This window comes from Enterobacter sp. CPE_E890 (genome assembly GCF_046521475.1).
In the GTDB taxonomy this organism is placed as follows: domain Bacteria; phylum Pseudomonadota; class Gammaproteobacteria; order Enterobacterales; family Enterobacteriaceae; genus Enterobacter; species Enterobacter adelaidei.
On the sequence record NZ_JBKFZW010000001.1, the window covers coordinates 2759694 to 3221066 of the forward strand.

Here is a 461373-nt window from a genome sequence, read left to right on the forward strand (position 1 = left end):
GCGATATCACCAGCGTAATTGACGGCATTGCCTTCCAGACCAATATTCTGGCGTTGAACGCCTCGGTGGAAGCAGCACGAGCCGGGGAACAAGGGCGTGGGTTTGCCGTGGTGGCAGGAGAGGTGCGTAACCTGGCAAGCCGTAGCGCTCAGGCGGCGAAAGAGATCAAATCGCTTATCGATTCCACCACTGACAGCGTGGCAACGGGCTCCCGTTACGTGCATCTGGCTGGGGAAAGCATGAATGAAATCCGCGCCAGCATCGGCAGCGTCTCGGGCATCATGCGTGAAATCTCCATCGCCACCAGCGAGCAAATGAAAGGTATCCATGAGATCAACCATGCGGTAACCCATCTCGACAGAATGGTACAGCAGAACGCCGAGCTGGTTGTGCAATCCGCCGCCGCCGCGGGCGCCCTGCAGAGCCAGGCGGGTGACCTTGCTGAAACCGCCGGACATTTCCGCATTTAATTTTATCCCGGCGCGCGTTTAGCGGGTAAAACGCGCGCCAGCTGAAATTTTTAGGGATTTTGTCATTTTTGTTTAATCGTTATGCCATTTTTTGATCAAAATCAGCATCCCGGCCCCTCCCCTTTGGTGTTATGCAATGAGTGAATTGTGAACAATATCACGCTCGGATATGGCAGCAGGGAGAGCGTTGTTTAAGACTACGGGGTAAAAAATGGCACTGGTAAAAACAAGTTTGAAACTGTTTGGCGGGGATACGGTAGTGGTTCGTTGTTCAGAGCGCTGCCGTATTCATCTGATGAGTTCAAAAGCACAAAAACAATCGCAGGCAGATATTCTGACCGTGCAGGATGATAAAGCCTGGCTTACGGTGCCCTATACCGGCACATGGGATGTCCTGATCGACAGCCACAGTCAGTCACTGGAGCATTCTGTCAGCTACGTAGCAGCATAACATTAAACGCCCGGCGAGCCGGGCGTATTCTCAGGCAAAACCCGGTCGCAGCGAGTTGTTGAGCGGGTTCCCTTCCAGAAGTGCCTTCACCTTCACCACCAGTTCGTTCAGACAGTCGTCCTTCATACCGAGGCGTGTCAGCTCGTCATCAAGAGAGAAGAGATACTGCGCGTTAGTACCCAGCGGGCCACTGGCGGCAGCAATCAGCGGGGCAATTACCTGCGTACGGGTATCCGCTTCATACAGCGGATGGCGAGGATCCATAATAAAGACCAGCGCATTAACGGTACGTCCGTCGTCCAGTTCCAGCTTGCACCAGCTAGGCATATAGCAGCCGGTAATCATCTCGCGCTTCCAGAGCAGCGTGAGCTCCTCTTCCAGCGTGGCGTCCGGGAGGCGATATGCCACGCCCGTGGTGCGTCCGCCCTCTTTCAGTGCAAGCATGCGCCCAGGTTGACACGCACTGCCACGCCCGGCCGTCAGACGCAGGCAAAATGCGCGGTGCCAGCCCGGCAGCGTTCCCGTTGCCGATTCGACAAATTCCAGAGCCGGGTTCCACATCAGAGAGCCGTAGCCAAAAATCCATACCGGGCCATCATCCGGGCGGCAGGCAAGCGTGGCAGCGAGTGACGCCGCACGTTGTTCAGCCGACCAGAGAAGCGATTCCTCAATAGCACCAAATGCCGTCTTACAATCTGCCTTCATTAAGAAATCACGCGTTAACACTTTACACCTCCGCCACTGCATGCTTCCTTGCGACATCTGTAATTCGCCTTCCCGGCATTATGTGCTGGTCATTTTGCCAGCAGTCAAATAACGATAAGCAATTAGCGGACCAGTTGCAATACAACGGAAGTTCAACCGCCTGAAAAGTCAAAATGAAGGCAGCGAATAATTTCACGGCTATTTCTTTTTATGCCATTTATCGTCGCCTCCTTTCTCATATTCATGTTTTACTGCGGCCCAGGCGACTTTGTGCGCCGTCTCTTCACGGCTCGCATCATCCCGGCGATCTTCTTTATCTTTGTATTGTTCCCAGGCGCTATTAAACGCTTCTTTGTAGATATCCTGTGCATGCGCGGGCAGCACGTTTTGCACGTTATCAGGTAATTCGCGTTTCGTTTTATAGGGCATCACTGACCTCTCTTTTGGCTAAAGAGATAAGTGTGGACGACGATATGGCATGGTGCCACCCGGCAATAATTTATGAGGACATTATATTTTTAATACATTGTTATTTAATGACTAATAAACAAAGACTCTGCATTTTAGCCATCAAGAAACAAAATTATGACAAAGGGTAAAATTAAGTAAAAAATAAAGGGTATTTAACAGAGATCTGTTAGTTTAATGACCTCAAAAATCTATCTATAATTACAAGCACCTGCATTGATGGAGAAGCACATGACAGCAACACACGAGGCGGTAAAGACCCGCCACAAGGAGACGTCACTCATTTTCCCGGTTCTGGCACTGGCTGTGCTGCTCTTCTGGGGAAGCAGTCAGTCACTGCCAGTGGTGGTTGGTATCAATATTCTTGCTCTGGTTGGTATTTTAACCAGCGCCTTTAGCGTCGTTCGCCATGCCGACGTATTAGCCCACCGTCTGGGCGAGCCGTACGGTTCGTTAATTCTTAGTCTTTCCGTTGTTATCCTCGAAGTTAGCCTGATCTCTGCGCTGATGGCGACCGGTGATGCCGCACCGACGCTGATGCGCGATACGCTCTACTCAATCATTATGATTGTGACAGGCGGTCTGGTGGGCTTCTCGCTGTTATTGGGTGGTCGTAAATTCGCGACCCAGTATATGAACCTGTTCGGCATTAAACAGTATCTGATTGCCCTCTTCCCGCTGGCGATTATCGTGCTGGTGTTCCCGATGGCGCTGCCGGGCGCGAACTTCTCCACCGGTCAGGCATTGCTGGTTGCGCTGATTTCTGCGGCCATGTACGGCGTATTCCTGCTGATTCAGACCAAAACGCACCAGAGTCTGTTTGTGTATGAGCATGAAGACGACAGCGACGATGACGACCCGCATCACGGTAAACCGTCGGCCCACAGCAGCGCGTGGCACACGGTTTGGCTGATCGTGCATCTGATTGCGGTTATCGCGGTCACCAAGATGAACGCCAATCCGCTGGAGACGCTGTTAACCGAGTTGAACGCGCCGGTGGCCTTTACCGGCTTCCTGGTAGCGCTGTTGATTCTGTCCCCTGAAGGACTGGGCGCGCTGAAAGCGGTACTGAATAATCAGGTGCAACGCGCAATGAACCTGTTCTTCGGCTCCGTGCTGGCGACGATTTCGCTTACCGTACCAGTGGTGACGCTGATTGCCTTTATGACCGGTAATGAGCTGCAGTTTGCGCTGGGTGCGCCAGAGATGATCGTGATGGTGGCATCACTGTTGTTGTGTCAGATTTCGTTCTCGACGGGACGCACCAACGTGCTGAACGGTGCGGCGCATATGGCCTTGTTTATTGCGTATCTGATGACGATATTTGCGTAGTCTTTTTGCCCTGCAAGCGAAGCGCCACCCGGCAATATGCCCCATAAAAAAACCCGCCGAAGCGGGTTTTTTATTAGTTGCTGGTATCCAGCTCTTCGAAGCTCTTCACCAGATCGTCAATCGCTTTGATCTGTTTCAGGAACGGCTCCAGTTTATCCAGCGGCAGCGCGGATGGACCATCGCATTTCGCGTTAGCCGGATCCGGGTGCGCTTCGATAAACAGACCCGCCAGGCCGGTTGCCATACCGGCACGCGCCAGCTCGGTAACCTGGGCACGGCGTCCGCCGGAGGCAGCACCAAACGGATCGCGGCACTGCAGTGCGTGCGTCACGTCGAAGATCACCGGAGACTGATTAGAGACGTTCTTCATCACGCTGAAGCCCAGCATATCCACAACCAGGTTGTCGTAACCGAAGTTTGAACCACGATCGCACAGAATAACTTTGTCGTTGCCACCTTCGATAAACTTATCGACGATGTTGCCCATCTGACCCGGGCTCACGAATTGTGGTTTCTTCACGTTGATCACCGCACCGGTTTTCGCCATCGCGGCAACCAGGTCAGTCTGGCGAGCCAGGAACGCCGGCAGTTGGATAACATCTACCACATCGGCCACAGGCTGCGCCTGAGCGGCTTCATGCACGTCGGTGATCACTTTCACGCCAAAGGTCTGTTTCAGCTCCTGGAAAATTTTCATTCCCTCTTCCAGGCCCGGGCCACGGTAAGAGTTGATGGAGGAGCGGTTGGCTTTGTCAAAAGAGGCTTTAAACACGTACGGGATACCCAGTTTCTGGGTCACAGTCACGTAGTGTTCGCAGATACGCATAGCGAGATCGCGGGATTCCAGCACGTTCATACCGCCAAACAGCACGAACGGCAGGTCGTTTGCCACGTTGATATCACCAATGCTAACCACTTTTTGTTTCATAGGATCGCCTTATTCAGGTGTGAATCGGAATTAAGATTAATGCAGTGTAATTTGTTTGTGCGAGATCGCGTTGATCTGCGCGCGAATCATTTCGCTAATCGGATCTTCCGGACATTGTTCCACGAAATAACTCAAATCATTCAGCGCGACGTGTTCACAATCGAGCTGAGCATAAATAAGCCCACGGTCGCGAATTTCATACGGATCTTCCGGATTAAACTGCAGCAGCACTTCACTGGCACGCAAAGCCAGTTCCATCTGACGCTCTTCCATCAGCGCTGATTTCAGTGTATCCAGCAGCTTGCGGATCACTTCTGAGTTATCCGCCTCGTCGAGATCTTCGTTAAAAAGCTCGGCCACCGGGCTGATATTGCCTTTCAGCCAGACGTCCAGCGTATGCTCATCCAGCGTGTCGCCGTTAAACGGATTAATGAGCCACATCTCACCATCCAGCCACTCGGCACGCAGGATCATCTGCGTCGGGAAAATGACCGGCACCAGTGGAATATCCAGACGGTGTGCGACCCACAGCAAAATAGAGCCCAGCGCAACGGCGCTGCCCTGACGATTTTTTAAGACCTGATCCAGCCATAATGCGTCAGACAGGCGATACACGCCACGCGTGTCGCAGAAACCCCATTCGCCGTAGAAAAGTTCCAGAAGCTTCTCTAATTGCCAGTCCTGCGGACGCGCCTGATTAATCTCTTCACGCGCCAGGCTGACCAGATTTTCCAGCTCATCGTAGACATACTGCGACGTAAAATCGTCACGGATCATCTCCGAAATCAGGATCATGCCATCGCAAAGCGGCACTTTATTAAATTCGAAATCGGCTAAGGACTTCATGACTTACCCCAGTAACGGTATTCTTGTGGTGGCGAGTTTAATGATGATGTACAGCACCACCAGACCCAGCAGAAAGGCAATAAATCCCGCCTGCTGGCTGCGCGGACGACGACGCCCAAGCGCGATAAAACCCAAAACGATATAGATGATAACGCCAAACAGCTTTTCAGTCAGCCATGCGCCTTTATCAGTAAATGGCAGATAGCCGGTCTTCCACATGAGTCCGGCGCCAGTCAGGAACAGAACCGTATCGATACAGTGCGGTGCGACACGCACCCAGCGGGCATCCATCAGCGGATTGTTGCTGTAACGCCACCAGTAGCGCACGATGAAAAAACCGATGGTCAGCGCAACGGAAATCAGGTGAGCGGAAATAAGCACAGTAAACAGGCTCATCGCCACTGCCCCAGCGTCAGACGTTCGTTGCCGCCGTAGTCGCGGCAGGTTTCCACTGCGGTGTAGCCTGCTTGCGTAAACAGCGCCCGCACGGCTTCTCCCTGCGTCCAGCCGTGCTCCACCAGCAGCCAGCCGCCGCGAACTAAATGCTTCCGTGACGTTGTCACAATGTGATCAAGATCGGCCAGTCCCTCGTTAGCGGCGACCAGGGCCGTCAGCGGTTCGAAACGGACATCTCCCTGCGCAAGATGCGGATCATGTTCGTCGATGTAAGGAGGGTTGCTGACAATCATCCCGAACGTGTAATTTTCCAGCGCGCTAAACCAGCTGCTGTGCAGTACGGTGACATTAGTCAGGCCGAGCCTGTCCACGTTACGCTTTGCCAGCGCTACCGCGTCTGGCATCACATCCACTGCCGTCACATCACAGTCCGGGCGTTCACTGGCGAGCGCCAGCGCAATGGCGCCCGTCCCAGTGCCTAGATCGAGGATTCGACTGGCGCTAGCCGGTAAACGCGCCAGCGCCTGCTCGACCAGACACTCGGTGTCCGGACGTGGGATCAGGGTCGCTGCCGAAACGTACAAAGGTAACGACCAGAATTCCCGCTCTCCAACCAGATGCGCCACCGGCTCACCAGCCTTACGACGGGCAAGCAGTATGGCGAGTTGCACCTCCTGCTCAGAAGCCAGCTGTGTTTCCCCGAAAGCCAGCAGATATGTGCGCGGCTTCCCCGTCACATGCTCAAGCAAGATTTCGGCGTCGCGTTTTGGACTCTCACTTTCTGAAAGCTCACCGACGGCCTGGCGTAACCAGCGCTGGAAATCCATTATTCCTGCTCGGACAGCGCCGCCAGCTGATCGGCCTGGTATTCCTGCACAATAGGCTCAATCAGCATATCCAGCTTGCCTTCCATCACTTCGTCCAGACGGTAAAGCGTCAGGTTGATGCGGTGGTCGGTCACGCGCCCCTGCGGGAAGTTGTAGGTACGGTTACGGTCGCTGCGGTCGCCGCTGCCCAGCAGGTTACGGCGGGTAGACGCTTCTGCCTGCTGGCGTTTTGCCATTTCTGCCGCGTGGATACGCGCACCGAGCACGGAAAGCGCTTTGGCTTTGTTTTTATGCTGCGAACGTTCGTCCTGACATTCAACGACAATACCGGTCGGCAGGTGGGTAATACGGATGGCGGAGTCGGTGGTGTTAACGTGCTGACCACCCGCACCGGAGGAACGGAAGGTATCAATACGCAGGTCCGCCGGGTTGATGTCCGGCAGTTCCGCTCCCGGCAGCTCCGGCATGACCGCAACGGTACAGGCTGACGTATGAATACGCCCCTGCGATTCGGTGGCAGGTACGCGCTGTACACGATGACCGCCAGATTCAAACTTGAGACGACCGTATACGCCGTCGCCGCTGATCTTCGCGATCACTTCTTTAAAACCACCATGCTCGCCTTCGTTGGCGCTCATGATCTCCACACGCCAGCGGCGCGATTCAGCGTAGCGGCTGTACATGCGGAACAGATCCCCGGCAAACAGGGCCGCTTCATCACCGCCAGTACCGGCGCGGACTTCCACAAACGCGTTACGTTCATCGTCCGGATCTTTCGGTAGCAGCAGCACCTGAAGCTGCTGTTCCATCTCTTCTGAACGCGCTTTCGCATCCTGCAACTCTTCCTGCGCCATTTCACGCATTTCAGGGTCATCAAGCATCATCTGCGCAGTTTCGATATCTTCCTGAACCTGTCGCCAGTCAGTAAAGCATTTAGAAACATCACTTAACTGCGCGTATTCACGGGAGAGCGCGCGAAAACGTTCCTGGTCCGCAATGGTCCCGGCATCACCGAGCAGCGCCTGTACTTCCTCATGGCGCTCGTGCAGAGCTTCCAGTTTAGCGACGATAGAAGGCTTCATAGGCGTAAGTGCACCTTGTCTTAGAAAATGGGTATAGGGCGCTATTCCAGCCCGAGGCTGTTGCGCAGAATAGTCAGGCGTTCATCATCCCCGTCACGGGCAGCCTGCTGAAGAGATTTGGTTGGGGCATGGATCAGGCGGTTGGTCAGTTTCCACGCCAGATCTTGCATAATCGCATTTGCATCGCCACCCTGTTCCAGGGCCGCTAACGCTTTGGCAGTCAGGTCATCACGCACCTGCTCCGCCTGCCCGCGGTACTCGCGGATGGTCTCGCTGACGCTTTGCGCGCGCAGCCAGGCCATAAACTCACTGGTTTCCTGCTCAACAATGGTTTCCGCCTGCACTGCCGCCGCTTTACGCTGGGCAAGGTTGTGCGAAATGATACTTTGCAGGTCATCCACGCTGTAAAGATAGGCGTTAGCCAGTTTACCGACTTCTGGCTCAACATCGCGCGGGACGGCGATATCCACCAGCAGCATCGGCTGATTACGACGGGATTTCAGCGCACGCTCCACCATCCCTTTACCGATGATCGGCAGTGGGCTGGCGGTAGAGCTGATAATAATGTCCGCCTCTTTCAGGCGTTCATCAATGTCGCTTAACGCCACCACCTCTGCGCCCACTTCGTCCGCCAGCACCTGAGCACGTTCGCGGGTACGGTTGGCGATAATCATCTTTTTCACTTTATGTTCGCGCAGATGGCGCGCGACAAGTTCGATGGTTTCGCCCGCACCCACCAGCATCACGGTAACGGTCGACAGGGATTCAAAGATTTGGCGTGCAAGGGTGCAGGCCGCGAAAGCAACAGAAACCGCACTGGCACCAATGTCGGTTTCGGTTCGCACACGCTTAGCTACGGAGAATGACTTCTGGAACATACGTTCCAGCTCACTGGCCTTCAGATGCCCTTTTTGCGAATCCGCAAACGCTTTTTTCACCTGCCCCAGAATTTGCGGTTCGCCGAGAACCAGCGAATCCAGCCCGCTGGCCACGCGCATCAGATGGCTGACGGCATCATTGTCCTGATGCCAGTACAGGCTATTGCGCAGTTCGTCTTCGTTGAGATTGTGGTAGTCGCATAGCCAGCGGATCAGCGCCTCGTGCAGGTTATCCTGCTCTTCCACACTCAAATAAAGCTCGGTACGGTTGCACGTCGAGAGCACCACGCCACCCTGCACCATAGGTTGTGCAAGCAAGCTGTCCAGCGCCAGGTCAAGCGTGTCTGGCGAAAACGTTACGCGTTCTCGCAGCGAAACCGGGGCTGTTTTGTGGTTAATGCCGAGTGCTAATAAGGTCATGTTGAGCGGGAGTAGTACCAGCGTTAATAAGGTTAGCAGAACGCATCATACAGGATGCGCGAGATCAATAAAAGAGACTGCACCCTTTCGGAGTAATAGGTTACATCGCGCTTTGAGATAATTTGAACGTAGACGGTGGGGCCCTTCAACGCTAGCATTAACAGTTATAACTGCAACGTATCTCAAGGATTTGTCCTCATTATGACCCGACTGATTCGCCTGCTGCCGCTGGCCGCACTGGTTCTGACCGCCTGTACTGTCACCCAACCAAAAGGCCCAGGCAAAAGCCCTGATTCTCCGCAGTGGCGTCAACACCAGCAGGACGTCCGTAATTTGAGCCAGTATCAGACTCGCGGCGCTTTCGCGTATCTCTCTGACGAACAAAAGGTTTATGCGCGTTTCTTCTGGCAGCAAACAGGCCAGGACAACTACCGTCTGCTGCTGCTGAACCCGCTGGGCAGCACCGAACTGGAGCTTATCGCGAAAACGGGCGAAGCGCAGATCACCGATAACAAAGGCCAGCATTACACCGCGACAGATGCCGAAGAGATGATTGGTAAGCTGACGGGAATGCCTATTCCGCTCAACAGCCTGCGCCAGTGGATCCTTGGCCTGCCGGGGGATGCCACCGACTACCAGCTTGACGATCAGTACCGTCTAAGCCAGGTGAATTACGCGCAGAATGGCAAAACCTGGAAAGTGGTGTACAGCGCCTATGACAGCAACAGTAAACCTTCTCTGCCATCGAATATGGAACTGACCCAGGGCAGCCAGCGTATCAAGCTGAAAATGGACAACTGGATCGTTAAATGATGACCCACTGGCCCTCTCCGGCAAAACTAAACCTGTTTTTATACATCACCGGCCAGCGTGCTGATGGCTATCACACCCTGCAGACGCTGTTTCAGTTTATTGACTATGGTGACACGATCTCGATTGAGCTGCGTCAGGACGGGCAGGTTTGCCTGCTGACGCCTGTCGAAGGTGTTGCGCATGAGGATAACCTGATTGTCCGCGCGGCGCGCCTGCTGATGAAAGCGGCAACTGACTCCGGACGACTACCGACAGGAAGCGGCGCAAATATCCGCATTGAGAAACGTCTGCCAATGGGTGGCGGTCTCGGTGGGGGCTCATCCAATGCCGCAACCGTGCTGGTTGCTCTGAACCATCTCTGGGGTTGTGGGCTGTCGACGGACGAACTGGCAGCCTTAGGATTGACGCTGGGCGCGGATGTACCGGTATTTATTCGTGGTCATGCGGCATTTGCCGAAGGTGTAGGTGAGATCCTCTCTCCGGTCGAGCCGCCGGAAAAATGGTATCTCGTTGCCCATCCCGGCGTGAGCATTCCGACCCCGGTCATCTTTAAAGATCCTGACCTGAAAAGAGATACTCCGGTTCGGTCAATAGAAACGTTATTAAATTGTGAATTCAGCAACGATTGCGAGGATATCGCAAGAAAACGTTTTCGCGAGGTTGATGCGGTGCTTTCCTGGCTGTTAGAATACGCGCCGTCGCGCCTGACTGGTACAGGGGCCTGTGTCTTTGCTGAATTTGACACCGAATCCGCCGCTCGTCAGGTGCTTGAGCAAGCGCCGGTTTGGCTGCATGGTTTTGTAGCGCGTGGGATGAACACCTCTCCCCTACAGCAGGCCATTCTGGCGCAGACTGAGTTTCGGTGACAACGTCACCCTGTTCCAGACGTTGCATCGCGCTCTTTAATACACCGCCTGGGTAGTATTCGCCTGGCCCGCACAGTTTGCGGCGAACGCTATCCACCACTGGACGCATGCCTGAGGTTCTTCTCGTGCCTGATATGAAGCTTTTTGCTGGTAACGCCACCCCGGAACTAGCACAACGTATTGCCAACCGCCTGTACACTTCCCTCGGCGACGCCGCCGTAGGTCGCTTTAGCGACGGCGAAGTCAGCGTACAAATTAACGAAAATGTACGCGGTGGTGATATTTTCATCATCCAGTCCACCTGTGCTCCAACAAATGACAACCTGATGGAACTGGTTGTTATGGTCGACGCGCTGCGTCGCGCTTCAGCAGGCCGTATCACTGCTGTAATCCCTTACTTCGGCTATGCCCGTCAGGACCGTCGTGTTCGTTCTGCACGTGTACCTATCACCGCCAAAGTTGTTGCTGACTTCCTGTCCAGCGTCGGCGTTGACCGCGTACTGACCGTTGACCTGCACGCAGAGCAGATCCAGGGCTTCTTCGACGTCCCGGTAGATAACGTATTCGGCAGCCCAATTCTGCTGGAAGACATGCTGCAACTGAACCTGGACAACCCAATTGTGGTTTCTCCGGACATCGGTGGCGTGGTACGTGCTCGTGCTATCGCGAAGCTGTTGAACGATACCGATATGGCGATCATCGACAAACGTCGTCCGCGCGCTAACGTTTCTCAGGTGATGCATATCATCGGTGACGTAGCTGGCCGTGACTGCGTGTTGGTTGACGACATGATCGATACCGGCGGTACGCTGTGTAAAGCTGCAGAAGCACTGAAAGAACGTGGTGCCAAGCGCGTATTCGCTTACGCAACTCACCCGATCTTCTCCGGTAACGCGGTAAACAACCTCCGTAACTCCGTCATTGACGAAGTTGTGGTGTGCGATACCATCCCACTGAGTGACGAAATCAAAGCGCTGCCAAACGTGCGTACTTTGACCCTGTCCGGGATGCTGGCCGAAGCGATTCGTCGTATCAGCAACGAAGAATCCATCTCAGCTATGTTCGAACACTAATCGAGCACGGCCAAAAAACCCGCTGCGGCGGGTTTTTTTGTCTTTAATATTTATTTGTATGATCAATGCCTCCTTCACCTGCCATTCACATGACAGATGATGCGCATCTGGAAGATAGATAATTGTGAAAAACGTAACCTCCTCACATGTTCTGCCCTTTCGCGCCCTCATCGACGCTTGCTGGAAAGAGAAATACACCTCGTCACGATTTATACGTGACCTGATAGCCGGGATCACCGTCGGCATTATCGCCATTCCGCTGGCAATGGCGCTGGCGATTGGCAGCGGCGTTGCACCGCAGTATGGCCTTTATACTTCGGCCGTTGCCGGGATCGTTATTGCCCTGACCGGTGGTTCACGCTTTAGCGTCTCTGGACCGACCGCTGCCTTTGTGGTGATCCTCTACCCGGTTTCCCAGCAGTTTGGCCTGGCAGGCCTGCTGGTTGCCACCCTGATGTCCGGCGTCTTTTTGATTTTGTTTGGTCTGGCTCGTTTTGGCAGGTTGATTGAATACATCCCTCTTTCCGTGACGCTGGGGTTCACCTCCGGGATTGGTATCACCATCGGAACCATGCAGATCAAGGACTTCCTGGGTCTGCAGATGGCTCACGTACCTGAACACTATCTGCAAAAAGTCGGTGCGCTATTTATGGCGCTGCCGACCGCCAACCTGGGCGACGCCGCCATCGGGATTGTGACGCTGGGTACGCTGATTGTGTGGCCTCGTCTGGGCATTCGTCTCCCTGGCCATCTGCCCGCACTGCTGCTGGGCTGCGCGGTAATGGCCATCGTCAATATGTTCGGTGGCCATGTCGCTACTATCGGCTCGCAGTTCCACTATGTTCTGGCGGACGGTTCACAGGGAAGCGGTATTCCGCAGCTGTTACCGCAGCTGGTGTTGCCGTGGGATATGCCCGGTTCCAGCTTCACGCTAAGCTGGGATTCCCTGCGCGCCCTCCTTCCCGCGGCCTTCTCAATGGCAATGCTGGGGGCCATTGAATCTCTGCTCTGTGCGGTGGTACTGGACGGCATGACGGGAACGAAGCATAAAGCCAACAGCGAGCTGGTTGGTCAGGGTCTGGGTAACCTTATCGCACCGTTCTTTGGCGGCATTACTGCAACGGCAGCCATCGCACGCTCCGCGGCAAACGTGCGTGCCGGGGCAACATCCCCCATTTCGGCAGTGATCCACTCCGTGCTGGTGATCCTCGCCCTGCTTATCCTTGCTCCGTTGCTCTCCTGGCTACCGCTTTCAGCCATGGCAGCTCTGCTGCTGATGGTAGCCTGGAACATGAGTGAGGCGCATAAGGTGGTGAACCTGCTCCGCCGTGCCCCGAAAGACGACATTATCGTGATGCTGCTTTGTATGTCGCTGACCGTGCTGTTTGATATGGTCATTGCCATCAGCGTCGGGATTGTGCTGGCGTCCCTGCTGTTTATGCGTCGTATTGCGCAGATGACGCGTCTTTCCCCGGTGAACGTCGAAGTGCCTGACGATGTGCTGGTTCTGCGCGTGATTGGCCCGCTGTTCTTTGCCGCCGCGGAGGGGCTGTTCAGCGATCTCGAATCCCGCATCGCGGGGAAACGGATTGTGGTGCTGAAATGGGATGCCGTTCCAGTGCTGGATGCCGGTGGCCTGGATGCCTTCCAGCGCTTTGTGAAACGTCTGCCGGAAGGCTGTGAGCTGCGCGTGAGTAACCTGGAATTCCAGCCTCTACGCACCATGGCGCGCGCGGGCGTGCAGCCAATCCCTGGCCGACTCTCCTTCTACCCTAACCGTGAAGCCGCATTAGCGGATCTGTGAGTGGCCTGATGCAGAATAACGTCTCTGCATCATCACCCGGGTGGCCTGCTGGAGCGATGCAAGCACGGCAGGCACCATCCATATTCCCTTCATCATATGCGGTTCCTGCTTCTTGGCCGTGCAAAAAAAACGACTCCCTCGGGAGCCGTTTCGGTGTTCTTTATCGTCGCACTAACTGTGCTTGTGCTGGTCGCGACGACAGCGCTTGTCGTAGTGGCGCACCCACCAGTATTTGTCACACACTTCCTCACGACCGCTCATGCGAGCCCCTGCCAGCCACAATACCGCACCAATGAAGATGCTCAATATAGCGCCATGCGCGAAGTATTGCGGGAGATCAAGCTGCGGCAGTTGGTTTAAAATTGAATAACCCACGCCGGCTACCATCACGAACAGTCCCAACCCCATCAGCACGTTACCGAATAACGAAGCGTTTTTGCGTTTCATGTGTCACCTCCGGAACTTTGGGTTGTCAGGGGAAAAGCCCCTAATCCTTGTGTGTAAAGTATAGACAACGCCCCTTTTATGAGTTGCGTGAATGATCACAATTACCGATAACGTCCAAACAAAAGTTTACAAATAAGACGTTGAACAGCTTGAAATTCTAATTGTTCAAATAAGAAATTATTCGTATTCCGCTGTGAAGATCGCAGAATTTTGTCAAGCGGCTCGTCAGACAGTAAACTACGCGCCAGATCTGGAACCCATTAGGAATTGAATCGTGACGATTAAACTGATTGTCGGCCTCGCCAACCCAGGCGCAGAGTATGCGGCAACACGCCATAATGCCGGGGCATGGTACGTCGATCTCCTGGCCGAGCGGTTACGTGCTCCTCTGCGTGAAGAACCTAAATTCTTTGGCTATACCTCACGTATCAACCTTGCTGGCGCTGATGTTCGTCTGCTGGTGCCAACCACCTTTATGAACCTGAGCGGTAAAGCCGTGGCGGCGATGGCAACGTTTTATCGTATCAACCCGGATGAAATTCTGGTGGCGCACGATGAGCTGGATCTCCCGCCTGGTGTGGCAAAATTCAAACTGGGCGGCGGGCATGGCGGCCACAACGGTCTAAAAGATATTATCAGCAAGCTGGGCAATAACCCTAATTTCCACCGTTTGCGCGTGGGAATCGGTCATCCGGGCGATAAAAACAAAGTTGTTGGTTTCGTACTCGGTAAACCCCCGGTTTCTGAGCAGAAACTGATTGACGAGGCGGTAGACGAAGCGGCTCGCTGCACTGAAATCTGGCTGAAAGATGGGTTAACCAAAGCGACAAACCGCTTACACGCTTTCAAAGCGCAATAATCCGCCCGATCCGGCTTTTTTACCGCGCGTCATGCGGGTTACGTGTATAATAGGCGTAGTTATTTACTTTTCATCAATCGGTTATCGTTAACGGATTGATTATCAAGATATTAAGGTGATTTAGAAATGGGATTCAAATGCGGTATCGTCGGTCTGCCAAACGTGGGCAAATCCACCCTGTTTAACGCGCTTACCAAAGCGGGTATCGAAGCGGCGAACTTCCCGTTCTGTACCATCGAACCTAACACCGGTGTTGTACCAATGCCGGACCCGCGTCTGGACCAGCTCGCGGAAATCGTGAAGCCGCAGCGCATTCTGCCAACCACCATGGAATTCGTGGATATCGCGGGTCTGGTAAAAGGCGCATCCAAAGGTGAAGGTCTGGGTAACCAGTTCCTGACCAATATTCGTGAAACCGAAGCGATCGGTCACGTTGTGCGCTGCTTCGAGAACGACAACATTATCCACGTAAACAACAAAGTAGATCCGGCTGACGACATCGACGTTATCAACACCGAGCTGGCGCTCTCTGATCTCGACACCTGCGAACGCGCAATTCACCGCGTGCAGAAGAAAGCCAAAGGCGGCGACAAGGACGCGAAAGCGGAACTGGCTGCGCTGGAAAAATGTCTGCCACAGCTGGAAAACGCGGGCATGCTGCGCGCGCTGAAAAACCTGACTGAAGAAGACAAAGCGGCAATCAAATACCTGAGCTTCCTGACCCTGAAGCCAACCATGTATATCGCCAACGTTAACGAAGACGGTTTCGAGAACAACCCGTACCTCGACAAAGTGCGTGAAATCGCAGCGGCTGAAGGTTCTGTGGTTGTGGCGGTGTGCGCTGCCGTTGAATCCGACATCGCCGAGCTGGACGACGCCGACCGTGAAGAGTTCATGGCCGAGCTGGGTCTCGAAGAGCCGGGCCTGAACCGCGTGATCCGCGCAGGCTATGAGCTGCTGAACCTGCAGACCTACTTCACCGCTGGCGTGAAAGAAGTGCGAGCGTGGACGATCCCTGTGGGTGCGACTGCGCCTCAAGCGGCCGGTAAGATCCACACCGACTTTGAGAAAGGCTTTATTCGTGCGCAGACAATCGCGTTTGAAGACTTCATCACCTACAAGGGTGAGCAAGGCGCGAAAGAAGCGGGCAAGATGCGTGCGGAAGGGAAAGATTATATCGTTAAAGATGGCGATGTGATGAACTTCCTGTTTAACGTCTGATTTGCTTTGAATGAAAAAAATCCACGCTTTGGCGTGGATTTTTTTATTGCGGGGTCAAAACACACTGTCTAAGAGTTCTGTTTTCATGCTGGGTTCAAAAGGAATGATTTCAGCAGTCGCAAGCTTTAAGACCTGAAAAGGATCCTCACGTAAGCGCTCCTCAAGAGAGGCAAAACTCTCACATTTCGCGAGAATGACCCCACCGTTTCTTGGGATCCGTCTACCCGATGCCAGAAATATCCCCTCAGAATACCCCTTTTTTAGCCACTCAACATGAGCAGGTATCGCTGCGTCAATCTCTTCCAGTGGTTTGATATAGGTTAAAATGACAATGTAAACCGTGCTCATCCTTTGCCTCTCAGCTCTGTTTTAAACCGCTTGTTGAAACTGCTTATGCAGCCCTCTTTTGCCACCGGTTATTGTTATCATTTTTTGGCGCTTTTGATGTTAATACGCGGGGCCCAATAGAGACAACGCGTTACGCTTCATATCCCAGGAATAAAACCAATCATGCCAGCCATTTTGCTTTTCCGCATAGCTGCAGACCACAACCACTTCCTTTGACAGGTTGAAAGTTAAGTAATAGAAAGCTGCGCCTTCAGGAGGCGCAGACCAAAATAGTTTTTCACCCTGCGCATTGAAGATGGTCAAAACGGTTGGTAGTGGCTTTGACTCGCTTAACGCAAAGACTAACTGGCGTGTCGAGTCGACCATTGCATAGTCTAAAAATGGCATACTAACCAGTATGTTACTTTCACCACATGCCCATTGAAGCAGGTCATTTTCTTTAATACAAATGAGATTTTCAATCATAGTCAAACCTCAAATTACTTGATAACTATAAACCTGCGGGTTAACATTGAGTGTTACAAAGAAATTAACTCTATAACAATAGTTACCGCACTAAATAAAACGATAACTTTTTTCAAATATTAAAATCTAGAAAAGTTTCAAGTTTAAATGAAAGAGCATTATTTAATATTAAATTAATTAACTTCCCACGCACTATAATAATATATTATTCTTATGAAAAGAAAGGCTTGTTTTTTCCTTCTCTAGTCTGAGTGGCTATAATAACCTCATAAGCATCATTTTCACTTTTCTGTGCTTTCAATGCCTCTTCCGGAGTAATTTTTGACTCCTTTTCAATCATAGCAATAGTTCCGGTATCATATCGGACAAAATATTCACCATCTCTTTTGATTATGTCATCACCAAAACCTGTAAAAATAACTTCATTCATTTTTCATAGTTCTATTTATAATTGGTGTAATCAAAGCATCACCGACAGGTGTTTGATCTATTACGGTATCAGGGATACTTCCCGACGTCTTACCACCAGGAAACCAAAAATCTTTGCCGATTGTTGATTTAATATTTTATTGCCATACATTGAACAACTGCTTCCATACCTCCAGTTCCTCAATAGTAGGGACTCTATAATCCTGAGTCTTTCGTCTATATTCCATAAAACATGAGTCTATAGCTCGCATAGCCACCATTTTTTCTTTTCGACAACCATCTAAAATAGATTGCATATCCTGTAGACAATTAGAATCAAGAATATATTTTTGAAAAAACAGATCCAGGAAATCTAATACTTCATTATAAGATTGTAAATTTATCATGGTTCTTCGGGTAGAAGATCAATCTTGTCGAAATTAATAACTCTATTTTCAGCATGAAACTGTTGAACATTACTTGGGCCATATTCAGGGTATGCCTTAGTAAACGGTTCAAGTGGCGCTCCTGGTCTATCGCCGAACATTCTCGGAGTACGCACTTGCTGAACACCATTTTCATATAATTGAAGCGTATCAAACTCAGCCCTAAGACGCCCATCACTCCATGATTTATCAAAAGGATCATGTGGATTCAATTTATCTGCTCCTTTGATTTAGAATGCCTCCCTGACTGCGCGTCCGGAGTCTAATTTATCAAAGCCCAAATAAGTGACTGGTGCGGATTTGGATTCAATTGTTTTTGGCACCCATTCGTTAATCGAACCGTCATCTTCGAGAAACCTCATTTAGAATGGCAACTGTTTAATTTATATTGAAATGCTATGACATAACCATATAAGCGACTTCAATTGAATCATATGATTTTACCAGTTCTCCACTTACAACTCATGATGGTCTAAGCAATAGTGACAGACAATTGTTCCAGTTAGGTTGTGAGGGTCATAAGCAGCATCAACATGTCCCCACTCCCTTGATACAGGAAGAACAATAGCCGATTTAGCTTTGAACCATTCCCTTAAACATCGGGTGACTTTCCCTTCGGGTTTATTCTGTTTTCCCATCAATAATTTTTCTGGGGCGAAGCGCCAACTGCGAATTAATGAATTTGGGTCATTAGTAACCAAGAAATCAATTATGAGATATATATCTCCGAACTCATGGTCGCCTTTAAGGATAGTTCTGTATGAGACTGTTTTATTGTCTTTTTTTTCAGGCCACCCCTCCCACCCTACATTTGTATTATAAAACAACTCTGCCTTAGTAACTCTTGGTCCTAATAGCACCCTTTTATTAAATTGAAGAACACCAGTTACTGCATCAAAATTCATTTTCATATCCCAATATCAAATGGAAGACCAATAGGTTCCAGAACTTTTTTGTAATTCGAAAGGAAGAATTGGGTACCGCCACCGCTTCCAAACATTCCAGTATCTTGTGACAAAGCTTGTCCCGTACCTGCAATAGCATCTCGTTTGACTCTATACATCTGAATCTTACTTCTAAACCCAAATTTTTCATGAGGTAGGACTTGTAAGCTTTCCCATAATTTTTGTCGACTACCATTAGCAGCATCTAGAGTGGCTTTGTCGAAATAAAATCCTGACTGCCCAGGCGCTCCACCATAAACAATATCGCCTTCTTTAAGCATTGTGTTTGACCAGGAATCACGGCCTTTATAAATTCCTCTTCCTTGCCACTGCCTACCAAATGCCGCCTGGTTATGGTCGTTTGCTCGAGTCGGTGCACACTTCGCTTTCAATCCTAATGGATCAACCCAATTCAGCGGATTAATGGCGTAAACGTAAGTATTTATACCGCCACTTAAACCTATCGGGTCCTGCTGCGTAAACCTTCCGCAGTCCGGGTCGTAATACCGGAACAGATTGTAGTGCAGCCCTGTCTCACGGTCCAGGTATTGCCCCTGCATCCGCAGGTTCTGAGAATATCCTGATCGCTGCGTCTCGCTTTCCCGCAGCAGCTTGCCCCAGGCGCTGTTCACCCCTTCCCAGCGCACCTGCCCCTCGATATCCGTCATCCGCTCCGGCGTACCGTTGGGCTGGCAGTGGAACCAGAAAATCTCCGGCGCATCCACGCCGTCAATACGTGCCAGCGGGTCGTAGCTGTCCTGGTCGCTGTAGACGTAGGTCAGCGGCACATCCCCGTGCACTTCCTGCAGCAGGCGGAACCCTTCCCAGACAAACCGGGTGGTGACCGGCTTGCCGACTGGCTGTCCGCCCAGCATCTGGCGGCGCGTTTTGCTGTTGCGGCGTCCGAGCGGGTCGTAGCGGAAGCTCACCTGCGTCTGCGGTTTATTGCGGTCCCGCGGCTGGCTGATAACCTCCGTCAGGCGATGTTCACCGTCGTAGCGATAGTGCCAGCGGGTCTGGCCGTTATCCTTCTCCACGGTGCGGCCGTGAATGTCATAGCGCCAGCGAATGCCGTTCAGCTGCGTCAGGCGGTTGTGCGTGACCTTCTCAGCAGAGCCTTCGAGCGGGTTACCGGCAGCATCCCAGCGCCACTGCTCCTGTCCGGGCAGCGTACCGTCCTGAACGAGCAGACGTCCGGCGCTGTCGTACTGCCAGCGGTACCAGCTGAACGGGTTATCGTCCCGCTCTTCCCGCACCAGGTTATTGCGGTAGTCGTAATCCCAGCGGCGGGACCAGCGACGCGGCGACGGGCGCTGAGCGTTGCCGGTGAAGACGTCCCGGCGATGCAGGCGGCCGAGGCGGTCGTACTCGCTGCGGGTGGTCAGCAACCCCTGGGTGCGGCTGGTCTCCCGGTGAAGTTCGTCGCGGGTAAAGTCGGAGACCGACAGCTTATCGAGAGCAAGGCGCGAAAAAAGCAAGCAAGATGCGTGCAGAAGGAAAAAAGAATAATGTTAAAAATGGCTACGTGGTGAACTAATTATTTAACATTTTTTTGGATGAAAAAATCCACGCCAGGGCGTGGATTTTCATTCAGAGATAAACTCCCTCTTCTAATGAGTTTTCAGTACACGTTGCTTTTGCAAAGGAAATTAGAACGTCTGAACCATGCTTTTTATATTTAACATTGTAACTATCAGGTTTTAAAGTAATAAACTCACCTGATATAACATCTGAGTCATCAGGCTCAAGATCTCCGCCCGTGACATCTTCTCCCGCCCCAATGAAAACCTTTCCAGAAGGTACGTTTAAAAATAGTGACCCGGTATATTTATCAACATCATTTTTAATATGAACTTTATAGACACCATCATCTCCAAGATTTAGAAATAATACATTCCCTTTATTTATTTCTTCAACTTCATCTTCTGGAAGACTCCACCAATCTGCATCATCATTAATTCTATGCTTTAATGACATCAAATCATAAATAACTAATGTGGCAGTATCTGTTTGTATGCTTATGATTTTTATCATGGCGTAAGCAAAAGACCGGAAATATCTCCCCGGCCTAGTCTATTAGTTAATAAAGCTTTCTATAGATTTTATAACGCTTTTATAGAATTGAATCGACTCTTCACCGATTGGTATATTCTCAGTCGGTGAGTCAATTGCCACTCCATGCTGATCATATATTTTATTTCTGACAGGATTTTTAAAATAATGTTGTGGTAAGATATCCACTTCGCTCGTTTCGATAGTTTTAAATGTTACGAAGCAACCGTTTTTCCAGCATGAATTATCAGTAATAATTGGCGGCAATAGCAAATTATCTCTTGCCAATACAGCATCTTCTTGAAGCGAAGATGTAAAATAGTTATATATATATATAACTATAGCATTTTTGAATGGGCCGACATCTATTTTACCCAAGGAGACCATACCATAGCCTAATCGGCCATCATTTAACTGAAAGTAAAAAACATCGCCTTCTTTAGGCCACTTTTTTTGCTTTTCATTTCCTGACACTACTGTAAGTTTGTCGGCCATTTTACATTAATCCCATTCTTTTTAAGCCAATTTTCACCCCACGAAACAGCATCCGAGTATAACTTTCTTGTCGGACTTATGCTATTGATAGAATTCTCAAAATGGGGATTATTATGAATAACTGCTTGTTCTATGCTCCGTGCATGACCGCGATTTAACGGTTCTTCAGTGATTCTAACTAATTTGTCGAATCTTTCACCATGCTGTACAGCACGAATATCTACATCCTTACTGATACCTACATAGACAGGTTTACCATCTCTATATCCTAAATACACATGGGTATTATTCCCACCTTTTGCCTTTCTTTTAATCCAGTCAGCAAAAGACATGTTTCTCACTGACCGTTTAGGGCTCCCATTTTTGCAAGCGGTTAAACCTATAGGATCCACCCACCCCAGCGCATTCGGCGCATACTGGTAAAGGTTTATCCCCCCCGCCAGCCCTATCGGGTCCTGCTGCGTAAACCTTCCGCAGTCCGGGTCGTAATACCGGAACAGATTGTAGTGCAGCCCTGTCTCACGGTCCAGGTATTGCCCCTGCATCCGCAGGTTCTGAGAATATCCTGATCGCTGCGTCTCGCTTTCCCGCAGCAACTTGCCCCAGGCGCTGTTCACCCCTTCCCAGCGCACCTGCCCCTCGATATCCGTCATCCGCTCCGGCGTACCGTTGGGCTGGCAGTGGAACCAGAAAATCTCCGGCGCATCCACGCCGTCAATACGTGCCAGCGGGTCGTAGCTGTCCTGGTCGCTGTAGACGTAGGTCAGCGGCACATCCCCGTGCACTTCCTGCAGCAGGCGGAACCCTTCCCAGACAAACCGGGTTGTGACCGGCTTGCCGGTTGGCTGACCGCCCAGCATCTGGCGTCGCGTTTTGCTGATGCGGCGTCCGAGCGGGTCGTAGCGGAAGCTCACCTGCGTCTGCGGTTTATTGCGGTCCCGCGGCTGGCTGATAACCTCCGTCAGGCGATGTTCACCGTCGTAGCGGTAGTGCCAGCGGGTCTGGCCGTTATCCTTCTCCACGGTGCGGCCGTGAATGTCATACCGCCAGCGAATGCCGTTCAGCTGCGTCAGGCGGTTGTGCGTGACCTTCTCAGCAGATCCTTCGAGCGGGTTACCGGCAGCGTCCCAGCGCCACTGCTCCTGTCCGGGCAGCGTACCGTCCTGAACGAGCAGACGTCCGGCGCTGTCGTACTGCCAGCGGTACCAGCTGAACGGGTTATCGTCCCGCTCTTCCCGCACCAGGTTATTGCGGTAGTCATAATCCCAGCGGCGGGACCAGCGACGCGGCGACGGGCGCTGAGCGTTGCCGGTAAAGACATCCCGGCGATGCAGTCGGCCAAGACGATCGTATTCGCTGCGGGTGGTCAGCAGCCCCTGTGTGCGGCTGGTCTCCCGGTGAAGTTCGTCGCGGGTAAAGTCGGAGACCGACAGTTTATCGAGGGCAATGCTGAGCAGATGCCCGCTGCCGTAGTAGAACTGCTTCAGCTCGCGGCCATCCGGCAGCGTGATGGACGTGCGGTTGCCCAGCGCGTCGTACTCCCACGCCAGCTCGCCGTGCTCGCCCGCCTCGCGCGTGACGCGACCGAGCGCGTCATATTCAAAGGCAAGCTCCTGCTCTGCCTCGGTGGTCCAGGCATCCGCTGAAAGCGCAGGGTGCAGGCCAATCCGGCTTAACAGCCCGGACGGGGTGTAATGGTAGCGGGTCTGCCCTTCCGGCGTGGTGCGGGCGACCAACTGGCCGCTCGCGCTCCAGGCAAAGGCGTGAGTAATGGCTTCGGGATGACCGGCGGCAAAGGTACGCGCTATCGTGCGCCCGCAGGCGTCGTAGCGATACTGCGAGGCCACCCCATCGAGCCCCACCTCTTCCAGCAGCAGCGAGTCTGCGCCCCAGCGGAACTGATACGCTTCGCCGTTTTCGTTTTCCAGAGCAATCAGACGCCCGCGGCTGTCCCAGCGGCGGCGAACCTCTTCGCCCCGGGTATTGCGGGTGGCGGTTAAGCGCCCTGCCTCATCGTATCTGAACTCACTTTCTTTCCCGTCTGCGCCAGCATGCTTCACAGGCAGGCCACGTTCGTTCCATTTGAGCGACTCTGTCCAGCCCTCAGGGCGATCAAGCTGCACCGGACGCCCTGCCGCGTCGTAGCGGTAATGGGTCTCTTCACCGTCAGCGCTTATCTCAGCCGTCAGCCAGCCCAGCGGATGATAACGATAGCGGGTCGTGCGGCCAGAGCAATCCGTCGCACGCACGACTTGTCCAGCCTCGTTGTACTCCTGGTAGCGGCTGTTCCCGGCGGCGTCCACCTCTTCAACCACCTGACCGAACTCATCCCGTCGCAGCTGCGTGGTCTGCCCCATCGGGTCCACCACGCGTTTCAGGCCGTGGTGTTCGTCGTACCAGAACCGGGTGGCACTGCCGTCTGCTTCGATAATCGCCGCGGGAAGCGCACGGTGCTCCAGCCAGGTCGTGGTACGGGCATTGCCGTCGGCGTCGATCTCCTGCACCCGATTGCCCATGTCGTCGTAGACGAAGGTGACGACGTTCCCGAGCGGATCGATGCGTTGCGTGAGGAGCTCATTGTCATCCCACGCGTAGCGCCAGTTCTCGCCGCGCTCGTCAACGTAGCGGACGATCAGATTTTGCGCGTTCCAGTAGTGCTGACGTTTTTGACCATCGTAGTGTTCAACGCTGGTCAGCCCGGCGTCCAGATCGTAGGTGAAGCGGCAGCCATCCCCGGTGCTGGTGCGGTTTTCCACTACGCGCCAGTGGTCAAATTTTTTCCAGCGGTATTCACTTTCCAGACCGCCCGGCAGGCGATGCCAGACCATCAGGCCGTGGTCGTTATAGCGGTATTCACGCGTCACCACGCCGGAAGCATCCGTCGCGCTCGCCAGCTGTCCGCGCGCATCGTAGCGCCACTGCATCAGCGGCCATGTCTGGTTACCGTCAAAATGGCTGGCAGCGGTAACTCGCTGCGGGAAACGTTCATCTTCATAGCGCAGGGTGACATCTATCGCCCGCAACTCATCGTGCAGACCGACCAGCCTGCCGTGCTCATCCCACTCCGTCAGCAGCGCGTTGCCGTATTCGTCGCTGAGAGAGGCCAGACGCAGGATAGATGGCTCCGCCCGGGTTGGTTTATACAGACGCCACACCGCGCCATCATCGTCGGCAATCGCCACGTCGCCGCTCTCATTACGGCGGATAATGATGCCTTCGCTGATGCTGTAAAACGCGCGGTCAACCGACGGCAGCTCAAAAGTCAGCTCTCGTCCGGTTTCATCGAACCAGGTGGCGTTGTTCTCTTCCAGCGTCAGATAACTGTCAAAGGTAGTTGCCCAGCCCAGACCGAACAGCCCTTCGCGGGTGGTCAGGCTGTTATAGCTGCGCTGCCAGCGAAGCGGGAAACGCCCCGGCAGCGAGAAGTCGAGCTCGTCGTCGTCATTCAACACCTTCACGCCGGTGGCGGCGTGAACCGGATGCGAGGAGCCAAACACGGCATTGACGGCCATATCGGCCAGCATCCCGCCTCCGGCTGCCGCCAGCGCACAGGGCATGTTTTTCAGGATCTTGCCCGGACGCCCGCGCAGCAAGGATAGTGCAATCATCCCCAGCGCCAGCCCAGGCGTTTTGCCGCTTTTGATATCGCGGACCGTCAGCGTTTCGCCGCCGATGATCACGTTCGGGGAGACATCGTCGGAAACGGTGCCTTCGCAGGTGGTGCGATCTTTCGCACGCACAGCGGGTTGTCCGTTGATGAAGACGCTTTTGGAGCCTTCTGCCAGATACTGCGGCCCGGAGTGTTTTTCGCACGCCACCTTGTCTTCTTCCAGCGGCGAAGTCCCCGCAGCAGCAGATGCCACACTCGGCTGCCACATTTCACTGCCGAACTGTCCGGCGGCGGAAAGCAGCATACCCGCGTAATCGGCAAAGCTTCCCGGAGACTGTGGTTCGGGTGAAGGGGTATCCGCGGGCGTCAGCGTGCCCGCCGCGCGTGCAGCAGGGATCGCATTCGTCAGAACATTATTCGAGCCAGTGGTGATTTTACCCGCAGGCGACGGCGGGAAAAGTGCATTACCCAATCCCTCCGCAGCGTTGCTGATATCGTCGGTGATGCCCGCCACGTTTGCCAGCACACCGCCAATGATGCCGCTCAGCAAGCAGCTGGAACCAATCGCCGCCACGCCTGCGGCAGCAGCCCCCGCCCCCAGCAATGGTGCAGCCACGGTGGCTGCCGCGCCCACCGCCGCACCGATCACCGCATAGGCGGCACCTTCCGCCACAATGCTGGTGATGTCAGCAAAAATGCTGGAGTGAATAATCTCGTCGCCCTTACGGGCCGCGTTGTTATCGCTCATGCCTTACACATTCCGGTTGTCGTTTAGCGTCAGACTCTGCTTAAGCGCGCTCCAGCGCACCTCGTCCTCTTTGGTGAAGGCTCTGAGTGCCGAGAGGGTAAAAATCATCAATACCGGTTTGCCCGGCGTCTGCACGGCCAGCTGTTTTTGCCACAGGCGCTGGCCATTACGGTCAAAGGTGGTCTCGACTTCCAGCCCGTTAATTTTTCCGTCAGGACCCGCTTTTACGTTGCGGAATTCGCTCTGGGCAATCTCACCCATCTGAGGACGCAGCGCATCCCACTGGCGGTGGAACTCTTGTTCGTAGTCGCTGCCATCCGGGATAACGCCGCGGCTGACCACCACGGACAACCCACTTTCGTCATCACGAATAATGTTCATGCTGTTATCCTGCCAGGCAGCAGGGAATAGGGAAAATGAGCCTTCCTGAAGGATGTATTTCATAAGTGAACTCGGGATGATGACTATTGAGAGAGGAATGGCCAATCCACGCTGGCCTGTTGGCTGGCTATTTTACTTTGTAAGCCAATGACCTGACTGGTCGACTAAAATATGGCTGCCTTTGCTGACAATAAATTTTACGGTGCATAATCTTGATTAGTTCATCGTTGCGAAATGCATCGTATTAAATCTGGCGGCCCATTGCTGAATATCGGCATGAATATCCGGACTATTATCAGATGACCGATATTGTATAACGTCCGACTCCGGAACCACCCAGGCCGCAAAGATTTTGCCGTCAGGATTGATGACCAGAGCTGATGCGTTCTCCTGATAAAGATCTTTTAGCCAGCCTTCAACAAACAATCCGCCACCTGGGGTGGTATGCGGTTCACCAAAGACATCAAAGTTATCAATAAACGTCTCATAATCTCGGCCCAGCGCCTTCCTGAGATTGTCTGTCACTGCACTGTCGTCAACGATGCGACTTACCGTATCGAGGTTATTGTATTGCGATAATTCAAGCGCAAATGACGGTTCAACAGTGCCAGTCAATAAAGCTGCGAGCAAGGCAGCTGCCAAATATTTTCTGGTCATAATCACTCTGAAGTACCATTATCGTAATTCATTGTTATTTTTGCGATCTTGCTGTCTTTAATCTCAAAAGAGAGCAATTTCTTACCCAATTCATAGGAAACCCACCGTTCCCCGGAATCATTTTCGACCAGACCGTCACCGTATGCTTTATTCAGTTCCGTCGTCGTTGAACCCACATGGATACCACGCGGCGTTTTGATATCCGCTACCGTCAGCGTAATCTGCGACACGATATAATCATCAACGCGTCTTTCCGCTTTATCCCACCAGAGATTGGAACTGAATATTTCTAACCCAGCCCTTTGATGCTGGTAGAATTTATAATTGGTTCCGTCAAAAGGAACCTCACCAACAAAATTCCCTTCAACCGGCACCTCGATTTTACGCGCAACGTCATGAGTCCACCTGTCGCCCAATGCGACAGTATGGTCTTTTACCTGCACAGAAAAATCCTGTTTTACTAAAACCTGTTGAGCCAATACCTCATAACTGCTCAGACAGGTCAACATCAGGGCACAGCAGAGATATGTCGGGATGCACTTTTTCACGTTATTTGTCATTTAAGGAATGTGTATTGCGTTTCTAACCACTGGAGAAAAATGAAGACTAAAGCAAGAGAGTCAGGTTTTTTCATGGTGAAACCGAATCGGTGCAGCACTCAGATTCATAACGGATAACGTTTTAAGTGAGCGGCAAGCACCGCTCCTGCCTTACTCACCTTTGGTCGTAAATTTCTCCTGCACCGCCGCATCAATATCCCCTTTATGTCCCGCTCCCGGTGCCGTGGTACCTGGATTTGTACCGGAGGTATTCAGATGCAGCTTACCGCCTGTGGTGATATAACCATCGCCCTCAACAAAGAAGTTAAACTCTTTGCCGATCAGGTTAATCTTGCCGTTAGCATTCAGCTCAATAGCGCTTTCACCTGAGACCAGCCGCAGCTTCGTCCCGGAAGCAATGACATACTGCTCTACCGCCGCATCCAGCTTGCCTTTACCCGTCAGGATTTCGGTTCCGCCTTTTACGGCCTGGATTTGGTTTGCTTCCACCCGATGCAATTCATTTTTCTTAACATAATGGCTGCGCTCCCCGCCGACGCTGTGCGTTTCATCGTTTTTAACGCTGGTATCCATATTGCGCTCGGCCTGGATCCACACCTGCTCTGCACCTGCTTTGTCCTCAAAGCGCAGAGCGTTTGCGTTGTCGACGGAACCGTCTTTCGTGCGGCTCATAAAGCCCATCTGCGTCGCTGCCGCGGGCAGCGCCCACGGCGGCATGCTCGCGTCGTTATACACACGGCCGGTAATAATCGGACGGTCCGGGTCGCCGTTGATAAAGTCCACCACCACCTCATCGCCGACGCGCGGGATTTGTACCCCGCCGTAGCCCTGGCCCGCCCACGCGCTCGACACGCGTACCCAGCAGGAGCTGGTGTCATCGCCCTTCGCCAGACGGTCCCAGTGGAATTTCACCTTCACGCGGCCATATTTATCCGTCCAGATACTTTCCCCCTGCGGTCCCACCACTTTCGCGGTCTGCGGCCCGTAGGTGCGTGGCCATGCCGTGGACTGCGCCGGACGGTAGACCACCGCCGACGGGATGACCGTGAAATCGGTACGGTGAATGGTTTCCCCCTCGCCGCTGGCATAGCGGTTCTCTTCGAGGTGGTAACCTGCGGCCGTCACCAGATACTCACCGTTATCGCTGAAGAACGGCGCGTTGGTTAACGTGAAGGTGTGGCCTGGCGCAATTCCTGCCGCCGTCGCGGTGGCCTGAATCTGCTGATGCTCCACCTGCCAGCGCTCCTGGCGTATACGGGCATAGAACTCCGCATGCCCTGTCTCTACAAAGCGACCCGGCCAGTCGTAAACGTCGATGCTGCCCGGTTTCGGTGACGCCGGGTTCTGCTGAGCCTGGAACAACCACGCATTCGGCTTGCGGAAGTCATAATCGTCGAGGCTGTAAATCCCCGGCGTGACGCTGTCTTCCAGCGCCCACTGGCTGATGCCCTCTTCGTCCGTACTACCGCCGGACGGTGTCTGGTGGTAAGGAATGACCTCATAGCCACTGAACGGCTGATGCTGCGTCGCGGCGTCGGTCAGCACCAGCGTATGTTTGTCCGCTTCGTGATTAAAGTGATACGCAATCCCTTCCAGCTCCATCAGACGGCTGATGAAGTCCAGACTGGACTCCTGATACTGCACGCAGTAATCCCACACCCGGTAGCTGCCGGTGAGTTTATCCTCAACGTTGACCTGATGCTCACCCAGCAGGGTTTTCACAATCTGTGGCACCGTCTGGCCCTGGAAGATTCGCAGGTTACGGTCACGTTTCATCGGCCACAAATCTGGCTCTACCGTCAACTGATAGACCGCATAGCGGGTGCCCGTCAGTTCCACGGCGCTGACCCCCACACGTGTGACTTTGCCGTTGATGTAGCGGGAAGTGAGCAGATTCTGCGTCGGAATGGTGACCGTGACCGGCTGCCCCAGCAGTTTACTGCGGTCAATGCGCGCATCCGTGCCGAGCAGCGTCAGCGTCAGGGCGAACGATTCGGACATCGCCTCTCGGCCAGAAAGTTTCCAGAAAAGAAGCCCCTCGACCGGGAGCTGAACGGTAATTCGGTTGAGCATAATCGTTAATCCATATGGCTTATGCGATGTAGATAATTACGGCAATAAACGTACGATGATAATGGCTATTCTTAATCAGACTTGATATTCACAGAACAATATTTTTTCATTACAAATATGAGCGAACCAATTTTCACTATTTCAGAAAAAACAAACAGCGTGATATTGAGAGGGATAACACTCATTCCCAGACCGACTATAATCATTGGGAACAAGGTCACCGAACAACTCATGGTGAGCAGGCGCAGTACTTCCTGCGCCAGAGCAAACCGGACGGCATATCGGTGCGTTGTGAAAAAAAACCAGGCAGAGAAGCATAATGAAACCGGCCACAGAAGGTAAACGAGGTAAAAAAGCCCCGCCAATAAACCGTTTACCCCTCCTGCTATCAGCATAAAGATAATAACACCAAAGTTTCCGCCTGTAGAATCCCACCATGACTGAAGCAAGTGGTATGGGCCAATTGAATAAAACACAATACCAATGACATCCATAATGCCCCAGAAATAGAATATTTTATTTTTCGCGGTTATATTCACTCAATCCCTCTTTTGACCGGCTCTGGTGGCCACTTACCACCATGTCGAATAAGTGATTCTTTAATAGCAATAAGGTCTTTATACTCGTCGCTGTCTTTTTTTGCTTTTCTCAGAAAACGCTGCAACTGATTTCCTAATGTCCAACCATTATCAGCACGAATGTCAGGATCAGCCCCACGCTCCAGTAAAAGGAAAACATGATCGTAGGAATGAAAATCGAAAGCATCAATGAGCATCGTATTACCAAGTGAATCCGTAATGTTGATATTACCGCCCCGGTCAAGCATCACTTTCAGCGTCTCGGTGTTTTTTTCTTCAATTGATTGAAAAATAATGGGTTTATCAAAAACGTAATCTTTTGCATTCGGGGATAAACCACCATCCAGCATCGCCTTTATCCACTCCCCACTGTCTGCCATAAGAACAAATTCTGCCGGGCTACTTTTTCCATCAGGCCTTGGTTGAAGCGGGTCGGCTCCAGCCCTTATCAGTTCCGTCACAATCTGTAGGCGCGGTTGCGTTTTCTTATCATAGAGCGTATTCATCAGCGCCCAAAAGAGCAGCGTCATGTCCTCTTTACCAGGTTTGTTGAGTTCAGTTGTTGCCACAAGTTTTTTTACATGACTCGTATCGCCACGCTCAATTGCCTCAGTCAGAAAAAACTGTGAACCACCGAAATAATCCCGGGGCCTATCTCTACATCCTAATTGCAACCTGGCAAAAGGATTACTATTACTAACACGAAAAAATTTCGAAGAATCATTCGCCCCTCAGTGCTTGATAAAAGCACTATTTTACGCAGAAACTCCCTTCTGCACATATTTATAATATTTTAGGGAGTACAATTTTAGCGTTTCGGAGATTATGAATAAAATAAGATTAACCCAAACATTCGAGATACCAGTAACGCCCACCAGCAACGGGAATAATGAAACGGAACAACGGAATGATATCAATCGAAAAACTTCTTGAAACAGAGCAAACTTAACTGCCCAGTGCTTCCGTTTAAAGAAAAGAATTGCTGAGACAACAAAAGAAAGCAGAAGTCCTAGATCCAGGATAAAAAGGACCATTACGAATATGCCAGGCACTACAGCGTTGTGTGCATACCATAGATCAATAAATGATTGGGTATCCGAAATGACAGGTATTCTTCCCATTCGTACTGAGTTCACACAATAGAGTATGATGGCAAGAATATCCATACCACCCCAGAAAAAGAAAACCTTATCTTTTCCAGTCATGTCCTGCTTATCTCTTATTTTGCTGGGACTGGTGGCCATTTACCGCCATGTTGAATAAGCGCCTCTTTAATTTCGTTAAGCTTCTTGTATAACTCGCTGCACTCTTGCGCTCTCTCCAGTTCGAGCTGCAATTGATTTCCCATTGACCAGCCACTTTCAGCTTTTATCTCAGGGTTTGCTCCACGCTGCAGCAAAAGAAGTACATGATCGTAGGCTCCGTAATCAAGGGCATCAATCAGCAACGTTTTACCTAATGAATCAGCAACATCAATATTGCTTCCTTTATCAAGCATCACTTCCAACGTTCTGGTATTTTTGGCTTTAATGGTTTCGAAGATAATGGGTTCATCAAATATTTTATCTTTCGCATTCGGGGATAACCCACCATCCAGCATTGCCTTTATCCACTCCCCACTGTCCGCCATAAGAACAAATTCTGCCGGGCTACTTTTTCCATTAGGCCTTGGTTGAAGCGGGTCGGCTCCAGCCCTTATCAGCTCCGTGACAATCTGTAGGCGCGGTTGCGTTTTCTTATCATTGAGCGTATTCATCAGCGCCCAAAAGAGCAGCGTCATATCATGCTGACCGGGCCTGTTGAGATCGGTTCCCGTTAGACGCTTTTTAACTTCATCTATCTTGCCGCTTTCAATAGCCTGAGCCAGAACGAGTTGCTGGCCGCTGAAGTAGTCTTGCGGATTTTGATCTGTATTCTGTCTACATCCCTGTATCAGAAAGATAAAAACTACTATCAGGCTAGTAATTAACCGTGCTTTCACGTCAACTCCATGTAATATCTCGAAATTATTCCCTATTACAGAAAGAGAATTATTTCATGTTACATGCTACTTATCACTGACTTACTGGTGCAGGTGGCCATTTACCGCCATGTTGAATAAAAAGTTCTTTTATTTCGTTAAGCTTTTTATACTCATCACTACCTTCTTTAGCTCTTTCAAGATAGCGCTGCAGTTGATTGCCCATCGCCCAGCCATTTTTGGCTCTAATTTCTGTATCAGCACCACGTTTAAGCAGTAGTATTACGTGATCATAAGCATGATAATTTAAAGCTTCAAACAATAATGAACTGTTTAGTGAATCGGTGATATTAATGTTTGCCCCCCGATCCAACATAGCCTCAAGCGTGTTCGTATTTTTTGCTTTAATAGCTTCAAAAATTATAGGCTCATGAAACGTTTTATCTTTAGCGTTAGGCGATAGTCCCCCGTCAAGTAAAGCATTGATCCAATCTGCACTGTCCGCATTCAATACAAACTCAGCGGGGCTGTTTTTACCCTGAGGCCTCGGCTGGAGAGGGTCTGCACCAGACTTAACCAATAAGGTGATGATTTTTAATCGAGAAGGTGTTTTATTTTCATTGATGCTATTTCCAAGTGCCCAAAAAAGAAGCGTCATATCTTGCTTTCCGGGTTTGTTAAGATCATTTTGCGGTATAAGTTTCTCGACACCGTCAATATCGCCACGCTGGATATTTTCAGCCAAAGCTAGCTGCTGACCGCTGAAATAATCTTGCGGATTTAGATCCATATTTTGTTTACACCCCTGAATCAGCAATGAAAATAGAATTACGAAAAAGGATACAAAAAGCTTATTCACAAACGACTCCTGATTATCGAAATATCTTCGTCTTTTTGCTGTTCTATACAATTAATGGCTTGTCCAATCCCGTGTTTGTCGAATGCTCCACCAACACCACCAGACAGATCATGAGAAATACCTGCGGCATCAGGTGCAAGTGCTGACAATTCTTCTTTAGCGATTAAGGATGGGATATGCCCTTTCACCATTTTGAAGTCCTCAGCAAGATCGACTTCCTGAATTTTAGTCAGCAGTTCTCCTTTGACGCGGTAGGCCTGAATGTTTTCAGATCTTCCCAACAAACGCCCGCCATATTTTTCTACTGTCCCGCTATTTAGCCCTGAGGCATTAAATGTCCAGGCCGCTTTTCCACTCGCTATAGACGTTGCCGAGGCCAATCCTCCACCTAAAGAATGTCCCGCAATATCAATAGGCTGGGAAGACATTGCTAATTTTTCACCAAGTTGCACTGCACTGCGGTAATAAGGTGCATCAAACCCAATTCCTTGCTTAAAGTTATTCGCCCAATCGGCACCATTTTTTATTGAGGCGAGTCCATTTTTATTTCGCAGTGAATCCAGATGCTCTGCGAGCGATGGTAAACCCGGCTCCCTTGACCCTCTGAAAACCAGCGTCGAATTCATGTCTTTACCGAATACACCCGGATCAGGCTGATATACGCGTGACAGAAAATCTGGTGAGTCAGCTTTATCGAAAAGATCTTTGCTTTTAAGGCCAAACTTTTCCAAAGCACCCGCATCATTACTAATATCCTTCCACCCCTCAGGCACCCCAGGCGTGGTTTCCAGCGGGTTCACGGTCTTATACACATTCTCCGCGAGTTTCGCTTTTTCTACCGCGATATTATTCGCCGCCAGGCGTTTAGCCGCAATCTGCACGTCGGGATACACGCTATTGCTTCCCTTCGCAATCAGATCCTTACGTGCCTGCCAACGCTCTGCCTTGGTCATCTCCTGCAGTTGCGCCGCGTAGGTTTTACCGTCTTTGCCCGGTGTCGGCTTATCCGGCATCTGTGCCGTTTTGGATTTCACAACCTGCTTCGGCAGCACTGTTGGCGCAGGGCGAGAACCATAGGTTCGCACCATCGTTTCGTAACGATCGACAATGGTACTTACCGGGTACCAGCCCAGACCGTTCAACGAGGCGGCCTGCAGACGGCCATCGGCATTGATATAAAACATCTCCGTCACCGACGACCAGTTGCGATAGCTCTCGTCAATAGCAACGACCCTGCCCATATCGAGATCCTGCACAATCAGCTTACGGGTATCACGCCCTGACTGATAAGGATTCGCGCCAGTGATGGCGTGCAGCAAATCGTAGCGCGTGAACAGGGAGCGCAGCGAATTGTCAGGAACCGACATAATCCACTGCCCGGCAACGGACGGGCGGATAATTTTCGCAAAAAGCGCTGGCGAGACATTCTCGTTGAAAAGATAGACAAACTTAATGTTATACATTCGCTCCGTCCTGTTACCTGTCCCTGTCTACCTTACTTATGGATTCACCAGCCAGGTGCCAGGCTTCGCAATATCCAGCGTCTGGCTACGCGTTCTTCCGTTGCCCTGCAATTCAATCTTCACTTCACCAGCGGGCAGCTTGAGCGACGCATAGCCGTTGGTTGCCGGACGCAGCGCTTTTGTCTCGCCGTTTACTCTCAGCGTTTCGCCGTCGAGAATACGGATATAGACCAGGGCAACCGGGCTGGCGTCAACAGGTGGTGGCACCTGCTGCGCCGTCGCCTGTTCATTAACCTTCGCCGTTTCTGGCTTCACGTCTGACGTGTTCGCGGCGGTTTCTGTCGGACGTGTTTCTGCCGGTGCCTGTGCAGCCTGCTCAGGCGCATCATGGCCGCCGCTAAACAGCATCGCTCCGGCGACAACACCTACCAGCACACCTGCGGCAACCATCCCAGGGATCTTGTAGCGACGCCAGTCGAGTACAGAAGCCGGTTTTTCCTCTTCCACCGGAACCAGCATCGTGCCAGGTTTTTTCGCCGTCAGCACGTCGTTGATACCGGCGACCGGCATCTCAATCAGCGCGGCAAACTCGTCGATTGACTGCGGACGGTCTTCCATGTGCAGCGCCAGCGCGCGGTCAATGGCCTGCAGCAGCGGAATGGAATAGCCCTGCGGCATGATTTCCACCAGCGGTTTGCAGGTGTCCTGAATCGAACGCACCACGCTGACCGGCGGCGGCGATCCCACGATTAGCGTACGCAACACCGCGCCGAGGGCGTAAATATCTGTCCACGGGCCCTGCTCGCTTTCGTTGTCGTCGGTGTACTGCTCAATCGGCGCAAAGCCAGGGCGCAACATGGTTTCCGTTTCGTCAGAAAGGTTACCAATAGTGCGACGTGCGGAGCCGAAATCGAGCAGTACCGGCAGACCGTTCTCCTGAATTTGAATGTTATCCAGGGAGATGTCGCGGTGCAGATAACCCTCGTCATGGATGGTCTTAATCGCGCCAAACAGCATCGGCAGCGTACGACGGATCCAGGCCTCGTTAATCAGCTCCGGCTTTTCTTCACGCAGGCGAGAAAGCGTGGTACCGCTGTAAAACAGCGTCCCCATATAGGCCGTGTCGTTTTGTACCCAAAAACGCAGCACATGCAGCAGGTTCGGGTGGTTAAAACGCGCCAGCAGACGGGCCTCCTGAATAAAGCTGTTCAGGCCTGCGGAAAAGGCTTTGCCAAAGCGCTCACTGCGCAGCACGAGGGTCATGTCATCGCCACGCACGGCGAGCGAAGAAGGCATAAATTCTTTGATAGCGATAGTGCGTTCGAGCTGATGATCCCACGCGCGATAGACGATGCCGAATCCGCCGCCGCCGATCACCTCTTTGATTTCAAACTCGTTGAAGCGATACCCGACCGGGAGCGCGTTTGGAACAGTCCGATTGTTATCATTATCCGTCATCTTTTACAGTTCTCTTGATGATTATTACGCGGCAAACTGACAGTGAAACTCGCCCTGCTCGCAGGTGACATGCAGACGTCGGTACTGCTCGTCGCTGCGGCTGGCGGTAAGTAAGATCTGGCTCATCTGAGGCAGCAGGGTATTGGTCAGGATAGCGTCCACCATGCGACCACCAGACTCCACCTCGGTACAGCGCTGAACAATTTGTTCCACCACGCTGTCGTCAAACTCAGAAATAATGCTGTGATTCTCTTCCAGACGACGCTGAATGCGCTTGAGCTGCAGGCGAACAATCAGCCCCAGCATCTCGTCACTGAGCGGGTAGTACGGCACCACCAGCAGGCGGCCCAGCAGCGCTGGCGGGAATACTTCCAGCAGTGGCTGGCGAAGCGCGCCGCTCAGGGCGTCTGGCTCCGGCATCAGATCCGGATCGGCACACATGGCGCTGATCAGATCGGTGCCAACGTTAGACGTCAGAATAATTATGGTGTTACGGAAATCAATGTGGCGACCCTCGCCGTCTTCCATCCAGCCTTTATCGAAGACCTGGAAGAAAATCTCGTGTACGTCCGGGTGCGCTTTTTCAATTTCATCCAGCAACACCACGCTGTACGGACGACGGCGGACCGCCTCGGTTAACACCCCGCCTTCACCATACCCGACGTACCCCGGAGGCGCACCTTTTAAGGTGGAAACGGTGTGTGCTTCCTGGAACTCACTCATGTTGATAGTGATAACGTTCTGTTCACCGCCGTACAGCGATTCGGCGAGCGCCAGCGCGGTTTCGGTTTTACCGACGCCAGACGGGCCACACAGCATAAAGACCCCGACCGGTTTGTTCGGGTCGTCGAGTTTCGCCCGTGAGGTTTTGACGCGACGGGCAATGAGCTCCAGACCGTGACGCTGGCCTATAACGCGCTGGTTGAGCGTGTCGGCGAGGTTCAGCACCGCGTCGATCTCGTTTTTCACCATCCTGCCCAGCGGGATGCCGGTCCAGTCGGAGACCACTGCAGCGACCACGTTTTCATCCACCGCCGCGAACAGCAGCGGTTCATCACCCTGCAAGGCATTCAGCGCCTGCTGCTGTTCCGCCAGTTGGCGGCGAAGCTCAGCGTTATCGTCGTCGCCTGCTGCAAACAGCGCGGCACGCAGGCTGATAATCTCCTGCACCAGGCTGCGTTCCTCTTCCCAACGCTGGGCCAGGGCTTCGCGTTTTGTTTCATACGCGTCGCGATCTGCAAGTAATGCCGTCACGCGATCGACGTCACCTGCCCCCACGCGGGCTTCGCGTTCCGCTATCTCAATTTCCACGTCCAGCGCGGCAAGGTGGCGCAGGCAGTCTTCCAGCTGCGCAGGTGGCGCGCTTTGGCTGACCGCGACGCGGGCACAGGCAGTGTCGAGTAGCGCAACGGCTTTGTCCGGCAGCTGACGCGCCGGAATGTAGCGATGCGACAGCTTCACCGCCGCGCTGACCGCTTCGTCGAGCAGCAGCACCTGGTGATGGGTCTCCAGCGGCGAGACGGTGCTGCGCAGCATCAGAATGGCTTTGGCTTCATCCGGCTCGTGAACCTGTACCGTCTGGAAACGACGGGTCAGCGCCGGATCTTTCTCAATGTATTTTTTGTACTCTGCCCAGGTCGTGGCCCCAATGGTACGCAGTTGCCCGCGAGCGAGGGCAGGCTTCAGCAGGTTTGCCGCATCACCGGTCCCCTGCTGGCCACCTGCGCCAATCAGAGTGTGGATCTCATCAATGAACAGAATGATCGGCGTGGCGCTGGACTGCACTTCATTGATTAACGCCTGCAGACGTGCTTCGAACTCGCCTTTCATGCCTGCACCGGCCTGTAGCATGCCGATATCCAGCAGCCAGAGTTGAATATTTTGCAGCGGTTCCGGCACGTCGCCGTCGGCGATACGCAACGCCAGTCCTTCCACTACCGCCGTTTTCCCGACCCCGGCTTCTCCGGTCAGCAGCGGGTTGTTCTGGCGGCGGCGCATCAGAATGTCGACCATCTGGCGGATCTCTTCATCACGCCCGACCACCGGGTCAATTTTCCCTTCACGGGCACGCGCAGTCAGGTCCTGACCATACTGGGCCAGCGTGCCCTGTGCAGCCGGTACTGCACCGGCTGGCACATCCGCTGCGGCAGCAGCCTGCTGCGTCTCTTTGCTGTTGGCGCAAATAGCGTCGAACTGCTCAATCAGCACCTCGACGTTAAGGCGAGTAAACTGTGCAGAGATGCTTTTCAGCACGTTAGCCAGATTCCAGGTTTTCAGTATGCCGATCAGCAAATGCCCGCCACGAATACGGCTGACACCAAACTTCAGCGAGCCGAATACCCAGGCGCGTTCCACAGCGCTGTCAATATGTTCAGAGAGATCGGAAACGGAACTCGCGCCGCGCGGAAGTGCGTCCAGCGCGGCCACGATATCACGCGTCAGTTTCTGTTCGTCGAGACCAAAGTGGCGGATGACCTGCTGCAGATCACCGTCCTGCTGCTGCATCAACTGATGCAGCCAGTGCACCAGCTCAACATAGGGGTTGCCGCGCAGCTTGCAGAACGCAGTGGCGCTTTCCAGAGAGGTAAATAACAACGTATCCAGTTTGCCGAAAAGCACGGCACGGCTAATTTCTGACATGTTAGTTTCCATTAACAATAATTCGGTATACGGAAGGATTACCGCTCTGCGCGATACACCAGGTCGCCACGCGGGACAGGCTGCGGCTGAAGTCCCAGCCAGGTGTTATAGCCTAATCGCCCGGCGCTGCCGAGCGTGGTGCCCTGTACCGCATCTTCACGCAGGATCACCCGTGTTTCCCATTCAAACTCCACCCCAAGATACTGGCGCACCCAGTCACGCAGCTCGGTGACCCACGCTTCGCCCGGCAGAAAACGGTTGTACTCCTCCGCACTCAACGGGCCAATGTCGATGCGAAACTTGTGCTGCACGTCGCGGACGGCAACGCCGAGAAACGCAGATTCGCCCAGACGAGGCAAACGGCGTCCTTCACCCAACTGCGCCTGCTCACGCGTGGAAAGCGGCATCCACTGCGGTACGTTGCTTACCAGTTTGACCGGCGCTTTAAAATAGTTGCGCAGGATCTTCTCCAGCCCCTCGGGATCCCGCCCGTGACGGGTCAGGTGCCCGGCGTGGGTAAAGCGGGCATGCGAGCTCAGGCTGCCATTTTCCATCTGGCCCGGCTGCCCCATGCCAATCAGCGACGCCAGATACCCCTCAAAGCGCTTGTTATCGGCACGGTCCAGAGAGACCGCAGGCTGCGCATCCGCCCACGCGCGATAAAACAGCAGCGTCAGACGATGATGGAACAGATCGGCAAACGCACTCAGGCTGGTGTCCTGGTGATGATGAATACGCTCGCGGGCGTACTCGGTCATGTGTACCGGCAGCGGGCCATTAGGGCCAAACAGACCGAAGCTGAGGATAGACACCTCATGCAGCCCGCTTTCCTCCCGCAGGCCGACTTGTGCCACCGTCGACGGCGCAAAACTCATCGACGGCTGCTGACCGATGCGTAACGGCTCAAACTTTGGCAGTGGCGCGCGTCCCAGCGGGTAGCGCTCGCCGCCCTGAGCATCAATACGCCTTAAGAGCTGGAACAGATCGTAGCGCCACGGGGTCTCGCGAACGCCATGCCAGAACGTATCCGGCAACGGTGTCAGGCGCTGGACGCGCAGCGGTGCGACAGCAACGTCACTCATAGCAGCGCCCTTTTACCCATCCGCGGTGCCCAGTAGCCGATCTCGCCGCGCTGCTGACTTTGCAGGGTGAACTCAGTGAAGCTGTTGATCGACACCAGCCGGGCAAACAGGCGCTCCAGCACGCTGCCAAAAAGCCAGGGGCTGGCACCGGAAAACGCCCGCTCATCCACCGTCAGGGTAATACCGATCCCACGGGCGAAAACGACCGGACCGGGTTCAGGAACACGACGGTGAACGGGTTCCAGCACGCAGTGGCGAACCCCTTCGACCTGACGGGCAACGGGCGTTTCTGCCAGGTTAGCATACAGCCCTAACAGCTGACGCAGCGCCGCCGCGCCCTCTTCATTTTCGCTGTCCATCAGGCTGAGGTAGTTCATCTGCAACTGGCTTATAAGCCGCCAGGTACTGAACCCTTCGGCTAGCGCCGGACGCGGTGGCGTTGGGCCTTTACGCAAGGTCAGGGATTTCACCGGCATGGAGTCAGCCATAATGAATTGCCCGAGCTCCTGCTGCAGCATCAGCGGCAGATCGCGGCTGGTGCATAACACCTCTGCAGAGATGTAGCGCAGGTTTTCCTGCCAGGGTGCATGCTGTTCATCCACCAGCGAAACAAAGACCTCCGAACCGATATAACCGGTACGGGTGCCGTATCGCAGAGCATGTTCTGAGAGTACGCGCTGTTCCCGGCGCTGAGAAAAATAGGCACCGTAATTGCCTGCATCGCCGCTCCAGGTACTCCAGAAAGGACGAAACGTCTGGTCGTCACGCTGGCCGTCGGCGCTGCCGAAGATTTTATTCACGGCGTAAATTTCATAATCCAGCGGACGGATGTTATCCACCACCAGATGGTATTCATGCTGACCGTCGTTGAGCTTTTGTCGCGCCGCCACTTTCGGAAACAGATTGATCACCGGCGTGCAGTGCAACGCCAGATGACTGGCATCAACGACGCGCTCCAGTTGCTCATCCGACTTATCCAGCAGGATGAAAATATCAAAGGCTTTTTCGTCTTCGCAGCGCTGAATAAGCCTGCTCAGACCGCTCAGGCTGATGAAGCGGAAACGTGCCGGAAAAGCAAAATACTCCTGCAACAGGCGATAACCGTCAAAGTTACGCAGATCGTCCGGGAGCAGCGCCTGATCCGATTCAAAGCCCTCCTGACGCAAAGCGTCAGACGCCAGCAGTTGTCGCTGCGGTTGCGGGCTGACCGTCTGGCAGACGATCCCGGCGTGGTGCTCCATCACCAGCTCCAGCAGCTTCAGCGCTTCAATGTCAGGACCGCCGAGGAAAAATTCCAGACGGTCGAAATCCAGGTGTCCGAGGTTTTGCGGGCCGTCGCAGGCGATGCGGATCCGCAAAGCGCTGTTGATCCCCCGTTGGCTCAGGCCCAGCTGCGCCAGCGGCAGGTCAGCAGGCACCCCGCCCAGTTCGACTTTCTCGATTTTCAGCGGCAGCAGGTTGACCTCGTGCGCAGTGGTATAGCTGCAGGTCACGCCGGTTTTTTTCAGCGCCAGGCTGTCCATCATAGTGCCGCGCGGCACGATAAAGCCTTTGCTCAGATCGCCCCGGCTACTGTCTGGCTGGATTTCAGCAATCGCCATTGAGGGGGTCGGGGCGAGATAGTTCGGTGCAATCATCTCCAGCAGGCGCTGAGAGAAACGCGGAAACTCCGCATCCATTTTCATCTGCACGCGGGACGTCAGGAAGGCAAAGCCCTCCATCAGACGTTCGGTATACGGGTCCGCAACCTCGATGCCACGCATGCCCAGCCGTCCGGCGACTTTAGGGTAGCGTTCTGCAAATTCAGCCCCCATTTCGCGCAGGTAGGCCAGTTCACGGTTGTAGTATTCGAGCAGTTTACTTTCCATGATTACCCCGCATCTTTCAGTTCAAAATGGCCGTTTTCCAGATCGACATCGGTGCGAAACAGAAACTCCAGCGGGTATGGCACACACCACAAACGCCCTTTGATTTCGATGGACAGCACGTTGTGCAGATCCAGCGATGAGGTATCCGATACGCAGCGAACCTGCAGCCCTTGCGGCAAAATACGTGGTTCAAAATTGATGATGGCCTCAGTGAGCTTGCGCTGAATGTCGTGCCATTCGATATCCGACATGCGCTTCCCGGCCAGCGGCGCAACACCAAAGTTGATCACCGAGCGGTTGACGTGTGGCAACGCACTCAAATCACCGGACGCATCATGGTTAATGGTGTTAAACAGCCACTGCAGATCCCGCAGGACATTGCGACGCAGCGCAGCGTGAGTGATCAGATTGCTGTTGGCCGACTCGCGTTTTTTTTCCGGGTCGTTATCGGTGAGGCGATCCAGCAGTGAGGGCTGCATTTTATCGCGCGCCCCCACCTTCTCCTGCTTGCTGCGGGCTTGCCAGCCGCTGCGCAGCAGATCGCCTTCGCCAGCGGGATTACTCATCGGCTCCATCCGTCGCAAACGTCACGAGGCTTAGCGTCAGCAGCGGGCTTTCGCTTTGTTCGCTCAGCCAGGCTTTCTGCCCCATCCCTTCGTAAAGGGTGGCGTCCTCGTCGAGCGGACGCCACTCGGTGGTGCGTCCCAGCTTGACCGCATCGGAGGCATCGGCCGCAAAAGGATAGCGCGCCGGGATCTGACACACCTGTTCCGTACCGTCGGTCAGACGTACCAGCGCATGGCGCCAGACGAGATCGGTGACGCTGGCCGGGGCCTGGAAGCGGATTTCTGCGATGGCGCTAAACGGCAGCCAGAAATAGCGACCGTTCACAATGGTTTCACACACCGGACCGAGACGGGCATCGCCATCCATCAGCCAGTCAAACGTCTGTGTTTCCCCGTTTTCGAGGGTGAGGTGTCCCGGGTTTGCCTGCGCCTGTTCAAGGGCGTCCAGACGCAGTACTGCTGCTTGTTCGCCTTCTTCGCTCAGCGCCGCAGCAAGCGTGGTCAACCACGGCCACTGGGTTTCAGGCATGGCCGGACGCGCTTGTCCCGCCATTACCTGCGCACGTTGCAACTCGCCCTGGATTGACTGCTCCAGCAGCGTAACCGTTGGCTTTGCCTGAGGCTTCAGCGCCAGCCAGCTTTTCAGTTGAGTCAGCGCACGCGTCCAGTTGCCGCTGAGGGTTAAAAACTGTACGAACGCGGCGCGGAGATCGGCATCTGCCGGACGGGCTTTGATTTCGGCTTCAAGACGTGCCAGCGCGTCGCTGAGCGACTCACCCGCCAGGTGTTGATAAAGCGTATTCATAGCCATTCCTTAATTCGCCGCGCGCCACGCACCGACTGCCGGGTCGCGCAGTTGAGGACGCAGGGTATCAATCAGAACGATATTCACCGGGGTGCCGGGTGCAACCCAGGCGCTCCAGGTTTTTTTCACTGCCGCAATACGCGCCTGCAGTTTTGCATCGTCGCTGGCGGTTTCACGGGAAATCTCCACCGCTACGGTGCCGTTACTCTTCCAGCTATTGAGGGTGTCGTCGTAAGGCAGGATCATCCAGCTCTGGTCGCTGTTTGGGGTGCTGAATACCATGCGCTCTTTGTTGACGGAGGTGATCAGCGCGTTTTCAGGGTTGGCGCTTTGATTCAGCCCCGTTACCGGGAAGCCATGAATGTACGTCACTGCCATCTCTTTCTGCCCGCCGTTACGGGACTGCGAGATGACGGCGTGTCCGCTCAGCCAGCTCCCGTTACCGCAACGGGTGGTGTCAGTATCCGGAATAAACAGCGCCGGTGCTGAGGAGCCCCCTTCCCAGAAGGTGCGCAGGTGGCAACCATCCTGAAGGGTAAATTCCTGCCACGGCGTGCGGTCGGCGGCAGCAGTTTGGGCGGCGACATTCTGGTCCGGCGGCACTAACGCACCGCTGGCAGGGGTTGCGGTTACGGTCGCTGCTGGGGCGGACTGCTCCTGTTTCACCACCAACGCCCAATCCTGTGCTTTACCTGCTGTGCCCTGTGCCAGCGTCGTGCCCGCCGGATCGTTAAGCGTCCAGTTGAGCTTATTCACTTTGCTGCACTGGTGTTCCAGCAGAGAACCAAGACGTGGCACAAAGTTCTCCAGAACGGAAACGTCTTTCTTGCCGTTCGCCACAATACGCAGGGCCACCTCTGGCTTACACCAGCTCTGCGGCGTGTTGTCTTTGATGTTGTCGATCCAGATATCCAGCTTCTGCGCAGGTGACTGCACAATGCGGAAATTCTCAGCCTGCGCGGTGGAAGCCACCGTCAGAAGTGCCAAACCCGATAGCCAAAGTTTCATATCGTTCCTTGTGTGTCTAATCAGTTCCGCAGGGAAGAAATTGTGCTGCGTCAGAGAGTGTGTGCAGCAATGTGGTGTCCTGAGGGTTGCCCATCCATACCGCCAGGGCGGTATAGTTATCCTGCGCATTCCCCTCCTGCTCGGCATTCTTTTGAATAATTTGGTTCATTAAGGTCAGCCACTCTTGCGGCGTGTTGACCATGTGTAGCGATTGTTTCATCTGCTCTTCGCTGACGCCATGCCAGAAACCGTCTGTGCAGAGTAAAAAGGCATCGCCGTCTTCAACCTGAACCACGTCGCTATAGCTCGCTTCCGGTCCACCGTTTTCAATCCCCAGCGCCAGATACAGCAGGTTGCTGTTCAGGTTGTCAGTCTGGTGTCCTGCGTCTTTCATCTGTTGCACCAGGCTGTGGTCGGTGGTGACATGCCACAACCAGCCCCGACGAAACAGATACAGACGGCTGTCTCCGGCGTGCGCCCAGTACGCCAGACCGTAATCCCTGTCAATAAACAGGCTGACCAGCGTCGTGCCCATCCGGCGATAGTCCTGTACCGCCTGCTGTTCAGTGAGAATGGTGCGGTTCGCCGTTTTCACGTAGTCGCGTATATGCTGCGCGTTAAGGTGCTTGTCGCCATCGAAGCGGGAGATAATGCTGTTGCGGGCCAGTTCAGCGGCGACGTCACCACCCGGCAGGCCCGCGATGCCGTCACAGACGACAAAGCAGGCTGAACGTTCCCCAATGGTTTCTCCCGTCTGATCCTGGTTGCTGGCGCGCGTCCCCTGGCGGGAGAGAGAAGCCGTTGCGATATTCATTTGTCTTCCGATCCGCTCTGTGAGTCTTTGTACTGATTCACCTCCATGTCATACGCATGAAGGAAGGCTTCGCCGAACAGGGTATGGAAGTCATCCTCAATCTCGCCGGCCGTCTCGCCATAGCTACGGACAAAATAGTCCCACAGGGCGGCTTTGCGGCTGCCCGGTAGCGCCAGACGGGAGGTCATGCCGTTCTGCTTCGCCTGCTCTTCCAGCTGTTCCGGGTTAAAGGACTGCAGCATCGCGGCAATAATGGCGCGGATACCGGAGATCATACCCAGCTGATGCGCCTGCAAATCGATCAGCGCGTCGCGCACGGATTTTGTTGGCGGCATAAACCCCGGCATCGGGGTGCCGAACATCTGGATCAAGACGGTTTTGCCGGTCGGCAACAGCTTGAACGGGTTGTTGGCATCGTCCAGCACCATGGTCATATCGGCTTTCACGCCGCGCTTGAGGATGGAGCGCGAGGAGAGCAGCGCCACGGTTCCCTGAGAGAACATACCCAGAATCTGCCCCAGCTGACGCATATTTTCACGGTCAAACTGCGGCACCGGCTGCATTTCACTCAGGCCCATACCTTCCAGCAGCGCCTCCAGCAGTTCACCCTGCAACACATCGCCCTTCTCGCCATTGTTTACCGTGGCGGTTGAGGTGGCAGTGTTATTGACCGGATCGATACGCAGACGGCCCTTAGGGGCCTGAGCGCTACTGCGCGTCACAGCCTGCGGCGTAGGCATCGTGAAGCCTGCATAATCTGGTCGCGCGGGCGCTTCTTCTGCACGCGGTGCTTCCTGCGGCTCAGGGGCAAACAGCGGAGAATCAGCCAGCACGTTGTCTTCCTGCTCAGGTTCAGGCACTGGCTTATTGTCGATGATCTCATCCGGATGGGTTAACGGTGTGCCGCCCATCAGCCCGAGTGGGTCATCATTACGCGCAGCTGGCGCGCTGGCCTTGCCACCAAACAGGGCCAGCGGATCGAGTTCATCCGTCGCCTCTTCTTCTGGTGCGGGTTTACTCTCTACCGGCGGCACCAGTGTTGACGGGGTGACGTCATCGAAGATGCTCTCTTTTTTGAACAACGCTTCATCGCTGAACAGCGTGTCCGGATCGACATTCTTACGCTCAAGCTTAGGATCGCTGTCGTTGAACATCGCCAGCGGATCTTCAGCGTTACGCTCCGGGGCCGCAGGCTGGGAGAAGGGATCGTGCGAAGCTGCAGGCTGCGGTTTTGTGCGGTTGCTGGAGATACTGTCGGAGATAGAGAACTCCTGCATCAGGTTATCCCAGATTTCCGTTGGCACGGCTGTCGGCTCTGCTTTCGCTCGTGGCGCTGCACTCACAGGCTTCGGTTGCGGAGCGGGTGCGACAGTCGGACGTGCCTGCTGCTGCATGCTCGCCGCCATACGGCTCACGGGCTGCGTGTCGTGGATCAGCTCGGTCACTTCGAGGCGGTAGTCATCAATACCAAGAATGTCGCCATCCTGCAGTTCAACCTGACGCCCCCGCTCCAGCGGAATGTCATTTAATACCACGCGGGTGACGCTGCCACGGTTGGTCACGCGGCATTCACCCTGGGCGTCAACGTGAACAATGGCCTGCAGACGAGAGATAGTGCGGTCATTATCCGGCAATACCAGATTGTTATCCGTACCGCGCCCAATGGTGCCGCCCGGGGCGTAAAAATCACAGCTGCTTTGTGGCGGCTGATGACCGGGTTTCGTAGAAATAATCGTGAATCGCATGGCGTATTCCTGCTGGTATGATTAGCGCTCAAACGCTGCCGCTCTCGGAGCGAGAACGGCGGCGTTTGGGGGTTAACACATTCTATTCAGTTTGCGTAAGCTTAAACTGGCCTGAAGGACCTTCTTGTAAGGTGAAACGGGCAGCATAACGAATAGAATCGTTTTTCCCTGACACTTTCAGAGCAACATCATATTCTCCCGCTTGCCACGCAATCCCCTTCCACAGGTGACACTGTTGGGTCGTTAACGTCACCTCAGGGCTAAACGTTGACGGCGGCGATATCGCTTTCCATTCATTTCCCGCGCGTTTCATTATGGTGGGCGAATGGCTGGTGACAGGCGCTTCTAACCCGGAGTTAGCGGGAATAGCAAAGCAGGGTTCGTTGTTCTTTAGCGTAACCGTAAGCGACTGATATTGTGCAGGATGAGAGACACAGGCACTCACCGTTAATGCGATTGCTACAACACTGAGTAACTGTTTCATAACCATACCCGCCGGTCTTTAGGATTTTGAATAAACAACGATAATACCTGCAGATATTTATCCTTCAGGTCTGGTCCGATAATTCCCTCGAAACCTGCAATGTTTCGGAAATCACCCAGGCCGTAATTTATCAGATAATAAAAATCTGAAATGATAGAAGCCTGCTGCTCCATACCAAAGTCCGATAGTTTTTTATCGGGGGGAAGAGAATAATTATAACTTGCTGCCCAACTGAACGCGCCTCGGGTTCGAACATTCATTCCAACCTGATGCTGCAGTACATGCACCATTTCGTGAATGAACCAGTGCTTATATCGCGGAACCTCGATTGAAAAGTCATCCCGATAATGCGGCTCGCGAAAATAGAGCTCACCATTGGGAGTCATCGCGACATCTGTCGACTGCATATTAAACGGCAAATAGCTTTTATTATGGACTTTAACTTCTGAGTACTTTATTGCGTCACCAAAAACCGAGCGCGCCAGTGCTATTTCGCCAATAGTGAGAGGACGGGCGCCTCCTTCCTGCAAGCTTGCCATACTATCTTCCTTCCCGGTTGATAATGACCGGGGAAAACTCCCCGGCCACATACGCAATTACGCTTCTTTGTTCTCTTTGATGTTCCAGCCAGCGCTGCTTTCAGCACCTTTACCACCAGACGTGGTCTGCTCCCAGTACTGCTGTTTCACTTTCGCAGCCTGGAATGCGTAGGTCACACCAACGGTATCGCCGTTATCTGCACCGGTGTACTGAACAGACGTTACCAGCACGTCTTCCAGCGTGATGCGGGTGTACTCCACCTGCTGGCCGCCCGCTTTACAGACGGACAGCTCAACTTTGGTCAGGTGTTTACCGCTGGCGCAGTGTTTCAGGATAGCGGTGGTGGATTTGTCGATCAGCGCGTTTACGTGCAGGTCGTTAAAGTTAACTTTACCGGCACCGCCGCCACCGCCAACGCTCATATTACCTGGCTGGGAAGCGCCCCAGGAGAAGGAGGTAATATCAGTCCAGCCGGTGTGGTTAGAATCTTTAGATTCGCCCGTAACACCCTCGACCTTCAGAAACATATCAATAGCCATAATATCTACTCTTCGTGGATGAACAATATTGCTTTCGAAAAAGCACTTATATGGCAAACAGGAAAGCATGGGGCTGAATAAAACCGTCCATATTTTACCTCTGCCTCACATCAAATGACCCGTGTCATTTGACAGTCTTACACTCCCCCCTGAATGAACGGAAAGAATGTGAAGTCTTTTACTACTCTGGGTTATCCTGGATCCAGCTACGGTCAGGATCGCCAATGATGACTTGCGGAACCAGTTTGTTCAGTTTGTCGCTATGATAAAGACGTAGACAGTTTAAGGTTACGCCTTTGACATCGGGTTTTCGCTCTGAATGAAAACCATTAATTTGATTTTTATATTTTTCGATGAGGGCATTCACTTTATCCGTGCCATTTTCAGCATCAAAAGGTATCCACTCAATAAATGCGCTCGCACTTCGGGCCGCATCAGCAGAAAACTGACTGCCTTTATCTGCCACCTGAGCAAGACAGCGCGCCAGAACTAAATCTTTTAAAACCTGCCGGTATGTTTGCTGCTGATAAAAATCAGGATAGTTATTTCCAGCACACACATAAAAAGTCATAAACGCGAGGAAAAAACAGAAATGTTTCACCTTATATCCTTTGCCATATGCTCAGTAGCGCATCTGCCAGCGAGAGGCACTAACTTCTCTCTTTCCATTTCTCTGCGACAACGTATATCCCTATCGCTAATGCATTAAGTCCAGCACATAAGAACCCATGCATTGCGATTCGCGGAACATCATCCGGCCAGTCAAAGATAAACAGATAGTAGCCGGATACCGTCACAAACAGCATGAATGAAATTATTAGCAACGTATAAATGGCTAAATAGCTGATGAATTTTCGTATTAACGCTTTCACAGTCAAATTCATTAGCTATCTCGTATTAACCGAAAAGTTGCCGGCCCAATGGGCCGGCTACATTCATCACGCGTCTTTCGTCTTCAGCGACGGCAGTTTTGAAACCAGACGCAGGGAAACGGTCAGGCCTTCCAGCTGGTAGTGTGGACGCAGGAAGAACTTCGCGGCGTAGTAGCCCGGGTTGTCTTCAATCTCCTGCACCTGCACTTCCGCAGCCGCCAGCGGTTTGCGGGATTTGGTCTCCTGAGAGGAGTTGGCCGGGTCACCGTCTACGTAGTTCATTACCCAGTCGTTCAGCCAGCGTTCCATCTCTTCACGCTCGCGGAAGGAGCCGATTTTGTCGCGCACAATGCACTTCAGGTAGTGCGCAAAGCGGCAGCAGGCGAACAGGTACGGCAGACGAGAGGCCAGACGCGCGTTGGCGGTGGCATCCGGGTCGTGGTATTCGGCCGGTTTCTGCAGAGACTGCGCGCCAATGAAGGCCGCAAAATCGGAGTTTTTGCGGTGAACCAGCGGCATAAAGCCGTTTTTCGCCAGCTCGGCTTCACGACGATCGCTGATGGCGATCTCAGTCGGACATTTCATGTCCACACCGCCGTCATCGCTCGGGAAAGTGTGGCATGGCAGGTTTTCTACCGCCCCGCCGGACTCCACGCCGCGAATCGAGGTGCACCAGCCGTACTCTTTGAAAGAACGGTTGATGTTGGCAGCCATCGCATACGCCGCGTTCGCCCAGGAGTAACTGTTGTGGTTCGCGCCGTCGGTCTGCTCTTCAAAGTCAAAGCTGTCGACCGGATTAGTACGAATGCCGTACGGCAGACGTGACAGGAAGCGTGGCATCACCAGACCCAGATAGCGGGCATCTTCGGATTCACGCAGTGAACGCCAGGCGGCGTATTCGGTGTTCTGGAAGATCTTGGTCAGGTCGCGCGGGTTAGCCAGTTCCTGCCAGGATTCCATCTGCATCACGCCCGGTGCGGTACCGGTGATAAACGGACAGTGCGCCGCTGAGCCGATGCGCGCCATTTCACCCAGCAGCTCAACGTCCTGCGGGCTGTGGTCGAAGTAGTAGTCACCCACGATGCAGCCAAACGGCTCACCACCAAACTGGCCGTACTCCTGCTCGTAGATTTTCTTGAAGATCGGGCTCTGGTCCCAGCCCACGCCTTTATAGCGTTTCAGGGTGCGGCCCAGCTCCTGCTTGGAGATGCTCATAAAGCGGATCTTCAGCATCTCGTCGGTTTCAGTGTTGTTCACCAGGTAGCTCAGACCGCGCCAGGCGCTTTCCAGCTTTTGAAACTCGTCGTGGTGAATGATCTGGTTCACCTGCTGAGACAGCTGTTCGTCGATACCGGCAATCAGGTTTTGAATGGTGCGGTAGGTGTCGTTGGAGAAAGTGACGGTATTTTCCAGCGCCTGCTGCGCCAGAGTTTTGACCGCGCTTTCTACAGCGGAACGCGCCTGATCGGTTTTCGGGCGGAACTCTTTGTTCAGCAGCGCGCTGAATTCATCCTGGCTGAACGCCTGACCCGCCTGCTGCTCATGTTGTTGAGTCTGGTTGCTCATCGATTATTCCTCGCTACCTTTCGCACTTTCGTCATTTTTCGGCAACTGGCTCAGGGATTTGAGCAGCGTCGGATCCTGGAGAATTTTCGCGATCAGCTCTTCCGCACCGTTTTTGCCGTCCATGTAGGTCAGCAGGTTGGAGAGCTGAGTACGCGCTTCCAGCAGCTTGTTCAGAGGTTCAACCTTGCGGGCCACCGCATCCGGCAGGAAGTCGTCCATGCTGTCGAAGGTCAGATCGACATTGAGCTTACCTTCGCCGGTCAGGGTGTTATCCACCTGGAACGCCACACGCGGCTTAAGTGCCTTCATGCGTTCATCAAAGTTGTCGATGTCGATTTCGAGGAATTTACGCTCGTCGACGGCCGGCAGGTTTTCAACCGGTTTGCCGACCAGATCGGCCATGACGCCCATCACAAACGGCAGCTGAATTTTACGTTCTGCACCGTAGATCTCTACGTCGTACTCAATCTGCACGCGGGGGGCACGGTTACGTGCGATGAATTTCTGCCCACTGTTACTCATTGCCATGATGTTCTCCATCAAAGATGCGCGGTGAAGTTGAAACGGCAGGCTCCATGCCTGTCGTCATAATGCCTGGACGCGTTATTCGCGGCGTCCAAAGATGTTTTCCAGTTGGTTAACGCCGTCCGGCGCCAGGTCGCGAATAATGTCCATAAAGTTGAGTTCTGACAGCCGCTGTACCCGTTCAATCATCAGCGGCGCAGGGTGGCTCGGTTCGTACTGCGCAAAATACTGCTTCGCTTTTTCCAGCATCAGCTGCGCGTCGGCGCGGCTGGTGACCTGCACACTGCGCCAGTCGGTGACCTGCTGAACGGGCTGTGCTGCTACCTGTTGCTGCTCAGCATGTTGTTCAGCCTGCGCTTCACGGTTTGGCAGCAGCTTGCTGATGTCGGTCACCTGACACGCGCTGGCGACCAGCCCCACGGTTTTCAGCAGCTGCTCCATTTCGGGTACGCCGCTTTCACCGAGATACCCGGTGAGGAGATCGCGAATGACCTGCAGCCGTTCGTGAATGACGATAACCGCGGCGGTACCCGGCTGGTCGCCGCGAGCCAGTTCGTCAATCAGCCGTGGACGACCGCCCGGATAATCCGGACATTCGGTCTTGCTGCCATCCAGCAGCGCCTGGGCATCCCGGAGCGAAATTTCATCGCCGTTTGAACGCAGCAGCGAAGCATTACGCACGGCGACGGTGAGGTCAGATTTATCGCTCAGCCCTGCCAGAGCGTTAATGCGATAGAACGGATCGGTTTCGCCATACTCTTCCAGCAGCGGATAAAGCGGCTCCCAGTAACGGCTGATGGCCTCCTGCACCAGTAATAGTCCGTCTGCGTAACCTGCCAGGCCGCGACGGCGGGTCCAGGCATGCGTGAGTGCCAGCAGTACGCGAAGATCTTTGGTGCGGGTCAGCAGGCTGGTGGCGTATTTTTCAACCGTGTTCCAGTCAGCAGGTTCCGCCGGGATAATGGTGTCGCCAAACTGCTGTTCTGCTTTCCCAAGACTTGCCTGATTCATAATCTGGAAGTCGGCGTCGTACTCCAGGTTTTCGCCGCAGGGCTTGTCGGGGCTTATTGGCGCGAGAAATTCTTCGATATTCATGAGATCCCTGCTTATTCAAACATGGGCGGATAGAGACCGTGACGGCCCGGGCGGGCGCCCCCTGCAGGGTCGAACAGCAGAGTGAAAAGCTGCCCGGTAAAGTTACCGCTGTGCACATGGGTGTACAGCGGATAACCATCGCAGCGGTTAGTCCACCAGTAGCTGGTCTGGCGCAGCGGATCAAAGCACTCCGCGGCCTGGGGCCATCCCAGCGTGTTCTGACCGTCCTCGTCATAACCAATCACATCAAGGATGTCAGAACGCTTTTGCGGCTCAACGGGCTGCGGCGCCGGAATGGTCATCAGCATCTCATCCAGCTGTGAGGCGGAAAAACTATTGCGCACCGCGTGCAAACCCAGGCGCCCAATCTGCTGATACCAGCTTTCAGCCTGGCTGAGCAGGCTCGTCGACCACTCTGTCGGGACGAAGCTCAGCTGAAGGCAAACCGGGTATTGTCGACCAACGCTGTCGCGGCCGGGCAGCAGACAGCCCATCTGGATCATCTGGCTACCCAGCATCGGGGGGACAACAAAATTCCAGACCGGCGCTTTGTAAAACTGGCGCTCGCCGCTGCGCTGCTCTTCCTGCTGCCAGGCCAGCAGGCCAACCTGGAACCAGTGTGACCACTGGCGCTGTAAAGTGTCAGGAAAGCGACGCTGCAAAAAATCTCCGGCGCTGGGTAACTTGCCATACCAGCTGTAGCGGTTCATCGCAGGGGTATTCGTCATACGGCTGTCCTTGCGGTTATGGGCATGAGAAACGAGGAAGCTGGAACGGGTTGCGAATGCTGTTTGGCGCAAACTCCAGCGTGACCTGATGTCCGTCGACGTTGAACGTGGCCTGGCGGCTCAGGCTACCTGCCCCCGGGCTGGTGCTCGCTTTATCGAAAAAGCGGTTTAGCGCCCAGGCACCGTTGGTCACCAGCGTCGCCGTGCTGCCATTCGCCAGCCCCAGCTGCATACGAACCTGATTGGTACCACCTGGTCCTGGCCAGTTCATGATCTGCACGGCCTGCGGGCCATGGCTGTAGCGCAGTTGCTGGCCATCAACGTCCAGCGTCAGGTTCAGAATGGTGTTATCCATTCGCACGGTGCGGACCGTCACTTTGAAAGACGGGGTCGTGGCGCCATTAGCAAAGAAAGCGTCGCGAATGGACTGGGCCTGCTGGAACGGTCTCAGCAGCCCTTCGCTTCCCGGCAGCGTTTTGCCGTCAATGCCCGGCATAAAGCGCCAGTTTGCCTGCGTGGTATCCACTTTATTGGTCAGATTGTCGCGGAAGAAGGCGTCCATCAGCCCGGTTCCCGGCGCAAACATACGCGCGAGATCGTCAGGAGTGACCTCGGTGCTGGCGCTGCGTACCAGCGGGTAGCGACCGGCAATCGCCTGACGACAGAATCCGCCCACTTCGACATTGATCCGCTTACGCACATTGTCCAGATCGCGGCGCTGGGTATCACTGCTGGCCCCCACCGCCATGTTGCTGAACATGGTTTGCAGCCCGCCCGGCAGGCGACCGGCGCTGGCCTGCAGACGGCTGATCGCCTCGCCGCCCGGTGCCGGCATGCCGCTGTTGGCGGCGTCCTGGACGGCGGTCAGGTAACGGTAAAGCTCGTCCACCTGCTTAAGAAAGTCATCAAAGACGATAGTCTTACCGCCCTTCTCCAGCGGTTGCGCCAGCTCAATCAGCGGGGCGTAGTGATCGGTAACCAATTGTTCCGGTGACTGAGCGACAACGGCAGCTTGTGACGGAGCAGAGTTGTTATTGCTGAACAGCGTTTCCAGCGTGCGGGTAGCGCGATTGCTTTGATCTTGTGCTTTACCGGCATTGTCTGCTGCTGGTTCATCACGAGATAGCGTCAGTACCTGACTCAGGCTCAGCACCAGACGGCGCAGCGGCGAGTTTGTGCCAGAAAGCAGGCGTGCGGTATTGATACGCTGAGAAAGGTCGGCACTGTTGTTAAGCTGAATGTCGGCGAGCCAGGGATCCCAGTTTGCGATAAAGTCTCGCATGTAGAGCTGGCGCACGGCGTTATCGATCTGCTTTTTATCTTCCTGCGCCGTGGCGGCTCCCAGAACCCAGGCATCGTCTTCATGCAGGGCGGTGGTGACGCTGTCAATCTGGCCGTTAAAGCTTTTCCAGTAGCCGTCCGGGGTATAAAGCCCCGGCACACCCTCACTCACCGGCTTGCCGCTTTTACGTGAAAACACCAGTTCGCTCTGCGGTCCTCCCAGGTCGGTAAGAGAAACCGGCTTCAGATTTTCATCATGTTCCAGCAGACGCTTCAGACGACCATATACGCGGGTGGAGAGCGGCTGCTGGTTGATCAGCGCTCTTTCGCGGGTAACCAGGGATTCGTCCTGGGCATACGGGGAGGCCTGAATTTTCGGTTCCAGCAGCTGCGTCAGATGCCATTCAAGCTGTTGCAGTTGCGCCTTCGTGACGTTCTGCGGCAGGTTGCGCTGCAGATTGAGCATCACCCACGAATGCAGGAATTTGCCGTCGTAGTGCTTTGGCTGATACAGCATTTGATAGGCTTTTAGCGCTTCGTAGCTGTATTCCACATCGCTGCCGTTGTCGTTACGAAGCCAGGTGGTGATGTGCATGGCGACGGCAGGCAGCAGCATCTGATCCAGCGCTTTCTGGTACAGAGACTGCGATGCATCACTGACGTCATCCCCACGATAAAGACCCATACGGCGGGATACTGGCGGATCGTTTACATCAAACGCGTCACTCTTCGGCAGGTCCACCAGACCATTGAGCAGCGGCAGCAGATCAAACAGATCACGCTGAGGCTGGTTCTGTAAGGCTTTACTCTGCTGATCAAGCAGCGGCACCTTCGCATCGACCTCTTCCAGATACGCCTTGTTTTTGGCGTAGCTGGTCAGCCACAGCCCACCGAGGATCACCAGCAGAGACAGCAGTGCTGCATAGCCGGACCAGATCACCGCCCGGTTGCGCAGTTCCCACCAGCGGTTTTCTCCGGCAATACCGGCCTCCTGGAAAATGACGTTTTGCAGCAGATTCTTGATGAAAAAGCTCTGGCCTTTCGCTCCTGGAATGGGTGCCTCTTTGCTGACTGCATCCCAGCTATCGCCCTCGGCACCTTCAGGTAAAGAGAGCGCGCGGTTCAATTCACCCATCACGCGGTCGAACGGCATGCCCTCCTGCGTCCCGCTGGCGAAGTAGATCCCGCGCGGAGAAAACTCGGTTTCGAAATTCGAACGGGCGAAGACCGTGCTCAGGTAGTCCGCCAGCAGCGGACGCAGCGCGGCAAACTCCTGTGGGAAGAGATAGGCTTCGGCGCGGGTTTTCGCGTCATGCTCTTTCAGCATGGTTTCCGGCAGCCCGGCGTCCAGACGCTGCTGCAGCAGAGAAAACTCCTGCTGGAAGTTGCCCATCAGGTCGTAATCGGCGTGTCTGGTTTGCTCCCACGGCAGCGTAAAGCCCCAGATCTGATCGCGCTGGGCTTTGTCGTAGTCGGCAAACCATGCACGGAAGCCTTTAAGCAGGTCAGCCTTGGTTACCATCACGTACACCGGGAAGCGAATGCCCAGTTGTTCATGCAGTTCAGACAGACGCTGACGCAGATTCACCGCCTGCTGGCGGGACGCCTCGGCAGACTGGGTGAGCAGGTCAGAAATGCTGATAGTGATGATGACACCGTTGATCGGCTGGCGGCGGCGATACTTACGCAGTAACCCCATGAATTCCAGCCATTCTCCGGCATCCTGTACCTGCTCGCTCTCCTGAGTGGTATAGCGACCCGCCGTATCCAGCAGCACCGCCTCGTTAGTGAACCACCAGTCGCAGTTACGCGTCCCCCCAATACCGCGCAATGCGGTCTTACCGAAACGATCGGCCAGTGGGAACTGCAGCCCGGAATTGACCAGCGCCGTGGTTTTACCGGAGCCCGGTGCGCCAATAATGACGTACCACGGCAGTTGATACAGATATTGCGTGCTGAAGCGCTGCGTCCACTGGGCACTCTGCCCCGCTTTGCTGAAGTGCGCTTTTTTCAGCATCTGCGCGGCTTCATCAAAACGGCTGGCGAGGATCTGCTCCTCGCTGTTCAGTCGTTTCTGCGGATCCGCGGCTTCCGGTTTGCTCGTGTTCTCATTGAGCTTGTCCATCAGCTTGCGGTTCAGCCAGGCATTGTACAACCGCGGCAGGATATGGCCTTGTGCCCAGAGCAGATAGACCACAGCGATGCTGATAATGCGGTTTTGTTCAGACTCAAGCGGTCGGGTGTCCACGATGGACAACAGGGGACCGATCATCCAGATCACCGCCGCAAGCGCCGTTACGCCGAGGAAGCTCCACAGAATGCGGTTGGTCAAAATGGAAAGAAGTGTAGTCAGCATCCTTAGTTTCCTTGCGGCAATCCGTTCAGCTCAGCCTGTGTATTTTCAGGCGACACCAGCAGAGTAATTTCCACACGGCGGTTACGGGCGCGATTTTCAGGCGTCGTGTTCGGCGCCACCGGGTTAATCTCGCCCCGCCCTTCCGCTTTCACACGATCGGGCCGGGAGAGGCTTCCCTGCAGCATTTTTTGTACCGAGCGGGCACGTTCCAGAGACAATTCATAGTTAGAGGCAAAGCGCGCGCTGCGGATCGGTACGTTGTCGCTGTAGCCCACCACCAGAATTTTGCCGCTGACGTTATTCATCGCCTGCGCAATACGGTTAATCACCGGTTCATAGCGGTCACGCACAACGGTGGAGGCAGAGGCAAACAGCCCGTCACCTTTCAGGATAACAACGCTGCGGTCCGCTTCGTCTTTCACCGCGACCAGGCCCGCCTCGATTTCAGGCTTCAGGAAGCCGCGCAGGTTTAACACCGCAGGTAGTTGGCGAGCTGGCTGCTGGATGGTGGTTTCCGGCAGCTGGGACTGGTAAATCTTCGCCAGCACCGGGCTGGTGTTGTCGCCAAGACGCCAGTTAAGGACGATGTAGAACAGGCAGGCGATAAACCCGGCCAGCGCGACACAAGCCCAGAGCGGCACCATCGGACGCCACAGTTTGCGCAGCACCGGGCGATCTTCCGGATGGGGAGAAAGCGGTGGCGGATAGCTTCCACGCACGCCGCGGATCATCTGCCAGAGTCGCTGCTTGATCGTCTCGAGCTGGGTGCGCCCATTATCCAGCACCCGATAGCGCCCTTCGAAGCCAAGCAGCAGGCAGTAATTGATCATCTCCAGCAGCAGAATATGTTCACGCGGGTTCTGCGACAGGCGCGCCAGCAGCTGGAAGAATTTCTCGCCGCCCCAGGTTTCGTTATGAAACGTCACCAGCAGACCGTTGCTTGACCAGACGCCGCTGCTTCCCCAGGGGGTCAGCGCAGCCGCTTCATCCAGGGCCGTACACAGGCAGTAACGTGCCCCGACGATCACCTCATAGGCGAGACCAGCCTGCTGACAGCGGACTTCGAAACGGCGAATTTCATCGATCAGACGCTGGCGTAATGCCACCTGATCGTCATGAGACACCGAATGACGGATCTGCGGAATCGCATTGAGCAGCGGATTAGCGGCCGCCACCAGCGGATTGTTACTACTGGCTCCGGTAATCGCGGCATCACTGCCGGTATCCTGTCGTTCCTGCATATTTAGCGCTCGCTATATTATTCTGTCGGGCTACGGATGGCCCAAAACTCCATATCCAGTCCCGGGAATTCCCCTGCAAGATGCAGGGCAAATGCACCGGACTTATCCATCTCGTGCCACAGCTCACTGCCTTTCTCCAGCTCAAAGTAGCTGTAGCCCGCATGCCATGGGATCTGCGGTGGCGCAACCGGCATGGCGCGCAGCATAATGCCAGGCAGTTGCAACTGGACCAGATCGCGGATTTTCGATACCGGCGCTATCTTCATCTGGGCAGGGAAATAGGTTTGCAGGTGTTCGCCTGGCACACTGGCTTTTACCGCCAGTACGAAACCAAACTCGCGCACCATGCTGGTTTCAGGCACCGTAGCGATGTTCAGACCGTGAGAGCGTTCGTTAAGCGGCAGCTGAATCGCGTGATCTTCCATCACCAGCGACAGCCCCTGACGCAGCATCAGCATCAACTTACTGAAGCAGTTCGCGAGATCGTCATGATCGTAAATCGGTAGTACGTTTTCGGCGTGACGTTGCGAGGTCCAGGTGGCGAGTTCGGTGGCAAACGGCAGCCAGCTGCGCCAGAGCGTTTCCGGGTGCAGCAGCGGCAGCGTTTTTAAGTGAGAAACCTCGCCCAGATGGCGGTTCACCAGCGACAACAGCGTAAATTCGATCAGTTCAGAGGTGTTAAAGCGGCCAGGCTGACGCAGACGACCGCCAATCTGCTGACTGCGCTGCACCAGTAAGCCGTGCAGATCGTTGATCATGCTGTAGATCTGCGGGCTGTTATTGGCGTTCAGCATTGGCGGAATGTAGCTGTTATCGAGTCGCACGAGGTTATCGTTACGTTTCTCGGTCACTGCCGCCACGCCGATGGCGGTCCATTCTGCTGTCAGATCTTTTTCCAGCATCAGGGTCAGACGAAGACGGCCAAACTGGACGGTGGCATCCCCCACCGACATGGCGTTATCGTCTTCTACCTCTTGCTCAAAAGCGATGAAGCGCGCCAGAGAGGCCTGCTCTTCGCTAAAAATCACCTCTTCTCTCTCGCCACGGCGAACCGGCAGCGCGAGCACCACCTTTTCATTGGTGAGGTTGTCGGGGATTTTCAGCGGTGCAGGCCCGTTGCGCCCGTTACGCACCTGGAAAAAGGTGCCGTCCGGCAGCAACCCGCTGCAGTAGCTCAGGGCAATGCATCCCTGACGCAGCAAGGCTTCATCGAGTTCAACGTCCAGAAAGCCCCAAAGATAGGACCGCTGTAGCGCACCCCATTCACGAACATGGTTGAGCAGATAGCTTTCAGCCCGCTGAAAATGGTGTGGACGCAGGAACATGCCTTCGGTCCAGACGACCTTTTCTGCTTTCGTCATGATGTGTTTCCTGTTTTAACGCGCGTTACTGACTGATGACACGAATGCCATTCACGTCGAGAAAAACGTTGGCCTGGAGTTCATCCGCGGACCATTTCCAGAACTGATAGAGATGATTTTCGCCTGGCACAGGCAGAGGGATTGAAACGCGCCATTTTTTGCCATCCAGCATCTGATATTCCGCCATCACACCGATATAGCGGGCCTCCGGAGAGCTTTGTCCGCTGAGGGTTTTCGACAGCTGTCCTGGCATCAGGAAGAACACATCGCTGTTCAGCAGATTCGCGCCAAGCGTTGCTGACGCGTTGTTCTGCAGGGAATAGAAGTCGCTGGACATGAAATCCGCATCGGATTTCAACAACAGTACCCGGACTTTAAGCGGCGCAGATTCATTGATTTGTGGATGAGCCTGAAACTGCAGATTGTAGCGGGAAGGGTCGCTGTGTGAAGACGACGTACAACCACTGACAAGGGTGAAAACCACCGCGTAAAAGACCAACCACAGCCGATGAAAATTTTTATTATTCATAAAAACACGCTCATAAAAGCCGTTTAGTTCAGGATCCAGGTACCGTTAGCGCTGTCTTTGCAGGCTTTGCTGTTGCCATCAACATCGACACAGGTTGCTTTTTTACGTGACTTAGGACGAATGGCCTGTTTACGCACGGCCGCGTCGTACTGATCGGCCTTGATAACGGCGCGCATCGGCACGTAACCAATCAGCTGGTCTTGTCCTTCATCGGCAAGCGCCATCCAGTAGTGTTCAACCTGCCCCAGCACCACGTAGGTTTTTCCGGTTTCCAGCGTGCGGATAACCTTTCCGCCAAAGTCAGGACGGCTCATCACGGATGCCGGATACATGGCACGATACGGCTCATTGAGTTGGGTGAATTCTGCTGGGGGGGTAACGGCGTGACGGTGGGTTAAGGTGACGCCGTTGACCTGGCTGGTCACGATCGTATCGTCGTTGATCACAGGTTTCTGCGGCGCTTTACAGCCCGCCACCGCCATTACAAACAGAAGTGAAAACAGTACGCGCATTTTCATATGCTTTTCCGTAGCGATATTTCGATGATGAAGATGAGGGAATGAAGTTTGTTTTAAGTACAAAAGTTAAAACATGCAGGATATTTTCGGGGCGTGACTATTTTACGGGCATAGCTACCGCACGAGCCCCTCAGAATAAGGCCCAGTGTCTTCCTGACATATTTTGACAAACAGCAAGCAAGTTTACATGAGCTTCGCATCAATTCAATATTTAACGCCCCGCAAGTGATGGTTAATGAAGCACCTGGCGCATTATAGGATTAATCTGACAAACAAAGTGGCGCAGTCTCAATGAGCTAATTATCAGGCAAACAACTAACACAACCACCTGTTTTCACAAAAGAAAAAACCAAAAGAGAACCAGTTGCATTAACGCAACAAACCTATTTTCACCACTACCATAATTAGTAGAATTTCGTTTATTTTCGGTTTGCACAGAATATATTCATTATGAATTATTTGTTGCATCGATAGAGTATGTTTATTTTTTCCAGCAGGGCACCTTAAATGAGATTAATTCGGTCATTGGCAGGCGGTTAATTTCACACCCCAAAATAAGTTTGTATTTTGTATGGTGATAACTGTCTATTCAGACATCAAATGAATGAATTAACAATTAAGCATGAGTAAACTTTTATGCTGCCAGAATGTTCAGATTTTTCTCTAAACCAACTTACGCTGAGGTTTACCGCTAGCTCACCCTTCCCGCCTTTCATATGAAGTTTTACCGCTACTACATCATTTTTTCTTCCTGCGTCATCTATCCCACCGAATGTGTGATAGATAAGATTTATTATCAAAATGATAAAATTTCGTTATAATTTCTTTAAATATTTAGATTACATCGTTGATAACTCACTGTAATAAAGAGGTATTTAAGATAAAGCGCTTTGCAACACCGTGTGCATTGATACACGTGCTGATCATTGCTTGCGCTTATTGCCTCCCACAGTGGTTTTACTGGTCCGACGGTGTATGAGTTAACGAGTCAGGAGTTGGTATGAACAAGAAAAGACGCTCAGTTCCCGGAATCAGGCACTATGACGGTCCTGCCGGAGGCTGGGGGGCGTTAAAAGCCACCGCCATTGCGGTACGTACCCAAATGGATACCTTTGATGCCCCCGCGACGCTGCTGCGTACCAACCAGCCTGACGGCTTTGACTGTCCGGGCTGTGCATGGCCTGATAAAGAACACAAATCGACCTTCCAGTTTTGTGAGAACGGCGCGAAAGCGGTGACCTGGGAAGCGACCAGCAAACGCGTCACCCCGGCGTTTCTGGCCGAAAACACAGTTACCTCACTGCTGGCTAAGTCTGACTTTGAACTGGAAGGATATGGCCGTCTGACACATCCCCTGCGCTATGACCGGGCAAGCGATACTTTCAGGCCTGTTGAATGGGACGAGGCGTTTCAACGCATCGGTGAGGTCCTGCGCGAGCTCGATCCGGATCAGGTTGAGTTCTATACCTCCGGGCGCGCCTCCAACGAAGCGGCCTACCTGTTCCAGCTCTTTGCACGTGAATACGGTACCAATAACTTCCCCGACTGTTCGAATATGTGTCACGAAGCCACCAGCGTCGGATTGCCACGCTCGATTGGTATCGGGAAAGGTACCGTCTCACTGGATGATTTTGATAAAACAGAGCTGGTGATCTCCATCGGTCACAACCCCGGGACTAACCACCCACGGATGATGGGTACCCTTCATGAGCTTGCACGTCGCAACGTGCCGATTATCGTCTTTAACCCGCTACGCGAACGCGCTCTGGAACGTTTTGCTGACCCGCAAAGCGTCATTGAAATGGCGACCTACAGCTCGACAGATATCGCGTCGACTTACTTCCAGGTGAAGGCCGGAGGCGATGCCGCCGCGTTAAAAGGTATTGCTAAACACCTTCTGCACATGGAGGCCGAACGCGGTAACGTGCTCGACCACGCGTTTATTGCCGAGCACACCCAGGGTTTTGAGGACTTTGCTGCCGATATTGCCCATACGCAGTGGGACGAGATCGAGCGAGAGTCAGGGTTAAGCAAGGCGGCCCTTAAAAGCGTGGCCGACGCCTATGCGAAATCCAGTGCCACTATCATTACCTACGGGATGGGGATTACCCAGCACAATAAAGGCACGGCTAACGTCCGGCTGATTGCTGACCTGCTGCTGATGCGCGGCAATATTGGCAAGCCCGGCGCGGGGATCTGCCCTCTGCGCGGTCATTCAAACGTGCAGGGGAACCGCACCGTCGGGATTAGCGAGAAGCCGACACCGGCATTTCTGCAACGTCTGAAAGACGTTTTTGGGTTTGAGCCCCCTTCCCACCACGGCCATGATGCGGTGCAGGCAACGCAAGCCATGATCGACGGCCGCGCGAAAGCGCTCATCTGCCTCGGCGGTAATTTTGCCGTCGCGATGCCCGATCACGAGCGCGGTTTTCCGGCGATGGGGTCACTTGAACTGAGTGTGCATGTCGGGACCAAGCTTAACCGTACCCATCTGCTGGTCGGTAAAGAGACGATTATTTTACCGTGTCTTGGTCGTACAGAACTGGATGTCCAGGCCACCGGGCGTCAGTCCATTACCGTCGAAGATTCCATGTCGATGGTGCATGCCTCTTCAGGCAAGCTGAAGCCTGCTTCTCCACTGTTGCGGGCTGAACCGGCCATTGTCGCCGGCATGGCGAAAGCTACTCTGCAGGCAACCCGCGTGGACTGGATGACGTTGATTGAGGATTACGACCGCATCCGCGATCTCATCGAGCAAACCATTCCGGGGTTCGAGAACTACAATGCGCGGATCCGCGTTCCCGGCGGCTTCCGCATGCCGCTACCGCCAACGAAACGTATCTGGCCAACCGCAACGGGCAAAGCGATGTTCTCAATATTCGACGGCGTGCATGAAAATGCCAGTGGTGAAGGAGAGCATGTTCTGCGTCTGATCACGCTGCGCAGCCACGATCAGTACAACACCACCATTTACGCCCTGGACGATCGCTACCGTGGCGTTTTTGGCCGCCGGGATGTGCTGTTTATGAATGAAGATGATATGGCACAGGCCGGGCTGGAACACGGCGATCGCGTGGATATCGAAACCGCCCTCCCCGGCAGTGTTCAGCGTCTGGAAGATATTACCGTTGTGGCATACAGCATCGCACAGGGATCTGTCGGGGCGTACTACCCGGAAGCCAACGTGCTGGTTCCACTCGATTATCTGGATAAGGACAGCGGTACGCCGTCCTATAAATCGGTTCCGGTTCGCATCACCCTGCGCTCGAAAGAGATCCGCATGCTGTAAGGCTGTTCGCGCCGAGTAAACGATGGATATAAAACAGCTAAAATATTTGATCGCGCTCGATCAGACCCGCCACTTTGGTAAGGCGGCCTCGCAGTGCAACATCACCCAGCCGACGCTCTCCATGCGCATCCGCAGCCTGGAGGAGGAGCTTGGGCTGGTGCTGATTGTGCGCGGGCAGCGCTTTGAAGGCTTTACACCGGAAGGTGAACGCATTCTGGCATGGGCGCATGCCTTGCTTGCTGCCCACGACGGGTTACAGGCCGAAGCCGCGCTGTGCAAAGGCCAGGTGGTGGGTGAGTTACGCCTGGGAATGGTCCCGCTGGCGAGCGTGGACCCGATGACCTTTATCCGCCTGTTGACGCAAAAATACCCGGAGCTGACTTACAGCCTTTATTCCATGTCCTCGGCACAGATCGCCGATGGCGTCAGCCGCAATCAGCTTGAGCTGGGCATATGCTACCTCAACAGCATCGACACCAGCCTGTTTGACATTATCCAGCTGCCAAAGACGAAGATGGGCCTGCTGCACGATACACGTCATTTTCAGTTGGATCAGGACACGCTGACCTGGCGCGACCTGATGGATTTTTCTCTGGGGTTCCTGACCAAAGGGATGCACTACCGGGCGCATATGGAGGCCAGCTTTAACGCCGCAGGGATCGAACCCAAATCTGTTTTTGAAAGCGACTCCACGTTCCAGATCATTCAGGCGGTGCAGAGCGGCGTGTGCTGCGCCGTGATGCCGCTGAACAACGGGCTGGAAGACCTGAACAGCAATTTCAGGATAGTCCCCATCACCGATGCAAACATTGAGGCGCCCGTCGGCCTGATTATGCGCAGACAGAAGCCCGTCTCCTCGCTGGCGCTGCGCTGTTTTACTGACGCTCAGGAGATTTTTCAGGCAGACAATGAAGCGTAAGTCTGGCGTGTCACCGCGCTAAAACCGCCGATCAACACCGCGTTGCAAACGTCCCGATTTTCCGGTGATTCCACCAGCGCGCGGAGCGCATCGCGAATGGCGTTAAGCGTTTCAGGCGAGGTGTTATGCGAGGTGATCAGCGGCAGCCCCGGCGTCAAAGGGGTACGGTCAATGACTGCGAGCCCCGTAAGCCGTTCCGGCTCGTGACGCTGGAGCAGCGCCCAGGTCACACAGTCGATGGCCGCGATATCACCTTCTCCGCGTTTGACATCAATCAGCGACTGGCGATGGCTGCCGCTGAATGTTGTTTGTGAGAAAAAATTGTCGTCAGCCACTTTTTTTCGCAGCGCACGGTAGCCGGACTGCGAGTCCGCGGAATTACAGACCGCGCGACGACCGCGAAAATCAGCCAGCGTGAGATGCCGATCTTCCGCACGCACTACCAGAAAACTGCGGTACTGGATCCCCTCGCAGCCCGAAGCGGTGTAGTGAAAACAGCCGACCACCTGCACGTCCGGTAGCAACGTCACCAACGGATAACCACAGGTCTGGCTGAGGATAAGCTCAGGCTGTTGCCAGTGGGTCAGCAGATTTGATTCCGGCCAGCCGGGGACACGGTCAACGGACACACCACGTGCGACCAGCAACCTCTTTACCGTTAGCCAAAGCGCGCGGGTATTGGCTTGATCCACGGCATACATGGGAAATGCCAGCAGGTTACTCATCATTTGTCCTTTGTTGGCTCCCCGGATGAACGGTAACGTTAACGGGTCTGCTCCAGAACTGGCGGAACCATTCGCCATAGCCCATAACGAGAAAACCACGATTTCGCAGCCGATACGCATCCTGGTTTTGCTGGTAGATCGTCTTCAGTCCATACCAGGGCACGCCCGGTAAATCATGATGTACTGAATGGTAGTTGAGATTCAAAAACAGTACCCGCCAGAACAGCCCGGCCTCGTTAATGACGGAACGTGCGAGCGGGTCATCCGCCGCGCGATGTTCGAAAAACGATCGAACCTTGGTCAGTGCCAGCGCCGGATAACTGACCGCCAGTACAAACCAGACGGGTGAAAAGCCGGTCTGCGTCATCCAGGCGAAGAGAGCCACCAGCAGCAAAACGTGAACCAGCCACATTGATATTGCCCGCAGTTGAAGATGACGAAATGCCGCCACGGCGCTGCCCAGTGTTTGAACGATATCCAGCAGCGGCGCTAGCACTATCCGCCCGGTAAAGGTATTCCGCGCCTGGATCACGCGCTTCTGCCAGGGGGAGAAGCGCGCCCAGCTCTCCGGCGTAAAATAGTACGATTCAGGGTCATCCACCGGATGGGTCAGGCTATGGTGCCGATGATGGGCAAGATGGGAGTCCCGGTACAGGCCGTACGGATACCAGACCGCCAGCGGGAGGGTGCCAAACAGCTGGTTAAGCCAGGCAAAACGCGTGGGATGCCCGTGGATCAGCTCATGCTGCAGGGACATGTACCAGGCGGTAAACCCGATGAGCAGCAGCGTGGCGGGCAGCAGGCCGAGCGTTTGCCAGAACGTCAGCGTGGCAAACCAGCCTGCATAAATAGTGACGATCAATAGCCACGTGGGCAATTCGCTTCGCCATATAAAACCCGATGCGAGATGGCGGATTTGTTCGCGTTGTTGCGGATGTAAATAGAGGGAGTTTCGTTTACCCATTCCTTCAGACGCCGTTTCGCCAGAGACAGTGCCCTGACGATCGGGGATAACGTCTGAAATAACAAAGAACTTAAATCGCATTGCTTTGCCAGAAACGTGGGCAGGCTTCGCCGCTTGACTTATTCTGCAATAAAGGTACTTTTCAGGACATGAAGAAAATACTGATTATCGTTCCTGACGGCGGCATGCTGTTTGAAGCCGCCGGTATCGCTGACATTCTGATGCAGGCTAATCGACTGCATCCGGAAGGTATTTCGCGTCCCCGCTATCGCATTATCATCGCCACGACCCAGCCCCATCAGGTGATCCACGGTCAGTCTGGCCTGAACCTGCTGGCAGACTACCGTCTGCCGGAGCTGGACCCGCGTGAACCGCTGGATACCATTATCATTACCGGACGCGGTATGAACGAGCAGGAGAGCACAGCCGTAGTAGACTGGCTGCACCTTGCTGCGCCGCATGCGCGGCGGATAGCGTCAATTTGTGGCGGTGCGATGCTGCTGGCCCAGACGGGATTGCTCGATGGTCGTCGCGCGACCACCCACTGGCGGCTGCTGGAGACAATGCAAACCCAGTATCCGGCTATCAGGGTCGAAAGTGGTCCGCTGTATGTTCAGGATGGTCCTGTCTGGACCTCTGGCGGCGTAAGTTCCGGGTTCGATCTGACTCTGGCACTGGTGGAAGATGACTATGGCTTTACCCTCGCCCGCGACGTGGCGCAGGATATGGTGATGTATCTGCGCCGCCCCGGTGGGCAACTGCAGTTCAGCCGTTATAGCCTTCAGCAACCCGGCGATTCTGGCCCGCTCAGTGCGTTGCAAACCTGGATCCTGCAAAACCTCACGGAAGACCTGTGCGTGGAAAATCTGGCCGGGAAAGCGGCGATGAGCCCGCGCAATTTCACCCGCGTATTTACCCGTGAAACCGGGGTTTCTCCGGCCCGCTACGTCACTGAAGCGCGTCTGGCTGCCGCCCGACAGATGCTGGAGCAGACCCGAGATCCCCTTGAGCTTATTGCTGAGCGAACCGGCTTTGGCAGCAGTATTAATTTGCGACGCGTGTTTGAGAAACAGCTCCACCTCACACCGGGTGAGTATCGCCAGCGTTTTCATTGCCGGAAAATGGCGTAATCTGATCCTTTTTTGTCGTTTACGCCATTCGACCTGACGCCTACAGTGACTCCAGACAACACAGATAAGGAGTGCACCATGGTTAAGGTCGGTATTAACGGTTTCGGCCGTATTGGACGTAATTTCCTGCGCGCGGCGCTGGGCAACGCGGATCTGCAGATCGTGGCCATTAACGATTTGACGGACAGCAAAACCCTCGCCCATCTGCTCAAACACGATTCCCTTCTCGGTACCCTGCCGGTTCCCGTTGAAGCAGTTGACGGCGCGTTGCAGGTGGATGGTCAGCGAATTACCGTATATAGCGAACGCGACCCGGCGAATATTCCGTGGCGTGATGCCGGTGTTGACGTGGTAATTGAGGCCACCGGCTTCTTTACTGAACGGGAAAAAGCGGCTGTGCATATCACCCACGGTGGCGCTAAGCGCGTTATCATCTCCGCTCCCGGAAAAAACGATGATCTGACGATAGTGATGGGGGTCTGACCTGCCCCCACGATTAGATACAACACTCAGTTAGTAACGTCGGAATCTTCATTCTCAGAATGACCCTTTCTCCAGCCCGCTGCAAATTCAGACGGTGTCTGATAATTCAGCGTGGAGTGCGGGCGGCATTCGTTATAATCCTGCCGCCAGTCATTAATAATTTTCCTGGCATGAACGATATCGCTGAACCAGTGCTCATTCAAACATTCATCGCGAAATCGTCCGTTAAAGCTCTCAATAAATCCGTTCTGCGTTGGCTTGCCCGGCTGGATTAAGCGCAACTCAACACCATGCTCAAAGGCCCATTGATCCAGTGCACGGCAAGTGAACTCCGGCCCCTGGTCAGTTCTTATCGTCGCCGGATAGCCTCGAAACAGTGCAATGCTGTCCAGAATACGCGTGACCTGAACGCCTGAAATCCCAAAGGCAACAGTGACCGTCAGGCATTCCTTTGTGAAATCATCGACGCAGGTAAGACACTTGATCCTGCGACCGGTGGAAAGTGCGTCCATGACGAAATCCATCGACCAGGTCAGATTGGGCGCCGCCGGACGGAGCAGCGGCAGACGTTCTGTTGCCAGCCCTTTACGACGTCTTCTGCGTTTTACGCCCAGGCCACTGAGGTGATAAAGCCGGTACACGCGCTTATGATTAACATGAAGCCCTTCACGGCGCAGCAACTGCCAAATACGACGGTAGCCAAAACGCCTGCGCTCCAGTGCCAGCTCAGTGATGCGCCCTGATAAATGCGCATCAGCAGCCGGACGGTGAGCCTCATAGCGGCAGGTCGACAGGGATAAACCTGTAAGCCTGCAGGCACGACGTTGCGACAGACCGGTCGCATCACACATCAACATCACGGCTTCCCGCTTCTGGTCTGTCGTCAGTACTTTCGCCCAAGAGCCACCTGAAGCGCCTCTTTATCCAGCATGGCTTCGGCAAGCAGCTTCTTGAGTCTGGCGTTCTCTTCCTCAAGCGACTTCAGGCGCTTAACTTCAGGCACCTCCATACCGCCATACTTCTTACGCCAGGTGTAAAACGTGGCATCGGAAATGGCATGCTTGCGGCAGAGTTCACGGGCGGGTACCCCAGCTTCGGCTTCGCGGAGAATACTGATGATCTGTTCGTCGGAAAAACGCTTCTTCATGGGGATGTCCTCATGTGGCTTATGAAGACATTACTAACATCGGGGTGTACTAATCAACGGGGAGCAGGTCAGGTCAATCACGAGCAGTACGATCCTGCCCGGCATGTTGTCGTAAGCAACGGGAGTTGTACCACTAACGGCCTGGCTCCGGCTGCGCAAGTGCTACATCAACAGTTCGGGATTCAACATGGTCTGATGAACACGACCCATGCTTATACCAACAGTCAGGCGCTGCACGATCAGCCTGAAAAAGATCTGCGCGGGGCACGTGCTGCAGCCCTGTCAATCGTTCCGTACTCCAGCGGTGCGGCAAAAGCGCTGGGGAAAGTCATCCCTTCCCTGGACGGTAAACTGACAGGCTACTCCCTGCGCGTGCCGGTTCCGGTGGTGTCGATTGTGGATTTAACAGTAACGCTAAGTCGTAACGTGACTGTTGAAGAGGTGAATGACGCGTTTCGTCACGCTGCCGCCAGCGGGCCACTGAAAGGCATTCTGGGATATAGCGATGAACCGCTGGTCTCCAGCGATTACCAGGGCGACCCACGCTCCTCAATTATCGACGGGCTTTCCACGCTGGTGATTGGCGGGAATATGGTGAAGATCCTGGCGTGGTATGACAACGAGTGGGGATTCTCAAACCGCCTGGTAGATCTGGCTTTGTGGATGGATAAGAAAGGGTTGTAACTCTGAAGCCGGGTAGCGATAACGCTTACCCGGCAAATTTATTACTCCGCCTTCACTCTCACACCCATAAACACAATCACCATCGCCGTCACCAGCAGGAAACCACTTCCGGCAAATACGCCGCTGGCACCGTTGAGGTCAAATACCGCCCCGCCCCCGGCCGCACCCGCACTGATTGCCAGCTGAATTGAGGCCACCAGCAACCCCCCTGCACTTTCGGCTTCATCCGGAACGGTGGTAGCAAGCCAGGTTGACCAGCCCACCGGAACCAGACCAAACGCAAAGCCCCACAACGCAACCAGGAACCCGTCCAGCATCGCCAGATGACCAAACGCCACCATCGTGAGGGCGAGTACGCCCATCGCAAACGGTACCAGCGCCAGCGTCAGGCGCAGATTACGTGCCAGCAGGTGCCCGGCGACAGAGGTGCCCACAAAATTGGCGAGTCCAAAACCCAGCAGGATCAGTGAAATACTCTCAACGCTTACCTGACCTACTGTTTCCAGGAACGGACGCAGGTAGGTAAAGAAAGCAAAGTGGCCGCTAAAGATCAGAATGGTCGCCAGCATGCCGCCGATCATCCCCGGACGACGCAGCACGCGGAACAGCGTACTCAGGCTACCGCTGCTCTCCGGTTTCATGGAAGGCAGCACCCAGAGCTGCCACAGCAGCGCCAGCATACTTGGCAGAATGCAGAGAATAAAGACGTTACGCCAGCCGATCAGGCTACCCAGATAGCTTCCCAGTGGGGCAGCAACTACGGTGGCAATTGATACACTGGAGAAGATCACCGCCAGCGCTTTCGGCACTTTATCCGCAGGAACCAGACGCATCGTCGTGGCCGTCGACATCGCCCAGAATCCGCCGATGGCAACCCCCAGCAGCAAGCGCCCCATCAACAGGACGTGCAGGTTGGGCGCAAAAGCCACCAGCAGGCTGGAGATGATTTGCAGCACGGAGAAAAACATCAATACCCAGCGGCGGTCGATGTTCTTGGTGGCCGGCGTGATCAGCAATCCCGTGACCAGCGCCACCAGTGCGGTGGCGGTTACGGCCTGACCGGCCATCCCCTCACTTACCCCCAGGCTCGCAGCCATCGGCGTCAGCAAACTGGCGGGCAGAAATTCTGCCGTAATCAACCCAAACACTCCCAGCCCCAGTGAATAGACCGCTCGCCAGGCGGGTTTTGCAGGCGCGATGGCCTCTCTCGCCGCGACACATGAATTCATCTGTTGTTCTCCCGTTATGAAAATGTGACAACTGTCGCAAAAGCATAGAAGGTTCACCCTGGACGATCTATGACATATAATCTCCACTTATTGATTATTCGTCCGGAGTTGCGCCATGACCGTACAGTCACCCGATCTGATCAGCGAACTTTTACGCGGCATGCGCCTGTCAGGTGTGAAATACCGGCGCATCCAGGCCAGTGCACCGTTTGGCGTCGCGTTCCATCAGGCACCCGGTAGGGCGCAGTTTCATTTTGTAAGCCACGGTAGCGCCCTGCTGCGAATGGAGAGCGGTACAACGTTCGAACTGAGCAGTGGTGACGCCCTTTTTATTCCTGCCGGCAATTCCCATGCCCTGCTCTCAGACGAGCAGGCGACCATTACGCCCATTAACGCCTTTCCCAGCGAGCCCATCTGCAGCTCGGTGTGTGCCATCACCTGCGAGCCCTGCCCGGAAAGCGAGAACACCATCATCTTTAGCGGGTGCATGGATTTTGAGCTGGGCGGGATGCAACCGCTGATCAAGGCGATGCCGGAAGTGATGATGGTCAGCCGGTTGATGTCCACCTGGCCGGAGATCCATCCGTTGCTGGCGGCGATGGAGCGGGAATCCGTGGCGCGTCAGGCCGGGTACGCAGGGATCCTTGCGCGGCTGGCCGACGTGGTGGCAGCGTTAATCGTACGTGGCTGGGTTGAAGGCGGCTGTGGCAAAGCCACCGGCTGGGTGCAGGTACTGCGTGACCCACGCCTGAGCCGCGCCATTTACGCCATGCACCAGCAGCCTGGCCTGAACTGGAGCGTGGCAGACCTGGCAAAAGAAGCGGGGACTTCCCGTTCTGTATTCGCAGAACGGTTTCTGGCGGCGACGGGAACTACGCCGGCAAAATATCTCAGCGAGCTGAGGATGAGGCTGGCCATTCAGTACATTCGACACGAAAATCAGCCGATTGAAACCGTCGCGCTGCGGCTGGGATACGGCTCTCTGGCGGCATTTAGCCGGGCATTTAAGCGCATTATTGGACATGCGCCGGGCACGCTGCGGGAAACCAGCCAGACGCCGGAAGAGGCCTGACCGAACAGCAATATTTAACGCGAAGCAGGCAATATTCGTCTAAGGTTTTCAGGTGATTGACAACAGCGGTCACGCTGTTTAGTGAAGACAGGAGACGAACTAATGATAAGACCTCGTACACTACGCCCTGCGTTCTTGCCCCTTGCGTTAGGCGGCGCGCTGCTCGGCGTAACGACATTGGGTTATGCCGACGATAGCCCCGCGACCCAGACAACCTCACCTGATATCTTGCTGGGCCCTCTTTTCAATGATGTGCAAAGTGCCAAACTGTTTCCCGATCAGAAAACCTTCGCTGATGCCATCCCTAAAAGCGACCCGCTAATGATTCTGGCGGATTATCGGATGCAGCACACGCAGTCCAGCTTTGACTTACGCCACTTTGTCGAGATGAACTTCACGCTCCCTGCGGAAGGGGAAAAATATGTTCCGCCTGCTGGACAAAGTTTACGTGAGCACATTGACGATCTCTGGCCCGTACTGACGCGCACCACGGATAAAGCCAGCAACAAATGGGATTCCCTTCTGCCGTTACCCAAACCTTACGTGGTGCCCGGCGGGCGTTTCCGTGAGGTCTACTACTGGGACAGCTATTTCACCATGCTGGGCCTGGCGGAAAGCAATCACTGGGACAAAATCAGCGACATGGTGGATAACTTTGCGTATGAGATTGACACCTTCGGCCACATTCCCAACGGCAACCGTAGCTACTACCTGAGCCGCTCCCAGCCACCGTTTTTCTCAATGATGGTTGAGCTGCTGGCGACCCACGACAGCGATGCGCTGAAGAAATATCGTCCGCAGATGGAGAAAGAGTACGCTTACTGGATGGATGGCGTAGATGCCCTTCAGCCGGGGCAAGCCAGTAAACGGGTGGTGAAACTGGATGATGGCACCATTCTCAACCGCTACTGGGATGACCGCGATACCCCGCGCCCGGAGTCCTGGCTTGACGATGTGAATACCGCCAAAAGTAACCCTAACCGTCCCGCGACGGAGATCTACCGTGATTTACGTTCCGCTGCGGCTTCGGGCTGGGATTTTAGCTCCCGCTGGATGGACGATCCGCAAAAGCTCGGCACGATCCGGACCACCAGCATTGTGCCCGTCGATCTGAATGCCCTGATGTTTAAGATGGAAAAACTGCTGGCGCGGGCAAGCCAGGAAAGTGACGATGCCGCCAGCGCGAGCAAATACGAAACGCTGGCAACCGCGCGTCAGAAAGCCATCGAGAGCCATCTGTGGAATGATAAAGAGGGCTGGTACGCCGATTACGATCTCAAGAGCAAAAAGGTGCGTAATCAACTCACGGCGGCAGCCCTGTTCCCACTTTACGTGAAGGCGGCGGCGCAGGATCGGGCCGACAAAGTGGCAGCGGCAACCTCGTCTCGCTTGTTGAAACCAGGCGGAATTACCACCACCACTATCAGTAGCGGCCAGCAATGGGACGCGCCAAACGGCTGGGCTCCGCTGCAGTGGGTGGCCGCGGAAGGTCTGCAAAATTACGGGCAAGAGAAGGTCTCGATGGAGGTAACCTGGCGCTTCCTGAAGAACGTTCAGCATACTTACGACCGCGAAAAGAAACTGGTCGAGAAATATGACGTGTCGACAACCGGGACCGGTGGCGGCGGAGGCGAGTATCCGCTGCAGGACGGCTTCGGCTGGAGTAACGGCGTAACGCTGAAGATGCTGGATCGGGTGTGTCCGAAAGCGAAACCGTGTGACAGCGTGCCGGAAAATCAGCCTGCGGCAAATGATGAGGTGGCACCGGTGAAAGCGACGGCGCAGTAAGTGAGTATTGCCGGGTGGCGGCTACGCCTTACCCGGCCTACGTTTTGTACTCACCGGGCTTTGCTTAGAAACTGTAACTCGCCCCTAGCTGATACGTCCTGTCACGCCCAATCCAGCAGTTGGTCGCGTCGTAGCAGGTTAGCGTCTCTTTGTTGGTGATGTTCTGTGCGCTGGCCTTAAGCGTCAGCCCTGCCAGCGAAGGCATAATTTCCCCCATCCGGTACGAAGCCGCCAGATCGTACTGCGTTGCACCACCCAGTTTACCCGCATCGTTAGCCGGAGAGATTTCCATCGGCCCGGTGTAGCGTGCGCCCGCACCCAGCATCAACCCTTTCAACGCCGTGTTCTCAAAGGTGTAATCCCCCCAGAGATTAAAGGCGTTTTCCGGCACCTGCGTTGGACGTTTCCCTTTGTACTTGTCATCTTCCGTATTGATCGCGTGGGTGTAGGCATAGTTAGCAATCAGCGTCAGGTTATCCATCGGACGGCTGATGGCGGACAGTTCTGCCCCTTTTGATTCCACTTCCCCGGTCTGACGATAGTTCAGGAATCCCGGATCGGAGGTGACGACGTTTTTCTGACGGATGTTAAACACCGAGGCGGTAAAGGTGGTGGCATAGTCGGCCAGCAGATATTTTACCCCGCCTTCCACCTGCTTGCTGGTGGTCGGTTTGACGTCTTTCGCCACGAGCGTTCCCTGCGGTGACACCGGCGCAAAACCTTCTGAGTAGCTGATAAATGGCGAAATCCCGTTGTCGAAGGCGTAAAGCGCCCCCAGGCGTTTGGTAAAGCGGTCCTGCGATACCCAGGCTTTATCGCCGTTTTGCAGATAATTGGTGGTGACGGAGCGGTAATCGTCGTAGCGCAAGCTGCCCAGCAGGTTGAGGCCGCCAAATTCCACCTGATCCTGCAGGTAATAACCGTTCTGTTGGTAGCTGAGACGGTTTTTCTGGGCGGTGTAGAGCCCCAGCGCGCTTTCCTGGATCTGCGAATAGTCAGGATGACGCATATCCATACCCGGCGTGGCCGACGCGTAGCGATAGTGGAAATGGGAGTTCAGCTTCTGATAGTCAAACCCGGCCAGCAGATGGTGTTTCCAGTCACCCAGCGTAACGGTTTTGGTCACCTGGTTATCGATGTTAAAGCTCTTAAGGTCTTCATCGGTGGTGTAGGCAAAGCGGTTGAGCTGGTATACCTCGCTTCCTGTCCCTGTCGCGTAGGCGCTGCGCTGGTGGGTATCAACGTCGAAATAGCGCGCTTTCTGATTAAAGCCCCAACCGCTGTCAAATTCGTGTTCGAAGCTGTAGCCCAGCATCCACTGACGCTGCTTAAATCCATTCCACTCATCTCCGGCGTAATCGCGTTTGCCCGCGTATTTCGAGCGCAGGTAAGCGAGCGGCAACGGATTAGACGGCGTCAGGCTCGGGGTATTTTGCGCCAGGGCATCCAGGGTGAGGCGGGTTTTACTGTCCGGTTGCCAGGTGACAGATGGGGCAATCAGGTAGTTTTCATACCGGGTAGTGTGCGGCTGATCGTCATTTTCCGTCGCTTTACCCAGCAGACGATAACTCCAGTCGCTGCCGGCAATTTGTCCGGTTGAGTCGAGATAGCCCTCTTTCAGATTACGGTTCCCGGTGTTAAAACCGACCTCAGTTCGGGCTTCTCGCTGCGGCTTTTTACTTTGGATATTCACCAGCCCGCCCGGCGAACCGCCGCCGTAAAGGACCGATGAGGGACCTTTCAGGATATCAACGCTGTCTATTAACAGCGGATCGATGCGCGCCTTGGTGTTTCCGGTGACGTTATAGGGTAATTGCAGCCCGTTGTAGAACTCCTGGTCAACGGTAAAGCCACGAATTTTATATTCGCTCATATAGGAGGTATTCCCCCGTACCTCGGTTGAGACGCCCGGGGCATAGCGCAGGATTTCATTCACCGAATTCGCGTGACGCTTTTCTATTTCCGGCGCAGAGAGGGTCGTTATGACCTGCGGCGTTTTACTTTCAGCAACGGCCGATTTCGTGGCGCTGTTCGTCCAGGCCGGTAGCGCGCTGCCCTGCTCTGAGCCCGTAACAACGATGGTGGATTCTTCGGCAAAGGCCTGGGCCTGCAATGCCAGCGTGACGGCACCTGCTAGGGCGCACAGCGCAAAACGTGAGGTATTCATAATGTCGTCTTGTTGTTAGATACAATTAGGAACGACAATTATTATCATTTAGATTAGCAAATCAATACTCCGGCAAAAAAACGGCCCTCCGCAGAGAGCCGTTTATGTCAATTTATGCTCGTCGCAGTAACCTGAATATGCCCAGCACCACAATGGCACCCACGACAGCGACCAGAAAACTGTGCAGGTCGAAACCACTTATGTTGCCTCCAAAGCCAAACATCGTCGCCAGCCAGCCGCCCACAACCGCACCAACGACCCCGAGTACACAGGTCAAAATAAAACCGCCACCATCACGCCCCGGCATGATCAGTTTGGCAATAGCGCCGGCAATTAGACCAAAGATAATCCAGGCGATGATACCCATAGCGATGCCCTCTTGCAGGTTTAACGCGTGCGCAGAAAACCTTCTGCACAGCTAACTTAAGTATAGGTCATCGCCGGAAAACCATTTTCATCTCACCGACTTATCTTTGCTTAAACAGGCAAAAAAAACTCACCGGTTTGTATTAAGTTTCATTGTTGATTGCCGATAACGCTAAGACAGTCTGTCATCTTTCAAGGAGCCATCCGGCGTGAGTCATTACAGTGAGCAGTTCCTCAAGCAAAATCCGCTGGCTGTATTAGGGGTATTACGCGACCTGCAAAAAGGCGAAGTGCCGCTGCGCATCAGTTGGTCGAATAATCAGTTCATCAGCAAGATCCTTGATGCCTCGCAGGAGCGGCTGGTTATCGACCTGGGCAGTCAGGAGTATGAAAACCGTGCCGCACTGAAAGCGGAAAATATCGCAGTGATGGCCGAAACGCAGGGTGCGAAAGTGGAGTTTGTGCTGCCACGACTGGAACTGAGTGAATACCAGGGGCTTCCTGCTTTTGTTACGCCTCTTCCCACCAATCTCTGGTTTGTCCAGCGTCGTGAGTATTTCCGCATCAGCGCTCCGCTTCAGCCAGCCTATTTTTGTAAGGCCAAAATGCCTGACAAAAAAGAGATCCGTTTCCGCCTCTTCGATCTGTCTCTGGGCGGTATGGGCGCGCTGATGGATACCGCGACTCCTGAGGGATTGGTTGAAGGCATGCGCTTTACCCAGATAGAACTGGATATGGGAGGCTGGGGTCGCTTTTATTTTGATGCACAGCTGATTGCCATCAGCGATCGCAAAGTCGTAGACAGCAAAAACGAGACTATCACTACGCCACGCCTGAGCTTCCGTTTCCTTAACGTGGGGCCCGGCGCAGAGCGCGAGCTTCAGCGTATTATCTATTCACTGGAGCGGGAAGCGCGGCAACGCGCCAATAAAGTTCTGTGAGAAAAGTCGGGCAGCATAACCGCCGCCCGTCTACGGCATTACATAGCATCCATCGCTTTCTGAACTTTCCAGATATAACGAGGTGCCTGTGGTGCCGGGTGATTCTTAGCTACATGCTCAAAGAACTCATCTTTATCCATGCCATTAATTTCTGCTATCGCCTCTTTCCGGTCAGAGGAGAAGGTTCTGAGCAACGCGCCGGCACCGTTTACATAAGACACCACCAGCGCATACTGCATCACTTCCGGGTCCTGAATCCCCTTCAGCACCCCATGCTCCATAATGCTCAGGTAGGCGGTCCCCATCGAAATGTTGCGTTCCGGGTTCTTCAGCTCACTGGTCGACGGCTGACCACTCCAGCCCATGTAACGGTAGACCTCTTTTCCCGCCGTTGACGCTTTAAGCTGCATCAGCCCCACCGCGTTGGATTTGCTGACGAGCGTTGGATTACCGCCGGACTCCACCGCAATAATCGCCGTGATCAGTCGTGGACTGACGCCCCAGGCCTTTCCGGCTTGTTCACTGATCGGCATCCACTGCATGGCCCGTTTTACGGGCACTTCCGGGTTCCAGGGCGGGTTTTGATAATCATGTTTTGAACTACAGCCAGCAAGCAACACAATCAAAAAAGCAAACCATCTCAATTTCACGTCATCTATCCTTATAGCCGGTCATCGCGGTGCGCCGCCTCTTGAAGCAGGCGGCGTATAAGCGGCATGATATAGACAATTAGTTTCTCATTCAGCAAGGAATTGCCATGTCTCAGTTTCATCTCATCGCGCCGTCGGGCTACTGCATTAACCAGGACGCGGCACAACGGGGCGTTCAGCGCTTGCTGGAATCCGGCCATCAGGTAGAAAATCAGACGATTATCCCCCGCCGTCTTCAGCGTTTTGCCGGAACGGAAGCGCAGAGGCTGAATGATATTAATAACCTGGTGAACCTGAAGGGCGAAAACCAGATTGTGCTCGCGGTGCGCGGGGGATACGGTGCGAGCCGCTTACTGGAGAGTATCGACTGGCAAGGGCTGGCACAGCGTCAACAACAGGATCCGCTGCTGATCTGCGGACACAGCGATTTCACGGCGATCCAGATTGGGCTGCTGGCCTTGCATAACGTCATCACCTTCAGCGGCCCGATGCTGGCCGGTAACTTCGGTGCGCCGGAACTGGATACCTTCACCCAGGAGCATTTCTGGCGCGCGCTGCGTAATCCCACCTACAGCGTGGAGTGGCAAGGCAATGGGCCGCACTGGGAATGTGAAGGCCAGCTCTGGGGCGGCAACCTGGCGATGCTGGTCTCGCTGATTGGTACGCCGTGGCTGCCGCAAATTGAGGACGGCATTCTGGTGCTGGAAGATATCAACGAACATCCGTTCCGCGTTGAGCGTATGTTATTGCAGCTTTATCACGCCGGGATCCTCGAACGTCAGTCCGCGATTGTACTGGGCAGTTTTAGCGGCTCGGCACCGAATGATTATGACGCAGGTTATTCTCTTGAGACTATGGTCGATTTCATTCGCTCGCGGCTGGATATCCCGGTTATTACGGGGCTGGATTTTGGCCATGAGCAGCAGACTGTGACCCTGGCGCTGGGCGCGCACGCCGCACTGATTCATGATGATTCAGGCAGTCGACTAAGTATCAGCGGCCATCCTGTCATAAAGGCATAAAAAAACCGTTTAACCCCCTTAATAAAACGCTGTTGCCACCGTTAATATGTTAGGGTTTTAGTAACAGCGTTAACATTGAGGTGGGAGAAAGACAACATTGGATGCCGCAGCGATAATCAGCCTTTTCATTCTGGGTTCTGTGCTTGTAACCAGCAGTATTTTATTAAGTTCATTTTCATCGCGTCTCGGCATACCTATTCTTGTTATTTTCCTTGCCATCGGCATGCTGGCTGGCATTGATGGCATCGGCGGTATCCCATTCGATAACTACCCTTTCGCTTACATGGTGAGTAACCTCGCGCTGGCGGTGATCCTGCTGGACGGCGGGATGCGCACCCAGGCGAGTTCATTCCGCGTGGCCTTAGGGCCTGCACTGTCGCTCGCCACGGTCGGTGTGTTGATTACCTCTGGACTGACCGGGATGATGGCCGCGTGGCTTTTCCATCTCAATATCATGGAAGGTTTGCTGATTGGCGCTATCGTTGGCTCAACCGATGCCGCAGCCGTGTTTTCCCTGCTCGGCGGAAAAGGGCTTAACGAACGTGTCGGTTCCACGCTTGAGATTGAATCCGGCAGTAACGATCCGATGGCGGTGTTTCTCACCATCACGTTAATCGAGATGATTCAGCAGCACGAAAACGGGCTGAGCTGGATGTTTGCCTGGCATATTCTGCAGCAGTTCGGTCTGGGTATTTTCATCGGTCTGGCGGGAGGTTATCTGTTACAGCAGATGATCAACCGTATCTCGCTTCCTCTGGGGCTTTACCCTCTGCTGGCGCTGAGCGGCGGCATTCTGATTTTTGCCGTTACCACGGCGCTGGACGGCAGCGGCATTCTGGCGGTTTATCTCTGCGGATTCCTGATGGGCAACCGTCCGATTCGCAACCGTCACGCCATTTTGCAGAATTTCGACGGTCTGGCATGGCTGGCGCAAATCGGCATGTTCCTGGTGCTGGGTCTGCTGGTTACTCCGTCAGACCTGTTGCCGATTGCCGTTCCGGCGCTGTTGCTTTCAGCATGGATGATCTTCTTCGCCCGTCCGCTGTCGGTGTTTGCGGGCCTGCTGCCGTTTCGCGGTTTCAATCTACGTGAACGGGTTTTTATCAGTTGGGTGGGGCTGCGAGGTGCGGTGCCGATTATTCTTGCCGTCTTCCCGATGATGGCCGGTCTGGATAATGCGCGGTTGTTCTTTAACGTGGCGTTCTTTGTGGTACTGATTTCCCTACTGTTCCAGGGAACCTCACTCGGGTGGGCAGCGAAAAAAGCCAAAGTGGTGGTCCCTCCTGTCGGCTGGCCGGTTTCCCGCGTGGGGCTGGACATTCACCCTGAGAACCCATGGGAACAGTTCGTCTATCAACTGAGCGCCGACAAATGGTGTGTGGGAGCATCGCTGCGCGATTTACATATGCCGGCCGAAACGCGTATTGCCGCCTTGTTCCGTGATAATGCCCTGCTGCACCCTACCGGCAGTACTCGTCTGCGCGAAGGCGATATCCTGTGTGTCATTGGCCGCGAACGCGATCTGCCTGCGCTGGGCAAGCTGTTCAGTCAGTCACCACCGGTGGCGCTGGATCAGCGCTTCTTTGGTGATTTTATTCTGGAAGCGAGTGCCAAGTTTGCCGATGTGGCGCTGATTTACGGTCTGGATGAAGGACTGGAGTACCGTGATAAACAGCAAACGCTGGGTGAAATCATTCAACAACTGCTGGGTGCAGCCCCCGTCGTTGGTGACCAGGTGGAGTTTGCCGGGATGATCTGGACGGTGGCCGAGAAAGAAGATAACGAGGTCAGGAAAGTTGGCGTGAGGCCAATGGACGAGGAAGCGGAGTAGTAGTTTTTTTGCCGGGTAAGCGCTCGCGCTACCCGGCGAATATATGTTACACCGTCACAACCGGCACTCTTGGTGCCAGCGCGCACATTAATTCGTACCCCACCGTTCCCGCCGCGGCAGCCACATCATCAATTTTGATTTCGTTACCCCACAGCTCAACCGGTGAACCGATCCCCGCCTGCGGGCATGGCGTCAAATCAACGGCCAGCATATCCATAGAGATGGTACCCACCGTACCGGTGCGCACACCATCTACCAGGACTGGCGTACCGGTCGGGGCGATGCGCGGGTAGCCGTCGGCATAGCCGCCCGCCACAATACCAATCCGTTGCTCGCCCTTCGCCCGGTAACGGCTGCCGTAGCCCACCGTGTCACCGGCCTTCAGCGTCTGCACGCCAATAATTTCACTGCGCAGGGTCATGACCGGCTTCAGGCCGCTGTTGGCGATATCCTGCCACTGACCTGACGGAGATGCGCCGTACAAGACAATCCCCGGTCGTACCCAGTTATAGTGGGCTTCAGGATGCCATAGCGTGGCGGCTGAGTTTGACAGCGAGCGCGGACAATCCAGCCCTTCAGCCGCCTGCTCAATACGCACCATGGCATCGGCAATGCCATCAGGTTTTTCCGCATCGGCAAAGTGCGCCATCAACGTCATTTCACCCACATTCTTCAGCGCACGCAGCTGTTGCCAGACGGTGTGCACCCGCTCAGGCTGGAAGCCCAGGCGGTTCATACCGCTGTTGACCTTGAGGTAAATATCCAGCGGCGCATGCAGTTTTGCATCCTGCAGGGCTTTAATTTGCCAGTTGCTGTGAACGCTGGTGGTCAGACGGTACTTATCAAGTAACGGCAGGTCGTCGGCGTGGAAGAAACCCTCAAGCAACAGGATGGGCCCTTTCCAGCCGCGTTCACGCAGCAGAATGGCCTCTTCCAGATTCAGTAACGCAAAACCGTCGGTCGCGCTGAGGGCGCTCCAGATACGGTCAATACCGTGGCCGTAGGCATTCGCTTTGACCACCGACCAGACGCGTGAACCAGGTGCTGCCCGGCGAACAATTTGCAGGTTATCCTTCAGGGCCTGCAGATCCAGCTGAGCCAGAACAGGACGGGACATGACGACTCCTTAGTTATGCGCGCCGTGCAGGTGCTGTGGACGTGACGGCGTAAACCCTGATTGATAGCGTGCGGCGCTTAAATCGTCAAACGGAATGGCCGGCGTGCGCCCGGAAATCAGGTCGCTCAGCAGTTGACCAGACCCGCAGGCCATCGTCCAGCCAAGCGTGCCGTGTCCGGTATTGGTCCACAGATTTTTAAACGGCGTGCGCCCAACTATCGGTGTGCCGTCGGGAGTCATTGGACGCAGGCCGGTCCAGAACGTTGCCTGCTCAACAAAACCCCCGCGCGGGAAGAGATCCCCCACCACCATCTCCAGCGTTTCACGACGCGGCTTCAGCAGCTCGGTGTTGAAGCCGACAATCTCCGCCATGCCGCCGACGCGGATGCGGTTATCGAAGCGCGTAATCGCAATCTTGTAGGTTTCATCCAGGATGGTCGACACAGGCGCGCCGCTCTCCTCTTTCACCGGAATGGTCAGCGAGTAGCCCTTGAGCGGATAGACCGGAATATCGAGAATGCCTTTCAGCATGGCAGTGGAGTACGAGCCAAACGCCATGACGTAAGCATCAGCTTTGATCACTTCGTCGCCACACTTCACGCCGTAAATCTTTTCCCCTTCCGACAGCAGCTTATCGACAGAGGTGTTAAAGCGGAATTTCACCCCCGCCTGCTCGCACATTTGTGCCAGACGTTGCGTAAAGAGCTGGCAGTCACCGGTTTCGTCATTAGGCAGACGCAGACCACCCGTCAGTTTGTGCGCCACTTCCGCCAGGGCTGGTTCAACCTGACCAAGCTGGCTCGCTTCCAGCAGCTGGTACGGTACGCCGGCATCTTCCAGCACGGCGATATCGCGGGTCGCATTTTCGTACTGTTGCTCTGTACGGAACAGCTGTAGCGTCCCGCCCTGGCGACCTTCGTACTCAATGCCGGTCGACGCGCGCAAGGCTTTCAGGCAATCACGACTGTACTCCGCCAGACGCACCATGCGCCCTTTGTTTTCCATGTAGTGGCGGGTGTCGCAGTTGCGCAGCATCTGCCACATCCACTTCAGCTGAAACTGGGTGCCGTCGAGGCTGATGGCCAGCGGCGCATGGCGCTGGAACATCCATTTAATCGCCTTCAGCGGAACACCGGGTGCCGCCCACGGCGCCGCATAGCCCGGAGAGATTTGCCCGGCGTTTGCCGCGCTGGTTTCAAGCGCTGGACCGGATTCACGATCGATAACGGTTACGTCATGTCCCGCCTGACTTAAATACCAGGCGCTGGTTACGCCAACGACACCACTTCCCAGTATGACAACACGCATAGCCACTCCATTATGTGCAAAAGAACAATCTTCTAATTACAGATTGATAACCTAGTTGAAAATATTATTCAACATATGACTTTTTTATGGTGACTTACCTCACACATCCCCCAGCATCAGGGGATAGTGCTAATTTGGGATCTCCTGCTGCGCGTTATTTTTAACCAGCATAATATGCTGCGAGACACCGTTTATTTGCCGTATCAAAAACGCGAAATCGCAAAGAAAAAATTTCTGCTCCAGCACGCTTTTTAACACGTTGATCTATGCTTGAAAGGAGGCTCTCCAGACAGAGAGAGCACCCACAATGAGGGCGCGCTAATGGCTACTATTGATTCCCTGAACAAGGACAACACACGTCTGAGCGATGGACCCGACTGGACCTTCGAGCTGCTGGATGTCTACCTCGCCGAAATCGACCGGGTAGCAAAACTGTATCGCCTGGATACTTATCCGCATCAGATTGAAGTCATTACGTCCGAACAGATGATGGACGCCTACTCCAGCGTCGGGATGCCGATTAATTATCCTCACTGGTCGTTTGGTAAAAAATTTATTGAAACGGAACGGTTGTATAAGCACGGGCAGCAGGGGCTGGCGTATGAGATTGTCATCAACTCCAACCCGTGTATTGCTTATTTGATGGAAGAGAACACCATTACCATGCAGGCGCTGGTCATGGCGCATGCCTGCTACGGACACAACTCCTTTTTCAAGAACAATTACCTGTTCCGCAGCTGGACGGATGCCAGTTCTATTGTCGATTACCTTATCTTCGCCCGTAAGTACATTACCGACTGCGAAGAGCGTTATGGCGTGGATGAAGTGGAAAAACTGCTCGACTCCTGCCATGCGCTGATGAACTACGGCGTGGATCGTTACAAACGTCCGCAGAAAATCTCCCTGCAGGAGGAGAAAGCCCGGCAGAAAAGCCGCGAAGAGTATCTGCAAAGCCAGGTGAATATGTTGTGGCGTACCCTGCCGAAGCGTGAGGAAGAGAAAGCGGTGGCAGAAGCGCGTCGCTATCCGTCCGAGCCACAAGAAAACCTGCTCTATTTTATGGAGAAGAATGCTCCGCTGCTGGAACCATGGCAGCGTGAAATCCTGCGCATTGTGCGCAAGGTAAGCCAGTATTTCTACCCGCAAAAACAGACCCAGGTGATGAACGAGGGCTGGGCGACATTCTGGCACTACACCATTCTCAACCATCTGTATGACGAAGGAAAAGTCACCGAGCGGTTTATGATGGAATTCCTGCACAGCCATACCAATGTGGTGTTCCAGCCGCCGTACAACAGCCCGTGGTACAGCGGGATTAACCCGTACGCGCTTGGCTTTGCCATGTTCCAGGACATTAAACGTATCTGTCAGTCACCGACAGAAGAAGACAAGTACTGGTTCCCGGATATCGCCGGTTCTGACTGGCTGGAAACGCTGCATTTCGCCATGCGCGACTTTAAGGATGAGAGCTTTATCAGCCAGTTTATGTCGCCGAAGATCATGCGTGATTTCCGCTTCTTTACCGTTCTGGACGATGATCGGAATAATTATCTGGAGATTTCAGCGATCCATAACGAAGAGGGGTACCGTGAGATCCGCTCTCGCCTCTCTTCTCAGTACAACCTGAGCAATCTTGAACCCAATATTCAGGTATGGAACGTTGATTTACGCGGTGACCGCTCTCTGACGTTGCGGTATATCCCGCACAACCGCGCGCCGCTGGATAAAGGGCGTAAAGAAGTGCTGAAGCATGTGCATCGCCTGTGGGGCTTTGACGTGCAACTTGAGCAGCAGAATGAAGATGGTAGCGTGGAGTTACTTGAGCGTTGTCCGGCGCGGTTGAATACGCTGTAGTACAGCTTTTTTTTGCCCGGTGGCGCTACGCTTACCGGGCCTACAAAACCCGTAGGTCGGGTAAGGCGCAGCCGCCACCCGACGAAAAAAAAACCTCTCATATGAGAGGTTTTTTATTTAACGACTTTGAATCGCTAAATCACCCGGTAGCGTTTTCTGCATACGGTGCCAGATTTCACCGGAGTCGTGGCCGTAGCGACGCACGGTTTCATAGACCTGATCGTGCAGGCCTTCAGAACAGAGCTTGCTTAGCTTATGGTAGAAACCCAGTGCCAGGCTGCGGGCTTCCGGATTAGCAAAATAGTGGCGACCAATGCGGGTATACAGCCCTTTCATACCGTTCAGAATAAGGCCGTAGATTGGGTTACCAGAGGCAAACGCCAGCCCACGGAAGACGTTGTAATCGAGGGTTGCAAACGCATCGGCGTGATCTTCAACTTCGTTCGCACTGGCCAGCACGGCAAGCGCATCTTCCGGATGCTGACGAAAAGCGGTGCGAATAAAGATCGTCGCAATGTTGGTACGCACGGAAAGCAGATTATCGATCAGCTGCGGCACGCTTTCATGGTCGAGGCGCGCCAGCGTTTCAAGAATGTTCAGCCCGGAAGTTTCCCAGAAGTTGTTCACTTTCGTTGGTTTGCCGTGCTGAATCGTCAACCACCCATCACGTGCCAGTCGCTGGAGCACTTCACGCAGCGTGGTGCGAGTGACGCCAATCAGTTCAGAGAGTTCGCGTTCAGCCGGAAGAATGGATCCCGCAGGAAAACGATTATTCCAGATGCTTTCAATGATGTACTCTTCCGCGAAACCCGCCGGGCTCTGCGCCTTAATGACCATAGTGAGATTTCCATTACACAGCTTTAGCAAATTGGACTCATCATACCAGAGGCACGCTGTAGCAGATAGCGCGGCAAAGAGAGAAAAGAGGGATCGCGGTTTCATTTTTGTGAAATTTACAATACTGACTTATCCACCTCCAGGCCGCGATTTTTGCGTATACTCATGTTTTGTCTGAGTTGACGGGGAAGGACGTCTGTCGTGGAAATTTCTTTTGGGCGCGCAGTGTGGCGCAATTTTTTAGGCCAGTCACCCGACTGGTACAAACTGTTATTGCTGGTGTTCCTGGTCGTTAATCCCATCATTTTTATTGTGAGCCCGTTTATTGCCGGCTGGTTGCTGGTGGCCGAGTTTATCTTTACCCTGGCAATGGCGCTGAAATGTTATCCCCTGCTGCCGGGCGGATTGCTGGCGTTTGAAGCGGTCGTTATCGGTATGACCAGCGCAGAGCATGTGAAAGCAGAACTGGCCTCTAATCTGGAAGTGCTTCTGCTGCTGATATTTATGGTGGCCGGTATCTACTTCATGAAACAGCTACTGCTGTTTATCTTTACCCGCCTGCTGCTCAGCATTCCGTCGAAAACACTTCTGTCGCTGGCCTTCTGCGTGGCTGCCGCGTTTCTTTCGGCCTTCCTGGATGCCCTGACGGTCGTTGCGGTGGTGATAAGCGTTGCCGTTGGATTTTACGGCATTTACCACCGGGTGGCCTCTTCGCGCCCCGGTGACGATCTGCTGGATGACAGCCAGGTTGATACTTACCACCGGGAAGTGCTGGAACAATTTCGCGCCTTCCTGCGAAGCCTGATGATGCATGCCGGCGTTGGCACCGCCCTGGGTGGCGTGATGACAATGGTGGGTGAACCCCAAAACCTGATCATTGCCAAAGCGGCAGGCTGGCATTTTGGTGATTTCTTCCTGAGAATGGCACCGGTGAGTATACCGGTTCTGATCTGCGGTCTGTTGACCTGCATGCTGGTGGAGAAGTTTCGTCTCTTTGGCTATGGCGCACAACTCCCGGACCCGGTGCGTCAGGAACTGCATAAATTCGATCTGCAAAGCCGTAGCCAGCGGACACGCCAGGAGACACTGCGTCTTATTGCGCAGGGGATCATCGGTGTCTGGCTTATTGCCGCGCTGGCGTTTCATCTTGCTGAAGTGGGGTTGATTGGTCTCTCGGTTATTATCCTCGCCGCCACGTTTACTGGCGTAACGGATGAACATGCTATCGGCAAAGCGTTTACCGAAGCCTTGCCGTTTACCGCGCTGTTAGCTGTATTTTTTGCCGTTGTGGCGGTAATTATTGACCAACACCTCTTCGCGCCAATTATTGCCTTTGTTTTACAGGCTGCACCGGATGCTCAGCTCTCGCTGTTTTATCTGTTTAACGGCCTGCTTTCGTCGATATCCGATAACGTCTTTGTCGGGACGGTCTACATCAACGAAGCTAAAGCAGCCATGGAGCAAGGCGTCATCAGTCCGGGGCAGTTTGAGCTGCTGGCTGTGGCGATCAACACCGGCACTAACCTGCCATCGGTTGCGACCCCTAACGGGCAAGCCGCTTTCCTCTTTCTGTTGACCTCCGCGCTGGCGCCACTCATACGACTTTCTTATGGCAAGATGGTCTGGATGGCCCTGCCCTATACGCTGGTGCTCACGATTGTGGGTTTGCTTTGCGTCAAAATTACCCTCATTCCCTGTACGCAATGGTTGATACAAGCGGGTATACTTGCGGCGCAATAAAGTATGCATCTCGGGCAGTTCGCTGCCCGTTTGCCTTTTCGCACGATAAACATCCAATTACGTTTTATTTCGTCAGGTACAGGTGGCGCGAAAAACGAATTCGTTTACACTGCGCTTTCTAAGCATGTTCCAGGGAAATGATTATGTTGAGATTTTTAAACCAGTGCTCCCGCGGTCGCGGAGCGTGGTTGTTAATGGCCCTGACCGCCTTTGCGCTGGAAATGGTCGCGCTGTGGTTCCAGCATGTAATGGGACTCAAGCCTTGCGTGCTTTGTATTTACGAACGCTGCGCATTGTTTGGCATTATGGGGGCGGGTCTGGTGGGCGCGATTGCCCCGAAATCACCGCTGCGCTATGCCGCAATCGCTATCTGGTTGTACAGCGCCTGGAAAGGGATTGAACTCTCCTGGCAGCACACCATGATGCAGCTGCATCCGTCACCATTTATGACCTGTGATTTCGCCGCCCGCTTCCCGAGCTGGCTACCGCTGGATAAATGGCTGCCGCAGGTGTTTGTTGCTTCCGGCGACTGCTCCGTTCGTCAGTGGGAATTCCTGACCCTGGAGATGCCGCAGTGGCTGGTGGGTATTTTTGTGGCCTACTTCGTCGTGGCACTGCTGGTGCTGATTGCTCAGCCATTCAAACCGAAGAAACGCGATTTGTTTGGAAGGTAAACGCAGCGCTACCCGACATACAGCAAACAATAAAAAACCCGCCTCGGCGGGTTTTTTATTTCAACTCAACGGTTGGGATGATTCATGATGTGATCTTCCCAGTCCCGAACCTCAGACTCTTTCACCGCAATGTGGCGCACTGAAATGCGCTCACCGTGCATCGCCGCTTTCGAGCCCGTCAGCAATGGGTGCCAGTTCGGTAAATCCTTCCCTTCCGCCAGCAGGCGGTACGCGCAGGTATGCGGCAGCCATTCGAAGGTTGGCAGATTATCGCGGGTTAATTTGATGCAGTCCGGCTCAAACTCGAACCGACGCTCATAGTTACGGCACTGGCAGGTTTTGATGTTCAACTGCTTGCAGGCAACGTTGGTGAAGTAGATTTCGTCAGAATCTTCATCCATCAGCTTGTGCAGGCAGCACTGCCCGCATCCGTCGCACAATGATTCCCATTCCGCGTCAGTCATGTCATCAAGAGTTTTGCTTTGCCAGAAAGGGATGTCGTTCATCAGGATGTCCACACGTCAAAAGAAAGCGCACCTTATAACGAGTCTGGCACGTTGTTGCAAGTTTTGCCGCCCTCTTCAGGCGGCAAGATGCAGTTACAGCACGCGGGTTTTCAGCGACAGGCCGTTAAAACCAACCTCAAGCTCATCCCCGCTGAGTAGCGGGCCAACACCTTCCGGTGTACCTGTCAGGATCACATCACCCGGTTTCAGGGTAAAGAAGCGGCTCATATAGGCAATCAGCGGTAGGATCTTGTGGATCATATCGGCGGTGGTTCCCTGCTGGCGGAATTCACCATTAACCTTCAGGGAAAGCGGCGTATCCTGCGGGTCAGCAGTGAACTCGCCCACTGGCACAAAACCGGAGATTGGGCAGGAATTATCAAACCCTTTGGCTTTTTCCCACGGCTGCCCGGCTTTTTTCATTTTGCCCTGAACATCACGCAACGTGAGGTCCAGCGCAACGCCGTAGCCAGCAATCGCTTTTTGCACGTGCTCTTCAGAGGCCTGACGCAGCGTCGCGCCGATCAGCACGGCGAGTTCGACTTCGTGGTGGACTGAACCCAACCCCTGCGGCAACGCCAGCGGTTGACGGATATCACAAAGCGCCGTTTCTGGCTTAATGAACAGAACCGGTTCTTCTGGCGTCGCGCTGCCCATCTCCTGAATATGTTTTGCATAGTTGCTGCCCACGCAGACCACTTTGCTGACGGGATAATCCAGTAATGCACCTTGCCAGTTATGATGTTGATACATGGTCGACCCCTAAACGGTTGATGTGTTGAGTCCAAAAACAGTTGAGACTATTTTTTTCCGTTCGCCTCAAGATGCTGTTTTAATAAATTCTCAGGCGGCGGCGGAAGCTGTAAATAATAGCCCTGCTCGGTTAATGCCGTTTTCACTTTTTCCAGATCGGCATTCACCAACGTCTTACGACCATCCAGCGGCAACAGCATCGCCAGCTGCGGTCGGCCAAAGCTTTTCATTAATTCTTCAGGCACGCGGGAAAAATCGTCTTTCTTTTCGACATAAAGATAGGTCTGGTCACGACTTGTACTTCTGTAGATCACACAAAACATGTTTTTACTCTGAATTAATGGGTGGTTGCTTGCCTCAATATACTCCTGACTATAACATGCCTGATACTCTTCGGAATATCGCAGCGAGTGGTTGCGGTTAATAGCAAATTGAGTAAGGCCAGGATGTCAAACACGCCCATCGAGCTTAAAGGCAGTAGCTTCACCTTATCAGTGGTACATTTGCATGATGCAAAACCCGAGGTTATTCGTCAGGCGTTAGAAGACAAAATCGCCCAGGCTCCCGCTTTTCTGAAACATGCCCCTGTTGTTATCAATGTCAGCGCGCTTGAAGCATCGGTTAACTGGAAACTTCTCCAGCAAGCCGTCTCCTCGACCGGTCTGCGTATTGTGGGCATCAGCGGCTGCAAAGATGCTGAGTTGAAAGCGGAAATTGACCGTGCGGGGCTGCCGCTTCTGACCGAGGGCAAAGAAAAAGCCTCACGTACAGCACCTGTTGCCGTCCAGACGCCCCCTCCCGTGGTGCAAAACGTTACCCCCGTCACAAAAACGCGAATGATTGATGTACCGGTTCGTTCCGGTCAGCGCATTTATGCACCAAACTGTGATCTGATTGTTACAAGCCACGTCAGTGCTGGCGCAGAGCTGATTGCAGATGGCAATATTCACGTTTACGGTATGATGCGTGGACGTGCGCTCGCGGGAGCAAGTGGCGATCGGGATGCGCAAATATTTTGTACTCACCTGACGGCGGAACTGGTGTCCATCGCAGGTGAATATTGGCTGAGCGACAAGATCCCAGCCGAATTTTATGGCAAAGCGGCTCGCCTGCTTCTGGCAGACGACGCGTTGACCGTTCAACCGTTGAATTGATCCCTTTTTAACAAGGAATTTCTATGGCACGCATTATTGTTGTTACTTCGGGTAAAGGAGGCGTTGGCAAGACCACCTCCAGCGCGGCCATCGCTACTGGTTTGGCCCAGAAGGGAAAGAAAACCATCGTTATCGACTTCGATATCGGTCTGCGTAACCTCGACCTGATCATGGGATGTGAGCGTCGCGTCGTGTATGACTTCGTGAACGTCATTCAGGGCGATGCCACGCTGAACCAGGCGATGATTAAAGACAAGCGCACCGAGAACCTCTACATTCTTCCGGCCTCTCAGACGCGTGACAAAGACGCGCTGACCCGTGAAGGGGTGGAAAAGGTGCTCGACGATCTGAAAAAAATGGATTTCGACTTCATTGTCTGCGACTCCCCTGCCGGCATCGAAACCGGTGCCCTGATGGCGCTCTACTTCGCTGATGAAGCGATCATCACCACCAACCCTGAAGTTTCATCCGTGCGTGACTCAGACCGCATTCTGGGGATCCTCGCCTCTAAATCCCGTCGTGCGGAAAATGGCGAAGACCCGATTAAAGAACACCTGCTGCTCACCCGCTACAACCCTGGCCGCGTGAACAAAGGTGACATGCTGAGCATGGAAGACGTGCTGGAGATCCTGCGCATCAAACTGGTAGGCGTTATCCCGGAAGATCAGTCCGTGTTACGCGCTTCTAACCAGGGCGAGCCAGTGATCCTTGATACAATGGCAGATGCAGGTAAAGCGTATGCTGATACTGTTGACCGTCTGCTGGGAGAAGAACGTCCTTTCCGCTTCATTGAAGAAGAGAAGAAAGGTTTCCTCAAACGCCTGTTCGGAGGATAAGTTATGGCATTACTGGACTTTTTTCTCTCGCGGAAAAAGAACACCGCCAACATCGCTAAAGAACGTCTGCAAATTATCGTGGCGGAGCGCCGTCGTAGCGACGCCGAGCCTCATTACCTGCCGCAGCTGCGTAAGGATATCCTGGAAGTGATCTGTAAGTATGTGCAGATTGACCCGGAGATGGTCACCGTACAGCTGGAGCAGAAAGACGGGGATATTTCGATTCTGGAGCTGAACGTTACGCTTCCGGAAGCGGAAGAGTCACGTCCGTAGGTTTGTGATTTTGTAGCCCGGTAAGCGCAGCGCCGCCGGGGGAATATGCCGGGTATTTCACCCGGCATATTTATTAGCGCGGATACCCTTCCAACAGCGTATTCAGGCGATCGGCCATCAATTCTCCGCGCCATCCTGCCACCATTTCCGGCAAACCATTTTGCGGTTTCAGCTTCCAGTGCCAGTTCAGCAGCTGGTTAATCTGTCGGCGTGAGGCGAGCAGTTCCGCACTCAGTTTGCTTTCCGTTGCGACGACCTGCACCAGCGCTTTGATATCCTTAAACGCTTTACGGTAGCCCGGCATATCCATCAGATTCAGCAGCGGTTCCGGCAACGCATCTTCCGGCAGCTCCTGCGCTTTTGCGACCAGCGCCAACAGGGTTTTGCCGTGGAAACGGATTTCGCTGCCCGAAAGCCCAATGCTGTCCAGCTCGCCCATGCTGCCAGGCATATAGCGCGCGACCGCCCAGAGATGTTCTTCGCGAACTACAAAGTTAACGGCAAGATCGCGCTCGCGGGCTTTGCGCAGACGCCAGTCCGCTAACAGCTGCAGACACGCCAGCTGACGCGTACGCAACTGCCAGGCATTACTGATATCGCGCCAGGCGTCTTTCGGGTCAACCACTTCCTGACGACGTTGCTGCGCCATACGACACTCATCCAGGGCTGCAGCCAGCCAGCCTGAAGCTTCAGCCTCTTTCATCAGCTGTCCGGCAATAGGCAGCAGATAAAACACGTCTGCCGCCGCGTATTCCAGCTGACGCTCAGTCAGAGGGCGCGCCAGCCAGTCAGTACGGGATTCGCTTTTGTCCAGCGTCAGGCCCGTATACTCCTCTACCATAGCAGCAAAGCCCCATGAGAGCGGACGATTGCTGAATGCCGCCAGGATCTGCGTATCAATCAACGGCTGTGGCATGATGCCAAACGTGTTGAGAAATACCTCCAGATCTTCACTGCCTGCGTGCAGGTATTTCGTCACGGCAGTATCGAGCAGCAGGTCACGCATCGGCGTCCAGTCGGTAATACCGAGAGGATCGATCAGCGACACATGTTTACCGTCGAACATCTGAATCAAACCCAGCTGCGGATAGTACGTCCGGGTACGAACAAACTCGGTATCCAGGGCAATGGCAGGAAAGTCGCGCGTCACTTCGCACAGCGAAGCCAGCTCGTCATTGGTCGTGATCATCTGGTAATTCAAAACGGGTTCTCTTTTGTTTGCGCCCATAAAAAACGCCGGCTTAACCGGCGTCTGGGCGATTAGCGTGAAGCTCAGGCCTTATTGTCTACTTTGCCACGGGCTTCGTCACGTAATTCTCGTCGTAATATCTTTCCGACGTTGGATTTAGGCAACTCATCGCGGAATTCAACCAGCTTCGGTACCTTGTAGCCCGTCAGTTGGCGACGACAGAACGTTACCAGCTCCTCCTCGGTGAGAGAGGGATCCTTCTTGACCACAAAAATTTTGACCGCTTCACCGCTGCTGCCGGAAGGAACCCCTACCGCCGCCACTTCGAGCACGCCGCTGTGCTGCATGACGACATCTTCGATCTCGTTCGGATAGACGTTGAACCCGGACACCAGGATCATATCTTTCTTACGGTCAACGATGCGCAGGAAGCCCTCGTCATCCATCACTGCGATGTCACCCGTGTGCAGCCAGCCGTCTTTGATGATTTCGTCTGTCGCATCAGGACGCTGCCAGTAACCCAACATCACCTGCGGCCCTTTGACACACAGTTCTCCCGGCTCACCCGGTGCAACTTCGTTATCGTCATCATCGACCAGTTTGGCCTCGGTGGAAGGAACCGGCAGACCAATGCTACCGCTGTGGTAGTCGATATCATGTGGATTGACGCTAACCAGCGGCGCACACTCCGTCAGGCCATAGCCTTCCAGCAAATACTGACCGGTGAGCTTCACCCAGCGCTCGGCGACCGCCTGCTGAACCGGCATGCCGCCGCCCGCAGAGAGATGCAGCGTGGAGAAATCCAGCTGCTGGAACTCTTTGTTATTAAGCAGCGCGTTAAACAGGGTATTCACCCCGGTCATGGCGGTGAACGGATATTTTGCCAGTTCTTTGACCAGCCCAGGAATATCGCGCGGGTTGGTAATCAATACGTTTTGACCGCCCAGTTCAATGAACAGCAGACAGTTCATAGTGAGCGCAAAAATGTGATACAGCGGTAATGCTGTAATGACCAGCTCTTTTCCAGGATGCAGCAGTGGGCCATACGTAGCATTCACCTGCTCAAGGTTAGCCAGCATGTTACGGTGGGTCAGCATCGCGCCTTTCGCCACGCCGGTTGTGCCGCCAGTGTATTGCAGGAAGGCCAGGTCTTCTGACACCACTTCCGGCTTGACGTATTGCATACGATAGCCCGCATGGAGCGCACGGCGGAAGGAGATAGCATCCGGCAGATGGTATTTTGGCACCAGGCGTTTGACGTATTTAACGACAAAGTTAACCAGCGTGCCTTTGGCGGTGGAGAGTTGATCCCCCATACGCGTCAGGATGACATGCTTAACCTGGGTTTTGTCGACCACTTTTTCCAGCGTGTGGGCAAAGTTAGAGACAATCACTATCGCCGCCGCGCCGCTGTCGTTCAGCTGGTGTTCCAGCTCACGCGGCGTGTACAACGGGTTAACGTTGACGACAATCATCCCGGCTCGCAGGATACCGAACAACGCCACCGGGTATTGCAGCAGGTTCGGCATCATCAGCGCGACGCGGTCCCCTTTTTGCAGCCCCAGCCCTTCCTGCAGATACGCCGCAAACGCCCGGCTACGCTCCTCAAGTTTACGGAACGTCATCACCTCGCCCATGTTCACGAAAGCGGGTTGATCGGCATAACGCCTTACCGAGTGTTCAAATAATTCAACCAGGGATTGATAACGGTCAGGATTGATCTCGGCAGGAACATCTGCGGGATAACGGTTAAGCCAAACCTTCTTCAATGCATCACCTCTGAAATGAGTGTTCGTCGTCATCACAACCCCGATAATAAACAGTTTGTTAACATTATATTAACTCAGCGTACCAGTTTATTAATTGTTCAGATTTAAGGTTGCGAAGCGCGTCACTCTTTTTTTTCGTCTTGTCCGTAAAAAAACAGAGACAGCGGCTGAGCCGCTGTCTCTTTTCCAACAATAACAGTAAGTTACTCAGTAACGATAGTCTGTACCTGTGCAGGTCCTGGGTTATACCAACCCCAACCCGGGTAGCCATAACGATAAGGATGCGGCCCCCACATCCACGGGTCGATCGGCTGAGGCGGCATAATCACCTGCTGCGTCAGCCGCCAGCGTTTATACCCGTTAACCTGCATGGTCATGAATTTGTACGGCGTGTTGCCGATTTTGCCCTGCACGGCACCGGTAATTGGCCCGACGACGGTCACCAGCTGCCCGCGAAAATCGACCGGGTCAAGGAAACCACTGACGTCCGCATAAATACGTCCGCGAGAGGCTTCACCCAGAACAGGCCGTGCACCGCTGTCCAGCGGGACGGTCGCGATCTCCAGACGGGTTTTCCCCTGCTGATTTTGCACGTCGATCACCTTGCCGCCAAAGCGGGCTTCCTGGCCGACGTACAGCTCAGGCGCATTCATCACCCGAACCAGATCCTGCTGTGGCGTTGGGCTGCTGCCCTTAATCGCATCAGGAACGGAAACGCATCCGCTCAGTGCTATGGCAACTGCGCCTGCCATAATAAGGCGTACTACTTTGGTCTGAACCGCCATGATGCGACTCCTTTTTCTCAGTTCCTGTTACTGAGATTCACTCGCGGCCCGGAAGTTTCTTCCACGCGACGGTGTTTCGCAAATAAACCGGCTCCGCGTGTTCAACGGCAACGGTTTTTCCTTCTGCGAGCAGCTGGCAGGCAATCGGAAGCATATCTTCCGCAGCCGGCAGCAGCATGTTGCCGTCTACCAGCGTCACCCCGGTATCGTTCGCCATCTCGGGCCACGCAGGCCAGCCGGTGCCAACGGTCGCCCATTCACCGGACAACTGTTGCAGCCTTTCAGTGACCGCTTCCGGCTTAAGCACGGCTTCCGTCTCTTCACCGTGCCACACGCCGTTTTCATCGCGCGTATATTCGGCCCAGTAGACTTCACCCATGCGGGCATCAATCGCGGCCAGCACGCGCGTTGCTCCGGTCATGCGCCATGCACCCTGCGCCATGGTGGCGAGAGTAGAGACGCCGATCATCGGCAGCGCAGCGCCCAACGCCAGCCCCTGCGCAATGCCAATCCCGATGCGTACGCCCGTAAAGCTGCCAGGGCCACGGCCAAAGGCCAGCGCATCGAGGTCGGTTAAGGAGGTGTTGCCCTGGGTTAAAATCGCTTTTACCAGGGGCAGAATGCGTTGGGTGTGTTCCCGTGGGCACTCTTCGAAATGGGCAGAGATAGTACCGTCGTTCCACAGGGCAACGGAACAGGCCTCTGTAGCGGTATCAATAGCCAGAATTCGCATCAGTTGTCGCGCTCTCGCAAGGGTCAGTCACAAAATGGCGCGCATCTTAGCACACTCCGGGGCAAATTACTCCGCCGTTGGGTTTGCGAGGAAACGCACCGCGCGTTTTATGTCCCGCGTACGTGGCGCGGGCGGCAGACTTGCAAGGAAAGTGGCACCATACGGGCGCATCACCAGCCGGTTATCGCAAATGACCAGCACACCGCGGTCGGTCACGTCCCGGATCAATCGCCCTACCCCTTGCTTGAGGGTGATAACCGCATCCGGCAGCTGGACTTCATCAAACGGATCGCCTCCGCGCAGGCGGCAATCTTCCATGCGCGCTTTCAGCAGCGGATCGTCCGGAGAGGTAAACGGCAGTTTATCAATAATCACCAGCGAGAGCGTGTCCCCGCGCACATCCACCCCTTCCCAGAAGCTGCTGGTGGCCACAAGGAGGGCATTACCGGCACTGACAAACTGCTGCAGCAGTTGCCCTTTGCTGGTTTCACCCTGCAACAGCACTGGCAAGGTCATAGTGGCACGGAACTGCTCAGCCAGGTCTCTCATCATGGCGTGAGAAGTGCAGAGCATAAAGCAGCGGCCATTGTTGGCCTCAATCATCGGTTTTAACATCGCCGCCAGGTGGCGGGCGGCACCGGGCTGATTCGGTAGCGGCAAATTGCGCGGCACACAGAGCAGCGCCTGTTTTTCGTAATCGAACGGGCTTGGCAGCAGCAGCGACTCCGCCTGCTCGATACCCAGACGCTCGGTAAAGTGATGCAAATCGTCATTCACCGAAAGCGTCGCCGAGGTGAAGATCCAGCTTCCCGGTTTTTGCGCCATCACCTCTTTGAATTTATCCGCTACGGTAAGCGGTGTCAGGGCGAGGGTGAAATGCCGCGAGGTACACTCATACCAGTAGCTGAAACCCGGCTGGTTAATCTCTTTCAGCCGTTTAAGCCGCCCGCGATAGAGCGTGGCGCGCTCGAAGGCGGCATCCAGCAACGCGGAGCGTCCGAGCGACAGTTTTGCCACGTCGTAACAGAGCTCAAGGGCATCATCCAGCAGCAGCAGTGCGCGCTGGATATTTTTGTCAGCCAGCAATTCACGCAGGTTGCCACGATAGCCCGGCTCGCCAAGCTGTAAGCGAAAATCCTGCGCGCTTTGCGCCAGACGGTCGGCACATTTCTGTAGCTGCTGGGTATCTTTTAATTCAGTACGGTAAGCAATGGTGAAATCTTTGGCCAGATCCAGTAGCTGACGGCTGGAGAGCGACTGACCGAAATACTGGCTGGCGATATCCGGTAACTGGTGGGCTTCATCGAAGATCATGACGTCCGCCTCGGGGATCAGCTCGCCGAAACCGCTGTCTTTGACCACCATATCGGCGAGAAACAGATGGTGGTTAACCACCACCACGTCGGCATCCATCGCCGTTTTGCGCGCTTTCACCACAAAGCAGTCTTTATACAGCGGGCAGTCGCTGCCAAGACAGTTATCGTTAGTACTGGTCACCAGTGGCCAGGCAGGAGAGTCTTCAGGCACGCTCGCGCAGGTGCTGATATCTCCTTCTTCGGTCTGGTTCGCCCAGGCGCGAAGAATAATGACGTCGCTCAGGGTTTGCACCGGCAGATCGCCGCCCGCCAGCGCCTGCTGCTCAAGACGTTCCAGACAGAGATAGTTGGAGCGCCCCTTCAGCAAGGCCAGACGACCTTTGTATTTCAACGCCTTTGCCACGGTGGGTAAATCGCGGCTGTAGAGCTGATCCTGCAGCGCTTTCGATCCAGTGGAAATGATCACCTTCTTTTTCGCGCGCAGCGCCGGAGCGAGATACGCGTAGGTTTTCCCCGTGCCGGTTCCGGCTTCCACCACCAGCGGTTGCGCCTTGTCGATGGCGCGTGCAACGGCGTGTGCCATCTGCCGCTGTGGTTCACGCGGTTTGAAACCAGGGATGGCCTGTGCTAATTGACCTTCAGGGGAAAAATCGTCTGCCACGTTGTTCTCTCACTGTATTTTTGCACAGGGATTATGTCAGCCCCTTCTCTCCAGTGCCACCCCAAATAGTGACGACAGCGGAACAATATGGCAGTCTTGCCGCCTGATGACGAAAAATAACGAGGAAACGTTTATGACAATTGTGCGCATTGATGCCGAAGCCCGCTGGTCTGATGTGGTGATCCATAACCAGACGCTCTACTACACCGGCGTACCGGCTAACCTGGACGCAGATGCATTCGAGCAGACGGCAAATACCCTGGCGCAGATTGACGCGGTGCTGGAAAAACAGGGCAGTGACAAATCCCGCATTCTGGATGCGACCATTTTCCTGGCAAACAAAGACGATTTTGCGGCGATGAACAAAGCCTGGGATGCGTGGGTTGTGGCGGGTCACGCGCCTGTACGCTGCACCGTACAGGCCACGCTGATGAAACCGGAATACAAGGTTGAGATTAAGATTATCGCGGCAGTGTAAGCCGGTTATTCTTTATCTTCATCCTCAAAACGCGCCACGATCCGCTCGCCGGTATGGGTGGCGCGCAGTTCCTCCGCCACCTGGGCAATCGCCTGCCCGCTGCTCATCCCCTGGGACATCAGTTCCTGAATTCGCTCAACCGCTTTCTGCTGCTGTTCATGGCTCAGAGAAGGTAAACCTGCAAACATCGTCAACTCCTGCTAAATTATTGGCGCTAATTATTTCACGCTGCCCGGTAGTATGCCACACATGAACATGCGCTTCCCCACTGTTATTACCCTGCCCTGGCGAACGGACGCCGCTGAATTCTGGTTTGCTCGTTTGAGCCATCTTCCGTTTGCGATGCTGCTGCACTCCGGCTATGCGGACCACCCGTACAGCCGCTTCGATATTCTGGTCGCCGATCCCGTCAGGACGCTGACAACCGATGACATGTCGTTAACCGACGATCCGCTGATGCTGCTTCAGCAAGAAATTGACGCGCTGGGCTTATCTGCCACACCGAACCCGGACCTCCCTTTTCAGGGTGGCGCGCTGGGCCTGTTTGGCTACGATCTGGGTCGTCGTTACGAAACGCTGCCTGAGCATGCGCAAGCTGATATTCCCCTGCCCGACATGGCCGTGGGGCTGTATGACTGGGCGTTAATTGTTGATCACCAGAAAAAAACGGTTTCCCTGCTGAGCCATCGTGACGTGCAGGCGCGTCTGGACTGGCTAGAGGCGCAACAGGCTGCACCGGCACAGATGTTCACACTGACCTCCGGGTGGCGCTCAAATATGAGCGCCGCGGATTATGCCGAAAAATTCTCGCGCGTTCAGGCGTATCTGCAAAGCGGTGACTGCTACCAGGTTAACCTTGCCCAGCGTTTCCAGGCGACTTATGAAGGCGACGAATGGCAGGCATTTACCCGCCTCAATGCTACTAACCGGGCGCCGTTCAGCGCGTTTATTCGCCTGAAACAGGGGGCAATACTCAGCTTGTCGCCTGAGCGCTTTATTCATCTGGCAGAGGGTACGATCCAAACCCGTCCGATTAAAGGCACATTGCCGCGCCTTACCGATCCCGACGCCGATCGTCAGCAGGCAGAAAAACTCGCTGCCTCGCCAAAAGACCGCGCCGAAAACCTGATGATTGTCGATCTCATGCGTAACGATATAGGCCGGGTGGCCGTTCCGGGCAGCGTGCGCGTGCCGGAACTGTTTGTCGTCGAACCTTTCCCGGCGGTGCATCATCTGGTCAGTACCATTACCGCGCGTCTGCCCACTTCTCGCACCGCCTGCGATCTGCTCCGCGCCGCGTTTCCTGGCGGATCCATCACAGGCGCGCCAAAAATTCGCGCCATGGAAATCATCGACGAACTGGAACCGCATCGCCGCAACGCCTGGTGCGGTAGCATTGGCTATATCAGCCTCTGTGGCACGCTGGATACCAGCATCACGATCCGTACGCTGACGGCCTGCAACGGAAATCTTTACTGTTCGGCCGGAGGCGGCATTGTTGCCGATAGCCAGGTCGATGCGGAATATCAGGAAACCTTTGATAAAGTTAACCGTATCCTGAAACAACTGGAGTAATCACGGGTGGAAAAAGAGAACCTGACGCTGGATGACTTTTTATCACGTTTTCAGCTATTACGACCGCAGGTCAACCGCGAAGCGCTTAATCAGCGTCAGGCAGCCGTACTGATCCCGGTCGTGCGTCGCGCGCAGCCGGGCCTGCTGCTCACCCAGCGTTCTCCCCATTTACGTAAGCACGCGGGTCAGGTCGCCTTTCCAGGAGGCGCAGTCGACAGTTCCGACGCCTCGCTGATTGCCGCCGCGCTGCGGGAGGCGCAGGAAGAGGTTGCCATTCCGCCAGAGGCGGTGGAGGTTATCGGCGTGCTGCCGCCCGTCGACAGTGTCACCGGGTTTCAGGTCACGCCAGTGGTTGGCATTATCCCGCCGGGCCTGCGGTATCACGCCAGCGTTGATGAAGTTTCCGCGGTGTTTGAAATGCCGCTGGATGAAGCCCTTCGACTGAGTCGTTATCACCCGCTGGATATTCAGCGTCGCGGACATGACCATCGGGTCTGGTTGTCCTGGTATCAGCATTATTTTGTCTGGGGCATGACGGCGGGGATTATTCGTGAGCTGGCGTTGCAAATCGGCCTGAAGCCTTGACTATACTTTACATTCCACCCTCTTCTGCCAGGTTTGCGATCTGCGTCGCGCTATTAGCAAAACCCATCGTTAACCATTAGTTTAATTCATGTGAATAGTTAAGCCGAGGTCGGTGTTCCCTCTTACACTATGCGCAGTTATAACATCGTTACTGGAACCCCGGTAACCCTGTCAGGAGTGTGAAAGTGATTAGTATATTCGACATGTTCAAAGTGGGAATTGGCCCTTCGTCTTCCCATACTGTTGGCCCGATGAAGGCCGGTAAACAGTTCGTCGATGATCTGGTCGAAAAAGGATTACTGGAAAGCGTTACCCGTGTCGCCGTGGATGTTTACGGCTCACTGTCATTAACGGGTAAAGGCCACCACACCGATATCGCCATTATTATGGGTCTGGCAGGCAATATGCCAGATACCGTTGATATTGATGCCATCCCGGCATTCATTCGCGACGTGGAAACACGTGGCCGCCTGCTGCTGGCAAACGGCCAGCAGGAAGTCGATTTCCCGCAGGATGATGGCATGCGTTTTCGTAGCGACAACCTGCCGCTGCATGAAAACGGCATGACCATTCACGCTTATAGCGGTGAAAAAGAGATTTACAGCAAAACCTACTACTCCATCGGCGGTGGCTTTATCGTCGATGAAGAGCATTTTGGTAAAGACAGCGTCGGCGACGTCAACGTACCGTACCCGTTCAAATCGGCTACCGAAATGCTGGGTTACTGCAAAGAGACCGGTCTTTCACTGTCCGGTATGGTGATGCAGAACGAACTGGCACTGCACAGCAAAAAAGAGATTGAAGACTATTTTGCGAACGTGTGGCAAACCATGCGCGCCTGTATCGATCGCGGGATGAACACCGAAGGCGTTCTGCCGGGTCCGCTCCGCGTACCGCGTCGTGCCTCCGCCCTGCGCCGTATGCTGGTGACCACGGACAAGTTCTCCAACGACCCGATGAACGTGGTCGACTGGGTAAACATGTTTGCCCTGGCGGTTAACGAAGAAAACGCCGCAGGGGGTCGCGTCGTGACTGCGCCAACCAACGGCGCGTGTGGCATCGTTCCGGCGGTGCTGGCCTACTACGATCACTTTATTGAGCCCGTGACCCCGGACATCTACATCCGTTATTTCCTGGCGGCAGGTGCCATCGGTGCGCTGTACAAAATGAACGCCTCAATTTCTGGCGCTGAAGTCGGTTGTCAGGGTGAAGTGGGTGTGGCCTGTTCGATGGCGGCAGCCGGTCTGGCAGAGCTGTTGGGAGCAAGCCCTGAGCAGGTCTGTGTGGCGGCTGAAATCGGTATGGAGCATAACCTCGGTCTGACCTGTGACCCGGTCGCAGGCCAGGTGCAGGTGCCGTGCATCGAGCGTAACGCGATTGCCTCGGTGAAAGCCATCAACGCCTCGCGCATGGCGATGCGCCGTACCAGCGAACCTCGCGTATCGCTGGATAAGGTGATTGAAACCATGTACGAAACGGGTAAAGACATGAACGCGAAATACCGTGAAACGTCCCGTGGTGGCCTGGCTATTAAGGTGCAGTGCGACTAATACTCTCTTTCGCCCATCTGCAACGGATGGGCGAATTTCCCTCCTGTTTCTCGTCTCCTTCTGCTTTCACCACTACACTTTGTACTGTTGCGTCCGGCTTTTGTGGCTGGTGGCTTATCAGGCGACCGTTCATGCAAACAGCACAAACGATCATTAAAAACTATCGCCGAAAACGCGTTATCGTCTGTGTGACGGTCGCGCTCCTCACGCTCATCCTGACATTAGGTATTCGCTTTATTTCGCAGCGGAACGTCAACCAACAGCGGATCCTCGATTTTACCAGCCATACCGTTCGCTCCCTTGATAACATACTGCTTTCATTAGAAAACCGTCGCAAGGTGCTGCAGTCCCTCGTGGGTCAACCCTGCCCTCAGGTGCACCTTGCTCTGCGAAAGCAGGCAGCCATTTTGCAGACCGTGCGCTCCATTGCCCTGATTAAAGACGGTATTCTCTATTGCTCCAGTATTTTCGGTAGCCGCGATGTGCCGGTTCGTGATTTCCTGAAAGAATTACCCGCCAATACGACGAAGTTGATTTTATCGACCGACCAGTGGCTGCTTAAGGGCAGTCCGATTTTGATCCAGTGGTACCCTGTTTCCGGTGACGGTGAAGATGGCGTTATTGAAATCATCAATATTGATCTGATCACCAAAATGATACTGGAACCCCAGCGTCCGCTGATCGATGACGTGGCGCTGACCGTGGGCGATCGCTTCCTGCGTTATGGTCAACGCGTCACTGATAGCCTGACATTTGATGAAGATGGCGCTATTTTCCAGCAGTCATCAATCCGTAATCCTTTCTCCATTACAGTAAGCGGGCCGGGTCCTGGACAACTCGCCTTAAAGAGCCTGCCAGCCCAACTGCCGCTGGGGTTAATGCTGAGCCTGTTGCTGGGATATCTCGCCTGGCTCGCTACGGCAAACCGGATGAGCTTCACATGGGAGATTGATATGGGGATTGCGGCGCGGGAATTTGAGCTTTTCTGTCAGCCGCTGGTGAATGCCCGTACTCAGGAGTGCTCCGGCGTTGAGATCCTGCTGCGCTGGAATAACCCTCGTCAGGGGTGGATCTCCCCGGAAGTGTTTATTCCTCTGGCAGAAGAACACAACCTGATTGTTCCCCTGACCCGTTACGTCATCGCCGAAACGGTGCGCCAGATAGGTTATTTTCCTTCCAGCGCAGGTTTCCACATTGGGATTAACGTCGCCGCCAGCCATTTCCGTCGCGCTGTGTTGATACAGGATCTGAACCACTTCTGGTTCAGCGCACACCCGCGCCAGCAACTGGTGATTGAATTAACGGAACGAGATGCGTTGCTGGATGCGGATTATCGCACTGTGCGTGAGCTCCATCGTAAGGGGGTGAAACTCGCTATCGACGATTTTGGCACCGGGAACAGTTCCCTCTCCTGGCTTGAAAAACTGCACCCGGACGTTCTGAAAATTGATCGGTCGTTTACCACTGCAATTGGAACTGATGCAGTAAATTCAACGGTGACAGACATCATTATTGCTCTGGGTCAGCGGCTGAATATCGAACTGGTTGCTGAAGGAGTCGAGACAGAGGAGCAGGCGCGGTATTTACGCCGTCATGGGGTACCTGTCCTGCAGGGGTTTTTCTATGCGCGGCCTATGCCACTGCGAGATTTTCCGCAATGGCTGGCGGGAAGCGCCCCCCCGCCAGCACACCATAACGGACACATCGTGCCTTTAATGCCGTTACGTTAAGCAGACTTACTCATCTTCATCGTGGACAGAGTGTTCTTTAACAATACGAACCATATCAACGCGATAGTCGTTGGCTTCAACGATGGAAATGTGCAACGGCGGCAGTTCGATAACATCCCCCACTCGTGGAATTTGCCCGTTAACCGCGATGACCAGACCCGCCACGGTGGCAATGTCTTCTTCATCGTTGACCACGTTTTCCAGCCCCAGGGTGTGCGAGAGCGCATGCAGATCGGTTGTACCTTTAACCAGCCAGCCTTCGCCGTCAGCCACGATCTCAGGTGTTTCGTCTGCATCCGGGAACTCACCGGCGATCGCTTCAAGCACGTCCAGCGGCGTCACCAGCCCCTGTACTACGCCAAATTCGTTAGTGACGATCACAAAGCTACCGCGAGCACGGCGTAGCACGCCCAGCAGGTTGATTGGATCTAACGTTTCCGGCACCACAATCGCAGGTGAAGCAGCAGCGATGGCTTCGACGTTGACACCCTCTTCCAGAGCCACCAGCATCTCTTTCGCACGGACGACACCGATGATCTCATCCAGCTCACCACGGCAAACCGGGAACAGGCTGTGTGGTGACGAGAGCAACTGCCGACGAATTTCATCCACGCTCAGGTTGGCATCAACCCAGCTGATTTCACCGCGCGGGGTCATGATCCCACGCAGTGAACGCGAGGCCAGGGAGAGTACGCCGTTAATCATGTAGCGCTCTTCTTCCACAAACGCCCCTTCAGGGACCGGAACCGGATGACGGTTTTCGGAGTCAGACTGGACGTTGACCTGTCGACGCCCCCCCATCAGACGCAGAATGGCGTCTGCAGTACGGGCGCGAAGCGGCTGATTCGACTGCTGTTTAATAAAGTTACGGCGTGCAATCTGGTTAAACAGCTCAATCAGAATTGAGAAGCCAATGGCTGCGTACAGGTAGCCTTTCGGAATATGGAAACCGAAGCCTTCCGCCACCAGGCTCAGACCAATCATCAGCAGGAAGCTCAGACACAGTACCACTACCGTCGGATGCTGATTCACGAAACGCGTCAGCGGTTTCGAGGCCAGTAGCATAACCGCCATCGCAATAACAACAGCCGCCATCATCACCGGGAGATGGTTCACCATACCGACGGCCGTGATCACCGCATCCAGCGAGAAGACCGCATCAAGCACCACGATCTGCATCACGACAACCCAGAAGCTGGCATAGCCTTTACCGTGTCCATCATCGTGCTGACGGTTTTCCAGCCGCTCATGCAGCTCTGTCGTCGCTTTAAACAGCAGGAATATCCCCCCCAATAGCATGATCAAATCACGGCCGGAGAAGGTGAAATCCATGACGGAAAAGAGCGGTTTTGTCAGCGTTACCATCCACGAGATGACGGACAGCAGTGCCAGGCGCATGACCAGCGCCAGCGACAAACCAATCAGACGCGCTTTATCACGTTGTTTTGGCGGCAGTTTGTCCGCAAGGATGGCGATAAACACCAGGTTATCAATGCCGAGAACAATCTCCAGCACCACCAGCGTGAGCAATCCCACCCAGATTGACGGGTCCATTAAGAATTCCATGACAAGCTCCTGCTAAAGGAATGACGAAACGGTGCCCCACTCAATGTGGGCAAAACAGAGGCAAACAGAGTCGATACGTGGCGAGGATCGCCGGTGAAATAGGCGCGAAATGGCCTGGTAGATGTCTGACGTCGGTGACGGTCCATATAGTGGGCTGTAGCCCTATACTCCTGAACAATTAAACGGAGGCTAAACATATCAGAGACAATATCTGTTTAGCAAAGATTTACGTTCCTTTGCAAAAATTCGATAAGACTTAATTCTTGACGAGTAATTTCTCGATTGCGAAAGCTAAATTACGGATCTTCATCACATAAATTATTTTTTCACTATCTAAAATAATTCGCGGAAGTCTTAGTTTTTTGAACTCTAACCCTTATCTGAATCGATTCGGTTCGCCAATACGATTCTCAGTACGACTGCCTGGCAGGCGTATTAATGATAATAAAAGGAGGTAGCAAGTGACCATTGCTATTGTCATAGGCACACATGGTTGGGCTGCTGAGCAGCTACTCAAAACAGCAGAGATGCTGTTGGGCGAGCAGGAAAACGTCGGCTGGATCGATTTCGTTCCCGGTGAAAATGCCGAGACGCTGATTGAGAAGTACAACGCCCAACTCGCGAAGCTGGATACCAGCAAAGGCGTGCTGTTTCTCGTTGATACATGGGGAGGCAGTCCGTTCAATGCTGCCAGCCGCATTGTCGTCGATAAAGAGCACTACGAAGTTGTCGCCGGGGTGAATATCCCGATGCTGGTGGAAACCTTCATGGCGCGCGACGACAATCCCTCTTTCGATGAGTTGGTTGCACTCGCTGTGGAAACCGGCCGCGAAGGCGTGAAAGCGCTGAAAGCACAACCGGTCGAGAAACCCGCACCGGCTGTCGCAGCGCCAAAAGCTGCTGCACCGGCAAAACCGATGGGCCCGAACGATTACATGGTTATTGGCCTTGCACGTATTGATGACCGCTTAATCCACGGTCAGGTCGCTACGCGCTGGACCAAAGAGACCAACGTCCGACGCATTATCGTCGTCAGTGACGAAGTTGCCGCCGATACTGTACGTAAAACCCTTCTGACTCAGGTTGCTCCTCCTGGCGTTACCGCGCACGTGGTGGATGTCGCCAAGATGATCCGCGTTTATAACAACCCGAAATATGCGGGTGAACGCGTGATGCTACTGTTCACTAACCCGACAGACGTTGAGCGCATTGTTGAAGGCGGCGTGAAAATCACCTCCGTGAACATCGGGGGTATGGCATTCCGTCAGGGCAAAACGCAGGTCAACAACGCCATTTCGGTTGATGCGAAAGATATCGAGGCATTTAACAAACTGAATGCCCGCGGTATTGAGCTGGAAGCCCGTAAGGTTTCCACGGATCAGAAACTGAAAATGATGGATTTGATCGGTAAAGTTGGGAAATAAGCCCGCGCCGGTTTTCACATAACGCTTATGTAATAGGAGAAGTGCAATGGAGATTACCACTCTTCAGATTGTGCTGGTGTTCGTCGTCGCATGTATTGCGGGTATGGAATCCGTACTTGATGAATTTCAGTTCCACCGTCCTCTGGTGGCCTGTACGCTGATTGGTGCCGTTCTGGGTGACATGAAAACCGGTATCATCATCGGTGGTACCCTTGAAATGATCGCCCTGGGCTGGATGAACATCGGTGCGGCGGTTGCGCCTGATGCCGCGTTGGCTTCCATCATTTCTACCGTTCTGGTTATTGCCGGTCACCAGAGTATTGGTGCGGGTATCGCCCTGGCGATCCCGCTGGCAGCAGCAGGCCAGGTACTGACCATCATCGTTCGTACCATCACGGTTGCTTTCCAGCACGCAGCGGATAAGGCGGCCGAAAATGGCAACCTCACGGCGCTGTCCTGGATCCACGTTTCATCGCTGTTCCTGCAGGCGATGCGTATCGCTATTCCGGCGGTCATCGTCGCGATTTCTGTCGGTACCAGTGAAGTGCAGAGCATGCTGAACGCCATTCCAGAAGTGGTCACCGGCGGCCTGAACATCGCGGGCGGTATGATCGTGGTAGTCGGTTACGCAATGGTCATCAACATGATGCGCGCAGGCTACCTGATGCCGTTCTTCTACCTCGGCTTCGTGACCGCTGCCTTCACCAACTTCAACCTGGTTGCGCTGGGTGTAATTGGTGCAGTGATGGCGATTCTCTACATCCAGCTGAGCCCGAAATATAACCGCGTTGCGGGTGCCCCAGTGCAGGCTGCTGGTAATAACGATCTCGATAACGAACTGGACTAGCAGGTGAGCGAAATGGTTGATATGACAAAAACTACCACCGAGAAAAAACTCACTCCGGGTGATATTCGTGGCGTGTTCATCCGTTCTAACCTGTTTCAGGGTTCATGGAACTTCGAACGTATGCAGGCGCTGGGCTTCTGTTTCTCCATGGTGCCGGCAATCAAACGCCTGTATCCGGAAAACAACGAAGCGCGCCGTCAGGCGATTAAGCGTCACCTGGAATTCTTTAACACCCATCCATATGTGGCGGCTCCCGTTCTGGGCGTAACGCTGGCGATGGAAGAGCAGCGTGCGAACGGCGCAGAGATTGACGATGGTGCCATCAACGGTATTAAAGTCGGTCTGATGGGTCCGTTAGCAGGTGTCGGTGACCCTATCTTCTGGGGTACCGTTCGTCCGGTCTTCGCGGCACTAGGGGCCGGTATCGCGATGAGCGGCAGCCTGCTTGGCCCGCTGCTGTTCTTCATCCTGTTCAACGCCGTGCGTCTGCTGACCCGCTACTACGGTGTGGCATACGGTTACCGTAAAGGGGTGGACATCGTTAAGGACATGGGTGGCGGCTTCCTGCAAAAACTGACTGAGGGGGCGTCTATCCTCGGCCTGTTTGTGATGGGGGCATTGGTTAATAAGTGGACACATGTGAACATTCCGCTGGTGGTCTCCACCATCACCGGGCAGGATGGTCAGACCCGTGTCACCACCGTGCAGACTATCCTGGATCAGCTTATGCCTGGCCTGGTGCCGCTGCTGTTAACCTTCGCCTGCATGTGGTTGCTGCGTAAGAAAGTTAACCCACTGTGGATCATCGTTGGCTTCTTTATCATCGGTATCGCGGGTTACGCTGTCGGCCTGCTGGGCCTGTAAAGCAATAACGTTAGACGCCGGGGGCTTGCCCCCGGTTTTTTTATCTGTTCTTCGGAGGATGAATGACTGTCACGGACATCGTATTGGTTTTATTTATTGCAGCCCTTCTGGCTTACGCGATCTATGACGAGTTCATCATGCCTCGCCGCCACGGCGAGACGCTGCTTTCCCTTCCTCTTCTGCGACGCGGACGCGTAGATGCGTTTATCTTCACGGGTCTCATCGTTATCCTTATTTACAACAACATCACCAGCCATGGTGCAATATTAACCACATGGTTATTATGTGCGCTGGCATTAATGGCGATTTATCTGTTCTGGATCCGCACGCCAAAAATCATTTTTAAATCCCGTGGATTTTTCTTTGCCAATGTCTGGATAGAATATAACCGTATTAAAGAGATGAATTTATCGGAAGATGGTGTACTGGTCATGCAATTAGAGCAACGCCGCCTGCTTATTCGTGTTAAAAATATTGACGATTTGGAAAAAATATACAAATTACTCGTTAAAACTCAATGAGTTAGATATATAGCATCGGCTATATTTTGTGTGCATTTTACGCAATAAACATAGCCGAAGCTATATTACTCTTTTTCTTTCTACCTATATTTCTTAACGATACATTCACCCTTAAATAAAAATGAAAATCGTTATCAACAAGAATTTGAAATAATGCCTCTCCATTGTTGTTTTATATTCTCAAAATATGTTAAGGTTGCGCCCGTCGTTGGGGAGTAGCCGATTTCCTGTTCTCAGGAAATGTACGTGTCAACATACTCGTTGAAAAACGTGGCGCGTACGGATCGCTTTCTGCACATCTTATGTGCGTTGTGATCAGGCGAGACCATAGATACATCAACTGCTGTTTACTGGGGGCAGTGATGTGTCATATGGATATCTCCCGGTCTGGACGCTGTTATGAATATCTCCGCTACCATCCTTCTTGCTTTCGGCATGTCCATGGACGCGTTTGCCGCCTCCATTGGTAAAGGTGCCACGCTCCACAAACCAAAATTCTCTGAAGCATTACGCACCGGTCTTATCTTTGGCGCGATTGAAACGCTGACACCGCTTATCGGCTGGGGTCTTGGCATGCTCGCCAGCCAGTTTGTGCTGGAATGGAACCACTGGATTGCGTTCGTGCTTCTGGTGTTTCTTGGCGGCCGAATGGTCATTGAAGGTTTTCGCGGCAATGACGATGAAGATGAGGAGCCTCAACACCGCCACGGTTTCTGGTTACTGGTAACCACAGCCATTGCTACCAGCCTTGATGCGATGGCTGTCGGTGTCGGGCTGGCATTTTTGCAGGTCAATATTATCGCTACCGCGCTGGCTATTGGCTGCGCAACGCTGATTATGTCCACGCTGGGAATGATGGTCGGTCGGTTTATCGGCCCGCTACTGGGTAAACGCGCCGAGATTCTGGGGGGGATTGTGTTGATTGGCATCGGAGCCCAGATACTCTGGGCACACTTCGCCGGTTAATCTTCGCGCTGCCAGACGTGGATACTGAAATCCGTCTGGCAGCGAAATGTTGAGTGTGCAGCTAGCGCTTCCCATACTTCCGGTTTTGCCCGCCACGCGAACGGAGTCATCTGCAACAACGCAACGGCCTCTTCTCCTTTAAGCTTCATTTCATACGCCACGCTTTGCTCCTGCTTCAGGCTAAAACCGGCCAGCTGTTCAGAATGAGGGGCATGGAGACGCACTTCGTCGTAGATCAGCCCTTTCAGCTCCATCAGATGACGCGGGCCCGGCGTCACGGTGACTACCCATCCGCCCGGCTTCACCACGCGAGCCAGCTCTTCCGCCTTGCAGGGCGCGTAAATGCGGATAACAGCGTCCATGCTGGCATCGTCAAACGGCAGACGGTGGCTGGATGCCACGCAGAACGTCACGTCGGTGTAACGTTTTGCTGCTGCGCGAATCGCCACTTTCGACACGTCCAGACCGAATGTCAGCGCGCCCTTCTCACGGGCAATCTCGGCAAACCGTGCGGTGTAGTACCCTTCCCCGCAGCCGATATCGAGTATGGCGGTGGCAGAATCAGGCAGAATGTCATTCAGCCTCTGCGCGACGGTCTCCCGCAGCGGCAGATAGTGCCCGGCATTCAGAAACGCGCGACGCGCCTGCATCATCTCTGCACTGTCGCCGGGATCGCGGGAGCGCTTATGCTGCACCGGCAGAAGATTCACGTAGCCTTCTTTTGCCATATCAAACTGATGCCCCTGCGGACAGGTATAACTTTTATCTGAGTGTGTCAGGGGGGCGTGGCAAAGGGGGCAGCTGAAGGACATGGTGACTCCGGAGCATATTCAAAGGGCGAAGTGTACCGCTATTCGCCCTGGTTATAAACGCCCGGTTAACGCATAACGATAAGGTGATCTGAACCCGCCGGTAAACCATCGGGTTTCACATTCTCCAGACGCAGCACGTTTCCCATAATCTCGCTGAAAACGGGCGCGGAGACGGCACCGCCGTAGTATGCCCCGTTTTGAGGATCGTTAATCACGACTACGAGCGCAAAACGTGGGTCGCTAGCGGGTGCAACACCTGCAGTGTAGGCGACGTATTTATCGACATACTTCCCGCTATCATCAATTTTCTTCGCCGTACCGGTTTTCACCGCCACGCGGTAGTCACGCACGGCTGCCTTAACGCCTCCCCCACCAGGCAGTGCCACACTCTCCATCATGTGCTCCACTTCATGAGCGATTTCCTCTGGCATGACGCGTTGTCCAATTACGGGTGGATCGATACGCGTGATTGAGAGAGGACGCTCAAGCCCGTAGCCGCCAATGGTGGCGTAAACATGTGCCAGCTGGAGCGGTGTCACCATCAGCCCGTAGCCAAAGGCAAACGTCGCCCTGTCGAGCTGGCTCCAGAATTTACGCTGTGGCAGTAGTCCCGCACTCTCCCCCGTTAAGCCAAGCCCCGTATTCGTACCAAAACCAAAGTTCCGGTAGGTATCAATAAGATGCTGAACCGGCATCGCCAGCGAGAGGCGGGATACGCCTGTATCGCTCGATTTTTGCAGGATCCCAGTCATGGTCAGTTCAGGGTAGTAACCCACATCGCGGATACGATGCCCGTCGAGAGTATACGGATGGGTGTCAATCACGCTGTCCGGCTGGACCAGCCCCTGCTGCAATGCAGTCATCAGCACCAGCGGTTTGACGGTAGAACCAGGTTCAAACGTATCGCTGATCGCACGGTTACGAAAATCGTTTATTGTTGCGCCTTCGCGATTATTGGGGTTGAAATCCGGATAGCTCGCCATGGCGAGTATTTCCCCGGTTGGGATATTAATTAACACCGATGCCCCGGATTCGGCCTTATTCCAGGCCACGGCATTATCAAGCGCATCTTCGGTAATGGTTTGCAGCCGCTCGTCGATGCTCAACTGGATGTTATGAGCCGGTGCAGGAGCAACTTCTGTCAGGTTTTCTACCACACGCCCGTAGCGATCCTCTCTAACCTGCCGGACCCCGGCCTTCCCCGTTAACTGAGCGTTGAAGCTTTTTTCCACACCTTCAATACCCTGCCCGTCAATATTGGTGAAACCAATCAGATTTGCCGCCACATGCCCGGCGGGATAAAAACGACGAGACTCATCACGTAAATTGATACCCGGCAAATTCAGTTTATCGATCCACTTTGCCTGTGCCGGGTCGACCTGGCGGGCAAGGTAAATGAAACGTCCCTGTGGATTCGCGTTGATGCGTGTCGAGAGCGTAGCCAAAGAGAGATGTAGCGCATTCGCCAGCGCTTGCCAGCGCTGATCAAAGCCGACTCCCCCTTTCGCCAGTACCGTTTTTGGATCGGCCCATACGGCCCTGACTGGCACACTGACCGCCAGTGGTCTTCCTTCACGATCCTTGATCATGCCGCGTGGAGCATCAATCGGCAGTTCCCGGAGTGACCGCATATCCTCTTGCTTCACCAGATTGTCTGGCTTGATGATTTGCAGCCACGCAACACGACCCAGTAAAAAAGCCAGACTACAAAAAATGGCAAAACAGAGCAGCGCAAAACGCGCCGGAGTGAAATTTCCGGCTGTCGTAAGTATCTTCTTCACCTGAACCCCAGGACAATTTAACAACGCCCTGATTTAACGGGAAAAGCCGGGCAGAAGGAGCCGAAACAGTGCTACTAACCTCGCAGCTTTGCAACAAGTTACTAACAAGTACGGGGATGGTAATATTTTGAAAGATAAAGGGCATAAAAAAGCCCCGCGTTATGCGAGGCTTTATGTCTGAGAGTGAAGTGCTAAGCGCTTCAGTCAGCAGTGGTTCGATCAGATAGCAGTTACGTTAACTGCAGCTGGGCCTTTCTGGCCGTCCTGAATTTCGAACTCAACGTTCTGGCCTTCAGCCAGAGTTTTGAAGCCGTTACCCTGGATTGCAGAGAAGTGTACGAACACGTCTTTGCTGCCGTCAGCAGGAGTAATGAAACCAAAACCTTTAGACTCGTTGAACCACTTAACTTGACCTTTAATCTTTGCCATTTGCAAAATTCCTTAGAGTGTTTTCTTAGCCCGCAGGCATTAACTGAGATAAAACTGAGACATTACTGCATGAGGCACTAATATAAGGTTCGGCAGAGAAGCGGTATTCAACGACAACGTGTTTACTCAGGACTTCTTTACTGAAAATGCCACACATAAACAGAACTGTACCTCGTTTGACCCAAAACGTGTTATCACACACAATGTTTAATATGGCAAGCCATTTTTAAACATGTCTCGATCCGCCGCACAAATTCGAACACTGCCTGTCAGGTTTTGCACAATTATGCGCATAACATACAGGCAATTCTACTTCGTTACAGAGACTCAACGTTGCTTTCGCAGTCGCTGTAATCTAAGACTTTTTTAACATAGCTCAATCATTCCAGTGCGTCCAGCAGCCGGGAAAAGAAATCTTCAAAATTGATTGAGTTAGAACAATTTGTGAAAACTTATGCTTAAATCATTGTAACGACACGGCATTGTTTCGCAGAAAATACAATGTTAATAACCTGCAGTTGACTGTATTAAAATTCATCAGCTAATAAGCCGTGTTATGCACCAAAATAATGAAATTTTTATGACTCTGCATCAAAACAAGGCAAGCAAAACGTTTCGATAAAAATAAAATATTCATTATCGCGTTCACATACAGAATATATGCAACAATTTATCGCTTCGTTTATAAGGATAAATATTCACCAATTTTCAGTATCCTTAAAGAACTATCAACTGGTGCTAAATTATCTAGTGCAACCGTTAACTCCCTCACTGGGTCATCCAGCGCATCATCTGCCAGTTCAAACACGCCCCAGTGAATAGGAAACGCCAGAGGGCAGCCCAACTGTTGCCATAACGCAACGGCAGATTGAGGGTCCATATGATGTACAGCCATGAACCATCGTGGGGCATAAGCTCCGATAGGTAATGCAGCAGCGTCAATTCTCCCCAAACGCTCCGGTATCAATAGCAACTCAGGCGAATAACCTGTATCACCGCTGAACCAGAAACGGTGATGCCGCCCCTCAAAGACCCAGCCGCACCACAAGGTGCGATTTCGATTCCAGGGTGTTCGCATACTCCAGTGCTGTGCCGGAACAGCACTCAAGGTCATCCCTTGCCAGGTGAAACTCTGCCACCAGTCGAGCTCAACCACACGTCTTGCTCCCCGGCGGCGAAACCAGTCGGCCAGACCTAAAGGTACAAACAGACTCACGTCAGGGAAGCGTTTAAGGATCCGACGGATAGTTGCGTCATCAAGGTGATCGTAATGATTATGGGAGATAACGACGGCATCAAGCTGATGAAGTTGATCGACAGAAAGTACCGGAGGGGTTTTACGTTGTGGTCCCAGAAATGAGAGCGGAGAGGCACGCTGTGAGAAAACCGGGTCAGTGAGGAGAATATTGCCGTCTATCTGCAGCAGCACACTCGCGTGTCCCAGCCACCATACCCCATCCTCATGAGGTTGCATAAGATCAACCGGTTGCCACCACTGACGTATAAAATCCTCATAACCGAGTGCGGGCGGTCTGGGCAAACCGGCTTCTTTACGCGCTTTTCGCCAGCGCTCAAGGTCACCGGGCTGATGCCCGACAGGACGGGTATTACGGAAACCACTCGGCGTGTGATGTTTCAGGGAGGGGTCATACCAGGGATTTTTCCAGACCACAGCCACCTCCCAGGACAAAAAGATTAACGTTCAGCCACCAGGCGGATAAAGTCGTCTTCGTCTTTGTCGTCTTCAGCGACAGCGTCTTTCGGCGCGTCTTTCTCTTCCGGTTCGTTAGCCTCACACAGACGGCGTAACAACGCATTTTGACGTTTTTGCTGATCGAGCAGCGCTTCCAGCAGTTCGATCTGCTCGTTAGTACGTGAACTGGCCCGGTTAACGAAAAACCAAATGACCAGCCCCACAAGCAGAACGACCAAAGAAATCATCAAGGATGCCACATTCAGCAGCCCTGAATTCAGTAACTCACCCATTTCACCACCTCAATAAAAACGTCTATTTTACCACTGGCGCGAAGGAAGGAAATCACCTTGAGAAAAAATGCGTGTTACCACGGAATAAACTTATTTATTGCGCAAACGCCGCTAAAGAACTGTACATCCTGATCGCACATCACATTGATGGTCTGCGTCCATAGCACCACGCACGCTACCAGCACGATAATCAGAATTACCCAGCGTATTTTTTTCACTCCACACTCCGTCAAAAGACCTGATGTAACCAGGTTATCACGGTTATCTTAAACAAGGGCTAACTGTACCGACATCAAGCCTTTTTCAGAATCATGCACTTGTTTCATTACGTAAACCGTTTACGCTTGCTTAATGATAACAACGATAAAGAGGCATTGATGCGCTTAATCATTCGAACAATTGTTGTACTGGCCATCATCTGGATTGGCCTTCTGTTAACCGGTTATGGTGTGCTGGTGGGAAGCACTGAAAACGCAGCAGGATTAGGCATTCAGTGTAAATATTTAACAGCACAAGGAGTAAGCACCGCGCAGTATCTGCATACTGACAGCGGAATCATTGGCCTGACTAATTGCCCGGTACTGCGTAAAACATCCGTCGTGATCGATAATGGCTAATCAGCCAGGTTAACAGCAAAATCGCCGCAATACTCGCGGCGTTTTTTATGCTAACGAGGATTAAAACGGATAGTCGTGATACCCCATCTGCTCGGAAATCTTACGTGCTGCGGTGTGCAGAATAGCCACATACTCGTGCAGTCGCTCCTCAGAGAAGCGCAACGTCGGGAAGGAAATACTGAGCCCCGCAATCACGACGCCAAAGCGGTCAAATACCGGAACACCAATACAGCGCAGCCCCTCTTCCTGCTCTTCGTTATCTTCGCCATAGCCTTGCTCACGCACCTTGTCGAGCACGGTTAACAGCGCATCCGTGCTGGTAATGGTTCGTGCCGTACTGCGTTTGTACTCCACGCCATCAAGGATCTGTTTCACTTCTTCACGATCGCGCCACGCCAGCAAAACCTTACCAATGGCAGTACTATAGAGTGGGTTACGGCGGCCAATGCGTGAATACATGCGCAGGTTGTACATGGAGTCGATTTTATGGATGTAAACAATACTGTCTTCATCCAGTGCTCCCAGGTGGATGGTCTCTTTGGTCAGACGGGAGATTTCACGCATCTGAATATCCGCGCTGCGGATCAGGTCAACATTTTGCAGCGCACGGGCACCCAGTTCGAAGAGTTTCAGCGTCAGAGAGTATTTTTCAGACTCGCCTTCCTGCGCAACGTAGCCCAGTGACTTCATGGTTTGCAAAAAACGATAAACGGTGCTTTTCGACATCATCACACGCTGCGACAACTCTGTAATACCAATTTCACGCTCTTCCCCAAGCGCCTGTAAGATGCCAAACACCTTCAGCACGGAAGAAACAGAATCTGGCTGTTTATCCAAATCCGCAATTGCCATTTACCACCTCATAGAGAGTGTTTTATAAAAATCAGAATCGGTTTTTATTATAAGTTCCCGTCATGTCACCTGCAATCAATCCGCGTTTACTTCGTTACAAATCTGCGACATATCGCGGCTGTAACAATGCTAAAATAGTTACCCTGAGAATAATTTCACGCTGAGCTTTTTTAATCCTAATGGAAAAGACCTTTTCCGATGGCCTGCCTTTACCCCAGCGGTATGGCGCTATAGCGACCATCATTATCGGTATCTCAATGGCCGTCCTTGACGGCGCAATTGCGAATGTGGCCCTGCCAACCATCGCCAGCGACCTGCATGCCTCCCCTGCCAGTTCGATATGGATAGTTAACGCCTATCAGATTGCAATTGTTATTTCCCTGCTCTCGTTCTCTTTTCTGGGCGATATGTTTGGCTACCGTCGGGTTTATCAATGCGGTCTGGTGGTTTTCACCTTCACCTCATTGTTATGTGCCCTTTCTGATTCGCTACATACCCTGACACTTGCACGTATTGCACAAGGTTTTGGCGGTGCAGCGCTCATGAGTGTTAACACAGCGTTGATCCGCTTAATTTATCCGCAGCGTCATCTGGGACGCGGCATGGGGATAAACTCGTTTATTGTTGCGGTCTCTTCTGCCGCCGGGCCAACCATTGCAGCAGCCATTCTTTCCGTCGCGTCCTGGCAATGGCTGTTCGCCATAAACGTGCCGCTGGGCATCGTGGCTATCTTCTTTGCCCTACGCTTTCTTCCCGCTAACGGCCCCAAAAGTACAATGCCGCGCTTCGACGTCGTGAGCGCGATAATGAATGCCCTCACCTTTGGTCTGCTGATTACTGCCCTGAGCGGTTTTGCACAGGGACAATCCCTGATGCTTACCGGCGCGGAACTCATCGTCTTGCTGGTGACAGGTTTCTTCTTTGTTCGCCGTCAGCTCACGCTTCCTGTGCCGTTACTGCCAGTTGACCTGCTGCGCATTCCCCTCTTTTCGCTCTCCATTTGCACATCTGTCTGCTCATTCTGCGCCCAGATGCTGGCCCTGGTCTCTCTGCCTTTCTTCCTGCAAAGCGTAGTGGGACGCTCTGAAGTGGAGACCGGGCTGTTGTTAACCCCATGGCCGCTGGCTACGATGGTAATGGCACCGCTGGCGGGTTACTTGATTGAACGCGTCCATGCCGGTTTATTAGGTGCTCTGGGGCTGGCTGTGATGGCAACAGGCCTTTTCGCGCTGGCACTACTGCCGTCATCGCCTTCCGATCTCGACATCATCTGGCGCATGATCCTGTGCGGAGCCGGGTTTGGCCTGTTCCAGTCGCCTAACAATCACACCATTATTACCTCAGCGCCGCGTCATCGCAGTGGAGGGGCCAGCGGTATGTTAGGCACCGCGCGTCTGTTAGGGCAAAGCAGCGGTGCTGCTCTGGTCGCTCTGATGTTTAACCTTGCCGGGCAAAACGGTAATCACATTGCGCTCCTTAGCGCAGGAGCCCTTGCTACCCTCGCGGCTATCGTCAGCGGTCTGCGCATTACCCAGCCCAGAGCCCAGGCATAAAAAAAGCCGGGCGGAGTCTTCTCCTGCCCGGCTTATTGCGGTTCTTCGCGTTACTTCATGTATTCCCCACTACGCAGCGCTTCGATACGTTTATCCAGCGGCGGGTGAGACATAAACATTTCACTCAGTGAGTTCGATTTACCGTTAATACAGAAGGCCATCATGCTGTTCGCTTCCTGCGGCTCGTAACTGGTTTTCAGACGCTGCAGCGCAGCAATCATTTTCTCACGCCCAACCAGTTTTGCGGAGCCGGCATCCGCGTGGAATTCGCGGTGACGGGAGAACCACATGGTGATAATGCTTGCCAGAATACCGAACACCAGCTCCAGTACCATGGAAACTGCGAAGTAGATCAGCGGATTACCGTTGCTCTCTTCACCTTCGTCGCGGTTGCCACCCATAAAGCCTGCAGCAATCTGCGCCAGAATACGGGAGATAAAGATAACGAAAGTGTTCACCACGCCCTGAATCAGGGTCATGGTCACCATGTCACCATTTGCGATATGGCTGATTTCGTGAGCGATAACCGCTTCGGCTTCATCACGGCTCATGTTCTGTAACAACCCGGTGCTGACGGCAACCAGGGATGCATCACGACGAGCACCCGTAGCGAACGCATTAATGTCCGGCGCGTGATAAATAGCGACCTGCGGCATGGCAATCCCAGCCTGACGGGATTGCTGAGCAACCGTATTCATCAGCCACTGTTCCATATCGTTACGCGGCTGTTCAATAACCTCACCACCTACCGATTTCAGTGCCATCCACTTCGACATCAACAGTGAAATGAAAGAGCCACCAAAACCAAACAGCAGCGCCATAATCAACAGACCCTGAACGCTGCTCGACTGAATTCCTGTCAGGCTTAGCACGAGCCCGAAAACCACCATGACCGCAAGGTTGGTGAGCAGGAAGAGCGCGATTCGCATCATAATTTTCTTTTAACCTCAGTTTAACAAAACGCACTATGCGATTACCCACATCGTATGGGTATTGTGGCTATTTTCAAGCATCAGGCGGGCGTAAGTCACCAGAAAGACACAACTTTACACAATTGGAAACCAGCCTGACGGAAGGATGCAGAACAAAAAGAAACAGGCACAATTTCTTGTGCCTGTTGGGAGATTATTTTGCCGGAGCAGGTTGTAAGGCAGGTTTCTCTTTTTCAAGATTCGCAAGGTCGAGTGCAATATGCACCGTCTCATCCAGATAAGGATCTGGCTCCTTGTAATCTTTTGGCAGATCGTCCAGTTTCTTGAGCAGAGGCTTGCCTTCCCGTTTGAAGCGATCGTTGATACGCGCCAGACGCGTTGCATCGTCTTCATTGTTCTCTTTTTCACGCTGAGCGTAGTTCAGAGAAACAATATTCCGTTTATCTTTCAGAGCATTGAAACGTGCAATGTCCTTCATGATGTACTGGAATTCCGCATCTTTCGCAATACGGTCATTATGCGCTTTCAGCAGTTCAGGACCAAACTGCGTCATATCACCCGCTTTCACGTAGGTCGCAGCGTTGATGCTGTCCCACGGTAACGCGTTATCTTCAAACTTCTCGCCGGTTTCCGTCTCTTCCGTGCCTGTCGGCATCATGATATCCGGCGTCACGCCTTTACGCTGCGTACTGCCACCGTTCACGCGGTAGAACTTCTGAATAGTGTACTGAACCGAACCCAGCGCAGGCCATTCAGGGCGCAGCATCTGATCGTAAATACGATTCAGAGAGCGATACTGTTGAACGGTGCCTTTACCGAACGTCGGTTCACCCACGATCAACGCACGGCCATAGTCCTGCATTGCGGCAGCAAAGATCTCAGACGCTGAAGCACTGAAGCGGTCCACTAAGACCACCAGCGGGCCTTTGTAGTAAACCACACCATCGTTGTCGGCATCTTCACGGACTTTACCGTTGTTATCGCGCACCTGAACCACAGGACCAGATGGAATAAACAGGCCAGAGAGCGAAACCGCTTCCGTCAGCGCACCGCCGCCGTTACTGCGCAGGTCGATGATAATGCTGCTAACGTTCTGCTTCTCAAGCTTCTGCAGCTGCACTTTCACATCGTCGGTCAGCCCTACGTAGAAGCCCGGGATATCCAGGACACCCACCTTCTCTTTACCCACGGTTTTCACCGACATTTTCACCGCGCGGTCTTCCAGACGGATACGCTCACGGGTCAGGGTAACAATACGGGTTTTAGTGCCTTTTCCTGCAGGCAGCACTTCCAGACGAACCTTGCTGCCTTTCGGGCCTTTAATCAGCGCCACCACATCATCAAGACGCCAGCCGATCACATCAACCATGTTCTGACCGGTTTGTCCCACACCCACAATGCGATCGCCTACGCTTATCGCTTTGCTTTTGGATGCCGGGCCACCTGCGACCATCGAATTGATCACGGTATAATCATCATCCATCTGCAGCACCGCACCGATACCTTCGAGAGACAGGCTCATTTCAGTATTGAACTGCTCGGTGTTACGCGGGGAGAGATAGTTGGTATGCGGATCGATTTCGTGAGCAAAGGCAGTCATTGCCAGTGAGAAGACATCCTCACTGTTGGTCTGCGCCAGACGACGAATAGCAAATTTGTAACGACGCGTCAGCGTGTCACGGATCTCTTTTTCATCTTTGCCGGTGAGCTTAAGGCTCAGTTCGTCATATTTAACTTTTCCGTCCCACAGCGCATTCAACTCGGCTTCATCTTTCGGCCAGGGTGCTTTACTGCGATCCAGATTAAAGGTGTCATTGCCGGTGAAGTCCATCGGACGTTCCAGCACTTTCAGCGCGTACTGATAACGTTCAAAGCGGCGCTTTTGCGACAGGTTATAGAGATCGTAGAACAGATCCAGCTTGCCTGAACGCAACTCGTCACCCACCTCAGATTTACGCTTAGCGAACTGCTCGACATCGCTGGCGAGCAAAACGTTATGGCTGTAATCCAGCAAGTTCAGATAGCGGTCAAAGATTTTGGCCGAAAAGGCCTGATCGAGATCGAACTGACGATAGTGCGAACGGGTGAAACGTGAGGTTACGCGCTCACTCACCGTTGCGTGCTGGGTCTCTTCCTTAAGAACCGGAATTTGATCAACACGCGTGATATCGTCCACTGCGAAAGCGTGACCTGTTATGGCAAACAGGCCCGCCAGCGCGGTGAGCTTAAAAAAAGTGTTCATGCCAGGCTTGGCCTCCGTTTCAGAACAACAAGTGTTCTGCGCGTACAATCATTGACATACCAGAAGTCAGCTGTACACGAACGCCATCTTTGGTGATTTCCAGTACAGTGGCGTCCATAGCATTGTTACCCGCTTTTACCTTCAGCGCCTGACCAACGCTCAGGGCGTTAATGTCTGAAACCGGGGTATGACGCGGCTCTTCACGAGGGGCGCGCGGGGCTTTCGCTGCAGGTTTGTCAGCACGCGGTTTGCGATCGTTATTATCATTACGACGCGGTGCAGGGCGTGGTTTACGCTCACGACGAGGCGCTTCTTCCTGGCCGTTTGCCGCTGTGGCTTCGCGTTTTTTCGCTTGCTGTTCAGCACGTTGTGCCTGAACGCGTGCTTTGGCTTCTTCCAGCTGTTTACGCGCGTGTTCAACGTGCTGCTCATCCAGCTCACCACAAGGGTTGCCATCGAGATCCACGCGAGTCGCGCCCGGTTTGATACCGTACAGGTAACGCCAGCTCGAAGTATAAAGACGTAAGGCGGAACGCAGCTGAGTTTTGCTGAGGTTCATTTCCCCCTCAACACGTGCCACCAGATCCTGAAAAATACCGACTTTCAGGGGACGAGCTTCACCTTCAGCACTGAAGCACTGTGGGAAACGCTCGGCCAGAAATGCGATAACTTCTTTACTGCTATTCAACTTAGGTTGATTTTCCATGAAATTTCCTGATTACAACGGACGTTGCCAACAAGCGCAGGCATGAACAGGCGTCATTATAATGACGCTATCAGTAAATGCTACGTTATCCGTTGATTATCCTGCGACGCTCGCAAAGAATTTTTGATAATCGGTTGCAGCGAGAACGTTTTCCAGGTTTGCCACCAGCTCGCGCAGTCCCTGTTCGTCCTCGGCTGTAAAGCGACTGAAGACCGTACTGTCGATATCCAGAACGCCAATAATCTGATTTTTTACCACCAGTGGCAGAACGATTTCAGAATTACTTGCAGCGTCGCAGGCAATATGTCCGTCAAACGCATGAACGTCTTCCACACGCTGTACCTGATTCTCGGCGACCGCGGTACCACACACACCGCGCCCTACCGGGATACGTACGCAGGCCAGCTTGCCCTGGAATGGCCCCAGCACCAGTGTTTCACCTTCCAGAAGGTAAAATCCAGCCCAGTTAACGTCACTGAGACGTTCAAACAGCAATGCGCTAGTATTTGCCAGAGTGGCTAAGAAGCTGGTCTCGCCCGCCATCAATGCCTTAAAATCGCGGTTCAGATCCGCGTAGAATTCTGTTTTGTTCATTATTCAATCACTTAGTTGTCTTACAAAATTACCGCATAGCCTATTAAAATAAGCATTAAATGCGCTCATGCTCAAGATGAATCAGTTCATGAGTTATTATAACTTTCAACAATACTTATTTGTGCGCAGCTGATGGCCTTAAAAACAACCAAAATTACGCCGACAAAAAAGATAACTGTCCATACGGTAAGCGAAGCTTTGCCTCGTGCACATTATCAGCGTTGCCCCCAGTGCGATACGCTTTTTATGTTGCCGAAGATGAAATCGCACCAAAGTGCCTTTTGCCCCCGCTGCGATGCCAAAATTCGTGACGGCCGCGACTGGTCTTTGACCCGCCTCGCCGCCATGGCCGTCACGATGCTGCTTCTGATGCCTTTCGCGTGGAGCGAGCCGCTCCTTAAACTCTATCTGCTTGGTGTACGCATTGATGCCAACGTTCTACAGGGTATCTGGCAGATGACCCGGCAGGGTGATCCGGTAACTGCAGCTATGGTGCTTTTTTGCACCGTTGGCGCGCCGCTGGTCCTGGTCGCGGCGATTGCGTATTTGTGGCTCGGCAACATTCTGGGTATGAACCTGCGACCGGTGTTGCTGATGCTGGATAAACTCAAAGAGTGGGTCATGCTGGATATCTATCTTGTGGGTGTTGGCGTGGCGTCAATTAAAGTGCAGGACTACGCGTTTCTGCAGCCAGGCGTCGGACTCTTTGCTTTTATCTGTCTGGTATTGCTCAGTATCCTGACGCTCATCCACCTGAACGTCGAACAGCTTTGGGAGCGTTTTTATCCTCAGCGCCCAGCCACACGCCCGGATGAGAACCTCCGTGTCTGTCTGGGTTGCCACTACACCGGGCTGCCCGACGCGCGTGGCCGCTGTCCACGCTGCCATATTCCTTTGAGACTGCGGCGCAACAACAGCCTGCAAAAATGCTGGGCGGCGCTGATTGCCTCCCTGGTGTTTCTGATCCCGGCCAATATGCTGCCGATTTCCATTATTTACGTGAATGGTGCACGCCAGGAAGATACCATCCTCTCCGGTATTATTTCCCTTGCGCACAGCAATGTGGGGGTGGCTGCCATCGTCTTTATTGCCAGTATCCTGGTGCCGTTTACCAAAGTGGTGGTGATGTTTACGTTACTTATCAGCATTCACTTTAAATGTGAGCAGGGGTTACGTACCCGTATCCTGCTTTTGCGGTTCGTCACCTGGATTGGTCGCTGGTCGATGTTGGATCTGTTCGTGATTTCATTGATGATGTCGCTGATTAATCGTGACCAGTTACTTGCTTTTACAATGGGACCCGCGGCTTTTTATTTCGGCTCAGCGGTGATATTGACTATTCTTGCTGTGGAATGGCTGGATAGCCGCTTACTTTGGGATGCACATGAGTCAGGAAACCCCCGCTTCGCCGACTGAAGCGAGAATTAAAACAAAACGCCGCATTTCGCCATTCTGGTTGCTGCCTGTCATCGCCCTGATGATTGCGGGCTGGCTTATCTGGACGAGCTATCAAGATCGCGGGAGTACGGTCACCATTGATTTCCAGACCGCCGACGGTATCGTCGCCGGGCGAACACCCGTTCGCTTCCAGGGCGTTGAAGTAGGTACGGTTCAGGACATCTCCCTTGGAAAAGGGCTGAACAAGATTCAGGTGCGGGTCAGTATTAAATCAGACATGCAGGATGCCCTGCGCAGCGAAACGCAATTCTGGCTGGTTACGCCGAAGGCCTCTCTGGCGGGTGTTTCCGGTCTGGATGCGCTGGTGGGCGGTAACTATATCGGTATGATGCCAGGTAAAGGTGAACCGCAGGATCACTTTGTTGCCCTGGATACACAGCCCAAGTACCGCCTTAACAACGGCGATTTGATGATCCATCTGCAGGCGCCGGATCTCGGTTCTCTGAACAGTGGCTCACTGGTTTATTTCCGTAAAATACCGGTGGGTCGCGTTTACGATTACGCCATCAACCCGAATAAACAGGGTGTCACCATTGATGTGCTGATCGAGCGCCGCTTTACCAATCTGGTTAAAAAGGGCAGCCGCTTCTGGAACGTATCCGGCGTGGATGCCGATCTCAGCCTGAGCGGTGCAAAGGTGAAACTGGAGAGTTTGGCTGCGCTGGTTAATGGCGCCATTGCCTTTGATTCCCCTGAAAACTCAAGCCCTGCCACCGCTGATGACTCGTTCGGATTGTACGCTGACCTGGCGCACAGCCAGCGCGGCGTGATTATCAAACTCGTCCTGCCCGATGCGAAGGGGCTTAAAGCCGGTTCAACACCGCTGATGTATCAAGGGTTGCAGGTCGGTCAGCTTACCAAAATGACGCTCAACCCGGGCGGCTCGGTCACCGGCGAAATGACTGTTGATCCGAGCGTGGTCGATCTTCTGCGCGAGAAGACGCGTATTGAAATGCGCAGTCCAAAGCTATCACTCAACGATGCCAGTATCAGTAGTCTGCTGACGGGAAATACGTTTGAGCTGGTGCCCGGTGAAGGTCAGCCCAGCAATAGCTTTGTGATTGCCCCGGCCGACAAAGCCTTGTTGCAAAAGCCGGGTGTCGTGACGGTCACGCTGAATGCGCCAGAAAGCTACGGTATTGAAGCCGGCCAGCCGTTGATTTTGCACGGTGTTCAGGTAGGACAAGTTCTTGAGCGTACGCTTACCGAGAACGGCGTGAGCTTCTCGGTCGCCATTGACCCGCAATACAGCAACCTGGTCCATGGCGACAGTAAGTTTGTGGTTAACAGTCGTGTCGACGTGAAAGTAGGTCTGGACGGGGTGGAGTTCCTTGGCGCCAGCGCCAGCGAATGGGTCAACGGCGGGATCCGCATTCTGCCGGGCGATAAAGGCCCTGTGCGTGACAGCTACCCGCTGTATGCCAACCTGGATAAAGCGATTGAAAACAGCCTGAGCGATCTTCCTACCACTACGCTGACATTAAGCGCCGAAACATTGCCGGACGTTCAGGCAGGCTCCGTTGTGCTGTATCGCAAATTTGAGGTCGGGGAAGTGATCACCGTTCGCCCTCGCGCGGACGCATTTGATATCGAGCTGCATATCAAGCCGGAGTATCGCAAGCTGTTGACGCCAAACAGCGTCTTCTGGGCTGAAGGCGGTGCAAAAGTTCAGCTCAACGGTAACGGGCTGACGGTGCAGGCCTCCCCGCTTTCACGCGCGCTGCGTGGGGCAATTAGCTTCGATAACCTCAGCGGTGCAGGTGCGAATCTGCGCAAAGGGGATAAGCGTATTCTCTTCCCGTCCGAAACCGCAGCACGTGCCGTTGGCGGGCAGATTACCCTGCACGCTTTTGATGCGGGAAAACTGGCTGAAGGGATGCCAATCCGTTACCTGGGTATTGATATCGGGCAGATCCAGAAGCTGACGCTGATCACCTCGCGTAACGAGGTGCAGGCCACCGCCGTGCTCTACCCGGAATATGTACAGACGTTCGCCCGCACCGGTTCGCGCTTCTCGGTGGTGACGCCGCAAATCTCGGCCGCAGGCGTTGAGCACCTCGACACCATCCTGCAGCCGTATATCAACGTCGAGCCTGGCCAGGGCAATGCCCGTCGTGATTTTGAGCTGCAGGAAGCCACAATCACTGATTCGCGCTATCTTGATGGTCTGAGCATTGTGGTGGAGGTACCAGAAGCTGGTTCGCTCAGCATCGGCACGCCAGTACTGTTCCGCGGTATTGAGGTGGGCACAGTGACCGGTCTGACGCTCGGGACACTCTCCGACCGCGTGATGGTGGCGTTACGGATAAGCGAACGTTACCAGCATCTGGTGCGAAATAACTCGGTATTCTGGCTGGCTTCCGGCTATTCGCTGGACTTTGGCCTGACGGGGGGGGTCGTGAAAACTGGTACCTTCAACCAGTTTATTCGCGGTGGGATTGCGTTTGCCACACCACCGGGCACACCGCTGGCACCGAAAGCGCAACCGGGTAAACACTTCCTGCTGCTCGAAAGTGAACCGAAAGAGTGGCGTGAATGGGGAACTGCCCTGCCGCGTTAATCTCAGGGCTCCGGTGTCAACGCGCCGGAGCCTTTATGCTACACTGCGCACCTGAACTTTTCCCTGTGGTGTACCCGTGGCTCAAAACTCCGTATTTCTTCCTGAACAATTCCTCGCGCAAATGCGTGAGGCGCTTCCTTCTCACCTGTCGTTAGACGATTTTATCGCCGCCTGTCAGCGTCCGTTGCGCCGAAGTATTCGCGTCAATACGCTAAAAATCAGCGTCGGGGATTTTCTCGCGCTGGTATCCCCGTACAACTGGCAACTGACGCCAGTACCATGGTGTGCTGAAGGGTTCTGGATCGAGCGTGATGACGAAGATGCCGTGCCGCTGGGAAGTACCGCCGAGCATCTGAGCGGGCTGTTTTATATTCAGGAAGCCAGTTCAATGCTGCCAGTTGCCGCGTTGTTCGCCGATGACAACGCGCCTGAGCGGGTGATGGATGTGGCCGCGGCACCCGGGTCGAAAACCACACAGATTGCCGCCCGGATGGGTAACCAGGGGGCAATTCTTGCCAATGAGTATTCCGCCAGCCGCGTCAAAGTGTTGCATGCCAACATCAGCCGCTGCGGTATTCATAATGTTGCCCTGACACACTTCGACGGGCGCGTGTTCGGTGCTGCCCTGCCGGAAGCCTTTGATGCTATTCTGCTGGATGCTCCCTGCTCCGGGGAAGGTGTGGTACGTAAAGATCCTGATGCGTTAAAGAACTGGTCTGTTGAAAGCAACCTTGAGATCGCTGCTACCCAGCGTGAGCTGATCGACAGCGCATTTCATGCACTGCGGCCAGGCGGCACGTTGATCTACTCCACCTGCACACTGAACCGGGATGAAAACGAAGACGTCTGTCTGTGGCTGAAGGCGCAATATCCCGATGCCGTCGAGTTTCTGCCGCTCAACGATCTGTTCCCCACGGCAAAAGAGGCCATCACGCCTGAAGGATTCCTGCATGTTTTCCCGCAGATCTATGACTGTGAAGGTTTTTTTGTTGCCCGACTGCGTAAAGCTGTCGCCGTTGATCCCCTGCCCGCTCCAACGTTTAAGGTCGGCAATTTCCCGTTCACACCGCTGAAAGGCCGAGAGGCCGAGCAGGTCACCCTCGCCGCCAGAAAAGCCGGGCTTTCCTGGGATGAAACGCACCATCTCTGGTTACGTGAGAAAGAGATTTGGCTTTTCCCGGCCAGTATTGAACCGCTTATTGGCAAAGTACGTTTTTCCCGTATCGGGATCCGTCTGGCGGAAGTTCATAATAAAGGCTATCGCTGGCAGCATGAGGCTGTTATCGCCCTCGCCGGACACGAGAATACGTTTGCCCTGACACATCAGGAAGCCGAAGAGTGGTACCGTGGTCGCGATGTTTATCCTGCCAGTACGCCATCGAATGATGAAGTTGTGGTTACGTATCAGGGATACCCGTTGGGGCTGGCTAAAAAAGTGGGCTCACGACTGAAGAACAGCTATCCGCGTGAACTGGTGCGAGATGGTCGGCTGTTTACCGGTAACGATCGCACCGCCTGAAAAAAAGCGCATTTTTTTACTGGCGATTTCGCTCTCCTTGTCTACGATCAAAAATGGATGACCGTACTGGTCATACCAGATTTTGACAATCGACCCGGAGAGCAATATGACGAAAACCAGCGTGCGTATTGGCGCTTTTGAGATTGACGACGCAGAACTGCGCGGCGAAATACAAGGCGATCGAACGTTAAGTATTCCCTGCAAATCCGACCCGGATTTGTGTATGCAACTCGATGCCTGGGATGCGGACATCAGCGTCCCGGCAATTCTTGATGGCGAACACTCTGTCCTTTACCGTGAGCATTACGATAGCAAAACTGATGCCTGGGTCATGCGCCTTGCCTGACCTAAAGAGAACCCGCCCGAAGGCGGGTTATTTATTACTGCAGTTGTGCCAGCGTAAAGTAACCGTCAAAAACAGCCCCCGTGTCGATATAGTGTAAATTATCAAAATCATACCTTCGGTCGACAGGCGTATGTCCGAACCAGAAATGATCCGCTCCGCGAATTCCCTGCCCTTTACCCACCATAAACCCCATCAACCGATCGCGATCCCATAATACGCGCTGGGCGCTTACCGGTTTTTGCCAGCGGTATTCCTCCGCAGGATAATCAGCATGGGCGATCACATTCAGGCCATTGGCACAGGTGATCTCGATAATATGCGGCAAACTGCGACAGGCATTGAGCAGCGATAGCGCCAGCTGTTGCTGCTCACGTTCAAGGCGTGCAAACCACATTCCGCCATTCATCGTCCAGAGCGCAAAATCATTATTATCCAGGCTGTCGATTGCCATTTGCTCATGGTTGCCGCGCACCGCGCGAAACCATTTTTCATTGATTAGCGCCAGGCATTTAACGCTGTCAGGACCACGATCAATCAAATCCCCGACGGAGATCAGTAAATCCTCATATGGATTAAAATGACGACGTTTCAGTTCATCCATCAGCCACTGATAACAACCATGAATGTCGCTAACAACCCAGACGTGACGCCACCTCCCACCTTCTAATCGCTGATACATAACACCTCCTGTAGCGAGTATAGTTGCACCAGACTTATCCGGAGAGACGCAATCCAGCAGTGCTTTCCACAAAGCTAAACAAACAGTAAACTAAGGATAAATAAATATTTCACCAGTATTAATCCAGTTTTGCATGCCCCCTAAAATATGCAATGCATAAAATTTGAGGTTTTCCCGTGTCAAATACGCGCCTGCAAGACGATGCAGCACATTCGCATCGTACCCATATCATTTCCGAACTGGTGAAAGGTCAACTCGTCCCAGGCCCTATCTGGCAAAAACGCGAGTATCGACTTAAATTTCTGTTACGTTCGCTGCTTTTCTGGTCTTCAACGCACCGAATGCTCGATGCGCTGGCCCGCCGCGACGATTTTGACCAACTTCTGGCCTCGCAAATCACGCTGCCAAGTAAAACCCATCGTCAGTATCTGATGCGTGGCATGAATGCCAACGCGCGTGCCGACGCTATCATTAGTCATTATCAGTGGATTGACTCTCTGAAAGATGCCGGGCTGGTCAACGCTTTAACTGGCCCCCAGGAGCAATCTATTGTTGAGTTTCATGCAAAAGATGGCGTGAGCTATAACGTCAATGCCATGAACGCCAGTAAAGCGGAGCGCGAAGGCGAGTGTACGCTGTGGCTGCGAGACAATGAAAATACCCTGCTTGCGAGCGTGACCTTTTGCGTCGCCCGGGAAAACGGGGAATATGTGCTGGTGATTGGCGGTCTTCAGGGACCTCGCCGCAGCGTGTCTCGTGATGTGATCAAGCAGGCAACACGAGCCTGCCACGGCCTTTTCCCTAAGCGAGTATTAATGGAGGTGCTTTTCCAGCTGGCAACACTCTCCGGTATCAAAGCGATTTATGCCGTCAGCGATGAAGGGCATATCTTCCGTGCTCTGCGTTATCGCCTGAGTAAAGGCCGTCATTTCCACGCCAGTTACGATGAGTTTTGGGCCTCTATCGACGGTCAAAAGCGCTCAACATTCAGCTGGCAGCTGCCCTTGCAGATGGAACGCAAATCCCTTGAGGAGATTGCCAGTAAAAAACGTGCCGAATATCGCCGTCGCTTTGAACTCCTTGATGAAATTGAGGCATCTGTTAAATCGCGCTTCTAAGCACTGCATAGGCTTTCGCTGACTGCGCACAAAAATTTAACAAAACAGGCAAAAAGGGCTGGACTTCCGCATGCTGTGTTGTGTTATGTTTTAGCAAGACACACACAGTGTGCACGCTGTAAAAGAAAGAAGGCGTTGGATTTATTCGTTTACTTTCATACAGATAAAAAGAGACCGAATACGATTCCTGTATTCGGTCCAGGGAAATGGCTCTTGGGAGAGAGCCGTGCGCTAAAAGTTGGCATTAATGCAGGCTAAGTCGCCTTGCCTTTTAAGAATAGATGACGACGCCGAGTTTTCCAGTCCACAGCTAAAGCGGCCTGAAAAAAAGCGTAAGTGCATCATAAAAAGTAAAAAACCGCAGTGCTTTCGCAAGCATCTGCGGTTTTTTATTGGAAACCTGAGCATTAGCAGAGCTTGTCGGCACGCTCGATAAACGGTGCCAGACTCATCTTCTGTCCCGGATGAGCCGGGTCATCAATCTGAATAACACTGATAGGCTGGCCGCTGCTCTTACCGCTAGCCACCTGCTGCTCTGCGGTCTCATTTAACGGGTATTGCACCAGCGTACTTGGGTTAATCGCATATAATGCATGACCCGGACGGCAAGTCAGCATTACCTCTTCGCGATTGAAAGCCCATTTGTCTTTACCCACCTCAAAACGGCTGACGGTAATCACCTGCGGTGCAGCCAGAGCACTCCCCGTGCAGGCCAGTAATAAGAGAGAAAGTACTGTCTTTTTCATATGCTATTTAACCTTATCAGAAGGGTTCCCAGGTAGCGAACAGACTGACCGTTGCCAGCACCAGCGTTCCCAGCACCACCTCTGCCTGTGTCATCCTGATAAAAATCTGTTGCGCTTGTCCGATCTCCGGACGAAACCGTGGCACCAGAAAATACCGATTTGCCAGCGCAATTGCTACCATCAACGCCACCAGCGCACATTTGAACAACAAAAACCGCACGTAGTCAGCCTGCCATGGGATCTGGATGCCAGTGATAAACAGCGTGTTGATAATGCCAGTGAGCAGCACACCCGCAACGGCATAATGGCCGACACGCGAGAAACGCATCATGGTGTAGATAGCGGCATTTTGCCAGCGCCCTTTCGCCAGACGCATGCAGAACAGCAGCGGAAGTAATCCGCCAAGCCAGGTTGCGGCACACAGCAGGTGAAAAGCATGATTAAGACGCTGCAAAGCCCCTGTCGGACCGTCACTCATCGCCGCGTGCCCTACCCCTGCCAGCAGGATAAGCTGCCCCATTGCGAGCAGTAACAGCCGTGAACCTTTCAGGGGAGCGAGCCATGCAGCTCCGACAGTAATGGCAGCAAGAATCATTTGCCACAGCCAGACGCTGCCAAACTGCGTCGCCAGCACGCTACGCCAGATCTCCGGGGAAAAGACATCTCCCCAGCCACTGCCCATCAATCCCCCCTGAAACATAAACATCAGGAGTGCAGCACCCAGGCTGATTAAAGACGCCACTTTCTGCTGTAACTGGAAACGCCGGGACATCAGGCGGTGGAGTGAGGAAGGCGCAAACCAGACGCTGTAAAGCGCATTGCCAAAAATGAGCATCAGCGCCCCGAAATGGATAAATCGCAACCCGACATAAAACAGGGCCAGCATGCTATTTCACGCTAAAGTGGTAGCTGCCTTTGGTTTTATGGCCGTCTACGGAGACCACATGCCAGTCGACCTGATAGGTCCCGGGCGTCAGCGGTTGTTCCAGCGGAACCGTCAGCTGAGTGTTGTTCTTTTCGTCTCGTTTAACCGTACCTGTTTTCATAACCTGCTTTTGTGCATCCGTGACTACGACTCCACTAAAACCAGGTTCGATACCTTCCGAAAAAATCAGCGTAAGGACCTTTGGTGGTGTCACCTGGCTGTCTGCCGCCGGGGTTTGCTGTTTAAGATGAGCATGCGCCAGCACAGAAGGCGTCATGACCGATGATGCCAGAAAGGCAAGCGCGCATACCACGCGGGAAGTGGTTAGTCCCATCGCAATCATTCCTTTTTGTTATGTCTGTATGCTAAAGAATAACGCTGTATAATAAACGAGTCGAGGATCATCCCGCCTCCGCTTGTCATCATCGTGCAATCGCGGTAACGTTGCCGCCGCATAATAAGGAGAAGGAAATGAAGATCAATCTGGCCACCCTTCCTCAGGACGAGATGGATAAAGTGAATGTCGATCTCGCTGCCGCAGGCGTCGCGTTTAAAGAGCGTTACAACATGCCCATCGTGGCTGAGGTTGTTGAACGTGAACAACCGGCTCATCTGCGCGACTGGTTTCGCGAAAGATTAATTGCCCACCGTCTCGCATCGGTCAACCTCTCTCGTTTGCCCTACGAGCCTAAAGTTAAATAAGCTTAAAAAGTCGTTACACTTCCTTACGCGGAATATGCCAGGATAAGAAAACCCTGATTAATCTAGGTGTATTCTTAAAATCCCTGCGACTCAGTGTATAAGGAAGTCACGATGTCACAATGGAATATTGCCGCAGCCCAGTATACCGGGCAGCATCACAGTGTAGATGACCATGTTGCGCGCCACCTCTGCTTCATCGCCGAAGCAGCACGCCAGCAATGCGATTTGCTGGTATTTCCTGAACTTTCATTAACGGGATCGGGCACAACGGTATTACCTCCTCCCCCCAGTGATGCGCAGCTTGAACCCCTGCTTGACGCCGCACATTTTTACCAAATTACCCTCATTGCCGGGCTCCCTCTTGAACGGAATGGTCAGCGCCAGAAAGGACTCGCGCTGTTTATGCCTTCCAGCCAGGATATTCTGCGCTACCCGCAGGGGAGCGGTGCAAGTCTGGTTCCGGGAGATAAACAACTTAGCATCATTGATGCGCATACCGATTCACCCAATCTCGATTCACAGGCGGCGCTGTTTACCAGCTGTCAGTCTGTTGTTGATTATCGCTGGCGGCAGTCCATCAGCACCCTGCAGCGCTTCGCACATAAATATGCGATTGCCGTGTTAATGGCTAATGCGTGTGGCGGCAGCGCGTTATGGGATGAAAGAGGTCAGTTGATTGTCCGCGCGGATAAAGGCGAGCTATTGCTGACCGGCACGCTCGGCAGACAGGGTTGGCAAGGCGATATCATTCCTTTAGGCTAAGCGTTTTAAGCTCAGGAGTTTTCAATGCTGCGCGTCATCGATACCGAAACTTGCGATCTTCAGGGCGGAATTGTGGAAGTGGCCTCTGTCGATGTGGTAGACGGTAAAATCGTCAACCCAATGAGCCATCTGGTGCGCCCTGATCGCCCCATTAGCCCGCAGGCTATGGCAATCCATCGCATTACCGAATCAATGGTGGCGGATAAGCCGTGGATAGAAGAAATTATTCCACACTATTACGGTAGCCCGTGGTACGTCGCGCATAACGCCAGCTTTGACCGCCGGGTGTTGCCCGAAATGCCAGGGGAATGGATTTGTACTATGAAGCTGGCGCGTCGCCTCTGGCCGGGGATCAAATACAGTAATATGGCGCTGTATAAGTCCCGCAAGCTTAGCGTCCGTACACCTGAGGGGCTTCACCATCACCGCGCGTTGTACGACTGCTATATTACCGCCGCGTTACTCATTGATATTATGAATATCTCTGGCTGGACGCCGGATGATATGGCAACGATCACCGGTCGTCCTGCGCTTCTCACCACCTTTACCTTTGGCAAATATCGCGGTAGAGCGGTGTCTGATATTGCGGATAAAGATCCGGGCTATCTGCGCTGGCTTTACAATAACCTCGACAAAATGAGCCCGGAACTGCGCTTAACGCTGAAACACTACCTGGGCGAAGCTTAAGGCTCTTCACCGCCTGGCAGCGTTCCCTGCGCCAGGCCAATCAGGAAGGCATATTCCAGGGCGACGCCTTCATAGGTCTTGAACCGCCCTGATTTTCCTCCATGCCCGGAATCCATATCGGTACAGAGCAGCAACAGATTATCATCGGTTTTTAGCTCCCGCAGTTTTGCCACCCATTTTGCCGGCTCCCAGTACTGCACCTGAGAATCATGCAACCCGGTGGTGACCAGCATGTGCGGATAGGCTTTTGCCTCCACGTTATCGTACGGGCTGTACTCTTTCATATAGCGATAGTAGATCGCATCCTGAGGATTCCCCCACTCTTCGAACTCCCCCGTCGTCAGGGGAATGGATTCATCAAGCATGGTCGTGACCACATCGACAAACGGAACCTGCGCGACAATCCCTTTGAAGCGATCGGGACGCTGGTTGATCACCGCCCCCATCAACATGCCGCCCGCGCTGCCCCCCATACCAAAGCAGAGATGCGGATCCCCGTAGCCTTGCTCAATCAGCGCATCACAGACATCGAGATAGTCATTGAAGGTGTTTTTCTTTTTCAGGAATTTCCCGTCTTCATACCAGTGCTGCCCCAGCTCACCGCCGCCGCGAACATGGGCGATAGCGAAAACAAAACCACGATCGAGCAGACTTAACCTACTGCTGCTGAAATCGGCATCCATGCTTGAGCCATAGGAACCATAGCCGTAAACCAGCAGTGGGTTTTTACCTTTCCGGAAATGCGCCTGGTGGTAAACAAGTGAGACCGGGACCTCCACGCCATCGCGGACAGTGACCCACAGATGCTCGCTGCGGTAGTTCTCAGACTCAAACCCTTTGACCTCGGACTGCTTAATCACCTGACGCTGCCCGGTATCCATATCCAGCTCAAACAACGTGTCCGGCGTGGTCATTGAGGAGTAACCGTAGCGCAACCGAGACGACTCGGGCTCAGGATTGAAACCAATCCACGTTACATACGCTGGGTCGTCGAACGCAATCCCCACCACTTCCCGGGTTTTACGGTTGATTTGCCGGATACTGGTCAGCCCGCGCTGACGCTCTTCCACCACCAGCCAGTCGGTAAACAGAGTGAACCCTTCCAGCATCACTTGCTCCCGCGCGGGAATAAGCACCTCCCACTTACGCTCATCGCGCACTTTGGTTTTATAGAGACCAAAGTTTTTGCCCTCGCGATTTGAGCGCAAATAAAAACTGTGCTGGAAGTGATCCAGACTGTACTCATGATCCTTGCGACGCGGCAGAAAACAGAGCGGCTGGGCATCAGGTAGTTCGGCGTCCAGCAGCAAAACCTCAGACGTCGTCGCGCTGGCGAGGAAAATAATCACATAGTGGCGTGAGGAGGTTTTATGCAGGCTGACATAAAACGTTTCGTCTTTCTCTTCATAGACCAGTTCGTCATCGGCAGAACCCGTCCCTACGGTATGTCGCCACACCTGATAAGGCAGTAGCGTGGACGCATGCTTTTTGACGTAGTAGACGGTCTCGGAATCATTCGCCCAGACAAAATCCGGGGAGACGTTTTCCAGCATTTCAGGATACCAGTTCCCGGTGTCCAGATTGCGAAAACGCAGGCCATACTGACGGCGGGAGAGGTAGTCCTCAGCCAGCGCCATAATAGTGTTGTCAGGTGAAATGGACATGCCGCCCAGCGTATAAAATTCGCTGTGGGCGGCGCGCTGGTTGGCATCCAGTAAAATCTCCCACTCATCCCATTCGGCACTTAACACGGGTTGTCGTTGGTAGATGGGATACTCGTTGCCGGGCTCGTAGATATGACGATAGCGATAGCCATTTTTGGTCCAGGGCGCGGAGATATCATGCTGAGGAATGCGCTGCACCATTTCATTCAGCAGTTGATCCTGAAGTGCCTGCTGGCTGGACATGACCTTGCGGCCATAGTCGTTTTCCTCGTGCAGGTAGTCGAGCACCTCTGGCCGGGAGCGAGAATCGTCCCGTAGCCAGTAATAGTTGTCTATACGCGTATCGCCATGCGTGGTTATCGCATAAGGAGTACGTCGGGCTTTCGGTGGCATATCATCATTCTTTTAAGTTTTACACCCTATAAGGTTGGCAAAACCCACGCATGATGCAAGCGAAACAGTGTCGCAGCCGCGACGCTATCCCTGTAACGCTTTTTTTTGTTCCCGGATATCCTGCTCAATACCCTCGCGTACATCCTGCGGGATCTTCAACGCATCGCCGAGGGCATTGAGGTAGCTACGTTCCATAAAGTGGTCGATATCAATGGCGGCACAGCTGAGAAAATAGAGTTCAAGCGCCTCTTCCTCATTCTTCACACTCTGCGCAAGACGCTGTGGATCGAGCGGCTGTTCAATCGCCTGCGCCACCAGGGCTCTGCCCTTCTCTTCAACACCGGCTTCGCGAAGCTGCTGCTCAATCGCCGATCGTTCTTTATCGTCAATATGCCCGTCACTCTTCGCGGCAAAGACCAGCGCAAGGATCAATCGTTCGGTACGCAGATCCAGCGGCGAGGTGTGCTCGCTATAATGCGGTTCATCGCAGTGTGCAGCCCGTATCCTGTCTTTGTATTTATTCCATAGTACGGTGCCTGCGATGGCCCCGCCACCGGCCAGCAACGCGCCAGTTCCATATTTTGCCAGCAGCTTACGTGAGGATTTATTCGCGACTAAAAGGCCTGCCAGCCCGCCAAGTGCGCCGGGAACCAATAGTTTACTGAGCCCCTGCTCGCCAGACGACGATGCTTTCTGTCCTAACAGCGATTGCAACTGATTTAACCAACCAGACATGGTTTCCCTCACTTAACGGTGAACATATTTCACAGCGTAAGCGAGCAGGCGTCAGGAAATGTCTGGATGGGCTAAAGATGCGCAAATTTCTTCCCCCTCCCTTAGCCCTGCACAAGACACACGCAAACGTTTTCGTTTATACTGCGCGCATCTTTTTCAGGGGGAATGTTATGACTCGTTTAGGCACTGCGCTGCGACCTGCAGCGACGCGTGTGATGCTGTTGGGATCGGGCGAACTGGGTAAAGAGGTCGCCATTGAATGTCAGCGTTTAGGTGTGGAAGTGATTGCCGTAGACCGTTACGCCGATGCTCCTGCCATGCACGTCGCCCATCGTTCTTATGTGATTAACATGCTGGATGGCGATGCCCTACGGGCACTGATTACGCAGGAGAAACCCGATTTCGTGGTCCCGGAAATTGAAGCCATCGCCACCGATACGCTGATCGCTCTTGAACAGGAAGGCCAGCGCGTGGTGCCCTGTGCCAAAGCGGCAAAACTGACCATGAACCGGGAAGGTATTCGTCGTCTGGCAGCGGAAGAGCTGGGGCTCCCCACGTCGAGCTATCGGTTTGCGGGCGATAAGGCCGCATTCCTGAAAGCCGTCGAGGAGATTGGCTACCCGTGCATCGCTAAGCCGGTGATGAGCTCCTCCGGAAAAGGACAGAGCTTTATTCGCGACAGCAGCACGCTGGATAAGGCATGGGATTATGCCCAGCAGGGTGGCCGTGCCGGAGCGGGTCGCGTGATTGTCGAAGGCGTCGTGAAGTTTGATTTCGAGATCACTCTGTTGACCGTCAGCGCCATTGATGGCGTCCATTTCTGTGACCCAATTGGCCACCGTCAGGAAGATGGCGATTACCGTGAATCCTGGCAGCCGCAGCAGATGAGTGCCCTGGCACTGGAACGTGCGCAGGCGATCGCCCGTAAAACCGTACTCGCGCTGGGCGGCTATGGCCTGTTTGGCGTAGAGCTTTTCGTCTGCGGAGATGAGGTTATTTTCAGCGAAGTCTCACCTCGCCCGCATGACACCGGCATGGTGACGCTGATTTCGCAGGATCTCTCTGAGTTCGCCCTGCACGTACGCGCGTTCCTCGGATTGCCTGTTGGTGGCATCCGTCAGTACGGCCCGGCCGCTTCCGCAGTGATCCTGCCGCAATTAACCAGCCAGAATGTCACGTTTGATAACGTCGACGGCGCAGTAGGTGCAGGGTTACAGGTGCGTTTATTCGGTAAACCGGAGATCGACGGCACGCGTCGTCTTGGCGTAGCATTATCCACCGGGGATAACGTAGAAGACGCCGTGGCGAGAGCGAAAACAGCCTCCGCAGCTGTTAGCGTAAGAGGATAAAAAAACGGGCCGAATGGCCCGTTTTTCATGCTGCGTATAACTTACTGCTGCGCACCTTCAACCGCTTCACGAGCCAGTTTAGTAATGCGATCCCAGTCGCCCGCTTCCAGCGCATCCGCCGGAACCAGCCATGAACCACCGATGCACAGCACGCTTTTCAGTGCCAGGTAGTCACGGTAGTTAGCAGGAGAGATGCCACCCGTCGGGCAGAAACGAACCTGAGCGAATGGACCCGCAATCGCCTGCAGCGCTTTGGTGCCGCCGTTCGCTTCTGCCGGGAAGAATTTGAACTCTTTCAGACCGTAGTCCATACCCAGCATCAGTTCAGATACGGTGCTAATGCCAGGGATCAGCGGAATGGTGCCTTCGGTTGCCGCTTTCAGCAGAGACTCCGTCAGGCCCGGGCTGATAGCAAACTGTGCGCCCGCTTCAGTCACTTCCGCCAGTTGCTGTGCATTCAGAACGGTACCCGCACCGACGATGGCGTCCGGCACTTCTTTAGCGATTGCGCGAATGGCATCCATCGCGCAGGCGGTGCGCAGGGTGACTTCCAGAACACGAACGCCACCGGCAACCAGCGCTTTCGCCATCGGTACCGCATGCTCCAGTTTATTTACCACGATAACCGGCACGACAGGGCCAGTGGTCATGATTGCTTCTGCACTTGTTTTCCAGTTTTTCATCAGTGTCTTCTCTCGCCAGATCGTTAAAATCAAGTCGTCTTAAAACGTAATACAGGTTGCGCCCTGCTCAGCACCAGAGAGTTTCTCACGCAGCGCACCAAACATTTCGCGCCCTGTCCCCACGCGCGATGCGCTCAGGTCAGGAATATGTGGCTTACGTGCCGCCAGCTCTGCGTCATCCACCAGCAGGGTTAACTCACCTGTCTGACCGTTTACGCGGATCATGTCGCCGTCACGCACTTTCGCCAGCAAACCACCGTCGTAAGCTTCAGGTGTCACGTGGATGGCTGAAGGCACTTTACCGGATGCGCCAGAGAGGCGTCCATCCGTCACCAGAGCAATTTTGAAACGGCGGTCCAATAATACACCAAGTGGCGGCATAAGTTTATGTAATTCTGGCATCCCGTTGGCCTTTGGCCCCTGATGGCGAACGACCACCACGCAGTCTTTATCCAGAAGACCGGCGTCAAAGGCAGGTAATACGTCGTGCTGGCTTTCGAACACTACCGCCGGTGCTTCGATAATCTGATTCTCTTCCGGTACGGCAGACGTCTTCATCACCGCGCGTCCGAGGTTGCCGCTGAGCACTTTGGTACCGCCATGAGGAGAGAACGGTTTGTCGATGGTGGCGATAACCTGTGCATCAAGAGAGGCATTCGCCCCTTCGCGCCAGTCCAGCTCGCCGTTATTCAGCCACGGCTCCTGGGTGTAGCGTTGCAGACCAAAGCCCGCCACGGTATTTACATCTTCATGCAGCAGACCGCCTTTCAGCAGCTCGCGCATCAGCAGCGGCACACCACCTGCGGCCTGGAAGTGGTTAATGTCAGCCGGGCCGTTCGGGTACAGGCGCGCCATCAGCGGCACCACAGAAGAGATCTCGGAGAAATCATCCCAGTTAATCAGAATGCCCGCCGCACGCGCCATGGCCACCAGGTGCATGGTGTGATTGGTTGACCCCCCCGTTGCCAGTAACGCGACGATACCGTTAACGATGACTTTCTCGTCAACCATTTTGCCCATTGGCATCCATTCGTTGCCATTACCGGTCAAACGCGTCACCTGACGGGCAGCAGCTTCGGTCAGCGCCTGGCGCAGTGGTGCATCCGGCTGGATAAAGGACGAGCCCGGAAGCTGCATCCCCATGAACTCTACGACCATCTGGTTAGTGTTAGCCGTACCGTAGAAAGTACAGGTTCCCGGCGCATGGTAGGACGCGGCTTCTGCCTCCAGCAGCGCCTGACGGTCTGCTTTCCCTTCTGCGTACAGCTGACGGATACGCACTTTCTCTTTGTTTGGCAGGCCGCTTGCCATCGGGCCGGATGGCACGAAGATCGCAGGCAGATGACCAAACGACAGCGCAGCCATTACCAGGCCCGGGACAATCTTGTCGCACACGCCGAGATACAACGCGCCATCGAACATGTTGTGTGACAAGCCAACCGCTGCAGACATCGCAATCACTTCGCGGCTCAGCAGGGAAAGCTCCATTCCGTCCTGCCCCTGCGTCACGCCGTCGCACATCGCCGGAACACCACCCGCCACCTGGCCCACGGCATTCACGCTGTGCAGCGCTTTACGGATGATATTGGGATATACCTCATACGGCTGGTGCGCGGAAAGCATATCGTTATAGGAAGTAATGATGGCGATGTTGTTACGCAACATGCTTTTCAGCGAGGCTTTATCATCGGGTTGGCAGGCGGCGAAACCGTGTGCCAGGTTACCGCATGCCAGCTGAGAGCGGTGGACGGTGTTACTTTTAGCTTGTTCAATCCGGGCGAGGTAGGCCGAACGGGTCTCTTTCGAGCGTTCAATAATGCGTTGTGTTACGCGTAACAATGTCGGATTCATAAATGCTCCTCTAATTTATCTGTCCGTGCTCAGGAGTTTACAAAGTCGCTGGCAGTTGTTAACAACGCTGAAACGCTTGCTGTCCGGAGCTCAGGGGCAAAATCACTTCCGGCAGTGTAATAAAAAAAGCTCCGCGGGTGAATCCACACGGAGCTTAAAAGTTTAAAAATTGTGCCACTAGCTGTGTTAGATCATGTTACCGGTAAAATAACACTTTCGAGCTAGAGGATGATCTTACTCAAATTCGTTCCAGGAGCGGCCATCGCGGGTGATCATCGCCACGGACGCGACTGGCCCCCAGGTGCCTGCCTGATACGGTTTAGGCGCATCCTGATCGGCTGCCCAGGCTTCGGTAATGGAGTCAACCCATTTCCAGGCCTCCTCGACTTCGTCGCGACGTACAAACAGCGCCTGGATACCGCGCATGGTTTCCAGCAGCAGGCGCTCATACGCGTCTGCAAGATGCGTCTGGTTGAAGGTTTCGGAGTAACTCAGATCCAGCTTGGTGGTCTGCAGGTTGTGTTTGTGGTCAAGGCCCGGCACTTTGTTCAGGATCTGAATATCAACCCCTTCGTCCGGCTGCAGGCGAATGGTCAGTTTGTTCTGAGGCAGTTCCTGCCAGGACTCTTTGAACAGGTTCAGTTCCGGGTTTTTGAAGTAGACAACCACTTCGGAGCATTTGGCTGGCAGACGTTTACCGGTACGCAGATAGAACGGAACCCCCGCCCAGCGCCAGTCGTCGATATCCACGCGGATCGCCACAAACGTCTCGGTATTGCTGGACTTGTTCGCGCCCTCTTCCTCCAGGTACCCAGGCACTTTTTTGCCTTGCGCAAACCCGGCGGTGTACTGACCACGAACGGTCTTCTCACGTACGTTAGAGCGGTCGATACGGCGCAGTGACTTCAGTACTTTCACTTTTGCGTCACGGATGCTGTCAGCCGTCAGGTCAGACGGTGGAGACATAGCAATCATGCACAGAATTTGCAGCAGGTGGTTCTGGATCATGTCGCGCATCTGACCGGCCTGGTCAAAGTAACCCCAGCGCCCTTCAATCCCCACCTCTTCCGCCACGGTGATTTCCACGTGGTCGATAGTGCGGTTGTCCCAGTTGTTCACAAACAGGGAGTTAGCAAAACGCAGCGCCAGCAGGTTCAGGACCGTCTCTTTACCAAGATAGTGGTCAATACGGTAAACCTGGCACTCTTCGAAGAACTCGCCTACCTGATCGTTAATTTCGCGGGAGGTTGCCAGCGATGTACCCAGCGGCTTCTCCATCACCACGCGCGCCGGCTTGGCGTTCAGTTTGGCTTCACCCAGACCTTTGCAGATGGCACCAAAGGTGCTTGGCGGCATGGCGAAATAGTTAATGGTGACACGATTTTTCTGATCCAGCATGTCGCCCAGGCGGGAAAACGCACTGATGTCGTTCACGTCCAGGTTACAGAAATCAAGGCGTCCGCTCAGCGTATCCCACAAACTTTCATCGATTTTCTCTTTCATGAACGTTTCGAGCGCTTCACGAACGACTTTGGTATAAGCGTCCTTGTCCCATTCGGCGCGCCCTACACCCAGGATACGGGTATCTGGATGAAGTTGGCCTGCTTTTTCCAGTTGATACAGGGAAGGCAGCAATTTCCGGCGTGCAAGATCGCCTTTCGCGCCGAAAATGACCAGGTCACATGCCTGGGCTGTTTGCGTTACCGCCATGTCATTCTCCTCAGTTGGATCACCTGGTACTTCTGCCAGGTATCGTTGTAATTTTATTACAATGCACTGTACTGCTTTTACGTCATTCCCGAAACCATTAGCGCTTATCGCCACGTGCTTTACCGCGATTTTTCGCCATTCCGGTGCTTTCGGAGGTGCAATGACGCAACAACCGTCGATTCTTTGCGCAACAAGGGCCCGGCAAAACCCGACGCCGATCAAGTAATGAAAAAAAACAACAACATTATCTTGTCGACTGTTACCCTTTATGGAAGCCACAGGGGTAATATCGGCTAAATCGAATCACGATTTCACCCATTTATGAAATCGTTTACACCCATGAGCGTCATGTTAACAATGAACATGCTGGAAAAAATCCAGTTTCAACTGGAACACCTTAGCAAATCCGAGCGAAAAGTGGCCGAAGTTATTCTCGCGTCTCCCGCTCAGGCGATTCATTCAAGCATCGCCGCTCTGGCGCAGGAAGCGAGTGTCAGCGAGCCAACGGTAAATCGCTTCTGCCGTAGCCTGGAAACGCGCGGCTTTCCTGATTTTAAACTGCATCTGGCACAAAGTCTGGCTAACGGCACACCTTATGTTAATCGTAATGTGGATGAAGACGACAGCGTTGATGCCTACACAGCGAAAATATTTGAGTCAGCCATGGCCACACTTGACCACGTCCGCCAGAGTCTGGATATGAGTTCGGTGAATCGAGCGGTGGATTTACTCACCCAGGCCAAGCGGATTGCATTCTTTGGTCTTGGCTCATCGGCAGCTGTGGCGCACGATGCCATGAACAAATTCTTCCGCTTCAACGTACCTGTTATTTATTCAGATGACATTGTGTTGCAACGCATGAGCTGTATGAATTGCAGTGAAGATGATGTCGTGGTACTGATTTCGCACACCGGACGCACCAAAAGCCAGGTGGAACTGGCCCAGCTGGCGCGTGAAAACGATGCCATGGTGATCGCTCTTACGACGGCGGGTACACCTCTGGCCCGTGAAGCGACGCTGGCTATTACCCTCGACGTACCGGAAGACACCGATATCTATATGCCGATGGTCTCCCGTCTGGCGCAGCTCACGGTGATTGACGTGCTGGCGACCGGTTTTACCTTACGAAGGGGCGCAAAATTCAGAGATAACTTGAAGCGTGTCAAGGAAGCGCTTAAGGAATCGCGTTTTGATAAAGAATTGCTTATAAAGAGCGATGTTCCCTGATAGTTGATAACAAGACGTAACGAATAATTACGATGTAACGATTTACGGCATTCGGTCCACTCTCTGCCGCCTTGCGGCAAATGAAGGCCGATTCAATGTTCACGCAACACCAAAGTTGTTTCAGTCAACGGAGTAATACATGTCCAGAAGGCTTCGCAGAACCAAGATCGTAACCACCTTAGGCCCGGCCACCGATCGCGATAATAATCTCGAAAAGATTATCGCCGCAGGTGCCAACGTGGTGCGTATGAACTTCTCTCACGGTACGCCAGAAGACCATAAATTACGTGCCGATAAAGTGCGTGAAATCGCAGCAAAACTGGGGCGCCATGTTGCCATCCTCGGCGATCTGCAAGGTCCTAAAATTCGTGTATCGACCTTTAAAGAGGGAAAAGTTTTCCTCAATATCGGCGACAAATTCCTGCTTGATGCCAATCTCGGCAAAGGTGAAGGCGATAAAGAGAAAGTCGGGATTGACTATAAAGGCCTGCCGGCTGACGTGGTACCTGGCGATATCCTGCTGCTCGACGACGGTCGCGTACAGCTGAAAGTGCTGGAAGTTCAGGGCATGAAAGTGTTCACCGAAGTCACCGTCGGCGGCCCGCTCTCCAACAACAAAGGTATTAACAAACTGGGCGGCGGCCTCTCTGCAGAAGCGCTTACCGATAAAGACAAAGCGGATATCGTTACCGCTGCGCTGATCGGCGTTGACTACCTGGCCGTCTCCTTCCCACGCTGCGGTGAAGACCTGAACTATGCGCGCCGACTGGCACGTGATGCTGGTTGCGATGCCAAAATCGTCGCTAAAGTTGAACGCGCGGAAGCCGTTTGCGATCAGGACGCCATGGACGACGTGATTCTCGCCTCTGACGTGGTGATGGTTGCCCGTGGCGACCTGGGTGTGGAAATCGGCGACCCTGAGCTGGTGGGTATCCAGAAAGCGCTGATTCGCCGGGCACGTCAGCTGAACCGCGCGGTGATCACCGCCACTCAGATGATGGAATCCATGATCACCAACCCAATGCCAACCCGTGCGGAAGTCATGGACGTGGCCAACGCCGTGCTGGACGGTACCGATGCGGTTATGCTTTCAGCGGAAACCGCAGCAGGCCAGTATCCTGCAGAAACCGTGGCCGCCATGGCGCGCGTTTGTCTGGGTGCTGAGAAGATCCCAAGCATTAACGTCTCTAAACACCGTCTGGACGTTCAGTTCGACAATGTGGAAGAAGCGATTGCGATGTCCGCCATGTACGCTGCCAACCACCTGAAGGGCGTTACCGCAATCATCACCATGACCGAATCTGGCCGTACCGCGCTGATGACCTCCCGTATCAGTTCCGGCTTACCTATCTTCGCCATGTCCCGTCACGAGCGTACGCTGAACCTGACGGCGCTGTATCGCGGTGTTACCCCTGTTCACTTCGATAGCACCAATGACGGCGTGGCTGCGGCACACGACGCCGTAAACCTTCTGCGTGACAAAGGCTATCTGGTATCCGGTGATATCGTCATCGTGACCCAGGGTGATGTGATGAGCACCATCGGCTCAACCAACACCACTCGCGTTATGACAGTCGAGTAAGTCAGTCTCTGTTAAAAAGCCCTCTCCTTTCAGAGAGGGCTTTTTTTATTTCGTTGGAAAAAGCTCTTTGCGTTTATACGGCTCTTTTTCGCCTGGCTTACGCGTTTTAAGCAGTTTCAGTATCCACGTGTACTGCTCCGCATGCGGTCCCACCAGTATTTCCACCTCTTCGTTCATTCGACGCGCAATGGTGTTATCGTCTGCAGTGAGCAGATCATCCATCGGCGGACGAACTTCAATGCTCAGACGATGGGTATTACCGTCGTAGACCGGGAAAAGCGGAATAACACGGGCACGGCACACCTTCATCAGACGGCCAATCGCAGGTAGTGTCGCTTTGTAAGTCGCGAAGAAATCCACAAACTCACTGTGTTCCGGGCCGTGATCCTGATCTGGCAAATAGTAGCCCCAGTAGCCCTGACGTACGGACTGAATAAACGGCTTGATACCATCATTACGCGCATGAAGGCGACCACCAAAACGGCGACGTACCGTATTCCACACGTAATCAAAGATCTTGTTGCCCTGATTATGGAACATGGCCGCCATTTTTTGTCCCTGCGACGCCATCAGCATAGCTGGAATATCAACGCCCCAGCCGTGCGGAACGAGAAAAATGACCTTCTCGTTGTTGCGACGCATCTCATCAATGATTTCCAGACCTTTCCAGTCAACGCGATCCATGACTTTCTCCGGCCCTTTCAGCGCCAGTTCAGCCATCATCGCCATCGCTTGTGGCGCAGTGGTATACATGGCATCAATAATGGCCTCCCGCTCTGCGTCGCTCTTTTCCGGGAAACAGTAGTAAAGATTAATCTGCGCGCGGCGACGGGCACTTTTACCTAAGCGTCCGGCCAGGCGACCTATTTTGCCCAGCACAGGATCGCGTACAGAAGCTGGTAACATCGCAATACCCGCAAATGCATAAACGCCAAGCCAGGCACCCCAGTTACGCGGGTGACGGAAAGATTTTTCAAACTCGGGAATGTATTCAATATTGTTTTTTTGGGTTTCCATGCTGGATCCAGGGTCTGATGACGCAAAATTTTATTCAGATAGTGTAGCGAGGCAGTCGCCCACGCACAAAAGAAAAAGCCGGCGCACACTGACACCGGCTTTTTAAACAACACAGAAGGCTTAGTCTAAGCTCAGCTGCGGTACCACCTCTTTCACCTGCGCCAGGTAATCAGAACGATCTTTACCCGTCAGGCCTTCGGTGCGCGGCAGTTTCGCCGTCAGCGGGTTCACGGCTTGCTGGTTGATCCATACTTCATAGTGCAGGTGCGGGCCGGTAGAACGTCCGGTATTGCCTGACAGCGCGATACGGTCACCACGTTTCACTTTCTGACCCGGTTTGACCAACAACTTGCGCAGGTGCATATAGCGAGTCGTGTAAGTACGACCATGACGCACCGCAACATAGTATCCGGCTGCTCCGCTGCGTTTGGCCATGACCACTTCACCATCACCCACAGCCAGTACCGGTGTACCCTGCGGCATAGCGAAATCAACGCCACGATGCGGTGCAACACGCCCGGTGACAGGGTTCAGACGGCGCGGATTGAAGTTAGAGGAAACGCGGAACTGTTTCGCCGTCGGGAAGCGCATGAAGCCTTTCGCAAGACCTGTACCGCTGCGATCATAGAACTTGCCGTCTTCAGCACGAATCGCGTAGTAATCTTTGCCCTCTGAGCGCAAACGCACGCCCAGCAGTTGGCTCTGCTCGCGCTTACCCTCCAGCATTTCGCGGGACATCAGAACTGAAAACTCATCACCTTTCTTCAGCTTGCGGAAATCCATCTGCCACTGCATGGCTTTGATGACAGAACTGATTTCAGCGCTGGTCAACCCTGCATCTCGGGCACTGGAAACAAAGCTTGCGCCCACAGTCCCTTTCATAACGCTATTGACCCAGTCGCCCTTCTGCATTTCGCTGGTCATTTTGAAACCGTTTGCAGTGCGTTCGTAGGTGCGGGTTTCGCGGCGAGACATTTCCCAGGTCAGACTCTGCAGATCGCCATCTGCCGTTAATGTCCATGAGAGCTGTTGCCCTATTTTCAAATTACGGAGATCTTTATCTGCAGCCGCCAGCTGGCTGATATTGCCCATGTCGATGCCGTACTGGTTCAGTACGCTACTCAGCGTATCACCGGTAGAAACAACGTATTCGTGGGTCCCTGCGTCGCTCTCGGTTTTATCGTCCAGTTCATCCTGTGGGATAGCTTCATCTTCCTGAGCCGCCTGATCGATAGGCTCACTGGCTTCAGGCAGCAAAGAACGGATTTCGCTCTTTTCGAGCTCGATGGTTTTGATGATAGGGGCAGAACTCGGGTGGTAAACATAGGGCCGCCAGACGGCGACCGCTAAAGTGAGAACTGTAAGCGACCCCAGCATAACGCGATGGGGTCGAGGCAGATTGTTAAATGCCAGGGCGACAGAGCGGGCTATCTGTTGCACGTATTCACTTCCTCGTTAATCTCCTTTCAGGCAGCTCGCATACTGGTTCGCCAGTTGGCTGAGAAACTGCGAATAGCTCGCTTTGCTCAACTGGATATTCGTTCCTAGCGGGTCAAGGGTCCCCATGCGCACGGATGTCCCCCTGGCCACGGCTTCTACGACCGCTGGCCTGAACTGTGGCTCAGCAAAAACGCATGTCGCTTTTTGCTCAACCAACTGTGTTCTGATTTCATGTAAACGCTGCGCACCAGGTTGAATTTCAGGGTTGACGGTAAAATGACCCAGCGGGGTCAGGCCGTAGTGTTTTTCGTAATAGCCATAGGCGTCATGAAAAACGAAATACCCTTTTCCTTTCAACGGTGCGAGCTCAGTACCTACCTGCTTATCGGTTGCGGCTAATTGTGCCTCAAAATCCTTCAGGTTGGCGTCTAGTTTGGCTCGACTTTGCGGCATAAGTTCCACTAATTTGTCATGGATTGCAACCGCTGAAAGCCGCGCTATCTCTGGGGATAACCAAAGATGCATGTTGTACTCGCCGTGATGGTGATCTCCATCACCTTTTTCGCCGTCTGCAGCATGATGGTCATGTTCGTCGCCGTCGTCATCCGACCCTTTCATGAGCAACGGTTTCACGCCAGGGAGTTCGGCAATCGCGACCTGTTTTTCGTCAACAATCTGTTTCGCTGACTTCTGCATAAACGCTTCCATTTCCGGACCAATCCAGACGACTAAGTCCGCGTTTTGTAAGCGCTTTACATCTGACGGGCGCAGGGAATAGTCATGCTCGGATGCACCATCAGGGAGCAGAACCTGGGTTTCCGTTACCCCGTCTGCAATGGCAGATGCGATGAATCCAAGCGGTTTAAGCGAAGCGACAACCGCAGCGTTAACATCTTGTGCGGTTGTACCCCAAAGGGCAGCGGATAATGCTGCGAAAAGAAGCGTATTTTTATGTAACATAATGCGACTAATCATCGTAGTGAATGCGTGGAATGTGATATTATAACATTCGTTGACTTCTTCAAGCTTAAAATGACATGACGACATTGGTTTCTCTTGAAAATATTTCGGTCTCATTCGGGCAGCGCCGCGTCCTCTCTGACGTGTCGCTCGATCTGAAGCCCGGCAAAATTCTGACGCTGCTCGGTCCCAATGGCGCCGGAAAATCTACCCTGGTGCGCGTGGTGCTGGGTCTGGTCGCACCCGATGAAGGCGTAATCAAGCGCGAGGAAAAATTGCGTATTGGCTATGTGCCGCAAAAACTTCACCTCGACGCCACGCTGCCGCTGACGGTCAGCCGTTTCCTGCGTCTGCGCCCCGGCACCCGTAAAGCCGATATTCTCCCGGCACTGAAACGCGTGCAGGCGGGCCATCTTGTCGATGCGCCTCTGCAAAAACTGTCCGGCGGTGAAACGCAGCGAGTTTTACTCGCCCGCGCGCTGCTGAGCAGCCCGCAGCTGCTGGTACTGGATGAGCCGACTCAGGGTGTGGATGTGAATGGTCAGGTTGCGCTTTATGATTTGATCGACCAGCTACGTCGAGAGCTTGATTGCGCAGTGCTGATGGTGTCCCATGACCTGCATCTGGTCATGGCAAAAACTGACGAAGTGCTGTGTCTCAACCACCATATTTGCTGCTCCGGCACGCCTGAAGTGGTGTCAATGCATCCGGAGTTTATCTCCATGTTTGGCCCTCGCGGTGCTGAGCAACTGGGCATTTATCGCCATCATCATAATCATCGCCATGATTTACAGGGACGAATTGTCCTGCGCCGGGGAAATGGACACTCATGATTGAACTGTTACTGCCCGGCTGGTTAGCCGGGATTATGCTTGCCTGCGCCGCGGGCCCACTCGGCTCGTTTGTTGTCTGGCGCAGAATGTCCTATTTTGGCGATACCCTGGCGCATGCCTCTCTGCTGGGCGTCGCTTTTGGTCTGTTACTGAACGTCAACCCTTTCTATGCGGTGATTGTGGTCACGCTGCTCCTTGCCGGGGGGCTGGTCTGGCTGGAAAAACGCCCACACCTGGCCATTGATACACTGCTTGGTATCATGGCGCACAGTGCCCTGTCGCTGGGGCTGGTCGTCGTGAGCCTGATGTCGAACATCCGCGTCGACCTGATGGCCTACCTGTTCGGCGACCTGCTGGCCGTGACGCCAGAAGATCTGATCTCTATCGCCATTGGTGTCGTCGTGGTGCTCGGCATTCTGCTCTGGCAGTGGCGTAATTTGCTGGCGATGACCGTAAGTCCGGATCTGGCGTTTGTCGACGGCGTGAAGCTGCAGCGCGTAAAACTGCTGCTGATGCTGGTAACAGCGTTGACCATTGGTGTGGCGATGAAGTTTGTTGGAGCGCTGATTATTACCTCCCTGCTGATCATTCCTGCAGCAACAGCGCGCCGCTTTGCCCGCACGCCAGAACAGATGGCCGGTGTGGCCGTTCTCATTGGGATGGTTGCGGTAACAGGTGGGTTAACCTTCTCGGCGTTTTATGACACGCCTGCAGGGCCGTCTGTGGTGCTGTGCGCAGCGGTGCTGTTTATTTTCAGTATGATGAAGAAGACGGCAAGTTGACATCGAGGGCGCTGATGCCCTCGCCCTGCCCCTCTCCTACAGGGAGAGGGAACAATGCATTACGGCATTGCCGGTGGGGTAATCCCGAAGTGATTCCACGCCCGCACCGTGGCCATGCGTCCACGCGGAGTACGTTGCAGGAAGCCCTGCTGGATCAAATACGGTTCGAGCACATCTTCAATTGTCTCGCGCTCTTCCCCAATTGCCGCCGCCAGGTTATCCAGCCCCACTGGCCCGCCAAAGAATTTGTCCAGCACCGCCAGTAGCAGCTTGCGGTCCATGTAGTCAAAACCTTCCGCATCGACATTCAGCATATCCAGCGCCTGAGCAGCAATCTCGGCGGAAATGGAACCATCATGCTTCACTTCGGCAAAGTCACGCACGCGGCGCAGCAGACGGTTGGCAATACGCGGCGTACCGCGAGACCGCTTCGCCACTTCAAACGCGCCCTCTTCGCTCATTTCCAGTCCCATATAGCGGGCGCTACGGCCAACGATGTGCTGGAGGTCCGCCACCTGGTAAAACTCAAGACGCTGTACGATGCCGAAACGGTCGCGCAGAGGAGAGGTCAACGACCCGGCGCGGGTTGTTGCGCCAATCAGGGTAAACGGTGGCAGATCGATCTTGATAGAGCGCGCTGCCGGGCCTTCACCGATCATGATATCCAGCTGGTAATCTTCCATCGCCGGATAGAGCACCTCTTCCACCACCGGAGACAGGCGGTGAATCTCATCAATAAACAGCACGTCATGGGGTTCAAGGTTGGTCAGCATCGCCGCCAGATCGCCTGCTTTCTCCAGCACCGGGCCGGAGGTAGTACGCAGGTTGACCCCCATTTCATTGGCGACGATATTCGCCAGCGTGGTTTTCCCCAGTCCCGGAGGACCAAAAATCAGCAGGTGATCGAGTGCATCGCCGCGCAGTTTTGCCGCCTGGATGAAAATCTCCATCTGGGAACGTACCTGCGGCTGGCCAATGTACTCATCAAGCAGCTTCGGGCGGATCGCACGATCCACCACGTCTTCTGCCTGAAGGGAGCCTGCCGATACCAGGCGATCTGCTTCAATCATCCTTTACCTCACAATGCAGCGCGCAGCGCTTCACGAATCAGAGTTTCACTGCTGGCATCCGGTTTGGCGATTTTACTCACCATACGGCTGGCCTCCTGAGGTTTATAGCCCAGTGCCACCAGCGCAGCAACGGCTTCCTGCTCGGCGTCATCATCCGTCGCTGGCGCGCCAGGCGAGGTCAGCACCAGATCGGTCGCAGGGGTAAAGAGATCGCCATGCAGCCCTTTGAAGCGATCTTTCATTTCGACAATCAGACGCTCGGCGGTTTTCTTGCCGATCCCCGGAAGCTTAATCAGCGCTGCGGGATCTTCGCGCTCAACGGCATTCACAAACTGTGGAGCTGACATACCGGAGAGAATCGCCAGCGCCAGCTTCGGCCCGACACCATTGGTCTTAATCAGCTCGCGGAACAGGGTACGTTCCTGTTTGTTGTTGAAGCCGTACAGCAGTTGAGCATCTTCACGCACCACAAACTGAGTAAAGACAATCGCCTCTTTACCCGCGTCCGGCAGCTCGTAGAAGCAGGTCATCGGCATATAGACTTCATAGCCCACGCCACCCACTTCCAGCAGCACTAACGGGGGTTGTTTTTCAATGATGATGCCTCTGAGTCTGCCTATCACGTGACGCTCCTGCGTTCTGGAAAAATTAACTGCCGACATAATAAAAAAAGGCTGGATAAACATCCAGCCTGATTTTTCATTATCGTAACCTGCCTCGCGCCAGATTGAGCCGCGACTCGCTCATTTGCATCGCGTTCTGGCTGACGTGACAGTGGGTAATCGCGATAGCCAGCGCATCCGCGGCGTCCGCCTGGGGGTTCGCGGGGAGCTTCAACAAGGTGCGCACCATATGTTGTACCTGGCTTTTCTCCGCGCTGCCAATCCCCACCACCGTCTGCTTGACCTGCCTTGCCGCATATTCGAACACCGGTAAATCCTGGTTTACGGCAGCAACAATGGCCACACCGCGCGCCTGACCGAGTTTTAATGCCGAATCAGCGTTTTTGGCCATAAAGACCTGTTCGATGGCGAAATAGTCTGGCTGGAACTGGGTGATAATTTCTGTCACACCTGCGTAGATCAGTTTCAGGCGTGACGGCAGATCGTCCACTTTGGTGCGAATACACCCGCTGCCGAGGTAGGTTAGCTGGCGTCCCACCTGACGGATAACGCCATAGCCGGTGACGCGTGAGCCGGGGTCAATCCCAAGGATAATCGACATCACGCGTCTCCCGTTAACGGTTTACACGCTCTCATCAGAGAGTCGCTGCAACCTCATCAGAGATTTCACCGTTGTGATACACTTCCTGCACGTCGTCGCAGTCTTCGAGCATATCGATCAGGCGCAGCAGTTTCGGTGCAGTTTCCGCATCCATGTCCGCTTTGGTTGATGGGATCATAGACACTTCAGCGTTGTCTGCTTTCAGACCCGCCGCTTCCAGCGCGTCACGTACCGCACCCATCTCTTCCCACGCGGTGTAGACGTCGATTGCGCCATCATCGAAGGTCACAACGTCTTCTGCACCGGCTTCCAGTGCTGCTTCCATGATCACATCTTCGTCGCCTTTCTCGAAGGAGATCACGCCTTTCTTGCTGAACAGATAAGAAACGGAACCATCAGTTCCCAGGTTACCACCGGTTTTGGTAAACGCGTGACGCACTTCGGCTACGGTACGGTTACGGTTGTCGGACAGACACTCAACCATGACCGCAGTACCGCCAGGGCCGTAACCTTCATAAATGATGGTTTCCATGTTCGCGTCTTCATCACCGCCCACGCCACGTGCGATTGCACGGTTCAGGGTGTCACGCGTCATGTTATTAGACAGCGCTTTATCAACCGCCGCGCGCAGACGCGGGTTAGAAGCCGGATCGCCGCCGCCCAGACGTGCCGCTGTTACCAGCTCACGAATGATTTTGGTAAAGATTTTACCGCGTTTGGCATCCTGTGCCGCTTTACGGTGTTTGGTGTTGGCCCACTTACTATGACCTGCCATAAAAAGTTCTCCAAAAATCGCGCCTTCTCAGGCTGCGTTAATTACAAATTCTTCAATCGCCTGCCGGTTGCTCCACGACTTGGTCAGAGCGGCGGCATCCGCCGCACTTACCCAGCGGTAGGTCAGGTGTTCGGTAAACACAACCTCACGTTCGTGGGGGAGTGCAAGACAGAACCACGATTCCGTATTCCGCTCGGTACCCGGCGCATAGCGATGACGTAAATGGCTAAAAATTTCAAACTCCACCGTGCGCTGACAGTCCTTCAGGGTCAGTTGCTCGCGGGCAACATCAATGGTGACCTCTTCCTTTACTTCACGCGCGGCGGCCTGCAGCGCGGTCTCCCCCTCTTCCAGACTGCCAGTTACCGACTGCCAGAAATCAGGGTCATCGCGCCGCTGCAACATCAGCACCCGCTTCGTGTCTTCTGCATAGATGACCACCAGGACCGAAACGGGCAGCTTATATGTCATATCAGTTTTTCTCTTCCTTCTTCACCACTTCAATGCCCAGCTCGGCCAGAGAGGCCGGGTTAGCAAAACTTGGTGCTTCGGTCATCAGACACGCCGCGGCAGTGGTTTTCGGGAAGGCAATAACATCACGAATGTTATCGGTACCGGTCAGCAGCATGGTCAGACGGTCAAGACCGAAGGCCAGACCCGCGTGCGGAGGCGTACCGTATTTCAGGGCGTCCAGCAGGAAGCCGAATTTCTCGCGCTGCTCCTGCTCATTGATGCCCAGAATGCCGAACACGGTCTGCTGCATGTCACCGCTGTGAATACGCACGGAACCACCGCCCACTTCGTAGCCGTTGATGACCATATCGTAGGCGTTCGCCACCGCGTCTTCCGGTGCGGCTTTCAACTCTGCGGCAGTCATGTCTTTCGGCGAGGTGAACGGGTGGTGCATTGCGGTCAGACCACCTTCACCGTCGTCTTCAAACATTGGGAAGTCGATAACCCACAGCGGTGCCCATTTGTTCTCGTCGGTCAGGTTCAGGTCTTTACCGAGTTTCAGACGCAGGGCGCCCATCGCATCGGCAACTACTTTCTTGTTGTCTGCGCCGAAGAAAATCATGTCGCCGTCCTGCGCGCCAGTGCGCTCAAGGATCGCTTCCACGATGTCCGCATTCAGGAATTTCGCGACCGGGCTGGTGATACCTTCCAGACCTTTTGCACGTTCGGTGACTTTAATATAGGCCAGGCCTTTCGCGCCGTAGATCTTGATGAAGTTACCGTAGTCGTCAATCTGCTTACGGCTCAGTGCCGCACCGCCTGGTACACGCAGCGCAGCTACGCGGCCTTTAGCATCGTTAGCCGGGCCAGCAAATACCGCAAACTCAACGGATTTAACCAGATCAGCAACGTCCACCAGCTCCATCGGGTTACGCAGATCTGGTTTGTCAGAACCGTAGCGACGCTCAGCTTCAGCGAAGGTCATGATTGGGAAATCGCCCAGTTCAACGCCTTTCACGTCGTTCCACAGGCTACGCACCAGAGCTTCCATCACTTCACGCACCTGCTCAGCGGTCATGAAGGAGGTTTCCACATCGATCTGGGTAAATTCTGGCTGGCGATCAGCACGCAGGTCTTCGTCACGGAAGCATTTTACGATCTGATAGTAGCGATCGAAACCAGACATCATCAGCAACTGTTTGAACAGCTGTGGAGACTGTGGCAGCGCGTAGAATTTACCTTTATGCACGCGGGATGGAACCAGGTAATCGCGCGCGCCCTCCGGCGTGGCTTTGGTCAGCATCGGGGTTTCGATATCCAGGAAACCGTGGTCATCCATAAAGCGACGCACCAGACTGGTGATTTTCGCGCGGGTTTTCAGGCGCTGAGCCATTTCCGGGCGACGCAGATCCAGGTAGCGGTACTTCAGACGTGCTTCTTCAGTGTTGACGTGGTTAGAGTCCAGCGGCAGCGCTTCAGCACGGTTGATAATCACCAGATCGGACGCCAGCACTTCAATTGCGCCAGTCGCCATGTCTGCGTTGACGTTTTTCTCGTCACGCGCACGAACGGTGCCGGTGACCTGAATGCAGAACTCATTACGCAGCTCAGAAGCCAGTTTCAACGCATCTGCGCGATCCGGATCGAAGAACACCTGAACGATACCTTCGCGGTCACGCATATCAATGAAGATAAGGCTACCAAGATCACGACGGCGGTTGACCCAACCACACAGGGTTACCTGCTGTCCAACGTGGGACTGACGCAGCTGCCCGCAATATTCTGTACGCATGAGATATCCCTTAATTAGCCGCAGGCTAAATGTCGCCTGGTATGCAGGCTACTATGTCGCAGCTTTCTGTATGTCACAACTGGATGAAAAAAGGCGGCTATTATACTGGAAATTCCGCCGGACGATAAGAGCGAACCACGGCCTGACGGTCGTTTGCTGCACTCTTATTGCGCATTCTCACAAAAATTAACAAAATTATCCGACCGGTAACAGGCCATCACGTCGTATGGTGTAGCGGAAGTGATTAATTTAACTGGAGTGACTATGTTAACACTCGATACCAGCAAAACCGCGCTTGTCGTCATTGATTTACAGGAAGGTATCCTGCCTTTTGCCGGAGGCCCGCACACCGCAAATGATGTGGTCAGCCGCGCCGCTCGCCTGGCGGAAAAATGCCGCACAAGCGGAGCGCCTGTTGTCATGGTGCGCGTCGGCTGGTCCGCCGATTTTGCCGAAGCCTTAAAACAGCCCGTCGATGCGCAGATTGCGGCGCATTCGCTACCGGAAAACTGGTGGACGTATCCGGTCTCACTCGGCAAGCGTGACAGTGATATCGAAGTGACTAAACGCCAGTGGGGCGCGTTTTACGGTACCGATCTAGAGCTGCAGCTGCGCCGTCGTGGAATCGACACCATCATTCTTTGTGGCATTTCCACCAACATCGGCGTGGAATCTACCGCCCGCAACGCGTGGGAGCTGGGCTTTAACCTTGTGATTGCAGAAGATGCCTGCAGTGCGGCCTCCGCGGAACAGCACCTGGGCAGTATGACTCACATCTTCCCGCGCATCGGTCGTGTCCGCAGCACTGACGAGATTTTAAACGCGTTATGATGTATGTGGGCCTGCCCCAATGGTCGCACCCGAAATGGGTGCGCCTTGGCATCACCAGCCTTGAGGAATATGCCCGACACTTCAATTGCGTCGAGGGTAACACCACGCTGTATGCACTACCCAAAGCAGAGATTGTTGAACGCTGGCGCGAACAAACAACCGATGATTTCCGCTTCTGCTTTAAGTTTCCGGCAACCATCTCCCATAACGCGGCCCTGCGTCACTGCGACGATTTGACCGTCGAGTTCTTGAACAGAATGTCGCCGCTGGCAAACCGCATTGGTCAGTACTGGCTGCAGCTTCCCGCCGTCTTTGGCCCACGCGATCTGCCCGCGCTCTGGGAGTTTCTGGATACACTTCCCGGGGAATTTACCTATGGTGTAGAAGTCAGGCATCCTGCATTTTTTGCCAAAGGTGAAGAAGAGAAAGCGCTAAATCGCGGTCTGCTTGAGCGCTCAGTCAACCGTGTGATCCTCGACAGCCGTCCGGTGCATAGCGCCATTCCGCATAGCGAAGCCATCATTGATGCGCAACGCAAAAAGCCCAAAGTGCCTGTTCATGCCATCGTGACGGCTCATCACCCTATGGTCAGGTTTATCGGCAGCGATAACATGCAGCAAAATCAGGAGATGTTCGCCGTCTGGCTGCAAAAATTAGCGACGTGGGAACAGACCACCACGCCATATCTCTTCCTGCACACCCCGGATATCGCGCAGGCACCTGAACTGGTCGATGCTCTCTGGCAGGCCTTGCAGGCTGCGGTACCGTCCGTGGGCAGCGCCCCCGTCATCCCACAACAATCTTCTCTTTTCTGATATCACCCCCTATCATAGTAAAGTGCCATCTGCCAAAAAACAGGGAGTTTGTATGGTCAGCGCGCTGTATGCGGTATTAGGTGCATTGCTACTGATTAAGTTTTCATTTGATGTTGTGCGCCTGAGAATGCAGTACCGCGTTTCTTACGGTGACGGCGGATTTTCCGAGCTACAAAGCGCTATCCGCGTTCACGGCAATGCGGTCGAATACATCCCGGTGGCGTTAATTTTGCTGCTGTTTATGGAGATGAATGGCGCAGAAACCTGGATGGTGCACATCTGTGGCCTGCTTCTGCTTGCCGGCCGACTAATGCATTATTACGGTTTTCACCACCGCCTGTTTCGCTGGCGTCGTTCCGGCATGAGTGCGACGTGGTGTTCACTTTTGCTGATGGTGCTGGCTAACCTTTGGTATATGCCGTGGGAGTTGGTTTTCTCCTTCCATTAGCGCACAATACGCCACTTTATTTTTCCCGGATTTTTTACGTTATGTCAGATCGCGACACGCTTTTTTCCGCGCCTATCGCCAGCCTGGGCGACTGGACCTTCGATGAACGGGTAGCCGAAGTCTTCCCGGATATGATCCAGCGCTCTGTTCCCGGTTATTCCAATATTGTCTCAATGATCGGCATGCTGGCTGAGCGCTTCGTTCAACCCGGCACGAAGGTCTATGACCTGGGCTGTTCGCTTGGCGCGGCAACGCTGTCGGTACGTCGTAACGTTCACCACGAAGGCTGCCGGATCATTGCCGTGGATAATTCCCCGGCAATGGTTGAACGCTGCCGTCGCCATATTGATGCTTACAAAGCCCCTACCCCGGTGGACGTCGTAGAAGGTGATATCCGTGAGATTGAGATCAATAACGCGTCGATGGTGGTGCTGAATTTTACCCTGCAGTTCCTGGTGCCTGAAGACCGTCAGCTGCTGCTGGACAAAATTTATAAAGGGCTGAATCCTGGCGGCGCGCTGGTCCTTTCCGAAAAATTCAGCTTTGAAGACGCCGAGGTTGGCGAACTGCTGTTCAATATGCACCACGATTTCAAGCGTGCGAACGGTTACAGCGAGCTGGAGATCAGTCAGAAGCGTAGCATGCTCGAAAACGTGATGCTCACGGACTCCGTGGAGACCCATAAAGCGCGTCTGCGTCAGGCAGGATTTGAGCATAGCGAACTGTGGTTCCAGTGTTTCAACTTTGGCTCCCTGGTGGCACTGAAAGCGGGGGTTCCTGCATGATTGAGTTCGGCAACTTCTATCAGCTGATTGCGAAAAACCACCTTTCCCACTGGCTGGAAACCCTGCCGGCGCAGATTGCTACCTGGCAGCGCGATCAGCAGCACGGCCTGTTAAAGCAGTGGTCAAATGCAGTGGAGTTTCTGCCTGAACTGACACCTCACCGTCTGGATCTGCTGCATAGCGTGACCGCAGAAAGCGCAGAGCCTCTTTCCGCCGGGCAGACTAACCGCATCGAAACGTTGATGCGAAACCTGATGCCATGGCGCAAAGGACCGTTTTCACTTTACGGTGTGAACATCAATACCGAATGGCGCTCAGACTGGAAATGGGATCGCGTTTTGCCGCATCTGTCCGATCTGACCGGACGTACCATTCTGGATGTCGGCTGCGGCAGTGGTTACCACATGTGGCGCATGATTGGCGCAGGTGCGCATCTGGCAGTGGGCATTGATCCGATGCAGCTGTTCCTGTGCCAGTTTGAGGCAGTGCGTAAATTGCTGGGTAACGACCAGCGCGCACACCTGCTGCCGCTGGGTATTGAGCAACTGCCAGCCCTTAAAGCCTTTGATACCGTGTTTTCCATGGGCGTGCTGTACCACCGCCGTTCCCCGCTGGAGCATCTATGGCAGCTTAAAGATCAGCTGGTCAGCGGTGGCGAACTGGTGCTGGAAACGCTGGTTATCGAAGGTGATGAGAATGCGGTTCTGGTGCCGGGTGACCGTTACGCGCAAATGCGAAATGTCTACTTCATCCCTTCCGCGCTGGCACTGAAAAACTGGCTTGAGAAGTGCGGGTTTGTGGATGTACGCATTGCAGATGTCTGCGTGACGTCAATCGAAGAACAGCGCCGCACCGACTGGATGATTACCGAATCGCTGGAGCAATTCCTTGACCCGGCCGATCACAGCAAAACCGTTGAAGGCTATCCTGCGCCGATGCGTGCGGTGTTGATTGCCACGAAGCCGTAGCCTTTTAGCCGTTGGTGGCCAACGCAGCTGCGGCTTGAAATATGAAGGATAAAAAAAGGCCCCTGTTGAAATTGCAGGGGCCTGGTACAAGCAAGCATCATATTGGGCGACATGATGCGCGGTAAAAATCGGTACGTTGCTACACGTGATGACGCTCAATCAGCGACTTCATTTCCGCAACCGACTCTCCCTCTACACCGTAGCGTGAATACTCATCCGCTTCAGCATCTGTCGACATTGACAACCCTGTATTGCGATAACGCATGGGAGACGGCATCCACTTGCCTGCCGAGCTGTGAAGCTCCTCTACCCCGGCGTTTAAAAACCGTTCCAGATTGCTGGCACGGACACCCGCACCCGCCATTATTATTGGAACACCAGAATGGGCTTTTAGTTCCGTAATTAATTGCAGACCTTTTTCCGCAGAGGACTGCTGCCCCGATGTCAGAATGCGTGCCACGCCCAGTTCAGCAAGCGAATCAAATGCTTGCAGGGGGTCTTTGCACATATCAAATGCGCGATGGAAAGTCACTGCCATCCCTTTCGCGGCATCCATGACCTGGCGCATACGTGGCATATCGACCTGACCGTCTTCATCAAGCAACCCGATAACCAACCCGGGAAATCCCAGTTCACGAACCAGAGTGATATCTTCAAGCATGGCACTGAACTCGCCCGACGTGTAACAAAAATCACCGCCGCGAGGACGAATAATCGGGTGAACGGGAATGGTGACGGCCTGACGGGCAGACTTCAACATACCGTAGGATGGCGTCAGCCCACCCTCTTTGGGTGACGCGCACAGTTCGATGCGATCAGCACCGTGTTTTTGCGCAGTCACGGCACACTCCACGCTGTAACAACAAATCTCCAGCAGTGCCATTTAATCCTCCTGAAATCCCACTAAACAAATTATCATGACACGCCGCCCGTTTTTAGTCCCGGCGTTGACTCACAACTCTCACGCTTCACTGGCAACAATCTGCTCAATGGTCCACGGGTGAAACTTCACGGTGACCTGTCCGTCCGTGACGGCCAGCGTCGGGTTAGGTAAACGCTCGCGTTCGCCTTTGGGTGAACTCGTTTTGACAAAAATCCCCGGTTTGCTTAAGCCTTCATCAGATAACAAGGCCAGTGCACGCGCGTTCAGTGTTTCTGGCTCACCCGGCAGAACAATTTCAATATGCTCCCAGCCTTCGTGCGGATAACGTTTTTCCCCCGGCCACGGCAGTTCGACAACGGTGAATTGCCAGTGCGCTACCTTCACGGGTTCATGCAGTTTAAACAGGCATATTGGGCGACCGTTAATAATGTTCTCAGAGAGCAGCTCACCGCACTGTTCAAAACCTCGACGCCAGCGCTCGGCGGTCGCATTTTGATGACAGCGCAAAGAGATGTGATCCGCTTCAAGCGGTGCGATATCCAGACCAAGGCGGGTGGCAAGTTCTGTGAACGCCTGGGTGAAGCGCGGTAAATCTGCGGAAATATCATGCAGTTCGTCAATGGAATACCAGTTCGCCATAAGTCAGTCTCTTTTCATGTCGCAAAGCCGCTAATTTACTCTGTTGCCCAGTTTTGACCAACCGCAGAATACGGCTTTTTATGACTGCATGATTATGCACGCCTTCTTAGCCTGGATTCTGAACAATCTTCGGCCCGCGCAATGCTGACGCCAGAGGGCATTTGCAGTATACTCCCGCCCTAAATTCTATAACTGGCGCGGGTGGTTGTGAGCCCGCATCAAAAAAGTAAGGTATCCAGGTGAATATTCAGGCTCTTCTCTCCGAAAAAGTCAGTCAGGCACTGATTGCCGCAGGTGCGCCTGCGGATTGCGAACCGCAGGTTCGTCAGTCAGCAAAAGTACAGTTTGGCGACTATCAGGCTAATGGCGTGATGGCAGTGGCTAAAAAACTGGGCATGCCGCCGCGACAACTCGCTGAGCAGGTACTGACGCATCTGGATCTCACCGGTATCGCCAGCAAAACCGAAATCGCCGGTCCGGGCTTTATCAACATCTTCCTGGAACCTGCTTTCCTGGCAAGCCACGTTGACGCGGCGCTGAAATCTGACCGTCTGGGTGTCTCCCAGCCGGAAGCGCAGACCGTTGTGATCGACTACTCTGCCCCGAACGTGGCGAAAGAGATGCACGTGGGTCACCTGCGCTCCACCATCATTGGTGATGCTGCCGTGCGTACCCTCGAATTCCTCGGTCACAAGGTGATCCGCGCAAACCACGTGGGCGATTGGGGTACTCAATTCGGTATGCTGATTGCTTACCTGGAAAAACAGCAGCAGGAAAACGCGGGTGAAATGGCGCTGGCCGATCTCGAAGGGTTCTACCGCGAAGCCAAAAAACACTACGATGAAGACGAAGCCTTTGCCGAGCGCGCGCGCAGCTACGTAGTAAAACTGCAGGGCGGCGACCAGTACTTCCTCGAGATGTGGCGCAAGCTGGTTGACATTACGATGTCTCAGAACCAACTCACCTATAACCGTCTGAACGTCACCCTCACCCGTGACGATGTGATGGGTGAAAGCCTCTATAACCCAATGCTGCCGGGCATTGTGGCTGACCTGAAGGCCAAAAATCTGGCAGTTGAGAGCGAAGGCGCAACGGTCGTGTTCCTTGATGAGTATAAAAACAAGGAAGGTGAACCGATGGGCGTGATCATCCAGAAAAAGGATGGCGGCTATCTCTACACCACTACCGATATCGCCTGTGCAAAATACCGTTACGAAACGCTGCATGCCGACCGCGTGCTGTACTACATCGACTCCCGTCAGCACCAGCACCTGATGCAGGCGTGGACCATCGTGCGTAAAGCCGGTTACGTGCCGGATTGCGTGCCGCTGGAACACCATATGTTCGGCATGATGCTGGGTAAAGACGGCAAGCCGTTCAAAACCCGTGCGGGCGGTACCGTGAAGCTGTCCGACCTGCTGGACGAAGCGCTGGAACGCGCCCGTCGCCTGGTGGCGGAGAAGAACCCGGATATGCCTGTCGATGAACTGGAAAAACTGGCGAATGCCGTGGGTATCGGTGCGGTTAAATACGCGGATCTTTCCAAGAACCGTACCACCGACTATATCTTCGACTGGGATAACATGCTGGCGTTTGAAGGCAACACGGCGCCGTACATGCAGTATGCCTACACCCGTGTGCTCTCTGTATTCCGTAAAGCCAATATCGACGAAAGCGTACTGGCGAATGCTGCCGTGACCATCACTGAAGATCGCGAAGCGCAGCTGGCAGCGCGTCTGCTGCAGTTTGAAGAGACACTGACGGTTGTGGCGCGAGACGGAACACCGCACGTGATGTGTGCTTACCTGTACGATTTGGCAGGCCTGTTCTCCGGCTTCTACGAGCACTGCCCTATCCTGTCTGCGGAAAGCGACGCGGTACGTAACAGCCGCCTGAAGCTGGCGCAGCTCACGGCGAAGACCCTGAAGCTGGGTCTGGATACCCTGGGTATCGAAACCGTAGAACGCATGTAATACAAAAAACCCGGCAAGCGCCGGGTTTCTTTTTTCACACCGTTAACGATAGTTAACGATGACAGCGTTACTCTGAACTTTCAGCGCCGGAATCAAACGCCCTCCACCCGGTACTTCCCAGATAAAACGCAAAGGTTCGATGGCCGGCACGCCATTAAATGCCTGTGTGGTGCCGTTCTCTCCGTCAATTTCCGTGCAGCGAGTCTGAGAGCAGAGACGTACCCGCAACCCTGCTGGCGTTGGGCCAATCAGCCTGTAGTTCCACACCACAAGCCCCATCTGGCCGGAAACCGGCTCAGAGGGCGATAACGGGTTTGATGACATGGCAACCCCGCGATTGCTGAGGGTCACGCCCATGCTGCTCGCCTGCCAGGTCCCTTCCCCGGCAGCCTGCGCCACCAGCGGGAAGAATAAGATCCATAACCACTTACGCATTATTTTCCTCCAATCGTCGCGGTCATGCGGATATGACGGTTATCCGACAACTCCATATTTGACAGCACGACCAGTTGGTTCAGGCTACGACGCAGGAAGCGCGACAGCAGCGGACGCAGCGCATGGTTAACCAGCAGCACCGGCGGTGCTCCCAGCATCTCCTGACGCGCCAGCGCCTCCTGCGTTTGCGCCAGCAGGCGGTCCGCCAGACCCGGTTCCAGCCCGCCGCCACCCTGCAAGGCCTGCAGCAGCAGACGTTCAAGCGGCGTATCGAGACCAATAACCTGCACTTCTCCGGTTCCAGGGAACCACTGCTGGGTAATCGCGCGCCCCAGCGCCACGCGCACCACCGCGGTGAGCTCATGCGGATCGTTTTGTAACGGCGCATGTTCGGCAAGGGTTTCCAGAATGGTACGCATATCGCGGATCGGTACTTTCTCGTCGAGCAGGTTTTGCAACACTTTGTGCAGGGTAGTCAACGTCAGCACGCCCGGCACCAGATCTTCCGTCAGCTTCGGCATCTCCTGCGTGACGCGGTCAAGGAGCTGCTGCGCTTCCTGACGCCCAAACAGCTCTGCCGAGAATTGGCCAATCAGGTGATTAAGATGGGTTGCCACCACGGTACTGGCTTCGACTACCGTATACCCCTGAATTTGCGCCTGCTCTTTTAGCGCACTTTCAATCCAGATCGCGGCCAGACCAAAAGCCGGATCGATGGTTTGCTCGCCTGGCAATGTGCCTGCGGCGGTGCCGGGGTTAATCGCCAGCCAGCGTCCCGGATAGGCATCGCCGCTGCCGATTTCAACGCCTTTCATCAGGATGCGATAGCGCGCGGGCGGCAGGTCCATATTGTCGCGGATGTGTACCACCGGCGGCAGGAAGCCCATGTCCTGGGCGAATTTTTTACGGATACTGCGGATGCGGCCAAGCAGTTCGCCATCCTGCTGGAAATCGACCATCGGGATCAGGCGATACCCAACCTCCATACCCAGCGAATCTTCCAGTTGAACGTCGTTCCAGGTCGCTTCGACAGCCTGGGTGTTCTCCGGCATTTTAACCGCAACAGGCTCGGCTGCCGGTTGGGTTTCACGCCCTCGCATCCACCAGGCAAGACCCAGCAGTGCCGCAGTGAACAGCAGGAACACGAGGTTTGGCATACCTGGGACCAGACCGAGTAACCCCAGTACCGCAGCGGCCAATAGCATGACGCGCGGGTTACTGAAGAGCTGGCCGACCATCTGCTCGCCAACGTCCTGATCGGTACTCACGCGGGTCACAATCACACCCGCCGCCGTGGAGATAACCAGCGCCGGGATCTGCGCGACCAGACCGTCACCGATGGTCAGCAGCGTATAACTTTCTGCCGCGTGGCCCATGTCCATGCCATGTTGCAGAACACCGACCAGCAGGCCACCCACCACGTTGATCACCATGATCAGAATGCCCGCGATGGCGTCACCGCGCACAAACTTACTCGCACCGTCCATGGAGCCGTAGAAGTCCGCTTCCTGCGTCACTTCCGCACGGCGTTTTTTCGCTTCATCTTCCGCGATAAGACCGGCGTTCAGGTCGGCATCAATCGCCATCTGCTTGCCTGGCATCCCGTCCAGCACAAAGCGCGCGCCCACTTCGGCGATACGCCCTGCACCCTTGGTGATAACCATAAAGTTGATGATTACGAGGATCACAAACACCACGATACCGATGGCGAAATTACCGCCTACCAGGAAGTGGCCGAAGGCCTCAACCACTTTACCCGCCGCAGCCGCACCCGTATGACCTTCCATCAGAATGATACGCGTGGAGGCCACGTTCAGCGCCAGTCGCAGCAAGGTGGTAAACAGCAGAATGGTCGGGAACGCCGCGAACTCAAGGGTACGCTGGGTGAACATCGCCACCAGCAGCACCATGATGGACAACGCAATGTTGAATGTGAAAAGCAAATCGAGGATGAATGCCGGGAGCGGCAGTACCATCATCGACAGAATTAGCAGGATGAGAATCGGCCCGGCAAGGATCTGCCATTGGGTCGATTTCAGGTTGCCGGGCAGGCGCAACATTGCCACCAGATTAGCCATCAGTGTCCTTCTCGTTCAAAAAATCCAGCGCTTCAGGCACCGGAAGGTTCTCAGGTTTCACAGGTCGTTGTCCGCCAGCCAGACGCCAGCGCTTCAACTGCCATACCCAGGCCAACACTTCCGCCACGGCGGCGTAGAGTTGTCCGGGGATCTGTTGTCCAATTTCCGCATGGCGGTATAAGGCACGCGCCAGCGGAGGGGCTTCCAGGATAGGTACACGGTGTTCAGTACCAATCTCACGAATGCGAAGTGCTATCAGACCCGCCCCTTTCGCCACCACTTTCGGCGCGCTCATTTTGTTTTCGTCATAGCGCAGCGCAACGGAATAGTGTGTCGGGTTGGTGACGATCACGTCAGCTTTTGGCACGTCTTCCATCATGCGTCGACGGGCAGCGGCGCGCTGCATCTGGCGGATACGCCCTTTGACGTGCGGGTCACCTTCCATCTGTTTGTATTCGTCACGGATATCCTGGCGTGACATGCGCAGTTTCTTGAAGTGGGTATAAAGCTGGAAGATCACGTCAAAACCCACCATCGGAATAATGCTGAGCACCACCAGCAGCGCGCAGAGTCCGACCAGGTTCAGCGCATTGCTCATTGCGGTGAGGGGGGATTCACTGATAAGACGCATCATTTCCGGCCAGTGGTACCAGAGGTAAAACCCCGCTGAACTCCCCATCAGTACCGATTTGAGAATGGCTTTGAGCAACTCCGCCCCGGTCTGCGCAGAGAACATTTTCGCAATGCCCGGCAGCGGGTTCAGTTTGGAAAATTTCGGCTGCAGCGATTTGGCACTAAAGACCAGACCACCCAGCATCACCGGCGAAACCAGCGCGACCAGCACAACCCCTGTAATCAGCGGCAGCAGTGCAACCATCGCCCCTTTTATTAGCTGGATAATCTGGCTGAGGATCAGATTCGGGTCATTGACCATGCTGTGGTCAAAACGTAAGCCAGTAGACAACATTCCCGCCAGTTTGCGGGCGAGCGACTCCCCACCCCACCAGATAATGCACACCCCTACGATAAGGATCAGCAGGGAAGTCAGTTCTCGGGATCGGGGGATCTGCCCTTCCTCACGCGCCTTTTCTAGTCGGTGGGGTGTGGGGGCTTCCGTTTTGTCGTCGTTCTCTTCTGCCACAGTGCATGCCCAACCTATTAAGTCACGGGTATCATGCCAGTGCAGCGAAAATCCAATGGCGGGAAAAGCCCGTTTATTCGGGCTCTTTTCAGTGATTTTGTCGTAAACCGCCTCAGACGGTGTTAACCCTCTGAGGCGGAATGGACAATCAGAAGCCGAGGCTGTCGAGCAGATCGTCCACCTGGTCCTGGCTTGCTACCACGCCCGCTTTGCTGGCGTCGAGCTGTGGACCATTGAGCAGGCTTTCGTTCTCGCGTTTTGGGCGGGCTGCAGGCTCTGGAATATTCTCCAGCAGCACCATCAGCAACTGACGTTCAATCTCCTGGATAACATCCATCATGCGCTTGATAACCTGACCGGTCAGGTCCTGGAAATCCTGCGCCATCATGATGTCCAGCAGTTGTGCGTTGGTGAAGCTGGTATGGCCAGGAACATCCCCCAGGAACTGACGGGTATCGGTAACCAGTTCACGGGCGTCCGCCAGTTCGATCGGATTCTCAAACCACTCATCCCAGCGTTTTGTCAGCGCTTTCGCGCCCTTTTCCATCGCGTCCTGGTGCGGTTGTGACGCTTCAACGCTGTTCAGCGCACGTTCAGCCGCCTGAGCAGTCATCTGCACGACATAGTCCAGGCGATCGCGCGCATCAGGAATGGCTTCCGCCGCTTCGGCAATCGCCTGATCCAGCCCCAGTTCACGCAGGCTGTCACGCAGCATGCGCGTCAGGCTGCCGATGCGTACGATGATATCGCTCGGCGAGTGTTCTTCAACGGGTTTCATAGCAGGTTGCATCATAACCAACACCTCACATGCCGAGTTTCTCGAAGATCTTGCCGAGCTTCTCTTCCAGGGTCGCAGCAGTGAATGGCTTCACCACGTAGCCGCTTGCGCCCGCCTGTGCAGCGGCAATGATGTTCTCTTTTTTCGCTTCTGCGGTGACCATCAGAACCGGCAGAGACGCCATGCCCGCATCTGCACGAATGGTTTTCAGCAGTTCCAGACCATCCATGTTTGGCATGTTCCAGTCGGAGATAACAAAACCAAACCCACCCGCCTGCAGTTTGTTCAGCGCATCAACACCATCTTCTGCTTCTTCAACGTTGTTGAAGCCCAGCTCCTTCAGCAGGTTGCGTACAATGCGACGCATGGTGGAAAAGTCATCCACAACCAAAAACTTAAGCTCTTTATCCGCCATCTAATTCTACTCCTGAGTCAAATACGTATTGCCTGTCCGGCACTGATTTTCGCCAACATCTGCTGGCTTACCTGGCTAAGATCGACCACTTCGCTCACGCCACCCATATTGATGGCCTCGCGCGGCATGCCGAACACCACACAACTTGCTTCATTCTGCGCAATCGTCCAGGCGCCAGCCTGGTGCATTGCAAGCATTCCGGCGGCACCATCGTTGCCCATCCCCGTCAGGATCACCCCAACGGCGTTGCGCCCCGCATGTTTCGCCACCGAATGAAACAGCACATCCACCGACGGACGGTGCCGGTTGACCGGCGGCCCGTCATGAATTTTGATTTGATAGTTAGCGCCGCTGCGCGCCAGCTCCATATGTTTGTCACCCGGCGCAATATACGCATGCCCCGGGAGCACGCGTTCGCCGTCTTCCGCCTCTTTCACGCTGATCTGACACAGCTTGTTCAGACGTTCAGCGAACGAGCGGGTAAAGCCAGGCGGCATATGCTGAGTGATCAGAATACCCGGACTTGAAAGCGGCAATGGCTGGAGTACATGACGAATTGCCTCTGTTCCCCCGGTTGACGCCCCAATCACCAGCAGTTTTTCCGAGCTGAGCAATGGACCCGCCTTCAACGTTGTAGGTGCAACCATCGGTTTGTGAGCGGCGAGTTTCGCTCGCGATGCGGTACGGATCTTCTCAGCGATCATCTCGCTGTAGGCCAGCATTCCTTCACGAATGCCGAGCTGCGGTTTGGTGACAAAATCCACCGCCCCTAACTCCAGCGCGCGCAGCGTGATTTCCGATCCTTTTCCCGTCAGGGAGGAGACCATCACCACCGGCATCGGGCGCAGTCGCATTAATTTTTCCAGGAAATCTATGCCATCCATGCGCGGCATCTCGACATCCAGCGTTAGCACATCGGGGTTATATTTTTTAATTAAATCCCGCGCTACCAGCGGATCCGGCGCTGTTGCCACCATCTCCATGTCGCTGTGGCTATTGATGATTTCAGTCATGATCTGGCGCATCAGCGCCGAATCATCGACAGACAATACCCTGATTTTACTCATGCTTTTTCCTTACTCAGCGCATATACCGTTTGCCCACGCAGGCTAAACTCACGCACGAGGTTGCTGAAGTTTTCCGAGTGCCCGGCAAACAGTAAACCGTCAGGCTTGAGCAACGGAACAAACCGACGCAGAATGTCCTGTTGCGTCGTTTTATCAAAATAGATCATGACGTTACGGCAAAAAATAGCGTCAAAAGGTCCCGGCACGTTGTACTGCTTATCCAGCAGGTTAACGGGCGCAAATTCGACGCAGTTCGCCAGTTCCTGGCGTACGCGTACCAGGCCTTCATGTGGACCGGTTCCACGCATGAAATAACGCTGTAGCTGTTGCGGTGACAGCGTTTTCAACTCATCCTGGCGATAAACACCGTTACGCGCCTTCTCCAGTACCTCGGTGTCGATATCGCTGGCGTAGACTTTCCAGCGTCCGGGTGCCATGCCCAGGGTATCGGCAAGGGTGATTGCCAGCGAGTACGGCTCTTCACCCGTCGAGGCTGCCGCGCTCCAGACGCGATACTCCCCGGTTCGGCGACGCGCGTGCTCTGCCAGGACCGGGAAGTGGTGCGCTTCACGGAAAAACGCCGTCAGGTTCGTGGTTAATGAGTTAATAAAAGCCTGCCACTCGGCGCTGTTCTGGTTCGCTTCGAGCATGCTCAGATAGCGACCAAAGTCATCCAGCCCCAGCGTACGCAAGCGCCGCACCAGACGGTTGTAAACCATGTCTCGCTTATGATCCGCAAGCACGATCCCCGCACGCTGGTAGATTAACTGACATATCCGACGGAAATGCGCGTCGGACAGCGCGAGGCGCTGTGTCATCTGCAACAATAATGACGTTTGCCCGGAGGGCATTGGTGATGTCATAGCGCCTTCTTAATTACATTCAGGATACAACTGGCACGGCCTGCGACCGCCCGACTTCTGTTACTGCTTCAACGTGCTCTTTCACATTAAATACCGCGACCAGTCCGGTGAGATGATCCGCCTGGCTGGCCAGCTGATCGGTTGCCGCTGCCGCTTCCTCAACTAACGAGGCGTTCTGTTGCGTGACCTGATCCATCTGACTGACTGCCTGAGCAACCTGCTCAATCCCGCGACGCTGTTCGTCCGACGCCGAGGCAATTTCGCCCATGATGTCGTTCACCCGCGTGACAGAGGTGACGATCTCGTGCATGGTTTGTGCCGCCGTATCGACCAGCGTAGAGCCCTGCTGGACGCGTGAAACCGACTCTTCTATCAGCACCTTAATCTCTTTCGCCGCGTTGGCACTGCGGCTCGCCAGGTTACGCACTTCACCCGCCACCACCGCAAAACCACGACCCTGTTCACCGGCGCGCGCCGCTTCGACAGCGGCATTGAGCGCCAGAATGTTGGTCTGGAACGCGATACCGTCAATCACGCTGATGATGTCACCAATTTTCTGCGAACTGGTGGCAATCTCCTGCATGGTGCTCGCAACATGAGACGCCTGATCCCCACCCTTTTTCGCCGTCATTGCTGCCTGTTTCGACAGGTCAGACGCCTGACGCGCGTTATCGGCGTTCTGACTTACCGTCGCAGTCAGTTGCTCCATACTGGCTGCCGTCTGCGCCAGCGAGGCCGCCTGCTGCTCGGTGCGGGACGAGAGATCGTTATTGCCTGCCGCAATCTCTGAAATCCCGGTGTGCATGGCATAACTGCCCTGACGCACATCGGATACCGTTTCCCGCAGCGATCCCTGCATCGCCTTCAGGCTGGCAAAGATCGCCGAAATTTCGTTCTTGCCATAAACCGCCACCGGACGCGCCAGATTCCCCTTCGCAATACTGTCGAAGTGGCTGCTGATAATCGCCAGCGGCTGCACAATCATTTTGCGCGACCAGATCAGTGCCCCGCCGGTCAGCAGCGCCGCCAGAATCACCACCACGGCAAAAATCACGCCGGACATGTGGTAGCTCATTCGACTGTCTTCCCCAGCGCGTTGAACAAACTGGTTAATATCCTGCTGCCACGCGTTGAAGCTGCCATCAAACGCCGCCTGAGACGCCTGAACCGGTGCGGTCATAAAATCTGACAGCTGGTTGTTCTCAAGCCAGGTTGCCTGGTGGTCCAGATCGCTGTACCACTGTTCAAAGTTCTTTTTCATGGCAGCCTTTAGCGTTTTCTCTTTCTCGCTAACGGCTTCCTGCGCCGTAAAGGCTTTAAACTGCCCGTCTGCCTGTTTCAGGCTGTCACGCGCGGTCGCCATCAGCGCTTTGATGTCATCCGGCGGATAACTCAGCGCGGTTAAGGTTCCCGCCTTATTCAGCGCAGTGCTTGCCTGCAACAGCACGGCACGCGTTTGTGCCAGTGTGGAGCGCTGCTGATTACTCGCCTCAACTTCCTGCAAATTCTGATAGCCATCGCGAAACGCCCAAAAAGACAACCCGTTACTGCCAACCTGCAACACACCGCAAAGGATCAGAATCAAAAACAGTGTGGTCGAGATACGAATACGATTTAACATCCACGCTCCCATCAAGCGGCAAGCAGCCGCGGTTTAATTGTCAGTCAAAATGTTTCCCAGTTTTCATCTTGTCCGGTCGTCGCAGCACGGGTACGGGTTGCCGCTGATTCTGCAGCGGGCACACGATAGGTGGCTTGCGGGGTGACCGTGTTTCCAGCGAGTGAAGCGAGACGAAACGCCGAGACGGCCATCTTCAGACGGCTCGCCTGGTCTTCCAGGGCAGCGGCCGCCGCAGCGGACTCCTGCACCAGCGCGGCGTTTTGTTGTGTCACGCGATCCATTTCCGATACCGCCAGAGCAACCTGGTCGATACCACGACTCTGCTCGTCAGATGCAGAGGCGATTTCACCCATGATGTCCGTTACGCGAGTAACAGCATTCACGATGTCATTCATGGTTTCCCCGGCACTTTCTACCAGCACGGAGCCGGTATCCACGCGGGAAACGGAATCTTCAATCAACGCTTTGATCTCTTTCGCCGCATTGGCACTGCGACTGGCGAGGTTACGCACTTCACCCGCGACCACGGCAAACCCACGCCCCTGCTCGCCCGCACGTGCCGCTTCCACGGCGGCGTTCAGCGCAAGGATGTTGGTCTGGAAAGCAATGCCATCGATGACGCTAATGATGTCGGCGATTTTCTTCGAGCTGTCGGCGATTTCGTGCATGGTTTTCACCACGCCATCCACCACGCGACCACCACGTTGCGCCGTCTCAGAGGCACTTTCAGCCAGTTGAGAAGCCTGACGGGCGTTATCGGCGTTCTGCTTCACGGTCGCGGTAAGTTGTTCCATGCTGGCGGCCGTCTCTTCCAGGGCGGATGCCTGCTCTTCAGTACGGGAAGAGAGATCGTTATTCCCCAGCGCAATTTCGCTGGTGCCGGTATAGATAGCCTCCGACCCGTTTCGCACGTTGGCGACGGTTTCAATTAATGAACGCTGCATATGGTCAACGCTGTTGGCCAGTTCGGTGATCTCATTGCGCCCGGAAACGGTCAGCGTTTTGGTCAGGTCGCCTCCGGCAATTTCACGAATGTGGGCAATGACGCGACCGAGAGGGTTCAGCAGGATATGGCGAATGCCGTACCAGACCGCGACCAACACAATAACCAGCGCCAGCGCCATCACGGCCATCTGCCATTTCGCAAAGCGATAGTCATTCTGGCTTTCGGTAAAGGCCGAGTGATACAGATCGCTACTGACCTTCGCATATTCCCCCAGCGCCGCGCCAAGTGCGTTTTGCATCCCTTGCGTTGGCTGTGCGAAATAGGCGTCCATGTTGCCGCTTTCCAGGAACTGAATCAGCTCCGTCAGACCGGCATTGTAGGCGTTGTATTTTTCGTCAATATTCTGGCTCACCTGCTCCATGGCAGGCTGCGGGGTGATCTTTTTGAAGGCGTCGTAATGTTTTGCGGCGTCAGCGAGAGTAGCACGGGCATTTTTCAACAGATCGGTTTTCGCGCTGCTCTGCTGATTATTCGGATCCATCATCATGCGCGCGGACGAGCGGCTCAGATTGATACGCGTTTGCAGCATCAGATCCCACGTCGACGTGAGTTCACTCTGCTGCAGGCGGAGATCGTTCGAGGCCGCGAAACTGTCCTGGTTCTGTTTTAATGACGAGAAAAAAAGCCCGCCGGAGATGAGCTGAAGAAGTGCGAAAATGACCAGCACCATCATGAGCATTGTGACAACGCGGATACGGTTCAACATACAACACCTTCTCATAGATTTATTAACGGTGTTATCGGCACTGCCCACAGGAACTTTACATTTGAGAAAGGGAAAAGCGCGGGGTTAAAACGCCACGTCGACAATCAGCGTATCGGTGTAGGTTCCGGCGGGGGGCGTGGCCTGATTGGTCAGGACTTTCGCGGTGTAGTTGTAGGTGCGCAGTAAACCATCAGTACTGACCTGCGACGATACCGCGCTGGACCAGCGCTCGCTGCCGCTCCCCCCCCAACGGTTACTGGTGGCTTCTTTATAGATGTCGTAGCTCATAAAGTTGCTACCATTCACCATACGCCGCACGTTGTTCAGCGCGTTGGCACCGTTATTGATGCCGATGGTATACGAACTTCCTTTGGTACAGGTGACGGCAATCGCCTGTGAGACGGTGGGGAAACTTTGTACCAGCGGCGCGCTGTTGAAGCTCACGTCCGGCGTGGTCATCGCGCTGCAGTCATTGGTGACGGTCATATCTAACAGGATGGTGGTTGTCGAGGTTCCCGTCTGATTGATTGTGCAAATGCCGAGCGCGCCCACGGAGCACACGCTGTAGTTAATGCTGAAGGTTAACTGCACCTGATATGGCCCGGCAGTGACGTTTTGCCCGGCGACGGTGCGAAAATAGAGCGGAATGTTGTACTGCTTTGACCCCAGTAGCCCCAGCAAGGTATTCCCACTCCAGGTATACGATTTACTTATCTGTACCTCGCTGCTGCTTGCGCACCCCGATAGACCGCACAATCGCGTGGGGATCACGTCCGTAATGGCCGCATTATCCGTCCGTTTCATGGTGGCCCGACTGCTGCCCGAGACCGATGCCGAGCTATAGGTCAGCGTCACGGAGTCGCTGGTCAACAGATTCAGTATGGCATCGCACGCCACCACCAGCGTGCCCGTGGTTTCGACCTCTCCGCTTCCGCCGAGTGCGAACGAGGTAACGCTACCAAACGACGCATTGACCGTGCTGATGTTACACGCCGCCCAGCCGCTGCCAGAGAACAGCAACAACATCAACAGCAGCATGCGTTTCACTGTTCCTCCCGACAAACCAGAGGACCGTAGGTTTGCAGTTTGTGTTGCGGATTGGCACTCACCGTCATCGTGACCGAGCAGTGCTTTCCGTCAGGGGTGATAACGTCGAGCGGGTTCACATCACTGAGATTTTCCAGCCAGGCGATACCGTCATACCCTACCACCGCATTGCTACGCGATGCGCGTCGGACCTGGCTTCCCACCGGAATAGCCTGTCCCTGCGCATCATGCAGAATAACGCTCGCCACCCGCTCCTGTTCCATCGGGAAATCGACCAGGTAGCCGCTATGGCGGCGGATCGCAATCCGGCGTTCGGTCTCTTTCAGCCGGGTATCCGCAGGCAAATTCAGCGTATCAATCCGGTAACTGGCCGGATAATACGCCGACACCCCGCTCACCAGCAGATAACCGTTGTTATTGGTTTTACCGACGGGCTGGTTCTCGTAGCTGACCGGGACATCCGGGTGACCATCGGTACTGATGACCACAAAGGCATCGTTGATCTTGTTGGCCGCAAACAGCTCGCCGTCCATCAGAACAATCGCCCCCATCGCCTCGCCCCACCAGGTCATGTTGTCCTTTTCACCATAACCGCCTCCCTGTAGCTCAATGTTGTTATTGCGCCAGCCCAGCGTTCCCTGCTGATAGTCACTGGCTTTCGACTGGTTAGCCCATGCCATGTTCCAGCTAAACCCGCCGTCGGAAGGCATCGAGTGGTTATAGTTGATGCGCTGCGTGCTGCCCGCATCCGGGGTGTTTTCGAAAGTGACGGCGGCGCTGTCACGCGCCCCCAGCGGCACCTGCAGCGACAACGCCACCGTCCAGTCTCCCCGCTGCTGGTCCCGGCTTGCCGCCAGATAAATACTGCTCGCACCCCACAGATTACGGCTCCAGGAGAGATTCAGCAGCTCGGTTTTTTGACTGTCGAAGCTCTCTACGCCGATCCAGGCTGCGCCAATATTGCCGTACTGCCCCAGATTAAAGGTGAGAGAATACTGATCCGTATTGCGACTAAAACTGGCGATGGGTTTGTCATTTTCGTCATAGACCGTCGGCTGGTCGTAGAGAGCCAGATTGCCAAAGCCGCGATCGCGCCGCGTGTGCTGGGTTGCCACGCTAAACTCGCTGGTGCTGTACTGGTAACCCCAGTTGATTTGCCCGCCTGCATCACCGCGCATGCGGCTTTGCGAGTAAGAGGTATTCACCACGCCAAACTGTCCGAGTTTAACCACAGTGCCAGCGCCCCCCAACGCCAGCTCTTGTGCCCCTTCCGCATGCCCCTCCAGCGTGAGCCAGTCCGTCAAACCATAACGATATGAGCCGCTGCCTGCCGCAGGGCCGTAGTCAAAATTCCTGATGCCATAATTACGCCGCAGGCTTCCGAGCGTCACGGCCCCGTCGCTCAGGCCTTGTTTTAACAAATCACTGGTGACATAAAACGGTAGCGTGGTACTTACCTGACGACCCAATGCATCGGTGGTGACCAGTACCGCATCCCCAGCACCGTTGATATAGGGCAGATTAGTCAGCGTAAATGGCCCCGGCTGGAGCTGAGTTGAGCCGGACCGATAGCCATTAATAAAGAGATCAACCGAGGTGGGTACCGCGGCTTCTCCCGAAAATTCGGGTAGCGGCCATGTGACCAGGTCCGGACGCAGGGAGAAATCCCGTCCGTAACTTATCCCGCCCATACGCACGCTGGTACTCCAGCTCAGGGCGTCGCTGATCACATCCCCGGCACTCCAGGAAATCGCCTCATCCTCATTTGTGAATAGCAGAGTGGTGTCATAGCGGACATATCCTTCCTGCTGACCATTATTCCCGGTGAAATTTTCCCGGGCGTAGCCGGTAGAGGAAAACGAGCCGTTCTCGTTAAAGTAGCGGAATTCGTGCCAGAGCGACGCCTGACCACCAAGATGTTCCGTGTGGTTGGTGTAGAGATCATAATTCAGCAATGCCCCGCGTCCAAAGTGCGGTTTGCTCTGCGCCGTTTGTGTGCTGAACGGCGTAACGCGGGTCGTGACCCAGTCGCGGGGAACGGTCAGCAATAACCGTTGCGCAGCGCTGTCATACTCCACCCTAACCTGAGAAAGCGAAGAGAGATTAACGTCCCCGGTTGGTACATGCTCAGGGGGAAGCCCTGCGCGTAACAAATCTGCGCTGGAGATATAGAAAGCGCCTTTACGTTGCGTCACAGGCACCACCAGACCGGTATCGTAGTGGTTCAGCACGAGGGCGAGCTGGAAGACCGCCTCATCATTGATCGCCTGAGCCTGGGGGGGCGGCGGTAAACTGTCGTCGCCGGTTTCAGCCCAGGAAGTGGTACTGACGCAAAGCAGTATCATCATCGCCGGTTTCAGTTGACGGGCGTCGACTGCCATTGTGCGTCCCTGGCATTAATTTGCGCACTCATCCGGTCTGGCTGGCGAACCCCGGCGGGTATTGGCCAACTGCGGGTGCTGCCGGGGAGAACGTAACCCAGTAGTCCATCCGCTACCGTGTGTTTCCGACCTCCCTGCTCCAGCGCCACCTGGCTCAGCCTGACATGGACATCACCCCGATTTCTGACCTCCAGCGCAGGCTGCCCCTCCGCGCGCGTCACCCGCCAGCTCAGGTTTTGGGTTTCCGCCAGCGCGTGATGCGCGCCTTCTTTGATGGTCGGGATCCCCTGTCCATACACAAACAAAGGGATGGAGTAACGCATCTGCAATTTGAGGCCGATGGCAGGTTCGGCTTTTGTATCAGGCTGAGGGATTTCATCTACGATAATGCGGTAAGCCTGTTCGACGCCAGCGGGAACAGAAGCCTGTTTGATAAGGCGAATAAGCTGCTTGCTGCCAGTACCAATCGTGACGATGGGCGGGCTGGCGACCACGTCCTGCTGCGAGGTATAACGCTCGTGTCCGTCCTCCTGCTTCCAGCGCACGATGCGGACCTGCATCGTCGTGGCGCTGTTTCCCTGATTCTGGATCCACAGTTCCGTGGCGTTGGCGTCTGCAGCAAGCCACGGATCGATCGGCCAGAGCAGAATAGTCGCCGCCGCCTGCACCTGGCCGGTTACCGCAGCCATACCCAACGCACCCGCCAGACATACCGGTCTGAAAAATGGCTTCATCAACACTCTCCCTTTATTACCATGACAAGGTCACGGTGAGCTGATCGGAATAGGTTCCTGCCGGGCTAAATCCGGTCAGTAGCGCCACGCCAAAAAGCGGCAGCGCGATGTTATTGCTGTTGGTATACGTCACCGGTATCGCCTGGTTTACGCCAATTTCGCTGTTCGCGGCCAGCGAGCTGCTGCTGTAGAGCCGGTACGGCACCAGTTCTGTTCCACCGGACCGCTTCATCCGACGCACGGATGAATAATTTTGACCGCCATTAATGCTCATGCTCAGCGCCACGCCCGGCGTACAGGCGATAGACAACGCCCCGTTTGGCACAAAGCTGGTGCTGACCGGCGCGCTCTCGACGCCGTTATGGGTGCCAAAATCCAGCGTACCGAGAAGCCCTCCGCTGCCGGTGACCACCGCGCATCCCGGTACTATCGTCGCGCTGACCTTAAAGGACTGTGATGTCACCGCGTCCGCAGAGGGCATCACGAGCAATCCGACAATCAGCGCGAAAAAAGGCTGCACGCGTCCCTCTGCGCGTTTGCGCAGACCTGTGAGAGTTGCCTTCATGGCGGTTCGGGACTAATAGGTGACGCTGACGTTAATCGTGTCGGTGTAGGTTCCCGGGACGACCGTCACGCTGTTACCACCGCCGGTAATACGCCCGTAGAGGGTGTAGCTATCCACGCCTCCGGCCGTAGAGGCGATCGGCAACGCGGCGTTATTGGCAATCACGGTGTTAAACCCGCTGTCGCTGTACAGGCTATAAGCCACGCCCTGTGCCGCGTTGGCTGTATTAACCAGATAGCGTTCAGGCGTACCCGGCGAACCGACAACGGAGCCGGGCGCGGTGGAGTGGGTATTACCGGTGATCGCGACCGTATAGCTTGCGGTCGTACATTGAATGGTGAAGGTGTTTCCGCCGCTGGCGCCGCTCAGCTGCGTCGTAAGAGTGGAAAAGGTAGCCGGATGGGTACCGAAATCGAGCGTACCGAAGTTAATGCCACTTTGCGCGGGCGATCCGTTTATCAAACAACCGTTTGTCAGCGTCAGCGTCGCGCCGATGGTGCCGCTGCTGGTAACGGCCAGCGCCTGATGGGCCGTTGTTGCAGTCAGTAAGCTGCCTGCGCAGATCAAAAGGAGTTTTCTTTTCATTTACCACCCTCCAGAAGACGTCTCCGTTCCCTTGTCGCATTTTATTTTTGTCGTTCAAGATGTTAGCCCCGCTTAAGGTTCCTTTGAGGGGGTTATTGAGAATTTAGTTTATGGATATCGCTTCTACCACCTGCCCCATGACGCATAAGCCGAATGTCTTATTGACGATGTATTTCTATAAATAACAGTCAGTTGAACTCTAAAAAGCAGAGATTTTATTTTTATCCACAGAGAATATATCCGAAATAATGTGATATCGATCACAATATATCGTCAGTGAATTAACAACAAAATTAATAAAACTTAAAAAGGAGTTGTATCCCCCTACACTTTGCGTCAATTTATGTGCCGAATAATTTCCCGCGTCGTAATAAAAAATTTATATGTATCGACTCGGGCTACATCTAAAGCGCATAGAGGGTCTTTTTTCGTGGCAAGTGCAAACAAACTCACACTCTTCATCGTGATTTTCATGCTGGCGGGTATTCTTTCAGGGGCAGCAATTCATGAGTACGCATCCGCGGATGCTATTAAAGCCTGGTCGGATAATATTACCCTTCTGACCGATATCTTCCTTCGCCTGATCAAAATGGTGATTGCACCTTTGGTCTTCAGCACGTTAACCGTCGGCATCATGAAACTGGGTGAAACCTCCACCATTGGCCGCGTTGGCGGCAAAGCGATGGTGTGGTTTATCAGCTCATCCGTGCTGTCTATTCTGGTGGGGCTGTTTATCGTCACGCTCGAGCATCCGGGAAGCGGTCTGAACCTGACGATCCCAACCGAAGCCGTCGATACCGGTCTGGCCGTTGGTGGCATGACGCTGAAAGCCTTCCTGTCTCACACCATTCCAACCAGTATCGCAGGGGCGATGTCGAACAATGAGATCCTGCAGATTGTGGTGTTCTCGATGTTCTTCGGCATCGGCGGCGCGTCGCTGGGACAGAAATTCAACGCGCCTCTGGTAGCTGCGCTGGATGTGGTTTCCCATATCATGCTGAAGGTGACGGGTTACGTGATGTACGTTGCGCCACTGGCCATTTTCGCGGCGATTTCATCCGTTATTGCCACTCAGGGTCTGGGCATTCTGTTGAACTACGCCTCCTTTATCGGTGGCTATTATGTTGCCATTCTTCTCACCTGCATGGTGCTGCTGGCCGTGGGTTACATGGTGCTGAAAAAAGAGGTGTTTCGCCTGGTCAGTATGCTGAAAGACCCGGTACTGGTAGCGTTTACCACCAGCAGCTCTGAAGCGGCCTATCCAAAAACGCTGGAACAGCTGGAGCGTTTTGGCTGCTCGCGCAACATTGCCTCTTTCGTCCTGCCGATTGGCTACTCCTTCAACCTGGTAGGTTCGATGGTGTACTGCTCTTTCGCCTCGATGTTTATCGCCCAGGCGTACAACATTCACCTGAGCTTCTCTGAAGTGACGGTATTGATGCTGACCCTGATGCTCGCTTCAAAAGGGATTGCGGGCGTACCGCGTTCATCGCTGGTCGTTCTGGCGGCAACTATTCCAAGCTTCAATATTCCGGTGGCCGGTATTCTGCTGCTGATGGGAATTGATCACTTCCTGGATATGGGTCGCTCTGCAATTAACGTTCTGGGGAATGGTATCGCGACCGCGATGCTGTCGCAGAATGAAGGTGCGCGGGAAGCGGAAGCTGAGCTGGTGGAGCAGGAAGCATAAGGGTATGAAAAAGCCGGGTGGCGGCTTCGCCTTACCCGGCCTACTAATGGCTCGAACACGTAGGCCGGATAAGCGTCAGTGCTACCCGGCTTTGTTTTACGCTACATGACTCGCCGCGATATCCAGCAGTGCCATCTCATCGCTGTTCAGCAGCTTCTCAATATTCACCAGAATCAGCATACGCTCGCCGAGCGCGCCCAGACCGGTCAGGTATTCCGTCGACAATGTGACGGCAAATTCCGGTGCAGGACGGATTTGGTCAGAGGTCAGGGAAAGCACATCAGACACGCCATCCACCACGATGCCCACTACGCGCTGCCCCAGGTTCAGAACAATCACCACGGTGTTGTCGTTGTAGTCAACGTCGCCCTGGCTGAACTTCACGCGCAGGTCAACGATTGGCACAATCACACCACGCAGGTTGGTGACACCTTTAATAAAAGCAGGCGTGTTAGCGATGCGGGTAACCTGGTCGTAACCACGGATTTCCTGCACTTTCAGAATGTCGATACCGTACTCTTCGTCACCTAAAGTGAAAACCAGGAATTCCTGCCCTGATGGCTCGCCCGCCAGTTTCGTTACATTACTCATACCGGTCATGTTATTACCTTCTACTTAATCAGGCGGCTGTGTACGCCACACGTTGTTCACGATTTAATCCCTGAAGCGCCGATACGTCGACGATCAGCGCCACGCTACCATCACCCAGAATGGTCGCGGCAGAAATACCTGGTACCTTGCGGTAGTTGCTTTCGAGGTTTTTCACCACCACCTGGTGCTGACCAATCAGCTGATCAACCAGCAGCGCGTAGCGACGGCCCGCACTTTGCAGGATCACAACGATACCCTGCGTGGCCTCTGTCTTCGCCCCGTCCACTTCAAACACTTTCCACAGTTCCACCAGCGGCAGATACTCACCGCGCACTTCGAGAACACGCTCGCCACCCGCCAGCGGATGCAGATCTTCCTCACGCGGCTGCAGCGATTCCATCACGGCGTTCAGCGGCAGAATAAAGACTTCGTCTGCCACTTTGACTGACATACCGTCCAGAATTGCCAGCGTCAGCGGCAGCAGGATGCGAATGGTGGTGCCAGAGCCTTGCTTAGACTGGATCTCAACGTGACCGCCCATCTCCTGGATGTTACGTTTCACCACGTCCATGCCCACACCGCGCCCGGACACGTCGGTCACTTGTTCCGCAGTCGAGAAGCCTGGCGCAAAGATCAACATGCCCACTTCTTCGTCGGTCATGTTTTCATTGACCGCCATCCCCTGCGAAATCGCTTTTGCCAGGATGCGTTCACGGTTAAGGCCCGCACCGTCATCGGTCACTTCGATGCAGATGTTCCCACCCTGGTGTTCCGCAGAGAGGATCAGATTGCCGACCGGAGATTTCCCGGCGGCAATGCGGTTTTCCGGCAGTTCGATACCGTGGTCGAGGCTGTTACGCACCAGGTGCGTTAACGGGTCAATAATGCGCTCGATCAGGCTCTTATCCAGTTCGGTTGAGCTGCCCATCAGGGTCAGTTCAATCTGTTTATTCAGTTTGCTGGCAAGGTCGCGGACCAGACGCGGGAAGCGGCTGAAGACATATTCCATCGGCATCATTCGGATGGACATGACCGATTCCTGCAGATCGCGGGCATTACGCTGTAATTGCCCCATGCTGGTAATCAGATCGCCGTGCGTGACCGGGTCCAGTTCGTTTGAACGTTGTGCCAGCATTGACTGAGTGATCACCAGTTCGCCCACCAGGTTAATCAGTTGGTCAACCTTCTCAACGGCAACACGGATGCTGGTGGATTCACTGGAACGCGCAGCCGGTTTTTCACCACGGCCTGGCGCCGCAGCCTCTTTTGGCACGGCTTTCAGCGCCGGAGCCGCAGGCACAACAGCCGGTGCAGTAGTCTGAGCAACAACAGCGACCTCTTCTGCTGGCGTTTCGACAACGGCCGTTTCGGTTTCGAAGGCAATCTGGTCGGCTTCAATGACGAAGCACAACACCGCCACGATATCGTCCTGGCCAATGCCGTCATCAAGCGTCGCAGCAAGACTGTCTTTGCCTTTTACCACATTGCTTAATGTCGCCAGATTACCCAGCTCTTCTTCCAGCAGGTTAACTTCATTCTCTTTCAGGCGTGACAGCACAACGCGCAATTTGCCCGCTTGTGCTTCGGCAGGGGCAGACTCCTGGGCGGCAACGGCATCGACAACGCTCAGTTTTGCGGCCGGAACAACGGCTGCGGCAACCTCACCTTTTGCTTCCAGCGCGAGCTGGCGCAGCGCATTGCAGATGTATTCAAAGCTGGCGGCATCAGGCTCTGCCGAGCTTTTATAGGCGTCGAGCTGTTCCTGCATAATATCTTTGGTTTCCAAAAACAGGTTGATAATATCGGTATTGAGCTGCATCTCACCGCGTCGTGCTTCATCAAGCAGGTTTTCCATCAAATGGGTCGTTTCCTGCAGGATGGTAAATCCAAACGTTCCGGCTCCGCCTTTAATGGAGTGCGCCGCACGGAAGATGGCATTAAGCTGCTCAGAGTCTGGTGCTTCAGGCACCAAATCGAGCAAGTGTTGCTCCATATCGGCCAACAACTCGTCGGCTTCATCAAAGAATGTCTGGTAAAAATCGCTAATATCCATGCTCACGCTATCACCTCGGATTGGCTGGTGGCGATGTTGGAACGGCAGCCGAAGGAACGGCCCCAGGCTGTTTTAAATCGTCCAGTGACTCATTCTGACTTTCGGCGTTTTCATGCAGGATGGCCTGCTCCGCCTGCTGGTTCAGCACTAAAAGACTGATACGACGGTTGATGGCGTCATCCGGCCCGCGGTCAGAGACACGCATGGTTGCTGCCATGCCGACCACGCGCAGTACCTTGCCATCATCAAGCCCACCGGCCACCAGCTCGCGACGCGAGGCGTTGGCACGATCGGCAGAAAGCTCCCAGTTGCTGTATCCCTTCTCTCCACTGGCATACGGGAAATCATCCGTGTGTCCTGACAGGCTGATTCGGTTAGGAATGCCGTTCAGCACCGGCGCAATAGCACGTAAAATATCGCGCATGTACGGCTCAACTTCCGCACTCCCGGTCTTAAACATTGGGCGGTTCTGGCTATCAATAATCTGGATACGTAACCCTTCCTGTACCAGATCGATTTTCAGATGCGGACGCAGCGCGCGCAGTTTTGGATCTGCTTCAATCAGCTGATCGAGATCGCCACGCAGTTTCTTCAGACGCGCCTGCTCCATCTTTCTTTTCAGCTCGTCGATGTTTGGCTCTTTTTTCACCTCACCCTTCTGCTGGGTGTAATCATCGCCACCGCCCGGGATTGGGCTGTCGCTGTTAGAGATGCGCGGCCCACCAGCCACCGCCGTCGCCAGCGGCGTTCGGAAATATTCCGCAATCTGGATCAGTTCTTTCGGGCTGGAGATGGAGATCAGCCACATCACCAGAAAGAACGCCATCATTGCAGTCATAAAATCGGCGTACGCAATTTTCCACGAGCCGTGTGCGCCATGCCCGCCGCCCTTATGCTTGCGTTTTTTTACGATGACGATCGGATGGGACTGGTTTTTCATGCGTCCTCAGTTGTCGTCTGTTGGTTTGGGTTTTTCACCGCACGCACGTGTTCTTCAAGCTCGATAAACGACGGACGCTCGCTGGAGTAAAGCGTTTTACGGCCAAACTCAACCGCGATCGGTGGCGCATAACCGTTGAGGTTAGAGAGCAGCGTGATCTTCACGCACTGCATCATTTTAGTCGTTTCCGCGCTCTTCTGGCGCAGAACGCTTGCCAGCGGAGAGATGAAGCCATACGCCAGCAAAATACCGAGGAAAGTACCCACCATCGCATGGGCGATCAGTGCGCCCAGCTCAGCGGCAGGACGATCCGCCGAGGCCAGGGCGTGAACAACCCCCATGACAGCGGCAACGATACCGAACGCAGGAAGGGAGTCGCCCACCAGCGCCAGGCTGTTGGCCGGCACTTCGGATTCACTTTCGTGGGTTTCGATCTCTTCGTCCATCAGCGCTTCAATTTCGAAGGTGTTCATATTGCCGCTGATGATGAGTCGCAGGTAGTCGACGATGAAATCCAGCATCATGGCGTCGGCAAGAATGCGCGGATAGCTGGCAAAAATTTCACTCTCTTTCGGGTTTTCGATATCGCGTTCAAGAGAGAACATCCCCTGTTGACGTGACTTCGCCATCAGGCGATAGAGCAGCGCCAGCAGGTCCATATACATGCTTTTGGTGTATTTCGAGCGACGGAACAGCAATGGAATCGCTTTCAGCGTGCCCTTGATCGATTTACCGTTGTTACCAACGATAAAAGCCCCTACCCCTGCGCCGCCGATGATAATAAGTTCAGCCGGTTGATAGAGTGCTCCAAGGTGCCCGCCGGTCATCATGTAACCGCCGAAAACTGTACCGAGAACTACCAGGTAACCTAATAAGATAAGCACGACATCATCCTTCCGCTAGTGACTATGGCAAGGACGTTCAGTTCGCAGCGTTTACCGTTTGCGGGGTAAAAAAAAGCAGCGGTAATTGCTTACCGCTGCTGGAATCTTGCCCACACGTTCGGGTTAAACAGCTTGTTCGATCTGTTCATCCAGCAGTTGTGGAATAATATCGGCAGCATCCCGGGAAAGTTTACGTCTTTTTACTGCACGGGATGGAGGCTGACATAAACTACAGGCGAAGCTGCCTGCAGGCTGATGAGCATGGGTAATAAAATTGCCATCGCAGCAATTGCAGCGCGACAGTTCAAGCATTCCGCTTTCAACAAAACGCACCAGCGTCCATGCGCGGGTCAGCGCCAGCAGTGGACCATCTTCCTGCTGTGGGCATTGTTCAAGGTAAAGTTTGTACGCTTTGATCACAGCGTCAACGCCGCTACACAAACCGGTTTTGAGAAGATACTGCCAGGCGTTACAGAACATGGATGCGTGGATGTTCTGCTCCCACGTCATAAACCAGTCGGTAGAAAACGGCAGCATGCCTTTCGGCGGGGGACTACCACGTAACTCTTTGTACAGTTTGATGAGACGACCACGGCTCAACTGAGTCTCGCTTTCCAGCATTTGTAAACGAGCACCCAGTGTAATCAGCTCCATGGCCAACTGTATGTCACGCGCTTCCTGAACAATGCTTTTTTCGCTCATTGCTAGGCCCTTTTCTTACGGGCTGCGTCATCAGGCTGGCTGATTTCGTTAAGCAAGCGAGTGGAGAGAAGTATACCGGTATGGATCTGTTGAAGATCGTCAACACGGGATTCCTGCGTCAGACGCGTTATTGTCTGTGAATCATCGAAACGGAACTGACAAACCAGCTGATTCGTTTCGGCCAGTTTAACCATCTGAGGGAGGGTTAACCCCCCCAGCATGGTTGCCATTTCTTCGTTAATACCCAGACGAAACATCGCGGACGCCTTGTCCTGACTAATCAAACGCTGCGCGAGCAGTAAATACGACAAATTGATGTCATAGATATGTTTTAGCAACTCGGATGTATGCATTGTTCCCATCCCGAATAACCAACTATTATTTTTATGCGGAAAGACCGCACCCCGTGATGTCGCCGGGAAATCACCCGGTATAAAAAAGAAAAGGCCAAATGCATAGTTGAATTTAGGTTTGTATTCAGTTGATACACGCAAGAGAAGAAACGCCGTTGCGCCTCTTACATCTTTTATCATTTCTTACAAATAACTAAGATTTTTCCTAATTCGACGCAAACTCTACTCGTCAGATTTGATACATACAATGCAGCCTTCCTCAAATTTAAAAAAAATGTGATCCACGTCACATAATTTAAGTGAATATCACCCATAAATCCATCAGTATGACTTGTAATTTGTTCAAATATCGAACAATCAGTACTGTTTTGTATTCTTAAATGCCGAATACTCATGCAGAAGGGTGAACATAACTGGCATATCACGTGCTTTGCCTGTCATTCCCGGTGTCTGCAATCGTTCACATCCCGAGAATGTCCTGGATACATTTTTCTTACCTCGAAAAAACATATACTTATGCGTAACGCTCAAAAAAAATGTTTCAGTATGTGATCATTCGAATTGTGTTTATAACGCGTTAAAATGATTTAATAGTGGAAGAGTAAAATTGTGTGATTTACGTTAAGTTGTTAATTTTTTTCATTTAGGCGTATTTTTCAGTTATTCTTCTTATAAGAATAATTAATGAATAATTATGATAAGCTTCACACTAATGTCGTATTCAACTCTTGCAGAACCAGGGGATTCGCGGTAAAGGTGGGTAGACGCAGTCTGTCAGACATCTAAGGAGTGCACCATGAGTTACTCCCATCTTCTTGTTTCTGTTGCTGTTTCACCCGAAAGCCATCAGCTTGTCGCCCGGGCAGTTTCCATTGCCAGGCCCCATAATGCCCGCATCAGCCTCATCACTCTCGCGGCCGAACCCGAAATGTATAACCAGCTGGCAGCCCCTATGCTTGAAGATATTCGGGAGGTACTTCAGGAAGAAACACAGCAATTTCTGCGGGAGCTGGCTGAAAAGGCACAATATCCTGTTTATGAGACCGTTATTGCAACGGGAGAACTTAATGCACATATTCTTGACATGTGTCGTAAACAGAATATTGATTTAGTGATATGCGGGAACCACAACCATAGCTTTTTATCGCGCGCGGCATGTGCGGCGAAATCTATTGTTGCTTCAAGTCAGGTCGATGTGCTGTTAGTACCTCTTGGGGGAGATTAATCCCCCAGTAGAAAATCAGGCGAGTTTAGGAAATGTCGCGATCTTTTTTTGCAGATCACCATCCTTACTTTTCGGGGCGATATCACGTAAATCCTGAATAAAATTCGCCTGCCAGTGATTAATGTCGTTCTTACGGATCGTCTCCATCATTTCGGCATGCCGGGAAATGCGCTCTGTAAGCGGCATTGTCAGGGCGCGGTTCAGGGCGTTAGCCACATCATCCCGATCGTAAGGATTTACGATAAGCGCTGAAGTGAGTTCATTTGCCGCTCCGGCAAACTGTGAAAGTACCAGTACACCCGGGTCGGCAGGATCCTGGGCCGCCACATACTCTTTCGCCACCAGGTTCATCCCGTCACGCAGCGGCGTGACCAGGCCAACGTCTGCATAGCGGAACACTTTCATCAGGATTTTACGGTCAAAGTGCTGATTCAGATAAAAGAGCGGCGTCCAGCCCAGTTGGCCATAGCGGCCGTTAATGCGCCCCGCTTCTGTCTCCAGCTGATGCCGAATGTCCTGGTAGGCCTGAACTTCGCCGCGCGACGTTGGTGCTATCTGCGTATAGCGAATTTTACCGTGGTGTTGAGGGTATTTATCCAACAGCGTTTCATATGCCAGAAAGCGTTCCGGTAACCCTTTGGAATAATCAAGTCGCTCTACCGAGAAGATATTTTTCACATGCTTAAGTTCATTCTTAAGCTGCGCCAGCTTTGATGGCAACGGCCCGGCGGCCTGCTCCGCAATCTCGTCGGGTTCAATCCCAATCGGATACACTTCGGTGTGGAATGTTTTCCCCCATGCGGTATGCGTTTTTCCACCTTTGGTCACCAGGCGCGTTTTGCCTGACACAGAATCCAAAAACGCAAGGCGATCATTTTCAGTCTGGAAGCCCAACAAATCGTAATCACATAGCGCCTCCAGCAACGCTTCATGGGGTGGTAACGCGGTAAAAATCTCCGGTGTCGGGAACGGGATATGCAGGAAAAAACCAATCCGGTTATTTACGCCCCTTTCCCGCAATTCTCTGGCGAAGGGAAGCAGATGATAATCGTGGATCCATAAAATATCGTCTTCTTCGATTAAAGGCAGCAGTTTATCCGCCAGCAGCGCGTTGACTCGCGTGTAGCCTTCGAAGGATTCACGCTGGAATTTAACCAGGTCAAGACGGTAGTGAAATGCAGGCCACAGAACGGCATTCGAGAACTGCGAGTAATACTCGTCATAGTCTTTCTCTTTTAACGCGAACGATGCCCACGTAATATTTCCGCGCGTCACTTTTTTGAGCGGTTTTTCGTCTTCACTGATTTCACCACTCCAGCCAAACCACAGCCCGCCAGCAGCTTTTAAGGCACCTAACACCCCTACCGCCAGGCCACCCGCGCTGACTTTTTTATCATCAGGCGGCGCGATTCGGTTAGAGACGACGACTAAGCGACCCATAATGGTTTCCCCCTTGGTTTTGCGCTATTTGTTGTTGTTGCTGGTTAGCGATGTCAGATATCCACTGCCAGACGCTGGCGACATCCACCAGCCGCCATTGGGCAACAGTGTCGCCGGGCCCAACCTTAACGGAGATCCCTCGGGCCTGATTCACCACGCGGAACCCTGCTTCGTCGGTCAGGTCATCCCCAAAGAAAACGGGCGTCCGGCCCTTAAAAGGTTCCTCCGCCATAAACGCGGTGATGGCCGCGCCTTTATTGATCCCTTGCGGTTTTAGCTCCACCACGCATTTACCCGGCTGTAACGCCAGTTGCGGGTGCGCATTCGCAATTTCTCTGGCAAGGGCAAGCACGCGCTCTTCATGTTGTGGGGCCTGACGATAATGCAGAGCAAAGGCCATGCCTTTAGCTTCCAGTTCTGTGCCCGGCAGTTCTGCCAGCGCAGCAGAAAGTTTCTCCTGAAGACGTTGTGTGAGTGCATCGGGAAGTGAAACGATATGTGTTTGATCATGGATGTCGCGGCGCTCCGCTCCGTGTACACCGGCCAGCGGAAAGTGGTAAGGACTGGCGAGCATATCCAGCTCGGCCATTGAGCGCCCTGATATCAATGCCAGTGCTCCCTCATTCATAAGCGAGAGCTGATGCAAATCCTGTAATACCGCATCCGGAATAGCCACCTGATCAGGGTGCGGTTTTATCCCGGCGAGCGTGCCGTCGAGATCAAAAAAGAAAGCATAGTGTCCGGACAGTACAGGCGGTGCGGTTAACAAGTCAGCCACCCTTTTCCTCCTTACGGTTTGCGAGAGGTAAACGCCTTTACCTCTTTCATAGCCATGTAAGTATAGACAGTGTGACGTGGCTCGCCATTTGACAACCGCCTCGCCAGTTTTACTGGCGAGGCGGTTAAGGGGTCAACTAAGGTTATAAGTTGAGCAGTAAAAGACGGGAAAAAGCGTTATACGGTACGCTTCGCTTTTTGCTTGTAACGGTCGAAAATCACCGCTGCCAGCAGGATCAGGCCACGAACCACGTACTGAGAGAACGGGGAAATATTCAGCAGGTTCATGGCGTTCTCTACCGTCCCTAAGATCAGGATACCGGCCACCACATATGAGATTTTTCCGATGCCGCCTTTAAGGGAAACGCCCCCTAAAACGCAGGCCGAAATGACGATCAGCTCGTAACCGATAGAGGTCATGGGCTGGCCGCTGGTCATGCGTGATGCCAGAATAATGCCCGCGGCGGCAGAAACCAGCCCCGAGAGCACAAAGATAATAATCTTGGTTCGCACGACCGGCACCCCAGCCAGACGCGCCGCTTCTTCATTGCCACCAATCGCCAGCGTATTACGGCCAAAGGTGGTCCGGTTAAGCAGGAAGCCGAACAGGATCAGGCAGGCTACGGTCAGCCAGATAGGCGCAGGCAGACCGAGCCAGTTGGCGTAACCTAGCGTAAAGAAGCGCTCGTCTTCAATCCCCACCGCTTTACCGTCGGAAATAATATAGGCCAGGCCTCGGACAATTTGCATTGTGGCAAGCGTGGTGATCAGGGCATTTATCTTCAGACGCGCAATGACAAAACCGTTGACCAGACCGCTGATGACGCCCAGTAACAGACCGGCCAGGACGCCGATCCACAGGCTTTCAGTCATGTTGATCACCACTGCCGTGGTCACACCCGCGCAGGCAATAACGGACGCCACCGACAGGTCAAAATCGCCGGAGGCCAGGCAGAAGAGCATGCCGCAGGCCACCATCCCTGACATGGAAATGGCCAACCCCAGCCCTTTCATATTAATGAAAGTGGCAAAATTAGGAACAAAGATCGCACAGGCGAGGAACAGCGCGGCAAAGACCACCAGCATGCCGTACTGATCCCAGATGCGTCCAAAACTGAAAGCCGACTTCGGCACTCCGGATGTAGTAACAGAGGACATCATTAACTCCTTACTCAGGCGACAGCCTGGCTGACTTTAGGCATGGCGAGGTTCAACGCCTGTTGTTCATTCGCCTGTTCATGAAGTAATTCACCGGCAATTTCACCTTCACGCATCACGACAATGCGGTCGGCTACGCCAAGCACCTCCGGCAGATCGCTGGAGGCGAAGAGCACCGCCACGCCGCGTTTTGCCAGTTCATAGATCACGTTATAAATTTCGTGTTTTGCCCCCACATCAATACCGCGCGTTGGCTCATCTAATAAAATGACCTTCATATCTTCCGACAGCCAGCGGCCTAAAATAGCCTTCTGCTGGTTTCCGCCGGAGAGATTCATGATCAGCTGTTCCGGGCCAGGCGTTTTGATATTCAGCGAACGAATATGGTGGTCGGCGTTGCTCGACTCCCAGCTATCGTTAATCAGGCAACCGGCGCGGATAAACTTACGGCGGGCGGAAATATTGATGTTATCGCGCACCGAATGAACCGGAATAATCCCCTCCGCTTTACGGTCTTCCGGGCAGAGCATCATCCCGGCCCTGATCGCGTGGGCCGGTTTCTGGATATCTACCCGCTCGCCGTCAATCGAAACCTGACCTTCGGTAATCCGGGTACCGCCGAATAACCCTTTCATCAACTCGCTGCGCCCCGCCCCCACCAGGCCAAACAGTCCGACGATTTCACCGCTGCGTACTGACAAGGAGACTGGCGTACGCACGCCTGGCGCTTTTACGCTATCCAGACGCAGGCGTTCAGGGCCATACTCGCGCGGCTGCCAGTGATAAATGTCACCCAACTCGCGGCCAACCATCGCCTGAACAAGCTGGTCATGGTTAACCTGCTTCATGTCGGTAAAGGTGCGTACATAGCGTCCGTCTTTAAAGACGGTAATGGCATCACTCAGGGCGAATATCTCTTCCATACGGTGCGAAACGTACAAAATGGTGCGGCCTTCCTGACGCAATTCGCGGATCACACGGAACAAATTCTCTATTTCACGCGCGGAGAGCGAACTGGTGGGTTCATCGAAGGCTATGATTCGGGCGTTACGCGCCAGCGCCTTAGCAATTTCAACCATCTGCCACTGACCAATAGAGAGATATTTCAGTGGCGTCTGAGGATCAACGTCCAGGCCAAGATGTTTAAGCTGCAGCCCCGCTTCATAATTAAGTAGCGAACGATTCACCACGCCGCTTTTATGCGGAAGCTGTCCTAAATAGATGTTTTCTGCCACGGTCATCTCAGGGATGAGGTGCAGTTCCTGATAAATAATGGCTACCCCGGCGTTGAGCGCCGCCGTGGTATCGGCAAACGCCACCTCGTCTCCGCGAATAGCCAGCGTGCCGGTCGTCGGCGTGTAGTTACCGCTGAGGATTTTCAACAGCGTGGATTTTCCCGCGCCGTTTTCCCCCATCAGGGCGTGAACCTGGCCGGCATAGCAGTCGAAACTGATATCGGTCAGCGCATTAACACCGGGGAAAGTTTTACCGATGCCGCGAAAAGAGAGATACGGCTCAGACTGTTGCATAACGTCTCCGTGATTCCAGTAGTGTGTACATCTGGCCCCTCACAGGAATGAGGGGCACAATCACAGCGAATTACTTACCGCCCAATCCTTTTTTCGCCAGTTCCTCTTTGAAGTTATCGCGGGTGATCAGCACCACGTCAGTCACTTCGGTAAATTTCGGCGGTTCAGCCCCTTTGGTTACCCAGTTGTAGAGCATCTCGCTGGATTTGTAGCCGTGAACGTCCGGGCTTGGCAGCAGAGAGCCATAGAAGCCAGTGGCCTGCGCTTTGGACAGCTCGCTGACTGCGTCAACGCCGTTGATGCCGATCCCGATCACGTCAGGCGCTTTGAAGCCCTGGCCTTCCGTCGCGCGTACTCCGCCCAGCACGGTATTGTCGTTCATCCCGACCACCAGCCAGTGTTTCACCTCCGGATGCTGAACCAGCATGGAGTTCGCGGCGTCGAAAGCACCCGGGATATCGTTGGATTTGGTGGGGACTTTGTAGATCTGTTTTTCCGGGAAGCCGGCTGCTTTCAGCGCGTCCATGGAACCGGAAGTACGGCGGCGAGCCGTGTCCAGTTCGTCCGCAGTAATGGCCATCACAGCGGTTTCTTTCACATCCCAGCCACGTTTTTGCATCTCTTTATAAAGTTCCTGGCCCTGACGTTCACCGATTTTGGTCGCCGCCATCATCACCAGAGGGACGCTGTCCATCGGTTTGCCTTTGGCGTTAACGAACTGATCGTCAACCGCAATGACCTTCATGTCGTAACCACGTGCTTTCGCCGCGATTGCCGAGCCCAGTTTTGGATCGGGTGTGCAGATAACGAAACCTTTCGCACCGCTGGCCGCCAGGCTGTCGATGGCATTCAGGGTTTTTTCACCGTCAGGCACGGCGATTTTAATCACTTCAAAACCTAAATCTTTTCCGGCTTTATCTGCGAATTTCCACTCAGTCTGGAACCAGGGTTCTTCGGGCTGTTTTACCAAAAAACCGAGTTTTAAATTCTCAGCGATAGCGGATTGTGACATAACGGCAGCCAGACCGATGGCCGCCAGCGCTTTAGTAAATTTGTGCATGGTAAACTCCAGCTTTAGCATTCTTTTCTGTAGGGAATATGTGCGTGCTTCTAATTTAATCGGACTTAAAACAAGGCATTAGCGCTTACCTCGTCATAAGCGTTATTGCTGGTGATAGTTTTAGCGGGAAATTAATCATCCATAAGAGAGCCCCATCACACCGCAGAATTACAGTAATTGCGTACATAAATTCAGCGAAAAATGACATAAAAAAGGCAGGATTTGTCAGACAAATGAAAGAGGGTTAAGCAGAATTATCCATAAGATTAGCTAAGAAATCCCTGACACCGTCCGCTGGGAAAAATGGCAACCAACGAAAAAAAAGATCAAACTGCGTTTCATCACAAATGCACGGGAACCACATAAGACTGTTATTCTGCAGAAATTGATTTAGCGCAATTTTTCCCGCGTATCATATATTCGCAATGAATAATCCGTATTTCATTTTTTCTCAGAGCATTATTCCGACTTAATATTTACGGAAGAACATTAGCATGCGACAAATTAAAATAATAATTAATTATCAATGGCTTATGCTACATTTGCTTTATGAAAATCCATTTGCAAATTTGTAGTATTTTAATTTTTGTAATGTATGGTAAAAATAAGGTGTTTAGGAGTTTTCTTACCCCGGAGACAAGGGTATGCTTATTTATATCGAACACAGGAAGTGAATTTTAGGTCGATTTTAGATACTGCGGAAATTGTATATCTGCGAGTTCTTCGTCAATGCCTGACGCTCAGGTTAAGCAGCGGACATCTCGTCCCACAGTCAATAAGGATATGAGTATGGCTACCCCAACGATGATGCAAAAACTAAATGCGCAGATGAACCTTGAGTTCTATGCGTCCAATCTGCACCTTCACTTAAGTGCGTGGTGTGCTGAGAACAGTCTTACGGGTTCAGCAACATTCTTCCGTACTCAGGCACAAAGTAACGTCACGCACATGATGCGCGTCTTTAACTTCATGAAGGCCGTTGGCGCCAATCCTGTTGTTAAAGCCCTTGATACCATTAACGATGACTACTCCTCCCTGGAAGAACTGTTCCAGAAAACGCTTGAAGAGTATGAGCAACGTTGCACCACTCTCAGTAAACTGGCCGATGAAGCCAAAGCGCAGCAAGACACTACCACCCTTAAATTCTTACGCGACATGGACAAAGAACAGCAGCAGGACGGCATGCTGCTGAAGATACTGGCGGATGAACTGCGCAATGCGCGACAGGCAGGGTTATGCCCGGAACAAACTGACCGTCACCTGCTCGACATTGTGACGGTGCAACATCACTGATCCCTTTTAACCTGCTCCCGTCCGGGCGCAGGTTCCCCATCTCACCGCCAACCTTCTGCTTTTGCTGAAATTTAACAAATCAGATCTTGCTCCCAATGATTATCCACACAACATGTAATGATTTATTTAATTACATAATCATTGACGAGGGAGCATCATGATCACCATCGAGTTTGTTGTCATTCTCCTCTGCCTGCTGACAGGTACACGTTTCGGCGGTATGGGGCTGGGGTTAATAAGCGGTATTGGGCTTTTTATTTTGTGTTTTGTTTTTGGGCTGCAACCTGGCAAGCCCCCGGTTGACGTCATGTTGACCATCCTCGCGGTGATTGGTTGTGCTGCTACTCTGCAGACCGCAGGCGGTCTCAATGTCATGATGCAATTTGCAGAGCGCCTTCTGCGTAAACACCCGCAGCACATCACACTTCTCGCCCCCTTTACTACCTGGATGCTGACTTTTCTGTGTGGCACCGGGCATGTGGTCTACACCATGTTCCCGATCATTGCAGATATCGCCCTGAAAAAAGGGATCCGCCCGGAACGTCCAATGGCGGTAGCATCCGTGGCCTCGCAGATGGCGATTACGGCATCACCGGTTTCCGTTGCCGTTGTATCGCTGGTGTCCATCCTGGGCGCTCAGCATGGAATTGGCCATGCGTGGGGCATCCTTGAAATACTTGCAGTGTCAGTTCCTGCTTCACTTTTCGGTGTAGCCATCGCTGCCCTGTGGAGTTTGCGGCGCGGGAAAGATCTGGCCGACGACATGGATTTTCAGGAGAAGCTTAAAGATCCAAAGCAGCGCGAGTTTATCTATGGCGGAACAGAGACGTTAATGAATCAACGTTTTCCAAAACAAGCCTACTGGTCCACGTGGATTTTCTTTGCCGGTATTGCCGTAGTAGTTCTGCTGGGTGCATTCCCGGAATTGCGCCCCGCCTTTGAACTGAAAGGCAAAATGACGGCGCTGTCGATGAACCTTGTCATTCAGATGATGATGTTAATTGCAGGCGCCGTAATGCTGATGGCCTGCAAGGTCAATGCCTCTGCTATTTCTAACGGTGCGGTATTCAAAGCCGGAATGGTGGCGATCTTCTCGGTGTTCGGCGTGGCGTGGATGAGTGATACCTTTTTCCAGGCGCATCTTGACGAGTTAAAACTGGCGCTGGAAGGCGTTGTGAAAAGCCACCCGTGGACGTATGCCATTGTACTGTTTCTGGTGTCGAAGCTGGTGAACAGCCAGGCCGCAGCGCTGACGGCCGTTGCGCCCATGGGCCTGATGTTGGGTATTGAGCCGAAAATGCTGATCGCCTTTTTCCCGGCGTCATACGGCTATTTTGTCCTGCCGACCTACCCAAGTGATTTGGCCTGTATCGGTTTTGACCGTTCAGGAACGACCCGCATCGGCAAATTTATCATCAACCACAGCTTTATTCTGCCAGGGCTGATTGGTGTAAGTTGCGCGTGCGCGGCAAGCTACCTGCTGGTCCAGACGTTCTTCTGATGGCATTGAAGGGCGACAAATACTGTCGCCCATTTCCACTCTTCAGTGAGACTCACTCTGCGGCGTGAATCGCAGCTCAATCAGCGCAATGGCTTTTTGGATGGCACGAAGCGTAACCGGATCAGCCGCTGCCGGATGACTGGCGAAATCAATGTTTTTCAGCTGAGTTGACATCTTCTCGCGCACTTCAACCGGCGCAATAACGTCCAGGACATCAAGAATTTGTTTGATAACCAGCTGACAGGCGACAACGTCAGAGACCAGTTCCTGATCGGCACTCAGGTTTTGAGACATGGGGGCTTTCTCCTTATTTAAAGGCCGCCATAGTAGCAAAACGCAAGCTCTTTTATCTCCCCTTCGTCACGTACAGGTACAAAAAAACCGCCAATATTAAATGTACCGGATGCGGATTACATTCAATTCCATCCCGTTGCAAAGAGAGAGGGCAGATTGTCCGGCTATTCCAGGCATTGCAGCAAACATCTGCAGGTACGATAACGTATTTCCATCCATTCAGAGCGAACCATGAAAAGAGTCATCGTAGCTGGCACGATCCTGCTGCTCGCGGGGTGTAGCATTAACCGCCAGGCTGAGGTCAGTAGTCTCGACGCGCCCAACGGCATAGTCCGCCTCGACTACGGCCAGGCGGCGCTACAAAATGCGTATTCTGATGAGTATGTGAATAACGGTACGGCGGTAAAAGCGTGTCAGAGCATGGGGTATGCCACCGCCTCTGCCTATGGCCAGCCCATCAAAACCTGCACGCTGATTAGCGGCTCTCTGTGTCTGAACGAGAGCGTGACTATCCAGTATAAATGTATGGGTTTTGCCGTTAACCCTAAGTCAAATAATCCGTGGTATTAATCAGGACTGCCAGTGTTTGCTGGCAGTTTATTTCATTACGAACAAAAATAATTCTCATTAATAAATATAAAAATCGTCAATGCGTTTTATTCCCATTCGTATTTTAAATAAAGAAATAAAAATTTTACGTTTTGCAAATAATTAAATAACAAATTATAGTATCGCTCATTGTGAATCAGAAATAATAACCAGGAGCGCCACTATGCTGAAAACTGAAATGATCGACAAGCTCAATGCACAAATGAACCTTGAGCTTTTTTCGTCCCTGCTCTACCAGCAGATGAGCGCCTGGTGCAGCTTCCACAGTTTCGAAGGCGCGGCTGCGTTTTTGCGTCGTCACGCTCAGGAAGAGATGACCCATATGCAACGTCTGTTTGATTATCTGACAGATACCGGCGCCCTGCCGCGCATTGAGAACGTGGCATCACCGTTTGCTGAGTACACATCTCTCGATGAACTGTTCCGCGCGACCTACGAGCACGAACAATTAATCACACAGAAAATTAACGAACTGGTTCATGCGGCAATGACCAGCCAGGATTATCCAACCTTTAACTTCCTGCAATGGTATGTAGCTGAACAGCACGAAGAAGAGAAGCTGTTTAAATCCGTCCTGGATAAATTATCTCTGGTGGGTAAATCTGGTGAAGGTCTTTACTTTATTGATAAAGAACTTTCTACCCTCGATACGCAAAATTAATTCCAGCGCGGTGCCGAAAATCGGTGCCGCGTTTTTTTACTTACATTCCCTGCATCAAAACCCTCGTTGCATTTCCTGTTCCCCTTATTAACGTTACGTCTGGATGACGCCCCATGCATGATCGCAGAGCGCTCAATTTCGTAAACATTTCATTACACTACTTGTAACGGTGATTTGACGAGTTACCGCTTTTCCCTTACTCTGCGCCGCAGATTTTGTCGCGATTACGAATCGTTGTAGAGGAAAGCGTGAAAAACAGAACCCTGGGAAGTATTTTTATCGTCGCCGGAACGACGATTGGAGCAGGAATGCTGGCAATGCCCCTGGCAGCCGCAGGCGTGGGGTTTGGGATGACCTTGCTGCTACTTGGCATGCTCTGGGCGTTAATGTGCTACACCGCACTGTTGTTACTTGAGGTGTATCAGCATGTGCCAGCCGACACGGGTCTGGGTTCTCTTGCAGCACGCTACCTGGGACGCTACGGTCAGTGGATAACCGGCTTTAGCATGATGTTCCTGATGTACGCTCTGACTGCCGCCTATATTAGCGGTGCCGGGGAGCTCATCGCCTCCAGCGTCAATGACTGGTTCGGATCCGATATTACCCCGGCAACCGGCGCCATTTTCTTTGCACTCATCGGCGGGGGTGTGGTCTGCGTGGGGACGTCGCTGGTCGATCTGTTTAACCGTATTCTGTTCAGCGCCAAAATTCTGTTCCTGATTGTGATGCTGGTACTGCTCGCACCACATGTACACAAGGTCAACCTGCTGACGCTGCCGCTGGAAAAAGGGCTGGCGCTTTCCGCGATCCCGGTCATTTTCACTTCGTTTGGTTTTCACGGCAGCGTGCCGAGCATTGTCAGCTATATGAACGGCGATATTCGCAAGCTGCGCCGTGTCTTTGTTATCGGCAGCGCGATCCCCCTGATTGCCTATATTTTCTGGCAACTGGTGACGCTGGGCAGCATTGACTCTTCGACCTTTATTGGACTGATGGCGCAACACGCTGGCCTGAATGGTTTTCTGCTGGCACTGCGCGAGGTTGTGACCTCCCCACATGTGGAACTGGCGGTACACCTGTTTGCCGACCTGGCACTGGCCACGTCGTTCCTGGGTGTTGCGCTGGGCCTGTTTGATTACCTGGCTGACCTGTTCCAGCGTCGCAATACCGCGGCTGGCCGGTTGCAGACGGGCGCAATCACCTTCCTGCCACCGCTGGCCTTTGCACTGTTTTACCCGCGCGGGTTTGTGATGGCGCTGGGTTACGCGGGGGTGGCACTGTCGATCCTTGCCCTGTTGCTCCCTTCCCTGCTGGCATGGAAGAGCCGTCAGCAACATCCTCAGCAAGGGTATCGCGTGGCGGGGGGAAAACCGCTGCTGTGTATCGTATTTGGCTGTGGCGTGGTGATTATTCTGGTGCAGGTTTTGATTGCAGCGGGAATGCTGCCTGAAGTGGGGTAAAAACGGGGGTTAAGGGGAAACTACCAGCTACCATAGGGGTATGTTTACCCTTTGATAAAACCCCTTATGTCCTGATAAGGCAGAGACTGCGCTTACGCGGATTCAGGAAAACATCAGAGAGTTGAAAGAAATTCAGTCGGTGATTTCAGATTTATAAACAATACGCGGGCACGAGGCCCGCGATATTGCTTAACCCCCAATTGAAAAAACTCAGTGAACACTAACATAGTATTTCCTTCGGGAAGGAATACGTATTGACATATACATTCTCATAAATTCTCGGTTCATCTTTCAATGATTTAAATTTATTATGCACACACCATTGTTTTTTGTTAGAACAATCGAAATCTAAATCAACACACAGTCATTAATGCAAGCATTACACTGAATGCCAAAGCATCATAATAAAGAACAGCTTTACGAGGTAAGATTAGAGCGATTAATTCATTCATCATTACATCCCATATGCTCGCGGGCTTTATTACCATAGAACCAGGTAAAAAACGCCCCCATACCAAAAAAGACACCCATGAATATTAAAAACATAATAATGATAAACCAACCCGATATATCTTTACCGCCATTAGTGCTAAAACTGCCAATAATTAATAGAAGACCAAAATAGAACATCAGCCCAGCGATCCCGCAAACTTCCCACGGTGTCATATATCTTTTTCCCTGGGGATAATCAGGCTGGCGGGTTAGCCGGGACGACAGAGCTGTCATTGAAAACTTGTTCTGTTCAGAAGCGGCCACCAGCTGATCACCCTGTGCATACGTTACCGCATCGGCCGCCAGAGCCAGCATCAGCCATGGGTACCCGGCAGAATGCTCACCGAGCGACATTTCAAGTTCCAGCCTGTCCGGCACGGTTTTTTTCTCATCCAGCACTTCCAGAAGCGGGTACTTTTCTGTGCGTGAAAGCCCGGTATACCAGATCTGTTTGGGTTTACTTACCGCTTCCGCACGCAGATAAACAGGTACTGTTCTTTCAACGTCCGCTACCCCCGTCATCGGCTGATAAAGATAAACGGGTTTCTCTCCTTCAGTTTTGACGTAGTAATTTGTGAGGAAAAGCGCGGTGACATTTTCCATCTGCTTCGACTCTTCTTCGTCAGAATGCAGATCGACACAGATAAGCAGGCGTTCAACGACGTAGTCATTCGTCTGTTTTATCCACTCCGTGATTTTCGTATAGTCCGGGCATACAGGCAGAAATGTGATTTTCCTGGTAGCGATCGCTAAACGTTCAAGCACGCGCCGGAGTTCATCGCCACAGGAGTCATCCCCGCCTCGTACCCACACCAGTGCTTCAACCTGCCGGTACTGAGAAAGTTTCCCCGCCAGCGGCTCCAGAACGCGGATAATAGCCTGCCCGGCCCTCGTGAAATCGAACGATTCTTCCAGTTCGATTTTCAACGGCATTTTGGTGGCCAGCGGAAACTCCCCCTCCAGCTTCAGCATACTCAGTGCCAGTTCTTTGGTTGCTTTTGGCGGGGTCAGTACGGACCAGCCAGCAAGGGTGATGTTTCCTCTGGCGTAGCTGACAACCTTGTATTCCTGCCGAGCAGCAATCAGTAGCCGCGTTTCCATGTAGTGCCTGATTCCGTGATACGTGGTAGAGAACACTTGTACGAACCCCGTCAGGAAAACCACCGGAATAACCACAGACTGGAACAAAAAATCGAGATCGACATGTTTATTACCCGGCCATGTGACGGCCCGGACGCCCAGGCAGATAACCACGACGAGCACATATAAGAGACATATCCACAGATAGGGGAAACGTTCTCCAAATTCATCCTGTTTGGAGAATAGCCACCAGTTCATTAAACAGCCCCCGCCGTGGGGAGCGTGGTGCGAATGGCACACCCGCACGCCGCTTTACAGCCATCCACAACCACACCGCGGCCATTCATCGTCCAGGTCGGATGGCACTCGTTAATGGGGAACGTCCCCTTGTGCTCAGTACACTCCACCAAGTCGCCTTTCAGCACGACGGACAGGCCCATAAACTGCGCGCCTGACGCCTTAATTACCTTCCCGCCGCTCACCAGCGGGTCATTCAGTCGAATTACGCCATTCATCAGTTTCCCTTCCTTCCTGAGTCCATATCGCAGCGCATGTGATCCCAGCCTGTGTACCCCTTCACTTCCGGTATTTTGTCGGGCTGATTTTCCCAATTGGTTTTAAGTTGCTCAGTAGAGCCTTCTAAACCTTGTTTGGTCATATACACCATTCCCCAAGGCCAGCCAGGTGAACGAGGTTCCACTTTACCGCTTACCTTTTGCCCAGTTCCGTCGTCAACGGTATATTCAATCCCAGGGCCACCAGCAGCAAGACGCGGATCGTCGAAGGGCTTAGACGACATATACAGCCGGTGTTTGGTCTGTAAAAAACCTTGGTCGTTAACGACGGTGAAAGACACAGCATCTTCTGCGGGTGCTCTGTTATCGCCATTAGGTTCATTAGGTGATGGGGAAAATCCTACTGACCTCCAAGTTTCGCCATAATCTTTCGAAACAAGGAATCCATCTACCTCCCAATTGGGGATTGAAATATAGCGCTCTGAAGGGTGAATAAATTTATGGGTAAATATTCGGTAAAACTGAAAATAAGGCTGTGAGTGAATACCCCTCTTGGTATCCGTATACCAAAGTTCACCTTCACAGTCCCAGCCCCTCAGCTCCAGATAACGGTGATCGTCAAACCGGTAAACTACCTGTGTCGGCGGTTCTGTCGCCTGGCAACCAGTCGCCAGCAATATAGCAGCGGTAGCCAAGCCTGCGCATAATCCTTTCATGCGTTATCCCCCTGCATCCATATTGCACCGCATGTGATCCCAGCCGGTGTAGCCTTTCACTTCCGGAACCTTATCAGGTTGATTCTGCCAATTGGTTTTAAGTTGCTCAGTAGAGCCTTCTAAACCTTGTTTGGTCATATACACCATTCCCCAAGGCCAGCCAGGTGAACGAGGTTCCACTTTACCGCTTACCTTTTGCCCAGTTCCGTCGTCAGCGGTATATTCAATCCCAGGGCCACCAGCAGCAAGACGCGGATCGTCGAAGGGCTTAGACGACATATACAGCCGATGTTTGGTCTGCAAAAAACCCTGATCGTTGACGACGGTGAAAGAAATAATATCGTCATAGGACGGTTGATTACTTCCATCTGGTTCATTTGGACCTACTGAAAAAAATTGAGGTACCCACGTCCGCCCATAATCTTTGGAAATCATGGTTCCAGGAGAATCCCAGGTAGGAATTGCTATGTAACGCACTGAAGGATGGACAAATTTCTTAGTGAATATCCGGTAAAACTGACTGACGGGCTCGGTGTGAATGCCTCGTTGCGTATCCGTATACCAGAGCTCGCCCTCGCAGTCCCAGCCCTTCAGCTCCAGATAACGGTGGTCATCAAAACGGTAAACTACCTGTGTCGGCGGTTCTGTCGCCTGGCAACCAGTCGCCAGCAATACAGCAGCGGTAGCCAAGCCTGCGCATAATCCTTTCATGCGTTATCCCCCTGCATCCATATTGCACCGCATGTGATCCCAGCCGGTGTAGCCTTTCACTTCCGGAACCTTATCGGGTTGATTCTGCCAATTGGTTTTAAGTTGCTCAGTAGAGCCTTCTAAACCTTGTTTGGTCATATACACCATTCCCCAAGGCCAGCCAGGTGAACGAGGTTCCACTTTACCGCTTACCTTTTGCCCAGTTCCGTCGTCAACGGTATATTCAATCCCAGGGCCACCAGCAGCAAGACGCGGATCGTCGAAGGGCTTAGACGACATATACAGCCGGTGTTTGGTCTGTAAAAAACCTTGGTCGTTAACGACGGTGAAAGACTCAAGATCTTCTTGAGGTGGAGCATTCATTCCATCAGGTTCATTTTCTCCCGGTGAAAATTGTGCAAGCTGCCACGTTTGACCGTAATCTTTTGAAACCCTAAATCCACCAACGCCCCAACCGGTGATAGCAATGTAGCGTTCCGAAGGATGAACAAATTTACGGGTAAATATCCGGTAAAACTGGCTAACCGGCTCAGTGTGGATACCCCGCTGTGTATCCGTGTACCAGAGTTCACCCTCGCAGTCCCAGCCCTTCAGCTCCAGATAACGATGGTCATCGAACCGGTACACCACCTGCGTCGGCGGCTCTGAAGCCTTGCAACCTGCGGTTACCAACACTGACGCTAGGGCAATAACTGCTATACGTTTTATCTTCATGCTTGTCTTCCGGTCACGATTCCCACCACTCTTTAGCACCCGCAATCCCCAGCTCCCGATCAGATTTCGCCTTCGGCATATCCCATTGCAGGTTTGCCACTTCCTGATTCCCTGTCGCCAGATCACGGGATGGCTTAACCGACGTGGCATTGTTAAACTGGTTTTCCACGCCATACTCGCCTTTGGGAAGAACATCTTCAGGCTTATTCATAAACATTTCGTTGTTTCATCATTCAACTTTCCGGTTCTGTAATAATCGACAGCAAACTTATTTTTGTTCTGCGGGTCGCGCCAGTCCGCGCGGTGTAACAATCCTTCCCAGAACTTACCCGCCTGATAGTCAAAGGACTTGCACTGTCCGATTGCCAGATCAAATGCCATCGCATGAGACGGCACATATTCGCTCGCCACGATAGAAGAATGCTGGCTGTACCCTACCGGATCTGACTTCATCCATTCCTTTTCCAGTTCCTCGCGAGAACGAAGCCAGCTCAGGGTAACAAACGGAAAATCCTTTGAACCAGACACTACGCCGCGGATCACCGTCGCTTCATGCCCGATGCGCTCCTTCATGCCCGCTGTTTCTACTTTTAGCTCTTCGTCGGTCAGGGTATGGCCCGGCCGCCAGCTGATACGCTGGTAACTATTCACGGCATATGTAGCCGACTGAGTAAGTTTGATTGTGTGGGCTTTTGCAGAATACGAAATGTAAGCGTCAGGACTTTCCGGGTCGATATACGCGGTGTACGGTTTATCACTGGTTTTCGGATCGTTATCGGGATGGTTATTCTGCCCCTGAAGTGCAAAGATAAACGTCTCAGGCAGCTCTTCACCGTTCACGACAACACCAGATCCTGACGTGGGGTAACTGGTATTCGCGAGGCTGCTGTAATCCGCATCCCCCGTCATGCGCTTAGGCAAAGTAAACTCTTCTCCTGTCGGAGCCAGCCCAACCTCACCATGCTGATAAAAAACTCGCTGATATAAGTTTGGGATACCGGTGGCGATGGTTTTGGGGATGCCCCGCCAGCCAAAACCCTGAACGTTTGTCAAAGACACAACACCATCATTAGGGCAGAAGTAGTTGTAAACTTTCCCGTTATTATCACGGCAAAATTTGGCATCTTTTCGCAACGGATTATCAGAAGGTTTACGTAGCGTACAGGCCCCTTCCATTTCCTCAAGTGCGGCTTCATCCAGTACCCCGCCTTTGTACTGCGTAGCCATCAGACTACAGAAATTTTTGAACGTATCCTGCCGGGCTTTATCTGTCTGGTGGTGGCCTGGCTGAGCATTTTCCGCTACACGAGACTCCAGTGAATACGGGGAATGATTCAGGATGACACAGTTCGTAGGATCATAACCCGCCTGCTTCACCAGCATATTGGCAAGCATGGTGATGATGGTGCCCTGGCTATGCGCCACTACGTTAATCACATCATTTCTTGTCACCAGTGGTTCACGTATTTGAAGAATCAAGTCAGCCAGCCGCTGAGCGGCAAAAAACTGGTAAATACGGTGCGGGTTTTCGTAAATAGGATGAGTGAAGTCCCCGTTATTTGCGTGTAATGACAAAAAACCGACGGCAGCAACGACAGCACCACCCGCCCCCGGCCCCAGCATATCGGGAATGTTGGTTGTGGCATTCGCGAAGGTACCGCCGCCCTTGGCAAAATTCGCCTCCAGTGCATTACCAAAGTTATCGTTCTGGAACTTCAGCGTACTTTTCCCGTCATTGCCCAGATCGGCCTTTTTATCAGCGTTATCTTCCTGGTATGCATCAAACGGTATATGCGCTTGATCTTTCAGCTTGTAGACTTCTTCCCGATAGCGCTGCTGGTCTGCCCGGTAGTCTTCATGCGTAACGGGTTTATATCCCCAGTAGAACGGAATAATCGGTGAGCGGCCAGGATGGGTTATGCGGTATTCCCCCCATTCATGCGCATAAAAATCCTGACGGTTAAGGCGTTTACCCAGTCCCGCAAGAATACCCTTTTCCTGGTTCTGGTATGCCTCGCCCACATCGTTCACGCCGTGCACCAGAATGACAATTCCCGGCATCGGACGCGGAACGCCCACACGGCGGGTCTGAGCGACTTCTCCCAGAGTCTTGTGTACCGGAATATCCCCTTCTGATACTACCCGCGGGGCATACGGGCTTTTTTTGGCTTCCGTCATTCCATTAACTCTATTTTGTAGGTATCCAGGTCATCGGCATCGAGCAACGATGAATGGCCGTTGCTGTCCGTTATGCCTTCCACCACTTTCCCGGCCGTGCTGGTCAGCCTGATTTTTTTGTTTGCGAGAATTTGCTCCGGGTCGTCTCCGGCGTGCAGTTGGTAGCGGAGTTTAAACGCGCCCTGATTGAACGGCGGGACAGTGACCTGTGCGCTTTCCGGGCCGTCGTACTTCAGGTTTGGCCCTTTCAGTTCGATTCCCGTCGGTGAGAAAAGTGTGACCAGTCCGTTCGGGCTGACGCGTATCCCTCCACCACCACAAACCAGCTGTATCCCCTGCCTGGCGCTGCCGTTCAACTGCCCGTCGGTACTCGCCATCGTGAAATCCTTCAGCGAAAGCATATGCATTTCTCCGCGCTGGGCCTGCGTCGTGATATCCCCGGCACCAGCAATCATCTGAATGCCGAGTTTGCGGGCAAACAGCGAGAGTTTTTCCCCCACAGCCAGCGAGAATTTTTTCACCACATTCATACTGGTATCCTGACCTGCCGTCACAATCACATCTTTCCCGGCGGACAGTTGCAGACTGTCCGGCGTGACGTGCGCCTGTCCTTTGTCGGCATAGGTCAGCAGGCCCGCGCCGGTAAGGTTAGTCAGCGTCTGGCTCAGCTGATATTGCTGATCGGTTTCCACATTACTGGCCCCGGCCGTCAGTGCGCTTTGTTGCAGCGTCATTGCCAGCGACAACGCTTGTTCCAGCTGCGCAATAGCGGCCGTCATATCCAGCTGCTTACCCGCAGCACGCGGTTGCGCCTCCGTGGTGATCATCACCCCTTTGGCGGCACGAAGCGCCATGTGGTTGTCAGTGCGTGCTTCCACACCTTCACCGCGCTGTTTCCCCTCCGCGTCAACGAGGTGTCCAGCGCTGACCTGACTCTTGCCGTACTCCGTGGAAATCTTGATGTGTTCATTCCCGCGCCGATCCTCAAGACGGATTTTGTTTGAAGCAGCAGTGCGGATCACGTTGCGGGTATCGTTGCGATTTGTGACCAAATCAGAGTGGCTACCGTCATGCATCACATGGGCGATAAAAGGCAGATCAGGATCGCCCCCTTCAAACGCGACAGCCACCTCCGTCCCGTCCAGCAGCGGGAAGTGAAAACCGAACACATCCCCGCCGTAGGGCCTGCCCAGACGCATCAGCGCGCTTTCAAAGCCGTCGCGCTTTTCATCCAGATCAAAATCAAACTTCACGCGATAGCGACCCTTCGCATCGAGTCCGGCATAAGTATGATCGCGATTGATGGCCGCCACGCGGCCGGGCACTGTACCGGCTATCACCGGGCGTGGCAGATAGTCCGGACGGTAGCTGTAGCCGTTCAGATAAGGAATACCCTTCAGGATGGCGCGATAATGCTCTGCGCGGCTGCCGGATAGCGTCATGGTGGTCACAAGAAATCCGGGCTTAAACCCGTCAGGAATATCCCCTGTCGGGTGAAACATTACGCCCGGCAGTAGTTCCGGGTCACTGGTTGTCACTCCCAGCACACTCTGTTTGTTCAGCAGGCGCTCATAGCGCAGGCGCGCGTAGAACGTGGCCGTTTCAGCTTCCTCACCATAAAAGTCACCAGCAGCCAGAAAGTGATCGCCGTAGTGGTATTGTTTTCCGCTGGTTATCCCGTCAGGAATGTCATTCCCGGTAATGGTTTTATCCGCCTGCGGGGAAAACGGATCGCGGTAGTTATAGGTGCGTACCAGTACATTTTCAGGGATGAGCTGGTACTGCTCTTCGAGTTCGGTAACGTACTCTTCATGACTGGTCATGCCGGAATGGCGGACGTATGGCAGTTGTTTATCACTGAAAACATAGCGGCGACCACTGTCACCAAAAATCACCACCGTTTCGCCCTGAACCTGGTCGTGATTTTCAAAGCGGAACCAGATCCCGACTTCGGCCAGCAGACGGCGGATAAACTGGAGATCGGTTTCCTTCCACTGGATAATCATTTCGCGGCTGGGATAGCTGTGGCTCAATAGGTCAAAATCAATGTTGTAACCCTGAAAATGCCCACTCTCTTTCATCAGCTTCGTGACAAGCTCAGGCACTGTCATGTCCATATATACGGACGAACGGTAATTCCTGTCCAGCAACGCCAGCTCGTGCTCCAGCACACACTCATACAGGGCTTCATCGGCGGACGACTTCAGACGGGAAAATGACGTGATCACACCGTTAATCTGGCGCACCGACAGCCAGGGGGCCTGATTATGCCAGCCTGTCTGCGGGTTAGGGGCGCGCAGAATAAATTCGGCCATCTGATTAAGGACGTCTTTAACTGCAATGTTCGGATTCGGACTGGTGAAACGAATGGTATAACGATAGGGCTTACTGAGCTCCTCTTCCCCGCTAAACGAATGAACATCTGTTGAAACGATTTTATTTCGGGGAAAATACAATAAATAACGATTCAGGGTCTTCTGCTGCTGTACCGTATTTGATTGACCTACCATCGTCAAATATCCTTTTGAAGAAATGATTAGATTTATAAAAAATAATACACCTGCATACGGATTATTAAAACACCACTCACAAATCAGAATAAAATACCACAAATAGAAACTCATCCGGCGCTCAAATAAATATCAATAAAACATTCACGAATTAAATAAAAAGACCGGGACACACTCGATACAAATATAATAATACAGGGAACCACTAAGAATTTCAGAACGGCAAGAGATTCTAGCCGACAATCATCGCCCGGATATCTTTAGGCAAGACAAATATGATTAACCTCCGTATTATTGGAGTGAAAAGCGATGTATAGTTAACAGAAAAATCCGCCCAGCTATCATTATCCGCAGGGCCGCGGGGATTGCTAAGGGGGCTACGATGCCCCCTTATTTTGATCACATGTTAAGGACGTATTATTTTCTGTTGGTGTTAAGGTGAACGAAATAAAGTTACCTAAATCCACAAAAAAATGTATCAGTGCAAACAGCAGCTCTTAAACTTCTTCCCGCTACCGCAAGGACACGGATCGTTACGCCCGACCTTCGCCCCATTCACAATCGGCTTCTTCGCTTCCGGTTGCTGCGGGTTGTTCACCCAATAATTGTACAAACGCAGTGCCGCAGGCTGGATGCTTTCAATGCTGGCTTTATATTCCTCTTCTGTCAGCGCATCCAGTTTCTCACTGTTCTCTTCCGTACCGTGCAGAGCAATCACATCCAGATCGGCCTTTAGATCTTCCGGCAAGGCAGACCAGTCCGTCAGCGCCACGCCGCGCATGTAGCCATAGCACCACTCTTCCACAACGGTATAGCTTTCACCGTCCACGTCGTTGTAACCAAACATCGGTTCAAACTGATCCGGGTATTCGCTCAGGCGCTCGGCGATATCGTTCATATGCTTAAAGCAGAGATCGATAAAACGGTTCATCTCACGATCGTTTTTCCAGCGTGGAATGTATTTCTCGCCACCCCACACCGCCACCAGCCAGGTATCGGGCTCGACGACAACGGGGCCAGAAAGCACTGCGGTAAGCATGCCGTCCAGTTCGGAGACGTCAATCACGGACGCATCGTCGTGACCGTAAGACATTAATGTCTCTTCAAGCCACTCCATTTCGCTTTCATTCAATGGGCCTTCAGTCATCGCTGACACTCCTGATAAAAAGGAAAGGATCCTACCACATATCGCACACCTTTCCGGGTTGAAGTTTAGGTCTTTATTGCTGCAAAAACGTGCAAATCGTGACTCCTGCACAACTTATGGGCTTTATTGTTAACGATATGTGATCTCCGCTGTAATTTCTTCTCCTCCCGCAAGGCGACATAACACGGGGCTCTATACTCAAACATGTCGCAAACCCATCAATGGGTTAACCATTCTGGCAACGTTTTTGCTTAATGTTCTTCGCGCGAAGTTGCGCATGGAAACCTCGCCGTATCACGCAGGATGCAGTCTGGATCTTGTTCGTTTAGTGCATTTTGTTCTTGCTCGTGTTTTGGACTGGCTGCGCCGTCGGGCGTTTGGGTATACGCCGTGGTGCAAAAACCTCTTTGCTAAGGAACATAATAATGTCGCTGAAATTTATCAGAACGCCTCTTTCTCTTGTGTTGGCCGGTTGCCTGGTGACCGCATTTTCCGCCCAGGCAGATATTGTGATTGGTGTCGCCGGACCGTTCACAGGCCCCAATGCCACCTATGGCGATCAGTACTGGCACGGCGCAACGCAAGCCGCTGAAGACATTAATGCTGCTGGCGGCATTAACGGGGAGAAGATCAAACTGGTTCAGGGGGATGACGCCTGCGAGCCGAAACAGGCTGTGGCTGTTGCTAACCGTCTGGTGGACCAGGATAAAGTCAACGCCGTAGTCGGCCACTTCTGCTCCTCTTCCACCATGCCCGCCTCCGAGGTTTACAGCGATGCGGGGATTATTGCCATCACTCCCGGCTCGACCAACCCGCTGATTACGGAACGCGGTATGAGCGACATGTTCCGCATGTGCGGACGCGATGACCAGCAGGGCCAGGTCGCCAGCGACTTCATCATCGACAAGCTGAAAGCCAAACGTGTGGTGATCATTCACGATAAAGATACCTATGGTCAGGGTCTGGCTGACGCCACCAAAGCGGCGCTGGCGAAACGCGGGGTTCAGGATGTGATGTATGAGGGACTTTCGCGCGGTGAAAAAGACTTTAACGCGCTGGTGACGAAGATCGGTGCACAAAAACCGGACGTGGTGTTCTTCGGCGGCTGTCACCCGGAAGCCGGTCCGCTGGTTCGCCAGATGCGTGAACAGGGCGTGCAGGCGAAATTCTTCTCCGGCGACTGTATTGTCAACGAAGAGATGGTAACCGCCGCGGGCGGCCCGCAATACACCAACGGCATTTACATGACCTTCGGTAAAGATCCGCGCCTGATCCCGGACGGTAAAGCGGTTATCGAGAAATTCCGCGCCGGTAAATTCGAACCCGAAGGTTACACCCTCTATTCCTATGCCTCTGTACAGGCCATTGCTGCTGCCTTCAAAGCCACCGGTGGCAAGGACTCTGCCAAAGCCAGCGAGTGGCTGAAAGCCAATGCCGTCGACACGGTGATGGGCAAAAAAGCCTGGGACAGCAAAGGCGATCTGAAAGTGTCTGACTACGTGGTTTACCAGTGGGACGACAAAGGAAAATATAAGGAAGTGCAGTAACGGGACGGAATCACGCTCAACGCCGGCAGGCCAGCCTGTCGGCGCGTAATAAACATCAGGCTGCGTAAGTCGCGCAGCCTATAAAAACGAGCGCGCTAAGATGAGTACATTCTTCCTGCAACAGTTAATTAATGGCTTAACGCTGGGCTCCGTCTACGGCCTGATCGCCATCGGCTACACCATGGTGTACGGCATTATCGGCATGATTAATTTCGCCCACGGCGAAGTGTATATGATTTCCGCCTATCTCTGCGCCATTGGCCTGGCGCTGCTGTCATTCTTCGGCCTGCAGTCGTTCCCTCTGTTGATCCTCGGGACGCTGGTTTTCACTATTGTGGTGACCGGGGTTTACGGCTGGACCATCGAGCGAATTGCCTATAAGCCGCTGCGAAACTCCACACGCCTGGCGCCACTGATCTCCGCCATCGGGATGTCGCTTATTCTGCAAAACTACGCGCAGTTGAGCCAGGGCCCGCGCCAGCAAGGGGTTCCGACCATGCTGGATGGCGTTATTCGCCTGCATCTGGGGGAAGGGTTCGTTCAGATAACCTATACCAAAGTGTTTATTCTGGTCGCTTCATTTGCCGGCATGCTGGTCCTCACCTGGATAATCAACCATACCCGCCTGGGACGGATGTGCCGCGCGGTGCAACAGGACCGCAAAATGGCCTCCATTCTGGGGATAAACACCGACCGGATTATTTCGCTGGTCTTTGTCATCGGCGCGGCAATGGCGGGTCTGGCGGGTGTGCTCATCACCATGAATTACGGCACCTTTGATTTCTACGTCGGATTTGTCATTGGCATCAAAGCCTTTACCGCGGCGGTACTCGGCGGCATCGGTTCCCTGCCCGGGGCAATGCTCGGCGGACTTATTCTCGGCGTGGCGGAAGCCCAGTTCTCGGGCATGGTGAACTCGGACTATAAAGATGTGTTCTCGTTTGGGCTTCTGGTGATGATCCTTATTTTCCGTCCCCAGGGACTGCTTGGTCGCCCGATTGTGGCCAAAGTGTGAGGGAGCAACGATGACAAGCCACGGTTTTTCTCTCAAACGCTGCACTCTGGACGCCATTTTTTCCGGGCTGATTGCGCTGATTATATTTGGCCCAATTGCGGGCGTGGTGCTGGACGGGTACAGCTTTAACTTCGCCGGGCAGCGACTGGCCTGGATAGTCGGCATTGTGATGCTGGGGCGCTTTCTGTTGAGCGCTTTCTTGGGTACTGCCACCGGAGCCCGTTTCCAGGCACGCTTTGAGGCAGATAGCGCGGGCGTGTATGTCCGCCCCCCGGAATACAAAAGCCGCATGCGCTGGATTATTCCTCTGGTGATTACCCTTGCGATTTGCTTCCCGTTTGTCGCCACCAAATATGTGCTGACCGTTGCCATTCTCGGGCTGATCTACGTGCTTCTTGGTCTGGGACTTAACATCGTCGTGGGTCTGGCCGGTCTGCTGGACCTGGGATATGTCGCGTTCTATGCCATCGGCGCTTATGGCCTGGCGCTGGGTTATGAGTATCTTGGGTTAGGCTTCTGGAGCATGCTACCGCTGGCGGCAATCATGGCCGCTGCCGCAGGTGCCCTGCTCGGTTTCCCGGTGCTGCGCATGCACGGTGACTATCTGGCCATTGTGACCCTCGGGTTTGGGGAGATCATTCGTCTGATCCTGAACAACTGGCTGACCTTCACCGGAGGGCCCAATGGTGTTTCAGCCCCTCCTCCTACCTTTTTCGGTCTGGAGTTTGGCCGTCGGGCTAAAGAAGGTGGAGTGCCCTTCCACGAATTTTTCCACCTGACCTACAGCCCAAATATGAAATTTATATTCATCTATGCGGTGCTGTTTCTGGTGGTGATGCTGGTGCTTTATATCAAGCACCGCCTGACGCGGATGCCAATTGGCCGGGCGTGGGAAGCATTGCGCGAAGACGAAATCGCCTGTCGCTCAATGGGCTTGAACCATGTTCTGGTCAAGCTTTCGGCCTTTACGCTCGGTGCGTCGACCGCCGGGATTGCCGGGGTATTCTTTGCGACTTATCAGGGCTTCGTGAATCCGACCTCATTTACGTTTTTTGAATCGGCACTGATCCTCGCCATCGTGGTGCTGGGCGGCATGGGCTCTACGCTTGGCGTCGTGCTGGCGGCCTTTGTGCTCACCGTCACACCCGAGCTGCTGCGCAGTTTTGCCGAATACCGGGTCCTGCTGTTTGGCATGCTGATGGTGGTGATGATGATCTGGCGTCCACGCGGTTTGATCCGCATTAACCGCAGCGGGTTTGCCGTGCGTAAGGGCGTTGCGCCATGAACGATATGATATTGCGCGTTGAACATCTGATGATGCACTTCGGTGGGATTAAGGCGCTAAACGATGTCAACCTGGAGGTGCAGCGTGGCTCTATTACCGCCCTGATTGGGCCAAACGGGGCGGGAAAAACAACCGTGTTTAACTGCCTGACGGGCTTCTACAGAGCCTCGGGCGGCAACATTTTATTTAACACCCGCAATAAAACGACCAACGTCATTCAGGTCCTCGGGCAAAAATTCCAGCCAGGTGACTGGATTAACCCCGCGCAGTTTGGGCAGCGTCTTTTCTACAAAATGTTTGGCGGAACCCACCTGGTCAACCGCGCCGGACTGGCGCGCACGTTTCAAAATATCCGGCTTTTTCGCGAAATGTCGGTCGTGGAAAACCTGCTGGTTGCACAGCATATGCGCGTTAACCGCAATCTTCTTGCCGGGATCTTAAATACGCCGGCATACCGCCGGGCGGAGAGTGATGCCCTGGACAGAGCCTTCTACTGGCTGGAAGTGGTTGACCTGGTGGAGTGCGCCAATCGCCTGGCGGGAGAGATGTCGTATGGGCAACAACGGCGTCTGGAAATCGCGCGGGCAATGTGTACCGGGCCGGAGATGATCTGCCTGGATGAGCCCGCTGCCGGGCTTAACCCGGTAGAAACACATAAGCTGAGCAGCATAGTTCGTTTTCTGCGCGATCATCACGACATCACGGTGTTGTTGATTGAACATGATATGGGGATGGTGATGGAGATTTCGGACGACATTATCGTGCTCGACCACGGCGATGTTATTGCCAGAGGAAAACCCGAGCAGATCCAGCATGATGAAAAGGTCATTGCCGCCTACCTGGGTACGGACGAAAGCGAGGTCACCTTATGAACGAACCGCTGCTGGCATTTCGCGAGGTGGACGTGTTTTACGGCGTCATTCAGGCGCTGAAGCAGGTCTCCCTCGAGGTCAATAAGGGTGAAACCGTAGCGCTGATTGGTGCAAACGGTGCAGGTAAATCGACACTGCTGATGTCCATCTTTGGCCAGCCCCGTATTCGTGACGGACAGATCCTTTTCTGCGGAGAGGACATTAGCCATAAATCGACTCATTACGTTGCATCTGGGGGTATCGCCCAGGCGCCAGAAGGACGACGTATCTTCCCGGATATGACGGTTGAAGAAAACCTGCTAATGGGGACTATCCCCATCGGCAATCAATTTGCGACTGAAGATATGCAAACCATGTTTGACCTGTTTCCGCGCCTCAAAGAGCGTCGCAAGCAGCGCGCGATGACCATGTCCGGTGGCGAACAACAGATGCTGGCCATTGCCCGGGCGCTGATGAGTCGCCCGAAATTGCTGCTGCTGGATGAACCCAGCCTGGGCTTAGCCCCGATAGTGGTGAAACAAATCTTCCAGACGCTGCGCGAGCTGGCCCGCAACGGCATGACGATTTTTCTGGTCGAGCAGAATGCGCACCATGCGCTGAAACTTTCTGACCGGGGATATGTGATGGTTAATGGCCAGATCCGCCTGAGCGGTAGCGGCGAGGAGCTGCTGGGCAATCAGGAGGTGAGGAAAGCGTATTTAGGTGGTGTTTGATTCGATACCCGTCATGGTTACAGCCCAACTGAGGGCGTTTGGCACACTGCAGGTATATTGATGAAACCCTTTTCACCGCTACTTATCTGGTATGCAGAAAAGTATGGTTATGTCTGGAGGAAGACTTTCTTAATTTCTACACGTTGATTTTATTCACAGCTGCGATTTCAACCACAACTTTAAATCGGCAGGTGAAAAACGTGGAGGTTTTTCTTCGTTAACTGATAAAAATCGCACAATTGATATTCTTATATTCCGTAAACAACCAGTAAACCCCACCGCAGTTTCCACCGAGGAAAGCGCAAGCCACCCGGTGTCATTTTGATCGTTAAGCGCTGTGCGTTGCGCCTCCGTACAAGACTCTTTTTCATTTAGAAAGAAGAAAGCTTTTATTTCGAAGATTTATTAATAAATAAATCTAAAGATTACAAATTTTCAGCTTTAACTATCATTAAATGGCATTCGGCATTTTTCAGTGCCAGACGTTAATGTCCTCAGGGGTACAGAAGGCATTCGCTACTGGTTTTTCAGCTTATTCATTCAGGAATGTGTTATGAAAGTTCAGATAATCACATCTGCTGTTTTACTGGCACTGACATTTTCTCAGCCAGTATTCGCAGCCGATGCGCCTTTATCACCATTGATGAAACAACTCAATAACGGCAACTGGCTGGCACCTGATGAGGCGCAGTCGCTCAGCGACGAACTTTATTATCAGGATGCTATTCAGGCATACATTCAAACGTTGCCCCTTCTGAACACCATCGGGTTACGTGACGGATCAGAAGCCGCATTTGGCAAAGGGTACAATGTCCTGCCAATTTGGAAAGAGCGCATGGACAGCCGTGCCGTCGTGCCGACGCCAAACGGCGATGTCATCTATTCGATGAGTTATCTGGATCTTAAAGAGACAGGTCCGCTGGTTATAAAAGCCCCGGCAAATGTCATCGGCATGTTTACTGATTTCTTCCAGAAAACCATCACCGACGTGGGTGCTATCGGTCCTGACCGCGCTCGCGGTGGCTTGTATTTGCTGTTACCCCCAGACTATGAAGGGCCAGTGCCTCAGGGTTACTATGCCTTTAAATCATCAACTTATAACGTATTCCTCTTCTTCAGGACCATCATGGCAAAGGGTGACGGTAAGCCCGATCCTGTCCCGGCGGTAAAAAATGCCGAAACGACGCGTATTTATCCGCTTTGGGATGTAGAGAAAGAAGTCAAGCCGATGCAGTTCCCGGACGCCAGCGGCAAGCGCATCAATATGATGTATCCAACAGACGCCAGCTACTGGCAGAAACTGAAAACCTTCGTGGACTATGAGCCTTTAACAGCGATACCAGAAGAGACTCGGAGCGCATTGTTAAGTATTGGGATAGTCAAAGGTAAACCCTTCAGCCCAACGGCAAAGCAGCAGGAAATGCTCTGACCTGCTCCCCGTTGATTAGTACACCCCGATGTTAGTAATGTCTTCATAAGCCACATGAGGACATCCCCATGAAGAAGCGTTTTTCCGACGAACAGATCATCAGTATTCTCCGCGAAGCCGAAGCTGGGGTACCCGCCCGTGAACTCTGCCGCAAGCATGCCATTTCCGATGCCACGTTTTACACCTGGCGTAAGAAGTATGGCGGTATGGAGGTGCCTGAAGTTAAGCGCCTGAAGTCGCTTGAGGAAGAGAACGCCAGACTCAAGAAGCTGCTTGCCGAAGCCATGCTGGATAAAGAGGCGCTTCAGGTGGCTCTTGGGCGAAAGTACTGACGACAGACCAGAAGCGGGAAGCCGTGATGTTGATGTGTGATGCGACCGGTCTGTCGCAACGTCGTGCCTGCAGGCTTACAGGTTTATCCCTGTCGACCTGCCGCTATGAGGCTCACCGTCCGGCTGCTGATGCGCATTTATCAGGGCGCATCACTGAGCTGGCACTGGAGCGCAGGCGTTTTGGCTACCGTCGTATTTGGCAGTTGCTGCGCCGTGAAGGGCTTCATGTTAATCATAAGCGCGTGTACCGGCTTTATCACCTCAGTGGCCTGGGCGTAAAACGCAGAAGACGTCGTAAAGGGCTGGCAACAGAACGTCTGCCGCTGCTCCGTCCGGCGGCGCCCAATCTGACCTGGTCGATGGATTTCGTCATGGACGCACTTTCCACCGGTCGCAGGATCAAGTGTCTTACCTGCGTCGATGATTTCACAAAGGAATGCCTGACGGTCACTGTTGCCTTTGGGATTTCAGGCGTTCAGGTCACGCGTATTCTGGACAGCATTGCACTGTTTCGAGGCTATCCGGCGACGATAAGAACTGACCAGGGGCCGGAGTTCACTTGCCGTGCACTGGATCAATGGGCCTTTGAGCATGGTGTTGAGTTGCGCTTAATCCAGCCGGGCAAGCCAACGCAGAACGGATTTATTGAGAGCTTTAACGGACGATTTCGCGATGAATGTTTGAATGAGCACTGGTTCAGCGATATCGTTCATGCCAGGAAAATTATTAATGACTGGCGGCAGGATTATAACGAATGCCGCCCGCACTCCACGCTGAATTATCAGACACCGTCTGAATTTGCAGCGGGCTGGAGAAAGGGTCATTCTGAGAATGAAGATTCCGACGTTACTAACTGAGTGTTGTATCTAATCGTGGGGGCAGGTCAGCTCAACAAAGCAGTCGCTACTGCGCCACGTATGATTCTGGCGCGCCGACAGGTTGGGCGAGATGACCAGCGGCAGCTGTACTACAAAGACAGACAGTGGGAAAACTCATGGGCAGGTGCTACCGCAGAATGGATGCAGTACGGCACACTTGATGCTAACCAGCGCGCGGCCTTCTTCCAAATTGCCTATTCCAGCGCGGCTGCGATGGTGATGCATACCACCGGAGCTGGCTCGAAATACCCTTTCGCCACCAAAGACAACACCGGTAAATTCTTGAACGGCAGTAATACTTACAAACTGCATTTACCGCCAAATCCACCAGCTGCTCTGTTCTGGGCGGTGACGGCCTACAACATTACTGATGGCACGATGCCTGAAACCGATCAGCTACTCCCTTCCACCAACGGTTACTACAACATCCCGAAAAACAATGACGGCTCTATCGATCTCTGGTTTGGTCCAAACAAACCTGATGGCGTAGCGGACAGCGCGTTTATTAAAACAGTCCCTGACCGTAATTTCCTCGTTGCCCTACGCCTGTATGGAACCGAGGACGGCTTCTACGATCAGACATGGGTACCTGACGATCTGATTCAGACAAACAAATAATAGAGAGAAAATATGAATAAACATTACCTCGCCCTCTTCACTGCACTGACGCTCAGCGCCGGCGTATATGCGCAAACAGCACCGCTGACTATTCCGCATCCAACCCAGTTTGATCAGTTAACTCAGCCGTCTGCCGATGTAACGATGCCTGAAAGTTACGTAAAGGCAATTGCTCAGCAGGCCTACATTTGGGGCTGGCCAATGGTGAACCAATTCAACCGCCGGGAAACCATCACCAAAGCGCCCTATCCTGCACTTAATGGTGGGATGGTTCCTGTCGCGCCAATGGGTCAACTCAGCATGCTGACAGACTATATTAAACCAGAAGAAACCTTCGTCACCTGCCCCAATCAGGATGTTGCATATGGTCTGGGCTTCTTCGAGTTAGATAAAGAACCGATAGTTATTCAGGTTCCCGATTTCGGTGAGCGTTTCTGGGTTTACGCTCTCTATGACGCACGCACGAATCAAATTGGTAATGTTGGTAAACCTTACGGCACCAAGCCTGGATTTTATTTATTTGTCGGGCCGAACTGGAAAGGCGAAACACCGAAGGGGATTGCAGGGATTATCCGTTCGTCTACTGAAATGGCCAACGTTATTCCGCGCGTACAGATGGATGATACCCCGGAAGATCGTAAAGCGATTCAGGCTCCAATAAAAGAAATCATGACCTACCCGTTAAACCAGTTTGACGGGAAAATGAAATCCTTTGAATACTCAAAAATTCCGGCTATTGGTGATAAACCAGATGCCAGCGCAGGCGAGACGCGCTGGGTGGTGCCTGAGAAATTCTTTGATCAATTCGCAAATGTGCTGGAAAAAGTGCCGCCACTGCCTGGCGAAGAGGCCATGTACGCTCAGTACCGCCATCTGGTAGAGGCCGGGAAGAAAAACCCTGAGGTGCGCAAATGGATGGATGAAACAGCCATCGAGACGGATAAAACGGTTATTGCAGAATTCTTTAAATGGAAGAATAACGGCGTACCTGCCGGCAATGGCTGGAACCGTTCTAAAAATAACGCCGAGTTCGGTGTGGACTACTACAACCGAACCGGCACCTCCAAATCGAATATGTTCGATAACAAACCGAACGAAACCCAGTATTTCTACACCGACAATGATGCCGCAAACGTACAGCTTTCCGGAGCCCATGACTACACGGTAACCTTCGCAAAAGGCGAACTTCCTCCTGTAAAAGGGTTCTGGTCACTCACGCTTTACAACAGCAAGCATCTGTTTAGTCCAAATGAGCTTAACCGTTACTCTCTGGGGACGAAAAATAAAAATCTGAAGTACAACGATGACGGCTCTCTGACACTGTACGTCAGCAAAAATCGCCCATCAGAGGATAAAGTGAATAACTGGCTTCCGGCACCTGACGGTAACCTGTCACTCTATATCCGCGCTTACTGGGGAGAGCAGTCGATTCTCGATGGCACCTGGCAGCCACCGAAAATTGAAACGGTAAAATAAGCCTAACTAATGACCCTTTGTTTAAAACTTAGGGTCGTTTTACTTACATATACACAAGGTCTACTTTTCGCTTCAGACCGAAATCGATCGTTACGCTTTGGTCGAGTTCAGATGAGCAAATTCAGTAAACCACTGCAAAGGCTCTAGTCACGCATAGGGGAAACAGGAAAATTACTGTAGTGGAGGGTGGAAAAGGCAATAAAAAACCACCTTTCGGTGGTTTATACGACACTGCTTATCATTGATTTTATTCTTCTGTTCCCATGGTAGCCGGAGTGGGACTTGAACCCACACAGCGCGAACGCCGAGGGATTTTAAATCGTGCGCTTTCTTAAATAACATCAATTAGATAGCGCACTTTTTCATAACATCAACTGTTAGCGCCATCTATATCATTCAGTTAATTACAGTAAGTGAGTAGCCAATATTACGTATCCATTGACCACATCTTTGATCCCCTTTACTGTGTATGCATCCAGCAAAAAAGGATTGTTTTATGACAACCGCAAAAGAGTCGAATGCAGGAGCAATGCCTGAGTTAACTGATTTTGCTATCAGTTACTGTGCGTACACGGAACACGTTCTGTTACACGCCAAATTCACAGACACTATGGCTTCTGTCCCATCATGGCCGTCGGTGCAATTCCCTGATCAAACGATCTGCCTTTCTCGTAGACAAGCTGAAAATCTCCTGCGTGAATTAAAAAAAGCCGTGGATTACATAGATGCTGGCATTGAGCATCCTTCCATAAAATTCATCGACTAAAAGGTGTGTCATGTTCGTTGAACTAGTTTATGACAAGCGAAATGTTGAGGGGCTCGAAGGAGCCAGAGAGATCATTCTGGCCGAGCTGACGAAGCGGGTGCACCAGATTTTCCCTGATGCCGAAGTGAAGGTGAAGCCGATGCAGGCAAACGGCTTGAATAGCGATGCCAGCAAAAGCGATCGGGAAAAACTAAACCGCATGCTGGAGGAAATGTTTGAAGAATCCGATATGTGGTTAGTAGAAGAATAACTACGAAAAAATCCTGATAAAACTCCAGGTTATCAGACTATCTCTTTCGCGTTAATATCATCAGCTATAGTCAGCCAGTGGAATGACGAGACGTTTGGGTGATAGTTCATTGAGCTGATTAACCGAGTGATTTGGTGGTAGGCATAAATAATTAGAGGCATGGTTATGGAAGACGGTGTTTTGCAGGACATAAAAATATCATTGAGGTATGACGGTAAGGACGCATTAAACCATGAGATAGACTTGAATTGTCTTGGCGAGTCGCTTAAGGGTTTTTCTAAGGTTCTTTCTACTGCCGCATCTTTTTCTGCAACACAAAAGTACAGCAAATTAGTTACATATCAGGATGTTAAGGTTTATGCCAGAGAGGCTAGAGCAAACTGTTTTACTCTTGATGCTGTCCTTAACTTTGTTACCCAGAACCAGTTGTTCTCGGGGATCGCTGCAACTATACTGGGTGCAATACTTCAATACATTTTTGCGAGAAACTCCAACAAGAAAGATGAAATGAAAGCTCTGCAGCAGGTTCTTGAAAAAGCCATTGAGGCACTAGGAAACAAGGATGCAGGAACCATCGATAAATTGATCTCAGTGATTGATAAGATGGCCGTAGAGTTACGCCCATCAGTTAGGCAGGCTGTTTCTCCTATAGGCAATACATGCGATCAGATAAGCATATCTACCAACATTGATGGTTGCCTAGTAAAAGTTGATGAGCAAGACAAGGCTCAAATCGACATGCTTGACGATGATGAGGTTCTTGGTCTCAGAGAGTACCGAGCTTATCTTACTGAGTTTGATGCTCAAAATATGACGGCAAAAATAATTTTAGATGGTGACGAATCCAAGAAGAGAATTACATCTGATATTAGTGACCCCGCCGCAAGCAAGAAAAATAATCCTTATCTCAATGCTCTGAGTGCCTACATTTCCACTAAGGGAGATGTATCTTCAATCTTTACGATTACCGCAAAAGCAACCGTAAAGAAAGGACAGATTAACAGGCTTTTTATAGTCGATGCAAAATGACATCCCCAAGCAGACCACCGCGCCGGGTGTTTCACTCGGCTTTCCTACTCTTCCCAGTCCTGATTTTTAGCAAAGCATCCAGTTCTTTACTTGCGTCTTTGCGACGCAGGAAGAAAGACTCCTCTTTTTCACGCTTCATCTCCCTTTCAATCATAAGAACAGGTTCGACCGGCACAGCCTGCAATGCAGCTATACAATCCTCACGTGTAAATAGAAGCGGAGCTCGAGGTCTATCACTTATACGGTAAGCCTTTAGCCTTCCTTCCAAAACCCATCGCGTCACAGTCCCCCTTGAGATGCCAAGTAGCTCGGCAGCTTCCTTTCGTGTCAACGTTAGCTTTTCCATGGATGCCATCGCAATCCTGTTCGGATACAGCCATCCTTACACAAAACGCTTTACGGGTGTATATATCATGCCAAAACTACGCATAGACCTTACCGATGATTCTCTCATTGACCTGAAATACATAACAAACGATTCGGGATTCACCGCTAAATATTTTTACTCACTGATGAAGCGGGGCGAGTTCCCTGAGCCGATAAAGCTAGGCAGGAGTTCGAGATGGTTACTGAGGGATTATTCTGAATGGAAAGCCAGACATATTGAGAGAAGAGACGCGAGGAAAAGTCTCAAGTAAACTGTAGTTCGGTAGCTAGGCATGAACACTGAGCAACCAACCGCCGCCCGTTCTTGCATACGACGGGCGGCGGTTTTTTTTACGATCCCTGTTCCTGCTTTAAAGCCACTTCCGTTTGTTTCTGTTTCTGATTCCAGATGCTACTCGCTGGCATTTCTACACGAACGCTGACGAACTGGTCAGCCGGGATGTCAACCGGCTCGCCATCTGCCAATCCAGCACGCTCATTCCTGGCAAATGCTGGAGCTGAAGTATGGGCGCGGTGATATGTTTTTACCAGCACAGAGCCGTCGGCGTTAACCTCATAATCCAGCCATATGAGCGGTTGCTTATTCCTGTCAGTAGGAATCTCAAAACCTCCGTCAATACCGCCCCAGGCAGCGTCTGAATTGAGTGCTTCACACCCATCAATGAGATATTGGCCTACATCCAGACGAGTGACCGTAACGCCTTCTGATTCATCGTTGGTTTTGTAATTGCCATCACCATAAATTTTCACAACAGGAGACGCTACTTTTATAAAACCGTTACTGTCAACAGTGGTATTTCTGGTATCACGAGTTGTTACCATTGGTGTTAATACACCATTAAATACACCCTGCCAGCACAAGCTTCCTGAATTACCAGTGATCGTATACGGTACAAAAAAAAGAGTTCGGTTTTGTTGATTGCCAAGACTTAGACTTTGAGCATATGCATACCCCGTGCCGTTTTGTGAAGGATTTGGCCCGCCAGTATTCAATGTATAGTCACTGACTGAGGTACACCAGCCGTTCCAAATGGTAGTTAAAAAATTAAATCCTGAAACTGCACTTCCAGCTACCGGAAACGGGGATGAAAAGTCAGGGTAAATCAGCTTTTGTTTAAGTGGATAAATATTGCCCGCCTCAGAACCGATCGCCAGTCCAAGGTTAGTGCGTGCACCTGAAGCGGTTTTTGACCCTGTCCCACCCTGCTCAACAGACAAAGCAGTAGTAAGTCCTGTAAGGGACGTAATGTCACTGTTTTGCCCTTTTGCCGCCTTGCCTGAAAGAGATGTGGTAATGCTATTCCAAGCTGGGCCCGTCCATGCCGTTCCATCCGGCAGAGTTACCGTTACATTACCAGTTCCAGAAAAAATGCTTTGCCAGTTCTGTTTGTCGTAATTCAGTCCACGCAGTGCTTCAGCACTTTGCGCCACCAGCGCGGCAGTTACCATGTTCAGCGCCACGCGGGGAACTGCTGACCAGGCCGCACCGGATTGCGTTGGCCCGGTGAAGTTACTGACAAGCGTGAGCTGCGTGCCACTGTCAACCGTTTTCACCGGGAGCGTATAGGGCACACCGCCCACAGTCGAAACGATGAAATCACCTGCCGCCAGTTCTGTTGTGAATGAAGTTCCGGTACCGCCGACAACAGCGGACCCGTTCGTCAGGGTGATGGTGCCTGCTGACATAATGGACTCCTGAATTCAGATAATAAAAAACCCGCCTAAGCGGGTTGTCAGTAAATTGCATCTATGACGGGAATAGCGAGACTTGTCAGCCTTCGCCCTACAACACTGTATTGCGATGTCCATGAAGCGGCATTTCTTCCTCTTCCGGCGCGCACCAGATTTCCATTACGGATAAGTCCAGCCCATTTAATGTAGTCCCAGCCTGTGTAGACCTCGCTGTTATAGCCATAGCGCCCAAGTAGTATCATGCCCTCACCAATATCGGTGTTTGACCATGACGGCGTATAGGTCTGGTTCCGGTAGACAAAAGGCCTGCGCGTGGTGGAGAACACGCAGACACCACCCTTTATAATATTCAGGCCTCTTCCCGGGGTCGGGCTTACGCCACTGGCAAAAATAGCGATCTGCATGGTAACGGTCGCATCCTGATCGAGGCCAGAATGGTCTTTTGTTGCAATAATATTTGAACCGTCAAACTCAATTGTGACGTTATCAGCGCTCCATTTCGCAAACACCAGATAGCGATCACGGGATATATTTGTCGTCGGTGTGGCCCAGCTCCCGGTGAAAGTGACGGTGCCGCGCCAGACGCAGTAGCCCGACATTGTGGCATCAGTGATTGAGAGGAAATCAGTGCTGTCTTGAATCAGCAGCCCTCTCCCGGACGAGGCAGGGAGTATTTGCCAGATAGATGCGTCAAAGGTTTTTGCACGCCCCCAGTTATCACTCCACCAGGTATTCATGGTGATGGTGTTACCTGATACGGTAAATCCATCCAGCATGCCGATAGTGGGAATGAGGTTTGTACCCCTGTTAAGTTTGTAAACGGTATTTCGTGGGATAACGACGATCTGGCTGCCATCCACGCGCTGATTAATCGTGTACTGGTTAACATCCCATGCTTCGCTGACGTTCTGGCAAAACGAAGGGCAGCGAAGCCCGGCAGTTATTTCCATTGCCGGGCCGCCATCGGCGTAGGTAATACGTAATCCTTTTGGCATAGTTACCACTCTCCAAGAACAATCAGGTTCCCGCCGCCGAGATCGATTTTTACGCCTTTCCCGTCAATGGTGACGCCATTACCGTTCCCGGTGAACGCGAAATTACCGCTGGCGGCATACAGCGCGCCGTGCAACTCACAGTTCCCGCCTTTATCAATGTTCCAGCCTGCGCCGCCGGGACCAGCCACATAGTTTGATGATCGGATGTAATTACCGATTTTTGCATTCGTAATGCTACCGTCCTGAATAAAGGCATCACGGATGAACACCTGACCGTTATAAACAAAAAATGCAGCCTGGTAATTTCCCGGATCGCTTCCCGAGTAGATACCAAACTGATCGGCAGCAAAGACCACTGTAGATTTATAGGTACCGCCGGATGGCTCAATCGACATGCCAAAACCAGTGTTGTATTTCACACCGTTTCTGACTATCCCCATATTAAGTGTGTAAGACGCTTTCGCCGTTCCATCACTATTAACCTCAGCTGTCATTTTCTGGTTAACAGCAGATGTTAATTCACCGTTTGGCCCTATCTGCGCTTGAACATAATTATCAAGACTTGCGTACGCCCCCTCAAGGGTTGCAACTGTGGTTTTAACGGTGAGTATTTCTGCTTTTACCTCCCCGTATTGCTGGTACTGATGTTCAACCGTTCCGTGATTAGCCAGGGCATTCTGCATGGCTGCTTCGAGGTTGGTGTCCACGCCTTCAGAAACATTTTTGAAAGCGTCAGAATCGCGAACGGAATCATCAATGATGTCGATGAGTTCACCGGTATCTGTCTGGCACAGCGCGGCCACCTCGACGAAGGCAGACGCACCAAACGCGTTGATGGTTCTGATATACCAGTAATAGGTATGCCCGTTTTTCAGGTTGTGACTGGTCCATGTCGTGCCCATACCCGCGCGCGTGGCTCCGGCCTCCACTGTCGCCGTATCAGCGCTGGCAAGCGGCTGCTCCCCTGACGTCCAGAAATCAAACTGGGTGGAGACGTTTGTCACAGCTGCTAGGCGGGGAATGAGCATCACAGCAAAAAACGCCTGCTCTACCGTAACACCCGATGGCGGAGGCGGTGCCTCAATGCTGAATTCAAGATATGCCTCAGGTGATGATGCCCCCATCTGATTAACGGCGGTGACGTGGGCTGTATAGGTATCCTGCAGCAGACCAGTTAATCGCGTGAAGGAGCCGGGAACCTGGGCTGTGAGTACCGGCTGGCCATTCCTGCGAATGACAATCTGGTTATAGACAAACTGCCCGATGTTCTGCCAGGAGAGAACGCCCTGCACCACCTGACCTATCTCCTCCACGGTGTACTTCAGATTCTGAGGCTGCGCCACCCCACCAGGTGGAAGCTGGGTAAACGGTGGGCGATCGATGGGCTTACCAATGGCATCCCCCCACACGTCAGCAGTTTCCTGCTTCAGCGTGATCTGCACGCCGTTCTGCACGCCAAATTTCCAGTCTGTCACGCGCATCTCAACGTTAACGATCCCAAGTGAGGGAAAATTAACCTTTACGTACATACCTGGGCGGTAGCGGTATCCACTCAGGTTAAGCGTGAGATTCATTGTGCGGGAAATGCGGGTGCGCTTAAGCTTGATGTCCGCCAGACGCTGGGCCTGAAATTCAGACGTGACAAAACGCAGCTTTAGATCCTGCGATATCTCCACGCCGTCTTCGTTTACCCACTCGCTCACAGATACTGAGGGAAAATCAGCTTCAGAATATGTCTGTTTTGGATCGACAAACGTACCGCTGATGGTGTTAACGCGCTCTGATTGAGACACCTCAGGCATGATCTCGATATCACCGGCCAGCTGACTCTCGGTAATAACTTCGGTTGCGGGGCCATAATACGCGCCAACGAGGATGCCATGTTTACCGGCGATATAGGTTGGCTCCGCTGCGCCCGCTGTCAGCATCGCCTCAAGAATGCTCGCTTTATTTTCGCTGAGGTCAAATTCCCCGTTCAGCGTGTAACGCTTTTCCGTCGTGCCGTCGCCGTTAGTCACCAGCTCGTCGCAGATGTTGGCCGCCTCCTGAAACTGATCCCAGTTAATATCAGCATCAGCGACTTTCAGGTAGCTCCGGTAATAGTCCAGCACACACAGCGCCAGATTGTTGCTGTACTCCGTGCGGCCGGTGCGTGGGTCGTATACTTTCCGGCCTGTTTTCTCAACCTTCACGTTCGGGATGCCGGACGGGAATTTCTCAGCATTGTATTTCAGAGACAGACGCAGCCAGGAAATCCCCTTGCCGATCATGTCATCTTTCCACGACGGGCAATTTGCCAACATGAAAGGATCTGCTGTCTGGCGGTCGATATGCACTTCATACGTGGCATTCTCGCCATACGAGCCAATATCGTCATCGCCCAGGTAAATGGTGCCCGTGCCTGAAATGGGGTGCCCCGCCAGAGTAATGGCAAGATGGACCCATTCACCATCAGTCTGCTCGCCAGGCTGTTCTTCAGCGAAAAACAGAGTGCCTGCAGATACGGTTCTGCCATAAACAACCGTTTTAGGGCTGGCAGCCGCGCGCAGCACCTGCTTCCGTTCCGCAGTGTCCCGGTAAGATCCCAGTGATGGCTTCTTCGTCATCATCTGTGTGGCGACCTGAGCGGCAATGGTGATTGCCATTGCGATAGCGTAGGCTCCATTGGCTGCCGCGGCGCCGGCGGCTACCGTCGCTATGATAGGGATTGCAGCAGGCATCAGCGAACCCTCCACGTACTCAGGGGCTTAATCCGAAGGCAAACCAGCCCAGTTTCACCCGGCACCCACACTGCGCCACCGTAAATTACCCCGGCGCATCGGGTACCCGCGTTTTCCACTACCGCGATATCTCCGCGCTGAGCCAACTTCACCGGCACTTCATCGAGGTATTTAGCCAGCACCTTTTCAAGTGAGCCACCGCCGCGCAGCAGCGCCTTTTTTGCGCCCGTTTCGCTGTCGTAGGTCCCGCGCCAGCCGTCGGCGAAATTATCCCCGGTCATCGCTTCCGCACAATCTGCCGCAAACAGGCAGCAGTCATGTTCGCCCCATAAAAAAGGCCGCTTTTCAGCGGCCCTTATCACGGCGATTAATCTGTTATGCCAGTCTGGATGCTTCATGCTTCCTCACGAATAGGTAAACCCTGGCGCATCTTTTTTGCTGCCCCAGTAAATTGAACGTTCTGCCATCTGCGCGACGTAACGAAATATGCGGTCGCCTGGCTGGGTGGCCTGGTGTGACTCGTCGGTATAGCGGTCCGGGAACGGTCGCTGCCAGTCCTCAAAAATATTACTTACGGTGTACTGCAGGGCATTCGTTTCACCCGCCGTTGCCCCGGTACCGGAAACCTTCCCCTTAAAAATCAAGTCCGCTACCTGAACGACGCCGTTATCATCCATCGCCACCAGATACAGCTCCGCTGGCCTTCCCACACAGCGCTCATTGAGCGTTTTAGCAAACAGCGACATACCCAGCCCGGATAGCGTCATCCTGAGCTGCGTCGGGCTTGTTGTGTTGGTTTCGCCTACATCGTCGATGGCGCCCATTGTCCCCATGCCGTAATAGACATAACCACCCAGCACCAGCGTGCCGGTACCGGAATGCACGTAGGCGGTACCGGACTCAAACTGGACATTCGCCGCCAGCACGGCGGTAACCCTGTCGCGGGATAGCCAGTCCACCATCGAATCAGAAAACGGGGAATACAGCATCAGAAAGCCTCCTCAAACTCCAGCGTATAGCTGGTAAAACCGCCAGGAATGCGATTACCGGCCCCCTGCTGGTTATCCTTTAGCTTGAAAATGCCGTATGGCTTAGCGACTTCGATTTTTCCGTTGACAGGGGGAGAAGCGCGCAGCATAGGCGCAAAAGGAATAACGGCTGTTCCTGCAGCAGTACTGGTCACATCAGCGGTGACCATCTTCAGCTCGTCATTAACGGTAAAGTAATCACCGGTGCGCAGTACCAGCCTCCCGGGTGTCCAGCCCTTACTGCCGATCTGCGTACCAGTCTGGTTCGCGTCAGAAACCACCGGGTTTCCTGCTGGCGTCCTGCCAACCCTCCCCCAGTCCCGGATCTTCACCCTGCCATATTCACCATCCAGATCGGCCACCAGCGCATCGATGCGCCGGGATTTATCGTCTGTAAGGTTGCTAAAAGTAAGAGAGCAGATCCAGCGGGTGCCGGGGAAACGGACGGTCTGTGATGCACCATTAAACGGGGAACGAAATGTTTTAGTGTTACTTTCCGGCCGCCACGTCAGCGACGCCGGACATACATCTTCAGGCCATTCAAGCACAGCCATAGTCACTCCTTAGTTAAACGCCAAGCATCCTCCTGGCCTGACCGTTGGTCTGAAAATCACTCAGCATGTCCTGACGCGCTTTTTTAGCACCATCGGCAGCACCCTGACGCGCGGCCTCCTGCATAGCACGATTAAGCGCGGCGTCACCGTTACCAGAAACATTGATATGCTGCGTGATATGGATTTCTCCGCCGCCTCCCGAAGCCGTTTGAGCTCCTGTTACCCGAACGCCGAGTGAACCATCTGCAGATCGCGTGAGCGGCATAATGGCTTCCGGGCCTGCCTCCCCCATAAGCCCAGCACCTTTCGCAAAAGCAAAGTATGTCGGTGATCTGACTATGCTGTTACTGTAAGCACTGAGGCTGGCAGATGCGTAAGCGCCCCCCTTAGCGTTGAGCTGAAGGCCAGATGCTGCCGAATTATAAGAACCAGACGGTGTTGAGCCACCAGCAGAACCGCCAAACAACCCGCCAAGGAAACCACCACCGCCCATAGAAGACTGCAGAGAGTTGACGATCATCGCGTTGAGGATAATTTTCTGCATTGAAGCAAGCACTGATTTCGACCAGTCCTCCCAGTCAACCTTGTTACCAGCAAGAGCTTCAGAAATATTCCCCACAAGCCCAGACATGCTGTTGTTAACCAGATCAGCAGATTGTGAGGCATAATCCGACGCAGTATCTGCCCAGTTAGCAAAGCCCTCTTTCATGCCGGCTGCCCAGTTGCTCCTCTGGGCATCTGATGCAGTATAGAATCCCTGTTGATCACGCAGGCGCTCATCGAGAAAGCGTTTATTCAGGTCCAATTCCTGTCGATACAGATCTTCCGTGATATCGCCAGACTGATATTGGCGTTGGAGATCAACATTTTTCTGCTGAAATTCCTCCCTGATACGCAGCATTTCCTGCATACGCTCACGCGTACGGCTCCCCTGCCCGTATCCAGTGAGCTCAGCTTGATTTGATGCACGCGAGCTGGCGTTGGCATCAGCAAGGTTTGCTTCATATGCTGCCAGTTGCTCACGAATTTTCTGCTGATCAATAAGCGCGGCATTCTGCAAAAGGGTCTGCTTCTGGGACGCTGTCAACGTCGCCAGTTCGCCCTGGCTAACCTGGTATTTCAGTTTTGCCAGTTCGGTATTTTGACCCTGCAAGGCGATCTGCTCTTTTTGCTGCTTTATAAGGCGTTTATAAACATCCTCTGTTTTTTCGCCTTCGGTTTTACCACCTTTTGCCCTGGGCTTGTTGGTCTCATTATTTTTCCATTCCATAAGACCGTTATTTATCAACTCCTGACGGGCTGTCTGGAATTGCGGTTCACTGGTTAATCCCAGGTCATCGGCGGCATAACTCAACCGTAAACGTTCTTTGGCCTCACCCTTCAGGCGTGACAACTCCAGATCCCGACGGCTCTTTTCGAGGGCATCGGTTTGCTTTTTGTCAAGATCTGCCTGTGGAAGTCTGAGCGGGACGTTAGCCAGCCCCTGACGCGCCATAAGAAGTTGGTTACCTAGCCCCAACAGGTGGTTAAATTCAGTATGCTGACCATTCATCATGATCATCGACTGATATACCGCATTCTGTCGCCAGGCTTGTTCGCGAATTAAATCATTACGACGCCGTTCAATTTCTTCGAGAGCCTGCTGTATGCCGCGAGATTTATCTCGCATGTCATTTAATTTTCCCTCTTCAACAGCAAGTTGATCAGTAACAATAGCTATCGCTCTCAGTATATTTGCATCGTTCTCGCTGTTAATGCCCGGCTTTCCACGCGATGCGTTCAAATCATCGATCTGGGTCTTCAACTCACCAACCTTTTTGGCTTGCTCATTAATCAGACGATTTTGCTCTACCAGAGCACCAACAGTCCTCCCCCTATTATCGTCTGTTTCAGACAAAGACATGCGGGAAGTTTTTTCTCGTATCTCGTCGATTTGACTGGCATATTCCTGAGCAGAACGCCTAGCCTGCTCCTGATTCTGATACATCGCATACCAGGCACCTGCCCCGAGCATCACCAAACCCGGTACGCCGCCAATAAGTCCAAGGGCACCACTCATGAGCCGAGTGCCGACAGATGTCACACTATTGAGATTACTTTGGGTCGAAACACGATTTGAGATGTTACGGTTTAAAGCAGCCTGAGCGGCAGCCAGACGCCTTTCAGCTACAGCCTGAGCGTCGGCATTTTTAGCTGCTACCAGCCCTGCCTGCGCGCGTTCAAGTGCTGTTCTGGCTCGCACCTTTTCCGTAGCTGTACCGCTGGCAAGAGCGGTCGTAAGTCTGGTATGGGCCGCAGTGACTTTTGCTTCAGCCGCCGCGACTTTTTCTTGCTGAGCCGCCTGAACATCTGCACTTCTTGAACTCTGTACTGCTTGCTGAGCCCGATAAACTTCAGCCCTGGAAGCCGCAACAGCAGACTGCGCCGCTTTATCCTGCGCGACTGCAAGAGCAACCTCTGATTTCGCAGCTGAAATTAACGCACCTGTTGCACTCGTGGCACTGGTTACAACTCCGCTGAGGTATTTTGCTAACCCAACGCCAACTAGCGCTCCAGCAACTGTTGTTATGGTGGACATATTGTCAGCAACTTCACTGAGAGCACCGCTAACTGCTGATGATGTAAAAGAATCAAGCGTCTGTGCGATACCGTCCAGCCCACCAGACAACGCATCGGTAGCCCCAGTAGCCTGATTGACACCACCAACCCAGGCCATGAATGAGTTTGTTACTTTTTGTAGGGACCCGGATACGGTTTGCGGCATGCTGGCAAATTCACCCTGCAATGCACCGAGTTGGCTCATTAACGCCGGAACAACCTTATCAATAGTAAGTTGCCCCTGATCAGCCATACTTTTCAGGTCTTTTCGAGCCACGCCCATTCCGGCGGCCAGAGCTCGGATTACCCGATCACCCGCTTCGTTAACCGCGTTAAATTCTTCACCGCGAAGAACACCTTGCGCCAGAGCCTGGCTGAATTGGGTTATAACCGAGCTTGCCTCCTGCGTATTTGCCCCGGAAAGCTTAAGACCGGTTGAAACAGCCTCTGTAATTTTCAGAACTTCGTCAGAGCTATACCCGTATTCTCGCATTGAAGCAGCTGCGCGTGAAAAAAGGTTTGCGTTATCGGAAAACGCCGTGCCTGTTCTTTGACTGATTTCCATTAACTGACGCTGGGAAGCAGCAAAATCATCAGCAGAGGATGATGCCTGCTTGAGGCGCGCGTTTACGGAATTCCACTCATCGGCGATTTGTACAAGCTTGCCCGTTGCAAATGCTGCCGTAGCTGCAGCAGCAGCCCTTCCTGCAGAGGCAAAACCGTTAGTCAGATCGGATAACGCTCTTTCGCTTTCACGCGCGGCAGCGGCGGCCTGACGGCCACCATTTTGCATAGTCCGATAATAATCCTGCCCCATTCGCGAGGCGCGTGAAATTTCCGTCTGGAATGACTGCGAGTTAGCGGAAATTTTGATTATTAACTCACGTAAGGTTGCCATCAATTTTCTCCAGGCGAAAAAAAAGCCCATTAACGGGCTTTTTGTTGTGATATAAATTTCATGGCTTATCTAAAAATTCTCTCAGAGCTTCCGATTTATTGCAGGAATCTTTATTAACAGTCATCCCTGCCTCTTTTTGCTTTTGACAGAAATAGTAGTAATCATCGTTTGTTTTTATATAGCCCATGAATTTAATAAAAGCTTTTTTACACAATTCAGGATTTGCATGATCAGAGCAAACCGTAGAAGTATAGCTTTGCAACTCATTTGGTTCTAATGGAGCCAGTGTTTGAGTTGCACTTGATAAACAACTGAAACCATAAAATAATACAAATAGAACTAGTTTTTTCATTTTCTTCACCAAATTATAAAAAAATAATCCTATTCTTTTACAGTTCATTTGTCACTGAGTTGCAGCTGTAAGTGCCGCCTCAAGCCCTGCAAACGGGTCCTTCGGTTCTGATTGCTCATCACCACCCCATCGCAGGATCGCATCGTCCAGCGGTACTTTTGCCCCCTGCGAACCGTAGATGGCAGAGACGAGCTGGGCTGCCTGAATGTCGCCACGGATATCGCCAACCGGACTTTGCCTGTCGAACTCAATCCACATCAGAAGCTCGCTTGCCGTCATATTCTGCCGAAGCTCTGAGAGCGTGCGCCCCATCCGGAGCGCAAGCAACATCAGAAACTTTACGCCGGGGGTTGAGACTTTTCCCGCGCTTCGTCCGCGTTGTTGATCAGGTCAAGCGCCTGTTTGAGCAGGCGTGAATGGATGGGTCCGTAAATTTCACGCACCTGCTCTTCTTCTTCAGCACTGAATACCGGCTGCTTATCGGTATCACACAGAACATCAATGAACAGAACCACATCAGCGCAAAGATTACGGTGTGCCTTCTCAGACACCGACACATTTTCATCTTCCGCGCCTGCTTTCACCACTTCCTGCCAGCGAAGCCAGGCTTCACCGGATGGCTCACGCAATACAACTTTGACACCTTCCCACTCAGGGACAACGACCGTCTTATGGCGAAAGCCAGCCATTTTCGCCATGGCTAATTGTTTTAAAGTTTGCGACATCGCTTATCCATGCCGGGACAACCCGGCATCTCCATTAACTGATAGTAAGGGTACAGGTAGCTGAGGTAACCGTTTTGACCGGAGAAGAAGAATCCGTAACCACACAGGTGTAATCACCTGCATCACCTGAAACTGCGCTGGCTTTATTAAAGGTATCGGATGTCTGCCCGCTGACGGTGCTACCTGCCTTCTTCCAGGTGTAGGCATACGGAGGCTTACCACCGGCAGCTACTACAGCCATGCTGATCGCAGCCCCCACCGCTACAGACAGTGAGGAATGAAGATCAGTGGTCAGTTTGAGTACAGAGTCAATCGGGACAGGCTTGCCTTTAAGGCGCAGTGAGAATGTAGCTGCCACAACACCATTGGTACCAGATGACCAGGTATGCTGGCGAACTTCGGCCAGAAACTTAAAACCATTACCTGACGGGAAGATAATCTGGAAGCCGTAAGTGGTGTCGTTGTCATAAGCATCACGCAATGCGTTCTGCGCGGCATTCAGGAAGAAGTTACCAGACAGAGAAATCTCTGAAGGAGCCGGGAGGCCGTTGGTGTTCTCCTGCTCAGTGGAACACAGTGTGGTGGTGTCAATATCCTGTTTCTGTCCACCTGTAAACTGAGCTTCTTTGAGGGTGCAACTCAGATCAAGGTAGGTGGCAGAATCCATTGCCTCTTTGGTTGTTGGCAGTGACGAAATGAGGATTTTCGTCAGCTGAGACTTTTCATAAAGTGCAGACATGGTTGTCTCCTGGAAAAAGAAAACCCGCCAGTTGGCGGGTTCATTGAGTGAATGATGTGTCAGGGGGTAACTTTAAAATCCAGGGTGGCGCGGTAGAGACGATAATCTGGCTCGTAACCGGAGATTTTTACCACCTCAGTAGGGTTTAATGGCTTAAGCGAAGCGAGGGATAACCCTCTCAGAGAGCGTGATTCTGTTATGGTTGCGGAATACACATCGACCTGGACGGAAACCCTGCTCTCTGCCTGTCCACACAGCACATCAGTGGAAACATCAGAAACGATGGAAAAGATAATCCAGGGCGGTGAGATGGACGGTTTGCCGTCTTCGCCAAGCGGCGCGACATAAGGATAAACCTGTCCACCAGCCAGAGATGCCAGCAGTAGGTAGATATCGTCTTCCGTCATTTGCTGAGCACCTCATCAATAGCCTTGTTCATTCTTGCTATTGTCACCCGAGCTACCTCCTCCTCTTTTGTGTCATACGCTGGGCGAACGAAAGGATGCGCTGGCATATTTGCAGTACCTAGCTCAATGAAGCGCCAGTAGAACGCATTACGCGCGTTGCTGGCCTTCATTGTATTGTCGCTGTTACCGGTTCTGAGATTTACACCACGAATATGAACCCCTGAGGATATTTCACCTCTTTTACGACTGCGCTGTGTAACAACTACCACATTTTTCTTCAGTTTCCCGGTACGCACTGGCGCACGGGCGATCACCTCTTCCTTAAGCACTTCGGCCCCGGCACGTGTTGCATCGCGCAGAACCTTGTTATTTTCAGCGCGGCTAAGCGCCTCCAGGTCTTTTGCGATGTCATTCAATCCGGAAAAATCGAGATTAATGTCGATCACTTTTCCACCCCCAACTTACAGAGAACCTCAAGCAGAACCCCTTTTGCATCAGGTATTGGGGGACCAACAACATTCAGGGTGTTCCCTTTAAATGGCCCTGTCGTAACCTTAATTCGGGAGGCTGCCGAAACATCATACCGATACCGCATCCATACCCGTACTGTTGCCTCAGCTGTTTCAGCACCAGCGGCCACCAGCTCACGCCCACTGATGCCTTTAACTTCAGCTCGGGTGTTCGCTCCGTCCACCCATTCCTCTACCGGTTGCCCGGAAGAATCCCGCGTTGTCGTGAAGTTCTGGATGGTAATGAGATGCCGTAGTCTTCCAGCCTGCATATCCCCTCCTACGTACCAGGACTTATCCGGTATGGCTTGAGAATTGCCTCAATCCCGAATGGCAATGTGGTTGTGATATTCCCGATATTTACTGGCTCACGGTTTTCATACCAATGCGAAACCAGAAGCATTAAAGCCAACCTGATATCATCAGATACCAGTAAACCATCAGGGTCTTCTGCGGGCACTTCATTCTCATAGAGGCGGCGATTAACAATGATTTCGGAATGCTTCACTGAGGCTTTGAGGTAAAGGGATAGCATCTGATCTTCAGTCGAATCATCGCTATCAATTCGACACTGAAGCCTGAGTTCTGGAACAGTTGGAAACATGCTTTGCTCCATACAAAAAACCCACTAACAGCGGGTTATTTTTTTGATTTCTGTGGAGCTGGCTGCTCTGGCTGCTCTGGCTGCTCTGGCTGCTCTGGCTGCTCTGGCTGCTCTGGCTGCTGATCAGCATCAGGTTGTTTTTCACCACCTTCAACTGTATCAATGACCCCCAGCTCTTCCGCAATAACTAAAAAGCGATCTGGCAACTCACCATCCTGATAAGAACCAGCTGCAACAACTTCCACGCGACAGCCATCAGGGTACCACTTAACATTCTTTTTAAGTATTAACATAACTTAATCCTGTAAAAATGGGGGCTGTCGCCCCCGTGATGAATTAAGCCCCGGCACCAATCTGGAGCAATTTAATCGCCTGGGAATCAGCCAGCATCCCACCAGTGCGCTTGGTAGTGTAAAAGCCGACAAATGGCTTATTGGTGTACGGGTCGCGGAGAATGCGTGTGCCAATACGATCAACAATGGTATAACCACGTTTGAAGTTACCGAATGCAATTGCTTTAGCATCGGCCGCAATGTCAGGCATTTGTTCGTTCTCAGCCACACCATACCCAGCCAGAGTCGAAGGCTGACCAAGCTCAAGACCAGGACGCCACAGATAGTTGCCTTCAGAATCTTTCAGGATTCGAGCAGCGAACAGACTGCTATTGTTCATCATGAACTTAGCCCCGTTACGATGTACTTTTCGCAGGGTGTAAACCAGCTTGATGATCGCATCAGCAGTCAAACCAGCAGTAGCGCCTGAGAGAATGTGCTGAAGAGTGCCGAATGCGCGGGTTTTATCATCATCCAGTGATGAGGCATAGGCCAGAAAACCTTTTGGTTTCTTGGTCCCGTTACCGCTGGTGAAGGCGATCTCTTCCTGCTCTGCAAACTCAATCGCCAGTTCGCTGTTGATCCAGTCTTCAACATTGAAGAATGCGTCATCCAGCATCGTTTGAGTGGCTTGCGGGTTGCCGTAGATTTCCCCCATAAAAGGCTCAATCTGACCGAGTTTGGAGGCATCAGTTGCAGGACGGGGATCGGTTTCGCCTACCCAACCTGAAGCAGACCCACCGAGGTTAACCAGTTTTTTATAGTTTGCGCCCCCGACTGTGATTGTTGTCGCTTCCTGGCGCATCACGACTTCGTCTTTCAGAAGATCAATAATGGCGCGATCCAGCTCTTCAGGAACAGCAAAACCGCCATCTTCATCAACACCTACCTGCAACGCTTTACGTTCCAGGTCGCGAAGTCCATCATCATTCCCCTTACGCATAAAGGTAATGAATGCTGTTTTATGTTCCCCCGCAACCTTACTTTGGGTACCACCGCCAGGACGTTTAACCTGTTTCAGTTCTTCTTCCAGAGAGGTTTTAAGCTCATCAAGAGCACTCAATTTCCCATTGAGAGTTTCAACTTCACCCGCGAGCTTGCCTTTCTCACTTTCAAGCGCCTCAATGCGCTTGTCATTTTTAGAACGGAAGTCGTCAAACTTTGCCTGCAATTCCTGCGCGACCTGCTCTACGTCTTTAATTTCAACAGCCATAGTTAAACTCCTGATTAAAATTTGATGTTTTTCAGTGCATCCAGTGCGCTCACCACATCACCAGCATCACGCTGGGATAGTGAGCCATAGCCCCCGGCCATGAATGCTTTGGCCTGGGTGCGTGAGAGCCCAACATCGCGCAGGACTCGTTCAATACATTTCTGTGATGGGGTTTCACCACGGGCGACAGCGCTTTTAACATCGCTGATACGCGCCTCATCGTTTGATGGAAACGTCACCGGGCTGACTTCCCAGAGGTCGATCTCCTTCAGGAGAAAAACCTCTTTCGTTCTGTCGTATTCCCAGTCTTTCAGTATGTAACCAATAGAAAGGCCGGTTAAAGAACCGGCCTTCATATGGGCATGTGCTCGCTTTGCCAGAGGATCGTCATCAATCAGCAATCGCCCCTTGACGTATAATCCGACCTCATCCTCTTTCATCTCAGTGTAAATACCGATGGGTTCATCCATACGGTGCTGCCAGAGTAATGCAGGGAGAGCATTCTTTTCTTTCCATGCCTGAAGGGAGCCCGAAAAAGCGCCTGGCACAACAACATCATCGTAGCTGTCCTTTACGCCAAAAACAGAGCCATAGCCTTCAAACTCCCCGCTGTCGCTGACAGACTTTAGCTGTAGCGGAATATCCAGCCGCTGTTTAGTCATCGGCATTATGTTGTTCCTCGGTTGTTTTGTTCTTGCTGCTGTCTGACGGCTTCGTCGTCATGTTCATTGGCGTAAGGTAAATATCTCCGCCTGCGCGTGGGTTAAGTTCTTCAAGTTCCCGACAATCATTAGGCGAATAAATGCCCCAGTTAATTCCGGTTGCATAGGATTCGAATCGGGATTTCATATCCCCGCGTAACAGCGCGCCTGCATTGAATTTTGCGTAGAAGGTGCCCTGCTTTGACTCCTTTACCAACCCAACGTTAATGCGTTGCTCAATACGGGTCATGTAAGGCACTAGAGAATAGTTGATAAACCCAATACCGAGGTTTTCGATATTGCTGAAGGTTGCGCGATCAGTGTTTTGTACCAGATGAAGAGGAACTCGGAATAAGCGACAAATCTCCTCAAGCTGGAATTTCCTTGTTTCAAGGAACTGACTATCTTCAGCATTGAGAGCCATAGATTTCCAGTCGAGCCCCATTTCAAGGATCATCGGTCGGTGGGCATTACTTAATCCAAGATGGCGGTCTTCAAAGTCTTTTTTCAGGCGGCCATACGCCGCATCGCTAAGAGTTTGCTCGGTTCTTAATACACCCGTTGTCACCGCACCATTACTGAATAATCGCGCGCCGTGTTCTTCGGTAGCCATCCCAAGAGAAATCGCCTCTCTGGCATAAGCTACCGGATTAAGGCCGACCAGGCCGTCAAGGGTCAGCGTCCTTACATGCCAGATATCATCCTGACCAAGAACGTCTGTAGACCCATCCGGAAAAGTCACCATGTAAACTGGTTGCCACTGGCTGTTTAGCTTTGGTTGGACGCACCCCGGATCGAGTGGAAGTAGTTCAACTACCTCCCCCAGAGCTTTTACCTTGTAAGCGTAAAAGTTTCCCCGCAGACAAAGACAAACGATAACGAGCTCCCAAAACTCCTGCGGTGTCATATAGTCGTTAGGCTTCATTGAGAGCAGCTTATAAAGCCGCTCTCCCGTTGCTTTCTGTTTTGTGTTGCCTGAGGATTTAAAAAGGTTACATGGCAGCATCCCCATCGATTCTGCAAGAACCCTTACACACCCAAAAACTGCCGTCAGACGCATAGCTCTCTGGCTGCTGACACGCTTTCCGGTATAAGTGTCGTAAGTCATTCCCACCGCTTCAGCCAGTTCTGCCGGTGATGTTACTGGCTGGCTACTTTTTGCAAACATTCCGGGGAAAAACATCAGTCACCTCCCGTAGAGTTCGTCGCCAGAGAGGCAAGAAACTTAGCCATTAGCCATGACCAGACGATGCACAACATGCCACCAGCAATATAGCCTGCTGGCTGATAAATCATCCATGCACCAAATGAAAGCAAAAAGGCACCCATCACTCCAACCAGAGGAGTGAGAATTTGAAGGATCATAATCGCCTCGATTAAAGTGAGCGTATGCCGTGAGATTCAATGCGGTCGGAGAGTGTGTCCTCTTTCTCAAAGAGCATCGAACGACCAATTGCCATAATCAATGCGACCGCGCCGTCGATTTTGTTTTCGTTCTGCTCCTTGATGGGCCTGACCACATCATCGTTACCTGGCAGATATTTCCCGACCACATTACTGATACACCAGCTCATGATAGGGTTCCCATCGTGATGAAAACGGCCAGACTCAATGGCAGCCTCAAGCTCCTTCATCGGGTCGGACATGTTGGTATAGTTCTGGGTTATCGTGATTGGGTTAAGCTTTTCGTCCGCAAGATCATGTGAAAGGCCTGTCGCCCCAAACGGATCTATAGGTGACTCGCTAACCGGGTTCAGTTTGTTCGCCGCCTTTGCTTCTTCAAGAATGTAGCGGTAATCAACCTCTGCCCCATCCGTTACTGTCAATACTCCCAGCTCAACCCATTTCTGAAAGCGCTCGGCGGTACGGCGGTCTTCGTTTTTCTCAACACTATAAACAGTGTCATAGGGAACCCAGAATTTAGGAGCAACGCAGTAATAGTGAGTTTTCCCGTCTATCTCCCGGGCGAACAAACGCACCATGCTGTTCATATCCAGCTTTCGTGCCATATCAAATGCCAGGACACATGGCTGCCCCTCAAATTGCTCAAGGGTAAGGGTTTCATCCTCGCACCCTTGCCAGGATACCAGGTTGAAAAATGCCGCTCTGGCTGCAACCCAGATATTCAGATGCTTCGTTTTAAATACACCTGCCTGGCGGGCATTATTCACAGCGCGTATTTGCTGGCTGAGCAGAAAATCACGATAGACAGACACCCCCATATTCGGGTTTGCCTTTTCCAGGACCTTAGGGTCCGTCCAGTCGTCACCCTCATCCACTGTATAAATCACGCCAAACAGCTCTTCATTCGGGACTGTACCATTTAGCATTTCAATCACTTCACGGCGCTTGTCATAACAAGGCCCTTCGATGTTATATCCCGCTGTCGTTATCGCCCACATCAAGGGCTGACGCCGTGCTCCCATACCTGTCAGCATGGTGGTATATAAAGCATCCGTAGGATGTTCATGGTATTCGTCAACAATGGCGCAGTGTGGTGATGCCCCGTCACCAGGATTACCAATCAGCGGTTCAAAGCGCGCTCCATCTTCCGGTCGGTTAAGATTAGAGGCGTTTACTTCTATGCCGAACGCTTCCACCAGCAGAGGTGTGCGCTTGCACATCAGGCGTGCTGGTCTGAAAACTTCCCATGCCTGCTTCTCTGTCGTGGCACCGGAATATACCTCGGCCCCAAATTCGTTATCACAGGTGAAGCAGAACAGCGCCACGCCAGCAGAAATTGCGGATTTACCATTCTTGCGCGGGATCTCAGTGTAGACTTCGCGGAACCGGCGAAGCTTAGTCCCTTTCTGTACCCAACCAAATGCACAGCACACTATGAACAATTGCCACGGCTCCAGGGTGATCGGCATCCGTTTGAATGCCCATTCGCCCTTTGTATGAGGCAAGAGTTGAATAAACTTCGCGGCTTTCTCCGCCATATCCTTGTCAAAGCGGTATCTGAATTTTCGGCTTTTTTCCCTGGCCATATCGTCAATATGGCGCTGACAGGCATCAATGACATACTGACACGCCGGAATTTTCCCCCGCACAACGTTTCGGGCGTACTGGTTCGCGGCGTTAACGTTTGGGTACGATTTCCGGCTCATGAGTTAATCATCTTCAGGAAGGGGTTAGAGGTTTTCTTCTGTCCAGCGAGCCCAATCAGGCGTTGACGACTGCTTGGATCAAGACCAAGCATTGAACCGGTAGAGCTCATTTCCGATTCCTGTTCTTTCTTGGCTGTCAGTTCCGGATTTTTAATTTTCCCGCCCATAGCGCCGAAGATAGAAAGTCCATCCGAGGCAATATTCTTAACGGCCCTGCGCCAGAACTCGTAAGCGACACACCAGCGTTCAAGTACAGCAAGGTCTGTAACACAGAGCAGCCCCTGACCACATAGCTCTTTTGTTGTCAGCTCCCACATGATCGCTGCGAGAGGAAGATCATCCTCTTCAAACCACTCCGGTGGTGCCACACCCTTAATCGGGGTAAACACCGGTTCGTCTTTATTCAGGGCTCGCTTTCCGGGGTTGCCAGCCAGCTCCTTGCGCGCCGTTGGCTTGGGTCGACGCCCGGAACGCCCCGCCGTTCCAGCCATAAGCGACACTCCTGGTTAAATTTCATTTTTCGCGGGTATAAAAAAACGACTGAGGCGGCGGTCCTTTGGGCGGCAGGCTACAGAGATTTGATCCCCCCCCACCTGAATGATAATTGATATCATTTGAATGCATATAGTTGCATTTGCAATCATTTCACTGTAATGATAATCAGTATCATTTGATGCGTTCGCGCCCTGTTTTGGTGCGGTGGCAGGGCCAGCAGAGGCTTTCGAGGTTAGAGTCATCATCAGTACCGCCGTGTGCCTTTGCCTTGATATGGTCAACCGTCTTTGCAGGCTCCACACGTCCACCACGCAGGCAGTTCTGGCAGATGTGTTTGTCGCGCGTTAACACTCGTGCGCGAATGATGTCCCACTTACTTCCATACCCTCGTTCATGTCGGCTCTTACCCTGCTGGTGCTGCTGCCAACCTTCATTGCGGTGCTTTTCGCAATATCCTGAACGGTCAGTGGTTGTGCCTGGGCAGCCACGCTTTCTGCACGCGCGTGGGATTAGTGCTGGCATCGCTCTATCCTCACTAGAATTGACTATTTGATAATGCTGAGTATCTGATCCCCAAGCGTTGCCGTTTCACGTATCTCCTGTACAACGTAGGAGGCGTGTTCGCGGCTTATGGCGTAGATGGTGAAAGAGAACTGACGCCCTTCGTTATCTGAGAAGTTAACACTGAACGGATACCAGTCTTTACCTTCGTGATGAACGGACATTGGTATGTTTTTCATGATTTATCCTTTAGAAGGGATATTCAGTGCTTTATCCCTTAGAGGGGATAACCATTATCATGCCCACCAGCAGGTGAGCTTTGTAATGGCTACGATTCCACCGCGTTATGCAGCACTTCCTGACGGGAAATATGCTCGTAACGAGATACCGTCTTCCCGTTCTGGTTCATCACGTAGGCGACCTCACCGGGTTTAAGGAAAACATTTTTGTCCATTCCAGATACCGCGATGCTCTGCTGTTTGGGATTAAAGCCAACGCTCAGGCCGCAATGAATCTCTTCGCCGCCGCCCGGCGACATCACTTTTACTGTTAACATGCTTCTTCTCCTTCTTCTGGTAATAGAAAGCCCCGCTATTGCGAGGCTATACATTCTTTGCCACTTCCCGGAGTGGCCACGCTCATGCCCTTGAGGTGCTGTCGCTTCATCGCCGCTTATAACCGGTGCGCGTCTGGCGTTCGCGCTGCTTTACCGGAGCTTTTTTTGATATATGAACCCTCACCCATCACTACACAGGCTCGCCATTATGCGACTCGGGGCAGCATCATGACTGCTGCATTGCCTTTCGGCTGCGGTCTTACCGCTTTGCTACTTGATTTCGAGCTTCTCCTTCTGGCAGTTCGTCTGCCACGCTTTGTTATGCACCAGGATGTCGCGCTTAGTCTGCTTATCCAGTACATCCCAGTCATGATCTGTTGCGTAGATAGGATTTACCCAGTCACATGCTGTATCGACTACCTCAACCCTTGCGGGTCCAGTTTGTGCGCAGCTCACGATCAACATCGTCGCCAGGCATATGGTTAACCGTCTTCTGTACATTGCTGGCCTCTTTCGTTGCTTCTACCCGACGTTCGGCTACTGCTTCAGTGGCTGCAGCCTTTTCTTCAGTACGCTGCTGGTCTGCTTTCGCTTCCGCTTTGCTGGTGCCACGTGAATGACCAATGCCAAAGGCACCAGCGATAGCAGCCATGACCAGGGCAGCAAGACCAATGATTGTTTCTAATCCCATATCAACCTCACACCAGTACCGTTTTGGCCTGGCCGAAGCGAGCGCGACGATCTTCAAGTCCGTTCGTTCCGCCGTTGATAATCTTCGTCACCTGCAGCAGGTTATCTGAATAGTTCAGGCATCCCTTAGTAGCGAAGAACCATGCAGCGCTTCTGGCTGCATAAATGGGCTCAGCTAACAGCTCAGGCTGCTGAACCAGATCAACCTTCAGGGCATTGCCGCAGTCACGGTAGTTATCCAGGAACGTGATGCCGATAAGCCCACGCCCACGATATAACCAGCCGTCGCCGGGTGCATTGTTCCCCATGCGTTTGCTGTATACCAGGTTAGCGATAGCTCGCTGCCGTTCAATGGGTAATGTTCGTTCTTCAGGGCGGCGTCCAAGCGCGTTTGCCTGATCAGTAGTGATGCGGCCTGCTCGGATGAAGTTAACAAGGCCAGCAATGCGATAGTTGAAGCTCTCCACCAGCAGAGTGAACCCAGCTGATTCATGCCCTACCTGAGCAATGAACATTGCCTGATCTACCGGATTGGTGATGCCAAACTCTTTCATCGCATCACTGACTGGCTGAAACCAGCGCGCAGCTAACTCGGCGCTTAGCCCAGCCGCCTTTTGAAATTGTGATTGGTTCATTAGTGCCTCAGTGCATCAACCAGGCGCGCCACGTTTCCCCGAGCCCAGAGAACGGCAGCACAGATCATGACATTGACCAGCACCACGAACCAGTGCGATTCATGGTACAGGCCGAACAGGTAACGGAAAGGGACGCTGGCGTATACCAGCACCGTGAAATAAGCCATCAGCGATATCAGAGGGCGATGTCTCGCCCCGCCACGCTGGTAGAACATCAGTGCAATAACGATAACAGCAGAGATAATTGCGTTTGCCATCGCACTCGGATCACTTGTTACCATTGCTGGCCCCTCCACCACGTAAACGCGAGAGAATTCCATACAGGCTACCCAAATCCTGACTGTTGACGAACGTCAGCAGCTTAATAGCAATAGCGGCTACGATTACCGCGCCCAGCGCATCAAGTGGCCTGTCGCTATACCCCGTCCATTTGGAGAAGTAAGAGCCAAGCAGTGGAGCGCCGATAACGCCGAAGATGAATGAGGTGATGAAGTAGCCCACCAGCTTAAGGCGACTGATATTAACCGCCGTAGCGACGTAGAACACCGCACCAGCGAATGCGCCAAACACCACACCGTAATCTATGCCGGTTGCCAGGCCGAACATGCTGGCCCCCATCAGACCACCAGCCGCTACTGTCGTGCCAGAAACAGGATCGGACATCTAGTCCCCCTCTTATTGCCGTGAATCCTCTCAGTGATGAGGGGAATAAAAAAAGCCCGCTTTTGAAGGCGGGCTAATGAGTGACTATTAGTAAGTAAGGTAGGTAGTCGTGAGTCTTGCTAACTGACCTGAGTGAGACAGTATCGGGCTGGTTCACAACGATTCAGGAGAACCATCAGGCAATTACCTTCAACACACATTTCAAGCGTAGCAGCAGTTTGCAAATTCATAAAAAAAGGCCTGCTTTTTACGGCAGGCTCTCAAGGAATTTGAAACTGTATTGTTGTTGTCATGGTGCCGGGTGCCTCCCGGTGACTCTACCCCAGTCAGCAAAGCCGCGCGCATACCTGCAGATAGCAGTTGACTGGAACGCCCTTTCGCTTAGAAAGGATTCACCACAATAATAAGTTACGACTAATCCATTCTAGCGGTCAATACATCATCGCCATGAGTCCTCTCAGAACGAGGGGAAACAAAAAAGGCCACCCATTGGCAGCCTTAGAAAAGCAAAAACCCCGCCGAGGCAGGGTTTCAATGATTAATTTCGTTTGGACGGTATCTTCCACGATTAGAAGCATACAGGACAGTTTTATGCAAAGTCAACACTAACGTGCAAAAAAGTGTCGCCATTTGTTCCGATCATATTAATAAGTTGTTGCCTTATCGAATTCTACTGCCGCGTGACGCTCCCACTGGCGCAGCGTGTCCACCAGCATTTCATAAAAGGGTTTCCAGTTGCGTGACCATGAGGACTGATGGAGGTCCGGGAGACGCTTCAGAATGGCACGGTGTACCGTCGCCGAGGAGATTGCAGAGAAGCCATTACCAGAGCAACGTTCACACGTTTTGAAAACCGGTGCGCCACGTTCTTTGGTCGCTTTGCGGTCCAACACTTCGCCTTTACCGCCGCAACGACAACGGGCGCTGATCGTTCCCTTGCCTTCGCAAGCATCACAGACCGCCGGCACAACCTCTTTTACCTCCGTCCACTGCTCCCAGTCAGACGGTCGAACAGCACGAGAACGGCAGGCCCAGTATGGAGCTTTACCCCATGGGTACGAAACCTTGCGGGTAATCTGCTCGCGGGTTGTTCGTCCGGTACCACTGCAACTGTGACACGTCACGCTGGTAGCCGCAGAACGGGAGTAATCAGCAAAGGCAAACTGCGCCAGCGTCAACATGCATGCTCCGAGCTTGTCGCCAGCGGCTTTGCGGACATTTTTAGGAGCGTTTTTGATAGCAACCTGCGCCAGCGCCTGAACTGCGAGCTGTTCATCTGTTTTGCTGATGCCGGACTTGCCGAAGAAAGCAGCTAGACCAAAGCGCGCACGGCTGCTGGTGGTACCAATGGCCGCCATAACATCGGTGCCGGTGATACGATCCGGAGAGGTTCCTTTCACGTCGTCGCTGATGTGCACACCCTGAGGGCTAAAGTGTTTTAGTGATGCTTCCAACTTCATTGAATGGTTTCCCCCTTTTCAGCAGTGCCAAACCAGCCAGGGTGCGCCCACTGGACATCAGTCACTTTATCGCCGTTACCCCACAGCGTCAGAACACGCATAGCAACGTAGTGCATAAGGATTTTTTCATGCTCTCGCCACTCATCATCAGGAGTGTCTTCAACAAATTCAGCGATGGCGTCAGCAATAAGACCGAAACACTCAGGAAAATCACTATGACCGATTGCGATGTCTTTTGCCGTTTCCTGAAGCTCCATAAAACGCTGCTTGGTAAAGAGATACGACATTTCTCTAATTAGGCGATCCATTTTAATACCTCGTTGCGTTGGTGGCTTCCCACTCAATATCAAGTTCACTTTGCTGTTTGCCGGCCAAGTAATTGAAGGGCCCTTTATCACCCTCGATAAACTGGTGTGAGCGGGAATCAAAGTTAGCCCCTATGTCTCCGATCCAGCCTTCCCCTTCACGTTGTTTCAACAGGCGGATCATCGAAGCGGGCATTTGGATAGCAGTCTGTTCGTCCTTATCAAGGCTCTCATACCCCATTCTTTCAGCTTTGCGCTGCGCCAGTTCGCGCGGGATATTACGCCAGACGGCCATAACGTTGTCGGGCATGTCAGTTAAAGCGCCAGTGCCTTTAACATCCATTTTCCCTGTTGGTGCAGCTTCGTTTGTTTTTCTGGCATGCGTTACCAGCAGAACATGGCAGTTGTGCTCGTTTTTAAAGTCGCAGAGGGTATCGATAAATTCTTTTTGTCCACCGTAGTCCTCTTCATCGAGTCCACATTTTGCCAAGTTGTCGATAACGAAAAGATCGATTCCATAGCGGCGTCTGGCATAGGCAAATATTTCCAGCAGGCGATCGGCCTTGGCTGTTCCGGTGAGTTTGAACACCCAAAGACGATCAGAAAACCACTCGTTAGTCATGATGATTTCAGTACGTTCTGGGTTTTTTCTACAAATGGTTTGCCGGGTAAGACGAGCCAACATTTTCCCAGGCTTAAGCTCCAGCGAGGCAATGCATACCCGGACTCCCTGGCTCATGGCATTGACGGCGATATGTCCCACCAGCTCGGTTTTTCCGTGGCCGTTTACTCCGTTAACCAGCGTCAGCTCTCCGGCGCGGAATTTGAAATTACTGTTCAGCGAATCCCACGGGCTGGAAAATAACCCAACATCTCGATGTTCGAATGCATCCAGTGTTTCCTGAAGGAGATCACCCGCAGAACAGAGTTCATCAGGGTCAAAGAATTTAGCGGTCCCTAAGTATTGCCAGATTTCATCCTCGCTCACCCCGGCAGTTAGGCATTCGTTGATATCTTTGTGCGGCAGCTCTACCAGGCGGCAACGATGCTCACCCAGACGGCGAGCAATTTCTTTTGCGGCTTCCCGCCCAACATCATCGTTATCGAGGCTTAACCAAATTTCTTCGAATCGGTCGAGGTTGTGATACTCGTATTCGATCCACTGCTGTTTGGCACCTTTTCCCCCGCCGAACGGTACCGATAGAGCACTGATACCGAATTGCGAGTAGGTCATACAGTCAATCTCTCCTTCGCAAAGCACAACAGCTCGGGCTTTCGCGTCCATAGCCTGCCAGCCAAACAGACATGGTTCGCAATCCGCCTCAGCCATGATCAACTTTTTGCCATTTGGTCGTTCAGTGCCGATTCGCTTTACCTGCAACAGCTCGCCATTGCGAAGATACGGAAACGCTACTGCCGGAATTTCGCGGTTTTCATCGTGGTACCAGACAACTGCATCCGAAACACGGAATTGATCGGCTGTCTCCCGGGTGATACCACGGGAAGCCAGGTAGTCGTAGCAATGACTCGCCTTTTTAACGCCTTTTTTGGTTGGGCGAGAGAAGGTCTTCTTCTTTGCCTCAAAGTGGTTATCGTCGTCCTTCAGCCCAAGGAACTCTTTCGCTTCTCGCATTGCATCGTGCAGTTGGCAATTACGCACCAGCACCCAGAGATCCAGCAGGTCACCACTGTCTCCGCTGGCAAAGTCAGCCCATGATTTTTTACCGCCGATATTGACCTTGAGGCTTTTGCCTGAGTCACCGTTCGTATTGCCAGCACACCACTCTTTCCCCTCCAGATGTCCTTTCGGAAGGAGAAATTTAGCGACGCGCTCGGCGTTATCCCATAGTTTTTCTGAAAGTTCAGCAGGGGTCATCAGACACTCCGTAAATCAAATTTTATAAAGCACCACGTCACGAATCCCTCGCGCAGAAAGCCACAGTTATAACCAGCAACCAGGACACGCTTGAGGGTTGTTTTCATGGGCGGTTAGCTCCACGTTTCATGCGGTCAATTGCGGCCTGACTGATAAATACCTCAGCCGAACCGTCATTGGGTTTGGCGTACCAGGACGCTCCTGCCCCACCAACGGCGTTTGTGCCTGCAGATATCTGAGGGGCTACCTGTGGCTTTTCGTCGTTCCAGCGCTCACCGTTCAGGTATGAGGCTGGAAGGAGCTTGTCGAAGCCCATTTGCTGCGCCTTTGCTCGGACGCGGATATCTTCTGCCAGCATTACGGCGAAGCTATCCGGAGTACCTCGGTTTGTTTTTTTCCATTCGCGGTATTTGGTTTTAAAGGCGGACCGGGCCTTTACCTTGGCATCCTTCCTCAAACCTGCGTCCCAAAAAATATTTTCGAAAGCGGCATCGATTGGATCCGGGACTCCAGCACCTTCGGAGTCTGAATCAGGTTTTCCCTGTGCAGGTTGACCTTTCAACTCGTCAGGTTTATCGCCATCGGTCCGATTAGAATCGGACAAATTAGTTTGATCTTGTTCTTTCTCCTGCTCCTGTTCCTGCTCTTGGCTTGCAAGCCCCTTTAAAGCCCCTTCATTTACATCCGGGATCTGGAGCTCACTACTACGGGGACAAGTCATATTGAACTGCTTCGAATATTTCTCGTAAAACTCTGAAAGAAATAGGTTATCCGATACTTTGTTGTATTCGTTCTGTACTCCAGTACAGCGCTTGTCTCCGGGTTTCAGTGCCTCGCCGATTTGATGCGTTGCCATTTCGATGACCCACACCATCTCAGAATGCTCGTCGTACTTACAAAACCCGGCTTTAATGGCGCTATTAAGCCCCTTCTTAGCCCCTTCCATGCTTAATCCAGTCTCATGGGACAGGAATGCAAGGGGCATGTAATAAAGACCGATCATATTGGCGTGCGGACTGGTAAGCAGGTACAACGCCACAAGCTGAGACTCTGGCCCAGCCTGACGCAGCTCTTTGCCTGTTCTGCCAATCCAGAAGTGAGGAGACACCTTTCCGTAATCACGCATTTTGCGCCTCCGAGACCTTCGTAAAATATTGTTGGAACTTCCAGACAGGCTGCATGCATTCATGCGGATAATTCTGCCTGGTGAAGTACACCTGCTGCTTATCCCGACTCCAACCGGTGACATGCACAATCACACCGCGCGGATCGCGATAATCGATATCCAATGGCTTAACTTGGCTTTCGGTAGTGATCGAGTGCGACATGTCATCCCCCCGAGGCTGGAGGAAAAATATCTTCAATGGACAATTTTTTCCCATTTTTGCTTAATGCCTCTACCAACTGATGGCATGTTTTAATATCAGGAGTTCGCCTACCAGTTTCGTAATGACCAATAGAACTAATCGTTTGACCAATTTCATCAGCCAACCCCTTCTGGGTAAGATGAAGCGACTGTCTTAATTTTCTAAGGTTGTTCATGATTCCTCCTTGCAGGAGAATCAAATGTACATTATGTAGTTTACACAATCAAACAAATTGTACATATTGTGCATTGAGGAATACTACACAAGGTGTATCATTTAGGTCATGAAAAAACACTGGAACGAACTGGCAAAAACCAGACTAGCTGCGCTTGGTATGACACAAGCAGAACTCTCTGAGAGGATGGGTGTAACTCAGGGTGCGATGGGGCATTGGCTCAATGGTCGGAGAAGTCCATCATTAGCAGAAATTGGAGCCATATTTCAAATACTCGGAATATCTGGCGCTTCTATAAATCCAGATGGGACGTTTACTGTCGCTGAAGATCTAACTCTACCACCGGTAAAGCAGCAGTATGAGTACCCGCTTTTCACAACCGTACAAGCTGGTCAATTTACCGACGTAGGGACTTTTACCGAGCGTGATGCACTACAGTGGATTCCTACCACAAGTAAAGCTGGGCCGGACTCGTTTTGGCTTGAGGTAAGCGGGCATTCCATGACAGCTCCGCCAGGAACCAGACCAAGCTTTCCAGAGGGGATGCTGATTCTAGTGGATCCATCAGAGGATGTTGAGCCAGGAGACTTTTGTGTTGCTGGCATCCATAATGATTCGGAGGTGACTTTTAAACGTTTCGTTCGAGAAGATGGACAGCCGTGGCTGGAACCACTAAACCCAAACCCTAGATATCAAAGCATCCCTTGCAACGAGAACTGCAGGATCATTGGCAGGGTAGTCAAAGCCCAATGGCCAGAAGATACTTTCGATTAACCCACTTTTCCTACTGAAGACCGCAATTGATGCGGTCTTTTTTTTGCTCTACAGCAAACTCACATACACCATGTAATTTATTTTCTCTTAATATTCATACACTTTGTACAATTTCAGAAAAATAATGTACATTGCGTATAGACACATTCATGTACGTTTTGTAGTATTCATTCAACGGCAAATAACGGAGCCATGAAATGAATATAGAAACGCTTATATCAGAAAACGGTAAGATCCATCAATTAGCCATGGATATTGATCGTGTCATAAACACACTCGAATACGCAGAATCAGACCCTGATGTTGCTTACAAGCCTGCAGCACTCATTAAAATTTGCATAAATCAACTTAAGGAAGGTGCGAATAAGCAGGTCATTTCTTCCCAAGCTGACTCGCTGATTAAAATTTCGCGGATCTGGGCCGATTTTTTTCCCGCAAACACATCGAATCAGCCTATTTAGGCTATTTTTTCCACCATTTCTGGCGTTATTTCCGGTTTTTACTGAGATCTCTCCCACTGACGTATCATTTGGTCCACCCGAAACAGGTTGGCCAGGGTGAATAACATCGCCAGTTGGTTATCGTTTTTCAGCAGCCCCTTGTATCTGGCTTTCACGAAGCCGAACTGCCGCTTGATGATGCGAAACGGGTGCTCCACCCTGGCACGGATGCTGGCTTTCATGTATTCGATGTTGATGGCCGTTTTGTTCTTGCGCGGATGCTGCTTCAAGGTTTTTACCTTGCCGGGACGCTCGGCGATCAGCCAGTCCACATCCACCTCGGCCAGCTCCTCGCGCTGTGGCGCTCCCTGGTAGCCGGCATCGGCTGAGACAAATTGCTCCTCTCCATGAAGCAGATTACCCAGCTGATTGAGGTCATGCTCGTTGGCCGCGGTGGTGACCAGGCTGTGGGTCAGGCCACTCTTGGCATCGACACCAATGTGGGCCTTCATGCCAAAGTGCCACTGATTGCCTTTCTTGGTCTGATGCATCTCCGGATCGCGTTGCTGCTCTTTGTTCTTGGTAGAGTTGGGTGCCTCAATGATGGTGGCATCCACCAAAGTGCCTTGGGTCATCATGACGCCTGCTTCGGCCAGCCAGCGATTGATGGTCTTGAACAATTGACGGGCCAGTTGATGCTGCTCGAGCAGGTGGCGGAAATTCATGATGGTGGTGCGATCCGGCAGGGCGCTATCCAGGGATAATCGGGCAAACAGGCGCATGGAGGCGATTTCGTACAGGGCATCTTCCATGGCACCGTCGCTCAGGTTGTACCAATGCTGCATGCAGTGAATACGCAGCATGGTCTCCAGCGGATAGGGCCGTCGGCCATTGCCCGCCTTGGGATAAAACGGCTCGATGACAGCGGTCATATTCTGCCATGGCAGAATCTGCTCCATGCGGGAGAGGAAAATCTCTTTTCGGGTCTGACGGCGCTTAGTGCTGAATTCACTATCGGCGAAGGTGAGTTGATGGCTCATGATGTCCCTCTGGGATGCGCTCCGGATGAATATGATGATCTCATATCAGGAACTTGTTCGCACCTTCCTTAAACAAAATCTCTCCACGTTAAGCAATGATATTGGTCATGACTGGCCGGAGAACAAATAATGAATAACGAAACTGTGAGTTTGAATAAGGAAGAAACCAGCAAAACGATTCTAAGCTGGTCACATGATGTGCGGTGCTGTGAACGTTCGTTATGGATTCTTTTGGAACAAATGACCAGCATTGAAGAAGAAAGAGAACATGCTCTAATTACTTTAGTCGCCCAAACACTGGATAAACTAAACAAGAGCATCGCTGACTTCGACACCTATAAACTGTAAATAAAAATGAATTAATAAACACCTTTTTGGGTGGGTACAAACTCACCCTGAGGAAATGAAAATGCAAAATTCCGTCGCAATTAATCAGCCGATTAAAACGCCTCAAATGCTGTTCGGATCTGACAACATTAATGACTTTGGCAACCGCGTACAAAGCTGCCGGATGGAAGGTGATTCAATGCAGCCGACCATAGAACCATGTGAGGTTGTGGCTTTCGTTGATTGCGGTGGACGTGCGCTTACCCCTGGCATTTATGTTTATACGATGGAGGTATTTGGTCGTCCTTGCCTTTTTATTAAGAGATTAGAGCCATTGGTTTGTGGTTCATTAAAAATTATTTCGGACAACCATCATTACGAAACTTTCACCCTTAATACCGATGAACAGAAAGAAATCAAAATTCACGGTCGGGTGGTCGCTTCTTTGGCTGTGAGGCGCTTCGTATGACTTTCATCTTGGATAAAACGGCATACAGAACAGCATGCCTTTATGCGGCCTGTGGGTACGAGGTAATCGCTCGGCTTTATCTTAAAAAAGCATATGGACGGTAATTATGAGCTTATTAAAAAGGCAAGACATTCAGGTTGTGAATATCAAAGCCGAGCAACTGGCTGGTTTATCGCAAACATTATTTGAATATCACGACAAACTGGACCATTTCCAACTTAAAACTATTTGCTCTCTTGTTTATGACATTGCTGGAGAAATTCATGATTGGACCGAAAAAGAAGAGGAAATTGTTATGAGCTTAGAGGAGGAGGCTCGCCGCAATGGATAAATTAATCGAGACATATCGCCGCCGAATTTTAAAAGCAGCGTTATTACGCCACCAGCGTAAAACAGGCAGTAACTGCCTTGTTATTAAGCTCAATAAAGGCGGCATTAACACGGTCGAGTTAACAGAGATTCTTCTTGATGGATTATTGAGGAAATTCGAAAGGCTTGCGATCAGTGAGTACGGGAATGTCGAAGGCGTAAAAGCTATTAAGGGAATTTACAGCAGCGCTGTTGATGTAAATGGTAGCGGTGAATTCCTGACAGAAAGCGGGAAAGATTTAATCGACGAGCTTATTTCTGAGCTGGTGGAGTTTGTCAAAAAACAAAAGGTGGAAGCTCAGAACATGGAGGCGGCTGATGGCACTGACAGCGATACGAATTCCTGAGTGGGTTCACCTCAAAGCAGCACACGTTTTAAGCCAGTTCAGGGCAAGGCGCATTCACCCCTGCCGTATGCACGGGTCCGGGAATTTGAGCCTCAAGGTTAATCACCGCTGGCGGCTACTCTCCCGCGATGGCGGAAAAAACTGGGAAGTGATGTCACACGAACGCTATAGCAAAGTTAAGGATCGGAAATGAACGATAAACGCACCATAAGTTCGATTGACCTAGCGTTACAGAAACACGATACGCCAGTTGGTCCACTGTTCGTGGCAGTACGCCACGGGCGCACTAAAAAATGCTTCACCCGCGACACAGCGATCCGGTATCTGGCGTTCTTCATGACTTCAGAAGCATTTGAGCGCTCCGGATTCGAGCAGCGTCACCCGGATGTGCAGGCAGTCCATCCTCTTAAGCCAGAACTTAACTGCTGGCAGCGGGGCGGCGTAACCCATAAGTATTTCATCGCCCACCAGCGTTGTGTTCGCCGTCTTCGTCGCATCCTGGAACGTAAACGCGAAGCACGCAAGTGGCTCGGAAAGTGGGACGCCATGCATGACCGATTCGTGAAAGAGCAGGCAGAACTACAGGCCAGCAAACCAGAGGGGTTGCGCTGATGACAAAGAGACGTAGCAGCAAAACTCGACAAGGGCTATGTGGGCTGACGCTGGCGCAAGGGCACCGGCTGACACGGGAGCCGGTTCGCGAAAATGCGCAATGTGAGCAGTTTGTATCGCAGTTCAGTACCGGGGACGGCAACGTACTGATGCCACTGAATCGCAGTATGCGCCGTTACGCAAAACACATCGGGATCGAATTGAAGAAGGATAAGTAACATGGCAATGAAAACTGAATTAACACCAGTAGCGGCTCGTGACTTGCAGATCATCGAGTATCGCGGTCAACGGGTTGTGACTACTGAGCAGTTGGCAGCGGGATATGGTACGGATGAGGTAAACATCCGTAAAAACCTGTCACGCAATCTGGAACGGTTCGAAGAGGGTAAGCATTACTTCCTTCTGACTGGATCAGAGCTAAAGGGATTTAAGAACCTAGTACCTGAAAGTCACTTGGTTAATAAACATACAAGCCAGCTGATTCTCTGGACCGAACGCGGCGCGGCTCGCATGTCAAAAGTCGTCGATACCGATCAGGCATGGGGATATCACGAAGACCTGGTGGAATTTTACTTTACTCAGCGTGATGCCATCGCGGCACCGTCAACACAGGTGGCTCTCAGCCGTAAGCAGCTGGCGATGATGGTTATCGAGGCCGAAGAGCGAGCCGAAGCCACTGCGCTGGAAAATAAAACGCTAAGCGTGACGGTTGAGAATCTGGAGAAGCACTTTACCAAAGGAATGACTCTGCCTGCGTTCGGCAAGGCGCTCAATGGTGTTAACACCAGCAAAATTACCTGGTGGGCATATCAGCGCGGCTGGATTTACAACGAACAACCAGATCCAGAGAAAGAACCGCGTTGGCGCGTTAAATCTTATGCCCGTGACAAATACCTTACTGAGCAGGACATACAGATTAAGGACGTGGGCAAAGAGCCATTCACTAAAAAGAAAATCGTTCTACTGCAGAAAGGCACCCATCGGATTTATCAGCTCTACCTCAAAGGTGAGTTGCCGATGAAAACCACCTGGAACGGCGAGTTCAGCCACGACAAAGCGATTTATACGCCGGAGGAAAAATGATTCAGAAAATTGACTACACCGTGACATTTATGGGTGATTACCCCTGCGGTGTCCGCCATCCGCTTACAGTAAAAACAAACTCCTTTGATGTGTCAGGTGCTATTTGTGCTGCAACTGAATCTATCGTTGATGACCGTATCGAGGCAACCAACTTGGTGCTGATCTCCGTTGTCCCTGATTCGTACCCTCCGGCCACAGACAATGTGAACAGCGACGGATTGCTCAAGCCCTGTCCATTCTGCGGCAACCCAAACGTGAGCCTGGTCGAAACCCTGCCTGAAGATGGTGACGAAAATATGTACCTCGTTAACTGTGGCTGTTGCAACGCTTCCCAGTTGCCTGACAGCAAACAGCGAGCCATCCATGACTGGAACCAGCGTGACATGGAGAGCAGCAGTGGAAAATAACGCATTCGTACCGGCTGGCTCTATCGAGTCGGCCCACCAGCAAGCTCTGACATGGGTATGCGATGCGTATCTGTTTTATCTGGTCAGCCTGCACCGCCGCCCGGTTTATCGCCACCAGTTCGGTGATATTTCGCTTAATCAGCCAGCATTACAGGGATTCATCGATTCGTATCTGGAAGACAAAGGCTGGGATATGGAAAAACGCCGGGCCCATTACATCAACATTCTGGACCTTATCAAATATATGCATCGCAGCAATTCGGACTTCATCGACTGGGGAACGGTGCCATCACTAACACCTCGCGGGCTGCGCTGGATGAATGCCTGTTTTTCAAGACTGGGAGAAATGGTTAATGCCTGTGGTGGTTGGGATTACGTTGAAACATTGGCAGACAGGAAGGTGAACGGATGAAAGCTGAATCCATTGATGTTAACCAACTGGTAACCATAAGCGACCACCTGCAGGCGCTGGTCACGGCTGAAGATGTCATTGCCAGTATCAGTTCACAGCTTGAAAACGTTATCGATAACGAATACGGCTGGCGGCACAGGGCAAATGTAGCTCTTGTTAAGTGGCAGAACACACGGAAACGCATTACTGCCCGCCTGGCCGTACTGCGTCAACTGGAGCGAGAGAAAAATATTGAGCGTCAAAAATCGCGGGATGCATTGCTCATCAGAGCTCTGAGAAATGAGGTGTCAGCTGAAGTTTTTCGCCGCTGCTGTGAGTCTGTGGAAAGGGAAATGGAGGTGTGTTATGACTGAATCGAATCTGTTTGAGCTGGTTCAATTGATTAAATCTGCTGCCGGTGATCCATCGGCAATGACAGATGCTATCTGGGAGGCTGGTTATCGCCAGCCTGAACGGACTGCCGAGGAAGCCGCGCAGATAACTATCGACACGTTCTTCTACTGCAACTCCTACGATATGCCCACGGAATTCTGGCCGCGCAATTATGACAGCGTTCTCCAGAATGAACTGATGAAAGCAGTTATCGGTGAGGATGGAGAGCTTGACGGCGCTGATGCGGCAACCATCGCTAAAAACGTAATCAGTGCGGGATTCAGCAAGGAGGCGGCCAATGGGTGAAATGGTTGACATAAACGACGAGCTGGTTCGCTCAGTCGTCACCGTTGACGATGGACGGGACTATACCGAACAGCTGGTCTGGAGGATGGGAAACCGCAGAGATATGCGCAATGGCGTTTCAGTACCGATCCCTCCAGCGCCAAAGGTTTCAGCAGTGCGAGTTGAAGCGAAGAAAAAGCCCCGGAAACGGGGTTGTCGGGTAGTTCAGAAAGCGATTGGTTCGGTGTGAGGTGGAAGTATGAACAACGAAACAGACATTATCTCTGACGCTGACATTGAAAAGTTGACCGGTTATAAAATTCCTTCAAAGCAATGCGAAAGCTTGCGTGATGCCGGGATATTTTTTATAACCAGGCGCGATGGACGCCCTCGCACAACGTGGGCTCATTTCAACAATCCGCTTTCTCACCGACAGAAAGCTATTGATGCTAACGGGCCTCAGCCTAACTTTGGAGCTCTTGACTAATGCCACGCGCACGTAAAAACAAAGACGACGCCTGGATGCCTCCGAGGGTTTACCTCGGACGTTCAGCCTATGAGTACCACCCAAAAGGAGGCGGAAATATCCGCCTTTGTGATAAGACCTGTACACAGGCGCAGGTCTGGACGGCATGGGAAGCACTGATTAATGACAGGCCGGATGAATCGACACTTTCTGGACTGGTTGATAAATTTTTCCAGTCGGGAGATTTTTTCGAACTGGCCGCTGAAACACAGAAGGATTACCGCAAATACTCCAAAAAGATAATCGATGTTTTCGGGCAGATGCCACCAGACAGCATTAAGCCTGAACACGTGCGTAAATATCTCGATAAGCGTGGCGTAAAGAGTCGCACCCAGGCCAACCGGGAAAAGGCATTTATGTCACGCGTCTATCGTTGGGCTTACGAACGAGGCTATGCCAAGGGAAACCCCACTAAAGGCGTTAAGCAATTTAAAGAGAATGGCCGGGATCGCTATATCACGCACGATGAGTACAACGCCTTATACAGCGTTTCGCCTGATGTCGTACGTGTCGCTATGGAGCTGGCATATCTGTGCTGCGCCCGTCAAAACGATGTACTTGAGATGAAGAAAAGCCAGTTGATGGCTGAAGGAATACTGATTAAGCAGAGCAAAACAGCTGTCGCGCAGATAAAAGCATGGTCAGTCAGGTTGAAGGCAGCAATTGAACTTGCTAAAGCCCTCCCCCTCAACGAAGGCATGAGTAGCCTGTTTGTTCTTCATCAACCATCAGGCCACAAATACACCAGGGATGGCTTCAACAGCCGATGGAGAAAAGCAAAAGAAGAAGCGCGGGTCAAATACCCACATTTGAGTTTTGACTTCACATTTCATGACCTGAAAGCGAAAGGTATCTCAGACCTGCAAGGGAACATTTACGAGAAACAAGCTATCTCTGGACATAAAAACGTGGAGCAAACAGCACGGTATGATCGCAAAATTGCTGTAGTTCCGGTCGTCGGCGGTCAATAAAATATTATGAAGTGATATTATGAAACAGCAGATTTCGGGCATAAAAAAACCACCCGTAGGTGGTTTATACGACACTGCTTATCATTGATTTTATTCTACTTTTCCCATGGTAGCCGGAGTGGGACTTGAACCCACACAGCGCGAACGCCGAGGGATTTTAAATCCCTTGTGTCTACCGATTCCACCATCCGGCCAGGGAAGAAAGTGGAGGCGCGTTCCGGAGTCGAACCGGACTAGACGGATTTGCAATCCGCTACATAACCGCTTTGCTAACGCGCCGTTAAATCTTTCAAACTGACACCCGCTACTGCGCATGTCTTTAATCTGGAGCGGGAAACGAGACTCGAACTCGCGACCCCGACCTTGGCAAGGTCGTGCTCTACCAACTGAGCTATTCCCGCATGTCATCAAGTTAACTTCTAACCACTTGATTTCATTATCGTCCGGCTTGCTGTGCCGCCGTTCGATGCGTTGCATTCTACTGATATGACGTTATGAGTCAACGTTATTTTTTGCATCCCCGGATCGTTTGCTGAAAATTACGGCGAAACGATCACTGATCAAGCAAATCCCCGCGGGCAGCGTTTAAATATTGCAGCATTGACCACAGCGTCAGCACTGCCGCAACCCACAGCAGACCAATCCCCGCCCACTCAACCCAGGCGTTCGGACGCCAGAGCATCCAGACCAGCGCAGCCATTTGCGCAGTCGTTTTCACTTTACCGATCCAGGAGACAGCCACACTGCTGCGTTTACCCAGTTCAGCCATCCACTCACGCAGTGCAGAGATAATAATTTCACGGCCGATCATCGTCGCCGCAGGCAGCGTCACCCACCAGGTATGATAATGCTCGGCCACCAGCACCATCGCGATAGCGACCATCACTTTATCAGCAACGGGATCGAGAAAGGCACCAAAACGGGTACTTTGATTCCAGCGACGTGCCAGGTAGCCGTCAAACCAGTCGGTGACTGCTGCAATCAGGAAGATCAATGCACAGGCGAAAGGTGCCCAGACAACCGGCAGGTAAAACGCCAGTACAAAGAACGGAATAAGCACGACACGAAAGAGAGTGAGCAACGTAGGGATATTAAATTGCATAATGACGGTAACTGTTTGTTGTCAGTAAAATTTAGCTCTATGTTGCTACAGAGCCCTCAATGTTTCAACGAGTAGTAGATCTTTTCTGCCAGCCCTTGCGAAATACCCGGCACTTTTGCAATTTCCTCCATGCTGGCGTTGAGTAATCCTTGCAATCCACCCATATATTTCAGCAGCATCTGACGACGTTTTGGCCCCACGCCTTCAATCGTTTCCAGGGTACTGGTATTTTTTACCTTTGCCCGTTTTTTACGATGACCGCTGATAGCATGATCGTGTGATTCATCGCGAATATGCTGAATGACATGCAACGCCGGGGAGTCCGGCGGCAGGCTGAACCCCTCACCTTCCGGCTCGAAGAAAAGCGTTTCCAGACCAGCCTTGCGATCGGCCCCTTTTGCGACACCCAGCAGCAGCGGATGGTTTTTATCCCAACTGACATCAAGCGATTCAAATACCGCTTTCGCCTGGCCGAGCTGCCCTTTCCCACCGTCAATCAGGATCACATCCGGGATTTTGCTCTCTTCAATCGCTTTACCATAGCGACGGCGCAGCACCTGATTCATGGCCGCATAATCATCACCTGGCGTTATTCCGGTTATGTTATAGCGGCGATACTCGGCGCGCAGTGGGCCATTGGCATCAAACACCACACAGGACGCTACCGTCTGTTCACCCATCGTATGGCTGATGTCGAAACACTCCATACGTTTCACTTCCGGCAGCTTCAGCAGCGTCGCCAGGGCGGTTAAGCGCTGGCTCACCGTAGATTGCTGAGATAGCTTCGTCGTGAGCGCCGTCGCCGCGTTGGTTCGTGCCAGCTTCAGATAACGCGCGCGATCGCCACGCGGTTTGGTTTGTACGTTAACCCGACGACCGGCGAGTTCAGAAAGCGAATCTGCCAGCAGCGTTTTATCACCGAGGTTAAAATCAAGCAGGATCTCCGATGGCAGCGTGCGCATCTGGCTCCCCTGCAGATAGAACTGGCCGACAAAGGTTTCCACCACTTCACCCAGCTCGGTGCCGCCAGGCACTTTTGGGAAATAGCTGCGGCTGCCGAGCACTTTGCCCTGACGAATAAAGAGAACGTGCACACAGGCCATCCCGGCGTCAAAGGCCACGCCGATGACGTCGAGATCGTCACCAGTATTTGAGACAAACTGCTTCTCAGTGACTCTGCGCACCGCCTGGATCTGGTCGCGGATACGCGCTGCCTCTTCAAACTCGAGTGCGGCGCTGGCTTTTTCCATCCGTTCGATCAGCTGCGTTAATACCTGATCGTCCTTTCCAGCCAAAAACAGGCGCACATAATCAACCTGCTGAGCATACTCTTCTTCACTCACCAGCCCGGCAACGCAGGGCCCCAGACAACGCCCAATCTGGTACTGCAGGCACGGACGCGATCGGTTACGGTAGACGCTATTTTCACACTGGCGGATCGGGAAAATTTTCTGCAGCAGCGCCAGCGTCTCGCGAACGGCATAGCCGTTAGGAAACGGTCCAAAATATTCACCTTTCGCATGCTTTGCACCGCGGTGCATAGCAAGACGCGGATGGGTATCACCACTCAGAAAGATAAATGGATAGGATTTATCATCACGCAACAGGACGTTATAGCGCGGCTGGTAGAGCTTTATATAGTTGTGCTCAAGCAGCAGCGCTTCGGTTTCGGTATGCGTGACGGTGACATCAATGTTCTGAATGAGTGAGACCAATGCTTCGGTCTTACGGGAGGCAAGGTTGCTGCGGAAATAGCTGGAGAGGCGTTTTTTAAGATCTTTTGCCTTCCCCACATAGATAACCGTGCCGCCAGCGTCATACATGCGATAGACGCCAGGCTGGCTGGTTACGGTTTTCAGAAACGCTTTTGAATCGAACACATCGCTCACTGACTTAACAACGTCTCCGCATTACACAAACCATGTCGGATGGCCAGATGAGTCAGTTCGACATCACCATGAATGTTCAGTTTACTGAACATCCGATAACGATAGCTGTTCACCGTTTTCGGGCTGAGATTCAGTTGCTCCGAGATCTCATTCACCTTCTGACCTTTGGTGATCATCAGCATAATCTGCAATTCACGCTCAGACAAACTGGCGAACGGTGATTCGTTTTTCTCTGGCTCGATCTGACTTAGCGCCATCTGCTGAGCAATGTCGGAGGCGATGTAACGCTGTCCGGCAAACACAGAGCGGATAGCATTAACAACTTCTTGTGGTGCGGCACCTTTACTCAGGTAACCCGCAGCACCCGCCTGCATCACTTTCGCGGGCAGAGGATTTTCGGTATGCACGGTCAGCATGATGACTTTCGTATCGACGAAAGTCCGCGCAATTTTACGTGTTGCTTCGAGTCCACCGATACCGGGCATGTTCATATCCATCAGCACCACATCGGCCGAGTTTGTGCGGCACCATTTTACGGCATCTTCCCCACAGCACGCCTCACCGGCAACTTTAATACCTTTAATATCTTCAAGAATGCGTCGTATCCCTGCGCGCACCAGTTCGTGGTCATCAACAAGAAGGACGTTGATCAAAGGAAGTGTCTCCAGAATAGGGATAACGCTACTGAGTGATAATTTGGTTTATATTAACGGTTTTCCTCACAAGATTAAAACGTTAAAAAACTGGCTATTCGATTTTGCTCTCGTTTCTGGAAATTAGCCTGTACAGGCTCTGGAAAGCGGGTCCGTGCATTCAGGGCTTTTGCGGCTATTTTTAAGCATCTGTATTCAAATAGTTACAAAAAAATTGCAGAGATTCCCCACCAGAAAACAGCGTTCAAATTTTTGTAACAATAATTAACGGCAAGCGAACCGGACATAAACAATTAATAGCCACTGGCTGTCGCTCAGTTTACGGGCACGCTCTGTTTACGCAATTAAACATCTGCGTAAAAGTACGAAAAACAACCGCTGCATTTTTTGCTGCAGCTTGTGGTATACTCCGCCGCCTTGACTTTCGTCGTCGCGCTTTAGCGCCGTTTAATAATGAGGAAAATAAATGAGCACACCTGAATTTGCCACTGCGGAGAATAACCAGGAACTGGCACAGGAAGTAAACTGTCTGAAGGCGTTGCTAACACTGATGCTACAGGCGATGGGCCAGGCTGATGCCGGTCGTGTGATCATTAAAATGGAAAAACAAATCGCGCAGATGGAAGACCAGGCGGAATCAGCGGTATTTGCCAACACCGTTAAGCAAATCAAACAAGCCTACCGCCAGTAATAAAAAACGGCTGGATGCATTGCATTCAGCCGTTAGCTCGTCTGGCACGCAGAACGTAGAGTTTAATCAGATCAGTCCCGTTGCCGCCGCATAGCACGCAATCTGCGTCTTGTTTGGCGCGTTGAATTTCTTCTGCATATTCTTCTGATGGAAGTTAACGGTATTCTCCGAAATTGAAAGAATGATCGCTATTTCCGCTGACGTCTTCCCTTCCGCGGTCCATTTCAGAATTTCGCGCTCACGCTTGCTGAATTTCATTTCAGGCTGCATGACCATCTCATCTTCAAAACGGGTCAGCGTGGTTAAGGCCATTTGTACCAGCATCTGCAAGCGTAATTCTATTTCTTCGCTGGCTAAGGGTATTTCCAGCACACTAGTACGGGAAACCGACAGAAAACCGAGTGCGTGATTCGGCAGCATCAGACACTGCGTTATTCCTTTACGTAAACCGTGGTCTTGCGCGCTGTTCCATAATTCCTGAGCATCCGCAAATAATTCATCGGTCCAGGGTAAATGACCATGAATGAAATTCTCGGGTTTTAACACTGGATCAACCGTGAAATAGTTCGCAGATTGATATTGCGCCATCCACTGCTTTGGGTAAGTGGTATGCACTGCAATCTTAGGACGCGTAAATGGCACGGGATGACGCACACAGAGTGCGTAATAATCAAATTCAAGCGCCTGAGTTTGTCTCTGTAGTTCCTGATATACCTCGTCGGCACAGGTCAATTCCTGAAACCGGAGGGAGCAATCCCGTCGCCAGGTGAAAAAGTCTGAATCCTTCATACTTACTAAATGAAGCCTCTGAAAAGATAATCATTATTATGGTGAATATAAATTAACACATAAAACTTATTTCTAACTACAAAATATCGGCAATAGCACAATTAACTTTACTATTGATAAGGTTTATCCGAGCTGGATGGAATAAAAAAACATGGGATAAGACGATAAAGGAGAATAATTTGCCCCAGGCTAAATTCCTGGAGCAAATTAGTGCAAAAATGCTACTGCATGAGGAATTTTTCCAGGAACTGGCGAGTTCGCGGCTGCTGAGGGTTAGCAAACAGGCTTTTCGCCGGCCCCTGCTCCACAATTCGCCCTTGATCCATGAAGATGGCTCTGTCGGCAACATCGCGGGCAAAGCTCATTTCATGGGTCACGATAACCATCGTACGTTTTTCCTGAGCCAGTTGACGAATAGTGTTCAACACTTCCCCCACCAGCTCAGGGTCGAGTGCAGAGGTAGGCTCATCAAACAGGATCACGTCAGGACGCATGGCCAGCGCGCGCGCGATTGCCACGCGCTGCTGTTGCCCCCCTGACAAACGGCGCGGGTAGCTGGTCTCTTTACCCGCCAGCCCGACTTTGGCAAGCAGTTCACGCGCTCGAACTGTTGCTTCCTCTTTTGATTCCCCTTTCACAATTACCGGCCCTTCAATAATGTTTTCCAGCACAGTGCGGTGCGGGAAAAGATTGAAGTTCTGGAAAACGAAGCCAACATGCTGGCGCAAACGGCGAATTAACCCTTTCTGCTGACTGATGGATTTGCCGGTATCAATGGTTATATCACCGACACGGATGGTTCCACCTTCCGGCTGTTCAAGCAGGTTAATGCTGCGCAGCAGCGTCGTCTTTCCCGAACCACTCGGTCCGATAATTGCCACCACTTCCCCTTGCTCAACTTCCAGATCAATCCCGTGGAGCACCGTTTGACCGTGGAATTTTTTCACCAGGTTTTTGACGTCGATAGCACTCATTTTGGATCACGCTCCTGGCGGTTAAGCTGGTTTTCGAAGTAGTTTTGCAGGGCGGACAGCACCGTCGCCATCACCCAGTAAATCAGCGAGGCTGCCAGATACATCGTGAAGACTTCCAGCGTACGCGAGGTAATGAGCTGCGCCTGGCGGAACAGCTCCGGCACCTGAATCGTCGCCGCCAGAGAAGTATCTTTTACCAGGCTTATGAAGCTGTTGCTGAGTGGTGGAAGCGCGACTCTGGCAGCCTGCGGCAGAATGGCCCGGCGCAGCGTCTGCCATGGCGTCATCCCGATACTGGCGGCGGCTTCCCATTGTCCTTTGTCAATGGAGGAGATGGCCGCACGCAGCGTTTCTGAGGTATATGCCGCGGTATTGAGCGACAGGCCAATCATTGCCGCCGGAATCGGATCCAGCTCGATACCAAACTGCGGTAAACCGTAGTAAATCATAAAGAGCTGAGCGATAAGTGGCGTACCGCGAAACACAGAGATATAAAAACGCGCCAGACAACGCACCGGTAAAACCGGTGACATGCGCATTAAGGCCAGCACAAATCCCAGCACCAGCCCAAAGAACATCCCGCCAATACTGAGTTGTAACGTAAATACCGCACCTTTCAGCAGATACGGCAGCGAATCAATAACCAGTTGAATACTTTCTTGCATTATTATTTTTCGACCTGATTTTTAGACATGAGGATGGTAGGCAAACAGCGCGGGCGCGCCACCTGTATGGACAAATAAAATTGGCCCTTCATCCTTAAAGCGTTTCTGTGCAATGCCATCAATAAGCCCGGCCATCGCTTTACCGGTATAGACCGGATCAAGCAAAATACCCTCAAGGCGAGCCAGCAGCTTAACCGCTTCCATGCCCTCTTCGTTAGGCGTGCCATAATCCGGTGCAAAGTAGTCATCCCAGAGCACAATATCGGCCTTTGCCTTGAGCTCCAGTTGTTCTGCTACCGCCTGCTGCAAGGTGACCACTTTCGGTTTCTGGTCCGCGACGCTGCGGGATACCGTCACGCCAATCAGCTCGACGTCCGGCAGCAGTTGTTCGAGCCCCACCGCCAGCCCGGCATGCGTGCCCGCACTGCCTGAGGCCACCACGACGGATGAGAGGTTGACCGCGCCCTCGCACTGCTGAGCAATTTCCAGCGCGCTTTCCACATACCCCAGCGCACCCAGCGCGTTCGAGCCACCGACAGGAATAACGTAGGCACGAAAGCCCTGCGCTTCCAGACGTGTCGCCAGTTCATCAAGCTGTGCGGTCGGGTCGTTCAAGGCATCCACCATCTCAACCTGCACGTTAAAGAGATCTAACAGCAGACGGTTACCGTTGGTCAGATAGTTTTCTGCCCGCGTCCCAATCGGGTTTTCCAGTAAGGCCACGCAATGGAGCCCGAGTTTTGCTGCCACTGCCGCCGTCTGACGAACGTGGTTGGACTGAATAGCCCCGGCAGTAATGAGCGTATCCGCCCCTTCGCGCAGCGCATCAGCCGCCAGAAACTCCAGCTTGCGTAGTTTGTTGCCACCCATTGCCATTGGCGTCACGTCATCACGCTTAATAAAAATATCGCGTCCTAAATAATCAGAAAATCGCGGCAGATACTCCAGCGGAGTCGGTGCGCCGATAAACTCCAGGCGAGGAAAGCGCGTTAAATTCTGTAGTGACATGGGTTCTCCGGTAGCTCAGACAAAATGTGATATTTTTCATTATGCACGCAGACGCGTAAGAAATAAAAAAGGCGCTTTTAAAAGCGCCTTTTTTTAACGTCAGAAACTTATTTCGTGACGTCTGCCCCGAACCACTTCTCAGAGAGTGCTTTCAGACTTCCGTCTTTCTGCATATCAGCAATCGCGGTATCAATGGCTTTTACCAGGTCTTCGTTGCCTTTACGAACGGCCACACCTGACTCCTGACGAGAGAACGCATCACCCGCTACTGCCAGGGTATTATTGGTTTTCTTCACCAGATCCAGCGCCGCCAGGCGGTCAACCAAAATCGCGTCAATACGGCCCACGCGCAGGTCCTGGTATTTCGTCGGGTCATCATCATAGGTGCGGATATCCACGCCCTGAACGTTCTGGCGCAACCACTCTTCGTAGTTGGTTCCCAGACCCACACCGACTTTCTTCCCTTTCAGGTCAGCAGCGGTTTTGATGGTACCTTCGTTGCCTTTCTTCACCAGCGCCTGAATACCGGACACGGTGTACGGTGTGGAGAAGTCATACTTCTTCTTACGCTCGTCAGAAATGGTCACCTGGTTAATCACCACATCAATACGTTTAGAATCCAGCGACGCCAGCATACCGTCCCATTTGGTCGGTTTCAGGGACGCTTTAACGCCAAGGTGCTTCGCCAGTTCTTCTGCAAACTCCACTTCAAAACCGGTCAGCTTACCGTCATCGCCCTGGAAGCTGAACGGAGGATAGGTTCCTTCCAGCCCGACCAGCAGCGTACCGCGCTCTTTTACTTTATTCAGCAGGTTTTCTGCGGCGAACGTTTTCACGCTCATGCCCGCAACCAGCGCAACGGCCATAACACCCATCAGCGCCTGACGACCCAGAAGTGCAAATTTCATAAATACCCCGATATAGTGGAATTTTTACGTAGTGTAGAGAAATCGCCTGCAACGTCAAAGGCGACTGCGCTACATCTTATTCTTTTTTAATATATATCAGAAGTTGTTCCGGCGAGCGCTTTCTGCTTCATAACACCCGGCATTTGCACCTTGTATTGTGCATACTTGCGCAGCGCAATACGGTAATTGTTGGTGCTGGTTGCAGGCAGCCACGGCTCCAGATTTTCATCCAGATAACCGGTCTTCAGCAGATCGCGGGAAATATTGTTTACGGTCAGATGTTGCCCGAGGCGACGCAGGCGAACGACATATTCGCGAACGGTCCCATGGCTCATCTCCGTTTGTTCAAACAGGAACTGTTTGAAGCCGATAATATCGAAGAAGTCGCTTTGCTCTTTGCAGTGGAGATCGCCACAGAAACGGCAAAGCGCCACCCACTCTTTCTGTTCTTCGAGCCATGCTGATTCATCCATCAACGTGTCGAGACGAGAAATCGCGATCTTATTGACGATTTCGCCACGACGAACCAGCGTGATACGATCGAGTAACTTGTTACAGTGGGCGCAATGCGTCTGGCTGTGTTTAAAGTCTTTCAGGTAGCGGCTTAAAGGCCGTCTTTTAGATTGCTGCACCGTCATGATAACTCCTGGTTGTCAATACGTTGTGCGGCATTTCCCAGGTGAATTAATCACCTATAACTTACCCAGCTTTGTTCGTAAGCGTTTAATGGCCTGGCTGTGCAGCTGGCTCACCCGCGATTCTCCCACCTCCAGAACAGCGCCAATCTCTTTGAGGTTTAGCTCTTCCTGGTAATAAAGGGTCAACACCAGCTGCTCGCGTTCCGGTAAAGCTTCAATCGCTTCCATTACGCGCTGGCGTAGATTACCTTCCATTAAATGGTGTAACGGGTTTTCTTGCTGATGCTCATCCGTCACCAGCTCGATGCTATCGCCATGCTCTTCGCGCCACTCGTCATAAGAGAAGAGTTGGCTATTGTTGGTATCGAGCAACATCTGACGATACTCTTCAACAGCAATGCCAAGACGTTCCGCCACTTCAGTTTCCGTTGCGTTACGTCCCAGTTCCTGTTCCAGCTGCCCTATCGCATGCGCCACTTCGCGGGCGTTACGGCGAACACTGCGCGGCACCCAGTCGCGACTGCGCAGTTCGTCCAGCATCGCACCACGAATACGCTGAACTGCGTAAGTCGTAAATGCCGTTCCTTGCAGAGCGTCGTATCGGTCAACTGCATTCAATAACCCGATACCGCCCGCCTGTAGCAGATCGTCCAGTTCCACGCTCGCCGGCAAGCGCACCTGGAGGCGCAATGCTTCGTGACGCACCAGCGGGACATAACGCTGCCACAGCGAGTGTTTATCCATTACACCTTCAGCGGTATAGAGTGAATTCACGATAAACAGCCCTGCGTTAGTTGAGTTATCGGCATGATTATCCGATTCTGCAGGGCGTTCAATTGGATGAATAGTGGGTGAAATGGGGGGTTATTTAGGGGTTATAGTAAAAATGAGAGTGTGGCCGACAAGTTACCCGCGTTTAAAGTCTAAGGTTCTGGTCAACATTTTCAGCAAATCATATCCGTCCCAGTGCAAAGAGAAGTTCATGGTTTGCCCAAGCGGAACAATGCGATCAATACCTTTAGGTGCGCCCTGAATAATCAGACGATTAATCATTTCTTCTGGAACGCCAAACGTAGCGAGCGTCTGGCATTTCACACCGCATACCGGAACGATCTCCAGTATATCATCAACCAACCATTCATAGAAAAGGCCATCGCCGCGATGTTCCTCCAGCATTTTCTGGCTGACAGCGGTCGCTTCTGCTCGTAAAAAACGCCGGGTGGGTGCCGCAATATATTTTAACCGCGGGTCTTCTGCGGCGTATCGGCAATAATTAGCCAGAGCGTTAACTACTGCGACGGATTCAGGTGCCGGTCGATCACAAAGCCAGCGATGAAAACCTGACCAAAATTGCTCTCGAGCCGCTGCTTTACTCTCCTTCTCTCCCGTCCATACCACCAGCTTCGGTGCTGTACAAGCTTGCTGTTGTGTTAGTAACGTATCGTTAAAGAAATCTTCAGCAATACGCCTTTTATTTTCGACAGCAAGATAATAATCAGCATTAATAACACAAATGGAGTACCGGTCAGCAAAAGCAATATCCACCGTGCGGGGTGGCAGGGAAAATTTACGAATATCTGCAATCGTCCTGTCGCCCCCCCAGATTAAACGTGCCTGACACACTGCGGAAAGTGCCTGAGTTATTTCATCCTCATGGTTGTATTCAACCAGACAAATCAATTCGCGTATAGCCGTATGCTCTTCCAACGTCAGGTTAAGAGCCTGGCAAATAATATTAACCTGAATGAATTTTTTAGACGGGAGACGAACGATATTCGCATTGCCGGTCAACAGCCCGGTAAGCAAAGAATAGGCAAAATTGACCGCGACGTTTGACGGGGCAATATGAAAGACAACACCTCTCCCCAGCAAGATACCGTCTGGTGTGTAAGTCTCTTTCATTTGTCTGAGAGCAGATTTCCGGCACCAGAATGCCAAGGAAACCACATCGCTGAATTCACGTGACTGCGCCAGCGCAAGCAGCGTTCGCGAGAATGCCTGTAAAAACTCCAGGATCTCGTCATCGAACGGTACGCGCGGTTTGATATGCGCCCTCTGCGCCAGTACCTGGGCATTACCCACGCGGTAGCGCAGGGCGTCAAAATTCTGCGGCATAGGTATCACTGCACCCTCTGGTCTCTGCATTTTTTAGTCGGCCTAAAATTCGAAAATACTTACCTGCCCTGCCACATGGACAATCATCCTCGCCCAGAAGAACGCCCTCATCCTCGGTCAGGAGTGAGTGCCCCGGATAGGACTCGGGGAGAGTGGACACTACCTGGACAATACCCGGCTTACCCGGAGGACAGGCAGAAAAATCAAGCGGATCGCGCACGATCACATCGGAGAAAATACTGGCGTGAAAATGCCCGTGCTCGCACTGCATATATACGCAGCCGGTCTGTTCCACCATGCCGTAATAGTCGTAGACGCGCGTTAAACCACTGACGTTGTGCAGCGCCTTCGAGAAAGCATCCGCAGTAACCGCCTGCGACTGCAGTTTCTTCCAGCCGCCGCCATGAATGAGGATCCCGTTCGCCAGATCCAGCATTTGACCACTTGCGTTTAACGCCTGGTAAAAATGCTGCCAGACCATAAAGGTAAAGCCAAACAGGAGGATCGACTTCCCCTGGTGGCGCGCCAGAAAAGCGTTTACCCCGTCGTAATTGAGCGTCATATCATCATTTAATGCATAGAAGCGATCTGAACCAAAAATTGAAAATCCGAGAATACCGGCCCCACGAGCCGAGAACATATTCCGGTCTTTCATTACGGCGGGGGTATCAATAATCAACATCGGCAGTCGGCCCGCACCAGTAAAATGGTTCACAATTCTGACCAGCGTTTTTTGCTGACGTGCTGCCGTGGTTTTATCGAGAAAGATGCGTGAGACGCTTTGCCCGGTAGTGCCGGATGAGGTCATGGTTTTTACCACGTCTTCATTCGGAACGCTTTTTAACGCCAGCAATTTAAACAATGAAACCGGTATAAATGGGATATCTTCAATCGTCTTAATGTCCTCAACACGGCTTCCCAGCCCCTGCAGTATATTGCGGTAGGCGGTGCAATATTGCTGGTGATGCCGGGTCAGTTTTTGCAAACGCTGGAGCAGCGCGGAGCGCTTTTCCTCGCGCGTTAAGGCGTAAGGGTCGTGGCTTAGCCACTCGTCAAACTCAGTCACAGAGCGCCTCCAGCTCGCGGTATAAGGTTTTACCCGCCGGATTCTTGGGGATGGTATCTATACTAACGACGTTAAACGCTGAGTGATGAAGATTGCAGGAGGTCGAGAGATAGTGTTTTAACGGCTCTGCCGCAGCCGCGTCGGTAATAAACACCTGAACGCGATCGTCCCGGCCAGTCACCACACACTCCATCTGAGGGAAAGAACTGTTCACCAGATGCTCCAGCTCATCAAACCCAACGCGGTTACCAAAAACTTTTAAAAAACGCGATTTACGCCCAACAATGGTGTACAAACCCTTTTCATCGCGCAGGGCCAGATCGCCCGTCGCCAGACGCCCTCGACGTTCATCATCTTTGTTGAGGTCCTCTCGGCAGGTGGCATAGCCCAGCGTCACATTCTCGCCGTAGTAAATGAGCTCCGCGCGCTGACCACTCTCGATGACCTCATTTCCCTCATCGTCCTCGAGCGCAAAACGACCACCTGGGATCGCCATGCCCATCACGCCGGGGTTGCTGGCACCGAGTTCAGCTGGCAGGTACCCCATGCGTGAAGTGGCCTCCGAGGCGCCGTACATAACAAAAAAGCGCATACCTTTTTGCCCGGCCCATTCAGCTAACTCCCGGTGCAGCCCGGGGCGCAGCTTTCCGCCGGCCTGGGTTAACGTTTTTAATGAAGGGAGATCCATGCGGATAAAACGCAGTTTCTTCAGCATCTCCCAGCTATAGGGTACGCCGGATAATGAGGTTGCACCCTGCTGTTTGAGGAATTGCCAGAATTCGGGCTGCGGCGTCATTGATAACCTTCAGCCCGCAGGCATCTGCAATCTCCTGAATAGCATCCACATCACATGGAATACCTTAGCAATACACAGGTAAAATTGCCGATGTCGACGGGGTGATCAGAGATTCTATTTTGGACGGATCGATATTGCAGGTAATCGGATCAATATCTGCAAACACCGGCGTTAAGCCATTCCGCAGCAGCGAGTGCGACGTTGCCACAAACGAATAAGGCGTGGTGATCACTTCCCCCTAATGCGCAGCGCCTCTAGCGCAGTCAGTAGCGCCAGCGTTCCGTTAGAAAACAGACACAGATGTTCCACACCCAAATATTCTGCAAGCGCAGCCTCAAGCTGCTGGTGAAACTCACCGCCGTTTGTCCGGATCCGGTTTTGCCAAATTTTTTCCAGATAAGGAAGAAACTCCTCGAGAGGAGGCAAAAACGGGCTGGTAACATAGACGTTATCGCTCATATGAGAACCTGTGGACTAAGGGGTGGTGTCCCATCACACCGATGAGCACGCAGTTGCTATCGGTAAAACAAGACACCTTTCAGGACTCAATTACCCAAACGGCTCAGCTTTCCGGGTAAAAAATGCCCCGAAAAGTACCCTTTGTTACATAAACAGCCTGCGGACAACCTCCGGGATGGACTCCCGATGGTAAATGAAGGCGTTAATCTCCCGCTGGCTAACCACGTGGCTGTTGGCATTAGCGATTTCGTTCTGCCAGACCTGAGGGTCAGCATTAAGGCGTCGGAAAGGGAGATCGTTTTGCAATGAAGGAACGTCGCTAGCCAGTATCCCTATCCCACAGGCTGCGAGCTGAACCGCCTGATAGTCATCTTTGAAGCGGTTTTGGTCGCTGTTCAGCCTGAAAATAATCGCTATATCGGCTTGCAACTGATGCAGCTGTTCAGGTGACATCCGTTCTCCGCGCCAGCGAACCGTTTCTGCGACCATCGGCAACCACGCCGCTGGCCAGGCCCCCAAAATGATCCAATCCACCCTGGTGTGCGTGGCGGCGATAATCCGGCTAATGAATTCTCGCTCTTTTACGGATAACGCCTCCGGTATACACAATACGCGTCTGCGTTCGGTCAAAGTCGACCTTGCCTGCGCCACCCATTCACGCCCCAGCAACACCGGCAGGCACGACACCGGCCGTTTTCGTTTGCTTAACTGAGCTTCACGCTCTGCAGACCAGGTAAGCCAGTGCGTCACCACGCTTACCTGGTCCTGAGTGTTATTCCCTGGCCCGCCTGAATCCGCCAGCGCATAAATTCGCAAAGGAATAATCTGGCTCACCGCCGCAAGACGTGCTGAAAGCGCCTTATCCGGGGCGTGGGTTAGCACCACAATATTCGGTACGAGACGCAATATTTCTGGCACGGTGAGGTCGGAGTAATCTCGTTTCAGGCAGATAGCATTATCTGTCGACAGATTCTGCAGCAAGTCGGCGATACGTTTCGAGTATTCGCAGTCCTCACCATTTTTCAGCAACAGAACATTTGCGCGCGTCGAGGAGAAATCTTCAGATCCGTTGGTTATAAAAGGCCCGTGACGGAATAATGGACGTTGTAGACTGAGATAGCGGTTATAGGCCGGATCGTCAGTGAAAAACTCCGGCATCTCCGCGAGTAATGTCTGGCGCTGGGTACTCTCGCTGACGCAAATCTTTTCGAGAAGCCGGGTATTGTCCGATACTACAACGCTGAACGGCGTCCAGACGGCAAGATAACCAGCACGCTTTAGCTTCAGAGGCAGAATAATATCAATGACGTGCTGGTCGTCATATTCAACCGACAGCCCTCCGACCCGTTGCCATGCCTCACGCTTTACCAGCAGGCAGTTGCTGCTCAGAACGGTATAGTTTTGCTCGCACTGGTAGCGCGACAGCTCCCCTTCTGTTTGCCAGGGTTCCCCTTGACCTACATGTCCGACCCAACCATCGGCCCCAGCGATCATACCCGCACTCAGCAACCGTTGGTCGGTGGTGATAAATTTCGGCCCAGCGCTTCCCACTTCAGGGCGAATTACATGGCTCAGCAATGTTGTCAGCCAGTTTTTCAGGACAAAAAGCGTGTGGAGATCCAGAAGTAAAATAAAATCGCCAGTCACATTTTGCTCCAGGAGGTTCATGCGACTTGCGAAGTTTTGCTCAACTCCACAGACGATCACCGTTAATGGCATCACCTCCTGCATCTGCTTGATAAGATCAATCATTGCTGAACTGGCATTTTCAGCCACCGCCAGCAGAATCTCTTTGTTCTGCCACTCGGTATTATTTATGAGGCTCTCAACGCAGCGGATCAGTAACGCCGGATCGTCGCCCGCGTCGAGCAGAATGCTGACTTTTTCATGTTCTGGCTGTGGGTAACTAATCCGCCATGTCAGATTTTTTTGCTGCCCGGCTTGGGCCTGAGAGAATCCACGATGCTGCAGATAACGCTGGAGGATCTGTGCTTCTTCGAGCGAAGCTGGGGAGTCAAATACGGAGGCAGGCACCAGGGTAGTAATATCTGCAATATGCCCGATACAGCCAGTTCCCCATTGCAACAGATAATCGATCAACACGTCAAATTCGAAAGCCTGGCTGAATTCAGGGTTAAATTGACCCGCGCTCAGCCAGCTCTCGCGCCGGAACCAGATGCGCCGTAAATAGCGGTGAGGCGAAGCGAGGAACAGGTCGAGATTGAAATCTGGTTTACGTATCGGAGTGATTTCACCACCGTCAGCGCGTACCGCCTCATCCGTATAAATGGCCTGACACTCCCCGGCCTGCGAGAGCATATTACGCATCATCCCGATGCTTGCCGCAGTATATTCAACACCCGCGTCGATGCAGTGCAGCCAGTCGAATGCCTCTGTTTCTGCCAGTTGCCTTACAGCACTAACCCAGCTATCTCCCGTAACCGCGCGAATATCCATGGTCTTAGCGCGATACCCTGGCTCTGGCGCAACAAGAAGAATTGTATGTGGATCAACACCTTGACGGGTAAGTGAGGCGACGGATGCGTCGATAGCACTCACCTGCGCATTCGGGCACAGGATAACGTGCAGCAGACGGGTTTCCGCCGTAACCGTCGTCGGCAGGGTACGGTGAGAAAGCCAGTGGCTGAATGAGGTGCGCTCCTTTACGTCATCGTGCTGCTGCGCTTTCGCCTGGGTTAGAGACAGGAAATGCTCAAACTGGGTATCCAGAAGCCGCCTTTTGGCCAGAACAACGTCACGGACAATCGGTAGCCCTGCCCGAATCTCGTCCAGTGCTTCCGGGGAATCGGAGTAACCGAAACCGGCACCACCGATATCCTGTAACGATTGCTCATTCAACGCATAATGTTCGTAGCCAGGAGCCGACAACGAAACGACCGGACAGCCACATAGCATGGCTAGCAGGCAGGTTCCTGACGACTCATAGGTGTAAAGCACCCGCCCGCGTTTGAGAAGCATCGCCAGATCGCGTAATGACAAAGGATTACGCATCGACAAAATGGTGATATTTTCTGGCAGCCCCGATAAATCAAGCGCAGATTCAGGGATCCTGTTCAGGTAGAGAAAGTCTTTATCTTTAACTGGCTGGTCATCCTGAAAGAGTGAGAGGTCATAACATTCAATCCCCAGAATGTTCGGATTGGGTTCTTTGTCTGCAAACTCAGGGCGATACCAGAAAAAGAGATCGTCAGCACTGGCCTCAATGGCATTTTGCATGATGACCCCTTCCCTGTTTAGCATGTAGCGGACGGTTACTGGCGCAGAAAAGGGATTTCCCGTTGTTACCTCCGGGTAAACAGCAATCCAGGACTTGCCGCTGGAGATGACCTGTTCATAGGCTTCTTGCGTAAGCGCTGGCGCATTCCAGTCGGGGTTGACGGTACAACCGACCATCCAGGCGCGACCACCGCGCTCATTGATCATATGGCATAAACGGTGAAGTACCTGAATACCCAACGACGACTCGCGGTAGTCCGGCGCGGCAATCAGGTAGGGAGAATGAAGATCTATATGCATAGTCATTATGCCAGCCACCCCTGTTGCCAGTCATTGAGTCCATTATCACGTAGATACCAGTCACGCTGCACGGCATCCCGGAGTTCATCCCCCTGGCGGATACGGTAATCCGCGTCATTGAGGTATAACTGAATGGCTTTCATCCAGTCCTTATAACGGTTTTCCACCAACGTCACCGGTAGCCCACAACGGTACGGAGCAATATCCGTGGCAATGATCGGTACTCCACAGGTACCAATTTCCAGCAGACGTAAATTACTCTTACATTCATTGAACTGATTGATATCCAGAGGAACCAGGGCCAGATCGAGATTCAGGCTGGCCAGCTTTTCCGGGTACATCTCGAAAGGAACGCCAGGGTGGAACTCACAATGGACATTACGCGGCTTCATCCCCATAAAGACCCATTCAACATCATCTTCCAGTGCCTTAATCAGAGGTAGCAGGATTTGCAGATCCCCGGCATGGGTGCTCCCCCCCGCCCAGCCAACACGTAATTTTTTACCCACCCCACGCTGACTCTGCAAATGTCCCCATTGGTCGGGTGCAAGGCGGTTCTGTGCAATGCGGATATCGTGATGGTAACGGCTATAGGCTTCAGCAAGCGGCGCCGTTGAGACAACAATTCTGTCTGCGCTTTCGAGTATTTTGCGGAAGCTCTTCACCATATGCTGCGGATAGTTATTACGATTACCATTTTTCAACGGCACGTTAAGTAAGAAATCATCGTATTCAATGATAACTTTGGCATTACAGACCTCACGCAACTGCTGAATAATGTCCGGGAAACGGCTACCGGTGAGGGACTCAAGTAAAATCACATCTGGCTGAAGTTGCGCGGCTTCCATGACGGAAGGGATGCTGTTCATCATTCCTCCCTCCAGCATATGATGGCGCTCCATCGCTTTAAACGGCTGCATAACCCGGTGATGCCCGCAGCCATTCCAGTCAACATGATGCGCCAGCACAACCGGCACAGGACGTCCCGGCAAAGGTGCATGCAGACGCGCGGTGTTTACACTCAGGGTGAAAAGCGCGCCGGATTTTTGCATCAGCGGATGATAAGAAGGATCGTTGAGCAGCTCTGCCTTCCACTCGTTACGCAACTGTGTAAAGTGTTCCAACATCGGTCGTTCGGGAATCTGGTACTTATCGGCCAGAAGACGTGTCGCTCCGCCCATATGTTGAACGCGCGAATAGGGGGTCCAGACGTTTAAGTAGCCCTGCTTTTGCAGCCTTATTCCCAGGTCAACATCGGCAAAATAGACGGGATAACGTTCTTGCGTAAATCCGTTAAGTGCAAAGAAAACCTCTTTTCGCAGCATCATACAAGAACCACTCACTGCAGTTACATTATGTGGAGCGCAAAGATAGTCCTGAAAACCTGAGTCAGCCCCTCCAGCCCCGGCAAAAGCAACCTCCACACCGTTTTGAACGCCAGTCAGATAGCCGCCATGCTGGATCCGTCCATCCTTAAACTCCAGTCGAGCCCCTACCACACCCACCTCCGGGCGTAATGCGTGTTCCAGTAACGCTTCCAGCCACCCGCCATCAATGATTTCACAATCGTTATCAAGGAAAACGAGCACGTCCCCCCTCGCCTGCTGCGCGGCGGCGTTGCCCATCTCAGCAAAATTGAATGGCGCGTCGTAACGCAATATCCGCACCTGTTCCAGCCCAAGACTCGCTAAATCGTTCAGGAACTGGCAGGCATCGTCCTCTACCGACTGGTTATCAACGATCATCAGCTCATAGCGCGCATAGCGGGTCTTTTCCATCAGGCTTTCAATGCAGTTCTTTAGTAAAGCAAACCGATCGCGCGTGGGGATAATAATAGAGACCATCGGCTGGGCGTCCCAGTGATAGCGAAGGCGAGGCAGAGCGTGAGCGGATGCCTGCTCATAGGAGGCAGAGATGCCAAGCCGCATAAGGTGGGCCAGTACGCCATTCCGATGCTGATCCATAAGACCTGGCTGTTCTGTCCAGCGTTGCGCAGGTTCCGAATTGCAGATCAGCACTTCCGGCACATGCGTTAAGACACTGGTACCCTGCTTCTCGACCAGACGCCAGAGCAAATCGATAAATGGCATATTGGTAAAGAGAGGGTCCAACCCTCCTGCGGCCCTTGCCGCATGACAATCTATGAGCAACGCCTGTCCAATGTAAGGCTGACTGCGCAGGAGATCGATATTAACCCCGGGGCGCAAGGTGACAACAGGTTCATCATTTTCGGCAATCGTCATTTCGTCACAATAGGCGACACTTGCCTCTGGATGATGAATTCGGTGCTCAGCAAACCGCAGCAGCGCGTCATCTAACAGGGTGTAGCCCGCAGGTAGCATCAGCAGCGCCTGAGCAGGGCTGTTTTCCAGTAACGCATTAATATCGGAAATAGAATGCGCCACCTCTACGGAGATCGGCGCTAGCGATTGAGCGAGCGCCGATGCATGGGTAATCAGGTACTCTTCATTCGTTTTATTCTGCGCGAGGATAACAACACCAAGGCTGGATCTAGCCGGAAAGGCATCAGCAAAGGCACGCAAAGCTTCACGACGCGCGTTCGTGATATTTCGATCCTTCATCCAGCGGGTGATAGAGTAGTTTTCGCTCTGCTGGACCAGCAGAGCTTTGCTGTGGAATGCCAGCGCGTAGCGATCTTTTTCAGAAAGCGTATAAGGCGTTTGCGACGCAGGAAAATCCAGCACAGCGAGAATATTCTGCTCAAGGCTCCAGCGTGATACGAATGTCTGATGATTTCTCTGCACCCATTTCATGGCATCGTCATAGCCGTCGGTCAGCAGTTGAATCCACTCGTCTGCTCCCGGGCAAAAACGCAGATTTACCCCGGAGAAATAGTTAGCTTCATAGTGCGGAAGATTTGCATCGCTCAGATACCCTTCAACGTAGTTCCCGTGGGCTAAAAAGACCGGTACGCCGAGAACAAGTGCTTTAGGAACATATTGTTCATCGGTAATAATAACGTCATAACCCGCGAGCCACTCCGGTTCAATTCGCCCGGATTGAACACTTAAATCGAGCCATTCGATGCGTAGCTGCGACTGAGCTGCGCGCTGCTGCACTTCATACATTTCAGCGGACATTTTATCCGCGATATAGAGAATCCGACGCAACTCTTGCGCCTCACGCTTCGCGTAAACGTCGGAGAAAGCGTCCGGCACGATCCACGGCATCAGGCGTAGCTTGTCTTCCTGGATCCCCGTCTGTAGCAGGATAGTCTGAGTAAATGCTGAAAGGCCAAGCACGCGGGTTGCCAGAGCATTCTCTAGCTCGGCACCCCATGGAATATAAAGATCATTGTAATCGCTGTAATGACGGAAGATAAAAGATCCCGCAGTTTTCTGCTCATGCAGAGCAGTAAGCAGTTTCTCGCTAAAAAAGCCTTTGACGACCCATATAACGTCATAGTGCGCGGCCAGCTCTCCCGAATTCTCTGTAACAATCGTCAGGGCTCCAGTTGCCTCCAGTCGCGCCACTTCAGGCTGAAGACGCTTCCCGATAAACGAGGTACATAAAATCACGCGCCATTCCTGTCTTAGCAGGGCATCAGCTATGTCGAGCACTTCCGTGCAGGAAGCAGACCATGCGTCCAGTTTGTCCACACTTATCAGAATTTCAGGCATTTTTTATCCTTAACGCCGCCACAAGGACGCCTACAGATCTATTTTCAGTAATGCAATATTGTGAGGGATAGAGGACGGTTTAAGAGGAAAAATAGCTTGTGTAATTGGGTTTAAATCCGGCGATTGGGAAATAAAAAAGGCATCCGAAGATGCCTTTTTTGCGTTATCAAAATTAACGCAGCAGGGACAGCATAGTTTGCGGAACCTGGTTGGCCTGAGCCAGTACAGAAGAGCCAGCCTGCTGCAGGATCTGCGCGCGGGACATGTTGGACACTTCAGTCGCGTAGTCGGAATCCTGAATACGGCTGCGGGCAGCGGACAGGTTGTTCACGGTATTGTTCAGGTTAGTGATGGTGGACTCGAAACGGTTCTGAGACGCACCCAGCAGGCTGCGCTGGTTGTCTACAGATTTGATTGCCGCATCGATATCTGCCAGCGGGCTACCATCGGTAGTACCACCGGAGGTCACCGTACCGCTCAGAACGTCGAAACCTTCTGCTGCAGTAGTACGTGCGGTACCGTTGATGCTCTGACCAGAGGTAACAGAGGTTGCGCCAGAGGCGTTGAACAGGTTATAGGCGTTAGAGCTGCTCAGGCTGATAGAGATAGTTTCTTGATCCTTAGAACCTACCTGGAAGCTGTAGCTGCTGGAGCCAGTGCCGGTGTTCAGAACTTTAATGCCGTTGAAGTCGGTCTGAGTCGTTACGCGGTTCACTTCTTCCATACGCTGGTTAACTTCAGCCTGGATGGAGTCAATGTCGGAAGCAGAGTTAGAACTGTTCTGCGCCTGAACGGTCAGATCACGGATACGCTGCAGGTTGTTGTTGATTTCGCCCAGTGCACCTTCTGCCGTCTGCGCCAGAGAGATACCGTCGTTGGCGTTACGTGCAGCAACGGTCAGACCGTTGATGTTAGAGGTGAAGCGGTTAGCGATCGCCTGGCCAGCAGCGTCGTCTTTTGCGCTGTTGATGCGCAGACCGGAGGACAGACGCTCAATCGCGGTGCCCAGAGAAGACTGAGATTTGCTCAGGTTGTTCTGAGTCATCAGCGACAGAGTGTTAGTATTAATCACTGCCATGGTAAGTATCCTTTAATTGATTATGAGTTCCGGCTAGCTGCCAGGGGCTTCATCGCCTTCATAAAGGTTATCGACAGGGCACTTACAAACTTTAGATCTTTTGATCTTTTTTTCTTTTCTTATTTCATCTTGATTTTAAAAGAAAAAAGCGCCGACATGCGGCGCTTTTTGTCTGTCATAACAGCGATTAACGCAGCAGGGACAGCATAGTTTGTGGAACCTGGTTGGCCTGAGCCAGTACAGAAGAGCCAGCCTGCTGCAGGATCTGCGCGCGGGACATGTTGGACACTTCAGTCGCGTAGTCGGAATCCTGAATACGGCTGCGGGCAGCGGACAGGTTGTTCACGGTGTTGTTCAGGTTGGTGATGGTGGACTCGAAACGGTTCTGAGACGCACCCAGCAGGCTGCGCTGGTTGTCTACAGATTTGATTGCCTTATCGATGTCTGCCAGTGGGGTAGTACCTGCTGCAGTACCACCAGTGCCACCAGTTACCGCACCGTGCAGAACGTCGAAGCCTTCTGCTGCAGTCGTACGTTGGTTACCGTTAACAACGTCACCAGTGGTCATTGCTTTGGTGTTCAGCGTCGAGCCGGTGTTGCCAGCAGCGGCCAGGTTAAAGCTATCGCTGGAGCTCAGAGTGATACCGATAGTTTCTTTATCTTTTGAGCCAACCTGGAAGTTGTAGGTGCTGGAGCCAGTGCCGGTATCCAGAACTTTGATACCGTTGAAGTCGGTCTGCTTGGTCACACGGTTCACTTCTTCCATACGCTGGTTAACTTCAGCCTGGATGGAGTCAATGTCGGAAGCAGAGTTAGAGCTGTTCTGCGCCTGCACGGTCAGATCACGGATACGCTGCAGGTTGTTGTTGATTTCACCCAGTGCGCCTTCAGCAGTCTGCGCCAGAGAGATACCGTCGTTGGCGTTACGTGCAGCAACGGTCAGACCGTTGATGTTAGAGGTGAAACGGTTAGCAATCGCCTGACCAGCAGCGTCGTCTTTCGCGCTGTTGATACGCAGACCGGAGGACAGACGCTCGATCGCGGTGCCCAGAGAAGACTGAGATTTGCTCAGGTTGTTCTGAGTCATCAGAGACAGGGTGTTAGTATTAATAACAGCCATGATGTATTCCTTTGAAAAAGTTATCAGATTTAGGCATCTGCCTACGGCTTTCTCACCGTCAATGAGGTTATCGACCGTCCTTTCTCAAGCTTTAGGAAAAAAATCATTTTTTTAAACCTGTAAACTGCCCGAATTTCTCCCTCTTTATTTACGCATTGTTTTTTTTAAATAGCGCTAATCTTTTTCTCGTTTCTGCCGATAGACCATCCAGCGATTGTCTCAATAAAGGATGAAAAAATGGCAAGTATTAGTTCACTCGGCGCAGGTACTTCACTGGACCTCAATACGTTGTATGACAATTTACAGACAGCTGAGCAAACCAAGCTAAAGCCTATCACTACCCAGCAAACGTCATATAAAGCCAAGCTGACAGCATGGGGGGTGGTGCAGACAGCACTCACTAAATTACAGACTGCTTCAGATGCATTAAAAAATACCTCTGCTATTGCACAATCAAAAGTTTCCAGCACTAACACGGCGTTTAGTGCAACGCTTGCCAGCAGCGCAGCGGCAGGATCTTATTCCGTTGAAGTAACGCAACTGGCGGCTGCGCAGTCTCTGTTGAGCCCTAAAGTCGGCAGTAAGGATACCGAACTCGGCGACAGCAGCATGAGCACGCGCACCCTCACAATCACTCAGCCGGGGCAGAAAGATCCGTTAACGATCACCCTGGCGAGCGATAAGACCAGCCTTGCCGATGTGCGTGACGCTATTAACGCCAAGCAGGGAAGCGTAAGCGCCAGCATTATCAAAGCGGATGACAACAGTTATTACTTAGCGCTGACTTCCCGTGATACTGGTACAGCAAACGAGATGACCATTACGACGGATGATAGCCAACTGGCGAAATACGTCAGCTACAACCCATCCAGCGCCACCAACGTGATGAGTGAACAGGTTCCAGCCGCCGACGCTAAAGTCAATATCAACGGTATCGAGATCGTTCGTAGCAGTAATGCCATCACGGATGCACCAGAGGGCGTTACCCTAAACCTGACGAAGACCAATAAAGGCAGCCCGGAGACATTGTCAATTGTCAAAGACAACCAGCCAATGACCGATGCCATTCAGGCTTTTGTGGATGCGTATAACTCTCTGCAGACCACTATTGCCAATCAGACGAAATATACGGCGGTCGATCAGGGAAGCACCAACCAGGACAGCAGCAACGGCGATCTGTTGGGCGACGGAACGCTGCGTAATATTCAGACCCGTCTGCGCTCGATGATTTCGGCCAGTCAGGGTTCAGGCGATCTGGCCACTTTATCCCAGATTGGGATTACGCAGGATATCACCGGTAAGCTGACGGTGGACAGTACCAAACTCAACAAGGCACTGAACGAAAAATCGGCTGACGTCGTCGCGTTCCTGTCCGGCGATGGAAAAACCACCGGGTTTGCCACCCAGACCAGCAGTCTGCTGAAAGACATGCTCGGAACTGATGGTTCCGTTCAGAATGCCACTGCGGGCATCAACAAGACGCTGAAAAAACTGTCGGACGAATACGATCGCGTAAACGCACAGATTACCGCCACCATGGCACGTTATAAAACGCAATTTACCAGTCTGAGCCAGCTTGTCTCAAAGATGGATCAGACCGGAAGTTATCTGACCCAACAGTTCAACGCCATGAACCGTTAATAAATGATGAATTGAGGTTTTACCATGTATACAAAATCGGGAATTCAGGCATATGCTCAGGTCGGCGTTGAATCGGCCGTTCTGAGTGCCAGCCCACATCAACTGGTTGTGCTTCTTTTTGATGGCGCATTAAGCGCCATGAAGAAAGCCATCATTTTGATTGAACAAGGTGATATTCCCGGTAAAGGGCAGGCCATAAGTAAAGCAATCAATATCATCAGTAACGGTTTGCAGTCAGGTCTAAACCATGAGATTGGCGGCGACCTGGCGGCAAATCTCGATAGTCTTTATGACTATATGACCAGGCGTCTTTTACAGGCTAATCTTCATAACGACATCAATGCCATTAATGAAGTAGTGGAGTTACTCAATAACATTGCTGATGCCTGGAAAGAGATAGGCCCTCATTCTCAAAACATGCGGGACAATTACTAATGGACGTCCATCTCGGCTTGCTCCAACATTATCAGCAGTTATTAACAACCAGTAACACGATGCTTGTTCTTACCCAGGCAGGGCGCTGGGACGAGCTTATCGCTTACGAGGTTGATTATCTGACATCAGTTGAAAAACTTACCATGTTCCAGGATGCCAGCGAAATTCCGCCTCATATTCAGGCGCAAATACGCCCTATTCTGAAACAAATACTCGATAATGAAATCGAGTTGAAAACCTTGCTGCACCAGCGTATGGAAGAGCTGAAAGCACTGGTTGGACAGACGTCGAGACAACATAATCTGAACTCAACTTATGGACGTTTATCAGGAAATGTTCTCTTTCCCTCTGATCTCTAGTCTGGATATGGTCTTTTGCGGATGAATATTATTTTGTGATTTCATCCGCGTTTTATCCCCTTTTCGCTCATACTCACTGTGTTCTCAAAACGGAGCACGGACGATGAAAAACCCCACCCTGTTACAATGTTTTCACTGGTACTACCCTGCTGGCGGTGAATTGTGGCGAGAGGTCACGGCATTAGCCCCCAATCTTAACGAAATCGGCATCAATATGATCTGGCTGCCACCCGCTTATAAAGGCGCGTCTGGTGGGTATTCGGTTGGGTATGATTCTTACGACTTATTCGATCTCGGTGAGTTTGACCAGAAAGGCAGCATCGCCACCAAATACGGCGACAAACCACAGTTGCTGGAAGCCATTGACGCGCTTAAAAGCAACGACATTGCGGTGCTGCTGGATGTGGTGGTGAATCATAAGATGGGGGCAGATGAGAAAGAGTCTGTCCGCGTTCAGCGTGTAAACGAACAGGACCGCACGCAAATTGATGACGAGGTCATCGAGTGTGAAGCCTGGACACGTTACACCTTCCCTGTCCGCGCCGGGCAATATTCGCAGTTTATCTGGGATTACAAATGTTTCAGCGGCGTCGACCATATTGAAAACCCTGCTGAAGACGGCATCTTTAAAATCGTCAACGACTACACCGGCGAAGGCTGGAACGATCAGGTTGATGATGAAATGGGTAACTTCGATTATCTGATGGGCGAAAATATCGACTTTCGCAATCACGCCGTCACGGAAGAGATCAAATACTGGGCCCGCTGGGTCATGGAACAGACGCGCTGCGACGGTTTTCGTCTGGACGCCGTTAAACATATTCCCGCCTGGTTTTACAAAGAGTGGATTGAACACGTACAGGAAGTCGCGGACCAGCCGCTGTTTATCGTGGCGGAATACTGGTCCCACGAAGTGGATAAGCTCCAGGCCTATATTGACCAGGTCGAGGGTAAAACGATGCTGTTTGACGCCCCCCTGCAGATGAAATTCCACGAAGCGTCACGCCAGGGACGGGATTACGACATGAGCCAAATCTTCACCGGTACGCTGGTGGAAGCCGATCCGTTTCATGCGGTAACCCTTGTGGCTAACCACGACACCCAACCTTTGCAGGCCCTGGAGGCACCGGTCGAACCCTGGTTTAAACCCCTGGCTTATGCGTTGATCTTGCTAAGGGAAAATGGTGTGCCGAGCGTCTTTTATCCCGATCTCTTCGGTGCCAGTTATGACGATACGGGGGGCGACGGTGAAATGTACCATATAGACATGCCGGTCATTGAGCAGCTCCACGAATTGATCCTCGCTCGTCAGCGCTTTGCCCACGGCGTGCAGACGCTCTTTTTTGACCATCCTAACTGTATCGCCTTCAGCCGCAGCGGTACCGAGGACGATCCCGGCTGTGTGGTCGTGTTGTCAAATGGTGACGATGGAGAGAAAGTGATTTGTCTTGGGGAAAATTACGGTAATAAAACGTGGCGTGATTTTCTCGGCAATCGCGAAGAGACCATCACCACGGCTGCAGATGGCGAAGGGACGTTTACCTGTAAAGGCGGGAGTGTCAGCGTGTGGGTAATAGAGGAAGCGTTGTAGAAACGATGCCGGGTAAGCGTCAGCGCCACCCGGCAAAATTGGTTAAGGCGCCTTACTCTCCAGCGGATTTTTGCTCAGGTAATCAGCACACTCAACCGTTGGGCGGTCCACCTTCTGCAACTCCAGTCCGTCGTACTCAAGCGTTAAACCATCACGTTCCAGCGGATAGATATCCAGCTTGCGGGTTACGTTGTAATAACTGTCTGAACGCAGCATGATTTTACCCGGTACGGCAATCACGCGCTGCCACTGACGGCAGTCAAGCGTATCGCCCTCTTCCGTCACCACCAGCGTGGCAATCGCCTCCGGGCTGACCATTTTGCTCTGCGGCCCTTTTGACTGCCAGTATCCCGCCAGTTCCGCCGGAACAGGATGCTTGATCACTTCTTTATAGTTATCGACCTGAACGCACCCGGTCAGTGCCAGCAGCGCACCAGCAATTGCTATTTTTTTCATCACCTTTCCTGCATTCGAAGAAAAAAATATTGTGGCATTAAAGCGCTAAGGCTGCCAGCGAAGATCGACAGGTCTTAAACCTGCATCCCCATGACTTCCTGGTAAGCCGACACCAGTTTGTTACGCACCTGGATCCCCATCTGCAGGGACACCGAAGCTTTTTGCAAATCGGTCATCACATCATTCAGGGCCACACCCGGTTCACCGAGGGTGAACTTCTCTGCCTGGGTCCGTGCGGCGGTCTGGGTATCGCTGATACGGTCAAGAGCGGCATGCAGTTGCCCTGCAAAGCTGATGCTCGGCTGTTGTTCTGCCACATTCTGATTACGGGCCGTCATCGCCGTTGCCTGCAGCTGACTGATTACCCCTTCAATACCCTGTATAGCCATGACTCTCCCCTGGATGGTTTTTTACGCGGTCAAGACTAACAGCTTGTCAATAAGATAATGGCGGTAAATAGCGTGAAAAAACCAGGTTATTTGACGCATAGAAAATCACGAATCATCAAATAATGGCAGGGCCATCAATATGGAACTTTTGTCGTGTTTGCCGACCCGGGAGTCAGTTTTGTTTCTCTACACGAATAACGTAAACCACCAGGATTTAAGAGGTGCGCAATGAGTGCAACAGCATCGACAGCGCCACAAAATAAATCACTCGAGTGGATGAACCGCCTTCGCGCGAATCCTAAAATCCCGTTGATCGTGGCAGGCGCTGCCGCAATTGCGATCCTTGTAGCGATGGTCCTGTGGGCGAAAAGCCCTGATTACCGGACGCTCTACAGTAACCTTTCCGATCAGGATGGCGGTGCCATCGTCACCCAGCTTACCCAGATGAACATCCCTTATCGCTTTGCCGATAACGGGGGGGCGCTTGAGGTTCCTGCGGATAAGGTGCACGAACTGCGTCTGCGTCTGGCGCAGCAGGGGCTGCCGAAAGGTGGCGCAGTCGGTTTTGAACTACTGGATCAGGAAAAATTCGGTATCAGCCAGTTCAGCGAGCAGGTGAACTACCAGCGTGCGCTGGAAGGCGAACTGGCTCGTACCATTGAAACATTAGGCCCGGTGAAAAGCGCCCGTGTGCACCTGGCGATGCCTAAACCTTCGTTATTTGTCCGCGAGCAGAAATCACCTTCCGCCTCCGTTACCGTGAATCTCGAACCTGGCCGTGCGCTGGACGAAGGGCAAATTAGCGCGGTGACGCATCTCGTCTCCAGCGCTGTCGCCGGTCTGCCACCGGGTAACGTGACGCTGGTTGACCAGAGTGGTCATCTGCTGACGCAATCCAATACCGCCGGTCGCGATCTGAATGACGCGCAACTGAAATATGCCGCGGATGTTGAAAACCGTCTCCAGCGTCGTATTGAAGCGATCCTCGGTCCGGTTGTGGGCAACAGTAACGTGCACGCGCAGGTGACCGCGCAGATCGACTTCTCTAATAAAGAACAGACCGAAGAGCAGTACAGCCCGAACGGTGATGCCGCTCAGGCGGTGATGCGTTCTCGCCAGATCAATTCGAGCGAACAGTCTGGGGGTGCATACCCTGGCGGTGTTCCGGGTGCGCTGTCTAACCAGCCTGCCCCTGCTAACGCAGCACCTATTTCTACACCTCCGGCAAACCAGCAGAACGGTCAGCAAAATAACCAGCAGACTACGTCAACGGCCAATAATGCCGGTCCGCATACCAGCAGCCGTAACGAAACCACGAACTACGAAGTGGATCGGACGATTCGCCACACTAAACTGAACGTGGGCGATATTCAGCGTCTTTCTGTTGCGGTAGTGGTGAACTACAAGACGCTTCCAAATGGCAAACCGCTGGCGCTGACAGCCGAGCAGATGAAGCAGATCGAAGACCTGACCCGTGAAGCAATGGGTTACTCCGAGAAGCGTGGCGATAGCCTCAACGTGGTGAACTCACCGTTCAACGCGGTGGATGAGACCGGCGGTGAATTGCCGTTCTGGCAACAGCAGGCGTTTATCGATCAGCTGATGTCCGCGGGACGCTGGCTGCTGGTGCTGATTGTCGCGTGGCTGCTGTGGCGTAAAGGCGTTCGTCCGCAGCTCCAGCGTCGTGCTGAAGCCGAGAAAGCCGCTCGCGAACAGATGAGCGCGCGTCAGGAAGTGGAAGAAGCGGTTGAAGTACGCCTCAGCAAAGATGAACAAATGCAGCAACGCCGTGCTAACCAGCGCATGGGCGCTGAGGTGATGAGCCAGCGCATTCGCGAAATGTCAGATAACGATCCGCGCGTCGTGGCGCTGGTCATCCGCCAGTGGATGGGTAACGAACATGAGTAATACGCTTACAGGCACCGATAAAAGCGTCATCCTGTTGATGACCATTGGCGAAGATCGCGCGGCAGAGGTGTTTAAACACCTCTCCCAGCGAGAAGTGCAAATTCTCAGTGCGGCCATGGCCAACGTGCGTCAAATCTCCAATAAACAGCTGACCGAAGTGCTGTCGGAATTTGAGCAGGAAGCCGAACAGTTTGCCGCGCTCAACGTCAACGCCAACGACTACCTGCGCTCCGTGCTGGTCAAGGCGCTGGGCGAAGAGCGTGCCGCCAGCCTGCTGGAAGATATTCTGGAAACGCGCGATACCGCCAGCGGTATCGAAACGCTCAACTTTATGGAACCGCAGAGTGCCGCCGACCTTATTCGCGACGAGCACCCGCAGATTATTGCCACCATCCTTGTCCACCTCAAACGTGGTCAGGCGGCCGATATTCTGGCGCTGTTCGAAGAGCGTCTGCGCCACGATGTGATGCTGCGTATCGCGACCTTCGGCGGCGTGCAGCCAGCCGCACTGGCGGAGCTGACAGAAGTACTGAACAACCTGCTCGACGGTCAGAACCTCAAGCGCAGCAAAATGGGCGGCGTGAGAACGGCGGCGGAAATCATCAACCTGATGAAAACCCAGCAGGAAGAGGCGGTTATTACCGCAGTACGCGAATTCGACGGCGAGCTGGCACAGAAAATTATCGACGAGATGTTCCTGTTCGAAAACCTGGTCGAAGTGGACGATCGCAGCATCCAGCGCCTGCTCCAGGAAGTGGACTCCGAGTCGCTGCTTATCGCCCTCAAAGGTGCCGAGCAGCCACTGCGCGAGAAGTTCCTGCGCAACATGTCTCAGCGTGCGGCAGATATCCTGCGCGACGACCTTGCCAACCGTGGCCCGGTACGTCTGTCTCAGGTGGAAAACGAACAGAAAGCGATCCTGCTTATTGTTCGTCGTCTGGCGGAAACCGGCGAGATGGTGATTGGCAGCGGAGACGACACCTATGTCTAATGAGATGCCGTGGAAGCGCTGGACACCGGACGATCTGGCACCTCCCCTCTCCGAATTCACACCAGCGGTGGTATCGCCCGTGGAGCTCGACCCGGACGCTGAGCAGCCCGAACTGAGTGAAGAGGAGCAACAAGCACAGATGCTGGCTCAGCTGCAAATGCAGGCACACGAGCAAGGTTATAATGCCGGTCTGAACGAAGGCCGGCAGAAGGGCCACGAGCAAGGGTATCAGGAAGGTCTGGCGAAAGGGTTAGAGCACGGTATTGATCAGGCGCGTCAGCAGCAGGCGCCGATCCATGCCCGCATGCAGCAGCTGGTCAGCGAGTTCCAGCACACGCTGGATGCGCTGGACAGCGTGATTGCATCACGACTAATGCAGATGGCGCTGGAAGCCGCGCGTCAGGTTATCGGCCAGACGCCGGTGGTGGATAACACTGCGCTGATCAAACAAATTCAGGGTCTGCTGCAACAAGAGCCGCTGTTCAGCGGGAAGCCTCAGCTACGCGTTCACCCGGACGACCTGCAGCGCGTGGAAGAGAGCCTGGGGGCGACGCTAAACCTGCACGGCTGGCGTCTGCGCGGCGACCCGTCGTTACATCACGGCGGCTGCAAAGTCTCTGCCGATGAAGGTGACCTGGATGCCAGCGTGGCTACCCGCTGGCAGGAACTGTGTCGCCTTGCGGCACCGGGAGTCGTCTGATGACCGCACGCCTCACCCGCTGGCTCACCACGCTCGACAACTTTGAGACAAAGATGGCGCAACTGCCATCTGTTCGTCGTTATGGGCGACTGACGCGCGCCACCGGGCTGGTACTGGAGGCCACCGGCCTGCAGCTTCCGCTGGGTGCGACCTGCGTCATTGAGCGTCAGGATGGTCTGGAAACGCGCGAAGTCGAAAGCGAAGTGGTCGGTTTTAACGGCCAGCGTCTGTTTCTGATGCCGCTTGAAGAGGTGGAAGGCATTCTTCCCGGCGCACGCGTATACGCCAAAAACATTATCGGTGATGGACTGCAGAGCGGGAAACAGCTGCCGCTTGGCCCTGCCCTGCTGGGCCGCGTGCTGGACGGCAGCGGTAAACCGCTTGACGGTCTGCCTTCACCGGACACCACGGAAACCGGCGCACTCATTACTCAGCCCTTTAACCCCCTGCAACGAACGCCTATTGAGCATGTGCTGGATACCGGCGTGCGTCCGATCAACGCCCTGCTGACTGTAGGCCGTGGACAACGTATGGGCCTGTTCGCCGGGTCTGGCGTGGGGAAATCCGTGCTGCTCGGCATGATGGCACGCTACACTCAAGCCGATGTTATCGTCGTGGGTCTGATCGGCGAGCGTGGGCGTGAAGTTAAAGACTTTATCGAAAACATTCTGGGGGCGGAAGGTCGCGCCCGCTCGGTGGTTATCGCCGCACCGGCAGATGTCTCGCCGTTATTGCGTATGCAGGGTGCAGCGTATGCCACCCGTATCGCCGAAGATTTCCGTGACCGCGGCAAGCACGTGCTGCTGATCATGGATTCCCTGACCCGTTACGCGATGGCACAGCGTGAAATCGCGCTGGCTATTGGTGAGCCTCCGGCGACCAAAGGCTACCCGCCTTCGGTATTCGCCAAGCTCCCTGCTCTGGTAGAACGTGCAGGGAACGGCATCAGCGGCGGCGGCTCCATTACCGCGTTCTATACGGTACTGACCGAGGGAGATGATCAGCAAGACCCGATTGCCGATTCCGCGCGTGCGATCCTTGACGGTCACATTGTGCTGTCGCGTCGTCTGGCCGAAGCCGGGCACTATCCGGCCATTGATATTGAAGCCTCTATCAGCCGCGCAATGACGGCGCTGATAACCGAGAAACACTACGCCCGCGTGCGTAATTTCAAACAACTCCTCTCCAGCTTCCAGCGTAACCGCGATCTGGTCAGCGTGGGGGCGTATGCCAAAGGCAGCGACCCGATGCTCGACAAAGCGATTAACCTGTGGCCGCAGCTGGAGGCGTTTTTGCAACAAGGCATTTTTGAACGTGCCGACTGGGAAGATTCAATTCAGGCACTGGAGCTGATTTTCCCGCAGGTGTAACACAGGTGGAGGGCGAAGGTTATGGCGCAAAACAGCGCGTTATCAACGCTGAAAGATCTGGCTGAAAAAGAAGTTGATGATGCCGCATTGCAGCTTGGCGCAATGCGACGCGGGTGCCAGCAGGCTGAAGAACAGTTGAAGATGTTAATCGACTATCAGCATGAATATCGCACCAACCTCAATACCGATATGACACAGGGCATTGGCAGTCAGCGCTGGATTAACTATCAGCAGTTTATCCAGACGCTGGAGAAGGCGATAGAGCAGCATCGCCAGCAGCTTAACCAGTGGACCCAGAAAGTGGATACCGCGCTGAATTTCTGGCGCGAGAAAAAACAGCGGCTGCAGGCCTGGCAAACCTTACAGGATCGGCAGATTGCAGCCTCGACCCTGGCGGAAAACCGTCTGGATCAGAAAAAAATGGATGAGTTTGCCCAGCGCGCATCAATGAGGAAACCGGAATGATCACACTGCAACAACTGCTGATGAGCGACAGCGACCTGTCAGGCGGCACGCTGACAGGGAAAGGCACTGACGGTGCGCAAGACTTTCTCTCTCTGCTGGCGGGCGCCCTGACGGATGCAACCGGCAAAGGCAAGGATGCGCCACTGACCTTGGCTGACCTGAAAGCCGCTGGCAGTAAGCTGTCAGAAGTTGCTCAGGACGCCAGCGGCGATACCACGCTGCAGGCTAAAATAACGGACCTGCTCTCGCGTCAGGGTGTGCTGAATAGCGATGAAGCGTCCTCAACCACGCCGCTGGAAACGCTGGTCTCCGGACTGACGCCGCTTTCAAAGGGAGATGCCCTGAAGACCCTGAATACAGCCAGCAAAGATGACAGCAAAAGCGAACTGAGCGAAGAAGAACTGGCAGGTTTGAGTGCGCTGATGGCGATGCTCCCCCACCAGCAGACCAGCACAGCTCACGCGACAGGCACTGACGGTATTACCGCGAAGTCTGTTCTGAGTTCAGCGACGCTTGCACAGAATGGCGCGGGACAATCGTCCCAGAACACCCCGCTGGCAGGCCATGATAAAGCCCAGCTTTCTGCGTCGTATCAGAGTCAGGGCAAACACAGCGACCCTGTTCTGCCTGACAACGCGCCCGCGACACCGGCTGTAACCGCTGCCGTGGAGAAACAAGAACTCGCCAGCGCGTCGTCTTCAACATCGCCGACCGCAACCCTGGCGCCAGTGATGTCCAGCCACGCGATCAGCCAGCCGGCCGCCACCGTTGCCACTGCGCCGGTGTTAAGCCAGCCTCTGGGAACTCACGAATGGCAGCAATCCCTGAGCCAGCACATCACGCTGTTCACTAAGCAGGGACAACAGACAGCGGAGCTGCGTCTGCACCCGGAAGATCTGGGTCAGGTGCAAATTTCGCTTAAACTGGATGATAACCAGGCGCAACTGCAGATGGTCTCGGCGCACAGCCACGTGCGTGCAGCACTGGAAGCAGCCCTGCCGGTACTACGGACATCGCTGGCTGAGAACGGTATTCAGCTTGCGCAGAGCAGCGTCAGCAGTGAGAGCTTTGCCGGGCAGCAGCAGTCCTTCTCCCAGCAGCAACAGCAGGCTTCGCGTTCCGGTAATACCGGCGGCTTTAATGAAGAGAGTGATGAGATACTGCCTACCCCTGCCGCCCTGCAATCCGCAGCACGTGGCAACAGCGCCGTAGACATCTTCGCCTAAACGCCAGAGGTAACGTGATTATCCCCGTCTTTTCCACGCTTTGACGTCGGCAGGACACGGGATAATCACCTTATTAAGCTGTACCGAAACAGGAAGCTCGTATCAGATGACTGACTCCGCTATCACCAAAAAAAGTAAGCGTTCCATCTGGATCCCGCTGCTGGTGTTGATCACGCTCGCCGCCTGCGCCACCGCGGGCTATAGTTACTGGCGTATGCAGCAGGAACCTTCGACCGCTGCGGCCAAAGCCGAACCAGCACCACCGCCGGCACCGGTATTTTTCCCTCTCGATACCTTCACCGTGAATCTCGGTGATGCGGATCGTGTGCTGTATGTCGGTATTACGCTGCGCCTGAAGGATGAGGCCACGCGTGCGCGCCTGAATGATTATCTTCCTGAAGTGCGTAGCCGCCTTCTGCTGCTGTTCTCTCGTCAGGATGCTTCGACGCTGGCCACCGATGTCGGCAAGCAAAAGCTGGTCGACGCCATTAAACAAACGCTGGCGACCCCGCTGGTAAACGGCCAACCTAAGCAGGAAGTCACTGACGTTCTGTATACAGCCTTCATTCTGCGGTAACGACATGGGCGACAGTATTCTTTCTCAGGCAGAAATCGATGCGCTGCTTAACGGCGACAGCGATAAGAGTGATGATCCGCAACCGGGTCTTGGCGGCGATAGCGATATTCGCCCCTATGACCCGAATACCCAGCGTCGCGTGGTACGTGAACGTCTGCAGGCGCTGGAGATCATTAACGAACGTTTTGCACGTCAGTTCCGTATGGGGCTGTTTAACCTGCTGCGTCGTAGCCCGGACATCACGGTCGGTGCGATCCGTATTCAGCCGTATCATGAGTTTGCCCGCAACCTGCCGGTGCCAACCAACCTTAACCTGATTCATCTGAAGCCGCTGCGCGGCACTGGACTGGTGGTGTTTTCGCCAAGCCTGGTGTTCATTGCGGTGGATAACCTGTTCGGCGGCGACGGGCGTTTCCCGACCAAAGTAGAAGGTCGTGAATTTACCCACACCGAGCAGCGCGTGATTAACCGTATGCTGAAGCTGGCGCTGGAATCTTACAGCGACGCGTGGAAAGCCATTAACCCACTGGACGTGGAGTACGTACGTTCTGAGATGCAGGTGAAATTTACCAATATCACCACCTCTCCAAACGATATCGTCGTCAACACACCGTTCCATGTAGAAATCGGTAACCTGACCGGGGAATTCAACATTTGCCTGCCGTTTAGCATGATCGAACCGCTGCGCGAACTGCTGGTTAACCCCCCGCTGGAGAACTCACGCAACGAAGACCAGAACTGGCGTGAAAACCTGGTACGTCAGGTTCAGCATTCTCAGCTTGAGCTGATCGCGAGTTTTGCCGATATCCCGCTGCGGTTATCCCAGATACTGAAATTACAACCCGGCGATGTTCTGCCGATAGAAAAACCCGACCGCATTATTGCCCATGTGGATGGTGTCCCGGTGCTGACAAGCCAGTACGGCACACTTAACGGTCAGTATGCGTTACGCGTTGAGCACTTGATCAACCCGATATTGAATTCGCTGAATGAGGAACAGCCCAAATGAGTGACATGAACAATCCGTCCGATGAAAACAGCGGAGCACTGGACGATCTGTGGGCTGACGCGTTAAACGAGCAACAATCCACCCCGAGCAAAAGCGCGGCGGATGCGGTATTCCAGCAGCTTGGTGGGGGTGATGTCAGCGGCACGCTGCAGGACATCGACCTGATTATGGACATCCCGGTTAAGCTGACCGTTGAGCTGGGACGCACCCGTATGACCATTAAAGAACTGCTGCGCCTGACGCAGGGTTCCGTGGTGGCGCTGGACGGTCTGGCCGGTGAGCCGCTGGATATCCTGATCAACGGTTATCTGATTGCCCAGGGTGAAGTGGTGGTGGTTGCCGATAAATACGGCGTACGTATCACCGACATCATTACCCCATCAGAACGTATGCGTCGTCTGAGCCGTTAAGCATGAAAACTCAGGCAACAATATCACAACCTTCTGCCGTCCCCGGCTCACCTCTGCTCCAGGTGAGCGGGGCGTTGCTCGGTATTATTGCCTTTATTCTTATCGCCGCATGGCTGGCGAAACGCGTTGGTCTGGCGGGTAAAACCGCCGGTACCCGCGGTCTGAAGGTCAGCGCCAGCACCACACTGGGGCCACGAGAACGCGTGGTCATTGTCGATGTGGAAGATGCGCGTTTGGTTCTGGGCGTCACTGCCTCAAACATCAACGTATTACATAAACTGCCGCCCGCGCCTGTTCTGGTGGACGAGCGCGCAGACGCCCCTGCGGATTTCCAGTCCGTTATGAAGAGTTTGCTTAAGCGTTCCGGGAGATCCTGATGCGCCGTTTGTTATCCCTTACGCTTGCGGGCGTGGGTCTGTTTGCTCCCGCGGTTTATGCGCAACTGCCTGGTCTGGTCTCAACGCCCCTCGCTGGCGGCGGCCAAAGCTGGTCGCTCCCGGTTCAGACACTGGTTTTCATCACCTCGCTGACGTTTATTCCGGCCATCCTGCTGATGATGACCAGCTTCACCCGCATCATCATCGTCTTTGGTCTGCTGCGAAACGCGCTAGGAACCCCTTCCGCACCGCCAAACCAGGTTCTGCTGGGGCTGGCGCTGTTTTTGACCTTTTTCATTATGTCGCCGGTGATCGATAAGATTTACACCGACGCCTACCAGCCGTTCAGCGAAGACAAAATCTCCATGCAGGAGGCGCTGGATAAAGGCGCGCAACCGCTGCGAGAATTTATGCTTCGCCAGACGCGTGAAGCGGATCTGGCGCTCTTTGCTCGCCTGTCCAACACCGGTGAGCTTCAGGGTCCGGAAGCGGTTCCGATGCGTATTCTGCTGCCCGCCTATGTCACCAGCGAGCTGAAAACCGCGTTTCAGATTGGCTTTACCATTTTTATTCCGTTCCTGATTATCGACCTGGTGATCGCCAGCGTGCTGATGGCGCTGGGTATGATGATGGTTCCTCCCGCCACCATTGCCCTGCCCTTTAAGATCATGCTCTTTGTTCTGGTCGATGGCTGGCAGCTGCTGGTCAGTTCTCTGGCCCAGAGTTTCTACAGTTAAGGAACGGCGATGACACCCGAATCGGTCATGATGATGGGCACGGAAGCGATGAAAATCGCGATAGCCGTTGCCGCACCTTTGTTGCTTGTCGCGCTGGTAACCGGTCTGATTATCAGTATTCTGCAGGCCGCCACGCAAATTAACGAAATGACGCTGTCATTCATCCCGAAAATCATCGCCGTGTTCGTGGCGATTATCGTTGCCGGGCCGTGGATGCTGAACCTGTTGCTGGACTATATGCGCAACCTGTTTACCAATCTGCCGTACATCATCGGCTGACCTGACGATGCTGCACTTCACCAGCGACCAGTGGGTTCAGTGGCTTGGCGTCTATTTCTGGCCAATGCTGCGCATCATGGCGCTGATCTCAACAGCCCCGATTCTCAGTGAGAAATCGATCCCCAAGCGTGTCAAAGTGGGGCTGGGCATTATCATTTCCATTATCGTCGCGCCCTCTCTCCCTCCCGTGGATATTCCGATTTTCTCGGCCAATGCGGTATGGGTGGCATTGCAGCAGGTGATGATTGGCGTCGCCGTCGGCTTTACCATGCAACTCGCCTTTGCCGCCGTGCGCACCGCAGGGGAACTCATCGGCCTGCAGATGGGATTATCGTTCGCCACGTTCGTCGATCCCGGCAGCCATCTCAACATGCCTGTGCTGGCGCGAATTATCGACCTGTTGGCCATGCTGTTGTTCTTGTCGTTCAACGGTCATCTGTGGCTCATCTCCATGCTGGTGGATACGTTCCATACGCTGCCAATTGGTGAGAACCCGGTGAACAGCAATGCTTTTCTGGCGCTCACCCGTGCCGCAGGGCTGATATTCCTGAACGGGCTGATGCTCGCGCTACCGATTATCACGCTGCTGCTGACAGTAAACCTGGCATTAGGTTTACTGAACCGAATGGCGCCGCAGTTATCGGTGTTTGTCATTGGTTTTCCGCTGACGTTGACGGTCGGAATTTTATTAATGTCATTACTCATGCCACTTATCGCCCCCTTCTGTGAACATTTATTCGGCGAGATATTCAACCTGTTAGCGGATATTGTCAGCGAACTGCCACGTAAATAATAGCCCTCACTATTGATATTGTCTTTCTGAGGATATTCCTAAAATAAAACCTGAAAAACATCTTCCAGGATATATCTGACGCGGTTTAATTGTTTCTAAGCACCTCACAATACTTAATAATTACTTTACTTTAAGAAGATTCCTGGCAAATTATACGTAACTTTACGGGATAGTGAGTCCGCCTGAAAGTCTTTGTCATGCTCACAGGTTTATTATTTTTTTCCATCCCGTATGGCTGTTTTGAGCTCTCAGGCAGATGGTGAATTATCGTTACGCATTGAGTGAGGGTATGCCATGTCAACGATCATTATGGATTTATGCAGCTACACCCGGCTAGGGTTAACCGGGTACCTGGCAAGCAGAGGGGTAAGAAAGAGAGACATCAACGATGCACACACCGTTGACGAACTCGCAGCCGCTTGTGACGAACTAAAACCAGGCGTGGTGTTTATTAATGAGGACTGTTTCATTCACGATCCAGCCAACAGTCAGCACATTAAGCAAATCATTAATCAGCATCCAAAAACCCTGTTTATTGTTTTTATGGCGATCGCGAATATCCATTTCGATGAGTATTTATTGGTCCGTAAAAACTTATTAATCAGCTCTAAATCGATTAAACCAGAGTCGCTGGATGACATTCTGGGTGATTATTTGAATAAAGAAGTTAAAAATGTAGGAGCGGTTAACTTACCCACCCTATCATTAAGCAGGACTGAATCAAGTATGCTGAGAATGTGGATGGCGGGCCAAGGAACTATTCAGATCTCAGACCAGATGAATATTAAAGCTAAAACCGTTTCGTCACACAAAGGAAATATTAAAAGGAAAATTAAAACGCATAATAAGCAAGTGATCTACCACGTAGTACGCCTGACCGATAATGTGACGAACGGGATTTTCGTCAACATGCGTTAGTCGCTTAAGACCCTGTGCACCCTACCTTTGATCTCTGGCCTGGCCAGAGATTTTTGCTTCTGAGAACGTTGTCGGGTACGCGCTGTGCCACCCGACGCCGAGCTACTCTGCTTTCTCAACAAAAATGCCGTCAGGATGCCCCAGTTCGTTAAAAAACCAGATGCCAAGCGGGTAGTCTTCCAGTGATACCAGGTACATTGTGCCTTCGCTAAACTCTTCAATTGCCAGTACCACACCCGGGCGGCGCGGCCCACCGTCCGTTTTAACGGTTACCCGATCGTTGACCTTCATACATTCCTCCTCTGGTTTTGAGCCAGTGTAGAACAAAACGCAAAAACGCACATCGCCGTCCGGCGCGAATGGCGTTTTTATACACAGGCTATACTTAACCCTGGACACGTTTGTAGGTTGAAAGAGGAGTCCCGTAATGAAGACCGACAAAGCTTACAGCGACACCATCAAACGCGACGTCGAAGTGGATGTCGATGCCCTGCTGGCCGCGATCAATGAGATCAGTGAATCAGAAGTCCGTCGTATGGACGATAATTCTGACCGCGTCATTGTTAACGGAAGGGATTATCACACCTATCGTGAACTGGCTGAGGCCTTCGAGCTTGATATTCATGACTTTAGCGTGTCTGAAGCAAATCGGTAGCACGAAAAAAATCCCGGTCATGGGGATGGCCGGGATCAAAACTTGCTTATGCAAGAAGCACTTGAAATTCGTTACACCAGGAAACCTGATGTACATGCCACACTATCCCCAACAATTTTGCCTGACAAGCATATATTCTCGGAATGAATATAACATTTTTAACATATTGATTTTTGTTATGAGCGATAACATACGCCGAATGCGGGTTTGCCTGGGATAGTTCCCTTTTCCAGGATTTCCCTTTCCGTTATTTTTTAGGAATATTCTTAATCTCTGACGCATCCGTTATCTGGAGCCACTATGCCTTCACTGCAGGACACGCTGCTGATTTTTTCTGACCTGGATGGCTCGTTGCTGGATATTCATACCTATGACTGGCAGCCAGCGATACCCTGGCTCGACAGGCTGCTGGATAACCAGGTACCGGTCATTCTTTGCAGCAGTAAGACGGTGGCAGAGATGCTTGAGATCCAGCAGGATCTGGGGCTGGAAGGTTTACCGCTTATTGCCGAAAACGGCGCAGTGATTCAGCCTGATGTCCGCTGGGAAATGGGTCAGCGCCACATCAGAGGGATGTCGCACCAGGATATCCACCGGCTGATTGAACAAATCCGCCTGCAGTTGCGCGTTAAATTCACCACCTTTGACGACGTCGATGAACGGGTTATCAGCGAGTGGACCGGGCTGACGCGCTATCGCTCAGCCCTTGCACGTAAGCATGAAGCCTCCGTCACGCTTATCTGGCGCGACACCGATGAGAAAATGGTTGAGTTTGAAGAGGTGCTGGCGCGAAGTGGCCTGAAATGCCTGCAAGGCGCCCGTTTCTGGCATATTCTGGACGCCCGCTGTGGTAAGGACGTTGCGGTTAACTGGCTTATTGAGCAGTACCGTGAGCAGGAAGATATCACTCCTGTCACCCTGGGACTCGGTGATGGCCCCAATGATGCCCCCCTGTTGGACAGCATGGACTTCGCTGTCGTCATCAAAGGGATAAACCGACAGGGTATCGTGCTGCGAGACACTTCCCCTGCGCGGGTCTATTACACTCAGCAGCCCGGACCGGCTGGCTGGAGTGAGGGGCTGGATCACTTCTTGTCGTCATCGCGCCAGATAACCTGATTACGTCCCCCCTGTTTTGCCAGATACAGACGGGTATCGGCAATCGACTGCAGCTGTTCAAAGTTGTAGTTCCCTTTTTCATGAGCACAGCTCACGCCAAATGATGCAGTGATATGTAATGTGGTGCTTTTTTTCACCAGAATCTCTTTGCTGTCAATCCTTGCGCGGATGCGCTCAGCTACCACCGAGGCCTCGGGAAGCGCCACCCCAGGTAATACCACGCAAAACTCTTCCCCGCCGACGCGCCCGGCGACATCGTTTTCACGCAGTCCGCTGGCAATAATCCCGGCAGCATGAGACAGCACCTTATCACCCGCCTGATGACCAAAGCGGTCATTGATGCTTTTGAAATGATCCAGATCGATCTGAATCACGGAAAACGGTAACGACTGTTGCTGGCATTGTTGTGCCAGTATTCTGGCCCGTTCGAAGAGCGCACCACGGTTATTCAGACGGGTGAGCGGATCATGCCAGGCCTGCCACTGCAGTGAGCTTTGCCGTGCATACATGTTGCTCACCATTCGGCGGATCACCAGCCAGGAGATAAGCAGCATGGCCGTGAACAGTGCCCACAGCAGAGCCAGCACAATGCTGATGCTACCGAAATCACCCTGAACACCTTCATGCAGGGTATGCACTCGCAGAACGACGCCATCAAAGTGATCGAGCCGTTCCCAACTGATAAAACGACTGCCGAGACGGACTCCACCTTCCGTGTCACTTTCAATGGCATGCGCGATTTGCGCCATTTCACGTTCGTCAAAACGGTTCATCAGGCTGGCAGGGGATTCCGAAGAGGCAATCAAGTTGAGGCGCGAATCGTACAGCTGATATTCCCCTTCGGCATGATCGTCCGTTGCATCTGCCAGCAAACGCTTCATGGTGCTAAACGAAAAATCCATCGCCACTACGCCGTACCAGTAATGTTCAAAATAGATGGGTATGCTGGCCGTAATCATGCGTTCGTTGCCGGTCCAGGAGGACGCGGTAGAGATAAACCAGCGCACCGCCCGCGCACGATTGTTACGTTCAGACTGCTGCGTAAACCAGGGCTGGGTCACCAGGTGGTAATAACGCGTAATGATGTCGTCACTCTGCGCAGGCGTATCCGTGGAAAGATAAAACCCGGCGCGGGAGATATAGATAATCCGCTCTTCATTCTGTACCGTCGATGAGGCCAGACGTAGTAAGTAACCGACTTCAAGTGCAGCAGAAATTTCATTACGGATACGTTCATCGTCACGGTTGAGGAGTACCGTTTTTTCAACAAAGGCGTCTGATACGCCATTAATGGGGAGTGTGCGTTCTTTATCCACCGCCAGTTGCCAGGCAGGTCGATTCCGGAGGAGGTCAAAACGATCAACAGCCTGATGCAAAACGTCAAATGCCAGCGGTTTCTGCAGTGCGTCCCGCATGCTGTTGCGGAAAAATAGCGCCTTATCAACGCCAAATTGCAGCTGTCTGTCGAGCGAGCTGGCAACCGTTTCCAGATGATTGCGCTGGCTGGAGATATAGGCCTCTTCCAGCACCACCACCTCGCGCCAGGTCAGAAGAGTGGAGAAGATCAGTACGACGATAAAACAGGAATTAACAATCAGGCCAGGGTTGCTGCGCTTTTGCAGCCATTGAAAAAAAGATCGTCTTACAACAAATGTATCGCGCTGCACACACACTCTCCCTGATGACTGCCTACACCCGGTACCTGAAATAAAAAACGCCCGACAAAGCCGGGCGTTATGTGATTAAGCCTTGTCTCGTTTCTGCTGCCCATCACCCGGCTGAAGCTCATCTTCACGAAATGCTTCCCGCTTGATGCTGTAGCCATCGTGCCACCGACACTCCACCATTCCACTGGAATACCCGGTGACAATCATACGTGGGCCGCCCTTCTTAGGCTTAACTTCATCACTGACCAAAAAGACCATACCTGCCTCCTGTATCAGGGTGAAACTTTTTCAATTTAGACGAGGAATGGTCTTTTTGCATCTGTAACAGGTAGCAATTAGTGCGCCGTGCCACGCATTTTTTCGACCAACTTTACTGCCGCCACCACGATAGCGCCAATGATAAAGCCCAACACAAGATTCAGCAGCGTGGGCAGAATCGCCGCGACAACAGCACCCTGCGCAGTGGAGAAATGTTCGATAGCGTGATGCAATGGCGCAATACCGTGCACCACAATACCGCCGCCAACGAGGAACATCGCCAGCGTGCCGACCACGGATAAACTCTTCATCAGCCAGGGCGCCAGCACCAGTAAGCTTTTGCCTACCCCTTTTGCCACCGCGCTTGATTTCTCTTCCAGCCAGTAGCCGATATCATCCAGCTTAACGATCAACCCCACCAGACCGTACACCCCTACCGTGACCAGAATAGCGATCCCGGAGAGGATCAGAACCTGGTTCATCAGCGGTGCTTCAGACACAATCCCCAGCGTAATGGCGACGATCTCAGCAGAGAGAATAAAGTCGGTACGAATAGCCCCTTTCACTTTATCGCGCTCAAAGGTTTTCGGATCCTGCGCGGCCAGTGCTTCAAGACGCTGCTGGCGCATTTCAGGCGTATCGTTCTTATTACGTGCCGCGAACGAATGCAGGACTTTCTCGACGCCCTCGAAGCATAAAAATGCCCCACCAATCATCAGTAACGGCGTGATGGCCCAGGGAATAAACGCGCTGATCAGTAGCGCCAGTGGTACCAGAATCACTTTATTCAGGAATGAACCTTTCGCAACGCCCCACACCACCGGCAGTTCACGATTAGCCCTAACCCCACTCACCTGCTGGGCGTTAAGCGATAAATCATCTCCCAGAACGCCAGCGGTTTTCTTCGCTGCCAGTTTCCCCATCACTGAAATGTCATCCAGCAAGGTGGCAATATCATCCAGCAATGTTAATAAGCTACTTCCTGCCAAAATCTCAATCCTTCTTTTTTTGCTAATGTAGTGAATAGTATGGAGCAAAAGCGTGAACCCGGAAACAGGCACCTTTCGTCAACAAAAAATTCACATCAACCACACAATTAAAGGGCTCGCCAGCACGATAGTTTTCGCGTTTACTATCAGCGACCTTTTTATTTCGTCGTGAGGGATTATGCGTTTCCGGCAATTGCTACCGCTAATTGGGGCACTTTTTTCACTGTATATCATTTGGGGTTCAACCTACTTTGTCATTCGCATCGGGGTAGAAAGCTGGCCGCCGCTGATGATGGCGGGTATTCGCTTCCTCTCGGCTGGGGTGCTTCTGCTGGCATTCCTGCTGCTACGCGGGCATAAACTTCCCCCACTTCGCCCGCTGCTTAATGCTGCATTGATTGGTCTGCTGCTGTTGGCCGTGGGCAATGGTTTTGTGACCATTGCCGAGCACCAGAATGTACCGTCAGGGATCGCTGCCGTGGTTGTGGCCACCGTCCCGCTGTTTACCCTCTGTTTTAGCCGCCTTTTTGGCATTCGTACCCGCAAACTGGAATGGCTGGGGATTGGCATCGGGCTTGCTGGCATTATTCTGCTCAACAGCGGCGGTAATCTGAGCGGGAACCCATGGGGCGCCGTGATTATTCTGATCGGCTCTATGAGCTGGGCGTTCGGTTCCGTATACGGCTCCCGTATTGAGCTGCCCTCCGGCATGATGGCTGGCGCAATAGAGATGCTCGCTGCGGGGATTGTGCTCTTACTCGCCTCAACGCTGACGGGAGAAAAGCTGACGACAATGCCGGGTCTGTCGGGCTTTCTGGCGGTCGGTTATCTGGCGCTGTTTGGATCGCTCATCGCCATTAATGCCTACATGTTCCTGATCCGCAATGTTTCTCCGGCCGTCGCCACCAGCTATGCCTATGTCAACCCGGTCGTGGCCGTGCTGCTCGGCACAGGATTGGGCGGTGAAACGCTCTCGTCGGTAGAATGGCTGGCACTCGGGGTGATTGTTTTTGCTGTTGTGCTGGTCACGCTGGGCAAATATTTGCTGCCTGCCAAACCGGTTGTCACACCTTGCGAGGTGGAAAAACCGTAAGCGGATGAATACCCTGTGTGTCGATCTGCGCGGTCTGACCGCCGCCGCAGATCCACTCTTCCAGCCGTTCCGTGAGATCGGCATCGTTCAGTTTTAATCTGCCTCTCAGGGCACACTCCCAGACGATCAGCACTCGCCAGCCCTGAGCAATAAGCGTGGTGAGATCCCGGTTGTCACGATCAACATTTTTACCAATTTTCTCCAGCCAGAAATCGGTGCGTGTCGCCGGAACCTTGAACAAGTAGCAGTCGTGATGATGCCAGAAACAGCCGTGGGTAAAGATGATGCACTGGTACGCGTCGACAACGAAGTCCGGGCGACCCGCAAGCGAAGGATCCTGCACGCGGAAATCAACGCCGGCCTGCGTCAGAAGCGCGGCCAGGCGTTTTTCAATTGCGGTATCACGCGTGCCGATGGCACGCATGTTTTTACTGCGTGTTGCTTTATCGTGAACATCCGTCATTGACGGCCTCACTCTGACGTAGCGCCACAGCCTGTTTGATGCGGGAGGCCAGCAGTTTTGCCACCGCCGCAAACGCGGGAACCACCACAGAATTACCAAACTGGCGATAAGCCTGCGTGTCCGAAACCGGAATGCGGAAGCTGTAGCCTTGCGGGGTCTCAAACCCCATTAACCGGGCGCATTCCCGAGGCGTTAAGCGCCGTGGACGGTGACGCTGGTTGTCCGGGTCGTCGAAATTCTGCTCGCCAAGCGCCTTGTCCCAGCCTCTGTCGATCAGAATTTCTGCACCGTCCTTATAGTAGCGGGCAGAAAGCGTGCGGGTGACGCTGTGCGGATCGTTTGGGTTGACCATCCCAAAACCGAAGCCGTTGCCCTTCGCCTGATGTTTTTTGGCATAGCGGTAGAGGTATTTCCACAGCACCGGAGTGAGGATAAATTTCGCGTCGACGACAGGCTCCAGCAGCTCAGCCACGGTGGGACGGTGCGCCGGATATAAAGAAGGAATATCACGCAGGGTGAAATCCCCCTTCAGATTGAGATCGCGGCGGAAACCCACCAGCACGATTCGTTCGCGATGCTGGGGCAGAAAATGTTTCCCATCAATGATTTTTGGGTCATCCGCGCCCATGTCCTGTGAGTCGGCCACGTCATAGCCCAACTCGTCCAGCGTTTGCATGATGATGCGGAAGGTTTTTCCACCATCATGGCTCTTTAGATTCTTGACGTTTTCCAGCACAAAAATCGCCGGGCGTCGGGCGTCAATAATGCGGGCCACATCAAAAAACAGCGTTCCCTGGGTATCACAGGCGAAACCGTGGGCACGTCCGAGGGCGTTCTTTTTCGAGACGCCCGCCAGGGAGAAAGGCTGGCACGGGAAACCCGCCAACAGCACATCATGCGCCGGGATCGTCTGGCGAATGTGCTCCGCGGCTTGTGCATCGCTCACGCCACTTTTATGGCTCAGGGTGACATCGCGGATATCCGCGTTGAAATGATGTTCATGCGGATCGCAGTACCAGTTTGCTTTGTAGGTGCGCACAGCATGTTTGTTCCACTCGCTGGTAAACACGCACTGACCGCCGATGGCTTCAAAGCCGTGTCGGATGCCACCGATACCGGCAAACAGATCGATAAAGCGGAAGGCATAATTCGGGTGCGCGGCTGAAGGGCGTGGAAGCAGGCTCTGCAGGTAACGAAACTCGCCTTCGCTCAGGCGACGCCCTGCCCGCTCGCTGGTCAGCAGTCTTTTCAGGATTGCCGGGCTCCAGTGGCTCTCACCGTGTGCCACCAGCTGATTTGCCAGGGTTTTAGCATCATAGATATCTAACAACTGGTGCAATAACGCCTGCACCGTTGCCGTTGATTTCTCAGCCTGCTCAGGTGCGGGCTCAGTCACTGATCGATTTTCCTGCATTCTTTTAACCGGACAATAAAGACTGGAAACAGATTACCACAGTTCATTTGCGCAAACTGCGACGGAAGCGGCTCTGAACCTGGCTATCCAGCCCGATGCAGTCGCCGTGTAATTCGGCACTGAGTTTCGCCATAAACTGGATCAGAAAATCGGCGTTGTGATGCGCGAGCTCGCGCCCGACATCCGTTTGCATTGTATCAGGCAACCGCAACAGCTTGGTCTGAAAATGGTCAAGGGCAAACGCCCGGTCATCAAGGGCTCGTGCATCGGCGAACGGATCGTCAGCATCAAACAGTGCCACCCCCAAAGCGCCTGACACGGCAAAGACTCGCGCCAGACCGATGGCACCCAGTGCTTCCAGACGGTCTGCATCCTGGACAATTTTGGCCTCAATACTTTGCGGCGTCAGCCCGGCGCTGAAACTGTGTGCCTCGATGGCATGTTCCACTGCGGCATAACATTCGGACGGAAAATCAGGGAAATCGCATTGCAGAATGCTACGTGTCTTACGCGCCGCCAGACGGGATGACTGACTGCGTTCCGGATGGTTTTTGGGCAGGCTAACGATGTCATGAAAATAACATGCGGTCAGCACAACCAGCGGGTCAACCGTCTGGTTGTCCATAATTTTTTGCGCGGTCATCCAGACACGACGAAAGTGTGAAATATCATGAGCGGCGTCGTCGGTGGTGTGGTTTTCGTCGAGCCAGCGTTCAAAGCGGTGCTGCCACTGCGTAAGTTCCATGATCACATCCTGTCGGTGAAACGGTAACAATAGCAACTTTCCCCGCTGCTATCACCGGTCGTCCTGACGGGGACGCGTATACCAGGCAATCGCGCCCAGAATCAGACCGACGGTGCCCAGCACCATAAACCCCAGAATGGCTCCCAGCCACTTCCCGCTGGTCGACCCTAAATCACCGTCAGCCACGGTATCAGGCAGTGATGGAATTTTACTTACCACCCACGCGTAGCGCGCCATAGCCCAGACAAAGTAACCGCAAAATGCGTAGAACACCCACAGAGCCAGTTTGCCTCCCAGGCTGCGTTCAATTTTTCGTTCCATCTTTATCCTTCACTCCACGATAGCTGCACTATCGTTTTCACCTGCTCACTTAGTTTTGTGACAATCATCACATTTTGTCATTAAACGCGGCAGTGTGGGAAGATTTCTTACGCTCAGTTTGCGTTAAGTTGATCTCAGGCAAGATTAACGGTTGTGTTATTTTTGCTCTGAAAGGCCGAGATATATAATTTCAAGCAATTATAAAAATGAAATAATAATAGCGTGAAATACTTAATAATAATTAACCCCTATATGTTCAATCGAATAATTCACAAGAAAAATAAAGCGACACTTAGAAATATTTTGCAATATTTATACGACTTTAATTACATTTATTTTTGAACAAAAATAACAAACCATAGAATAGTATCAACCATGTAATTGCGGAGAGTAATTACATATATTCATATAAATTATCTTTAAAGGGAATATATAATGAAAAGAAAAGTTCTGGCACTTCTTGTACCCGCTTTATTAATGGCTGGCGCGGTAAATGCGGCAGAGATGTACAATAAAAACGGCAACAAAGTTGACCTGTATGGCAAAGTCGATGCACGTCATACCTTCTCTGACAACCCAGGTGACGACGGCGATGAAACCTATGTACAGATTGGTTTCAAAGGCGAAACCCAGATTACTCGCGATCTGATCGGTTACGGCCAGTGGGAATATAAAACCTACGCAAATGATACTGAAGGCGCGGGTGATAAATCCTTTAACCGTCTGGCATATGCAGGTCTGAAATATGGTGAATACGGCTCATTTGATTATGGCCGTAATTACGGCGTCGTGTACGACGTTGAAGCCTGGACCGATATGCTGCCGGTATTTGGCGGTGATTCTTACACCTGGACCGATAACTTTATGAATGGCCGTGCTAACGGTCTGGCGACTTATCGTAATAAAGATTTCTTTGGTCTGGTTGATGGTCTGAATTTTGCGCTGCAATATCAAGGTAATAACGAAAGTGGTCCACACGAAGATCAATTCGGTAATAATATTGATGTTCAGGAAGGCACGAAAAATGGTCATAAAGATGTGCGTTTCCAGAATGGCGACGGCTTCGGTATGTCGACTTCCTACGACTTCTCTGGCGACCTGTCCGGCCTGAGCCTGGGTGCAGCGTATTCGTCTTCTGATCGTACTAACGAGCAGGTTGCTTATGGCAAAGCCGCGGAAGGCATCGGTTATGCCGGTGGCGAAAAAGCTGAAGCCTGGACCGTTGGCGCAAAATACGATGCAAACAGCATCTACCTGGCAATGATGTATGCGGAAACCCGCAACATGACGCCAATCGGTAACCTTGGTATCGCAAACCAGACTCAGAACTTCGAAGCGGTTGCCCAGTACCAGTTCGACTTCGGCCTGCGTCCTTCCCTGGCATGGGTTTACTCAAAAGGTAAAGACCTGGACGGTAAGGGATTCAATCAGGATCTGGTTAACTACATTGACGTGGGCATGACCTACAGCTTAAACAAGAACTTCTCTACTTATGTTGATTACAAAATCAACATGCTGGACAACGACGAAGCACTGTATGAAACATACGGTATTTCCACCGATGACATCGTTGGCATCGGTATGACCTACCAGTTCTAATATCTAAAATACTAAAGCCCGCTTTCGCGGGCTTTTTTATGCCATTTGTCAGGCTCTACGGCGCTTCCTGCAACGCCACGCGAATAAATCCGTTATTCTGCGCCAGTAGCTCATGGGCTTTCCAGGCATCCAGCCCTGTCAGCACCATCAACACCGCTGTTTTACAGTTATGGTTACACCCTTCCAGCGCGGCTTTCGCCTCCGCCCGGGTACATCCGCCTGCTTCCATCACTATTGCGATTTGTCGCTCGGCCCATTTGGTATTGCTTGCCTCAAGATCCACACGCAGGTTGCTGTATGCGCGACCGGTTCGGACGGCCAATCCGGTAGCAATCATCGAGAGGATCATTTTCTGCGCAATCCCCGCTTTGGTATTGATATAGCCTGCGACCACATCAGCACCCAGTTCCGGGGCAATCACCATGCTCGCCAGTTGCGCCGCTTCACTTTGCGCGTCGCCGGTAATGACAGCAACCGAAGAGCCCAGCGACCATGCATGCCGCATCGCGCCCCAAACCCACGGTGTTTTTCCGCTAATGGTCACCGCCAGCATCATATCGTGTTCGCCAAAGGTGATGGCCTGCAGGTCGGCAACGCCACGCTCATAGCTTCCTTCTCCCTCGCCTGCTGTAACGGCAATGACAGGAGTTTTACCCGGAGCATATTCATCCGCTACCTGTTGCGCGACACGGCCCGACGGGCCTGCGCCAACAATGACTAAACGACCACCGTGGCTGAGGGTCGCGGCGGCGTTATCCACCACGCGGGCGATAGTTGTTAAACAGGGGGTAATAGCAGCAGTGATAAGTGCATCATCCTGGTGAATGACTTTCAGCATGTCCAGCGTGGACAATCTATCAATATTCATCGTGCTGGCGTGCCGTCTTTCCTTGACCGAACCGGTAAGCATAATGCTCATAAACAGCCTCCTTATTATGAGTACCCACACACTATAAAGTGTTTTATATGGATGACATGCGAGGAGGGTCACGAAAAGAGGAGCAAATCCACGCCTTTACATGGCTTTAAGAAAAGCGCGTCATCGGCGATAATTACCCCCTTTCTTAATCATCGCGGAGTGTTGATGAGCGATTTGCAGCCTTTCCTTCTGACGCGCAAGCGCCCCATGAAACTGAATACGCTGGTCACGTTAATGGTATGCGCGATTATTGCCTCTGTGCTGCTGGTGGTCTTTGCACTCTATTCAGTACAAATTACCCGGGCGACCCGCGATGATGTTAAAGATACCGCTCTGGGTATCGCCCGAACGCTGGCTAACAGCCCGGAGATCCAGCGAGGCCTGATGCAGCCCCCGCAGGCAGATATCATTCAGCCCATCGCCAAAGCCGTTACCCAACGCAACGATCTGCTGCTCACGGTGGTGACTGACATGCGGGGGATTCGTTACTCGCACCCGAACGAAGCGCTGATCGGCCTGCACTTTATTGGTAATGACCTCGAGCCTGCGCTGGAAGGTAAAGAGAATGTCTCCGTAAACCGTGGTGCGCTCGCCGAAGCTCTCCGTGTTTTCACCCCTGTTTATGACAGCCAGCACGATCAGATCGGTGTGGTGGTGGTCGGTATCTCTCTCAAAAAAGTGGAAGATCAGATCGCCCGTGGACGGATGAACGCCGTCTGGACCATCTTATTCAGTATCTTTATGAGTTCCATGGCGATTTGGGGTCTGGTTCGGGTACTGAAACGCATCCTGTTCGGGCTCGAACCCTACGAAATCTCCGCATTGTTCGAACAGCGTCAGGCAATGCTGCAGTCGCTCCGTGAAGGGGTGCTGGCTGTCGATATTCATGGCCGGGTGACAATGATTAATCAAACCGCCAGAGAGATTTTACTCCTGCCTTCAGGCAAGCAGACTGAAAACGCCAGCGCGCCGCTGCTGGCCAGCCTGCGGGAAGTCTCGAAAACGGGTATTGCCCGCCAGGATCAGGAGATCAGCTGTAACGGGCGGCTGTTGCTGTGCAACATGGTGCCAGTCAAAAGCCAGGATCGGGTGATCGGCGCGATCACCACCTTCCGCGATAAAACGGAAATCAGCCAGCTGATGCAGCGGATTGATGGCATGGTCAGTTACGTCGACGCCCTGCGCACCCATACACATGAGTTTATGAACAAACTGCACGTGATCCTTGGCCTGCTGCACATGAAACGCTACGACAAGCTGGAAGAGTACATCATCCAGACCGCGCACAATTACCAGACAGATATCGGTGAGATACAGAGCAAGGTAAAATCTCCGGTGATTGCGGGGTTCCTGCTGGGTAAAATAAACCGGGCGAAAGAAGCGGGCGTCACCCTGTCGCTGGCCGATGAGTGCCAGATTCCGGATACCGCCAGTGAAGAGCAGGTTGCAGTGCTGATCACCGCGCTGGGTAACCTTATTGAAAACGCACTCGACGCGATGGAAGGACAGCAGGAAGGCGAAATCACTCTGCTGTTGCATTATCAGAATGGCTGGCTCAGTTGTGAAGTCAGTGATGATGGCCCCGGTATTGATCCCACTCAGCTGGAGGCTATTTTTACAAAGGGATTCTCAACCAAAGGTGAAAACCGCGGTGTTGGGTTGTTCCTTGCTCGCCAGCAAATCCAGAACCTGGGCGGAGACATCTCCGTCGAGTCTGAGCCTGGTGTCTTTACCCAATTTTTTGTTCACATCCCCTGGGATAGCGAGAGGAATATCGCGTGATAAATGTATTAATTGTCGATGATGATGCCATGGTAGCTGACCTCAACCGTCTGTACGTCAACCGTGTTGAAGGCTTTAGCTGCTGCGGTGTCGCCTCTACGCTCAACCAGGCCGAGGCCTTTATCAATAACCCCAACCAGCCTGTCGACCTGGTGCTGCTGGACGTTTATATGCAGCAGGATAACGGGCTGGATCTGTTGCCCGTTATTCGCGCTTCGGGCCGCCCGATTGATGTCATTATGATCTCCTCCGCTGCTGACGCCGCCACGATCCAGACCTCCATCCATTACGGCGTGATGGATTATCTGATTAAACCCTTCCAGTTCCCGCGCTTTGAAGAGGCACTAAACGGCTGGAAGGCGAAGCACAGTCTGATGGGATCGCACCAGTACTACGAGCAGGCCGACGTTGACAGACTGATCCACGGCGGAGCGCCAGAGCTGGCGGACAGCAAAAAGCTGCCGAAAGGGTTAACGCCGCAGACGCTGCGCACGATTTGTCAGTGGATTGATGCCCATCCGGAGACAGAATTCTCCACCGATGACCTGGCAGGCGCGGTCAATATCTCCCGCGTATCTTGCCGCAAATATCTGATCTGGCTGGCGCAAATCAACATTTTGTTCACCAGCATTCACTACGGTGCAACCGGGCGTCCGGTGTATCGCTACCGCCTCCAGCCGGAGCAAACAGGCCTGCTCAAGCAGTATTGTCAGTAACGCAGTAGCTGTTATCCAGCAAGGTAAACCGGAAGTGGTGCGCTGAAGAGAGCACCACTTCTTTTGTTTTTGTCACAAAGATAGCTTCAATATCGGGGCGCGCGCGCAGCGTGGCACACCCCTTCTCTACGCCCATGCCGTACATCAACGTGGTCCAGATATCTCCATCAATGGAGTTTTTAGAAATGATGGTCACGCTATCCAGTTCGTTATCCAGGGGATACCCGGTGCGCGGATCGAGAATGTGGTGGTAGCGTTTGCCGTTTTGTTCAAAGTAGCGTTCGTATGTTCCGGACGTCACGACTGACATGTTCTCGACCGTCATCGTGCCGATCAACGCATCCCCGGCGAACGGTTTTTTTAGCCCCACGCTCCAGCCCCCTTCCGGCGAGCCTAAGGTCTGGATATTGCCGCCGAGGTTAATCAGCCCCAGATCGGCCCCCTCTTTGTGCAGATAATCCCGTACTCTGTCGGCGATATATCCTTTGGCGATGGCCCCCAGATCGATTTCCATACCCGTGCTGGTCAGAAATACGCTACTGCGGGCCTCATCAAGGATGACATCCTCAGGACGGGTAATCGCCAGCAGTGACGCTAATTCATCGGCAGGCGGAACGCTGTCTCCCTGAAAACCAATTTTCCAGCGCTTCACCAGCGGGCCAATGGCCAGGTTAAAGGCGCTGTCCTTGAGGAGGCTTGCCGCTTTTGCACAGCGGATCAGTTCAAATACGGGTCGGCTGACGGTGACCGGATGCTGGCCTGCAGCATGATTAATGTCCATGACCTGCGAGTGCGCGCGGTTGACGGTGAGCAGATCTTCATACTGTTTGATCAGGCGAAACACGCGGGAAGCGAGGGCTTCGTCATGGGAGAAGAGTTTCAGGAGGATGGGTGAGCCCATCAGGACGGCGGAGTAGCTATAAACGCGATAGCTATCGGGCATGGGATGTATCCTCAAATGTAACCCCGGCAAGCACAGCGCCGCCGGGGAATATGCCGGATGGCGCTGCGCTCATCCGGCCTGAGAAACAGGTGCCTTACCTCATTTTCGAACGCATAGCCGCCTGGTGTCCGGCCAGAGTACCAAAAATAATGATATCTGCCACTGCGTTACCACCGATACGGTTACCGCCGTGGATCCCGCCGACCACTTCACCGGCAGCAAACGCCCCAGGCAGTACGTTGTGGTTGCTGTCCAGTACGCAGGTTTCGGTATTGATGGTCACGCCGCCCATGGTGTGGTGCACGCCTGGTGCAATCTGAATGGCGTAGAATGGCCCTTCGTTGATTGGCGCACGCAGCGCAGTGGTACGGCCGAAATCGTCGTCATGCTGTTTTTCAACGAAACCGTTGTAACGTTCCAGCGTCGCCAGGAAAGCGTGGTAATCCATCCCCAGGGCTTCAGCCAGTGCTTTTGGCGAGCTGGCGCTGGTCACAAACCCCTTGGCGATATACTCATCCGCGGCATTGTTTTTGGCACGAACATGTTCATCAAAGACGATGTAAGCGTATTTCTCTGGCAGCGCGATGATTGACGCGGAGACTTTATCGCGGGTCGACATCTCATTGAAGAAGCGATTCCCCTGCTGGTTCACCAGAATCGCCCCGCCGCCTCGGATAGATTCGGAAATCAGATACGATGTTTTCTGCTCAACGGTTGGGTGAATCTGGATTTCGCCCATATCAACGGTGCCTGCACCAATACGTTCCAGCAGCGCAATACCGCCACCGGTCGCCCCTTTGTGGTTGGTGGTAACGAAACCTTCCAGATCCGGACGGTATTTCACCACCATCTGGCTGTTGGCACTGAAACCACCGGTGGCAACAATGACACTTTTGGTTGCTACGGTAATAGTTTCATTCTCTTCGGTGGTCAGGCGCACGCCGGTGACTTCGCCGTTTTCGAAGAGAATATCGCTGACGGAGGTGTCCAGCATGACCTCGATGTTGCGTTTGTTGACGTTACGCACCAGACCGCTAATCAGGTAGCCACCCACCGCAGAGCCGTCTTTTGGACGGTGAGTACGGTCGATGCTCATCCCGCCGGTGGTGGTGATGTCGTTTAGCATAATGCCGCGTGTTGCCAGCCACTCAATCGCCTGCGGCGCGTTCTCAACAAAGCGGCGCAGCAGTTCCGGGTTGTTCTTGTTACCGCCGCCTTTCAGGCTTTCCTGGTAGAACAGCTCTTTGCTGTCCTGAATGCCCTTCACGCGCTGAAAGCGGGTTTCGGCGGCGTTCATCCCGGCAGAGGCTTTAATGGTGTTCCCGCCGATGGTTGGCATTTTCTCAACAATCAGCACGCTTGCACCTTCATCGTGAGCCTGGATGGCGGCGGCCAGACCGGCACCACCGCTACCAACCACCACCACGTCCACGCTGCGGGTTTCATTCGGGTCGGCGCCCTCTTCTGCGGCCAGCGCTTTGCTGGATTTCAGCATTGCTTTCGAGACCGCTTTTTTCACCGCTTCACTCTGGCTGGTTGCGCCAGTGATGGCATCCACGTGCGGGGTGTTGGCATCCAGAATGCGGGTACGGATCTCTTCAAAGCTGGTCACAAACTCAACGTCTTCGCTCGGACCCGATGCGAGTTCGATATCCGCAATGCGGTCGGTCTCCAGGCTGACGTTAATCACCAGCTCGTTAGCATCGTCCTGCACTTTCTCAACAAAGGTGCCCGGTTTGAATTTAGATTCACCCATGCTCATGTCGCGGATCATCGCTTCCACCAGCGAGAAGCGCCACAGCGGTTCAGGGATGTTCAGCTCTTCACGTTTGGTGCTGTCCATAAACAGCTCAAGGTTTTCACCGGCCGCGATGCGGTCAGTCCAGTCCGGGTAAGCAATAGTGGCGCGGCCAACGGCAATCAGGTCGTAACCGTGGTCCAGCGCCTCATTGACGTCTGCGGCATTCACCACGCCGCCCACGCCCATGACCGGAACCTGTGCCAGCGTTTCTGAACGCATGGCGCAGTATTTTTCAATAAGCGGCGTCGGGTCCTGGGTATCAACAATAGAAGGACGCAGAGTGGCACCCACGGAGAAGTGCAGATAATCCACACCGCGCGCAGCCAGTTTCTCCAGCAGGTACATGGTGTCTTCAAAGCGGATACCCGGCACTTCCAGCTCTTCAGGGGAGAAGCGATAGCCAATAATAAACGCGTCGTCCGCGTACTGGCGCACCATTTTGTGAGTAATTTCCAGCACCGCCAGCGGGAATTTCGCACGGTTATCACGGCTGCCGCCCCATTCGTCCGTGCGCTGGTTTGAGTTCGGGGAGTAGAACTGCTGGATCAGATAGGTATTGGCCCCGTGGATCTCGACACCGTCAAAACCAGCCTGAATCGCGCGGCGCACGGCTTCACCAAACTTACCGATCATGCCTTCGACTTCGGCAGTGGTCAGCGCAACCGGCGTCGCGGCACCGTCACGTGGAGCGGCAACAGCGCTTGGCCCAACCGGCGTACGGCCACCGATCAGTTTCGGGTCAACCATACGGCCGCCGTGGTAGATCTGCAGCAGGGCTTTAGAACCCTTAGATTTAATTGCCTCAGCGATTTTCGCCAGCCCGGCGATTTTCTCGTCATTATCAATACCGATCGCCCCCGGGAAGGCAAGGCCGAGATCGTCGACAAAGCAACACTCAACAATAATGGTGCCAATGCTGCCGGAACGGGCCCGATAGTACTCCACTAGCTCGCTGGTCACCGTACCGTCATAGTAGCCGGTACAGGTTGTCATTGGGGCCATTAACAAACGGTTTTTCAGTTCGGTACCATTCGGTAATGTGAAGGAACTCAGAATGCGTTCGTTAGTGCTCATAATAGAAAACTCCAAACTTTTAAAAATTAAGAATTCGTTATCGGATTGATTTTTTATTTCGTCGTTCTTTGCCGATGTCATGATATTAATATAATGATTTTTTTAGTTTCTAAAGTCATTACGTTAGTTAAAAAACTATTTAATCCCTTCAATAACACAAATAACACATTGGTGTTAGCGAATGTAATTCAGTCATTCACAATAATTTAAAATACGTTAAATAAAAATTGGTAAAACCAATTTCCACATAAATAATAAAACAATTAAAAACAACAAGATACAAAACAAAGAAAACATAAATGTTACGGAAATGATAAAACGAACCAATAAAACACGTAATACCCACATACGCCTGAGTGGTTATTAATAAAAGAATAAAAATAACGCTGCCATTCTGTTTTTTTGATCGTGATCAATAGTTATGGCATCCAAAAGCGCAATATAAAAACATCATCATTTTTTAATTTAGCGCAATCAAAAATGCGTTAAATCGCTATTACTGAAAATACAAAAGCGCACCTTTAATAACTAAAAAAAGCAAAGAAAATTAAGAAAGCCATTTTGTTTTTCAGTACGACCGAATTTTTGACAACTTAAGACGTGAAACTATGAATACAAAAACTGCTGTAACGCCCCCTGTGGCGAACCAGGCATCAAATGGAAACGCAAAACGTCTGCTGATGATGGCACTGCCCGTCATCGTCGCCGTACTGCTGCTGTTTGTTCCGGTACCAGAAGGGCTGCCTCCTTACGCATGGCACTACTTCGCCATCTTTGTCGGTGTGATCGTTGGTTTGATCTTCGAACCGCTGCCGGGCGCGGTGATTGGCCTGACGGGCGTGGTGGCCATTGCGCTCTGTAGCCAGTGGGTACTGTTCAGCCCCGAACAGCTGGCCGACCCTAAATTCAAGCTGGCCGGTGCCTCTTTTAAATGGGCCGTGAGCGGTTTTGGTAACTCTACCGTTTGGCTGATTTTCGGCGCTTTTATGTTCGCCGCTGGTTATGATAAAACCCGCTTCGGACGCCGTCTGGCGCTGATTCTGGTGAAGTATTTGGGCCGTCGCAGCCTGACGCTCGGTTACGCCATTACCTTCGCAGATTTGCTTCTGGCACCGTTCACACCGTCCAACACCGCGCGTAGCGGCGGGACCATCTACCCGATTATCGCTAACCTTCCGCCGCTGTATGGTTCAAAACCAAACGATCCAAGCGCGCGTAAAATTGGTTCGTATCTGATGTGGGTGGCGATCACTGCAGCCTGTATTACTAGCTCAATGTTCCTCTCCGCACTCGCGCCGAACCTGCTGGCGCTGGCGCTGGTGAAAAGTACGGTTGGGATTGATATCTCCTGGGGTACCTGGTTCCTCGCCTTCCTGCCGCTGGGCATCCTGCTGATCCTGACCATGCCGCTGCTGGCCTACTGGTTCTACCCGCCAGAAGTCAAAGTGAACAACGAAGTGCCGCTGTGGGCGACCCGTGAGCTGGAAAAACTGGGCAAACTGTCCCGCAACGAAATCCTGCTGCTGGTATTCGTCTGCTGTGCACTGCTGATGTGGATTTTCGCTGCCGCATGGATTGAACCTGCCATGGCTGCCCTGCTCATCGTCGGCCTGATGCTGTGGACCGGCGTGCTGGAGTGGAACGATATCACCGGCAACAAAGCCGCGTGGAACACCTTCGTCTGGTTCGCCACCCTGGTTGCGCTGGCGGATGGCCTCTCGTCTACCGGCTTTATCAGCTGGCTGGGTAAAGAAGGTGGTCTGTTAATGAGCGGGATCTCACCGGGTGTTGCGACCATCGTTCTGCTGCTGGCGTTCTACCTGCTGCACTACCTGTTTGCCAGCACCACCGCGCACACCACCGCGCTGCTGCCAGCGATGCTGACCATCGCCTCCACCATTCCTGGTATGAATATGGAAGTGTTTGTTCTGCTGATGGTGACCTCGCTGGGCGTGATGGGGATCATCACCCCGTACGGTACCGGCCCAAGCCCGATTTACTATGGTAGTGGCTACCTGCCAACCAAAGACTACTGGCGCCTCGGCACCATCTTCGGTGCCATTTTCCTGGCGGCCCTGCTGCTGATTGGTTATCCGTGGATGTCCATGATGTTCTGATTCCTGACCGCCGGGCTCATCCTCCGGCGGTTTTATTTTTGTGGAGCAATACGCTATGTCAAACAAACCGTTTATCTACCAGAACCCCTTCCCTCTCGCGCATGACGACACCGAATACTATCTGCTGACTAAAGAGCACGTCTCCGTTGCCGAGTTCGAGGGTCAGGAGATCCTGAAAGTCGAGCCAGAGGCCCTGACGCTGCTGGCACAGCAGGCTTTCCACGATGCTGCGTTTATGCTGCGTCCTTCTCATCAGAAGCAGGTTGCCGCCATTCTTAACGATCCTGAAGCCAGCCAGAACGACAAGTACGTTGCCCTGCAGTTCCTGCGCAACTCCGAGATTGCCGCCAAAGGCGTGCTGCCAACCTGCCAGGACACCGGAACGGCGATCGTCATGGGGAAAAAAGGCCAGCGCGTCTGGACCGGTGGCGGCGACGAAGCAGCCCTGAGCCAGGGGGCGTATAACACCTACATCGAAGACAACCTGCGCTACTCCCAGAATGCCGCGCTGGATATGTATAAAGAGGTGAATACCGGCACCAACCTACCCGCGCAGATTGATCTCTACAGCGTGGACGGGGACGAATACAAATTCCTGTGCATGGCAAAAGGTGGCGGTTCAGCCAACAAAACCTATCTCTACCAGGAAACCAAAGCGCTGATTACTCCGGCGAAACTGAAAAATTATTTGGTTGAGAAGATGCGTACTCTGGGCACTGCAGCCTGCCCGCCTTACCATATCGCGTTTGTGATTGGCGGTACCTCTGCGGAAAGCACCCTGAAAACCGTGAAACTGGCGTCCACCCGCTATTACGACGCACTGCCAACGGAAGGTAACGAACACGGCCAGGCGTTCCGTGATGTTCAGCTCGAACAGGAACTACTCCAGGAAGCGCAGAACCTGGGTCTCGGCGCACAGTTTGGCGGCAAATACTTCGCCCACGATATCCGCGTGATCCGCCTGCCACGCCATGGCGCCTCCTGCCCAATCGGCATGGGTGTTTCCTGCTCCGCAGACCGTAATATCAAAGCAAAAATCAACCGCGACGGGATCTGGATTGAAAAACTGGAACACAACCCGGGCCAGTATATTCCTGAATCTCTGCGTCAGCAGGGCGAAGGCGACGTGGTCAGCATCAACCTGAACAAGCCGATGAATGAGATCCTGGCGCAGCTCTCCGCGCACCCGGTCTCTACCCGTCTGTCGCTGAACGGTACTATCATCGTCGCGCGCGATATCGCCCACGCGAAGCTGAAAGAGTTGCTCGACAATGGCGAAGAACTGCCGCAGTACGTGAAAGACCATCCAATCTACTATGCGGGCCCTGCTAAAACGCCGGAAGGCTATGCGTCTGGTTCACTCGGCCCGACCACCGCGGGACGTATGGACTCATATGTGGACCTACTGCAATCCCACGGCGCGAGCATGATCATGCTGGCAAAAGGCAACCGCAGCCAGCAGGTAACGGATGCCTGCCATAAGCACGGCGGCTTCTACCTGGGCAGCATCGGCGGCCCGGCTGCGGTGTTGGCGCAAAACAGTATTAAGAGTCTGGAATGCGTGGCGTATCCTGAACTGGGTATGGAAGCCATCTGGAAAATCGAAGTCGAGAACTTCCCGGCGTTTATCCTGGTGGATGACAAAGGCAACGATTTCTTCCAGCAGATCCAGAACCAACAGTGCAAAGGGTGTTCACAGCGCTGAGCGCTTCCCGGCTTCCAGATGGTGACCATCGTCTGACTAATCCCCCGGCTGCCCACTTCGGTGCGCAGCCTTATTTCGTTCTGCCACTGCACGGCATGAAAATGGGTTGGTAAGAATTCCTGGCCGCAGGCGGAGCCGTCCTTTAGCGCCCAGCCGCTGGAGGCCTCTCTGATGTTTAGCGCCATTGCCCGGGCGCTGCGCTAAATTGCCCCCGCCGGGTAATGAAGCGGTTACCCGGCACTTTCTGAAGCGCCCCTCTGCGCCACATCACAAAATCGCAATATCAGAGACTTACAGAATATTGGTGAATAAAAAGCCAACAACTTGTTAAGTTATTGTTGCCATTAATTGTATTTACACAGTGAATGGTATTCATGCAAAAAATGCATCAGCCGATGCGGCATTTGCGCTTATCTATTTCCTCGTCCTGATCCAGTTTTCAGAAACAGACGCGTAAAACGTCAACAATAACTGGAGATAACCATGTTTTCCTCAACCTCACCTGCAACCGTACGGTCTAAGGCGGGCGCGATACTTCGCGTGACGTCCGGCAACTTTCTTGAACAGTTCGATTTCTTTCTTTTCGGCTTCTATGCCACCTACATCGCCCACACGTTCTTCCCAGCGAGCAGTGAATTTGCGTCGCTGATGATGACCTTCGCCGTCTTCGGCGCGGGCTTTTTGATGCGGCCCATCGGGGCCATTGTGCTTGGTGCGTATATCGACAAGGTGGGGCGCAGAAAGGGGCTGATCGTCACGCTTTCCATCATGGCGGCGGGGACGTTCCTGATTGTGCTTATCCCCTCTTATCAAAGCATTGGTCTGTGGGCACCGCTGCTGGTGCTGACGGGCCGTCTGCTGCAGGGCTTTTCCGCCGGTGCAGAGCTTGGAGGCGTCTCGGTCTATCTGGCTGAAATCGCCACACCGGGCCGCAAAGGGTTTTACACCAGCTGGCAGTCCGGCAGCCAGCAGGTCGCCATTATGGTCGCCGCAGCGATGGGTTTTGCCCTGAATGCCCTGATGGAGGAGAGCGCCATTCGCGAATGGGGTTGGCGCATCCCGTTCCTGTTCGGCTGTTTAATCGTGCCGTTTATCTTCTTCCTGCGCCGCAAGCTGGAGGAGACGGAAGAGTTCAGCGCGCGCCGCCATCATCTGGAGATGCGTCAGGTCTTTAAAACGCTGCTTGGCAACTGGCAGGTGGTGGTCGCAGGCATGCTGATGGTGGCGATGACCACCACCGCGTTCTACCTGATCACCGTCTACGCCCCCACCTTTGGCAAAAAGGTGCTGATGCTCAGCGCCTCGGACAGCCTGCTGGTCACGCTGCTGGTGGCTATCTCTAACTTCGTCTGGCTGCCGGTGGGCGGCGCGCTGTCGGATCGCTTCGGGCGCAAGCCGGTGCTGATTGCCATGACGCTGCTGGCGCTGGCGACCAGCTATCCGGCCCTGACGCTGCTGGCGAGCGCCCCCAGTTTCTCCATGATGCTGAGCGTACTGCTGTGGCTCTCCTTCCTCTACGGCCTGTATAACGGCGCGATGATCCCGGCCCTGACGGAGATTATGCCTGCCGAAGTGCGCGTGGCGGGCTTCTCTCTGGCTTACAGCCTGGCAACGGCGGTCTTTGGCGGCTTTACCCCGGTAATGTCCACCGCGCTGATTGAATACACCGGTGACAAAGCCTCGCCTGGCTACTGGATGAGTTTCGCTGCCGTGTGTGCCCTGCTGGCCACGCTCTACCTCTACCGCCGCCGTGCGGTATCGCTGCAAAACACCGTCAAGTCACAGGAGGCAGTATGAAACGCACTTATCGCTATACCGCCAGCGCGCTGGCGCTGACGTTCCTGAGCGCCAATGCCTGTGCTCAGGACGTGAAGGTCATGATCTCAGGCGGCTTCAAAGCCGCCCTGGAAAAGCTGGCCCCGGAATATGAACACCAGACCGGGGATAAAATCGTGATCATCCCCGGCCCCTCAATGGGCACGACGCCGCAGGCGATCCCAAACCGCCTGGCGCGCGGCGAGAAAGCCGACGTGGTGATTATGGTGGGCGATGCGCTGGAGAAGCTCGAAAAAGCCAGCCAGACCCAGCCGGGTTCGCGAACTGAACTCGCGGACTCTCCCGTTGGCATGGTGGTGAAAAAAGGTGCGGATGTTCCTGATATCAGCAGCGAGGCGACCCTGCGTAACGCGCTGCTGCAGGCCAGCTCCATTGCCTACTCTGACAGCGCCAGCGGCAGGTATGTCAGCCAGGCGTTGTTCAAAAAGCTGGGGATTGAAAAGGAAGTGGCGGGCAAAGCGACAATGGTCGAGCGTATCCCGGTCGCCTCAGAAGTGGCGAAAGGAAAATACGCCGTGGGCTTCCAGCAGGTCAGCGAGCTGCTGCCGGTTCAGGGCGTTACCTTTATCGGGAAAATCCCTGATAGTCTGCAGTACATCACGCGCTTCGCGGGTGCGGTCACCCGCCATGCCGAACATCCCGCGGAGGGGAAAGCGCTGCTGACCTATCTCGCCTCACCGCCCTCAAGGGCCGTCATCAAGGAGACGGGGATGATCCCCGTTACGTCCGGCGATACTGCTCGGTGATCTGCTTTTCCAGTTCAGCCGCTATGTAAGACTGGATGCGCCCCCGGCGCCGGATAAGCCCCACGGTGCGTTTCACTTCCGGCGCCACCAGCGGCAGATGGGTCAGCAGCGTATGCTCTGACGTCGGCATCGACATGGCGGGAACGGCAGCAATGCCAATCCCCGCCTCTACCATACCAAGCATCGTGGTGACGTGACGGGTTTCACAGACGCTGGGGCGCTCGGGAACAATATCTCCCAGCATCCGATCGAGCAGGTTACGGTTACCTGACGTTTTATCGAGAGAGATATAATCCTGCTGATAAAACGCCTGCCACGTCAGGTGACTTTTTTGTGCCAGCGGGTGATCCTTTCTGCACGCCGCAACATAAACATCCTCCACCAGCGGAAAAAATTCGATGTCAGACGGCAAGTTTCCTGCGAAGCAGATACCAAAATCCGCCTGGCTTCGGGCCACGGCGTCAATCACATTTCCTGCACTGCTATCGATGAGCTTAATGCGAACGCGGGAATAGCGAGACTGAAAACGACGAATCACGTCAGGCATAAAATAACAGGCCGCAGAGGGTACCGTGGCGACCGTGATAAGCCCTGTCCGTTCTTCACTGACTTTATCAACATCAGCCAGCATTGACTCTACGCTGTCGAGCAGCTGAGCGGATCGTTCAGCAAAGTTTTGCCCATATAGGGTTAAGGCCACGCGGCGGGTGGTACGATCGAACAGCCGGTTTCCCAGCGCGGCTTCCAGCTTTTCAATCCTGCGGCTCAGCGCCGACTGGGATAAGCAGATAGATTCAGCAGCGACACGGAAGTTACCGTATTCCACTAACGCTCTGAAAGCATAAAGATCGTTAAGGTCAAAATTCACGGGCATGGCGTCTGGATGTCCTGTCAGGGAATACGCAACAAAGTCAAAAATAATAGCGTCTTATTGACCTACCGCAACCGGTGAGGTGTTGAAATTCAGATTAGCGTTCGTTGTAGTCAAGGTAACGATGGTTTCTCTTTGTCGGTGAATTCACTGAGACTACAGACAAGGCCACGACAGACTTCACAAAATGAAGGTGATGCCCGCAAACCGCTACCCACCGCTACGTACGAATGATAGTTTATTCAGGCTGGAATTGTCGCAGTGAGCGATTTTCTGGCATCTTAACCGAACCTGACTTTCCCATTTTTGTTCAAGTGACGAGTTTGCGAGCAAAGCGATGATAAAGTGGCCCTGGAAAACGAATGAGGCTGGCCGGGATGTGGCGCTGCCATGGGATGACGCGCTGACGATCCCTGTTCTGGCTAATCTAAACCCGGATGAACAATCGAAACTGGTTCAGCTGGCGGATCGTTTTTTGCAGCAAAAACGCCTGGTTCCGCTGCAGGGATTCGAACTAGACCCGCTGAAAAACGCGCGTATCGCCCTGCTGTTCTGCCTGCCGGTTCTTGAACTGGGTATCGAGTGGCTGGACGGTTTCCACGAAGTGCTTATCTATCCCGCGCCGTTTGTTGTCGATGACGAATGGCAGGACGATATCGGGCTGGTGCACAACCAGCGCGTGGTACAGTCCGGACAAAGCTGGCAGCAAGGACCAATTATCCTCAACTGGCTCGATATTCAGGACTCGTTCGATGCGTCAGGTTTTAATCTGATTATTCACGAGGTGGCGCATAAGCTCGATACCCGCAATGGCGATCGCGCCAGCGGCGTGCCATTGATTCCGCTTCGTGAGGTTGCGGGATGGGAGCACGACCTGCATGCCGCGATGGATAATATCCAGGATGAAATAGACCTGGTGGGGGAAAGCGCAGCCAGCATTGACGCCTATGCGGCGACCGATCCCGCAGAGTGCTTTGCGGTACTCTCTGAATACTTCTTCAGCGCACCAGAACTCTTCGCCCCCCGATTCCCGGCACTGTGGCAGCGATTCTGCCAGTTTTACCAGCAAGATCCCCTGCAGCGTTTACGGCAGAATGAGGATGCTGGCGGCCATTCTCCCCGCCAGGTCCATTAATTTTTTTCAGCAAGGGGACGCTCAGTTGATCGCACCCCTATGCTGAGCACTAAAAACATCAATGCCATGCCTAATGCAGCCATCGTTAAAAACTGTTCACCGTAAAAACGTGTCACTACAGGTACCAGCAGCGCGCTAACACCGTAGCCTAATGTGTGGCTGGTGGCGATCGCTCCCGCCCCTTTGCCCGTGGTTAGCCGATCGTTAAGCAGTAGCTGATATCCCGGTGTTGCCATGGCTGCCCCGAGCGACGTAATGACAATCCCCACGTAGAAAAGAGCCAGACCCGCCACAGACATCAACCCAAGCCCCACTACCATCAATACCGCGGCCATGCAGAGCAGTGTCACCGGGCTGAAATATTGCGGGCGGACCACCAGAAACTGCGCCGCGAGCGTTGCCAGCGCAGCCAGGCTCAGCAGGAGAGCAACATGATGGCTGATGTCCCGGGCGTTACCCTCCAGCAGCGGGCTAAGATGCGGTGACAAGCCAAGCTGCATTAAACTCACCAGGGCCGCCAGCAGCAGCGCCAATAACAGGAACGGCAGCATTGAAGCCCGCAAACGCGTCGACTGATGCGCCACTGGCGGTAACGGTGGGTCCGCCACTTCGCGAAGCACCAGCAGCAAAGCGATGAAAGGCGCAATCGCCATCAGCCAGAGCGGTGCTACCGGATTGACGCTGAGCATCAGCGCCGCCAGCGGTGGCCCAAGCAAACGACCACAACTCAGGCCGGAGCTAATTGTCGCCAGTGCGGTCATTCTTTTTTCCAGCCCCGCGCGCTGGATAGCCCACGTCTGAGCAGCAGGCACCAGACCTGAGACCGTCAGACCATAGAGCGTGCGCGAGAGAACCAACCCCGTCAGGCCCCAGACCTTATCCAGCATCCCGGCCGCCATCGCCCAGACCACCAGCGACATCACCCCGAAACTGACCAGATAGCCACTCAGCGAGGCCAGCATCACGACCTTACAGCCATGTCGCTCGCTCTGGCGTCCCCACCAGGGCGATGCGGGTAAAAAGAGCATGGATCCGAACATCAACAGCCCGGCCCAGACCGAAAGCGAAAGCCCTGTCTGGGTGACCAATTGCGGAAGCATGACCAGCAAACCGTTTTGCCCAATCCCTAATAAACCTGCACATAACGCCAGGGGCCAGTTGGCTTTTGGGGTGACGTTTTCCGTCAACGTTTTAGAGTCAGTGCGCATGAGAATGTGAACATAGTGTCAATAAATGTGTGGAAATCATGAAGTTTATGAAAACAAATATTGCAAAAATGGTTGCGACTGTAAACAGAATGAATATCATAACGAGAATTATTATCAATCATGGAATGAGGTTCATCTATGCGTACTCTGCCCCGCTCCGCCGGTACAGACGTTGCGGCCCAGTGTTTTTTAAACGCCCTGTTGCGTGAAACGAAGGACTGGCACTATCACTCCGCAACCTCTGCGGATGAGTTATCGCACATACATATTCCGCTTTCTCCAGCCCAGGCTCTTCGGGTTCCGGTACGGTATTTTTCCCCGACCCAGCATCATCAGTACTGTTTCCCGGCAACGCTTATCCAGAGTGACAATGACAGTAGTGACGCCGTCACATTCCACCAACTGGTTGATTTAATTCTTGAAAAACCGTCAGTAAAAGGTTCGCTGGATGCCAAGACGCTGGCGCGTTTTAAGCAACGCGCCCTTGAAAGCCACGCGCACACCTGGCAGGCGATTGATTTGCGCCACAGCTGGCCAACCCTGCGCGATAAACCACTAACCTTTGCCGAAGCGGAACAGGCGCTGCTGGTCGGCCATGCATTCCACCCTGCGCCAAAGTCGCACGAGCCGTTTAACGAAACCGAGGCGCGTCGCTATTTACCCGATTTCGCTTCTCGCTTCCCGCTGCGCTGGTTCGCCGTTGAGAACACGCTTATTGCCGGTGACAGCCTGAATGTTTCCCTGCGCGAACGTTTACTGCGCTTTGCAGCCCAGAGCGCCCCTGAACTTCTCGGCCACTTCACCGACACCCGCTGGCTGCTGCCTATGCATCCGTGGCAGGCGGAGTACCTGCTCGGCCAGGAGTGGTGCCAGCGGCTGGTGACCAACGGTTCACTGCAGGATCTGGGTGAAGCGGGCGCACAGTGGCTGCCAACCAGCTCTTCACGCTCGCTGTACAGCGAAACCAACAGCGACATGATTAAGTTTTCCCTCAGCGTGCGCCTGACCAACTCCGTGCGCACGCTGTCGGTGAAAGAAGTTAAGCGCGGGATGCGTCTGGCTCGTCTGGCTAAAACCGAACGCTGGCAAGATCTACAGGCGCGCTACCCGACCATGCGCGTGATGCAGGAAGATGGCTGGGCGGGGCTGCGCGACGAAAACGGCGTGATTCAGGAAGAGAGCCTGATGGCCCTGCGCGTCAATCTGCTGTTTGATACTCCGGATACGCAAACCAATGTGCTGGTGAGCCTGACGCAGGCAGCCCCAGACGGCGGCGACAGCCTGCTTGCCGCTGCGGTGCGTCGTCTGAGTGAGCGCCTGGATTTACCGCTCGCCCGGGCCGCGCGCTGCTGGCTGGACGCCTATTGCGACCGCGTATTACTTCCGCTGTTCAGTGCCGAAGCCGATTACGGTCTGGTCCTGTTGGCACACCAGCAAAACATTCTCGTTGAGATGCAGCAGGATTTCCCCGTCGGGCTTATCTACCGCGACTGCCAGGGCAGCGCCTGGACCGAAGGAGCCGACGCATGGCTACAGGAGGCGGGCGAAACTGAGGTGGAAAACCGCTTCGGTGAGAGCCAGCTGCTGCGCTACTTCCCTTACTACCTGCTGCTGAACTCTACCCTTGCCGTCACCGCAGCCCTCGCCGCCGCTGGTTTCGACAGCGAAGAAAACCTGATGGCACGCGTGCGTGACGCGCTGGCGGAACTGCGCCGCACGGCCAAGCAGACCCGCTGTCTCGACTACGTGCTCGACAGCCCGACCTGGAACTGCAAAGGCAACTTTTTCTGCTATTTGCACGATCGCAACGAAAACACGATTGCCGACCCGGCAGTGATCTATTTCGACTTTAGCAACCCGTTTTACAAGGAGAAGGTGTGATGGCTAACGCGAACATCGTTCATTCCGGCTACGGCTTTCGTTGCACAGCAACGGACACGCCCCTGCCGCTGACGTTGGGTCTCGACGGTAGCGCGGTGCTGGAGCGCCTGCGCGATATCCAGGACGGCTGGCTGGTTGAAGCGCTGGATCAGCTGTTTGTCGCCGCGCCTGCCCTCAGCGGGATCACCCTCCCCTGGGCTACCTGGAAGGATGAACCGCAGGCACAGGCACTGTTTAACCACGCGTGTGGCGATTATCTGGCGCGGGATACTTTCTGGCAGCAGCCGCTGTGGCTGAAAGGCGAACGGCCGCAGGCCAGCGGCGGTATGCAGTTTGATGAGAGCCGTCAGCTGTACTTCCCGCTGCGCCCTCATCGCCCGCAGGGCGAGGTATACCGCCGTTATGACCCACAAATCAAGCGCACCCTCAGCTTCCGCGTGGCCGACGTGGCGCTGGACGGCGAGCGCTTTACCCGCTGGATGAATAACCCGCGCGTGAACGCCTTCTGGGAGATGGCCGGCCCGCAGAACGAGCAGGAAAACTACCTGCGTCGTCAGCTCGATTCGGCCTATTGCTACCCGGTTATCGGCTGCTTCGACGACCAGCCGTTCGGCTATTTTGAACTCTACTGGGCTCCAGAAGACCGTATTGGTCGCCACTACCGCTGGCAGCCATTTGACCGTGGGCTGCATATGCTGGTCGGAGAAGAGAACTGGCGTGGTGCGCAGTATATTCGCAGCTGGCTGCGCGGCCTGAGCCACTATCTGTATCTTGATGAACCGCGCACCACGCGCATTGTCGCGGAGCCGCGCTTCGACAACCAGCGCCTGTTCCGCCATCTGGCGTCTGCTGGTTTTGATACCGTGAAAGAGTTCGACTTCCCGCATAAACGTTCGCGCCTCATCATGAGCCAGCGTCACCGCTTCTTCAGCGAGGTGGGACTGTGAACGCACTGTGGCAAAAAGTGAACCACGAGATGGTGGCGAAGATCCTCGCCGAGCTGGAATACGAACGCACCCTGCGCGCTCATTCTCTGGCCGCCGACAGGTGGCAAATCACCATGGGGGCGGAGAGCTGGCAGTTTCATGCCACGCGCGGGATCTGGGGCTGGCTGCATATCGATCCAAATAGCCTGATCACCACCAGCGGTGCCGCCGTGGAAGCGGAAAGCGCGCTGCTGCAGCTGGCGACGGAGCTGGAGATGAGCGACGCGCAAACGGCGGAGCATCTGGAAGATCTCTACGCGACGTTGCGGGGTGATATTCAGCTTTTACAGGCGCGTGAAACGCTGGATGCCGACGCGCTCATTCATCTCGACCCGGATGAATTGCAGTGCCTGATGAGCGGTCATCCTAAGTTTATTTTTAACAAAGGACGCCGCGGATGGGGTCTGGATGCGCTGCGCCAGTACGCCCCGGAATATCGCGGGCGTTTTCGCCTGCACTGGGTTGCCGTTCAACGTGATCATCTGGTCTGGAGCAGCGACGCCGATTGCGATATCAACACCCTGCTGGCCAGCACCATGGACAATGCCGAGCGCGCGCGGTTTGACGCGCGCTGGCAGAAGCTGGGTCTGGACGACAACTGGCTACCTGTGCCACTGCACCCGTGGCAGTGGCAGCAAAAAATTGCCATTCATTTCCTGGCGCAGCTGGCGCGCGGAGAGATGGTTGAGCTGGGCGAGTTTGGCGACGAGTATCTTGCCCAGCAGTCCCTGCGCACGCTCACCAACGCCAGCCGTCGCGCGCCGTATGACATCAAGCTGCCGCTGACCATCTACAACACCTCCTGCTATCGCGGCATTCCGGGCAAGTACATTGCCGCCGGGCCGCTGGCTTCGCGCTGGCTGCAGCAGCAGTTCGCCACCGACGCCACGCTTACCCGCTCAGGCGCGCAGGTGCTTGGCGAACCCGCCGCCGGGTATCTGTCGCATCCGGGTTATGCCGCCTTGCCGAAAGCGCCCTATCGCTATCAGGAAATGCTGGGCGTGATCTGGCGCGAAAATCCGTCGTGTTATCTGCAGGACGGTGAACAGGCGGTGCTGATGGCGGCGCTGATGGAAACCGACAATGCCGGGCGCCCACTGATCGACGCGTGGATCAACCATTCCGGGTTAACTGCTGAAGCCTGGCTGGAAAAGCTGTTTGCAGCGACGGTTATCCCCTTCTACCACCTGCTCTGCCGCTACGGCGTGGCGCTGATCGCCCACGGCCAGAACGTGACGCTGGTGATGAAAGACTCTATTCCGCAGCGCATCCTGCTGAAAGATTTCCAGGGTGATATGCGCCTGGTGGATGAGGATTTCCCGCAGGCCCAGAGCCTGCCGGAGCAGGTGAAGGCCGTGACGGCACGCCTGAGCGCGGATTACATCATCCATGACCTTCAAACCGGCAACTTTGTCACGGTGCTGCGCTTTATCTCGCGTCTCACCCAGCAAAGCGGCATCAGCGAAACGCGTTTCTATCAGATCCTGGCCGGAGTGCTGCGCCAGTATATGGCAGCTCACCCGGATCTTGCTGAGCGGTTCGCGAAATTCGACCTGTTCAAACCGCAAATTATTCGCGTGATCCTCAACCCGGTCAAACTGACCTTCTCCGAACACGACGGCGGCAGCCGCATGCTGCCGAACTATGTCACCGACCTTGATAACCCTCTTTTTCTGGCCTCCCGGGAGTCAGCACAATGAAAACCTATGATTTCATCGGCATTGGTATTGGCCCGTTTAACCTCAGCATCGCCGCGCTGGCGGAAGGGCTGGACGGTTTTAGCTCGCTGTTCCTTGAGCGCAAGCCGCATTTCTCCTGGCACCCTGGCATGATGGTGCCGGATTGCCATATGCAAACCAGCTTCCTCAAGGATCTGGTCAGTGCCGTCGAGCCTACCAACCGACATAGTTTTCTCAACTACCTGGTACAGCGTAAAAAGTTCTACCGCTTTCTAACCACCGAGCAGCGCACCGTTTCTCGTGAGGAATTTGCCGATTACCTGTGCTGGGCGGCGGAAAACCTCACCAACCTGTCATTCAGCCAGCAGGTACAGCAGGTGAGTTTTGATGAGAAAAACGGCCTGTTTGAGGTGATCACTCAGCGTGACCGCTTCCTGGCACGCCATGTCTGCGTGGGGATTGGCAAACAGATCAATCTTCCTGACTGCGTCACAACTCAGGACGATACCTGCTTCCACGCCAGCGAGATGATGCTGCGCACGCCGGATCTCGCGGGCAAGCGCGTCACTGTTGTCGGTGGCGGCCAGAGCGGTGCCGACCTGTTTTTGAATATTTTCCGTGGCGAGTGGGGCCAACCGTTGAGCCTGAACTGGGTATCGCGACGTAATAACTACAACGCCCTGGATGAAGCCGCTTTTGCCAACGAGTACTTCACGCCGGAGTACGTGGACAGCTTCTCCACGCTCGGTGAAGAGGCGCGTCGCCAGATGCTGCACGAGCAGAAGATGACCTCCGACGGTATCACCACCGAGTCTCTGCTGGCGATTTATCGCGCCATGTACCACCGCTTCGAAGTGCTGCGTGAAAAACCCTGGGCGCACCTTTTGCCGTCCCGCTCGGTGACCGAGCTTACGAGGCTGCAAAGCGGGCAGCGCCTGGCAATACAGCATCATCTCGACGGCGGACGCGAACAGCTGGAGACCGATGTGGTGATCTTCGCCACCGGTTACCGCAGCGTACAGCCTGCTTTTCTCGCCCCACTGTCTCACCGCCTCCATCTGGATACGGACGAAGCTTTCTGCATTAACAACGATTTCACCCTCGAATGGGACGGCCCGCAGAGCAACCGCCTGTTTGCCGTGAATGCCGGGATGCACCGTCTCGGTATTGCTGAACCCCAGCTCAGCCTGATGGCCTGGCGTGCCGCACGAATTTTGAATCGCGCACATGCTGACGAGCCGTTTGAGTTGGCTACCTCCCCTGGCGTGATCCACTGGCGTACCACCACCAGCCCGGAAAGCAGCCAGGTTTTTAAATCGTTATCAAAAACGACTGAGTACTGACACACACAATCAGGATCGACATAACAATGAAACGTTCTCATCTTTGGGTTTTAAATCCTTGTTTGCTTGCAATGCTTTCTACCTCTGCATGGGCGGAAGAACAAAAGGAAGAAAATATCGTTGTCTCCGCCAGCCGTGCGCATCGCAGCGTGGCGGAGATGGCGCAGACCACCTGGGTCATTGAGCGCGCTGAAATTGAGCAGCAGGTTCAGGGCGGAAAAGAGATTAAAGAGGTACTGGCACAGCTGATCCCGGGTATGGACGTCAGTAGCCAGGGGCGTACCAACTACGGAATGAACCTGCGCGGCCGTTCGATGATGGTCATGGTCGACGGTGTGCGCCTGAACTCGTCCCGTAGTGACAGCCGACAACTGGACTCCATCGATCCGTTCAACATCGACCGTATTGAAGTGATCTCCGGTGCCACATCGCTCTACGGCGGCGGCAGTACCGGCGGTCTGGTGAATATCGTCACCAAAAAAGGCCAGCCAGAGACTGAAGTTGAGTTCCAGACCGGAACAAAAAGTGGCTTTAACAGCCATAACGACCACGATGAGAACGTGTCGGCAGCCGTCAGCGGCGGCAACGACAATGCTTCCGGTCGCCTGTCGGTCTCCTATCAGCGCTACGGTGGCTGGTACGACGGCAAAGGCAACGAGGTGATCATTGATAACACCCAGACCGGCTTACAGTATTCAGACCGTATTGATGTGATGGGGACCGGCACCATCAACATCGACGATCACCAGCAATTGCAGCTGACGACGCAGTACTACAAAAGTGAGTCAGACGGTAAGCATGGGCTGTACCTCGGGAAGAACTTCTCAGCGGTAACGGGAGATGCTAACGCGTACAACAAAGGGAATCTCGACTCTGACCGCGTGCCGGGTACCGAGCGCCATCTGATAAACCTGCAGTACTCCAATACCGATTTCCTGGGTCAGGATCTGGTTGCGCAGATTTACTATCGTGACGAGAGCCTGACCTATTATCCGTTCCCGACCCTGACCAAAGGTGTGGTGACCAGTATCGGCGCCTCTCAGCAGAAAACCGATTTTTACGGCGGTAAGCTGACGCTGAACAGCAAGCCAGTGGATGATTTGAACCTTACCTGGGGTGTCGACGCCGACCACGAAACCTTCGATGCCAACCAGCAGTTCTTCAACCTGAGCAAAGCCGCGGCGAGTGGCGGCATGGAGCTGGACAACGCGTATAACGTAGGTCGTTACCCGGGTTACAGCATCACCAACCTCGCCCCGTTCCTGCAGGCCAGCTACGATATTGACGCCATCACCCTGAGTGGCGGCGTGCGTTACCAGTACACCGAAAACAAAGTAGACGACTTTGTGGGTTACGCGCAGCAGCAGGCTATCGCCACTGGCAAAGCCACCTCCGCAGACGCGGTGCCGGGCGGGAAGACCGATTACAACAACTTCCTGTTTAACGCCGGGATCCTCGGTCGCCTGACCGAGCAGCAGCAGGTGTGGTTTAACTTCTCGCAGGGCTTTGAAATTCCTGACCTGGCGAAGTACTACGGTTCCGGCACCTATCAGCTCAGCAATGGTCACTATCGCCTGCTGAATAGCGTGAACGTGAACGACTCAAAACTGGACGGTATCAAGGTTAACGCTTACGAGCTGGGCTGGCGCTACACCGGCGATAACCTGCGCACGCAGGTCGCGGCCTACTACTCGCTCTCGGATAAAACCATCACCATCAACAAGACGGACATGACCATTAACCTCGAAGACGACAAACGTCGTATCTACGGGGTGGAAGGTCAGGTGGACTATTTCTTCACCGACAGCGACTGGAGCACGGGCGCGAACTTTAACGCCATCAAGTCTGAAACCCGTGAAAATGGGAAATGGGAGAAGCTGACGGTTGACAGCGCCAGCCCGTCGAAAGCCAGCGCATGGGTCAACTGGGCGCCGGGCGACTGGACCTTGCGAGTACAGAGCACGCAGACCTTTGACGTCTCTGACTCCGACGGTAAGAAGATTGATGGCTATAACACGGTCGACTTCCTGGGTAGCTACGCCCTGCCGGTGGGTAAAGTCAGCTTCAGCGTGGAAAACCTGCTGGACAAAGACTACACCACCGCCTGGGGCCAGCGCGCGCCGGGGCTGTATAGCCCAACCTACGGTGCACCGGGCCTGTATACCTACAAGGGCCGTGGACGCACGTTTGGTCTGAACTACTCCGTACTGTTCTAATACCGCGCGCCGCCTGCGGGCGGCGCATTTTGCTGTGTAATTTCGAAGCAAATTTACTATAAAATCAGCGATTTGCTGAAATTGTCGGCAAACGAACGAAAAGTGCGTTTTCACCCTTTGACAAGGCGTACTGAGGTCGCTACTATGCGCCTCGTTCACACGATTCCTCTGTAGTTCAGTCGGTAGAACGGCGGACTGTTAATCCGTATGTCACTGGTTCGAGTCCAGTCAGAGGAGCCAAATTTGAAAAGCCTGCTTTTAAAGCAGGCTTTTTGCTTTTCTACGTCTCTGATGTTAACTCAGAATCGCATCCAGCCTGGCAATCACCTTAATCTCAAACTGGAATCCGTACAGCCACGTCACGCCGATCCCGGTCAACGTAGGGTAAGGCGCTTCTCCCCAATATTCTGGCAGGATACTCCAGATAGCGTCGAGGTTTGACTCGGGATCGACGACAAAGAGGGTAACATCAACCACGTCAGCGAACGTGCAGCCCGCAGCCGTAAGAACAGCATTAAGGTTATCGAATGCCAGCCGGACCTGAGCTTCTAGATCCTCTTCTGGCGAACCATCCTCCCGGCTACCAACCTGCCCCGAAACAAACAGAAAACCGTTGGATTTGATGGCCGGTGAATAGCGATTGCGCTCATAGAGCGCCTGGCGTCCGAAGGGAAAAACGGCTTCGCGTGTTGTCATGTTTGTACCTTTGTAATGGGGCGAAATCTGCCCGATGAACATAAAGACACTTTACAGGTGCAGGATCGGGCGGATAAACAAGCGACTTTGTCCAACATTGTTTGTAATATCCAAACAATCGGTGAAAAGAGAGGACAAGGGATGGACCGTTTCGATGCGATGCGCGCCTTTGCTCGCGTGGTGGAGGCAGGCAGTTTCACAAAGGCTGCCCAAACGCTTCATATGAGCAAAACCACGGTGACGCAGCTTATTCAGCAGCTTGAAGCGCGCCTGCGCGTTAAGCTGCTCCATCGCACCACCCGCAGGCTCGGTGTGACTCCTGATGGCGTGGTCTACTACGAGCGCGTCATCCGTCTGCTGGCGGATATGGAAGATGCTGAAAACAGCCTGTCCAGTTCGGCGATGACGCCCAGGGGACGGCTACGGATAGATGTGCCCACTCCTCTCGCCCGCCTGGTGCTGGTGCCCGCGCTACCGGCTTTTCACGCGCGATACCCTGATATTCAGTTCGACATGGGCGTGAGCGACCGGGTGGTGGATCTGATCGGCGACAACGTGGATTGCGTCCTGCGCGGTGGCGAAATCAATGACCAGTCCCTGATCGCACGCCACGTCGGCGATTTGCAAATGGGTGTTTACGTCGCACCAAGCTATGTGGAACGCCTTGGCGCCCCTGCGCATCCGCGAGAGCTGGAAAACACCGACCATCGCATAGTGGGATTCTTGTCCTCACGCACCGGTAAGATTGATCCTCTGGTTCTGCACAGTGAGAGGGAAAATATTGAAATCAACTGCAGCTATGTGCTTGCAGTCGATGATGGCAACACCTACCTCGAAGCTGGGCTCGCGGGATTAGGCGTGATTGCGCTCCCCGTCTATATGGCGGCAGCGCATCAGACTGCTGGCTCTTTGATTCCGCTATTTGAAGACTGGCGTATTAATCCAATGCCCCTGTACCTGGCATTTCCGCCTAACCGCCATGTCAACGCCAGACTGCGCGTTTTTATTGATTGGATCGTTGAATTGATGCGGCAGCATGTCGCCATTACTTACAACAAGTGACGACATCCCTCCCCCCTGATTCGGTCAGCGCAGCGCTACCGGGCAAGCCAGCACTTAAATCTGATAATCAATCGCCACTTCTTCGGGTTCCATCACCTGGCGCTTGATCTCATCAACGGATAGCCCGGCATTGCACAGCTCGAGAAAACGCCATACATAGTTGCGCTGCAGCTGCCCGCGTTTCAGGCCAAGCCATACGGTGTTGGCGTCAAACAGATGACGCGTATCAAGACGCACCAGGTTCCCGTCTTCACGTTCTCCACTGGACTGTTCCGCCACCAGACCAATACCCAGACCCAGTTCGACGTAGGTTTTAATCACATCAGAATCCTGCGCGCTCAGCACCACGTCCGGCGTTAACCCTTTGCGGTTGAAGGCCTCATCAATGCGCGAGCGCCCGGTAATGCCCTGGCGGTAGGTAATCAGCGGCCACTTAGCGATGGCTTCCAGCGTCAGGGGGGATACCTGATTCAACGGATGATCAACAGGAAGTAATAAACTGTGGTACCAGCGGAACCACGGGAACGCCACCAGCAGCGGGTCGTTGCTCAGGCGTTCGCTGGCAATACCGATATCCGCTCCCCCGTTTTGCAGCAGCACTTCAATTTCCTGCGGCGTGCCCTGGATAAGCTCCAGACGGACATCAGGGAAAAGTTCACGGAACGCTTTAATCACCGGCGGCAGGCTGTAGCGAGCCTGTGTGTGGGTGGTGGCGATGGTGAGTACGCCCGAGGCATCATTGGTAAAGAGATCCGCCAGACGACGAACGTTGCTGGCCTCGTTGAGGATCCGCTCCGCGATGGTGAGCAATGCCTTGCCAGGCTCCGTCATGCCAAGCAGTCGCTTACCACGACGGATAAAAATCTCTATACCCAGCTCCTCTTCCAGCTCGCGGATATGGCGGCTCACGCCGGACTGAGAGGTATAAAGCATATTGGCGACTTCGGTCAGGTTAAAGTCCCGCCTGGCCGCCTCACGGATAATTTTAAGTTGCTGGAAATTCACGATTCACTCCGGCGCATCTGACATAGCTCTATTGTTAGAGTCAGCTGAGCTGCAGAACAAATAATAAAAACCAGCATCTTATTCTTTTATGGAATATTAACTCACGAGCTGCAGTTCACGGTTCTCCAGCGAAGGCTTGCTGACCAGCGACATCAAAATCTCTTTTACCGCCTGCGCCTGCGGTGACAGCGAACCGCGTGCGGACATGTTCAGCGACAAAGGTAAGCTCATAGACGGCGTTGTGATGCGCGCCATCCAGCCATTTGCCGCACTGCACAGCGAGCGTGCAGCGGATTCCGGCAGAACCGTCACGCCCATTCCGCTAGCGATAGCTGCGGTCAGCGTGGAGATAGAGTCGATTTCGCCAATAATTTTTGCCGTCAGGCGGCGCAGAGAAAATGCTTCATCCACGCGCACGCGCACGGCACTATAATCGCGCGGCAGATAGAGATTCATCTCAGCCACGGCGGTCAGGTCTACGCTCTGCCCCGGACAGTCGCGAGTGCCCACGAGGTAAAGATCTTCTTTCAGCAATGGCTGGCTGGTGATCCCGGCAACCGGGGAACGATCGTAAAGCACCGCCATATCCAGCTGGCCGTTGAGCAGCTTGTCATTGAGCACGGAACCGCTGTTTTCGTGCAGGTATACCAGCACTTCCGGCAGCTCGGCGCGCACGGCCTGCAGCAGCGGCATGGTAATAGACGATGCGGCCGTTCCCGGTGCTAAACCGATGGAGACGTGTCCGCTCAGAGTCTGACCGACATTATTCACCGCCAGCTGCGCCTGTTCACACTGGCGGAGGATGGTGCGTGCGTGGGTATAAAGGATCTTACCTGCTTCCGTTGGCGTAACGCCGCGTTTGGTGCGGATCAACAGCTGCTGATCCATCTCGCCTTCCAGAGTAGCCACCTGCTGGCTCAGCGCAGGCTGCGCGATATGCAGCACTTCTGCCGCTTGAGTCAGGCTGCCGATATCGACGATTTTTACGAAGTATTTCAGTCGTCTTAAGTTCATTTTGCCCCCTGTTCGAAATGCTGTGCCGTAACCGGCTGTCGTTGTTGAACAGGTTTTGCAATATGAATGCCAGTTTTTCGAAGAGGTCTGATTTGTTGCTAAGCGGCTGAAAATAAGGAAACCTAATCATGGAGGGGGCATTTATTACTGAAACAGCAGTTTATGATCTGCCCCATTAGAGGTATAACCGCACCATTACGGTGCATTCCGCTGTCAAAAACGTCACTTTGCCGATTTTGTCAGCAAACGATCAAAAGGCGGTGCTCCACCCTTTGACAAGCTCGGCTGACGTCGATACTATGCGCCCCGTTCACACGATTCCTCTGTAGTTCAGTCGGTAGAACGGCGGACTGTTAATCCGTATGTCACTGGTTCGAGTCCAGTCAGAGGAGCCAAATTTGAAAAGCCTGCTTTTAAAGCAGGCTTTTTGCTTTTCTGCGCCAGGTAAAATTGCCGGGGGCGAAAAGGGCTTCACATGCCAAGCTTAACCGGCATCCCCGAGCGCCGTTCAAGTTCAGTTCCTGCGCCCTCGTTAATCAACTGCGTCCGCTGCGCGGCTGAAATTGGCAGAGGCACTTTTCGGGTCGATTCAAATTCCGCACGGTTACGTGATAATGGTTCATGCACTTCCACCCAGCGGCTACCGTCTGGCTCCGTGGTGACTTTAACGGGCCGATCGATAAGCTGTACTCGGGTCCCAACAGGGACATGATCGAAAAGGTATTTGATGTCGTTATTACGCAGACGAATACAGCCCTGGCTCACCCGCAGCCCGATACCGAAATTCGAATTTGTGCCGTGAATGGCATACAGCCTGCCGATATAGATCGCATACAGCCCCATTGGGTTATCTGGCCCTGCAGGGACAAACGCTGGCAGTGTTTTACCTTCAGCCGCATAGGCACGGCGCGTATTCGGCGTAGGCGACCAGGTCGGCCCCACCTGCTTACGCTCAACGGCCGTCACCCAGTTACGCGGTGTTTCACGCCCGGCCTGACCGATGCCGATGGGCAGCACTTCAACGGTGTTGCCGCCTGGCGGATAGTAATAGAGACGCATTTCTGCCACATTCACCACAATTCCTTCGCGGACAGTATCAGGCAAAATCAGCTGCTGAGGGATCGTTAATGTCGTACCTGATTTGGGGAGAAAAGGATCCACGCCAGGGTTGGCCTCCAGCATATTACTCAGCCCCAGTCCGTACTGCGCGGCAAAGGCTTCAAGGGGCAACGTGTTACCCTGTGGAACAGTGATGGTTATCGGAGCACCCACAAGACGGCTGCCTTCGGGTGGCAAGGTATAGGTCACGGCAAACGCGCCGGGAACAGCGGCACAAAGCGTGAGAACGAACGAGGCAAGTCGAATCATAGTGTCCTGAGCCCGAAAATAGAGAAAGCCTGAACGTAAGCAGGCTTTCTCAGTTTACGCTATTACGCCTCAGTTTTGCGCCACTTGCGTGTCAGAACTTTTTCCGCTTCAACAATAAGGAACATCACAAAACCAATCAGCAAGGTGATGACCCAGTAGCGGAACGGCAGCGCTTCTGTGCCAAACAGCATCTGCATGAAAGGTGCGTAGATAATGAGGAGCTGAAGCGCCAGCAGCACACCACTCACGATCCAAATCCCTTTATTTGCCAGCAGACCTTTGCTCAACGAGAAACCATCATTCACGCGGCAGTTGAGCATGTAAAACCACTGCGCCGTCACCAGGGTTTGCAGCAGCACGGTACGGATAAATTCCGCCGAGTAGCCACGCGGTTGCAGCCAGGCCTCCAGGATGAAGGCGCTGATGGCAATCATCAGGCCGACAAATACCACGCGCCAGATGGCATAGCCGTCCATCACATGCAGATTCGCCTTGCGAGGCGGTCGGTTCATGATGTCTTTCTCGCCCGCCTCGAACGCCAGCCCAAAAGAGAGCGTCGCCGATGTTGCCATGTTCATCCACAGGATCAGGACCGGTGTCAGAGGGATCAGGTTCCCCGCCAGCAGCGCGATGATGATCAGCAGGGCCTGAGCGATGTTGCTGGGGATAACGAACAGAATGGTTTTTTTCAGGTTATCGTAAACCCGCCGTCCCTCATGTACCGCGCGGGCAATGGTGGCAAAGTTGTCATCCGTTAACACCATGTCGGCGGCTTCCTTGGTGACTTCTGTCCCCTTAATCCCCATGGCGATACCCACGTCCGCCCGCTTGAGCGCCGGGGCATCATTGACGCCATCCCCGGTCATGCCCACCACTTCCTGTTTACTTTGCAGGGCCTGCACAAGGCGGAATTTATCCTCCGGGCTGGTTCGCGCGAAAATATCGTACTGCTGCGCGGCGTCGCTCAGCTGACGATCGTCCATCGCCTCCAGCTCACGTCCGGTGATAGCGCTTGCAGCGTTACCAATACCCAACATTTGCCCAATACTCATCGCCGTTTGCGGGTGGTCGCCGGTGATCATCTTCACGCGGATCCCCGCCTGCAGGCAGTCGGCAATCGCGGTAATGGCCTCCGGACGCGGCGGATCCATCATTCCGGCAATCCCGAGCAGGATCACTCCATCCTGCAGATCCGGATGATCCAGCTCTCGTTGACCGTCGCGGGCGGGTTTCCAGGCCGCAGCCACCATGCGCAGCCCCTCACGGGCATACTCTTCAATCTTCCCTTCCCAGTAAGGCAGATCGAACGGTTGCATTCCGTCATTCGTCTGCTGGTACTGACAGAGGCGGAACAGCACGTCCGGCGCACCGGTAATCAGAATCACTTCTTCATCGTCCAGACGGTAAAGCGTGGACATGTATTTATATTGCGAATCAAACGGGATTTTACTGCGCATTTCGGTATCGAGCGGCGGGAGCTGAATTTTCGCCGCCAGCACCTTCAGTGCACCCTCGGTCGGCCCCCCGGTGATTTTCCACAGCCCCTGCTCGTCTTTGATCAACTGGCTGTCATTACAGAGGTCGATGGTGCGCAGGTAGCGTTCCAGTAACGAACCCTGCACCACGCTGACGGGCGTCGGGTCGTCTACGGGGTGAATGTTCCCCACCGGTTCGTAGCTGTCTCCCTCCACGCGATAGGTCGTGTCAGCGGTAATCACCGCTTTGACCGTCATTTCATTCATCGTCAGGGTGCCGGTTTTATCCGAGCAGATGACCGTCATCGCGCCCAGCGTTTCCACCGTAGGCAGCTTACGGATGATGGCCTTGCGGCGCGCCATAGCCTGTACGCCAAGCGAAAGGATGATGGAAATGATCGCTGGCAGGCCTTCCGGCACCGCAGCAACGGCGAGGCTGATGAGCGACAACACCAGCTCGGAAACCGGCATATCGCGGAACAGCAGACTGAAGACAAACAGCGCCACCATCATCACCAGGATAGTGATGAAGATAGTCTTACCGAGCTTATCCATCTGCACCATCAGCGGCGTGCGGTGTTTTTCGATATCAGACATCATCTGATTGATGTGTCCAAGCTCGGTTTCGCCCCCGGTTGCCACCACCACGCCTTTTCCACCGCCGGAGCTGACGGTAGTACCTGAATAAAGCAGATTATACCGGTCACCTAAAGGCAATTCCCCGCTTAACACATCGCTGTTTTTCTCTACAACGGTGGATTCACCGGTCAGAATGGCCTCCTCCACGCGAAGGTTATGCGCTTCAATCACACGCAAATCCGCAGGAATACGATCCCCGGCGCGGATTACCACGATGTCGCCCGGAACCAGCGTCGTGGTAGGGATCGTTTCATGATTACCTTGTCGAACCACCACGGCTTCGCTGGAGAGCATATTGCGAATACTTTGCAGCGATTTTTCAGCATTGCTCTCCTGAATGTGACCAATCAGTGCGTTAACGATGGCAACCCCGAGGATGACAAACATATCGACCCACTGGCCCATAAAGAGCTTGAGTAGTGCAGCCACCAGCAGAACGTAAATCAGCACATCGTTAAAATGGGCCAGGAAGCGCAGCCAGGCGGGTTTGCCTTTTTTTTGCGGTAACGCATTTTCACCATACTGCTGGAGTCGGACCGATGCCTCACTGCTGCTCAGCCCCTCCGCAGTGGAGTTGATATTCGCCAGGGTGTCGTCAACGGTTTGTTGATAATAAGGACGTTCAGGTTTTTCTGTTTTCATCGTTCCTTCCTCAGGTTCTTTTCAGAAATCACCTTGCTTTCATGCAATTAACGAATAACGAAAACAGGAACATGTGCGTAACGCACAATACTTGCCGCCTCTGACCCCAGGAGATGGGTTTGAATATTGGGATTTCGAGAGCCGACAATAATTGCCCCGGCAGCAAGTTCATCTGCCAGCTTAATAACCTCATCACGAACATTTCCGCTACGGACATGGAGGTGAACACGTTCTTCTGGCAAATTGAGTTTTTTGACCAGGTCAGACAGTTTTTCTTTAGAATTATTATTCATATATTCATCCATCTTGCGCGCATCTGAAATAAAACCACGCGTCAGTTCGGCAGAAAACTTAGGCATGACGTGCAGCAGATGAATGTCACCCGATGCGCTTTGTGCCAGGAACTGTGCATGCTGAAGGGCTTTATCAGCCAGGCTAGTCTCGTAAACATCCACCGGAACCAGAATATTTTTGTACATATCGAGCATCCTTTTTATAACCAACACAGTAGTGAGTGAAGCAATAAAATGCATTAAATGCAGGGAGTTACCCTTAATGCCAGTTACGGAAAAAAAAGATGAATGATATTAAACGTAGCACAGGAATATCAGGTTTAACGCTTACCCACTGATATTGGTTATTTAACATTTATCTTTTCTCCAACTATGCTCTTAGAAAGACGCTCTATACAGCGCATGGAGGAATGAATGTACGGTTTAAGCCTTTTCCGTCTTGGTTTGTTTATTGCACTTGCCATTATTGCCAGCACGGCAATTGGGCTATTCACCTATATGGTTGTCACTGTTCTGGCAGAATAGTGTCACCCCCTGCCCTTGCTACGGAAGAAATAAAACAGTTATTTATTAGGGGAATACAGTGAACCGCTACCTCATTTTACCGTTCGTTATCCTAACGCTCACGGCGTGCGACCCAAAACCCGAGCAAGCCGCACCCCTGCCGCGAATGGTTAAAGTGGCGGAGGTAACTATCCCCGCTCACGCCCAGCAGCGTGTTTTTCCCGCACGTATTGAATCGGGTGATGCAACAGACCTCTCCTTCAAGCGAGGAGGTCAAATCGAGGCGCTCGATATACGTCAGGGTGCAGCCATTAAGCAAGGGCAGCAGCTCGCCAGGCTGAACGCCCGTGAAACCCAGCAGCGGGTAAACGACAGACAAACCGCAGCGACACTCGCCCAGCGGCAGTTCGAACGCTTCCAGACGCTGGCGGGACGCCAGGCTGTCTCGAAAGCAGAAATGGACGTACAGCGCGCGAACCGCGATTCGGCGAATGCAGCGCTGCAAATAGCCCGTGAAGAGCTGAATCAGATGACGCTCGTCGCCCCCTTCAGCGGGACGGCGGCTAGCGTACATGTTCGAAACCATCAAGTGGTGTCTGCCGGTCAACCGATTGCAACCCTGACCCGCACCGACCTGTTGGACGTGGTGTTTAGTATTCCTGAGAACCTGTTCAACACCTTTGATATCCGTAACGCGCAGTATCGCCCCGTGGTGAGAATTAACGCCATTCCGGATCGTGAATTTACCGCCGTCTACAAAGAACACTCGGGCAGCAGCGACAGCAATACGCTGACCTGGCAGGTGATTTTAACCATGCCCCGCCCGGACGATTTTCCCGTCGTGGGAGGTGTAAGCGGTACGGTTACCATCAATCTAACCAACCTTCCGGCTGGCGCAGGCGCTCAGGCGCTGGTTGTGCCGGTCGAGGCAGTCTTTAACCCGGACAACAGTCCGCGCAACGAACCGCACGTCTGGGTTGTGGCCGGGGAAGGCGACACGCTCCACCTGGAAGATCGCAAGGTCAGCGTGGGGCAAGTGACCACAGAGGGCGTGGTAATTACCAGCGGCCTTAAGGCAGGCGAACGCGTGGTGGCCGCTGGCGTAGGAGAGCTCCATGCTAACCAGCCGGTTCGCATCTGGACGCGTGAACGGGGACTGTAATGGATATCTCTCGTCAATTCATCAATAACCCCATTCGTGTCTGGCTGACGATCCTGCTGCTGGGCGTCGGGGGCATTTTCGCCCTGTTGAATATCGGCAGGCTGGAAGATCCCGCGTTTACTATCAAAACTGCCGTGGTCATCACCCACTATCCCGGCGCCTCTGCTCAGCAGGTTGAAGAGGAGGTTACGCTGCCGCTGGAGAATGCCCTCCAGCAGCTGCCTTATCTGGACAATGTCAGCTCCATCTCTTCAAACGGCCTGTCGCAGATCACCGTGAACATTGCCTCACGCTATCATTCGAACGAACTGCCGCAGATCTGGGACGAACTGCGCCGCCGCGTGGGCGATGCCTCACGCCAGTTCCCGCCCGGTGTCGTCACGCCCTTCGTGAATGACGATTTCGGCGACGTGTTCGGCTTTTTCTTCGCAATTTCCGGAGACGAATTCAGCAACCCGGAGCTGGTGCGTTACGCTGAGCAGCTGCGTCGCGAATTAATTCTGGTCCCCGGCGTCGCGAAGGTCGCAATTGGTGGGGCCATTAGCCAGCAGGTCAATATTGATATTTCCCTGACCAAAATGGCCTCGCGCGGTATTACGCTTAGCCAGCTTTCGGCCCTGCTGAGTCGCCTTAATGTGGTGTCCAGCGCCGGGGAGATTACCTCCGGCACGGAGTCGATTCGCCTGCATCCGACCGGTGAGTTTGAAAATCTTGACGAGCTGGCGGACCTGATTATTACGCCGTCCGGTACCGGGGCAGCGACGCGTCTGCGGGATATCGCCACGCTGTCGCGCGGGCTGAACGAGTCACCTGCCAGTATCTATCATACCAACGGCAGAAAAGCCGTTACCATGGGCGTCTCGTTTATCCCTGGCGTGAACGTGATTGACGTGGGTCACGCCCTGGAAGCAAAGCTAAAACAGATGTCGGCGGAAAAACCGGCGGGAATACATATAAATCTGTTTTACGATCAGGCCGCCGAAGTGGGCCACTCGGTTAACGGTTTTATCATTAACTTCCTGATGGCGCTGGCGATTGTCATCGGCGTGCTATTGATCTTTATGGGCGTGCGCAGCGGGATTATCATCGCCTTTTCCCTCGCGCTCAACGTGCTTGGCACGCTGCTAATCATGTATCTGTGGGGCATTGAACTGCAGCGCATCTCGCTTGGCGCGCTGATTATCGCCCTCAGTATGCTGGTGGATAACGCCATCGTGATTGTTGAAGGAGTGCTGATTGCGAGGCAGCAGGGCTCCTCGCTGTTGACCGCCATTAACTACATCATCCGTCGCTCCGCCCTGCCGCTGCTGGGGGCGACGGTGATCGCCATCCTGGCGTTTGCGCCTATCGGGCTGTCGCAGGATTCAACCGGGGAATACTGTAAATCCCTGTTCCAGGTACTGCTGATTTCCCTGATGCTGAGCTGGTTCTCGGCGCTCACCATCACGCCGGTGCTGATTAAGTGGTGGTTGTTTAAAAACGACAGCGCGCCGGACAACGCCGAAGAGTCAGATCCTTACGACAAACGTCTGTACCGCCTCTACCAGCGCCTGCTTAACACGCTGCTGCACTATAAGGCACCGACGCTGGTAGTGATGGCCGCCCTGCTGGCCGCGTCTGTCTGGGGGTTTGGCGCGGTGCGGCAAAACTTTTTCCCGTCGTCCAATACGCCGATTTTCTTTGTCGACCTCTGGTTACCCTACGGCACCGATATCAAATGGACCGAGAAAATGACCAGCGATATTGAGAAAACCATTAACGGCCAGCCGGGCGTAGAAACCTCCGTTTCAACCATTGGCCAGGGCAGTATGCGGTTTATTTTGACCTACAGCGGACAGCGGCAGTACAGCAACTACGCGCAGATCATGGTGCGCATGGATGACCAGCGCAACATCTCCGCACTGACGCGCTACGTCGACGAGTACATCGCCCGGAACTACCCGCAGGTCAACGCCAGCACCAAACGCGTGATGTTTGGCCCTTCCGGCGACAGCGCCATAGAGGTGCGCATCAAGGGCCCCGATCCTGACAGACTACGTCTGATTGCCAGCCAGGTGGATGATATTCTGGCACGCGATCCGGCCACAGGTAGCGTCAGAAACGACTGGCAAAACCGCAGCAAGGTGATCCGTCCTCAATATGTCGCCGCGCTGGGACGCGAACTTGGCGTGGATAAACAGGACGTCGACAACGCGCTGGAGATGAATTTCTCCGGCAGTCGTGCGGGGCTGTATCGCGAAGGGAGCGATCTGCTTCCCGTCGTGGTGCGCCCGCCGGAAAGCGAACGGCTGGACGCCAATCACCTGAACAACGTGCTGGTCTGGAGCCAGACCCGGCAGCAGTATATCCCGCTGAGTAACGTCGTCAGCCGCTTTTCGCTGGAGTGGGAAGATCCGCTTATTCTGCGACGCGACCGCTCGCGGGTGCTGACGGTTCAGACCGATCCTGACCCGCTTAGCCAGCAAACGTCAGGCGACATTCTCGCCCGGGTGAAACCACACATTGACGCCCTTGCCCTGCCCCATGGCTACAGCATCGAGTGGGGAGGCGATGCTGAAAACTCCAGCGAAGCACAGCAGGGGCTCTTCACCACGCTGCCAATCGGGTTCCTGGTGATGTTTGTCATTACGGTTCTGATGTTCAGCTCGGTGAAAAACGCCGTGGCCATCTGGCTGACCGTGCCGCTGGCGCTGATTGGCGTCACGCCGGGATTCCTGGTAACCGGAATTCCGTTCGGCTTTATGGCGCTGATTGGACTGCTGAGCCTGAGCGGGATGCTGATCCGTAACGGCATTGTGCTGGTGGAAGAGATCGAGCAGCAGAAAGCGCATAAAGAACAGCACGAGGCGATCGTTTACGCCGCCACCTCGCGCCTGCGCCCTATCTTGCTCACCGCGTTCACCACCGTTCTGGGGCTGGCGCCGCTGCTGCTGGATGTTTTCTTCCAGAGCATGGCCGTTGTGATTATGTTCGGACTTGGGTTTGCGACAATCCTGACGCTGCTGGTACTTCCCGTGATTTATGCGTGCTTCCATCGTAAGGACAAAGCGGAACAACAATGAATGCGACAGGCCTGAACATTATCAAGACGCTGGGCTGTATGACGGCGGTCACCTTCTTCACCATCTACAATACCTGGGATCATTATGATTATGACTATCACTGGATCCTGGGGTTTTTAACCTTTATCTCGACCATCGCCACGCCGCTGTTTTTTGTGGTCGCGGGCTATCTCGACGGCCAGTCCCGGCACGGCACCCGCTGGCAGTTGAGCAAGATTAAAAGCCTGGTGATTGTCTTTCTGTTCTGGATAACGATCTACTACCTGTGGGAACCGTATCAGCGCGGATATTTAATCCAGCCGTGGTTCGTGTTTGCGTTTGTCGTGATTTACACTTTCCACCCGGCGGTGGAGTGGCTCAGCCAGCGGCGCGCGCTGTTTTGCGGCGTGATTGCCTGCCTGCTGATCTTCTCCTACGGGTATGATTTGCTTTCAGCGCTCTATCCGGACGTCCACGTCTTTTCCCTTTCGCCACAGTACCGCCTGTGGACGTGGTTACTGTTTTACCTGACGGGGCAGCTTTTCTGCGATCCCAGCATCGCCGAGTGGATAAGCCGCAGGAATGTGGTCAGGGCCGCGGTTATCGCCATCCCGTTTATTTATCTCTTCACCTGGTTTTACGAGCGCCACTTCTTTTTTGCCCTGTTCAAGGCTGACAGAAACGCCTTTATTCTCACCGGCTCGCAAATCTACATTCTGATCGTTGCGCTGGTGATCGCGGCGAACGGCGTACGCTTTCGCCGCAATGCAGAATTCAAAGAGTCCATTCTGGCCGCCATCAGTAAAACGATGACCGGCGTATACATTGTGCACTACTCGGTATTTCACCTGTTGACGGCGCTTTTCCCGGTGACGTCTCTCGGTATGAAGCTGACCCTGATCGTGCTCACTTTCGTCACCTCGGTTCTGTTCTCCATGCTAGTGCTTTCAAACGCCGTAGCAAAAAAGGTGATCACCCTTTAAAAACCCAAGCGCAACCAGGCAAAAAGCACGTTACCGTTGTTATAGGTCCCGGGAATATAGGTGAACTGGACGGTAACGCGCTTATAGCCAGCAGAGAACAGCGGGAAGATAAACGGCAGGGGCACATAGTTCGCAAAATCATCGCGCGCCGTAATCCCCGCAGCGGCACCAAGCCCAAGCCGGAAGTCTTTGGCATTATCCAGATACCAGCCCTTCTCCCAGCCATAGCCCATCGCGGGCTGCCATTCGTTGTGCGAGTCTTTGAACATCATTGCGAAAAGCGCGCTCCAGTTGCCCTCGTCGTTGTAGCGGGAGACGCCCAGCCCGCCGCCCCACGGCATTTCGTTGTATTTGTCCGTTTTTTCTTTGTCGTACATAAAGCGGGCGTGCCAGCTCAGAAACGGCAGGTAGAGATCGTAACGTTGAGGCTGCTCCCAGGTTTGCGAAATATCATCCGTCAGCGCATTCCACCAGCCGCCCAGACGCTGTTCGCCATAGACTTTGGGTTCAGCATGGAGCGGTGCCATGAATAAAGACAGGACAATCCAGAATGTCAGAAAAGTGCGTTGCATCGTTAATCCCTCAGCTTCCGTCACGCAGCGGTCTCTATAACTGTAAACCATTGAGTGCGAACCAGAGTCAAACAGCCTGATTTATGTTGTAGCAGGTGTCGATGAAATTTATTTATTCTGCACCTTCCGGAAAGATAAAAACGTTTTCTCCAGCGTTCTGTCGCGGTAGTCTCATAGGTTCCGTTTATATGACGGCTGCTATGTGAGTGACCTTTTCTTATACCAATAATTAAAAATCAGTACAGACAGGACTACTATGGACTCCACCCTCATCTCCGATCGCCCCAACGAGGAGACCCCTTCGCTGAACCGCGCCCGCCGTGCCGCTTTGGGTAGCTTCGCTGGCGCCGTCGTCGACTGGTATGATTTTCTGCTCTACGGCATCACCGCCGCGCTGGTGTTTAACCGTGAATTCTTCCCGCAGATTAGCCCCGCGATGGGCACGCTCGCGGCGTTTGCCACCTTCGGTGTCGGTTTTCTTTTTCGACCGTTAGGCGGTGTGATTTTCGGCCATTTTGGTGACCGTCTCGGGCGAAAGCGCATGTTAATGCTTACCGTCTGGATGATGGGGCTCGCCACCGCGCTGATTGGCATTCTCCCCTCGTTTACCACTATTGGCTGGTGGGCACCGGTGCTGCTGGTGACGCTACGCGCTATTCAGGGATTTGCCGTGGGTGGCGAATGGGGTGGCGCGGCGCTGCTATCCGTTGAGAGTGCGCCGAAAAATAAGAAAGCGTTTTACAGCAGCGGTGTGCAGGTCGGGTATGGCGTGGGTCTGCTGCTTTCTACCGGGCTGGTATCCTTAATCAGTCAGCTCACCACCGACGAACAGTTCCTGAGCTGGGGCTGGCGCATTCCGTTTATCTTCAGCATCGTGCTGGTGATTGCCGCCCTGTGGATCCGTAATGGAATGGAAGAGTCCGCTGAATTCGAACAGCAGCAGCGCGAAAAAACCGCCGTCAAAACGCGGTTGCCAGTGATGGAAGCCCTGGTTCAGCATCCTGGCGCTTTTCTGAAAATCATCGCCCTGCGCCTGTGCGAATTGCTGACGATGTATATCGTCACCGCATTTGCACTGAATTACTCAACGCAGAACCTCGGACTGCCGCGTGAATTGTTCCTGAATATCGGTCTGGTGGTTGGTGGGATCAGCTGCCTGACGATCCCCTGCTTCGCCTGGCTGGCAGACCGGTTTGGTCGCCGTCGCGTCTACATCACCGGGGCGCTGATCGGCACCCTCAGCGCCTGGCCATTCTTTATGGCGCTGGAAGCGCAGTCGATCTTCTGGATTGTCTTCTTTGCCATCATGCTCGCGAACATCGCTCACGATATGGTGGTCTGTGTCCAGCAGCCGATGTTTACCGAGCTGTTTGGCGCCAGCTACCGCTACAGTGGTGCAGGCGTGGGATATCAGGTGGCAAGCGTGGTCGGTGGCGGGTTTACGCCGTTTATTGCTGCCGCGCTGGTGACCTTCTCCGGCGGGAACTGGCACAGCGTGGCGATTTATCTGTTGGCCGGTTGCCTGCTGTCCGCCGCCACAGCCCTGTTTATGAAAGAGACGAGCCACCGCTGATCTCACTTTTGTTTCACAGGCGTGTGACATACTATCGGGTAGAGTCGCACACCTGTGGAACAAGGAGACAGAGATGAATAATAAGGGCTCCAGCCTGACCCCGGCTCAGGCGCTGGAAAAACTCGACGCACTGTATGAACAGTCCGTCAACGCGCTGCGCAGCGCCATCAGCGAATACATCGAAACAGGGAAACTTCCCGATGAAAAGGCCAGAACCGAGGGCCTTTTTGTTTATCCATCGCTCTCTGTGACCTGGGACGGTAGCGCCAGTAATACCCCGAAAACCCGCGCCTACGCCCGTTTTACCCACTCCGGCTGCTATAGCACCACCGTCACCCGCCCTGCACTGTTCCGCCCCTATCTTGAAGAGCAACTCACGCTGCTGTATCAGGATTACGGCGCGCATATCGCCGTTGAGCCATCGCAACATGAAATCCCCTATCCTTATGTCATTGACGGTTCAGCGTTAACCCTTGACCGCTCCATGAGCGCGGGTCTGACCCGCCATTTTCCGACGACAGAGCTTTCCCAGATTGGCGATGAGACGGCTGACGGCATCTTCCATCCGGCGGAGTACGCTCCTCTGTCGCACTTTGATGCTCGCCGCGTCGACTTCTCCCTGGCGCGCCTGCGCCACTACACGGGTACGCCCGCTGAACATTTCCAGCCATTTGTGCTGTTTACCAACTACACCCGCTATGTCGACGAGTTTGTGCGCTGGGGCTGCAGCCAGATCCTCGACCCGGAGAGTCCTTACATCGCGCTCTCCTGCGCGGGTGGGATCTGGATCACCGCAGAGACCGAAGCCCCCGAGCAGGCCATCTCCGACCTGGCGTGGAAAAAACACCAGATGCCCGCCTGGCACCTGATCACCGCCGACGGTCAGGGGATCACGTTGATTAACATCGGCGTTGGCCCGTCTAATGCCAAAACCATCTGCGATCATCTTGCGGTACTGCGTCCTGACGTCTGGCTGATGATTGGACACTGCGGCGGGCTGCGTGAAAGCCAGTTGATTGGCGATTACGTGCTGGCTCACGCCTATCTGCGTGATGACCATGTACTTGATGCCGTTCTTCCGCCAGATATCCCTATTCCAAGCATCGCCGAAGTACAGCGGGCGCTGTATGACGCTACCAAAGAGGTCAGCGGCATGCCGGGTGAAGAGGTTAAACAGCGCCTGCGCACCGGTACGGTCGTCACTACGGATGACCGCAACTGGGAGCTGCGTTACTCCGCCTCTGCGCTGCGCTTCAACCTCAGCCGCGCGGTAGCGATTGATATGGAGAGCGCCACCATTGCCGCACAAGGATATCGCTTCCGCGTCCCTTACGGCACGCTGCTGTGCGTTTCTGATAAACCGCTGCATGGTGAAATTAAGCTGCCCGGCCAGGCCAACCGTTTTTATGAAGGGGCAATATCCGAACATCTGCAAATTGGTATTCGTGCCATTGATTTGCTGAGGGCCGAAGGTGACAAGCTTCATTCCCGCAAGCTACGTACCTTCAACGAGCCACCATTCCGCTAATAACAATAAGGAAAAAAAATGTACTCTACATCACCGTTAGCAGCCCTGCGTCAGTGGCTACAGGAAAACAATCTCGACGGGATGATCGTCCCGCGCGCGGATGCCTGGCAGAGCGAATACTGCGCGCCTTACGACGAAAAGCTGGCCTGGCTGACAGGTTTTGACGGTTCTGCTGGTCTGGCCCTGGTACTGAAAAACAAAGCGTTGCTGTTCGTTGATGGCCGCTATCAGGTTCAGGCCCGCGTTCAGGTGAATACGGATGAGGTTGAGATCCATCATCTGCACAACGAGCCGCTGGCAGAATGGTTATCCGCAAACGTTGAGGCGGGTACACGTATCGGTTTTGAAGCGCTGCTGATGACCAATACGGAGTTTGAGCAACTCTCTGCTACACCGTGCAAGCTGGTCCCTCTGAGTGCCTCTCCGTTCGACGTGCTCTGGACCGATCGCCCTGCGGCTCCGGCAGGGCTTATCCGTGAAATGCCGATCGAGATCAGTGGCGAAAGCAGTGTCGACAAGCGTCAGCGCGTCGCCGCAGTGCTGGCTGCGAACAATGCCGATTATCTGGCCGTTACCCTGCCGGACAACATTGCCTGGTTGTTAAACGTGCGCGGTTCGGATATCCCATACAGCCCGGTTCCCCTCTCCTTTGCCCTTCTGGGCCGGGACGGAAACGTTGAGTGGTTTGTTGACAACACTAAGCTCAGCGCCCTTCCGGACGCGGTGCGTAATGCTTTCACCATTGCACCTCAGGACGCCTTTATCGCGCGCTGTCAGCAGAACGCCGAAGGCAAACGGGTGATGATGGATGCCGGTTCCGCGCCGGTAGCCCTGCGCTTTGCCATTGAGCCACAGGGGGAAATTGTCTGGCAAACCGATCCCATTACCCTGATGAAGGCCACCAAAAACCCGGTAGAACTGGCAGGTTATCGCGAATGCCATCACCAGGACGGTGCCGCATGGGTGAACTTCCTGGCGTGGCTGAGCCGTGAGGTGCCGCAGCGTGAGGCTGCGGGACAACCCCTGACCGAGCTGGAGGTTCAGGCGCAGCAGCTTGCGTTCCGTCAACAGCAGCCTGGTTTTATTGAACAAAGTTTTGCGACTATCTCCGCCTCATCCAGCAATGCGGCGATGTGCCACTATCATTCGAGCGAAGCCAGCAACAAGCCCATCGGGCATGACCATTTTTACCTGAATGATTCCGGCGGTCAGTATGTTAACGGCACCACCGATGCCACGCGCACGCTGGCATGGGGTAAGGTCGCCCCGCAGCAGCGCCTGCACTACACTGCCGTGCTGAGAGGCTTCCTGTCGCTCATTACCCTGCAGTTCCCTTCCGGAACTCAGGGGCATCAGCTGGATGCGTTTGCGCGTCGCCCGCTATGGGAGATGGGGCTGGATTACGATCACGGCACGGGGCACGGCGTGGGGCATCAGTTGCTGATCCACGAGAACCCGCATCGTATCGCCAAAAAGGTCAACCCGTGGCCGCTGGTTGCGGGCAATATCATGACTATCGAACCAGGCTACTATCTCGGCGATAGCCACGGTATTCGTATTGAGAACCAGGTAGAGATTGTTGAAAGCCGCCCAGGATTCTGCAAATTCTCTTCGCTGACGCTCATCCCTATCGACTTAAGCCAGGTTGAGTTGCATCTGTTGAGCGAGCAGGAAAAACAGTGGCTGGATGAGTATCACCAGCAGGTCCGCGAGACCCTCTCACCACTGGTGGAAAGCGATGCACGCCCGTGGCTGGTTGAGGCAACGGCACCGATTCGCGTGTAATTTCGTGCGGTCTGGTGCCCTCACCCCATCCCTCTCCCACGGGAGAGGGAGCAAACACTAAAAACGGCAACAAGGTTGCCGTTTTGCGTTTACCTTGCGCAGAAAAGCAAAAAGCCTGCTTTAAAAGCAGGCTTTTTAAATTTGGCTCCTCTGACTGGACTCGAACCAGTGACATACGGATTAACAGTCCGCCGTTCTACCGACTGAACTACAGAGGAATCGTGTGAACGGGGCGCATATTATCGAGGCTCCCCAGGGATGTCAAAGGCAGAATGCATATTTCTGATTGTTTGCCGATTTATTCTCCATTTCGCGCATTTATCAGGCATTCTTCCGTGGATATTTCCACAACCAGCGCCCACTCACCATACGCCAGTAAAACAATGCCCCGCGCACGGCCCAGTCAAGGAACATCCCCAACCAGACGCCAACCACTCCCCATCCGAGCATCACCCCCAGCGTATAACCCGCGACAACGCGGCAACCCCACATGCCGAGCATCGACACCCACATGGCAAAACGGGCATCGCGCGCCCCTTTCAGCCCGGCGGGCAGTACCCATGAAGCCGCCCAGATGGGCATAAAGGCCGCGTTGAGCCAGATAAGGATCTTAACAACCTCTTTTACATCGTCTTCGTGGGTATAGAATGAGGCCATCAGCCCGGCAAAAGGCGCGCTCCCCCAGGCAATCAACGTTAACCCAATAGTCGACAACCAGAATACGTGTCGCAGCTGTCGTTCCGCCTGCCCTATCTGCCCTTTACCGAGTCGTTTACCGGTAATGATGGTCGATGCCGAACCCAGCGCATTACCAGGCAGGTTAATCAAGGAAGCGATGGAAAAGGCGATAAAGTTACCGGCAATCACGTCGGTCCCCATCCCGGCAACAAACATCTGCGTGAGCAGCTTACCTCCGTTGAACAATACCGATTCAATACTGGCGGGAATACCAATCCCCATGACTTCCCAGATAATGGCGAAATTAAAGGGGCGGAAATAGCTTTTAAGCGTAAGCCGCAGCGAGGGGGTAATCCCCGTCATCAGCACACCAAGGATGGCCGCCGCACCGATATAGCGTGAAATGGTTAACCCCAGCCCGGCACCGACGAATCCCAGCCCATCCCACGAGAACACACCGTAGATCAGTACGCTACTGATGATGATATTCAGGATGTTCATCCCACCGTTAATCAGTAACGGAATTTTGGTGTTGCCTGCCCCGCGCAGCGCGCCGCTGCCAATCAGCGCAATGGCTGCCGCCGGATAGCTTAAGACCGTCATTTCCAGATAGGTCAGCGCCAGGTCCTTAACCTCGGCCGTCGCCTCACCCGCGACAAAGTCGATAATCTCTTTACCGAAATAGTGGATCATTGCCGCGAGGATGACTGAAAAGATGGTCATGATCATCAGCGACTGGCGTGCCGCCTCACGGGCGCGTTTGGGATCAAGCTTACCCAGGCTAAACGCAACCACCACCGTCGTCCCGAGATCTATCGCGGCGAAGAATGACATCACCACCATATTAAAGCTATCCGCCAGCCCGACCCCTGCCATCGCTTCTTTTCCCAGCCAGCTTACCAGGAAGGTACTCAGTACACCCATTAGCAGAACGCAGGTATTTTCCAGAAAGATAGGTACCGCAAGAGGGGTGATTTCACGCCAGAACAGAACACGATAACTTTTACGTTTTGCGTACCATGGTGTGCGCGTTATCACCTGGCGCAGGGGAGCAGTGACGTTCAAAATGGACCTTAGCGAGAAAAGTTGAAACTCCATTTCAAATAATGAGGGAGAAATGCTAATCCTGCAAAGTATTTTCCAGAAAAAGATGTTTGGATTTACAACAAACTGACGACAGAACCAGCAATCGATCGATTTTCCCTAAGATCAGGTTTGACAAAACTTTTTTCGCCGCTAAGATAAGCCTCCACAACGATTCCTCTGTAGTTCAGTCGGTAGAACGGCGGACTGTTAATCCGTATGTCACTGGTTCGAGTCCAGTCAGAGGAGCCAAATTTAAAAAGCCTGCTTTTAAAGCAGGCTTTTTGCTTTGCTGGTGAGGGAAAATATGAACGCTTTGTTTGTCTACGGCACGCTGCGCCCGGGCCACTCTAACGCACATATCCTTGAAAACATTGGCGGCGAATGGCAGGCCGGTTTCGTAACCGGCACGTTCTATGAACGTGGCTGGGGAGCGGCGGCAGATTTTCCGGGGATTGTCCTCCACCCTGATGGCCCCCGCGTCGAAGGTTATCTGTTTATTTCCGATAACCTTGCCGCACACTGGCAAATGCTGGATGAATTTGAAGACGGTTATGATCGGGTTGAGGTCATGGTGACCACACCTGACGAGCAACAGGTTAAGGCCTGGATCTACCAGCTACAACCGCGCTCTGAGTCATAAAAAAAGGCTCTCTGTCACCAGAGAGCCTTTTTCACAATTCACTGCGATTATTCGCTTTTTGCTTCGCCGTTTTTGATTTCACCCATCACTTTCAGCTTCTTAGAGATGTCACGACGTTCTTTAGACAGCTCAGCATTTTTGATGATGTAATCATCAACACGGTCTTCGTAGTCGCTTTTCATGCTGGCAATGATGCCCTGAATAGCTTCAACGCTCATGCCTGGCTTAATGTAGTCGCTCAGGTTGTCGAGCAGCAGAACACGTTTCTGGTTGTCACGGATCTTCTTCTCAACGTCCTGGATTTCACGCTGCAGCTTGTTTTTGCGGCGGAACAGGCGGACGAATTCCAGAACATCCTGGAACGAAGGCTTGGTAGTTTCCATTTTTACACCCCTGATAATGTGAGATTCGGATTCGTTAAAGCAACCGTTGTATCATTAACCTTACTGACAGCGGCCGCGAATGACAATGAGTATATCGTTTAAAGCTATCATAACCCCAATTGCTGCTGAATCGAAGCAGCAGGCGTCACATCCGCGTTTTATTTGCGCAGTGCGCGGCAAATCAGGTGTGATAACAGCTCAAGCTGTCGCGCCAGTTCCATGCTCAGCCAGACATAGCCATGAATAGGTGTTTCGGCCACGTTATCGCTCTGGCGTTCGTTGATTAACTGCTTCAGCTCAGCGACGATCTCATTCAGACGCTCGCTGTTCGCCAGTATAGGCTGTGGGTTACCTTCGTAGAGCGCATGGGCGATGGTCAGCAGAGTTTGCTGCGTCATCCGCTGGGTCTCCTTGAGGGTCTGTGCGTTAAGCATCAACAGATGGCTCGGGCGAGAAGCCCAGTGCGCGTTAATTTGCAGTTCGAGCATGCAGACCAGATTGCGGCTTACCGTCTGGATAGCTTCGAAAATCGCTTTCTGAATATGGGTCTCTTTGCTGGCCGGGGTAATCAGACCGCGCATTTTGACTACATCGTTAAGGATGGCTTGCAGATGCTTTTCCAGCCGGGGGCGCTCAACCAGATTAGGGGAAAAACCGGCCTGATAGACGCGGTTAAACGCGGTGACGTAGTTGGCCATCTGAATACGCCAGTGCAGAAAAGCACGCTGCGGCCAGATACCGGTAAAGAGCATGGCCAGCAGTGACCCCAGGATAACATCCCCGCTTCGCCACAGCGCCGTGGTCATATCCCCGGCAGGGGCACCGACAACCACCGCGAGAGTAATCCCGATCAGCAGCGCCTGATACGGTCTTTTGCCCAACGCCAGCCAGCCGCACAGGAACATGGCGGCACCGCACCATGCCAGCATGACCGGAAACGAAATCAGCTCCAGCTTCAGGGCGATAAGCCCGAGAGCCGAGCCTAAAACAGTCCCACCAATTCGCTCAAAGGCGCGAGGAACAACGTTTCCCCAAAACGAGATGGGCCCCATCACCACTACCAGCGTGATCAGCGGCCACGTTCCTTCCGGAACATCCAGCAAGCGGACAAGGACAAACGTCAACACGAACGCCAGCGCGATGCGACACCCATGCACCACTCGGTAATGTTTGTACAACCGAATTTCAAAAGGGGTTAATGATTTGTCGGGACGCACACCCGCTCTCCAGCTACACGGCAAACCACAATTGTACTGTGTTTTCAGCCGGGCTGATCACACCCGACTGAAAAACCCTTCATTTAGCAGGCTTAAACCGTTTTATGCTCAACGGCGATAAACATTTCGATATCCCAGTAGCCGTCTGCGTTGCCATCATTAAGATAGCGCTCGAAACAGGGTTTAGGGGCAATCTGGTATTTATTGTCCTGTAGAAGGGAGTTGAAGAATTGATACCACGGGGTCGCAAAGTCGTAGTTTTCCACGCGCGCCATCGCCACGGCATAATCACCGGCCACGATTTCCGTCATCATGACGCCTTCGCTGTTTTCCGGAATAACGAAATCGTCCGGTACCGTCACAGCCGTATCACAGCGCAGTTTTTCTGCCGGAACTTCATCCGGGTTATCGTAATAAACTGCAACCCACTCAAGCGGCTGAATGTGGCGACCGTCCACCCACATCACCAGCTGTTCAAAGCCCTGTTTTACCGTTTGTTCCCACGGTCCAACCAAATGAAAACCGGCAATCTTACGTTTCTGTTGCTGCTTAATGCTGTAGTCCATGCTGCCTCCACCCATTACTGTATATTTATACACTATAAAGCAGATTTTAACTGTTCAGCAAACGAAGAGTGTTTATTATGTGAGCAGACTCGCAACCCTGCCAGTCTGCTCACAAGCATTAACAACGGTATTTAAAGTGAGTGATGAAGGTAATCGCTCAGACGAGAGAAGACACCGCCTTTATCAACGGCTTCCAGGGTGACCAGAGGCCAGTGTGCAACCACTTTGTCACGGTCATAGAGCTGAATCTCCCCAACCCGCTGATGCGCAGCAATCGGTGCTTCCAGCTCTTTTTTATCCAGCACATATTTGGCTTTGATGTTCGGGACTTCCGCTTTTGGCAGCGCCAGCCAGAAGTCCTGGTCGGTACCCAGTTTCACCTGCTCCTTATCGCCGTACCAGATACGCTCTGTACCTACTTTTTTACCGTTTTGCAGGATCTGCACCGTATCGAAGTTCTGCTGCCCCCAGTGCAGCAGTTTACGGGCCTGGTCCTCACGTCCTTTCGGACTGTCGGCTCCCATCACCACCGCGATTAAACGGCGCTGCCCATCAACCGCGGAAGCAATCAGATTAAAACCTGCGCCCGAGGTGTGCCCCGTTTTAAGTCCATCTACGTTCATGGTTTTATCCCACAGCAGGCCGTTACGGTTTTGCTGGGTGATCCCGTTCCAGGTGAGGCTCTTTTCACTGTACATATGGTAAAAATCAGGTTCGCCATGAATGATGGCCCGGGAGAGGACGGCCAGGTCATAAGCGGAACTGTGCTGTCCTGGCGCATCCAGCCCGTGAACGGTTTCGAAATGGGTATCGCGCAGGTTCAGCTTTTGCACATAGTCGTTCATCATCTTCACAAACTGCGGCTGCCCGCCCGCCACGTGATCGGCCAGCGCCACGCAGGCATCGTTACCGGAATCCACAATCAGACCACGGCTCAGGTCGCGCACGGTGACGCGATCGCCCTCTTTCAGAAACATCAGCGACGAACCGTCAAAAACCGGGTTGCCTTTTGCCCAGGCATCGCGCCCGACGGTGACAACGTCATCGGGCGAAATACGATGGCTATCAATGGCCCGATCAACCACATACCCCGTCATCAGCTTGGTCAGGCTTGCCGGATTACGTTGTTGATGTTCGTTGCCCGCCGTTAAGATTTGACCAGTCGTGTAATCCATCAGCACCCAGGAGCCAGCCTGAATAGCAGGAGGCTGCGGCGAAAAATCCAGTGGTTCGGCCGCAAAAGCAGATGAGACACTCGAAGCGAGTAAAGAAACAGCAATAAACAGACGGCGTTTCAACGGTATATCCTCAGGTCATTAAAAATCGCTGACCTTTTTACGGGAGTTCTGATGTCGTTACCTGGCTTAATTGCAAAAAAATGTGACAGGACGCAGATTTTTCTCTGAAGCTGACGCGCAAATTTGCGCGGCTGCGGCGCTTTTTATTCGGTCTGACCCGCACGATCGTTTACCATAGTGACGTCATTTTTTAACAGGATGGTATTACTGGTGTCTGACTCTGCCGCTCGCCCGACTTTTTTATTTTACGATTACGCGCAACAACGCTGAGAGCAGCAACCAAAAAGGATAAGGTGATGTGCTGATTTTGTTTGGTACGCAATTTGGTACACAACGCATTTTTCACATCACCGGGCAGTCATCGAACTCGCCAGAGCGAGCATCATTGATGCTGTAGGTGATCACCCCAAACACCGGCCGCGAAGTATCCGACAAATCGTCCTTCAAAGGTAACGGCTCCCTCCTTCCATTTTCAGGGTTTTCCAGACAAGGATGCGGTAGCGTCCTGTAGCGCATGATCCTGAACTCACCATCAACAGCGCAGACGAGCAGAGAACCGTCTTTCGGTGTCAGCGATGAATCGACGATGAGCATGGCGCCCTTCATGATCCCCGCACGCAGGTATGTCGTACCGGATATAATCATGTACGTTGCGGAAGGGTGAGCGATTAGACCCTTGTCGAGTGATATGCGTTCTTCAACATAGTCTGCTGCTGGCGACGGAAAACCCATGATGCACCTCCGATAGATACTGTATTAATATGCAGTATTATAGTTCACCGGTGTTTATCAATACTCAGAAAGAAAAAAGCCCACCTAAGTGGGCTATATCATTAATTTATTATGATTTTATTTTAAATGGAAACTTCCTCTGAGTTCGTTTCTTTTCCTGCTGCGTATCTGACAAGTATTCTTTTGCCGTAGTTTATACATGGTAATTCTATATATACGTGCATCAGGAACGCCGTTACCATTGAAACACTACACAGCATGACCACAAGAGACATTCCATTTATATATTGTAAAAAATCTATACGAGTATATAGATACAGATATGCTGCTAGTATAATAGCATGGCACATGTACAATGAATATGAAATATCCCCTAAAAAAGATAGCGCTTTGTTTTTATGAATATCATTCGTTCTTTCATAAAAAAGAAGTGACGTTATTACCACAAAAGATAGCACGCCAAAACCAAACAACCCATGCCCATATGGAACTTTAGAGAAAAACATAACAAAGCACATAGATAAAGCGAACAACAAGCATATGATTGATATTTTCTTGATATGTTGCGATATTGTTTCAATCTGTCTTGATTTAATATATAATTCACCGATAATCATGCCAACAACGAATTCAAACATCATTGGCGAGGTGAAAACATTTATATATCCAAAAAGCGTACTATGCTCTAGTAAACCAGCAGAAACAGAACCACTCATGCTTAATTCACCTCGAGAATAATACTGTACTAAAGATACAATAGAGAGGTAATGGTGCCAACTTACTGATTTAGTGTATGATGGTGTTTTTGAGGTGCTCCAGTGGCTTCTGTTTCTATCAGCTGTCCCCTCCTGTTCAGCTACTGAAGGCGTGGTGCGTAACGGTAAAAGTACTGCCGGACATCAGCGCTATCTCTGCTCTCACTGCCGTAAAACATGGCAGCTACAGTTCACTTACACCGCTTCTCAACCCGGTACGCATCAGAAAATCATTGATATGGCCATGAATGGCGTCGGATGTCGCGCCAGTGCACGCATTATGGGCGTTGGCCTCAACACGATTTTACGTCACTTAAAAACTCAGACCGCAGTCGGTAACCTCACGCATACAACCGGGCAGTGACGTCATTGTTTGCGCGGAAATGGACGAACAGTGGGGTTATGTCGGCGCTAAATCACGCCAGCGCTGGTTGTTTTACGCGTATGACAGGATACGGAGGACGGTTGTGGCGCACGTATTCGGTGAACGCACGTTGTCCACGCTGGAGCGTCTTCTGGGCCTGCTGTCGGCCTTTGAGGTCGTGGTATGGATGACGGATGGCTGGCCGCTTTATGAATCACGCCTGAAGGGAGAACTGCACGTTATCAGCAAGCGATATACGCAGCGCATTGAGCGGCATAACCTGAATCTGAGGCAACATCTGGCAAGGCTGGGCAGGAAGTCACTGTCGTTCTCAAAATCGGTGGAGCTGCATGACAAAGTCATCGGGCATTATCTGAACATAAAACACTATCAGTAAGTTGGAGTCATTACCCAATAGAGATTATGAATACCGAAGCGATAATAGTCCTGTACCTATGACTGATGCTTATCGATAATCCAAACATAATATAGAATGCTATTTCATAAGTAATCGTCCAAGCAGGGTATAATAAATTATACCCAAAATAAGGCGCCTCTTCAGACCAATTTAAATTGAAGGGGATTATTGAAACAAACAATTTAATCAACCCTTCATCTGTTGAATATTTCATCATCTCGGTAATTACCAAATAATACAACACGCAAGAAATGATGAGTAATGGATATATTCTAAAAGCCCTTCTTACAAAAAAGAATAAGATATTATTAATTTCTTTCTTTTTTGTTGAGTATACTATTATAAAACCACTTATAAGAAAAAACAAATCCACCCCAGCAAGTCCACCACCAAATAATAAATCACCCAAATCCTTTTGGGTGTATACATTATTTAACTTATCCCTAAAATGGAAGAGAACAACCAGTAAAGCGGCTATGCCTCTCAAATAATGAATTGATAATATCATATTTACTACACCAAGATGAATATTGACGTTCATGATACAGGAAAGTAGATGTAACGCAATATTCTATGACCTAAGGTTCTTTTCAAAGTGCAGAAATTATGAATGCAATCAATTCATCGTATCTGATCCCATATCGATTGCCTGATTTCCTGGCTGGGGTAAGAACAACCCCAAGTTCATCAACCACTTCCGCTTCTGCATCCCATTCATCATAGCAAACCATACCGTAGTCGAAGGCATCAAGGCCATTAACTCTAAATGCTTCAATGACTTCTTGTGCAACAACGCCAAAATGAATCCTTGCACCATTGCCTTTAGCATCAACCGAATCGGTAAATCTGTAGGCCTTGATCATGGTTTTTAACGACCTTGCAGTGGAAAGTTCCGCTTCACTAAGGCTTCTCTCATCACACTTAAGCCTACCGGCTGACGTCTGAATTGTTCCATTAGCGGCATACACTGCAGTCCATCTGTTTGATGGTAGACCTATGCCTATTGAGTTGTCAGTTGTTGGGTAGAGCCCTGAGGTATTTCCAAGCTCCATCTTCACATTACGTTCGGTGGCGAAAAGCATTTTTTTTGAAACGAAATCATTGCGCACCCTGCCAGTAGGTGCTGTTGCTAATGGATCCTCACTTAGGGGTTGAAAATCAAGGTTTGCACCCGCACTTGCATCTCCTCTAATCCTAACTGTTCCCTCGTTATTTCTTCCTCCAAGATCTACACCACCACCATTTTGCCTTATTACTTCCTGATAATTACCTCCTGATGTTAGGCTTCCAACGCCTTTAAGTTGAGGCGAGATTGAAGATGGGATTGTTGGAGAGACGTAAATTCTACCTGGTCCTCCGTTACAGTAGTTGTTTGCGTCGAGTCCCTCTGACCTGCTCCCTGTTGATTAATACACCCCGATGTTAGTAATGTCTTCATAAGCCACATGAGGACATCCCCATGAAGAAGCGTTTTTCCGACGAACAGATCATCAGTATTCTTCGCGAAGCGGAAGCCGGAGTTTCTGCCCGTGAGCTCTGCCGTAAGCACGCCATTTCCGATGCCACTTTCTACACCTGGCGCAAGAAGTTTGGTGGCATGGAAGTTCCTGAGGTGAAGCGGCTTAAATCTCTTGAAGAGGAGAACGCCCGCCTCAAGAAGCTACTTGCCGAAGCCATGCTGGATAAGGAGGCACTTCAGGTGGCTCTGGGGCGAAAGTACTGACGACAGACCAGAAGCGGGAAGCCGTTGAGTTTATGTGTGATGCGACCGGTCTGTCGCAACGTCGTGCCTGCAGGCTTACAGGTTTGTCCCTGTCGACCTGCCGCTACGAGGCTCAGCGTCCGGCAGCTGATGCGCATTTATCAGGGCGCATCACTGAGCTGGCACTGGAGCGCAGGCGTTTTGGCTACCGCCGCATCTGGCAGCTGCTGCGTCGGGAGGGCCTTCACGTCAATCACAAGCGGGTATACCGTATTTACCACCTTAATGGACTGAGCGTAAAACGCAGACGACGCCGTAAAGGGCTGGCAACCGAACGGTTTCCGCTTCTGCGCCCGGATGCGCCGAACCTGACATGGTCGATGGATTTCGTTATGGACGCACTGGCCAACGGTCGGAGGATCAAGTGCCTGACCTGTGTGGATGATTTCACGAAGGAGTGTCTGACAATCACCGCTGCTTTCGGTATTTCAGGCGTTCAGGTCACGCGTATTCTGGACAGCATCGCGCTGTTTAGGGGCTATCCGGCGACAATAAGAACCGATCAGGGCCCGGAATTTGCCTGCCGCGCGCTCGATCAATGGGCCTTTGAGCATGGTGTGGAACTCCGGCTTATCCAGCCAGGTAAGCCAACGCAGAACGGATTTATTGAGAGTTTTAACGGACGCTTTCGCGATGAGTGTCTGAATGAACACTGGTTCAGCGATATTCTTCATGCCCGGAAAACGATTAATGACTGGCGGCAGGATTATAACGAGTGCCGTCCCCATTCATCGCTGGATTACCAGACACCAGCTGAATTCGCAACGGACTGGCGAAACAGGAAATATGAAGAAAAACCAACCGACATTACTAACTGAAGGTTGTATCTAATCCTGGGGGCAGGTCAAATCCACTCCATATGTCTGTGTCCTGTACATTAGGGATATATCCCTCAAATGACTGGACGACGTCTGAAGGTAAATTATTTAGCGATGCATCGCGTTTAATTGTATACGGAGTGCCGATTAGCATGATGTTCAATGGCCCAACGCGTGAACCACTTCCATCAGTAATGGTGATAAGACTGTTTGATTTTATAGTCGAACTAGGTGTTCCCCAAAAATTTACCCTACCAGGGTACGCAATGTCTCTTGTGATGATCCACTCTCCATCTGGAAAGAAGAATGGTAGCCCGGACTGAAGTGCCGATTCTAATGCGTCCGAACAGTCTTCACCTGACACGCCCCCAAACCAAGTGATCGGGCTGGCAATTTCCCTTAGGTCACTTCTTAAAGTCGCATCTCCAACGCTTAACGACTTACCAACACCAATGCCTCCTGTGGAATCTGGTGTTGAACCAGCGGGGACGTTTTTCGGAAACGCGCCATCCCAACGATAATACTCACCTGTCGCCTTTAGACGAAGAACCTGGTTAGGTACAGTGAGACTATTACCGTCTTCAAAACTGTCGAGTGTAATATACCCAAAAGCTGAAATAGCCTGTTGAGCTACCCAACGCAAGCCCTCAATTGTGTAATGTTTTTTGCCGAATCTGTCTTCATATTCATGCTGCAGTGAGGTAACAAATTCGTCAATTTTCCCCGCGTTAAATTTCAGGTCGCGAGGTGATTCGCTTGGTACTGGCAGATTGGTTGGTTGCGTAGCCATATTCATTCACCTTCGAGTTCATCTTCGTCCGGGAGAAAATCAGACGCTTCGTTTCGCGCATCGCACGCTCCCTCGCCTGGAACTCGTTACGAAATCCGACGATCTCCAACTTGTTCGGGTTCTCTGCCTCCTGCTCTACGATGATGCCGTTAAGTACACGGTAGTTGATGTACGTCTTGTTGTTCGTTGTCGGGTGAACGTATGAGACCTGAACGCCGTCATAGCCGCCAGGAAGCGTGGCTTCGTAGGTGATTTTGTACTCGTCAGTCTTCATGTTTGCCCGGTTGAATACTGCCGCCGGATAATCCACTTTCTGGTCACGGGTAAACGTCAACACGCCATCATCCCAGGACGCGACCAGGGATGCTGCGTTGCAGATTGCCTGCACGCGATCGCCCAGCGCGTCGTTTTCGTCGTCAAACGTATAGTCGAAGTAACCCAGGCGCTCATCCGGGAAGCTTTCGGCGATCGAGTACAGCCCGTAGAGGTCAATGCTGCTTGCCGGCTGCCCTCCCATGATCAGCCAGGTATGAGCCACCGCATCAGCAAACGAACGAGACGGGCGCAGCGTGTAATCAACTGTCTGCGTGTTCAGGTCGTATGATATGGTGTGACGTGTCACCAGGGCGTTGTACTTGCGGTCGCGACTGCCAAGAGCGTTCTCTGTTGCCCTCACCTTCACGCGGACCAGCGTATCGGTGGGATGGACAACGTTTGTGCGCACGTTTACAGCGTGGATCTCTTCAAGTTTAAGTATCGAGGCATCACCAGAGTTATCGGTGCGCTGCAGGTTAATAGCGTACTTCCCGAAACCACCTGTTGGTATAATCTTGTCCGTACGATAGAACGTCTCGCTGTCCTGCTTGTGCCAGGTTGTCTGCTGGAATATCAGCGTCTGCTGGGTGCCGGGGATCATGTTGTAGTCGTCATCAATTTTCCACAGCACTACCTTCCAGTTGGTTTGCTTCTTCGGTCCGAGACTGCTTTGGGTGTGGATCCACAACTGCGTTGACTCCACTGGTGAAAAGAACGTCCCGACGACCAGCGCCTCGTTATCATTCAGTACGAATGTGGTCGTGTTTATCGTTGCGCCAGTAGGAATATCAGGAGGACCGTCCAGATCACCCATGGTGAAGGTGTACCAGCGAACCGGATTTATCACCGCGCCGTCGTTTGTTTCTACAGCAGAAACAAGTGTCCCTGAAAACGTGGCATCAGTCGTTACCGACCCGGATGCGGTTGCATACGTCACGTTGATAGTGAACGTTACAGCGTGAGGCAGAACCAGGCCCATGAAATAATCGAACTCAGCCTCTTTAACGATTTTCATCGCTAACTGACCACCGGCATACGTGCCGCTGACCACGGTGTTTGCCGTCGCGGTTTCGACAGGGAATGACTCTCCCTGGTTTGCGCCTGGCACCTCCTGACCGTCGACATCATCGAAGCTGTAGCCTTCGTTAATCGACGGGATGACCTCGCCAGGCTGGATGAACTGGTATTCAGCGCCGGCCATACTTCCAAGACTTGATTCTGAATAGCGCACAGACTCGTAATCGTACTTGCCGATCCCGATACACATCCATTCAGTCACGTATTTCTTACCGCCGTCACGCACGCCCGTGCTGATGTATTCAAACAGTGATTCCTGAATCAGATCGGGGAATGAACGCACCTTGCCGTAGATATCCGGCTTGGCTTTGTAGACGCGAGCTGTGTTTATCTGTCCGGTCAGACTATTGTTCGGTGAGTCGACGGTATTGCCGCCAGTGTTGGCGATGGCCGGTTTCGGTGCCAGGAAAGAAAACACCTGCCCCACTACTTTGAAGATCGGACTCAGGATATCGCCCACAATACCCTTCGGCTGGTCGAATATCTGGATATGGTCCAGTTCGCTCAACTCAAACGCCAGCTCGTCATCGTCGCTCAACTTCACACCGTTGCGGACGATCAGCAGGTCACGGTGAAAATTAGCGTCATTGGCCGCCAGCCAGTCATAAAAAAGGGTGCCGTTTGGCACCCTGCAACGCAGCTTAGGCGTTCCTGGAAAGTTCGATATCTCAACCAGCGCCATAAGAAAAATACTCCACTTTGGTGAATGCCCGCTGAATGACCAGCAACGAGTCCATGCGTACGCTTCCGTTCTCGCCGCGCGAGTGCAGCGCCTGCCTGTTCAGCACCAGGCCAACATGCGCCGGTTGCACGCCGCGGTATCCGACGAATATCCCGCCATCGACCGGCTTATCGACCTGGCGCCAGAAAACCACGTCACCTTGATAGCAGGTGAAGAAATCCTCACCGGCTTCATAGTCCGGCGTCTGGTGCAGTTCAATGCCGCGAACGTGTCGGTAATACAACACGCACAATCCCCAGCAGTCGACCTTATCGAAGGAGCAGGCCCGGTTAGACCAAGGCACGCCGATCATCCTGCTGATAAAATCAGAGGTACTGAAGTCCCGTGTATTCGACTGGATCATAAAGGCGACCAATATTGTTGTTCAGTGGGTTTGTGACGGACAGAGTAACCGATGCGGAGTCGGCGTCGATGTCCACCGTCTTAACGTATAACTGCCAGGACTTAATCGGTACCGACACGTCGCCGCTGTCGAAGATCTGCCTCGTGGCCATGATGGCCGTTAGTCTGGCAGCGCCCTTCCACTGCTTCATCAGCGCTTTGATAACCGCTTAACAGCAGGAGCGCCCTATGCATTCAAACCCCATGACCTGGCTCATCGCCGCACTTATGGCGCTGGGCGCTCTCACCTCATTTCTTCACGAACCGGAAGGTGTGCAATGGCTGCTTTTAATGTGGGCGCATTAGCCCAGAAGAAGACCGGCGGACTGACGGGAATAGTCGAAAGCCTGCAGGATCCTGACAGCGACAATCCGAAGTTCTGGGTGCGGTGGGACGACAGAGATTATTCAGTGCATCCGGAAAACGAATTGCGCGCGGCCACAATCGATGGGCCACGCCTGTATAAAGAAATGGCGTAAGGAGATCACAATGACCGATACCAGCCTGATTCCAGAAAAAGAAGTGATGAACAAGCTTGGGGTTTCATCACGCCAGACCATCTGGAACTACACCAACCGGCACGGGTTTCCCAAGCCAGTCAGGACACACCCGAAAGCGTACCTGCGGGAAGCTGTTGATGGATGGATCCTCAATGGCGGCGTTAACCAGAAATGTTCCTGATGTGCCAGAACAGCTTATCAGCGTGAAGCTCATACGCTTTGCACTGAGCCTCTATCCAGTCGTGTTTGTTGTACACGGCCATTACCCCGCCAAGTTCATGCCCGAGCATCCTCTCAGTAACATGAGGCTCGACATCCATTTCAGACAGCCTTGTTACCAGCGTCCTCCTGAAGTCGTGGGTTCGCCAGTATCCAAGGTCCATTCCCCCCCTTATTCGATTAACGAATCGGTTGGCGGCCGCAATGCTGATCGGTTCGTTTATATCCTCCCCGGGGAAAAGCACATCATTGTAAGTTGTCATGGCCTTTTCGAGGAAAGGCATAATCTGTTCGAAGATGGGGCGGCGGATGACGTTTCCCATTTTGCTGTGCTCTTTTGGCACAGTCCAGACGTTGTCCAGCAGGTCAAATTCGGTCTTGGTTGCCAGCCTGAGCTCTGAGAGCCTCGCCCCCCACAGCATCAGCATCTGGTGAAGAAGCTTGTTTGACGTAGAAGCCCTGCTTCTTTCAATGGCAAGCCATATCTGAGCAAGCTCGTTATAGGACAGCACGCGATCGCCTACTTCTGCGCGGGAACCGAAGTCTCTTGGCTGGATGCCCATAATTGCGCAACTATCTATCACCTGACGTCGCATGCACCAGCTTATTGCCGATCTTAACTGACTGAGCATCTGGCGCGCGCGGCGTGGATTATCCCTTTCCTCTTCGGTGAGTAGATCCACCCACTGCTTTACCGTGATGGAGGATGCTGGTCGATTAGGGAACGCGTCATGCATCCGTTTCATAACCGTTGAGCGGTATAGTGCCTGGGTCTTTTCCCTGAGTGTTGTAGAGACGTAATTATCGAACCAGTAATCGAGGCACTGAGCGACCGTCAGAGAGTTTTGCGTCTTCTCCTCAAAATAGGAGCGTGGATCTGTGTCGGAAAAATAAAGGTTCCGTAAATCAGACGTGATCTGCTTGGCATCCTTTAACGACACCGACGGGTAGCGACCAATGCCAAGACGATGAGGTTTACCATGCCAGCGATATCGGTACTGGAACTGGATGACCCCCTTTGGAGAAATGCGCACGCTGAGGCCATCAGCATCAGCCACTTCTTGTGGGCCCGAATATGGTTTACCATAAATGGTACGCAGTTTTGTGTCGCTGATAGCCATAAATAATATTTGGTACGCTCTGAAATAGTGGTTTGGTACACTTCTGGTACGCAATATCACATGGACATCAAGACACAATAAACAACTATATTTAACGTTCGTGGACAAACTCAGGTGAGAAAAGGGTTGTTTTTCGAGTAATAACAGGCAGTTAATTAACTATTGTGGACAATCTTAAACAATGGCAGACACAGATAAACAACCAACCTTCCTCTTTCACGACTACGAAACCTTTGGTACGCACCCGGCGCTGGACCGACCGGCGCAGTTTGCCGCCATCCGTACCGATGACGACTTCAATATTATCGGCGAGCCTGAGGTCTTTTACTGCAAACCGGCTGATGACTACCTGCCGCAGCCTGGGGCGGTTATGGTTACCGGGATTACCCCGCAGGAAGCGCGGGAAAAAGGCGTTAACGAGGCAGAATTCGCCCGACGCATCCACGATCTGTTCACCGTCCCCAATACCTGCGTGGTGGGTTATAACAACATCCGTTTTGATGATGAAGTGACGCGCAATATTTTCTATCGCAACTTCTACGACCCGTATGCCTGGAGCTGGCAGAACCGTAATTCTCGCTGGGATTTACTCGACATCATGCGCGCCTGCTACGCATTACGCCCGGAAGGTATTAACTGGCCGGAGAATGATGAAGGACTGACGAGCTTCAGGCTGGAACATCTGACGCGCGCCAATGGCATTGAGCACAGTAATGCCCACGATGCGATGGCAGACGTGTATGCCACCATTGCCATGGCGAAGCTGGTGAAAACCGCTCAGCCAAGGCTGTTTGAGTATCTGCTGAGCCACCGCAGCAAACAGAAATTGACCACGCTGATTGATGTACCGCAGATGAAACCGCTGGTGCATATCTCCGGTATGTTCGGTGCCTGGCGCGGCAACACCAGTTGGGTTGCGCCACTGGCCTGGCATCCGGACAACCGTAATGCGGTCATTATGGTGGATTTAGCTGGCGATATCTCGCCGCTGCTGGGACTCGACAGCGCTACCCTGCGTGAACGGCTTTACACACCGAAAAATGAACTCGGCGATCTGCCTGCGGTGCCGGTTAAACTGGTGCATATCAATAAATGTCCGGTACTCGCGCAGGCCAATACGCTGCGCCCGGAAGATGCTGACAGACTGGGCATTAACCGACAACACTGCCTGGATAACCTGAAAGTGCTGCGCGAAAACCCGCAGGTGCGTGAGAAAGTGGTCGCCATTTTTGCAGAAGCAGAACCGTTCGTTCCGTCTGAAAACGTGGATGCCCAGCTATACAACGGTTTCTTCGGCGATGCCGACCGCGCGGCGATGAATATCGTCCTGCAAACCGAGCCGCGTAACCTGCCGGCACTGGATATCACGTTCGCTGATAAGCGCATTGAAAAGTTGATGTTTAATTACCGTGCGCGTAACTACCCGGGAACCCTCGATGAAGCGGAACAGGAACGCTGGTTGCAACATCGTCGTAATGTCTTTACGCCAGAGTTCCTGCATAGCTATGCTCAGGAGCTGGAGATGCTTTATGCTCAGTATGAAGGGAATGCTGAAAAACAGGCACTGTTGAAATCCCTGTTCCAGTACGCACAAGAGATAGTCTGAATTAGAGATATAAAAAAACCGGAGGCGATGGTCTCCGGTTTTTTTTAGTGCGTTAAAACTCAGGCAACGTCTTCGTACTGAGGAACCGGGTTGCGGAAGCTTTTTGTTACGCAAGCCAGGTAAATCAGACCGATAGCACCCCAGATCAGACCCAGAACCATAGAGCTCTCTTCCAGGTTAATCCACAGTGCGCCAACAGTCAGCGCGCCACACACTGGCAGCACCAGATAGTTGAAGTGGTCTTTCAGCGTTTTGTTGCGCTTCTCACGGATCCAGAACTGCGAGATCACAGAGAGGTTAACGAAGGTGAACGCCACCAGAGCACCGAAGTTAATCAGCGCAGTTGCTGTCACCAGGTCAAATTTAATCGCCAGCAGAGCAATAGCACCAACCAGCAGCACGTTCCATGCAGGAGTACGCCATTTCGGATGAACATAACCAAAGAAGCGAGTCGGGAACACACCGTCACGGCCCATCACGTACATCAGACGAGAAACGCCTGCGTGTGCCGCCATACCGGATGCCAGTACGGTTACGCTTGAGAAGATCAACACGCCCCACTGGAAGGTTTTACCTGCCACGTACAGCATGATTTCAGGCTGTGACGCATCCGGATCTTTAAAGCGAGAGATATCCGGGAAGTACAGCTGCAAGAAGTAAGAGGCACCGATGAAGATCATACCGCCAATCAGCGCGGTCAGGAAAATCGCTTTCGGGATCACGCGCTCAGCGTCTTTGGTCTCTTCTGACAGAGAAGAGATACCGTCAAAGCCGAGGAACGAGAAGCACAGAATCGTCGCACCGGTGATCATCGGCACTACATGCGCACCTTCAGACCAGAATGGACGCGTGCTGGTCAGTGTACCTGCACCTTCACCGTGAGAAACACCGTAGATGATCAGGCCAACGATTACCGCAACAATACCCATCTGCAGAATAACAATCAGGGTGTTGAAGTTCGCCACGGTCTTGATGCTGCGCAGGTTAGAGATGGTCATAAAGGCCACCAGCGCCACAACGAAGATCCACGACGGTACGGAAGGTACCAGCGCTTCAAAGTAAATTTTTGCCAGCAGAATGTTGATCATCGGCATGAACAGGTAGTCCAGCAGTGATGACCAGCCCACCATAAAGCCTACCGCCGGGCTAATGGATTTCTGAGCATAGGTGTACGCAGAGCCTGCGGACGGGAAACGGCGAACCAGTTTACCGTAGCTCAGCGCAGTAAAGAGAATAGCGACCAGTGCAAAGGCGTACGCCGTTGCAACGTGACCGTCAGTAAGGCCTGATACGATACCGAATGTATCGAACAGCGTCATTGGTTGCATATAGGCCAGGCCCATCATAACAACCGGAATCAACGTAAGTGTTTTACGTAATTCCACGCGAGAGGTGTTTGGAGTTGCGTTATGCGACATAGTTATTCTCCTTTACGGTGATAACCGCCACGTAAGCGAAAAATTGCCCCATTTCTTTATTCCTCAGCGACAACAACTGTCGGATTTTAGTAAATATCTATCCGGTACGAAGCCCGGCCTCTTGGTTTTTAGTTTCGTTTCGTACATGCAAAAAAAAATAACCGACGCCTTTTATATCGTCGATTATTCATTTGGTTGCAGCGGCCGCATTTTGCCCCACATCGGATACAAAAGGCAATACTTTGCAATGCCCTGGGTGATTTTCTTTTTGCTAACTGGCTGATTTCTCGACGCTGGCCTGAGAGTAAACGGCAGCGATAGCACTATTTGCTAAAATTTCGTCTCGCCACCAGCTGCTTGCCAGTCCAGAGGTTTGTTCATTCCAGCCCACCCACGCTGATTCATTACTGCTTTGAGCAAGCACCTGTTTTTCAACCAGCGCCCCGCTATCAATAAACCGCTGCGCAAGATAACGAGGCAAATAGCCGCAACCCAGACCACTGATTTGCAATTCCAGCTTGGTTTTAAAATCAAAAACGGTAATGGCTTCCTGCTCATCAAGTAATTGCGAGGAAACCGCACACTCTGGCCGTGAACTGTCCCCCACCACAATCGCACGGTAGCCTTTAATAACCCGGCGATTAATAGGCTCCGGCTCCTGAGCAAGCGGATGATGCGGCGCAACGGCAAAAACCTGCTCCAGCACGCCCAGACGGGCAAAACCAAAATCACTCAACTGGGGAGGTTCATGGAGTGCACCGACGAAAATATCCGCCCTTCCCTGGATTAACGCATCCCAGGAACCGCCCAGCACACCGTTTATAAAGATAAGCCGGGTTACGCTGTGGTGTTGATAAAATGCCTCAATCAGCGGCGTAAGAAGCGAAAATGGAAAGGTATCATCGACTCCTATAACCAGCTCATTTTCCCATCCCTGATGAAGCTTGACGGCCTGCTTTTCCAGTTCGCGAACGGTATGGAGGACTTCACGTCCTTTTTCCAGCAGCATCTGCCCGGTACGGGTAAAACGCGCGCGGTGCCCGGAGCGATCGAGGATCTGAATATTGAGATCGCTTTCCAGTTTTTGAACGGTGTAGCTCAGCGCCGAAGGGGTTTTGTAGAGCTTTGCTGAGGCGGCTGCAAAGCTCCCTTCTTTTTCCAGTGCATCCAGAATAATAAGAACATCAAGCAGCGGTTTCATGCTCGCCCCCTTCTGGTGTGCGATCGTCTCCGCTGCGAGACTTATTCCATGGGCATCACCAGCGGATCGGGATACTGATACTCAAATCCCAGCTCATGGCAAATGCGATTGCCATCAACAATTTTGCCTTTGCTTTCATCCTTTGTCTCACCAAAAACCGGCGGAGCCAGGCCCAACTGACGTGCCATTAGCGGGTAAAACGTACTACGCGTCGGATGAGAAGGCGCACATATATTATAGATGTGTCCACCTTTTGGAGCCTGTAAGAGTAGCTCAATTGCGCCAATAACATCGTCAAGATGCACAAGATTGACAACATGTTGCCCGTCTGGCGCTGACTTTCCGGCAAAAAAACGTCCCGGATGGCGCCCAGGCCCCACCAGCCCCGCCAGACGGACGATATCAACCTGCGTGCCGGGTAGATTATGCAGCCAGTCTTCCAGCTCTTTCAGTACCTGGCCGCTCACGGTAACAGGATTGCGCCCGGAGCTCTCTTTCACCACACCTTCGACATCGCCATAGACTGATGTCGAGCTGGTAAAAATAATGCGCGGAACATGGTGTGCCAGCGCGCTGTCGACAATCTCCTGCATCGCCTGCAGATAAAACGACTCGCCCGGACCACTGCGCCGCGCGGGTAGCGTAATTACCAGCGCATCGACGTTCATCAGCGTGTCCAGATCGTCAGCATCACACACCAGCTCGGGTTCCAGACGCAGTTCGACACCATCAATACCGCACATACGCGCTGCTTCTACCCCATCCGCCGTGGTTTTGCTCCCGGTCACTTGCCAGCCTTTCGCGGCTAATGACATCGCCAGCGGCATTCCCAGCCATCCTAAACCGACAATCGCGACCTTTTTCATGCGAATTCTCCTGACTCGTACTCGTCTTTCATAAGGCTACGCCAGCCCGGCAGAACACACAATTCATAGCATCAATATGAAATGAATTAATGATCAAAAAAAGCCCTTGCAATATGTTGCACAACTGGTTTAGGTTAAAAGACATCAAATGAATAAGCATTCATCGAGAATTTATATGACACGCGTTCAATTTAAACACCACCATCATCACCATCACCCTGACTAGTCTTTCAGGCGATGTGTGCTGGAAGACGTTTGGATCTTCCAGTGGTGCATGAACGCATGAAAAAGCCCCCGGAAGATCTTCTTCCGGGGGCTTTTTTTTGGACCAAATTCAGACAGGTTAAAACAGGTTAACGAGGAATAAAGAATGTTAGATAACTCACGTTTACGCATAGCTATTCAAAAATCAGGTCGTTTGAGTGACGATTCACGCGAACTGCTGGCCCGCTGCGGGATCAAAATTAACCTGCACACCCAGCGCCTGATTGCTCTGGCTGAAAACATGCCCATCGACATTCTGCGCGTGCGTGATGACGATATCCCAGGCCTGGTGATGGATGGCGTCGTTGACCTTGGCATCATCGGTGAAAACGTGCTGGAAGAAGAACTCCTGACCCGCCGTGCACAGGGCGAAGACCCGCGTTACTTCACCCTGCGTCGCCTGGATTTCGGCGGCTGCCGCCTGTCGCTGGCAACGCCGGTCGATGAAGCCTGGGACGGCCCGGCTGCACTGAACGGCAAACGTATCGCCACCTCCTACCCTCACCTGTTAAAGCGTTACCTGGACCAGAAAGGCGTGCAGTTTAAATCCTGTCTGCTGAATGGCTCTGTTGAAGTCGCCCCGCGTGCAGGTCTGGCGGACGCCATCTGTGACCTCGTCTCAACTGGCGCGACGCTGGAAGCGAACGGCCTGCGCGAAGTGGAAGTTATCTATCGCTCAAAAGCCTGTCTGATTCAGCGTGACGGCGACATGGCCGATGCCAAGCAGCAGTTGATCGACAAGCTCCTGACCCGTATTCAGGGCGTGATCCAGGCGCGTGAATCCAAATACATCATGATGCACGCGCCAACCGAGCGTCTGGATGAAGTGATTGCTCTGTTACCAGGCGCCGAGCGCCCAACTATTCTGCCACTGGCGGGCGATCAGCAGCGCGTGGCGATGCATATGGTCAGTAGCGAAACCCTGTTCTGGGAAACCATGGAAAAACTGAAGGCGCTGGGGGCAAGCTCAATCCTGGTGCTGCCAATTGAGAAGATGATGGAGTAACGGCCATGGGTTTTAACACAATCATCGACTGGAATAATTGTAGCGACGCACAACAACGTGAGTTGCTGATGCGCCCGGCGATTTCCGCCTCCGAAAGCATTTCACGCACCGTGGCGGAGATCCTTGAGAACGTCAAAGCCCGTGGCGATGACGCGCTGCGTGAATACAGTGCCAAATTCGACAAGACTGAAGTGGATGCGCTGAAGGTTACCGAACAGGAAATCATTGATGCCAGTAATCGTCTGGGTGATGACATCAAGCAGGCGATGGCCGTCGCGGTGAAAAACATCGAGACCTTCCATACCGCGCAAAAGCTGCAAACTGTGGATGTTGAAACCCTGCCTGGCGTGCGTTGCCAGCAGGTGACCCGCCCGGTAGCGTCCGTTGGACTGTATATCCCTGGCGGTTCGGCTCCGCTGTTCTCCACCGTATTGATGCTGGCTACCCCGGCGCGTATTGCGGGTTGTCAGAAAGTGGTGCTCTGCTCTCCGCCACCGATTGCCGATGAGATCCTCTACGCAGCAAAGCTGTGCGGCGTACAGGCGGTCTATAAAGTGGGTGGCGCACAGGCGATTTCTGCCCTCGCGTTTGGCACCGAATCCATTCCAAAGGTCGACAAAATTTTTGGCCCGGGCAACGCCTTCGTGACCGAAGCCAAGCGCCAGGTCAGCCAGCGTCTGGACGGTGCGGCAATTGACATGCCTGCCGGTCCGTCTGAAGTATTGGTCATTGCCGACAGCGGCGCTACGCCGGACTTCGTCGCGTCCGACCTGCTGTCTCAGGCGGAACACGGCCCTGACTCGCAGGTCATTCTGTTGACGCCGGATGCCGATATGGCAACACGCGTCGGCGAAGCTGTCGAGCGCCAGCTTGCTGACCTGCCCCGCGCCGAAACGGCACGTCAGGCGTTAGCCGCCAGCCGTCTGATTGTGGCGCGCGATCTGGCGCAGTGCATTGCCATCTCTAACCAGTACGGCCCGGAGCACCTGATTATTCAGACCCGAAATGCACGCGATCTGGTCGACAGCATCACCAGCGCAGGTTCGGTTTTCCTGGGTGACTGGTCACCGGAATCCGCTGGCGATTACGCGTCCGGCACCAACCACGTCCTGCCGACGTATGGTTATACCTCAACCTGTTCAAGCCTCGGCCTGGCGGATTTCCAGAAACGCATGACCGTGCAGGAACTGTCCCGCGAAGGATTTGCCTCGCTGGCATCCACCATTGAAACGCTGGCAGCCGCTGAACGCCTGACCGCCCACAAAAATGCCGTAACGCTGCGCGTTGCAGCCCTGAAGGAGCAAGCATGAGCATTGAAGAATTAGCCCGTGAAAATGTCCGTCAACTGACTCCGTATCAGTCTGCACGTCGTTTAGGTGGTAAAGGTGATGTCTGGCTGAACGCTAACGAATTCCCGACAGCGGTCCAGTTTGAGCTTTCTCAGCAAACCCTGAACCGCTATCCGGAATGCCAGCCAAAGGCCGTTATCGAAAACTACGCGCAGTATGCAGGAGTGAAGCCGGAGCAGGTGCTGGTCAGCCGTGGAGCCGATGAAGGTATTGAGCTGCTGATCCGCGCCTTCTGCGAGCCGGGCAAAGATGCGGTGATGTACTGCCAGCCTACCTACGGCATGTATAGCGTCAGCGCGGAAACCTTCGGTGTGGCGTGTCGCAACGTCCTCTCGCTTGACAACTGGCAGCTGGATCTGCAGGGCATTGCCGATAATCTCGATGGTGTAAAGGTGGTGTTTGTCTGTAGCCCAAACAACCCGACCGGGCAGATTATCAACCCGCAGGATATCCGTACCCTGCTGGAGATGACGCGCGGCAAAGCCCTGGTGGTCGCTGACGAAGCCTACATCGAGTTCTGCCCGCAGGCGACGCTGACAGGCTGGCTGGAAGAATATCCGCACCTGGTCGTGCTGCGTACGTTGTCGAAAGCCTTCGCCCTCGCCGGTCTACGTTGTGGATTCACGCTGGCCAATAAAGAGGTCATCGACCTGCTGTTGAAAGTGATTGCACCCTACCCGCTTTCGACGCCGGTTGCCGATATTGCAGCACAGGCGCTGACCCCACAGGGGATCAACGCGATGCGCGATCGTGTGGCGCAAATCCTGGAGGAACGTCAATATCTGGTGACCGCCCTGAAGGATATCCCGTGCGTGGAGCAGGTGTTCGATTCGGAAACCAACTACATCCTGGTGCGTTTCACTGCATCCAGTGCCGTATTTAAATCTTTATGGGATCAGGGCATTATCTTACGAGACCAGAATAAACAACCTTCCCTGAGCGGGTGCCTGCGCATTACCGTAGGCACCCGCTCAGAGAGCCAGCGCGTGATTGACGCCCTGAAAGCGGAGAAAGTATGACCCAGAAGATCCTTTTTATCGATCGTGACGGCACCCTTATTTCGGAGCCACCAGCCGATTTTCAGGTCGATCGTTTCGACAAGCTGGTTTTTGAACCGGACGTGATCCCCGTACTGCTTAAGCTGCAAAACGCCGGGTATAAGCTGGTGATGATCACTAATCAGGACGGTCTGGGTACCGACAGCTTCCCGCAGGCGGACTTTGACGGCCCGCATAATCTGATGATGCAGGTGCTGACCTCTCAGGGCGTGGTCTTTGATGAAGTGCTGATTTGCCCACACATGCCGGCCGATGAGTGCGACTGCCGTAAACCGAAAGTAAAACTGGTGGAGCGCTATCTGGCGGAAGATGTGCTGGATAAAACCAACAGCTATGTCATCGGCGATCGCATTACCGATATTACGCTAGCGGAAAACATGGGTATTGAGGGGCTGCGCTACGATCGTAACGGTCTTAACTGGGCAAAAATTGGTGAGCAGCTAACCAAACGTGACCGCTATTCCCACGTTGAACGTAACACCAAAGAGACGCAGATTGACGTGAAGGTCTGGCTGGATCGCGAAGGTGGCAGCAAGATCCACACCGGTGTGGGTTTCTTCGACCATATGCTGGATCAGATTGCCACCCACGGCGGTTTCCGCATGGAAATTATCGTAAAAGGCGACCTTTACATTGACGATCACCACACCGTGGAAGATACCGGCCTGGCGCTGGGTGAAGCCCTGAAGCTGGCGCTTGGCGATAAGCGCGGCATCAACCGTTTTGGCTTTGTCCTGCCGATGGACGAGTGCCTGGCGCGCTGCGCTATGGATATCTCCGGACGCCCGCACCTGGAATATAAAGCCGATTTCAACTACCAGCGCGTGGGCGATCTCAGCACTGAAATGGTTGAGCACTTCTTCCGTTCATTGTCCTACACCATGGGCCTGACGTTGCACCTTAAGACCAAAGGCAAAAACGACCACCACCGCGTGGAGAGTCTGTTCAAGGCTTTTGGCCGTACCCTTCGCCAGGCGATCCGCGTGGAAGGTGACGCCCTGCCTTCATCGAAAGGAGTGCTGTAATGAATGTGGTGATTCTGGATACCGGATGCGCCAACCTGAACTCCGTAAAATCGGCGATTGCGCGCCACGGCTATGAGCCGGTGGTGAGCCGTGACCCGGACGTGGTGCTGCGCGCCGACAAACTCTTTTTACCGGGCGTGGGAACCGCGCAGGCCGCGATGGATCAGATTCGCGAACGCGAGTTGGTCGACCTGATCAAAGCCTGTACCCAGCCGGTGCTGGGCATTTGCCTGGGTATGCAGATCCTGGGCCGCCGCAGTGAAGAGAGCAACGGCGTCGACCTGCTGGGCATTATTGAAGAAGACGTGCCGAAAATGACCGACCACGGCCTGCCTCTGCCGCATATGGGCTGGAACCGCGTGTACGCCAAAGCGGGCGACAGGCTGTTTCGCGGCATTGAAGACGGCGCATATTTTTACTTCGTGCACAGCTACGCCATGCCGGTAAATCCCTACACCATCGCTCAGTGCAATTATGGTGAAGCGTTTACCGCAGCGGTGCAGAAAGATAACTTCTTCGGCGTGCAGTTTCACCCGGAACGCTCTGGCGCCGCAGGCGCGCAGCTGCTGAAAAACTTCCTGGAGATGTGATGATTATTCCCGCTTTAGATTTAATTGACGGCACGGTTGTTCGTCTTCATCAGGGCGATTACGGCCAGCAGCGTGACTACGGGAACGACCCGCTGCCACGTCTGCAGGATTACGTGGCGCAGGGTGCACAGGTGCTGCATCTGGTTGATTTAACGGGTGCTAAAGACCCGGCGAAACGCCAGATCCCGCTACTCAAAAAGCTGGTCGCTGGCGTGAATGTCCCCGTCCAGGTAGGTGGTGGCGTGCGCACTGAAGAGGACGTTGCAGCTCTGCTTGAAGCAGGTGTGGCGCGCGTTGTCGTTGGCTCTACCGCCGTAAAAGACCCCGAAATGGTCAAAGGCTGGTTCCGCCGTTTTGGCGCGGATGCGCTGGTACTGGCGCTGGACGTGCGTATTGATGAACAGGGTAATAAACAGGTTGCGGTCAGCGGCTGGCAGGAAAACTCCGGCGTGACGCTGGAAGAGCTGGTTGTTATTTATCAACCCGTTGGCCTGAAGCACGTGCTGTGCACCGATATCTCCCGCGACGGCACGCTGGCGGGCTCTAACGTCTCGCTGTATGACGAGGTCTGTGCACGTTTTCCGCAGGTGGCTTTCCAGTCTTCGGGTGGAATTGGCGATCTGAAAGATATCGCCGCGCTGCGCGGTACCGATGTGCAGGGCGTGATCGTTGGACGCGCCCTGCTGGAAGGAAAATTTACTGTGACGGAGGCGATTCAATGCTGGCAAAACGGATAATCCCTTGCCTGGACGTGCGCGACGGCCAGGTGGTGAAAGGCGTGCAGTTCCGCAACCACGAGATCATTGGCGACATCGTCCCGCTGGCAAAACGCTATGCTGATGAAGGGGCTGACGAGCTGGTGTTTTACGATATCACCGCTTCCAGCGATGGCCGCGTGGTCGATAAAAGCTGGGTGGCGCGCGTAGCAGAAGTGATTGATATTCCATTCTGCGTGGCGGGTGGAATTAAATCCGCTGACGACGCGGCCAAAATTCTCTCGTTTGGTGCCGACAAGATTTCCATCAACTCCCCTGCTCTGGCCGACCCGGAGCTGATTACTCGCCTGGCCGATCGCTTTGGCGTGCAGTGCATTGTCGTTGGGATCGACACCTGGTATGACGACGCAACGGGCAAATATCACGTTAATCAGTATACCGGCGATGAAAGTCGAACCCGTGTGACCCAATGGGAGACCCTCGACTGGGTGCAGGAAGTGCAGAAGCGTGGCGCGGGCGAGATTGTCCTTAACATGATGAACCAGGACGGCGTGCGTAACGGCTATGACCTCGAACAGCTGAAAAAAGTGCGTGCGGTTTGCCACGTCCCGCTGATCGCCTCCGGCGGCGCGGGCACCATGGAACACTTCCTGGAAGCCTTCCGCGATGCAAACGTGGACGGCGCGCTGGCCGCGTCCGTGTTCCACAAACAGATTATTAATATTGGTGAGTTAAAAACGTTCCTGGCCGGCCAGGGCGTGGAGATCAGGGTATGTTAACAGAGCAACAACAGGCACAGCTGGACTGGGAAAAAACGGGCGGACTACTGCCGGTGGTGGTTCAGCATGCCGTTTCGGGCGAAGTACTGATGCTGGGGTATATGAACCAGGACGCGCTGGCTAAAACGCTCGACAGCGGCAAAGTCACGTTTTTCTCGCGCACCAAACAGCGTCTGTGGACCAAAGGGGAAACCTCAGATCATTTCCTGAACGTGGTCAGCATAACGCCCGACTGCGATAACGACACCCTGCTGGTACTGGCAAACCCAATCGGACCAACCTGCCACAAAGGCACCAGCAGCTGCTTCGGCGAGGCGAGTCACCAGTGGCTGTTCCTGTATCAACTGGAACAACTGCTGGCTGAACGTAAAACAGCGGACCCGGAGAGTTCCTATACCGCGAAGCTGTATGCAAGCGGAACTAAGCGTATCGCACAAAAAGTCGGTGAAGAAGGCGTTGAAACGGCTCTGGCCGCGACCGTGCATGACCGCGAGGAACTGACCAATGAAGCGTCTGATTTGATGTATCACCTGCTGGTGCTGCTGCAGGATCAGGAGCTGGACTTGACGGCGGTGATAGAGAATCTTCGTAAACGGCATAAATAAAAAAACCGGGGAATTTCCCCGGTTTTTTTTATCAATGCATCAGGCTTTTGGTTTGTAGTTGCGTAATGCGTTGCGCCCCAGCACCACTCCGGAACCAACCATTCCGCCCAGCAACAGGGCAAGAATCAGAACAATCGCTTTTTTCGGGCTGTCACGACGGACAGGAAGGTCCGGCTTCATGACATAACGGTAGACGTGGATAGTGTCCGGGTTTACGTTCAGCTTCTCGATATCCAGCAAGTTTCGCTTAGTCAGATAGTAAGCTGCTGAGAATACCAACGGGCGAGAAGCTTCGTTATCAATCATCGATTTCAGCCCCTCGCTTCCCAACAGGAACATCGTTTCCTGCGTCACGTCCTGGGTTTGCTGAATCTGCGGCGAGGTGATTTTTGCTGCTTCAGCATTCTTCAGCGCCTCAGTAATCTGTTTGATGCGCAGATCTTTCTGCTCCTGAGCGACTTTCTCCTGGTTTTCCAGCGAATCGTTCAGGGTTTTAATCTGCTCTTTGATATTGTCCTTGAGGTCAACGGCGAGTTCTTTTGCCGTTTGCTCATCAACCTGCTGGATGTACTGAGCCAGTTGTTTTTGAGCAGCTTCTGCGGATGTACTGGTATAGGAAACACTTAACGGGAGTGACTGTCCTTTAACAGCAGGCTCAATTGTGAGTTTTTCAGGAACATCCTGATTCTCCAGCGCCTGAGATAATGCTGAGAAAGAGGCATTGAAACGATCAACTGCGCGCGTTTGAGTGTCCAGCATCGAGGGAGTAGCACTGCCATAGAGAATGTTCAATGCGTTGGAGTAGGTCGCTATCTGCGCCGCATCAGGTGCGCGATAATCGCACTAGAGGTCCACTTTTCCTTCGCGACAGAGAGATATCCAATAGCCAGGGCGATAAAAACAACCACAAATATTGCTATCGTCGACTTGCCACGCCACAGTTGAAGCACTAAATCAAGTAAATCAATTTGCTCAGGGTCATTGCTTTGGCTGACCTGGCGATTGTCGTTTTGTGTCATACAATCCCTAACAGATTAAAAAGGGCAAACATAATTATGTTTGCATAGTGTATCTATTGCTGGGGATTTTTCTATAAGAATCCGATGAGTGATATCGGAAAGATGGGTTATGTAACTTACCCCCTTCGCGCTATCATAGACGTCATGTGATGCGCTATGGCATCTGTAAGAATATGGGGTTATGAGGGAAGCTATGAAATTTTTGGTAACGGGTGCAGCGGGTTTTATCGGTGCTAATGTCAGTAAACGCCTCCTCGAGGCCGGTCATCAGGTTGTCGGTATTGATAATCTGAATGATTACTATGATGTCAACCTGAAGCTGGCGCGCCTGGAACTGTTAAAATCTGAGAGCTTCAGCTTTCACAAGCTGGAGTTGGCCGACCGGGAAGGCATGGCAGCGCTTTTCGCCAGCGAGAAGTTTGATCGCGTGATTCATCTGGCCGCACAGGCAGGCGTACGCTACTCCCTGGAAAACCCACACGTGTATGCGGATGCTAACCTTATTGGTCATCTCAACGTGCTTGAAGGCTGCCGCCATAACAATGTTCAGCATCTGCTTTATGCCTCCTCCAGTTCTGTATATGGACTGAACCGTAAGATGCCATTCTCCACCGACGATTCAGTGGATCACCCGGTTTCACTTTATGCCGCGACCAAAAAAGCCAATGAACTGATGTCGCATACCTATTCGCATCTCTACAACCTGCCCACCACCGGACTGCGTTTCTTCACCGTGTATGGTCCGTGGGGGCGCCCGGACATGGCGCTGTTTAAGTTTACGAAGGCGATGATTGAAGGCAAAAGTATTGATGTCTATAACTACGGAAAGATGAAGCGTGACTTCACTTACATCGATGATATCTCTGAAGCCATTCTTCGCCTGCAGGACGTTATTCCTCAGCCGGACACAAACTGGACCGTTGAGACAGGCTCTCCGGCATCCAGTTCAGCACCATACCGTGTTTATAACATCGGTAACAGCGCGCCTGTTGAACTGATGGACTACATCACCGCTCTGGAAGAAGCACTCGGAAAGAAAGCAGAGAAAAACATGATGCCGCTGCAGCCGGGAGATGTACTGGAAACCAGTGCCGATACCCAGCCACTTTATGACGCGATAGGATTTAAACCGCAAACCTCCGTTAAAGATGGGGTGAAGAACTTCGTCGACTGGTACCGCGATTTCTACAAGGTCTGAAAATAAAAAAAACCCGGCAAATCAGCCGGGTTTTTTACGGAATAAAGCAGAGAATCAGTCGCTGCCGAACAGATCGCGGGTATACACTTTATCCGCCACGTCAGCCAGTTCTTCCGCCATGCGGTTAGAGATGATGACATCCGCTTCTTTCTTGAAGGCATCCAGATCGCGAATCACGCGGGAATTGAAGAACTGATCTTCCTGCATGGCCGGTTCGTAAATAACAACCTCAACCCCTTTCGCCTTGATGCGCTTCATGATCCCCTGGATTGAAGAGGCGCGGAAGTTATCGGAGCCACTCTTCATGATCAAACGGTATACACCGACGACTTTCGGCTGGCGCGCCAGAATGGAATCAGAGATGAAATCTTTACGGGTACGGTTAGCATCAACAATCGCCGAAATCAGGTTGTTTGGTACCGCCTGATAGTTTGCCAGCAGCTGTTTGGTGTCTTTAGGCAGACAGTAACCGCCGTAGCCAAATGACGGGTTGTTGTAGTGGTTGCCGATGCGCGGGTCAAGACATACCCCTTCAATAATCTGACGGGTATTCAGTCCAAGACTCTCTGCATAGCTGTCGAGTTCATTGAAATAAGCCACACGCATTGCCAGATAAGTGTTCGCGAAGAGTTTAATCGCCTCGGCTTCGGTGGAATCAGTAAACAGCACCTGGATATCTTTCTTCAGTGCTCCTTCCTGCAGCAGTGCGGCGAAACGTTCAGCGCGCTCAGAACGTTCGCCAATGACGATACGCGAAGGATGCAGGTTATCGTAAAGTGCTCTACCCTCACGCAGGAATTCCGGCGAGAAGAAGATATTATCAATACCAAACTTCTCTTTGATGGATTTGGTGAAGCCGACAGGGATAGTTGACTTAATAACCATCACCGCATGAGGGTTAATCGCGATAACATCTTTGATCACCGCCTCTACGGTTGAGGTGTTGAAGTAGTTAGTTTTTGGATCGTAGTCAGTAGGCGTCGCAATGATGACGTAATCCGCATCGCGGTATGCATCTTCTTTATCTGTCGTGGCGCGGAAATTCAGCGGTTTATTGCTGAGATAGTCCTGGATCTCTTTGTCGACAATCGGCGATTGCTTCTGATTGAGCATATCCACTTTGGCCTGCACGATATCCAGCGCAACCACTTCATGATTCTGAGCAATCAAAATGCCGTTAGAAAGACCGACATAGCCTGTTCCGGAGATTGTTATTTTCATTCGCTAATGACTTCTGTGAGTTAACTGTACTGATGGCCGCCAGACCATCGCGATAAACATAACTGTTGGGCTTTGTACCTCCTGGGAAACAACACTGTCAAGGCAAACCAGGAGTAATCGCGACGAGTGGGATGAGATTCAGACTACTTCGAGTAACACTCGGCATTTTTTGCATAAAAAAACCCGGAGACAAGCTCCGGGTTGAAATTACAGTGAGTTAGCTAACTCATTCCATCCATTCGGTATGGAACACACCTTCTTTATCGGTGCGTTTATAAGTATGCGCACCGAAGTAGTCGCGCTGTGCCTGAATCAGGTTAGCAGGCAGAACCGCAGCACGGTAGCTGTCGTAGTAGGCTACTGCAGCAGAGAAGGTCGGAACCGGGATACCGTTCTGGACAGCGTAGGCAACCACGTCACGCAGCGCCTGCTGGTATTCGTCCGCAATTTTCTTGAAGTACGGTGCCAGCAGCAGGTTGGCGATACCGGCGTTTTCTGCATAGGCATCGGTGATTTTCTGCAGGAACTGCGCACGAATGATGCAGCCCGCGCGGAAGATCTTCGCGATTTCACCGTAGTTCAGATCCCAGTTGTTCTCGTCTGACGCAGCACGCAGCTGAGAGAAGCCCTGCGCGTAAGAAACGATTTTACCCAGGTACAGTGCGCGACGCACTTTCTCAACAAATTCAGCTTTATCCCCAGCAGGTTTGGCCTGAGGGCCAGACAGCACTTTGGATGCCGCAACGCGCTGCTCTTTCAGAGAAGAGATGTAACGCGCGAAGACAGATTCGGTGATCAGAGACAGTGGCTCGCCCAAGTCCAGAGAGCTCTGGCTGGTCCATTTGCCGGTGCCTTTGTTCGCAGCTTCATCCAGAATCACATCTACCAGGTATTTACCCTCTTCATCTTTTTTAGTGAAGATATCTTTGGTGATGTCGATCAGATAGCTGTTCAGCTCGCCTTTGTTCCACTCGGTGAAGGTTTCAGCCAGCTCTTCATTGGAGAGATTCAGGCCACCTTTCAGCAGGGAATACGCTTCAGCAATCAGCTGCATATCGCCGTATTCGATACCGTTGTGAACCATCTTCACATAGTGACCTGCACCGTCCGCACCGATATAGGTTACGCAAGGCTCACCATCTTCAGCCACGGCTGCGATTTTGGTCAGGATAGGTGCAACCAGTTCGTATGCATCTTTCTGGCCGCCAGGCATGATAGATGGGCCTTTCAGAGCGCCCTCTTCACCACCGGAAACACCGGTACCGATGAAGTTGAAGCCTTCAGCAGACAGCTCACGGTTACGACGGATGGTGTCCTGGAAGAAGGTATTACCGCCATCAATGATGATGTCACCTTTTTCGAGGTAAGGCTTCAGGGAGTCGATAGCTGCATCGGTACCTGCGCCCGCTTTCACCATTAACAGGATACGACGAGGCGTTTCCAGAGACTCAACGAACTCTTTCACCGTATAGAAAGGAACCAGTTTCTTGCCAGGGTTCTCGGCAATGACTTCTTCGGTCTTATCACGGGAGCGGTTGAAAACGGAGACGGTATAACCACGGCTTTCGATGTTGAGCGCCAGGTTGCGCCCCATCACTGCCATACCGACAACGCCGATCTGTTGCTTGGACATTACATACTCCTGTCAGGTGTGGTCACCACGGCTTATGCGCGGCTTGAAATGTGGTTGAGATGTTAACTCAGTATTAGGTGACATGAATAGCTTTTGCTGATCTATGTCACACTGATTGCACAATCCAGGTACAGTCAAGCCGCCAGAAATACGCTGGCGGCAGACCCTCACTTCCTGAGCAAAGCCAGAATTTCTTGTGTCTTCTCTTCCATAAGCGCCGTGTCAGCACGGGATTCCACGTTCAGGCGCACCACCGGCTCGGTATTGGACGAGCGCAGGTTGAAACGCCACTGCGGGAACGCCATGCTGATGCCGTCCGTACGGTCAATTTCAAGCGCGTGCAGGGCAAAGTGGTGCTCCACGCGGGCAATGGCCTCGGCCGGCTGCGCCAGCTTGCTGTTGATTTCCCCGCTCGCCGGGAACGCCGCCATACGGTCGCGTACCAGCTCGCCCAGCGTCTGTCCCTTCAGGCACAGCAGCTCGGTGACCAGCAGCCATGGGATCATCCCGCTGTCGCAGTAGGCAAAATCACGGAAGTAGTGGTGGGCGCTCATCTCGCCGCCGTAGATGGCGTCTTCTTCGCGCATGCGCTCTTTGATGAAGGCGTGGCCGGTTTTGGACATCACCGGCGTGCCGCCTGCCGCGGACACCACATCGACGGTATTCCAGGAGAGACGCGGGTCGTGAATGATTTTCGCCCCCGGATTTTTCTCAAGGAACGCTTCCGCCAGCAGGCCGACAATGTAGTAGCCCTCGATGAACTGCCCTTTCTCGTCGAACAGGAAGCAGCGGTCGAAATCGCCGTCAAAGGCGATGCCCATGTCCGCGCCGTGCTCAATCACCGCGTTGCGGGTGTCGTCGCGGCACTCCGGCAGCAGCGGGTTAGGAATACCGTTCGGGAAGTTGCCGTCCGGGGTGTTGTGCACTTTGATGAAGGTCACCGGCACGTTCAGCGCCTTAAAGCGGGCTTCCAGGGCATCGACAACCGGACCGGCCGCGCCGTTACCGGAGTTAATCACCAGCTTCAGCGGCTTGAGGTTTGCCACGTTGATGTAGCCCAGCAGGTGGTCGATGTACTCTTTTTGCAGATGGATTTTTTTGTAGCTGCCGCGCTTCGCGTCGTTCACCGGCGGGAAATCGTTAGCTTCCGCCAGACGCTGCACGTCGCGAAGGCCGGTGTCGCCGCTGATTGGGCGCGCGCCCTTGCGCACCAGCTTCATGCCGTTGTAGTCCATCGGGTTGTGGCTGGCCGTTACTTCGATACCACCGTCCACGCCCAGGTGGAAGGTGGCAAAGTAAATCTCTTCGGTCCCGGAGAGACCGATATCCAGCACGTCCACACCCGCATCCTGCAGCCCTTTCGCCAGGGCCAGCTTCAGGGACTCACTGGTCAGACGCACGTCGCCGCCCAACACGATGGTCTGCGGTTTTAAATATTCGCCGTACGCGCGACCAATGCGCCACGCGATGTCTTCATTCAGCTCTTCGCCCAGCTTGCCGCGAATATCGTAGGCTTTAAAGCTTGTTAACTCTTTAACATTTTCCATATATTATGAGTGCCCATATCTATCTGTAAGACGGATAATGTCATCTTCATCAAGATAAGTCCCTGATCTTACCTCGATAATTTCCAAAGGAATTTTACCAGGATTATGAATAGAATGTTTCGTACCTATTGGTATGTAAACCGACTCATTTTCAGTAAGGAGCTTCGTCAATTCATTAATTGTAACTTGTGCTGTTCCAGACACAATAATCCAATGTTCAGCTCGATGATGATGAAGCTGCAAAGACATACCCTCCCCAGGTTTAATAGTAATTCGCTTAACCTGATACCTTTGACCAGAATCTATAGAGTTGTATTTACCCCAAGGACGGAATACTTCAAGGTGAGTGTGATGCTCGTTTCTTCCTTCAGATTTAATGCGATCCACTACTTTTTTTACATCCTGTACGGAAGAGAGAGCAGAAATTAGAAGTGCATCTTTAGTTTGAACAATGGCTAAATTATTTATGCCGATTGTGGTGACTAAAGATGATTCGGCATAAATATAATTATTCTCTGATGAGAGACAAATCACATCACCATTTATCGCGTTATTATTATCATCTTTAGTGCTTAATTCCCAAAGAGCAGCCCAAGACCCAACATCGCTCCACTCTGCCGACATTGGGATAACAACAGCATCCTCGGTATTTTCCATTACAGCATAATCGATGGATTCTGATGCACAAGCAGTGAAAAACTCCTCATTGATTCTTATAAAATCAAAATCCAAACTATTATTTCCCATACATCTATGGCAAGATTCATAAATATCAGGACGATATTTTTTTAATTCTTCAAGATATTTTCCTGCATTAAATAAAAACATCCCGCTATTCCAGTAATACTCTCCGGAATCTAAATACGACTGAGCGGTAAGAAGATCAGGCTTTTCTACAAAAGAATCTACCTTAAAACATAACTCACTGGAACAATTTGAAAGAGAAGCCCCTCTCTTAATGTAGCCATAGCCTGTTTCTGGCTTAGAGGGAGCGATCCCAAATGTCACTAACTTCCCACTCATGGCATACGGAATGGCTTTAGTTAACGTTTTCTGAAATTCTTCAATATCGTTTATCGAATGATCCGCAGGCAATACTAGCAGTAACGAGTGTTTTTTATGATACATAGCAGCTAAAGCTATTGCAGGGGCTGTGTTTCTACCAACCGGTTCAAGCAAAATATTCTTAGAAAGCTTATTTTTTGCTCTTAATTGCTCAGCCACAATGAATCTATGCTCTTCATTACAAATAACAAAAGGATGGCTACATTCAAGTCCATTTAGTCTTTCAAGCGTTTTTTCCAACATAGTGGATTTGCCATCGAAACTTAGAAATTGTTTTGGATATAATTCACGAGAAAGCGGCCAAAGGCGAGAGCCATTACCACCACATAATATTACAGGAACCAAATCGTGATTTGTCATAGTAATTACCGTCCGAAAAGTTTCCACTTATATGTTTTTATCAAGTAAATACAAATGCTTTTAAAATGCCAATAGAAATGTTTGGAAAACAGTCGTCTATTATTAAATCTAGCGTAGTGAATTGCTTTTATATCAGCGAAGCAATATAACTTTCTTTTGAGAATGAATTTAATTCTCCAGCACAGATCAATATCCTCACAATACATGAAGAATTTTTCATCAAAACCATTAAGTAAATCGAAAGTTTTAATGTTCAGGATAATGAACGAACCAGCACACCATTCAATTTCCTGAACAGGAGAAAATTTAGTTTTATCTTCAATACTGTTATTTCGCCCTAAAAGATAGGAGCCTATAAATGTTAATGGTGTGGGAAATTTTCTTACTGAATTATCAAAAGTAGTAAATCCTTCGTCATTATATAGATTTATAGTTGCGCACGAAATACTTCTCTCTCTCATATTATAGATGAGAGATAATAAAGCATCAGTTTCGACATACACATCAGGATTTAAAATTAAAAAGAAATCATCCCCCTGCGCCTCCCCCCTGATTTTCTTAAAAATAAAGTTATTGTTTGCACCAAAACCTAAACCTCTATTTTCATCGTAATACTGGATGCCATTTTCTTCGCAATATATTTTTAATTTAGCTTCACCATAATTGTCTTTAACGATGACTTTAACATCAGGCAGTGTGGAAATTTTTGCCAGACAATTTAGCTCATTAATAATGCTATAATGCTTATGTGAAACAACTGCAATGTATAACATATTTGTTATCTTCCGGCCTTAATAAATTCAACTGCTGATTCATACGCATTCAAAACACGAACGGGGGGGGAAAAGCTTTTCAACGAACTATTTACTGCGGATTTTTGAACTCCGGAAAGCAAATCATCAATGTTTTGATAAAAATATGCACCTCCCTCAAAAAACTCTTCAAATACATCGCATCTTATGAGATGTGTGGGGAGATTATTAACAAGTGCAGTTGCGATTGGTCTGCCAAAACCTTCCATAATGCAAACAGAAATGAGAGCATTAACTTTGGCGAAGAAAAATTCTAATTGACAATTATCGCTTCTGATCAGAGAGATGTCCAAATCCTGAAAGCTACTACGCAATTTTTTATAGTATTCGGTATCATGACCATAAATTAAGAATTTAAATTTTTTCTCTAAGTGATGACGGCGCACTTGTGTAAATAGTTCATGATAATTTTTTTTGTCTGAATCAGTACCAACCAGTCCTATTTTCATTACGGTATCATTTGGAGGCAGTAATGTAATAGATGGTTCACTTTTAATTGGAAACTTATTAGGACAGAACAAAAGCTTATCTTCAGGAATCGATATCTCAATAAGCTCTTTTTTGACCGAGGAAGAGTTAATATATCCAACTTTACATTTTGCTGATTTTACAGAAATTTTGAACAAAATAGTTTTCAACCACCCTTTATTACCTGTAAAAGGATACATATCATGGACAATTATAAGTTGTTTTTTTAAGAATGGGAGAGGATGGGAACTTGGTGTGAAAATAAAGACATCAGAAAACAAACTGTAGCAAAAAAACATAATATACTGAAGTAAATTAAGATTAATTATGTTGTGTTTTTCTTTTAGCCTATCAATAGCCTTATTTTCAGGAAAACCTTTACGTAAGATAATCTTATGTGTTTTCTCTAAACTATTAATATAGTCAAGAGAATAATAGAATAACCCATTTGTGTTCTTAATATGCCACATATTGATAATAACATTATTCACAGACGTGTTCACTCCTTCCACTTAATTTAAAAAGCGTAATAATATAGAATAAGAACAATGTATTTAGCAAAAGAATGAACGAGGCGAACCATCCCGGTAGAATTAAAATCAGCCACATATACCAAATCATGTCATTCGCTAATTCTTCAGAAGTTATTTTTTTTATTAAGAGAACAGTGAGAAAACAAAGCATTATAACAAAAATCAAATATGCGCCGATTTCAAAAGGATAGATGAAAATCCAAGACAAGAACGTAGGGTTTGAGTTCCAACTACCTAAAATGCTTTGTGGATCTATAAAATATGCAAAAACCTCACCTAAGTTATTCGCACTTGGATTACCTATTATACGATCCCAGATTAAACCATATATTCCTTCATTCCAAAAGCTATTGACTGCATGCGCATCAATGTATGTTGAAATTTGATCCTTGAGTGAAAATAAGACAGTTGCATTTGAGAATATTTGGATGCGAGAAAAAAACTGATCTAAACCAAAGATTAATCCGTTTAAATAACCAAGTAATCCTTCATTATTAAAAATATAACTCCATGTAATAGAAAGAACAGAAGTAAAACTTTGTCCCAAAGCTAAAGAGTCACGAATTGAGTATTTAATAACCAATATAAAAGGGTAAAGCAGAAATAATATCAACGCAAATTTTGCTAATACACCAATTCTCAATCTTCCTTCTCTGTACCTATGACAAAGCTCAATAAATAAAATAAAAATAAAAATAGAACTCCATCCCCTTAAAATATTTGAGAGGACAGCAAGGGCGCAATTATATTTAGCGAGTTTACTTTTTCTGAAAACACAATAATATATAAAAAAGAGATTGTCTGGTGAAATCAAAACCCAGAAAGCAGAAATTATGCTACCTTCTCGATTTGTAGAATTTGCGCCAAAACTACCAGTAAATGTGAAATAAATGATAAACAGGGTTTGTATAAAAATTACGAACCAACCCCAGAAGCCTTCACTTCTATTCCAGTTAACCTTATTTAAATTTGAAATCAGGGGGTTAATCCTAATATGAATGAGGCTGCGGTACAAAAACACCATAAAGAAACAATAGAAGAATAAAATAAGTATAAGAATATACATCGCAGCTTCTTTATTATTATATTCGAACTGCGACACTTCTCCTAAGAAATTCCCATTTATATAATAATGAATAAATGAATAAATATTCGATATTAAAAATAACAATAAAAATAAGAACTTGGGGTTTTTAATTAATTTCACTACTTTGCCCCTTTATTATAAAAGCAATAACTCTCTCGCCTGCTCGCGATTAAAGATTCTTTAAGCGAGGGCTTATATTTAAAACTATAAAAATTATCATTCAAAATTTTTATTAAATCAGCTTGGGGGATTGATATCTATATTTTTTGAACGTAACGCCTCTAAAACCAGGTATATCTCGTGCTATTACAGGAAGTCCGCATGATGAAAATTCCCTTACAACCAATGGTTCACCTTCCCAGCGAGAATTCATTATGAGTACGTCATTACAACCTAAATGCGAGTGAAGTGTTTTTGTATCTAGCCATCCTAACATTTTTATATTGATATATTTTGCTTCGCTGCACATACTTCTAATTAATTGTTCTTCAGGCCCCCGATGATAATAAAATCCTTAAATGGATTATCATGTCTATCTAGAAAATTAATTAAATTAATTATATTTTTTGAATATTGTCAAGCCTACCACAATAGACTAACCTTTTGCCTCGGTCTTCATTAACTAATGGTAATTTATCAACTACGTTTGGTAGGATTAAAGATTTTTTATTATAAAATTCTTTAATCAAGTATGCTTGAATTCTGTTAATAGTAATAACTGTATCAACATTTGCACATGCTAATCTTAGAATTATATTTTGCAAAACCCCGATCAATGGCCGCAATATTTTTTTTTTTATCAACTACCATTGGTACATAACCAATAGTTTCAATATTTTTGTTTATAGATTTTATTAAGTATGAATAGAAAACAATACTTTCAATTGTACCTCCACAGATCATTACTTTATGTATCTTTTTATTGCGGATAATACCCTCTAAATGTTTTTTCAAAAATCCACTTTGTGATAATAGCGAAAATAAAGACCCTTGAGGGAACTCAAAATAATCTTTATTCACATCGCTAAATTCTATTTCATTAAGAACTTTTTTATTTCCGCATTCAATGAAAGTATTGCTTATTTCACTTTTCTCATACTTATATATTTGATTAATGAACTCAATACTTTGAAACTCATGCCCACCGATAATCGAGCTTGGGACTAAAATTAGCAATGCCATGATGTTCTCATTTATAAAATTGTTTTAACTGTAAGAGATGTTGATAAATGCCAAGATATCTCGCTATCTGTGTTATTTTTTTCCCGTTATAAAATTTTGCAATTTTTTTTGTGTTCGACATTGAAATAATTTTATTACATTCAAAAGAGAATTCTAATTTACCACCATCATCAAGCTCTACATTATATTTATCAGTATTTACGCCTCTACTTGTTCCAGAGCCGTCGTTCCCAATATTTAATACTTTTGATTTCATCGGTAATACAGACACCATATCAAGTCTGGTCATATTGCTACAAAGTACAGCGTCAGGGAAATGAGCCTGTTTTTTATAATCTCTTTTTAGGGAGTCAGTAATATATAAGCCCCCCATTCTATTTATTTTTTTCAAGATCCCATTTTCTTTTAATTGTTCATAGTTATTAATTAATGGGTTCAACAAATCGTACTTATGTTTCCATGTAGCATAACCCCAAGAAATATTCCATGGATAAAACCATATATCACTATTTAAATTTGGTGTTAAATCGACAGGAGGGCAATATCCACAAATGGAATATACAGAAGGCTCATCTTTGAAATACTCCAGACCAGAGTTCATGAAACTCAAAAAATTAGAAGATGTTAAGTTATCATCTTCCATTGAGATAATTTTACCGTGAAGATCAATTATCTCACGCTCGGCTCCAAATATGCTTTTCGCTGGACCCAGGTTCCCCTGTCTAAAAACTAATTCAACTGACAAAAACCCTTTTATTTTCTTTGAGAACTCCCTAATTTTCTTTACGTTCTCCTCGTCTTTTTCAGAAGCAGCGGCATCTGAAACTATATAAATTGTAGATTCTTTTGCGATAATATTTTTTTCTAGTGCAGTAATAGTCTGACGAAAATGTTCAAATCTATTATAAGTATAGACCGCAATTGGTGCATATTTGTTCATCAGGAGAACCTACTCTGAATTAATCGAATATATACAAAATTTAATATAAAGAACAATGAACTCAAGAAAAATAACTCTGCAACGAGTTTGATACGCGAATCAAAAACTGACAATGGGAAAGTGGATTGCACAATATACGCAATTGTTATGTTAAAAAGAAGAGGTAATAAACAATCCCGGAAAATCCATTTTGGATATAAAGTTAGCGTTATTTTACTTAATAAATGAAGGTTCCAAAATATAAAATAAGATATATTAATTATAGCCCAAAGCATTGAAACCCCCAGAGCTCCATACTTTGTGACAACTATTGGCAACAATGGAAGGTAGATCGCGCAAAGTAATATATTCCCTTGCAAGTGTTTTCTTACAACTCCAACAGAAACCTGAAATGCATATAATAATGAACCTAAAGCTATAAAAATATTTCCAAAGGTGTAACCAGGAAGAAGATTACCAGCCTGGGATGATGCATCAAGATTCCCTGTCCATATATATATAACTTGCAGTGGATAAAAACATAATATCATAGCAACAGGAAAAATAAGACAAACAACCCATCGAGTTGCGTTCTCTAATATTTTCTCTGCTTTAATTAATCCATCGACTGAGAATGAACTGGTCATCCTGGGCTGAAAAGCTTGAGCAATAGGCTGAGCCAGGATTATAATGCCGCTTGATAGTAGTGTACTTATACTATAAAAACCATAGTTCTCAAGGGTTAGATAAGTTGATAATATTAACTTATCCATGTTTGTTATAAGTACCCAAATCAAACTGGTTGACGCCAGAGCTGCTATTATCCTCCACTGTTCTTTAAGCAAGTTAGAATTGAATGTAAATAATGTTAATTTAACCGGGACTAGACCCCACACTTTTTGCTGAGTAATTACATACTCAACGATAGAAATAATTAACCACCAAGCAAAAAGGAAATTCACACTTGGATACAAATGTAATAAAGGTATGCTTGCAGCAAATCTAAGCATGCTGAATATAATCAAATTATTATTTAACCATACCTGCATATCAACATTAATTAATATTCCTCTCGTTACACTGGTTAATAATCTGAATAATGTCATTATTACCAATAAACATAGCGCTATCGCAATTGTTGAAGTATCAAGTGTATTACTTTTTATCCACATTAAGGATAATGGCTTACTTATTATAACAAAAATGATAGCAACGATGCATGAAAGCGAAATGAGAAATATATCGACGGTGCGGAAAAAAGATGCTGCGATTTTCCAGTCTCCACCTCCGGAATAGGCTTTTGCTGCTTCTCTACCAGTTACTGGAGCTAGACCAGAATTTAACAGCATAACCCATCCCTGGATTAATGAAGCAATACCGACTAATCCAAAAGCATCTTGACCGAGCAATTTAAGATAAAATGGAACAACAAGAAACGATAAAGCTGTTGTTACTATTACACCGAAGTAATTCGCAAAAATATTTTTTTTTATTTTAGACATGTGTTTTAAATTCTTTCAATATTTTTTGCTCAAATTCTTTTACTCCCATTTTCCTTGCCATTATTCTTTTAGCTGGATTCCCATGATAAATACTAAATGGTTCACAGGTTTTCTTTACTAATGATTGTGCAGCTATCGCGGTTCCTTCATTTATTACCACACCTGGAAGTACCACACTGCCACAACCAATAATTACGTGTTTACAGATCACTACGGGTTTGGATATGACATTTGTGAATTCATTAGGCACCATTGGATTTGTCATCCAATTTCCAGAATAATCATCACTACTTGAGTAGATTGACACTCTAGAGGATAATCCACTGAAATCTTCAAGCTTAATGTGTTCAGCACCTATCAAAGATGAATATGCAGCTATATGAACATAGTTCCCGACAGAGATGCCATTTTCACCTGCAGATAGAATGCAAAAGTCATCAACTCTGACATTATTACCAAAAGATATTTTTGATGTATTATAAAACGATGCTTTCGTTGATAATAAAACATTACTTCCAAGAGAATTAAAACCCATTTCTTTTAATTGCACTTCAGTCATGAATGCCATAGAAATACCCTCTGATAGTATCGATTATATAGGAATACTGTTCTTCTGTCATTGCAGCGAAAATTGGAAGGCATAATACTTTTTCTGCAGTCAGATTTGCATTAGGTAATCTTTCAATCGAGGATGACTCATAACCTCGATACATTGGCATATTACTTATCAAAGGGTAAAAATATTTTCTTGATAGAATGCTATGATTTTTTAGATAATCATAAAGCCCATCACGGCTAAATTTATTTGATTCTTCAACTAACACAGGAAAATATGAGTAATTGCTATTACTTACGCTACTTTTTTCTGGCAACGATAAATGCGGGAATTCTTTCAAATCTTGTCTGTAAGCAGTATCTATAACTTCTCTGGATTTGATTGCACTATCCACATGTTTTAGTTGTAAAAGGCCAAACGCAGCATTCACCTCACTCATTTTACCGTTTATGCCCGGAGCTGTAACTGTTAACTCATCGACAAATCCAAAATTTTTAAGACGATCTATCCTTTCCTTTGTTTTAGCGTCCGGTGAAACAATTGCCCCACCTTCAAAAGTATTAAATACTTTTGTGGCATGGAAGCTAAGTATTGAAAGATCCCCGCACTGAAGAATACTTTCATCTTTATAGTTTATCCCAAATGCATGTGCTGCATCGTAAATAACTTTTAATCCGTAATTATCAGCAATCTTTTGAATTTCTTCAATTTTTGAAGGGTATCCGTAGCAATGGACTGGCATTATAGCTGTTGTCTGAGGTGTTATCGCCTCCTCAATTTTTTTCGGATCTATATTAAACCCATCCATTTCAATATCAACAAAAACAGGTTTTAAGTTATTCCATAAAATGGAATGAGATGTTGCAACAAATGAATAAGGTGTAGTAATTACTTCACCTTTAATTCGCAATGCTTGTAGTGCTGTAACAAGTGCAATTGTCGCATTTGTAAATAATGAAATATATTTCACACCTAAATAATTACATAACTCTTGTTCAAGTTGTTGGTGGAATGGTCCATTATTAGTTAGCCATTTGTTATCCCAAATCTTTTCAAGATATGGATAGAATTCTTTCAATTCGGGCAAATGTGGTTGCGTGACTGGGATTTTATTTTTCATTTTTACACTCGCTTAAGTATTTTTCTAATGAGATACCATTTTGGTCTTTTAATGATAATGATGATGGTTGCTCTGGCCAGTTAATATTCAAGTCCTCATCGTTCCATTTAATTGTTTCTTCTGCATTAGGGTTATAAAAAGATGAAGCTTTATAAACTATTTCTGACTCATCATTCATGACTAAGAAACCATGTGCAAAACCTTCTGGTATCCAAATTTGTTTTTTATTCTCAGCAGAAATGTATTCTCCGACCCATTTTCCAAATGTTCTTGAGTTAATACGAAGATCTACTGCAACATCGAAAATTGCACCTCTTATACAGCGTATTAGCTTACCTTGTGAATCATCACCTTTCTGAAAGTGAAGCCCCCTTAATACTCCTTTTGCTGATTTTGAGTGGTTATCTTGAACAAATTCTATCTCCCGTCCAATAATCTTAATAAATTTTTCCTGATGGTAACTCTCCATAAAAAACCCACGCTCATCACTAAAAATCTTGGGTTCTAAAATAAGCACATCTGGAATACTTGTTCTAATAACATTCATTTTAGAGTCCTTTCCCAATTTTTAAAAGATATTGACCGTAAGCATTTTTAGATAATGGCTGCGCTAAGCGATTAACTTGCTCCGCATCAATAAAACCTTTACGAAATGCAATCTCTTCAGGACACGAAACCTTCAATCCCTGACGCTCTTCAATTGTCGCAATAAAATTACTTGCTTCTATCAGACTCTGATGAGTCCCCGTATCCAGCCACGCGTACCCACGCCCCATCATCGCGACAGACAGGCGTCCCTGCTCAAGATAAATACGGTTAATATCTGTAATTTCTAACTCACCACGTGCAGACGGCTTCAGATTTTTTGCCATTTCAACTACGTCGTTATCATAGAAATACAGACCCGTAACGGCGTAGTTACTCTTCGGTTCTAACGGCTTCTCTTCCAGACTTATTGCGGTGCCGCTCTCATCAAACTCCACCACACCATAGCGCTCGGGATCGTTAACATGATAGGCAAATACCGTAGCACCATCATTTTTATTTACTGCAGTTTCAAGTTGCTTAGGTAGATCATGACCGTAGAAAATATTATCTCCTAACACCAAAGCGCAGCTGTCATCGCCGATAAACTCTTCACCGATGATAAATGCCTGTGCAAGACCGTCTGGACTTGGCTGGACTTTATATTGCAGGTTGAGTCCCCACTGGCTACCGTCACCGAGCAATTGTTCAAAACGTGGTGTGTCCTGTGGAGTGCTGATAATAAGTATGTCTTTTATCCCTGCCAGCATTAGTGTTGACAGCGGATAATAAATCATTGGTTTGTCATAAATTGGCAGTAGTTGTTTACTTACCGCCATGGTCACAGGGTACAGACGAGTGCCAGAACCACCGGCAAGAATAATACCTTTACGCGTAGCCATCATTAATTCTCTATAAAAACCAAATGCCCATATAAAGGCATTTATCTCATTAAATTGATTGAGTCGTAAAAAGCTCAGTGAGCATCCGTTTTACGCCAATATCCCAGGAAGGCAGTACAAGCCCAAAGTTCGCCTGAAACTTCTCTGTGTTCAAGCGTGAATTATGCGGTCGACGTGCAGGCGTTGGGTAAGCCGATGTTGGAACTGCATTAAGTTTTTCAATAGCCAACTCCACACCCGCTTTTCTGGCCTCATCAAACACCAGTGCCGCATAGTCATACCAGGTCGTCGTATTTGACGCGACCAGATGGTAGAGCCCCGCCACTTCGGGCTTCATCGTTGCGACACGAATAGCATGCGCTGTACAGTCTGCTAATAACTCAGCGCCCGTAGGGGCACCAACTTGATCGTTGATTACGGAGAGTTCCTGACGCTCTTTTGCCAGACGCAACATCGTTCTAGCGAAATTGTTGCCCTTACCCGCATATACCCAACTGGTGCGGAAAATAAGATGCTTAGGACAATGCGCCTGCAATGCCTTTTCACCTTCAAGCTTTGTCTCACCGTATACATTCAGCGGAGCAGTTGCATCCGTTTCACGCCATGCCGTTTCACCGTTGCCGGGAAATACATAGTCGGTAGAATAGTGAACAACCCATGCATCTATTTTAGCGGCTTCTTTGGCTATCGCTTCAACGCTTGTTGCATTGAGGAGTCTGGCAAAATCCGGCTCCGATTCAGCCTTATCGACTGCTGTATGTGCCGCCGCATTAACAATGACATCGGGTTTAATTGCACGAACGGTTTCAGCGATCCCTTCCGGATTGCTAAAGTCCCCGCAATACTGTTCTGAATGAACATCTACCGCAATCAAATTACCTAATGGAGCAAGCGCACGCTGGAGTTCCCACCCTACCTGCCCTGTTTTACCGAACAGAAGAATATTCATAATTAACGTTCCCCGTAGTTCTGTTCGATCCAGCTTTTATAGGCACCACTTTTCACGTTGTTAACCCAGTTCTGATTGCTCAGATACCATTCCACCGTCTTACGAATTCCGCTTTCGAACGTCTCCTCAGGCTTCCAGCCCAGTTCAACGCCAATTTTATGCGCATCAATCGCATAGCGACGGTCATGACCCGGACGGTCAGTAACATACGTAATCTGATCGCGATACGAGCCCTCTTTTGGCACAATCTCATCCAGCAGATCGCAAATCGTATGCACTACGTCCAGGTTCTGCTTCTCGTTATGTCCGCCAATGTTATACGTTTCCCCAGGTTTCCCTTGAGTGACAACGGTGTAGAGTGCGCGGGCATGATCTTCTACATACAGCCAGTCGCGAATCTGGTCACCCTTGCCGTAAATAGGCAGTGCTTTACCGTCCAGCGCATTCAGGATAACCAGCGGGATCAGTTTTTCCGGGAAATGGTACGGGCCGTAGTTATTGGAACAGTTAGTAACAATGGTCGGGAAACCGTAGGTACGCAGCCAGGCGCGAACCAGATGGTCGCTGGAGGCTTTCGACGCTGAATACGGGCTGCTAGGTGCATAAGCCGTGGTCTCAGTGAAGAGTGGCAGCTCAGGTGATGCAGGATACTCATCAGGATGCGGCAAATCACCATACACTTCGTCGGTAGAGATGTGATGGAAACGGAAGGTTTTCCTGGCCGTCTCATCCAGAGTAGACCAGTACGCACGAGCGGCTTCCAGAAGCACATACGTGCCGACGATATTGGTTTCGATAAATGCTGCCGGGCCGGTAATGGAACGATCGACATGACTTTCAGCGGCCAGGTGCATAACCGCATCAGGCTTATGCTTTGCGAAAATGCGATCCATGGCGTCTTTGTCACAAATATCTGCATGTTCAAAAACATATCGGCCGCTGTCGCTGACTTCACTAAGCGACTCAAGGTTGCCGGCATAGGTCAGCTTATCAACATTGACGACGTCGTCCTGGGTATTTTTAATAATATGTCGTACAACCGCTGAGCCGATAAAGCCGGCCCCGCCCGTCACAAGAATTTTCACGTTATCTGTTCCGTCTAATGTATATGTCTGGATACTGGCGCTCTGAAACCTGAGTATTTATTGGCGGTTTCAAAAAAAAATGAGCACGCTACCGCCCCTGGCTTAACAGCTACCAGTGCACTGAGCGATGTCTGATTAAATGATTTGATTTGTCTGGATACAGACAAAAAAACTGGCGTTAATTGTCGTCCTAAACGACCTCAGAAACAAGCACAAATCGCTACAAAGCTGCCGAGAGTTAAATCAGATAACACTATGTAATTCTTAAATTAATAACAAAAAAACGGCAGTCATCATTTTGGTTTGATATCAACACACCAAAATAATGACTGCCGCTTGTTCAAGCCTGGGCAGAAATATCAGTCGTTCGCCAGCAGCTTCTCAATCCGGCTTCTGAACTTCGCCCCTTCCTTCAGGTTACGCAGCCCATAGTTCACGAACGCCTGCATATACCCCATTTTCTTCCCGCAGTCGTAGCTGTCACCCGTCATCAGCATCGCATCCACAGACTGCTTCTTCGCCAGCTCGGCAATCGCGTCGGTCAACTGAATACGGTCCCAGGCGCCTGGCTCGGTTTTTTCCAGTTCCGCCCAGATATCAGCGTTCAGTACGTAACGGCCAACCGCCATCAGGTCGGAATCCAGGGTCTGTGGCTGATCCGGTTTTTCGATGAATTCAACGATGCGGCTCACCTGCCCTTCCGTCTCCAGCGGCTCTTTCGTCTGAATAACGGAGTACTCGGAGAGGTCGCCCTTCATGCGTTTTGCCAGCACCTGGCTACGGCCCGTTTCATTGAAACGTGCCACCATTGCCGCCAGGTTGTAACGCAGCGGATCGGCAGAAGCGGTATCGATAATAATGTCCGGAAGCACAACGATAAACGGATTGTCACCCACAACCGGACGAGCACACAGAATAGAGTGACCCAGACCCAGCGGCTGCGCCTGGCGCACGTTCATGATAGTCACGCCAGGTGGGCAAATAGACTGTACTTCCGCCAGCAGTTGGCGTTTGACGCGCTGCTCAAGCAACGCTTCGAGTTCGTAAGAGGTGTCGAAGTGGTTTTCTACCGCATTCTTGGACGAGTGGGTAACCAGGACGATTTCTTTGATCCCTGCAGCAACAATCTCGTCGACAATGTACTGAATCATAGGCTTGTCGACGATCGGCAGCATCTCTTTAGGAATGGCTTTTGTGGCTGGCAGCATATGCATGCCCAAGCCTGCTACCGGAATGACTGCTTTCAAATTAATCATTATTTCTTCCACCTTAAAATGGTTGACGAATTATAGCTCTTAAACCTGTTTTCGCCAGCATGTTTTGCCGTAATCCTCAGGCAATGTTACGCCTTAGCCCCACAAATTTCTGTAGTTGTAATCTGATTCGATCACGCTTTTATGCCAGGAATAGTCCCAAAACCGACGATTGTCTATTATCTGTGCGGAAGCGCAAAATTAAGCCTTTCCACATTCACAACCTGCTGATCCACCCGGTCAATATCCACCGAGCTTTGTCCCTTCTCATTAACCGCTTTGATGTTCGCCAGCGACAGCAGCGTCTCGTCTTTAGCCATAAACTTACCGCGTACATCTTTACGCAGATCGAAATTAATCTTCAGGGCAGGCCCCACGGCAGCTTCCTGCATAACATTGATATTTCGTAAGAAAAGATGCTGTGGCTTATTGTGCAGTTCCAGGGTAGCGCGCTGCATCTCAACGTTGGTAATCGCCACAAAAGACGTCGCGTTACCGGATGAAATTTGTACTCCGCGCAGCTTATACGCCAGTTGCCGATTATCCAGACGAATATTGTTGAGTTTGAAGTTCTGCGGAATGGACAAATAATCGCCTTTTATCACCCCGTAACCGATTAACATACCGGCACTATTGACCATATCGACATTATCAATAATGAAATTATCACAACCATAAATAGCGACGGTGGCGTTGTCTATTCCCGCCTTTTTACTGAAGTCAGGGGTTATGTTTTTGGCCTTAATATTGCGGATAACAAAATGTTTTCCGTTTTCAACGTGCACTAGCTGACGACAGTTGCTGCCCGTGATGTTTGCCACCACGAAGTTCTTGACGGTTTGTTTTTCCGGATAGTCATTATCATAAGTGCTCCCGGCAAGGCCAATGCCGATGCCCCAGTTGATCTTGCCGTTAGTGCAGTTAATGTTGTCGATGACATGGTCGGAAATCAGGATATTGCGGTCATTGATGGCCACGTTCCACTCGATCGCATCACCCTGCAGGTGGCTAAATTTGCTGTTGGTGATTCGGGCACCGTCCACCTGATTATGGAAACCCTGGCGCAAGATGGCGTAGTTGGCCTGACTGACGCTGATGTTATCAATCAGCAAATTGCGCATTACGCTCGGTTTCTTGCCGCCGATGTAGATCTGCGTCACCGGGCCAAACCCGCTCATGGCCAGCCCTTTGATAACGCAGTCAGAGCCGCGAACGTCGAGCGTAATGTTCTCCGTGCGGCCCGCACCTTCACCTATCACTTTGCTGCCTTCCTGCAACACAAAGCGGCCGCGGCCGTTGCCGGTTAATGCCCCGCGGATCAGCAGCGTTTTACCATCGGGAATGAAAATGCCCGTATTGATGTTTTCGCAGGTGAGTCCCGCAGGTACAACGACCGTATCACCGTCGTTAAACGCCTGCTTAAAGGCGGCAATCCAGTCGTTGTTATTGTACTGATTAACAGAGACCGTCTTTCCGCTTGCCGCCCGCGCAATGCGGGACGACAACAGCGGCGTGGCCGCCAGAACGGACAGAGAAGAGACAAAGGTGCGTCGGGTAATCTTTTTCAGCATACAACCTCGGCGTTACAGCGTTTGCAGCAGGCTCGCTAACTGGCGATTAATCACCTGCTGGTTAAAATCGGTTTCAACTTTTTGTCGGGCATTGTGGAGCACAGGCTCCAGCGCCTGCTGGTCGATGTCGCTAAATGCCGCTAATCGATCGGCCAGCGCCATAGCATTATTCTCCGGCACCAGCCAGCCGGAATGGTCAGACTTAATCAGCTCCGGGATCCCGCTGTGCAGCGTAGAAACCACCGGAATACCGACGGCCATCGCCTCCATCAGCGCCACCGGAATACCTTCCATATCGCCATCAGCGCCCGTTACCGAGGGCAGCAGGAACACATCCGCCTCATCAAGCATGGCCTTCACCTCGTGGCTTGGCTTGAAGCCCGGCATCTCGATGACGTCTTCCAGTTGATACTGTTCAATCAGCGTGCGCAGTCGACGCTCCCACGGTCCAATGCCGAGAATGCGATAGTGGAAATCCACCCCACGCGCTTTCAGCTGCCGGCAGGCTTCGATAGCCACATGCAGACCTTTCTTCTCCGTCAAACGCGCAACAGAAATGATCTGCAGCGGTTTACCCGGCACCTTCACCGGACGGCGGGTAAAGCGCGTTAAATCCACGCCCATACGAGAAACGGTAATTTTCTCCCCCGGACAGCCCATATTTTTCAGGCGCCCGGCCCACAGGTCGCTGATGGGCAGCATCATGTCACCGCGTCGGAAAAGCTGCTGATACTCCGGCGTGTAGTGGTTCAAAACTTCGCGGCTGGAAATGTCGATACCGTGGAAAATGGTCGCAATTTTACCGTCAATCACGCCCAGCTCGCGCAGCTTCGCGGCGGTGACGCCCGCCGGGCCAAAGTGGGCGATAAACACATCCGCACGATACGGCTGCGCCGTTTGTCCGCAGATGGCCGACAGGATCAGATTGCGAGATTCGGACCCATAGCGGGAAACATTCAGCGCCCGCCATGTCGATGCGCGATGGAATCCACGTAAAGTCTGGCTGGCGCGGTGGCGTAGCTTATTCAGCTTCCCGGACGGCTCATCCTGCAGCCAGCGGGTTTTCGCCTCCAGCCCATACTGGGTATAGGCCGCATGGGTGTTTTTGGTATCGCCCTTTTGCAGGGCGATAATCTCCACGTCATATCCCATATCGATAAACGCGGTGATTTGGTTCAGGACAAACGTTTCAGACGACAGCGGAAATTTCAGTAAGAAGAAACCAACCTTCATTTCCCCTCCCGGACGCGGTCAAGCACCGATTTCACCATCCCAATGCCCTTTTCGCGCTCGGCTTTCACCGCCACGGCCAGGCGTTCATTGATGACAGGTAACTGACCCAGGGTGTCCCCCACCATCGCACCGAGCGAACCATCCAGCAGATGACGAATATCCACGGCCATTTCCGGCATTCCAAGCTGCTGCATAATCCCTGCAGACTTGTGCTCATAGTTAATGGCAATGGCCGGCGTGCCAAAGTTCATGGAAATAATGGCCGAGTGCAGGCGCGTGCCCACCGTCAGATTGCAGGCAGAGAGCAGCTTGCCCATCTCAAGATCGTTCAGTTCATCCATCACCACGTGATAGCGGGACGGGTCATTAACCAGGCTGCGCAGATTCAGCGCCACCATGCGGTCATCTTTGTTGTAGCTGTCGATACCGGTGCAGGTGGAAAGCGCCAGTACCTGGTAACCGCTGTCCAGCACACGGTTCACCACGTCGGCGAAGGCTTTCTCATATGCCGCCTGCGTCGTGCCTAAACGTTTATCAAAAGGCGCCAGCTCGCGCAGGGTTATTGCGACGGTTTTCTGTTTCGCAGCCACGTCGAGCCAGTGCTGCACCGCGTAGCTTGGCTGGAAGCTGTCGTCCTGGTGATCCACCAGCCAGGCCGTGTCCACGCCGTGCTCAACTTTTGAGGTGTCGATCTCGCTGCGCTTCATCATCTCAAGGCTGACCGACTCGCGCAGGATCAGGGCATCGCAGTGGCCGAAGACATAGTTTGCCAGCTGGTTAAACTGCGGGTCCTGGAAGGGCCCGACGCTGTGACCAATCATAAACAGCGGCTTTTTCGCCATGAACGTACACAGCGCATGCTCAAACTGCGGCACGCCGTAGAGATCGACGAAGAACGAGCCGCCGACCTGGATAATGGCGTCGTAACCCGACAGCAGACGGACGAAATCGGTAAAGCCCTGCGCAATAGCGATGTTGCGCAGCTTGCCGGTATCGGTCACGCGGGAAAGCAGCACCTGATGCTGGTAGCGACGGCGCAGGACTTTCTTCACGCGCCCCATCACGCCCGCGGCGTTGTTATGCTGTTTCATCTGGCTGTAAAGCGGGTCACCCATTACCGGGCGGTTCAGTAGCCAGGATGAACTCACCGGATAACGGCTCATCACATCCACTTCGGTCTCAGGCTTAAGGGTGTTAATCGCATCCAGTAAACCGCGCAGGATGGCGCTGTCGCCACGGTTGCCGCAGGTATGGTTGCCAAGAATTAATAATTTCATAATGGCCTCTTAAATAACTAGCCTGCGCGAAGCAGCGTTTTCATTTTTTCGTTACGGCAAAACTGGCGCTTCATCTCTACCACCAGCGCATTGCGTGAAAGCACAATCATCACGCCGAATGCCAGCACACCCGCCACTACCTGCACCGCCAGCAGCGCGGCCAGCGACAGATGACCATTGAGGAGCACACCCAGACCGTAGCTCACCGCCAGGGTTGGCAATGAGAGATAGAACGGCAGCCACAGGCTCAGGATGTACTGACGGTAGCTGGAGCCCAGCACCGGCTTGATCATGATGAAGTAGCTCAGCACGGTGTTGACGATCTGCACCAGCAGGAAGCCCAGCGTGACGCCGATGGCCCCCGCCATATGTCCGCCAACAATAATCGCCGGGATAAACAGGAAGGTTTTGAACACGTTGAACTTAAAGCTGATATCCACGCGCGCTTTTGCCATCAGCAGGGACCCAATCGGGTTCCCTACGGAGCGCAGCAGCCCCACCACGCACAGCAGCTGCAGGATCGGGATGATGCCGTTCCATTTCTCGCCAAACACCAGCGGCACGAAGTTGCTGGACACCACCATCAGCCCCAGCAGCACCGGGAAGTTAATGATCCCCACCACGGAAAGCAGCTTGTAGAAGTTGACGCGCAGCTTCTCGGTGTCATCCTGGATCTTGGCGAACGCCGGGAACAGCACGCGGGTGATTATCGGGTTCAGCTTCATCGGCGGCACCACCGCGACGTTATAGGCCAGGTTGTAGCCCCCCGCCACGCTTGCGCCCAGAATACGTGCCAGCACCAGCGTTGAGAGGTTGGTGTTGACGTAGTTGATGATGCTATCTGCCGTCAGCCATGCGCCAAAGCGCAGGTTGGACGAAACGGAAGCGAGAGAGAAATGCAGCCCCGGACGGTAGATCTTGCGGCCAAAATAACCGAACAGCAGCGTACGTACGGCAGAGTTAACCAGATACCCCAGAATGGCGGTCATCGCCAGCGGCCAGAAATGGGCGCTCACCACGGTGAAGGTAAAGCCCGCCAGTACGGCACTGGTCTCGATCATGCCGATCTTGTTGAACTCCAGCTCTTTTTGCATCAGCGCGCGGAACTGCTGCCCGTGCGGGATCACTACAAAGGCAAACGACAGCGTACGCATCAGCGGGGCGAGATCCGGGTTATGCAGCACGCTGGCGATGGTGTCGCTCAGCAGGAACACCAGCACAAACACGAAAATCCCCAGCCCCACGTTCAGCCAGTAGAGCGTGGTCAGTTCAAGATGGCTGATTTCTTTGCGCTGGATAATCGAGTTGGCGATACCAAAGTCAGACAGCGTATCGGCCAGGGCGATAATCACCAGCGAAACGGTCAGCAGACCGAACTGGTGATTATCAATAATGCGCGCCAGAACGGTCATCTGCACCAGGCCGAGGCCAATAATGACGATGGTCGCCATCGCTGACCACTTGGCGCCGCTGATGGTTTTTTCACGTAAGCTCATCTTAGTACGCCGCTTTGTTCACGAAACCTTTGAAGATGGTCAGAAAGACGATCTTGATATCGAACCAGAGACTCCATTCGCGGATGTACTCCAGGTCAAACTCAACGCGTTTTTCCATTTTTTCCAGCGTGTCGGTTTCTCCGCGCCAGCCGTTGATCTGCGCCCAGCCGGTAATACCTGGCTTCACTTTATGGCGCAGCATGTAACCTTCAATCAGCGAGCGGTACTGTTCGTTATGCGCCACCGCATGCGGACGCGGGCCAACAATCGACATCCCACCGGTGAACACATTGATAAACTGCGGCAGCTCATCAAGTGAGGTACGGCGCAGGAAGTTACCCACGCGGGTGACGCGCGGATCGTTCTGCGTTGCCTGCGTCACCACCTTGTCATTCTCCATCACCTTCATGGAGCGGAATTTCCACACCATGATCGGCTTACCGTCCATACCGTAGCGGGTTTGGCGGAAGATGACCGGCCCCGGAGAGCTCAGCTTTACCGCCAGCGCTATGCAGCACAGCACCGGAGAGATCAGCAGCAAAATCAGCGAAGAGAGCACGATATCTTCCAGGCGCTTTAGCACGCGGTTAATACCCGACAGCGGCGTGTCGTACAGCGGTACGACCGGCACACCGTTCACCTCTTCAATACGGGAGTGAAGAATGTTGAAGGTAAAGACGTCCGGGATCAGGATCACCGAACAGGTGGTATCCGCCAGTTCACGCATCAGTTTCTTAATGCGGGATTCGTCTTTCATCTGCATGGCAATGTAGACGTTGTGAATTTTGCCGGCTTTCGCATCGTCGATAAGCTGGTCATAATTGCCGGCCCAGCCCGCAGGCACGCCGCCAGGCTTAGGTTCGTGATAAATCCCGACCACTTCAAAACCTAACCACGGCTCTTTGCGGAAGCTGTCGAGCAGCACCTGCCCCACCGGCAAATCACCGGCCACGGCGACAAAGCGACGGTTATAACCCCGGTTACGCAGCCAGCCCGCGCCAAAGCGGATCAGGGAACGGCAGACCACCATGCCAACGCTGGTGAGCAGATACCAGCACAGATAGGTCACGAGGCGATTATCGAAATCATGGCTAAACGCCACCAGACCCGCGCTGAAGATCAGGCTTAAGGTCCAGTTCTGCAGCAGCAGCATCAGTTCGGTGGTCATTTTCACACCGCGCCACGAGCGGTAGAAATCCGTCATCCCGCCGATCATCTGAAACACAACCAGCGCAATCAATGCCATCAGCAGATGCATGTATAAGAACGGTAGCCCGCCGATCCGACACACCGCCCATAATCCACCGACCATGATGGTGATATCAGAAAAACGCTGCACCATAGAGATTAACGATGCATTCGTTCTCGCTCGCTCGCGTTTTTTTAGATTCGTCATCGTTGTTCCTGTTTTCGGTTCCCCCTCCCGCGGGGAGGGGCAATTTTTACTGATTCAACAGCGCCAGAATGTCCTTCGTTCGTGCTTCCATTAGCGCAGTATCCGCACGGGATTCCACGTTCAGGCGCACCACCGGCTCGGTGTTAGACGAGCGCAGGTTGAAGCGCCACTGCGGGAACGCCATGCTGATGCCGTCCGTGCGGTCAATTTCCAGCGCGTGCAGGGCAAAGTGGTGCTCCACGCGGGCAATGGCCTCGGCCGGCTGCGCCAGCTTGCTGTTGATCTCCCCGCTCGCCGGGAACGCCGCCATACGGTCGCGTACCAGCTCGCCCAGCGTCTGTCCCTTCAGGCACAGCAGCTCGGTCACCAGCAGCCATGGGATCATTCCGCTGTCGCAGTAGGCAAAATCACGGAAGTAGTGGTGGGCGCTCATCTCGCCGCCGTAGATGGCGTCTTCTTCGCGCATGCGCTCTTTGATGAAGGCGTGGCCGGTTTTGGACATCACCGGCGTGCCGCCTGCCGCGGACACCACATCGACGGTATTCCAGGAGAGACGCGGGTCGTGAATGATTTTCGCGCCCGGGTTTTTCTCAAGGAACGCTTCCGCCAGCAGGCCGACAATGTAGTAGCCCTCGATGAACTGCCCTTTCTCGTCGAACAGGAAGCAGCGGTCGAAGTCGCCGTCAAAGGCGATACCCATGTCCGCGCCGTGCTCAATTACAGCGTTGCGGGTGTCGTCGCGGCACTCCGGCAGCAGCGGGTTAGGAATACCGTTCGGGAAGTTGCCGTCCGGGGTGTTGTGCACTTTGACGAAGGTCACCGGCACGTTCAGCGCCTTAAAGCGGGCTTCCAGGGCATCGACAACCGGACCGGCCGCGCCGTTACCGGAATTAATGACCAGCTTCAGCGGCTTGAGGTTCGCCACGTTGATGTAGCCCAGCAGATGGTCGATGTACTCTTTTTGCAGATTGATTTTTTTGTAGCTGCCGCGCTTCGCGTCGTTCACCGGCGGAAAATCGTTAGCTTCCGCCAGACGCTGCACGTCGCGAAGGCCGGTGTCGCCGCTGATTGGGCGCGCGCCCTTGCGCACCAGCTTCATGCCGTTGTAGTCCATCGGGTTGTGGCTGGCCGTTACTTCGATACCGCCGTCCACCCCCAGGTGGAAGGTGGCAAAGTAAATCTCTTCGGTCCCGGAGAGACCGATATCCAGCACGTCCACACCCGCATCCTGCAGCCCTTTCGCCAGCGCCAGCTTCAGGGACTCACTGGTCAGACGCACGTCGCCGCCCAACACGATGGTCTGCGGTTTTAAATATTCACCGTACGCGCGACCAATGCGCCACGCGATGTCTTCATTCAGCTCTTCGCCCAGCTTGCCGCGAATATCGTAGGCTTTAAAACAGGTTAACTTTTCCATGATGACCCCTTTTTCAGGCAACAGTCGGCCCGCCCGATTAACAGGCAAAATTGTTTTTATTCATTCGTAAGCCGGATAAGCGAAGCGCCATCCGGCGTTAAAGACGGTGTTACACGCGCCCGTAGCGGTCCTGGAAGCGCACGATATCGTCCTCTTCCAGATATGAGCCAGAACGCACTTCAATTAAGTCGAGCGGAATTTTCCCGGGGTTCTCCAGACAATGCGTCGCCCCCAGCGGAATATAAATGGACTCGTTTTCACCCAGCAGTTTGACTTCACCGTCAATGGTGACTTTCGCGGTACCTGCCACCACCACCCAGTGCTCGGCGCGGTGATGGTGCATCTGAACGGACAGACCCTCACCCGGTTTCACGGTGATGCGTTTCACCTGATAGCGATCGCCCGCGTCGATGGAGTCATATTTCCCCCACGGACGGTACACTTCGCGGTGAATGTGGTGTTCATGACGACCATCGGCCTTAATCTTCTCCACCACTTTTTTAACGTCCTGCACCGCGTTACGGTCGGCAATCAACACCGCGTCTTTCGTTTGCACCACCACCAGATCTTTCACGCCCACCGTGGTAACCAGCCCGGATTCAGCGTAAACGTAGCTGTTTTCCGTCTTATGGCTGATTACATCACCATGGTGGACATTTCCCTCCGGGGTGTGGGCACTGATCTCCCAAAGCGATGACCAGGAGCCAACATCGCTCCAGCCCGCATCCATCGGTACCACGACGGCGTCAGCCGTGCGTTCCATCACCGCATAGTCAATAGACTCTTCCGGGCAGGCGAGGAAAGCCTCTTCATCCACGCGGATAAAGTCGAGATCCGGGTCCACCACTGCCATCGCCTTTTCGCAGGCGTTCAGAATATCCGGGCGATATTTTTCCAGTTCTTCCAGATAGCGTCCGGCGCGGAACAGGAACATCCCGCTGTTCCAGTAGTATTCACCGCTGGCGACATAGGCCTGCGCGGTTTCCAGATTCGGTTTTTCAACAAACTGCGCCACGTCAAACGCCACGCTGTCGCCTTCACCAGGCGTCACGCTGCCACGGCGAATGTAGCCATAGCCGGTTTCCGGGAGATCCGGCACGATGCCGAACGTCACCAGTTTGCCGCTTTCGGCATAAGGAATGGCCGCACGCACTGCATTGCGAAACGCCTCTTCCTGCTGAATAACGTGGTCTGCCGCCAGCACCAGCATCAGCGGGTCGCAATCCGGACTGCTGCGTTTTGCTGCCAGTGCTGCCAGAGCGATAGCAGGCGCGGTATTACGACCGGCCGGCTCCAGAATGATGTTTTCGGTTAGTTTATTCAGCTGGCGCAATTGCTCAGCCACGATAAAACGGTGCTGCTCGTTACAAATCACCACCGGGCTTTCACACTCCACGCCATGCAGACGGTTCACCGTGGTCTGCAGCATAGTGAGATCCCCTTTCAGGCAGAGGAACTGTTTTGGATAGAGCACGCGGGACAGCGGCCACAACCGGCTACCAGAGCCACCAGCCATCACAACCGGATACAAAGTGGTTTGACTCATGATTTATCCCCGTATATCTGCAATAAATTGGCTCAACACGTTCTCTTTTTCGAGCGTGCGTTCGGCATATTCACGTGCCACCGTATTCACTTTTGGCATGGCCAGTGCCTGTTGAATGCCGGTGACCAGCGCCGGGACCGATTCCGGCTCCACGCACACGGCAATCCCCGGATAGCTGTTACACAGCTGGCCTAATTCTGTTTCGGCTTCTGCTGTAATCACCGCGTTGCCACCCACTGCCAGAATATTCGTCAGTTTGGACGGCAGCACCGCATCCGCCGCGCCGCGCTTCTGCACAACCAGATGGCAATCGCCCATCTTCAGCAGCGCAGGCAGAGCTTCGTAGGACTGAAGCGGGAAGAATTTCACGTTGGTCAGGCCGCGTTCGCTTGCCATTTTTTCCAGCCGCGCCTTTCCACCGCCCTGCCCGACAATCACAAACATCCATGGCTGCTTGCTGAGCAACTGGGCCGCTTCAATCACGCTCTCCAGCCCCTGCTTTTCACCGATGTTGCCTGAATAAAGAATGATTTTTTGATCATCAGGCAAACCGAGCTGGGCGCGTAGCGCCTGAGCGTCACTTTCAGTCACGTCGCGAAAACGCGCCACTTCTGACCAGTTGGGGAAGAAGATCACCTTCTGAGCCGGAACGCCCTTCTCCTGCGCTTTGTTCATCATTGAGCGCGAGATGGTCGAGACATAATCCACGTTATGCAGACCGCTACGCTCAAACGCGCTGGCGAGTTTCGCCACTTTGCCGCCTTTACTTTTGCCTGCCATCCCCAGGCCAAGCATGGCGTCCACTTCATAATCCTGAATATGCAGCAAGGTGCGCGCGCCGGAGAGTTTGCCCAGCAGGCGCATGCCTGGCGTGCAAAACAGCGTCGGCACCACGCCGATGATGCGATCCGGCTTCCAGCGACGTTGCGCCATCAGCGGGAAAAAACTGCTCAGGGCAAAGCTGCCAAGGTGAATCAAGCGTTTCAGCGTTGACGGCTGCTTAGGCACATACAGCGGGCAGCGCCAGACGGTAGCCGCCCCCTCTTCGCGCCGGTAGCGCCAGCTTGAGTAACGCTCGCCCACTTTCCATTCCGGGTAGTACGGCGGCGCGGTAATGACCCGCACGTCATGTCCCTGGCTCGCCATCCACTCGACCATCTCGCCGGTGTATTTCCCGATACCGGTTAATTCCGGCGAGTAGTTGATTCCATACACCAAAATTTTCATAAGCCCGGCACTCCGGCCTGACGATCCGCAAGGAAATACGCCCGACTGTTGTCGTGGACGTTGTCGCTCGCGAGCAACGCCTTTGGCGTCTGCCAGCGGTAGTCGTCATGCTGAGCATCAGGCAGACGCAGGTCTGCCTCATGCACCTTCAGGCGGAACCCCAGCACGATGTAGTGCGTGCTGAACCCGGTGCCCGAAAAGTTATCGTCATAGAAGTGCTGCCAGACCCCGTAAAACTGGCCCGCCGCCATCGGCAGCTTAAGGCCCAGTTCTGCCAGAGTGAGACGCTCAAACGCATCGCTTAGCATCTCATCCTTCTGCACGCGCCCGCCGGGCACGAACCAGAAGCCCTGTGCAGGACGGTTGGTTCGTTTCCCCAGCAAGAACTCGCCGCGTTCGTTCTCCACAATCAAATCTATTGAGATGAGCGGAGTGGAACGAACGATCGTGGCAAAATCTTCCTGACTTAAAAACATCGTTACCCCCGGAAGCGGTGCTGGTTTTCCAGGAACCACTGGTAGGTACTGGCCAGTCCCTGTTCCAGTGACACCTCGTGATACCAGCCCAACTGATGCAGACGGGTCACGTCCAGCAGTTTGCGCGGCGTGCCGTCCGGTTTGGTGGCGTCAAACACCACGCGGCCTTTGTAGCCCACCACCTGCGCGATGGTTTGCGCCAGCTCGCGGATGGTGCAGTCAATGCCGGTACCGACGTTGATGTGCGACAGCATTGGCTCGGTGTTCTCCTGCCACACCTCGCGATCCAGCTCCATCACGTGAATGCTGGCGGCCGCCATGTCGTCCACGTGCAGGAATTCACGCATTGGCGTGCCGCTGCCCCACACCACCACATCCGGCGCGTTCTCGGCGGTCGCCTCGTGAAAACGACGCAACAGCGCCGGGATCACGTGCGAGTTGCTCGGGTGGAAGTTGTCGTGCGGCCCGTACAGGTTGGTCGGCATCACCGAGCGATAGTCGCGGTTATACTGACGGTTGTAAGACTCGCACAGCTTGATCCCGGCAATCTTGGCGATGGCGTAAGGTTCGTTGGTCGCTTCCAGCGTCCCCTGCAGCAGTTCGCTTTCGGCGATGGGCTGCTTTGCCATTTTCGGGTAGATACAGGATGAGCCGAGGAACAACAGCTTATTCACGTTGTGCAGGTGCGCCGCGTGAATGATGTTGCTCTCAATCATCATGTTCTCGTAGATGAAATCCGCCGGGTAGGTGTTGTTAGCGACAATGCCCCCCACCTTCGCCGCCGCCAGATACACCTGGTCAATGCGTTCGTTTGCAAAGAAGTCCTGTACCGCACGGCTATCGAGCAGGTTTAGCTCGTCACGCGTGCGGACAACGACTTCAACGTCACCGCGCTGCTCCAGCTGGCGAACAATCGCGGAACCCACCATTCCGCGATGACCGGCGACAAAAATACGTTGTTTTGTCATTCTCAGGACTCCAGCGCGATGGCAACCTCGTAGCCATGAGACTTGAGCAGGGAGTGTTTTTTCGCTGCTTCAAGATCTTTGGCTACCATCTCGGAAACCATCTCCTGCAGAGTGGTCTCGGGTTTCCAGCCCAGGGTCTCGTGCGCTTTGGTTGGGTCGCCGAGCAGGGTTTCCACTTCAGCAGGACGGAAGTAACGCGGGTCAACCTGAACAATCACGTCGCCTGGCTTCACGCCCGGTGCGTCGTGGCCAGTTACGGAAACCACAATGCCCTTCTCATCCACGCCGGTGCCTTCAAAGCGCAGTTTGATGCCCAGCTGTGCCGCAGCCATTTCAACGAACTGACGGACGGAATACTGCACGCCGGTCGCGATGACGAAGTCTTCTGGTTTGTCCTGCTGCAGCATCATCCACTGCATTTTCACGTAGTCTTTGGCATGGCCCCAGTCACGCAGGGAGTCCATGTTGCCGAGGTGCAGGCACGATTCCAGACCCTGCGCGATGTTCGCGATAGCGCGGGTGATTTTGCGGGTCACGAAGGTTTCGCCGCGGCGTGGAGATTCGTGGTTGAACAGGATGCCGTTACAGGCATACATGCCGTAGGATTCACGGTAGTTCACGGTGATCCAGTAGGCGTAGAGTTTTGCTACTGCATACGGAGAACGCGGGTAGAACGGCGTGGTCTCTTTCTGCGGAATTTCCTGCACCAGGCCATACAGTTCGGAGGTGGATGCCTGGTAGAAGCGGGTTTTCTTCTCAAGGCCGAGGAAGCGGATCGCTTCCAGCAGACGCAGCGTGCCCATGGCATCAACGTCAGCGGTGTATTCCGGGGATTCGAAGGAAACCGCCACGTGGCTCATCGCGCCCAGGTTGTACACTTCATCTGGCTGCACTTCCTGCAGAATACGGGTCAGGTTGGAGGTATCGGTCAGGTCGCCGTAGTGCAGGTGGAATTTAGGGTTCGCCGCGTGTGGATCCTGATAAATATGATCCACACGTTCAGTGTTGAAAGACGACGCACGACGTTTAATACCGTGCACTTCATACCCTTTTTCCAGCAGTAACTCTGCCAGGTAAGAACCATCCTGCCCGGTAACGCCGGTGATGAGAGCGACTTTAGACATGTTTTATTCCTCTACTTATGAATTTAATCAGTTTCAACGCGTTCGCGTATCACCACTGCGGGGTTGCCACGGCAAACTTTATTTGCCGGTAGCGATTTAAAAACGCTGCTGCGGGCACCCACTACCGTGCCATCGCCAACAGAAACACCCGGTGCAACAAAAACATCTGTCGCCAGCCAGCATTTTTCACCGATCGCAATAGGTGACGCGGTAATATCAAAATGCTGACTCATAAAGTCGTGGCTGCCGGTACACAGATAACACTTCTGTGAAACCACCGAATTTGCGCCAATCGTAATTTCGCCAAGGGTATATAACACCGCGTCATCCCCTACCCATGCGTAATCCCCAAGCGTTAATTTCCAGGGATAGGTAATTTTTACCGACGGGCGAATAACTACGTTTTTTCCGATTTTTGCGCCAAACAGCCGCAATAAGAATGCTCGCCAGCGGTAGAGTATTTGCGGCGACCAGGCAAATAACGTTGCCTGAACGACCCACCACAACTGCACCTTAATACCGTTGCCCCCGCGAAAACCTTTCGGCACGGTGAATCCTTTAAGATCCTGCATTGCGTTTCCTTATATTTCAGGCTTTGTTATATAAGGCTTTGGTTTTACCTGTGGTTTTCAGACGTAATAAATAAGACAGTTCTGCCCAGAAGGCCGGCACGCGCAATATTTTTCGCTGTACGTTTTTTGCATCCTGGCACAACTCCAGGTTGTTCGAAGTGGATACACCGCCCATGGAAAATTCGGACACCAGCCCCTTAATTCGACGGAACGGGTAGCCAGACTTATATAAACTGGCTGCCAGCGCATAATCGGATGACACTTTATACTGCAAGTCGTACGGCTGTTTTTTCAGACCTTTTACCGGAAAGAAAATGGCCTGATGACTGGCGGGTAGACTGTGATAGATATACCAACCCGGCTTCGCACTGCGGCAAACTTTATGTCCATCCCCGAAATCGAGCAGCGCATCGCCAATAAACATGGCCTCTTCTTTCTGGCGAGCCAGCTGTCGGGCAAACATCGCCACGTCATCGTGGAACACATCACCCGAATTCAGGAAGATCGCATAGCGACCCTTCGCCATCTCAATGCCTTTATTCATCGCATCGTAGATGCCTTTATCTTTCTCACTGATGTAGCGTAAGTTGAACTCACCGTTGAGTTTTTCCAGAAACTCCGCCGTGCCATCGTTCGACCCGCCATCAACCACGATCCACTCAAAGGTAAGGCTCGGATCGCGCGCCAGATTGCGCAGCGAGCGCCAGGTTTTTACCACCCCTTCGTAATTACGAAAAGCGACAGTAATGACGCTTAGAAACATAAGACCACCTCGTCATGAATTCGTAATATTAAGCGCTTTACGCAGAATAAACGGACAAACAATTAAGAAAGCATATTCCGGGCTAAATATTGAACCGGTAAAAAACAGCGACACTGGTGTAAACAGATAAAGCTGCACGCGAAAGTTCTGGTTATCACCAAACGCGTTAATCATCATTTTGAAAACTTTAAACAGATACCAAATTGTCAACAGTACGGCAAACCACGAAAAATAAATAATTAACAGATACAGACCATTGTCTATGGTTTTACCGACATCCGCACCGTTAAAGATTCCGAATGATGCAACATATTCGTAAAGTGAGCCAAATCTTACTACACCATCAATATGGGTTAAGGAATAACCCACCATCACCAGCGGACCAATGATGCGATAATAAGATGAAGACCCTTCCGTTCCCAAATCACCCAGACGTTCTGAGATGTACGGGAAAGCAAATATCACGCCGACCATGAATACCGTCAGGGAGATAATTGCCAGCGGCAGTTTTTTCTTAATTGCCTCTTTGTTCAGGTACTGGAACGCCCACTCCAGCAGGTAAAACAGGATAAATGTCATTACCCCCGAGAACGATCCTGACAGAACAATTCCTGCAAGAATCATAGCATCGGTCTTAGGCGTTTTGATACCAAACTGTTTGATGCTGAGCCAAATTGAGATTAACGCCAGAGCGAAAAACGCCGGTTCAAAATAGAGGGCCGTAGTACGCTTTCCGCCAAACTTGATGAAGTTCAATACATAGCTGTTACTGTAAATGAGATATTTCGAAATTATCTCCATCAGGCTACTACCACCTGTGAGAATAATTTGTGCCATTTCCAGTGCGGCAAGCATAACAATTAACGCAACGGCAATATAAAAGAACCTAAGGATTTTCCGATAATTGTGTGGAGAAATGGTTTTAAACCGAATACTCCAGACCATTCCGATAATAATGACAATATAAACAAACAGCATGGTCGAGGTGACGTATTTACTGGCATCCAGTGACTGACCAAAGATGTAGTTAAATAGCGTCAGGCCCGTCCCCATCCCCAGGGCAATCATCAGCTTCTTAAGGTTGATTTTATCGACATACAGCAGAAGCAGGACAGGCAAGAAAGTGACGATAGTTATCGGGAAGCTTTCGCCAAGCTGGGCAATCTTAACGTTAACCAGCAGGTAGATCAGCGGCAGCAGGAGATAACTACAGATTCTGATAGAACGAGACATACTCCTCCAGCATCTGTTGTCCACTGTAGGCCTTGCGGCTGCGCTTGCGGAACGATTCCAGGTCAGTACCAAATACGGCCTGCGCGATATCGGCTTTCGGCAGTTGCACCAGCGGCAGCACCTCGTTTTCAGCGAACGTTTTACCGCCCGATTTTTCCAGCACTTCGCGCGCAGCGTCGCTGTGGGTGGCAATCACCGGCACGCCGATAGAGAGTGCTTCGCAAAGGATCAGGGGGTAGTTATCCACGCGGGAGCTGAACACCAAGGCATCCATTTCGTTCAGTGCACTCATCAGTTTGCGTTTGTCGGTTTCAAACCCGTGATTGACCACGTTTGTCCCTTCGAACGGGGAAAACTTGCCGAAGGTATGCAGCTCGATGTTGTCGCCCAGCGCCATCATGTCGCGCACCAGCTGCTGATTGGTTTTACCGTCGTAACGCAGGTCATGCGCAACGATAGCGATTTTCGGTTTGCCCGTGGTTTCGGCCACCGGAGTCAGCTCGGCAAGAATGGCTTCCGTCGCCACGTCGATGCCGTTGTTGATAATCTTGCAGCGCCCTGCCCCGTAAAGGCTGTTGAACGCATCCGCCACATGCTGGCTTGGGGAGATAAACGTGCACCCCAGCCAAAGCATGTCGCGGAACAGCTGGCGCTTACCCTCCACCAGTTGATGAGCACGATCCACTTTCACCGGTGGGTAGTTACTTAATGTCGGGCATTTCCGGCAGTTATTTTTCCAGCCTTCGCAACCGTCGGTAAACGCACAGCGGCCGGTCACGCTCCAGTGATCGTGCAGCGTCCAGACAAAGCGGGTGTCCGGTTTATGTGCCTGCACGTTCTCACAAAACGCCACCACCTCTTCCAGGTTGAGCCAGTAGCTGTGCAACACATGAAAATGCAGCACCACCGGACCGGTGGTTCGCGTCACGGTGCGGTAGAGGTTATTCAGGTTGCCAAACAGATCGCGGTTAAACAGGCGGAACAGCGCAATGTTGGCGATCGACGTCAATCGTGGGGTCTGTTTCAACACCTGCGGATAGCGATCGTGGCTAACGCTTTTCTTACCCCCTTTGCCATAGCCATAGACAAAACGGGACTGTAACCCTTTTTGCAGCGCACGCTGATGCAGATCCAGCGCCACGCCGGCCGCCCCGCCTTCTGCGAGGCGTACGTTAAATTGCAGAATATTCATTTAATCACCTTCACGCGGGCTTTTTCTCCCACCACCAGCGCGTTATCCGGAATGCTGTCCAGCACCACGCTGCCAGCGCCAATGGTGACGTTATTACCAATCGTAATATCGCCAATGATCACCACGTTCACGCCCAGCTCAACGTTATTGCCGATAACCGGGCACGCCAGACTGTCTGGCCCACGGTTACCGATGGTGACCGCATGACGAATAGTGAAATCATCCCCGGCGACCACGAACTTGTTGATCACCACCGCATAGCCGTGGTGGATGGTAAAGCGGCGGCCAATGGTGGCTGCGGCCTGAATCTCATAACCAAAAAAGCATTCAGTGATGATGCGGTACAGCACCAGCACCGGTGCCGCCCAGATATTGTTCAGCACATTTTTCTTGCGCCACACCGAGCAAAAGTGCGCGATGCGGTAGGCCAGGACCATGCAGCACGGGCGCAGGCTCCAGCTGTTTGCGCGGCAATCTTCCAGAAACATTATTTCCCCCGAAGCCCGTCAGCCAGACGCTTGCCGTTACGCACGGACAGCAATGTCAGCAGCGTGCGCCAGTTCATGCGCTTGTTGCGGATCTGATAGAGGGTAAAGAGCTGATACTTCCGGCTGGCACGGTCAAACTTGTCCTTGTGCTTGCGGTAAAAATGGAAGTAGCCCGAGAATTTCTTCGGCGAGGAGGTGATTTGCATCTCCCCGTGGTTGATATGCAGGATCTGCGTGGCCTCTTCCACTTTCCACGGCTCACCGTATTCCACCACCATCCGAAGGAAGATGTCGTAATCCTGCGCGGCCTTGAGTTCGGTATCAAACAGGCACTCTTTAAAGCGCCACGCCCAGGTAAAGACCTGGTTACCAATAATGTTGCGCTTGTAGAACAGGCGGCGGGAGTACGGTGATTTCGGGTACAACGGCAGGCTGGCAGGCTGCGAGTAGACTTCGCCCTGACAGACATAATCGTTGGCATACAGGAAAGCATGCGTGACCAGCTGTTCCTTATGCGACAGGAAAGTCGACAGACGGTTCGGCGTCCATTCGTCATCGTCATCAATTCCGGTCAGGTATTGCCCTTTGGCCTGCATGATCCCCTGGTTACGCACCGCACATGCGCCGGAGTTAATGGCGTTATGCGTATAGATCACCCGCGGGTCGTTGAGGTCGGCCACAAATTTCTGCAATTGCTCGAAAGAGGAGGAACAGTCATCAACGATGATCAGCTCCCAGTTATCGTAATCCTGTCGCAGTACAGATTTGATTGCACGGATCGCCAGCTGCTGACGATTCCATGTCGGCATATAGATTGAAACTAAAGGGCGTTGTGTGGTCATGGTCTTCCCCTTATCCCTCACCCCGCCGCTCTCCCGGAGGGAGAGGGAGAAAAGCGGCTCTCCCCTCAGAGGAGAGGGTCAGGGTGAGGGGGATTTTTATTTGCTGTCAGATTTGTATTCGTACTCGTAGTAACCGTAATCCTGATACCCACTCGCGCGACGGAAGATGGAGTTCAGGATCACCCCTTTGACCTCAATCCCGTTCTGCTCGAAGCGGCTCAGGCTGGTTTCCACTTCTTTAATGGTGTTCACCGCATAGCGCGCGACCATCAACGTAGTACCAGCAAGACGGCCAACCACGGCGGCATCGGTCACAGCCAGAATTGGCGGAGTATCGATTAGCACCAGGTCGTAATGCTTACTTGCCCACTCCACCAGCTCGGCAAAACGCTCGCTCATCAGCAGTTCAGATGGGTTCGGCGGAATCTGTCCACGTGGGATCAGGTCGAATTTCGGGATCGTTGTCGGTTTCGCACTCTGGCCGATCTCACCTTTACCCAGCAGGATTTCCGACAGACCGTTAACGTTGTTGGTGCCCAGCAGTTCGTGGGTATAGCCTTTGCGCATATCGCAGTCGATCAGCAGCACACGCTTGTTGGTCTGGCTGACCACCGCCGCCAGGTTGGCGCAGACGAAGGTCTTACCGATTGAAGGGCTGACGCCGGTTAACATCAGGACGTTGTTTTTGGCCTGCATCATGGCAAAGTGCAGGCTGGTACGCAGGCTGCGGATCGCTTCGATGGCGAGGTCAGTCGGGTTACCCACCGCCAGCAGCTGGCTCTGTTTGTAACGCTTAACGCCTTTGATGGTTTTGACGCTGTCACGGGATTTTTGCCATTCAGACAGCGGGATGCTGGCGTAGACGTTGATACCGTTCTCTTCCAGCACCTGCGGGCTTTCGATACCGCGGTTAAACAGCGAGCGCAGCAGCACGCCAACGATGGAGAGCATCAGGCCAAGAATAATGCTCCCGAGAATGATCAGCGCTTTCTTCGGCTTCAGCACACCGGGTTGAGTAATGGCCGGGTCAACAATACGGACGTCCCCGACGGTACTGGCTTCGGTGATTTTCAGCTCCTGCTGTTTGTTCAGCAGCTGCATGTAAACCTGCTGGCCCGATTCCACGTCGCGGGTCAGACGCACGATCTCCTGCTGCGTTTTCGGCATCGCAGTCACGCGACCGTTGAGCTTTGCCTTTTCCTCTTCCAGCGTGCGGCGTTTCTCAAGCAGCGTGCGGTAGGCCGGGTGACGTTTGGTATAGAGCTTGGAAATCTCCGCCTCTTTGAAGGTCAACTCGTTGAGCTGAGCATCAATGTTGACCATTGAATCAAGAACTGACTTTGCTTCCAGCGGCAGGTCGACAGAGTCTTTATCCTGACGATAGGCGTTCAGCTTGTTCTCGGCCTCATCCAGATGGGCGCGCACTTCCGGGAGCTGTTTCGCGAGGAAGGCCAGGCTTTTCGCCGCTTCCGCCGACTTACGCTCAACGTTCTGCTCAAGATAGTTGCGGGTGATACTGTTCAGAATATTGCGAATCTGATCTTTATCTTCACCGGTAAAGGTCATGCTCAGCACGCCGGTGTCCTTACCGTTTTCAGTGACGGTCAGGTTGTTTTGCAGATTGTTGATCATCCCCAGCGTGGAGAATTTGGTGACGGTGAATTCCCCCCCTTCGTGGGCGTTAATCGCGCTGACCATCATGCTGACGCCCTCTTTGGTCAGCATCTGTCCCACTTCGCCGCGCGCGCTAAAGCCCGCGTCGCTGGTCAACTGATACTGTTTCGGGCCGAGCACCGTCAGGGTAAAGGTCTGATCGGCTGCCCCTTTCGGCAGCACGAAGTCTGTGACCTTCACCGTGTCGTTGTTTCTGCCCATCAGCCGATCCCAGCCCGCACCAAATATCGGGAAGGTATTTTTGGTGACGGAGATATCGAGCCCGAGGTCGTGAACCGTTTTACCCAGCACCAGACGTGACTGGATCAGCTGAATTTCAGCGTCGGACGCCGGCGGTTTGTTCGCCAGCGCAGAGCCGATATCCTGCACCAGCGAGTTGCCGGTATTCTGCTCGATCTGCACCAGCGCATCAGCGCTGTAGATAGGCGTTGCGAACAGCGTATAGACGACAGCGGCCGCGGCAAACACGGCGGTGATCCCAAGCACCCACCACTTTGCCTCTACAACCGTGCCGACCAGGCGCCCAATATCAATTTCATCACTGCCCGAAGTCGGGGCGGCAGAAAGTCTTGTTTTTTCTGTCATTGTTATCCCTGCTGAGCTTTCAGTGCCTGCGCCCATTGTTGGGCAGACTGGTCAAGTAAGGTGTAAACCGCCTCGAAGGCCTCATGGCTTTTGCGATACGGGTCAGGGATTTCGCGTTCATTGTCCCAGTGACCAAACAGCATCACCTTGCCGCGCATCTCCGGAGCGATATCGCACAGCGCATGAATATGGCGTTTTTCCATCGTCAGGATCAGGTCATACTCCCGGCACATCCGGCCGGTGACCTGGCGGGCAATGTGGCCATCAAGAGAAAGGTTATGATCCCGGGCCACGCTCGCTGCGTGCTCATCAGCGCCTTTGCCGACCAGCGCCCCCAGCCCTGCGGACTCAACGACCAATGCAGGCTGGTACTGTTTCAGCAACCTTTCAGCCGTGGGGGAACGGCAAATGTTCCCCACGCATACCACCAGAATTTTGTTAAACATCATGGATTACCAGGTATGAATGTCGCGCGCCGTATCCGTCATGTAGCGAACGCCACTGATGGTTGGCAGCAACTGGTTGATCAGGCGGTTCCAGCGGGCAACCGGCGCGGTGGTGACGTACACCACATCGTATGGCTGGAGACGGAACTCCGTGGCCATTACCAGAGAGGTCGCATCGGACATATCCAACTGATAAATGTTGGCAATCTTGCCTTTCGCGCTGCCCTCACCTTTCAGCGGACGGATCACAAAGATGCCGCTGGCGTTAGACGAGGTCAGATCGATACCTTCCGCATTGCCCAGCGCTTCGGTCAGGGTCATACCGCTGAAGTCCATTTTGAGGGTGCTCTGTTTCTTCACCTCCCCCATCACGAAGACTTTCAGATCGTCATTGCGTGGCACGTAAAGAATGTCGCCCGGATAGAGCAGTCGGTTCTGGGTCAGATCGCCGTTTTGCATCAGCGCCTGCAGAGAAATACGCTGCTCTTTACCGTTGTGGGTCAGCACCACGTTGCGCCAGTCGGCACCATCGGTTAAGCCACCCGCAGAGTTAATGGCGTCCAGCACAGTCAGTGGGACGTTGGTGATGGCCTGCTGACCTGATTTGTTCACCTGGCCGGAGATATAGGCCTTTTGCGAGCGGAATGCGGCGATATTAACGTCCACCTGCGGGTCAGCGATGTACTGCGCTAAGCGGCCGGTAATATCACTACGGATCTCGGCAAGCGTTTTTCCGGCAACATGCACTTTGCCGATATAGGGATAGAACATGGTGCCGTCAGATTGCACCCAGTTCCCGGTGTCGCTTGAGCTACGGTACTGACCCGCAGGGGTGGTCAGTTCAGGATGATCCCAGACGGTCACGTTGATAACGTCACCCGGCCCCACGCGGTACTGGTAAGCGGCGATCTCCTGGTCCAGAGACATATTCGGCTGGGCAACATTTGGACGTGGACGCAATTGTTCCACCAGACGCGGCGTGAGCGGATAAACATTCACCATTTTGTCGAGATCAAAATCGGCATCTTGTTGTTTAATCACGTCCTTGCCCATCGTGGACATATTGCTGCCGGGAAAGACCGTACAACCGCTCATCAAGAGTGCAGATACCAATAATGGCATCAATTTCATTTTGGATTTCATCATTGATTATTTATCACTTTGGCAGAGTAATTATCCCGTTCAATTTAAATAAGCTCGAGTTGTATTAGCTTTCAGCATGCAGTTAATCAAATAGAAATATAACTGGCATCAGTCCTAAAAAAAGCTTATTCATCCATTGGCTCTTGACAGAATAACCGGGGCTGATTCACACGCTTTCAGACACGCTACCGCCCTTGGCTTTCAGTTACCAATCCACTGACTAAACAATGTGTTATGGATAGACACCCTCTTGAGGATGGTCTTCTGGAAATATATCAACCGCCTGAAACATCCAACGGACAATGAATAACCCTGTCTGAAGACCAAAACAATAATTGCAACACCGTGATTTAACATTTGGTGCCGGGAGAATTGTTGCAGCTTACCTAATAGCAGGCAAGGAGACATCTCTCTCAATATCTGTTTTTAAGATTAATATTAAGAGCAAAGTTTTCACCTTTTAGGATTTTCTTTATATTGACAATATAAAAATAAAAACCATTAGCTGCGATATATCCTAAAATTTCTTTCTGTAATTAAATCTACGCATTTACCTTATTTACAGTTTCAATCAATGACACTCTGTTTAGTACATCGTATTAAGAGAAATCGCAGCCCGGCATTGCAATTTCTTTCAGCTTTATCCATGATCGAAGTGTGACATTGGTCATATAACAGAAGGTATTGCTATTACTATGGAATGGATTGCCGATCCATCAATCTGGGCCGGGCTGGTTACGCTGGTCGTCATCGAATTAGTTCTCGGTATTGATAATCTGGTCTTTATCGCCATCCTCGCTGAAAAGCTCCCCCCCTTCCCAGCGCGACCGCGCGCGCGTAACGGGCTTACTGCTGGCGATGGCGATGCGACTGCTGCTGCTGGCGTCAATTTCCTGGCTTGTCACGCTAACTAAACCACTGATTACTCTCTACAATCTCAGCTTTAGCGCCCGCGACCTGATCATGCTCTTCGGCGGGTTATTCCTGTTGTTCAAAGCCACAGTAGAACTGAACGAACGGCTCGAAGGGAAAGACAGCGAAAATCCCACACAGCGACGGGGAGCTAAATTCTGGCCGGTCGTGGCACAGATTGTGGTACTGGATGCGGTCTTCTCTCTGGACTCGGTGATCACTGCCGTCGGAATGGTGGACCACCTTGCCGTCATGATGGCTGCGGTAATTATCGCCATCACGCTGATGGTCATGGCGAGCAAAGCGTTAACGCGGTTTGTGAACAGCCACCCGACCATCGTTATCCTCTGCCTGAGCTTCCTGCTGATGATTGGCTTTAGCCTGGTCGCCGACGGTTTTGGCTTCCATATTCCAAAAGGCTACCTGTACGCCGCGATCGGCTTCTCGGTGATGATTGAATCCCTGAACCAGCTCGCCATATTCAACCGTCGTCGCTTTTTGTCGGCAAACCAGAGCCTGCGCCAGCGGACCGCTGATACCGTGATGCGCCTGCTCAGCGGGCAAAAAGAGGACGCGGAATTAGATGCCGAATCTTCTGCGATGCTGGCCGATCATAACGACGGGCAGATCTTCAATCCGCAGGAGCGGCTCATGATTGAGCGGGTACTCAATCTGAATCAGCGTTCGGTCAGCAGCATCATGACTTCACGTCATGACATTGAGCATATCGACCTGACAGCACCGGAAGAACACATTCGCGCTTTGCTGGATAAAAATCAGCATACCCGCATAGTTGTGACTGGCGGTGAGGAAGAGGAAGAGTTACTGGGTGTGGTGCATGTCATCGACCTGCTGCAACAGCAGTTACACGGTGAAGAGTTAAACCTGCGCGCCCTGGTGCGTCAGCCACTGGTTTTCCCGGAGGGGCTGCACCTGCTCTCTGCTCTTGAGCAATTCCGTAACGCGCGCACGCACTTCGCTTTTGTAGTAGATGAGTTTGGTTCGGTTGAAGGACTGGTCACGCTCAGCGACGTGATGGAAACCATCGCCGGTAATTTACCCAACGAGGTGGATGAGATTGATGCCCGCCATGACATCCAGAAAAATGCTGACGGTTCCTGGACGGCCAACGGCCATATGCCGCTTGAGGACCTGGTGCAATATGTACCGCTACCGCTGGATGAAAAACGTGAATATCACACCATCGCCGGTCTGCTGATGGAGTATTTGCAGCGTATCCCGCAGCCGGGGGAAGAGGTTCAGGTGGGCGACTATCTGCTTAAAACGCTACAGATTGAAAACCATCGCGTGCAAAAGGTTCAGATCATCCCCCTGCGAGATGAAGAAGAGCTGGATTTTGAGGTGTAAAAAAAGCCGGGAGGCGGCAGCGCCTTACCCGGCGCAACAGACATCAAAGCTTATCCAACAGCTTTTTCACATCTTTGCCTGTCTGTGAATCTTTATTACGATCCGCCCAGCTGTTAAGCCGACGTTTGGCTTCATCCTGCAGATGCTTACGCAGAATCTGATCCACCTGAAGGCTGTAATTCAGCGCCTGCCATTTACCATATACGCTAAGCGGAATCGGCGTCTCTTTCAGGAAGTCAATCAGCTTACTTTCACCCTGCCAGCCGGAAAGTACCCTGACATTAAAACGGGTGTCCGCCGTCTCTTTCACCAGATCCAGTGAACCGTCTCCCGTCAGTGACAGCATGGAAGAGGTTCCTTCCATGCTGTCCAGAGTAAGCTGTCCGTTATCCAGCGTCAGGTCGGTGGTGAAGCTGTCGAGGCGCGTGGCGCTATCGTAGTTTTCCTGGGCTTTCACATCACTGCTGCGTTCAACCGCCTGCTGCACCAGCTGTTGGAAGTTAAGGCCTTCCATGCGGGAGTTTTTCAGATCAACATGCGCCTGCCCCTGCCACTCGCGACGGAAAGCATCGGCATCAATTTTTGTACCGGAGAAGTCACCCGCCAGCGTCAACTGCCCGGTCAGAGATATCGGGTAGTTGAAGGCTTTCAGGATGGTACCAATCTCAATGTTATCGAGACGCGGCTGGAATTCGACGCTGGCAACATCTTTACGGACATCCAGCGTGCCCGGCAGTGAGAGGTGTCCGGTCCCCAGTTTGCCGCTCAGTTCAGAGATCACCAGCAAACCGTTATGGTTGAACATCTGGCTGCTTACATCGGTAAAATCAATGCCGCGCCAGCGCAGGCTATTGGCTTTCAGCAGAATATCTGCCGTGAATCCGCGCAGGGCATTATAGTCAGGCTGTTCAAGATTCGACGAGATAACCGGGCGTGAGACCGGTGTCTGGCTTTGCCCCGTTTGCGTGGCATCGCTGTCCGTTGCGCTTGCAGGCAGAGGGGGCAGCAGGTTTTCCAGGTTAAGCCTGTCAAACTGCAGATTCAAAACCCACTTAGGTTTTTCCTCGAGAGAGACGCTCGCCTGCCCTTTCAGGCTACTGTCATTCGCCTGCAGGTTGAGGTTGTCCAGTTCCAGCTGTTTTTGTTCTTCGCGCCAGACGGCCTGCAACGTTCCCTGACCGGTTATCCCCTGAGAGGGCAGATCGGCTCCCGTCAGTTGCCAGTTCAGTTGCTGAATGTCGGCTGTAAGCTGATGCGGATAATCCGATGCATTCACGTTGGCATTCAGCGACAGGGTCAGATCGCGCTGATCGCGGTTCACCCGTCCGCTAAATTCCACCGTTGCCAGATGATGCGCATCCTGTTCCATCTGCAGGTTGATATTTCTTACGGTAACCTGCTCCTCATCCTCATGCTGGAAAACTAACACGCTATCAGCAACTTTCAGTTTACCAATATCAAAGGACCAGCCCGTATCAGACGGTTCATCGGGCAGGGTGTTTTCTCGCGGCGCAACCGGCGCATTCGCGTCACGAACGGCTTCGGTTTGCGGAGTGAGCTGAATCACCGCGCCTTTCAGCATCACCTGATTAACCTGCAGCTGGTGAGAGAACAGCGGGATTAGTGCCACATCGAGACGCATGTTATCCGCTGAGACCAGTGGCAAAGCAGCCCCCGGCGCCGTTAATGACATGCGACCAGAGAGAATGCTGAGCTGTGGCCAGACGTGCCAGCGCAGCGACCCGTCAAGCTTCAGTTGATAGCCACTGCGTGCCTCGACCTGCCGCACCATATAAGTGCGGAAATCGTTCGGGTTAACCAGCAAAACCAACGCCGAAAGGCCAGCAACCAGCACCACCAGCAAAATCATCAGCGTTGTCAGAACTCTTCTCATGGCATCCTCGATGGACTAACGATCAGTCTTTATCAATACGGCTGGCAACCGCGCCCTGCTGGTCGCGATATTTTGCGTCCTGACGGCGGTTATAAGGACGATCGGCAGGACCTGACAGAGGTTCAAAGCTTAACGCGCCGATCATCATTCCAGGGCGTAGAGCCAGAGGCAGTTTACCGGCATTGAAGAACTCCAGTACTATACGGCCAGACCAACCGGGATCAATACGGTGCGCGGTTACGTGAACCATCAACCCCAGACGCGCCAGTGATGAGCGACCATCCAGCCAGCCAACCAGGTCCGCTGGCAGCGTCACGGATTCATACGTCACCGCCAGCGCCAGTTCACCTGGGTGCAAATAAAAGGCTTCGCCTTCGTCAATGACGATTTCGTCACTCATCACGCGATCGAGCGCGGCGCTGACTTCATCCTTCGGCCCGCTGAGGTCGATGAACGGCGCGGTGTGGCCACTAAAGGTACGGAATTTATTCCCCAACCGCACATCAACGGTCACACCATTGATACGCTCCACCGGTGGACGTGGGGTAATAGACAAACGGCCTTCATCCAGCCAGGCTTCAATATCGCGATCACAAAGACGCATGGCACTTTCTCCTTTCATGCATCGTACCCTGAGGCGGTAAACACTCAGGGTAAAACCAGGTTATCTCTGAACGGTACACAATTCACGCGGCTTATTCAAAAAACTGGCTGATTTTCGCTTTTAAGATATCAATAGCTATGCGGTTTTTGCCCCCACGCGGCACGATGATATCGGCGTATTGCTTGGACGGTTCAATAAATTGCAGGAACATTGGGCGGACCGTTTTCTGGTATTGCGCCATGACGGAGTCCATTGAGCGACCGCGTTCATTAACATCACGTTTGATGCGGCGCATCAGGCAGATATCCAGCGGGGTATCAACGAAAATCGAGAAGTTCATGGATTCACGCAGACGGGCATCAGTGAGAAGCAGAATGCCTTCCAGGATGATGACCTTCTTCGGCTCGATGCGGATAGTTTCCTGAGTGCGGGTATGTTCTACATAACTGTAAACCGGCAGTTCAATCGCCTGGCCGCTCTTAAGCGCTTCCAGATGCTGGAACAGTAAACTGTGATCCATTGCATTTGGGTGGTCATAGTTGGTTTTTACGCGCTCTTCCATCGACAGATGGGATTGATCTTTGTAATAGCTGTCTTCGGGAATGACGCCGATGTGCTCATCACCTACTTGTTCACGCAGTTCGCGATAAAGCGTACTGGCAATTAGACTTTTACCTGAAGCCGATGCGCCGGCGATGCCTATAATGACGCACTGATGAGACTTATCAGTCATAAATTTAGCGACCTGATTAACCTGGATGTTAAGGAAGGACGACGCCGGAGCGTCAAACGCGGCAATTATAGGGATTTCGGGAGCGTGATACCAGTCGAAAGCACAGGTTCTGCGAGACAGCCTGAAAAGTGACGCATTCTTCCTTTAGTTAAATTTAAATGAACACTTTTTCAGCAATTAACATGGATTTTTTTAAGAGTAACTATTTAATAAGTCTATGATGTCAAATTATGAGCAGTCACCATATGAATTGTAAATTGTTTGTACTAGCATAAACCAAATTATCAAATTCACTCGTCCGGACTTCTTTCCTGGCGGCATGGCGTCTCTGGATAAAGCGGTAATGAATAAACAATACCAGCGGGTTTTGGTTACCACCCCACATCCTTTATTACGACTTGTCTGTCTGGGCCTGGTCACCTTTATCTTTACCTTATTTTCGCTTGAGCTAACTCGCTTCGGTACTCTGCTGGCGCCGCTCTGGTTTCCCACCGCCATCATGATGGTGGCGTTTTACCGCCATGCGGGAAAAATGTGGCCGGGGATTGCTCTGGCCTGTTCGTTTGGCAATATTCTGGCTTCATGGATGTTGTTTTCGTGGGGGGCGACAAGCTTCATCTACCCCTCAATCAACGTGATTGAAGCTGTGATTGGCGCGTTGCTACTGCGCAAATTGCTCCCGTGGTATAACCCGCTGCAAAATCTGAATGACTGGATCCGTCTGGCCATTGGCAGCGCGCTGGTGCCACCACTGATGGGCGGTGTTCTGGTCTATTTTCTGGTCCCTACTCCAGAACCACTGCGTAATTTCCTCGTCTGGGTCTTGTCTGAAGCCATCGGTGCGCTGGCGCTGGTGCCGTTAGGATTGCTTTTTAAACCGCATTATCTGCTGCGCCATCGTGATCCGAGATTACTGCTTGAAACGCTGACCACCATGGCGGTGACGTTAGTCCTCAGTTGGGCAGCTATCAGCTGGCTGCCGTGGCCCTTTACCTGCGTTATCGTTCTGCTTATGTGGAGTGCCGTACGCCTGCCGCGAATGGAAGCGTTCATGGTGTTTCTGGTCACCGTTATGGTGGTTTCCCTGATGATCGCCCGTAACCCTCTGGTGTTGACCACTCAGCATACTAACGCCATGTTGAATGCGCCGTGGCTACCGTTCCTGATGCTGCTTCTGCCTGCCAACGTAATGACCATGGTGATGTATGCTTTCCGCGCAGAACGCAAACACATTACCGAGAGCGAGGAGCGTTTTCGTAACGCGATGGAGTATTCCGCTATCGGGATGGCGCTGGTCAGCATTGAGGGCAAATGGCTTCAGGCCAACAAGGCACTGTGCAACTTTCTCGGTTACAGCCAGAGTGAGCTCCAGTCGCTCACCTTCCAGCAGTTAACCTGGCCGGAAGATTTGCATACCGACCTGAAACAACTGGAGCAACTGGTCAACGGAGAGATTAATACCTACACCCTGGAGAAGCGCTACTACACGCGCAATGGAGAGGTGGTCTGGGCGCTTCTTGCTGTCTCTGTCGTGCGCCATACCGACGGTTCACCCCTCTATTTTATTGCCCAGATCGAAGATATTAATGACCTGAAGCAGACCGAGTGGGTCAACAAACGCCTGATGGAACGTATTACGCTTGCCAACGAAGCGGGGGGGATCGGCATCTGGGAGTGGGACCTGGAGCCTGATATTATTAGCTGGGACAAACGGATGTTCGAGCTGTATGAAATACCGCTGCACATCAAGCCCACCTGGCAACTCTGGCATGAAACGATGCTGCCTGAGGATCGCGCGCATGCAGAAAAGGTGCTGCGGGACTCTCTGATTGCCCGTTTGCCGTTTAAGCTTGAATTCCGCATCCGCGTGAAGGACGGCGTGCGACATATCCGCTCTCTGGCGAACCGGGTGCTGAACAAGCAGGGCGAAGTCGAACGCCTGCTCGGTATCAACATGGACATGACCGAAGTTAAGCAACTCAACGAGGCCCTGTTCCAGGAAAAAGAGCGTCTGCACATAACCCTCGACTCCATCGGCGAAGCGGTGCTGTGCACCGATATCAACATGAATGTCACCTTCATGAACCCGGTTGCTGAAAAAATGAGCGGCTGGCTGCAGACCGAAGCTATCGGTCAGCCCATCCTGCGGGTGCTGCATATTACCTTTGGTGAAAAAGGGCCGCTGATGGAGAACATTCATAGCGGTGATATGTCCCGTTCCGATATCGATCAGGACGTGGTCCTGAACTGCCGCACCGGCGGTAATTTTGATATTCATTACAGCATTACGCCGCTCAGCACACTGGACGGACAAAACATTGGCTCGGTTATCGTGATTCAGGATGTGACAGAGTCGCGCAAAATGCTGCGCCAGTTGAGTTACAGCGCCTCCCACGATGCCCTGACCCACCTGGCAAACCGGGTTAGCTTTGAAAATCATCTCAAACGGCTCTTGCAGACCGTTCGCGAAACGCGCCAGCGTCATGCTCTGGTCTTTATCGATCTCGATCGCTTCAAAGCGGTCAACGATACGGCAGGCCATGCCGCAGGTGATGCCCTGCTCAGGGAGCTCTCTTCATTAATGTTGACCATGCTTCGATCGAGCGATGTGCTGGCGCGTCTGGGCGGGGACGAATTCGGGTTGCTGTTGCCGGACTGCAACATAGAGAGCGCACGTTATATCGCCAGCCGCCTGATCCATACCATCAATGGCTATCACTTTATGTGGGAGGGTCGCCTGCACAGAATTGGTGCCAGCGCAGGTATCACGTTGATTGATGAAAATAATCATCAGGCATCGGAGATCATGTCACAGGCTGATATCGCCTGTTATGCCTCGAAAAACAGTGGGCGCGGCATCGTCACGGTTTACGAACCTCAGCAGGAGCGGGACCACAGCGCACGCAGCATGATGTCACTGGATGAACAGTGGCACATGATTAAAGACAATCATCTGATGATGATAGCCCGCAGTGTCGCCTCGCCACGCATACCGGAAAGCTGTAACTTCTGGCTTATTTCGTTACGCCTGTGGACCAGCCAGGGCGAAGTACAGGAAGAACACGCCTTCCGATCTGGCCTGGCGGAGCCTGAGCTGTTGCACGCTCTCGACAGACGGATCTTTAGTGAGTTTTTCCGTACCTCTGCCGCACAGGTTGCCAGTAAAGGTATGGGCGTTGCACTGCCGCTTTCTGAAGCCGGTTTGGCCAGCGTGACGCTGGTCGATGAACTTCTCGACCTGCTGGATAAAAGCCCACTGCCGGGCCGTCTTCTGCATCTGATCATCCCTGCCGATGTGGTGTGCAACCCGGATGAAAACCTGCAACGGGGGCTGCAAAAGCTTCGTCAGGCGGGTTGTCGCGTGATCTTCAGTCAGGTGGGGCGTGACATGAACGTCTTTACCCACCTTAGCGCGAATATGGCCGACTATCTGATGCTGGACGCGGAAGTGGTAACCAATGTTTATGGCAATCTGATGGATGAGATGATGGTGACTATCATCCAGGGCCATGCCCAGCGCCTGGGGATGAAAACCATCGCGGGTCCCTGTAATCAGCCGATCATGATGGATACACTCTCTGGCATCGGGCTCGATTTTATTTATGGTGACACGATTGCCGAGCCACAGCCGCTGGATCTACTTCTCAATACCAGTTATTTCGCTATCAACTGACGGCGCCCAGCCGTCGGTATACCAGATGTGCAGCAGCGCGTAAGAGCGCCAGGGCTGCCAGCGCTGAGCATAGCGACGAATTTGCGCTGGCGTCATCCCGGCAAAGCGTTGCTTAATCAGATAATCATCCGGCAGAAAAACATCCTTCGCCTGCCAGCCGCGCAGAGCCAGATAGTTTGCCGTCCAGCGCCCTATTCCAGGCCGCTGCTGCAAGGCCTTCATGCCTGCCTCAACATCCTCAGGTGGCGTCAGCGGAAACGTGCCTTCAATGACCGATTGCGCCAGATGAATCAACGACTCAGCGCGTTTGACCGGCATCCCGAGCGCTTTCAGCGCCAGCGGGTCCGTTGCGGCCAGCGCTTGTGGTGTGGGGAAGCAGAGATACCCCGGACAATCCGCGATCGGTTCGCCGCACAGCGCCACCACGCGCGACGTCAGTTTCGCCGCCATCGCCACGCTCACCAGCTGCCCGAGAATCGCCCGCACGCCCTGCTCGTACGCGTCCATCGCCCCCGGCAAACGCAAGCCTGGCCGTGCAACGCCGAGATCGCCAAGCGTCTTGTGAATTTCATGCGGATCGCAGGCCAGATCGAACAGACGCCCAATACGTTCAAGACAGGTTTGCGCAACCGGGATTAACCCGAGGCTCAGCGTCACCTGTAGCGTGTGGGTCAGGTTATCCGGTGTAACGCGAAAGATCCCCTGGTGCCCCTCACAGGCGAAACTGCGCTCGTAATAGTGTTCAGTGACGGTCTCAACGCCCTCTACCGCACGCGCGCCAAGAAAGCCAAACATCCATTGCCAGTCATAAGGGGGTTGCCAGGTCAGGGTATACATTGTCGCTCCTTTTTTGTTCCCCTCAGCATAAACCGAAAGACCTTGTTTCGCCTTGCTTTCATATTCCTGTTGTCGCGATGCAGACATTTCGTTAAAGTCTCGCCCCTTCTCACTGGCATGGGGATTATTCGTGTTTATTGGATTTGACTACGGTACGGCAAACTGCTCGGTTGCAATTATGCAGGACGGACAGCCACAGCTCCTGAAAATGGAAAAAGAGAGTACGCTGCTGCCCTCAATGCTCTGCGCACCTACCCGCGAAGCGGTCAGCGAATGGCTGTTCCGCCATCATCAGGTTCCGGCCACCGCGGCGGAGACCCAGGCATTGCTGCGCCGCGCGGTCAGTTTTAACCGCGAGGAAGATATCGACGTTACGCCTTCCAGCGTGCAGTTCGGCCTCTCTTCGCTCGGGCACTACATCGAAGATCCCGAAGAGGTTTACTTCGTTAAATCACCAAAATCCTTCCTGGGTGCCAGCGGTCTGAAGCCACAGCAGGTGGCGATGTTTGAAGATCTGGTCTGCGCCATGATGCTGCACATTCGCAATCAGGCGCAAACCCAGGTGTCGGAAGCGATCACCCAGGCGGTGATTGGCCGTCCGATCAACTTCCAGGGTCTGGGGGGAGATGACGCTAACCAGCAGGCGCAGGGTATCCTTGAACGTGCGGCGCACCGTGCAGGCTTCCGTGACGTGGTGTTCCAGTATGAGCCCGTTGCGGCGGGACTGGATTTTGAAGCCACACTGACGGAAGAGAAACGCGTATTAGTCGTGGATATCGGCGGCGGTACGACGGACTGCTCGCTGCTGCTGATGGGGCAACAATGGCATAACCGTCGCGACCGCGAAAACAGCTTGCTGGGGCACAGTGGCTGCCGTATCGGCGGTAACGATCTCGATATTGCCCTGGCGTTCAAGAGCCTGATGCCACTGCTCGGCATGGGCGGACAAACTGAAAAAGGTATCGCTCTGCCAATCCTGCCATGGTGGAACGCTATCGCGATTAACGACGTCCCGGCGCAGAGTGATTTTTACAGCACTGCAAATGGCCGTTTCCTGAACGACCTGGTACGCGACGCGCAGGACGCCGAAAAAGTCGCCCTGCTGTATAAAGTGTGGCGTCAGCGTCTTAGCTATCGCGTGGTACGTACCGCAGAAGAGAGCAAAATCGCCCTTTCCGACCGCGCTGAGCATGCGGTCTCCTTGCCGTTTATCAGCGACGATCTGGCCACTGCGATTTCTCAGGACGGGCTGGAGGCCGCGCTCGCGCAGCCGCTGCAGCGTATTCTGGAGCAGGTGCAGCTGGCGCTGGAAAACGGCAAAGAGAAACCGGACGTTATCTATCTGACCGGGGGGAGCGCGCGTTCACCGCTGATCAAAAAAGCGCTGGCGGAACAGCTGCCGGGCATTCCGATTGCGGGTGGCGATGACTTTGGTTCCGTTACCGCCGGTCTGGCGCGCTGGGCGCAGGTGATGTTTAGCTAGTCTCATTGTGCCGGGTGGCGTATCCGCTCCACCCGGCTAAAAAGAGCACCATACTCAGACCATTCCTGACAGTCTTCCATATTTCCTCCATTTTTCCGCTGTGTTACCTGACTAAACTAGTATCATTCCCCGAAGTATTCAGGATGAGAACGTATAACGATGAAAGGCCGTAATAAATCCCGCTGGGCAATCGCCGCTGGCATCATTGTGGTGGTCCTTGCCACCGCCTGGTACTGGCACAGTCAATCCGCAAACTCCGCAGCCCCCGCGGGGGCCACCAGCCAGCCACAGCGCCCGACGGGTGGAGGGCGTCACGGTATGCGCGGCGGTGCGCTGGCACCTGTACAGGCAGCTACGGCAGTGAATAAAGCCGTTCCGCGCTATCTTACAGGTCTTGGGACGATTACCGCTGCCAACACCGTAACAGTACGCAGCCGCGTCGATGGCCAACTGATGGCCATTCACTTCCAGGAAGGTCAGCAGGTCAAAGCGGGCGATCTGTTGGCGGAAATCGACCCGAGCCAGTTCAAGGTGGCGCTGGCCCAAGCGCAGGGACAGCTCGCAAAGGACAACGCCACGCTCGCCAATGCCCGGCGCGATTTAGCGCGTTACCAGCAGCTGGTCAAAACCAACCTGGTATCGCGGCAGGAGCTGGACACCCAGCAGTCGCTGGTCAGCGAAACGCAGGGCACCATTAAAGCCGATGAAGCTGCCGTCGCCAGTGCACAGCTGCAGCTGGACTGGAGCCGCATCACCGCGCCGATTGACGGGCGCGTGGGCCTGAAGCAGGTCGATATCGGTAACCAAATCTCAAGTGGCGACACCACGGGCATCGTAGTGATCACCCAAACCCACCCGATTGATTTAGTCTTTACCCTACCGGAAAGCGACATTGCGACCGTGGTGCAGGCGCAAAAAGCCGGAAAGGGGCTGGTAGTGGAAGCATGGGATCGTACCAACAAGCAGAAACTCAGCGAAGGTTCCCTGCTCAGTCTGGACAACCAGATCGACACCACCACCGGCACCATCAAGCTCAAAGCACGGTTTAACAACCAGGACGACGCCCTCTTCCCGAACCAGTTCGTCAATGCGCGGATGCTGGTTGCGACCGAAGAAAACGCTGTGGTGATCCCATCGGCGGCACTGCAGATGGGTAATGAAGGGAACTTTGTCTGGGTACTGAACAGCGACAATAAAGTCAGTAAACATCTGGTGAAAACCGGGATTCAGGACAGCCAGATGGTGGTCATCAGCGCCGGACTTTCCGCGGGCGACCGCGTGGTCACCGACGGCATTGACCGTCTGACCGAAGGGGCGAAAGTGGAAGTGGTTGAGCCTGCAAAACAGGGGGAGAAAGCCTGATGCAGGTCATGCCTCCAGACTCGACAGGTGGGCCGTCACGCCTGTTCATTTTACGTCCTGTCGCAACCACGCTGCTGATGGTGGCAATTCTGCTGGCCGGGATTATCGGCTATCGCTTCCTGCCCGTTTCGGCGCTCCCGGAAGTGGATTACCCCACCATTCAGGTGGTAACGCTTTATCCTGGCGCCAGCCCGGACGTGGTGACGTCAGCCATTACCGCGCCGCTGGAGCGTCAGTTCGGTCAAATGTCTGGCCTGAAGCAGATGTCCTCCCAGAGTTCCGGCGGCGCATCCGTCGTGACGCTCCAGTTCCAGCTGGCGCTGTCACTGGATGTCGCCGAGCAGGAGGTACAGGCCGCCATCAATGCGGCCACCAACCTGCTGCCGTCAGACCTGCCTAATCCACCGGTCTACAGCAAAGTGAACCCGGCGGATCCGCCGATCATGACGCTGGCCGTGACCTCCTCCGCCATACCGATGACGCAGGTGGAAGATATGGTCGAAACCCGCGTGGCGCAGAAGATTTCTCAGGTTTCCGGCGTTGGCCTCGTCACGCTGGCGGGCGGACAACGCCCGGCGGTACGCGTGAAGCTCAACGCCCAGGCGATTGCCGCACTGGGGTTGACCAGCGAAACCATTCGCAGCGCCATCAGCAATGCTAACGTCAACTCGGCGAAGGGCTCGCTGGACGGCCCAACCCGTGCCGTTACGCTCTCCGCGAACGACCAGATGCAGTCCGCCGATGAATACCGTCAGCTGATTATCGCCTACCAGAACGGTGCGCCGGTGCGTCTGGGTGATGTGGCGACCGTCGAACAAGGAGCGGAAAACAGCTGGCTGGGTGCCTGGGCCAACAAACAGCAGGCGATCGTGATGAACGTCCAGCGTCAGCCGGGCGCAAACATCATTGAAACCGCAGACAGCATTCGCACCATGCTGCCACAGCTGATTGAAAGCCTGCCGAAATCGGTCAGCGTGAAGGTGCTTTCCGACCGTACCACGAATATTCGCGCGTCGGTCACCGACACCCAGTTCGAGCTGATGCTGGCGATTGCGCTGGTGGTGATGATTATCTATCTGTTCCTGCGCAACGTTCCGGCAACCATCATTCCCGCCGTCGCCGTCCCGCTCTCGCTGGTGGGGACGTTTGCGGTGATGGTGTTCCTCGATTTCTCAATCAATAACCTGACGCTGATGGCGCTCACCATCGCCACCGGGTTCGTGGTGGATGATGCCATCGTGGTTATCGAGAACATCTCGCGCTATATCGAGAAAGGGGAAAAACCGCTGGCGGCCGCGCTAAAAGGTGCGGGTGAGATCGGCTTTACCATTATCTCGTTGACCTTCTCGCTGATTGCGGTGCTGATCCCGCTGCTGTTTATGGGCGATATCGTCGGCCGTCTGTTCCGCGAGTTTGCCGTGACCCTGGCGGTCGCCATATTGATTTCTGCGGTCGTCTCGCTGACGCTGACCCCGATGATGTGCGCCCGCATGCTAAGCCATGAGTCCCTGCGCAAGCAAAACCGTTTCTCCCGCGCCTCCGAACGCATGTTTGAACGTATTATCGCGGCGTACGGACGTCTGCTGGCGAAAGTGCTCAACCATCCGTGGGCAACGCTCGGCGTGGCACTCGGTACGCTGGCGCTCAGCGTCTTACTGTGGATCGTGATCCCGAAGGGCTTTTTCCCGATTCAGGACAACGGCATTATTCAGGGCACGCTTCAGGCACCGCAGTCGGTCTCCTTCGCTAACATGGCCCAGCGGCAGCAGCAGGTATCTGAGATCATCATGAAAGATCCGGCGGTGGAGAGCCTGACCTCCTATGTCGGCGTGGATGGCACCAACCCCTCTCTGAATAGCGCACGTCTGCAAATCAACCTTAAACCATTGAGTCAGCGCGACGATCGCGTAAACGCGGTGATTGAACGTCTGCAAGAGTCCGTGGCGCGCGTGCCTGGCGTGGAACTGTATCTGCAGCCGATTCAGGATTTGACCATTGATACCCAGGTCAGCCGGACCCAGTACCAGTTCACGCTGCAGGCCACCACGCTTGATGCCCTCAGCACCTGGGTACCGCAGCTGGTAGATAAGCTAAAAACCCTGCCGCAGCTCTCTGACGTCAGCAGCGACTGGCAGGACAAAGGTCTGGCAGCGTATGTGAATGTGAATCGTGACACCGCCAGCCGTCTGGGCATCACGATGGCAGACGTCGATAACGCGCTGTATAACGCCTTTGGGCAGCGACTGATCTCCACGATTTACACTCAGGCGAATCAGTATCGCGTGGTGCTGGAGCACAACACCGAGCACACGCCTGGCCTGGCGGGGCTGGACTCGGTACGCCTGACCAGCAAAGACGGGGGGATTGTGCCATTAAGCGCCATCTCGACCGTGGAAGAGCGCTATACCCCGCTGTCGATTAACCATCTGGACCAGTTCCCGTCCACCACCATTTCTTTCAACGTACCGGATAACTATTCTCTTGGCGAAGCCGTGGAAGCGATTCTGGCCGCAGAGAAAACGCTGAGCTTCCCGTCCGATATTCAGACCCAGTTCCAGGGCAGTACGCTGGCGTTTCAGGCGGCGCTCGGCAACACCATCTGGCTGATTGTCGCGGCAGTGGTCGCAATGTATATCGTGCTCGGCGTGCTGTATGAAAGCTTTATCCATCCGATCACCATCCTCTCTACCCTGCCGACGGCAGGTGTCGGGGCACTGCTGGCATTGATGCTGGCGGGTAGCGAGCTGGATGTGATTGCGATTATCGGCATCATCCTGCTTATCGGGATCGTGAAGAAAAACGCCATTATGATGATCGATTTTGCCCTTGCTGCCGAGCGCGAGCAGGGGATGAACCCGCGCGATGCGATTTTCCAGGCCTGCCTGCTGCGTTTTCGTCCGATCCTGATGACCACCCTGGCCGCCCTGCTGGGCGCGCTGCCGCTGATGCTCAGTACCGGCGTCGGCGCGGAGCTGCGACGTCCGCTGGGGATCGGCATGGTCGGCGGTCTGCTGGTGAGCCAGGTGCTGACCCTCTTCACCACGCCGGTGATCTACCTGCTGTTCGACCGCCTGGCGCTGTGGACCAAAAGCCGCTTCCCGAAACGTGAAGAGGAGGCATAAGTGAAGTTTTTCGCTCTCTTCATTTATCGCCCGGTGGCGACGATTTTAATCTCGCTCGCCATCACCCTTTGCGGCGTACTGGGCTTCCGGCTGCTGCCGGTGGCTCCCCTGCCGCAGGTAGATTTCCCGGTGATCATGGTTAGCGCCTCGCTGCCTGGCGCATCGCCGGAAACGATGGCCTCGTCAGTCGCCACACCGCTGGAACGTTCACTCGGGCGGATTGCCGGAATTAATGAGATGACCTCCAGCAGCTCGCTGGGCAGCACGCGTATCATTCTGGAGTTCAGCTTCGATCGGGATATTAACGGTGCGGCACGCGACGTGCAGGCCGCCATTAACGCCGCGCAAAGCCTGCTCCCGAGCGGAATGCCGAGCCGCCCGACCTACCGCAAGGCTAACCCGTCCGATGCGCCGATCATGATCCTGACGCTGACCTCGGATACCTACTCGCAGGGGCAGCTTTACGACTTTGCGTCTACCCAGCTGGCGCAGACAATCTCACAAATTAACGGCGTCGGCGACGTGAGCGTCGGCGGGAGCTCCCTGCCCGCCGTGCGCGTGGGCTTGAACCCGCAGGCGTTGTTCAATCAGGGCGTGTCGCTGGATGATGTGCGCTCCGCCATCAGCACTGCCAACGTCCGTAAACCGCAGGGTGCCGTCGAGAACAACAGCCATCGCTGGCAGATCCAGACGAACGACGAGCTAAAAACTGCCGCCGAATATCAGCCGCTGATCGTCCACTATAACAACGGTGCAGCGGTACGTTTAAGCGACGTGGCCAGCGTCACGGACTCGGTGCAGGACGTGCGTAACGCCGGGATGACCAACGCCAAACCGGCGATTTTGCTGATGATCCGCAAGCTGCCGGAAGCCAACATTATTGAGACGGTGAACAGCATCCGCGCGCGTCTTCCGGTGTTGCAGGAGACGATCCCGGCTGAGATCGATTTGCAGATTGCCCAGGATCGCTCCCCAACCATTCGCGCCTCGCTTGAAGAGGTGGAGCAAACACTGGTTATCTCCGTTGCGCTGGTGATCCTGGTGGTCTTCCTGTTCCTGCGATCCGGCCGCGCGACGCTGATCCCGGCAGTCGCCGTACCGGTGTCGCTGATCGGTACCTTTGCCGCCATGTATCTGTGTGGCTTTAGCCTCAACAACCTGTCGCTGATGGCCTTGACCATCGCAACGGGATTTGTGGTCGATGACGCCATCGTGGTGCTGGAAAATATATCCCGCCATCTGGAAGCAGGTGTCAAACCGCTACAGGCGGCGCTTCAGGGAACGCGCGAGGTAGGCTTTACGGTGCTCTCCATGAGCCTGTCACTGGTGGCGGTATTCCTGCCGCTGTTGCTGATGGGCGGGCTGCCGGGCCGGTTACTGCGGGAGTTTGCCGTCACCCTCTCCGTCGCTATCGGTATTTCGCTGATCATCTCCCTTACGCTCACGCCAATGATGTGCGGCTGGATGTTAAAACGCAGCCAACCGCACTCGCAGCCGCGCCGTAAAGGCTTTGGTCGCATCCTGATGGCCATACAGGAGCGCTACGGCAAATCACTGAAATGGGTGCTGAACCATACCCGCCTGGTCGGCCTGGTGCTCATCGGTACCATTGTGCTCAACGTCTGGATGTACATCACCATCCCGAAAACCTTCTTCCCGGAACAGGATACCGGGGTGTTGATGGGCGGTATTCAGGCTGACCAGAGCATTTCGTTCCAGGCGATGCGCGGCAAGCTGCAGGACTTTATGAAGATCATTCGTGAAGACAAAGCGGTGGATAACGTCACCGGCTTTACCGGTGGATCGCGCGTCAACAGCGGAATGATGTTTATTACTCTGAAACCGCGCGGAGAGCGCAACGAAACCGCCCAGCAGGTGATTGACCGTCTTAGGGTGAAACTCGCCAAAGAGCCCGGTGCCAATCTGTTTTTGATGGCCGTTCAGGATATCCGCGTTGGCGGGCGTCAGGCGAACGCCAGCTATCAGTACACGCTGCTCTCTGATGATTTGGCCGCCCTGCGCGAGTGGGAGCCGAAGATCCGCAAGGCGCTGGCCGCCCTGCCGGAGCTGGCGGACGTGAATTCCGATCAGCAGGACAACGGTGCAGAGATGGCCCTGACCTACGACCGCGAGACCATGTCACGTCTGGGCATTAATGTTGAAGCCGCCAACAGCCTGCTGAACAATGCCTTCGGTCAGCGCGAGATCTCCACCATCTATCAGCCGATGAACCAGTATAAAGTGGTGATGGAAGTTGATCCGCGTTACACCCAGGACATTAGTGCCCTAGACAAAATGTTTGTAATCAATAACGACGGCAAGGCGATACCGCTCTCGTACTTTGCCAGCTGGCGGCCTGCCAACGCGCCGCTGTCGGTGAACCATCAGGGGTTGTCGGCAGCATCGACCATCTCCTTTAACCTGCCAGCCGGTTCATCACTTTCCGAGGCCAGTGATGCGATCAACCGCGCGATGACACAGCTTGGCGTGCCGTCTACCGTACGCGGTAGCTTTGCCGGAACTGTGCAGGTATTCCAGGACACAATGAACTCGCAGGTGATTTTGATCCTGGCCGCCATTGCCACGGTCTATATTGTGCTTGGCGTACTGTATGAGAGTTACGTTCATCCGCTGACGATCCTCTCAACGCTGCCGTCGGCGGGTGTCGGGGCATTGCTTGCGCTGGAGTTGTTTGGTGCGCCATTCAGCTTAATCGCCTTAATCGGGATCATGTTATTAATCGGCATTGTGAAGAAAAATGCGATCATGATGGTGGACTTCGCGCTGGATGCTCAGCGTAACGGCAACCTGTCGCCAGAAGAGGCGATATTCCAGGCCTGTCTGCTGCGTTTCCGTCCGATCATGATGACCACCCTGGCGGCGCTGTTTGGCGCGCTGCCGCTGGTTATCTCGGGCGGAGACGGCTCAGAGCTGCGCCAGCCGCTGGGGATCACCATTGTCGGCGGTCTGGTCATGAGCCAGCTGCTGACGCTGTACACCACGCCGGTGGTCTATCTGTTCTTTGACCGTCTGCGACTGCGTTTTTCGCGGAAAAACAGAACTACGGTGACCGAATAAATGACCGACCTCCCTGCTAACGTTCGCTGGCAACTATGGATTGTCGCCTTCGGCTTCTTTATGCAGTCGCTGGACACGACCATCGTCAATACCGCCCTCCCCTCGATGGCGAAAAGTCTGGGAGAGAGTCCGCTGCATATGCATATGGTGATTGTCTCCTACGTACTGACGGTTGCGGTGATGCTGCCGGCCAGCGGCTGGCTGGCGGACAAAGTCGGCGTGCGGAATATCTTCTTTACCGCGATCGTCTTGTTTACCACGGGTTCGCTGTTTTGCGCTCAGGCCAACACCCTCGACCAGCTAATCATGGCGCGGGTGTTGCAGGGCGTTGGCGGGGCGATGATGGTCCCCGTCGGAAGGTTAACAGTTATGAAAATTGTTCCACGTGAGCAATACATGGCGGCAATGACCTTTGTGACCCTTCCCGGTCAGGTGGGGCCGCTGCTGGGCCCGGCGCTGGGTGGTATGCTGGTGGAATACGCGTCCTGGCATTGGATCTTCTTAATCAACCTTCCTGTCGGTATCATCGGTGCCATTGCCACCCTGATGCTGATGCCCAACTACACCATGCAAACCCGACGCTTTGATTTCTTTGGTTTTATCCTGCTGGCGGGAGGAATGGCAACGCTGACGCTGGCACTCGACGGACAAAAAGGTCTTGGGATTTCGCCCCTGACGCTCGGGCTCCTGATCGCGCTCGGCGTTACCGCCATACTGTGGTACCTGTGGCACGCCAGAGGTAACGATAAAGCGCTGTTCAGCCTGAACTTGTTTAAAAACCCCACCTATCGCCTTGGCCTGTTCGGCAGCTTCGCCGGGCGAGTCGGCAGCGGCATGCTGCCGTTTATGACACCCGTTTTCCTGCAAATCGGAATGGGATTTTCGCCGTTCCACGCGGGCCTGATGATGATCCCGATGGTGCTCGGCAGCATGGGAATGAAGCGAATCGTGGTGCAGGTAGTGAACCGCTTTGGCTACCGTCACGTGCTGGTAACCGCCACGCTGGGTCTGGCGCTGGTCAGCCTGCTGTTTATGGCCGTGGCGCTGATGGGCTGGTACTACGTTCTGCCGCTGGTGCTGTTCTGCCAGGGGATCATTAACTCCATGCGTTTCTCGTCGATGAACACGCTGACGCTGAAGGACCTGCCGGACGATCTGGCGAGCAGCGGCAACAGCCTGCTGTCGATGGTTATGCAACTGTCGATGAGCGTGGGCGTCACCGTAGCGGGTTTACTGCTCGGTATGTACGGACAACACCATCTCAGCGTTGATACCCCGGTCGCGCATCAGGTCTTTTTATACACCTATCTCAGCATGGCGCTCATCATCGCCCTGCCCGCTTTCATCTTCGCCAGAGTGCCTGATGATACCAGCAAGAATGTCGTTATCCGGCGCAGTAAAAGGAGTGAATCATGAAATTCTGGCGACCGGGCATTACCGGTAAGCTCTTTGTCGCAATATTTGCCACCTGTATTGTCCTGCTGATCACCATGCACTGGGCCGTGCGGATCAGCTTTGAGCGCGGTTTTATTGATTACATCAAGCATGGCAATGAACAGCGTTTACAGGGCTTAAGCGATGCGCTGAGTGAACAGTACGCCCAGCACGGCAACTGGCGTTTTCTGCGCAATAACGACCGCTTTATTTTCCAGATCTTGCGCTCGCTTGAGCATGACACCGGTGACGATCGCCCTGGGCCAGGCATGCCCCCGCACGGCTGGCGCACGCAGTTCTGGGTGATCGATCAGGATATGCGCCCGCTGGTTGGCCCGCGCGCGCCGATTCCGCCGGACGGCACCCGTCGTGCGATTAAAGTGAATAACGCGACCGTCGGCTGGGTTATTGCCTCGCCGGTGGAGCGCCTGACGCGCAATACCGATATTAACTTTGACCGTCAGCAGCGTCGGACAAGCTGGCTGATTGTCGCCCTCTCCACCCTGCTCGCCGCGCTTGCCACCTTCCCGCTGGCGCGCGGTCTGCTCGCCCCGGTGAAACGGCTGGTGGAGGGCACGCACAAACTGGCCGCCGGGGATTTTACGACCCGTGTCGATACCCGCAGCCAAGATGAACTGGGTAAGCTGGCTCAGGACTTTAACCAGCTCGCCAGTACCCTGGAGAAAAACCAGCAGATGCGCCGCGATTTTATGGCCGACATTTCGCACGAGCTGCGCACCCCTCTGGCAGTGCTGCGCGGCGAGCTGGAGGCCATTCAGGATGGTGTACGCCAGTTCACGCCTGAATCGGTGGCCTCATTGCAGGCCGAAGTGGGCACGCTCACCAAACTGGTGGATGACCTCCACCAGCTCTCTATGTCCGACGAAGGGGCGCTGGCCTACCAGAAAGCGCCCGTCGACGTGATTAGCGTCCTGGAAGTCACCACAGGCGCTTTCCGGGAACGTTTTGCCAGCCGCAATCTGAAAATTGATCTCTCTTTGCCAGACAGCGCGGTGGTGTTTGGCGACAAAGACCGGCTGATGCAGCTTTTCAACAACCTGCTGGAAAACAGCCTGCGCTACACCGACAGCGGTGGCGGGCTGCATATCTCCGGCAAACAGGAAAACGGGAACTTTGCCCTGACCTTTGCCGATTCCACCCCCGGCGTGCAGGACGCACAGCTGGAAAAACTGTTTGAGCGTTTCTACCGTACCGAAGGCTCGCGCAACCGTGCCAGCGGCGGTTCCGGTCTGGGACTGGCAATTTGCGTTAACATCGTTGAGGCGCATAATGGCACGATCCGCGCCGCCCATTCGCCTTTTGGCGGGGTTAGCATTACAGTAGAGTTACCTCTGGAACGGGATTTATCGAGAGAAGCATGACCGAGTTACCGATTGACGAAAACACGCCACGCATTTTGATTGTGGAAGATGAGCCGAAACTTGGGCAGTTACTGATCGACTATTTACGCGCGGCAAGCTATGCCCCGTCGCTGATTAATCATGGCGACCAGGTGCTGCCGTACGTGCGCCAGACGCCGCCGGACCTGATCCTGCTGGATCTGATGCTCCCCGGTACCGATGGCCTGACCCTGTGCCGGGAAATTCGTCGCTTCTCCGACGTGCCCATCGTCATGGTCACTGCCAAAATTGAAGAGATTGACCGCCTGCTGGGCCTCGAAATCGGTGCAGATGATTACATCTGTAAACCCTACAGCCCACGTGAAGTCGTCGCCCGCGTGAAAACCATTCTGCGCCGCTGCAAACCTCATCGTGAACTGCAGGTGCTGGACGCAGAAAGTCCGCTGATTGTGGATGAAAGCCGTTTTCAGGCGAGCTGGCGTAACAAGATGCTGGACCTGACCCCTGCTGAGTTCCGCCTGCTGAAAACCCTCTCCCACGAACCGGGGAAAGTCTTCTCCCGCGAACAGTTGCTGAACCGCCTGTATGACGATTACCGGGTGGTGACCGACCGCACCATCGACAGCCATATCAAGAACCTGCGTCGTAAGCTGGAAGCGCTGGATGCCGAGCAGTCATTTATTCGCGCGGTGTATGGCGTGGGGTATCGCTGGGAAGCGGATGCGTGCAGGATTGCGTGACATTTTCGCTATCAAACCCGCCACCGGCGGGTTTTTCATTTCTGGAATCCACACGATAATCAACCATACTCTCTTTACCGATGCGTTTATTTATCATCGGCACTGATAAATTCACTTTCGATCAAGGAGTTCTTATGTCTGGTTGGTTCGAATTAAGCAAGAGCAGTGATGGTCAGTTCAGGTTTGTTCTTAAAGCAGGGAACGCTGAAACCATTCTTACCAGTGAGCTGTACACCACCAAAAGTGCCGCTGAGAACGGTATTGCCTCCGTGCGCTCAAACAGCCCGCTGGAGGAACGTTATGAGAAGAAAACAGCCTCTAACGGCAAATTTTATTTCAACCTCAAAGCGGGCAATCATCAGGTAATTGGCACCAGCCAGATGTACGCATCTGAGCAATCGCGGGATAAGGGCATTGCATCAGTGAAAACTAATGGTCCGAGCCAGACCGTAAAAGACAACGCCTGACACAGTTTATACTCGCCGGGTTAGTGGCGTAACGCCCCGGCGCTTTACCTCCCCGTCCCGCAGCGCTACAATGCCCGCCCTTAAAGTGGGGGATCTCCCCTTACCGCTGCACCGGGTGTACGCGGATCTGACCTGTCATCAGAACGAGAACAAACATGTTTAAACCGGAACTCCTTTCCCCGGCGGGAACGCTGCAAAATATGCGTTACGCTTTCGCTTATGGTGCCGATGCTGTCTACGCGGGCCAGCCTCGCTACTCGCTGCGCGTGCGCAACAACGAATTCAACCACGAGAACCTCCAGCTTGGCATCAACGAAGCGCATGCTCTGGGTAAAAAATTCTACGTGGTGGTGAACATCGCACCGCACAACGCCAAGCTGAAAACGTTCATCCGTGACCTGAAGCCGGTGGTGGATATGGGGCCGGACGCGCTGATCATGTCGGACCCGGGTTTAATCATGCTGGTTCGGGAGCACTTCCCGGAGATGGATATTCACCTCTCCGTACAGGCTAACGCCGTTAACTGGGCGACGGTGAAGTTCTGGAAACAGATGGGGCTGACCCGCGTCATTCTGTCCCGCGAGCTTTCGCTGGAAGAGATCGAAGAGATCCGCACCCAGGTGCCGGATATGGAAATCGAAATCTTCGTTCACGGCGCGCTGTGCATGGCCTACTCCGGCCGCTGCCTGCTCTCCGGTTATATCAACAAGCGCGACCCGAACCAGGGCACCTGCACCAACGCCTGCCGCTGGGAGTATAACGTCCAGGAAGGTAAAGAAGATGACATCGGCAACATCGTTCATAAGCATGAGCCGATTCCGGTGACCAACGTTGAGCCTACGCTGGGCATCGGCGCGCCAACCGACAGTGTGTTTATGATTGAAGAAGCCAAACGTCCGGGCGAGTACATGACCGCTTTTGAAGACGAGCACGGCACTTACATCATGAACTCAAAAGATCTGCGCGCCATCGCCCACGTCGAGCGTCTGACCCAGATGGGCGTGCACTCACTGAAAATTGAGGGCCGCACCAAATCCTATTACTACTGCGCGCGTACCGCCCAGGTCTACCGCAAGGCCATCGACGATGCAGCAGCCGGTAAACCGTTCGATACCAGCCTGCTGGAAACCCTGGAAGGCTTGGCGCATCGCGGCTATACCGAAGGCTTCCTGCGCCGTCACACCCACGACGACTACCAGAACTACGAGCACGGCTACTCCGTTTCCGAGCGCCAGCAGTTTGTCGGTGACTTCACCGGCGAGCGCAAAGGCGCGCTGGCGGCTGTGGCGGTGAAAAACAAGTTCACCAAAGGCGACAGCCTGGAGCTGATGACCCCGCAGGGCAACATGAACTTCACGCTGGAACACCTGGAAAACGGTAAAGGCGAAGCGATTGAAGTTGCACCGGGTGACGGTCATACCGTCTGGTTGCCGGTTCCGGAAGAGGTGGAGCTGAAGTTCGCACTGCTGATGCGTAATTTCGATGGCGAAAGCACCCGAAACCCACACAGCAAATAGTTAATCAGGGGAATTTTTTCACGCTGGGATAATTCTTAGAAACGGATCACATACCGCTTCGTTCAATACGGGTATTATCCTCAGCGCTGAAAAACATAACCCATAAATGCTAGCTGTACCAGGAACCACCTCCTTAGCCTGCGTAATCTCCCTTATGCGGGCTTATTTTTTCCCTTTCATCCTGTTCTTACGCGCTTTTTTCCTCCCTGCTATACACTCTTACTAACGCTAAAAAAGGGAGCAGCGCGGATGGCAACCTATCCAGACAGTTTATTGATTCTCAATGGCAAAAGTGCAGGCAACGATCTGTTGCGTCAGGCAATTCAGGTTTTGCGTGAAGACGGTGCGCGTATCCACGTGCGAGTGACATGGGAAAAAGGCGACGCGGCACGTTATATCAATGAAGCGCTCGGCCTGGGTGTCAAAACCATTATTTCCGGCGGCGGTGATGGCACCATCAATGAGATCGCGTCTGCCCTGATTGATTTAACCCAGGCCAACCGCCCGGTGATGGGGATTTTGCCGCTCGGCACCGCCAATGATTTTGCTACCAGCGTCGGGATCCCGGAAGATTTAGAGAAAGCACTCCAACTGGCAATCCTTGGCAAGGCCACCGCCGTGGATATTGCCCAGGTGAATGACAAAACCTGCTTTATCAATATGGCGACCGGCGGATTCGGTACGCGCATTACCAGCGAAACGCCGGAAAAACTGAAGGCGGCGCTGGGTGGTGTTTCATACCTGATCCATGGACTGATGCGAATGGACACCCTAAAGCCAGACCGCTGTGAAATTCACGGTGAAGATTTTCAGTGGCAAGGTGACGCGCTGGTGATTGGTATCGGTAATGGCCGTCAGGCAGGCGGTGGGCAGCAGCTTTGCCCGGAAGCGCTGATTAATGACGGTCAGCTGCAGTTGCGTATTTTCACAGGTGATGGACTGCTGCCCGCACTGTTTACCACATTGACCCGCCCGGAAGAGAGCCCGAATATTATTGACGGGGAATCAGCATGGTTTGAAGTGGATGCTCCGCACGGGATGACGTTTAATCTGGACGGAGAGCCATTGAGCGGGAAGCATTTCCGCATAGAAGTTTTGCCCGGCGCGCTACAATGCAGATTGCCGCCGGATTGTGCGCTTTTGCGCTGATGTTTTACACAGTGCACGATGATGCCCTCACCCCAACCCTCTCCCACCGGGAGAGGGAGATGGAGGCGTCAGGCAATCGTTACTTTACTGTCCAGATACACATCCTGAACGGCATTGATCAGCTTCACGCCATCGGCCATTGATTTCTTAAACGCCTTACGGCCCAGTATCAGCCCCATGCCGCCCGCGCGTTTGTTAATCACCGCCGTACGTACCGCGTCGGACAGGTCGGTATCACCGCCCGCCGCACCACCGGAGTTGATAAGCCCCGCACGTCCCATATAGCAGTTCGCCAGCTGGTAGCGCACCAGGTCGATAGGGTTATCGCTGGTCAGCTTGCTATAGACACGGTCATCGGTGTAACCAAAGTTTACCGCTTTGTACCCGCCGTTATTCTCGGCCATTTTCTGCTTCACGATATCTGCGCCGATGGTCGCCGCCAGGTGGTTCGCCTGGCCGGTCAGGTCAGCGGACACGTGATAGTCCACGCCGTCTTTTTTGAACGCCGAGTTACGCAGGTACGCCCACAGCACCGTCACCAACCCCAGCTCGTGCGCGCGTTCAAAGGCCGCAGAGATCTCTTCAATCTGACGGCGCGACTGCTCGGAACCGAAGTAGATGGTCGCCCCGACGGCTACCGCGCCCATATTGAACGCCTGCTCTACGCTGGCGTAGAGGGTCTGGTCATATTCTGTCGGGTAGCTGAGGGTTTCGTTGTGGTTCAGCTTCACCAGGAATGGAATACGGTGGGCATAGCGACGTGAAACGGATGCCAGCACGCCATAGGTCGACGCCACACAGTTACAGCCCGCTTCAATCGCCAGCTCAACAATGTTCTTTGGATCGAAATAGAGCGGGTTAGCCGCAAAAGATGCACCGGCTGAATGTTCAACCCCCTGATCAACCGGAAGGATAGAGAGATACCCGGTGCCGCCGAGTCTCCCGGTGTTGTAGAGCGTCTGCATATTTCTCAGGACCGCAGGCGGACGGTTGTTATCAACCATTACGCGGTCAACGTAGTCGTGACCAGGCAGATAGAGCTGGTCGGCTGGAATGGTCATACAACGATGCTGTAAAAGGCTGTCGGCGTCTTTGCCAAGCAACTGTGCAATATCAGTCATGTGATACTCCCGTAAGTCCGACGTCATGTCGGTGAATGTAATCCATTCCCACATATTTGCGGGCAGACTAAGCCTGGTACCGACTTAACAGATTTTCCAGCTTTTGCATTTTTTTCAGCGCAATCTGCTGGCTCGTTTCGTGTACAACAAAACTGTTACACCGATCAAACATTCGCCACAAAGGTATTTAAAAGGTATTATTGAATGGTATGTTAAAGGCGTACCCTCTCTGACATGCAGGATTAAAAAATGAAAACGAAAGTCCAACTGTCGTTCATGATGTTTGTTGAATGGTTTATCTGGGGCGCGTGGTTTGTGCCGCTGTGGCTGTGGTTGAGCAAGAGCGGTTTTACCGCCGGAGAAATTGGCTGGTCTTACGCCTGTACAGCGATTGCCGCCATTCTCTCACCTATTCTGGTCGGCTCGCTGACGGACCGCTTCTTTGCCGCGCAGAAAGTGCTGGCGGTGCTGATGTTTGCCGGTGCCATTCTGATGTACTTCGCCGCACAGCAAACCCAGTTCAGCACCTTCTTCCCGCTGCTGCTGGTTTACTCTCTGACCTATATGCCCACTATCGCGTTGACTAACAGTATTGCCTTCGCCAACGTGGACGACGTCGAGGCCGATTTCCCACGTATCCGCGTGATGGGGACGATTGGCTGGATTGCCTCCGGTCTGGCGTGCGGTTTCCTGCCGCAGATGCTGGGCTTTAGCGATATTTCCGATACCAATATTCCGCTGTTGATGACCGCAGCCAGCTCCGCCCTGCTCGGCGTATTTGCTCTGTTCCTGCCGAACACGCCGCCGAAAAGTACCGGCAAGCTGGATTTCAAAGTGATGCTGGGGCTGGATGCGTTAATCCTGCTGCGCGATAAAAACTTCCTCGTGTTCTTCTTCTGCTCGTTCCTGTTCGCCATGCCGCTGGCCTTCTATTACATCTTCGCTAACGGCTATCTCACCGAAGTGGGGATGAAAAACGCCACCGGCTGGATGACGCTGGGCCAGTTCTCCGAAATATTCTTTATGCTGGCGCTGCCGTTCTTCACCAAACGCTTTGGTATTAAGAAGGTCTTACTGCTGGGCCTGATCACCGCCGCTATCCGCTATGGTTTCTTCGTTTACGGCGGTGCGGAACAGTACTTCACTTACGCCCTGCTGTTCCTCGGCATTCTGCTGCACGGCGTGAGCTACGACTTCTATTATGTGACCGCCTATATCTATGTGGATAAAAAAGCGCCGGTGCATATGCGCACCGCCGCACAAGGTCTGATTACGCTGTGCTGCCAGGGCTTTGGTAGCCTGCTGGGTTACCGTCTGGGCGGCGTGATGATGGAAAAAATGTTCGCATACAAAGAGCCGGTGAACGGGCTGACCTTCAACTGGGCCGGAATGTGGGCATTCGGAGGGATCATGATTGCCGTGATCGCCGTGCTGTTTATGCTGTTTTTCCGCGAATCGGATAAAGAGATCACCGCAATTGAGGTGGTTGATGGCGATGCCGCGCTGACACAAGGGGAAGTGAAATGAAACAAGAACGTGTTCTCGGTGCCCTTTACGGGCAGGCGTTAGGGGATGCAATGGGGATGCCGTCGGAGCTGTGGCCGAGAAAGCGTGTCAAAGCGCACTTTGGCTGGATCGACCGCTTTTTACCCGGCCCGGCAGAGAATAATGCGGCCTGCTATTTCAAACAGGCCGAGTTCACCGATGACACCTCCATGGCACTATGTCTGGCGGATGCGATTATCGAATGCGATGGGGAGATTAGCGCAGACGTTATCGGCAAACATATTCTGCACTGGGCGCTCGATTTCGACGCGTTTAATAAAAACGTGCTCGGCCCGACCTCCAAAATCGCGCTTAACGCGATTCGCGACGGGAAACCGGTTAGCGAACTGGAAAACAACGGCGTGACTAACGGGGCGGCGATGCGCGCCTCCCCGCTGGGCTGCCTGCTCCCGGCCACGCGTCTGGAACACTTTGTTGAACAGGTGGCGCTGGCTTCCAGTCCGACCCATAAATCGGATCTCGCGATTGCCGGCGCGGTGGTGATTGCCTGGGCGGTTTCTCGCGCCATCGACGGCGAACGCTGGCAGAACATCGTCGATGCCCTGCCGGGTATCGCCCGCTATGCGCAGGAGGTGAAAACCACCACCTTCAGCGCGTCGCTGGCAGCACGTATTGAGCTGGCGCTTAAAACCGTGCGTGAAGCCAACGGCACAGAATCGGCCAGCGAGCAGGTGTATCAGCTCGTCGGGGCTGGAACCAGCACCATCGAGTCCGTTCCGGCGGCCATTGCAATGGTTGAACTGGCAGGAACCGACCCGAACCGCTGTGCCATTTTATGTGCCAACCTGGGCGGTGATACGGACACCATTGGCGCGATGGCGACGGCCATATGCGGCGCACTCCACGGGGTGCAGGCTATTGATCCGCAGCTGAAAGAGGAACTCGACGCTGTGAACCAGCTTGATTTTGGTCACTATTGCGAGAAACTTCTGCGCTACCGGGAGCAAAGGGAGGGCGTATGAATTCTTTTGCCCAACGCCTTAAAACACTGCACGCGACACGACCGGTGACGGTGCTGGGCGCAGCGGTCATTGACGTTATTGCCGATGCCTACGCCCTGCCCTGGCGCGGATGTGATATCGAGCTTAAACAGCAGGGCGTCAATATCGGCGGCTGTGCGCTGAACATTGCCATCGCCCTTAAACGGCTCGGCATTACGGCGCAAAACGCCCTGCCCGTCGGCCATGGCGTTTGGGCGGAGATTATCCGTAACGCCATGGCGAAGCAGGATTTGCACAGCGCCGTAGAGGCCGAAACCGGCGATAACGGCTGGTGTCTGGCGCTGGTAGAGCCGGATGGTGAACGCACTTTTATGTCGTTTAGCGGTGTGGAGAACCAGTGGCAACAGCGCTGGCTGGAAGCACTTCACGTGCCGCCAGCGAGTCTGGTATATCTCTCCGGCTATCAGCTGGCATCGCCGTGCGGCGAGCTCCTGACGTCCTGGCTGGAAGGGTTACAGGCGATCGCCGCCTTTATTGATTTTGGCCCACGCATCGCCGATATTCCTGACGCACTAATGGCGCGAATTATGGCCTGTAAACCGATCGTCTCGCTTAATCGCCAGGAGGCGCAGATTGCTGCTGAACGATTTGATATGGCGCCTGCACGCTTAGGGGCACAGTGGCAGCAGCGTTTTGGCTCGGCGCTAATTATTCGCCACGACAAAGACGGTGCGACCTGGCATGACGGTGACGCCTCAGGTTCTGTTCCGGCGTTTCCCGCCACCGTAGTCGATACAATCGGGGCAGGTGACAGTCATGCTGGCGGAACGCTTGCCGGGCTGGCTGCGGGGTGGAGTCTTGCAGACTCTGTCCTGCTGGGTAATGCGGTAGCCGCCTGGGTTGTCAGCCACCGTGGCGGTGATTGCGCCCCTACTCTCGAGGAATTACTCCTCGCACACAAAGACGTATAGGTCGCTGCGACAGTAGCTGATGCTGTACTCAATCGGCCGGTGCTGCTGGTCAAGTGCAACCTGCTTGATCACCAGCACCGGAATTTTGTCATCCATCTTTATATGCGCCTGAAATTCGCTGTCCGGCATACGGGCGCTCACCCGTGAACGGGTACGCTGCGGGAAGATGTTCTGGCTGCGAAAATAGTCGTACAGCGAGATACCAATGGCATCCGGATCGTGAATCAGCCCCACCGGAACCCACGACTCCTCAATCGACACCGCATCATCGTCGACATAGCGAATACGCTTAAGGAGAAAGACCTCGCTCTCCGGCTCCACCGACAGCTGGCTGGCGACCTCTTCCGGACACTTCACCACGCGTTTATTCACCCAAAGCGTATTGGGCTTTTTACCGCGTAGTACCACCTGCTGAGAGAAACCGCGCGCTTCTTTAAGCGAATATTCAAAGATGTTGTTAATTTGCGTCCCGTAACCCCGGGCACGCGTCACCACCCCTTCGGACTCCAGAGCCTGCATCGCTTTGCGCACTGTAATGCGCGACACACCGGTTAACTGACTCAGATCGCGCTCGCCGGGCAGAATATTGCCGTGCTCCAGCACCCCGCTGCGCACCGCATTTTTTACCGTTTCGGCAAATTTCAGATACAGCGGCGTATTGTCGGGCGCGGCGATCCGTTCATTTAGTTGATCGATTAACCGGGTATGCGCTTGTTCCATCTCTGTTTTTCTCAGGCGTGGTGTATCCTGCCAGTATACGGCTTACCACCAGGCATGAAAATGGTGTACCGGCCCATTACCGTGACCCACCTCCAGAGTATCGGCTTTTGCCAGCGCGGCGGAGAGCCAGGTTTTCGCTTCGCTCACCGTATCGGCCCAGTTATCATGCCGTGGACGTAGCGCCGCCAGCGCGGCAGAGAGCGTACAGCCAGTGCCGTGGGTGTTTTTAGTGTGTACGCGTGGCGCCGTGAACCGCCGCTCGCCGTCTCGGGTGAAGAGCCAGTCCGGGCTTTCGGCATCGTCAAGATGACCACCTTTCATCAGCACGGCCCCGCAGCCCATCGCCAGCAGCGCATTCCCCTGCTCTTTCATTTCCCGTTCATTTCGCGCATGTGTTGCCCCCAACAGTGCCGCAGCCTCCGGCAGATTGGGCGTGATGAGAGCCACCTGTGGCAGTAGCTTTTTACGCAGCGTTTCAACAGCGGAGGCGGAGAGCAATGGATCGCCGCTTTTTGCCAGCATCACGGTATCCAGCACCACGTTTTGTACCTGATAACGTTTAAGTCGCTCAGCCACCGCTTCAACAATATCTGTCTCTGCCAGCATACCGATCTTGGTGGTATCAATTCGCACGTCGCTGAATACGGAATCCAGCTGCGCGGCAACAAAATCCGGTTCAATACGGTAAACCGACTGCACGCCGAGCGTGTTTTGCGCCACCAGCGCGGTAATGACCGAGCATCCGTACGCGCCAAGAGCAGAGAAGGTTTTCAGGTCGGCCTGGATACCCGCGCCGCCGCTGGGATCGGTGCCGGCAATGGTCAGGGCGTTAATGCGTTTCATGCCAGTTCCTCCAGGGTGTAGAGCGCATCCAGGAACATGCTGGCAAAACTGCCCGGGCCACGAGACTGCGCAATGGCTGCCGTTCCGGCTCGCTTCATAAATCCGCACGCGGCGGAGACGTTATCCAGCCTGTCGCCCGGCAGTGAGCAACTCGCCGCCACAACGGCAGAGAGTGCGCACCCGGTTCCCACGACGCACGTCATCAATGGATCGCCGCCGGTAACCGTTCGGGTTCGTTGTCCATCAGTAATGTAATCCACCTCACCGGTGACCACCACAATGGCATTGGTCTGGCGAGCCAGCGCCTGTGCAGCAGGTAACGCGCTGGCTGTGGTGTCAGTCGTATCGACGCCGCGACCACCGGCGCTCATCCCGGCAAGGGCAAGGATTTCAGAAGCATTGCCGCGAATGGCGGCGGGTTTCAGGGCGAGGATTTGATGACAAAAGCGGGTGCGAAACGTCAGAGCGCCCACGGCAACGGGGTCCAGCGTCCAGGGTTTACCCGCAGCTACCGCACTCTCAATCGCCCGACGCATCGCCTGTGCTCGCGGTGAGGTCAGCGTGCCAACGTTTATCAGCAATGCATCGGCGATCGCGGCAAACTGCTCAGCTTCTTCGGCCTCAATTACCATCGCCGGAGAGGCGCCAAGCGCCAGCAGAACGTTGGCAGTAAAGGTCTGTACGACGTCGTTAGTCATACAATGCGTAAGCGGGGAACGGGTTCGGAACTGATGTAAAACGTGTAAATCGAGCAGGTCAGGCTGCATGGGTTCGCTCCTGCCTTGCGTGAAGAAGCGATGACCGGGAAGGCATCTGACTTCCCTACGCTGGCATTATCCAGATCAGGTAATACGGGTATTTCTCAGCCTTCACAAAGAAGGGCACCCCGAGTCATGTAGATTACATTTCTTTATTAATTACCAGCTTAGGGGATGTAGCCTGGCGATGCAAGCTTGCACTTACGTTTATCCTTTCTTCACGCTGTACCTCACCTTGTCCCCCAATTTGTCTCTCACATGAAATCAATAAAATTCTTATTGTTAGTATCTCGCATAACCGTTCCTTTACCCCTTTCCCTCTATCATTACTATCGCTTTGCACTCAGTCACTCGTTGGTGCACCTGCCTTTAATATCTTTTTTGTAATCCTATCAATCTAATTTTTTAATTAAGAGAAATAAAAACATCATTTTTTACAACAATTCAATCACTGATTTATAGCAATCAAAACCCTGTTTTATTCTCGATTAAAAATATTTTTCTCCACGTCAAAGCCCCCTTCATTCAAAAGTTTCTATTAATTCGAAAAGAAGGAACTTTCACAAATATATTAATTAACTTTACTGAATGAGCTTGATTTATACGTTTTACGGACAAAACACATAAATATAATTAATGTATTTATGAAAGCCTGGGTAATGACTCCAACTTACTGATAGTGTTTTATGTTCAGATAATGCCCGATGACTTTGTCATGCAGCTCCACCGATTTTGAGAACGACAGTGACTTCCTGCCCAGCCTTGCCAGATGTTGCCTCAGATTCAGGTTATGCCGCTCAATGCGCTGCGTATATCGCTTGCTGATAACGTGCAGTTCTCCCTTCAGGCGTGATTCATAAAGCGGCCAGCCATCCGTCATCCATACCACGACCTCAAAGGCCGACAGCAGGCCCAGAAGACGCTCCAGCGTGGACAACGTGCGTTCACCGAATACGTGCGCCACAACCGTCCTCCGTATCCTGTCATACGCGTAAAACAACCAGCGCTGGCGTGATTTAGCGCCGACATAACCCCACTGTTCGTCCATTTCCGCGCAAACAATGACGTCACTGCCCGGTTGTATGCGTGAGGTTACCGACTGCGGTCTGAGTTTTTAAGTGACGTAAAATCGTGTTGAGGCCAACGCCCATAATGCGTGCACTGGCGCGACATCCGACGCCATTCATGGCCATATCAATGATTTTCTGATGCGTACCGGGTTGAGAAGCGGTGTAAGTGAACTGTAGCTGCCATGTTTTACGGCAGTGAGAGCAGAGATAGCGCTGATGTCCGGCAGTACTTTTACCGTTACGCACCACGCCTTCAGTAGCTGAACAGGAGGGACAGCTGATAGAAACAGAAGCCACTGGAGCACCTCAAAAACACCATCATACACTAAATCAGTAAGTTGGCACCATTACCCAAAATGCTACAGATATTCAGGCTAACAAAGATGCAATTACGCAAAACAAAGCAGATCAAGATCAGGTTAATAACGCACTCCTGAATCAGAATATTCAGCAAGATGCAAAGATTACAGATAACAGTGACCGGATCACTACCCTGGAAAATGCTCCTAAACCTACTAACGGCGTGGATGGTAAAGATGGGGCTACTGGTACTGCTGGTGCTAATGGTAAAGACGGGAAAGATGGTGCTAACGGTGTAACAACCACCATCACACAAGTAGACACAGCGACACAAGCTAAAGTAGCGGCTAACACTGCTGCTATCTCTTCAACGTCTAACCAGGCTGCTGGCGTAGCTCAAGATCTGCAAGACGCTAAGAAAGTGTTTAGCCAGCAACAAGCCAACACCAACGCACAATTCAAATCATTGCGCGATGAAGTAGACAGTAATAAGAAAGAAGCCCGTTCTGGCGCTGCGAGTGCAATTGCGATTGCTTCTATGCCTCAAGTTGAAGCAAGTCAAAATGTAATGTTCTCTGCTGGCGTAGGTAGCTTTAAAGACGAGCAAGCCGTAAGCGTAGGCGCTTCTTTCCACGCGGGAGCCGCGACGGTTAAAACGGGTGTATCAACTAGCACAAATAATGATTTCGCTCTCGGAGCCGGAGTAGGTTTCGGGTTTTGATTAATGACCTGCCAGCCCTCAAAATGGGGGCTATATAATGAGAAAGAGATGGTAGTACGGATGATATGGTGCAAAGCACTACTACAAAACTTCCTAACGGTAACTATCAAACTAATGTTTATGAGGGTGATAGATCTTATAGCTCAACGTGCTACACCATTCCAGGTGGTAGCTTGATTTGCAACTAAAAAGAAGAGATTAGCTAACCATAGTAAAGCAACAAAATCACACCATGAATTTTAGCTGACTGGCTCTGTCTGATTATACTGATGATAGCGATTATGGCAAAATATGTTTTTCTTTCTGTTGTGTTGTATCTTATTTTGGTTGTAGTAGGTATCTGGATTGGGTTTATGTGGAATAATTTTAGCTGTATATTCTGAGGTGCTTAGTAGGTTTCTACTTTAATCACACAAGACAGGAATGAACAATATTGAAAACATATATTTATTTGTTGGCTATGGTTAGCGTTATTACTGTATGTACTTCTGATAACTGACCAAAATCCACTATTTATAGTAACTCATCGCCTTCTTCGGGATGTGCTGCATTAGGGATAATGAAAGCATCTAACAATAAAGAAGATTTCAATAAAACCGGGGGTGTCGTTAAGCGAAGAATTAAAGAGGGTAATTTTAATCTAAAAGCAACTGAATGTGAAGAGATAGCTTTAAACACTATAAGTGCATTTAAATTAATATCGGTTGATAGCGTTCTAATCTAAGATTATGGTAATGAAGAAATTAGTAAATTTAGTATTAGTTGCAAGTATTGCGACTTTCTTATCTGCTTGCTCTTCTCCTGCTCAACGAATGGCTGAATGTGAAGCGAAAGGGATAAGTCGTGATACCTGTTACACCGTAGAGCACAATAGACAAGATTCGATTAATAATGCTGCTCAAAATGCCGTGTATGCTAATGCGCGTGATGCGGCTGCAGGTACTGGTATTTGGGCAAAGAACAGCGGCAAGCACCATAACAATGATTAATTAATACGGGTATCTATCATGAAAAGAGTTTTAATAGTTTTTTTGCTTTCTGTTGCTGCTTTTAACGCCGCCGCTATCAGTGAGCACCATCGAAAAGAACTTGCTAACTCTGGCTGTACACAAGTAGCTGAGGCCACAGGAAAATGTAACGCTACAGCTTCAACGAAACAAAAAGTTTCTACTCCAGCCAATGAAGCAGATCATGTGATGAACATGTCTATCTCTACTGCTTCTGAGTACCTACTCTCTAAGGGATGGAAACCCAATAACGGAAAATGGCATAAAACAGGTTATACACTTACGTTAATGGTTGAAGATGATAAAGTAGTAAATTCACAGATTTCTAAATAATTGAGGTAATGCTCATAAAAGTAAGCGGCATATTATTTACTTCCATAAATAATTCACATCCTGTAAACCTTTAGTACACCGCTAAAGCTGCTCTTACTTACATCCGAGCATACGAAGGCTGGCTCAACGTTATCGGCAGGTCAATGCAATCCCGGATTTAAGTAGCCCCATTAATATGGGGCTTTATTTTAAATTAAGCTGACCGGCTACCCGTATCCCCCGGTCAAGCTTTACTCCAGCTGCCACGCCCCGCCATGTATAAGCGACGCTCCCCCCGTCCAGGCAAACAATGCCAGCTCACGGCATTCTGCATCAGGATATATGCGGCTGCTGAGGCACGCCTCGCCCTCGTTAACAAACACTTCTACGGAAGAGCAGTCAAAGAACAGGCGCAGACTGAGTGCGTCATTCAGGTTAAGCGCGACGCTTCGGGTACCGCACAGGCCATACTGTGGATAGTCTCGCTCCAGTACCAGGCGCTGCATCTGCGCATCAACATAAACACGTAACCCGCTTCCAAGACGAATGCCGTATTGTTCCGCGCTGCTATTAGCACAATCCCACTGCAGAATGACCTCCATCGCCTCGCAGTGTTCCACCAGCGTCATCTGCTGATTATTAAGCGTACTTATCGGCCAGGGGAACCACGCCCCGCGCAGGGTTTCAACTTCTTTGGCCGGCCGCATTTGCAGATGGTTGTCCGCACTCAGCGTCAACTCGCGCGGTAGAGAGAGCATGCCAGCCCAACCATCCTCCTGTTCCGGCAGCGGGGATTCCCACATGTCCAGCCAGCCAATGACGATGCGGCGGCCATCAGGTGTCAGGAAACTTTGTGGTGCATAGAAATCATGCCCGCGATCCATCTCCACAAATTCACCTTCACGCACAAAGGGCTGACCGGGCTGCCACTCGCCCAACAGATAGCCGCTCTGGAAAAGATTACGATTTTTGTAGCCTTCAGCCACCAGCCCCTGAGGCGAAAACATCAGCACGCGCTTGCCATTGAGAGTGAAAAAGTCCGGGCATTCCCACATATAGCCCATCTCTTTTTCCGCCACCGCAAGTACGCCCATATCCAGCCACTCGCGCAGATCAGCAGAACGATAAACGCGTACCTGACCCGTCTCGCCATCCCGCGCACCGACAACCATGTACCAGCTATCCCCTTCACGCCACACTTTCGGATCGCGGAAGTGATGCAGGCCAGGTGGCGTATCAACTACCATTCCCTGTCGCTCAAAATGGACACCATCACGGCTGGTTGCCAGACACTGCACCTGATAGAGATTAGCCTCGTCGGGATCGCCGTGGAATTTGTGTCCGGTGTAAATCAGCGCCAGCGTATCGCCATCCACAACCGCCGATCCGGAAAAACAGCCATCCTTGTCTTCGGGCCCTTCCGGCGCCAGTGCAACCGGGAGATGCTCCCAGTGAACTAAATCCTTGCTGCGCGCATGACCCCAGTGCATCGGACCCCATTGGGTCGAGTACGGATGATGTTGATAAAAAGCGTGATACCAGCCGTCAAACCAGACCAGGCCATTCGGGTCGTTCATCCAGCCAGCACGCGCAGCGAGGTGGTAACGCGGATACCAGCGCTGGTTAAGCCCTTCGCGTCTGGACTGCAGTTCCTGTTCTGCTTTAGTGATTGAATACGTCATTTCTTTACTCTTTCGATCAGATGGTTGAAGGTTGCGGCATGAGCGGGTCAGAAGAGGACTTACCCGAGCGCAACAGGAAGATGGAGATAAACGTGGTGCTGAATACCAGTAGCCCCATGATGAGATAGGACTGGGCAAAGCCGTACTTCTCATAGCTGTAGCCTGCCAGCGGCGACAAGACCGAGGCAATCACCGAGC

General features: G+C 52.9%; 440 protein-coding genes, 7 tRNA genes, 12 pseudogenes, 2 riboswitches and 1 other annotated feature (2 of these 462 running past the window's edge). Of the genes and pseudogenes, 170 read left to right on the forward strand and 289 right to left on the reverse strand.

From position 1 onward, the window contains the following. Nucleotides 1-470: the end of a methyl-accepting chemotaxis protein gene (locus tag ACLHV9_RS13560; RefSeq protein ID WP_410375981.1), read on the forward strand. Its footprint begins 1315 nt before the window's first position; 470 of the gene's 1785 nt are visible here — the last part of the coding sequence; its start codon lies beyond the left edge, outside the window; its stop codon occupies nucleotides 468-470. A gap of 211 nt (nucleotides 471-681) precedes the next feature. After that, on the forward strand, nucleotides 682-921 hold the full coding sequence (locus tag ACLHV9_RS13565; protein ID WP_010432930.1) for a DUF1883 domain-containing protein: 240 nt from the start codon (nucleotides 682-684) through the stop codon (nucleotides 919-921). 30 nt (nucleotides 922-951) lie between these two features. Here ACLHV9_RS13565 and ACLHV9_RS13570 read toward each other — a convergent pair whose 3' ends face one another. Further along, nucleotides 952-1647: a gamma-glutamylcyclotransferase gene (locus ACLHV9_RS13570; RefSeq protein WP_407220648.1), complete on the reverse strand. Its 696-nt coding sequence runs from the start codon at nucleotides 1645-1647 to the stop codon at nucleotides 952-954. Nucleotides 1648-1824: 177 nt separating this feature from the next. Next, nucleotides 1825-2055 (reverse strand): putative cation transport regulator ChaB, encoded by a 231-nt coding sequence (gene chaB, locus ACLHV9_RS13575; RefSeq protein ID WP_028018751.1) that lies wholly within the window; start codon nucleotides 2053-2055, stop codon nucleotides 1825-1827. Nucleotides 2056-2325: 270 nt separating this feature from the next. Between chaB and chaA the strand changes: the two genes are divergently transcribed. Further along, nucleotides 2326-3426, forward strand: a complete 1101-nt coding sequence (chaA, locus tag ACLHV9_RS13580; protein ID WP_024907071.1) for a sodium-potassium/proton antiporter ChaA — start codon at nucleotides 2326-2328, stop codon at nucleotides 3424-3426. A 73-nt stretch (nucleotides 3427-3499) separates the two neighbouring features. On the opposite strand, the gene kdsA is transcribed toward chaA, so the two are convergent. From kdsA to hemA, 6 genes are read right to left on the reverse strand one after another with little or no spacing between them, the layout of a single operon-like run. Then, nucleotides 3500-4354, reverse strand: a complete 855-nt coding sequence (kdsA, locus tag ACLHV9_RS13585; RefSeq protein ID WP_407220650.1) for a 3-deoxy-8-phosphooctulonate synthase — start codon at nucleotides 4352-4354, stop codon at nucleotides 3500-3502. 36 nt (nucleotides 4355-4390) lie between these two features. Next, the gene (sirB1, locus tag ACLHV9_RS13590; protein WP_028018749.1) at nucleotides 4391-5200 is read right to left on the reverse strand and encodes an invasion regulator SirB1; all 810 of its coding nucleotides are present in this window, start codon (nucleotides 5198-5200) and stop codon (nucleotides 4391-4393) included. A gap of 3 nt (nucleotides 5201-5203) precedes the next feature. After that, nucleotides 5204-5596 (reverse strand): invasion regulator SirB2, encoded by a 393-nt coding sequence (gene sirB2 / locus ACLHV9_RS13595; protein WP_049005089.1) that lies wholly within the window; start codon nucleotides 5594-5596, stop codon nucleotides 5204-5206. Next, nucleotides 5593-6423, reverse strand: a complete 831-nt coding sequence (gene prmC, locus ACLHV9_RS13600) for a peptide chain release factor N(5)-glutamine methyltransferase (protein WP_407220653.1) — start codon at nucleotides 6421-6423, stop codon at nucleotides 5593-5595. Before prmC ends, sirB2 begins: the two co-directional genes overlap by 4 nt. Then, nucleotides 6423-7505, reverse strand: a complete 1083-nt coding sequence (gene prfA, locus ACLHV9_RS13605; RefSeq protein ID WP_407220654.1) for a peptide chain release factor 1 — start codon at nucleotides 7503-7505, stop codon at nucleotides 6423-6425. Before prfA ends, prmC begins: the two co-directional genes overlap by 1 nt. A 41-nt stretch (nucleotides 7506-7546) precedes the next feature. Further along, complete coding sequence (gene hemA / locus ACLHV9_RS13610) at nucleotides 7547-8803, reverse strand: glutamyl-tRNA reductase (RefSeq protein WP_128347571.1); 1257 nt, start codon at nucleotides 8801-8803, stop codon at nucleotides 7547-7549. Between the two features lie 201 nt (nucleotides 8804-9004). Here hemA and lolB point away from each other — a divergent pair, with 201 nt between their 5' ends. The 4 genes from lolB (at nucleotide 9005) to dauA (ending at nucleotide 13359) form a co-directional block, all read left to right on the forward strand. Then, nucleotides 9005-9616 carry a lipoprotein insertase outer membrane protein LolB gene (lolB, locus tag ACLHV9_RS13615; protein WP_407220655.1) on the forward strand — a complete coding sequence of 204 codons (612 nt, stop codon included), beginning with the start codon at nucleotides 9005-9007 and terminating at the stop codon, nucleotides 9614-9616. Then, nucleotides 9613-10482 (forward strand): 4-(cytidine 5'-diphospho)-2-C-methyl-D-erythritol kinase, encoded by an 870-nt coding sequence (gene ispE, locus ACLHV9_RS13620; protein WP_407220656.1) that lies wholly within the window; start codon nucleotides 9613-9615, stop codon nucleotides 10480-10482. Before lolB ends, ispE begins: the two co-directional genes overlap by 4 nt. 125 nt (nucleotides 10483-10607) lie before the next feature. Then, nucleotides 10608-11555: a ribose-phosphate diphosphokinase gene (gene prs / locus ACLHV9_RS13625; RefSeq protein WP_003856663.1), complete on the forward strand. Its 948-nt coding sequence runs from the start codon at nucleotides 10608-10610 to the stop codon at nucleotides 11553-11555. Nucleotides 11556-11679: 124 nt separating this feature from the next. Next, nucleotides 11680-13359: a C4-dicarboxylic acid transporter DauA gene (gene dauA / locus ACLHV9_RS13630; protein WP_407220657.1), complete on the forward strand. Its 1680-nt coding sequence runs from the start codon at nucleotides 11680-11682 to the stop codon at nucleotides 13357-13359. Here dauA and ACLHV9_RS13635 read toward each other — a convergent pair. Next, a pseudogene (locus tag ACLHV9_RS13635) lies at nucleotides 13345-13485 on the reverse strand (MerR family transcriptional regulator); the annotation flags it as partial. The gene dauA and the pseudogene ACLHV9_RS13635 sit on opposite strands and share 15 nt — an antisense overlap. Nucleotides 13486-13530: 45 nt before the next feature. Continuing rightward, nucleotides 13531-13806 carry a stress-induced protein YchH gene (gene ychH, locus ACLHV9_RS13640; protein ID WP_028018741.1) on the reverse strand — a complete coding sequence of 92 codons (276 nt, stop codon included), beginning with the start codon at nucleotides 13804-13806 and terminating at the stop codon, nucleotides 13531-13533. Between the two features lie 274 nt (nucleotides 13807-14080). Between ychH and pth the strand changes: the two genes are divergently transcribed. Together pth and ychF are read left to right on the forward strand one after the other, a co-directional pair. After that, nucleotides 14081-14665 carry an aminoacyl-tRNA hydrolase gene (pth, locus tag ACLHV9_RS13645; RefSeq protein WP_023336005.1) on the forward strand — a complete coding sequence of 195 codons (585 nt, stop codon included), beginning with the start codon at nucleotides 14081-14083 and terminating at the stop codon, nucleotides 14663-14665. A gap of 126 nt (nucleotides 14666-14791) precedes the next feature. Then, the gene (ychF, locus tag ACLHV9_RS13650) at nucleotides 14792-15886 is read left to right on the forward strand and encodes a redox-regulated ATPase YchF (RefSeq protein ID WP_010432886.1); all 1095 of its coding nucleotides are present in this window, start codon (nucleotides 14792-14794) and stop codon (nucleotides 15884-15886) included. A 54-nt stretch (nucleotides 15887-15940) separates the two neighbouring features. On the opposite strand, the gene ACLHV9_RS13655 is transcribed toward ychF, so the two are convergent. The 41 genes and pseudogenes from ACLHV9_RS13655 to ACLHV9_RS13855 form a co-directional block, all read right to left on the reverse strand. Beyond that, nucleotides 15941-16234: a YciI family protein gene (locus ACLHV9_RS13655; RefSeq protein ID WP_028018740.1), complete on the reverse strand. Its 294-nt coding sequence runs from the start codon at nucleotides 16232-16234 to the stop codon at nucleotides 15941-15943. A gap of 99 nt (nucleotides 16235-16333) precedes the next feature. Further along, the gene (locus ACLHV9_RS13660; protein WP_028018739.1) at nucleotides 16334-16699 is read right to left on the reverse strand and encodes a hypothetical protein; all 366 of its coding nucleotides are present in this window, start codon (nucleotides 16697-16699) and stop codon (nucleotides 16334-16336) included. Nucleotides 16700-16910: 211 nt separating this feature from the next. After that, nucleotides 16911-17129 (reverse strand): hypothetical protein, encoded by a 219-nt coding sequence (locus ACLHV9_RS13665; protein ID WP_407220660.1) that lies wholly within the window; start codon nucleotides 17127-17129, stop codon nucleotides 16911-16913. Between the two features lie 381 nt (nucleotides 17130-17510). After that, nucleotides 17511-17765: a hypothetical protein gene (locus ACLHV9_RS13670; protein ID WP_407220661.1), complete on the reverse strand. Its 255-nt coding sequence runs from the start codon at nucleotides 17763-17765 to the stop codon at nucleotides 17511-17513. 243 nt (nucleotides 17766-18008) lie between these two features. Continuing rightward, nucleotides 18009-18458, reverse strand: a complete 450-nt coding sequence (locus tag ACLHV9_RS13675) for a hypothetical protein (RefSeq protein WP_407220662.1) — start codon at nucleotides 18456-18458, stop codon at nucleotides 18009-18011. Nucleotides 18459-18460: 2 nt separating this feature from the next. Beyond that, nucleotides 18461-19960: pseudogene (locus tag ACLHV9_RS13680) on the reverse strand (RHS repeat domain-containing protein); the annotation flags it as partial. A gap of 127 nt (nucleotides 19961-20087) precedes the next feature. After that, nucleotides 20088-20531 (reverse strand): DUF6386 family protein, encoded by a 444-nt coding sequence (locus tag ACLHV9_RS13685; RefSeq protein WP_108089615.1) that lies wholly within the window; start codon nucleotides 20529-20531, stop codon nucleotides 20088-20090. A gap of 42 nt (nucleotides 20532-20573) precedes the next feature. Continuing rightward, nucleotides 20574-21044, reverse strand: coding sequence for an Imm26 family immunity protein (locus ACLHV9_RS13690; protein ID WP_028018735.1), 471 nt, complete (start codon nucleotides 21042-21044; stop codon nucleotides 20574-20576). Then, nucleotides 21023-25402: an RHS repeat-associated core domain-containing protein gene (locus ACLHV9_RS13695; RefSeq protein WP_407220663.1), complete on the reverse strand. Its 4380-nt coding sequence runs from the start codon at nucleotides 25400-25402 to the stop codon at nucleotides 21023-21025. Before ACLHV9_RS13695 ends, ACLHV9_RS13690 begins: the two co-directional genes overlap by 22 nt. Before the next feature lie 3 nt (nucleotides 25403-25405). Next, complete coding sequence (locus ACLHV9_RS13700; RefSeq protein WP_108089726.1) at nucleotides 25406-25846, reverse strand: DcrB-related protein; 441 nt, start codon at nucleotides 25844-25846, stop codon at nucleotides 25406-25408. Between the two features lie 153 nt (nucleotides 25847-25999). After that, on the reverse strand, nucleotides 26000-26440 hold the full coding sequence (locus ACLHV9_RS13705; protein WP_256124997.1) for a hypothetical protein: 441 nt from the start codon (nucleotides 26438-26440) through the stop codon (nucleotides 26000-26002). A gap of 2 nt (nucleotides 26441-26442) precedes the next feature. After that, nucleotides 26443-26988 carry a hypothetical protein gene (locus ACLHV9_RS13710; protein ID WP_240739549.1) on the reverse strand — a complete coding sequence of 182 codons (546 nt, stop codon included), beginning with the start codon at nucleotides 26986-26988 and terminating at the stop codon, nucleotides 26443-26445. Between the two features lie 162 nt (nucleotides 26989-27150). Further along, nucleotides 27151-29073, reverse strand: coding sequence for a type VI secretion system Vgr family protein (locus ACLHV9_RS13715; protein WP_028018731.1), 1923 nt, complete (start codon nucleotides 29071-29073; stop codon nucleotides 27151-27153). Nucleotides 29074-29144: 71 nt separating this feature from the next. Further along, nucleotides 29145-29612 (reverse strand): hypothetical protein, encoded by a 468-nt coding sequence (locus ACLHV9_RS13720; protein WP_108089725.1) that lies wholly within the window; start codon nucleotides 29610-29612, stop codon nucleotides 29145-29147. Next, nucleotides 29609-30325 carry an ankyrin repeat domain-containing protein gene (locus ACLHV9_RS13725; RefSeq protein ID WP_371128417.1) on the reverse strand — a complete coding sequence of 239 codons (717 nt, stop codon included), beginning with the start codon at nucleotides 30323-30325 and terminating at the stop codon, nucleotides 29609-29611. The genes ACLHV9_RS13720 and ACLHV9_RS13725 overlap by 4 nt, the downstream gene beginning before the upstream one ends. A gap of 81 nt (nucleotides 30326-30406) precedes the next feature. Then, complete coding sequence (locus ACLHV9_RS13730; RefSeq protein WP_229255553.1) at nucleotides 30407-30895, reverse strand: hypothetical protein; 489 nt, start codon at nucleotides 30893-30895, stop codon at nucleotides 30407-30409. Continuing rightward, entirely contained in the window at nucleotides 30871-31632 is a 762-nt protein-coding gene (locus ACLHV9_RS13735) for an ankyrin repeat domain-containing protein (RefSeq protein ID WP_028018728.1), read from the reverse strand. The genes ACLHV9_RS13730 and ACLHV9_RS13735 overlap by 25 nt, the downstream gene beginning before the upstream one ends. A 73-nt stretch (nucleotides 31633-31705) precedes the next feature. Next, nucleotides 31706-32470 (reverse strand): ankyrin repeat domain-containing protein, encoded by a 765-nt coding sequence (locus ACLHV9_RS13740; protein ID WP_028018727.1) that lies wholly within the window; start codon nucleotides 32468-32470, stop codon nucleotides 31706-31708. After that, nucleotides 32467-33933, reverse strand: a complete 1467-nt coding sequence (locus ACLHV9_RS13745) for a phospholipase (RefSeq protein ID WP_108089724.1) — start codon at nucleotides 33931-33933, stop codon at nucleotides 32467-32469. Before ACLHV9_RS13745 ends, ACLHV9_RS13740 begins: the two co-directional genes overlap by 4 nt. Before the next feature lie 36 nt (nucleotides 33934-33969). Further along, nucleotides 33970-35391 (reverse strand): serine/threonine protein kinase, encoded by a 1422-nt coding sequence (locus tag ACLHV9_RS13750; RefSeq protein WP_108089723.1) that lies wholly within the window; start codon nucleotides 35389-35391, stop codon nucleotides 33970-33972. 24 nt (nucleotides 35392-35415) lie between these two features. After that, nucleotides 35416-38031: a type VI secretion system ATPase TssH gene (gene tssH / locus ACLHV9_RS13755; RefSeq protein ID WP_407220665.1), complete on the reverse strand. Its 2616-nt coding sequence runs from the start codon at nucleotides 38029-38031 to the stop codon at nucleotides 35416-35418. 38 nt (nucleotides 38032-38069) lie between these two features. Then, nucleotides 38070-39113: a type VI secretion system baseplate subunit TssG gene (gene tssG, locus ACLHV9_RS13760; RefSeq protein ID WP_108089721.1), complete on the reverse strand. Its 1044-nt coding sequence runs from the start codon at nucleotides 39111-39113 to the stop codon at nucleotides 38070-38072. Continuing rightward, a complete protein-coding gene (gene tssF / locus ACLHV9_RS13765; RefSeq protein WP_108089720.1) occupies nucleotides 39110-40981 on the reverse strand; it encodes a type VI secretion system baseplate subunit TssF in 1872 nt (623 codons plus the stop codon). Before tssF ends, tssG begins: the two co-directional genes overlap by 4 nt. A gap of 2 nt (nucleotides 40982-40983) precedes the next feature. Beyond that, nucleotides 40984-41547, reverse strand: a complete 564-nt coding sequence (gene tssE, locus ACLHV9_RS13770) for a type VI secretion system baseplate subunit TssE (protein WP_028018721.1) — start codon at nucleotides 41545-41547, stop codon at nucleotides 40984-40986. Beyond that, nucleotides 41540-42352, reverse strand: a complete 813-nt coding sequence (locus ACLHV9_RS13775; protein ID WP_407220666.1) for a type VI secretion system accessory protein TagJ — start codon at nucleotides 42350-42352, stop codon at nucleotides 41540-41542. The genes tssE and ACLHV9_RS13775 overlap by 8 nt, the downstream gene beginning before the upstream one ends. Nucleotides 42353-42361: 9 nt before the next feature. Continuing rightward, nucleotides 42362-43360, reverse strand: a complete 999-nt coding sequence (locus ACLHV9_RS13780) for a hypothetical protein (protein ID WP_108089718.1) — start codon at nucleotides 43358-43360, stop codon at nucleotides 42362-42364. A 16-nt stretch (nucleotides 43361-43376) separates the two neighbouring features. Next, nucleotides 43377-44174: a PP2C family protein-serine/threonine phosphatase gene (locus ACLHV9_RS13785; protein ID WP_108089717.1), complete on the reverse strand. Its 798-nt coding sequence runs from the start codon at nucleotides 44172-44174 to the stop codon at nucleotides 43377-43379. Continuing rightward, nucleotides 44171-45919: a type VI secretion system-associated FHA domain protein TagH gene (tagH, locus tag ACLHV9_RS13790; protein WP_108089716.1), complete on the reverse strand. Its 1749-nt coding sequence runs from the start codon at nucleotides 45917-45919 to the stop codon at nucleotides 44171-44173. The genes ACLHV9_RS13785 and tagH overlap by 4 nt, the downstream gene beginning before the upstream one ends. Before the next feature lie 82 nt (nucleotides 45920-46001). After that, nucleotides 46002-46409, reverse strand: coding sequence for a putative T6SS immunity periplasmic lipoprotein (locus ACLHV9_RS13795; protein ID WP_108089715.1), 408 nt, complete (start codon nucleotides 46407-46409; stop codon nucleotides 46002-46004). After that, the gene (locus tag ACLHV9_RS13800) at nucleotides 46400-46942 is read right to left on the reverse strand and encodes a hypothetical protein (RefSeq protein ID WP_049008606.1); all 543 of its coding nucleotides are present in this window, start codon (nucleotides 46940-46942) and stop codon (nucleotides 46400-46402) included. The genes ACLHV9_RS13795 and ACLHV9_RS13800 overlap by 10 nt, the downstream gene beginning before the upstream one ends. 57 nt (nucleotides 46943-46999) lie before the next feature. After that, nucleotides 47000-47482, reverse strand: coding sequence for an Hcp family type VI secretion system effector (locus ACLHV9_RS13805; RefSeq protein ID WP_075606776.1), 483 nt, complete (start codon nucleotides 47480-47482; stop codon nucleotides 47000-47002). Nucleotides 47483-47663: 181 nt separating this feature from the next. Beyond that, on the reverse strand, nucleotides 47664-48083 hold the full coding sequence (locus ACLHV9_RS13810) for a T6SS amidase immunity protein Tai4 family protein (protein ID WP_256124995.1): 420 nt from the start codon (nucleotides 48081-48083) through the stop codon (nucleotides 47664-47666). A gap of 337 nt (nucleotides 48084-48420) precedes the next feature. After that, the gene (gene tssC, locus ACLHV9_RS13815) at nucleotides 48421-49920 is read right to left on the reverse strand and encodes a type VI secretion system contractile sheath large subunit (protein WP_028018712.1); all 1500 of its coding nucleotides are present in this window, start codon (nucleotides 49918-49920) and stop codon (nucleotides 48421-48423) included. Nucleotides 49921-49923: 3 nt separating this feature from the next. Further along, nucleotides 49924-50448 carry a type VI secretion system contractile sheath small subunit gene (gene tssB / locus ACLHV9_RS13820; RefSeq protein WP_008502644.1) on the reverse strand — a complete coding sequence of 175 codons (525 nt, stop codon included), beginning with the start codon at nucleotides 50446-50448 and terminating at the stop codon, nucleotides 49924-49926. A gap of 75 nt (nucleotides 50449-50523) precedes the next feature. Beyond that, nucleotides 50524-51540, reverse strand: a complete 1017-nt coding sequence (gene tssA, locus ACLHV9_RS13825; RefSeq protein ID WP_108089713.1) for a type VI secretion system protein TssA — start codon at nucleotides 51538-51540, stop codon at nucleotides 50524-50526. An 11-nt stretch (nucleotides 51541-51551) separates the two neighbouring features. Next, complete coding sequence (gene tagF, locus ACLHV9_RS13830; protein WP_407220667.1) at nucleotides 51552-52268, reverse strand: type VI secretion system-associated protein TagF; 717 nt, start codon at nucleotides 52266-52268, stop codon at nucleotides 51552-51554. 16 nt (nucleotides 52269-52284) lie between these two features. Next, a complete protein-coding gene (gene tssM, locus ACLHV9_RS13835) occupies nucleotides 52285-55905 on the reverse strand; it encodes a type VI secretion system membrane subunit TssM (RefSeq protein ID WP_028018709.1) in 3621 nt (1206 codons plus the stop codon). 2 nt (nucleotides 55906-55907) lie between these two features. Beyond that, the gene (locus tag ACLHV9_RS13840) at nucleotides 55908-57146 is read right to left on the reverse strand and encodes a DotU family type VI secretion system protein (RefSeq protein WP_108089711.1); all 1239 of its coding nucleotides are present in this window, start codon (nucleotides 57144-57146) and stop codon (nucleotides 55908-55910) included. Between the two features lie 17 nt (nucleotides 57147-57163). Next, complete coding sequence (tssK, locus tag ACLHV9_RS13845) at nucleotides 57164-58507, reverse strand: type VI secretion system baseplate subunit TssK (RefSeq protein WP_407220669.1); 1344 nt, start codon at nucleotides 58505-58507, stop codon at nucleotides 57164-57166. A gap of 25 nt (nucleotides 58508-58532) precedes the next feature. Then, the gene (gene tssJ / locus ACLHV9_RS13850; protein ID WP_049008586.1) at nucleotides 58533-59036 is read right to left on the reverse strand and encodes a type VI secretion system lipoprotein TssJ; all 504 of its coding nucleotides are present in this window, start codon (nucleotides 59034-59036) and stop codon (nucleotides 58533-58535) included. A 23-nt stretch (nucleotides 59037-59059) separates the two neighbouring features. Continuing rightward, nucleotides 59060-59554 (reverse strand): hypothetical protein, encoded by a 495-nt coding sequence (locus ACLHV9_RS13855; RefSeq protein ID WP_028018705.1) that lies wholly within the window; start codon nucleotides 59552-59554, stop codon nucleotides 59060-59062. A 1000-nt stretch (nucleotides 59555-60554) separates the two neighbouring features. On the opposite strand from ACLHV9_RS13855, the gene ACLHV9_RS13860 reads away from it, so the two are divergent. After that, on the forward strand, nucleotides 60555-62843 hold the full coding sequence (locus ACLHV9_RS13860) for an FdhF/YdeP family oxidoreductase (protein WP_028018704.1): 2289 nt from the start codon (nucleotides 60555-60557) through the stop codon (nucleotides 62841-62843). A gap of 22 nt (nucleotides 62844-62865) precedes the next feature. Further along, the gene (locus tag ACLHV9_RS13865; protein WP_028018703.1) at nucleotides 62866-63762 is read left to right on the forward strand and encodes a LysR family transcriptional regulator; all 897 of its coding nucleotides are present in this window, start codon (nucleotides 62866-62868) and stop codon (nucleotides 63760-63762) included. Here ACLHV9_RS13865 and ACLHV9_RS13870 read toward each other — a convergent pair. Together ACLHV9_RS13870 and ACLHV9_RS13875 are read right to left on the reverse strand one after the other, a co-directional pair. After that, on the reverse strand, nucleotides 63741-64487 hold the full coding sequence (locus ACLHV9_RS13870; RefSeq protein ID WP_028018702.1) for a phosphate/phosphite/phosphonate ABC transporter substrate-binding protein: 747 nt from the start codon (nucleotides 64485-64487) through the stop codon (nucleotides 63741-63743). The two genes, ACLHV9_RS13865 and ACLHV9_RS13870, sit on opposite strands and share 22 nt — an antisense overlap. Further along, nucleotides 64480-65451 carry a fatty acid desaturase gene (locus ACLHV9_RS13875; protein ID WP_108089863.1) on the reverse strand — a complete coding sequence of 324 codons (972 nt, stop codon included), beginning with the start codon at nucleotides 65449-65451 and terminating at the stop codon, nucleotides 64480-64482. Before ACLHV9_RS13875 ends, ACLHV9_RS13870 begins: the two co-directional genes overlap by 8 nt. 149 nt (nucleotides 65452-65600) lie before the next feature. On the opposite strand from ACLHV9_RS13875, the gene ACLHV9_RS13880 reads away from it, so the two are divergent. Further along, nucleotides 65601-66581 carry a GlxA family transcriptional regulator gene (locus ACLHV9_RS13880; RefSeq protein ID WP_108089709.1) on the forward strand — a complete coding sequence of 327 codons (981 nt, stop codon included), beginning with the start codon at nucleotides 65601-65603 and terminating at the stop codon, nucleotides 66579-66581. Between the two features lie 78 nt (nucleotides 66582-66659). Beyond that, a pseudogene (locus ACLHV9_RS13885) lies at nucleotides 66660-67061 on the forward strand (glyceraldehyde 3-phosphate dehydrogenase NAD-binding domain-containing protein); the annotation flags it as partial. Between the two features lie 29 nt (nucleotides 67062-67090). Here ACLHV9_RS13885 and ACLHV9_RS13890 read toward each other — a convergent pair. Then, nucleotides 67091-68211, reverse strand: a protein-coding gene (locus tag ACLHV9_RS13890) for an IS3-like element ISSen4 family transposase (protein ID WP_087451024.1) whose coding sequence is annotated in 2 segments (ribosomal slippage) — nucleotides 67091-67953 and nucleotides 67953-68211 — 1122 coding nt in all. Because the reading frame shifts where the segments join, the coding sequence is not laid out codon by codon here. Between the two features lie 93 nt (nucleotides 68212-68304). Between ACLHV9_RS13890 and ACLHV9_RS13895 the strand changes: the two are divergent. Next, nucleotides 68305-68895 (forward strand): annotated as a pseudogene (locus ACLHV9_RS13895) (type I glyceraldehyde-3-phosphate dehydrogenase); the annotation flags it as partial. Between the two features lie 41 nt (nucleotides 68896-68936). Here the strand turns inward: ACLHV9_RS13895 and ACLHV9_RS13900 are convergent. Then, entirely contained in the window at nucleotides 68937-70124 is a 1188-nt protein-coding gene (locus ACLHV9_RS13900) for an MFS transporter (RefSeq protein WP_134708072.1), read from the reverse strand. 115 nt (nucleotides 70125-70239) lie between these two features. Here ACLHV9_RS13900 and ACLHV9_RS13905 point away from each other — a divergent pair, with 115 nt between their 5' ends. Together ACLHV9_RS13905 and ACLHV9_RS13910 are read left to right on the forward strand one after the other, a co-directional pair. Next, nucleotides 70240-71196 carry an AraC family transcriptional regulator gene (locus ACLHV9_RS13905; protein WP_028018697.1) on the forward strand — a complete coding sequence of 319 codons (957 nt, stop codon included), beginning with the start codon at nucleotides 70240-70242 and terminating at the stop codon, nucleotides 71194-71196. Nucleotides 71197-71298: 102 nt separating this feature from the next. Further along, nucleotides 71299-72984 (forward strand): alpha,alpha-trehalase, encoded by a 1686-nt coding sequence (locus tag ACLHV9_RS13910; protein ID WP_108089705.1) that lies wholly within the window; start codon nucleotides 71299-71301, stop codon nucleotides 72982-72984. A 64-nt stretch (nucleotides 72985-73048) separates the two neighbouring features. Here ACLHV9_RS13910 and ACLHV9_RS13915 read toward each other — a convergent pair whose 3' ends face one another. Then, complete coding sequence (locus ACLHV9_RS13915; RefSeq protein ID WP_108089704.1) at nucleotides 73049-75151, reverse strand: TonB-dependent siderophore receptor; 2103 nt, start codon at nucleotides 75149-75151, stop codon at nucleotides 73049-73051. Nucleotides 75152-75263: 112 nt separating this feature from the next. Next, complete coding sequence (locus ACLHV9_RS13920; RefSeq protein ID WP_028018694.1) at nucleotides 75264-75518, reverse strand: GlsB/YeaQ/YmgE family stress response membrane protein; 255 nt, start codon at nucleotides 75516-75518, stop codon at nucleotides 75264-75266. Between the two features lie 208 nt (nucleotides 75519-75726). Here ACLHV9_RS13920 and ACLHV9_RS13925 point away from each other — a divergent pair, with 208 nt between their 5' ends. Continuing rightward, complete coding sequence (locus ACLHV9_RS13925; protein ID WP_028018693.1) at nucleotides 75727-76458, forward strand: flagellar brake protein; 732 nt, start codon at nucleotides 75727-75729, stop codon at nucleotides 76456-76458. Between the two features lie 38 nt (nucleotides 76459-76496). Here ACLHV9_RS13925 and emtA read toward each other — a convergent pair whose 3' ends face one another. Then, nucleotides 76497-77108, reverse strand: a complete 612-nt coding sequence (gene emtA / locus ACLHV9_RS13930) for a membrane-bound lytic murein transglycosylase EmtA (RefSeq protein WP_028018692.1) — start codon at nucleotides 77106-77108, stop codon at nucleotides 76497-76499. A gap of 107 nt (nucleotides 77109-77215) precedes the next feature. On the opposite strand from emtA, the gene ldcA reads away from it, so the two are divergent. Both ldcA and ACLHV9_RS13940 read left to right on the forward strand, forming a co-directional pair. Then, entirely contained in the window at nucleotides 77216-78130 is a 915-nt protein-coding gene (gene ldcA / locus ACLHV9_RS13935) for a muramoyltetrapeptide carboxypeptidase (RefSeq protein ID WP_108089703.1), read from the forward strand. Between the two features lie 97 nt (nucleotides 78131-78227). Next, complete coding sequence (locus ACLHV9_RS13940; RefSeq protein ID WP_028018690.1) at nucleotides 78228-79961, forward strand: potassium/proton antiporter; 1734 nt, start codon at nucleotides 78228-78230, stop codon at nucleotides 79959-79961. A gap of 46 nt (nucleotides 79962-80007) precedes the next feature. Here the strand turns inward: ACLHV9_RS13940 and dadX are convergent, their stop codons facing one another. Together dadX and ACLHV9_RS13950 are read right to left on the reverse strand one after the other, a co-directional pair. After that, nucleotides 80008-81078, reverse strand: a complete 1071-nt coding sequence (gene dadX / locus ACLHV9_RS13945; RefSeq protein WP_108089702.1) for a catabolic alanine racemase DadX — start codon at nucleotides 81076-81078, stop codon at nucleotides 80008-80010. A gap of 9 nt (nucleotides 81079-81087) precedes the next feature. Further along, nucleotides 81088-82386: a D-amino acid dehydrogenase gene (locus ACLHV9_RS13950; RefSeq protein WP_028018688.1), complete on the reverse strand. Its 1299-nt coding sequence runs from the start codon at nucleotides 82384-82386 to the stop codon at nucleotides 81088-81090. Nucleotides 82387-82707: 321 nt separating this feature from the next. Here ACLHV9_RS13950 and ACLHV9_RS13955 point away from each other — a divergent pair, with 321 nt between their 5' ends. After that, the gene (locus ACLHV9_RS13955) at nucleotides 82708-84240 is read left to right on the forward strand and encodes a SpoVR family protein (RefSeq protein WP_024909810.1); all 1533 of its coding nucleotides are present in this window, start codon (nucleotides 82708-82710) and stop codon (nucleotides 84238-84240) included. A 117-nt stretch (nucleotides 84241-84357) separates the two neighbouring features. Here ACLHV9_RS13955 and fadR read toward each other — a convergent pair whose 3' ends face one another. Further along, complete coding sequence (fadR, locus tag ACLHV9_RS13960; RefSeq protein ID WP_028018687.1) at nucleotides 84358-85077, reverse strand: fatty acid metabolism transcriptional regulator FadR; 720 nt, start codon at nucleotides 85075-85077, stop codon at nucleotides 84358-84360. 201 nt (nucleotides 85078-85278) lie between these two features. Between fadR and nhaB the strand changes: the two genes are divergently transcribed. Both nhaB and dsbB read left to right on the forward strand, forming a co-directional pair. After that, nucleotides 85279-86817 carry a Na(+)/H(+) antiporter NhaB gene (gene nhaB / locus ACLHV9_RS13965; protein ID WP_028018686.1) on the forward strand — a complete coding sequence of 513 codons (1539 nt, stop codon included), beginning with the start codon at nucleotides 85279-85281 and terminating at the stop codon, nucleotides 86815-86817. Between the two features lie 143 nt (nucleotides 86818-86960). After that, nucleotides 86961-87491 carry a disulfide bond formation protein DsbB gene (dsbB, locus tag ACLHV9_RS13970; RefSeq protein WP_028018685.1) on the forward strand — a complete coding sequence of 177 codons (531 nt, stop codon included), beginning with the start codon at nucleotides 86961-86963 and terminating at the stop codon, nucleotides 87489-87491. Nucleotides 87492-87556: 65 nt separating this feature from the next. Here dsbB and ACLHV9_RS13975 read toward each other — a convergent pair whose 3' ends face one another. From ACLHV9_RS13975 to ACLHV9_RS13985, 3 genes are all read right to left on the reverse strand, one after another. Further along, nucleotides 87557-87997 (reverse strand): YcgN family cysteine cluster protein, encoded by a 441-nt coding sequence (locus ACLHV9_RS13975; protein WP_028018684.1) that lies wholly within the window; start codon nucleotides 87995-87997, stop codon nucleotides 87557-87559. Nucleotides 87998-88090: 93 nt separating this feature from the next. Next, nucleotides 88091-88750: a fumarylacetoacetate hydrolase family protein gene (locus ACLHV9_RS13980; protein WP_028018683.1), complete on the reverse strand. Its 660-nt coding sequence runs from the start codon at nucleotides 88748-88750 to the stop codon at nucleotides 88091-88093. A 47-nt stretch (nucleotides 88751-88797) separates the two neighbouring features. Further along, complete coding sequence (locus tag ACLHV9_RS13985) at nucleotides 88798-89073, reverse strand: YcgL domain-containing protein (RefSeq protein ID WP_028018682.1); 276 nt, start codon at nucleotides 89071-89073, stop codon at nucleotides 88798-88800. Between the two features lie 123 nt (nucleotides 89074-89196). Here ACLHV9_RS13985 and minC point away from each other — a divergent pair, with 123 nt between their 5' ends. From minC to minE, 3 genes are read left to right on the forward strand one after another with little or no spacing between them, the layout of a single operon-like run. Next, entirely contained in the window at nucleotides 89197-89904 is a 708-nt protein-coding gene (minC, locus tag ACLHV9_RS13990) for a septum site-determining protein MinC (RefSeq protein WP_028018681.1), read from the forward strand. A gap of 23 nt (nucleotides 89905-89927) precedes the next feature. Further along, nucleotides 89928-90740 carry a septum site-determining protein MinD gene (gene minD / locus ACLHV9_RS13995; protein ID WP_023312187.1) on the forward strand — a complete coding sequence of 271 codons (813 nt, stop codon included), beginning with the start codon at nucleotides 89928-89930 and terminating at the stop codon, nucleotides 90738-90740. Between the two features lie 3 nt (nucleotides 90741-90743). Further along, entirely contained in the window at nucleotides 90744-91013 is a 270-nt protein-coding gene (gene minE / locus ACLHV9_RS14000) for a cell division topological specificity factor MinE (RefSeq protein WP_008500504.1), read from the forward strand. 73 nt (nucleotides 91014-91086) lie between these two features. Here the strand turns inward: minE and rnd are convergent, their stop codons facing one another. The 5 genes from rnd to ACLHV9_RS14025 form a co-directional block, all read right to left on the reverse strand. Further along, nucleotides 91087-92214 carry a ribonuclease D gene (gene rnd, locus ACLHV9_RS14005; protein WP_028018680.1) on the reverse strand — a complete coding sequence of 376 codons (1128 nt, stop codon included), beginning with the start codon at nucleotides 92212-92214 and terminating at the stop codon, nucleotides 91087-91089. Nucleotides 92215-92285: 71 nt separating this feature from the next. Further along, entirely contained in the window at nucleotides 92286-93971 is a 1686-nt protein-coding gene (gene fadD / locus ACLHV9_RS14010; protein WP_133175275.1) for a long-chain-fatty-acid--CoA ligase FadD, read from the reverse strand. A 203-nt stretch (nucleotides 93972-94174) separates the two neighbouring features. Then, nucleotides 94175-94756, reverse strand: a complete 582-nt coding sequence (locus ACLHV9_RS14015; RefSeq protein WP_108089700.1) for a Slp family lipoprotein — start codon at nucleotides 94754-94756, stop codon at nucleotides 94175-94177. Nucleotides 94757-94793: 37 nt separating this feature from the next. Beyond that, the gene (gene tsaB / locus ACLHV9_RS14020) at nucleotides 94794-95489 is read right to left on the reverse strand and encodes a tRNA (adenosine(37)-N6)-threonylcarbamoyltransferase complex dimerization subunit type 1 TsaB (RefSeq protein WP_028018677.1); all 696 of its coding nucleotides are present in this window, start codon (nucleotides 95487-95489) and stop codon (nucleotides 94794-94796) included. Nucleotides 95490-95555: 66 nt separating this feature from the next. Further along, the gene (locus ACLHV9_RS14025; RefSeq protein ID WP_028018676.1) at nucleotides 95556-97466 is read right to left on the reverse strand and encodes an ATP-dependent DNA helicase; all 1911 of its coding nucleotides are present in this window, start codon (nucleotides 97464-97466) and stop codon (nucleotides 95556-95558) included. Between the two features lie 133 nt (nucleotides 97467-97599). On the opposite strand from ACLHV9_RS14025, the gene ACLHV9_RS14030 reads away from it, so the two are divergent. After that, the gene (locus tag ACLHV9_RS14030) at nucleotides 97600-97944 is read left to right on the forward strand and encodes a RidA family protein (RefSeq protein WP_008500498.1); all 345 of its coding nucleotides are present in this window, start codon (nucleotides 97600-97602) and stop codon (nucleotides 97942-97944) included. Between the two features lie 5 nt (nucleotides 97945-97949). Here the strand turns inward: ACLHV9_RS14030 and ACLHV9_RS14035 are convergent, their stop codons facing one another. Next, nucleotides 97950-98132: a YoaH family protein gene (locus tag ACLHV9_RS14035; RefSeq protein ID WP_407220674.1), complete on the reverse strand. Its 183-nt coding sequence runs from the start codon at nucleotides 98130-98132 to the stop codon at nucleotides 97950-97952. A gap of 61 nt (nucleotides 98133-98193) precedes the next feature. Here ACLHV9_RS14035 and pabB point away from each other — a divergent pair, with 61 nt between their 5' ends. The 4 genes from pabB to ACLHV9_RS14055 all read left to right on the forward strand — a co-directional run bounded on the left by pabB (nucleotide 98194) and on the right by ACLHV9_RS14055 (nucleotide 103384). Continuing rightward, nucleotides 98194-99519 carry an aminodeoxychorismate synthase component 1 gene (pabB, locus tag ACLHV9_RS14040; protein ID WP_407220675.1) on the forward strand — a complete coding sequence of 442 codons (1326 nt, stop codon included), beginning with the start codon at nucleotides 98194-98196 and terminating at the stop codon, nucleotides 99517-99519. Between the two features lie 6 nt (nucleotides 99520-99525). Then, nucleotides 99526-100104, forward strand: a complete 579-nt coding sequence (locus ACLHV9_RS14045) for a CoA pyrophosphatase (protein WP_028018674.1) — start codon at nucleotides 99526-99528, stop codon at nucleotides 100102-100104. Nucleotides 100105-100289: 185 nt separating this feature from the next. Then, a complete protein-coding gene (sdaA, locus tag ACLHV9_RS14050; RefSeq protein ID WP_023336071.1) occupies nucleotides 100290-101654 on the forward strand; it encodes an L-serine ammonia-lyase in 1365 nt (454 codons plus the stop codon). Between the two features lie 131 nt (nucleotides 101655-101785). Continuing rightward, nucleotides 101786-103384, forward strand: a complete 1599-nt coding sequence (locus ACLHV9_RS14055) for a cyclic diguanylate phosphodiesterase (protein WP_128347534.1) — start codon at nucleotides 101786-101788, stop codon at nucleotides 103382-103384. A gap of 6 nt (nucleotides 103385-103390) precedes the next feature. Here ACLHV9_RS14055 and yoaE read toward each other — a convergent pair whose 3' ends face one another. Together yoaE and ACLHV9_RS14065 are read right to left on the reverse strand one after the other, a co-directional pair. Next, nucleotides 103391-104950, reverse strand: a complete 1560-nt coding sequence (gene yoaE, locus ACLHV9_RS14060) for a CNNM family cation transport protein YoaE (protein WP_028018671.1) — start codon at nucleotides 104948-104950, stop codon at nucleotides 103391-103393. Continuing rightward, the gene (locus tag ACLHV9_RS14065; RefSeq protein WP_072032730.1) at nucleotides 104938-105147 is read right to left on the reverse strand and encodes a protein YoaL; all 210 of its coding nucleotides are present in this window, start codon (nucleotides 105145-105147) and stop codon (nucleotides 104938-104940) included. Before ACLHV9_RS14065 ends, yoaE begins: the two co-directional genes overlap by 13 nt. 264 nt (nucleotides 105148-105411) lie before the next feature. Here ACLHV9_RS14065 and manX point away from each other — a divergent pair, with 264 nt between their 5' ends. From manX to mntP, 5 genes are all read left to right on the forward strand, one after another. Then, nucleotides 105412-106374, forward strand: a complete 963-nt coding sequence (gene manX / locus ACLHV9_RS14070; RefSeq protein ID WP_028018670.1) for a PTS mannose transporter subunit IIAB — start codon at nucleotides 105412-105414, stop codon at nucleotides 106372-106374. A 46-nt stretch (nucleotides 106375-106420) separates the two neighbouring features. Beyond that, entirely contained in the window at nucleotides 106421-107221 is an 801-nt protein-coding gene (locus tag ACLHV9_RS14075) for a PTS mannose/fructose/sorbose transporter subunit IIC (RefSeq protein WP_028018669.1), read from the forward strand. Nucleotides 107222-107233: 12 nt separating this feature from the next. Then, complete coding sequence (locus ACLHV9_RS14080; protein ID WP_028018668.1) at nucleotides 107234-108085, forward strand: PTS mannose transporter subunit IID; 852 nt, start codon at nucleotides 107234-107236, stop codon at nucleotides 108083-108085. A 62-nt stretch (nucleotides 108086-108147) separates the two neighbouring features. After that, on the forward strand, nucleotides 108148-108606 hold the full coding sequence (locus ACLHV9_RS14085; protein ID WP_028021357.1) for a DUF986 family protein: 459 nt from the start codon (nucleotides 108148-108150) through the stop codon (nucleotides 108604-108606). A 198-nt stretch (nucleotides 108607-108804) separates the two neighbouring features. After that, nucleotides 108805-108995: riboswitch (yybP-ykoY riboswitch) on the forward strand. 10 nt (nucleotides 108996-109005) lie between these two features. Then, entirely contained in the window at nucleotides 109006-109572 is a 567-nt protein-coding gene (gene mntP / locus ACLHV9_RS14090) for a manganese efflux pump MntP (RefSeq protein WP_028018666.1), read from the forward strand. On the opposite strand, the gene rlmA is transcribed toward mntP, so the two are convergent. The 7 genes and pseudogenes from rlmA to mgrB all read right to left on the reverse strand — a co-directional run bounded on the left by rlmA (nucleotide 109569) and on the right by mgrB (nucleotide 114798). After that, nucleotides 109569-110384, reverse strand: coding sequence for a 23S rRNA (guanine(745)-N(1))-methyltransferase (gene rlmA / locus ACLHV9_RS14095; RefSeq protein ID WP_108089695.1), 816 nt, complete (start codon nucleotides 110382-110384; stop codon nucleotides 109569-109571). The two genes, mntP and rlmA, sit on opposite strands and share 4 nt — an antisense overlap. A gap of 65 nt (nucleotides 110385-110449) precedes the next feature. After that, nucleotides 110450-112165, reverse strand: a complete 1716-nt coding sequence (ftsI, locus tag ACLHV9_RS14100) for a peptidoglycan glycosyltransferase FtsI (RefSeq protein ID WP_108089694.1) — start codon at nucleotides 112163-112165, stop codon at nucleotides 110450-110452. Nucleotides 112166-112384: 219 nt separating this feature from the next. After that, entirely contained in the window at nucleotides 112385-112594 is a 210-nt protein-coding gene (cspE, locus tag ACLHV9_RS14105; RefSeq protein WP_001062678.1) for a transcription antiterminator/RNA stability regulator CspE, read from the reverse strand. A 12-nt stretch (nucleotides 112595-112606) separates the two neighbouring features. After that, nucleotides 112607-112751, reverse strand: a pseudogene (locus ACLHV9_RS14110) (DUF2627 domain-containing protein). Between the two features lie 525 nt (nucleotides 112752-113276). After that, nucleotides 113277-114266, reverse strand: coding sequence for an MBL fold metallo-hydrolase (locus tag ACLHV9_RS14115; protein WP_108089693.1), 990 nt, complete (start codon nucleotides 114264-114266; stop codon nucleotides 113277-113279). Nucleotides 114267-114289: 23 nt separating this feature from the next. After that, complete coding sequence (locus ACLHV9_RS14120) at nucleotides 114290-114580, reverse strand: YebO family protein (protein ID WP_028018662.1); 291 nt, start codon at nucleotides 114578-114580, stop codon at nucleotides 114290-114292. 74 nt (nucleotides 114581-114654) lie between these two features. Next, entirely contained in the window at nucleotides 114655-114798 is a 144-nt protein-coding gene (gene mgrB, locus ACLHV9_RS14125; RefSeq protein ID WP_014170606.1) for a PhoP/PhoQ regulator MgrB, read from the reverse strand. Nucleotides 114799-114957: 159 nt separating this feature from the next. Between mgrB and ACLHV9_RS14130 the strand changes: the two genes are divergently transcribed. After that, nucleotides 114958-115197 (forward strand): YobH family protein, encoded by a 240-nt coding sequence (locus tag ACLHV9_RS14130; protein WP_108089862.1) that lies wholly within the window; start codon nucleotides 114958-114960, stop codon nucleotides 115195-115197. Between the two features lie 60 nt (nucleotides 115198-115257). Here ACLHV9_RS14130 and kdgR read toward each other — a convergent pair whose 3' ends face one another. Continuing rightward, nucleotides 115258-116049, reverse strand: coding sequence for a DNA-binding transcriptional regulator KdgR (kdgR, locus tag ACLHV9_RS14135; RefSeq protein ID WP_028018660.1), 792 nt, complete (start codon nucleotides 116047-116049; stop codon nucleotides 115258-115260). Between the two features lie 179 nt (nucleotides 116050-116228). Between kdgR and ACLHV9_RS14140 the strand changes: the two genes are divergently transcribed. Next, on the forward strand, nucleotides 116229-117602 hold the full coding sequence (locus ACLHV9_RS14140) for an MFS transporter (protein ID WP_108089692.1): 1374 nt from the start codon (nucleotides 116229-116231) through the stop codon (nucleotides 117600-117602). Nucleotides 117603-117652: 50 nt separating this feature from the next. Here ACLHV9_RS14140 and htpX read toward each other — a convergent pair whose 3' ends face one another. The 4 genes from htpX to ACLHV9_RS14160 form a co-directional block, all read right to left on the reverse strand. Beyond that, complete coding sequence (gene htpX, locus ACLHV9_RS14145; protein WP_108089691.1) at nucleotides 117653-118534, reverse strand: protease HtpX; 882 nt, start codon at nucleotides 118532-118534, stop codon at nucleotides 117653-117655. Between the two features lie 193 nt (nucleotides 118535-118727). Next, nucleotides 118728-120776 carry a carboxy terminal-processing peptidase gene (gene prc / locus ACLHV9_RS14150; RefSeq protein WP_108089690.1) on the reverse strand — a complete coding sequence of 683 codons (2049 nt, stop codon included), beginning with the start codon at nucleotides 120774-120776 and terminating at the stop codon, nucleotides 118728-118730. Between the two features lie 19 nt (nucleotides 120777-120795). Continuing rightward, nucleotides 120796-121482 carry an RNA chaperone ProQ gene (proQ, locus tag ACLHV9_RS14155; protein WP_049008514.1) on the reverse strand — a complete coding sequence of 229 codons (687 nt, stop codon included), beginning with the start codon at nucleotides 121480-121482 and terminating at the stop codon, nucleotides 120796-120798. A gap of 96 nt (nucleotides 121483-121578) precedes the next feature. After that, complete coding sequence (locus ACLHV9_RS14160) at nucleotides 121579-122076, reverse strand: GAF domain-containing protein (RefSeq protein ID WP_028018655.1); 498 nt, start codon at nucleotides 122074-122076, stop codon at nucleotides 121579-121581. 132 nt (nucleotides 122077-122208) lie between these two features. Here ACLHV9_RS14160 and yebS point away from each other — a divergent pair, with 132 nt between their 5' ends. From yebS to ACLHV9_RS14180, 4 genes are all read left to right on the forward strand, one after another. Beyond that, the gene (gene yebS / locus ACLHV9_RS14165) at nucleotides 122209-123492 is read left to right on the forward strand and encodes a membrane integrity lipid transport subunit YebS (RefSeq protein ID WP_014832380.1); all 1284 of its coding nucleotides are present in this window, start codon (nucleotides 122209-122211) and stop codon (nucleotides 123490-123492) included. After that, nucleotides 123461-126094 carry a PqiB family protein gene (locus ACLHV9_RS14170; protein WP_049008513.1) on the forward strand — a complete coding sequence of 878 codons (2634 nt, stop codon included), beginning with the start codon at nucleotides 123461-123463 and terminating at the stop codon, nucleotides 126092-126094. The genes yebS and ACLHV9_RS14170 overlap by 32 nt, the downstream gene beginning before the upstream one ends. 76 nt (nucleotides 126095-126170) lie before the next feature. Then, complete coding sequence (rsmF, locus tag ACLHV9_RS14175; protein WP_108089689.1) at nucleotides 126171-127613, forward strand: 16S rRNA (cytosine(1407)-C(5))-methyltransferase RsmF; 1443 nt, start codon at nucleotides 126171-126173, stop codon at nucleotides 127611-127613. A 106-nt stretch (nucleotides 127614-127719) separates the two neighbouring features. Continuing rightward, nucleotides 127720-127959, forward strand: a complete 240-nt coding sequence (locus tag ACLHV9_RS14180) for a YebV family protein (RefSeq protein WP_028018652.1) — start codon at nucleotides 127720-127722, stop codon at nucleotides 127957-127959. A gap of 34 nt (nucleotides 127960-127993) precedes the next feature. Here the strand turns inward: ACLHV9_RS14180 and pphA are convergent, their stop codons facing one another. Next, complete coding sequence (gene pphA / locus ACLHV9_RS14185; RefSeq protein WP_108089688.1) at nucleotides 127994-128638, reverse strand: protein-serine/threonine phosphatase; 645 nt, start codon at nucleotides 128636-128638, stop codon at nucleotides 127994-127996. A gap of 176 nt (nucleotides 128639-128814) precedes the next feature. Between pphA and ACLHV9_RS14190 the strand changes: the two genes are divergently transcribed. After that, complete coding sequence (locus tag ACLHV9_RS14190; RefSeq protein WP_049008507.1) at nucleotides 128815-129756, forward strand: VirK/YbjX family protein; 942 nt, start codon at nucleotides 128815-128817, stop codon at nucleotides 129754-129756. Nucleotides 129757-130163: 407 nt separating this feature from the next. On the opposite strand, the gene ACLHV9_RS14195 is transcribed toward ACLHV9_RS14190, so the two are convergent. The 3 genes from ACLHV9_RS14195 to yobA are packed head-to-tail and all read right to left on the reverse strand — an operon-like array spanning nucleotide 130164 to nucleotide 131761. After that, nucleotides 130164-130502, reverse strand: a complete 339-nt coding sequence (locus ACLHV9_RS14195) for a YebY family protein (RefSeq protein WP_049008505.1) — start codon at nucleotides 130500-130502, stop codon at nucleotides 130164-130166. 16 nt (nucleotides 130503-130518) lie between these two features. Next, nucleotides 130519-131388, reverse strand: coding sequence for a copper homeostasis membrane protein CopD (copD, locus tag ACLHV9_RS14200; protein ID WP_407220682.1), 870 nt, complete (start codon nucleotides 131386-131388; stop codon nucleotides 130519-130521). Nucleotide 131389: 1 nt separating this feature from the next. Then, the gene (yobA, locus tag ACLHV9_RS14205; protein WP_108089686.1) at nucleotides 131390-131761 is read right to left on the reverse strand and encodes a CopC domain-containing protein YobA; all 372 of its coding nucleotides are present in this window, start codon (nucleotides 131759-131761) and stop codon (nucleotides 131390-131392) included. A gap of 137 nt (nucleotides 131762-131898) precedes the next feature. On the opposite strand from yobA, the gene ACLHV9_RS14210 reads away from it, so the two are divergent. The 3 genes from ACLHV9_RS14210 (at nucleotide 131899) to exoX (ending at nucleotide 133578) form a co-directional block, all read left to right on the forward strand. After that, the gene (locus ACLHV9_RS14210) at nucleotides 131899-132129 is read left to right on the forward strand and encodes a DNA polymerase III subunit theta (protein WP_028018646.1); all 231 of its coding nucleotides are present in this window, start codon (nucleotides 131899-131901) and stop codon (nucleotides 132127-132129) included. Between the two features lie 111 nt (nucleotides 132130-132240). After that, the gene (locus tag ACLHV9_RS14215) at nucleotides 132241-132891 is read left to right on the forward strand and encodes a nitrilase-related carbon-nitrogen hydrolase (protein WP_407220685.1); all 651 of its coding nucleotides are present in this window, start codon (nucleotides 132241-132243) and stop codon (nucleotides 132889-132891) included. Nucleotides 132892-132915: 24 nt separating this feature from the next. After that, complete coding sequence (gene exoX / locus ACLHV9_RS14220; RefSeq protein WP_028018644.1) at nucleotides 132916-133578, forward strand: exodeoxyribonuclease X; 663 nt, start codon at nucleotides 132916-132918, stop codon at nucleotides 133576-133578. On the opposite strand, the gene ptrB is transcribed toward exoX, so the two are convergent. Next, nucleotides 133575-135635 carry an oligopeptidase B gene (ptrB, locus tag ACLHV9_RS14225; RefSeq protein WP_108089683.1) on the reverse strand — a complete coding sequence of 687 codons (2061 nt, stop codon included), beginning with the start codon at nucleotides 135633-135635 and terminating at the stop codon, nucleotides 133575-133577. The two genes, exoX and ptrB, sit on opposite strands and share 4 nt — an antisense overlap. Nucleotides 135636-135719: 84 nt before the next feature. Next, nucleotides 135720-136370 carry a tellurite resistance TerB family protein gene (locus ACLHV9_RS14230; protein ID WP_108089682.1) on the reverse strand — a complete coding sequence of 217 codons (651 nt, stop codon included), beginning with the start codon at nucleotides 136368-136370 and terminating at the stop codon, nucleotides 135720-135722. Nucleotides 136371-136540: 170 nt separating this feature from the next. Here ACLHV9_RS14230 and purT point away from each other — a divergent pair, with 170 nt between their 5' ends. Next, nucleotides 136541-137719, forward strand: coding sequence for a formate-dependent phosphoribosylglycinamide formyltransferase (purT, locus tag ACLHV9_RS14235; protein ID WP_108089681.1), 1179 nt, complete (start codon nucleotides 136541-136543; stop codon nucleotides 137717-137719). A gap of 41 nt (nucleotides 137720-137760) precedes the next feature. Here purT and kdgA read toward each other — a convergent pair whose 3' ends face one another. The 3 genes from kdgA to zwf form a co-directional block, all read right to left on the reverse strand. Then, complete coding sequence (gene kdgA / locus ACLHV9_RS14240) at nucleotides 137761-138402, reverse strand: bifunctional 4-hydroxy-2-oxoglutarate aldolase/2-dehydro-3-deoxy-phosphogluconate aldolase (protein ID WP_108089680.1); 642 nt, start codon at nucleotides 138400-138402, stop codon at nucleotides 137761-137763. 39 nt (nucleotides 138403-138441) lie between these two features. After that, on the reverse strand, nucleotides 138442-140253 hold the full coding sequence (gene edd / locus ACLHV9_RS14245) for a phosphogluconate dehydratase (protein ID WP_028018639.1): 1812 nt from the start codon (nucleotides 140251-140253) through the stop codon (nucleotides 138442-138444). A gap of 234 nt (nucleotides 140254-140487) precedes the next feature. After that, complete coding sequence (gene zwf / locus ACLHV9_RS14250; protein ID WP_028018638.1) at nucleotides 140488-141963, reverse strand: glucose-6-phosphate dehydrogenase; 1476 nt, start codon at nucleotides 141961-141963, stop codon at nucleotides 140488-140490. Between the two features lie 357 nt (nucleotides 141964-142320). On the opposite strand from zwf, the gene ACLHV9_RS14255 reads away from it, so the two are divergent. Beyond that, a complete protein-coding gene (locus ACLHV9_RS14255) occupies nucleotides 142321-143190 on the forward strand; it encodes a MurR/RpiR family transcriptional regulator (protein WP_028018637.1) in 870 nt (289 codons plus the stop codon). 139 nt (nucleotides 143191-143329) lie between these two features. Beyond that, on the forward strand, nucleotides 143330-144772 hold the full coding sequence (gene pyk / locus ACLHV9_RS14260) for a pyruvate kinase (protein WP_008500455.1): 1443 nt from the start codon (nucleotides 143330-143332) through the stop codon (nucleotides 144770-144772). Nucleotides 144773-144817: 45 nt separating this feature from the next. Here pyk and lpxM read toward each other — a convergent pair whose 3' ends face one another. From lpxM to znuA, 3 genes are all read right to left on the reverse strand, one after another. Beyond that, a complete protein-coding gene (lpxM, locus tag ACLHV9_RS14265; RefSeq protein ID WP_028018636.1) occupies nucleotides 144818-145789 on the reverse strand; it encodes a lauroyl-Kdo(2)-lipid IV(A) myristoyltransferase in 972 nt (323 codons plus the stop codon). 120 nt (nucleotides 145790-145909) lie between these two features. Continuing rightward, the gene (gene mepM / locus ACLHV9_RS14270; RefSeq protein WP_028018635.1) at nucleotides 145910-147229 is read right to left on the reverse strand and encodes a murein DD-endopeptidase MepM; all 1320 of its coding nucleotides are present in this window, start codon (nucleotides 147227-147229) and stop codon (nucleotides 145910-145912) included. 15 nt (nucleotides 147230-147244) lie between these two features. Next, nucleotides 147245-148189 (reverse strand): zinc ABC transporter substrate-binding protein ZnuA, encoded by a 945-nt coding sequence (znuA, locus tag ACLHV9_RS14275; RefSeq protein ID WP_028018634.1) that lies wholly within the window; start codon nucleotides 148187-148189, stop codon nucleotides 147245-147247. Between the two features lie 77 nt (nucleotides 148190-148266). On the opposite strand from znuA, the gene znuC reads away from it, so the two are divergent. Both znuC and znuB read left to right on the forward strand, forming a co-directional pair. Continuing rightward, entirely contained in the window at nucleotides 148267-149022 is a 756-nt protein-coding gene (znuC, locus tag ACLHV9_RS14280) for a zinc ABC transporter ATP-binding protein ZnuC (protein ID WP_023312233.1), read from the forward strand. Further along, nucleotides 149019-149804, forward strand: coding sequence for a zinc ABC transporter permease subunit ZnuB (znuB, locus tag ACLHV9_RS14285; RefSeq protein WP_028018632.1), 786 nt, complete (start codon nucleotides 149019-149021; stop codon nucleotides 149802-149804). The genes znuC and znuB overlap by 4 nt, the downstream gene beginning before the upstream one ends. 59 nt (nucleotides 149805-149863) lie before the next feature. On the opposite strand, the gene ruvB is transcribed toward znuB, so the two are convergent. The 6 genes from ruvB to aspS all read right to left on the reverse strand — a co-directional run bounded on the left by ruvB (nucleotide 149864) and on the right by aspS (nucleotide 155118). Next, nucleotides 149864-150874 carry a Holliday junction branch migration DNA helicase RuvB gene (gene ruvB, locus ACLHV9_RS14290; RefSeq protein WP_028018631.1) on the reverse strand — a complete coding sequence of 337 codons (1011 nt, stop codon included), beginning with the start codon at nucleotides 150872-150874 and terminating at the stop codon, nucleotides 149864-149866. An 8-nt stretch (nucleotides 150875-150882) separates the two neighbouring features. Then, nucleotides 150883-151497 carry a Holliday junction branch migration protein RuvA gene (ruvA, locus tag ACLHV9_RS14295; RefSeq protein ID WP_407220688.1) on the reverse strand — a complete coding sequence of 205 codons (615 nt, stop codon included), beginning with the start codon at nucleotides 151495-151497 and terminating at the stop codon, nucleotides 150883-150885. Between the two features lie 79 nt (nucleotides 151498-151576). After that, complete coding sequence (ruvC, locus tag ACLHV9_RS14300; protein ID WP_014832404.1) at nucleotides 151577-152098, reverse strand: crossover junction endodeoxyribonuclease RuvC; 522 nt, start codon at nucleotides 152096-152098, stop codon at nucleotides 151577-151579. A gap of 34 nt (nucleotides 152099-152132) precedes the next feature. Continuing rightward, nucleotides 152133-152873 (reverse strand): YebC/PmpR family DNA-binding transcriptional regulator, encoded by a 741-nt coding sequence (locus ACLHV9_RS14305; RefSeq protein WP_028018629.1) that lies wholly within the window; start codon nucleotides 152871-152873, stop codon nucleotides 152133-152135. Between the two features lie 27 nt (nucleotides 152874-152900). After that, a complete protein-coding gene (nudB, locus tag ACLHV9_RS14310) occupies nucleotides 152901-153344 on the reverse strand; it encodes a dihydroneopterin triphosphate diphosphatase (RefSeq protein WP_028018628.1) in 444 nt (147 codons plus the stop codon). A gap of 1 nt (nucleotide 153345) precedes the next feature. Beyond that, nucleotides 153346-155118 carry an aspartate--tRNA ligase gene (gene aspS, locus ACLHV9_RS14315; protein WP_028018627.1) on the reverse strand — a complete coding sequence of 591 codons (1773 nt, stop codon included), beginning with the start codon at nucleotides 155116-155118 and terminating at the stop codon, nucleotides 153346-153348. 264 nt (nucleotides 155119-155382) lie between these two features. On the opposite strand from aspS, the gene ACLHV9_RS14320 reads away from it, so the two are divergent. From ACLHV9_RS14320 to cmoB, 5 genes are read left to right on the forward strand one after another with little or no spacing between them, the layout of a single operon-like run. Next, nucleotides 155383-155949, forward strand: coding sequence for a hydrolase (locus tag ACLHV9_RS14320; RefSeq protein WP_028018626.1), 567 nt, complete (start codon nucleotides 155383-155385; stop codon nucleotides 155947-155949). Then, nucleotides 155946-156764 (forward strand): DUF72 domain-containing protein, encoded by an 819-nt coding sequence (locus ACLHV9_RS14325; protein WP_407220690.1) that lies wholly within the window; start codon nucleotides 155946-155948, stop codon nucleotides 156762-156764. The genes ACLHV9_RS14320 and ACLHV9_RS14325 overlap by 4 nt, the downstream gene beginning before the upstream one ends. Before the next feature lie 52 nt (nucleotides 156765-156816). Next, nucleotides 156817-157212, forward strand: coding sequence for an MAPEG family protein (locus ACLHV9_RS14330; protein WP_028018624.1), 396 nt, complete (start codon nucleotides 156817-156819; stop codon nucleotides 157210-157212). Between the two features lie 41 nt (nucleotides 157213-157253). Continuing rightward, entirely contained in the window at nucleotides 157254-157997 is a 744-nt protein-coding gene (gene cmoA, locus ACLHV9_RS14335; RefSeq protein WP_028018623.1) for a carboxy-S-adenosyl-L-methionine synthase CmoA, read from the forward strand. After that, complete coding sequence (gene cmoB / locus ACLHV9_RS14340; RefSeq protein WP_028018622.1) at nucleotides 157994-158965, forward strand: tRNA 5-methoxyuridine(34)/uridine 5-oxyacetic acid(34) synthase CmoB; 972 nt, start codon at nucleotides 157994-157996, stop codon at nucleotides 158963-158965. Before cmoA ends, cmoB begins: the two co-directional genes overlap by 4 nt. Nucleotides 158966-159104: 139 nt before the next feature. Here cmoB and cutC read toward each other — a convergent pair whose 3' ends face one another. After that, nucleotides 159105-159848, reverse strand: coding sequence for a copper homeostasis protein CutC (gene cutC, locus ACLHV9_RS14345; protein WP_108089677.1), 744 nt, complete (start codon nucleotides 159846-159848; stop codon nucleotides 159105-159107). Nucleotides 159849-159926: 78 nt separating this feature from the next. Further along, nucleotides 159927-160487: a VOC family protein gene (locus tag ACLHV9_RS14350; RefSeq protein ID WP_028018620.1), complete on the reverse strand. Its 561-nt coding sequence runs from the start codon at nucleotides 160485-160487 to the stop codon at nucleotides 159927-159929. A 239-nt stretch (nucleotides 160488-160726) separates the two neighbouring features. Between ACLHV9_RS14350 and argS the strand changes: the two genes are divergently transcribed. Next, nucleotides 160727-162460 (forward strand): arginine--tRNA ligase, encoded by a 1734-nt coding sequence (gene argS, locus ACLHV9_RS14355; RefSeq protein WP_108089676.1) that lies wholly within the window; start codon nucleotides 160727-160729, stop codon nucleotides 162458-162460. 42 nt (nucleotides 162461-162502) lie between these two features. Here the strand turns inward: argS and ACLHV9_RS14360 are convergent, their stop codons facing one another. The 14 genes from ACLHV9_RS14360 to ACLHV9_RS14425 form a co-directional block, all read right to left on the reverse strand. Further along, complete coding sequence (locus ACLHV9_RS14360; RefSeq protein WP_049006633.1) at nucleotides 162503-162895, reverse strand: flagellar protein FlhE; 393 nt, start codon at nucleotides 162893-162895, stop codon at nucleotides 162503-162505. Beyond that, nucleotides 162895-164973, reverse strand: coding sequence for a flagellar biosynthesis protein FlhA (flhA, locus tag ACLHV9_RS14365; protein ID WP_028018617.1), 2079 nt, complete (start codon nucleotides 164971-164973; stop codon nucleotides 162895-162897). Before flhA ends, ACLHV9_RS14360 begins: the two co-directional genes overlap by 1 nt. Then, a complete protein-coding gene (gene flhB, locus ACLHV9_RS14370) occupies nucleotides 164966-166114 on the reverse strand; it encodes a flagellar biosynthesis protein FlhB (protein WP_028018616.1) in 1149 nt (382 codons plus the stop codon). The genes flhA and flhB overlap by 8 nt, the downstream gene beginning before the upstream one ends. A 148-nt stretch (nucleotides 166115-166262) precedes the next feature. Continuing rightward, nucleotides 166263-166907 (reverse strand): protein phosphatase CheZ, encoded by a 645-nt coding sequence (cheZ, locus tag ACLHV9_RS14375; RefSeq protein ID WP_008500432.1) that lies wholly within the window; start codon nucleotides 166905-166907, stop codon nucleotides 166263-166265. A 10-nt stretch (nucleotides 166908-166917) separates the two neighbouring features. Next, entirely contained in the window at nucleotides 166918-167307 is a 390-nt protein-coding gene (cheY, locus tag ACLHV9_RS14380; protein ID WP_000763862.1) for a chemotaxis response regulator CheY, read from the reverse strand. Nucleotides 167308-167324: 17 nt separating this feature from the next. Next, nucleotides 167325-168374, reverse strand: coding sequence for a chemotaxis response regulator protein-glutamate methylesterase (locus ACLHV9_RS14385; RefSeq protein WP_108089675.1), 1050 nt, complete (start codon nucleotides 168372-168374; stop codon nucleotides 167325-167327). Then, the gene (cheR, locus tag ACLHV9_RS14390) at nucleotides 168371-169237 is read right to left on the reverse strand and encodes a protein-glutamate O-methyltransferase CheR (protein ID WP_028018614.1); all 867 of its coding nucleotides are present in this window, start codon (nucleotides 169235-169237) and stop codon (nucleotides 168371-168373) included. The genes ACLHV9_RS14385 and cheR overlap by 4 nt, the downstream gene beginning before the upstream one ends. A gap of 19 nt (nucleotides 169238-169256) precedes the next feature. Further along, nucleotides 169257-170858 (reverse strand): methyl-accepting chemotaxis protein IV, encoded by a 1602-nt coding sequence (gene tap, locus ACLHV9_RS14395; protein ID WP_108089673.1) that lies wholly within the window; start codon nucleotides 170856-170858, stop codon nucleotides 169257-169259. A 44-nt stretch (nucleotides 170859-170902) separates the two neighbouring features. Next, nucleotides 170903-172570 carry a methyl-accepting chemotaxis protein II gene (gene tar, locus ACLHV9_RS14400; protein WP_049006624.1) on the reverse strand — a complete coding sequence of 556 codons (1668 nt, stop codon included), beginning with the start codon at nucleotides 172568-172570 and terminating at the stop codon, nucleotides 170903-170905. Nucleotides 172571-172654: 84 nt separating this feature from the next. After that, nucleotides 172655-173617: a spore coat protein U domain-containing protein gene (locus ACLHV9_RS14405; protein ID WP_108089672.1), complete on the reverse strand. Its 963-nt coding sequence runs from the start codon at nucleotides 173615-173617 to the stop codon at nucleotides 172655-172657. Further along, a complete protein-coding gene (locus ACLHV9_RS14410) occupies nucleotides 173614-175998 on the reverse strand; it encodes a fimbria/pilus outer membrane usher protein (RefSeq protein ID WP_108089671.1) in 2385 nt (794 codons plus the stop codon). Before ACLHV9_RS14410 ends, ACLHV9_RS14405 begins: the two co-directional genes overlap by 4 nt. Beyond that, entirely contained in the window at nucleotides 175974-176732 is a 759-nt protein-coding gene (locus tag ACLHV9_RS14415; RefSeq protein WP_028018609.1) for a molecular chaperone, read from the reverse strand. Before ACLHV9_RS14415 ends, ACLHV9_RS14410 begins: the two co-directional genes overlap by 25 nt. A gap of 16 nt (nucleotides 176733-176748) precedes the next feature. Next, nucleotides 176749-177297: a spore coat U domain-containing protein gene (locus tag ACLHV9_RS14420; RefSeq protein WP_108089670.1), complete on the reverse strand. Its 549-nt coding sequence runs from the start codon at nucleotides 177295-177297 to the stop codon at nucleotides 176749-176751. 12 nt (nucleotides 177298-177309) lie between these two features. Continuing rightward, on the reverse strand, nucleotides 177310-177882 hold the full coding sequence (locus ACLHV9_RS14425; protein ID WP_028018607.1) for a spore coat U domain-containing protein: 573 nt from the start codon (nucleotides 177880-177882) through the stop codon (nucleotides 177310-177312). 430 nt (nucleotides 177883-178312) lie between these two features. Between ACLHV9_RS14425 and ACLHV9_RS14430 the strand changes: the two genes are divergently transcribed. Next, the gene (locus ACLHV9_RS14430; protein ID WP_028018606.1) at nucleotides 178313-179572 is read left to right on the forward strand and encodes a dicarboxylate/amino acid:cation symporter; all 1260 of its coding nucleotides are present in this window, start codon (nucleotides 178313-178315) and stop codon (nucleotides 179570-179572) included. Nucleotides 179573-179668: 96 nt separating this feature from the next. Here ACLHV9_RS14430 and cheW read toward each other — a convergent pair whose 3' ends face one another. The 6 genes from cheW to flhD all read right to left on the reverse strand — a co-directional run bounded on the left by cheW (nucleotide 179669) and on the right by flhD (nucleotide 185095). Beyond that, a complete protein-coding gene (gene cheW / locus ACLHV9_RS14435; RefSeq protein WP_008500420.1) occupies nucleotides 179669-180172 on the reverse strand; it encodes a chemotaxis protein CheW in 504 nt (167 codons plus the stop codon). A 19-nt stretch (nucleotides 180173-180191) separates the two neighbouring features. Continuing rightward, a complete protein-coding gene (gene cheA / locus ACLHV9_RS14440) occupies nucleotides 180192-182222 on the reverse strand; it encodes a chemotaxis protein CheA (RefSeq protein ID WP_028018605.1) in 2031 nt (676 codons plus the stop codon). Between the two features lie 4 nt (nucleotides 182223-182226). Continuing rightward, nucleotides 182227-183156, reverse strand: coding sequence for a flagellar motor protein MotB (gene motB / locus ACLHV9_RS14445; RefSeq protein WP_028018604.1), 930 nt, complete (start codon nucleotides 183154-183156; stop codon nucleotides 182227-182229). Then, a complete protein-coding gene (motA, locus tag ACLHV9_RS14450; RefSeq protein WP_008500417.1) occupies nucleotides 183153-184040 on the reverse strand; it encodes a flagellar motor stator protein MotA in 888 nt (295 codons plus the stop codon). Before motA ends, motB begins: the two co-directional genes overlap by 4 nt. Nucleotides 184041-184163: 123 nt before the next feature. Then, nucleotides 184164-184742 (reverse strand): flagellar transcriptional regulator FlhC, encoded by a 579-nt coding sequence (gene flhC, locus ACLHV9_RS14455; protein WP_010432486.1) that lies wholly within the window; start codon nucleotides 184740-184742, stop codon nucleotides 184164-184166. A gap of 2 nt (nucleotides 184743-184744) precedes the next feature. Further along, nucleotides 184745-185095 (reverse strand): flagellar transcriptional regulator FlhD, encoded by a 351-nt coding sequence (gene flhD, locus ACLHV9_RS14460; RefSeq protein ID WP_023312264.1) that lies wholly within the window; start codon nucleotides 185093-185095, stop codon nucleotides 184745-184747. Between the two features lie 796 nt (nucleotides 185096-185891). On the opposite strand from flhD, the gene uspC reads away from it, so the two are divergent. After that, complete coding sequence (gene uspC, locus ACLHV9_RS14465; RefSeq protein ID WP_028018602.1) at nucleotides 185892-186320, forward strand: universal stress protein UspC; 429 nt, start codon at nucleotides 185892-185894, stop codon at nucleotides 186318-186320. A gap of 15 nt (nucleotides 186321-186335) precedes the next feature. On the opposite strand, the gene otsA is transcribed toward uspC, so the two are convergent. The 5 genes from otsA to araF all read right to left on the reverse strand — a co-directional run bounded on the left by otsA (nucleotide 186336) and on the right by araF (nucleotide 192284). Further along, nucleotides 186336-187760, reverse strand: coding sequence for an alpha,alpha-trehalose-phosphate synthase (gene otsA / locus ACLHV9_RS14470; RefSeq protein WP_028018601.1), 1425 nt, complete (start codon nucleotides 187758-187760; stop codon nucleotides 186336-186338). Beyond that, nucleotides 187735-188538 (reverse strand): trehalose-phosphatase, encoded by an 804-nt coding sequence (gene otsB, locus ACLHV9_RS14475; RefSeq protein WP_128347510.1) that lies wholly within the window; start codon nucleotides 188536-188538, stop codon nucleotides 187735-187737. Before otsB ends, otsA begins: the two co-directional genes overlap by 26 nt. Nucleotides 188539-188714: 176 nt before the next feature. Next, nucleotides 188715-189695, reverse strand: a complete 981-nt coding sequence (araH, locus tag ACLHV9_RS14480; protein ID WP_032666953.1) for an L-arabinose ABC transporter permease AraH — start codon at nucleotides 189693-189695, stop codon at nucleotides 188715-188717. A gap of 14 nt (nucleotides 189696-189709) precedes the next feature. Next, nucleotides 189710-191224, reverse strand: coding sequence for an L-arabinose ABC transporter ATP-binding protein AraG (gene araG / locus ACLHV9_RS14485; RefSeq protein ID WP_407220693.1), 1515 nt, complete (start codon nucleotides 191222-191224; stop codon nucleotides 189710-189712). Nucleotides 191225-191294: 70 nt separating this feature from the next. Next, complete coding sequence (gene araF / locus ACLHV9_RS14490) at nucleotides 191295-192284, reverse strand: arabinose ABC transporter substrate-binding protein AraF (RefSeq protein ID WP_024909787.1); 990 nt, start codon at nucleotides 192282-192284, stop codon at nucleotides 191295-191297. A gap of 789 nt (nucleotides 192285-193073) precedes the next feature. On the opposite strand from araF, the gene ACLHV9_RS14495 reads away from it, so the two are divergent. Together ACLHV9_RS14495 and ACLHV9_RS14500 are read left to right on the forward strand one after the other, a co-directional pair. Continuing rightward, entirely contained in the window at nucleotides 193074-193577 is a 504-nt protein-coding gene (locus ACLHV9_RS14495; RefSeq protein ID WP_028018597.1) for a non-heme ferritin-like protein, read from the forward strand. Nucleotides 193578-193734: 157 nt separating this feature from the next. After that, the gene (locus ACLHV9_RS14500; RefSeq protein WP_028018596.1) at nucleotides 193735-195078 is read left to right on the forward strand and encodes an anaerobic C4-dicarboxylate transporter; all 1344 of its coding nucleotides are present in this window, start codon (nucleotides 193735-193737) and stop codon (nucleotides 195076-195078) included. 42 nt (nucleotides 195079-195120) lie between these two features. Here ACLHV9_RS14500 and ACLHV9_RS14505 read toward each other — a convergent pair whose 3' ends face one another. After that, the gene (locus ACLHV9_RS14505) at nucleotides 195121-195372 is read right to left on the reverse strand and encodes a DUF2766 family protein (protein ID WP_028018595.1); all 252 of its coding nucleotides are present in this window, start codon (nucleotides 195370-195372) and stop codon (nucleotides 195121-195123) included. Between the two features lie 231 nt (nucleotides 195373-195603). On the opposite strand from ACLHV9_RS14505, the gene yecR reads away from it, so the two are divergent. The 3 genes from yecR to tyrP all read left to right on the forward strand — a co-directional run bounded on the left by yecR (nucleotide 195604) and on the right by tyrP (nucleotide 198102). Beyond that, a complete protein-coding gene (gene yecR / locus ACLHV9_RS14510; RefSeq protein WP_128347508.1) occupies nucleotides 195604-195942 on the forward strand; it encodes a YecR family lipoprotein in 339 nt (112 codons plus the stop codon). A 202-nt stretch (nucleotides 195943-196144) separates the two neighbouring features. Further along, nucleotides 196145-196642 (forward strand): non-heme ferritin, encoded by a 498-nt coding sequence (ftnA, locus tag ACLHV9_RS14515; RefSeq protein WP_028018593.1) that lies wholly within the window; start codon nucleotides 196145-196147, stop codon nucleotides 196640-196642. Between the two features lie 248 nt (nucleotides 196643-196890). Further along, the gene (gene tyrP, locus ACLHV9_RS14520; protein ID WP_028018592.1) at nucleotides 196891-198102 is read left to right on the forward strand and encodes a tyrosine transporter TyrP; all 1212 of its coding nucleotides are present in this window, start codon (nucleotides 196891-196893) and stop codon (nucleotides 198100-198102) included. A 444-nt stretch (nucleotides 198103-198546) separates the two neighbouring features. Here the strand turns inward: tyrP and ACLHV9_RS14525 are convergent, their stop codons facing one another. The 8 genes and pseudogenes from ACLHV9_RS14525 to ACLHV9_RS14560 form a co-directional block, all read right to left on the reverse strand. Beyond that, nucleotides 198547-199932, reverse strand: coding sequence for a hypothetical protein (locus ACLHV9_RS14525; protein WP_407220695.1), 1386 nt, complete (start codon nucleotides 199930-199932; stop codon nucleotides 198547-198549). Continuing rightward, the gene (locus tag ACLHV9_RS14530; protein ID WP_407220696.1) at nucleotides 199932-200189 is read right to left on the reverse strand and encodes a PAAR domain-containing protein; all 258 of its coding nucleotides are present in this window, start codon (nucleotides 200187-200189) and stop codon (nucleotides 199932-199934) included. The genes ACLHV9_RS14525 and ACLHV9_RS14530 overlap by 1 nt, the downstream gene beginning before the upstream one ends. Then, nucleotides 200189-200905: a hypothetical protein gene (locus ACLHV9_RS14535; RefSeq protein ID WP_407220697.1), complete on the reverse strand. Its 717-nt coding sequence runs from the start codon at nucleotides 200903-200905 to the stop codon at nucleotides 200189-200191. The genes ACLHV9_RS14530 and ACLHV9_RS14535 overlap by 1 nt, the downstream gene beginning before the upstream one ends. A gap of 3 nt (nucleotides 200906-200908) precedes the next feature. Beyond that, complete coding sequence (locus tag ACLHV9_RS14540) at nucleotides 200909-201616, reverse strand: hypothetical protein (RefSeq protein ID WP_407220699.1); 708 nt, start codon at nucleotides 201614-201616, stop codon at nucleotides 200909-200911. 3 nt (nucleotides 201617-201619) lie between these two features. Then, nucleotides 201620-202330 carry a hypothetical protein gene (locus ACLHV9_RS14545; RefSeq protein ID WP_407220700.1) on the reverse strand — a complete coding sequence of 237 codons (711 nt, stop codon included), beginning with the start codon at nucleotides 202328-202330 and terminating at the stop codon, nucleotides 201620-201622. A 13-nt stretch (nucleotides 202331-202343) separates the two neighbouring features. Continuing rightward, nucleotides 202344-204508, reverse strand: a pseudogene (locus ACLHV9_RS14550) (DUF3274 domain-containing protein). Next, the gene (locus ACLHV9_RS14555; RefSeq protein ID WP_407220702.1) at nucleotides 204505-207018 is read right to left on the reverse strand and encodes a type VI secretion system Vgr family protein; all 2514 of its coding nucleotides are present in this window, start codon (nucleotides 207016-207018) and stop codon (nucleotides 204505-204507) included. The pseudogene ACLHV9_RS14550 and the gene ACLHV9_RS14555 overlap by 4 nt, the downstream one beginning before the upstream one ends. A 478-nt stretch (nucleotides 207019-207496) precedes the next feature. Then, nucleotides 207497-208165 carry a YecA family protein gene (locus ACLHV9_RS14560; RefSeq protein WP_028018591.1) on the reverse strand — a complete coding sequence of 223 codons (669 nt, stop codon included), beginning with the start codon at nucleotides 208163-208165 and terminating at the stop codon, nucleotides 207497-207499. A 425-nt stretch (nucleotides 208166-208590) separates the two neighbouring features. Between ACLHV9_RS14560 and ACLHV9_RS14565 the strand changes: the two genes are divergently transcribed. From ACLHV9_RS14565 to ACLHV9_RS14620, 12 genes are all read left to right on the forward strand, one after another. Further along, on the forward strand, nucleotides 208591-209712 hold the full coding sequence (locus ACLHV9_RS14565) for a branched-chain amino acid ABC transporter substrate-binding protein (protein ID WP_028021355.1): 1122 nt from the start codon (nucleotides 208591-208593) through the stop codon (nucleotides 209710-209712). Between the two features lie 100 nt (nucleotides 209713-209812). Beyond that, nucleotides 209813-210727 (forward strand): ABC transporter permease subunit, encoded by a 915-nt coding sequence (locus tag ACLHV9_RS14570; RefSeq protein WP_028018589.1) that lies wholly within the window; start codon nucleotides 209813-209815, stop codon nucleotides 210725-210727. 10 nt (nucleotides 210728-210737) lie between these two features. Next, nucleotides 210738-212012: a high-affinity branched-chain amino acid ABC transporter permease LivM gene (livM, locus tag ACLHV9_RS14575; RefSeq protein ID WP_407220704.1), complete on the forward strand. Its 1275-nt coding sequence runs from the start codon at nucleotides 210738-210740 to the stop codon at nucleotides 212010-212012. Beyond that, nucleotides 212009-212884: an ABC transporter ATP-binding protein gene (locus ACLHV9_RS14580; RefSeq protein WP_108089662.1), complete on the forward strand. Its 876-nt coding sequence runs from the start codon at nucleotides 212009-212011 to the stop codon at nucleotides 212882-212884. The genes livM and ACLHV9_RS14580 overlap by 4 nt, the downstream gene beginning before the upstream one ends. After that, complete coding sequence (locus ACLHV9_RS14585) at nucleotides 212881-213597, forward strand: ABC transporter ATP-binding protein (RefSeq protein WP_208595323.1); 717 nt, start codon at nucleotides 212881-212883, stop codon at nucleotides 213595-213597. Before ACLHV9_RS14580 ends, ACLHV9_RS14585 begins: the two co-directional genes overlap by 4 nt. Nucleotides 213598-214150: 553 nt before the next feature. After that, nucleotides 214151-215026 carry a DUF1254 domain-containing protein gene (locus tag ACLHV9_RS14590; protein WP_407220705.1) on the forward strand — a complete coding sequence of 292 codons (876 nt, stop codon included), beginning with the start codon at nucleotides 214151-214153 and terminating at the stop codon, nucleotides 215024-215026. A gap of 68 nt (nucleotides 215027-215094) precedes the next feature. Continuing rightward, a protein-coding gene (locus ACLHV9_RS14595; protein ID WP_087451024.1) for an IS3-like element ISSen4 family transposase occupies nucleotides 215095-216215 on the forward strand; the annotation gives its coding sequence in 2 pieces (ribosomal slippage) (nucleotides 215095-215353 and nucleotides 215353-216215; 1122 coding nt in all). After that, nucleotides 216216-216854 (forward strand): DUF1214 domain-containing protein, encoded by a 639-nt coding sequence (locus tag ACLHV9_RS14600; protein ID WP_407220706.1) that lies wholly within the window; start codon nucleotides 216216-216218, stop codon nucleotides 216852-216854. A gap of 12 nt (nucleotides 216855-216866) precedes the next feature. Beyond that, complete coding sequence (locus ACLHV9_RS14605) at nucleotides 216867-218330, forward strand: DUF1254 domain-containing protein (RefSeq protein ID WP_407220707.1); 1464 nt, start codon at nucleotides 216867-216869, stop codon at nucleotides 218328-218330. Between the two features lie 496 nt (nucleotides 218331-218826). After that, on the forward strand, nucleotides 218827-219096 hold the full coding sequence (locus ACLHV9_RS14610) for a hypothetical protein (RefSeq protein ID WP_407220709.1): 270 nt from the start codon (nucleotides 218827-218829) through the stop codon (nucleotides 219094-219096). Between the two features lie 10 nt (nucleotides 219097-219106). Beyond that, complete coding sequence (locus ACLHV9_RS14615) at nucleotides 219107-219346, forward strand: DinI family protein (protein WP_219773498.1); 240 nt, start codon at nucleotides 219107-219109, stop codon at nucleotides 219344-219346. A 165-nt stretch (nucleotides 219347-219511) separates the two neighbouring features. After that, nucleotides 219512-220375: a hypothetical protein gene (locus tag ACLHV9_RS14620; protein ID WP_128348749.1), complete on the forward strand. Its 864-nt coding sequence runs from the start codon at nucleotides 219512-219514 to the stop codon at nucleotides 220373-220375. Nucleotides 220376-220406: 31 nt separating this feature from the next. Here the strand turns inward: ACLHV9_RS14620 and ACLHV9_RS14625 are convergent, their stop codons facing one another. From ACLHV9_RS14625 to ACLHV9_RS14800, 36 genes are all read right to left on the reverse strand, one after another. Continuing rightward, on the reverse strand, nucleotides 220407-220730 hold the full coding sequence (locus ACLHV9_RS14625; protein ID WP_407220711.1) for a helix-turn-helix domain-containing protein: 324 nt from the start codon (nucleotides 220728-220730) through the stop codon (nucleotides 220407-220409). A 362-nt stretch (nucleotides 220731-221092) separates the two neighbouring features. Beyond that, nucleotides 221093-222448 (reverse strand): phage tail protein, encoded by a 1356-nt coding sequence (locus tag ACLHV9_RS14630; protein WP_407220713.1) that lies wholly within the window; start codon nucleotides 222446-222448, stop codon nucleotides 221093-221095. A gap of 47 nt (nucleotides 222449-222495) precedes the next feature. After that, nucleotides 222496-223449, reverse strand: coding sequence for a DUF6453 family protein (locus ACLHV9_RS14635; RefSeq protein WP_407220715.1), 954 nt, complete (start codon nucleotides 223447-223449; stop codon nucleotides 222496-222498). A 2-nt stretch (nucleotides 223450-223451) separates the two neighbouring features. Beyond that, nucleotides 223452-226169: a DUF1983 domain-containing protein gene (locus tag ACLHV9_RS14640; protein WP_407220717.1), complete on the reverse strand. Its 2718-nt coding sequence runs from the start codon at nucleotides 226167-226169 to the stop codon at nucleotides 223452-223454. After that, entirely contained in the window at nucleotides 226169-226567 is a 399-nt protein-coding gene (locus ACLHV9_RS14645) for a DUF6950 family protein (RefSeq protein WP_231079216.1), read from the reverse strand. Before ACLHV9_RS14645 ends, ACLHV9_RS14640 begins: the two co-directional genes overlap by 1 nt. Nucleotides 226568-226573: 6 nt before the next feature. Then, nucleotides 226574-227158, reverse strand: a complete 585-nt coding sequence (locus tag ACLHV9_RS14650) for a hypothetical protein (protein WP_407220718.1) — start codon at nucleotides 227156-227158, stop codon at nucleotides 226574-226576. Then, complete coding sequence (locus tag ACLHV9_RS14655; protein WP_289783993.1) at nucleotides 227158-227751, reverse strand: hypothetical protein; 594 nt, start codon at nucleotides 227749-227751, stop codon at nucleotides 227158-227160. Before ACLHV9_RS14655 ends, ACLHV9_RS14650 begins: the two co-directional genes overlap by 1 nt. 13 nt (nucleotides 227752-227764) lie before the next feature. Continuing rightward, a complete protein-coding gene (locus tag ACLHV9_RS14660) occupies nucleotides 227765-231247 on the reverse strand; it encodes a phage tail tape measure protein (RefSeq protein WP_407220719.1) in 3483 nt (1160 codons plus the stop codon). A 58-nt stretch (nucleotides 231248-231305) separates the two neighbouring features. Continuing rightward, the gene (locus ACLHV9_RS14665) at nucleotides 231306-231599 is read right to left on the reverse strand and encodes a hypothetical protein (protein ID WP_071785226.1); all 294 of its coding nucleotides are present in this window, start codon (nucleotides 231597-231599) and stop codon (nucleotides 231306-231308) included. Nucleotides 231600-231650: 51 nt separating this feature from the next. Beyond that, the gene (locus ACLHV9_RS14670) at nucleotides 231651-231929 is read right to left on the reverse strand and encodes a DUF4035 domain-containing protein (protein ID WP_407220720.1); all 279 of its coding nucleotides are present in this window, start codon (nucleotides 231927-231929) and stop codon (nucleotides 231651-231653) included. Between the two features lie 8 nt (nucleotides 231930-231937). Beyond that, the gene (locus ACLHV9_RS14675; RefSeq protein WP_191604132.1) at nucleotides 231938-232324 is read right to left on the reverse strand and encodes a phage tail assembly chaperone; all 387 of its coding nucleotides are present in this window, start codon (nucleotides 232322-232324) and stop codon (nucleotides 231938-231940) included. A 34-nt stretch (nucleotides 232325-232358) separates the two neighbouring features. After that, nucleotides 232359-233063 (reverse strand): immunoglobulin domain-containing protein, encoded by a 705-nt coding sequence (locus tag ACLHV9_RS14680; protein ID WP_407220722.1) that lies wholly within the window; start codon nucleotides 233061-233063, stop codon nucleotides 232359-232361. 59 nt (nucleotides 233064-233122) lie between these two features. After that, nucleotides 233123-233470, reverse strand: coding sequence for a hypothetical protein (locus ACLHV9_RS14685; protein ID WP_279796014.1), 348 nt, complete (start codon nucleotides 233468-233470; stop codon nucleotides 233123-233125). Next, nucleotides 233467-233916, reverse strand: coding sequence for an HK97-gp10 family putative phage morphogenesis protein (locus ACLHV9_RS14690; protein WP_407220723.1), 450 nt, complete (start codon nucleotides 233914-233916; stop codon nucleotides 233467-233469). Before ACLHV9_RS14690 ends, ACLHV9_RS14685 begins: the two co-directional genes overlap by 4 nt. Further along, entirely contained in the window at nucleotides 233913-234251 is a 339-nt protein-coding gene (locus tag ACLHV9_RS14695; protein WP_407220724.1) for a phage head closure protein, read from the reverse strand. Before ACLHV9_RS14695 ends, ACLHV9_RS14690 begins: the two co-directional genes overlap by 4 nt. 8 nt (nucleotides 234252-234259) lie before the next feature. Then, a complete protein-coding gene (locus ACLHV9_RS14700; RefSeq protein ID WP_407220725.1) occupies nucleotides 234260-234583 on the reverse strand; it encodes a head-tail connector protein in 324 nt (107 codons plus the stop codon). Nucleotides 234584-234618: 35 nt separating this feature from the next. Beyond that, nucleotides 234619-234876, reverse strand: coding sequence for a hypothetical protein (locus ACLHV9_RS14705; protein WP_407220727.1), 258 nt, complete (start codon nucleotides 234874-234876; stop codon nucleotides 234619-234621). A gap of 43 nt (nucleotides 234877-234919) precedes the next feature. After that, nucleotides 234920-236128, reverse strand: a complete 1209-nt coding sequence (locus tag ACLHV9_RS14710) for a phage major capsid protein (RefSeq protein ID WP_130104466.1) — start codon at nucleotides 236126-236128, stop codon at nucleotides 234920-234922. A 14-nt stretch (nucleotides 236129-236142) separates the two neighbouring features. Then, nucleotides 236143-236796 carry an HK97 family phage prohead protease gene (locus tag ACLHV9_RS14715; protein ID WP_407220728.1) on the reverse strand — a complete coding sequence of 218 codons (654 nt, stop codon included), beginning with the start codon at nucleotides 236794-236796 and terminating at the stop codon, nucleotides 236143-236145. Continuing rightward, the gene (locus tag ACLHV9_RS14720; protein WP_407220730.1) at nucleotides 236783-238012 is read right to left on the reverse strand and encodes a phage portal protein; all 1230 of its coding nucleotides are present in this window, start codon (nucleotides 238010-238012) and stop codon (nucleotides 236783-236785) included. Before ACLHV9_RS14720 ends, ACLHV9_RS14715 begins: the two co-directional genes overlap by 14 nt. Further along, nucleotides 238012-238194 (reverse strand): hypothetical protein, encoded by a 183-nt coding sequence (locus ACLHV9_RS14725; RefSeq protein WP_407220732.1) that lies wholly within the window; start codon nucleotides 238192-238194, stop codon nucleotides 238012-238014. Before ACLHV9_RS14725 ends, ACLHV9_RS14720 begins: the two co-directional genes overlap by 1 nt. An 11-nt stretch (nucleotides 238195-238205) precedes the next feature. After that, nucleotides 238206-239939, reverse strand: coding sequence for a terminase large subunit (locus tag ACLHV9_RS14730; RefSeq protein ID WP_407220733.1), 1734 nt, complete (start codon nucleotides 239937-239939; stop codon nucleotides 238206-238208). After that, the gene (locus tag ACLHV9_RS14735) at nucleotides 239936-240430 is read right to left on the reverse strand and encodes a phage terminase small subunit P27 family (protein ID WP_014071184.1); all 495 of its coding nucleotides are present in this window, start codon (nucleotides 240428-240430) and stop codon (nucleotides 239936-239938) included. Before ACLHV9_RS14735 ends, ACLHV9_RS14730 begins: the two co-directional genes overlap by 4 nt. Nucleotides 240431-240605: 175 nt before the next feature. Further along, nucleotides 240606-240956 (reverse strand): HNH endonuclease, encoded by a 351-nt coding sequence (locus tag ACLHV9_RS14740; protein ID WP_045281476.1) that lies wholly within the window; start codon nucleotides 240954-240956, stop codon nucleotides 240606-240608. A 23-nt stretch (nucleotides 240957-240979) separates the two neighbouring features. Next, nucleotides 240980-241174, reverse strand: a complete 195-nt coding sequence (locus ACLHV9_RS14745; RefSeq protein ID WP_407220735.1) for a hypothetical protein — start codon at nucleotides 241172-241174, stop codon at nucleotides 240980-240982. Between the two features lie 89 nt (nucleotides 241175-241263). Beyond that, on the reverse strand, nucleotides 241264-241491 hold the full coding sequence (locus ACLHV9_RS14750; protein ID WP_057060355.1) for a hypothetical protein: 228 nt from the start codon (nucleotides 241489-241491) through the stop codon (nucleotides 241264-241266). Between the two features lie 421 nt (nucleotides 241492-241912). Further along, complete coding sequence (locus tag ACLHV9_RS14755; RefSeq protein WP_407220737.1) at nucleotides 241913-242182, reverse strand: hypothetical protein; 270 nt, start codon at nucleotides 242180-242182, stop codon at nucleotides 241913-241915. Between the two features lie 7 nt (nucleotides 242183-242189). Next, complete coding sequence (locus ACLHV9_RS14760) at nucleotides 242190-242816, reverse strand: glycoside hydrolase family 19 protein (RefSeq protein WP_407220739.1); 627 nt, start codon at nucleotides 242814-242816, stop codon at nucleotides 242190-242192. Then, nucleotides 242816-243097: a phage holin family protein gene (locus ACLHV9_RS14765; RefSeq protein WP_407220740.1), complete on the reverse strand. Its 282-nt coding sequence runs from the start codon at nucleotides 243095-243097 to the stop codon at nucleotides 242816-242818. The genes ACLHV9_RS14760 and ACLHV9_RS14765 overlap by 1 nt, the downstream gene beginning before the upstream one ends. Continuing rightward, nucleotides 243084-243479 carry a phage holin family protein gene (locus ACLHV9_RS14770; protein WP_407220742.1) on the reverse strand — a complete coding sequence of 132 codons (396 nt, stop codon included), beginning with the start codon at nucleotides 243477-243479 and terminating at the stop codon, nucleotides 243084-243086. Before ACLHV9_RS14770 ends, ACLHV9_RS14765 begins: the two co-directional genes overlap by 14 nt. Before the next feature lie 644 nt (nucleotides 243480-244123). Beyond that, entirely contained in the window at nucleotides 244124-244939 is an 816-nt protein-coding gene (locus tag ACLHV9_RS14775) for an antitermination protein (protein WP_407220744.1), read from the reverse strand. Then, on the reverse strand, nucleotides 244936-245247 hold the full coding sequence (locus ACLHV9_RS14780; RefSeq protein WP_001325077.1) for a hypothetical protein: 312 nt from the start codon (nucleotides 245245-245247) through the stop codon (nucleotides 244936-244938). Before ACLHV9_RS14780 ends, ACLHV9_RS14775 begins: the two co-directional genes overlap by 4 nt. A gap of 1 nt (nucleotide 245248) precedes the next feature. Further along, the gene (locus ACLHV9_RS14785) at nucleotides 245249-247120 is read right to left on the reverse strand and encodes an AAA family ATPase (protein WP_407220746.1); all 1872 of its coding nucleotides are present in this window, start codon (nucleotides 247118-247120) and stop codon (nucleotides 245249-245251) included. A gap of 103 nt (nucleotides 247121-247223) precedes the next feature. Further along, nucleotides 247224-248246 carry a hypothetical protein gene (locus ACLHV9_RS14790; protein ID WP_407220748.1) on the reverse strand — a complete coding sequence of 341 codons (1023 nt, stop codon included), beginning with the start codon at nucleotides 248244-248246 and terminating at the stop codon, nucleotides 247224-247226. Further along, nucleotides 248239-248448: a DUF4222 domain-containing protein gene (locus ACLHV9_RS14795; RefSeq protein WP_407220750.1), complete on the reverse strand. Its 210-nt coding sequence runs from the start codon at nucleotides 248446-248448 to the stop codon at nucleotides 248239-248241. The genes ACLHV9_RS14790 and ACLHV9_RS14795 overlap by 8 nt, the downstream gene beginning before the upstream one ends. A 1-nt stretch (nucleotide 248449) precedes the next feature. Next, entirely contained in the window at nucleotides 248450-248662 is a 213-nt protein-coding gene (locus ACLHV9_RS14800) for a helix-turn-helix transcriptional regulator (protein WP_058672939.1), read from the reverse strand. A 108-nt stretch (nucleotides 248663-248770) separates the two neighbouring features. Here ACLHV9_RS14800 and ACLHV9_RS14805 point away from each other — a divergent pair, with 108 nt between their 5' ends. Then, nucleotides 248771-249436, forward strand: coding sequence for a LexA family protein (locus tag ACLHV9_RS14805; RefSeq protein ID WP_058672940.1), 666 nt, complete (start codon nucleotides 248771-248773; stop codon nucleotides 249434-249436). 290 nt (nucleotides 249437-249726) lie between these two features. Here ACLHV9_RS14805 and ACLHV9_RS14810 read toward each other — a convergent pair whose 3' ends face one another. Together ACLHV9_RS14810 and ACLHV9_RS14815 are read right to left on the reverse strand one after the other, a co-directional pair. Then, nucleotides 249727-249954 (reverse strand): hypothetical protein, encoded by a 228-nt coding sequence (locus tag ACLHV9_RS14810; RefSeq protein WP_407220752.1) that lies wholly within the window; start codon nucleotides 249952-249954, stop codon nucleotides 249727-249729. Beyond that, complete coding sequence (locus ACLHV9_RS14815; protein WP_407220155.1) at nucleotides 249936-250916, reverse strand: IS5-like element ISKpn26 family transposase; 981 nt, start codon at nucleotides 250914-250916, stop codon at nucleotides 249936-249938. The genes ACLHV9_RS14810 and ACLHV9_RS14815 overlap by 19 nt, the downstream gene beginning before the upstream one ends. On the opposite strand from ACLHV9_RS14815, the gene ACLHV9_RS14820 reads away from it, so the two are divergent. The 15 genes from ACLHV9_RS14820 (at nucleotide 250915) to ACLHV9_RS14890 (ending at nucleotide 257096) form a co-directional block, all read left to right on the forward strand. Continuing rightward, nucleotides 250915-251046 (forward strand): hypothetical protein, encoded by a 132-nt coding sequence (locus tag ACLHV9_RS14820; RefSeq protein ID WP_407220754.1) that lies wholly within the window; start codon nucleotides 250915-250917, stop codon nucleotides 251044-251046. The genes ACLHV9_RS14815 and ACLHV9_RS14820 overlap by 2 nt on opposite strands. Beyond that, on the forward strand, nucleotides 251046-251264 hold the full coding sequence (locus ACLHV9_RS14825; protein ID WP_088728345.1) for a hypothetical protein: 219 nt from the start codon (nucleotides 251046-251048) through the stop codon (nucleotides 251262-251264). Before ACLHV9_RS14820 ends, ACLHV9_RS14825 begins: the two co-directional genes overlap by 1 nt. Before the next feature lie 61 nt (nucleotides 251265-251325). Further along, nucleotides 251326-251712: a helix-turn-helix transcriptional regulator gene (locus ACLHV9_RS14830; RefSeq protein ID WP_407220755.1), complete on the forward strand. Its 387-nt coding sequence runs from the start codon at nucleotides 251326-251328 to the stop codon at nucleotides 251710-251712. 106 nt (nucleotides 251713-251818) lie between these two features. Continuing rightward, nucleotides 251819-252043 carry a hypothetical protein gene (locus ACLHV9_RS14835; RefSeq protein WP_006811079.1) on the forward strand — a complete coding sequence of 75 codons (225 nt, stop codon included), beginning with the start codon at nucleotides 251819-251821 and terminating at the stop codon, nucleotides 252041-252043. Further along, the gene (locus ACLHV9_RS14840; protein ID WP_407220757.1) at nucleotides 252036-252428 is read left to right on the forward strand and encodes a hypothetical protein; all 393 of its coding nucleotides are present in this window, start codon (nucleotides 252036-252038) and stop codon (nucleotides 252426-252428) included. Before ACLHV9_RS14835 ends, ACLHV9_RS14840 begins: the two co-directional genes overlap by 8 nt. Before the next feature lie 189 nt (nucleotides 252429-252617). Beyond that, nucleotides 252618-253040, forward strand: coding sequence for a hypothetical protein (locus ACLHV9_RS14845; RefSeq protein ID WP_407220758.1), 423 nt, complete (start codon nucleotides 252618-252620; stop codon nucleotides 253038-253040). Further along, nucleotides 253040-253258 (forward strand): hypothetical protein, encoded by a 219-nt coding sequence (locus ACLHV9_RS14850; protein WP_407220759.1) that lies wholly within the window; start codon nucleotides 253040-253042, stop codon nucleotides 253256-253258. The genes ACLHV9_RS14845 and ACLHV9_RS14850 overlap by 1 nt, the downstream gene beginning before the upstream one ends. Before the next feature lies 1 nt (nucleotide 253259). After that, nucleotides 253260-254123: an ORF6N domain-containing protein gene (locus ACLHV9_RS14855; RefSeq protein WP_407220761.1), complete on the forward strand. Its 864-nt coding sequence runs from the start codon at nucleotides 253260-253262 to the stop codon at nucleotides 254121-254123. Beyond that, nucleotides 254120-254530, forward strand: a complete 411-nt coding sequence (locus tag ACLHV9_RS14860; protein WP_407220762.1) for a Lar family restriction alleviation protein — start codon at nucleotides 254120-254122, stop codon at nucleotides 254528-254530. The genes ACLHV9_RS14855 and ACLHV9_RS14860 overlap by 4 nt, the downstream gene beginning before the upstream one ends. Continuing rightward, nucleotides 254520-254942 (forward strand): hypothetical protein, encoded by a 423-nt coding sequence (locus ACLHV9_RS14865; protein ID WP_407220763.1) that lies wholly within the window; start codon nucleotides 254520-254522, stop codon nucleotides 254940-254942. Before ACLHV9_RS14860 ends, ACLHV9_RS14865 begins: the two co-directional genes overlap by 11 nt. After that, a complete protein-coding gene (locus ACLHV9_RS14870; protein ID WP_407220764.1) occupies nucleotides 254939-255295 on the forward strand; it encodes a hypothetical protein in 357 nt (118 codons plus the stop codon). Before ACLHV9_RS14865 ends, ACLHV9_RS14870 begins: the two co-directional genes overlap by 4 nt. Continuing rightward, nucleotides 255288-255620, forward strand: coding sequence for a hypothetical protein (locus tag ACLHV9_RS14875; RefSeq protein ID WP_407220765.1), 333 nt, complete (start codon nucleotides 255288-255290; stop codon nucleotides 255618-255620). Before ACLHV9_RS14870 ends, ACLHV9_RS14875 begins: the two co-directional genes overlap by 8 nt. After that, complete coding sequence (locus ACLHV9_RS14880) at nucleotides 255613-255849, forward strand: hypothetical protein (protein ID WP_407220766.1); 237 nt, start codon at nucleotides 255613-255615, stop codon at nucleotides 255847-255849. Before ACLHV9_RS14875 ends, ACLHV9_RS14880 begins: the two co-directional genes overlap by 8 nt. 9 nt (nucleotides 255850-255858) lie before the next feature. Next, nucleotides 255859-256086: a DUF4224 domain-containing protein gene (locus tag ACLHV9_RS14885; protein ID WP_045407390.1), complete on the forward strand. Its 228-nt coding sequence runs from the start codon at nucleotides 255859-255861 to the stop codon at nucleotides 256084-256086. Next, the gene (locus ACLHV9_RS14890) at nucleotides 256086-257096 is read left to right on the forward strand and encodes a tyrosine-type recombinase/integrase (protein ID WP_407220768.1); all 1011 of its coding nucleotides are present in this window, start codon (nucleotides 256086-256088) and stop codon (nucleotides 257094-257096) included. The genes ACLHV9_RS14885 and ACLHV9_RS14890 overlap by 1 nt, the downstream gene beginning before the upstream one ends. Before the next feature lie 107 nt (nucleotides 257097-257203). On the opposite strand, the gene ACLHV9_RS14895 is transcribed toward ACLHV9_RS14890, so the two are convergent. The 6 genes from ACLHV9_RS14895 to uvrY form a co-directional block, all read right to left on the reverse strand. Next, a tRNA-Leu gene (locus tag ACLHV9_RS14895) sits at nucleotides 257204-257290 on the reverse strand. An 11-nt stretch (nucleotides 257291-257301) separates the two neighbouring features. Continuing rightward, a tRNA-Cys gene (locus tag ACLHV9_RS14900) sits at nucleotides 257302-257375 on the reverse strand. 46 nt (nucleotides 257376-257421) lie between these two features. Next, a tRNA-Gly gene (locus tag ACLHV9_RS14905) sits at nucleotides 257422-257497 on the reverse strand. Between the two features lie 152 nt (nucleotides 257498-257649). Then, on the reverse strand, nucleotides 257650-258198 hold the full coding sequence (pgsA, locus tag ACLHV9_RS14910; RefSeq protein WP_028019572.1) for a CDP-diacylglycerol--glycerol-3-phosphate 3-phosphatidyltransferase: 549 nt from the start codon (nucleotides 258196-258198) through the stop codon (nucleotides 257650-257652). A 56-nt stretch (nucleotides 258199-258254) separates the two neighbouring features. Further along, on the reverse strand, nucleotides 258255-260087 hold the full coding sequence (uvrC, locus tag ACLHV9_RS14915; RefSeq protein WP_028019573.1) for an excinuclease ABC subunit UvrC: 1833 nt from the start codon (nucleotides 260085-260087) through the stop codon (nucleotides 258255-258257). Beyond that, on the reverse strand, nucleotides 260084-260740 hold the full coding sequence (uvrY, locus tag ACLHV9_RS14920; protein ID WP_028019574.1) for a UvrY/SirA/GacA family response regulator transcription factor: 657 nt from the start codon (nucleotides 260738-260740) through the stop codon (nucleotides 260084-260086). Before uvrY ends, uvrC begins: the two co-directional genes overlap by 4 nt. A gap of 466 nt (nucleotides 260741-261206) precedes the next feature. Here uvrY and ACLHV9_RS14925 point away from each other — a divergent pair, with 466 nt between their 5' ends. Then, complete coding sequence (locus ACLHV9_RS14925) at nucleotides 261207-261431, forward strand: DUF2594 family protein (protein WP_014832453.1); 225 nt, start codon at nucleotides 261207-261209, stop codon at nucleotides 261429-261431. A 66-nt stretch (nucleotides 261432-261497) separates the two neighbouring features. Here ACLHV9_RS14925 and sdiA read toward each other — a convergent pair whose 3' ends face one another. The 15 genes and pseudogenes from sdiA to ACLHV9_RS15000 form a co-directional block, all read right to left on the reverse strand. Next, on the reverse strand, nucleotides 261498-262220 hold the full coding sequence (sdiA, locus tag ACLHV9_RS14930; protein WP_028019575.1) for a transcriptional regulator SdiA: 723 nt from the start codon (nucleotides 262218-262220) through the stop codon (nucleotides 261498-261500). Nucleotides 262221-262441: 221 nt separating this feature from the next. Further along, nucleotides 262442-263194 (reverse strand): L-cystine ABC transporter ATP-binding protein TcyN, encoded by a 753-nt coding sequence (gene tcyN, locus ACLHV9_RS14935; protein ID WP_023312288.1) that lies wholly within the window; start codon nucleotides 263192-263194, stop codon nucleotides 262442-262444. Next, nucleotides 263191-263859, reverse strand: coding sequence for a cystine ABC transporter permease (tcyL, locus tag ACLHV9_RS14940; protein WP_407220770.1), 669 nt, complete (start codon nucleotides 263857-263859; stop codon nucleotides 263191-263193). The genes tcyN and tcyL overlap by 4 nt, the downstream gene beginning before the upstream one ends. A gap of 21 nt (nucleotides 263860-263880) precedes the next feature. Continuing rightward, nucleotides 263881-264867, reverse strand: a complete 987-nt coding sequence (dcyD, locus tag ACLHV9_RS14945) for a D-cysteine desulfhydrase (RefSeq protein ID WP_407220771.1) — start codon at nucleotides 264865-264867, stop codon at nucleotides 263881-263883. Between the two features lie 107 nt (nucleotides 264868-264974). After that, nucleotides 264975-265775, reverse strand: a complete 801-nt coding sequence (gene tcyJ / locus ACLHV9_RS14950; RefSeq protein ID WP_028019578.1) for a cystine ABC transporter substrate-binding protein — start codon at nucleotides 265773-265775, stop codon at nucleotides 264975-264977. A gap of 86 nt (nucleotides 265776-265861) precedes the next feature. Then, nucleotides 265862-266413, reverse strand: a complete 552-nt coding sequence (gene fliZ / locus ACLHV9_RS14955) for a flagella biosynthesis regulatory protein FliZ (RefSeq protein ID WP_028019579.1) — start codon at nucleotides 266411-266413, stop codon at nucleotides 265862-265864. 54 nt (nucleotides 266414-266467) lie between these two features. Then, a complete protein-coding gene (locus ACLHV9_RS14960; RefSeq protein ID WP_028019580.1) occupies nucleotides 266468-267187 on the reverse strand; it encodes an RNA polymerase sigma factor FliA in 720 nt (239 codons plus the stop codon). Between the two features lie 132 nt (nucleotides 267188-267319). Then, the gene (locus ACLHV9_RS14965; RefSeq protein ID WP_108089655.1) at nucleotides 267320-268528 is read right to left on the reverse strand and encodes an acyl-CoA reductase; all 1209 of its coding nucleotides are present in this window, start codon (nucleotides 268526-268528) and stop codon (nucleotides 267320-267322) included. Next, entirely contained in the window at nucleotides 268512-269594 is a 1083-nt protein-coding gene (locus ACLHV9_RS14970; RefSeq protein ID WP_108089654.1) for an acyl-protein synthetase, read from the reverse strand. The genes ACLHV9_RS14965 and ACLHV9_RS14970 overlap by 17 nt, the downstream gene beginning before the upstream one ends. Then, entirely contained in the window at nucleotides 269587-270390 is an 804-nt protein-coding gene (locus tag ACLHV9_RS14975; protein WP_108089653.1) for an AMP-binding protein, read from the reverse strand. The genes ACLHV9_RS14970 and ACLHV9_RS14975 overlap by 8 nt, the downstream gene beginning before the upstream one ends. Next, nucleotides 270380-270849: pseudogene (locus ACLHV9_RS14980) on the reverse strand (DegT/DnrJ/EryC1/StrS family aminotransferase); the annotation flags it as partial. The pseudogene ACLHV9_RS14980 and the gene ACLHV9_RS14975, both read right to left, overlap by 11 nt. Before the next feature lie 144 nt (nucleotides 270850-270993). Continuing rightward, complete coding sequence (locus tag ACLHV9_RS14985) at nucleotides 270994-274392, reverse strand: glycosyltransferase (RefSeq protein WP_407220773.1); 3399 nt, start codon at nucleotides 274390-274392, stop codon at nucleotides 270994-270996. Then, a complete protein-coding gene (locus tag ACLHV9_RS14990) occupies nucleotides 274392-278027 on the reverse strand; it encodes a glycosyltransferase (protein WP_332615994.1) in 3636 nt (1211 codons plus the stop codon). Before ACLHV9_RS14990 ends, ACLHV9_RS14985 begins: the two co-directional genes overlap by 1 nt. Before the next feature lie 172 nt (nucleotides 278028-278199). Further along, nucleotides 278200-279105 (reverse strand): flagellin, encoded by a 906-nt coding sequence (locus ACLHV9_RS14995; protein ID WP_108089650.1) that lies wholly within the window; start codon nucleotides 279103-279105, stop codon nucleotides 278200-278202. A 187-nt stretch (nucleotides 279106-279292) separates the two neighbouring features. Beyond that, nucleotides 279293-280225: a flagellin gene (locus tag ACLHV9_RS15000; protein ID WP_407220777.1), complete on the reverse strand. Its 933-nt coding sequence runs from the start codon at nucleotides 280223-280225 to the stop codon at nucleotides 279293-279295. A gap of 237 nt (nucleotides 280226-280462) precedes the next feature. On the opposite strand from ACLHV9_RS15000, the gene fliD reads away from it, so the two are divergent. The 4 genes from fliD to amyA all read left to right on the forward strand — a co-directional run bounded on the left by fliD (nucleotide 280463) and on the right by amyA (nucleotide 284251). After that, the gene (gene fliD / locus ACLHV9_RS15005; protein WP_049005150.1) at nucleotides 280463-281866 is read left to right on the forward strand and encodes a flagellar filament capping protein FliD; all 1404 of its coding nucleotides are present in this window, start codon (nucleotides 280463-280465) and stop codon (nucleotides 281864-281866) included. Between the two features lie 24 nt (nucleotides 281867-281890). Then, the gene (fliS, locus tag ACLHV9_RS15010) at nucleotides 281891-282301 is read left to right on the forward strand and encodes a flagellar export chaperone FliS (protein WP_021241380.1); all 411 of its coding nucleotides are present in this window, start codon (nucleotides 281891-281893) and stop codon (nucleotides 282299-282301) included. Beyond that, nucleotides 282301-282660, forward strand: a complete 360-nt coding sequence (gene fliT, locus ACLHV9_RS15015) for a flagella biosynthesis regulatory protein FliT (protein ID WP_028019584.1) — start codon at nucleotides 282301-282303, stop codon at nucleotides 282658-282660. The genes fliS and fliT overlap by 1 nt, the downstream gene beginning before the upstream one ends. Before the next feature lie 103 nt (nucleotides 282661-282763). Continuing rightward, entirely contained in the window at nucleotides 282764-284251 is a 1488-nt protein-coding gene (amyA, locus tag ACLHV9_RS15020; protein WP_108089647.1) for an alpha-amylase, read from the forward strand. A gap of 42 nt (nucleotides 284252-284293) precedes the next feature. Here the strand turns inward: amyA and yedD are convergent, their stop codons facing one another. Both yedD and fliE read right to left on the reverse strand, forming a co-directional pair. Next, nucleotides 284294-284707, reverse strand: coding sequence for a lipoprotein YedD (gene yedD, locus ACLHV9_RS15025; RefSeq protein WP_108089646.1), 414 nt, complete (start codon nucleotides 284705-284707; stop codon nucleotides 284294-284296). Nucleotides 284708-284781: 74 nt separating this feature from the next. After that, nucleotides 284782-285096: a flagellar hook-basal body complex protein FliE gene (gene fliE / locus ACLHV9_RS15030; protein WP_028019587.1), complete on the reverse strand. Its 315-nt coding sequence runs from the start codon at nucleotides 285094-285096 to the stop codon at nucleotides 284782-284784. Nucleotides 285097-285324: 228 nt separating this feature from the next. Here fliE and fliF point away from each other — a divergent pair, with 228 nt between their 5' ends. The 14 genes and pseudogenes from fliF to rcsA all read left to right on the forward strand — a co-directional run bounded on the left by fliF (nucleotide 285325) and on the right by rcsA (nucleotide 296856). Then, on the forward strand, nucleotides 285325-287004 hold the full coding sequence (gene fliF / locus ACLHV9_RS15035; protein ID WP_028019588.1) for a flagellar basal-body MS-ring/collar protein FliF: 1680 nt from the start codon (nucleotides 285325-285327) through the stop codon (nucleotides 287002-287004). Further along, nucleotides 286997-287995 (forward strand): flagellar motor switch protein FliG, encoded by a 999-nt coding sequence (gene fliG / locus ACLHV9_RS15040; RefSeq protein ID WP_008500327.1) that lies wholly within the window; start codon nucleotides 286997-286999, stop codon nucleotides 287993-287995. Before fliF ends, fliG begins: the two co-directional genes overlap by 8 nt. After that, a complete protein-coding gene (gene fliH, locus ACLHV9_RS15045) occupies nucleotides 287988-288695 on the forward strand; it encodes a flagellar assembly protein FliH (protein WP_028019589.1) in 708 nt (235 codons plus the stop codon). Before fliG ends, fliH begins: the two co-directional genes overlap by 8 nt. Then, entirely contained in the window at nucleotides 288695-290065 is a 1371-nt protein-coding gene (gene fliI / locus ACLHV9_RS15050; RefSeq protein ID WP_028019590.1) for a flagellar protein export ATPase FliI, read from the forward strand. Before fliH ends, fliI begins: the two co-directional genes overlap by 1 nt. Before the next feature lie 21 nt (nucleotides 290066-290086). After that, nucleotides 290087-290530 (forward strand): flagellar export protein FliJ, encoded by a 444-nt coding sequence (fliJ, locus tag ACLHV9_RS15055; RefSeq protein WP_006811155.1) that lies wholly within the window; start codon nucleotides 290087-290089, stop codon nucleotides 290528-290530. Continuing rightward, nucleotides 290527-291756, forward strand: coding sequence for a flagellar hook length control protein FliK (gene fliK, locus ACLHV9_RS15060; protein WP_407220779.1), 1230 nt, complete (start codon nucleotides 290527-290529; stop codon nucleotides 291754-291756). Before fliJ ends, fliK begins: the two co-directional genes overlap by 4 nt. Nucleotides 291757-291862: 106 nt before the next feature. Beyond that, complete coding sequence (gene fliL, locus ACLHV9_RS15065; RefSeq protein ID WP_028019592.1) at nucleotides 291863-292333, forward strand: flagellar basal body-associated protein FliL; 471 nt, start codon at nucleotides 291863-291865, stop codon at nucleotides 292331-292333. Between the two features lie 4 nt (nucleotides 292334-292337). Continuing rightward, nucleotides 292338-293342 (forward strand): flagellar motor switch protein FliM, encoded by a 1005-nt coding sequence (gene fliM, locus ACLHV9_RS15070; RefSeq protein ID WP_028019593.1) that lies wholly within the window; start codon nucleotides 292338-292340, stop codon nucleotides 293340-293342. Continuing rightward, nucleotides 293339-293752: a flagellar motor switch protein FliN gene (fliN, locus tag ACLHV9_RS15075; RefSeq protein ID WP_028019594.1), complete on the forward strand. Its 414-nt coding sequence runs from the start codon at nucleotides 293339-293341 to the stop codon at nucleotides 293750-293752. The genes fliM and fliN overlap by 4 nt, the downstream gene beginning before the upstream one ends. A 2-nt stretch (nucleotides 293753-293754) precedes the next feature. Next, entirely contained in the window at nucleotides 293755-294129 is a 375-nt protein-coding gene (gene fliO, locus ACLHV9_RS15080) for a flagellar biosynthetic protein FliO (RefSeq protein ID WP_407220780.1), read from the forward strand. Continuing rightward, nucleotides 294129-294866: a flagellar type III secretion system pore protein FliP gene (fliP, locus tag ACLHV9_RS15085; protein WP_008500316.1), complete on the forward strand. Its 738-nt coding sequence runs from the start codon at nucleotides 294129-294131 to the stop codon at nucleotides 294864-294866. The genes fliO and fliP overlap by 1 nt, the downstream gene beginning before the upstream one ends. Before the next feature lie 9 nt (nucleotides 294867-294875). Further along, nucleotides 294876-295145: a flagellar biosynthesis protein FliQ gene (fliQ, locus tag ACLHV9_RS15090; RefSeq protein ID WP_008500315.1), complete on the forward strand. Its 270-nt coding sequence runs from the start codon at nucleotides 294876-294878 to the stop codon at nucleotides 295143-295145. Between the two features lie 7 nt (nucleotides 295146-295152). Further along, nucleotides 295153-295954: pseudogene (gene fliR, locus ACLHV9_RS15095) on the forward strand (flagellar biosynthetic protein FliR). 278 nt (nucleotides 295955-296232) lie between these two features. Beyond that, the gene (rcsA, locus tag ACLHV9_RS15100; protein ID WP_008500313.1) at nucleotides 296233-296856 is read left to right on the forward strand and encodes a transcriptional regulator RcsA; all 624 of its coding nucleotides are present in this window, start codon (nucleotides 296233-296235) and stop codon (nucleotides 296854-296856) included. Between the two features lie 102 nt (nucleotides 296857-296958). Here the strand turns inward: rcsA and dsrB are convergent, their stop codons facing one another. After that, nucleotides 296959-297147, reverse strand: a complete 189-nt coding sequence (gene dsrB, locus ACLHV9_RS15105; protein ID WP_013097741.1) for a protein DsrB — start codon at nucleotides 297145-297147, stop codon at nucleotides 296959-296961. 136 nt (nucleotides 297148-297283) lie between these two features. On the opposite strand from dsrB, the gene yodD reads away from it, so the two are divergent. Together yodD and ACLHV9_RS15115 are read left to right on the forward strand one after the other, a co-directional pair. Then, nucleotides 297284-297511 (forward strand): YodD family peroxide/acid resistance protein, encoded by a 228-nt coding sequence (gene yodD / locus ACLHV9_RS15110; protein WP_028019596.1) that lies wholly within the window; start codon nucleotides 297284-297286, stop codon nucleotides 297509-297511. Between the two features lie 300 nt (nucleotides 297512-297811). Beyond that, complete coding sequence (locus tag ACLHV9_RS15115) at nucleotides 297812-298630, forward strand: mannosyl-3-phosphoglycerate phosphatase-related protein (protein ID WP_129323335.1); 819 nt, start codon at nucleotides 297812-297814, stop codon at nucleotides 298628-298630. Here the strand turns inward: ACLHV9_RS15115 and dgcQ are convergent. The 3 genes from dgcQ to ACLHV9_RS15130 all read right to left on the reverse strand — a co-directional run bounded on the left by dgcQ (nucleotide 298597) and on the right by ACLHV9_RS15130 (nucleotide 301547). After that, nucleotides 298597-300297 carry a cellulose biosynthesis regulator diguanylate cyclase DgcQ gene (dgcQ, locus tag ACLHV9_RS15120; protein ID WP_410375984.1) on the reverse strand — a complete coding sequence of 567 codons (1701 nt, stop codon included), beginning with the start codon at nucleotides 300295-300297 and terminating at the stop codon, nucleotides 298597-298599. The two genes, ACLHV9_RS15115 and dgcQ, sit on opposite strands and share 34 nt — an antisense overlap. A gap of 75 nt (nucleotides 300298-300372) precedes the next feature. After that, nucleotides 300373-300555: a YodC family protein gene (locus ACLHV9_RS15125; protein WP_028019599.1), complete on the reverse strand. Its 183-nt coding sequence runs from the start codon at nucleotides 300553-300555 to the stop codon at nucleotides 300373-300375. A 77-nt stretch (nucleotides 300556-300632) separates the two neighbouring features. Then, complete coding sequence (locus ACLHV9_RS15130) at nucleotides 300633-301547, reverse strand: DUF808 domain-containing protein (RefSeq protein WP_407221187.1); 915 nt, start codon at nucleotides 301545-301547, stop codon at nucleotides 300633-300635. A 175-nt stretch (nucleotides 301548-301722) separates the two neighbouring features. Here ACLHV9_RS15130 and yedA point away from each other — a divergent pair, with 175 nt between their 5' ends. Beyond that, on the forward strand, nucleotides 301723-302637 hold the full coding sequence (gene yedA / locus ACLHV9_RS15135) for a drug/metabolite exporter YedA (RefSeq protein ID WP_028019601.1): 915 nt from the start codon (nucleotides 301723-301725) through the stop codon (nucleotides 302635-302637). Here yedA and ACLHV9_RS15140 read toward each other — a convergent pair. The 4 genes from ACLHV9_RS15140 to drpB form a co-directional block, all read right to left on the reverse strand. After that, a complete protein-coding gene (locus ACLHV9_RS15140) occupies nucleotides 302609-303100 on the reverse strand; it encodes a very short patch repair endonuclease (protein WP_128348900.1) in 492 nt (163 codons plus the stop codon). The genes yedA and ACLHV9_RS15140 overlap by 29 nt on opposite strands. Continuing rightward, nucleotides 303081-304496: a DNA cytosine methyltransferase gene (locus ACLHV9_RS15145; RefSeq protein ID WP_128348899.1), complete on the reverse strand. Its 1416-nt coding sequence runs from the start codon at nucleotides 304494-304496 to the stop codon at nucleotides 303081-303083. Before ACLHV9_RS15145 ends, ACLHV9_RS15140 begins: the two co-directional genes overlap by 20 nt. Before the next feature lie 61 nt (nucleotides 304497-304557). Beyond that, nucleotides 304558-305259 carry a phosphohydrolase gene (locus ACLHV9_RS15150; protein ID WP_407220781.1) on the reverse strand — a complete coding sequence of 234 codons (702 nt, stop codon included), beginning with the start codon at nucleotides 305257-305259 and terminating at the stop codon, nucleotides 304558-304560. Between the two features lie 51 nt (nucleotides 305260-305310). Beyond that, nucleotides 305311-305580 carry a cell division protein DrpB gene (drpB, locus tag ACLHV9_RS15155; protein WP_407220782.1) on the reverse strand — a complete coding sequence of 90 codons (270 nt, stop codon included), beginning with the start codon at nucleotides 305578-305580 and terminating at the stop codon, nucleotides 305311-305313. A 435-nt stretch (nucleotides 305581-306015) separates the two neighbouring features. Here drpB and ompC point away from each other — a divergent pair, with 435 nt between their 5' ends. Further along, complete coding sequence (gene ompC / locus ACLHV9_RS15160) at nucleotides 306016-307179, forward strand: porin OmpC (RefSeq protein ID WP_108089637.1); 1164 nt, start codon at nucleotides 306016-306018, stop codon at nucleotides 307177-307179. A gap of 55 nt (nucleotides 307180-307234) precedes the next feature. Here the strand turns inward: ompC and ACLHV9_RS15165 are convergent, their stop codons facing one another. After that, nucleotides 307235-308098 (reverse strand): N-acetylmuramic acid 6-phosphate etherase, encoded by an 864-nt coding sequence (locus tag ACLHV9_RS15165; RefSeq protein ID WP_028019607.1) that lies wholly within the window; start codon nucleotides 308096-308098, stop codon nucleotides 307235-307237. Between the two features lie 165 nt (nucleotides 308099-308263). On the opposite strand from ACLHV9_RS15165, the gene ACLHV9_RS15170 reads away from it, so the two are divergent. Further along, a complete protein-coding gene (locus ACLHV9_RS15170) occupies nucleotides 308264-309880 on the forward strand; it encodes a sensor histidine kinase (protein WP_028019608.1) in 1617 nt (538 codons plus the stop codon). Next, nucleotides 309877-310596, forward strand: a complete 720-nt coding sequence (gene dcuR / locus ACLHV9_RS15175; protein ID WP_028019609.1) for a two-component system response regulator DcuR — start codon at nucleotides 309877-309879, stop codon at nucleotides 310594-310596. The genes ACLHV9_RS15170 and dcuR overlap by 4 nt, the downstream gene beginning before the upstream one ends. Here the strand turns inward: dcuR and ACLHV9_RS15180 are convergent. Both ACLHV9_RS15180 and ACLHV9_RS15185 read right to left on the reverse strand, forming a co-directional pair. Next, nucleotides 310577-311539, reverse strand: a complete 963-nt coding sequence (locus tag ACLHV9_RS15180) for an FAD:protein FMN transferase (protein ID WP_407220784.1) — start codon at nucleotides 311537-311539, stop codon at nucleotides 310577-310579. The genes dcuR and ACLHV9_RS15180 overlap by 20 nt on opposite strands. A 94-nt stretch (nucleotides 311540-311633) precedes the next feature. Continuing rightward, nucleotides 311634-314414, reverse strand: a complete 2781-nt coding sequence (locus ACLHV9_RS15185; protein ID WP_407220786.1) for a flavocytochrome c — start codon at nucleotides 314412-314414, stop codon at nucleotides 311634-311636. Between the two features lie 608 nt (nucleotides 314415-315022). On the opposite strand from ACLHV9_RS15185, the gene ACLHV9_RS15190 reads away from it, so the two are divergent. Both ACLHV9_RS15190 and fumA read left to right on the forward strand, forming a co-directional pair. Beyond that, nucleotides 315023-316531 carry an anion permease gene (locus ACLHV9_RS15190; protein WP_023325580.1) on the forward strand — a complete coding sequence of 503 codons (1509 nt, stop codon included), beginning with the start codon at nucleotides 315023-315025 and terminating at the stop codon, nucleotides 316529-316531. A 55-nt stretch (nucleotides 316532-316586) separates the two neighbouring features. After that, nucleotides 316587-318236 carry a class I fumarate hydratase FumA gene (gene fumA / locus ACLHV9_RS15195; RefSeq protein ID WP_407220787.1) on the forward strand — a complete coding sequence of 550 codons (1650 nt, stop codon included), beginning with the start codon at nucleotides 316587-316589 and terminating at the stop codon, nucleotides 318234-318236. On the opposite strand, the pseudogene ACLHV9_RS15200 reads toward fumA, so the two are convergent. Next, nucleotides 318230-318364, reverse strand: a pseudogene (locus ACLHV9_RS15200) (LysR family transcriptional regulator); the annotation flags it as partial. The gene fumA and the pseudogene ACLHV9_RS15200 overlap by 7 nt on opposite strands. Before the next feature lie 355 nt (nucleotides 318365-318719). On the opposite strand from ACLHV9_RS15200, the gene ACLHV9_RS15205 reads away from it, so the two are divergent. Both ACLHV9_RS15205 and ACLHV9_RS15210 read left to right on the forward strand, forming a co-directional pair. After that, nucleotides 318720-320033 carry an MFS transporter gene (locus ACLHV9_RS15205; protein ID WP_134707803.1) on the forward strand — a complete coding sequence of 438 codons (1314 nt, stop codon included), beginning with the start codon at nucleotides 318720-318722 and terminating at the stop codon, nucleotides 320031-320033. Continuing rightward, a complete protein-coding gene (locus ACLHV9_RS15210) occupies nucleotides 320030-320818 on the forward strand; it encodes a substrate-binding domain-containing protein (RefSeq protein ID WP_407220789.1) in 789 nt (262 codons plus the stop codon). The genes ACLHV9_RS15205 and ACLHV9_RS15210 overlap by 4 nt, the downstream gene beginning before the upstream one ends. Here the strand turns inward: ACLHV9_RS15210 and ACLHV9_RS15215 are convergent. Further along, the gene (locus ACLHV9_RS15215; RefSeq protein WP_108089631.1) at nucleotides 320793-321692 is read right to left on the reverse strand and encodes a LysR family transcriptional regulator; all 900 of its coding nucleotides are present in this window, start codon (nucleotides 321690-321692) and stop codon (nucleotides 320793-320795) included. The two genes, ACLHV9_RS15210 and ACLHV9_RS15215, sit on opposite strands and share 26 nt — an antisense overlap. Nucleotides 321693-322026: 334 nt before the next feature. Between ACLHV9_RS15215 and mtfA the strand changes: the two genes are divergently transcribed. Continuing rightward, a complete protein-coding gene (mtfA, locus tag ACLHV9_RS15220; protein ID WP_028019616.1) occupies nucleotides 322027-322824 on the forward strand; it encodes a DgsA anti-repressor MtfA in 798 nt (265 codons plus the stop codon). Here mtfA and ACLHV9_RS15225 read toward each other — a convergent pair. Beyond that, complete coding sequence (locus ACLHV9_RS15225) at nucleotides 322821-324032, reverse strand: MFS transporter (RefSeq protein WP_108089629.1); 1212 nt, start codon at nucleotides 324030-324032, stop codon at nucleotides 322821-322823. The genes mtfA and ACLHV9_RS15225 overlap by 4 nt on opposite strands. A gap of 138 nt (nucleotides 324033-324170) precedes the next feature. On the opposite strand from ACLHV9_RS15225, the gene ACLHV9_RS15230 reads away from it, so the two are divergent. From ACLHV9_RS15230 to ACLHV9_RS15255, 6 genes are all read left to right on the forward strand, one after another. Next, a complete protein-coding gene (locus ACLHV9_RS15230; protein ID WP_407220791.1) occupies nucleotides 324171-325913 on the forward strand; it encodes an IucA/IucC family protein in 1743 nt (580 codons plus the stop codon). Continuing rightward, entirely contained in the window at nucleotides 325913-326860 is a 948-nt protein-coding gene (locus tag ACLHV9_RS15235; RefSeq protein ID WP_407220793.1) for a GNAT family N-acetyltransferase, read from the forward strand. The genes ACLHV9_RS15230 and ACLHV9_RS15235 overlap by 1 nt, the downstream gene beginning before the upstream one ends. Further along, the gene (iucC, locus tag ACLHV9_RS15240) at nucleotides 326857-328599 is read left to right on the forward strand and encodes an aerobactin synthase IucC (protein ID WP_407220794.1); all 1743 of its coding nucleotides are present in this window, start codon (nucleotides 326857-326859) and stop codon (nucleotides 328597-328599) included. Before ACLHV9_RS15235 ends, iucC begins: the two co-directional genes overlap by 4 nt. After that, nucleotides 328596-329921, forward strand: a complete 1326-nt coding sequence (locus ACLHV9_RS15245) for a lysine N(6)-hydroxylase/L-ornithine N(5)-oxygenase family protein (RefSeq protein ID WP_129325439.1) — start codon at nucleotides 328596-328598, stop codon at nucleotides 329919-329921. Before iucC ends, ACLHV9_RS15245 begins: the two co-directional genes overlap by 4 nt. 26 nt (nucleotides 329922-329947) lie before the next feature. Then, nucleotides 329948-332137, forward strand: coding sequence for a TonB-dependent siderophore receptor (locus ACLHV9_RS15250; protein ID WP_049006657.1), 2190 nt, complete (start codon nucleotides 329948-329950; stop codon nucleotides 332135-332137). A gap of 164 nt (nucleotides 332138-332301) precedes the next feature. After that, nucleotides 332302-332377: transfer RNA gene (locus tag ACLHV9_RS15255), tRNA-Asn, on the forward strand. A 54-nt stretch (nucleotides 332378-332431) separates the two neighbouring features. Here ACLHV9_RS15255 and ACLHV9_RS15260 read toward each other — a convergent pair. Further along, entirely contained in the window at nucleotides 332432-332833 is a 402-nt protein-coding gene (locus tag ACLHV9_RS15260; protein ID WP_108089625.1) for a RidA family protein, read from the reverse strand. Nucleotides 332834-332974: 141 nt separating this feature from the next. Here ACLHV9_RS15260 and ACLHV9_RS15265 point away from each other — a divergent pair, with 141 nt between their 5' ends. Further along, nucleotides 332975-333895 (forward strand): LysR family transcriptional regulator, encoded by a 921-nt coding sequence (locus ACLHV9_RS15265; protein ID WP_108089624.1) that lies wholly within the window; start codon nucleotides 332975-332977, stop codon nucleotides 333893-333895. 54 nt (nucleotides 333896-333949) lie between these two features. On the opposite strand, the gene cbl is transcribed toward ACLHV9_RS15265, so the two are convergent. Both cbl and nac read right to left on the reverse strand, forming a co-directional pair. Continuing rightward, entirely contained in the window at nucleotides 333950-334900 is a 951-nt protein-coding gene (gene cbl / locus ACLHV9_RS15270) for an HTH-type transcriptional regulator Cbl (RefSeq protein WP_108089623.1), read from the reverse strand. A 96-nt stretch (nucleotides 334901-334996) separates the two neighbouring features. Next, nucleotides 334997-335914, reverse strand: coding sequence for a nitrogen assimilation transcriptional regulator NAC (nac, locus tag ACLHV9_RS15275; RefSeq protein ID WP_008499475.1), 918 nt, complete (start codon nucleotides 335912-335914; stop codon nucleotides 334997-334999). A 319-nt stretch (nucleotides 335915-336233) separates the two neighbouring features. Here nac and ACLHV9_RS15280 point away from each other — a divergent pair. Then, a tRNA-Asn gene (locus ACLHV9_RS15280) sits at nucleotides 336234-336309 on the forward strand. A 76-nt stretch (nucleotides 336310-336385) separates the two neighbouring features. Here ACLHV9_RS15280 and ldtA read toward each other — a convergent pair. The 3 genes from ldtA to ACLHV9_RS15295 all read right to left on the reverse strand — a co-directional run bounded on the left by ldtA (nucleotide 336386) and on the right by ACLHV9_RS15295 (nucleotide 340517). Continuing rightward, nucleotides 336386-337282: a L,D-transpeptidase gene (ldtA, locus tag ACLHV9_RS15285; RefSeq protein WP_108089622.1), complete on the reverse strand. Its 897-nt coding sequence runs from the start codon at nucleotides 337280-337282 to the stop codon at nucleotides 336386-336388. Nucleotides 337283-337344: 62 nt separating this feature from the next. Next, on the reverse strand, nucleotides 337345-340038 hold the full coding sequence (locus ACLHV9_RS15290) for a cation-transporting P-type ATPase (RefSeq protein WP_028019627.1): 2694 nt from the start codon (nucleotides 340036-340038) through the stop codon (nucleotides 337345-337347). Nucleotides 340039-340085: 47 nt separating this feature from the next. Next, nucleotides 340086-340517 carry a universal stress protein gene (locus tag ACLHV9_RS15295; RefSeq protein ID WP_108089621.1) on the reverse strand — a complete coding sequence of 144 codons (432 nt, stop codon included), beginning with the start codon at nucleotides 340515-340517 and terminating at the stop codon, nucleotides 340086-340088. A 397-nt stretch (nucleotides 340518-340914) separates the two neighbouring features. Here ACLHV9_RS15295 and ACLHV9_RS15300 point away from each other — a divergent pair, with 397 nt between their 5' ends. The 3 genes from ACLHV9_RS15300 to ACLHV9_RS15310 are packed head-to-tail and all read left to right on the forward strand — an operon-like array spanning nucleotide 340915 to nucleotide 346021. Then, nucleotides 340915-341997 carry an efflux RND transporter periplasmic adaptor subunit gene (locus ACLHV9_RS15300; protein ID WP_028019629.1) on the forward strand — a complete coding sequence of 361 codons (1083 nt, stop codon included), beginning with the start codon at nucleotides 340915-340917 and terminating at the stop codon, nucleotides 341995-341997. Continuing rightward, nucleotides 341997-345059 carry an efflux RND transporter permease subunit gene (locus ACLHV9_RS15305; protein ID WP_407220797.1) on the forward strand — a complete coding sequence of 1021 codons (3063 nt, stop codon included), beginning with the start codon at nucleotides 341997-341999 and terminating at the stop codon, nucleotides 345057-345059. The genes ACLHV9_RS15300 and ACLHV9_RS15305 overlap by 1 nt, the downstream gene beginning before the upstream one ends. Further along, complete coding sequence (locus ACLHV9_RS15310) at nucleotides 345056-346021, forward strand: acyltransferase (protein ID WP_108089619.1); 966 nt, start codon at nucleotides 345056-345058, stop codon at nucleotides 346019-346021. Before ACLHV9_RS15305 ends, ACLHV9_RS15310 begins: the two co-directional genes overlap by 4 nt. On the opposite strand, the gene pagP is transcribed toward ACLHV9_RS15310, so the two are convergent. After that, nucleotides 346018-346593 carry a lipid IV(A) palmitoyltransferase PagP gene (gene pagP, locus ACLHV9_RS15315; protein WP_208594302.1) on the reverse strand — a complete coding sequence of 192 codons (576 nt, stop codon included), beginning with the start codon at nucleotides 346591-346593 and terminating at the stop codon, nucleotides 346018-346020. The genes ACLHV9_RS15310 and pagP overlap by 4 nt on opposite strands. A 256-nt stretch (nucleotides 346594-346849) precedes the next feature. Here pagP and shiA point away from each other — a divergent pair, with 256 nt between their 5' ends. The 3 genes from shiA (at nucleotide 346850) to ACLHV9_RS15330 (ending at nucleotide 351479) form a co-directional block, all read left to right on the forward strand. After that, nucleotides 346850-348166: a shikimate transporter gene (shiA, locus tag ACLHV9_RS15320; protein ID WP_049004969.1), complete on the forward strand. Its 1317-nt coding sequence runs from the start codon at nucleotides 346850-346852 to the stop codon at nucleotides 348164-348166. A 73-nt stretch (nucleotides 348167-348239) separates the two neighbouring features. Continuing rightward, nucleotides 348240-349694: an AMP nucleosidase gene (locus tag ACLHV9_RS15325; protein WP_049004968.1), complete on the forward strand. Its 1455-nt coding sequence runs from the start codon at nucleotides 348240-348242 to the stop codon at nucleotides 349692-349694. An 18-nt stretch (nucleotides 349695-349712) separates the two neighbouring features. After that, entirely contained in the window at nucleotides 349713-351479 is a 1767-nt protein-coding gene (locus ACLHV9_RS15330) for an aminopeptidase P family protein (RefSeq protein WP_407220799.1), read from the forward strand. Between the two features lie 142 nt (nucleotides 351480-351621). Here the strand turns inward: ACLHV9_RS15330 and ACLHV9_RS15335 are convergent. Together ACLHV9_RS15335 and emmdR are read right to left on the reverse strand one after the other, a co-directional pair. After that, a tRNA-Asn gene (locus tag ACLHV9_RS15335) sits at nucleotides 351622-351697 on the reverse strand. 103 nt (nucleotides 351698-351800) lie between these two features. After that, nucleotides 351801-353255, reverse strand: coding sequence for a multidrug efflux MATE transporter EmmdR (emmdR, locus tag ACLHV9_RS15340; protein WP_407220800.1), 1455 nt, complete (start codon nucleotides 353253-353255; stop codon nucleotides 351801-351803). Nucleotides 353256-353416: 161 nt separating this feature from the next. On the opposite strand from emmdR, the gene ACLHV9_RS15345 reads away from it, so the two are divergent. Both ACLHV9_RS15345 and ACLHV9_RS15350 read left to right on the forward strand, forming a co-directional pair. Continuing rightward, a tRNA-Asn gene (locus ACLHV9_RS15345) sits at nucleotides 353417-353492 on the forward strand. A 55-nt stretch (nucleotides 353493-353547) separates the two neighbouring features. Next, nucleotides 353548-353883 (forward strand): gamma-glutamylcyclotransferase family protein, encoded by a 336-nt coding sequence (locus tag ACLHV9_RS15350; protein ID WP_028019637.1) that lies wholly within the window; start codon nucleotides 353548-353550, stop codon nucleotides 353881-353883. Between the two features lie 47 nt (nucleotides 353884-353930). On the opposite strand, the gene ACLHV9_RS15355 is transcribed toward ACLHV9_RS15350, so the two are convergent. The 6 genes from ACLHV9_RS15355 to ACLHV9_RS15380 form a co-directional block, all read right to left on the reverse strand. Next, on the reverse strand, nucleotides 353931-354266 hold the full coding sequence (locus tag ACLHV9_RS15355) for a DUF496 family protein (protein WP_008499467.1): 336 nt from the start codon (nucleotides 354264-354266) through the stop codon (nucleotides 353931-353933). A gap of 158 nt (nucleotides 354267-354424) precedes the next feature. After that, nucleotides 354425-355483, reverse strand: a complete 1059-nt coding sequence (locus ACLHV9_RS15360; RefSeq protein WP_028019638.1) for an FUSC family protein — start codon at nucleotides 355481-355483, stop codon at nucleotides 354425-354427. Nucleotides 355484-355575: 92 nt separating this feature from the next. After that, nucleotides 355576-356049, reverse strand: coding sequence for a DNA gyrase inhibitor SbmC (gene sbmC / locus ACLHV9_RS15365; RefSeq protein WP_049008318.1), 474 nt, complete (start codon nucleotides 356047-356049; stop codon nucleotides 355576-355578). Nucleotides 356050-356180: 131 nt separating this feature from the next. After that, nucleotides 356181-357347, reverse strand: a complete 1167-nt coding sequence (dacD, locus tag ACLHV9_RS15370) for a serine-type D-Ala-D-Ala carboxypeptidase DacD (RefSeq protein WP_049008316.1) — start codon at nucleotides 357345-357347, stop codon at nucleotides 356181-356183. A 342-nt stretch (nucleotides 357348-357689) separates the two neighbouring features. After that, nucleotides 357690-358079, reverse strand: a complete 390-nt coding sequence (locus tag ACLHV9_RS15375; RefSeq protein ID WP_028019641.1) for a S24 family peptidase — start codon at nucleotides 358077-358079, stop codon at nucleotides 357690-357692. A 122-nt stretch (nucleotides 358080-358201) separates the two neighbouring features. Beyond that, nucleotides 358202-358795: an acyltransferase family protein gene (locus tag ACLHV9_RS15380; RefSeq protein WP_407220801.1), complete on the reverse strand. Its 594-nt coding sequence runs from the start codon at nucleotides 358793-358795 to the stop codon at nucleotides 358202-358204. Between the two features lie 102 nt (nucleotides 358796-358897). On the opposite strand from ACLHV9_RS15380, the pseudogene ACLHV9_RS15385 reads away from it, so the two are divergent. Next, a pseudogene (locus tag ACLHV9_RS15385) lies at nucleotides 358898-359595 on the forward strand (IS1 family transposase). A gap of 10 nt (nucleotides 359596-359605) precedes the next feature. Here the strand turns inward: ACLHV9_RS15385 and ACLHV9_RS15390 are convergent. Both ACLHV9_RS15390 and ACLHV9_RS15395 read right to left on the reverse strand, forming a co-directional pair. Next, entirely contained in the window at nucleotides 359606-360124 is a 519-nt protein-coding gene (locus ACLHV9_RS15390; RefSeq protein WP_407220803.1) for an acyltransferase family protein, read from the reverse strand. 82 nt (nucleotides 360125-360206) lie between these two features. After that, nucleotides 360207-360668, reverse strand: a complete 462-nt coding sequence (locus tag ACLHV9_RS15395) for a tail fiber domain-containing protein (protein ID WP_407221188.1) — start codon at nucleotides 360666-360668, stop codon at nucleotides 360207-360209. A 407-nt stretch (nucleotides 360669-361075) separates the two neighbouring features. Here ACLHV9_RS15395 and ACLHV9_RS15400 point away from each other — a divergent pair. After that, nucleotides 361076-362196, forward strand: a protein-coding gene (locus tag ACLHV9_RS15400; protein ID WP_134708787.1) for an IS3 family transposase whose coding sequence is annotated in 2 segments (ribosomal slippage) — nucleotides 361076-361334 and nucleotides 361334-362196 — 1122 coding nt in all. Because the reading frame shifts where the segments join, the coding sequence is not laid out codon by codon here. Here the strand turns inward: ACLHV9_RS15400 and ACLHV9_RS15405 are convergent. The 4 genes from ACLHV9_RS15405 to ACLHV9_RS15420 all read right to left on the reverse strand — a co-directional run bounded on the left by ACLHV9_RS15405 (nucleotide 362189) and on the right by ACLHV9_RS15420 (nucleotide 365696). Further along, complete coding sequence (locus tag ACLHV9_RS15405) at nucleotides 362189-362986, reverse strand: hypothetical protein (RefSeq protein ID WP_176691085.1); 798 nt, start codon at nucleotides 362984-362986, stop codon at nucleotides 362189-362191. The genes ACLHV9_RS15400 and ACLHV9_RS15405 overlap by 8 nt on opposite strands. Further along, complete coding sequence (locus ACLHV9_RS15410) at nucleotides 362925-365060, reverse strand: host specificity factor TipJ family phage tail protein (protein WP_407220805.1); 2136 nt, start codon at nucleotides 365058-365060, stop codon at nucleotides 362925-362927. The genes ACLHV9_RS15405 and ACLHV9_RS15410 overlap by 62 nt, the downstream gene beginning before the upstream one ends. Then, nucleotides 365047-365412 carry an NlpC/P60 family protein gene (locus ACLHV9_RS15415; protein ID WP_028018493.1) on the reverse strand — a complete coding sequence of 122 codons (366 nt, stop codon included), beginning with the start codon at nucleotides 365410-365412 and terminating at the stop codon, nucleotides 365047-365049. Before ACLHV9_RS15415 ends, ACLHV9_RS15410 begins: the two co-directional genes overlap by 14 nt. A 152-nt stretch (nucleotides 365413-365564) precedes the next feature. After that, the gene (locus ACLHV9_RS15420; protein WP_255662044.1) at nucleotides 365565-365696 is read right to left on the reverse strand and encodes a hypothetical protein; all 132 of its coding nucleotides are present in this window, start codon (nucleotides 365694-365696) and stop codon (nucleotides 365565-365567) included. A gap of 83 nt (nucleotides 365697-365779) precedes the next feature. On the opposite strand from ACLHV9_RS15420, the gene ACLHV9_RS15425 reads away from it, so the two are divergent. Together ACLHV9_RS15425 and ACLHV9_RS15430 are read left to right on the forward strand one after the other, a co-directional pair. Further along, nucleotides 365780-365980 carry a hypothetical protein gene (locus tag ACLHV9_RS15425; RefSeq protein WP_028018494.1) on the forward strand — a complete coding sequence of 67 codons (201 nt, stop codon included), beginning with the start codon at nucleotides 365780-365782 and terminating at the stop codon, nucleotides 365978-365980. Nucleotides 365981-365990: 10 nt separating this feature from the next. Beyond that, nucleotides 365991-366182, forward strand: a complete 192-nt coding sequence (locus tag ACLHV9_RS15430) for a helix-turn-helix transcriptional regulator (RefSeq protein ID WP_028018495.1) — start codon at nucleotides 365991-365993, stop codon at nucleotides 366180-366182. On the opposite strand, the gene ACLHV9_RS15435 is transcribed toward ACLHV9_RS15430, so the two are convergent. After that, the gene (locus ACLHV9_RS15435) at nucleotides 366163-367341 is read right to left on the reverse strand and encodes a tyrosine-type recombinase/integrase (protein WP_108090761.1); all 1179 of its coding nucleotides are present in this window, start codon (nucleotides 367339-367341) and stop codon (nucleotides 366163-366165) included. The genes ACLHV9_RS15430 and ACLHV9_RS15435 overlap by 20 nt on opposite strands. Nucleotides 367342-367522: 181 nt before the next feature. On the opposite strand from ACLHV9_RS15435, the gene sbcB reads away from it, so the two are divergent. Next, on the forward strand, nucleotides 367523-368947 hold the full coding sequence (gene sbcB, locus ACLHV9_RS15440; protein WP_108090762.1) for an exodeoxyribonuclease I: 1425 nt from the start codon (nucleotides 367523-367525) through the stop codon (nucleotides 368945-368947). A 59-nt stretch (nucleotides 368948-369006) separates the two neighbouring features. Here sbcB and ACLHV9_RS15445 read toward each other — a convergent pair whose 3' ends face one another. The 4 genes from ACLHV9_RS15445 to ACLHV9_RS15460 form a co-directional block, all read right to left on the reverse strand. Beyond that, nucleotides 369007-370365 (reverse strand): APC family permease, encoded by a 1359-nt coding sequence (locus tag ACLHV9_RS15445; RefSeq protein ID WP_032666924.1) that lies wholly within the window; start codon nucleotides 370363-370365, stop codon nucleotides 369007-369009. Next, nucleotides 370355-370417, reverse strand: coding sequence for a membrane protein YoeI (gene yoeI / locus ACLHV9_RS15450; RefSeq protein WP_099458931.1), 63 nt, complete (start codon nucleotides 370415-370417; stop codon nucleotides 370355-370357). The genes ACLHV9_RS15445 and yoeI overlap by 11 nt, the downstream gene beginning before the upstream one ends. Nucleotides 370418-370636: 219 nt before the next feature. Next, complete coding sequence (locus tag ACLHV9_RS15455) at nucleotides 370637-371566, reverse strand: LysR substrate-binding domain-containing protein (protein ID WP_028018498.1); 930 nt, start codon at nucleotides 371564-371566, stop codon at nucleotides 370637-370639. 41 nt (nucleotides 371567-371607) lie between these two features. Next, complete coding sequence (locus ACLHV9_RS15460; protein ID WP_028018499.1) at nucleotides 371608-372432, reverse strand: SDR family oxidoreductase; 825 nt, start codon at nucleotides 372430-372432, stop codon at nucleotides 371608-371610. A 175-nt stretch (nucleotides 372433-372607) separates the two neighbouring features. Between ACLHV9_RS15460 and hisL the strand changes: the two genes are divergently transcribed. From hisL to hisIE, 9 genes are all read left to right on the forward strand, one after another. After that, nucleotides 372608-372658: a his operon leader peptide gene (gene hisL / locus ACLHV9_RS15465; protein WP_001364200.1), complete on the forward strand. Its 51-nt coding sequence runs from the start codon at nucleotides 372608-372610 to the stop codon at nucleotides 372656-372658. Beyond that, nucleotides 372634-372757: a sequence feature (His leader region), on the forward strand. Its footprint overlaps the gene before it by 25 nt. Before the next feature lie 45 nt (nucleotides 372758-372802). After that, entirely contained in the window at nucleotides 372803-373702 is a 900-nt protein-coding gene (gene hisG / locus ACLHV9_RS15470; protein WP_028018500.1) for an ATP phosphoribosyltransferase, read from the forward strand. Nucleotides 373703-373707: 5 nt separating this feature from the next. Continuing rightward, nucleotides 373708-375012, forward strand: coding sequence for a histidinol dehydrogenase (hisD, locus tag ACLHV9_RS15475; RefSeq protein ID WP_028018501.1), 1305 nt, complete (start codon nucleotides 373708-373710; stop codon nucleotides 375010-375012). After that, on the forward strand, nucleotides 375009-376070 hold the full coding sequence (gene hisC, locus ACLHV9_RS15480) for a histidinol-phosphate transaminase (RefSeq protein WP_028018502.1): 1062 nt from the start codon (nucleotides 375009-375011) through the stop codon (nucleotides 376068-376070). The genes hisD and hisC overlap by 4 nt, the downstream gene beginning before the upstream one ends. After that, nucleotides 376067-377134 (forward strand): bifunctional histidinol-phosphatase/imidazoleglycerol-phosphate dehydratase HisB, encoded by a 1068-nt coding sequence (gene hisB / locus ACLHV9_RS15485; RefSeq protein ID WP_028018503.1) that lies wholly within the window; start codon nucleotides 376067-376069, stop codon nucleotides 377132-377134. Before hisC ends, hisB begins: the two co-directional genes overlap by 4 nt. Next, on the forward strand, nucleotides 377134-377724 hold the full coding sequence (gene hisH, locus ACLHV9_RS15490) for an imidazole glycerol phosphate synthase subunit HisH (protein ID WP_028018504.1): 591 nt from the start codon (nucleotides 377134-377136) through the stop codon (nucleotides 377722-377724). Before hisB ends, hisH begins: the two co-directional genes overlap by 1 nt. Next, a complete protein-coding gene (gene hisA, locus ACLHV9_RS15495) occupies nucleotides 377724-378461 on the forward strand; it encodes a 1-(5-phosphoribosyl)-5-[(5-phosphoribosylamino)methylideneamino]imidazole-4-carboxamide isomerase (protein ID WP_028018505.1) in 738 nt (245 codons plus the stop codon). The genes hisH and hisA overlap by 1 nt, the downstream gene beginning before the upstream one ends. After that, on the forward strand, nucleotides 378443-379219 hold the full coding sequence (gene hisF / locus ACLHV9_RS15500; protein WP_028018506.1) for an imidazole glycerol phosphate synthase subunit HisF: 777 nt from the start codon (nucleotides 378443-378445) through the stop codon (nucleotides 379217-379219). The genes hisA and hisF overlap by 19 nt, the downstream gene beginning before the upstream one ends. Continuing rightward, on the forward strand, nucleotides 379213-379824 hold the full coding sequence (gene hisIE / locus ACLHV9_RS15505; protein ID WP_028018507.1) for a bifunctional phosphoribosyl-AMP cyclohydrolase/phosphoribosyl-ATP diphosphatase HisIE: 612 nt from the start codon (nucleotides 379213-379215) through the stop codon (nucleotides 379822-379824). Before hisF ends, hisIE begins: the two co-directional genes overlap by 7 nt. A 39-nt stretch (nucleotides 379825-379863) precedes the next feature. On the opposite strand, the pseudogene wzzB reads toward hisIE, so the two are convergent. Continuing rightward, nucleotides 379864-380843, reverse strand: a pseudogene (wzzB, locus tag ACLHV9_RS15510) (LPS O-antigen chain length determinant protein WzzB). A 193-nt stretch (nucleotides 380844-381036) separates the two neighbouring features. Here wzzB and ACLHV9_RS15515 point away from each other — a divergent pair. After that, nucleotides 381037-382041 (forward strand): NAD-dependent epimerase, encoded by a 1005-nt coding sequence (locus tag ACLHV9_RS15515; RefSeq protein WP_028018509.1) that lies wholly within the window; start codon nucleotides 381037-381039, stop codon nucleotides 382039-382041. Between the two features lie 54 nt (nucleotides 382042-382095). Here the strand turns inward: ACLHV9_RS15515 and ugd are convergent, their stop codons facing one another. From ugd to ACLHV9_RS15705, 38 genes are all read right to left on the reverse strand, one after another. Beyond that, complete coding sequence (gene ugd, locus ACLHV9_RS15520) at nucleotides 382096-383262, reverse strand: UDP-glucose 6-dehydrogenase (RefSeq protein WP_028018510.1); 1167 nt, start codon at nucleotides 383260-383262, stop codon at nucleotides 382096-382098. A 226-nt stretch (nucleotides 383263-383488) separates the two neighbouring features. Next, nucleotides 383489-384895, reverse strand: coding sequence for an NADP-dependent phosphogluconate dehydrogenase (gndA, locus tag ACLHV9_RS15525; RefSeq protein ID WP_024908082.1), 1407 nt, complete (start codon nucleotides 384893-384895; stop codon nucleotides 383489-383491). 167 nt (nucleotides 384896-385062) lie between these two features. Further along, complete coding sequence (gene cpsG / locus ACLHV9_RS15530) at nucleotides 385063-386442, reverse strand: colanic acid biosynthesis phosphomannomutase CpsG (protein WP_108090763.1); 1380 nt, start codon at nucleotides 386440-386442, stop codon at nucleotides 385063-385065. Nucleotides 386443-386445: 3 nt separating this feature from the next. Beyond that, nucleotides 386446-387867, reverse strand: a complete 1422-nt coding sequence (locus ACLHV9_RS15535; protein WP_028018528.1) for a mannose-1-phosphate guanylyltransferase/mannose-6-phosphate isomerase — start codon at nucleotides 387865-387867, stop codon at nucleotides 386446-386448. Nucleotides 387868-387872: 5 nt separating this feature from the next. Then, entirely contained in the window at nucleotides 387873-388640 is a 768-nt protein-coding gene (locus ACLHV9_RS15540; protein WP_028018527.1) for a glycosyltransferase, read from the reverse strand. A 5-nt stretch (nucleotides 388641-388645) separates the two neighbouring features. Beyond that, nucleotides 388646-389638, reverse strand: a complete 993-nt coding sequence (locus tag ACLHV9_RS15545; RefSeq protein ID WP_050482931.1) for a hypothetical protein — start codon at nucleotides 389636-389638, stop codon at nucleotides 388646-388648. Continuing rightward, nucleotides 389631-390887 carry an oligosaccharide repeat unit polymerase gene (wzy, locus tag ACLHV9_RS15550; RefSeq protein WP_028018525.1) on the reverse strand — a complete coding sequence of 419 codons (1257 nt, stop codon included), beginning with the start codon at nucleotides 390885-390887 and terminating at the stop codon, nucleotides 389631-389633. The genes ACLHV9_RS15545 and wzy overlap by 8 nt, the downstream gene beginning before the upstream one ends. A gap of 112 nt (nucleotides 390888-390999) precedes the next feature. Beyond that, a complete protein-coding gene (locus tag ACLHV9_RS15555; RefSeq protein ID WP_410397555.1) occupies nucleotides 391000-391236 on the reverse strand; it encodes a glycosyltransferase in 237 nt (78 codons plus the stop codon). A gap of 254 nt (nucleotides 391237-391490) precedes the next feature. Continuing rightward, nucleotides 391491-391949: a hypothetical protein gene (locus ACLHV9_RS15560; RefSeq protein ID WP_410397556.1), complete on the reverse strand. Its 459-nt coding sequence runs from the start codon at nucleotides 391947-391949 to the stop codon at nucleotides 391491-391493. Nucleotides 391950-391956: 7 nt separating this feature from the next. Continuing rightward, nucleotides 391957-392889 (reverse strand): hypothetical protein, encoded by a 933-nt coding sequence (locus ACLHV9_RS15565; RefSeq protein ID WP_028018523.1) that lies wholly within the window; start codon nucleotides 392887-392889, stop codon nucleotides 391957-391959. After that, nucleotides 392889-394370 carry a lipopolysaccharide biosynthesis protein gene (locus ACLHV9_RS15570; protein ID WP_028018522.1) on the reverse strand — a complete coding sequence of 494 codons (1482 nt, stop codon included), beginning with the start codon at nucleotides 394368-394370 and terminating at the stop codon, nucleotides 392889-392891. Before ACLHV9_RS15570 ends, ACLHV9_RS15565 begins: the two co-directional genes overlap by 1 nt. Beyond that, on the reverse strand, nucleotides 394363-394938 hold the full coding sequence (locus tag ACLHV9_RS15575) for an acyltransferase (RefSeq protein WP_028018529.1): 576 nt from the start codon (nucleotides 394936-394938) through the stop codon (nucleotides 394363-394365). Before ACLHV9_RS15575 ends, ACLHV9_RS15570 begins: the two co-directional genes overlap by 8 nt. After that, nucleotides 394922-396046, reverse strand: a complete 1125-nt coding sequence (gene vioA, locus ACLHV9_RS15580) for a dTDP-4-amino-4,6-dideoxy-D-glucose aminotransferase VioA (protein WP_028018521.1) — start codon at nucleotides 396044-396046, stop codon at nucleotides 394922-394924. Before vioA ends, ACLHV9_RS15575 begins: the two co-directional genes overlap by 17 nt. After that, nucleotides 396036-396593 (reverse strand): dTDP-4-dehydrorhamnose 3,5-epimerase, encoded by a 558-nt coding sequence (gene rfbC, locus ACLHV9_RS15585; protein ID WP_028018520.1) that lies wholly within the window; start codon nucleotides 396591-396593, stop codon nucleotides 396036-396038. The genes vioA and rfbC overlap by 11 nt, the downstream gene beginning before the upstream one ends. Before the next feature lies 1 nt (nucleotide 396594). Further along, nucleotides 396595-397473 carry a glucose-1-phosphate thymidylyltransferase RfbA gene (gene rfbA / locus ACLHV9_RS15590; protein WP_028018519.1) on the reverse strand — a complete coding sequence of 293 codons (879 nt, stop codon included), beginning with the start codon at nucleotides 397471-397473 and terminating at the stop codon, nucleotides 396595-396597. 49 nt (nucleotides 397474-397522) lie between these two features. Further along, nucleotides 397523-398422 (reverse strand): dTDP-4-dehydrorhamnose reductase, encoded by a 900-nt coding sequence (gene rfbD / locus ACLHV9_RS15595; RefSeq protein WP_028018518.1) that lies wholly within the window; start codon nucleotides 398420-398422, stop codon nucleotides 397523-397525. Between the two features lie 2 nt (nucleotides 398423-398424). After that, nucleotides 398425-399507 carry a dTDP-glucose 4,6-dehydratase gene (rfbB, locus tag ACLHV9_RS15600; RefSeq protein WP_407220814.1) on the reverse strand — a complete coding sequence of 361 codons (1083 nt, stop codon included), beginning with the start codon at nucleotides 399505-399507 and terminating at the stop codon, nucleotides 398425-398427. A gap of 359 nt (nucleotides 399508-399866) precedes the next feature. Continuing rightward, nucleotides 399867-400763, reverse strand: a complete 897-nt coding sequence (gene galF, locus ACLHV9_RS15605) for a GalU regulator GalF (RefSeq protein ID WP_017383282.1) — start codon at nucleotides 400761-400763, stop codon at nucleotides 399867-399869. A gap of 176 nt (nucleotides 400764-400939) precedes the next feature. Then, entirely contained in the window at nucleotides 400940-402331 is a 1392-nt protein-coding gene (wcaM, locus tag ACLHV9_RS15610; protein ID WP_028018516.1) for a colanic acid biosynthesis protein WcaM, read from the reverse strand. Nucleotides 402332-402343: 12 nt separating this feature from the next. After that, nucleotides 402344-403564, reverse strand: a complete 1221-nt coding sequence (wcaL, locus tag ACLHV9_RS15615; RefSeq protein WP_028018515.1) for a colanic acid biosynthesis glycosyltransferase WcaL — start codon at nucleotides 403562-403564, stop codon at nucleotides 402344-402346. Further along, nucleotides 403561-404841, reverse strand: coding sequence for a colanic acid biosynthesis pyruvyl transferase WcaK (wcaK, locus tag ACLHV9_RS15620; RefSeq protein WP_407220815.1), 1281 nt, complete (start codon nucleotides 404839-404841; stop codon nucleotides 403561-403563). Before wcaK ends, wcaL begins: the two co-directional genes overlap by 4 nt. Before the next feature lie 17 nt (nucleotides 404842-404858). Beyond that, the gene (wzxC, locus tag ACLHV9_RS15625; RefSeq protein WP_028018513.1) at nucleotides 404859-406337 is read right to left on the reverse strand and encodes a colanic acid undecaprenyl disphosphate flippase WzxC; all 1479 of its coding nucleotides are present in this window, start codon (nucleotides 406335-406337) and stop codon (nucleotides 404859-404861) included. 1 nt (nucleotide 406338) lies between these two features. Further along, entirely contained in the window at nucleotides 406339-407733 is a 1395-nt protein-coding gene (wcaJ, locus tag ACLHV9_RS15630; protein WP_028018512.1) for an undecaprenyl-phosphate glucose phosphotransferase, read from the reverse strand. Between the two features lie 46 nt (nucleotides 407734-407779). Beyond that, entirely contained in the window at nucleotides 407780-409150 is a 1371-nt protein-coding gene (gene cpsG, locus ACLHV9_RS15635; RefSeq protein WP_208594262.1) for a colanic acid biosynthesis phosphomannomutase CpsG, read from the reverse strand. A 109-nt stretch (nucleotides 409151-409259) separates the two neighbouring features. Next, a complete protein-coding gene (cpsB, locus tag ACLHV9_RS15640) occupies nucleotides 409260-410696 on the reverse strand; it encodes a mannose-1-phosphate guanyltransferase (protein ID WP_028016378.1) in 1437 nt (478 codons plus the stop codon). A 3-nt stretch (nucleotides 410697-410699) separates the two neighbouring features. Further along, nucleotides 410700-411923, reverse strand: a complete 1224-nt coding sequence (gene wcaI, locus ACLHV9_RS15645) for a colanic acid biosynthesis fucosyltransferase WcaI (RefSeq protein ID WP_028016377.1) — start codon at nucleotides 411921-411923, stop codon at nucleotides 410700-410702. Next, nucleotides 411920-412399: a GDP-mannose mannosyl hydrolase gene (locus ACLHV9_RS15650; protein WP_108090767.1), complete on the reverse strand. Its 480-nt coding sequence runs from the start codon at nucleotides 412397-412399 to the stop codon at nucleotides 411920-411922. Before ACLHV9_RS15650 ends, wcaI begins: the two co-directional genes overlap by 4 nt. A gap of 2 nt (nucleotides 412400-412401) precedes the next feature. After that, entirely contained in the window at nucleotides 412402-413367 is a 966-nt protein-coding gene (locus ACLHV9_RS15655; RefSeq protein WP_028016375.1) for a GDP-L-fucose synthase family protein, read from the reverse strand. Nucleotides 413368-413369: 2 nt separating this feature from the next. Beyond that, on the reverse strand, nucleotides 413370-414491 hold the full coding sequence (gene gmd, locus ACLHV9_RS15660) for a GDP-mannose 4,6-dehydratase (RefSeq protein WP_028016374.1): 1122 nt from the start codon (nucleotides 414489-414491) through the stop codon (nucleotides 413370-413372). A 23-nt stretch (nucleotides 414492-414514) separates the two neighbouring features. Further along, nucleotides 414515-415063 carry a colanic acid biosynthesis acetyltransferase WcaF gene (gene wcaF, locus ACLHV9_RS15665; protein WP_028016373.1) on the reverse strand — a complete coding sequence of 183 codons (549 nt, stop codon included), beginning with the start codon at nucleotides 415061-415063 and terminating at the stop codon, nucleotides 414515-414517. A 16-nt stretch (nucleotides 415064-415079) separates the two neighbouring features. Beyond that, nucleotides 415080-415826, reverse strand: a complete 747-nt coding sequence (wcaE, locus tag ACLHV9_RS15670; protein WP_049008261.1) for a colanic acid biosynthesis glycosyltransferase WcaE — start codon at nucleotides 415824-415826, stop codon at nucleotides 415080-415082. Between the two features lie 12 nt (nucleotides 415827-415838). Beyond that, a complete protein-coding gene (gene wcaD, locus ACLHV9_RS15675; protein ID WP_028016371.1) occupies nucleotides 415839-417059 on the reverse strand; it encodes a colanic acid polymerase WcaD in 1221 nt (406 codons plus the stop codon). Then, the gene (wcaC, locus tag ACLHV9_RS15680; RefSeq protein WP_028016370.1) at nucleotides 417034-418251 is read right to left on the reverse strand and encodes a colanic acid biosynthesis glycosyltransferase WcaC; all 1218 of its coding nucleotides are present in this window, start codon (nucleotides 418249-418251) and stop codon (nucleotides 417034-417036) included. The genes wcaD and wcaC overlap by 26 nt, the downstream gene beginning before the upstream one ends. Continuing rightward, the gene (wcaB, locus tag ACLHV9_RS15685) at nucleotides 418248-418739 is read right to left on the reverse strand and encodes a colanic acid biosynthesis acetyltransferase WcaB (protein WP_407220816.1); all 492 of its coding nucleotides are present in this window, start codon (nucleotides 418737-418739) and stop codon (nucleotides 418248-418250) included. Before wcaB ends, wcaC begins: the two co-directional genes overlap by 4 nt. After that, nucleotides 418739-419581: a colanic acid biosynthesis glycosyltransferase WcaA gene (gene wcaA / locus ACLHV9_RS15690; RefSeq protein WP_108090768.1), complete on the reverse strand. Its 843-nt coding sequence runs from the start codon at nucleotides 419579-419581 to the stop codon at nucleotides 418739-418741. Before wcaA ends, wcaB begins: the two co-directional genes overlap by 1 nt. Nucleotides 419582-419677: 96 nt before the next feature. After that, nucleotides 419678-421840: a tyrosine-protein kinase Wzc gene (gene wzc / locus ACLHV9_RS15695; RefSeq protein WP_028016368.1), complete on the reverse strand. Its 2163-nt coding sequence runs from the start codon at nucleotides 421838-421840 to the stop codon at nucleotides 419678-419680. 2 nt (nucleotides 421841-421842) lie between these two features. Then, nucleotides 421843-422286 (reverse strand): low molecular weight protein-tyrosine-phosphatase Wzb, encoded by a 444-nt coding sequence (gene wzb, locus ACLHV9_RS15700; protein WP_028016367.1) that lies wholly within the window; start codon nucleotides 422284-422286, stop codon nucleotides 421843-421845. Between the two features lie 6 nt (nucleotides 422287-422292). Further along, a complete protein-coding gene (locus ACLHV9_RS15705; RefSeq protein WP_028016366.1) occupies nucleotides 422293-423432 on the reverse strand; it encodes a polysaccharide export protein in 1140 nt (379 codons plus the stop codon). 692 nt (nucleotides 423433-424124) lie between these two features. Between ACLHV9_RS15705 and ACLHV9_RS15710 the strand changes: the two are divergent. After that, nucleotides 424125-425709 (forward strand): annotated as a pseudogene (locus ACLHV9_RS15710) (TerC family protein). Nucleotides 425710-425752: 43 nt separating this feature from the next. On the opposite strand, the gene asmA reads toward ACLHV9_RS15710, so the two are convergent. From asmA to udk, 3 genes are all read right to left on the reverse strand, one after another. After that, the gene (gene asmA / locus ACLHV9_RS15715) at nucleotides 425753-427603 is read right to left on the reverse strand and encodes an outer membrane assembly protein AsmA (RefSeq protein ID WP_108090769.1); all 1851 of its coding nucleotides are present in this window, start codon (nucleotides 427601-427603) and stop codon (nucleotides 425753-425755) included. Between the two features lie 22 nt (nucleotides 427604-427625). Continuing rightward, on the reverse strand, nucleotides 427626-428207 hold the full coding sequence (dcd, locus tag ACLHV9_RS15720) for a dCTP deaminase (protein ID WP_028016363.1): 582 nt from the start codon (nucleotides 428205-428207) through the stop codon (nucleotides 427626-427628). Between the two features lie 91 nt (nucleotides 428208-428298). Then, complete coding sequence (gene udk / locus ACLHV9_RS15725) at nucleotides 428299-428940, reverse strand: uridine kinase (protein WP_008500855.1); 642 nt, start codon at nucleotides 428938-428940, stop codon at nucleotides 428299-428301. A 343-nt stretch (nucleotides 428941-429283) separates the two neighbouring features. Between udk and ACLHV9_RS15730 the strand changes: the two genes are divergently transcribed. Continuing rightward, nucleotides 429284-432613 (forward strand): diguanylate cyclase, encoded by a 3330-nt coding sequence (locus tag ACLHV9_RS15730; RefSeq protein WP_028016362.1) that lies wholly within the window; start codon nucleotides 429284-429286, stop codon nucleotides 432611-432613. Here the strand turns inward: ACLHV9_RS15730 and alkA are convergent. Beyond that, nucleotides 432578-433450 (reverse strand): DNA-3-methyladenine glycosylase 2, encoded by an 873-nt coding sequence (gene alkA / locus ACLHV9_RS15735; RefSeq protein WP_108090770.1) that lies wholly within the window; start codon nucleotides 433448-433450, stop codon nucleotides 432578-432580. The two genes, ACLHV9_RS15730 and alkA, sit on opposite strands and share 36 nt — an antisense overlap. Before the next feature lie 130 nt (nucleotides 433451-433580). On the opposite strand from alkA, the gene yegD reads away from it, so the two are divergent. The 10 genes from yegD to yegS all read left to right on the forward strand — a co-directional run bounded on the left by yegD (nucleotide 433581) and on the right by yegS (nucleotide 449163). After that, nucleotides 433581-434933, forward strand: coding sequence for a molecular chaperone (gene yegD, locus ACLHV9_RS15740; protein ID WP_108090771.1), 1353 nt, complete (start codon nucleotides 433581-433583; stop codon nucleotides 434931-434933). A gap of 159 nt (nucleotides 434934-435092) precedes the next feature. Continuing rightward, a complete protein-coding gene (locus ACLHV9_RS15745; protein ID WP_108090772.1) occupies nucleotides 435093-436295 on the forward strand; it encodes an MdtA/MuxA family multidrug efflux RND transporter periplasmic adaptor subunit in 1203 nt (400 codons plus the stop codon). Continuing rightward, nucleotides 436295-439417 (forward strand): MdtB/MuxB family multidrug efflux RND transporter permease subunit, encoded by a 3123-nt coding sequence (locus ACLHV9_RS15750; RefSeq protein WP_108090773.1) that lies wholly within the window; start codon nucleotides 436295-436297, stop codon nucleotides 439415-439417. Before ACLHV9_RS15745 ends, ACLHV9_RS15750 begins: the two co-directional genes overlap by 1 nt. Continuing rightward, on the forward strand, nucleotides 439418-442495 hold the full coding sequence (gene mdtC, locus ACLHV9_RS15755; protein WP_407220817.1) for a multidrug efflux RND transporter permease subunit MdtC: 3078 nt from the start codon (nucleotides 439418-439420) through the stop codon (nucleotides 442493-442495). Continuing rightward, complete coding sequence (locus ACLHV9_RS15760) at nucleotides 442496-443911, forward strand: MFS transporter (protein WP_108090775.1); 1416 nt, start codon at nucleotides 442496-442498, stop codon at nucleotides 443909-443911. After that, on the forward strand, nucleotides 443908-445311 hold the full coding sequence (baeS, locus tag ACLHV9_RS15765; RefSeq protein WP_028016355.1) for a two-component system sensor histidine kinase BaeS: 1404 nt from the start codon (nucleotides 443908-443910) through the stop codon (nucleotides 445309-445311). The genes ACLHV9_RS15760 and baeS overlap by 4 nt, the downstream gene beginning before the upstream one ends. After that, entirely contained in the window at nucleotides 445308-446030 is a 723-nt protein-coding gene (gene baeR, locus ACLHV9_RS15770; RefSeq protein ID WP_028016354.1) for a two-component system response regulator BaeR, read from the forward strand. The genes baeS and baeR overlap by 4 nt, the downstream gene beginning before the upstream one ends. 134 nt (nucleotides 446031-446164) lie before the next feature. Further along, entirely contained in the window at nucleotides 446165-446497 is a 333-nt protein-coding gene (locus tag ACLHV9_RS15775; protein ID WP_108090776.1) for a YegP family protein, read from the forward strand. A 155-nt stretch (nucleotides 446498-446652) separates the two neighbouring features. After that, the gene (gene yegQ / locus ACLHV9_RS15780) at nucleotides 446653-448014 is read left to right on the forward strand and encodes a tRNA 5-hydroxyuridine modification protein YegQ (protein ID WP_128347475.1); all 1362 of its coding nucleotides are present in this window, start codon (nucleotides 446653-446655) and stop codon (nucleotides 448012-448014) included. A gap of 249 nt (nucleotides 448015-448263) precedes the next feature. After that, the gene (gene yegS / locus ACLHV9_RS15785; protein WP_108090778.1) at nucleotides 448264-449163 is read left to right on the forward strand and encodes a lipid kinase YegS; all 900 of its coding nucleotides are present in this window, start codon (nucleotides 448264-448266) and stop codon (nucleotides 449161-449163) included. Between the two features lie 68 nt (nucleotides 449164-449231). Here the strand turns inward: yegS and fbaB are convergent, their stop codons facing one another. Further along, on the reverse strand, nucleotides 449232-450284 hold the full coding sequence (gene fbaB / locus ACLHV9_RS15790) for a class I fructose-bisphosphate aldolase (RefSeq protein WP_028016348.1): 1053 nt from the start codon (nucleotides 450282-450284) through the stop codon (nucleotides 449232-449234). 249 nt (nucleotides 450285-450533) lie between these two features. On the opposite strand from fbaB, the gene ACLHV9_RS15795 reads away from it, so the two are divergent. From ACLHV9_RS15795 to ACLHV9_RS15805, 3 genes are read left to right on the forward strand one after another with little or no spacing between them, the layout of a single operon-like run. After that, nucleotides 450534-451811, forward strand: a complete 1278-nt coding sequence (locus ACLHV9_RS15795) for a nucleoside permease (RefSeq protein WP_028016347.1) — start codon at nucleotides 450534-450536, stop codon at nucleotides 451809-451811. After that, nucleotides 451808-452812 carry an ADP-ribosylglycohydrolase family protein gene (locus ACLHV9_RS15800; RefSeq protein WP_049008237.1) on the forward strand — a complete coding sequence of 335 codons (1005 nt, stop codon included), beginning with the start codon at nucleotides 451808-451810 and terminating at the stop codon, nucleotides 452810-452812. Before ACLHV9_RS15795 ends, ACLHV9_RS15800 begins: the two co-directional genes overlap by 4 nt. Continuing rightward, nucleotides 452809-453762: a PfkB family carbohydrate kinase gene (locus tag ACLHV9_RS15805; protein ID WP_108090779.1), complete on the forward strand. Its 954-nt coding sequence runs from the start codon at nucleotides 452809-452811 to the stop codon at nucleotides 453760-453762. Before ACLHV9_RS15800 ends, ACLHV9_RS15805 begins: the two co-directional genes overlap by 4 nt. Here the strand turns inward: ACLHV9_RS15805 and ACLHV9_RS15810 are convergent. The 4 genes from ACLHV9_RS15810 to ACLHV9_RS15825 form a co-directional block, all read right to left on the reverse strand. Beyond that, entirely contained in the window at nucleotides 453736-454482 is a 747-nt protein-coding gene (locus tag ACLHV9_RS15810) for a GntR family transcriptional regulator (RefSeq protein WP_028016344.1), read from the reverse strand. The two genes, ACLHV9_RS15805 and ACLHV9_RS15810, sit on opposite strands and share 27 nt — an antisense overlap. Nucleotides 454483-454524: 42 nt before the next feature. Next, nucleotides 454525-455325, reverse strand: a complete 801-nt coding sequence (thiD, locus tag ACLHV9_RS15815) for a bifunctional hydroxymethylpyrimidine kinase/phosphomethylpyrimidine kinase (RefSeq protein WP_108090780.1) — start codon at nucleotides 455323-455325, stop codon at nucleotides 454525-454527. Then, nucleotides 455322-456092, reverse strand: coding sequence for a hydroxyethylthiazole kinase (gene thiM / locus ACLHV9_RS15820; RefSeq protein ID WP_028016342.1), 771 nt, complete (start codon nucleotides 456090-456092; stop codon nucleotides 455322-455324). The genes thiD and thiM overlap by 4 nt, the downstream gene beginning before the upstream one ends. 35 nt (nucleotides 456093-456127) lie before the next feature. Further along, a riboswitch (TPP riboswitch) is annotated at nucleotides 456128-456224 on the reverse strand. 529 nt (nucleotides 456225-456753) lie between these two features. Next, nucleotides 456754-457450 (reverse strand): IS1 family transposase gene (locus ACLHV9_RS15825; protein WP_407197283.1). Its coding sequence is split into 2 segments (ribosomal slippage): nucleotides 456754-457198 and nucleotides 457197-457450, totalling 699 coding nucleotides; the frame shifts between segments, so codons are not numbered across the junction. Between the two features lie 226 nt (nucleotides 457451-457676). Between ACLHV9_RS15825 and ACLHV9_RS15830 the strand changes: the two genes are divergently transcribed. From ACLHV9_RS15830 to ACLHV9_RS15840, 3 genes are all read left to right on the forward strand, one after another. After that, complete coding sequence (locus ACLHV9_RS15830) at nucleotides 457677-458174, forward strand: YadA-like family protein (RefSeq protein WP_407220818.1); 498 nt, start codon at nucleotides 457677-457679, stop codon at nucleotides 458172-458174. Between the two features lie 734 nt (nucleotides 458175-458908). Continuing rightward, on the forward strand, nucleotides 458909-459163 hold the full coding sequence (locus ACLHV9_RS15835; RefSeq protein ID WP_072032677.1) for a hypothetical protein: 255 nt from the start codon (nucleotides 458909-458911) through the stop codon (nucleotides 459161-459163). Nucleotides 459164-459181: 18 nt separating this feature from the next. After that, nucleotides 459182-459514 (forward strand): hypothetical protein, encoded by a 333-nt coding sequence (locus ACLHV9_RS15840; protein WP_133175286.1) that lies wholly within the window; start codon nucleotides 459182-459184, stop codon nucleotides 459512-459514. 230 nt (nucleotides 459515-459744) lie between these two features. Here the strand turns inward: ACLHV9_RS15840 and ACLHV9_RS15845 are convergent, their stop codons facing one another. Further along, nucleotides 459745-461175, reverse strand: a complete 1431-nt coding sequence (locus tag ACLHV9_RS15845) for a glycoside hydrolase family 32 protein (RefSeq protein WP_108090782.1) — start codon at nucleotides 461173-461175, stop codon at nucleotides 459745-459747. A gap of 16 nt (nucleotides 461176-461191) precedes the next feature. After that, nucleotides 461192-461373 carry the 3' end of an MFS transporter gene (locus ACLHV9_RS15850; protein ID WP_028016340.1) on the reverse strand. 1060 nt of this gene lie beyond the right edge of the window, so only the last 182 of its 1242 coding nucleotides appear in the window; its start codon lies off the right edge, out of view — the gene reads right to left on this strand; it ends in the stop codon at nucleotides 461192-461194.

Coding starts and splice junctions, on each gene's coding strand:
- ACLHV9_RS15165 (WP_028019607.1), bottom strand. CDS start 308,098: ATGAGCATTATGCTTACCGGTTCGGTCAAGGAAAGACGGCACGCCAGC.
- fliQ (WP_008500315.1), top strand. CDS start 294,876: ATGACACCCGAATCGGTCATGATGATGGGCACGGAAGCGATGAAAATC.
- znuC (WP_023312233.1), top strand. CDS start 148,267: ATGACGACATTGGTTTCTCTTGAAAATATTTCGGTCTCATTCGGGCAG.
- ACLHV9_RS14795 (WP_407220750.1), bottom strand. CDS start 248,448: ATGTCGCACTCGATCACTACCGAAAGCCAAGTTAAGCCATTGGATATC.
- exoX (WP_028018644.1), top strand. CDS start 132,916: ATGCTGCGCGTCATCGATACCGAAACTTGCGATCTTCAGGGCGGAATT.
- ACLHV9_RS13880 (WP_108089709.1), top strand. CDS start 65,601: ATGAAGAAAATACTGATTATCGTTCCTGACGGCGGCATGCTGTTTGAA.
- ACLHV9_RS14695 (WP_407220724.1), bottom strand. CDS start 234,251: ATGCAGGCTGGAAGACTACGGCATCTCATTACCATCCAGAACTTCACG.
- hisF (WP_028018506.1), top strand. CDS start 378,443: ATGCTGGCAAAACGGATAATCCCTTGCCTGGACGTGCGCGACGGCCAG.
- ACLHV9_RS15290 (WP_028019627.1), bottom strand. CDS start 340,038: ATGAAAACAGAAAAACCTGAACGTCCTTATTATCAACAAACCGTTGAC.
- tagF (WP_407220667.1), bottom strand. CDS start 52,268: ATGACGAATACCCCTGCGATGAACCGCTACAGCTGGTATGGCAAGTTA.
- ACLHV9_RS14230 (WP_108089682.1), bottom strand. CDS start 136,370: ATGTCTGGTTGGTTAAATCAGTTGCAATCGCTGTTAGGACAGAAAGCA.
- ACLHV9_RS15570 (WP_028018522.1), bottom strand. CDS start 394,370: ATGTCTAAAATAAAAAAAAATATTTTTGCGAATTACTTCGGTGTAATA.
- ruvC (WP_014832404.1), bottom strand. CDS start 152,098: ATGTCGATTATCCTTGGGATTGACCCCGGCTCACGCGTCACCGGCTAT.
- ACLHV9_RS13700 (WP_108089726.1), bottom strand. CDS start 25,846: ATGAAATACATCCTTCAGGAAGGCTCATTTTCCCTATTCCCTGCTGCC.
- ACLHV9_RS13805 (WP_075606776.1), bottom strand. CDS start 47,482: ATGGCTATTGATATGTTTCTGAAGGTCGAGGGTGTTACGGGCGAATCT.
- ispE (WP_407220656.1), top strand. CDS start 9,613: ATGATGACCCACTGGCCCTCTCCGGCAAAACTAAACCTGTTTTTATAC.
- wzxC (WP_028018513.1), bottom strand. CDS start 406,337: ATGAGCTTACGTGAAAAAACCATCAGCGGCGCCAAGTGGTCAGCGATG.
- ACLHV9_RS13910 (WP_108089705.1), top strand. CDS start 71,299: ATGATAAGACCTCGTACACTACGCCCTGCGTTCTTGCCCCTTGCGTTA.
- ldtA (WP_108089622.1), bottom strand. CDS start 337,282: ATGATTCGACTTGCCTCGTTCGTTCTCACGCTTTGTGCCGCTGTTCCC.
- fliZ (WP_028019579.1), bottom strand. CDS start 266,413: ATGACGGTGCAGCAATCTAAAAGACGGCCTTTAAGCCGCTACCTGAAA.
- ACLHV9_RS14160 (WP_028018655.1), bottom strand. CDS start 122,076: ATGAACAAAACAGAATTCTACGCGGATCTGAACCGCGATTTTAAGGCA.
- ldcA (WP_108089703.1), top strand. CDS start 77,216: ATGTCTCAGTTTCATCTCATCGCGCCGTCGGGCTACTGCATTAACCAG.
- ACLHV9_RS13800 (WP_049008606.1), bottom strand. CDS start 46,942: ATGGCAAGCTTGCAGGAAGGAGGCGCCCGTCCTCTCACTATTGGCGAA.
- ACLHV9_RS15205 (WP_134707803.1), top strand. CDS start 318,720: ATGTTTTCCTCAACCTCACCTGCAACCGTACGGTCTAAGGCGGGCGCG.
- dsbB (WP_028018685.1), top strand. CDS start 86,961: ATGTTGAGATTTTTAAACCAGTGCTCCCGCGGTCGCGGAGCGTGGTTG.
- fliM (WP_028019593.1), top strand. CDS start 292,338: ATGGGCGACAGTATTCTTTCTCAGGCAGAAATCGATGCGCTGCTTAAC.
- ACLHV9_RS14840 (WP_407220757.1), top strand. CDS start 252,036: ATGGATAAATTAATCGAGACATATCGCCGCCGAATTTTAAAAGCAGCG.
- ACLHV9_RS13875 (WP_108089863.1), bottom strand. CDS start 65,451: ATGGGTAAACGAAACTCCCTCTATTTACATCCGCAACAACGCGAACAA.
- ACLHV9_RS14065 (WP_072032730.1), bottom strand. CDS start 105,147: ATGTTTAGCCTCCGTTTAATTGTTCAGGAGTATAGGGCTACAGCCCAC.
- ACLHV9_RS15555 (WP_410397555.1), bottom strand. CDS start 391,236: ATGTGCAGCGAAGCAAAATATATCAATATAAAAATGTTAGGATGGCTA.
- ACLHV9_RS15225 (WP_108089629.1), bottom strand. CDS start 324,032: ATGCGCACTGACTCTAAAACGTTGACGGAAAACGTCACCCCAAAAGCC.
- fliI (WP_028019590.1), top strand. CDS start 288,695: ATGACCGCACGCCTCACCCGCTGGCTCACCACGCTCGACAACTTTGAG.
- hisD (WP_028018501.1), top strand. CDS start 373,708: ATGGGTTTTAACACAATCATCGACTGGAATAATTGTAGCGACGCACAA.
- ACLHV9_RS14850 (WP_407220759.1), top strand. CDS start 253,040: ATGACAAAGAGACGTAGCAGCAAAACTCGACAAGGGCTATGTGGGCTG.
- cspE (WP_001062678.1), bottom strand. CDS start 112,594: ATGGCAAAGATTAAAGGTCAAGTTAAGTGGTTCAACGAGTCTAAAGGT.
- ACLHV9_RS13870 (WP_028018702.1), bottom strand. CDS start 64,487: ATGAGTAACCTGCTGGCATTTCCCATGTATGCCGTGGATCAAGCCAAT.
- ACLHV9_RS14815 (WP_407220155.1), bottom strand. CDS start 250,916: ATGAGCCATCAACTCACCTTCGCCGATAGTGAATTCAGCACTAAGCGC.
- ACLHV9_RS15845 (WP_108090782.1), bottom strand. CDS start 461,175: ATGACGTATTCAATCACTAAAGCAGAACAGGAACTGCAGTCCAGACGC.
- lpxM (WP_028018636.1), bottom strand. CDS start 145,789: ATGGAAACCCAAAAAAACAATATTGAATACATTCCCGAGTTTGAAAAA.
- hisG (WP_028018500.1), top strand. CDS start 372,803: ATGTTAGATAACTCACGTTTACGCATAGCTATTCAAAAATCAGGTCGT.
- ACLHV9_RS15260 (WP_108089625.1), bottom strand. CDS start 332,833: ATGACAACACGCGAAGCCGTTTTTCCCTTCGGACGCCAGGCGCTCTAT.
- ACLHV9_RS14085 (WP_028021357.1), top strand. CDS start 108,148: ATGACTGTCACGGACATCGTATTGGTTTTATTTATTGCAGCCCTTCTG.
- fliE (WP_028019587.1), bottom strand. CDS start 285,096: ATGGCTATACAGGGTATTGAAGGGGTAATCAGTCAGCTGCAGGCAACG.
- ACLHV9_RS14015 (WP_108089700.1), bottom strand. CDS start 94,756: ATGGCGGTTCAGACCAAAGTAGTACGCCTTATTATGGCAGGCGCAGTT.
- wcaA (WP_108090768.1), bottom strand. CDS start 419,581: ATGACCACACAACGCCCTTTAGTTTCAATCTATATGCCGACATGGAAT.
- ACLHV9_RS14030 (WP_008500498.1), top strand. CDS start 97,600: ATGACAATTGTGCGCATTGATGCCGAAGCCCGCTGGTCTGATGTGGTG.
- ACLHV9_RS14535 (WP_407220697.1), bottom strand. CDS start 200,905: ATGAAAGGATTATGCGCAGGCTTGGCTACCGCTGCTATATTGCTGGCG.
- ACLHV9_RS14830 (WP_407220755.1), top strand. CDS start 251,326: ATGCAAAATTCCGTCGCAATTAATCAGCCGATTAAAACGCCTCAAATG.
- ACLHV9_RS14770 (WP_407220742.1), bottom strand. CDS start 243,479: ATGTCCGATCCTGTTTCTGGCACGACAGTAGCGGCTGGTGGTCTGATG.
- ACLHV9_RS13675 (WP_407220662.1), bottom strand. CDS start 18,458: ATGAATTTTGATGCAGTAACTGGTGTTCTTCAATTTAATAAAAGGGTG.
- minE (WP_008500504.1), top strand. CDS start 90,744: ATGGCATTACTGGACTTTTTTCTCTCGCGGAAAAAGAACACCGCCAAC.
- ACLHV9_RS14530 (WP_407220696.1), bottom strand. CDS start 200,189: ATGAATGGCGTAATTCGACTGAATGACCCGCTGGTGAGCGGCGGGAAG.
- wcaJ (WP_028018512.1), bottom strand. CDS start 407,733: ATGACGAATCTAAAAAAACGCGAGCGAGCGAGAACGAATGCATCGTTA.
- galF (WP_017383282.1), bottom strand. CDS start 400,763: ATGATTAATTTGAAAGCAGTCATTCCGGTAGCAGGCTTGGGCATGCAT.
- ACLHV9_RS15430 (WP_028018495.1), top strand. CDS start 365,991: ATGACCGATACCAGCCTGATTCCAGAAAAAGAAGTGATGAACAAGCTT.
- sirB2 (WP_049005089.1), bottom strand. CDS start 5,596: ATGAGCCTGTTTACTGTGCTTATTTCCGCTCACCTGATTTCCGTTGCG.
- cheW (WP_008500420.1), bottom strand. CDS start 180,172: ATGACCGGTATGAGTAATGTAACGAAACTGGCGGGCGAGCCATCAGGG.
- flhD (WP_023312264.1), bottom strand. CDS start 185,095: ATGCATACATCCGAGTTGCTAAAACATATCTATGACATCAATTTGTCG.
- mtfA (WP_028019616.1), top strand. CDS start 322,027: ATGATAAAGTGGCCCTGGAAAACGAATGAGGCTGGCCGGGATGTGGCG.
- copD (WP_407220682.1), bottom strand. CDS start 131,388: ATGCTGGCCCTGTTTTATGTCGGGTTGCGATTTATCCATTTCGGGGCG.
- ACLHV9_RS15515 (WP_028018509.1), top strand. CDS start 381,037: ATGAAATTTTTGGTAACGGGTGCAGCGGGTTTTATCGGTGCTAATGTC.
- ptrB (WP_108089683.1), bottom strand. CDS start 135,635: ATGCCACCGAAAGCCCGACGTACTCCTTATGCGATAACCACGCATGGC.
- ACLHV9_RS15650 (WP_108090767.1), bottom strand. CDS start 412,399: ATGTTTTTAAGTCAGGAAGATTTTGCCACGATCGTTCGTTCCACTCCG.
- tsaB (WP_028018677.1), bottom strand. CDS start 95,489: ATGCGAATTCTGGCTATTGATACCGCTACAGAGGCCTGTTCCGTTGCC.
- gmd (WP_028016374.1), bottom strand. CDS start 414,491: ATGTCTAAAGTCGCTCTCATCACCGGCGTTACCGGGCAGGATGGTTCT.
- ACLHV9_RS14730 (WP_407220733.1), bottom strand. CDS start 239,939: ATGAGCCGGAAATCGTACCCAAACGTTAACGCCGCGAACCAGTACGCC.
- ACLHV9_RS13795 (WP_108089715.1), bottom strand. CDS start 46,409: ATGGTTATGAAACAGTTACTCAGTGTTGTAGCAATCGCATTAACGGTG.
- cheR (WP_028018614.1), bottom strand. CDS start 169,237: ATGACATCACCAATGCCCTCCGGGCAAACGTCATTATTGTTGCAGATG.
- yegS (WP_108090778.1), top strand. CDS start 448,264: ATGGCAACCTATCCAGACAGTTTATTGATTCTCAATGGCAAAAGTGCA.
- prfA (WP_407220654.1), bottom strand. CDS start 7,505: ATGAAGCCTTCTATCGTCGCTAAACTGGAAGCTCTGCACGAGCGCCAT.
- ACLHV9_RS14855 (WP_407220761.1), top strand. CDS start 253,260: ATGGCAATGAAAACTGAATTAACACCAGTAGCGGCTCGTGACTTGCAG.
- ACLHV9_RS15265 (WP_108089624.1), top strand. CDS start 332,975: ATGGACCGTTTCGATGCGATGCGCGCCTTTGCTCGCGTGGTGGAGGCA.
- yodD (WP_028019596.1), top strand. CDS start 297,284: ATGAAGACCGACAAAGCTTACAGCGACACCATCAAACGCGACGTCGAA.
- ACLHV9_RS13920 (WP_028018694.1), bottom strand. CDS start 75,518: ATGGGTATCATCGCCTGGATTATCTTTGGTCTAATTGCCGGCGCTATT.
- ACLHV9_RS14870 (WP_407220764.1), top strand. CDS start 254,939: ATGAAAGCTGAATCCATTGATGTTAACCAACTGGTAACCATAAGCGAC.
- ACLHV9_RS14725 (WP_407220732.1), bottom strand. CDS start 238,194: ATGATCCTTCAAATTCTCACTCCTCTGGTTGGAGTGATGGGTGCCTTT.
- ACLHV9_RS14180 (WP_028018652.1), top strand. CDS start 127,720: ATGACGAAAACCAGCGTGCGTATTGGCGCTTTTGAGATTGACGACGCA.
- ACLHV9_RS14995 (WP_108089650.1), bottom strand. CDS start 279,105: ATGGCAGTGATTAATACTAACACTCTGTCGCTGATGACTCAGAACAAC.
- ACLHV9_RS15410 (WP_407220805.1), bottom strand. CDS start 365,060: ATGGCGCTGGTTGAGATATCGAACTTTCCAGGAACGCCTAAGCTGCGT.
- chaB (WP_028018751.1), bottom strand. CDS start 2,055: ATGCCCTATAAAACGAAACGCGAATTACCTGATAACGTGCAAAACGTG.
- emmdR (WP_407220800.1), bottom strand. CDS start 353,255: ATGGAGTTTCAACTTTTCTCGCTAAGGTCCATTTTGAACGTCACTGCT.
- fliN (WP_028019594.1), top strand. CDS start 293,339: ATGAGTGACATGAACAATCCGTCCGATGAAAACAGCGGAGCACTGGAC.
- asmA (WP_108090769.1), bottom strand. CDS start 427,603: ATGAGAAGAGTTCTGACAACGCTGATGATTTTGCTGGTGGTGCTGGTT.
- ACLHV9_RS15330 (WP_407220799.1), top strand. CDS start 349,713: ATGTACTCTACATCACCGTTAGCAGCCCTGCGTCAGTGGCTACAGGAA.
- fliD (WP_049005150.1), top strand. CDS start 280,463: ATGGCAAGTATTAGTTCACTCGGCGCAGGTACTTCACTGGACCTCAAT.
- ACLHV9_RS15230 (WP_407220791.1), top strand. CDS start 324,171: ATGCGTACTCTGCCCCGCTCCGCCGGTACAGACGTTGCGGCCCAGTGT.
- ACLHV9_RS13750 (WP_108089723.1), bottom strand. CDS start 35,391: ATGACGGATAATGATAACAATCGGACTGTTCCAAACGCGCTCCCGGTC.
- ACLHV9_RS14790 (WP_407220748.1), bottom strand. CDS start 248,246: ATGCGTGATTACGGAAAGGTGTCTCCTCACTTCTGGATTGGCAGAACA.
- fliL (WP_028019592.1), top strand. CDS start 291,863: ATGACTGACTCCGCTATCACCAAAAAAAGTAAGCGTTCCATCTGGATC.
- kdsA (WP_407220650.1), bottom strand. CDS start 4,354: ATGAAACAAAAAGTGGTTAGCATTGGTGATATCAACGTGGCAAACGAC.
- araG (WP_407220693.1), bottom strand. CDS start 191,224: ATGCAACAGTCTGAGCCGTATCTCTCTTTTCGCGGCATCGGTAAAACT.
- ACLHV9_RS15415 (WP_028018493.1), bottom strand. CDS start 365,412: ATGATCGGCGTGCCTTGGTCTAACCGGGCCTGCTCCTTCGATAAGGTC.
- ACLHV9_RS14660 (WP_407220719.1), bottom strand. CDS start 231,247: ATGGCAACCTTACGTGAGTTAATAATCAAAATTTCCGCTAACTCGCAG.
- flhC (WP_010432486.1), bottom strand. CDS start 184,742: ATGAGCGAAAAAAGCATTGTTCAGGAAGCGCGTGACATACAGTTGGCC.
- tap (WP_108089673.1), bottom strand. CDS start 170,858: ATGTTAAATCGTATTCGTATCTCGACCACACTGTTTTTGATTCTGATC.
- ACLHV9_RS15355 (WP_008499467.1), bottom strand. CDS start 354,266: ATGGAAACTACCAAGCCTTCGTTCCAGGATGTTCTGGAATTCGTCCGC.
- tssB (WP_008502644.1), bottom strand. CDS start 50,448: ATGGCAATGAGTAACAGTGGGCAGAAATTCATCGCACGTAACCGTGCC.
- cutC (WP_108089677.1), bottom strand. CDS start 159,848: ATGGCACTGCTGGAGATTTGTTGTTACAGCGTGGAGTGTGCCGTGACT.
- ACLHV9_RS14255 (WP_028018637.1), top strand. CDS start 142,321: ATGAACATGCTGGAAAAAATCCAGTTTCAACTGGAACACCTTAGCAAA.
- ACLHV9_RS14735 (WP_014071184.1), bottom strand. CDS start 240,430: ATGGCTGGAACGGCGGGGCGTTCCGGGCGTCGACCCAAGCCAACGGCG.
- ACLHV9_RS13665 (WP_407220660.1), bottom strand. CDS start 17,129: ATGAATGAAGTTATTTTTACAGGTTTTGGTGATGACATAATCAAAAGA.
- ACLHV9_RS14620 (WP_128348749.1), top strand. CDS start 219,512: ATGGAAGACGGTGTTTTGCAGGACATAAAAATATCATTGAGGTATGAC.
- hisB (WP_028018503.1), top strand. CDS start 376,067: ATGACCCAGAAGATCCTTTTTATCGATCGTGACGGCACCCTTATTTCG.
- dadX (WP_108089702.1), bottom strand. CDS start 81,078: ATGTCCCGTCCTGTTCTGGCTCAGCTGGATCTGCAGGCCCTGAAGGAT.
- ACLHV9_RS15395 (WP_407221188.1), bottom strand. CDS start 360,668: ATGGAGCTTGGAAATACCTCAGGGCTCTACCCAACAACTGACAACTCA.
- ACLHV9_RS14360 (WP_049006633.1), bottom strand. CDS start 162,895: ATGCGTAAGTGGTTATGGATCTTATTCTTCCCGCTGGTGGCGCAGGCT.
- ACLHV9_RS15180 (WP_407220784.1), bottom strand. CDS start 311,539: ATGCCCGATAGCTATCGCGTTTATAGCTACTCCGCCGTCCTGATGGGC.
- baeR (WP_028016354.1), top strand. CDS start 445,308: ATGACCGAGTTACCGATTGACGAAAACACGCCACGCATTTTGATTGTG.
- ACLHV9_RS15250 (WP_049006657.1), top strand. CDS start 329,948: ATGAAACGTTCTCATCTTTGGGTTTTAAATCCTTGTTTGCTTGCAATG.
- sbcB (WP_108090762.1), top strand. CDS start 367,523: ATGGCAGACACAGATAAACAACCAACCTTCCTCTTTCACGACTACGAA.
- ACLHV9_RS14585 (WP_208595323.1), top strand. CDS start 212,881: ATGAACGAACCGCTGCTGGCATTTCGCGAGGTGGACGTGTTTTACGGC.
- hisH (WP_028018504.1), top strand. CDS start 377,134: ATGAATGTGGTGATTCTGGATACCGGATGCGCCAACCTGAACTCCGTA.
- tcyJ (WP_028019578.1), bottom strand. CDS start 265,775: ATGAAATTTGCACTTCTGGGTCGTCAGGCGCTGATGGGTGTTATGGCC.
- dcyD (WP_407220771.1), bottom strand. CDS start 264,867: ATGTCACTACAGAATTTAACGCGCTTTCCTCGCCTGGAGTTTATCGGC.
- ACLHV9_RS14120 (WP_028018662.1), bottom strand. CDS start 114,580: ATGGGTGAGTTACTGAATTCAGGGCTGCTGAATGTGGCATCCTTGATG.
- fliH (WP_028019589.1), top strand. CDS start 287,988: ATGTCTAATGAGATGCCGTGGAAGCGCTGGACACCGGACGATCTGGCA.
- ACLHV9_RS14750 (WP_057060355.1), bottom strand. CDS start 241,491: ATGTTAACAGTAAAAGTGATGTCGCCGGGCGGCGGCGAAGAGATTCAT.
- ACLHV9_RS13955 (WP_024909810.1), top strand. CDS start 82,708: ATGGCTACTATTGATTCCCTGAACAAGGACAACACACGTCTGAGCGAT.
- ACLHV9_RS14610 (WP_407220709.1), top strand. CDS start 218,827: ATGACAACCGCAAAAGAGTCGAATGCAGGAGCAATGCCTGAGTTAACT.
- ompC (WP_108089637.1), top strand. CDS start 306,016: ATGAAAAGAAAAGTTCTGGCACTTCTTGTACCCGCTTTATTAATGGCT.
- ACLHV9_RS15185 (WP_407220786.1), bottom strand. CDS start 314,414: ATGAGCACTAACGAACGCATTCTGAGTTCCTTCACATTACCGAATGGT.
- cpsB (WP_028016378.1), bottom strand. CDS start 410,696: ATGAGTCAAACCACTTTGTATCCGGTTGTGATGGCTGGTGGCTCTGGT.
- ACLHV9_RS15305 (WP_407220797.1), top strand. CDS start 341,997: ATGGATATCTCTCGTCAATTCATCAATAACCCCATTCGTGTCTGGCTG.
- proQ (WP_049008514.1), bottom strand. CDS start 121,482: ATGGAAAATCAACCTAAGTTGAATAGCAGTAAAGAAGTTATCGCATTT.
- araF (WP_024909787.1), bottom strand. CDS start 192,284: ATGCACAAATTTACTAAAGCGCTGGCGGCCATCGGTCTGGCTGCCGTT.
- ACLHV9_RS14545 (WP_407220700.1), bottom strand. CDS start 202,330: ATGAAGATAAAACGTATAGCAGTTATTGCCCTAGCGTCAGTGTTGGTA.
- ACLHV9_RS15810 (WP_028016344.1), bottom strand. CDS start 454,482: ATGGAACAAGCGCATACCCGGTTAATCGATCAACTAAATGAACGGATC.
- ACLHV9_RS14710 (WP_130104466.1), bottom strand. CDS start 236,128: ATGGCTGTTGAAATTAAAGACGTAGAGCAGGTCGCGCAGGAATTGCAG.
- ACLHV9_RS15455 (WP_028018498.1), bottom strand. CDS start 371,566: ATGAAACCGCTGCTTGATGTTCTTATTATTCTGGATGCACTGGAAAAA.
- fliO (WP_407220780.1), top strand. CDS start 293,755: ATGAAAACTCAGGCAACAATATCACAACCTTCTGCCGTCCCCGGCTCA.
- ACLHV9_RS14780 (WP_001325077.1), bottom strand. CDS start 245,247: ATGGATCGCCTAATTAGAGAAATGTCGTATCTCTTTACCAAGCAGCGT.
- ACLHV9_RS15170 (WP_028019608.1), top strand. CDS start 308,264: ATGAGCGATTTGCAGCCTTTCCTTCTGACGCGCAAGCGCCCCATGAAA.
- ACLHV9_RS14625 (WP_407220711.1), bottom strand. CDS start 220,730: ATGGCATCCATGGAAAAGCTAACGTTGACACGAAAGGAAGCTGCCGAG.
- wcaC (WP_028016370.1), bottom strand. CDS start 418,251: ATGAATATTCTGCAATTTAACGTACGCCTCGCAGAAGGCGGGGCGGCC.
- fliK (WP_407220779.1), top strand. CDS start 290,527: ATGATCACACTGCAACAACTGCTGATGAGCGACAGCGACCTGTCAGGC.
- ACLHV9_RS14765 (WP_407220740.1), bottom strand. CDS start 243,097: ATGGTAACAAGTGATCCGAGTGCGATGGCAAACGCAATTATCTCTGCT.
- wcaD (WP_028016371.1), bottom strand. CDS start 417,059: ATGTCTCGTTCTATCAGAATCTGTAGTTATCTCCTGCTGCCGCTGATC.
- kdgR (WP_028018660.1), bottom strand. CDS start 116,049: ATGGCAATTGCGGATTTGGATAAACAGCCAGATTCTGTTTCTTCCGTG.
- ACLHV9_RS15140 (WP_128348900.1), bottom strand. CDS start 303,100: ATGACGGATGTTCACGATAAAGCAACACGCAGTAAAAACATGCGTGCC.
- wzc (WP_028016368.1), bottom strand. CDS start 421,840: ATGACAGAAAAAACAAGACTTTCTGCCGCCCCGACTTCGGGCAGTGAT.
- ACLHV9_RS14215 (WP_407220685.1), top strand. CDS start 132,241: ATGTCACAATGGAATATTGCCGCAGCCCAGTATACCGGGCAGCATCAC.
- ACLHV9_RS14540 (WP_407220699.1), bottom strand. CDS start 201,616: ATGAAAGGATTATGCGCAGGCTTGGCTACCGCTGCTGTATTGCTGGCG.
- livM (WP_407220704.1), top strand. CDS start 210,738: ATGACAAGCCACGGTTTTTCTCTCAAACGCTGCACTCTGGACGCCATT.
- ACLHV9_RS13745 (WP_108089724.1), bottom strand. CDS start 33,933: ATGTATAACATTAAGTTTGTCTATCTTTTCAACGAGAATGTCTCGCCA.
- tssM (WP_028018709.1), bottom strand. CDS start 55,905: ATGCTGACTACACTTCTTTCCATTTTGACCAACCGCATTCTGTGGAGC.
- wcaI (WP_028016377.1), bottom strand. CDS start 411,923: ATGAAAATTTTGGTGTATGGAATCAACTACTCGCCGGAATTAACCGGT.
- ACLHV9_RS15460 (WP_028018499.1), bottom strand. CDS start 372,432: ATGAAAAAGGTCGCGATTGTCGGTTTAGGATGGCTGGGAATGCCGCTG.
- ACLHV9_RS14605 (WP_407220707.1), top strand. CDS start 216,867: ATGAATAAACATTACCTCGCCCTCTTCACTGCACTGACGCTCAGCGCC.
- ACLHV9_RS13690 (WP_028018735.1), bottom strand. CDS start 21,044: ATGGCCGACAAACTTACAGTAGTGTCAGGAAATGAAAAGCAAAAAAAG.
- ACLHV9_RS15745 (WP_108090772.1), top strand. CDS start 435,093: ATGAAAGGCCGTAATAAATCCCGCTGGGCAATCGCCGCTGGCATCATT.
- lolB (WP_407220655.1), top strand. CDS start 9,005: ATGACCCGACTGATTCGCCTGCTGCCGCTGGCCGCACTGGTTCTGACC.
- pphA (WP_108089688.1), bottom strand. CDS start 128,638: ATGTATCAGCGATTAGAAGGTGGGAGGTGGCGTCACGTCTGGGTTGTT.
- tssF (WP_108089720.1), bottom strand. CDS start 40,981: ATGGAAAGTAAACTGCTCGAATACTACAACCGTGAACTGGCCTACCTG.
- ACLHV9_RS15535 (WP_028018528.1), bottom strand. CDS start 387,867: ATGACAAATCACGATTTGGTTCCTGTAATATTATGTGGTGGTAATGGC.
- znuB (WP_028018632.1), top strand. CDS start 149,019: ATGATTGAACTGTTACTGCCCGGCTGGTTAGCCGGGATTATGCTTGCC.
- ACLHV9_RS14820 (WP_407220754.1), top strand. CDS start 250,915: ATGATGTCCCTCTGGGATGCGCTCCGGATGAATATGATGATCTCATAT.
- ACLHV9_RS14875 (WP_407220765.1), top strand. CDS start 255,288: ATGACTGAATCGAATCTGTTTGAGCTGGTTCAATTGATTAAATCTGCT.
- ACLHV9_RS14425 (WP_028018607.1), bottom strand. CDS start 177,882: ATGAAAAGAAAACTCCTTTTGATCTGCGCAGGCAGCTTACTGACTGCA.
- ACLHV9_RS14210 (WP_028018646.1), top strand. CDS start 131,899: ATGAAGATCAATCTGGCCACCCTTCCTCAGGACGAGATGGATAAAGTG.
- yegQ (WP_128347475.1), top strand. CDS start 446,653: ATGTTTAAACCGGAACTCCTTTCCCCGGCGGGAACGCTGCAAAATATG.
- prc (WP_108089690.1), bottom strand. CDS start 120,776: ATGAACACTTTTTTTAAGCTCACCGCGCTGGCGGGCCTGTTTGCCATA.
- ACLHV9_RS14590 (WP_407220705.1), top strand. CDS start 214,151: ATGAAAGTTCAGATAATCACATCTGCTGTTTTACTGGCACTGACATTT.
- ACLHV9_RS13980 (WP_028018683.1), bottom strand. CDS start 88,750: ATGTATCAACATCATAACTGGCAAGGTGCATTACTGGATTATCCCGTC.
- ACLHV9_RS14885 (WP_045407390.1), top strand. CDS start 255,859: ATGAACAACGAAACAGACATTATCTCTGACGCTGACATTGAAAAGTTG.
- pabB (WP_407220675.1), top strand. CDS start 98,194: ATGAACATGCGCTTCCCCACTGTTATTACCCTGCCCTGGCGAACGGAC.
- sdiA (WP_028019575.1), bottom strand. CDS start 262,220: ATGAAGGATTCAGACTTTTTCACCTGGCGACGGGATTGCTCCCTCCGG.
- ACLHV9_RS15835 (WP_072032677.1), top strand. CDS start 458,909: ATGAAGAAATTAGTAAATTTAGTATTAGTTGCAAGTATTGCGACTTTC.
- ACLHV9_RS15295 (WP_108089621.1), bottom strand. CDS start 340,517: ATGTACAAAAATATTCTGGTTCCGGTGGATGTTTACGAGACTAGCCTG.
- ACLHV9_RS14680 (WP_407220722.1), bottom strand. CDS start 233,063: ATGTCTGCACTTTATGAAAAGTCTCAGCTGACGAAAATCCTCATTTCG.
- minD (WP_023312187.1), top strand. CDS start 89,928: ATGGCACGCATTATTGTTGTTACTTCGGGTAAAGGAGGCGTTGGCAAG.
- baeS (WP_028016355.1), top strand. CDS start 443,908: ATGAAATTCTGGCGACCGGGCATTACCGGTAAGCTCTTTGTCGCAATA.
- fliS (WP_021241380.1), top strand. CDS start 281,891: ATGTATACAAAATCGGGAATTCAGGCATATGCTCAGGTCGGCGTTGAA.
- ACLHV9_RS15405 (WP_176691085.1), bottom strand. CDS start 362,986: ATGGCTACGCAACCAACCAATCTGCCAGTACCAAGCGAATCACCTCGC.
- ACLHV9_RS14080 (WP_028018668.1), top strand. CDS start 107,234: ATGGTTGATATGACAAAAACTACCACCGAGAAAAAACTCACTCCGGGT.
- otsA (WP_028018601.1), bottom strand. CDS start 187,760: ATGGGTCGCTTAGTCGTCGTCTCTAACCGAATCGCGCCGCCTGATGAT.
- ACLHV9_RS14385 (WP_108089675.1), bottom strand. CDS start 168,374: ATGAGTAAAATCAGGGTATTGTCTGTCGATGATTCGGCGCTGATGCGC.
- edd (WP_028018639.1), bottom strand. CDS start 140,253: ATGAATCCGACATTGTTACGCGTAACACAACGCATTATTGAACGCTCG.
- ACLHV9_RS13775 (WP_407220666.1), bottom strand. CDS start 42,352: ATGAATACGCTTTATCAACACCTGGCGGGTGAGTCGCTCAGCGACGCG.
- fliP (WP_008500316.1), top strand. CDS start 294,129: ATGCGCCGTTTGTTATCCCTTACGCTTGCGGGCGTGGGTCTGTTTGCT.
- rfbD (WP_028018518.1), bottom strand. CDS start 398,422: ATGAATATTCTTCTGTTCGGTAAAACAGGGCAGGTAGGGTGGGAACTC.
- amyA (WP_108089647.1), top strand. CDS start 282,764: ATGAAAAACCCCACCCTGTTACAATGTTTTCACTGGTACTACCCTGCT.
- pgsA (WP_028019572.1), bottom strand. CDS start 258,198: ATGCAATTTAATATCCCTACGTTGCTCACTCTCTTTCGTGTCGTGCTT.
- ACLHV9_RS14965 (WP_108089655.1), bottom strand. CDS start 268,528: ATGCCGCAGAATTTTGACGCCCTGCGCTACCGCGTGGGTAATGCCCAG.
- cmoA (WP_028018623.1), top strand. CDS start 157,254: ATGTCAGATCGCGACACGCTTTTTTCCGCGCCTATCGCCAGCCTGGGC.
- alkA (WP_108090770.1), bottom strand. CDS start 433,450: ATGTATACCCTGACCTGGCAACCCCCTTATGACTGGCAATGGATGTTT.
- ACLHV9_RS13715 (WP_028018731.1), bottom strand. CDS start 29,073: ATGCTCAACCGAATTACCGTTCAGCTCCCGGTCGAGGGGCTTCTTTTC.
- ACLHV9_RS14990 (WP_332615994.1), bottom strand. CDS start 278,027: ATGCCTGAAATTCTGATAAGTGTGGACAAACTGGACGCATGGTCTGCT.
- mntP (WP_028018666.1), top strand. CDS start 109,006: ATGAATATCTCCGCTACCATCCTTCTTGCTTTCGGCATGTCCATGGAC.
- fadR (WP_028018687.1), bottom strand. CDS start 85,077: ATGGTCATTAAGGCGCAGAGCCCGGCGGGTTTCGCGGAAGAGTACATC.
- zwf (WP_028018638.1), bottom strand. CDS start 141,963: ATGGCGGTAACGCAAACAGCCCAGGCATGTGACCTGGTCATTTTCGGC.
- ACLHV9_RS15560 (WP_410397556.1), bottom strand. CDS start 391,949: ATGGCATTGCTAATTTTAGTCCCAAGCTCGATTATCGGTGGGCATGAG.
- ACLHV9_RS15655 (WP_028016375.1), bottom strand. CDS start 413,367: ATGACAAAACAACGTATTTTTGTCGCCGGTCATCGCGGAATGGTGGGT.
- ACLHV9_RS15150 (WP_407220781.1), bottom strand. CDS start 305,259: ATGGAACTTACGCAGTGGCAGCACCGCTTTGAACGCTGGCTCGACGAA.
- wcaM (WP_028018516.1), bottom strand. CDS start 402,331: ATGCTGAAAAAGATTACCCGACGCACCTTTGTCTCTTCTCTGTCCGTT.
- ACLHV9_RS13660 (WP_028018739.1), bottom strand. CDS start 16,699: ATGATTGAAAATCTCATTTGTATTAAAGAAAATGACCTGCTTCAATGG.
- ACLHV9_RS15390 (WP_407220803.1), bottom strand. CDS start 360,124: ATGATATTATCAATTCATTATTTGAGAGGCATAGCCGCTTTACTGGTT.
- ACLHV9_RS14330 (WP_028018624.1), top strand. CDS start 156,817: ATGGTCAGCGCGCTGTATGCGGTATTAGGTGCATTGCTACTGATTAAG.
- ACLHV9_RS13975 (WP_028018684.1), bottom strand. CDS start 87,997: ATGAACGACATCCCTTTCTGGCAAAGCAAAACTCTTGATGACATGACT.
- ACLHV9_RS15000 (WP_407220777.1), bottom strand. CDS start 280,225: ATGGCTGTTATTAATACTAACACCCTGTCTCTGATGACTCAGAACAAC.
- ACLHV9_RS15245 (WP_129325439.1), top strand. CDS start 328,596: ATGAAAACCTATGATTTCATCGGCATTGGTATTGGCCCGTTTAACCTC.
- thiM (WP_028016342.1), bottom strand. CDS start 456,092: ATGCAGCCTGACCTGCTCGATTTACACGTTTTACATCAGTTCCGAACC.
- ACLHV9_RS14140 (WP_108089692.1), top strand. CDS start 116,229: ATGGAAAAGACCTTTTCCGATGGCCTGCCTTTACCCCAGCGGTATGGC.
- ACLHV9_RS14775 (WP_407220744.1), bottom strand. CDS start 244,939: ATGAAGTTGGAAGCATCACTAAAACACTTTAGCCCTCAGGGTGTGCAC.
- ACLHV9_RS15235 (WP_407220793.1), top strand. CDS start 325,913: ATGGCTAACGCGAACATCGTTCATTCCGGCTACGGCTTTCGTTGCACA.
- flhA (WP_028018617.1), bottom strand. CDS start 164,973: ATGGCTAATCTGGTGGCAATGTTGCGCCTGCCCGGCAACCTGAAATCG.
- fliF (WP_028019588.1), top strand. CDS start 285,325: ATGAGTGCAACAGCATCGACAGCGCCACAAAATAAATCACTCGAGTGG.
- ACLHV9_RS14350 (WP_028018620.1), bottom strand. CDS start 160,487: ATGGCGAACTGGTATTCCATTGACGAACTGCATGATATTTCCGCAGAT.
- ACLHV9_RS14880 (WP_407220766.1), top strand. CDS start 255,613: ATGGGTGAAATGGTTGACATAAACGACGAGCTGGTTCGCTCAGTCGTC.
- ACLHV9_RS15210 (WP_407220789.1), top strand. CDS start 320,030: ATGAAACGCACTTATCGCTATACCGCCAGCGCGCTGGCGCTGACGTTC.
- ACLHV9_RS15125 (WP_028019599.1), bottom strand. CDS start 300,555: ATGGTCTTTTTGGTCAGTGATGAAGTTAAGCCTAAGAAGGGCGGCCCA.
- ACLHV9_RS14860 (WP_407220762.1), top strand. CDS start 254,120: ATGATTCAGAAAATTGACTACACCGTGACATTTATGGGTGATTACCCC.
- ACLHV9_RS14505 (WP_028018595.1), bottom strand. CDS start 195,372: ATGTCTCAAAACCTGAGTGCCGATCAGGAACTGGTCTCTGACGTTGTC.
- ACLHV9_RS14055 (WP_128347534.1), top strand. CDS start 101,786: ATGCAAACAGCACAAACGATCATTAAAAACTATCGCCGAAAACGCGTT.
- ACLHV9_RS14645 (WP_231079216.1), bottom strand. CDS start 226,567: ATGAAGCATCCAGACTGGCATAACAGATTAATCGCCGTGATAAGGGCC.
- rlmA (WP_108089695.1), bottom strand. CDS start 110,384: ATGTCCTTCAGCTGCCCCCTTTGCCACGCCCCCCTGACACACTCAGAT.
- ACLHV9_RS14555 (WP_407220702.1), bottom strand. CDS start 207,018: ATGGTAGGTCAATCAAATACGGTACAGCAGCAGAAGACCCTGAATCGT.
- ACLHV9_RS15115 (WP_129323335.1), top strand. CDS start 297,812: ATGCCTTCACTGCAGGACACGCTGCTGATTTTTTCTGACCTGGATGGC.
- purT (WP_108089681.1), top strand. CDS start 136,541: ATGACTCGTTTAGGCACTGCGCTGCGACCTGCAGCGACGCGTGTGATG.
- ACLHV9_RS13780 (WP_108089718.1), bottom strand. CDS start 43,360: ATGAAACTTTGGCTATCGGGTTTGGCACTTCTGACGGTGGCTTCCACC.
- fbaB (WP_028016348.1), bottom strand. CDS start 450,284: ATGACTGATATTGCACAGTTGCTTGGCAAAGACGCCGACAGCCTTTTA.
- yecR (WP_128347508.1), top strand. CDS start 195,604: ATGAAAAGAGTCATCGTAGCTGGCACGATCCTGCTGCTCGCGGGGTGT.
- dsrB (WP_013097741.1), bottom strand. CDS start 297,147: ATGAAGGTCAACGATCGGGTAACCGTTAAAACGGACGGTGGGCCGCGC.
- wcaE (WP_049008261.1), bottom strand. CDS start 415,826: ATGTTTCTAAGCGTCATTACTGTCGCTTTTCGTAATTACGAAGGGGTG.
- thiD (WP_108090780.1), bottom strand. CDS start 455,325: ATGAAACGCATTAACGCCCTGACCATTGCCGGCACCGATCCCAGCGGC.
- ACLHV9_RS15215 (WP_108089631.1), bottom strand. CDS start 321,692: ATGCCCGTGAATTTTGACCTTAACGATCTTTATGCTTTCAGAGCGTTA.
- nac (WP_008499475.1), bottom strand. CDS start 335,914: ATGAACTTAAGACGACTGAAATACTTCGTAAAAATCGTCGATATCGGC.
- ACLHV9_RS13565 (WP_010432930.1), top strand. CDS start 682: ATGGCACTGGTAAAAACAAGTTTGAAACTGTTTGGCGGGGATACGGTA.
- htpX (WP_108089691.1), bottom strand. CDS start 118,534: ATGATGCGAATCGCGCTCTTCCTGCTCACCAACCTTGCGGTCATGGTG.
- znuA (WP_028018634.1), bottom strand. CDS start 148,189: ATGTTACATAAAAATACGCTTCTTTTCGCAGCATTATCCGCTGCCCTT.
- ACLHV9_RS14800 (WP_058672939.1), bottom strand. CDS start 248,662: ATGAACAACCTTAGAAAATTAAGACAGTCGCTTCATCTTACCCAGAAG.
- ACLHV9_RS14665 (WP_071785226.1), bottom strand. CDS start 231,599: ATGAAAAAACTAGTTCTATTTGTATTATTTTATGGTTTCAGTTGTTTA.
- ACLHV9_RS14720 (WP_407220730.1), bottom strand. CDS start 238,012: ATGTTTTTCCCCGGAATGTTTGCAAAAAGTAGCCAGCCAGTAACATCA.
- cheZ (WP_008500432.1), bottom strand. CDS start 166,907: ATGATGCAACCTGCTATGAAACCCGTTGAAGAACACTCGCCGAGCGAT.
- ACLHV9_RS15730 (WP_028016362.1), top strand. CDS start 429,284: ATGAATAAACAATACCAGCGGGTTTTGGTTACCACCCCACATCCTTTA.
- ACLHV9_RS15445 (WP_032666924.1), bottom strand. CDS start 370,365: ATGTCGCATAACGCAACTCCAAACACCTCTCGCGTGGAATTACGTAAA.
- ACLHV9_RS14500 (WP_028018596.1), top strand. CDS start 193,735: ATGATCACCATCGAGTTTGTTGTCATTCTCCTCTGCCTGCTGACAGGT.
- sbmC (WP_049008318.1), bottom strand. CDS start 356,049: ATGGACTACAGCATTAAGCAGCAACAGAAACGTAAGATTGCCGGTTTT.
- ACLHV9_RS14615 (WP_219773498.1), top strand. CDS start 219,107: ATGTTCGTTGAACTAGTTTATGACAAGCGAAATGTTGAGGGGCTCGAA.
- tagH (WP_108089716.1), bottom strand. CDS start 45,919: ATGCGATTCACGATTATTTCTACGAAACCCGGTCATCAGCCGCCACAA.
- wcaL (WP_028018515.1), bottom strand. CDS start 403,564: ATGAAGGTTGGTTTCTTCTTACTGAAATTTCCGCTGTCGTCTGAAACG.
- ACLHV9_RS14410 (WP_108089671.1), bottom strand. CDS start 175,998: ATGGCAGTCGACGCCCGTCAACTGAAACCGGCGATGATGATACTGCTT.
- ACLHV9_RS14975 (WP_108089653.1), bottom strand. CDS start 270,390: ATGACGCCGCAGCCCGAATTCTGGCAATTCCTCAAACAGCAGGGTGCA.
- motB (WP_028018604.1), bottom strand. CDS start 183,156: ATGAAAAACCAGTCCCATCCGATCGTCATCGTAAAAAAACGCAAGCAT.
- ACLHV9_RS13705 (WP_256124997.1), bottom strand. CDS start 26,440: ATGACCAGAAAATATTTGGCAGCTGCCTTGCTCGCAGCTTTATTGACT.
- hisIE (WP_028018507.1), top strand. CDS start 379,213: ATGTTAACAGAGCAACAACAGGCACAGCTGGACTGGGAAAAAACGGGC.
- ACLHV9_RS14420 (WP_108089670.1), bottom strand. CDS start 177,297: ATGAAGGCAACTCTCACAGGTCTGCGCAAACGCGCAGAGGGACGCGTG.
- ACLHV9_RS14640 (WP_407220717.1), bottom strand. CDS start 226,169: ATGCCTGCTGCAATCCCTATCATAGCGACGGTAGCCGCCGGCGCCGCG.
- ACLHV9_RS15380 (WP_407220801.1), bottom strand. CDS start 358,795: ATGAGTGGTTCTGTTTCTGCTGGTTTACTAGAGCATAGTACGCTTTTT.
- ACLHV9_RS13915 (WP_108089704.1), bottom strand. CDS start 75,151: ATGAATACCTCACGTTTTGCGCTGTGCGCCCTAGCAGGTGCCGTCACG.
- tssC (WP_028018712.1), bottom strand. CDS start 49,920: ATGAGCAACCAGACTCAACAACATGAGCAGCAGGCGGGTCAGGCGTTC.
- uspC (WP_028018602.1), top strand. CDS start 185,892: ATGAGTTACTCCCATCTTCTTGTTTCTGTTGCTGTTTCACCCGAAAGC.
- ugd (WP_028018510.1), bottom strand. CDS start 383,262: ATGAAAATAACAATCTCCGGAACAGGCTATGTCGGTCTTTCTAACGGC.
- ACLHV9_RS14845 (WP_407220758.1), top strand. CDS start 252,618: ATGAACGATAAACGCACCATAAGTTCGATTGACCTAGCGTTACAGAAA.
- ACLHV9_RS14325 (WP_407220690.1), top strand. CDS start 155,946: ATGATGTATGTGGGCCTGCCCCAATGGTCGCACCCGAAATGGGTGCGC.
- ACLHV9_RS14740 (WP_045281476.1), bottom strand. CDS start 240,956: ATGCCAGCACTAATCCCACGCGCGTGCAGAAAGCGTGGCTGCCCAGGC.
- ACLHV9_RS13695 (WP_407220663.1), bottom strand. CDS start 25,402: ATGAGCGATAACAACGCGGCCCGTAAGGGCGACGAGATTATTCACTCC.
- ACLHV9_RS14785 (WP_407220746.1), bottom strand. CDS start 247,120: ATGACCCCTGCTGAACTTTCAGAAAAACTATGGGATAACGCCGAGCGC.
- ACLHV9_RS15760 (WP_108090775.1), top strand. CDS start 442,496: ATGACCGACCTCCCTGCTAACGTTCGCTGGCAACTATGGATTGTCGCC.
- udk (WP_008500855.1), bottom strand. CDS start 428,940: ATGACTGATAAGTCTCATCAGTGCGTCATTATAGGCATCGCCGGCGCA.
- ACLHV9_RS13655 (WP_028018740.1), bottom strand. CDS start 16,234: ATGAGCACGGTTTACATTGTCATTTTAACCTATATCAAACCACTGGAA.
- fliT (WP_028019584.1), top strand. CDS start 282,301: ATGGACGTCCATCTCGGCTTGCTCCAACATTATCAGCAGTTATTAACA.
- fumA (WP_407220787.1), top strand. CDS start 316,587: ATGTCAAACAAACCGTTTATCTACCAGAACCCCTTCCCTCTCGCGCAT.
- pyk (WP_008500455.1), top strand. CDS start 143,330: ATGTCCAGAAGGCTTCGCAGAACCAAGATCGTAACCACCTTAGGCCCG.
- yobA (WP_108089686.1), bottom strand. CDS start 131,761: ATGGGACTAACCACTTCCCGCGTGGTATGCGCGCTTGCCTTTCTGGCA.
- ACLHV9_RS14650 (WP_407220718.1), bottom strand. CDS start 227,158: ATGCTGTATTCCCCGTTTTCTGATTCGATGGTGGACTGGCTATCCCGC.
- cheY (WP_000763862.1), bottom strand. CDS start 167,307: ATGGCGGATAAAGAGCTTAAGTTTTTGGTTGTGGATGACTTTTCCACC.
- ACLHV9_RS15420 (WP_255662044.1), bottom strand. CDS start 365,696: ATGCATAGGGCGCTCCTGCTGTTAAGCGGTTATCAAAGCGCTGATGAA.
- tcyN (WP_023312288.1), bottom strand. CDS start 263,194: ATGAGTGCTATCGACGTCAAAAACCTGGTGAAAAAATTCCACGGTCAA.
- prmC (WP_407220653.1), bottom strand. CDS start 6,423: ATGGATTTCCAGCGCTGGTTACGCCAGGCCGTCGGTGAGCTTTCAGAA.
- ACLHV9_RS15325 (WP_049004968.1), top strand. CDS start 348,240: ATGAATAATAAGGGCTCCAGCCTGACCCCGGCTCAGGCGCTGGAAAAA.
- nudB (WP_028018628.1), bottom strand. CDS start 153,344: ATGACATATAAGCTGCCCGTTTCGGTCCTGGTGGTCATCTATGCAGAA.
- ychH (WP_028018741.1), bottom strand. CDS start 13,806: ATGAAACGCAAAAACGCTTCGTTATTCGGTAACGTGCTGATGGGGTTG.
- cpsG (WP_108090763.1), bottom strand. CDS start 386,442: ATGGAAAATGTTAAAGAGTTAACAAGCTTTAAAGCCTACGATATTCGC.
- ACLHV9_RS14925 (WP_014832453.1), top strand. CDS start 261,207: ATGAGCACACCTGAATTTGCCACTGCGGAGAATAACCAGGAACTGGCA.
- tssJ (WP_049008586.1), bottom strand. CDS start 59,036: ATGAATAATAAAAATTTTCATCGGCTGTGGTTGGTCTTTTACGCGGTG.
- ACLHV9_RS15775 (WP_108090776.1), top strand. CDS start 446,165: ATGTCTGGTTGGTTCGAATTAAGCAAGAGCAGTGATGGTCAGTTCAGG.
- ruvB (WP_028018631.1), bottom strand. CDS start 150,874: ATGATTGAAGCAGATCGCCTGGTATCGGCAGGCTCCCTTCAGGCAGAA.
- ACLHV9_RS14320 (WP_028018626.1), top strand. CDS start 155,383: ATGTTAACACTCGATACCAGCAAAACCGCGCTTGTCGTCATTGATTTA.
- aspS (WP_028018627.1), bottom strand. CDS start 155,118: ATGCGTACAGAATATTGCGGGCAGCTGCGTCAGTCCCACGTTGGACAG.
- ACLHV9_RS14130 (WP_108089862.1), top strand. CDS start 114,958: ATGCGCTTAATCATTCGAACAATTGTTGTACTGGCCATCATCTGGATT.
- ACLHV9_RS14305 (WP_028018629.1), bottom strand. CDS start 152,873: ATGGCAGGTCATAGTAAGTGGGCCAACACCAAACACCGTAAAGCGGCA.
- ACLHV9_RS15575 (WP_028018529.1), bottom strand. CDS start 394,938: ATGGCATTCATGACTGAAGTGCAATTAAAAGAAATGGGTTTTAATTCT.
- gndA (WP_024908082.1), bottom strand. CDS start 384,895: ATGTCCAAGCAACAGATCGGCGTTGTCGGTATGGCAGTGATGGGGCGC.
- cmoB (WP_028018622.1), top strand. CDS start 157,994: ATGATTGAGTTCGGCAACTTCTATCAGCTGATTGCGAAAAACCACCTT.
- drpB (WP_407220782.1), bottom strand. CDS start 305,580: ATGGAACGAAAAATTGAACGCAGCCTGGGAGGCAAACTGGCTCTGTGG.
- ACLHV9_RS13865 (WP_028018703.1), top strand. CDS start 62,866: ATGGATATAAAACAGCTAAAATATTTGATCGCGCTCGATCAGACCCGC.
- ACLHV9_RS13860 (WP_028018704.1), top strand. CDS start 60,555: ATGAACAAGAAAAGACGCTCAGTTCCCGGAATCAGGCACTATGACGGT.
- tssE (WP_028018721.1), bottom strand. CDS start 41,547: ATGAGTAATCCCGCTGGCGAAGGCGATCTGCTGCGCAGCGGCTGGCAA.
- ACLHV9_RS14655 (WP_289783993.1), bottom strand. CDS start 227,751: ATGGCTGTGCTTGAATGGCCTGAAGATGTATGTCCGGCGTCGCTGACG.
- ACLHV9_RS15565 (WP_028018523.1), bottom strand. CDS start 392,889: ATGAACAAATATGCACCAATTGCGGTCTATACTTATAATAGATTTGAA.
- yebS (WP_014832380.1), top strand. CDS start 122,209: ATGGCCTTAAAAACAACCAAAATTACGCCGACAAAAAAGATAACTGTC.
- tar (WP_049006624.1), bottom strand. CDS start 172,570: ATGTTGAACCGTATCCGCGTTGTCACAATGCTCATGATGGTGCTGGTC.
- sirB1 (WP_028018749.1), bottom strand. CDS start 5,200: ATGAAGTCCTTAGCCGATTTCGAATTTAATAAAGTGCCGCTTTGCGAT.
- ACLHV9_RS14525 (WP_407220695.1), bottom strand. CDS start 199,932: ATGAACTGGTGGCTATTCTCCAAACAGGATGAATTTGGAGAACGTTTC.
- yoaE (WP_028018671.1), bottom strand. CDS start 104,950: ATGGAATTCTTAATGGACCCGTCAATCTGGGTGGGATTGCTCACGCTG.
- cpsG (WP_208594262.1), bottom strand. CDS start 409,150: ATGGAAAAGTTAACCTGTTTTAAAGCCTACGATATTCGCGGCAAGCTG.
- dcd (WP_028016363.1), bottom strand. CDS start 428,207: ATGCGTCTTTGTGATCGCGATATTGAAGCCTGGCTGGATGAAGGCCGT.
- ACLHV9_RS13785 (WP_108089717.1), bottom strand. CDS start 44,174: ATGAATATCGCAACGGCTTCTCTCTCCCGCCAGGGGACGCGCGCCAGC.
- ACLHV9_RS15795 (WP_028016347.1), top strand. CDS start 450,534: ATGAAAACGAAAGTCCAACTGTCGTTCATGATGTTTGTTGAATGGTTT.
- ACLHV9_RS14495 (WP_028018597.1), top strand. CDS start 193,074: ATGGCTACCCCAACGATGATGCAAAAACTAAATGCGCAGATGAACCTT.
- ACLHV9_RS14825 (WP_088728345.1), top strand. CDS start 251,046: ATGAATAACGAAACTGTGAGTTTGAATAAGGAAGAAACCAGCAAAACG.
- hisA (WP_028018505.1), top strand. CDS start 377,724: ATGATTATTCCCGCTTTAGATTTAATTGACGGCACGGTTGTTCGTCTT.
- ACLHV9_RS14415 (WP_028018609.1), bottom strand. CDS start 176,732: ATGAAGCCATTTTTCAGACCGGTATGTCTGGCGGGTGCGTTGGGTATG.
- ACLHV9_RS15435 (WP_108090761.1), bottom strand. CDS start 367,341: ATGGCTATCAGCGACACAAAACTGCGTACCATTTATGGTAAACCATAT.
- ACLHV9_RS14805 (WP_058672940.1), top strand. CDS start 248,771: ATGAAAAAACACTGGAACGAACTGGCAAAAACCAGACTAGCTGCGCTT.
- ACLHV9_RS14985 (WP_407220773.1), bottom strand. CDS start 274,392: ATGACTATGCATATAGATCTTCATTCTCCCTACCTGATTGCCGCGCCG.
- rfbA (WP_028018519.1), bottom strand. CDS start 397,473: ATGGCTACGCGTAAAGGTATTATTCTTGCCGGTGGTTCTGGCACTCGT.
- ACLHV9_RS14075 (WP_028018669.1), top strand. CDS start 106,421: ATGGAGATTACCACTCTTCAGATTGTGCTGGTGTTCGTCGTCGCATGT.
- ACLHV9_RS15800 (WP_049008237.1), top strand. CDS start 451,808: ATGAAACAAGAACGTGTTCTCGGTGCCCTTTACGGGCAGGCGTTAGGG.
- ACLHV9_RS14715 (WP_407220728.1), bottom strand. CDS start 236,796: ATGCCGATGACTAAACAGCGGCTGGATATTCCGCTACAGCTAAAGTCT.
- rcsA (WP_008500313.1), top strand. CDS start 296,233: ATGTCAACGATCATTATGGATTTATGCAGCTACACCCGGCTAGGGTTA.
- ACLHV9_RS14580 (WP_108089662.1), top strand. CDS start 212,009: ATGAACGATATGATATTGCGCGTTGAACATCTGATGATGCACTTCGGT.
- hemA (WP_128347571.1), bottom strand. CDS start 8,803: ATGACCTTATTAGCACTCGGCATTAACCACAAAACAGCCCCGGTTTCG.
- yedA (WP_028019601.1), top strand. CDS start 301,723: ATGCGTTTCCGGCAATTGCTACCGCTAATTGGGGCACTTTTTTCACTG.
- ychF (WP_010432886.1), top strand. CDS start 14,792: ATGGGATTCAAATGCGGTATCGTCGGTCTGCCAAACGTGGGCAAATCC.
- ACLHV9_RS13855 (WP_028018705.1), bottom strand. CDS start 59,554: ATGAAAATGCGCGTACTGTTTTCACTTCTGTTTGTAATGGCGGTGGCG.
- ACLHV9_RS14560 (WP_028018591.1), bottom strand. CDS start 208,165: ATGACTGAAGGCCCATTGAATGAAAGCGAAATGGAGTGGCTTGAAGAG.
- ACLHV9_RS14745 (WP_407220735.1), bottom strand. CDS start 241,174: ATGAAAAACATACCAATGTCCGTTCATCACGAAGGTAAAGACTGGTAT.
- ACLHV9_RS14170 (WP_049008513.1), top strand. CDS start 123,461: ATGAGTCAGGAAACCCCCGCTTCGCCGACTGAAGCGAGAATTAAAACA.
- wzb (WP_028016367.1), bottom strand. CDS start 422,286: ATGTTTAACAAAATTCTGGTGGTATGCGTGGGGAACATTTGCCGTTCC.
- ftnA (WP_028018593.1), top strand. CDS start 196,145: ATGCTGAAAACTGAAATGATCGACAAGCTCAATGCACAAATGAACCTT.
- araH (WP_032666953.1), bottom strand. CDS start 189,695: ATGTCCTCTGTTACTACATCCGGAGTGCCGAAGTCGGCTTTCAGTTTT.
- ACLHV9_RS14635 (WP_407220715.1), bottom strand. CDS start 223,449: ATGCCAAAAGGATTACGTATTACCTACGCCGATGGCGGCCCGGCAATG.
- tssG (WP_108089721.1), bottom strand. CDS start 39,113: ATGAGTGACGTTGCTGTCGCACCGCTGCGCGTCCAGCGCCTGACACCG.
- ACLHV9_RS15750 (WP_108090773.1), top strand. CDS start 436,295: ATGCAGGTCATGCCTCCAGACTCGACAGGTGGGCCGTCACGCCTGTTC.
- fliJ (WP_006811155.1), top strand. CDS start 290,087: ATGGCGCAAAACAGCGCGTTATCAACGCTGAAAGATCTGGCTGAAAAA.
- ACLHV9_RS13900 (WP_134708072.1), bottom strand. CDS start 70,124: ATGAATTCATGTGTCGCGGCGAGAGAGGCCATCGCGCCTGCAAAACCC.
- ACLHV9_RS14195 (WP_049008505.1), bottom strand. CDS start 130,502: ATGAAAAAGACAGTACTTTCTCTCTTATTACTGGCCTGCACGGGGAGT.
- ACLHV9_RS14755 (WP_407220737.1), bottom strand. CDS start 242,182: ATGGGATTAGAAACAATCATTGGTCTTGCTGCCCTGGTCATGGCTGCT.
- tssH (WP_407220665.1), bottom strand. CDS start 38,031: ATGTCAGAAATTAGCCGTGCCGTGCTTTTCGGCAAACTGGATACGTTG.
- ACLHV9_RS15425 (WP_028018494.1), top strand. CDS start 365,780: ATGGCTGCTTTTAATGTGGGCGCATTAGCCCAGAAGAAGACCGGCGGA.
- ACLHV9_RS13950 (WP_028018688.1), bottom strand. CDS start 82,386: ATGCGTGTTGTCATACTGGGAAGTGGTGTCGTTGGCGTAACCAGCGCC.
- shiA (WP_049004969.1), top strand. CDS start 346,850: ATGGACTCCACCCTCATCTCCGATCGCCCCAACGAGGAGACCCCTTCG.
- ACLHV9_RS14630 (WP_407220713.1), bottom strand. CDS start 222,448: ATGTCAGCAGGCACCATCACCCTGACGAACGGGTCCGCTGTTGTCGGC.
- tssA (WP_108089713.1), bottom strand. CDS start 51,540: ATGAATATCGAAGAATTTCTCGCGCCAATAAGCCCCGACAAGCCCTGC.
- ACLHV9_RS14760 (WP_407220739.1), bottom strand. CDS start 242,816: ATGAACCAATCACAATTTCAAAAGGCGGCTGGGCTAAGCGCCGAGTTA.
- ACLHV9_RS13985 (WP_028018682.1), bottom strand. CDS start 89,073: ATGTTTTGTGTGATCTACAGAAGTACAAGTCGTGACCAGACCTATCTT.
- ACLHV9_RS15310 (WP_108089619.1), top strand. CDS start 345,056: ATGAATGCGACAGGCCTGAACATTATCAAGACGCTGGGCTGTATGACG.
- vioA (WP_028018521.1), bottom strand. CDS start 396,046: ATGAAAAATAAAATCCCAGTCACGCAACCACATTTGCCCGAATTGAAA.
- ACLHV9_RS13905 (WP_028018697.1), top strand. CDS start 70,240: ATGACCGTACAGTCACCCGATCTGATCAGCGAACTTTTACGCGGCATG.
- ACLHV9_RS15375 (WP_028019641.1), bottom strand. CDS start 358,079: ATGGGTTTTCCGTCGCCAGCAGCAGACTATGTTGAAGAACGCATATCA.
- ACLHV9_RS15705 (WP_028016366.1), bottom strand. CDS start 423,432: ATGATGAAATCCAAAATGAAATTGATGCCATTATTGGTATCTGCACTC.
- wcaF (WP_028016373.1), bottom strand. CDS start 415,063: ATGCAGGATCTTAAAGGATTCACCGTGCCGAAAGGTTTTCGCGGGGGC.
- rfbC (WP_028018520.1), bottom strand. CDS start 396,593: ATGAATGTTATTAGAACAAGTATTCCAGATGTGCTTATTTTAGAACCC.
- hisC (WP_028018502.1), top strand. CDS start 375,009: ATGAGCATTGAAGAATTAGCCCGTGAAAATGTCCGTCAACTGACTCCG.
- ACLHV9_RS14700 (WP_407220725.1), bottom strand. CDS start 234,583: ATGTTTCCAACTGTTCCAGAACTCAGGCTTCAGTGTCGAATTGATAGC.
- ACLHV9_RS13840 (WP_108089711.1), bottom strand. CDS start 57,146: ATGCAGGAACGACAGGATACCGGCAGTGATGCCGCGATTACCGGAGCC.
- fliG (WP_008500327.1), top strand. CDS start 286,997: ATGAGTAATACGCTTACAGGCACCGATAAAAGCGTCATCCTGTTGATG.
- ACLHV9_RS15190 (WP_023325580.1), top strand. CDS start 315,023: ATGAATACAAAAACTGCTGTAACGCCCCCTGTGGCGAACCAGGCATCA.
- tcyL (WP_407220770.1), bottom strand. CDS start 263,859: ATGCAAGAAAGTATTCAACTGGTTATTGATTCGCTGCCGTATCTGCTG.
- ACLHV9_RS14675 (WP_191604132.1), bottom strand. CDS start 232,324: ATGTCGCAAACTTTAAAACAATTAGCCATGGCGAAAATGGCTGGCTTT.
- ACLHV9_RS14670 (WP_407220720.1), bottom strand. CDS start 231,929: ATGTTGCTTGCGCTCCGGATGGGGCGCACGCTCTCAGAGCTTCGGCAG.
- tssK (WP_407220669.1), bottom strand. CDS start 58,507: ATGACGAAAGCAGAAAAGGTCGTCTGGACCGAAGGCATGTTCCTGCGT.
- ACLHV9_RS15840 (WP_133175286.1), top strand. CDS start 459,182: ATGAAAAGAGTTTTAATAGTTTTTTTGCTTTCTGTTGCTGCTTTTAAC.
- chaA (WP_024907071.1), top strand. CDS start 2,326: ATGACAGCAACACACGAGGCGGTAAAGACCCGCCACAAGGAGACGTCA.
- yedD (WP_108089646.1), bottom strand. CDS start 284,707: ATGAAAAAAATAGCAATTGCTGGTGCGCTGCTGGCACTGACCGGGTGC.
- ACLHV9_RS14705 (WP_407220727.1), bottom strand. CDS start 234,876: ATGTTAATACTTAAAAAGAATGTTAAGTGGTACCCTGATGGCTGTCGC.
- ACLHV9_RS14890 (WP_407220768.1), top strand. CDS start 256,086: ATGCCACGCGCACGTAAAAACAAAGACGACGCCTGGATGCCTCCGAGG.
- ACLHV9_RS14035 (WP_407220674.1), bottom strand. CDS start 98,132: ATGTTTGCAGGTTTACCTTCTCTGAGCCATGAACAGCAGCAGAAAGCG.
- ACLHV9_RS14570 (WP_028018589.1), top strand. CDS start 209,813: ATGAGTACATTCTTCCTGCAACAGTTAATTAATGGCTTAACGCTGGGC.
- kdgA (WP_108089680.1), bottom strand. CDS start 138,402: ATGAAAAACTGGAAAACAAGTGCAGAAGCAATCATGACCACTGGCCCT.
- ACLHV9_RS14565 (WP_028021355.1), top strand. CDS start 208,591: ATGTCGCTGAAATTTATCAGAACGCCTCTTTCTCTTGTGTTGGCCGGT.
- ACLHV9_RS14685 (WP_279796014.1), bottom strand. CDS start 233,470: ATGACGGAAGACGATATCTACCTACTGCTGGCATCTCTGGCTGGTGGA.
- ACLHV9_RS15805 (WP_108090779.1), top strand. CDS start 452,809: ATGAATTCTTTTGCCCAACGCCTTAAAACACTGCACGCGACACGACCG.
- wcaK (WP_407220815.1), bottom strand. CDS start 404,841: ATGAAATTATTAATTCTTGGCAACCATACCTGCGGCAACCGTGGCGAC.
- wcaB (WP_407220816.1), bottom strand. CDS start 418,739: ATGTTTCTGGAAGATTGCCGCGCAAACAGCTGGAGCCTGCGCCCGTGC.
- pagP (WP_208594302.1), bottom strand. CDS start 346,593: ATGCAACGCACTTTTCTGACATTCTGGATTGTCCTGTCTTTATTCATG.
- ACLHV9_RS15540 (WP_028018527.1), bottom strand. CDS start 388,640: ATGTTATACATTGCAGTTGTTTCACATAAGCATTATAGCATTATTAAT.
- ACLHV9_RS14835 (WP_006811079.1), top strand. CDS start 251,819: ATGAGCTTATTAAAAAGGCAAGACATTCAGGTTGTGAATATCAAAGCC.
- ACLHV9_RS15350 (WP_028019637.1), top strand. CDS start 353,548: ATGAACGCTTTGTTTGTCTACGGCACGCTGCGCCCGGGCCACTCTAAC.
- ACLHV9_RS13685 (WP_108089615.1), bottom strand. CDS start 20,531: ATGATAAAAATCATAAGCATACAAACAGATACTGCCACATTAGTTATT.
- ACLHV9_RS13730 (WP_229255553.1), bottom strand. CDS start 30,895: ATGGCCACCAGTCCCAGCAAAATAAGAGATAAGCAGGACATGACTGGA.
- minC (WP_028018681.1), top strand. CDS start 89,197: ATGTCAAACACGCCCATCGAGCTTAAAGGCAGTAGCTTCACCTTATCA.